The 332,238-nt window shown below is 62.3% G+C and carries 256 protein-coding genes (1 of these 256 running past the window's edge); 110 read left to right on the plus strand and 146 right to left on the minus strand.

Annotated features, from left to right (window positions below):
- The 5 genes in view from AC1DMY_RS09770 to AC1DMY_RS09790 are tightly spaced (at most 11 nt apart) and all read right to left on the minus strand, a layout consistent with a single transcriptional unit that may run on beyond the window.
- A protein-coding gene (locus AC1DMY_RS09770; RefSeq protein WP_477164749.1) for an acetyl ornithine aminotransferase family protein crosses the window boundary here: on the minus strand, positions 1-1,312 show its 5' portion. 32 nt of this gene lie to the left of the window's left edge; the window shows 1,312 of its 1,344 coding nt (coding positions 1-1,312); it begins with the start codon at positions 1,310-1,312; its stop codon lies beyond the left edge, outside the window.
- A gap of 2 nt (positions 1,313-1,314) precedes the next feature.
- Positions 1,315-2,118 (minus strand): CoA-transferase subunit beta, encoded by an 804-nt coding sequence (locus AC1DMY_RS09775; RefSeq protein ID WP_477164750.1) that lies wholly within the window; start codon positions 2,116-2,118, stop codon positions 1,315-1,317.
- Positions 2,115-2,960, minus strand: coding sequence for a CoA transferase subunit A (locus AC1DMY_RS09780; protein ID WP_477164751.1), 846 nt, complete (start codon positions 2,958-2,960; stop codon positions 2,115-2,117). Before AC1DMY_RS09780 ends, AC1DMY_RS09775 begins: the two co-directional genes overlap by 4 nt.
- A 4-nt stretch (positions 2,961-2,964) precedes the next feature.
- Positions 2,965-4,548, minus strand: coding sequence for an aldehyde dehydrogenase family protein (locus tag AC1DMY_RS09785; RefSeq protein WP_477164752.1), 1,584 nt, complete (start codon positions 4,546-4,548; stop codon positions 2,965-2,967).
- An 11-nt stretch (positions 4,549-4,559) separates the two neighbouring features.
- A complete protein-coding gene (locus AC1DMY_RS09790; RefSeq protein ID WP_477164753.1) occupies positions 4,560-5,879 on the minus strand; it encodes an aminotransferase family protein in 1,320 nt (439 codons plus the stop codon).
- A gap of 105 nt (positions 5,880-5,984) precedes the next feature.
- Here AC1DMY_RS09790 and AC1DMY_RS09795 point away from each other — a divergent pair, with 105 nt between their 5' ends.
- The 5 genes from AC1DMY_RS09795 (at position 5,985) to AC1DMY_RS09815 (ending at position 14,202) form a co-directional block, all read left to right on the plus strand.
- Positions 5,985-6,803 carry an IclR family transcriptional regulator domain-containing protein gene (locus AC1DMY_RS09795; RefSeq protein ID WP_477164754.1) on the plus strand — a complete coding sequence of 273 codons (819 nt, stop codon included), beginning with the start codon at positions 5,985-5,987 and terminating at the stop codon, positions 6,801-6,803.
- On the plus strand, positions 6,796-7,998 hold the full coding sequence (gene pcaF / locus AC1DMY_RS09800; protein ID WP_477164755.1) for a 3-oxoadipyl-CoA thiolase: 1,203 nt from the start codon (positions 6,796-6,798) through the stop codon (positions 7,996-7,998). Before AC1DMY_RS09795 ends, pcaF begins: the two co-directional genes overlap by 8 nt.
- 136 nt (positions 7,999-8,134) lie before the next feature.
- Positions 8,135-9,517: a M20/M25/M40 family metallo-hydrolase gene (locus AC1DMY_RS09805; RefSeq protein WP_477164756.1), complete on the plus strand. Its 1,383-nt coding sequence runs from the start codon at positions 8,135-8,137 to the stop codon at positions 9,515-9,517.
- 82 nt (positions 9,518-9,599) lie between these two features.
- On the plus strand, positions 9,600-11,624 hold the full coding sequence (locus AC1DMY_RS09810) for a tetratricopeptide repeat-containing sulfotransferase family protein (RefSeq protein ID WP_477164757.1): 2,025 nt from the start codon (positions 9,600-9,602) through the stop codon (positions 11,622-11,624).
- A 43-nt stretch (positions 11,625-11,667) separates the two neighbouring features.
- Entirely contained in the window at positions 11,668-14,202 is a 2,535-nt protein-coding gene (locus AC1DMY_RS09815; protein ID WP_477164758.1) for a TonB-dependent receptor, read from the plus strand.
- A 106-nt stretch (positions 14,203-14,308) separates the two neighbouring features.
- Here AC1DMY_RS09815 and AC1DMY_RS09820 read toward each other — a convergent pair whose 3' ends face one another.
- Positions 14,309-14,779: a group II truncated hemoglobin gene (locus AC1DMY_RS09820; protein WP_477164759.1), complete on the minus strand. Its 471-nt coding sequence runs from the start codon at positions 14,777-14,779 to the stop codon at positions 14,309-14,311.
- Positions 14,780-14,971: 192 nt separating this feature from the next.
- Here AC1DMY_RS09820 and AC1DMY_RS09825 point away from each other — a divergent pair, with 192 nt between their 5' ends.
- The 3 genes from AC1DMY_RS09825 (at position 14,972) to AC1DMY_RS09835 (ending at position 18,407) form a co-directional block, all read left to right on the plus strand.
- The gene (locus AC1DMY_RS09825) at positions 14,972-17,257 is read left to right on the plus strand and encodes an FdhF/YdeP family oxidoreductase (protein ID WP_477164760.1); all 2,286 of its coding nucleotides are present in this window, start codon (positions 14,972-14,974) and stop codon (positions 17,255-17,257) included.
- Between the two features lie 73 nt (positions 17,258-17,330).
- Positions 17,331-17,744, plus strand: a complete 414-nt coding sequence (locus AC1DMY_RS09830) for a helix-turn-helix transcriptional regulator (protein WP_477164761.1) — start codon at positions 17,331-17,333, stop codon at positions 17,742-17,744.
- A 135-nt stretch (positions 17,745-17,879) separates the two neighbouring features.
- Positions 17,880-18,407, plus strand: coding sequence for a DUF4199 domain-containing protein (locus AC1DMY_RS09835; RefSeq protein ID WP_477164762.1), 528 nt, complete (start codon positions 17,880-17,882; stop codon positions 18,405-18,407).
- Here the strand turns inward: AC1DMY_RS09835 and AC1DMY_RS09840 are convergent.
- The 8 genes from AC1DMY_RS09840 to AC1DMY_RS09875 form a co-directional block, all read right to left on the minus strand.
- A complete protein-coding gene (locus tag AC1DMY_RS09840; RefSeq protein ID WP_477164763.1) occupies positions 18,386-18,883 on the minus strand; it encodes a hypothetical protein in 498 nt (165 codons plus the stop codon). The two genes, AC1DMY_RS09835 and AC1DMY_RS09840, sit on opposite strands and share 22 nt — an antisense overlap.
- A gap of 132 nt (positions 18,884-19,015) precedes the next feature.
- A complete protein-coding gene (locus AC1DMY_RS09845; RefSeq protein WP_477164764.1) occupies positions 19,016-19,636 on the minus strand; it encodes a phosphatase PAP2 family protein in 621 nt (206 codons plus the stop codon).
- An 11-nt stretch (positions 19,637-19,647) separates the two neighbouring features.
- Positions 19,648-21,180, minus strand: a complete 1,533-nt coding sequence (locus AC1DMY_RS09850; protein WP_477164765.1) for an ArnT family glycosyltransferase — start codon at positions 21,178-21,180, stop codon at positions 19,648-19,650.
- A gap of 373 nt (positions 21,181-21,553) precedes the next feature.
- Positions 21,554-23,086 carry an ArnT family glycosyltransferase gene (locus AC1DMY_RS09855; RefSeq protein WP_477164766.1) on the minus strand — a complete coding sequence of 511 codons (1,533 nt, stop codon included), beginning with the start codon at positions 23,084-23,086 and terminating at the stop codon, positions 21,554-21,556.
- Between the two features lie 171 nt (positions 23,087-23,257).
- Positions 23,258-25,084 (minus strand): ArnT family glycosyltransferase, encoded by a 1,827-nt coding sequence (locus AC1DMY_RS09860; RefSeq protein ID WP_477164767.1) that lies wholly within the window; start codon positions 25,082-25,084, stop codon positions 23,258-23,260.
- On the minus strand, positions 25,081-26,211 hold the full coding sequence (locus AC1DMY_RS09865; RefSeq protein ID WP_477164768.1) for a glycosyltransferase family 9 protein: 1,131 nt from the start codon (positions 26,209-26,211) through the stop codon (positions 25,081-25,083). The genes AC1DMY_RS09860 and AC1DMY_RS09865 overlap by 4 nt, the downstream gene beginning before the upstream one ends.
- A gap of 268 nt (positions 26,212-26,479) precedes the next feature.
- The gene (locus AC1DMY_RS09870; protein ID WP_477164769.1) at positions 26,480-26,977 is read right to left on the minus strand and encodes a hypothetical protein; all 498 of its coding nucleotides are present in this window, start codon (positions 26,975-26,977) and stop codon (positions 26,480-26,482) included.
- Positions 26,978-26,988: 11 nt separating this feature from the next.
- On the minus strand, positions 26,989-28,086 hold the full coding sequence (locus tag AC1DMY_RS09875) for a porin (RefSeq protein ID WP_477164770.1): 1,098 nt from the start codon (positions 28,084-28,086) through the stop codon (positions 26,989-26,991).
- Between the two features lie 208 nt (positions 28,087-28,294).
- On the opposite strand from AC1DMY_RS09875, the gene AC1DMY_RS09880 reads away from it, so the two are divergent.
- Together AC1DMY_RS09880 and AC1DMY_RS09885 are read left to right on the plus strand one after the other, a co-directional pair.
- Positions 28,295-30,061, plus strand: a complete 1,767-nt coding sequence (locus tag AC1DMY_RS09880; protein ID WP_477164771.1) for an ATP-binding protein — start codon at positions 28,295-28,297, stop codon at positions 30,059-30,061.
- On the plus strand, positions 30,058-31,419 hold the full coding sequence (locus AC1DMY_RS09885) for a sigma-54-dependent transcriptional regulator (protein WP_477164772.1): 1,362 nt from the start codon (positions 30,058-30,060) through the stop codon (positions 31,417-31,419). The genes AC1DMY_RS09880 and AC1DMY_RS09885 overlap by 4 nt, the downstream gene beginning before the upstream one ends.
- 80 nt (positions 31,420-31,499) lie before the next feature.
- On the opposite strand, the gene AC1DMY_RS09890 is transcribed toward AC1DMY_RS09885, so the two are convergent.
- On the minus strand, positions 31,500-32,075 hold the full coding sequence (locus tag AC1DMY_RS09890; RefSeq protein WP_477164773.1) for a CGNR zinc finger domain-containing protein: 576 nt from the start codon (positions 32,073-32,075) through the stop codon (positions 31,500-31,502).
- A gap of 65 nt (positions 32,076-32,140) precedes the next feature.
- Between AC1DMY_RS09890 and AC1DMY_RS09895 the strand changes: the two genes are divergently transcribed.
- Together AC1DMY_RS09895 and AC1DMY_RS09900 are read left to right on the plus strand one after the other, a co-directional pair.
- Positions 32,141-33,025 (plus strand): EamA family transporter, encoded by an 885-nt coding sequence (locus tag AC1DMY_RS09895; protein WP_477164774.1) that lies wholly within the window; start codon positions 32,141-32,143, stop codon positions 33,023-33,025.
- A 12-nt stretch (positions 33,026-33,037) separates the two neighbouring features.
- On the plus strand, positions 33,038-34,009 hold the full coding sequence (locus tag AC1DMY_RS09900; RefSeq protein WP_477164775.1) for an aldo/keto reductase: 972 nt from the start codon (positions 33,038-33,040) through the stop codon (positions 34,007-34,009).
- A gap of 22 nt (positions 34,010-34,031) precedes the next feature.
- Here the strand turns inward: AC1DMY_RS09900 and AC1DMY_RS09905 are convergent, their stop codons facing one another.
- The 4 genes from AC1DMY_RS09905 to AC1DMY_RS09920 form a co-directional block, all read right to left on the minus strand.
- Positions 34,032-36,446 carry a GH92 family glycosyl hydrolase gene (locus AC1DMY_RS09905; protein ID WP_477164776.1) on the minus strand — a complete coding sequence of 805 codons (2,415 nt, stop codon included), beginning with the start codon at positions 36,444-36,446 and terminating at the stop codon, positions 34,032-34,034.
- A 60-nt stretch (positions 36,447-36,506) separates the two neighbouring features.
- The gene (locus tag AC1DMY_RS09910; protein WP_477164777.1) at positions 36,507-37,946 is read right to left on the minus strand and encodes a glycoside hydrolase family 125 protein; all 1,440 of its coding nucleotides are present in this window, start codon (positions 37,944-37,946) and stop codon (positions 36,507-36,509) included.
- Entirely contained in the window at positions 37,943-40,594 is a 2,652-nt protein-coding gene (locus AC1DMY_RS09915; RefSeq protein WP_477164778.1) for a beta-mannosidase, read from the minus strand. The genes AC1DMY_RS09910 and AC1DMY_RS09915 overlap by 4 nt, the downstream gene beginning before the upstream one ends.
- Before the next feature lie 101 nt (positions 40,595-40,695).
- Positions 40,696-41,475, minus strand: a complete 780-nt coding sequence (locus AC1DMY_RS09920; protein ID WP_477164779.1) for an IclR family transcriptional regulator — start codon at positions 41,473-41,475, stop codon at positions 40,696-40,698.
- Between the two features lie 191 nt (positions 41,476-41,666).
- Between AC1DMY_RS09920 and fucP the strand changes: the two genes are divergently transcribed.
- Positions 41,667-42,968 carry an L-fucose:H+ symporter permease gene (gene fucP / locus AC1DMY_RS09925; RefSeq protein WP_477164780.1) on the plus strand — a complete coding sequence of 434 codons (1,302 nt, stop codon included), beginning with the start codon at positions 41,667-41,669 and terminating at the stop codon, positions 42,966-42,968.
- Positions 42,965-43,315: an L-rhamnose mutarotase gene (locus AC1DMY_RS09930; RefSeq protein ID WP_477164781.1), complete on the plus strand. Its 351-nt coding sequence runs from the start codon at positions 42,965-42,967 to the stop codon at positions 43,313-43,315. The genes fucP and AC1DMY_RS09930 overlap by 4 nt, the downstream gene beginning before the upstream one ends.
- On the opposite strand, the gene AC1DMY_RS09935 is transcribed toward AC1DMY_RS09930, so the two are convergent.
- The 6 genes from AC1DMY_RS09935 to AC1DMY_RS09960 are packed head-to-tail and all read right to left on the minus strand — an operon-like array spanning position 43,316 to position 49,375.
- On the minus strand, positions 43,316-44,461 hold the full coding sequence (locus AC1DMY_RS09935; RefSeq protein WP_477164782.1) for an alpha-hydroxy acid oxidase: 1,146 nt from the start codon (positions 44,459-44,461) through the stop codon (positions 43,316-43,318). It abuts the gene before it with no gap.
- Between the two features lie 3 nt (positions 44,462-44,464).
- The gene (locus AC1DMY_RS09940; RefSeq protein WP_477164783.1) at positions 44,465-45,784 is read right to left on the minus strand and encodes an L-fuconate dehydratase; all 1,320 of its coding nucleotides are present in this window, start codon (positions 45,782-45,784) and stop codon (positions 44,465-44,467) included.
- Positions 45,785-45,837: 53 nt separating this feature from the next.
- The gene (locus tag AC1DMY_RS09945) at positions 45,838-46,695 is read right to left on the minus strand and encodes a fumarylacetoacetate hydrolase family protein (RefSeq protein WP_477164784.1); all 858 of its coding nucleotides are present in this window, start codon (positions 46,693-46,695) and stop codon (positions 45,838-45,840) included.
- A 13-nt stretch (positions 46,696-46,708) separates the two neighbouring features.
- Positions 46,709-47,455: an SDR family oxidoreductase gene (locus AC1DMY_RS09950; protein ID WP_477164785.1), complete on the minus strand. Its 747-nt coding sequence runs from the start codon at positions 47,453-47,455 to the stop codon at positions 46,709-46,711.
- Positions 47,456-47,501: 46 nt separating this feature from the next.
- Positions 47,502-48,353: an amidohydrolase family protein gene (locus AC1DMY_RS09955; RefSeq protein WP_477164786.1), complete on the minus strand. Its 852-nt coding sequence runs from the start codon at positions 48,351-48,353 to the stop codon at positions 47,502-47,504.
- Positions 48,350-49,375 carry an aldo/keto reductase gene (locus tag AC1DMY_RS09960; protein WP_477164787.1) on the minus strand — a complete coding sequence of 342 codons (1,026 nt, stop codon included), beginning with the start codon at positions 49,373-49,375 and terminating at the stop codon, positions 48,350-48,352. The genes AC1DMY_RS09955 and AC1DMY_RS09960 overlap by 4 nt, the downstream gene beginning before the upstream one ends.
- 292 nt (positions 49,376-49,667) lie before the next feature.
- Between AC1DMY_RS09960 and AC1DMY_RS09965 the strand changes: the two genes are divergently transcribed.
- From AC1DMY_RS09965 to AC1DMY_RS09990, 6 genes are read left to right on the plus strand one after another with little or no spacing between them, the layout of a single operon-like run.
- Positions 49,668-50,690, plus strand: coding sequence for a glucokinase (locus AC1DMY_RS09965; protein ID WP_477164788.1), 1,023 nt, complete (start codon positions 49,668-49,670; stop codon positions 50,688-50,690).
- Between the two features lie 27 nt (positions 50,691-50,717).
- The gene (locus AC1DMY_RS09970; protein ID WP_477164789.1) at positions 50,718-52,859 is read left to right on the plus strand and encodes a glycoside hydrolase family 2 protein; all 2,142 of its coding nucleotides are present in this window, start codon (positions 50,718-50,720) and stop codon (positions 52,857-52,859) included.
- The gene (locus tag AC1DMY_RS09975) at positions 52,859-54,484 is read left to right on the plus strand and encodes an alpha-L-fucosidase (protein WP_477165010.1); all 1,626 of its coding nucleotides are present in this window, start codon (positions 52,859-52,861) and stop codon (positions 54,482-54,484) included. The genes AC1DMY_RS09970 and AC1DMY_RS09975 overlap by 1 nt, the downstream gene beginning before the upstream one ends.
- Positions 54,481-55,539, plus strand: coding sequence for a glycosyl hydrolase family 18 protein (locus tag AC1DMY_RS09980; protein ID WP_477164790.1), 1,059 nt, complete (start codon positions 54,481-54,483; stop codon positions 55,537-55,539). The genes AC1DMY_RS09975 and AC1DMY_RS09980 overlap by 4 nt, the downstream gene beginning before the upstream one ends.
- Positions 55,526-57,850, plus strand: a complete 2,325-nt coding sequence (locus AC1DMY_RS09985) for a family 20 glycosylhydrolase (RefSeq protein WP_477164791.1) — start codon at positions 55,526-55,528, stop codon at positions 57,848-57,850. The genes AC1DMY_RS09980 and AC1DMY_RS09985 overlap by 14 nt, the downstream gene beginning before the upstream one ends.
- Before the next feature lie 19 nt (positions 57,851-57,869).
- Complete coding sequence (locus tag AC1DMY_RS09990; protein ID WP_477164792.1) at positions 57,870-60,455, plus strand: glycoside hydrolase family 3 C-terminal domain-containing protein; 2,586 nt, start codon at positions 57,870-57,872, stop codon at positions 60,453-60,455.
- 56 nt (positions 60,456-60,511) lie between these two features.
- Here AC1DMY_RS09990 and AC1DMY_RS09995 read toward each other — a convergent pair whose 3' ends face one another.
- Positions 60,512-61,843 carry an alpha-L-fucosidase gene (locus AC1DMY_RS09995; protein ID WP_477164793.1) on the minus strand — a complete coding sequence of 444 codons (1,332 nt, stop codon included), beginning with the start codon at positions 61,841-61,843 and terminating at the stop codon, positions 60,512-60,514.
- A gap of 114 nt (positions 61,844-61,957) precedes the next feature.
- Here AC1DMY_RS09995 and AC1DMY_RS10000 point away from each other — a divergent pair, with 114 nt between their 5' ends.
- From AC1DMY_RS10000 to AC1DMY_RS10010, 3 genes are all read left to right on the plus strand, one after another.
- Entirely contained in the window at positions 61,958-63,094 is a 1,137-nt protein-coding gene (locus tag AC1DMY_RS10000) for a sialidase family protein (protein ID WP_477164794.1), read from the plus strand.
- A 627-nt stretch (positions 63,095-63,721) separates the two neighbouring features.
- Positions 63,722-66,733, plus strand: coding sequence for a TonB-dependent receptor plug domain-containing protein (locus tag AC1DMY_RS10005; RefSeq protein WP_477164795.1), 3,012 nt, complete (start codon positions 63,722-63,724; stop codon positions 66,731-66,733).
- Positions 66,734-66,993: 260 nt separating this feature from the next.
- Entirely contained in the window at positions 66,994-68,586 is a 1,593-nt protein-coding gene (locus AC1DMY_RS10010) for an alpha-L-fucosidase (protein WP_477164796.1), read from the plus strand.
- A gap of 99 nt (positions 68,587-68,685) precedes the next feature.
- On the opposite strand, the gene AC1DMY_RS10015 is transcribed toward AC1DMY_RS10010, so the two are convergent.
- On the minus strand, positions 68,686-69,648 hold the full coding sequence (locus AC1DMY_RS10015; RefSeq protein WP_477164797.1) for a ComEC/Rec2 family competence protein: 963 nt from the start codon (positions 69,646-69,648) through the stop codon (positions 68,686-68,688).
- A gap of 354 nt (positions 69,649-70,002) precedes the next feature.
- On the opposite strand from AC1DMY_RS10015, the gene AC1DMY_RS10020 reads away from it, so the two are divergent.
- Both AC1DMY_RS10020 and AC1DMY_RS10025 read left to right on the plus strand, forming a co-directional pair.
- Positions 70,003-70,341 carry a helix-turn-helix domain-containing protein gene (locus AC1DMY_RS10020; RefSeq protein ID WP_477164798.1) on the plus strand — a complete coding sequence of 113 codons (339 nt, stop codon included), beginning with the start codon at positions 70,003-70,005 and terminating at the stop codon, positions 70,339-70,341.
- 341 nt (positions 70,342-70,682) lie between these two features.
- Positions 70,683-71,762 carry a hypothetical protein gene (locus AC1DMY_RS10025; RefSeq protein ID WP_477164799.1) on the plus strand — a complete coding sequence of 360 codons (1,080 nt, stop codon included), beginning with the start codon at positions 70,683-70,685 and terminating at the stop codon, positions 71,760-71,762.
- Positions 71,763-71,982: 220 nt separating this feature from the next.
- Here the strand turns inward: AC1DMY_RS10025 and AC1DMY_RS10030 are convergent, their stop codons facing one another.
- The 6 genes from AC1DMY_RS10030 to AC1DMY_RS10055 all read right to left on the minus strand — a co-directional run bounded on the left by AC1DMY_RS10030 (position 71,983) and on the right by AC1DMY_RS10055 (position 79,655).
- The gene (locus AC1DMY_RS10030) at positions 71,983-73,389 is read right to left on the minus strand and encodes a TolC family protein (RefSeq protein ID WP_477164800.1); all 1,407 of its coding nucleotides are present in this window, start codon (positions 73,387-73,389) and stop codon (positions 71,983-71,985) included.
- The gene (locus AC1DMY_RS10035; RefSeq protein ID WP_477164801.1) at positions 73,370-75,295 is read right to left on the minus strand and encodes an FUSC family protein; all 1,926 of its coding nucleotides are present in this window, start codon (positions 75,293-75,295) and stop codon (positions 73,370-73,372) included. The genes AC1DMY_RS10030 and AC1DMY_RS10035 overlap by 20 nt, the downstream gene beginning before the upstream one ends.
- Complete coding sequence (locus AC1DMY_RS10040) at positions 75,279-76,304, minus strand: hypothetical protein (RefSeq protein ID WP_477164802.1); 1,026 nt, start codon at positions 76,302-76,304, stop codon at positions 75,279-75,281. The genes AC1DMY_RS10035 and AC1DMY_RS10040 overlap by 17 nt, the downstream gene beginning before the upstream one ends.
- Positions 76,305-76,318: 14 nt before the next feature.
- Positions 76,319-76,735 carry a YtcA family lipoprotein gene (locus tag AC1DMY_RS10045; protein WP_477164803.1) on the minus strand — a complete coding sequence of 139 codons (417 nt, stop codon included), beginning with the start codon at positions 76,733-76,735 and terminating at the stop codon, positions 76,319-76,321.
- Between the two features lie 82 nt (positions 76,736-76,817).
- Positions 76,818-78,527 (minus strand): thiamine pyrophosphate-dependent enzyme, encoded by a 1,710-nt coding sequence (locus AC1DMY_RS10050; RefSeq protein WP_477164804.1) that lies wholly within the window; start codon positions 78,525-78,527, stop codon positions 76,818-76,820.
- A gap of 192 nt (positions 78,528-78,719) precedes the next feature.
- Positions 78,720-79,655 (minus strand): catalase family protein, encoded by a 936-nt coding sequence (locus AC1DMY_RS10055; RefSeq protein WP_477164805.1) that lies wholly within the window; start codon positions 79,653-79,655, stop codon positions 78,720-78,722.
- A gap of 436 nt (positions 79,656-80,091) precedes the next feature.
- Here AC1DMY_RS10055 and AC1DMY_RS10060 point away from each other — a divergent pair, with 436 nt between their 5' ends.
- Positions 80,092-81,642: a LuxR C-terminal-related transcriptional regulator gene (locus AC1DMY_RS10060; RefSeq protein WP_477164806.1), complete on the plus strand. Its 1,551-nt coding sequence runs from the start codon at positions 80,092-80,094 to the stop codon at positions 81,640-81,642.
- 36 nt (positions 81,643-81,678) lie between these two features.
- On the plus strand, positions 81,679-84,705 hold the full coding sequence (locus AC1DMY_RS10065) for an ATP-binding protein (RefSeq protein ID WP_477164807.1): 3,027 nt from the start codon (positions 81,679-81,681) through the stop codon (positions 84,703-84,705).
- Positions 84,706-85,029: 324 nt separating this feature from the next.
- On the opposite strand, the gene AC1DMY_RS10070 is transcribed toward AC1DMY_RS10065, so the two are convergent.
- Complete coding sequence (locus tag AC1DMY_RS10070; protein WP_477164808.1) at positions 85,030-85,812, minus strand: 4'-phosphopantetheinyl transferase family protein; 783 nt, start codon at positions 85,810-85,812, stop codon at positions 85,030-85,032.
- Positions 85,813-86,030: 218 nt separating this feature from the next.
- Here AC1DMY_RS10070 and AC1DMY_RS10075 point away from each other — a divergent pair, with 218 nt between their 5' ends.
- Positions 86,031-100,334, plus strand: a complete 14,304-nt coding sequence (locus tag AC1DMY_RS10075; RefSeq protein WP_477164809.1) for an amino acid adenylation domain-containing protein — start codon at positions 86,031-86,033, stop codon at positions 100,332-100,334.
- Positions 100,335-100,427: 93 nt separating this feature from the next.
- On the opposite strand, the gene AC1DMY_RS10080 is transcribed toward AC1DMY_RS10075, so the two are convergent.
- The 6 genes from AC1DMY_RS10080 to AC1DMY_RS10105 all read right to left on the minus strand — a co-directional run bounded on the left by AC1DMY_RS10080 (position 100,428) and on the right by AC1DMY_RS10105 (position 107,118).
- The gene (locus AC1DMY_RS10080; protein ID WP_477165011.1) at positions 100,428-101,396 is read right to left on the minus strand and encodes a DUF1684 domain-containing protein; all 969 of its coding nucleotides are present in this window, start codon (positions 101,394-101,396) and stop codon (positions 100,428-100,430) included.
- 507 nt (positions 101,397-101,903) lie between these two features.
- On the minus strand, positions 101,904-102,719 hold the full coding sequence (locus tag AC1DMY_RS10085; RefSeq protein WP_477164810.1) for a GNAT family N-acetyltransferase: 816 nt from the start codon (positions 102,717-102,719) through the stop codon (positions 101,904-101,906).
- A gap of 54 nt (positions 102,720-102,773) precedes the next feature.
- Positions 102,774-104,153, minus strand: coding sequence for an APC family permease (locus tag AC1DMY_RS10090; RefSeq protein ID WP_477164811.1), 1,380 nt, complete (start codon positions 104,151-104,153; stop codon positions 102,774-102,776).
- Positions 104,154-105,044: 891 nt separating this feature from the next.
- Positions 105,045-105,791: a hypothetical protein gene (locus tag AC1DMY_RS10095; RefSeq protein ID WP_477164812.1), complete on the minus strand. Its 747-nt coding sequence runs from the start codon at positions 105,789-105,791 to the stop codon at positions 105,045-105,047.
- A 576-nt stretch (positions 105,792-106,367) separates the two neighbouring features.
- Positions 106,368-106,598, minus strand: coding sequence for a hypothetical protein (locus tag AC1DMY_RS10100; protein WP_477164813.1), 231 nt, complete (start codon positions 106,596-106,598; stop codon positions 106,368-106,370).
- Positions 106,599-106,680: 82 nt separating this feature from the next.
- Entirely contained in the window at positions 106,681-107,118 is a 438-nt protein-coding gene (locus AC1DMY_RS10105; RefSeq protein ID WP_477164814.1) for a universal stress protein, read from the minus strand.
- Between the two features lie 256 nt (positions 107,119-107,374).
- On the opposite strand from AC1DMY_RS10105, the gene AC1DMY_RS10110 reads away from it, so the two are divergent.
- The 15 genes from AC1DMY_RS10110 (at position 107,375) to AC1DMY_RS10180 (ending at position 122,670) form a co-directional block, all read left to right on the plus strand.
- Positions 107,375-108,151 carry a helix-turn-helix domain-containing protein gene (locus AC1DMY_RS10110; protein ID WP_477164815.1) on the plus strand — a complete coding sequence of 259 codons (777 nt, stop codon included), beginning with the start codon at positions 107,375-107,377 and terminating at the stop codon, positions 108,149-108,151.
- Positions 108,152-108,274: 123 nt separating this feature from the next.
- Positions 108,275-108,856, plus strand: coding sequence for an N-acetyltransferase family protein (locus AC1DMY_RS10115; protein WP_477164816.1), 582 nt, complete (start codon positions 108,275-108,277; stop codon positions 108,854-108,856).
- A gap of 95 nt (positions 108,857-108,951) precedes the next feature.
- The gene (locus AC1DMY_RS10120; RefSeq protein ID WP_477164817.1) at positions 108,952-109,752 is read left to right on the plus strand and encodes a universal stress protein; all 801 of its coding nucleotides are present in this window, start codon (positions 108,952-108,954) and stop codon (positions 109,750-109,752) included.
- A 243-nt stretch (positions 109,753-109,995) separates the two neighbouring features.
- Positions 109,996-110,715 (plus strand): c-type cytochrome, encoded by a 720-nt coding sequence (locus tag AC1DMY_RS10125; protein ID WP_477164818.1) that lies wholly within the window; start codon positions 109,996-109,998, stop codon positions 110,713-110,715.
- A 72-nt stretch (positions 110,716-110,787) separates the two neighbouring features.
- Positions 110,788-112,062: an MgtC/SapB family protein gene (locus tag AC1DMY_RS10130; protein WP_477164819.1), complete on the plus strand. Its 1,275-nt coding sequence runs from the start codon at positions 110,788-110,790 to the stop codon at positions 112,060-112,062.
- Between the two features lie 499 nt (positions 112,063-112,561).
- Entirely contained in the window at positions 112,562-114,451 is a 1,890-nt protein-coding gene (locus tag AC1DMY_RS10135; RefSeq protein WP_477164820.1) for an SPFH domain-containing protein, read from the plus strand.
- Positions 114,448-115,401: a protease modulator HflC gene (gene hflC, locus AC1DMY_RS10140; protein WP_477164821.1), complete on the plus strand. Its 954-nt coding sequence runs from the start codon at positions 114,448-114,450 to the stop codon at positions 115,399-115,401. Before AC1DMY_RS10135 ends, hflC begins: the two co-directional genes overlap by 4 nt.
- Entirely contained in the window at positions 115,398-116,438 is a 1,041-nt protein-coding gene (locus AC1DMY_RS10145; RefSeq protein WP_477164822.1) for an SPFH domain-containing protein, read from the plus strand. The genes hflC and AC1DMY_RS10145 overlap by 4 nt, the downstream gene beginning before the upstream one ends.
- The gene (locus tag AC1DMY_RS10150; RefSeq protein WP_477164823.1) at positions 116,435-118,318 is read left to right on the plus strand and encodes a heavy metal translocating P-type ATPase; all 1,884 of its coding nucleotides are present in this window, start codon (positions 116,435-116,437) and stop codon (positions 118,316-118,318) included. The genes AC1DMY_RS10145 and AC1DMY_RS10150 overlap by 4 nt, the downstream gene beginning before the upstream one ends.
- A 198-nt stretch (positions 118,319-118,516) precedes the next feature.
- Positions 118,517-119,029: a ZrgA family zinc uptake protein gene (locus AC1DMY_RS10155; RefSeq protein WP_477164824.1), complete on the plus strand. Its 513-nt coding sequence runs from the start codon at positions 118,517-118,519 to the stop codon at positions 119,027-119,029.
- Positions 119,026-119,733, plus strand: a complete 708-nt coding sequence (locus AC1DMY_RS10160; protein ID WP_477164825.1) for an ABC transporter ATP-binding protein — start codon at positions 119,026-119,028, stop codon at positions 119,731-119,733. Before AC1DMY_RS10155 ends, AC1DMY_RS10160 begins: the two co-directional genes overlap by 4 nt.
- Entirely contained in the window at positions 119,730-120,986 is a 1,257-nt protein-coding gene (locus AC1DMY_RS10165) for an ABC transporter permease (protein ID WP_477164826.1), read from the plus strand. The genes AC1DMY_RS10160 and AC1DMY_RS10165 overlap by 4 nt, the downstream gene beginning before the upstream one ends.
- On the plus strand, positions 120,986-121,714 hold the full coding sequence (locus tag AC1DMY_RS10170) for a DUF3299 domain-containing protein (protein WP_477164827.1): 729 nt from the start codon (positions 120,986-120,988) through the stop codon (positions 121,712-121,714). Before AC1DMY_RS10165 ends, AC1DMY_RS10170 begins: the two co-directional genes overlap by 1 nt.
- Before the next feature lie 24 nt (positions 121,715-121,738).
- Positions 121,739-121,924, plus strand: a complete 186-nt coding sequence (locus AC1DMY_RS10175; protein ID WP_477164828.1) for a GTP-binding protein — start codon at positions 121,739-121,741, stop codon at positions 121,922-121,924.
- On the plus strand, positions 121,873-122,670 hold the full coding sequence (locus AC1DMY_RS10180) for a hypothetical protein (RefSeq protein WP_477164829.1): 798 nt from the start codon (positions 121,873-121,875) through the stop codon (positions 122,668-122,670). The genes AC1DMY_RS10175 and AC1DMY_RS10180 overlap by 52 nt, the downstream gene beginning before the upstream one ends.
- Positions 122,671-123,052: 382 nt before the next feature.
- On the opposite strand, the gene AC1DMY_RS10185 is transcribed toward AC1DMY_RS10180, so the two are convergent.
- On the minus strand, positions 123,053-123,970 hold the full coding sequence (locus tag AC1DMY_RS10185; protein WP_477164830.1) for a retroviral-like aspartic protease family protein: 918 nt from the start codon (positions 123,968-123,970) through the stop codon (positions 123,053-123,055).
- A gap of 488 nt (positions 123,971-124,458) precedes the next feature.
- Positions 124,459-125,001 (minus strand): MarR family winged helix-turn-helix transcriptional regulator, encoded by a 543-nt coding sequence (locus AC1DMY_RS10190; protein ID WP_477164831.1) that lies wholly within the window; start codon positions 124,999-125,001, stop codon positions 124,459-124,461.
- Positions 125,002-125,115: 114 nt separating this feature from the next.
- Between AC1DMY_RS10190 and AC1DMY_RS10195 the strand changes: the two genes are divergently transcribed.
- Positions 125,116-125,916 (plus strand): SDR family NAD(P)-dependent oxidoreductase, encoded by an 801-nt coding sequence (locus AC1DMY_RS10195; RefSeq protein WP_477164832.1) that lies wholly within the window; start codon positions 125,116-125,118, stop codon positions 125,914-125,916.
- Positions 125,917-126,028: 112 nt separating this feature from the next.
- Here AC1DMY_RS10195 and AC1DMY_RS10200 read toward each other — a convergent pair whose 3' ends face one another.
- Complete coding sequence (locus AC1DMY_RS10200) at positions 126,029-126,925, minus strand: SDR family oxidoreductase (protein ID WP_477164833.1); 897 nt, start codon at positions 126,923-126,925, stop codon at positions 126,029-126,031.
- 98 nt (positions 126,926-127,023) lie between these two features.
- Here AC1DMY_RS10200 and AC1DMY_RS10205 point away from each other — a divergent pair, with 98 nt between their 5' ends.
- Both AC1DMY_RS10205 and AC1DMY_RS10210 read left to right on the plus strand, forming a co-directional pair.
- Positions 127,024-127,860, plus strand: coding sequence for a helix-turn-helix transcriptional regulator (locus tag AC1DMY_RS10205; protein ID WP_477164834.1), 837 nt, complete (start codon positions 127,024-127,026; stop codon positions 127,858-127,860).
- Between the two features lie 70 nt (positions 127,861-127,930).
- Positions 127,931-128,230, plus strand: a complete 300-nt coding sequence (locus AC1DMY_RS10210) for a GFA family protein (protein ID WP_477165012.1) — start codon at positions 127,931-127,933, stop codon at positions 128,228-128,230.
- Between the two features lie 32 nt (positions 128,231-128,262).
- Here the strand turns inward: AC1DMY_RS10210 and AC1DMY_RS10215 are convergent, their stop codons facing one another.
- Positions 128,263-128,628: a cupin domain-containing protein gene (locus AC1DMY_RS10215; RefSeq protein WP_477164835.1), complete on the minus strand. Its 366-nt coding sequence runs from the start codon at positions 128,626-128,628 to the stop codon at positions 128,263-128,265.
- Positions 128,629-128,656: 28 nt separating this feature from the next.
- A complete protein-coding gene (locus AC1DMY_RS10220) occupies positions 128,657-129,364 on the minus strand; it encodes a Rossmann-fold NAD(P)-binding domain-containing protein (protein WP_477164836.1) in 708 nt (235 codons plus the stop codon).
- Between the two features lie 5 nt (positions 129,365-129,369).
- On the opposite strand from AC1DMY_RS10220, the gene AC1DMY_RS10225 reads away from it, so the two are divergent.
- Positions 129,370-129,897 (plus strand): HAD domain-containing protein, encoded by a 528-nt coding sequence (locus tag AC1DMY_RS10225; protein WP_477164837.1) that lies wholly within the window; start codon positions 129,370-129,372, stop codon positions 129,895-129,897.
- Between the two features lie 55 nt (positions 129,898-129,952).
- Here the strand turns inward: AC1DMY_RS10225 and AC1DMY_RS10230 are convergent, their stop codons facing one another.
- On the minus strand, positions 129,953-130,558 hold the full coding sequence (locus tag AC1DMY_RS10230; protein WP_477164838.1) for a hypothetical protein: 606 nt from the start codon (positions 130,556-130,558) through the stop codon (positions 129,953-129,955).
- Between the two features lie 805 nt (positions 130,559-131,363).
- Positions 131,364-131,636, minus strand: a complete 273-nt coding sequence (locus tag AC1DMY_RS10235) for a hypothetical protein (RefSeq protein ID WP_477164839.1) — start codon at positions 131,634-131,636, stop codon at positions 131,364-131,366.
- A gap of 911 nt (positions 131,637-132,547) precedes the next feature.
- Here AC1DMY_RS10235 and AC1DMY_RS10240 point away from each other — a divergent pair.
- The 12 genes from AC1DMY_RS10240 to AC1DMY_RS10295 all read left to right on the plus strand — a co-directional run bounded on the left by AC1DMY_RS10240 (position 132,548) and on the right by AC1DMY_RS10295 (position 150,205).
- A complete protein-coding gene (locus AC1DMY_RS10240; RefSeq protein ID WP_477164840.1) occupies positions 132,548-133,411 on the plus strand; it encodes a 3-hydroxyacyl-CoA dehydrogenase family protein in 864 nt (287 codons plus the stop codon).
- Positions 133,412-133,418: 7 nt separating this feature from the next.
- Complete coding sequence (locus tag AC1DMY_RS10245) at positions 133,419-133,661, plus strand: hypothetical protein (protein ID WP_477164841.1); 243 nt, start codon at positions 133,419-133,421, stop codon at positions 133,659-133,661.
- On the plus strand, positions 133,661-134,806 hold the full coding sequence (locus tag AC1DMY_RS10250; RefSeq protein ID WP_477164842.1) for an acyl-CoA dehydrogenase family protein: 1,146 nt from the start codon (positions 133,661-133,663) through the stop codon (positions 134,804-134,806). Before AC1DMY_RS10245 ends, AC1DMY_RS10250 begins: the two co-directional genes overlap by 1 nt.
- Positions 134,775-135,881: an HAD-IIIC family phosphatase gene (locus AC1DMY_RS10255; RefSeq protein ID WP_477164843.1), complete on the plus strand. Its 1,107-nt coding sequence runs from the start codon at positions 134,775-134,777 to the stop codon at positions 135,879-135,881. The genes AC1DMY_RS10250 and AC1DMY_RS10255 overlap by 32 nt, the downstream gene beginning before the upstream one ends.
- Positions 135,882-135,999: 118 nt before the next feature.
- Positions 136,000-137,799: a glycosyltransferase family protein gene (locus AC1DMY_RS10260; RefSeq protein ID WP_477164844.1), complete on the plus strand. Its 1,800-nt coding sequence runs from the start codon at positions 136,000-136,002 to the stop codon at positions 137,797-137,799.
- 72 nt (positions 137,800-137,871) lie between these two features.
- Positions 137,872-138,828 carry a hypothetical protein gene (locus tag AC1DMY_RS10265; RefSeq protein ID WP_477164845.1) on the plus strand — a complete coding sequence of 319 codons (957 nt, stop codon included), beginning with the start codon at positions 137,872-137,874 and terminating at the stop codon, positions 138,826-138,828.
- A 156-nt stretch (positions 138,829-138,984) separates the two neighbouring features.
- Positions 138,985-140,091 (plus strand): glycosyl transferase family 90, encoded by a 1,107-nt coding sequence (locus AC1DMY_RS10270; protein ID WP_477164846.1) that lies wholly within the window; start codon positions 138,985-138,987, stop codon positions 140,089-140,091.
- Positions 140,092-140,170: 79 nt separating this feature from the next.
- Positions 140,171-141,142 (plus strand): hypothetical protein, encoded by a 972-nt coding sequence (locus AC1DMY_RS10275; RefSeq protein ID WP_477164847.1) that lies wholly within the window; start codon positions 140,171-140,173, stop codon positions 141,140-141,142.
- 316 nt (positions 141,143-141,458) lie between these two features.
- Positions 141,459-144,689: an efflux RND transporter permease subunit gene (locus tag AC1DMY_RS10280; protein WP_477164848.1), complete on the plus strand. Its 3,231-nt coding sequence runs from the start codon at positions 141,459-141,461 to the stop codon at positions 144,687-144,689.
- Complete coding sequence (locus AC1DMY_RS10285; protein ID WP_477164849.1) at positions 144,686-147,805, plus strand: efflux RND transporter permease subunit; 3,120 nt, start codon at positions 144,686-144,688, stop codon at positions 147,803-147,805. Before AC1DMY_RS10280 ends, AC1DMY_RS10285 begins: the two co-directional genes overlap by 4 nt.
- 46 nt (positions 147,806-147,851) lie before the next feature.
- Entirely contained in the window at positions 147,852-149,084 is a 1,233-nt protein-coding gene (locus AC1DMY_RS10290; RefSeq protein WP_477164850.1) for a hypothetical protein, read from the plus strand.
- On the plus strand, positions 149,081-150,205 hold the full coding sequence (locus tag AC1DMY_RS10295; protein ID WP_477164851.1) for an alpha-hydroxy acid oxidase: 1,125 nt from the start codon (positions 149,081-149,083) through the stop codon (positions 150,203-150,205). The genes AC1DMY_RS10290 and AC1DMY_RS10295 overlap by 4 nt, the downstream gene beginning before the upstream one ends.
- A gap of 93 nt (positions 150,206-150,298) precedes the next feature.
- Here AC1DMY_RS10295 and AC1DMY_RS10300 read toward each other — a convergent pair whose 3' ends face one another.
- The 4 genes from AC1DMY_RS10300 to AC1DMY_RS10315 form a co-directional block, all read right to left on the minus strand.
- Positions 150,299-152,179, minus strand: a complete 1,881-nt coding sequence (locus tag AC1DMY_RS10300) for a glucan ABC transporter ATP-binding protein/ permease (RefSeq protein ID WP_477164852.1) — start codon at positions 152,177-152,179, stop codon at positions 150,299-150,301.
- Between the two features lie 63 nt (positions 152,180-152,242).
- On the minus strand, positions 152,243-153,358 hold the full coding sequence (locus AC1DMY_RS10305) for a DegT/DnrJ/EryC1/StrS family aminotransferase (protein WP_477164853.1): 1,116 nt from the start codon (positions 153,356-153,358) through the stop codon (positions 152,243-152,245).
- 185 nt (positions 153,359-153,543) lie between these two features.
- The gene (locus AC1DMY_RS10310; protein WP_477164854.1) at positions 153,544-154,185 is read right to left on the minus strand and encodes a GNAT family N-acetyltransferase; all 642 of its coding nucleotides are present in this window, start codon (positions 154,183-154,185) and stop codon (positions 153,544-153,546) included.
- Complete coding sequence (locus tag AC1DMY_RS10315; protein WP_477164855.1) at positions 154,182-155,753, minus strand: L-tyrosine/L-tryptophan isonitrile synthase family protein; 1,572 nt, start codon at positions 155,751-155,753, stop codon at positions 154,182-154,184. Before AC1DMY_RS10315 ends, AC1DMY_RS10310 begins: the two co-directional genes overlap by 4 nt.
- Before the next feature lie 417 nt (positions 155,754-156,170).
- On the opposite strand from AC1DMY_RS10315, the gene AC1DMY_RS10320 reads away from it, so the two are divergent.
- Together AC1DMY_RS10320 and AC1DMY_RS10325 are read left to right on the plus strand one after the other, a co-directional pair.
- Positions 156,171-156,722, plus strand: coding sequence for a glutathione S-transferase N-terminal domain-containing protein (locus tag AC1DMY_RS10320; RefSeq protein WP_477164856.1), 552 nt, complete (start codon positions 156,171-156,173; stop codon positions 156,720-156,722).
- A gap of 53 nt (positions 156,723-156,775) precedes the next feature.
- Positions 156,776-156,988, plus strand: a complete 213-nt coding sequence (locus AC1DMY_RS10325) for a hypothetical protein (RefSeq protein ID WP_477164857.1) — start codon at positions 156,776-156,778, stop codon at positions 156,986-156,988.
- Between the two features lie 356 nt (positions 156,989-157,344).
- Here AC1DMY_RS10325 and AC1DMY_RS10330 read toward each other — a convergent pair whose 3' ends face one another.
- Both AC1DMY_RS10330 and AC1DMY_RS10335 read right to left on the minus strand, forming a co-directional pair.
- The gene (locus AC1DMY_RS10330) at positions 157,345-157,908 is read right to left on the minus strand and encodes a hypothetical protein (RefSeq protein WP_477164858.1); all 564 of its coding nucleotides are present in this window, start codon (positions 157,906-157,908) and stop codon (positions 157,345-157,347) included.
- Positions 157,905-158,708 carry a DUF2092 domain-containing protein gene (locus AC1DMY_RS10335; RefSeq protein ID WP_477164859.1) on the minus strand — a complete coding sequence of 268 codons (804 nt, stop codon included), beginning with the start codon at positions 158,706-158,708 and terminating at the stop codon, positions 157,905-157,907. Before AC1DMY_RS10335 ends, AC1DMY_RS10330 begins: the two co-directional genes overlap by 4 nt.
- 649 nt (positions 158,709-159,357) lie before the next feature.
- On the opposite strand from AC1DMY_RS10335, the gene AC1DMY_RS10340 reads away from it, so the two are divergent.
- From AC1DMY_RS10340 to AC1DMY_RS10390, 11 genes are all read left to right on the plus strand, one after another.
- The gene (locus tag AC1DMY_RS10340) at positions 159,358-160,824 is read left to right on the plus strand and encodes a DUF1254 domain-containing protein (protein WP_477164860.1); all 1,467 of its coding nucleotides are present in this window, start codon (positions 159,358-159,360) and stop codon (positions 160,822-160,824) included.
- 728 nt (positions 160,825-161,552) lie between these two features.
- Complete coding sequence (locus AC1DMY_RS10345) at positions 161,553-161,732, plus strand: hypothetical protein (RefSeq protein ID WP_477164861.1); 180 nt, start codon at positions 161,553-161,555, stop codon at positions 161,730-161,732.
- Between the two features lie 43 nt (positions 161,733-161,775).
- Positions 161,776-161,958 carry a hypothetical protein gene (locus AC1DMY_RS10350; protein ID WP_477164862.1) on the plus strand — a complete coding sequence of 61 codons (183 nt, stop codon included), beginning with the start codon at positions 161,776-161,778 and terminating at the stop codon, positions 161,956-161,958.
- Between the two features lie 657 nt (positions 161,959-162,615).
- Entirely contained in the window at positions 162,616-162,708 is a 93-nt protein-coding gene (gene kdpF, locus AC1DMY_RS10355; RefSeq protein ID WP_477164863.1) for a K(+)-transporting ATPase subunit F, read from the plus strand.
- Entirely contained in the window at positions 162,705-164,507 is a 1,803-nt protein-coding gene (gene kdpA / locus AC1DMY_RS10360; RefSeq protein ID WP_477164864.1) for a potassium-transporting ATPase subunit KdpA, read from the plus strand. Before kdpF ends, kdpA begins: the two co-directional genes overlap by 4 nt.
- A gap of 24 nt (positions 164,508-164,531) precedes the next feature.
- On the plus strand, positions 164,532-166,613 hold the full coding sequence (gene kdpB / locus AC1DMY_RS10365; RefSeq protein WP_477164865.1) for a potassium-transporting ATPase subunit KdpB: 2,082 nt from the start codon (positions 164,532-164,534) through the stop codon (positions 166,611-166,613).
- Positions 166,614-166,659: 46 nt separating this feature from the next.
- Complete coding sequence (locus AC1DMY_RS10370) at positions 166,660-166,860, plus strand: hypothetical protein (protein WP_477164866.1); 201 nt, start codon at positions 166,660-166,662, stop codon at positions 166,858-166,860.
- 85 nt (positions 166,861-166,945) lie between these two features.
- A complete protein-coding gene (locus AC1DMY_RS10375) occupies positions 166,946-168,688 on the plus strand; it encodes an outer membrane beta-barrel protein (protein WP_477164867.1) in 1,743 nt (580 codons plus the stop codon).
- Between the two features lie 71 nt (positions 168,689-168,759).
- A complete protein-coding gene (gene kdpC, locus AC1DMY_RS10380; RefSeq protein WP_477165013.1) occupies positions 168,760-169,329 on the plus strand; it encodes a potassium-transporting ATPase subunit KdpC in 570 nt (189 codons plus the stop codon).
- A 32-nt stretch (positions 169,330-169,361) separates the two neighbouring features.
- A complete protein-coding gene (locus AC1DMY_RS10385) occupies positions 169,362-172,028 on the plus strand; it encodes an ATP-binding protein (RefSeq protein ID WP_477164868.1) in 2,667 nt (888 codons plus the stop codon).
- The gene (locus tag AC1DMY_RS10390; protein WP_477164869.1) at positions 172,025-172,714 is read left to right on the plus strand and encodes a response regulator; all 690 of its coding nucleotides are present in this window, start codon (positions 172,025-172,027) and stop codon (positions 172,712-172,714) included. The genes AC1DMY_RS10385 and AC1DMY_RS10390 overlap by 4 nt, the downstream gene beginning before the upstream one ends.
- Positions 172,715-173,102: 388 nt before the next feature.
- Here AC1DMY_RS10390 and nhaA read toward each other — a convergent pair whose 3' ends face one another.
- From nhaA to AC1DMY_RS10405, 3 genes are all read right to left on the minus strand, one after another.
- Positions 173,103-174,299, minus strand: coding sequence for a Na+/H+ antiporter NhaA (nhaA, locus tag AC1DMY_RS10395; RefSeq protein ID WP_477164870.1), 1,197 nt, complete (start codon positions 174,297-174,299; stop codon positions 173,103-173,105).
- Positions 174,300-174,830: 531 nt separating this feature from the next.
- A complete protein-coding gene (locus tag AC1DMY_RS10400) occupies positions 174,831-175,604 on the minus strand; it encodes a bestrophin-like domain (RefSeq protein ID WP_477164871.1) in 774 nt (257 codons plus the stop codon).
- 186 nt (positions 175,605-175,790) lie between these two features.
- Positions 175,791-176,072, minus strand: coding sequence for a chloride channel protein (locus AC1DMY_RS10405; RefSeq protein WP_477164872.1), 282 nt, complete (start codon positions 176,070-176,072; stop codon positions 175,791-175,793).
- On the opposite strand from AC1DMY_RS10405, the gene AC1DMY_RS10410 reads away from it, so the two are divergent.
- Positions 176,071-176,703: a class I SAM-dependent methyltransferase gene (locus AC1DMY_RS10410; protein WP_477164873.1), complete on the plus strand. Its 633-nt coding sequence runs from the start codon at positions 176,071-176,073 to the stop codon at positions 176,701-176,703. The genes AC1DMY_RS10405 and AC1DMY_RS10410 overlap by 2 nt on opposite strands.
- Before the next feature lie 336 nt (positions 176,704-177,039).
- Here AC1DMY_RS10410 and AC1DMY_RS10415 read toward each other — a convergent pair whose 3' ends face one another.
- The 4 genes from AC1DMY_RS10415 to AC1DMY_RS10430 form a co-directional block, all read right to left on the minus strand.
- Positions 177,040-177,639, minus strand: a complete 600-nt coding sequence (locus AC1DMY_RS10415; protein WP_477164874.1) for a DUF6933 domain-containing protein — start codon at positions 177,637-177,639, stop codon at positions 177,040-177,042.
- A gap of 608 nt (positions 177,640-178,247) precedes the next feature.
- On the minus strand, positions 178,248-178,874 hold the full coding sequence (locus tag AC1DMY_RS10420; RefSeq protein ID WP_477164875.1) for a hypothetical protein: 627 nt from the start codon (positions 178,872-178,874) through the stop codon (positions 178,248-178,250).
- A 40-nt stretch (positions 178,875-178,914) separates the two neighbouring features.
- A complete protein-coding gene (locus AC1DMY_RS10425) occupies positions 178,915-179,478 on the minus strand; it encodes a hypothetical protein (protein ID WP_477164876.1) in 564 nt (187 codons plus the stop codon).
- Between the two features lie 45 nt (positions 179,479-179,523).
- Positions 179,524-179,877 (minus strand): Mov34/MPN/PAD-1 family protein, encoded by a 354-nt coding sequence (locus AC1DMY_RS10430; protein ID WP_477164877.1) that lies wholly within the window; start codon positions 179,875-179,877, stop codon positions 179,524-179,526.
- Between the two features lie 411 nt (positions 179,878-180,288).
- On the opposite strand from AC1DMY_RS10430, the gene AC1DMY_RS10435 reads away from it, so the two are divergent.
- Complete coding sequence (locus AC1DMY_RS10435; protein ID WP_477164878.1) at positions 180,289-181,251, plus strand: hypothetical protein; 963 nt, start codon at positions 180,289-180,291, stop codon at positions 181,249-181,251.
- Between the two features lie 317 nt (positions 181,252-181,568).
- On the opposite strand, the gene AC1DMY_RS10440 is transcribed toward AC1DMY_RS10435, so the two are convergent.
- The 12 genes from AC1DMY_RS10440 to AC1DMY_RS10495 form a co-directional block, all read right to left on the minus strand.
- Positions 181,569-182,372, minus strand: a complete 804-nt coding sequence (locus AC1DMY_RS10440) for an acyl-CoA thioesterase (protein WP_477164879.1) — start codon at positions 182,370-182,372, stop codon at positions 181,569-181,571.
- Positions 182,373-182,410: 38 nt separating this feature from the next.
- Positions 182,411-182,794 carry a hypothetical protein gene (locus AC1DMY_RS10445; RefSeq protein WP_477164880.1) on the minus strand — a complete coding sequence of 128 codons (384 nt, stop codon included), beginning with the start codon at positions 182,792-182,794 and terminating at the stop codon, positions 182,411-182,413.
- 388 nt (positions 182,795-183,182) lie between these two features.
- Entirely contained in the window at positions 183,183-184,121 is a 939-nt protein-coding gene (mdcH, locus tag AC1DMY_RS10450; RefSeq protein WP_477164881.1) for a malonate decarboxylase subunit epsilon, read from the minus strand.
- A gap of 3 nt (positions 184,122-184,124) precedes the next feature.
- A complete protein-coding gene (mdcB, locus tag AC1DMY_RS10455; protein ID WP_477164882.1) occupies positions 184,125-185,030 on the minus strand; it encodes a triphosphoribosyl-dephospho-CoA synthase MdcB in 906 nt (301 codons plus the stop codon).
- Positions 185,027-185,701, minus strand: a complete 675-nt coding sequence (gene mdcG / locus AC1DMY_RS10460; protein WP_477164883.1) for a malonate decarboxylase holo-[acyl-carrier-protein] synthase — start codon at positions 185,699-185,701, stop codon at positions 185,027-185,029. Before mdcG ends, mdcB begins: the two co-directional genes overlap by 4 nt.
- Entirely contained in the window at positions 185,676-186,401 is a 726-nt protein-coding gene (mdcE, locus tag AC1DMY_RS10465) for a biotin-independent malonate decarboxylase subunit gamma (RefSeq protein ID WP_477164884.1), read from the minus strand. Before mdcE ends, mdcG begins: the two co-directional genes overlap by 26 nt.
- Complete coding sequence (locus AC1DMY_RS10470) at positions 186,388-187,335, minus strand: biotin-independent malonate decarboxylase subunit beta (RefSeq protein WP_477164885.1); 948 nt, start codon at positions 187,333-187,335, stop codon at positions 186,388-186,390. Before AC1DMY_RS10470 ends, mdcE begins: the two co-directional genes overlap by 14 nt.
- Positions 187,332-187,649, minus strand: coding sequence for a malonate decarboxylase acyl carrier protein (mdcC, locus tag AC1DMY_RS10475; RefSeq protein ID WP_477164886.1), 318 nt, complete (start codon positions 187,647-187,649; stop codon positions 187,332-187,334). Before mdcC ends, AC1DMY_RS10470 begins: the two co-directional genes overlap by 4 nt.
- Before the next feature lie 11 nt (positions 187,650-187,660).
- The gene (gene mdcA / locus AC1DMY_RS10480) at positions 187,661-189,307 is read right to left on the minus strand and encodes a malonate decarboxylase subunit alpha (RefSeq protein WP_477164887.1); all 1,647 of its coding nucleotides are present in this window, start codon (positions 189,305-189,307) and stop codon (positions 187,661-187,663) included.
- A gap of 235 nt (positions 189,308-189,542) precedes the next feature.
- Positions 189,543-190,676 (minus strand): phosphatidylinositol-specific phospholipase C1-like protein, encoded by a 1,134-nt coding sequence (locus AC1DMY_RS10485; protein ID WP_477164888.1) that lies wholly within the window; start codon positions 190,674-190,676, stop codon positions 189,543-189,545.
- A gap of 59 nt (positions 190,677-190,735) precedes the next feature.
- A complete protein-coding gene (locus AC1DMY_RS10490; protein WP_477164889.1) occupies positions 190,736-192,991 on the minus strand; it encodes a GH92 family glycosyl hydrolase in 2,256 nt (751 codons plus the stop codon).
- A gap of 14 nt (positions 192,992-193,005) precedes the next feature.
- The gene (locus AC1DMY_RS10495) at positions 193,006-195,162 is read right to left on the minus strand and encodes a TonB-dependent receptor (protein WP_477164890.1); all 2,157 of its coding nucleotides are present in this window, start codon (positions 195,160-195,162) and stop codon (positions 193,006-193,008) included.
- Between the two features lie 261 nt (positions 195,163-195,423).
- Between AC1DMY_RS10495 and AC1DMY_RS10500 the strand changes: the two genes are divergently transcribed.
- Entirely contained in the window at positions 195,424-196,200 is a 777-nt protein-coding gene (locus tag AC1DMY_RS10500) for a TetR/AcrR family transcriptional regulator (protein ID WP_477164891.1), read from the plus strand.
- Between the two features lie 16 nt (positions 196,201-196,216).
- On the opposite strand, the gene AC1DMY_RS10505 is transcribed toward AC1DMY_RS10500, so the two are convergent.
- The 6 genes from AC1DMY_RS10505 to pdxR form a co-directional block, all read right to left on the minus strand.
- Positions 196,217-197,431: a phospholipase D-like domain-containing protein gene (locus AC1DMY_RS10505; RefSeq protein WP_477164892.1), complete on the minus strand. Its 1,215-nt coding sequence runs from the start codon at positions 197,429-197,431 to the stop codon at positions 196,217-196,219.
- Between the two features lie 67 nt (positions 197,432-197,498).
- Complete coding sequence (locus AC1DMY_RS10510; protein ID WP_477164893.1) at positions 197,499-198,419, minus strand: CDP-diacylglycerol diphosphatase; 921 nt, start codon at positions 198,417-198,419, stop codon at positions 197,499-197,501.
- Positions 198,416-199,144 carry a ZIP family metal transporter gene (locus tag AC1DMY_RS10515; RefSeq protein ID WP_477164894.1) on the minus strand — a complete coding sequence of 243 codons (729 nt, stop codon included), beginning with the start codon at positions 199,142-199,144 and terminating at the stop codon, positions 198,416-198,418. Before AC1DMY_RS10515 ends, AC1DMY_RS10510 begins: the two co-directional genes overlap by 4 nt.
- A 413-nt stretch (positions 199,145-199,557) precedes the next feature.
- Entirely contained in the window at positions 199,558-199,878 is a 321-nt protein-coding gene (sugE, locus tag AC1DMY_RS10520) for a quaternary ammonium compound efflux SMR transporter SugE (protein WP_477164895.1), read from the minus strand.
- A 179-nt stretch (positions 199,879-200,057) separates the two neighbouring features.
- Positions 200,058-200,513 (minus strand): carboxymuconolactone decarboxylase family protein, encoded by a 456-nt coding sequence (locus tag AC1DMY_RS10525; protein ID WP_477164896.1) that lies wholly within the window; start codon positions 200,511-200,513, stop codon positions 200,058-200,060.
- 126 nt (positions 200,514-200,639) lie between these two features.
- Positions 200,640-202,061 carry a MocR-like pyridoxine biosynthesis transcription factor PdxR gene (pdxR, locus tag AC1DMY_RS10530; protein WP_477164897.1) on the minus strand — a complete coding sequence of 474 codons (1,422 nt, stop codon included), beginning with the start codon at positions 202,059-202,061 and terminating at the stop codon, positions 200,640-200,642.
- A 189-nt stretch (positions 202,062-202,250) separates the two neighbouring features.
- On the opposite strand from pdxR, the gene AC1DMY_RS10535 reads away from it, so the two are divergent.
- The 6 genes from AC1DMY_RS10535 (at position 202,251) to AC1DMY_RS10560 (ending at position 206,198) form a co-directional block, all read left to right on the plus strand.
- Entirely contained in the window at positions 202,251-202,862 is a 612-nt protein-coding gene (locus tag AC1DMY_RS10535) for an FMN-dependent NADH-azoreductase (RefSeq protein WP_477164898.1), read from the plus strand.
- A gap of 492 nt (positions 202,863-203,354) precedes the next feature.
- Positions 203,355-204,056 (plus strand): DUF6662 family protein, encoded by a 702-nt coding sequence (locus AC1DMY_RS10540; RefSeq protein WP_477164899.1) that lies wholly within the window; start codon positions 203,355-203,357, stop codon positions 204,054-204,056.
- Positions 204,057-204,146: 90 nt separating this feature from the next.
- Entirely contained in the window at positions 204,147-204,290 is a 144-nt protein-coding gene (locus AC1DMY_RS10545; protein ID WP_477164900.1) for a hypothetical protein, read from the plus strand.
- Between the two features lie 63 nt (positions 204,291-204,353).
- Positions 204,354-204,884 (plus strand): FMN-binding protein, encoded by a 531-nt coding sequence (locus AC1DMY_RS10550; protein ID WP_477164901.1) that lies wholly within the window; start codon positions 204,354-204,356, stop codon positions 204,882-204,884.
- Entirely contained in the window at positions 204,853-205,725 is an 873-nt protein-coding gene (locus AC1DMY_RS10555) for an FAD:protein FMN transferase (RefSeq protein ID WP_477164902.1), read from the plus strand. Before AC1DMY_RS10550 ends, AC1DMY_RS10555 begins: the two co-directional genes overlap by 32 nt.
- Positions 205,726-205,730: 5 nt before the next feature.
- Positions 205,731-206,198, plus strand: a complete 468-nt coding sequence (locus AC1DMY_RS10560; protein WP_477164903.1) for a hypothetical protein — start codon at positions 205,731-205,733, stop codon at positions 206,196-206,198.
- Between the two features lie 69 nt (positions 206,199-206,267).
- Here the strand turns inward: AC1DMY_RS10560 and AC1DMY_RS10565 are convergent, their stop codons facing one another.
- The 4 genes from AC1DMY_RS10565 to AC1DMY_RS10580 are packed head-to-tail and all read right to left on the minus strand — an operon-like array spanning position 206,268 to position 207,974.
- A complete protein-coding gene (locus AC1DMY_RS10565) occupies positions 206,268-206,696 on the minus strand; it encodes a DUF4259 domain-containing protein (protein WP_477164904.1) in 429 nt (142 codons plus the stop codon).
- 51 nt (positions 206,697-206,747) lie between these two features.
- On the minus strand, positions 206,748-206,996 hold the full coding sequence (locus AC1DMY_RS10570; RefSeq protein ID WP_477164905.1) for a hypothetical protein: 249 nt from the start codon (positions 206,994-206,996) through the stop codon (positions 206,748-206,750).
- 30 nt (positions 206,997-207,026) lie between these two features.
- The gene (locus AC1DMY_RS10575) at positions 207,027-207,503 is read right to left on the minus strand and encodes a GNAT family N-acetyltransferase (protein ID WP_477164906.1); all 477 of its coding nucleotides are present in this window, start codon (positions 207,501-207,503) and stop codon (positions 207,027-207,029) included.
- 18 nt (positions 207,504-207,521) lie between these two features.
- Positions 207,522-207,974 (minus strand): hypothetical protein, encoded by a 453-nt coding sequence (locus AC1DMY_RS10580; RefSeq protein ID WP_477164907.1) that lies wholly within the window; start codon positions 207,972-207,974, stop codon positions 207,522-207,524.
- Positions 207,975-208,373: 399 nt separating this feature from the next.
- On the opposite strand from AC1DMY_RS10580, the gene AC1DMY_RS10585 reads away from it, so the two are divergent.
- Entirely contained in the window at positions 208,374-208,811 is a 438-nt protein-coding gene (locus AC1DMY_RS10585) for a VOC family protein (RefSeq protein ID WP_477164908.1), read from the plus strand.
- A 17-nt stretch (positions 208,812-208,828) separates the two neighbouring features.
- Here the strand turns inward: AC1DMY_RS10585 and AC1DMY_RS10590 are convergent, their stop codons facing one another.
- The 24 genes from AC1DMY_RS10590 to AC1DMY_RS10705 form a co-directional block, all read right to left on the minus strand.
- Positions 208,829-209,611: a peptidoglycan recognition protein family protein gene (locus AC1DMY_RS10590; protein ID WP_477164909.1), complete on the minus strand. Its 783-nt coding sequence runs from the start codon at positions 209,609-209,611 to the stop codon at positions 208,829-208,831.
- Complete coding sequence (locus tag AC1DMY_RS10595) at positions 209,608-210,774, minus strand: hypothetical protein (protein ID WP_477164910.1); 1,167 nt, start codon at positions 210,772-210,774, stop codon at positions 209,608-209,610. Before AC1DMY_RS10595 ends, AC1DMY_RS10590 begins: the two co-directional genes overlap by 4 nt.
- A gap of 99 nt (positions 210,775-210,873) precedes the next feature.
- Positions 210,874-212,556 carry a DUF6519 domain-containing protein gene (locus AC1DMY_RS10600; protein WP_477164911.1) on the minus strand — a complete coding sequence of 561 codons (1,683 nt, stop codon included), beginning with the start codon at positions 212,554-212,556 and terminating at the stop codon, positions 210,874-210,876.
- 10 nt (positions 212,557-212,566) lie between these two features.
- Positions 212,567-214,843 carry a hypothetical protein gene (locus tag AC1DMY_RS10605; protein ID WP_477164912.1) on the minus strand — a complete coding sequence of 759 codons (2,277 nt, stop codon included), beginning with the start codon at positions 214,841-214,843 and terminating at the stop codon, positions 212,567-212,569.
- Positions 214,843-217,896, minus strand: coding sequence for a putative baseplate assembly protein (locus AC1DMY_RS10610; RefSeq protein ID WP_477164913.1), 3,054 nt, complete (start codon positions 217,894-217,896; stop codon positions 214,843-214,845). Before AC1DMY_RS10610 ends, AC1DMY_RS10605 begins: the two co-directional genes overlap by 1 nt.
- 152 nt (positions 217,897-218,048) lie before the next feature.
- Positions 218,049-220,919, minus strand: a complete 2,871-nt coding sequence (locus tag AC1DMY_RS10615) for a putative baseplate assembly protein (RefSeq protein WP_477164914.1) — start codon at positions 220,917-220,919, stop codon at positions 218,049-218,051.
- Positions 220,916-221,287 (minus strand): GPW/gp25 family protein, encoded by a 372-nt coding sequence (locus tag AC1DMY_RS10620; protein ID WP_477164915.1) that lies wholly within the window; start codon positions 221,285-221,287, stop codon positions 220,916-220,918. The genes AC1DMY_RS10615 and AC1DMY_RS10620 overlap by 4 nt, the downstream gene beginning before the upstream one ends.
- A gap of 7 nt (positions 221,288-221,294) precedes the next feature.
- Positions 221,295-221,618: a hypothetical protein gene (locus tag AC1DMY_RS10625; RefSeq protein WP_477164916.1), complete on the minus strand. Its 324-nt coding sequence runs from the start codon at positions 221,616-221,618 to the stop codon at positions 221,295-221,297.
- Positions 221,619-221,630: 12 nt separating this feature from the next.
- The gene (locus tag AC1DMY_RS10630; RefSeq protein WP_477164917.1) at positions 221,631-222,137 is read right to left on the minus strand and encodes a phage baseplate assembly protein V; all 507 of its coding nucleotides are present in this window, start codon (positions 222,135-222,137) and stop codon (positions 221,631-221,633) included.
- Positions 222,134-223,270, minus strand: coding sequence for a hypothetical protein (locus AC1DMY_RS10635; protein ID WP_477164918.1), 1,137 nt, complete (start codon positions 223,268-223,270; stop codon positions 222,134-222,136). Before AC1DMY_RS10635 ends, AC1DMY_RS10630 begins: the two co-directional genes overlap by 4 nt.
- The gene (locus AC1DMY_RS10640; protein WP_121880070.1) at positions 223,263-223,583 is read right to left on the minus strand and encodes a LysM peptidoglycan-binding domain-containing protein; all 321 of its coding nucleotides are present in this window, start codon (positions 223,581-223,583) and stop codon (positions 223,263-223,265) included. Before AC1DMY_RS10640 ends, AC1DMY_RS10635 begins: the two co-directional genes overlap by 8 nt.
- Positions 223,584-223,683: 100 nt before the next feature.
- Positions 223,684-224,340, minus strand: a complete 657-nt coding sequence (locus AC1DMY_RS10645; protein ID WP_477164919.1) for a hypothetical protein — start codon at positions 224,338-224,340, stop codon at positions 223,684-223,686.
- Positions 224,337-226,184 carry an eCIS core domain-containing protein gene (locus tag AC1DMY_RS10650; protein WP_477164920.1) on the minus strand — a complete coding sequence of 616 codons (1,848 nt, stop codon included), beginning with the start codon at positions 226,182-226,184 and terminating at the stop codon, positions 224,337-224,339. Before AC1DMY_RS10650 ends, AC1DMY_RS10645 begins: the two co-directional genes overlap by 4 nt.
- Positions 226,177-226,485, minus strand: coding sequence for a hypothetical protein (locus tag AC1DMY_RS10655; RefSeq protein WP_477164921.1), 309 nt, complete (start codon positions 226,483-226,485; stop codon positions 226,177-226,179). Before AC1DMY_RS10655 ends, AC1DMY_RS10650 begins: the two co-directional genes overlap by 8 nt.
- 4 nt (positions 226,486-226,489) lie before the next feature.
- Entirely contained in the window at positions 226,490-229,846 is a 3,357-nt protein-coding gene (locus AC1DMY_RS10660; protein ID WP_477164922.1) for an eCIS core domain-containing M35 family metalloendopeptidase, read from the minus strand.
- Positions 229,843-232,035, minus strand: coding sequence for an ATP-binding protein (locus AC1DMY_RS10665; RefSeq protein ID WP_477164923.1), 2,193 nt, complete (start codon positions 232,033-232,035; stop codon positions 229,843-229,845). The genes AC1DMY_RS10660 and AC1DMY_RS10665 overlap by 4 nt, the downstream gene beginning before the upstream one ends.
- Positions 232,032-233,276, minus strand: a complete 1,245-nt coding sequence (locus AC1DMY_RS10670) for a Pvc16 family protein (RefSeq protein WP_477164924.1) — start codon at positions 233,274-233,276, stop codon at positions 232,032-232,034. Before AC1DMY_RS10670 ends, AC1DMY_RS10665 begins: the two co-directional genes overlap by 4 nt.
- Positions 233,273-234,007 carry a hypothetical protein gene (locus AC1DMY_RS10675; protein WP_477164925.1) on the minus strand — a complete coding sequence of 245 codons (735 nt, stop codon included), beginning with the start codon at positions 234,005-234,007 and terminating at the stop codon, positions 233,273-233,275. The genes AC1DMY_RS10670 and AC1DMY_RS10675 overlap by 4 nt, the downstream gene beginning before the upstream one ends.
- Complete coding sequence (locus tag AC1DMY_RS10680) at positions 234,004-234,765, minus strand: T4 family baseplate hub assembly chaperone (RefSeq protein ID WP_477164926.1); 762 nt, start codon at positions 234,763-234,765, stop codon at positions 234,004-234,006. The genes AC1DMY_RS10675 and AC1DMY_RS10680 overlap by 4 nt, the downstream gene beginning before the upstream one ends.
- A 3-nt stretch (positions 234,766-234,768) precedes the next feature.
- Positions 234,769-235,296: a phage tail protein gene (locus tag AC1DMY_RS10685; protein ID WP_477164927.1), complete on the minus strand. Its 528-nt coding sequence runs from the start codon at positions 235,294-235,296 to the stop codon at positions 234,769-234,771.
- Between the two features lie 10 nt (positions 235,297-235,306).
- Positions 235,307-236,893: a phage tail sheath family protein gene (locus tag AC1DMY_RS10690; protein ID WP_477164928.1), complete on the minus strand. Its 1,587-nt coding sequence runs from the start codon at positions 236,891-236,893 to the stop codon at positions 235,307-235,309.
- 34 nt (positions 236,894-236,927) lie between these two features.
- Entirely contained in the window at positions 236,928-237,197 is a 270-nt protein-coding gene (locus tag AC1DMY_RS10695; protein WP_477164929.1) for a hypothetical protein, read from the minus strand.
- Between the two features lie 250 nt (positions 237,198-237,447).
- On the minus strand, positions 237,448-238,443 hold the full coding sequence (locus AC1DMY_RS10700) for a sigma 54-interacting transcriptional regulator (RefSeq protein ID WP_477164930.1): 996 nt from the start codon (positions 238,441-238,443) through the stop codon (positions 237,448-237,450).
- A 375-nt stretch (positions 238,444-238,818) separates the two neighbouring features.
- Positions 238,819-239,130: a hypothetical protein gene (locus AC1DMY_RS10705; protein WP_477164931.1), complete on the minus strand. Its 312-nt coding sequence runs from the start codon at positions 239,128-239,130 to the stop codon at positions 238,819-238,821.
- 148 nt (positions 239,131-239,278) lie between these two features.
- Between AC1DMY_RS10705 and AC1DMY_RS10710 the strand changes: the two genes are divergently transcribed.
- Both AC1DMY_RS10710 and AC1DMY_RS10715 read left to right on the plus strand, forming a co-directional pair.
- Positions 239,279-240,217 carry a cytochrome b/b6 domain-containing protein gene (locus tag AC1DMY_RS10710; protein WP_477164932.1) on the plus strand — a complete coding sequence of 313 codons (939 nt, stop codon included), beginning with the start codon at positions 239,279-239,281 and terminating at the stop codon, positions 240,215-240,217.
- A complete protein-coding gene (locus AC1DMY_RS10715; RefSeq protein WP_477164933.1) occupies positions 240,210-240,965 on the plus strand; it encodes a molybdopterin-binding protein in 756 nt (251 codons plus the stop codon). Before AC1DMY_RS10710 ends, AC1DMY_RS10715 begins: the two co-directional genes overlap by 8 nt.
- Positions 240,966-241,066: 101 nt before the next feature.
- On the opposite strand, the gene AC1DMY_RS10720 is transcribed toward AC1DMY_RS10715, so the two are convergent.
- The gene (locus AC1DMY_RS10720) at positions 241,067-241,771 is read right to left on the minus strand and encodes a hypothetical protein (RefSeq protein ID WP_477164934.1); all 705 of its coding nucleotides are present in this window, start codon (positions 241,769-241,771) and stop codon (positions 241,067-241,069) included.
- A gap of 401 nt (positions 241,772-242,172) precedes the next feature.
- On the opposite strand from AC1DMY_RS10720, the gene AC1DMY_RS10725 reads away from it, so the two are divergent.
- Both AC1DMY_RS10725 and ligD read left to right on the plus strand, forming a co-directional pair.
- Entirely contained in the window at positions 242,173-243,102 is a 930-nt protein-coding gene (locus AC1DMY_RS10725) for a SphA family protein (protein ID WP_477164935.1), read from the plus strand.
- Positions 243,103-243,319: 217 nt separating this feature from the next.
- Entirely contained in the window at positions 243,320-245,857 is a 2,538-nt protein-coding gene (ligD, locus tag AC1DMY_RS10730) for a DNA ligase D (protein WP_477164936.1), read from the plus strand.
- 43 nt (positions 245,858-245,900) lie between these two features.
- On the opposite strand, the gene AC1DMY_RS10735 is transcribed toward ligD, so the two are convergent.
- Positions 245,901-246,101: a hypothetical protein gene (locus AC1DMY_RS10735; RefSeq protein WP_477164937.1), complete on the minus strand. Its 201-nt coding sequence runs from the start codon at positions 246,099-246,101 to the stop codon at positions 245,901-245,903.
- A gap of 499 nt (positions 246,102-246,600) precedes the next feature.
- On the opposite strand from AC1DMY_RS10735, the gene AC1DMY_RS10740 reads away from it, so the two are divergent.
- Positions 246,601-247,041 carry a hypothetical protein gene (locus tag AC1DMY_RS10740; RefSeq protein ID WP_477164938.1) on the plus strand — a complete coding sequence of 147 codons (441 nt, stop codon included), beginning with the start codon at positions 246,601-246,603 and terminating at the stop codon, positions 247,039-247,041.
- Between the two features lie 154 nt (positions 247,042-247,195).
- Here AC1DMY_RS10740 and AC1DMY_RS10745 read toward each other — a convergent pair whose 3' ends face one another.
- Positions 247,196-251,077: an ATP-binding protein gene (locus tag AC1DMY_RS10745; protein ID WP_477164939.1), complete on the minus strand. Its 3,882-nt coding sequence runs from the start codon at positions 251,075-251,077 to the stop codon at positions 247,196-247,198.
- Between the two features lie 365 nt (positions 251,078-251,442).
- On the opposite strand from AC1DMY_RS10745, the gene AC1DMY_RS10750 reads away from it, so the two are divergent.
- The 5 genes from AC1DMY_RS10750 to AC1DMY_RS10770 all read left to right on the plus strand — a co-directional run bounded on the left by AC1DMY_RS10750 (position 251,443) and on the right by AC1DMY_RS10770 (position 257,470).
- Positions 251,443-251,709 carry a hypothetical protein gene (locus AC1DMY_RS10750; RefSeq protein ID WP_477164940.1) on the plus strand — a complete coding sequence of 89 codons (267 nt, stop codon included), beginning with the start codon at positions 251,443-251,445 and terminating at the stop codon, positions 251,707-251,709.
- A gap of 123 nt (positions 251,710-251,832) precedes the next feature.
- Positions 251,833-252,180 carry a YciI family protein gene (locus tag AC1DMY_RS10755; protein WP_477164941.1) on the plus strand — a complete coding sequence of 116 codons (348 nt, stop codon included), beginning with the start codon at positions 251,833-251,835 and terminating at the stop codon, positions 252,178-252,180.
- Positions 252,181-252,202: 22 nt separating this feature from the next.
- Positions 252,203-252,733, plus strand: coding sequence for a dihydrofolate reductase family protein (locus AC1DMY_RS10760; RefSeq protein ID WP_477164942.1), 531 nt, complete (start codon positions 252,203-252,205; stop codon positions 252,731-252,733).
- 399 nt (positions 252,734-253,132) lie between these two features.
- On the plus strand, positions 253,133-254,158 hold the full coding sequence (locus AC1DMY_RS10765; protein ID WP_477164943.1) for a DUF1254 domain-containing protein: 1,026 nt from the start codon (positions 253,133-253,135) through the stop codon (positions 254,156-254,158).
- Positions 254,159-254,641: 483 nt separating this feature from the next.
- Complete coding sequence (locus AC1DMY_RS10770; RefSeq protein WP_477165014.1) at positions 254,642-257,470, plus strand: C1 family peptidase; 2,829 nt, start codon at positions 254,642-254,644, stop codon at positions 257,468-257,470.
- A gap of 103 nt (positions 257,471-257,573) precedes the next feature.
- Here AC1DMY_RS10770 and AC1DMY_RS10775 read toward each other — a convergent pair whose 3' ends face one another.
- The 4 genes from AC1DMY_RS10775 to AC1DMY_RS10790 form a co-directional block, all read right to left on the minus strand.
- The gene (locus AC1DMY_RS10775; protein ID WP_477164944.1) at positions 257,574-268,478 is read right to left on the minus strand and encodes an autotransporter-associated beta strand repeat-containing protein; all 10,905 of its coding nucleotides are present in this window, start codon (positions 268,476-268,478) and stop codon (positions 257,574-257,576) included.
- 471 nt (positions 268,479-268,949) lie between these two features.
- The gene (locus AC1DMY_RS10780) at positions 268,950-269,936 is read right to left on the minus strand and encodes a helix-turn-helix domain-containing protein (RefSeq protein ID WP_477164945.1); all 987 of its coding nucleotides are present in this window, start codon (positions 269,934-269,936) and stop codon (positions 268,950-268,952) included.
- A 167-nt stretch (positions 269,937-270,103) separates the two neighbouring features.
- Positions 270,104-270,580: a hypothetical protein gene (locus AC1DMY_RS10785; RefSeq protein ID WP_477164946.1), complete on the minus strand. Its 477-nt coding sequence runs from the start codon at positions 270,578-270,580 to the stop codon at positions 270,104-270,106.
- A gap of 137 nt (positions 270,581-270,717) precedes the next feature.
- Positions 270,718-271,698 (minus strand): fatty acid desaturase, encoded by a 981-nt coding sequence (locus AC1DMY_RS10790; protein ID WP_477164947.1) that lies wholly within the window; start codon positions 271,696-271,698, stop codon positions 270,718-270,720.
- Between the two features lie 402 nt (positions 271,699-272,100).
- Between AC1DMY_RS10790 and AC1DMY_RS10795 the strand changes: the two genes are divergently transcribed.
- Positions 272,101-272,775 carry a VOC family protein gene (locus AC1DMY_RS10795; protein ID WP_477164948.1) on the plus strand — a complete coding sequence of 225 codons (675 nt, stop codon included), beginning with the start codon at positions 272,101-272,103 and terminating at the stop codon, positions 272,773-272,775.
- 60 nt (positions 272,776-272,835) lie between these two features.
- Here AC1DMY_RS10795 and AC1DMY_RS10800 read toward each other — a convergent pair whose 3' ends face one another.
- The 10 genes from AC1DMY_RS10800 to AC1DMY_RS10845 all read right to left on the minus strand — a co-directional run bounded on the left by AC1DMY_RS10800 (position 272,836) and on the right by AC1DMY_RS10845 (position 287,020).
- On the minus strand, positions 272,836-273,417 hold the full coding sequence (locus AC1DMY_RS10800) for a hypothetical protein (RefSeq protein ID WP_477164949.1): 582 nt from the start codon (positions 273,415-273,417) through the stop codon (positions 272,836-272,838).
- 252 nt (positions 273,418-273,669) lie between these two features.
- The gene (locus AC1DMY_RS10805) at positions 273,670-274,965 is read right to left on the minus strand and encodes an amino acid permease (RefSeq protein WP_477164950.1); all 1,296 of its coding nucleotides are present in this window, start codon (positions 274,963-274,965) and stop codon (positions 273,670-273,672) included.
- 12 nt (positions 274,966-274,977) lie between these two features.
- Complete coding sequence (locus tag AC1DMY_RS10810) at positions 274,978-277,290, minus strand: Orn/Lys/Arg family decarboxylase (protein ID WP_477164951.1); 2,313 nt, start codon at positions 277,288-277,290, stop codon at positions 274,978-274,980.
- 92 nt (positions 277,291-277,382) lie between these two features.
- The gene (locus AC1DMY_RS10815) at positions 277,383-279,716 is read right to left on the minus strand and encodes an Orn/Lys/Arg family decarboxylase (protein WP_477164952.1); all 2,334 of its coding nucleotides are present in this window, start codon (positions 279,714-279,716) and stop codon (positions 277,383-277,385) included.
- 68 nt (positions 279,717-279,784) lie between these two features.
- Positions 279,785-281,260, minus strand: a complete 1,476-nt coding sequence (locus AC1DMY_RS10820) for a DcaP family trimeric outer membrane transporter (RefSeq protein ID WP_477164953.1) — start codon at positions 281,258-281,260, stop codon at positions 279,785-279,787.
- Between the two features lie 147 nt (positions 281,261-281,407).
- A complete protein-coding gene (locus AC1DMY_RS10825; protein WP_477164954.1) occupies positions 281,408-282,355 on the minus strand; it encodes an amino acid ABC transporter substrate-binding protein in 948 nt (315 codons plus the stop codon).
- 37 nt (positions 282,356-282,392) lie between these two features.
- The gene (gene potE, locus AC1DMY_RS10830; RefSeq protein WP_477165015.1) at positions 282,393-283,724 is read right to left on the minus strand and encodes a putrescine-ornithine antiporter; all 1,332 of its coding nucleotides are present in this window, start codon (positions 283,722-283,724) and stop codon (positions 282,393-282,395) included.
- A 310-nt stretch (positions 283,725-284,034) separates the two neighbouring features.
- Positions 284,035-284,511, minus strand: coding sequence for an ion channel (locus AC1DMY_RS10835; RefSeq protein ID WP_477164955.1), 477 nt, complete (start codon positions 284,509-284,511; stop codon positions 284,035-284,037).
- Positions 284,512-284,573: 62 nt separating this feature from the next.
- Positions 284,574-285,677 carry an AI-2E family transporter gene (locus AC1DMY_RS10840; protein WP_477164956.1) on the minus strand — a complete coding sequence of 368 codons (1,104 nt, stop codon included), beginning with the start codon at positions 285,675-285,677 and terminating at the stop codon, positions 284,574-284,576.
- 671 nt (positions 285,678-286,348) lie between these two features.
- On the minus strand, positions 286,349-287,020 hold the full coding sequence (locus AC1DMY_RS10845) for a MarC family NAAT transporter (protein ID WP_477164957.1): 672 nt from the start codon (positions 287,018-287,020) through the stop codon (positions 286,349-286,351).
- 365 nt (positions 287,021-287,385) lie between these two features.
- Here AC1DMY_RS10845 and AC1DMY_RS10850 point away from each other — a divergent pair, with 365 nt between their 5' ends.
- Entirely contained in the window at positions 287,386-287,955 is a 570-nt protein-coding gene (locus AC1DMY_RS10850) for an OmpA/MotB family protein (RefSeq protein WP_477164958.1), read from the plus strand.
- A gap of 134 nt (positions 287,956-288,089) precedes the next feature.
- Here AC1DMY_RS10850 and AC1DMY_RS10855 read toward each other — a convergent pair whose 3' ends face one another.
- The gene (locus AC1DMY_RS10855; protein WP_477164959.1) at positions 288,090-288,701 is read right to left on the minus strand and encodes a hypothetical protein; all 612 of its coding nucleotides are present in this window, start codon (positions 288,699-288,701) and stop codon (positions 288,090-288,092) included.
- Between the two features lie 363 nt (positions 288,702-289,064).
- On the opposite strand from AC1DMY_RS10855, the gene AC1DMY_RS10860 reads away from it, so the two are divergent.
- Together AC1DMY_RS10860 and AC1DMY_RS10865 are read left to right on the plus strand one after the other, a co-directional pair.
- Positions 289,065-289,919: a hypothetical protein gene (locus AC1DMY_RS10860; RefSeq protein ID WP_477164960.1), complete on the plus strand. Its 855-nt coding sequence runs from the start codon at positions 289,065-289,067 to the stop codon at positions 289,917-289,919.
- 275 nt (positions 289,920-290,194) lie between these two features.
- Entirely contained in the window at positions 290,195-290,893 is a 699-nt protein-coding gene (locus tag AC1DMY_RS10865) for a response regulator (protein ID WP_477164961.1), read from the plus strand.
- A 64-nt stretch (positions 290,894-290,957) separates the two neighbouring features.
- Here the strand turns inward: AC1DMY_RS10865 and AC1DMY_RS10870 are convergent, their stop codons facing one another.
- Both AC1DMY_RS10870 and AC1DMY_RS10875 read right to left on the minus strand, forming a co-directional pair.
- Positions 290,958-291,179 (minus strand): GDCCVxC domain-containing (seleno)protein, encoded by a 222-nt coding sequence (locus tag AC1DMY_RS10870; RefSeq protein WP_477164962.1) that lies wholly within the window; start codon positions 291,177-291,179, stop codon positions 290,958-290,960.
- Between the two features lie 2 nt (positions 291,180-291,181).
- On the minus strand, positions 291,182-291,814 hold the full coding sequence (locus tag AC1DMY_RS10875; protein ID WP_477164963.1) for a cation efflux transmembrane domain-containing protein: 633 nt from the start codon (positions 291,812-291,814) through the stop codon (positions 291,182-291,184).
- 62 nt (positions 291,815-291,876) lie between these two features.
- Here AC1DMY_RS10875 and AC1DMY_RS10880 point away from each other — a divergent pair, with 62 nt between their 5' ends.
- On the plus strand, positions 291,877-292,272 hold the full coding sequence (locus AC1DMY_RS10880) for a MerR family transcriptional regulator (RefSeq protein ID WP_477164964.1): 396 nt from the start codon (positions 291,877-291,879) through the stop codon (positions 292,270-292,272).
- 31 nt (positions 292,273-292,303) lie between these two features.
- The gene (gene chrA / locus AC1DMY_RS10885) at positions 292,304-293,536 is read left to right on the plus strand and encodes a chromate efflux transporter (RefSeq protein WP_477164965.1); all 1,233 of its coding nucleotides are present in this window, start codon (positions 292,304-292,306) and stop codon (positions 293,534-293,536) included.
- Between the two features lie 40 nt (positions 293,537-293,576).
- Here the strand turns inward: chrA and AC1DMY_RS10890 are convergent, their stop codons facing one another.
- The 5 genes from AC1DMY_RS10890 to AC1DMY_RS10910 all read right to left on the minus strand — a co-directional run bounded on the left by AC1DMY_RS10890 (position 293,577) and on the right by AC1DMY_RS10910 (position 298,224).
- Complete coding sequence (locus tag AC1DMY_RS10890) at positions 293,577-293,936, minus strand: ArsR/SmtB family transcription factor (protein ID WP_477164966.1); 360 nt, start codon at positions 293,934-293,936, stop codon at positions 293,577-293,579.
- Between the two features lie 67 nt (positions 293,937-294,003).
- Entirely contained in the window at positions 294,004-295,086 is a 1,083-nt protein-coding gene (gene arsB, locus AC1DMY_RS10895; protein WP_477164967.1) for an ACR3 family arsenite efflux transporter, read from the minus strand.
- Positions 295,083-295,601, minus strand: coding sequence for an arsenate reductase ArsC (locus AC1DMY_RS10900; RefSeq protein ID WP_477164968.1), 519 nt, complete (start codon positions 295,599-295,601; stop codon positions 295,083-295,085). Before AC1DMY_RS10900 ends, arsB begins: the two co-directional genes overlap by 4 nt.
- Before the next feature lie 98 nt (positions 295,602-295,699).
- The gene (locus AC1DMY_RS10905; RefSeq protein ID WP_477164969.1) at positions 295,700-296,668 is read right to left on the minus strand and encodes an SOS response-associated peptidase family protein; all 969 of its coding nucleotides are present in this window, start codon (positions 296,666-296,668) and stop codon (positions 295,700-295,702) included.
- A 128-nt stretch (positions 296,669-296,796) separates the two neighbouring features.
- The gene (locus AC1DMY_RS10910) at positions 296,797-298,224 is read right to left on the minus strand and encodes an amidase (RefSeq protein ID WP_477164970.1); all 1,428 of its coding nucleotides are present in this window, start codon (positions 298,222-298,224) and stop codon (positions 296,797-296,799) included.
- A gap of 228 nt (positions 298,225-298,452) precedes the next feature.
- On the opposite strand from AC1DMY_RS10910, the gene AC1DMY_RS10915 reads away from it, so the two are divergent.
- The gene (locus AC1DMY_RS10915) at positions 298,453-299,070 is read left to right on the plus strand and encodes a TetR/AcrR family transcriptional regulator (RefSeq protein WP_477164971.1); all 618 of its coding nucleotides are present in this window, start codon (positions 298,453-298,455) and stop codon (positions 299,068-299,070) included.
- A 75-nt stretch (positions 299,071-299,145) separates the two neighbouring features.
- Here AC1DMY_RS10915 and AC1DMY_RS10920 read toward each other — a convergent pair whose 3' ends face one another.
- Positions 299,146-299,370, minus strand: coding sequence for a DUF2798 domain-containing protein (locus tag AC1DMY_RS10920; RefSeq protein ID WP_477164972.1), 225 nt, complete (start codon positions 299,368-299,370; stop codon positions 299,146-299,148).
- A 59-nt stretch (positions 299,371-299,429) separates the two neighbouring features.
- A complete protein-coding gene (locus AC1DMY_RS10925) occupies positions 299,430-299,858 on the minus strand; it encodes an ester cyclase (protein ID WP_477164973.1) in 429 nt (142 codons plus the stop codon).
- A 149-nt stretch (positions 299,859-300,007) separates the two neighbouring features.
- On the opposite strand from AC1DMY_RS10925, the gene AC1DMY_RS10930 reads away from it, so the two are divergent.
- The gene (locus tag AC1DMY_RS10930) at positions 300,008-300,895 is read left to right on the plus strand and encodes a LysR family transcriptional regulator (protein WP_477164974.1); all 888 of its coding nucleotides are present in this window, start codon (positions 300,008-300,010) and stop codon (positions 300,893-300,895) included.
- Positions 300,896-300,931: 36 nt separating this feature from the next.
- Here AC1DMY_RS10930 and AC1DMY_RS10935 read toward each other — a convergent pair whose 3' ends face one another.
- Both AC1DMY_RS10935 and AC1DMY_RS10940 read right to left on the minus strand, forming a co-directional pair.
- Positions 300,932-301,450, minus strand: a complete 519-nt coding sequence (locus AC1DMY_RS10935) for a VOC family protein (RefSeq protein WP_477164975.1) — start codon at positions 301,448-301,450, stop codon at positions 300,932-300,934.
- A 13-nt stretch (positions 301,451-301,463) separates the two neighbouring features.
- A complete protein-coding gene (locus AC1DMY_RS10940) occupies positions 301,464-302,660 on the minus strand; it encodes an MFS transporter (RefSeq protein ID WP_477164976.1) in 1,197 nt (398 codons plus the stop codon).
- A 200-nt stretch (positions 302,661-302,860) separates the two neighbouring features.
- Here AC1DMY_RS10940 and AC1DMY_RS10945 point away from each other — a divergent pair, with 200 nt between their 5' ends.
- The gene (locus tag AC1DMY_RS10945) at positions 302,861-303,769 is read left to right on the plus strand and encodes a LysR family transcriptional regulator (protein WP_477164977.1); all 909 of its coding nucleotides are present in this window, start codon (positions 302,861-302,863) and stop codon (positions 303,767-303,769) included.
- Between the two features lie 30 nt (positions 303,770-303,799).
- Here AC1DMY_RS10945 and AC1DMY_RS10950 read toward each other — a convergent pair whose 3' ends face one another.
- Positions 303,800-304,942 (minus strand): alkene reductase, encoded by a 1,143-nt coding sequence (locus tag AC1DMY_RS10950; RefSeq protein WP_477164978.1) that lies wholly within the window; start codon positions 304,940-304,942, stop codon positions 303,800-303,802.
- 83 nt (positions 304,943-305,025) lie between these two features.
- Between AC1DMY_RS10950 and AC1DMY_RS10955 the strand changes: the two genes are divergently transcribed.
- Positions 305,026-305,415, plus strand: a complete 390-nt coding sequence (locus AC1DMY_RS10955) for a winged helix-turn-helix transcriptional regulator (RefSeq protein WP_477164979.1) — start codon at positions 305,026-305,028, stop codon at positions 305,413-305,415.
- 149 nt (positions 305,416-305,564) lie between these two features.
- On the opposite strand, the gene AC1DMY_RS10960 is transcribed toward AC1DMY_RS10955, so the two are convergent.
- The gene (locus AC1DMY_RS10960; protein WP_477165016.1) at positions 305,565-306,527 is read right to left on the minus strand and encodes an alpha/beta hydrolase; all 963 of its coding nucleotides are present in this window, start codon (positions 306,525-306,527) and stop codon (positions 305,565-305,567) included.
- A gap of 197 nt (positions 306,528-306,724) precedes the next feature.
- A complete protein-coding gene (locus AC1DMY_RS10965; RefSeq protein WP_477164980.1) occupies positions 306,725-307,690 on the minus strand; it encodes an AraC family transcriptional regulator in 966 nt (321 codons plus the stop codon).
- A 302-nt stretch (positions 307,691-307,992) separates the two neighbouring features.
- On the opposite strand from AC1DMY_RS10965, the gene AC1DMY_RS10970 reads away from it, so the two are divergent.
- Positions 307,993-308,487: a YkgB family protein gene (locus tag AC1DMY_RS10970; RefSeq protein WP_477164981.1), complete on the plus strand. Its 495-nt coding sequence runs from the start codon at positions 307,993-307,995 to the stop codon at positions 308,485-308,487.
- A gap of 69 nt (positions 308,488-308,556) precedes the next feature.
- Here the strand turns inward: AC1DMY_RS10970 and AC1DMY_RS10975 are convergent, their stop codons facing one another.
- The 4 genes from AC1DMY_RS10975 to AC1DMY_RS10990 form a co-directional block, all read right to left on the minus strand.
- A complete protein-coding gene (locus AC1DMY_RS10975; protein ID WP_477164982.1) occupies positions 308,557-309,231 on the minus strand; it encodes a hypothetical protein in 675 nt (224 codons plus the stop codon).
- Between the two features lie 90 nt (positions 309,232-309,321).
- Positions 309,322-309,564: a hypothetical protein gene (locus AC1DMY_RS10980; RefSeq protein ID WP_477164983.1), complete on the minus strand. Its 243-nt coding sequence runs from the start codon at positions 309,562-309,564 to the stop codon at positions 309,322-309,324.
- Positions 309,565-309,971: 407 nt separating this feature from the next.
- Entirely contained in the window at positions 309,972-310,553 is a 582-nt protein-coding gene (locus AC1DMY_RS10985) for a TMEM175 family protein (RefSeq protein ID WP_477164984.1), read from the minus strand.
- A gap of 90 nt (positions 310,554-310,643) precedes the next feature.
- Positions 310,644-311,192 (minus strand): DoxX family protein, encoded by a 549-nt coding sequence (locus AC1DMY_RS10990; protein WP_477164985.1) that lies wholly within the window; start codon positions 311,190-311,192, stop codon positions 310,644-310,646.
- A 562-nt stretch (positions 311,193-311,754) separates the two neighbouring features.
- Here AC1DMY_RS10990 and AC1DMY_RS10995 point away from each other — a divergent pair.
- The 3 genes from AC1DMY_RS10995 (at position 311,755) to AC1DMY_RS11005 (ending at position 317,809) form a co-directional block, all read left to right on the plus strand.
- The gene (locus AC1DMY_RS10995; protein ID WP_477164986.1) at positions 311,755-315,666 is read left to right on the plus strand and encodes an autotransporter outer membrane beta-barrel domain-containing protein; all 3,912 of its coding nucleotides are present in this window, start codon (positions 311,755-311,757) and stop codon (positions 315,664-315,666) included.
- 221 nt (positions 315,667-315,887) lie between these two features.
- Positions 315,888-316,256, plus strand: coding sequence for a BlaI/MecI/CopY family transcriptional regulator (locus AC1DMY_RS11000; protein ID WP_477164987.1), 369 nt, complete (start codon positions 315,888-315,890; stop codon positions 316,254-316,256).
- 5 nt (positions 316,257-316,261) lie between these two features.
- Positions 316,262-317,809, plus strand: a complete 1,548-nt coding sequence (locus tag AC1DMY_RS11005; protein WP_477164988.1) for a M56 family metallopeptidase — start codon at positions 316,262-316,264, stop codon at positions 317,807-317,809.
- 47 nt (positions 317,810-317,856) lie between these two features.
- Here the strand turns inward: AC1DMY_RS11005 and AC1DMY_RS11010 are convergent, their stop codons facing one another.
- Entirely contained in the window at positions 317,857-319,974 is a 2,118-nt protein-coding gene (locus AC1DMY_RS11010; protein ID WP_477164989.1) for a TonB-dependent receptor family protein, read from the minus strand.
- A 203-nt stretch (positions 319,975-320,177) separates the two neighbouring features.
- Between AC1DMY_RS11010 and AC1DMY_RS11015 the strand changes: the two genes are divergently transcribed.
- From AC1DMY_RS11015 to AC1DMY_RS11025, 3 genes are all read left to right on the plus strand, one after another.
- Entirely contained in the window at positions 320,178-321,854 is a 1,677-nt protein-coding gene (locus tag AC1DMY_RS11015) for a PQQ-dependent sugar dehydrogenase (RefSeq protein ID WP_477164990.1), read from the plus strand.
- A gap of 319 nt (positions 321,855-322,173) precedes the next feature.
- Complete coding sequence (locus tag AC1DMY_RS11020) at positions 322,174-324,498, plus strand: SpoIIE family protein phosphatase (protein ID WP_477164991.1); 2,325 nt, start codon at positions 322,174-322,176, stop codon at positions 324,496-324,498.
- Complete coding sequence (locus tag AC1DMY_RS11025) at positions 324,488-324,883, plus strand: STAS domain-containing protein (RefSeq protein WP_477164992.1); 396 nt, start codon at positions 324,488-324,490, stop codon at positions 324,881-324,883. Before AC1DMY_RS11020 ends, AC1DMY_RS11025 begins: the two co-directional genes overlap by 11 nt.
- Before the next feature lie 62 nt (positions 324,884-324,945).
- Here the strand turns inward: AC1DMY_RS11025 and AC1DMY_RS11030 are convergent, their stop codons facing one another.
- Positions 324,946-327,750: a helix-turn-helix transcriptional regulator gene (locus AC1DMY_RS11030; protein WP_477164993.1), complete on the minus strand. Its 2,805-nt coding sequence runs from the start codon at positions 327,748-327,750 to the stop codon at positions 324,946-324,948.
- Positions 327,751-328,617: 867 nt separating this feature from the next.
- Here AC1DMY_RS11030 and AC1DMY_RS11035 point away from each other — a divergent pair.
- Positions 328,618-329,652 carry an alpha/beta hydrolase gene (locus tag AC1DMY_RS11035; protein WP_477164994.1) on the plus strand — a complete coding sequence of 345 codons (1,035 nt, stop codon included), beginning with the start codon at positions 328,618-328,620 and terminating at the stop codon, positions 329,650-329,652.
- Positions 329,653-330,032: 380 nt separating this feature from the next.
- Here the strand turns inward: AC1DMY_RS11035 and AC1DMY_RS11040 are convergent, their stop codons facing one another.
- Both AC1DMY_RS11040 and AC1DMY_RS11045 read right to left on the minus strand, forming a co-directional pair.
- Positions 330,033-331,079 (minus strand): hypothetical protein, encoded by a 1,047-nt coding sequence (locus AC1DMY_RS11040; protein ID WP_477164995.1) that lies wholly within the window; start codon positions 331,077-331,079, stop codon positions 330,033-330,035.
- A 166-nt stretch (positions 331,080-331,245) separates the two neighbouring features.
- The coding region (locus AC1DMY_RS11045; protein WP_477164996.1) for a M3 family metallopeptidase at positions 331,246-332,238 on the minus strand (993 nt) is incomplete at its 5' end.

Here is a 332,238-nt window from a genome sequence, read left to right on the forward strand (position 1 = left end):
CGCGCAACAAGACCATGGCCTCGTCGATCTCGCCAGTGCTGACGCTTAGCGGCGGCATGAAACGTACCGTGCTGGTGCCACAGGAAAGCAGCAGCAAGCCGTTGTGGAACGCGCGGGTGACCACGGCGTCGCACAGGGCGCGGGCTGGCGTGCGCTCGGCATCGCCTTCCACCAGTTCCATGCCGATCATCAAGCCCTTGCCGCGCAACTCGCCGATGCAGGGATAATCGCGTGCCAGCTCCTGCAGCCGTGCCATGAAATGCGCACCGGTCGCAGCGGCGTTGTCGGCAAGCCCCTCCGAAACGAGATCGAGCGTGGCATTGGCCGCCGCGCAGGCGAGCGGATTGCCGCCATAGGTGTTGCCGTGTGCGCCGCGCTTCCATTGCGACATCAGCGATCTCTTCGCGACCACCGCACCGATCGGCAAGCCCGAGCCCAGCCCCTTGGCCAGCGTCATGATGTCCGGCACCACGCCGGTGTGCTCGCACGCGAACATCTTGCCGGTACGACCCACGCCCGACTGCACTTCATCGAAGATCAGCAGGATGCCGTGCTCGTCGCAGAGCGCGCGCAAGCCGGCAAGAAAACCTTCGGGCGGAACGATATAACCGCCTTCGCCCTGGATGGGTTCGACCAGGAACGCCGCGACTTCGGAGGCGGGCACGCTGCGCTCGAACAGCATGCGGATGTAATCGAGCACGGCCTTGCCCTGGTCGGCGCCGGCGAACAGGGGGCGATAGGGATTTGGATACGGCACATGGGTCACGCCCGGCATGGTCGGCGCAAAGCCCAGCTGCTGCGTGTACTTGCTCGAGGTGAATGAGAGCGAGCCCATGGTGCGGCCGTGAAAGCCGCCTAGAAAACCGATGTAGCGCGGCCGCCGCGTCACGTAGCGAGCCAGTTTCAACGCGCCTTCAACCGCTTCGGTGCCGGACTGGCAGAGAAAGCTCATCGCCGCTTCGCCGCCCAGCGTCTGCATCGGCGCCACGCGCGCCAGGCGCTCGCCCAGGCCCAGCATCTGCGCATGCCAGTAGTCGCTGGAAATATGCAGGAACTGATCCGCCGCCGCCTTCACAGCACCCACGACGCGCGGATGGGCATGGCCGGTGGCGCATACCGCGATGCCGGCGGCGAAATCGAGGAAGCGGTTGCCGTCGACGTCCCACACTTCAGTGCCTCGGCCGTGCGACATGGCGAACGGGTAGTCGCGCGGATAGGAAGGCGAGATCACCTCGGCGTCGCGGGCGATCATCGCGGCGGCCTTCGGGCCGGGCAGGGCCGTCTTGATATGGAGTGGATTGGGCACGGTCATGGTCACGGCAATCCTTCAGCGGGCAGCGGAATATGGACAGGGCGCGCATGCGCCTCGAGAGTGCGCGCGTTGAGTGCGCGCAGGGTGTTTAGTTCGTGTGGAGTGGGCGCTGCAATGGTGTCGAGGTGGTCGGCAATCCGCAGCGGCCAGCCGATCGCGGCGCGTGCATCCTCGACACTGGTGCCTGCGTACAGCGCCACCAGTTGCAGTTCTTCGGATTCGGGATGCGGCGCGAGCATGCCGACATCGGTAATCACCGCGCGCGGTCCGCCGCCCGATGCCCCGGCACGTGCCCGTGCGCCATGGCCATCGAGATAGCCGGCGCTGGTGCGGAAGTCGAGCTTCTCGACGAAGCTGCGCGCAGACGCCTTCGCCATCACGAACACCTGTTTCGCGTGATGGGCGATTTCGGGGGCGCCGCCGGCTCCGGGCAGGCGCGTGGTTGGCTCCTCGTACGGGCCGATCACGGTGCTGTTGAGGTTGCCAAAGCGGTCGATCTGCGCGGCGCCGAGAAAACCCACGTCTACGCGCCCCGCCTGCAGGTAGTAGCTGAAGACTTCGGGCAGCGAGATCACGCAGGCGGCCGTCTCTGCCAGCTCGCCGTCGCCGATCGACAAGGGCAACACATCCGGCCGGGTGCCGATGGTGCCTGACTCGTAGATCAGCACGATCCCGGGCGCGTGCGTCAGCCGGGCCAGATTGCAGGCTGCGCTGGGCAGCCCGATGCCAACGAAACAAACGGCGTGGTTGGCCAACAGGCGCGATGCGGCGATGGTCATCCATTCGTCGCGGGTGCAGTCACTCATGATGCCGCCCGCTGCAAACCGGCGAGGAAGGTGCGGTGGTCAAGCGCGCCGATCACGTTGACGTTCATCCAGGACCGGAAACTGTCGCGCTCACGCGCAATCGCGTCCCAGCGCTGATAGAACGCGTTGTCGCGCGTGTAATGGCCTTGCGCATACGACGGATACGCGCCGCCCGGGCAGTGCACCACGGCGCTGACGATCCAATGCGGCAGCACGATCGCGTTCATCGCCGGGGGCAGTTCCTCGACGATCTCCTCGACCGTGACGATCAGCGTTTGCGCAGCCAGTGCGGCCTCGCGCGCGGCGCCGACGATGCCTTCGATGGCAACATTGCCTTCGCGATCCGCACGCTGCGCGTGCAGGATGGTCACGTCGGGATTGATCGCGGGAACGGCGGCCAGCGACTCGCCGGTAAACGGGCAGGTGACGTGGCGGATGTTCTGGTTGCGCGCGGGCAGGTCGGTGCCGACGTAGCCGCGCAGCACGCCGAACGGTAGCCGCGAGGCGCCGGCGCAGAACGCGGTAGCCATGCCCGCGTGACTATGTTCGTCCAGCTCAAGCGCATTGGGCCACTGGTGTTCCACGGCGTCACGCAGGCGATGCAGCGAACCGACGCCGGGGTTGCCTCCCCAGGAAAAAGTGAGTTTGCGCGCGCAGCCCATGCCGATCATCTGGTCGTAGACAAGGTCGGGCGTCATGCGGATCAGGTGCAGATCGCGCCGACGTTGGCGGATGATCTCGTGGCCGGCCGCAAACGGGATCAAATGAGTGAAGCCTTCGAGCGCGATGCTGGCGCCGTCGGCGACGCAGTTCTCGATTGCATCGGCTAGCGAGAGATGCATGGGCCTACTCCACCACCGTGCGCGATTGTTCGCGCAGGTATTGCGCGAGGTAATAGAACGAGGCGATCGCCTTGCCGGTTGAGCCCGAGCCCTTCCAGCCACCAAAGGGCTGGTAGCCCGGCCACGCGCCGGTCGTGGCGCCTTGTGGACGATTGGCATAGGTCACGCCCGCTTCGATGTGATCGTGGAACCACGGCACCTCGTCTTCGCTGCCGAAGAATCCCGCGGTAAGTCCCATGGGCGAGTCATTGGCCAGGCGCATGGCTTCCTCGCGGTCCTGGTAACGGTGCAGCATCAGGATGGGTACGAACATTTCCTGCTGCCATAGCGGGTGCGACAGCGGCGCCTCGGCCAGCACGGGCTCGACGTAGTAGCCGTTGGCCAGCGCCGGCTCTGCCGCATGGCCTTCACCCAGCTGCGCGCCCCCGCTGATCAGGCGCGCGCCGCTGTTGCGCAGCGCGTCGGTATACTGGCGGTAGTTGGCATAGGCTGCCGCGTTGACGACCGGTCCCAGCCAGTGCTCGCGGCGGCGGGGATCGCCGACGCGGATCGCGGCGATTTGCGCCTGGATGCGTTCGATCAGTGCGTCGGCAACCTGCTCGTGAACGTACAGCCTCGACAACGCAGAGCACTTCTGGCCGCCCATGCCAAAAGCCGAGCGCACGATGCCGGAAGCGGCGCGGTCGAGCTCGGCGTGCTCGGTGACGATGCATGGATTCTTGCCACCCATCTCTGCGATGCAGGGTCGTGGATAAGCGCCGCTGGTCATCTGCTGCATCAGCTGTCGACCCACCGGCACTGATCCGGTGAACGTGATGCCTGCCGTATGCGGATGGCGCACGAGCGCTTCGCCCACTTCGCGTCCCGCACCGGAGAGATAGTTGAAGACGCCTGGCGGCAGTCCTGCATCGCGAATGCAATCGGCCAGCAGGCGTCCGGCCCACGGAGTATCTGTAGCGCCCTTGAGCACCACCGTGTTGCCGGTCACCAGCGCAGCCGCGGCTGGGCCGCCCGCCAAGGCGAGCGGAAAATTGAACGGGGCGATCACCACCCACACGCCATAAGGCCGCATCACGCTGGCATTGTGGGATGCCACGCCATCCATCGGATCGTCGGGCAGCACATTCGTGTAACCGGCATGGCTTTCTAAATCGTCGGCATAGTGACGGAAGAAATCGACCGTTTCCTGCGCTTCGCCCAGCGCCTCCATGCGGTTCTTGCCCACTTCGAGGGTGAGGGCGGCGGCAATGTCGTAGACGCGCTCTTCCATAATCTCGCCTACGCGGCGGACTAGCCGCGCGCGTTCGGCCACGGGTGTCGCGCGCCACGCCGGGTACGCGGCGCGCGCCGCAGTCATGGCGGCATGGGCATCGGAGGCATCGGCCAGGGCGAAGGAGCCCAGTCGCATCGTGCGATCGAACGGCGCGTGGCGCTCCACGTACTGCGCGGCGTCGCAGTCGGCGCCGTCGATATACAGCGGATGGCGCGCACCGGCCTTCGCCTCGACGCGTCTCATGGCTTCCTCGAAGCGCTCGTGCATCGCTTCCGGCGGGTTGTACATGGTCGCGTAAGTGAGGCGGAAGCTCATGGGTGTTTCCTCTAAGGAGCTGAAGGAAAAAAGCGTGTCAGCAGTCGATCGAGCAGGGCCAGTGCATCAGCCAGATCCTGTTCGGCGATCACCAGTGGCGGCGCCAGCAGGATCAGGTTGCCGCGACAGGCGAACGACACGCCCTCGCTCATGGCCGCATCGACCAGCGCATTCAGTGCATCCGGTGTTTTTGGCCATGGCGACAACGGTTGGCGGGTCGCACGGTCGGCGACCAGTTCGATCACCGCGAACAGGCCGTGGCCGCCACGCACATCGCCGATCACGGCGTGATGCGATTGCATGGCCTGCAACTCGTTGAACATGCGCAGGCCCAGCGTGCGCGAGCGTTCAATCAGGTTCTCCTGCTCGTAGGCACGCAAGGCCGCAAGGCCTGCCGCGCACGACAGCGGGTGCCCGCAATAGGTCAGCCCGGTATAGAGCATCTGATGTTCGAGACGCGCGGCGATCTGTGCCGACAGCACCACGGCGCCCAGTGGCAGGTGCGCGCCAGTCAGGCCCTTGGCCAGGGTCATCAGGTCCGGCTTGCCCGCATCGCCGTAGCGCTGCCATGCGAACCATTCGCCGCAACGGCCAAAGCCGCTCATGACTTCATCGGCGATCAGGGCAACATGGCGCGTGCTGGCCGCCTCGCGCAGGCCGGGCCAGTAGTTGTCGGGAGCGACGATGCCATTGGTGCCGGCGTCAGGTTCCATCAAAACCGCGGCGACATGGTCCGCGCCGTGATAGTCGATCTCCGCCGCCACCGCTTCCACCGCGCGCTCGCCGCAGGTCTGCGCGTCGTAGCTGCCGCACGACCCTTGGTAGGCATACGGGGGCGGCACATGCATGACGCCGAACGCCGCGGGATCCACCTGGGCACGAGTGCGAGCGTCGCCAGACAATGCCATGCAGGCATAACTGGCGCCGTGATAGGAACGGTCACGCGTCACGATGATGCCCTGCGGTTTGCCGCTCGCCTGGCGCGCGAATTTCACCGCGTTCTCGTTGGCGTCCGCCCCGGCGAGGGTGAAGAACACGCGCCCGCCTTCGAAGCCTGCTTTTTCCAGGATCGCCTCGGCTAGTTCCGCGCGCGGCTGCGCACCCCAGGCCGACGTGACGAAGCACAGTTGCTCGGCCTGCCGGCGAATCGCCTCGACGACGGCGGGATGCTGATGGCCCAGGTTGCTGCACTCGGCCAGGCTGCTCATGTCCAGAATGCGGCGGCCGTCGGCCAGCAGCAGGTGCGCGCCGCTGCCGCCGACCACGGTCGGCGCCTGCCATTGTGACTGCACGCACCAGCTGTGCAGGACGCTGTCGTGTTCGCTTGCCAAGCCTCTCCCCCCGGATATCGCTTGTTCGATTACCGAACGTAAATTCGTATTGCGAACTCATTGGAATCCTTCTACGCTCGACCTGTCAATGGACACTTGCGACCTATGGCATCTGAACCGTTCGAGGACAGTGCTGATTACGTGCAATCGCTGGCCCGCGGCCTGCAAGTGCTGCGCGCCTTCAGTCACGACATGGCCAGTGCCAGTCTTTCCCAGGTGGCCGAACGCGCCGGCTTGTCGCGCGCGGTGGCGCGCCGCCTGCTGCTGACGCTGCAGCATCTTGGCTATGTGGGCAGTCGCGGCCGAAGCTTCTTTCTGCTGCCCCGCGTGCTGGAGTTGGGTTACAGCTATCTGTCATCGCTGGACCTGACCGAACTGGCGCAAGAGACGCTGGCCTTGCTGTCCGAGCGGGTGGGCGAGTCCTGCTCGCTGGCCGTGCTCGATGGCAGCGACATCGTCTATGTGCTGCGCGTGCCGGTGCGTCGTGTGATGAGCGTGGCCCTCGGTGTCGGTGCGCGCTTGCCGGCTTATGCCACATCGCTGGGGCGCGTCGTCCTGGCCGATCTGTCCGACGCCGAGCTCACCGCGTGGATGCGCGCGCAGAAGTTCCAGGCGCTCACGCCGCACACGCTGCACACCATGACGGCGCTCAAGGCCGAGATTAAGCGTGTGCGCGAACAGGGCTATTCGATCGTGGCTCGCGAGCTCGAGCTGGGGTTGTGTTCGATCGCCGTGCCGATCCACGCCGCCGACGGCCGCGTCGTGGCCGCGCTGAACGTGGGCATGCCCTATAGCGACGACACACCCGCGCGTGCCGTGAAACTGATCCTGCCCGCCCTGCAGGATGCTCAGCGCTCGGTCGAGTACGCGATTCAGCGCGGCAATTGGCAACCGCATATGGCCTTGACGAGGGCCTATGCATAGCGCTTTTCTGGTCGACGCCACCCGCACGCCGTTTGGTCGGCATGGCGGCGCGTTGTCCAGTGTGCGCGCCGACGACCTGGCGGCATTGCCGATCACGGCCTTGATGGCGCGTCACGCCGATCTGGACTGGGCGGCGCTGGACGAGGTGATCCTCGGTTGCGCCAACCAATCGGGCGAAGACAATCGCAACGTCGCGCGCATGGCCGTGCTGTTGAGCGGGCTGCCGATGAGCGTGCCCGCCGTCACGGTGAACCGACTGTGCGCATCGGGACTGGAAGCGATTGGCCAGGCCGCGCGGGCGATTGCCTGCGGCGAGGCGGATTTAATCATCGCCGGTGGCGTGGAAAGCATGTCGCGCGCGCCTTACGTGATGGCCAAAGCCCAGGGCGCACTGGCCCGCGACCAGCAGCTCGAAGACACCACGCTGGGCTGGCGCCTGATCAATCCACGCATGCGGGAAAGCTACGGCGTCGATTCGATGACGCAGACGGCGGAGAACCTCGCCCGCGAACACGGCATCGACCGCGCCGACCAGGACGCCTATGCGTGGCGCAGCCAGCAACGCGCCGAGCAGGCGCGGCAGCAGGGCTGGCTCGCCGAAGAGATCACTGCGGTTGAAACGACATCCGGCAAGCAGGTTGTCGCCGTAGATGCCGACGAGCAGCCGCGCCCCGGTTCGACCTGCGAACAGCTGGCCGCGCTTAAACCCTTGCTTGGCACGGGTACGAGCATCACCGCCGGCAACGCGTCCGGTCTCAACGATGGTGCTGCAGCCGTCCTCATCGCCTCCGAACAAGCCGTGCGCAAATACGGCCTGGAGCCACTGGCACGCATTACCGGTATGGCGTCGGCCGGCGTGGCGCCGCGCGTGATGGGCATCGGCCCGGTGCCGGCGATCCATAAGCTGCTCGCGCGTACCGGCCTTGGCCTGTCGGACTTCGATCGCATCGAAATCAATGAAGCATTCGCGGCGCAGGTGCTGGCATGTGCGCGCGCACTCGGCCTTGACGACGATGCGGCGCAGCTCAATGCGAACGGCGGCGCCATCGCGCTGGGCCATCCGCTCGGAGCCAGCGGCGCGCGCCTGGCGATGAGTGCTGCATTTGCTTTGCGTCGCCACGGTCAGCGCCGTGCACTGATCAGCCTTTGTGTGGGCGTGGGCCAGGGCTTGGCGCTTGCGATGGAGAAAACATGAGCGTGTACGCCATCGTCCGTCGTTCCCGCGAAAGCGGGAATCCAGTGACTTTCGAGCCTTCGGAGCCAAGGGCGCTGGATCCCTGCTTTCGCAGGGATGACGAGCTGAGGTTTGCGAGGCTTCCATGAATCGCGTGATGACAAGCGCAGTCTTCGCAATGCTCAGCCTTTTGGTGGCAGGCTCCCGTGCGACCGATGCCACCACCGGCGCGCAGGTCGCGCTTGGCCGCGAGCTGCTCAAGGAACTGATCACCACCGACACCACCTCCGAGCACGGCAGCACCACGGTGGCGGCTGATCGCCTGGCCAAGCGCTTTATCGCCGAGGGCTTTGCACCGGCGGATGTGCAAGTGGCGGGCGACGATCCCAAGCGGCGCAACCTGGTGGTGTGCCTGCATGGCCGCGGAGAGCGCGAACCGGTCTTGCTGCTTGCCCATCTCGACGTGGTCGAGGCGCGACGCGAGGACTGGCATGTCGACCCGTTCACCCTGACCGAGCGCGACGGCTACTTCTATGGTCGCGGCACCATGGACATCAAGGGTGGCGGGGCAGGGCTGGTCACTGCCTTGTTGCGCCTGCACCGCGAGGGCTTCAGGCCGAAAGGCGACTACATCCTCGCGCTCACCGCAGGCGAAGAGGACGGCGTATCCAATGGCGTGCAATGGCTGCTGGCGCATCGGCCGGAGCTGATCCGCTCGGCCTATTCGATCAATGTCGATGGCGGCGGCCCGGAAATACGCAACGGCAAGCCAGCGGTGTTGTCGGTGGAAACGGCCGAGAAGGTCTTCCTCAGCTATACGCTCACCGTGCGCAATCCCGGCGGCCATAGCTCGCTGCCCACGCCCGACAATGCAATCTATCGGCTGGCCAAAGGGCTGGACCGTCTTTCATCGCTGCAGTTTCCCTTGCGCACCAACTCGGCCACGCGTGGCTATTACACCGAACTGGCGAACTTCTATACGGGCAAGACCGCGGCCGATATGCGCGCCGTGGGCAAGCAACCCTCTGATCCGGCGGCGCTGCAACGGTTGGCCGCATCCTCGCCCTATAACAATGCACAGCTTCGCAGCACCTGCGTGCCCACCTTGCTGCAGGGTGGGCATGCCGAGAACGCGCTGCCACAGATGGCTCGTGCAACCATCAATTGTCGCCTGTTGCCGGACGAGGATCCGGACCAGGTCGACGTCATGCTTAAAAATGCCGTGGCAGATACTGGCATCGACATCAGTCGTGTCGCAGCACCTCAGCCCAGTCCGCCCAGCCCAGTGGATGCGGCGTTGTTTGCACAGATCGCAAGCGTGGCGAAATCGGTGTGGGGTACGGTGCCGGTGTCGCCGATGATGTCGGCAGGGGCGTCCGATAGTGTATTTCTGCGTGCTGCCGGCATGCCGTCGTACGTGTTCAATGGCTTGCCCTACGATGTGGACGATGACCGCTCGCACGGACAGGACGAACGCATTCTGGTGATTTCCTACACTCAGTCGCTCGAGTTCAACTACCGGTTGCTCAAGGACCTATGAGGAGCATTTGCCGCCTTATGCAAACCGCCGTCACCGTGTTGCTCTGCCACCCACACCGCATGCCCAAGCGAGAGCGCTCGCGATGACGGCGCGCGACGCCAGCGGCACCTTGGAGCAGGCGCTGGCACACGCGGCGCGCCTGCTGGAGAGCAACCCGGCGATGGCCGCCGAGCAGGCGGCCGAAATCCTCAAGGTGGTCGAAAATCAACCGGTGGCCATGCGGCTTCTGGCAGCCGCGCGCGCGGAACAAGGCGACATGCAGGGCGCCATCGACATGCTTCAGCAGCTGGTGCGCACGCAGCCCAACTGGGCGTACGCGCAGCTCGATCTGGGCATTGCACTGGGCCGCAGCGGGCAGGGACAGGAAGCCATGACGGCGCTGCGCTTGGCGACGGTGCTCAAGCCCGACCTGCCGCAAGCGTGGCGTGCGTTGGGTGATGTGCTGATGGCCGCTGGCGAACACGCGCAGGCCGATGCGGCTTACGCCCAGCACGTGCGTTGTTCCACGCGCGATCCACGCCTGCTCTCCGCCGCCACCGCCCTGGTCGAAAACCGCATACCGGACGCCGAGGCGCTGCTGCGCGAGCATCTGAAGCAGGCGCCGACCGACGTGGCGGCGATTCGCATGCTCGCGGAAGTCGCCGCGCGCCTGGGGCGTCTCGAAGATGCGCAGCATCTGCTCTCGCGTTGCCTGGAGCTGGCGCCCAGTTTCCATGCCGCGCGCCAGAACTATGCGTTGGTGCTGCACCGGGGCAACCAGCCGGAGCGTGCGCTGGCGGAAGTCGAGCAGTTGCTCGCGGTTGAACCGAACAACCTCGGCCACCTCAATCTCAAGGCGGCGGTGCTGTGCCGCATCGGCGATTACGAGCCGGCCATCGGCATCTATGGCGACCTGGTGACGCGCGATCCGCGCCATCCCAGTGTATGGATGAGTTACGGCCATGCGCTGAAGACGGCGGGGCATACGGCGCGCGCGATCGAGGCCTATCGTCGCGGCGTCGCGCTGCAGCCTTCGTTTGGCGAGATATGGTGGAGTCTTGCCAACCTCAAGACCTTCCGCTTCAGCGCCGACGATTTTGCCGTCATGCGCCGGCAGCTGGCGCGCGCCGACCTGGGTGAGGACGATCGCCTGCACCTGGAATTTGCCATCGGCAAGGCGCTGGAGGATGGCGGCGAGTACGAGGCGTCGTTCAGTCATTACGCGCAAGGCAACGCGATACGCCATGCGCAGCTCAACTACAGCGCCGATGAGACCACGGCGCGCGTCGAGCATATACGTGAGCGCTACACCAGCGAGTTCTTTGCTGCGCGCGCCGGCTGCGGCCACGCGTCCGGCGATCCGATCTTCATCCTGGGTCTCCCGCGCGCCGGCTCCACCCTGATCGAGCAGATCCTCTCCAGTCACAGCATGGTCGAAGGCACCATGGAACTGCCTGAGGTCACTTCAATCACGCGCAGCTTGCGCGAACAGGCGCACGCCGCCAGTGAGATGCCCTACCACGAGGCGCTGGCGACGCTGGACGCGAACGCGCTGCACGAACTGGGCGAACGCTATCTCGAACACACGCGCATCCAGCGCAAGACCTCGGCACCGTTGTTCATCGACAAGATGCCGAACAACTTCATGCACATCGGCCTGATCCACCTGATGCTGCCGAACGCGAAGATCATCGACGCGCGCCGGCATCCCGTGGCCTGTTGTTTCTCGGGCTTCAAACAGCATTTTGCGCGTGGGCAGAGCTTCAGCTACAGCCTGGAGGACCTGGGTCGCTACTACCGCGACTACGTGGCGCTGATGTCGCATTTCGACCGGGTGCTGCCCGGCCGCATCCATCGCGTCATCTATGAACACATGGTCGACGACACCGAAGGGGAGGTTCGGCGTCTGCTCGACCATTGTGGCCTGCCGTTCGAAGAATCGTGTCTGCGCTTCTTCCAGAACGAGCGGCCTGTGCGTACGGCCAGTTCGGAGCAGGTGCGTCGGCCGATCTACCGCGAAGGCGTGGATCACTGGCGGCACTACGCCCCCTGGCTGGAACCGCTGGAGCAGGCGTTGGGACCGGTGCTCGGGTGCTATCCCGAGCCGCCGGCATGGGGAGTCTTATAGCTAGTACTGATAGATCGTCGTCACTACCGGGGAGGGGAAGTCGATGCATAGGGTCAGGCCAAGACAGCCAATACGAACAGAAAGGGTGCGACTAGCCCGGTTGCCGCTTGCCGCGGCGATCTGTCTTGCCGTAGCGCCATCGGTGTTCGCGCAAGACAACAGCCAGCAGACTCAAAACCAGAACCAGAGTCCCGCCGCGGCACCTGCCGCTCCATCCAAGCCCAAGACGCTGGGCACGGTGACGGTGACCGCACAGAAGCGCGAGGAAAATCTGCAGAAGGTGCCGATCAGCATCGACGTGCTGGGCGGGGAGCAGCTGCAGGAACTGCACGTCAAGAGTTTTGACGACTATGTGAAGTATCTGCCCAGCGTTTCGTATCAGACGTTCGGACCGGGCTTCGCGCTGATCTATATGCGCGGCGTGGCCAGCGGCGGCGACGGCAACCACTCCGGCTCCTTGCCGAGCGTGGGCGTCTATCTGGACGAACAGCCGGTCACCACGATCCAGGGACCGCTCGATATCCATATGTACGATATCGCCCGCGTCGAATCGCTGTCGGGTCCGCAGGGCACGCTCTACGGTGCCAGCGCCGAGGCGGGCGCGTTGCGCATCATCACCAACAAGCCTGACCCGGGTGCGTTTGCCGCCAGCTACAGCGTCGGCATGGACTCGGTCGATCATGGCGGCATCGGCTACGAAGCCGACGGCATGGTCAATATCCCGTTGTCACCGAGCGCGGCGATCCGCCTGGTGGGCTGGCATGAGCACGATGCGGGCTACATCGACAACGTCGTTGGCGAGCGCACGTTCCCCACCTCGGGCATCACTGTCAGCAATGCCAAGGGATGCTCGGGGCCGGATCTGGTCTGCACCGGCGCAGCCAAGAAGAACTACAACGACGTCGACACCAGCGGTGCCCGCGCGGCGTTGAAGATCAACCTCAACGACGAGTGGTCGATCAGTCCGACGCTGATGGGGCAGCAGACGATTGCCAACGGCAACGTGGCCTCCGATCCGCAGGTGGGCAGTCTGGCGCTCACGCACTTCTATCCGGAAAAAACCAATGACCGCTGGATCCAGGCGGCGTTGACGGTGGAGGGCAAGATCGGCAATTTCGACCTGACCTATGCCTATGGCCGCCTCAAGCGCAACCAGGAAGAGTACAGCGACTACAGCGACTACTCGTTCTGGTACGACACGCTGGCCGGCTATGGCGCCTACATCTACGACAACAGCGGCAAGCTGATCAATCCGTCGCAGTTCATCCAGGGCAAGGACCACTACACGATGAACAGCCACGAGCTGCGCATCGCCTCGCCCAAGGAAGATCGCCTGCGCGTGGTGGGCGGCCTGTTCTGGGAAAAGCAGGTGCACGACATCGAGCAGGCCTACATGATCAACGGCCTGGCCGATTCGCTGGCGGTGCCGGGCTGGCCCAATACGCTATGGCTGACCGAGCAGCAGCGCAATGACCGCGACAAGGCGGTGTTCGGCGAGCTGTCCTATGACTTCATACCGGAGACCTTGACCGGCACGATCGGTGGCCGTTACTTCAAGACGGACAACAGCCTGCAGGGCTTCTACGGATTCAGTTCCGGCTATTCGCCGTCGTCGAGCTACGGCGAGGCCGGCTGCGTGACGCAGGAGCCTTACCACGGCGCACCTTGTTCGGACTTCTTCAAGAGCACCAACGAATCGGGCTCGCTCGGCAAGGCGAACCTGACCTGGCAGATCACGCCGACCAAGATGATCTATGGCACCTGGTCGGAAGGCTTCCGCCCGGGCGGCATCAATCGGCGAGGCAGCTTGCCGCCGTACAAGTCGGATTACCTGACCAACTATGAGCTGGGCTGGAAAACGACCTGGTTCGAGAACCGCCTGTCGTTCAACGGCGCGGTGTTCCGCGAAAAGTGGAAGGACTTCCAGTTCAGCATCCTGGGCGCCAACGGCCTGACCGAAATCAAGAACGCAGGTCAGGCGCAGATTGACGGCCTGGAGTCGGACTTGAACTGGGCGGCCACGTACAACCTCACCATCGGCATGGGCGTGGCCCTGTACAACGCCAAATTGACGGAGAACTACTGCGGCTTCACCGACACCAGCGGCACGCCGATCACCTACTGCCCCGCGGGTACCGTCAATCCGCTCACGGGTGATGTAGTGACCGGACCGCAGGCGCCCAAGGGCACGCAGTTGCCGGTGACGCCGAAGTTCAAAGGCAATTTGATTGCGCGTTATGCCTTCGACGTTGCCGGTATGGAGGCCTTCGTGCAGGGAGCCGTGGTGCACGTGGGCAACCGCACCTCCGACCTGCGCATTGTGGAACGAGGCCTCGTGGGCAATCTGCCTGCGTACACGACGGTGGATTTTACCGCCGGCATCAAGAAGCACGGCTTGTCGCTGGATATCTATATCAACAACATGTTCGACAAACGGGGACAGCTGTACCGCTACACGGAATGCGCGGAGGCCGTCTGCGCCGCCCACGACGTAGTGCCGGCATATCCCAACGGTCAGGTCTATACCGTCATGACACCGCCGCGCACGATCGGCATACGGCTGAGTCAGGAGTTCTAGTCAGGCGCGAGCCTGGACGTCCCGGTAGATTCTTGTCTTGCGTTCGATGGCCGGGCCCTGCGGGGTCCGGCCTTTTTTGTGGCAAGTGCAAGACACGTCAGCGTGCTCAGCCCGTATACGGTCCTTTCACTTCACCCCAGCCCCATGTGGGCATGGGTGCGTCCTGGTCCACGCTGGCGCCTGGTTGCGAATTGATCACGGCCAGGCGCGAACCCCACTCTAGATAGCCGACCAGGGCCGAACGAAATTCAGGGTCGTCCGGCATGCCTAGCTCGTCGGCGGTTTCCAGCAGCAGACCCACCCAGCGTCGCCGTTGTGCCTGCGTCAGATGACGGTTGAGATGCCGCTGAATCATATGCGGGTGACCGCCATGCCCGGCGGAATAAGTGTGCGGACCGCCCAGCACCTCCGCCAGAAAAACGGCGACGTGGCTGGGATGATCGTCGCCCATGTGCGCGAACACCGGTCCCAACAAAGCATCTGCCTTGACATGTTCGTAGAAGCGCGTGGTCAGGCGTGCCAGTGCATCCATGCCGCCAAGCCATTCGTAGAGGGTGGGAATGTTTTGTTTCGACATGACGACCTTGGAGGTTGCAACGTGGCCACCTATCTAGCATAGAAACGGTGGACACCCCCGAATCGATCGGAGGATAGTTCTCCCGTGGCGTAGCTTCGCGGCTTGCGCATGGAAGCATCGGGCCGTTCGTGCCCTTGTTGGATGGAACCTTGCAAGCTCATCGGGTGTTCAAGCGTTCAGCGGGGTGGCGTGATGACTGAGAAAGAGATTCCTGGCATTCGTCCCTACGACAATCCTGCCGGCGGATGGGGCGCGCTACGTGCGACCGCCAAAGCCGTTCGCGATCAGATGGACGCTGGCGAAGCCGCGGTAACCCTGCTGCGCACCAACAAGCCGGAAGGCTTCGATTGCCCGGGCTGTGCCTGGCCCGACAAGAAGCACACCTCGACCTTTCAGTTTTGTGAGAACGGCGCGAAGGCGGTGACCTGGGAGGCGACCAACAAACGCGTTCCGCCTACCTTCTTTGCCGCCCACACGGTGACTTCGCTGCTCGGCTGGACCGACTACCAGTTGGAAGACCAGGGACGGTTGACGCATCCCATGGCCTATAACGCCGAGAAGGACATCTACGAAGCCATTGGCTGGGACGAGGCCTTTGCACGTATCGGCGAGCTCCTGCGCGGCCTGGATAGTCCGGACATGGCCGAGTTCTATACCTCGGGGCGTGCCTCCAACGAGGCGGCTTTTCTGTACCAGATCTTCGCCCGGGAATACGGCACCAACAATTTCCCGGACTGCTCTAACATGTGCCACGAAGCAACCAGCGTCGGCCTGCCGCAATCGATCGGGATCGGCAAGGGCACCGTGTCGCTTGACGATTTCGACCATTGCGAGCTGATCATCGCCATGGGGCATAACCCGGGAACCAACCATCCCCGCATGATGGGCACGCTGCACGAAGTGGCGCACCGCGGTGTTCCGATCATCGTGCTCAACCCACTGCGTGAGCGCGCGCTGGAGCGATTCGCCGATCCGCAGGATCCGTGGGAAATGGCGACACTCGGGTCCACGCCGATCGCATCGACCTATCTGCAGGTCAAAGTCGGCGGCGACGCTGCAGCCCTCAAGGGCATCATGAAAGCATTGTTGGAGATGGACGAGGCAGCGGGTCCGAATTCGGGCGTCATCGACCATGCCTTCATCCAGCAGCACACACGCGGATTCGAAGCGCTGGCTGCCGATCTGCGTAGCACGTCATGGACGGCCATCGAGGCCGCATCCAGCCTGAGTGAATCGGCATTGCGAGCGGTCGCCGCGGCGTATGCCAAGTCGAACGCCACCATTGTCACCTACGGCATGGGCGTGACGCAGCACATCACCGGCACGCAGAACGTGCAACAGATCGCCAACCTGCTGCTCTTGCGCGGCAACTTCGGCAAGCCGGGGGCGGGCATTTGTCCGTTGCGCGGCCACTCCAATGTTCAAGGTGACCGGACTGTCGGCATTACCGAGAAGCCCACGGCGGCCGTGCTCGCACGCATCGAGCAGACCTTCGGTTTTCGCCCACCGTCGGCGCACGGCCACGACGCGGTGGCTGCCATGCAGGCGATCATCGACGGCCGATCCAAGGCTCTGATCTGCCTGGGCGGCAATCTTGCGGTGGCGCTGCCCGATTCGCAGGCGTGTCTGCCTGCCATGCGAGGGCTTGAACTGTCCGTGCATGTCGCCACCAAGCTCAACCGCTCGCACCTGCTCACCGGCAAGCACTCGTTTATCCTGCCGTGCCTGGGCCGTACAGAACGGGACAACCAGGCCACCGGTCCGCAAGCCGTGACCGTGGAAGACTCCATGTCGATGGTGCATGCATCGCGAGGCAAGCTGACGCCCGCTTCCGAAGCGCTACGCTCGGAACCCGCGATCATTGCCGGCATCGCCGCAGCCACGCTGCCCGGGAGTCGCGTCCGCTGGATGGATCTGATCGCCGACTACGACCGCATCCGCGATGCCATCGAGGCGGTCTATCCGGAATTTGAGCAGTACAACGAACGCATACGCGTACCCGGCGGCTTCAGACTGCCCTTGCCGCCCACCGAGCGGATATGGAATACGCCTTCTGGGAAGGCAGAGTTCCTCTGTTTCAGCGGCCTGGACGAAGGTCCGCTGCGTAGGGATCCGACCATCCTCTCTTTGACCACGATCCGCAGCCACGACCAGTACAACACGACGATTTACGGCCTCGATGATCGTTACCGCGGCGTCTTCGGTCGCCGCGATGTCGTCTTCATGAATGGACAGGACCTCGCCGAGCGCGGCATCGAACATGGCGATGAAATCCATGTGGAGACGGCGTTTGGCCAGGGGCGGGAGCGCGGCCTTGGCAAGGTCATTGCCGTTGCGTACGAGATCGCCCGGGGTTCGGTGGCCACGTATTATCCGGAGGGCAACTGCCTCGTGCCGCTGGACTACCACGACAAAGTCAGCGGCACGCCGTCCTACAAGTCGGTACCCGTGCGCGTGCTGCGTGCATCGAGCCCTTAGCGGATCAGCTGGCGTCCAAGCCGCCCGTGGACCGGCGCTAAGATGGTGCCGGACGGGACGAATGGAGGCGGCAATGTGGAAGCGGGTGGTCGGTTACGGGGCGCTGTTGGCGGCGGGAACCGTTGCCCTGCAGTGGCTCGACTACCAGCGTCTGGCGCGGATGCATTCCGGCGACATCTATCTGTTTCTGGTGGCGGCAGCCTTCCTGGTGCTCGGCATCGTGCTGGGCGTGAGGGTCTTCGCCACGCCGCCGGCGCCCGGCTTCGATGGCAACCCAAAGGCGCAGGCAGCGCTGGGTCTTAGCGGGCGTGAGCTGGAGGTGCTGCATGAACTGGCCGCCGGCCACTCCAACAAGGAGATCGCGGCACGCCTTCATGTGTCGCCGAACACCGTCAAGACACACGTCGCGAGGCTGTTTGGAAAGCTGGGTGCGAAACGGCGCACTGAGGCGATTCGACGGGCACGCGAGCTGGGGATCGTGCCCTGAAGTCGGGTGATTTCGGGTGATCAGGTCTAAATCACCCTTTCGGGCGATTGCGGGGGCAACCGCTGATTGCGATCAATGGCGACACCATCCATCACCGGGGAGCACACCTTGTTACGGACCATTCTTAAATACGGCGTGATCGCCGGCGTGATCGTCGGCGGCTTCGAACTGCTTACCTTCATCGCGTTCTCCGGCATGCCGCCCATGAAATACGGCATGGTGATCGGCTACACGACGATGCTGATCGCCCTGAGCGCGGTGTTCGTGGGCATCAAGCGGCATCGGGACGTGGACCGGGGCGGAGTGATCGGCTTCTGGCCGGCACTCGGGGTAGGGCTGGGCATCAGCTTCATCGCAGGAATCTTCTACGTGGCGGCCTGGGAAGCAGTGCAGGCGATGACGCATATGGATTTCGCCACCTCCTATGCGCAGGCGATCATCGCCGGCGAGAAGGCCAAGGGCGCGAGCGCGGAGGCGCTGGCCAAGGTGACGGCCGACATGGAGGCCTTCAAGGTCCAGTACGCGAACCCGATGTACCGCCTGCCGATGACCTTCGTGGAGATCTTCCCGGTCGGCGTGCTGGTGTCGCTGATCTCGGCGGGACTGCTGCGCAACAGCCGGTTCTTGCCCGCACGGCCAAGCTACAGTCCGGCAGCTCGCTGACCAAAAGCATGGCGTTGGTCGGGGCCGCTGGGCTGAGCCCCTTGGTCCCGGCAACGCCCCTCCTGCAGTTGCCGCAGCGCGATACTGAGGCCGATGCGGTAACCGCTGCCGATGTTGCCGTTGATGATGACGGTGGCGAGCGGGGCTTTGTGGAAGCCGGCGTCGTGTTCCAGCTCGGCGTCAAACTCTTCGTGAACTTCGATGTACGGTGCGCCCAATTGGTCGAGGGCATCGATGAGGCCAGCTTCGGGGTGCTCGCGTACCTGAGATGCCAGGTCGCCTGGATCGAGCAGCACGAACTCGGTGCTGTCTGATCCGGCAGCGCACACCTGACCGACAAAGTGGCTCAAGTTGCTGCATCCGCGCAGCTCCAGCGTGCACCCCGCTGCGAAGGCTTGTTGCTGAAGTTGTTGCTGTAGCTCCTGAGGGAGCGAGTTGCTGGATGTGTGCGGCCCATGGACGATCAAGATACTCACAGCATGGTGTGCTTTTCGGCGCTCATCGGAGCGGATGAGGCATGCTGTGTCCTGCGGGCGTAAAGGCGCTACATCGAAATGCTGCGGCGGCGTAAATTTTCCGCCTCTAAGCTGACTCCAGAGAGCTGCGTTCTAATCGAAATGATGGACGTAGCCGACCTGAAATCCGCCGGGAAGCAGCGAAAGAATCCACGGCGAATCACGATGCGTGGCCCATATCCCGATGCCCGTTCCGATGGCCGCACCTATCAGCACGTCGCTCTGCCAGTGTCCATGCGTCTTTACGCGGGCGACGGCGTCGTAAGCGGGCAGGAGGGCGAGCAGGTAGACCGCCGGGTGGTCGTTGCCATAGGTGACGATGAAGGGCGTGACGGCGGCGGATATGGCCGCCACTTCGCCACTGGGGAAGCTCTGGGCGTGCAGGCCCTGAAACCACTTGTTCGGGTTGTTCGTTTCCGAAGGGCGCTCGCGCTGGAACGTCCACTTGAGCGCCTGCGTGCTGATGGCGGTGACGGCCATGGAATCGACCGATCGCCAGAAGGTGTCACCGAGTTTGTTGTCATCGCCAAACCAGAGCGCGCCGGCGCCCACGGTGGCGATGGTTCCATAGATGAGGATTTCCTGATTGCTGCGTTTCCAGATGCCACTGTTGTCATAGGTCACCGGGTGATCAAGCCCCAGGATGCCGCTGCCTGCCCAGCTGGAGCTGCAGGCAAGCACGAAGACCAAGGCTGCCAGTCGTCGAATAGACATACGCCCTCCGGTCACTTCGGAACACCGCGTACGAGAAACAGCATGTTGTTTCGCCAGGCACCGGCGGACTCGATGGAAGCGCCGCAGCTGTTCAACAGCGCCTGTGCACTGGCGGCAGGGATATCGCGATCGACCAGCAGCAAGGACGTTTCCTGTGCCTTGATCGCAGCGCAGAGCTGTGTGCTCACGTCGGGGCTGCGCCACCAGATGCCGTAGACCGGTCGGTTGAGATAGAACCTGAGGCCCCAGAGGGTTTGTTCTTCCACGGCATAGGTGTCCGTGGCTTCTTCCAGAAAAAGCAGCGCTCGGTAATCGGAGGCGGCCATCGTGGCCGCGAGCTGTTTTGCCGCATGGCGGTTGTCGACGTTCGTTCGATAGCCGTAGGCCGCGACGGCTTTGGTCGCTAGCAGCAGCACCAGCCATGTGGCCAACATGCCGATGGTCCGCTGAGTGCTCAGGTCAAATGTGCGCTCCATGCGCGACGCCGTGAGCAGCGCGATGGGAAGAAACAGCGGCAGCAGATAGAGCGGCAGGCGTGACCGCGCCAAGCAGAAGATCACGAAGGGCAGGGCAAACCAGAGGACAAGAAACAACTGAATCGATCGCTCTTTGCGCCACTGAGTCCACTGGGCGGGCCTCAGCATGTCGTGCATCGACAGCGCCACGCCACGCCACCAGGGGAGGGTTCCGAGCACCAGGACGGGAAGAAATGCCACGGCCCATCCAAGGGCCCCCGCGTGGCGTTTGTGCATGGCCGTGAAGATGCGGCCATACACTTCCTGGTGAAGAAAATAGTGGAGCAGACCGGGATAGCGAAGAATGACCACGGCGTACCAGGTCAATCCCACCAGCAGAAAGATCACCAGGCCGGCCGGTTGAAACAGTCGAGCGACGGCGCGCCCACCGCCGCAGGCCGCATTGAACGCGATGACCGAAAGCAAAGGGAGTAGTCCCGGCGGACCTTTGGTCAAAAAGGCCAGGCCAAAACCGAGCCACATCGCGACCAATCCGTAACGTCGTTCGTCGCCGCTCTCAGGCCAGTTGTGCAGGATGAAGCCGAGGGCCGCCATGCCCTCAGTCAGAGTCAACAGCACATCCGTACTGATGATGTTGGAACTGAAAAACGTGAACAGGCTGGTCGCATAGACCAGTGACGGAAGCCAGGGTTTGCTCGGGCTGGTGCGCTTGCCCATGACAAACAGCAACGCCAGCGTCGCCAGATAGGCGAGAGCGTAAGGGAGGCGCGCCGCCCAGGTGTTGCGACCGAATAGCCGGAGCGACGCCGCAATCACCCAATAGGTCAGCGGCGGCTTGGAGAAATTGAGCGAAGCGGGACTGTAGGCAGGCGCGAGATAATTGCCCGAGTCCATCATCTGCAGTGCGACGCCCACATAGCGCCCTTCGTCAGGACTCCACAACCCACGGGAGCCCTGGAAGGCAAAACCAAGCAACAGACCCAGCAGCATCACCCACAGGAGTGAACTGGTGTGGATGCGCGCGACCGCTCGCGTAGATTCAACCGACACGCTCAGGCTGCTGTTCATGCGTGACAACCGGTCAGCGATGCACTGGTCGCCTCCTCTATGCGACAGGTAGGTGGTGAATGTGGGCAGGCGGCATTCGGCATGCTGCTGCCTTGTGCGCTCATGCGATCGCCCGCGGCCGGGGTGGACGAGTTATGACATGGCGTTTTGCGGAACCGATCCTGAAACGTACCGGCCGTTGCGGGCATGGGTGAGGCTCTGCGTTGGCGAAGGACTGGTTAGTCTTTTGCCAATTTCGTGCCATGCCACTAAGTGACTGAGCGCGCGTCTATTTGCCGGCTGATCGCGCGCCGCGATCGCCATGCAAAACCTGCACCCTGCAATTTTCGTTTGCAAAAATGGTAGGAGCGCGCGCCGGATCGCGCGCATCGCGTCACAGGTTTTCTTGAGGAAGTGCCTGCGCCAGTGTTGCTGCAGGCCACACGGCCAGCGATATGCCGCGGAACGGCTGGATATAGATGGCGTGTTCGCGATCGGCGTCGCTCAGGCGCCTGGGATAGATGATCACCAGGCCTTCGGGGTGTTGGCGCACCCACGCGCTGAGTGCGTGGAGACTATGCACCGATGCGACCGGCTGGGTTAGGCGTCCGAGGAAGGTGTACTGCCCGTCGTTCGATTCGAAGTTGGCGACGGGACGTCCCTGCTGCTGGGCAGTCGCAAGCAGTCGGGCCACGGGAGCGAAGTCGTAAGCGGGCCATAGCGTCATGCTGAAGAGCCCGTTGGCCGCCACCACAGCGAGCAAGCCCACGCCGGCCACGCGGTACAGTTCTGCTCCTCGCGGCACGGCAAGTGCCAAGGCCAAGAGCAGATACAGCACGCCGAAGGGGCGGCTATGCGTAGCCAACGTTGCAAACATCGGGTCGGCGAGGTGCCCATGGGTAACCAGCCCATTCATGGCGATCAAGATGACGCCAGCAATCGCCAATAGCAGCGCCAACGGCCATGGCGACCACCAGCGGCTTGGGTGCGCCTCGCGCAAGGACAGGCGCGCCAGCGATGCCGCGATCAGCAAGGCAAATCCGGCAAACTCCGGCAGCAGGTAGTACGCCTGCTTGCCGCTGATCACCGAGAACGCCAGCAAGACGGGGCCGAGCCAGGCGAGCAAGAACCTCACGCCAGGCTCAAGCGGACCACGCAAGGCAGCCAGCGCCAACCAGATACGCGGCCACAGCGCAAACGGAAACACCAGCACCGGCAGCAAGGGCAGGTACCACCAGAACGGCTGCGCATGAGCGAAAGCGTCGACTACGCGACCCGCGGTCTGGTGCACCAGCAGCGTGTGCCGATAGACCTCGCCGCCACTCCACGCGGCAGACAAGGCCCACGCCAGCAGTACGCCACAGGCCGCGAGACACGCAACGCCTCCTCGTACATACCAGCGCCGGGCATCGCGCCGCGCGTAGTCGCTCCATAGAGGACCCAGCAACCAGGGCAGGCCAACATGCAGCAGCATCACGGGCCCCTTGGTCAACAAGCCGAGGCTGAGCGCCAAGGCGAATCTACCCAGGCTCGGCGGTTGACCATGCACTGCGGGTGCAAGGCAAAGCAGGGCGGCCAGTACGCAGTCAGCCAACAGCACCTCGTACATCACCTGCAGGCCAAACAGGAAGCCATAGGTAAGCGCGAGCAGGATCCACGCCGCGCCGTGTGCGATCAGCGGACTGTCTGGAAATAGTCGGCGCGCCAGGCGCCACGCCAGCACCAGCTGAAGGGCGCCGAGCGCCACCTCGAGCAATCGCGGCCACACATCACCCACACCGCCGATCGCCCAGCCCAGCTGGATCAGCCACAGCAGTAGCGGTGGTTTGTCGCTGTAGGGCAAGCCGTTGAGGTAAGGAACCAGCACACTGTGATGCGTCCACATCTCCCATGCCACCGACAAGGTGCGCGTGGAATACATGGGCATGGGGCCGTGCTGAAAAATCGCGATCAGCGCCGCCACGATCCATAGCGGCAGCCATGTCCACGGCAGATATGACCCAAGCCGAACGTGCGAGGTGGCGCGAAGTGCGTGAGTATCAGGAAAATTCACAGTCGACTCGAGAACGTGGTGGCACAGGTACAAGGCGCGGGGACATCAACGGTGGCTGTCGATGCCGCCCCAGTCCTCGACAGCGCCCGACGGCACCTGACCCTGGCGGCATGCCGGGGCCACCGCATCGCTGCGAAACAGCCGCCAATCGCGTCCACTGGTGATGCCTGCATCTACGGTTGCCGAGGGGATGATGCAGGGGCCCATCACGTCGGCCAGCACCAGCACCCAGCGCCTTTCCGGCGCCTGGGCCTGCCAGCGTATCGACGACGCCAGCTGCTGATGCCAGGGCACCACAAAGCCGAAATCGGTGAGTTGGCGCGAAAAAGCCAGCGGCAGTTCTTCTTTCCAGGCGACCAACGCGAGCTCGGCTTGTGGACCGATGGTCTGTTCCACGCGATTTGCGAGCGCCGCCGGGGAGCTGGCGCGCGCCAACATCGGCGCCATGCCCAGCCCCCAGATCAACCACACGCCGGCCATGCCGGCGAGCACGGCGACACCTGCGCGATGGCGTCGAAATATCGCCGCCTGCAGCAACAGCCACGCACCCAGGGCGATGCACATACCCCACCATAGCGGCGCTTGCTCGCTCAGTTGGCGCGCGGCGATGAAACGCGCAGTCGCCGCAGGATGAAAGCTAAGCGCGGCCACACCGATACCTAACGCGGCGCCGCCGAGCAAGATCAGAAAGCCGATGGCGACGTACGACAACCAGCGCTTCCGCAGCGCTTCTTCCAGATACGGTCCTGCGCACAGGGCCAGCATGGGCAGCGCCGGCATGATGTAAACATCGCGCTTGGCCCGCGTCAGGCTGAAGAACACGATGACCATGACGATCCACGCCAGCGGCAGCAGGATGCGTGCATCGCGCGCCCGAAGTCGCTCCATCCATGTCGGCGCCAGTGCGGGCAGGGCAAGGCTAAGCGGGAGCCACGAGGTGACGATTACCGTGAGATAGAACCACGGCGGCTGGAAGCTGTTCCAGGGATGCACGTAGCGATGGACGGTCTGGTTGAAGAAGATGTCGTGCAGATAGCTGCGCGCCACGTCGCTGTCGTACGCGTGCACATAGAAAAGCAAAGGCGCCATCCACAGCGCGATGGCCAGGGCGAACGCCAGCAGGCCGCCCATCCAGTGCCCGATATGACCACGCAAGTCAGGCATTTCCAACCAGGGACGCCGCATGGCAAAGGCCCACGGCAAGAGCATCAGCAAGGCAAGAAAGCCCACGCCCTTGGTGATGATGCCCAGGCCCGCGGCAAAACAGCCAAGCCAGAACGCACGCCAGTCCGGCCCCAGCAACAGATGCCGCAGCAGCCCCACATTGGCGAGCGTGATGAAAAACGTGACGGTCGGATCGATCTGTCCGCGCTTGGCCTGGAACACGAACTGCACCGTGCAGAGCAGAGCAAGACTGGCAAACATGCCGGCGCGATGACCCCACAGCCGCCTCGCCAGGTCGTACACCAGCCACAGCGTACCCAGCGCGCTCAGCAAAGAAGGCAGCAAGAAGGCCACCCACCAGTTGCCCGTGAGCGTGTACGACAACGCTTGCATGGCCATGAACAGCGGCGGCTTGTCCGAATACCAATCGCTGCCTCGATGCGGAATCAGCCAGTTTCCGGACGCGACCATTTGATGCGCCACCAGCGCAAAACGCGGCTCATCCGAGGGCGTGGGTCCACGCAGGCCGATGCCGGCCGCGAGCAACAGCAAGGCGCCCAGCATCAACAGCCAGCGCTCCAATCGATCACGCGGCCAGGCTGTTGCCGGAGCATCCGTTGGCTCGCTTCCAGATCCGTGGCGATGCGAGGACATCACGTCGGCACGCTCTGCGGAAACCTCGCCGGGCGCGCGTAGTGGTTCCGTCATGGTGCCCATGCCCGCTCAAGGAACAGGTCTTCGCTTGCGGTGGCCGGCACGTCCCCCAGCGACGACCCGAACACGGGGCGCCCCAGCAAATCCGGGTGCGCCGCCACCACGCGACAAGCGACTTCACGCGCTGACAGCCCTTGCGTGGGCAGGGAGCAGTTGCCGTTGCCGTAAGGGGCATACACCGACGCATCGGTGACGCAGAACATGCCGACCGTCGCCACGCGGGAGGCCACAGCCAGATGCATCACGCCGCAATCGGCCGTGATCATCAAATCCATGCCGGCCATGACCGCGCCCATGCGGCGAATGTCGGACGAGTAATAACCCGGCCATTCGGCCCCCAGCATGGAATGGCCATGCATGGGGATCAGCTCGAGCATGCTGGCTGCCGGACACAGCGTCTTGAAGGTGTCGATGAACTCGCGCCACCACTCCATCGGGTAACGCTTGGCGCCCGTCGCATTGGCGAACACGCCTACCACCGGTGGCGAGCTGGTCTGGCGCGACACGGCCAGTAGTTCGCCAATCACATGGCGTCCGTGGGCTCGCTCGACATCCGTCAGTCGAATATCCAATGGAGGATAGCCAGGCTCCTCGCCATGGCTGCGGCCCAGCGCCCAGCGCAGCAGGTTGACCGGCCGCTTGGCCATATGTTGCATGGCAATACTGGTCGGCGCTGCGTGGGTGAGACCCGAGCGCAAAGGCGAGTCGCTGAAGCCCAGTTTGTAAGTTCCGTGCAGCAGTCGGGTGACCGCACGACTGAAGCCCGAGCCCAGGCATGGGTCGATGATCAGGTCATAGCGGCTGCGACGCACGCGGTGGAGCAGATGCAGGAAGGGCAGCGGGTGCTTGAATCCTCGCCTGGGCAGGCAATAGACGTTGCGGACGCTGAAGAAGGTCGCGAAGACTTCTTCGGCGATATCCCCTTCGGAAATTACGTCGATTTCCGCGCCCTTGAAGTGCCGCTCGAGCTCCGCAATCAACGGCGTAAGCAAGATGGTATTGCCAAGACGATGATTGGGGCGGCAGACCAGAATGCGAAAGATGCCTTTGCGAGGCAGCGGGTCGTTGCAATGAAGTGTCTTGGATTCGTTCAAGCGGCACCGGTAGGCATAAGGAGGCATGAGGCGAATTCCGCTCCGGGCTCATGCCGAGATCCGCGCAACTACCGCCAACCGCATCATGCCCTAAGAAGGGTGCAATAAGTTGACACAGAGAAGACAAAGGATCTGGTAGCTCGCAGCCGGACAGTGCTGCGGTGCGATTTTCGTGCCACAGCTGCAAGTGATTGATGCTTCGACGAAAGAGCTCGCCCGGCAGGGTCCAGCGAACCCGCCGCATCCCGCAGAGTGCAAACTTTGTCTGCAATGATTGGCAGGGCGGCCCGGAGACTCAGGGTGCAGGATGTTCCGGGCAGGCCGGAAGATCGTCGACCTGGTGCGCTGGAAGGGGGATGGTGAGCACGATCCGCACGCTCGCATCCGCCTGGCAGGGTTCCACGTAACCAATCGCACCCGGCGTGGTCGCCACAAAGCGCACGACGGCATCGGCCGAGGCGAGCACGTAAGGCGGACTGACACCCTGGAAGTATTGCCGGTCCCAGTAGTCCTGCAGCTGGGTGTCGTCCATACGCAGCAGTGCTCGGGCGAATGCCACGCGCATCGGCGCGCGGCTGGGGAGGTTGACCGGCGTCAGGCGTTGCCCCTTGCCGTCCACAAAGATCTTCTTCAGATACACATTGCGCACCGTGTTCTGATCCAGCGTCATTTGCGGCCCATCAAGTGCAGTGATGATCGCAATCTGTGGCTGCGCGGCCCAGGCCAAGCCTGCCTGCACCAGCAGCGCACTGATGATCAGCCACGTGGACCATTGCCGTAATTGTCCGCGCATGGGAGCGACGCTCAGAACAACACCGCGACGGACGCCAGCCAGCCGGTCGGGGCGAGCAGCTCGTTGTGCGAGCCGTCGCGATACTCGAGCTTGAGCACCACCCCTTCGATCGGCCTGAAATTGATGGCCGTGGTACGGATGGTGCTGGTCTGCGCCGGCGTCGATGATCGGTAGCGCTCATAGCGGCCGATCAGGTACAGCCGTCGCCACAGCGGCACCTCAGCTTGCACGAAGCCGCCCCGCTCATCGGGACGGTTACTGGTGCTGCTGCGATAAATGCCCTCGCCGGTAAGGCTCACGTAGCGGCTGGTCCAGCTGAAATCGATGCCGTTGAGCCAGTATTTTTCGCGTGGCTGTTCCAGCTCGTAGTTCAGCGTGGAGGCGCCAATACTCAGCGAGTCGCCCAACAGGTGGTAGAGCACCCGGCCGCCAATGGCCTGGCGAAAATTATTCTGCAGCGTCTCGGTGGTGCCGAAGTTGGTATACGCGTTGTCCTGATCGCGGCCAATGTTGAGGTTCTTGCTGTCATCGGCGAAGACCCAGTAATCGAGGTCGTTTCCCTTCACCGGAAGCGTGCCGAACATCATCACGCCGTTGGTGTGGAGCGCGAACGCCGCGGAGGTGGACAAAGGCCGCGAGACGGTCCAGGTCAGCGGATCGGCATGCACCAGATTCCATTCGCCCACGGGCGTGAGGAACTTGCCAAAGCGGAAGGTGATGGCCTGGTTGGCGTGGTAGTCGGCGTACAGTCGCTCGATATCGAGCTCGGCATCGTCATCGTCGGTGCGGCCGGTGCTGTTCACCGGGTTGGTCGCCTCGATCTCGCTGAAAAGCTGCCAGCGGGTGCCGATGTCCTGGGTGATGAACAGGCTCAGGTCGCGCACGTTGTAGCTGGTCTTGGTGCCCTGGACGCTATAGAAATTGAGGTCGGCATAACCGCCGACGCGCAAACCCACGCCCGGAAAATACAGGCCCTGGCCCAGCGTATAAGGTGCCGGTTGCCAGCTGCCGTCGCTGTCGTCCGCAGCCATGGCGCCCGAGGCGCAGAGCAGTCCCAGCAGCAGGGCGACTGCGCCAGGAAGCGGGTAGCGGCGAGGGTGCCTGTTCATCGGTCATGCCCACCAACAAGGAATGGAACCAAGCCGGCGCGCCGGGTTCTGGCGGCTGGCACAGCGAAACGAAAGGCTGGCGAGCGACTATTTGACCGGAGGGGCTCGGCACTGCGGCGGATTCTGCGACAGTGCAGGGGTTGCCGCAAAGGCGCGCCACCCCAGTTGGGCGGCGACGCACTCTTATCTTCAGCGCGACGGCAGCATCTTGACGACACGATCGGCCTTGTTTCGCCTGCTGTTCCTGACCCTGCTGGGCACCGTGATGGTGGTGGGGGCGCTGTCGTTCTATCAGTTTCGCAGTGCGCTCCGGTCTGAAATTGCCGGCAACCTGCGCTTTGGCGCCAGCACCGTGATGCAGCGCATCGATACGCTGCTTTTCGCGCATATCGAAAACATGCGCGTGTGGAGCGGGCTGGAGGTGATGCAGGACATCCGCGTCAATGACGTGGATAAGCGTCTCTCACACTTTCTTTCGGACCTTCACGCCGGTCAGGGCAATGCGTACGCCGCGCTGTTGTGCTCCGATGCGAGCGGCCGTGTGGTAGCGGCCAGCCAGCCATCGCTGATTGGAAGGGCGGCGCCCACCAGTGGCGCCTGGCGTCCCATTTTGGGCGGCCGCCTTGGTGGAGCGTCCATTGCCCAGACCTGGGGTGCCGATGGCCAAGGCGCCATCTTGCGTACGCCGGTGCCCAATACGTTCGGGCAGGGCAACATCGGCTACCTCTATGTCGTGCTGAATTGGCAGGCCGTGCAGGCACTGCTGGATGAGGCGGTGGATCACGGGTCGCGCGGTCTCCTGCTGGTGGATGATCGCGGCCACGTCATCGCCGCCTCCGCCGCCTTGCGTACGCGCGCTGATCTCTCGCGATTGCAATTGGATTGGCGCTTGCCAGCGCAGGGTGCGCTGTCTTATGTCCGCGATGGCAGTGCGCTCGGCTATGGAACCTTGTTGGTCGGCATCGCGACATCGACGGGCTATCAGCAATTCCAGGGTCTTGGCTGGCACATCGTGATGATGGAGCCGACCTCGGTTTCTTTTGGGCCGATCTGGCGCTTGCTGTGGGCCATGCTGGCGGTCTTGGTGCTGACCTTGCTCGCCGGACTGTGGATTTCGTCGCGGCTGGCTAACCGCATCGCGTTGCCCATCGTGGCGCTGACCGATTTTACCCGCAGCTTCCGCCAACGCGACGCGGCCCTGCCGCAGCTCCCTGCCACCAATATCTCCGAGATTCATGAGCTGCACCGTGCTTATGCGGAGATGATCGACGCCCTGGCGCGTTCGCGCGAGCAGGTCGTACGCGCGGGCAAGCTGGCCGTGGTTGGCGAAATGGCCGCCATCATGGCGCACGAGGTGCGAACCCCCATGGGCATACTGCGCAGTTCCGCCCAGATGCTGCAGCGGCAGCCGCACCTGGGCGAGCGCGAACATGAGCTGATCGGCTTTATCTTCAGCGAGACCGAGCGGCTCAACCGGCTTGTCACGCTGCTGCTTGAATGCGCACGCCCGGCACCGCCCGATTTTCGTCCGCACGACTTGCACGCCATTGTCGACGGCGTACTGGGCCTGCTTGCTTCACGCGCAGACAAAGCCGGCGTTTCGCTCTCCAGCAAATTTGCCGAGCCAGTGCTGGTTTTCACCTGCGATCGCGAACAGATGATGCAAGTGCTGCTCAATCTTGTATTGAATGCATTGGCCTTCGTGGGCGAGCAAGGCCGCGTGCAGGTGGCCACCCGTTCGGATGCGGGCACGGTATGGATCAACGTGATGGATGACGGCCCTGGCGTGCCCGAGGCGTTGCGACAGGCCATCTTCGATCCGTTCTTCAGCCGCCGCGATGGCGGCATCGGCCTGGGCCTGACGATTGTGCAGCAGGTCGTGCATGTGCATGGCGGCGAAATCACCGTGGGCGAGAGCGCCTGGGGTGGCGCCTCCTTTAATCTTCGCTTCGCAGTGGATGGACAGGGCCGATGAACGCCAGGCGGATACTCGTGGTGGACAACGAGGCGAAGATGCGCCGCATCCTCGAGCTTTCGCTGAAATCGCTGGGCCACAGCGTGATCGAGGCAGGCGACGGCGTGGAGGCGCTCGCTGTGATCGAGCAGCAGTCGGTCGACCTGGTGCTCACGGATCTGCGCATGCCGCGGATGGATGGCATCGCCTTGCTTCAAGCCTTGCGCGAACGCAACCAGGATGTGCCAGTCATCGTCATGACCGCCTATGCCACGATCGAGACCGCCGTGGCCGCCATGAAGCTTGGCGCGGTCGACTACATCATCCGGCCGTTCGAGATGGAGACCGTGGAGATGGCGGTGACGCGAGCGCTGGCCATGCAGGCCGTCCAGCGCGAGAACCACTACTTGCGCGAAGAGATATCGCGAGGCTGGGGCGAGTTCATCGGTGTCAGTCCGGCCATGCGGGCGCTTTACGAACTGATTCGCCAGGTGGCTCCCACGCGCAGCAATGCGTTTATCGTCGGGGAAACCGGCACCGGCAAGGAATTGGTGGCTCGCGCGATCCACGAGGCATCCGGGCGGCAAGGCCTGTTCGTGCCCATCAATTGCGCGGCCATTCCCACCGAGCTGCTGGAAACCGAACTCTTCGGCCATGTCAAAGGAGCCTTCACCGGCGCCTTGCGCGATCGCGTGGGCAAGTGCGAGCTGGCCAGTGGCGGCACCATCTTTCTCGACGAGATCACCGAGATGCCCACCAGCCTGCAGGCCAAGCTGCTGCGTGTGCTGCAGGAAGGGCGCATCGAGAGACTCGGAGCCAATACGGCGATACCCGTGGACTTGCGTGTGGTCGCCGCCACCAATCGCGAACCACAAGAGGCCGTCGAAGCAGGCTTGCTGAGACGCGATCTTTATTTTCGCCTCAACGTGGTGCGCATCGACGTGCCGAGGCTGCGTGACCGCCACGGCGACATGACCATCCTGGCCAATCACTTCCTCAACAAACACTCACTGGAACTGGGGCGTGCAACGCCCCGCCTGTCGGTGCGCGCACTTGAGCGCCTGGAAGCCTACGACTGGCCGGGCAATGTGCGCGAGCTCGAGAATCTGATGGAGCGCGCCGCCGTCCTCTGCCGCGATCGAGAGGTCGGCACGTCACTTTTGCCTGCCGAGCTCTCGCGCGAGGCGACGGCCGCGCCGCTGCAGGCAGCGCCGTCGCTGGAGGGCCAGCTGGCTTTGAAAGATCGCGTCGAATCCCTGGAGCGCCAACTCATCGAAGCCGCGCTGGCGCGTAGCGACAACAACAAGGCCGCCGCGGCGCGCCTGCTCGGCGTCAGCGAGCGCACGCTTTGGTACAAGCTCAAGACGTATCAGATGTAGCGTCGAATGGCCGCCGCTGACTCAGGTCGCTTAACGCGCTTGATCGGTGGACAGCGATGCTACGTCGCCACTCACAGGTATCAGCTCTTCGTTCGCTGATAGTACCGTCGCGATTTGTCGCGGCTCCCGCAATCGGCCATATCGCACCATCGGCGCTGGCCGTTGCGCGTCTGGTCTTCGAAAAGCCAGTCGCAAGAAGGGCAGAAGCGCAGGCGCTCATGAGAGCCGTTGGTCAGCAGCTCTGCCGCGTCGAGCAGGATGGGCGAAAGCGCGTCGGTCGCATTGCGTGGTGCGGGCCAGTGCCAGACGAGCGTGTGGGGATCGATCAGGCGGGCCTGATAGGCGTGGCCGGCTGCTTTGCCAATGGCGGCGATGGTACTGGCCGGCGCTCGTTCGCCATGTGCCAGCGGCCGCAGTGCCGAGGCGAGCAATTGCCGGACGGCACGCAGCGCAGGCAAGTCAACGTCCTTGCCGCGTGGAAACGGCAGATCCACTGCCGCAAACCATTGCTTCACGTTGTCCGAAGACGACAACCAATCGTGCTCGCGCTCTGTCTCAGGCCAGCTGATCGTATTGATGAAGTCGAGGCTGGGGCGGCCGCCGATCAATTTGTAGGTGCCGCCATAGCTGCCGGGATCGAGTTGGAGTGCGTCCATGGGGCGATATTACCAGTTATTTGATTTTGACAGGTAATAATTGCAGGCGTATAAGTCTCACCATCATGAATGCATTGACTGGTAAGACTGGTTCCGGCGTACTGACCCTGGCCGATCGCGTGCCGCCTCACGCGTTCTTTGTCGGCAGCGCGATCTTTCACTATCTCGGCCCTTCGTTCGCGGTGCTGCTGTTTGCGCGGGTGCCGGTAGCGGGTGTGGCGTGGCTGCGTATCGTCTCGGCAGCGATCGTGTTCGCTGTGTGGCGGAAACCGTGGCGCGCGTTCTTTGCCGCGACCCGCAATGCGCAATGGACCATGCTCGCATTAGGTGGCGTTTTTGCCACCATGAACTACTGCTTCTATCGCGCTATCGCCGAGCTCCCGCTGGGTACCGTTGCGGCCATCGAGTTCATGGGTCCGGTGGCCCTGGCGCTGATGGGTGCGCGCTCGATGCGCAATGTGGCCGCACTGTCGCTGACCGTCGCCGGCGTGTACCTGTTGACCGAGCTGCGCTTTGCAGGCTCGCCGCAGGCGTTCTTCTGGGCCTTCGCCAATGCGGTGCTATTTACGTTGTATATCGTGCTGGCGCATGCAGTGTCCCGCTCTGATCCCGCAGCCAGCCCGATCGATCGCCTGGGAGCATCGATGATCGTGGCGGGCGCGGTGATTTCGCCGCTGGGTCTGGGAGATGCCGCTTCGGCCTTGCTGGATCCCATCGCCCTGGCGGCGGGTTGCGCGGTAGGCATCAGTTCGTCGGTGATCCCCTATGTGTTGGATCAATTGGCCATGCGCCGGCTGCCTCGATCGACCTATGCGCTGTTTGTAGCCTTGCTGCCGGCAACAGCCGTCATCATCGGCGTCATCGTGCTTCGGCAAGTGCCGTCGCTGGTTGAATTGGTCGCTGTCGGGCTGGTGATTGCGGGCGTGGCGCTCCATCGGCCAATGGCCTGAGCGGAGGCGAGCATGCGGTACGTACAGCTCGGTCGCAGCGGATTGAAGGTGTCGCGCCTGTGTCTCGGCGCCATGAGTTACGGAAGCCCGCAGGCGAAGGCCTGGATCCTGAGTGAGGAGGAGGGGAGGCCCATCATTCAGCGTGCGCTGGAGTGCGGCATCAATTTCTTCGATACGGCGGACATGTATTCCGGCGGCGAGAGCGAGCGCGTCTTGGGGCGCGCCCTGCGTGATTTTGCTCGTCGCGAGGAAGTGGTCGTGGCAACCAAGGTGTTCTATCCGACAGGGGCCGGGCCGAACGAACGCGGCCTGTCGCGCAAGCACCTGTTTGACGCGATCGATGCCTCGCTGATGCGCCTGGGCATGGACTATGTCGACCTCTACCAGATTCATCGCTGGGATGATGAAACGCCGCTGGAGGAAACCCTCGAAGCGCTCAATGACATCGTAAGGTCGGGCAAGGCGCGCTATATCGGTGCCTCAAGCATGCACGCCTGGCAGTTCCAGCGCGCGCTGATGACCTCAGAGCGGCATGGATGGGCGCGCTTCATATCGATGCAGAACCATTACAACCTCGCCTATCGCGAAGAAGAACGCGAAATGCTGCCCTTATGCCGCCTCGAAGGCGTGGGTGTGGTGCCCTGGAGTCCCCTGGCGCGCGGTTTCCTCGCACGCTCTCGCAGCGAAGCGATGACGCTGCGCGCCAGCCATGATGCCTTTGGGCAAAGCCTTTACTACAGCGAAGACGACTACCGCGTCGTCGATGCCGTGACCAGGCTGGCCTCCGTGCGGGCAAGGCCGCAGGCGCAGATCGCCCTCTCGTGGCTGCTCCACCAGCCGGGCGTGGCGGCGCCGATCGTCGGCGCCACACGCATGTCGCATCTGGAGCAGGCTATCGAAGCGCTCTCATTGACATTGACGGCTGAAGAGTGCGCGCAATTGGAGGCGCCGTACCGGCCGCACAGGGTGCTCGGTCATGAGTAAGTGCGGCAAGTAGAGCTTCTACTCACGTGCCCGCCTGCGTGCCGAAGCTCGGCGGGCGATCCGCCATGGCCGAGCCGAATGCCGGGTTGGGCTGGTCGCCCATCTGGAATAGAAGAGTGCCGCCAGCGGTCAGCTCGGCATGGGTGATCCAGCTCTTGGTCCACGGCTTGCCATTCCAGCTTACCGACTGGATATACGGACGGCCCTTGCCATTGCCCTGCGTCTGCACGATTAGCCGCTTGCCGCCGGCCAGTTGAACTTCGGCGCGCTCCAGCAGCGGGCTGCCGAATACGTAGTGCGTGCTTACGGGATCCACGGCGTACAGGCCTAGTGCGCTCATCACGTACCAGGCGCTCATCTGGCCGCAATCCTCGTTGCCGGGCAGGCCGTCGGGGTCGGGCAGGTACATCGTTTCCAACAGCATGCGCACGCGCGCCTGGGTCTTGTGGTGCGCGCCGGTATACGCATAAAGATAGGGCATGTGATGGCCCGGCTCATTGCCGAAGGCAAACTGGCCGACCATGCCGGCGATATCCGGCGGTGCATCCGCCGGCAGTTCGGAATCGGTGGTGAAGAGCTGGTCCAGCTTTTGCTCGAATGCGTTGGCGCCGCCGAACATCGCCATGTACGTGTAGACGTCGTGCTGGTTGAGGAAGGTCGCCTGCCAGGCATTGGACTCGGTGAAGTCGCGCCACTTCTTCGAGTGTCCGATGGCCCGCGGATCGAACGGCTCCAGCCACTTGCCATCGCTGCCGCGCGGACGCACGAAGTTCACGGTCTTGTCGAACACGTTGCGGTAGTTCTGCGAGCGCGCCTTGAGTGCCGCGGCATCGTCGTGATGACCGAGTTTCTCCGCGTAGTGCGCCATCACCCAGTCGTCATAGGCATACTCAAGCGTCTTGCTGACGGCTTCGCTTTCGACATCGCTGGGGATGTAGCCACGCTTGCGATACTCGGGCAGGCCGAAGTAGTTGTCTTCCATGGCGCGCTTGCGGAACACGGGCCATGCGGCTGCATAGTCGATGCCGGTGAAGCCCTTGGCTTGCGCCTCGGCGATCACGACCGCCGAGTGGTAGCCAATCATGCAGACCGTCTCGATGCCTTGCAGCGGCCACACTGGCGGGCCGGCAGGGCTTTCCTGCGCCATGCGCACCAGGCCGTTGACCAGGTCGGGCACGCGCTCGGGCTGATACAGCGTAAAAAGAGGATGCTCGGCGCGGTAGGTATCCCACAACGAGTAGGTGCTGTAGTTGTGCTGCCCCTTGGGCAGCTGATGCACCTTCATGTCCATGCCGCGATAACGGCCGTCCACGTCGCTGAACAGCGTGGGTGCCAGCATGGTGTGATAGAGCGCGCTGTAGAAGGTGCGCTTGATATCATCCGAGGTGGACTCGATGCGGATGCGGCTGAGCTCGCTTTCCCACGAGGCTTCGGCGGCGGCTTGTATACCATCGAAGTCCCAGGCGGGGATCTCGGTCATCAGGTTGCGCAGGGCGCCTTCGATATCGACGCCCGAGATGCCGACCTTGACCAGCAGTGGTGCGTCGTCGAGCTTGTCGTAGAACAGCGCGGCCTTGAGGTTGGTGCCCTTGACCTGCGTTGTGCCGTCGGATTGTGCACTGTCGTTGGAGTACAGCGTGCCGCGCTTGAACGGTCGCGAGACCTTCAGCGCGAAATAGATGTGGCGTCCATTGGCCCACTGGTGCACGCGGCGTGCACCAACCACTGTGTCATTGCCCACCAGTTTCAGTTCGGCGTCGGTGACGCTGGCGGGCTTCTTCGGGTCGTCGTGGAACCCGTGGGCGAAGTCGACCAGCAGATGCGCCTCGCCCGCTTGCTGGAAGGTGTAGCGGTGGATGCCTGCACGTTCCGTCGCGGTCAGCTCAGCGAGCACGTGGCTGTCTGTCAGTTGCACACGGTAATAGCCCGGTCGCGCCTGCTCACCGGTGTAGTGCGAGCGGTAGCCCTTGACGTGGGTCTTGTAACCCTTGCGTTCGGAGCCCTGACCGGCGTGCACGCCGTCATAGCGTGAGACGTAGTTGACGCCGTCGTAGTCGCGATCGCCCGGCTGCAGCAGCACGGGCCCCATGGCCGGCACGACGAGTACATCGAGCATGTCCGCCGCGCCCGTGCCCGACAGATGCGTGTGCGAGAAGCCCATGATCGAGCCGTCGCCCTGGTGATACCCCGAGCTACCGTCCCATTGCGAGTCATTCGTGTCGGGGCTGAGCTGCATCATGCCGAAGGGCATGCTGGGGCCGGGGTACGTGTGGCCGTGACCGCCGGTGCCCACGAACACGTCCACGTGACGCGACACACTCTCGGCAAGCGCCGTCTTCTTGCCCGCGGCGGCGGGCAGTGCCGGTAGCGCATGGGCGCCACTACTCAGAACACCGAGTGCGGCCATGCCTTGCAGAAAACGACGGCGGGTAACCATGATCTGACTCCTCAAAGCAAAACATTGGCCGCGGGGTCGGCCGGATGGATGGTTCGGTAACTACGCCTTGCGCAGCACCTGCGGATGGCGATCGGCGAGCGTGACGATCAGCTCGCCGAACAAGGTGTTGGCCCAGGCAAACCATGAGCGCGTGAATTTCGCCGGGTCGTCCTGATCGAAAGCCTCGTGCATGAAGCCGGTGCCGGCATGCGTGGTCTTGAGCCAGGCGATGCACTGGGAAATCTCCGCCGCATCGCTGCTGGTGAAGGCGCGCATCATGATCGACATGGGCCAGATCATGCGCAGCCCTTCGTGCGGCCCGCCGATACCCGCTGCCGCTCGTCCTTGGAAGAAGTAAGGGTTGCGCGTGCTCCACGCTTGCGAACGGGTGCGCTGATAACGCGCATCGTCCTGCGAGCAGGTGCCCAGATAGGGAAGGGCGAGCAGGCTGGGCACGTTGGCATCGTCCATGAACAACTGATTGCCGTAGCCATCGACTTCATACGCCCAGTAGTCGCCTTGCTCGCCGTGGATCACACCGTGCGCTTCGGCGGCGCGCTGGATGTCGTCGGCAAGCGCGATGCCGTCGGCGGCCGACCTGTCGTCATGACGTATCGCGCGCAACATCTGGGCCAACTGGCGCAGGCTCGTTGCCGCAAACAGGTTGCCCGGGATGTTGAACGGATAAACGGTGGCATCGTCCGATGGACGGAACATCGCGTGGATCATGCCTGTCGGTCGCGTCGGGTTGCCGTAGCCCTGCAGGAACTGCGATTCGCTCGGCGTCGGCGACGTACGCTGGAAGCGATACGGCCCCGGGCCTTCCTTGCGCTGCTGTTCGCGGAAGGTCTTGAGCACGGTGCGCATCGCGGCGTGCCAGTCGTCATCGAAGGGCTCGGTGTCGCCGGTTGCCTGCCAATAGCCGTGCGCCAGCCGTATCGGGTAACACAACGAATCGATTTCCCATTTGCGCTCAGCCACGCCGGGGCGCATGTCGGTGATGTCGTGCTGCGCCCATTCAAGGTTCGACTTCGCCGCCGGGTCGGGCATGAAGGCGTTGGCATAGGGGTCGATGCTGATGCATAGCGCGTGGCGATGAATCAGCCCGCGGAACAGCTGCTGCAAGGCCTTGTCCTGGCGGGCTAGCTGCACGTACGGCCAAACCTGCGCGGAGGAATCGCGCATCCACATGGCGTCGATGTCGCCGGTGACCACGAAGGTGTCGGGCTTGCCGCGCAGCGTGCCCACCTGGACGGTGGTATCGAGCGTATTGGGGAAACAGTTCTCGAACATCCACGCCAGCTCGGGATCGCCGATGCGTGCCTTGGTGGTTGCGATCAGTTTTTCAACGGCGGCACTGGTGAATTTGCGCTGGCCAACCGGTGGGCGCTTGCTTGTGAACACCGTCTTGCCGGTGCCAGCCAGCATGCCGTTTGAGAGCATGGCGGCGGCCGGTGCCATCGCCATCCATTTGAGCAGGTCGCGTCGCGTGGTCCTCATGGCTTGGCCTGTGCCGGCGACTGTACGGCATCGACCAGCGAGGTCAGCTTGAGCGCGGCCTTGAGGCGCGACACGTCCGCCGTGCTCTTGACGGTGATATCCACGTGCTCACCGGGCAGCAGGTCGAACGCATTGTCGGAAAGCTCGGCATCGATGTTGCCCAAATCCAGCCACACGCCGCGCGCAAGCTGCTTGCTGCGGACGGTTACCACAACGTCGTTTCCGGCCTGATGCCAATCGGTCGAGAGCCCGGGCTGCGTCGGTAGCGCCAAGGTCTTCGCCAGCCCGAAATACAGCAGGTGATGGGCAATCACCTCGCCGTTCTCAAGCACGTCGAACGAGGCCACCGTGCTCGTCGGATTCGCACCGTGCAACAGCTCTGCATCACTGAATTCGCCCGCCGAAGTGCTGCCGAGCGCGGTGGCTTCGATCGGCTTGCTGCTTTCGCTCAGGCGCTTGCCGGCCATGTCGTAGATGCGCGTGCGCAGCACGGCCTTGAATGGCGTCGTGCGGTCGGACACCAGATGCAGCGTGGTGTGGCCGTCGCGCCGCATCGGCACCACGTCCACGGGCGCATAGAAGCGCTTGGCATGGTATTGCAGCGCCTTCCAGCGACCGAAATAGTCGAGGCTGGACCAGGACGGCCCCGGCCACACATCGTTGAGCTGCCAGTACAGCGAACCCATGCTCTGCGGACGCGCGCTGCGCAAATGTTCGGCCGCCAACTCGATGCCCTCGGCCTGCATCAGCTGGCTGAGGTAAACGAATGACGCGAAGTCCTTGGGCTCGCCGTAATTGCCGCGGATATAGAGCAGCAGGCGGTCGTTGCCATCGCCATTGGCGAACTTCTGGTGCGCGCGCATCACCGGCGAGTTCGGCGCCATGTCGGCTGCATTGGCGAAACTCTCTATGGTGGCCATCACCGGGAACGACTGCAGGCCGTATTCGGACTGGAAGCGCGGCGCGACATCCAGGTAGTGCTCGATCGGTTCGGAGCCCGACCACACCTTCCAGTAGTGGTAGTCGCCATCGTTGAGCACGTTGGCTTCGCCATCGAAGTCCGTGCTGGGCGAGCTGGCCCAGTAGGGCACGTCGGCATCGTTGGCCTTCACCACGTCGCGCAGCGTGGTGCCGAAGAGTTCACGCATCCCATTTTCGATGCGCTGGCGCTCGTCGCTGCTGATGGACTTCTTGAAATCTTCGCGATCGGGCCAGGACTCCCAGCCCGTCTGCACCTCGTTGTTGCCACACCACAGCACGATGCTGGGATGGTTGCGCAGGCGGCGCACCTGTTCCACCGCTTCGATGCGTGCGTTCTCGCGGAACGCGGGGTCGTAGGGCGTGATCGCGCCGCCGAACATGAAGTCCTGCCAGATCATGATGCCCAGCTGGTCGGCCAGGTCATAGAACGCATCACTCTGGTAATAGCCGCCACCCCACATGCGCAGCATGTTCATGTTGGCGTCGCGGGTGGAGGTCAGCAGCTTGCGCAATTGCTCAGGCGTGGTGCGCTCGGGAAAGCTGTCGGTGGGGATGAGGTCGGCGCCCTTGGCAAAGATCGGTACGCCGTTGACCACGAAGGCGAAGCTGCGGCCCCACTGATCACGGTCGCGACGCAGTTCGACGCTGCGCAGGCCACTGCTGCGGTCCGCGCTGGCGAGCGTGTCGCCGGCCCGCTGCACGTCGACATGGAAGCGGTAGAGATTTTGTTTGCCGTATCCCAGTGGCCACCAGCGTTGCGGATGGTCGATCGCAAACGCCAGGCGCACCGTGTTGTCACCTGTCGTGAGCCGCACGTCTTGCGCACTCTCGCCGTGGCTGCCATCAGGCGCCGTCCAAGTCAGCGTGACGTGTGCGGGGCCAGGCTTGCCCACCTGCAACAAGACTTCAGCCGCAAGCGCTGCCTTGTCCGCGTCGACGTGCGGCTGGGCGATATGGAAATCCTCCAGGCGCGCGCCGGTCCAGCTCTCCAGTCGCACCGGCTGCCAGATGCCGAGCGTGACGAAGCGCGGACCCCAATCCCAGCCGTACTGGTAGTTGGCCTTGCGCACATAGTTGGACGTCTGCTTGCCCTTGGGCTCATCACCGAAGGCGGAATCGAACTCGCCCGGCAAGGCATAAGGCTGCTTGAGCAACCAGGGCTGCAGCTTGGCGATGGGCGAATGCAGCTTGACGACCAGTGTATTGCTGCCCGCATGCAGCAGGCTCTTCACCGGCACGCGCCAGCGACGGAACATGTTGTCCGCACTCAGCAGCGGCTTGCCGTTGACGGCGACGTCGGCGAACGTGTCCAGTCCATCGAACACCAGCTCCACGTGATCTTGCTTCAGCGTGGCGGCGTCGACGTTGAAGGGGAGGCGATATTCCCAGTCCGCCAGGCCGATCCACTGCAGCTTCGCTTCGTTGTCGCGATAGAACGGGTCGCCGATCTTGCCGGCCGCCAACAGGCCCGTCTGCACGCTGCCGGGCACGTGCGCGCTGGTCCAGGCCGTCTGTTCCGGGTGTTTGGCTGCCAGTGGCGTGCCCGGCAGCAGGCGGAACTGCCACCCCGTATCGAGCGGCATCGCTTCAGTAGCGTGGAGTTGGCTTGTACCAGCGAAGAGGAGGCCGGCCAGCAGGCCGAGAGAAGGGCGGTTCAAAGAGGGCAAGGCAAAGCGCTCCGCATCGTCGTGGTTGGAACCTCGGCCGTCAGGGCCGGCCGGCCTGGCGGGAAAGCGAAGCTTCCCGACAACGGCATGTGCTTACGGGGTCAATTGTCCAGCGACGCCGTGGAACGATGATCCAGTTCGCCGGACACTTCGTTCGCCGCCTCGATGAGCAACTTGGTGGTGACCGCCATGGTCATGGAGGAGCCGCGTCGTTCGATGAAGGGAATGGTGATCGCGCAGATGGCTCGATCGTGTTGCATGACCGGCGCGGATATATCGGTCACGCCATCGACCACCTGGCTTGCGATCGTGGCAACGCCCGCGGTGCGGATCTCGCGTATCGCCTTTTCGATCGGCGGGCGACGCAGCTGTGGCTCGTGCTCGATCATCATGGTGAACCAGCGTTCGCGCGTGGCCTCGTCCTGCCATGCCAGCAGCACATGACCGGACGCAGAGTGGGAGATCGGACGACGATGGCCCACCCGGACCACCAGGCCGATTTCACCCGGCGGATCGACGCGTGCGATCACCACGATCTGTTCCTGTGACGGAACCACCAGGTGACACGACTGGTCGATCTCCTCGGAGAGCCGATGCATGACGGGCAGGGCCGTTTCCACCAGGCTCTTCACGGGAGGTTGCTCCATGCCCAGGCGGAACAGTCGCGGCGTGAGCGAGTAGCGGCCTTCGCCATCGGGGCGGCTGATGTAGTCGCGCTCTTCCAGCACCTGGAGCATGCGGAAGATTTCGCCGCGCGAACGGCCGACGCCTTCGGAGATCTCCGCAATGGTCAGCGGCGCGACGGCGCGCGCCAGCAGCTCAAGGATGTCCAATCCCTTGTCGAGGGCGGGAGCGCGGTATTTGGGAGACTCTGCAGCCATAAGCATCCGTGGTATTGAGTGGCTCGTCATGCAGACGATGGGCGGAGTGTCCGAGGAGATTGAGCGGCCTCGGGGCCTACCATGCTGCGCCGCAACTTGTGATACATATAAACTATAAGTTCATATTTGCACAATTGTGGCGCCCGGGGCAGAGGGATGGGCGCTCGCCAACGGCCGGAGGATGAACATCCATGCACCCACAAGCCGCGCCGATTTCGGCGGGTGGTCGTTTTCGGGACAGGGTCCCGCTGTTGCCCCTGGTCTTGATCGTAAGTCTTTTTTTTCTTTGGGGTGTGGCCAACAACCTCAATGACGTGCTGGTGGCGCAATTCAAGAAGGCCTTCACCCTCTCGGACTTCCAGGCCGCGCTTGTGCAGAGCGCGTTCTATCTCGGGTATTTCGTCGTGGCGCTTCCGGCGGGCGCCTATATGCGGCGATACGGCTACAAGTCGGCGGTGGTGCTGGGGCTGGGCCTGTACGGTGCCGGGGCCCTTCTGTTCTGGCCGGCTGCCGCGTCTGCCACCTATGGCATGTTCCTGGCGGCGTTGTTTGTCATCGCCTGCGGACTGGCCTTCCTCGAGACCTCGGCCAATCCCCTGGTCACCTTGCTGGGTCCGGCATCGTCGGCCGCCGCGCGCCTCAATCTGGCGCAGGCATTCAATCCGCTGGGATCGATCGCCGGCGTGCTGATCGGGCAGCACTTCATCTTTACCGGTGTGCAGCACACGCCCGCGGAACTCGCCGCCATGGGGGCGGGTGCGCGCGAGGCATTCACCCAGAGTGAGGCCGCCGCCGTGCAGATGCCTTATCTGATCATCGGCCTTGGCGTGCTTTTGTGGGCCGTGGTGATCGTGCTGACGCGATTCCCGTCGGTGGCCGTCAGCGAGGAGGGTGCACCGGGCGAGCGGGGCGTGCTGAGGCACTTGCTGCGCGATGGCAGGTTTCTGGGTGCGGTCGCTGCGCAGTTCTTCTATGTGGGTGCGCAAGTGGCCATCTTCAGCCACATGATCCGCTATGCGCAGGCGACCATGCCGGGCACGGCGGACAAGACGGCGGCCAGTTTCGTCACGGCTGGCCTGATCTGCTTCATGGTGGGCCGTTTTGCCGGAGCGGTGCTGATGAAACGCCTGAAGGCTTCGCGCGTGCTGGCGTTGTTCGCACTCACCAATGTGCTGCTGATGGCTGTGGCAGCGTTTGCCCCGGGGCGTGAGGGCATCTATGCGCTGGTGGCCTCGAGCTTCTTCATGTCGGTGATGTATCCGACCATCTTCGCGCTGGGCGTGGAGGGCCGGAGCGACGATGAGCGGAAGTTCGGCGCGGCGTTGCTGGTGATGGCTATCGTGGGAGGCGCGGTACTCACGGCCGCCATGGGCGTCGTGTCGGATCGGATCGGCATCGCGCACGCCATGCTGGTTCCGGCGGTGTGCTTCGTGGCGATCTTCCTGTTCGCCCAGCAGCATTGGCAGCGGGCGATGGCGGGCGTGCCGGCATGAGCTGGCAATGCCTGGCGCTCGACCTGCGCGACGATCCGGCGCTCATCGCCGAATACGAGCACTGGCATCGTCGTGAAAACATCTGGCCGGAGATTGTCGCGTCGATACGCGAAGCGGGCATCGAGGACATGCAGATATTCCGCACTGGTACGCGGCTCGTCATGCTGATGCGCGTGGCGCCGGATTTCGATGCGCAAGCCAAGGCTTTGGCCGATGCCGCCAGCGAGCGCGTGCTGGCCTGGGAGGCGCTCATGTCCAAGTTCCAGCAGCCGCTGCCATGGGCCGGGGCAGGGCAAAAGTGGGTGCCGATGCAGCGGATCTTTGACTTGGCCGACTGCGTCAACTGATCAAACGTTACGCCACAAAATATCGTGCGAGATGCGGCTGGCGTCGCGCTGACCGGTCAGCGCCATGGTGACGCTCAGTTCGCGCCGGATCAGTTCGATTGCCTGCGTCACGCCCTGTTGCCCGTTGGCGCCCAGTCCGTAGAGAAAAGCCTTGCCGATAAGGCCGGCGCGCGCTCCCAGCGCCAACGCCTTGATCAGGTCCTGGCCGCTGGTGATGCCGCTGTCGAACAGCACCTCAATTCGACCTGCGACGGCGTCGACGATCGAAGGGAGCACGTCGATCGTGGCAGGCGCACCGTCCAGCTGCCGGCCGCCGTGATTGGACACCACGATGGCGTCGACGCCGTGCTCGACGGCCAGGCGCGCATCATCCGGGTCCAGGATGCCCTTGATGATCAGCTTGCCCGGCCATTCCTCGCGTATCCAGGCCAGGTCGTTCCAGTTCAGCGTGGGATCGAACTGGTTGGCGATCCATTGCGCCAGCGTGGTGAGGCTGTCAGCCCCTTGGATACGGCCGTCCAGATTGCCGAATGAGCGGCTCGGCGCCTTGAGCACGTTCCACACCCAGCGCGGCTTGCTCATGATGTCGAAGGCGTTGCGCAGCGTCACCTTGGGCGGTACCGAAAGGCCGTTCTTGATTTCGCGATGCCGCTGGCCCTGCACCGTGAGATCGGCCGTCAGCATCAAGGCGGAGCACTGGGCGGCGCGGGCGCGGCGGATCAGTTCGCGGGTGAAGCCGCGGTCGCGCATCACATAAACCTGGAACCAGAACGGCGTGTCGCTCGCGGCACGCACCTGTTCGATTGAGCAGATGGACACGGTGCTGAGGCAGAACGGGATGCCTGCCTCGGCGGCCGCGCGCGCACCCAGAATCTCGCCGCTGCCGTGCTGCAATCCGGTCAGCCCGGTGGGCGCAATCGCCAGCGGCATGCTGACTGGCGAACCGAGGATGGTGGTTCCCAGGGAGCGATGGTCGACATTTTGCATCACGCGCTGACGGAGCTGCAGGCGTTCGAAGGCGCGCCGATTTTCACGCAGCGTCACTTCATCGTAGGAGCCGCGGTCGGCGTACTCGAAAAAGGCCCGGGGCACGCGCCGGCGCGCGATTTCGCGGAGGTCGGCGATATTCGTCACGGGCATTTTCATGACTCAACCCACTGCCGTCTTGGGCGCGTTCTTCCACACGATACCGTCGGGGTAGAGATGGTCGCGGATCGAGGCCTCGTGCATGCGAGCAGAGAAGCCCGGCGCCGTTGGCGCAAGATAACGCCCATGCGAGATCGTCACGGGTTCCACGAAATGCTCGTGCAGATGGTCGACGAATTCGATCGCACGATCCTCCTTCTTGCCGGTGATGGCCACAAAATCGGCCATGGCCAGATGCTGCACGAGCTCGCATAGTCCCACGCCGCCGGCATGGGGAAAAACCCGCACACCGAAGTGGGCGGCCAGCAGCAGGATGGCGAGGTTTTCGTTCACGCCGCCCACGCGCGCCGCATCGATCTGGATCAGGTCAACGGCCTGCGCCTGCAGCAGCTGCTTGAACAATACGCGGTTTTGCCCGTGCTCGCCGGTGGAAATCGGGATCGGCGAGACGCCTTGCCGGATCGCCGCGTGGCCAAGGACGTCGTCGGGATTGGTCGGCTCCTCGACCCAGGCCAGGCCAATGTCCTTCAGCGGCTTGAGCCACTCGATGGCCGTCTGGACGTCCCAGCGCTGGTTGGCATCCACCGCGATGGCGATGTCCGGACCCACGGCCTCGCGCGCGAGGCGGCAACGGCGCAGGTCGTCCTCCATGCGCAGTCCGACCTTGAGCTTGATGGTGCGAAAGCCATCCGCCACGGCCTTCTTGGCCAGGCGCTGCATCTTTTCGTCGGTATAGCCGAGCCAGCCGGGCGAGGTGGTGTAGGCGGGGTAGCCTTCGCTCTCCAGCTGCGCGATGCGAGCCTGCTTGTGCGGCTCGGCCTCTTCAAGGATCTCCAGTGCACGGGCGGGCGTGAGCGCATCCGTGAGATAGCGGAAATCGATCTGGGCCACGAGTTGCTCAGGCGTCATGTCCGCAATGAAGCGCCACACTGGCTTGTTCGCCACGCGCGCAGCCAGGTCCCACGCCGCATTGATCACCGCGCCTATCGCCATGTGCATCACGCCCTTCTCGGGGCCGAGCCAGCGCAGCTGGGAGTCACCCGTCAGTTGTCGCGCGAATCCGCCTAGATCGTTGACGATGTCGTTCACCGCGCGACCGACCACCATCGGCCGGAGTGCCGCGAGCGCGGCGGTCTGGATGTCGTTGCCGCGCCCGATGGTGAACACCAGTCCGTAACCCGCCAGCCCACCGGGTGCATCCGTTTTGAGCACGACGTAGGCGGCGGAGTAGTCGGGATCGGGATTCATGGCATCCGAGCCGTCATGCGCCAACGACGTCGGAAAACGCACGTCGAACGTATCCAGGGCGGTAATTTTCACCATCGTGCCCGGCCTCCGGTGCCGGTGACTTGGTAAGAAGAAAGCGGGAGCATCATTCAGGTGCGAGCGGCGGGATATGCGAGTACTTCCTGCCGCTGCCGGCCCAGTCCTTCGATGCCCAGTTCGATCACATCGCCTGGCTTCAGATAGGTGGGTGGATGCAGGCCCAGGCCGACGCCGGCCGGTGTTCCGGTGCTGATCACGTCGCCCGGCATCAGGGTCATGTAGCGGCTGATGTAGCTCACCAGTTGCGCCACGCCGAACACCATCGTGCGGGTATTGCCGTTCTGGTAACGGTGGCCGTTCACTTCGAGCCAGAGGCCGAGCTTTTGCGGGTCGGGGATCTCGTCCTTGGTGACCAGCCACGGGCCGATCGGTCCGAAGGTGTCGCAGCTCTTGCCCTTCACCCACTGGCCGCCATGTTCCAACTGGAACTCGCGTTCGGACAGGTCGTTGATCACCGCGTAGCCGGCGACATGATCGAGCGCCTGGTTGACGTCGACGTACCGGGTGACATCGCCGATGATCACGCCAAGTTCCACTTCCCAGTCGGTCTTCACCGAGCCTCGCGGAATGACGACAGGGTCGTTGGCGCCGCCGATGGCGGTCGTGGCCTTCATGAAAAGCACGGGCTGTTCGGGCACTGGCGCATTGGTTTCAGCGGCGTGGTCGGCGTAGTTCATGCCCACGCAGAGCATCTTGCCGACGTGCGCCACGGGCACGCCGAAGCGTGGCGTGCCATCGACGCGGGGCAGGGTGGATGGATCCAGGGCCATCAAGCGGCGCAGGCCGTCGCGACCGAGCACACTTGCAGTGATGTCGTCGATCACGCCCGAAAGATCGCGCAAGGCGCCATCGCCATCGACCAGTCCCGGCTTCTCCGCGCCAGGTTCCCCGTAACGGCAAAGTTTCATGCAGTGGTTTCCATCAGTTCGACCAGCCGCCATCCACGACGTGGATGGTGCCGGTGGTAAAGGAGGATTCGTCGGAGGCGAGATAGACGGCGAGGGCAGCGATTTCCTCGGGCGTGCCGAGTCGCCCCATCGGCTGTCTCGCTGTGAAGCTCTGCCATGCGGCTTCCTCGTCGCCGCCCAGGGCGCGCACGCGATCGGCGAGCGAAGGCGTCTTGACCGTGCCGGGGCAGATGGCATTGCAGCGTATGCCGGCCGAGACGTAATCGGCAGCGATGGAGCGCGTCAGTCCGATCACTGCCGCCTTGGTTGAGCCGTAAGCGAAACGATTGGGCACGCCCTTGATGCTCGAGGCAACCGAGGACATGTTGACGATGCTGCCGGCGCCGCGACTCAGCATGCCGGGAAGTACCGCGCGGCACAGATGAAACATGCTGTCTACATTGATGGCGAACGAGCGTCGCCAACTCGCGTCGTCGGTATCGAGGATGGTGCCCGCATGCACGTAGCCGGCACAGTTGAACAACACGTCGATGCGCTCAGTCGCACCCACCAGCGCCCGGATCGCGGAGTCGTCCGTAACATCGAGCAAGTGCGTACGGATCGAGGCATGGCTCGCAGCAAGCGAAGCCAGGTGGCTCTCGTTGATATCGGTAGCCAGTACGGTGGCGCCGGCTTCCGCGAAGGCAATCGCGGTGGCGCGCCCGATGCCCGCTCCCGCTGCTGTGACGAGCGCATGCTTGCCGGACAAGCGGCCGCTCATGCGCGGCGCTCCGCATCGTTGTAGTGGCGGCACGTAAACCAGGATTTCATGGCGTTGTCCCTGAGGCAGCCGCCGGCTCGCGGCGGGCGAGTGAATAGATCGTCGCGGCGTTGCCGCCAAACACGGCCGCCTCGTGATGACGGGCGAACCGTCGCGTCAGTTTTTGCGCGCAGGCTTTCCATTGCTCATAGGTCGCGTGCGTGGTGAGCACGGGCCAGTCGCTGCCCCACATCACGCGTTGGCCGCCGAAACTTTCGAAGATGTGCGCCACATAGGGCTCGATGGCGGCCAGGTCAGTGTCCGCACCAGTCAGTGTCAGCAGGCCCGACAATTTGCAGGTGACGTCCGGCACTTGGGCGACACGCGCGATCGCGCCTGCCCACGAGGCGAATTGCCCATCGACGATGTTCGGCTTCGCACCGTGGTCCACCACGGTGACCAAGCCCGTGTGCCGGGTCAGCCGCTGAGACAGGGCACGCAGGTGCCGGTTGTCGACCAGTGCATCGAAGACCAGGCCGTGATCGCGCAGACAGTCGAAGGCGCGATCGAGCGACGGGCGGGCGAGCCATTGGGTATCGGTAATGTCCTGCACCATCGGGCGGATGCCGCGCAGCAAGCCCTGTCCGCTCTCGGCGAGGGCGGCGATGCGCTGCGTGGCATCGTCCGCTTCCATATCGACCCAGCCGATGACGCCGAGCACGCCTTCGGTTTGCCGGGCGATGTCGAACAGGAACTGAGTTTCCCGCTCATCCGGTGCGGCCTGCACGAGGATGCAGGCGTCGGTCGTCGCGAGGTCCGGCGGAAGAAACGCACGCTGCAGCGCGGCCGGTGCGTGGGCCAGCCAGCCATACTCAAGGCGCGACGGATCCCAGTAGTGACGGTGCGCGTCGATGATCATGGCGTCGGCACGTTCTTCTCGAGCAGGGCTTGCTCGATCAATGACGTCCAGGCCGCGTCAGGAACCGTGGCGCTCATGCGCGCGACAGCATCATCGACTTCCGAGACCGAGCGCAGCCCGCACACGACTTTCGCCACCGCGGGATGCGCCAGCGGAAATTGCAGTGCGGCCGCGCCGACACTGGTGCCCGAACAGGCGCAGGCGTCGTAGAACTGTTGCGCGCGTGCCTTGATGGCTGGCGATGCCGGAGCGTAGTCATAGGTATCGCCCGGGCCCGCGTCCGCGCCGAGCAGGCCGGAGTTGTAAGGACCGGCGATCAGCACCGCCACGCCATCGGCGTGAGCTCTCGCCATGACGGCCTTGCTGCGCGCCTGTTCGAACAAGGTGTAGCGACCGGCCAGCATGATCGCGTCCAGTGGAAAGCGATCCATCACTTCCAGGCAGACAGCCTCTTCGTTCACGCCAAGGCCGATGGCGCCCACCACGCCCTGGTCGCGCAACTCGGCCATGGCCGGCAGCGCCTCGTCGAGGGCTTGCTTCAACACCTCCGAGTGGCGTGAGCCATGAGTGAGCTCGCCGATGTCGTGCAGCAACAGCAGGTCGATGCGATCGGTGCCGAGCCGTCGGATGCTGCTCTCGAGGCTGCGCAGGATGCCATCGCGGGTGTAATTGAAGTAGGCACGGCGACCGTCGACCGCGAAGCCGTCGCTGCGGTCTTTGCGCTCCTCGTCGACATCGATGAGTCGGCCGACCTTGGTGGAGAGCGTGTAGCTGGTGCGCTCGACGCCTTGCAACGCATCGCCAATGCGCGTCTCGCTCAGGCCGTAGCCGTAATAGGGCGCGGTATCGAAATGCCGGATGCCTTGGCGCCAGGCGTGGGCGATCGCCTGATGTGCTGCCTCGTCGCCAACACCCTTATACAAATTGCCTGCCGGCGCGCCGCCGAAGGCGAGCGAGGCAATCCGGGCTTCGGCTTTGCCTGGCTGGCCGGAAGGCCTCTGTTGTTCGTGCTGGACCGGCATCAAAACCCCCACAACCCGCCTCCTGCAAGGCCGGATGACTGCGCGACCGGGCGTCCGCCACGTGGTCGGCGGTCCCTTTCTGGCATCCTACTACTTGTGCACAGATAAAAACTAGGTTTATATGTGAGCGGCCGGGCGGGCAGGCGGGCCTCAAGTTGAGGCGTGGTGGCGTTACGATGGGCCGGCGATTGAATCGATTGAAACCGCCCAGTTAGTGGGTGAAGCAAGTACCAGTACAGCATCGGGGTAGGTGATGACGCCGTTGTCGGATAAGGGGCTAATGCCTCCGCACATGGACCGCCTGCAAGACTTGGGTGCGCCGCTCGTTGCCGGCGTCCTCGGACGGCAACCACGCCCCGTGTCGCCGTTTCTCGCCGCCGACCTCGGCGGCACCCATGCACGCGTCGGCCTTGTGGTGCCCGATGCTGTCACGGGCAAGCCGGACATCATCCTCTACAAGGTCTATCGCTGCGCCGAGCACGCCTCGCTGGTCGATATTCTTGGCAGCTTTTGCCGGGATCATCGCGTGCAGCCGGATGCGCTGGTGTTGGCGTGCGCTGGATTCGTCGAACACGGCGTGGTGATCAACGAAAGTCTGGCGTGGCCTGTGTTGCTGGACAGCCTGTGCATTGAAGGTGGGTTCACCTCCGTCGACGTGCTCAACGACTTCGAGGCATTTGCGCATGCGGTCGGCCACTTTGGAGAGGAGAACAGCACCGCGATCGTGGATGGCGTAGCCAATCCCAATGGCGCGGTGGCTGTGATCGGTCCGGGCACCGGACTGGGCGCCGCACTCTGGCTGCCGGGCCGGCCGCCTCGTGTACTGCATACCGAAGCTGGGCATATGGAGCTGGCCGCTCGCCCCGGCATCGAGCAAACCATCCGCGCCCAGTTGGGGCCGATCGACGGTTACGTGCCTTACGACCGCGTGCTCAGCGGGCCCGGCTTGCTGCGCCTCTACCGCGCTCTCGCTGCCGTGCAAGGCATGCCGGCGACGCTCGCGGAGCCGGGCGAGATCACCGCCATGGCACTGGCAGGCATGGATGCGCTGGCCACTCAGACGGTCGATCAATTCTGTCGCTGGCTAGGCGCGTTCTGCGGCGATGTAGCCATTGCCTTCAATGCGAGCGGCGGCGTGTGCCTGGCCGGCGGTTTTCTCGCGCGCATCACCGGCGTGCTTCGCTCCGGGCCATTCACCGAGCGGTTCCTGGATAAGGGAGTGATGCGCTCGTTCTTGAACAACACGCCCGTGTTCGTCGTCGAGCACGGGCAGCTAGGCGTGCTGGGCGCTGCGAACTGGCGACTGGGGCACTGACACGGGTTTCTTTGCAGGGGCAGGGGAATGAGCTTGAGGTGGGGTTACACGCTGGCGGTTCTGTGCTCGATGCTGCTGTGGCCGATGGCTGGCCATGCGCAGGTCCGCATCGACCTGGACCACGACTGGCGCTTCCGGACCGACGCCGCCGATGCAGGCATCGCCGCTGGCTGGCCGCGCGCGATGCCGGCGGAGACGCGGCTGGTGGACGTGCCGCACACCTGGAACATCGGCAAGGATGACGACCACGAAGGCGTCGCCTGGTACTTCAAGACCTTCACCGTGCCGTCCTCGATGCTGTCGTCCCACGTCGAATTGCATTTCGGCGCCACGTTTTATCGCAGTCGGGTCTGGGTCAACGGAGTAGAGGTTGGCGGCCACGAAGGTGGACACACGGCTTACGCCCTGGACATCAGCCGGCAGCTGCGTGCCGGAGAGAACCAAGTTGCCGTACGCCTGGACAACCGTCCCGGCGAGGCAACCATCCCCGGCTACGCGATGCGGCAGGCGGCCAGCGGCAGCGTGTGGTACGACTGGTGGCATTACGGCGGCATCGTGCGCGATGTGTGGCTCACCGTTTCTGACCACGCACTGATCCGCCGGCAGCGCATCGCGAGCAAGCTTGCGGGCGACGCGGCCAGCGTCAGCAGCCAGCTATTCGTCGAGAACGTTGATGGTCACGACGGCAGCTATAGCGTTACCGCCAGCATCATCGATCCCGACGGCAAGGCGGTGGCAGAGGCAAGGCAGGACGTTTCGGCAAAAGCACGGCAGCCCGCTACGGCGACGCTTGCCATCAATCTGCCACACCCTCAGCGGTGGAACGTCGGCGATGCGCGCCTCTATCAATGGGTGACGCAACTGCACGCCGCCGATGGCACGGTGCTCGACTCGCGCAGTGAGTCGTTTGGCCTGCGCGACATCGCCATCCGCGATCGCCGCCTCTACGTCAATGGCAAGCCGGTGCGATTGAGCGGCGTCAGTCGTCACGAGGATTCTCCTTGGGAGGGGCTGGCCGAATCGGCGGGAACGATCAACCGCGACTGGTCCGACATGGCCGCCTTGCATACGACGCTGACGCGGCCGGTGCACTATCCGCAGAACGACGAGGTGCTCGACTTCGCCGACCGGCACGGCATCCTGCTGGTGCCCGAGATTCCGGTATGGCAATTCAGCCAGGCGCAGCTGAAGAATCCCAAGTTGCTCGCACTCGCCAAAGACATGATGCGCGAAATGATCGAGCAGGACGGCAATCACGCCAGCATCTTCGCGTGGAGCGTGTGCAACGAAAGCGATGCTTCCACGCCCGGTGGCCGCGCGTACGTGGATGCCATGGCCTCGCTTATTCGTGACATTGATCCGGGCCGCTATGTCACCTTCGCCGATGCCGACATCAGCAGCAAGCCATGGAAAGAGGCGCCCGTCATGCACGACGTCGATTTCATCATGGCGAACGCCTATTTCGGTTCGTGGAGCGGCGCGGGCAGCGACGTGGAGGCGTGGCTGGATTTCATGGACCGCACCTATCCCGACAAGATGGTGATCATTTCCGAATTCGGCTACCCAGGCGTTTTCTCGCACGACAGCGCATCCGCCGACAAGGCGCGCGCCGAGAACCTGCTCCAGCAGATGGACGCCTTTCAGCGGCGCAGCTTCATTGCTGGTGCGATCTTCTGGACGTATCAGGATTACAAATCCCATCGCAATCTGTGGCCAGGCCAGACCGAGGGTTTCGTCGACCACGGCCTGGTCGACGAGTACCGCCAGCGCAGGCCGTCTTACGCCATCTATGAAACGCGCAACCAGGCATTGTCGGTAGCGACGCAATGGCAGATCGATACGGGCGGACTGCGCGGATTCCAGGCCACCGTCACCGGCTACCCCGCCACTCATCTGCCTTCCTATCCCATGCTGGGCTATGTCGCCCATTGGCGCGCCATGGACGATCGCGGCCACGAACTCGCGCATGGCGATGAAGTACTCAGAGATCTGGCCCAGCCCGTCCGCTTTGAAGCTACCTGGCCAGCCGTGGACAAAGGCGCCGCCGTGCATCTGGTGGTGGACATCAGCCGACCCGACGGTGTGCGCGCCGGCGGCACGGTCAGCGACTACCACCCGCTGAACATCGGCAGCGCCCACTACCTTCCGAGCAAGGACGAGCAACCATGATGAAACCGGCCGCGCCTTGCGCGCTCGTCGCGGGCTGGCTGTTGTGCGCATCGGCGTGGGCGCAATCGGCCATGGCGCCCACTGCGGACAGCTTGTCTCCTGCAGCGCAGGATCAGGCCTGGCAACAGGCCAGTGCCAAATTCGCGCCGCAACGTAAAGCGATACTTGACCGCGTGGCGAGCGCAGCCGGGCAGGGCCCGTTTCGCGCCGACTGGGCTTCGCTGCAAAAGTACCGATCGCCCGCCTGGTACGACGACGCCAAGTTCGGCATCTTCATTCACTGGGGCGTCTACGCGGTCCCCGCGTTCGGCAGCGAGTGGTACTCGCGCAACATGTACCAGCAGGGGACGAAGGAGTTCGCCCATCATGTGGCCACCTATGGCCCGCAAGCGAAGTTCGGCTACAAGGACTTCGTGCCGATGTTCAAGGCCGAACACTTCGACCCGAATGCCTGGGCACGGCTATTCCATGACGCTGGCGCGCGCTATGTCGTGCCGGTGGCTGAGCATCACGACGGCTTCGCCATGTACGACTCGGCACTGTCGGACTGGACCGCCGTAAAGAAGGGGCCCAAGCGCGACGTGATTGGCGAACTGGAGCAAGCCGTGCGAGGGAAGGGCATGCGCTTTGGCGTGTCCTCGCATCGTGCCGAGCACGACTGGTTCTTCGACGGCGGGCGCCAATTCGATTCAGACGTCAATGATCCGCGCTATGCGGAGCTGTACGGCCCGGCCGTGGCGCATCTAAGCAAAGAAGACGAAAACCTGGCGCAGGACTGGACCTTTGTCTCGCAGGCCTGGCTGGACGATTGGCTCGCGCGTACGGCCGAACTCACCGACAAGTACCATCCGGACCTGATCTATTTCGACTGGTGGATCGGCCATCCCACATTCCGCAACACATTGCCGACCCTGCTCTCGTACTACTACAACGAAGGCGCGAAACGCGACGGCGTGGTGGTCAATTACAAGCTGGGCGACTTCGCCGATGGCGCCGGCACGCTGGACATCGAACGCGGGCAACTGCAGGGCATCCATCCCACTCATTGGCAGACCGATACCTCGATCAGCAACGATTCCTGGGGCTACATCGAGCACGACACGTACAAGTCACCGACCTTCATCATCCATCTGCTGGTGGATGTGGTCAGCAAGAACGGCAACTTGATGCTCAACGTCGGGCCGCGCGCCGATGGCACGATTCCCGACGGCGCGCAGGACACGCTGCGCAGCATCGGTCGCTGGCTGAAAGTGAATGGCGAGGCGATCTACGGCAGCAAGCCCTGGCGCACGTTTGGCGAGGGTCCGACTGAGGTGGTGAGCGGCACCTTCCAGGACACCAAGACCAAGCCATACACCGCCAAGGATTTCCGCTTCACTACCGGCAACGGCAGGCTCTACGCGATCGAGCTGGACTGGCCAAGCAACGCTCAAGCCACCATCCATTCGATCAAGCCGGAAGACAAGGTAACCCGCGTCGAATCCATCGCCGATGGACGCGTCATTCCATTCACCCAGGATGCCGGTGGCCTGCATCTGCGCCTTCCTTCACGGCCAATCGGCAGCGATGCGTACGTGTATCGCATTACCTTCTCCACCCCCAACTCACTCAAGGCTGCGCCATGAAACGATGGTTGTCCCTGGCCGTTTCGCTGTGTCTTGCATTGGCCTCGACCGGCGCCTTTGCGAAAGCACCTACCGCGTTGTTCTATATGATCGAAGTGCAGAAATCGATCAACTCGTTCGAGGCGCACATCGACAAGGTCGACTTGCTGGTGCCTACCTGGTTTGGCGTGGACGGCAACGGCCTGGTATCCGGCGCACCCAACCTCTACGTGCTCAAACTTGCCAAGGCGCATCGTGTGCCGGTGATGCCCATCATCTCCGCTGGTGGCGACCGCAAGAAGTTCCACGATCTGCTGGTCAACGAAACCGCCAAGAAGGCGATGATCGACGGCATGCTCGAGCAGGCGAAGCTCTACGGGTTCGTCGGCTTCCAGTTCGATTTCGAAAACATCGCCTGGACCGATCGCGACGCGCTGACCCTGCTGACGCAACAGACCGCCACGGCGCTGCACAAGCACGGCCTGAAGCTATCCATGGCGGTGGTGCCGAATGCGCCGGGCTACGCGGGCCGCGGGCCTTTCGCCAAATGGATCTGGGAATACTGGAAAGGCGCCTACGATCTCAAGGCGCTGGGGCAGGCGCTGGATCTCGTCTGCCTGATGACCTATGACCAGCACACCCGCTGGACCACGCCGGGGCCGGTGGCGGGCATGCCGTGGGTGATGGCCAACCTCGAATACGCCTTGAAGGTGGTGCCGAAGGAAAAGCTCTCGCTCGGTATCGGGCTGTATGGCTACCATTGGTTTGCCGGCGATCCGGTGGGCGCGGACGGCAAGGAGAGTTCGAACATCTCCGCGCAATACATCGATGCGGACGAATCGTTTCCGCTGGCCAAGCAGTTCAACGCCACCATGCAGTGGGATCCGGTGGAGCACGAATCGTGGTTCTATTTCTATCGAGACCAGATGCGCGAGTGGGTGTTCCTGCCTGATGCGCACGCGTTCCGCGATCGCTACGACGTGGTGAAGCAATACGGCCTGGAAGGCTTCTGTGCGTGGGTGATTGGCGCCGAAGATCCCCAGATATGGGAGGCGCTCCCCGATGCGGTGCGCTAAGCGCGGCCTGAAGGCGCCGATCGCGCTGGCATTGGCAAGTCTGTTTGGGCTTGCCGTCGATGCGCACGCGACAGACACGCCGCCGATCATTCCGCTGCCCGCGCAGGTCAGCATGGGGCAGGGCAGTTATGCCGTCAGTGCCGCCGCCGTCATCCATGTCGCGCCCGGTGATCGCGCGGCGGCCGACGCGGCTCGCTACCTTGCAGACCTGCTGGTGCGGACGCGCGGACTCTCGCTGCCGGTGAAAGAGGATGCAGCAGCCACGAGCCACGGCGACATCGTCATTCGCAGCGATGTGGCCGCCAGCGTTGCGCAGCCGGAAGGTTATGTACTCGACGTCGATGCGCGGGGCATGCGCATCACCGCACGGGATGCGGCAGGGCTTTTCTACGGCGCGATCAGTGCCTGGCAGCTGATGACGCCCGATGCGGCCAAGGGCGCCGTGTCGGTACCCTTGCTGCACATGGCCGACTGGCCGAGATTTGCGTGGCGCGGCCTGATGCTCGACTCGGCGCGGCATTTCCAGCAGCCCGCTGAAATCAAGCAGCTGCTCGACGCGATGGCGCAGCACAAGCTCAATGTCTTCCACTGGCATCTCACCGACGATCAGGGATGGCGCCTGGAAATCCGCCGTTATCCCAAGCTCACGCAGATCGGTGCGTGGCGCCAGCCGCCCGGAGATGGCGACACCAAGTACGGCGGCTATTACACGCAGGCCGACGTGAAAGACATCGTTGCCTATGCTGCCGCCCGCCACATCACGGTGGTGCCGGAGATCGACATGCCCGGTCACGCCCAGGCCGCCGTGGCGGCCTATCCGGACATCGGCGTTACCGGTGAGCGGCCGCCGGTCTCGATCAACTGGGGCGTCAACCCTTATCTGTTCAACGTCGACGAGCGCAGTATCCGTTTCCTGCACAACGTGCTCGACGAAGTCATGGAGCTGTTTCCCTCGACCTTCATCCACGTGGGTGGTGACGAAGCCATCAAGGACCAGTGGCAGGCCTCGGCCGCCGTGCAGGCGCGCATGCGCTCGCTGGGCATCAAGGACGAAAAGGCGCTGCAAAGCTGGTTTATCGAGCGCATGGGGCAATACCTCGCGCAGCATGGGCGTCGACTGATCGGCTGGGACGAAATTCTCGAGGGCGGCATCCCGCCGTCTGCGTCGGTGATGTCCTGGCGTGGCACGCAAGGCGCGATCGATGCGGCGCGACTGGGTCACGACGTGGTGCTGTCGCCAGCGCCAACGCTCTACTTCGACAATCTGCAAAGTCACGGCGACGACGAACCGTCCGGGCGACTCGGCGTCCAGGCGCTTGCCCGTGTCTATGCGTTCGAAGCCGTCTCGCCAGAGCTAACTGCCGACCAGGCGAGGCACGTACTCGGCGCACAGGCGAACATCTGGACCGAGTACCTCACGGCCCCCTGGCAAATCCAGCACGCAGCCTTTCCACGACTGGACGCCCTGGCCGAAGCTACCTGGACGCCCGCGAACGAGCGCCGCTTCGACAACTTCTTGGCGAGGCTCCCCGCGCAATTCGACCGCTATCGGAAGATGGGCATCTACTATGCCGACAGCGCCTTCGCCGTCGAGATGCGCGCGCAGCGTTCGTCAACCAGCGGCGACAAAGTCACCGTGACGCTAGCCGCACAGGAACCGTCCGCCACCATTCGCTACACCACCGACGGAACCGTGCCGGGCGCGAGCTCGCCTGCCTATGGCGGGCCGATCGACGCTGCGCTGCCCATCACCGTCAGTGCGACGACGTTTGCCGCCAACGGGCAGGCCCTTGCGCGCGTGCGCACGCAGCGCTTCGATGCGCGGACGCTGGCGAGCTACGACGGCAATGCGCTTGAAGGCTGCCCGAAGGGCGATCTTGGTCTGCGAGTGCCGCTGCTTCCCGATGCCACCTCGCCGGCACCGGTCTACAACGTCGACGTCTTGAACAGTTGCTGGCGTATGGCGAACGTGTCCCTCGACGACGTCGTTGCGATCTTTGTCGACGGCGCATGGCTCGCGCGCAATTACGGCCTCGCGCATGACGCGTCGAAAGTGGTGGCGCGCGCATCGCGCCGCGCCGCGGGAGAACTCGAGGTTCACCTCGATACGTGCAATGGCCCCTTGGCGGCCAGCTTGCCGTTGCCTGTAGAAGCCTTGCCTGGCAGGACGTACCGCGTTGCGGCCGCCCTGACGGCTCACGGCGGTACGCACGACCTTTGCATTCTGTCGACGGCGCCGATCCTGGGGCCCATGGCAGGCGTCAGTCGCGTATCGTTCAATTACCCCGCGTCGCTTGGCGCAACGCAGTGACTGGGCGGAGCGGGCGCGAATGAAGCAGTTGCATCAGGCATGCTTGCTGGCGACCCTGCTGCTCAGCGTGATGCTGGCGACGCCCGCTCCGGCCGACGAGGCGGCGGAACGGGCAGCCAACCTGGTGGCGCGCATGACGCCGGCGGAGAAGATCGCGCAGTTGCAAAGCGCCGCGCCGGCGATACCGCGCCTTGGCGTTCCTGCGTACGACTGGTGGAGCGAGGGACTGCACGGCCTTGCCCGCTTTGGCGAGGCGACCGTGTTCCCGCAGGCCATCGGCCTTGCGGCCAGCTGGGATCCTGCATTGCTGCACACCGTGGGTGGCGTGGTTGCGGCGCAGGCGCGCGGCAAGTTCCTCGCTACAGGCCTGCACGGGAATCACGGGCGCTACAACGGGCTCACGATCTGGTCTCCCAACATCAATATCTTCCGCGACCCTCGCTGGGGACGAGGCCAGGAAACCTATGGCGAAGATCCGCGCCTGACGGCAACGCTTGCGGTGGCCTTCATCAACGGACTGCAGGGCGACGATACGGCGCATCCCACGGTCATCGCCACACCCAAGCATTTCGCCGTGCACAGCGGGCCGGAGCCTGGCCGTCACGGCTTCGACGTCGACGTATCCGCGCATGATCTCGAAGACACGTACCTCCCCGCATTCCGTGCCGCGATCGTCGAGGGTCGCGCGGGATCGGTCATGTGCGCCTATAACGCGATCCATGGGGTTCCCGTATGCGCCTTGCCGTGGCTGCTCGGTGAGCGCCTGCGCAACGACTGGGGCTTCCAGGGCTTCGTCGTGTCCGACTGCGATGCAGTGGACGACATGACGATGTTCCACCACTACCAGAAGGACAACGCCGCCTCTTCGGCCAGTGCGCTGCGCGCGGGCACGGATCTCGACTGTGGCTCGGCGTATGCGGGCCTGCGCGACGCGCTGGCGAACGGCAGCATCAGCGAGCACCAGCTCGACGTGGCGGCGACGCGCCTGTTCGCCGCACGCTATCGGCTTGGCATGTTCGACGCATCCGCGCCAGCACCGCGCGACGACCCTGGCGCGGATCGCGCACTCGCTTTGCGCGCGGCTGGCGAGTCGATCGTCTTGCTCAAAAATCGAGCGAATACGTTGCCGCTGAAGGTCGGCGGCCATATCGCCGTGGTCGGCCCCAATGCCGATGCCTTGTCCGTGCAGGAAGGCAACTACCACGGCACGGCGCTGGAGCCGGTGACGCCGCTCGATGGCATACGTGCGTTATGGGGACCGCAGAACGTGCATTACGCACAGGGCGCCACACTTGCCGATGGCGTGACCGTCCCGATTCCCGTGACGGCATTGCAAGGCGACCGTGAGCACGGCACGCCCGGCCTCAAGGGCGAGTACTTTCGCAACGCGCAGCTGGTGGGCACGCCGGTGCTGACTCGCTTCGACAGTAAAGTCGACTTGGACACGGATCACGTACCGCCTGCCGATGGTCTCGATGCATCCCGCTACGCGGTGCGCTGGACGGGTCGGCTGCTGCCGCCCGGTGCCGGCGACTACACGCTGGCCGTGCGCATGGATCGATGCTTCGACTGTCGCGGGCACGACCCGGTGCGCTTGTATCTCGATGGCCGTTTGATCGCTGGCACCTCGGGCAGCGAAGAGCCGCCTGCCGTGAAAGTCCATTTTGACGACACAAGCCCGCGCGATCTTCGCCTTGAATGGCAACACATGGGCGAAGACCAGGGCATTCACCTGGAATGGATGGCCCCCGCGGATGCGCAGCTCGCGGAGGCCGCAAGAGCGGCTGCCGATGCCGATGCGGTGGTCGCCTTCGTTGGCTTGTCGCCGGGCGTCGAGGGTGAGGAGTTGAAGGTCGACGTGCCCGGTTTCATGGGAGGCGACCGGACCGCTATCGATCTGCCCTTGCCGCAGCAGAAACTGTTGGAGACGGTCGCTGCCACCAAAAAACCACTGGTCGTCGTGTTGATGAGTGGCAGCGCCGTGGCCTTGAACTGGGCCAATGAACATGCGGACGCCATCATCGCGGCGTGGTACCCGGGCGAGCAGGGTGGTTTGGCGGTAGCGCAAACCCTATCCGGCGCGATGAATCCCGCGGGACGTCTTCCGGTGACCTTCTATCGCGATGTGCGCGACCTTCCGCCTTTCATCGACTACGGCATGAAGGGTCGCACGTACCGTTATTTCAAGGGCAATCCGCTGTATGCGTTCGGCGATGGCCTCAGTTACACGACCTTCGCCTATGACGCCCCCAGGCTGTCCGCGCAACGCCTAAAGGCCGGCGAATCGCTCGACGTCGCGGTGAACGTCCACAACACCGGAGCGCGTAACGGCGACGAAGTCGTGCAGATCTATCTTGCGTATCCCGACGCACCCGACGCGCCGCAACGGTCGCTGGCGGGCTTCCAGCGTATTTCCCTGGCAGCAGGCGAGCAGCGCGCCGTGCACTTCCATCTCGATGCGCGTGCCCTGAGCCTGGTCGATGCCGACGGCACGCGCGCCGTCAGGTCAGGGCGCTACGCATTGTTCGTGGGCGGCCACCAACCCTCTGCGGGCCAGCAGCCCGTAGCGTTCACCATCGCCGGGCATGCCGACGTGCCGCGCTGAGCATACCGATGAGTGGCCTGATCAGCGCCATCCAGGCGCCGCATATCGGCGACACCTCAGTTCGACGGCAGCGGGCCAGCGTCGAACACCTGGAATTCGCGGATGGATGCATCGCCGACACTGGACAGGATATTCAGTCGCACACGTTGCGCGGTGACGCGGGGGAATACGTCGATCTTCATGTGGCCGATGGCTTCAGCGCCGGCGATGGCATGCCAGGCCTTGCCGTCGAAAACCTCGATGGCGTACTTGCGCACATGCTGCCCGTCATCGAGCCATTCCATCGTGAGCGTGCGGTCGAACGTTACCGGATGACCGAAGTTCACCTCGAGCGTGGCATGCCGCGAGCCGGCCGGCGCGGACCAGAAGGTGTCCTTGTTGCCGTCCAGTGCTGCCTCGATATTCTCATCCGCATCCACGTGGTGGCGCGCCAGATTGCTTGCATCGCCATAACGTGCACGCAACGCCTTGCCGAAGGCTTCAAGGCGGGCGACGTCGGCATCGGGGAGCCGGCCGTGGCGGTCCGGCGCGATGCCAAGCATCAATTGTCCGCCGCGGCCGACGCTGTTTTCCCAGGTGTCCACGAGCTTGGCCACACTCTTGAGCGTGGCTTCGTCGTTCGGATGCCAAAACCAGTGCAGGTCGTGCAGCGGGGTGTCGACTTCCACCGGGCGCCAGCGTTGGTAGCCGTGGCGGTCGATGACGTTCCAGTTCTCGCCACGGATGTAGCCATCCTCCTGGCCCACCCAGCGAAGATCGCCGTACTCGAACAAGCCCATGTCGGCAAACACCATCGCATTGGGTTGGTAGGTTCGCAGCGTTTCTATGTAGCGCGGGAAATCGTAAACATGGCCGGCGCTGCCCGCGCCATCGAGCCACCACTCGACCAACGGCCCATAGTGCTGGGCCAGCTCCTCCACCTGGGCGCGGTAATACACATCGTAGGCTTGCGGCTGCTTGTAGCGCGGCTCATGCCTGTCCCACGGCGACAGGTACACGCCGAACTCCATCCCCTCGGCACGAGCCGCCTCGGACGCAAGGCGCACCAGGTCGCCCTTGCCATTCATCCACGGGCTGCTCTTTACCGAGTAGTCGCTCTGCGCCGTCGGAAACAAGGCGAACCCATCGTGGTGTTTGGCGACCATCACCATGTAACGCGCTCCGGCCGCGCGACTGGCGCGCGCCCACTGCGCCGCATCGACATGGTCGGGGTTGAACACCTTGGGATCGGCCGTGCCGTCGCCCCATTCGCGATCGAGGAACGTGTTCGTGCCGAAGTGCACGATCACGCCGAACTCCAGATCCTGCCAGTGAATCTGCTGGGGAGAAGGCTTGGTGTCCGCCGCGCCTTGCGCCAACGATGCCTGCGAAAAAACAGCGAGCGCCATGGCAGCGCCAAGAACGGTCCGGGCAAGTCGCTTCATTAGCCACCTTCGTCAAACATCATTTGGACGTAAATACGTCCTTATTGAAGTTTTCATTAGAGGACGGGAAACGTAGTCGTGTCAACAAAAGATGGCGTCATGTCGCAGGCGATATCGCACGGATTTCGCCTCGCCTTCGCTTTGCTCCTTGTCATGCCGTTTTGTGCCGAGGCGGGGCAGTCTCCCGTGGTTTCGTCCGAGTTCGTTTCGACGCATCCGCCAACAGCTCAATGCCATGCGGGCACCATCGTTGAAACGCCGGCCGGACTTGTCGCAGCCTGGTTCGGCGGCAAGCACGAGCGTGACCCGAGCGTTGGCATCTGGCTATCCCGGCATCTTTCCGGGCGATGGACAAGCCCGCGCGAGATCGCCAACGGCAGTCAACCCGATGGCTCGCGATGGCCTGCCTGGAACCCCGTGCTGTTCCGCTCGACGGTGGGACGACTCATGCTCTTCTACAAGATCGGCACGGACCCGCAGCATTGGCGGGGAATGCTGATGACCTCCGATGACGATGGTGCAACTTGGTCAGCGCCGCAGCGGCTTCCGCGCGGCATTCTCGGCCCAAGCAAGAACAAACCCATCGAGCTCGCCAGCGGTGACATTGTCAGTCCTTCCAGTACCGAGTTGGGCGGCTGGCGAATTCATGTCGAGCGATCGACCGACCATGGCGAAACCTGGGTGGCTGGTGGTGACGTTTCAACCAGGAACATCGACGCCATTCAACCGAGCCTGCTCCGAACACGAGACGGCACCCTGGAAGCCCTTGGCCGCACGCGCCAGGGGAAATTGTTCTGGTCGCAGTCCAGCGACGGTGGGCGCCACTGGTCGCCGCTGCGCTTGCTGGACGTAGACAATCCCAACTCGGGCGTTGACGCCGTGTCGCTTGCCGATGGCCGCCATGTGCTCGTCTACAACCCCACACCACCCGGCCCTCAATGGTGGGACGGACGGGAAACGCTGGCCGTGGCGATCAGCGCCGACGGCCTGCATTGGAAGAGGGTGCTTACGCTCGAAGACCAACCCGGCCAGGAATATTCCTACCCAGCCATCATCCAATCGCGCGATGGACTAGTGCATGTCTTGTACACCTGGCAGAGGACGCACATGCGGCATGTCGTGATCGATCCCGCGCGCCTGGACGCCGCCGCCCGGCCACCCGAAAAGGTCTCGCCAGCCATCCCCGACAGCTCTGTCGCCCCGCGCAACCCCTGAAGCCCACGCCACGTTGCGGTGCAGGCCGTCGCGACGAGAGGCGCACGCAGGCTGGAGCACGAGGGCAGGGAGCACCCATGGATGGGCCATTGACGACGCAAGACGCCACCTGCGGGGCAGCTTCGTTTCAGGATTGTTGCGATGCAACTTGCATCGATCCAGTTTAGGCTTATAACTAAGTCAAATATGAACTATAAGTTCGTATATGAATCTCTTCTCGCAGGGGGCGGGACAGGGAGGGAGGCGGGGATGGGGCGTGCGGGGCGCGAGCTTGGCACACGCAACCCACGCTCAGATGAACGAATGGACCGATGCAGAGCAAGCGTCATGAATCTCCGTTGGCTGTGGTTCAAGCCGTCGACTCGAAGAGGACACATCGGAAAGAGCCGTTCGCCTGTGGGAAGAACGGCGCAAACAGCAGGCTGCGGATGGCGCGGAGCAAGTTGGTCAAGGCCATCAAGCAGTCTTGTCACGAGCAGGGCGGATTGAAGCGCCTGTTCCGGGTTGGGGACCGCGGAAGCGGACCGGTGCAGGCGAGCGAACACAGCGCACAAGAAGTGAATAGAGCTGGTGGGCGCAATGCTCAACGGCAATCACACCATTGAAGCTTTACGGGGAGGGTTAACCATGAACAAAATCCGTTTGCGACGCAGCGTACTCGCCACTTCCATGGCACTGGCGCTATTCACGCCACACGCTTTTGCACAATCAACGTCGTCCGGGAGCGACCAGTCGTCCGCGCAGCAGGCACCAGCGGATGCGAAGTCGTCCACCAAGGCGGACAAGACAGTCGAATTGCAGGGTGTCACGGTCACGGGCTCGATGATCCCGCGCGCGCAGGTGGAGGGGCCGGCCCCCGTGGTTTCCGTCACGGCGCAGCAGATCAAGGACCAGGGCTTCACCACGCTGTGGGAATTCCTCGATTCGTTGCCGCAGGTCGGGCAACAGACCTCGGATCCGGCTTCCTGGGGCTCCAGTTCGGTCAATGCGCGCTCGGTCAATCTGCGCGGCGTGGGTCCGGGTTTCAGCCTGCTGTTGATCGATGGCCATCGCGTGGTGGATTACCCGCAGCCGCTCAACAAGCAGAGCAATTTCCAGAACTACAACAACCTTCCCATCGGCATGATCGATCATGTCGAAGTGCTTGCCTCTGGCGCCTCGTCGATCTACGGCTCGGACGCGGTGGCAGGCGTGATCAACGTGATCCTGAAGAAGAACTATCAGGGTGACGAACTGCAAATCACCGGTGGCACCGCGACGCGTGGTGGCCGCAACTACGGCGACATCAACTTCTTCGGCGGCAAATCCGGCAGCAACTGGCACATCCTCTACAACCTCGAGCAGTCCAACCGGACGGCGCTGTGGGGCAAGGATCGTCCGTACCAGGATTCGGTATCCGATGCGGGCTATGGCGCCTGGGGCCCGGCGTCGCGCATGTTTGGCTATCAGTACGACGCAGCTGGCGCCATCGCGCTCTCCGCGACGGGTGCCAATGGCCAATACATCACGCCGCCGGCCGGCACCTGCTCGAAGTTCACCAACTCGCAGCTGAGCCAGTCGCATTCGGTCACCACTAATGGCGCGCAGATCACCGGTGTGACCAACAACGGTTACTACTGCTCGCAGCCCGCGCTGTTCCAGAACTGGGTGCTGACGCCCGGTAGCCGCAGCCAGAATGGCTATATCGCCGGCGAGTACGACTTCAGCAACGGCTTGCAGCTGTATGGATCGGCCGCCCTGTATGACACCACGGGCATCTCCAACACGCAGCTGCCGGTGGAGGTGACTGGCAAGTTCTACGACCAGAGCACGGGCCAGGTGATCAACCAGGGCATCCGCCAGTTGACCGCGCAGGAGATGGGTACGGCGGCCAACACGCATGACCGCGAGCAGAACTGGAACCTGCAGGTTGGCCTGAAGGGCACCATGTTCGACAACCGGTTCAACTGGGATTTGAACCTCAATAGCCAGAAGTACACGGTGCGCGAAGACTATACGGGCATCAACGTCGATGGCATGAACAACTTCTTCCTGGGCAAGCAGCAGGGCACCACCGCCGACGGCTTGCCCATCTACAACATGAACTGGCAGCAGTGGTGGAACCCGATCACGCCGCAGCAGTACGGCCAGTTCGCGGTCAACGGCGAGAACACGTCGTCATCGTGGCTGGACCAGGCGCAGTTCCGCATCAACGGCGATCTGTTCAAGCTGCCGTGGGTGGACGAGTCGGTGGGTTGGGCAGCGGTGCTCGAAGCTGCGCACAACGGCTTCCTGCTTTCGCCCGATCCGCGTTCAGCCGACCCGGCCACGTTCCAGAATCCGTTCGGCGCCTATCTCACTGGCGGCGGTACGCGTCAGCGCTTCTCGCTGGGCACCGAGTTCCGCGTGCCGATTCTCGATTCGCTGACCTGGACCATCTCCGGCCGCGGCGACAAGTACAACGACGCCAGCATGGCCGACGTTGCCAAGACATGGGGCACGGGCCTGGAGTACCGTCCGTACGACGGCCTGCTGCTGCGCGGCAGCTACGGCACCAACTTCAAGGCGCCGGACATGCAGGCCATCTACCTGACCGGCTCTACGTCGCCGGTGGGTGATTACCTCGACCCCTTGCAGTGCATCAACGCGATCAAATCGGGTGTGACCAACAGCACCTGGTGCAGCCTGGTACAGCGTCCGACTTCGCAGTACTACAACTTGAACACCAACGGCAGCACGTTGCTGGAGCCGCAGACTGGCCACTCCTGGACCTACGGTTTCGTGTGGCAGATTCCGGGCGTGCAGGGCTTGTCGGTGTCGGCAGACTACTGGCACATGGGCGTGGACAACGCGATCGAGTATCTCGACAAGGATACCGTGCTGGTCGACGAGGCCGGTTGCTTGACGGGCCTGCAGGCCAACGGCACTTCAGCGTTGTCGCCTTACACGGCGCACGTGCCGGGTTCGGCGTATTGCCAGATGGTCACCCAGATGGTCAAGCGCAACGCGGCTGGCCAGATCATCTCGGAAGATTCCGGCCCCATCAACGAAGCCTCGCTGTATGTCAGCGGTATCGATGCGTCGCTGGACTATAAGATTCACACCGACGATTACGGCAACTTCCGCGCCGGCATCAACTACACCGACAACCTCTCGTACAAGCAGCGCGTGCTGGCCTCCGATCCGTTGCAGAACACCCGCTACAACAATGTGGCGAGCCGCATGACCTGGATCGCCGACTGGACCAAGGGCGACTGGAACGTGTCGATCTCCGGCGTGCGCGACGGCAGCATGCGCGCCCCGAACTACGCCGGTTGCGTCGTGCTGCCCAACGGCATCCAGCCGGGCATGGTCAACGTGCAGAACGGCAGCGAGTCGATCAGTACGGGCGTGTGCCAGGTGACGCAGGATGGCAATCCGGTGGCCGTCGACTCCGCCACGTACCGTGGCAGGACGCCGGTGTGGATCACCTGGAACACGGCGATCGGTTGGCAGATGAACCCGGATACCATGCTGAAACTCACCGTATCCAACATCTTCGACAAGGTCGGCTCGATCCCGTACTACGCCGGTGGCTTCGAGTTCGTTACGACGGGCCAGACCGCGGACGAATACAACGGCCGCGAGATCTTCCTGACGTTCGACTACAAGTTCAAGTAACGCCGTGTTTCCCTGCGTCTTGCAGGCATGACTCTCCCCGGGTCTGACGGGCCGGCCTCGGTATTGCCGAGGTCGGCCCGCTCATGACGGCAAGGGCAGGGGAGGCGCACCTCGCACGACGGGCGCCTGGCGGAGTGAATCAAGGAGTGGGACGTATGCCGTTCTGCAAGAAAAGCACTTGCAACGTTGCCGCTAATGCCGGCCCCGTATTTCCCGCGATGTCTTTGTTTGCGTTACGCCGCGGCGGGGCCTGGTTGGCCATGGCTTGTGCGCTAGCCACGACAACAGCCATCGCCAGCAATCCACCCCAAGGTTTTGAACCGCCAGATGCGGCAACGATCGAACGACAATGGGAGGACGCGAACCGCCCATTTGATGGCGCACGCCAGGCCGTTCTTGCGCAAACGCATAAAGTGGCCTGGCAAGGCCCGATGTCTCCCGACTGGAAGAGCCTTGCCGCTTATCGCACGCCAGCGTGGTACCAGGATGCGAAGTTTGGCATCTTCATCCATTGGGGCGTGTATTCCGTGGCGGCGTACAAGGGCGAGTGGTATCCACGCCACATGTACGAACGCAGCGGCGAATACGCCAACTACTATCAGCATCAGGTAAGCACCTATGGATCGATGCCCCAGGCCGGCTACAAGGACCTGATTCCGCGATTCAAGGCGGAGCATTTCGATCCACAAGCGTGGGCGGCGTTGTTCCACGCTGCCGGCGCGCGCTACGTGGTTCCCGTCGCCGAGCACCACGACGGCTTCGCCATGTACGACTCCAAGCTATCCGATTGGACGGCCGTAAAGATGGGTCCGCATCGCGACGTGATCGGCGAGCTCGCCAAGGCCATCCGCGCGCAAGGCATGAAGCTCGGCTTGTCATCGCATCGCGCGGAACACGATTGGTTCTACGAATACGGTCGCAGCTTCGATTCGGACGTCAACGATCCCAAGTACGCCGCGCTGTACGGACCGGCACATCCCACCGAGTCGGCCAAGGGCGCCGATGGCAAGGAGGTCGACTGGACCTTCGTGTCGGACGCCTATCTCAACGACTGGCTCGCACGCTCGTCCGAAATCGTGCAGCACTACCATCCGGATCTGATGTATTTCGATTGGTGGGTTGGTCAGCCGCGTTTTCGCGGCGCACTCGCTGATTTCGCCGCCTTCTACTACAACCAGGCCGCATCGCGTGACCAGGGCGTCGTGCTCAACTACAAGCTCGACAACATGATGCCGGGCACCGGCACCTTGAATATCGAGCGAGGGCAGGCCGCCGATATCCTCGCGCAACCCTGGCAGACCGAAACCTCCGTAAGCCCCGATTCCTGGGGCTACGCCGAAGGCGACACCTACAAGTCACCCGACGAGATCGTGCAACTGCTCGCCGATGTAGTGAGCAAGAACGGCAACCTGCTGTTGAACATCGGCCCCAAAGCCGATGGCACGATTCCCGACGAGGCAAAGAGCATCCTGCTAGCCGTAGGCCAATGGCTGAAGCTCAACGGCGAAGCCATCTACGGCTCGCGACCATGGCAACGTTTCGGCGAAGGCCCAACCCAAGTTGCCGCCGGCACCATGCAAGACACCAAGACCAAGCCGTACACACCCGAAGACTTCCGCTTCACCACCCGTGACGGCCACCTTTACGCCATCGAGATGGCCTGGCCTGCAAGCGGCCAGGCGCTGATTCATTCCATCACGCCGCCGACATCGGTTCGGAAAGTAACGCTGCTGGCCACGGGCGCGTCGATCGCGTTCCATCAAGAGGCGGATGGTTTGCATCTTGATCTGCCCAAGCGGCCAGCGGGCTTGCACGCGTATGTGTATCGCATCGCGACTTCTGTATCTCGATAACGCGCGATGCCCTTGCGTTTGGTGTGGCTTGGTAATAGTTAAACCATGACATGGCGAGGTTATCGTTTGCGCGATCAGTTGGCCTGCCCGCGGGCAGCGCTATTGGCTGCACTGGTTGGCTCCGCAGTAGATGGTCGTGCGCGTTCCTACGCCATTCGCCTTGACGTCAACGGTGAGCGTGCCATTGGAATTTGTTCCAAAAATCGCCCGCAGCTCTTTGGGAATGTCCATCCATTGACCGTCTTCGCCACAACGGATCTGGTGCGATGGGGCAAGTAGGAGTCGAGTGCCAGAGGCCGCGCGATAGTTTTCGATAGCTTTGCAACGAGGGTGGTAGTACGACGTGCCCGCGCTGGAGAGTAGATAATATGGGAGGGTATTTTCCGCCCATACCAGGCTATTGCTCCCGTTGCTTTCCGCCCCATGATGACTGACTTCAAGGACCTCGGTTTTGAGGAAGTCATCCGGCTTGTGGTTCGATGCGGCGTTCTCTATGGCCTGGTTTTGTGCATCGCCTGTCGCATCACCTGGAAAGACCAATTTCTTGGCGTTGTGGTCGATCATCAGCATCATGCTGGCCGCGTTGGAGCCTTTCGTGCTGTTGACGGTGAGCACATACGTGGGTGCCGTGTCGCACTTGAGTGCGAGTACGTCATTGCCGTTGTTACTCCATCCTGGCTCAAACCCCACGTCCCCAACGTTGGGGAAGTCATTCATGCGAACGGGTATCCCGGCAAGGGCGGCCTGCTTCAGCCAGACTTTGACCGGATCGCCATAGTTGTTGTATGAGCCGCCACCCCAGATAGATCGAACGCTCGCCAGCGTGGGTTTGGGGAAAATATCGGGAATGTAGTTGCCGTGGTCTCGATCGCTGTGACTGAAGACGACCACCACATCATGCCCTCCGGTCACTGCCCTCGCAGCGGCGATCGCTTCATCCTTGGTGAGCGCGCCATCGGAATTGCTTGATCCGCAATCATCGAGAAGAACGACGTTGTTCGTACCAGGGCATTCCACAACGTGGCACATGCCGGCGCCAACATTGAGGTAATGGGCGCGCAACGTCGTAGACGCCCTGGCCGGGATGAGCAGCGGGCTGCTTGCTCCTGCGGGTGGCGCGGGAGGTGGTCCGGATGGCCGTGTTGCCACGCGCTGGCAGGCCGAAAGGCCTACGACCACCAGCAGTAGAGCGGCCGCTCGAATCGATCGCCAATACTTATCCATTAGTGGTTTCGCCCCATTGTGCCCACGCGGCGGGATTCCGCATGGCTTTGGCGAGTCTGCGTCGTTGGTCTTGGAACGCTCAAGCGAGTTCCATTGCGCGGCCGTCAAACACGTTGCGCGACGCGCAAGAAATCGTCGGGGAAGCGTTATTGCGCAGAGCAACAGGAAGGCCAATCACCAGGGGAGGGGGGCATGGGCATTGCAGCGTCGGCATCCGACAGGGCGACTAGGCTTCGACAGGCGATGGCCGCAAGAGGAGTGGCCAAGCTGTGCGTGCTGGCAGCGATCCTCGGCGTCACGGAGAGCGCCATCTCGCGTTGGCGACAAGGAGGGGCGATCACCTTGGAAAACGCCGCTCTCCTCTGCGATTCGCTTGAGATCTCCTTGGACTGGCTCGTGCTCGGACGGGGTGACATGGAAGCTCACACTCACCTTGTCGAAAGCGCTCGCTCAGCACCTTACGCGCGCCTGCCAAGGCATCTGCGAGTGAGCCTGGACGCCTTCCTTCACGCGGTGATTGCAGGCACCTGACCAGCGCGCAAGCGCCCTGAGCACCCCGCAAGCGAACTCGCTTGGAGGTGGCGTCGTCCGCACCTATGGTGGCTGCCAAGGATGGAAGGGGGAGATCACGTGCGCTTCCAAACTCGCGCCAGCAGCGGCTGGTGCATGGCCGCTCTCACTTCGCTCCTTCTCGTCGCCATGCGTGAATGGCAAGAACGCGCGCGCGTTCCCACAGCGGCGGCGACGGCTCACTCATCCGCGCTATCGGCATCTCGGCACTCGCGGCCCCAGTAGTGGTTCGACCAGCCGGTCGCAACGCGCCGGCGCATCGCACCCTTTCAGCGCCACCACGTGAAAAGAGGACTTTCGCCATGCAGACGCTCGTCAATCTCGCGACAACCAAGAAGTGGAACAAGGCCTTCACCAATATCCTTCGTGAAAACGACCGTACCGTTTGGGGTAACTGGACACTCAACCCCACGGTGATTGCCGGTGCCGTCGGCATCGTTGACACCGAGACGGGTGAGTTCACGCATCTGGGCAACGTGCCGGACGCCGAACTGTTTCCACTTCTTGCACCGCAGGACTGGTTCGTGGAGTCAACCGGCGTACGCAGGACGCAGACACAGGTCGACTTCAAGGGCGGCTACGTCGATCCGTCGACGGGCCTCACGGTGGAAGTTGGCACGCAAGTGGACTGGAGCTTCTCCGAGGAAAGTTCGCTCTCGTCCAATGCGCACATCAGCGGCCGGACACTGGTGAACAACTTTGCTGACCTGCTCTCGGATCAATTTCCATGGCTTTACGAAAAAGCCAAGAAGGCAGGCTTCGCTACGGATAAAGGGATCGTCCAGGGCTTCGGCGTCATCACGCAGACTTGGGACTGCGCCGGCGCGGTCAACCTTGGCGCACTCGAGAAGGACAGCAGCTTTGGGTTGACCGGTTCGGTCGACGGGTCGGCCGCCATGACCGGCGGAGCGCCCGTCAAGGCGGGGATCAAGGGGTCGTTCAAGGACACCAAGGCCACCAAGTCTTTCGAACGCCATATGTACCCGGCGGAAGAGAACACCGCGCCCACGAACGACATTGCCATCAGCTACAACTTCGCGTCATTCGACGGGCATGTCCTCCTGCCGCGTTGGGCCAACTCATTGACCGGCCTGACCATTGTCTTCACCAGCGGCGGCTCCTTTATCAGCCGCTGCAAGATCACCTATAAGCGATCCGACGGAAAGACTTACGAGGACAACGTGACCTTCTCCGCAGGGTTGACCCGGACGCTCACTGCCCCACTGGACGCAACAGACATGAGCGTGGAGATCGACCTGGTCGCCGGCGACACCTTCCGCTTCAAGTTCGATCGACCGGGGGCCGAGTGGGTCCTGGGCCAGGTCAAGTTCAATATCGGTGGCTGGTGGCCCAGTGGCGGCCATGTGGAGTGGAACACCTGATCCGCGAACCAACGCCAAGTGGACGTGGCCGCCGCATCCATCGCTGATCGGCGGCCTTCGTCCATTTACTGGAGTGCGCGTCAAGGATGTGGTCAAGGATGCAGCGAAACGGCCTGGCCGGCGTGATGGGTCATCGTGAAGAACAACGGCGTTTCGTCATGGCTATCGCGGCCAGGCCCTGATCCGTTGATCCGGTCCATACTTGAACTCTTGTGTAAGCTCAGCGTGACGTGCGCTGGCCAATGGCCAGGGCCATCGCGGCGCGGGCGATCTGCACGCTGGCGTCTGCGTCCTCCTGGTTGGACTCGGCCTGTGCCAACGCCGCTTCGTCACTCGTCAGGTCGGTGACACTGGACAGGCCGTGTCGGTACGCGTCGAGCGACGCTTGATAGGCCAGCTCAGCTGCCTTGGTGTAGTCGAGTGCCTGTGTGCGGTTCGCCAGGCTGGTCTTCAGGTCGTTGTAGCTTTGTGTCACCTGCTGAGTGGTGGCAAGTCTCGCGGCGGAGAGTGCGTCCTCCGCTTCGTCCCGCTTCGAACGTGCCAGGGCCACCTTGGTCGCGCGGCCGCCGCCGTCGAACAACGGAACCTCGAAGGCGACGAATACGCTGTTGCCGGTCATGTTGATGCTGGAGAACGGGCTGTTGTCGCTGCTGGTCTTCCCGATGTTCTGGAAGACCTGGGCCTCGATGCTCAGTGTGGGGCGATAAGCGGCCCGAGCGGCATCGATGTCTGCCGTGGCGGCCGCCACACGATCTTGGGCGGCGATGATGTCGGGCCGCGAACTCAACGCTGTCGCGATCAGGGCATCCAATGCAGGGGGCGTTTCCGGCGAGTCGAGCACATCTCCGGCATCATCCAGTTCGAGGTGCGAGTCCTCGCTCAGGCCAACCGTCGCCACCAGAGTGGCAAGTGCTGTCTGGGCGTCACCCGTCGCGCGTGTCTGCGCCAGTTGCATGGCCGCCGTCTGTCGATGCGCCTGCGCTACCTGCACCACGGTGGCGCGGCCATGCTTCCGCTGGTCGACAACGGCCTGTTCCGTCAGTTGCGCGGCATGAAGGGACTTGTCGGCGGCGCGCACCTTGCCCTGTGCGGCGCTGGCGTCGAAGTAGGCCTTGGAGACATTGAAGACCAGTTTCTCTTGGGCGCCGAGCAGGCCCGCGTCGGCGGCCTGCGCCGTCTGCATGGCCGCTTCGACCTGATTTTTCTTGCGGCCGAAGTCGAGCAGGAGCCATTTCAATTGCAGTGATGGAATGATTTCGCGCGAGGTCGAAACGATATAGCCTCGCGGCGATACATTGCGCGTAATCGCCAGCGGTGTATGTTCGTTGCCGGCCAAGGTTTTGATGTTCAACTGGGGCGCGTACTGGCTACGTACCAGCGACGTGTCCAGGTGCGCCTGGAGCGCGGCCTGTTCCACCTCGCGGTACGACGGGTTGTCATTGAGCGCCAACTCGATGAGTTGCCGCAGCGAATAGCGCCGCGACGCCGGGTTGATGGCTTGCTGCGTCGCTGCGTTTTCCGTCGCGTCCGCCTGCGCGCACGCAACCGTGGTGTAAAGCGAGAGTCCGATCGAAACCGCCAGCCAGCACCACGGCCACATCCGTGTTTCAGGTCTGGCGTGCGGCATGAACAATGTCCTCTTCAAGTTGCTGGCGGGCGAGATCAAGCGGCGACACTGATCGGTTGTCAGTCGCCGAACGCGGCCGCGGTAGGTGGTTCGGATCGCAAAGCGCGTCGATCTGATCGGCCAGAACGGCGTCGATGCCATCGCCTTGGCCGGGTTGTACGGACGTACGGATGAGCAGCAGGGTAAAGGCGTGCGAAGCGATGCGTTCGGCCGTGTCGACAGCCCTTTGTCCCATCGTGCTGGCAGGCAGCCGGCGCCATTCGAATTGCCCGCGCGCCTGCAGGACATCGGCGTGGGCAAGATCCTGGCTCACGGCGACCCGCTGTTGTGGTGCCGGCGGGTCGGTCTGCCGCAGCAACTGGCTGATCTTCTTCAGTGCAGCGATACGCAGCAGAGTCGCCTGTTCCCTGGCACTGACGGGCCAGACCGAGGCGAACACCAAGGTCACCCACAGGTTGCCGATCAGGATGCCGATGACGCGATCGCGCAGGCCGGTCAGGTCGGTGGCGGGGCCGTATCCCTGCAGTACGCCAAGAAAGAACGCAAACGCGATCTGCATGCCCGCGTAGGAGACCAGCTCGCTGCCGGTGGCGATCCACGCGGCAAAGGCGGACACGGCGGCGATCAGCAGGCAAAGCTGCCCGATGTCGGTGAGCAGCGGCAGTACGAAGACGATGCACAGGCCCGCCATGAGCCCGCCGATGATGGCGCCAGACGCCCGCAGCGTGAACTTGTGGACGCTTTCGCCAAAGGTCGTGAGCGATACGAAGAAGCAGGTCGTGACGGCCGTTCGGATGCCGGGCCAGTCGAGCAGGGTGTAGGTGGCATACGAGGCGAACACCGCGATCATCACCTTGATCGCAAACCGGGCGTGCGCGCGATTGCTGAAAGCGTCGGGCACGAAAAACCCATGCCTGGCGGCAAGGGCCTGCGGCAGGTCGTTCGCATCGCCACCGCACGCTTGGTTCAACACCCGGGCCGCAGCCTGCAGCAGTGCGATGCCCGTCGGGTCAGATGCCTGAAATGACGGTAGCGAAGGCGCGTTGGCGATGGTTGCCATCGATGCCGCACGCCGTCGCGCGAACACGCGCCCGGCCTCCCGGATGGAAGTCGATGCATGCCGGCGTATGTCAACGGCGCCGTCATCGAGCACGCTCGCCACGCTCAGAACTTCCAGCAGCGCCGCAATCAGGGCCTCGTCTTCCCCTGCAAGCGGCTTGAGGCGCTTGTCCCAGAGGAATGCCTTGTTCTTGAGCTGGTCGAGCGCCAGCAGCTCCGCACGTAGCCGGTGGGGATCGTCGGTGCCGGGGTGCTCCACCTGGGCGGCCACGCGTTCGAAGATGTCCGCGGCACGCCTGCGTGACAATGCCACGGGGCTTTCACCGAACATCAGGTTCATCATGGCGGTAACCACGACAGGCAGCGTGACGACCACCCATAGCCATAGCACTCCATGCACCAGCGGGTCAGTCGCGGGGATGTCGTCGACCAGCGTCTGGGTGAGCACCAGCACGTAGCCGGCCAGGAACGCAATAGGTCCCAGCGTACTGGTGCGGGCGAAGAACGACCCGGCAAACGCACTGAAGGCGAGTAGCGGCAAGCGCAGCGCCGGTTCCGCCGCATCGAACACATAGAGCAGGATCGAGATCCCGATGGCGAGGCTCGCTGCCAAAATGCCGCCGATCGAGGTGATCAAGGTGGATGCGGCATCTTCCTGGCTCGCGACGAATACCAGGTAAGCCACGTAGGCGGGTAGGGGAATCTGGAACGTCATAGCCAACGCAACCACGAGCGCAGATGCGGTTGCGATGCGCGCGATGGCGCGTCCCCGTGCCGGAGTGAGCGCCAGTTCGCGTCGCCATAGCGACGTCCATGCGCTGGGGCGCGTGTCAGTCGGCGCGATCATGTGTCACCCGCACCGACGCCGTGGCGCCCACGCGCAGCATGGCGGCATCACCACGCTGCAGATGCACCCATATGGGAAACCGCTGCGCCACGACGACCCAGTTGAGGTTACGGTCCACCTGGGGCAATCCGGGGCCAATGGATCCCACCGGTTGCACGCCGGGACCAAGGCTTTCGACGACGCCCTGCAAAGGTTCGTCATCATGTCCCATCACCCACACCGTGGCCTGATCGCCGGCGTGCAGGTGCGCGAGATCGGTCTCGCGGAAATTGGCAACCGCATACCAGTGGTTGTCATCGATCACCGTCAGCACGGGGTGCCCCGCCGATGCGAACGACCCCAGCGCCAGGTTGAAGCCCACGATGCGTCCCTCGGTGGGGGCGATGATCGAGGTTTCGCGCAGATCGCGTGCGGCGAGCTGCTGCGCTGCCAATGCTCCAAGCAACTGTGCTTTCAGACTCTCGACGTCGCCGATGGCTTCCTTGGCCTGCGATGCCTGCTGGATGGCGGTATCCAGCTGCGCCTGCGCACTGCGCTCATCCGTACGCGCCTGGTCAATCTGCTGAGTGGTGGCGAATCCCTTGGTGTACAGCGGCTCGAGTCGCTCGCGCGTGTCGTGGGCAAGCGATAGCTGTTGGCGCGCACGCTCCACCTGGTGTGTTGCCGCCTGTGCGCCCGAACCCTGCGATGTCACCTGGCGACCCGTCAGGGCGATCTGCGCCTGCAGCGCCTGTACCTGCGCGTTCGCCTGTTGCAGCCGGTATTGGAAGGGTTCGGGATCCAGCTGCAGCAGCACCTCGCCCTTGTGTACCGTCTGGTCGTTGCGGATGTGGATGGCCACGATGCGGCCGCTGACTTCCGGCGTCAGTGATGCGCTGTATGCGTAGATGTATGCGTCATGGGTGCGCGGCCGCCGGTCGACGACGATCACCGAGACCACGATCAGCACGATGGCCGCGATGACCGACCCGCTCGCCACGGCTCGCCCGATGATGCGGGTGGAGGACATGCGCGTCGCCTCCTTCATGCGAGCCATGCCAGCCACACGGCCAGCGTGATGGCGATCCAAAGACTCAGATAGACCAGCACCGGTACGGGCAGCTCGCTGTCAACGCCGGTTCGGATCAACACCACGCGCACGAGAACGACGCCCAGCAGCCCGATCAGCGCGCACAGCATCCAGGTGGGGAAATAGGAGCCCAGAATGTTGCGCGAAGGCGACCGGCTGCAGGCCGTGACCAATGCTGCCGCAGGCAGGCAGGAAAAGCATCGCAGCATGAAACGCATGCGGCCCCATCGATGCCGTGGCATCCCTGGCATCATCAGCCGATGGCTTGTTGTCTTCATCGAAGCATGGCCCTGCGTTTGACCGTTGCCGGTGGCCGCAACCGCCCTCCGGCTTTGACATTTGATCGAAAGGATGCCGGGCGACAGGCGCAAGCCTGTCGCGACCGGAAGAGAAAGCGGGCCACCCCGACGGGCGGCCCGAATGACTTGCCTGCAGGGAGTACAGGCGGGCGCGTCAGATGTTTTCGCGGATCATTTCCAGCACATCGGCACCGCGTCCATGCAGGATCGCGCGCGCCGAATACAGTGCCATGCCCATGACCGGCTTCAGCTCGATCATGGGCGGCTTGACCAGTTCCAGCTGATTGACCAGCACGTTGAGCAAGGCCGGGCCAGGCTGTGCCAACAACTCCTCGATGGCGGCATCGAGATCGGCCGCCTTGTCCACCGTCTTGCCCCACATGCCGATCGCCTCGGCGACCTTGCCGAAGTCGGGATTCTTCAACTTGGTGAAGGTGTCGAGTATGCCCTCGGCCTTCTGCTCGATCTCGACGAAACCCAGCTTGCCGTTGTCGAACACAATGATCTTGACCGGTACTTCTTCCTGCAGCGTGGTGATGAGCTCGCCGAACAGCATGGTGAGTCCGCCATCGCCACAGCACGCGATGACCTGGCGATCCGGCGCAGCCTTCTGCAGGCCGATGGCGCTGGGGAGCCCCGAGGCCATGGTGCCGTGGAGCAGGCTTCCAAAGATGCGGCGCTTGCCGTTGGCGTCGAAGCAGCGGATGGCCCAGACGATCGGTGAGCCGTCATCGGCGACCAGCAGGGCGTCGTCCGCCGCATGTTGGTTGATACGCGACATCAGGTACGACGCGGGAATGGTGTCGTCGTGTCCCGGCTTCAGATGCTTTTGCCAGTCGGCCATCGCCTTTTCGTAGCGCCCCACAAATTCCACAAGGAACGCATCGTCCGCGTGGTCCTGCAGGTGGGGCAGCAGCGACTGCAGCGACAGCTTGATGTCGCCCACGGCTCCGAGCGCGACGTGGTGACGGCGCCCCAGATGGGTGGGTTTGATATCGATCTGCACGATCTTGGCGTGATCGGGATAGAACTGGCGCCATGCGAAATCCGCACCGAGCAGCAGCAGCGTGTCGCATTCCAGCAGTGCGTTGTAACCGGCCTCGTTGCCAAGAATGCCGGTCATGCCGACGTTGTACGGGTTGTCATAGGCCAGGTCTTGCTTGCCGCGCGAGGTGTGCGCCACGGGGGCCTTCAACTTTTCCGCGACGGCCTTGATTTCCTCCAGCGCGCCTTCGCAGCCCGAGCCGGCGTAGATCGCTACCTTGTTGCCCGCGTTGAGGATCTTCGCGATCTCGGCAATTTCATCGGGGTTGGGCCGAATGTCCGGTTTGGCGTGATGCACGCGATAGGGGAAGTCTTCCTTCACCTCGCCATGCGAGATGTCGACGGGAACGATCAGGACCGCCACGCCCTTCTGCGTCAAAGCGGCCTGACAGGCGGCTACGGCCTTCTTGCGTGCCTGCTCTGGCGTGTAGATCTGTTCGCAATAGACAGTGCACTCCTTGAATACGCCCTTGAAGTCCACTTCCTGGATGAACTCAAAGCCCAGTTCGCTACTGGCGACTTGGCTCGCGATGATCACCAGGGGCGAGCGATTGCGATTGGCCTCGTAAAGGCCATTGATGAAATGAAGGCTGCCCGGCCCGCACGAGCCCGCACACGCCGTGAGTTCGCCGGTCAGCAGCGCCTCGGCGCCGGCGGCGAAGGCGCCAGCCTCTTCGTGGCGGACGTGCACCCATTCGATGGTGCTCTTGTCGAGGTTCTCGGCGATCAGGTTGAGCGTGTCGCCCACGATGCCATAGCAACGTTTGACGCCGGCTTGTTCCAGAACTTCAACGATGATTTCGGCGACTTTCTTGCCCATTGCTCACTCCAGGGGATGGGGGCGTGACCGGCCACGGTCACGAGATCGATGACGGTTGCGGGGCGACGCGACGAGACGCGCGGCCCTGTTCCGTGGAAACACGACGTTCCGCCAGCGTTGCGGCGAAGTGTGCGCCGGGAGTTCGTGCCGCCCCATCCCCCTGATGGGGGTAACTGCGCGGACTGCGTTCTCTTACGCGTCGTTGCGTGGCGGCCTTGGCGGTGGCGCACCGAGCCAGCCTTCGGCACTCGTCGCATATACACGGCCGCGTGCGCGGTTGAGGCTGCCGAGCGGACGAAAGGGGCGCGGGCAGTTCCACGGATTGAACGCCAAGGTGTTGACGCTGCGCTTTATTGCCATGCCCCTGGCATCCAGTACGTTCTGCCGCGGAATGGTCAGCGTGGCGATGTCGATCATGGGCGAATCCGATTCGCGCCATTGCGCAGTGCCATCTTCGATCGGCGTGCGTGCGGGATCGACGTAACGCTGCACCGCCAGGCGATAGACCACGTCCCCATGGGAGAGCCGGGAGGCAAGCTCCGCCTCCAGGTAGTCAGGGTCCTTGCCGATGGGCGCGGTGTTGCCGTCGGTGGCGACAGGGCGCAACGAATAGCGCACGGGGCCGCCATCACCCCAGAGCAGGGGCGCCCGGCTCCAGAACTGGAGCGTCGCGACGCTGCTGCAAGGCCGGCTTCCGGTGCGCACGTTGCGGATGATGCGCAACGCTTCAGCAAACCCTTGCGTCAGGATCAGCCGCGGCACAATCAACGATTTGTTGCCGGTGGCGATTCTGGCGACCTCGACGAACTGCTTCGCATCGCGCGCATGCGACGCGGGGAAACTCGTCATCAGCAGGTCGTGATAGTTGTCGTTGCTGAAGTGGACGCGAACGGCGACGCCCCGCATGTCCGGCAGTCCGTCGCCCGCACACACCGGCGATGCATTGGACAGGCGTACCGTCACGGGGAACTGACGCCCTGCCAGGAAATAGCCCGCTGCGAGATCCGCAGGCAAATCATCGTGGACGAATAGGCGGGCATTGTCGAAGCCGGCGATGATCTTTGCGTGCAATGTGCGATGGCCGGGCTTGTTCGTCTTCTGGGCAACGCGCCGCTGGATGGCCAGCATGTCTTGTGCCCACTGCTGGATCAGGGTGCGTTCGGCCTCCACCGACCCGCCTGCATAAACCTCTTGCCAATCAACCATGAAATCGCCTCCTTTGCAGGCATGCCGGAATCACGCTCACCTCGGGGGCGTAAGAGTCGCCATGGTCCAAACGAGCTGGCCGGCGCGATATCCCCTCGATGGGGGATACACCCAAACTCGGCACTTACGGGCGCGCGATCTTGCGGGGTGGCGCAAGGTCTTGCCAATACCGCCAAAAAACCGAGAAAAGACTTTGGGAAAACCTGGATTTCACGACAGCGTTGAAGTGCTGACCTAGCTTTTACGCAGGCGGATGCGCGTGCCGGGGAGCGCGCATCGTGCAGCGATGACGGATCGAACCACCCATGTGAGAAACGCCTGGGACGCCTGAGTGCGTCTGGGGCGGTAAGGAATGCAGATGAACTTGTGGCCGGCTCTCCATGTTGCAGAGGCGTTGCCTGTTTCGGTCGATCTGGCGGAGATCGAGCTGTGCCTGCCGGCAAGTGCCGGTGCGGCACAGAACTTGGCCCGCCGGATGATGGACGAAGTCTGGCACAGCCTACGAAGCTTTCATGCCGACAGCATCCTGGCGGCGACAGCGCGCCTCGCTACGCTGATCGAGAGCGGCTGGGTCCCGAACGACGACCTCGCCGACGAGGTGCAGGTGCTGATGGCGATCGGCCACGTCTGGCGCGACGATCCGGCGAGCGCGCAAGACGCCGGGCAGCGCGCGCTTTGGCGAACCCGTTCGCCTCGGTTCCGCGCCGTGCTGCTGTGCGTGCTTCGCTTCTGCCACTGGCGCACACGAGATTTCCAGGCCTTCTATGAGTTGCCGCGATCGCGGCATCCGCGCTCAGGCCAACTTTGCGCACCCAGGGTCGCATGCCTGTCGATTGAATCCGCTGCGGAGGCGGAGCAGCTGCGTTTCAAGCTGGCCGAGCGCCTGGCGCGTGAAGCCACTGACTTGTCCGCGCGCGCCGCGGGCATCGATCCCCATGTCGCACTGCTTTCGACTTGCGTGCTGGCCACGATTGCATACGAAATGGGTGCCATCGATGACGCCGACCTGCTTATGCGCGGCCGGACTCCGGTGCTGGAACAACACGGCTCCATCGAAAGCGCCTGCTGGGGCTTTATTGTGTCGGCCAGGGTGGCCCAGGCGCGCGGTAACCCTGCGTTGGCGCTGCTGACATTGCGAAAAGGCGCAGGTGTCGGGGCAGGTCGCGGCTGGCTGCGATTGACGCTGCGTTGCATGGCCGAGGAGGCGGTCATCCTCGTTGTCGAACAGCGCCTGGAGCTGGCCGAGCGCGTGCTGGCCCTGGCGGACGCCAAAGCCGGGTTTCCACGTCATAGCGACAGGCTCACAGTGCTGGAGACCTGGCCGCTGGACTTGGCGCGCTGCCGCCTGGCCATGGCCCGGGGCGCGCACGCGCAGGCCCGTTCGGACCTCACTCGCCTGCGCGATGCGGCGCTCAATTTCAACCATCCGGCGCTGGTGGCGCGCGTGACCACCTTGCTCGTGGGTGCGCTGTTCGCCGAAGGGTGCATGGAGGAGGCGCGCGCCGAGCTGCTGGGTGTGCTGCAGCTGGGTGCCGACGTGGGGCTGTATCGAACGTTCATCGATGAACTGCCCATCATCGAGCCGTGCCTTCATGCGCTGCGGCTCGCGGACGGCGCGAGACTTGGCCATCTCAAACCGTACTTATCCAGTCTCCTTTCGGCATCTGGATCCCAGGCGACGGATCGAAAGAAATCGCCCGCCAGCCGCGATCAGGCGGATTTGCTGAGCACCAGGGAGACCGTTATCTTAAGGCTCATAAGTATGGGCCTGTCGAACAAGAGCGTCGCTCGCGAGCTGAACATCGCACCAGAAACCGTCAAGTCCCATGCCAAACGAATTTTCATCAAGCTTTCCACCCGGACGCGTGCCGAGGCGGTTGCCCGCGCCACCGAGCTGGGGCTCATCTAACCGGTGTCATGGCGGTCTCCGACCGGGCGCGCCGGCATGAGGGCATTTGGTCCCTTTCGACTCGACAGCCTCAATCACGTCTTGCTGCGCGTGACGGAGCAGGGCGAGGCACGGCCGGTGGCGATAACCGCCAAGGCGTTCGATGTACTGCGCTATTTCGTGGAACACCCCGGGCGGCTCATCAGCCACGAAGAACTGCTGGAAGCGCTGTGGAACGGCGTGGCCGTGCAGCCGGAGGTGCTGAAGGGCCACGTGCTTGCCATACGCACGGCACTGCAGGACGACGCGCACCATGCTCGCTTCATCGAGACGCAGCGCGGGCGCGGCTACCGTTTCGTTGCATCGGTCGAGTCGTTGGCCAGAGAGTCGGCGGAAACGCCACTGTCGACGGGCACGCTCGTCGGTCGGGGCGAATCGCTGGCGCAGTTGCGTGGCTGCTTCGAGCTGGCGCGGCAGCGTCGTGCGCAGACCGTCTTCGTGCGCGGCGATGCGGGCATAGGAAAATCGGCGCTGGTCGAGCATTTCTGCCGCGGGATAGAAACGCAGGCCGCCTTGATGTCCTTCGGTCGCTGCATCGAGGGCTTCGGCGGCGTCGAGCCGTTTTATCCCGTGATCGAATGCCTGGCCCGCCTGGTAAAAGGCGACCAGGGCTCGCGTGTGCAGGATGCTTTACTGTCCCATGCGCCTTCCTGGGCCTCGCTGCTAGGTGGCTTGATGTCGCGCGAACGTCGCGCACTGCTGCAGCGCTTGCCGGGCGCCATGGCGCGGAGTCGTGCGCTAGGCGAGTTCTGCGAGCTGCTGGAATTCCTCGCCGAGACGGGGCCGCTGGTGCTGTTGCTGGAAGACGTGCACTGGGCCGACCATTCGACGCTAGACGTGCTGTCTTCGCTGTCGCGTCGACAATCCCGCAGCCAGGTTCTGGTGATTTGCACGGCCCGGTCGGACGATGGATTTGAACGCGCGCCCGCGCTCAAGCAACTGGTGGACGACCTTCACCTGCACCAGCTGTGCAGCGTCGTCGACCTGAAAGGGCTGCGCGAGCAGGACATCACCGACTATGTCGCCCCCTACATGTTGGGCGGCGAGGCGGACATGGCGGGATTCCTCAGGCGTCGCTCGGGCGGCAATCCTCTTTTCCTGAGCATTCTGCTGGGCCACCTGAAGGAGGGTGTGTCGGTCGCCGACACCCTGGGCGCCGCAGCCGTGCCGCACACCATCAGCGAGCTCATCGAGTCGAAAATCGTTCGGCTGAACGAACCGACGCGACGGGTGCTGGAAGCGGCCTCCGCGGCGGGCGATACCTTCAATGCGCTCGTGCCCGCCACGGCGGCCGGCATGAGCGCGCAGCGCTTCGAGGATATCTGCGAAGACCTCAGTCGCTCGGGCGACTTCATCGAGCGACAGCATCTGGAACGGGCGGCCTCCGGGGAAACCGTGCGGGTCTACCGGTTCAGGCATGCGTTGTACCGGGAAGTGTTGCTCTCCCGCCAGGGACCGCTGCGCCTGGCGCAGAGCCATGCTCTTATCGCCAAGGAACTGGAGGCAAGCTACACGCCAGCCGGCGATTCGCACGAGCCGTTCGCGCTGGCTGAGCAGTTTTCCAGCGCACACGATTGGTCCAAGGCCATCGCCTATCTCAAGATTGCCATCCAGACGGCCAAACGGCGTTTCGCACACAAGGATGTCCTGACCATCCTGGACAAGGCCGAGCAGGTAGCTTCTCACGTGCCGGATGCATCGCGCGCTCAGATCAAGATGGACTTGCTGGAAGATCGCGCGTCCATCTACGCCGCCAGCCACGACCGTCGCGCGTTGCAGGTATTCACCCAGTTGCGTGACGCTGCCGAGGCGCTGGGGCAGGTCGACGCACAAGCGCGTGCCGAGCTGGGCTGCGGCTTCGCCATCAGCTGGACAGATGTACCGGCGGCCATCGGTCACCTGGAAGCTGCGTTCGCGCTCACCGAGGGGCAGCCAAATTCACAACTGCGGGCACGCATACGGCTGGCCAGCAACGTTTGGCGTATTTGGATGGCGGGTTGGACCCGTGACCTGTCCGAACAATGCAGCCTCAATCTCAGGAACCTGCGCAACGGCGATGATCGGCAGATCACCGCCTGGGGCATGATCGAGTACAGCATGGTCTGCCTGGTATCCAGTCGCTACGGCGAGGCGCTGGAGAGCATTGACGAGAATCTCGAGATCCTCATGCGGCATGCCGCCGACCGGCCCGAGTTCAACGTATTCCGTGCCATCTGGATGGCACACCTGGGACGGCCGTGGGCCCACATCATGCTGGGCGATTGGGGGCGTTCGCTACGCGAGTTCGACCATAGCGAAGCTCTTTTCGTGTCCAACGCCAACCGCTACAGCACCTGCACGCTGGAGACGCTGCGCGGCTTGCTGCACCTGCTGGCGGGTGATTTCGTGGCCGTCAGGCGTATCTGCGAAAAGCTTGGTTTTTACGGACGCGCAACCACGGACGCGTCCCCATCGCTGTACACGCTGCACCTACCCAACGAGATCCGTCATTGCACCCTGCTTGCCGGCGCCGCAGAAGCCGCGCGCGGTGATGCAGAGGCTGGCGTCGATATGCTCTTGCAGTTGCGCAACGACACGCTGCTGCGTCCGGTGATCATGGACTGGTATTGGCAATTCCTACTTCTATGGACACTGTCTGACACCCTGTTGAGAATCGGTCGGGTGGAGCAGGCGAGGTCCTTCGCTGACGAGATGCTGCAGACCTCTGCCGACACCGAAGAGGGGACGTGGCAGACCATGGCGCTTGAGCTTCGAGCTCGCGTAGCGATCGATCTGGGCCATCTCGACCATGCGCAGGCGCTCGTGGAACGAGGCGAACGCGTTATCGATGATCTAGGCGCACCGATTGCGAGCTGGCGGCTCTACCAGGTGGCCGCGTCGTTGCATCGCCTGCGGGGTTCAGTTGACGCGGCGGAGAAATACGAGAGTCTTCGAGACGCCGCCATCCAACGACTCGCTGCGAGCTTGCCCGAGGCTCATCCCCTGCGCGAGGCATTTATGTGTTCCACCCTACAGTGCCGCTGATCTTCTCGAAGCCGATCATGTTGCCATTGTCACAGTGGCCGATTTTGGATGCGACTTCGGCCGATCAACGCAACACAAGCTGGAAACCAACGACGCTTACGTCATGCGAGTGCGGGTAGGACGATTAGCCCGTGTTATCGCCAGTAGCAACCATCGTGGTCACTATCCCAGCAATCGATACGCGCCATGCCGCCAAGCTGGCCCCATGAAGATGCACCCAGGCCTGGCCCGGGCGCCCGGTGCGGACTTGGGGCGATCAATGACGCTATCCTCTCGGCGGAAGGCAGTTGGTGGATGGTCGCCCGCGGCGCGCTCTCAATATCGTCACCAGACGAAACTCGTCGCGACCGTGTCCACCGAAATCATCTTGAAATAGACTTCAAAGGATCGTCCTTTGAGCAGTGCAGGGCAAAGGCTTTCCTCAAGGACCAGCGTCAAGCGGCCAGCATTTACGTTCAGTCTCGAGACTCGCGCTGCACCGAAATCAAAGTAGCGTCCGACGCTGTAAAACAGGCCCTTGAACAGACTCTCCTTGGCGGAGAACGCCACCGTAAGAAGCGTATTGATTGAAAAATGTTCCCGCTGCGCTTCCAGCAACACTTGCTCCTCTGGCGTGATCACAAACTCCTGAAGTGCGGGATGTGCCTGTGCATCGACAACTTTCTCTATGTCGATCCCAATACCTTTTACGGTGGATGACAGAACGGCTACAGCGGCAGCCATGTCGCCCGTGTGCGTGATGCTGCCAGTGATACCCGCCTGCCACAGTGGCTCTCTCGACGTGCCGATGTGCGGTGTCGACGCCTCGATACCCAGGCGTTCGACGGCGTGACGGGCGGCGAGTCGCCCCATCAGGAACTCAGCCTGCCGTTTTGGAACTGCTCTCTGAAGTGCCTGAGGGAGCAGCACGTCATATCTTTCGAACGCCGAAAGACCGAATGCTGCCGCCGAAAACGCAATGACGAAGGCTGGTGGCATTCGAGCATCGTCATTTCCAAGCTCAAGCCATCGCGTGGTGCGAAGCATCACCCGACGCTCGCTGTCGGTAAGCGCACTCCTGAAGTCTGAAAGAAATTCTTCAGCATCATCAAAAAGATCTTCATGCATGTCGCTCGATTGGGTGCGAGAGAATCGTGGATGTGTAGCGCGCGGCGACGCAACAAACCCGGGGCGCCTCGAAAAATATTACGCGATGCACTCGGCGGGCAAGACTGCTGCGAACGTGAAATATGACGACGTTGCACCGGGTTGCGGAAGTACTTGCGTGCAAACTATGCTCGTCAGTTATGCGAAGGACATGAATCATTTTCCACAGGGAGAGGGAATTGAGCAGTAGCCAAGGCCGACATGATCATTCGCCCCAGAAGCAGGCAGCCTTCTGGAAAACTACGCTCTCCGGCGCGCCGGAACGCCTGACAATACACACGGATTTTCCGCGTCCTGCGGCGCTGGATCGTGCCGAAGCTACCGTGACCTTCGCGATCAGCGGCGCTTTGCAAGGCGGCATTGAAAAGCTTGAGCGCGATCAGGGACTTGAATCGCACATAACGTTGCTGGCGGGATGGGCAGCGCTTCTTGGGCGCCTTTCATGTCAGGACGATATCGTCGTCGGTACGTTGATGCCGGTGCGGCAGCGATGGGAAACGCCATTGCTCGATGGATCATTGACGTGCGTGCTTCCGTTGAGGCTAAGCCTTTCCAGCCAGGCAACAGTGGCAGAATTCCTGTCTTGCACGAAAGAGCAGGCGAACGCTGCCCAAGAGCACAGCGGGATGCGCCTGGGTCAGATCGTGGAACTGACGGGACTGGTTCGAAACCCTTCGTATCATTCGCTGTTCCAGGCCATGTTCGTACTGGATCAGGGCGACAGCGAATCGATGCAGTCGCTGTATTCGATGGAGGATGACGCCAATCATGGCCTTGAAGACACTGGCTGCGACCTTGTACTGACGATCAAAAAGCATGGCGGCGGCATCACGGGCTGCGTGTCTTACGCCTCGGCGCTGTTCAAGCGTGACACCATCGAACACATCATCGAAAGGTACTGCCTGCTGCTGGAGGGCATGCTGGCAGACGAGACGAAAGGCATCATGCATCTGCCGATCATGTCGGACGCCGAACGTCGCCTTGTCGTTGACACGTGGAATGCCACGGACGCTTTTTATCCCGGCAATCAATGCATCCACGAGCTTTTCGAGGAACAAGCCGCCCGGAATCCTGACGCTCTTGCAGTGGTATTCGGTGACAGGCAGCTGACCTATGGACAGCTGAATTCGAAAGCCAACCGTCTCGCCCATCAACTGCGATTGCTCGATGTCAAGCCCGATAGCCGCGTCGCTATCTGCGTGGAGCGTGGTGTCGAGATGATGGTCGGGATCTTCGCTGTCCTGAAGGCGGGCGGTTGCTATGTGCCGCTTGATCCCGCCTATCCGGAAGAGCGCCTGCAATTCATGTTGAGGGACAGCGCTCCCGCGGTGCTTCTGACGAAAGGAGGTCACACCTACGCCTGGGCGAACGGCGTGACCGAACTCGACCTGGATGGTGAGGTCGACCATCATCCCGATACCAACCCCGTTCCTTTCGACAAGGATCTGGCATCTGGCAATCTGGCCTATGTGATCTATACATCGGGCTCAACCGGCACGCCCAAAGCGGTGATGGTGGAGCACAAAGGCGTGATCAACCTACTTTTCGACTGGACGGCTCGATGTCCGGATTTTGGGCGGGGAAATCCGTTCCAGGCATCCATGTGGGGCAGCTTTTGTTTTGACGTAACCGTCTTCGAGATTTTTGTAACGCTCTGCGCAGGTGGAACGCTCCAGGTCGTTCCCGAAGCTATTCGTGCAGATCCCACGGCGCTCCTTGCTTGGTTTACGCGCCAAAAAATCAACTTCGCATTTTTGCCGCCCTTCTTTGTTCGCCACCTGAGAGGGCTGCTGGAAACCTCCGGCGCACGACTTCCCTTCAAGCATGTTCTCGTGGGCGTGGAGTCGCTCTCCGAGGCAGACTTGCACTGGTTTCAAAGCACCACGCCGGGACTCACGATCGTCAATGCCTACGGACCGACGGAAGCCACCGTCTATTCCACGCTGTATCAGGAGATCGCCGAACGGCATCGAAGCGCACCCATCGGCCGTCCCATCGCAAACGCGCGGAACTACCTTCTCGATCAACAGGGACAGCCGGTGCCGGTGGGTGTGTCCGGAGAGCTCCATATCGGTGGCGTCGGTGTGGCGCGAGGGTATTTGAATCAGCCCGAACTTACTGCCGCGCGATTTATCGCCGACCCTTTCAGCAACGTTCCCGGTGCGCGGATGTACAGGACGGGAGATCTCGGGCGCTGGCTTCCCGATGGCACCATCGAGTTTCTGGGGCGAAACGATTCCCAGGTGAAGATACGTGGCTTCCGCATCGAGCTGGGCGAGATCGAGGCGAAGCTCTCGGAGCACGCCGGGGTGACCGAGGCGGCCGTTCTCGCGCGGGAAGACGTGCCGGGAAACCGGCGTCTTGTGGCCTATTTCTCCGCTTCCGTGCGCATGGATGTCGCTGCGCTCAGAAGGCATCTCGCCGAGCAAATGCCCGATTACATGGTGCCTGCGGTGTTCGTCCAGTTGGACAGATTGCCTCTGACACCGAACGGCAAACTCGACGCAAGGAGCTTGCCCGCCCCGGGACAGGAAGCCTTTGTCAGCCGCACGTTCGAACCGCCGCGCAACGAGATCGAGGCGTTGATTGCCGCCATCTGGTCCGATCTTCTCAAGATGGACAGGATCGGCAGAAACGATAATTTCCTCGAATTGGGCGGGCACTCGCTGTTGACGATCCAGGTCATCTCGCGGCTGCGCGATGCCTTGAACGTGGATGTGCCGTTCCGCGCACTTTTCGCGAGCGCCACGCTTGGGGAATTCGCCGAACAAGTGGCAAAGGCGATGCCGTCGCAGATCCCTCCGGTGATCCGCAGGGAACGGGAAGCGTACGAGCCCCTTTCCTTTGCGCAGCAGCGCCTATGGTTTCTGGCGCAGATCGAGGGGGCGAGTGCGGCTTATCACCTGTCCTGCGGATGGAAGGTGCGCGGCGCGCTGGATGTCATGGCGCTGCGACAGGCGCTGGATGGCATCGTGGCGCGCCACGATGCCTTGCGCACCACGTTCCTGGAGATCGACGGAAAGCCCATGCAGCGTATCGCCCCGCAGGCGACATCCATGGATTTCCTCATGCAGGAAGCAACGTCGCCTGGGGAACTGGCGCGCCTGACGAACGACGAATCGGTGCAGCCGTTCGATCTGGAGCGCGGGCCGCTGATTCGCGCGCGCTTGCTACGTGAAAGCACGGATAGCCACACGGTGCTCATCACGATGCACCACATCGTGTCCGACGGATGGTCGATGCAGGTGTTCATGCATGAGCTCAATACCCTATACGCCGCCTTTCTGCAGGGCGCAGTGGATCCACTGCCGCTCTTGGGTATCCAGTACGCCGATTACGCGACCTGGCAAAGGACTTGGATGTCCGGGGACCTTCTACGCGCGAAAGCTGGCTATTGGAAGAGTGCCTTGTCCGGCGCCCCCGAACTGCTCACCTTGCCGCTGGACCGTCCGCGCCCGAACGAACAAAGCTTCGCGGGTGCGAAAGTCGAGTTCTTGCTGGATGCAGCGCAGGCGCAGGCGCTCAGTGCCCTGAGCCAGCGCCACGGAACGACCCGGTTCGTCACGCTTCTCGCCGGCTGGGCTGCGCTTCTTTCGCGGCTGTCCGGGCAAGAGGATGTCGTCATCGGCACGCCGATGGCTAACCGCGGTCGTGCCGAAATCGAGCCGTTGATCGGATTCTTCGTGAATACGCTGGCGCTGAGGGTGGATACGTCAACCGCTCCCACGGTCGCCGAACTCCTGCAGCAGGTGAGTGATCGGGCGCTGGAGGCGCAGGAAAATCAGGACATTCCTTTCGAGCACGTGGTGGAGCAGATCAATCCAGCACGAAGTCTTGCGTACAGTCCGCTGTTTCAGGTGATGTTCGCATGGGAAAACGACGACGGCCTCCTGCTCGACTTTCCTGGCTTGAGCGAAGTGTCGTCGGTTGAAATTGCCCATCAGTCGGCGCAGTTCGACCTCATTCTCACGATGAGGGAAACGCGCGCAGGCCTCAAAGGCGAGCTGGAATATTCAACGGCGCTGTTCGAGCGGGAAACCGTGGAACGGATGATCGGGTATTTCCGGACGCTGCTTGCGGGCATGACGCTCAACGATGCCAGGCCCGTTGCGGACATTTCCATTCTTTCCGAGGCTGAGCACCACACCGTGGTGCAGGCATGGAACGCGAGTGATCTTCCTCCCGTCGACGAAATTTGCATCCATGAGCTGTTCGAGCAGCAAGTGCGCAAGACACCCGATGCCATGGCTGCGGTGTACAAGGATCAGGCGCTTACCTATGCGGCCCTGAATGCACGGGCCAATCGGCTGGCGCATCAACTTCGCGCGCTGGGCGTGAGGCCAAACAGCCTGGTGGCGATCTGCGCGGAGCGAAGCCTCGAGATGGTCGTGGCGCCGCTGGCGGTGCTCAAAGCGGGTGGCGCGTATGTTCCGCTCGATCCCGCTCTTCCCGTAGAGCGCCTGCGCCACATGCTGGCCGACAGTGCGCCTGCCGCGCTGCTGACGCTGGGAGACATGCCCGCAGGCCTGGAGGACGAGCTGGCCGGTGGCCTTCGCGTACTGGATTTGTCTCTCTCTTGCGGGGATCAGTCTGATGCAAACCTCGACGCCGTCGAGATCGGCCTGACGCCGCACGACCTGGCCTACGTGATCTACACGTCGGGTTCAACGGGCAAGCCCAAGGGCGTGATGATCGAACATCGCAACCTTGTCGCTTCGACGCGCGCCAGGCACGCCGCCTATGGGAACACAGGGCGTTTTCTGCTGGTTTCACCCATCTATTTCGACAGTTCGGTGGCGGGAATCTTCGGCACGCTCACCAACGGGGGCACGCTTGTCGTGGCGGACCAGTCGGCGATACGCGACCCCTCGCAACTTGACGAGGTTCTTCATCACCAAAAGATCGACACGCTTCTGTGTGTTCCCTCGCTCTATGGAAATTACCTCGAATTCCAGGGTCCCCGGCATCAAGATACGACCCTGGGCAAGGTGATCGTCGCGGGTGAAGCCTGCTCTGCGGTACTGGTGGCGAAGTCGGCCATACAGCAACCACGGGTCGCTCTGTTCAATGAATACGGGCCGACCGAAGGTACCGTTTGGGCCACGATGCATCCGTGCCAGGCGAGCGACACGGCCGCAAACGTACCCATTGGCCGACCGATCGCCAGTGCGCGGATATACATCCTCGATGCGCATCAAAAGCCCGTGCCCGTGGGCGTGGCTGGTCAAATTCACATCGGTGGCGCCGGCGTGGCGCGCGGCTATCTGAATCGCCCCGAGCTGACCGTGGAACAATTCGTCGTCGATCCGTTCGGCGACGATCCTGCGGCGCGGATGTACAAGACGGGCGACATGGGTCGATGGCTTCCCGACGGCACCGTCGAGTTCATGGGTCGCAACGATTTCCAGGTGAAGATCCGCGGATTCCGCATTGAGCTTGGCGAAGTCCAGACAAGGCTGCTGGAGCATCCTGCTGTCCGGGAGGCCGCCGTTGTCGCCCGCGAGGGCAGGGCGGGCGAACCGCAGTTGGTGGCTTACGTGGTAGCGGGCGGAGAATTCGCTGCCGAGGAATGGCGCAATCACCTCTCGCGTCGATTGCCCGAATACATGGTGCCTGCGGCCTATGTGCATCTGCAGGCGCTGCCGTTGACGCCCAACGGCAAGCTCAACCTGCGGGCTCTTCCGGCGCCGGAGGCGAATGCGTACGCCACCAGCGAATACGAAGCCCCCGTTGGTGAGATCGAAACCATCATTGCATCCATTTGGTCGTCGCTTCTCAAAGTGGAGACTATTGGGCGCCGCGACAACTTTTTTGCCTTGGGCGGTCACTCGCTGCTGATCGTGCAGGTGATCTCGCGGTTGCGCACGGCGCTGAACGTCGACGTGCCATTGAACGCACTCTTCTCCGCCCCGGTACTGGCCGACTTCGCGCTACGGGTGGCGAGCGCTGCCCCGGATCGCCTTCCGCTGGTGACGAAGGCGGATCGTCACGGCAAACTCCCGCTCTCGTACGCTCAGCGGCGCCTGTGGTTTCTGGCGCAGATGGAAGGCGCAAGTGCGGCTTATCACATCTCCTACGAATTGAGGTTGCAGGGCGCGCTCGACAGGCAGGCACTACGCGATGCGCTGGATCGAATCATTACGCGGCACGAAGCGCTGCGCACGACGTTCCCTTTGCTTGACGGTGAACCGGTCCAGCACATCGAATCGATGGACGAGCATCGCTTTCCATTGGCCGAAAGCGACGCTACGACGCCGGACGAGATAGTCAGGCTGGCAAAGAAAGAAGAACTCACTTGCTTCGATCTGGAGCGGGAGCTTCCGGTTCGCGGACGACTGCTGCGCGAAGCGGACGATCTCCACACGCTCCTGATCACGATGCATCACATCGTTTCGGACGGATGGTCGATGGGTATATTCGCCCAGGAACTGAGCTCGCTCTATAACGCATACGTCGAGGGCCAGCCCGATCCGCTGCCCGCCTTGGCAGTGCAGTACGCCGACTATGCGGTCTGGCAGGAAGCCTGTATTTCGGACCGCTTGCTGGAGGCCCAGGCGGCCCATTGGAAAAACGCACTCGCCGGCGCGCCGGAACTCCTTTCCTTTCCGATCGATCATCCACGGCCACCGGAGCAGAACTACGCGGGCCGCACCATGTCGTTCGCGCTGGACGAGGCACTTACGGAATCGTTGCGTGAGTTGAGTGCCCGCCATGGCACCACCATGTTCATGACGCTGCTGGCTGGCTGGGCGATCCTGTTGTCCCGGTTTTCCGGGCAGGACGATGTGGTCGTGGGCACGCCGACAGCAAACCGTGGACGTGCGGAAACCGAAGGACTCATCGGCTTTTTCGTCAACACGCTGGCATTGCGGCTCAATCTCGCGGGTGATCCGACGGTTGCCCAATGCCTGCGATGGGTCAAGGCGCGCACGCTGGAGGCCCAGGAAAATCAGGACCTGCCTTTCGAACAGGTCGTTGAACAAGCGAACCCGACGCGATCCCTCGCGTACAACCCACTTTTCCAGGTCATGTTCACCTGGGAAAAGGACGGCAAGGAGGTTCTGGAATTTTCAGGCCTCCGCCCGGCGCCACGTCGGCACACGGATTACCTCGTTTCCAAATTCGACCTGACGTTGTCGATCAAGGAATCCGAAGCCGGGATGGTCGCGAGTCTCGAGTACGCGACGAGCCTGTTCGAACCGGCGACGATAGAACGCATCGCCAGCTGCTATCGAGCACTGCTGGAAGGAATGGCTGCGGACGATGGCTCGGGCGTGACGCGTATTCCGATGCTGTCCGGGGATGCGCGCGCCCTGGTCGTGGAGACATGGAATGCAACGGACGCGCCTTACCCTCGCGACCGGTGCATCCATGAGCTGTTCGAAGATCAGGCCAGGCGTGTTCCGGCCGCTGCCGCGCTGGAGTTTGGCAAGGCATCGCTGAGCTACGCGGAGTTGAACCTTGCCGCGAACAAGGTGGCGCATCGGTTGCGCGCCCTGGGCGTGAAACCCGACGACCGCGTGGCCGTCTGCATCGAGCGCGGGTTCGAGATGGTGGTCGCGGTGCTTGGCATCCTCAAGGCCGGCGGCGCCTACGTGCCGATCGATCCTCACTACCCCCGGCAGCGCCAGCGTTACATCGTGGAAGACAGTGCACCCGTGATGCTGCTGGTGAAGGGTGCATGCCCTGACATCGCGGGCAACGTGCCGGTGATGGATCTCGACACGGTGCAAGAGTGTGCCGCGACCGATCTGCCCATCGCCGATGTCGGGCTCTCGTCGACGAACCTCGCTTACGTGATCTACACGTCCGGGTCCACGGGAAACCCCAAGGGCGTGATGGTGGAACACCGCAATGCGTGCCATCTGGCCGCCGCGCAGATCTCACATTTCGAGACAGGGCAGGGTAGCCGGGTCCTGCAATTTGCGTCTTTCAGTTTCGATGCCTGTGTTTTCGAAATGCTCCTCGCGTTTTGCAGCGGAGCGACGCTCGTCATTCCGGCATCAGATATCCCGCTGACCGCGGAAAGCCTGATCCAGACCATCCATGCGGCTGGCGTTACGCACGCGCTGCTTCCGCCTGCCGTGCTGGCTGCCATGCCGGCGGAGGAAAATCTCGAACCGCTCCAGCTGCTCGTTGTTGGTGGCGACACGCTGACGGAGGACGTTGCCCGCCGGTGGGCTGCAGGGAGGCGCCTGGTCAACGCGTATGGGCCCACGGAGATAACCGTGGTCGCTTCCCTTTATGCCTGCCCATCCGACGTCATCGGCTCACCGCCGATAGGCCGCCCGATGTTGAATACGCGCATCTACATCCTCGATGCACACCAGCAGCCAGTCCCCGTCGGCGTCGCCGGCGAGTTGTACATCGGCGGCGCGGGCGTGGCGCGGGGGTATCTGAATCGGGCGGAGCTGACCGCCGAGCGCTTTGTCGACGACCCGTTCAACAGCGAACCGAACGCGCGCATGTACCGGACCGGCGATCTGGGCCGCTGGCGTCAGGACGGCACCATCGACTTCCTCGGGCGCAACGATTTCCAGGTGAAGATTCGCGGCTTCCGCATCGAGCTCGGTGAAGTCGAAGCCCGGCTGCGCGAATATCTCCACGTGTCAGAAGCGGCCGTGCTGGCGCGCGAGGACGTGCCTGGCGATAAGCGTCTCGTTGCGTACTACGTCGGCGCGACGGAGCTGAAAGCCGACGCACTCAGGGACCATCTGTCCGAACGTTTGCCCGGCTACATGATTCCCGTGGCCTTCATTCGAATGGACGCGTTGCCGCTCGATCCCAACGGCAAGCTGGACCGGAAAGCTTTGCTCGCACCGGAAGGAAACGACTACGCCTCACGCGAATACGAAGCCCCTCGGGGCAAGTTCGAAACGGTCATCGCGGGCATCTGGTCGGAGCTCCTGAAGGTCGAGCGGATCGGAAGGCACGATGGCTTCTTCGAGCTGGGCGGGCATTCCCTCCTGACCGCCAGGCTCATGTCGCGGCTGCGTGACAAGCTCCATGTCGATGTGCCCATCAGCGCTATTTTTGCCCGACCGACGCTCGCGGAATTTGCCGCCTTCGTGGCCGAGGCGGCGCCCGCCCAGCTTCCCGCCGTGACGAGAATCGACCGCGGTGAGCTGCTGCCTACGTCCTTTGCGCAGCGTCGGCAGTGGTTCCTGGCGCAGATGGATGGCGCAGCCGCGGCCTACCACGTGCCCTACGGATTGAGACTTCGAGGCTCCCTCGATGTACGGGCGCTCCATCGCGCACTCGAACGCATCGTGGCGCGTCACGAGTCGCTTCGCACCACGTTCGTCCATATCGATGGAGAGCCGAAACAGCGGATTGCACCCGCAAGCGAGAACGCGTTCGCGCTGGTGGAAAGAACGGCGGCGAGCCCGCAAGAAGCCGTTCGCATGGCAGACGCCGACATTGCCGCTCCCTTCGACCTCGAACATGGTCCGCTGATTCGCGGCCTGCTGATACGCGAGGCCGACGATAGCCATGCACTCCTCATCACCATGCATCACATCGTCTCCGACGGCTGGTCGATGGGTGTGTTCGTCGGTGAACTTGGCAAGCTCTACGAAGCGTACGCGAAGGGCGAAGACGATCCGCTGCCGCCATTGGAGCTGCACTACGCCGATTACGCGGTGTGGCAGCGGCAGTGGCTGTCGGGCGAGCTGCTGAAGAAGCAGGAGGCGTACTGGAAAACGTCCCTGCTCGGCGCACCGGAACTCGTGACGCTGCCGATCGATCACCCGCGACCGGCAGAGCAGAGCTACGCGGGCGGAACCGTGCCGCTGGTGGTGAATGGCACGGTGACCAAGGCCTTGAAGGCCTTGGGCCTGCGTCACGGGACGACGCCCTTCATGACGCTGCTTGCCGGATGGGCAGCTCTCCTTTCCCGGCTCTCCGGGCAGGACGATGTTGTCATAGGCACGCCAGCAGCCAATCGCGGTCGCGCGGAGATCGAAGGCCTTATCGGCTTCTTCGTGAACACCCTCGCGCTGCGGTTGGATCTCTCGGGCGATCCTACCGTCGCTGGATTTCTGGAAAGGGTGAAGGTCTGTTCGCTGGGTGCGCAGGAGAACCAGGACCTGCCGTTCGAGCAGGTGGTGGAGTTGCTGAACCCCGTTCGCAATGTCGCGCACAGCCCGCTGTTCCAGGTCGCGTTTTCCTGGGAAGACGATGTTGGGCTACGCCCCCATCTGCCGGGTGTGACGTGCGAGCCCTTCGATGGCACGAGCTACGACGTCGCGAAGTTCGACCTGTCCCTAACGCTGCGCGAGTCCCATGGTGAGTTCGAAGGCGCACTGGAATATTCGACCGCACTGTTCGCGCACGAGACCGTCGAGCGGATAGCCGGCTACTACCAGGCACTTCTGGAAGGCATGGTTTCGGGCGATGCGCAAGCCATCGGCTCCATCCCCATGCTTGCGGAGACCGAGCAAAGGCTAGTCACGCAAACGTGGAATGCCACGGAACAACCGTATCCGAGCACCCGCTGCGTGCACGAGCTCTTTGAAGACCAGGTGTCGCGCACGCCGGAAGCCACGGCAATAGCGTTCAACGGAGAGAGCCTTACCTACGCGGAACTCAACCGCAGGGCGAATCGACTTGCCCATCAGCTCAGATCGATGGGCGTCAAGCCGGACGACCGCGTGGCGATCTGCCTGGAACGGAGCCTGGACATGCTGGTGGGGCTCATGGGCGTGCTCAAGTCCGGCGCTGCCTATGTGGCGATGGACCCGACCTACCCGGAGCAACAGCTCAGGCACATCCTCGCCGACAGCGCGCCAATGGCGCTGCTGACGCTGGGCGATCTGCCGGAGTCGGTGGCGGGCGCGGTGACTGATGGAACTCCCGTGCTCGACCTGGCCCTGGCCTTTGCGGATCAACCCGACACGAATCCTGAAACAAGCGGAGCGGGGCTCGACGCGTCGCGGCTGGCCTACGTGATCTATACGTCCGGATCCACGGGGACGCCCAAGGGCGTCATGGTCGAGCATCGCAATGTCATCAATCTATTGGCCGATTGCCTGCGCCGGTTCGCCGACGTCGGAACGACCAAGCCTTTGCATGCGTCACTGTGGACGAGTTTCAGCTTCGACGTTTCGGTGTTCGAGCTGTTCGTCCCGCTGTCTGTCGGTGCGACGGTGAATATCGTACCCGACGATATTCGAGGCGAGCCGACGCGCTTGTTCGATTGGTTCGCAGAGCATCACATCAGCTTCGCCTATCTGCCGCCGTTCTTTGTGCGCCAGTTGGATGAGCTCATGGCGAGCTCCGGATCGGCGCTTCCCTTCGACTATCTTTTGGTGGGTGTGGAACCGCTGCTTGAATCCCAGTTGTACCGGATTCAATCAGCGAAGCCGGGGCAGGGCATAAGGATCGTCAACGGCTACGGTCCCACCGAAGCCACGGTGTTCTCCAGCGCCTATGCACCGATGAAGGATCTCCATCGCAACGCACCGATTGGTCGGCCCATCGCCAACACGCGGACATATATTCTCGATGCACACCGCCAGCCGGTGCCTGTGGGCGTGGCCGGCGAGCTCTACATCGGCGGGGCAGGTGTGGCGCGCGGCTACGTCAACCGTCCCGAACTGACGGCCGAACGTTTCGTGCCTGATCCGTTCGGCGGCGCGATGGGTGCGCGCATGTACCGTACCGGTGATCTCGCTCGCTGGATGCCTGATGGCAACATTGAGTTTCTTGGACGCAACGATCATCAGGTGAAGTTCCGCGGTTTCCGCATCGAGCTGGGCGAGATCGAAACCAAGCTGACCGAACATGCGGGAATTCGGGAGGCTGTCGTGCTTGCGCGCGAGGACGCTGCCGGTGACAAGGCCCTCGTTGCCTACTATGTCGGGCCGGAAGCCTTCAAGGCAGAGGAGCTCAGGGCCCACCTCTCCACCAGCCTGCCCAAGCACATGGTTCCCCAGGCATTCGTCTGGATGGAGGCGCTTCCCTTGCTGGCCAATGGGAAGCTCGATCGCAAGTCGTTGCCTGCTCCCGATCTTGCGCCTGTGCGTGCGGAGTCAGACTTCGTGGCGCCACGAAACGAACTCGAGGCCCGTATTGCGCAGATATGGTCCGAGGTTCTCGGCATTCCGAAGATTGGCATCGACGACAATTTCTTCGACCTCGGCGGCGAGTCCTTCAAGGCGTTTCGCGTGGTCGGGCGGATCGGCCATGGCATCGGCGTAACGGAGCTTTTCAAATACCCCACCGTGCGGCAACTCGCCGAACGTATCGCCGGGGGAAGGGCGACGTCCGATGGATTGCTGCACGAACTCACCCGACCCATTCCCGCTGAGCAGAAGACACTCACGCTCATCTGCATTCCGTTCCCCGGTGGCGGGCCGATCTCGTATCAACCACTGGCCAAGGCCATGCCGCACGGCTGCAAGGTGTTGGCCTTGGAAATACCGGGCCACGATTTCGGTCGACGCGATGAGCAGACACTGCCCATCGACGAGATCGCCCGGCGATGCGCCGAGGAAATACGCCGCGACGTCACCGGCCCCATCGCGTTCTACGGGCATTGCGCCGGCGGCGCGTTGACGATCGCCATCGCGGCAGAGCTGGAAAAAGCAGGCGTGGAGATCTCTCGGCTTTTCATCGGCGGCCATTTCCCGACACCGCACCTGGCCGGAAAGGTATTCGAGTTTCTCCGCAAGGTGTTCCCAATCCACAAGTGGAGCTCCAACCGTTCCGCCTTCGACCTACTCAAGTCCTTCGGCTTTTTCGATGAGATCACCGACAAGGAACAGCAGGACTTTGTAATGGGCCACTTCGTGCGCGAGCACCAGGAGATCGAGGACTTCTACACCGCGCTTTACAACGCACCCTTCCCGAAACTCAAAGCGCCGTTGACCAGCGTGATCGGCGAGATGGACCGCGCCACCACCCTGTATCAGGAACGCCATCGTGAGTGGGAATACTTCAGCGTCTCCGTCGATTTTGCGGTGATTCCGAAGGCCGGCCACTATTTCATCAAGCATCAGGCCGGTGATCTGGCGGCGATCATCGAGGCGGGGATTGTCCGCCGGCACGATGAGCCCGTCTCGCTGCCGGAACCCGTCGCCGAGACGGCGATCAACGAAACGTCCGCCCGCACCGAAAAGCTCACCGCCAAGCCGAGCCTGAAGACCTTCTTCACCGTCGCCATCGGCGAGATCATCTCCGTGATCGGCAGCACGCTGACGTCGTTCGCTTTAGGGGTGTGGGTCTATCAACAGACCGGACGTGTTTCAAGCTACGCCTTGATGATGGTCTTCATCATTCTCCCGGCGATCGCGCTTGCTCCCATCGCGGGAACCCTTGCCGATCGTATCGACAGAAAGAAGATCATGATCGCGAACAACTGCCTCGCCGGACTTTCCACGGCAACCGCGGCGGCCCTGATCTGGACCGGTAGCCTGCATATCTGGCAGGTGTACGTCATTGCTGGCGTCACTGCCGTGGCAAACGCCTTCCGGCTACCCGCTTACATGTCGGTGGTCACCCAGATCGTTCCGAAGCGCTACTACGGCAAGGCCAACGGTTTCGTGCAACTCGGTACCGGGTTGGGCGCTTTCCTCGGGCCGGCTTTGGCGGGTGCGTTGATGGGCCTGATTGGCCTGCACGGTATCGTCGTGACCGACTTTGTAACCTTCCTGATCGCCGTCTCGGCACTTCTTTCCGCGCGCCTTCCCGACAGCCTGTTCGAGCGGCGTGAGGAGCCGTTCTTCAAGGAAATGATCGGAGGCTGGCGCTACATCATCAAGCGCCACAGTCTGGTCGCGATGATCCTGATGACCACCATCGCCAACTTCGTCGCGGGGCTCATCGAATCGCTGGTGACACCACTGGTGCTCGCTTCAGGTGGTCCGGCGTCACTGGGCATCGTCATGGCCGCGAATGGCGCGGGGATACTCGCCGGCAGCACCGTGATGAGCATCTGGGGCGGCACGCGACGCCGAATCGATGGCGCCTTGGGAAGCGTGCTGCTTTCCGGATTGTGCATCGCCATCGCGGGCGCCAATCCCGCCATGTTGATCCAGGCGCTGGGCATGTTCGGTTTCGGCTTTGCACTGGCACTGGCAAACGCGCATTGGATCTCCACGATTCAGGCCAAGGTGGGCCAGGAGCTTCAGGGCCGCGTGATGGCCACCAACTTCATGTTGATGGAAGCAACGGTGCCGCTCGGCTATCTGGCGGCCGGACCGTTGGCCGATCGCATCTTCGAGCCACTGATGGTGAAGGGCGGTGCATGGGCTTCGACCTTTGGCATGATCGGCATCGGTCCGGGACGTGGCATCGGGCTCATCCTGATGCTCTCGGGTGCCTTCGTGGTTGTATGGAGCATGGCAGCCTATTCGTATCGACCGATCCGGTGCCTTGAAGACATTCTCCCCGACGCGATTGCAGACGACGTCATCGAAGCTGAAAAGGACAAGATTCAGGCAAAGGCAGACCTGGCGCTGAACTCCTTGCGGCGCTCTTGAGAAGGCTTTTGTTGCAGCGGCGCACGCGCCACCTCAAGAAGGGCCTCGACAGGCGATTAATGAGCGCCTGCCGAGGCAACGGCACAGCGCAAATCAGATATCTTCGCGCACCTTTTTTTCGCCCGCGTTTATACGCAACGTCAGGCGATTCTCGGGCATTGCTATAGGGCAATTCGGGAACGGAATGAACGCGCAAGGAGGATTGACGGCCTTGTTGAAATCCAAGACGATTTTTCCATCTTTGGCCGCAGGGGTCAGCAAGAAGCGCGCGCCGCCATAAGTCTCCTTCCCCGAAGTGCGGTCCGCAAAGACAAACAATACCTCGTCGTCCGACTCCATATAGGGCATGAGTTCGTAACGCCTTCCATCTCGAAAGAATACCGCCTTGCTCTTGATCTGGACTTTTTGAACGGAGCCTTGTATGTAAGCCACGTCGACTTCGCGAGGCTCTTTCAGAGGCTCCCAGTCCGCAGTGATTTTCCAGGCGGAGTCGATCGGGAAATAATCGAGGCCTTTAAAATTGACGAGCTTTGGAGCCTGGGTGTCGGTAACAATGAGCCGTTTTTCGCCTTTGTTATAGTCGCCCTCGTAGGAATAAATTTTCAGCGTTTCCGTACTGGCATGGATCGTCGTAGGCGTCTTGCTGCCTTTCACGGGATCCAGCTGCAAAGTTCCATCGGGAAAAAAATACAAACCATTTATATGAAATGGTTCGATGCTGCCTTGCCCTGAAGGCGAGTGATCGATCGTGGCATGGCTGCCATTCACCAATGCCAGACTAATAGAGCCATTGTCAGCATAAGTAAGGTCGCCGAGATGCGACGGGCCCGATGGCAACACAATGTCTTGGTCCGCCCCTGATCCAATGCGGCTTGTACCTGGTCGCACAACTTCAGAGTTGGTAACACTAAGCCAGCTTTGAGGGGACTTCAGCTTTTCAATCCGTTGCTGCTGCCACTGCTGGATCTCCAGCTGATAGCTATCGACGGCAGCTTGCGCAACTCCACTCGTTGCACAGACTGTTGCCAAAGCAATTAAGCACGACGAAAACTTACGCATCATATTCACGAGCCTTTGCGTTCTTGATTGTGAAAACACGGGCGTGTCAGCTAAGCAATCAGCCTCCACGCGCATGTGCAGCCGCTTTTTCGGTCCGGCCTTATGGCGTAAAGGCAAGCGCAGTCCGCAGGAAAGTGCAGGGCGCGTTGCTCACGCCATAAGTGAGATGAGTTCGGCAGTGGAGGCCGACGGTTACACATCGAGGCTTATCGTGCTTAGTTAGCATTCATTTTGTTGACCCTTGATCGAGGCGAAGGCGACGAATTCGAAATTGCCGTACGACCTTACCTCCGCGCCTCCATCGCTATCGGAGCGAAGGTTCGCAGGGCAAGACAAGCGCTCGGGCATGCTTCAGCCGTTGCGCATTGCCTACATTCAGGCCAAGAAGCCAGCGCGGCATTCGCATTCCCTCAGCGGAGCCAGCCGCACATATCGATTCTTCATCGATCACCACTCTTCACCAAGGCTCTTGGCCGACACCTGCCGCCAAGAGCTTTTCGACTGGCTGGCTCAATCCACCGCCGCAGCCTGGCCGAGGCTGTAGCCAAGGAAGCGTGTTACCGGCCGGTAGCCCATGCGCTGGTACACCGCAAACCCGGCCTGAGTGGCGTGCAAGCTGGTCTGCCGCAAGCCCGAGGCGTGGTGGGCAACCTCCAGGACGTGGCGCACGATGGCTTCGCCAAAACCGAGACGTTGCGCCTCAGGGTGGGTCGCCACGAGCGCCAGGTAGAGTTCGCCATCGCTTTCGATCACCGATGCGGTCGAAACCGGTTTGCCTTGGTGATAAGCGAGGTAGGAATGGGAACGCTCCGTCCACAGCGGCATGCTTTGCCGGAAGGCCGCGAAGTACGATTCGGGTGCCGCCGCGTAGGCCGCTTCGTTGACCGCGGTGAAGTGGTTGAGGGCTTGCTCGCTACCGACGCGCTCGAAGTGCAGACCGTGGTGCTCGGTCGCTTGCGCGAACGGCAAAAGTTCACCCGTCATGCCAGTCGCGTTGAGCACGGGAGCCAGGCCGGCGTCTGCGATGGCGGCCTCCAAGTCTGATCGCGCGCCTTCCGCGACGTAGTCTTCGCAAAGCAGGAACAATCCAGGTTGCGCCTTCAGGCGCATGTATTGCGCCACGGTGCGGAGACGCTGCCGGAGTACATCGGTGTCCGCGATACCTTCGTTGAGATACACCGCGTTGAAAAATATGAGATCGCTGCACGTCCAGCGCACGGCTATGCCGTCCTTGTCGAAGACTTCGCTGTCCGGTATGGCGCTGCACACGAACGTGCTGAGGGCGATGAATTGATCGTTGGATTTGATGGTGTCGGGTTTGGACATGGGGTACGTCTTTGCGATCACGGAAAGGGCAAGTTGCTGGCGCGCGGTGTCAGCTCAGCACGGTTCGACAGCCGGCGACCGGAGAGGGGGACGTTTGCGCAGGAAGATGGCGTAGCTGATCGCGCCCACGGCAAGCCAGCACAAGCCGATTTCCCAGGCGGCCCGTTCCATGTAGTACAGAACGTAGGCCAGGATGGCGAAGCCCATGGCCGGGCATACCAGATGTCGAAAGTAAGCGCGGGAACCTCGCCGCCCCACGAAGTGAACCACCACCGTGACATGGAGAATGAGGAAGCCCGTAATGGCGCCGAAATTGATCAGGATGGCGATCACATCGAAGTGGTTGAGGAAGACCATCGAAATGGCGATGGACGCTGCCGCCACAAACAGCAGGCTGCCGTAGGGAGTCTTGAACTTCGGGTGCACCGTGGCCATGAACGCAGGCATCCGCCCGTCGCGGGCCATGGCGAACAACAGCCTGGAAATGGAGGCCTGCACCACGCCCGCCGAAGTAAGGCCGAACATCACCGCGCACAAACAAGCTGTGAGCGAGCCGAAAGCCTTGCCGCCGGCGATCGCGGCCACTTCATACATTGCCGTATCGGGTGAGGCGAAGCTCCTGCCGTTGGCAAGGTCGGTCGCGATCCAGGTCTGAGCGACGAACAGCACGGCGGCGAGCAGCAGCGAGGCAATCGTGGCTCGGCCGACGATGCGCCGGCTATCTCCCCGCACCTCTTCGGCGAGGGTGGAGATCGCATCGAACCCCAGGAACGAAGTAGCGGACAGCGACACAGCCGCGAAGACCAGGCCGACACTGAAGGCCTCGGGGCGGTACAACGGTTTCATCGTTAAATGTCCCGCGCCAGCTCCGTGAGAAAGCGCATACGCACCCAACACGAGGAAAACCGCCAGGAGCGCCAACTGCACCGCAAGGAGTATCTTGTTCATCGCCGCGGTCACCTCCACGCCGATGAAATTGACCACAGTGCCGATGGCGATGAAGCCCACCACCATGCTCCAGCGCGGTATCGAGGGCACGATGTCATGCAATGCATTGGCGGCGGCCAGGTAGACCACGGCGGGCATCAGCAGGTAATCGAGAACAAGCATCCAGCCGGCCACGAAACCGGTCTTCTCACCGATGGCCCGACGTGCATAGGCGTAGACCGAGCCTGCCAACGGAAAATCGGCAGACAGCAGCTTATAGCTGTACGCGGTGAACGACATTGCCAGCGCGCCGACGATGTAGGCCAGCACCGCCATGCCCTTAGAGACGCTGGACAAGTAGCCATAGATGGCGAAGGGAGCGAGCGGGCCGATGAAGATCAGGCCATGGATGAGCAGGTCGGCGAAACTTAGGGAGCGCTTCAGATCAATAGGAGAGGATCCCGCCGATTGTCCGGGAGCGGGGAAGGGGGCGTCTGGTTTCTGCATGTACTGCTCGTTCGCTTGGGGTTTCGACTGTGGATCGCGTGATCCCGAACCAGCGCCGGGCGACAACGTGTCGTCACATGCAGCATGGCGGGCCGGGCGCCGTTTGATCAGCCAGGCGCCTATCCGGATCTCATTCTTATAGTTCGGTCATGCTTCAAATGGTTAAGACATCAGATGGCCATGAATGGCCTTCGAGTCGCTGCACACCCGCTACAAAGCGCTCCTATGGATAGATCAAGTCAGCGTGAGTGCCACGAATCAAACTTTTGGTTGATACGCATTTTTTTTCGTCCCATTTGCACTTTCTCCATCGCTACGGGTGCCCCATATCAAAACGAGCTCTCTGAGCGGACGGGGCATTGGCGCTTGCAATGGTCGCCGATGGGAGCCCTGCACGGACCTTACTTTCTTATCAGCGGGCACAGGCGCGGATGTGCCCTATGCCATGTGTATCGCCTTCGGTAAGGTCGGCGTCTACATCCAATCGCGCGCTGATACAGAAACAGGTGGTGCAGTCCAAGAGCAGGCAGGCGGGCAAGTGCGTGCACGAACATGTGCGCAAGGGCAGCCACGGGGCGAAGTCGGCCAGGCTCCGGGATAGCTCTTTCGGATAGCAGTGGAGCCGTTGGTTTCGACGCCTCTTTCGCTACGCCAAAAATAAGTCCTCACCGAAAGGGGCAAGGAATTTCGCACGGCATTGCTAATCCTCCATGCGGAAGATGCCCGTGCAGCGGTGGCCATCTTCCGGGCGCTGGGTGGCGGTTGGCCGAGAAGCACCGTTGTGCCCGAGGCGGGCAAGAAGGAGATTTCTTCCGTCAATTGATGGCAACGCGTTCGGCAGGGCGCCGGCGTTCTCAACCACTAGACTGGCGTAGCAGGCTACTCGTGGAACTAACGGGAGTCAGTTCTGGTTGGGACGTATTGCATTGTCCGCCTTGGTTCGGTACCCGTCGTGTATTCGTTTCCAATCCAAGGCGTGCCACAGATGTGAAGATAGGCATACGGGGTGCCGGCGAACATGATCCAGGCGCCGGCATCTCGGACCGTCGTGGGAAGGCCGCAGTGCTTGGCATCAAAGGGCCAAAGCACCATCCAGTGCGGCCCAATGGGAATCGCCGGACTGGTCTTGTCGAGGACGGAATCGTTGCTGTGCTGCGTGGCTCCGCAGAGCATGTAGCAAAGGCCTGGTGTTTTGATGGTAGGGGCAGGGCGGCCCGCCAAAATGTCGTTGAACCATTGCAACGCCAACGCATCGGCGCACATGGGTGGGTCCCCCACTTTGTTTTCATTGCCCGGCGTGCAGACCCAGCCGTTGCTACCCTGACGAAGCACGGTCATGTTGCCGCGATGATCCATTTCCGCCACGGTTGCATCGCGCGTGATTTGCGCGGGACCGGCGCGCATGGCGCGGGCAATTTTAACCGCTTTTTCGAGCTCAACCTCAGAACTCGAAGGAGCGACCTGGCCTACCAAAGCGACCGCGGCGTTGCTATAGCTTCCAGAGCCGGCGCCATTCTGGGCCGCAGCCCGCCCAGACAATATAGCCATCGCGGAGCCGAAGAAAGCGAGTTGGCCAATCGCTTCACGCCTTGATTTAGAGGCGCATTCGTTATCCATAAGAGCGTCTGGATCGATCATGTTGGCTCCTTATGTGATGGGGCTATCGCAGGGTCTTAACCAACACAGACTTTGCCGCCGCTGCGGAATCGGTCTTTGGGCCGGCGATCGCTCTCTGCGATTGGACAGATCCCTGCATTGCAGCAAGCGAGGCCGTATCGTCCCGCACACACAATTGGCCGCCCCTTCGAACACCATAAACCTTCGGAAGCGGCCTGTATTGTCTGAAATGGGACGTGATCAAATCGTCTTGAGCTGGGGACGGAGAACGAACGCTGAGTTGGTGAAAGCGAGTGGCGACAAGAGCAAGCCGGACCTGATGCGTCTTGTTCGAACAATCAGGGCGCGAATGGCTTGGGCGTTCCGTCCTGGCCCGCATAGGAGACTGTGATAGCCACAGGCGCCTAGGATTCCGCAGCGTCCTTGGTCAGCCCGACAAGCTTGCGTTTCGAAAGGTCCGGCTTTGCCCCATAGGCACTCGACCTTGATCCGCCACCACTGCCTGTCTCGCAAGTGGATGTTCTCGGGCAGGCGTTTCGATGCGCTCCCGTGACAGCACGGCCAACGCGTCGACGCTATCGCCAGGGATTGCCTGTCTCAGCCGGTGAGAACGACGCGGGATAGGTTTCCGCCATGGATACTCGCGCCCAACTCCAGAAAGCTCTGAACCGCATTGAGGCCCACCTTCCAGGCCTGCTCGATGCGCACCCCGATCCCGCCGACTTCTGGCCTGCCTTTGCGGGCGAGGCGGACACCGTTCTCGATGGTGCGCCCGCTCACGAGCAGGATTGGGTCGCCGACAGGCTCGAGAGTATGCTCAATTTCCACGGGGCACCCGCCCCATAGGAGCGAACTGGGGCAGTGACATAGCCACCACATTGGGTAGTGCACTGGTGGCCGATAATTGACCTCAATGACACACAAGGACAGGCACTTCCGTACTCAGAAGTAGTTTGTTGGTTTCGCTACCCAGTAGCAGGCGATCCATCCCCGAGCGACCATGGGAACCCATCACAATGAGGTCGCACCTCTGCTCGCGAGCGATACGGTCGATGGCTTCATGCGGGCGATGAGCGTATTCGAACGATCCTTCCCAAAGTACCTTCGCGGCCTCTGCTCGCTGCCTTGTTTGTTCGAGGAAGTAGCCTGCTTTCTCGTTGACTTCCTTCTCGTAGGCATCCTCCGGAAAAATCATCATTTCCGAGAAATAGGGGACTGAGCTGAAGGGTTCCATGGCATGAAACACGAAGACAGTGGCACCCAGCTGCCTTGCCAGGTCGATGCCGAGATCGACGGCGCGCAGTGAAAGATCGGAACCGTCGGTGGGCAACAGAATACGTTTGAACATGACGAATGCTCCGGAGCTGGCATGAGGGAGTGCTTGCTCTCACGGAGCCAGGATCCGAGCCTGGGCAACCGCCGAGATTGCACGCACACTTTGTCTCCTGGCACCCATGGGGTTTTTGACGCCAGTCAATTGCGGCGAGGCTGTGGTGCTGATGCCTGAGGCCGTCGTCATATCGTCACAAAAGCGCTCGGACCGCCCGGATCGCTGGCCCGTGATAGCATCGAATCACACGCCCAGACCTTGAGGGACGGGCCATATGCCGCCTGTCGCCGATTTGATCGATATCAGCCAGCTCCGTCGAAGCTGCGCCAGTTGCGGGCTTCAGGAACTGTGTTTGCCCGCAGGTATCAGCGGCGATGATCTCGCCCGTCTGGACGCCACCGTACGAGACAAGCGCGTTCTTGAACGAGGGCGTGCGCTGTACAGGGCAGGCGATGCCTTTCACTCGCTGTTTGTGGTCCGGTCCGGGACGCTCAAGACCTTCGTGCTGGGTGAGGATGCGACGCAGCAGGTCATCGGTTTTCATTTGCCGGGCGAGATCGTGGGTGTCGATGCGCTTGCCTCCGGCCGCCATGCGAGCCAGGCCGAAGCGCTGGAGAGGACGAGCATCTGTGAGCTGCCTTTCGCGCAGTTGGAGCACGTCACTCGCGAGATTCCGGCACTGCAGCGGCAGCTACTTCGCGTGATCAGTCGCGAAGTGGTTCAGGAGCACCAGCATTTGGTGACTATGGGCCAGCAGCAGGCACAGGTGCGCCTCGCGATCTTTTTGGAAAGTCTGGCGGACCGATATACCGCGCTGCATCGGGATGGCGGTCATCTGATGCTCTCCATGTCTCGCCATGACATTGCCAGCTACCTGGGTCTGGTCGTCGAGACAGTCAGCCGACTGTTCACGCGGTTTGAGGAGGCGGGCATTCTGGAGGTGCGTCGGAAGGCCGTTACGATCCTCCGGCCAGACCTGCTTGACCAGCTATGCCGCCCTGTCCAGAGCGACTCAGGTTCGAAGAAGGCACTCCAGCCTGCCGCTAATTGACGTCAGTCAATTTGAGCCTTCCGGCGAGCGCGTAAAACGATGGTGCGCTGGATGCCAAACACGCAACGATCGTGAAGGTCAACGGGACATGGCTGGACGATCTGCATCGCCGGGGTCATCGTCATGCCTACCCAGACTCATTCGCCCGCGGATATCGCCAAGCCGTTCCTGCCGTTCCTTGAGGCACTCGAAGGAGACAACTGGATCGAGCCTCTGAGGGATGGAACCCCCGTGCTCATCCGACCTCTTGTCCAGCAAGATCGGGACCGCGAGCTGGCGTTCATCGAACGCCTTTCTCACAAAGCGCGGCGGATGCGTTTTCTGGGAGATTTCCGCGACGTCGACACCGCGACTCTTGATCGCCTGATGGACATCGACTACCAGGATCGGATGGCCTTTGTGGCGCTCGTACACGAAGACGGCCAGCTACGTGAGATCGGCGTGAGTCGCTATAGCGCAACCTGCGATGCCAGGCACTGCGAGTGTGCCGTCACCGTCGCCGACGATTGGCAGGGAAGGGGCCTGGGTGTCCTGCTCATGCGGCATCTGATCGATATCGCCCGGCGGAAGGGATTCACGCACATGTTTTCCGTGGACGCGTCAGACAACCAGGCGATGCGTGATCTTGCGTCGTACCTGGGATTCTCTCGCCGCCCGGATCCGGGCGACAGCACGCTTGTCGTCCACTCGATCGCTCTGGCGTGAATCCACGGAGACGAACGATGAAGATGCCTTTGAGTTATGACCAGCACTGTGAGTCAAATCCAGTAGCGGCAACAGGCAGGGGGTATGCAGACGTTATGGCACTCGTGACGGCTGCCGGACCGTGGAGTCCGGCTGCCTTTGCCGGCGTGGATATTGCGGCGAAATTCAATGCCCACCTGACCGGCTGCTATATCGACCCCTCGCTTCGATCATTGCGTGGTATCGATGACGAACCTACCGTCATGGCGTTGCTGATGGACGCGCACCGTCTCGAACGCGATGACTACGATGCCTTTGCTGCCTTTGCCCACGCGCGCGGCGTCAAGCACGTGTCCTGGCAGAGCACGCAAGTGGCACCCGCAAAAACCATGCGGGCACTGGGTGCGTGGCACGATCTCATCATTCTCGAGCGCGATCTTGCCGAGGAAGCAAGCATGCTTGACGTGCTCGGTGAGGCCTTGCTGACCTGCCGGGCGCCATGTCTGGTACTCCCGCCTGGCTGGGACAAACCTATGACTTTCACTCGGATAGTTGTGGGCTGGAACGGCGGCATCGAATCGATTCGTGCCGTGCACGCCGCACTTCCGTTGGCTGCCGCGGCGGATCAGGTGATTGTCCTCAAAGACGGGGCGCTGGCCTTGGAGAAGGAGGACCGCCAGCCACTATTTGATCCGACGATCTATTTGCGCTCACATGGCGTGAGCGTCAGTGAGATTCCGCTATACGCGAGTCCACTGAACTCCGGCCCGGAGTTGATGCGAACAGCTCGACGACTGTCTGCCGACTGCTTGGTCATGGGTGCCTACGGACATGCTCGTGTCAGAGAGCGGGTACTGGGAGGCGCGACCCAGCACATCTTGCAGCATGCGGAGATCCCCGTACTGATGCAGCACTGAGGGCAATCAACGCTGGACCGCTTTTGCCTATGAACACCGGACTCTCGTTGAAAGGGCATGGTGAAATCGTCGATCGCTGCGTGCCGCTTGTTTCCGTGCCTCAGCGGGCACGACCGCAACTAGTCGTCACATTGCATCCCTGGCGAGCGCGATGAAGGCACAAACGATAACGATGCGCATGCGCGGCATCGAAACAGGTAGGCGGTGTATCGTCGGCACTCCGCTTTCATGTAGTGCAGAACAATGCCTACTCCCCATGTTTGGCGACATCTGGCGTTCCCGCACACTCGGCCAGACAAGGACGAATCGCCCTCTGGCCCACTAAGTCGAGTCGTCGCCCTTTGCATCCTGCTCGCTTTGCTGCCAGCACTTGCCATAGCCGGACCATCAGCCACGTCATCCGCTACCACGATCTTGGCGGCCCAGGCACCTCCCGTCGCCTTGTGTGTGAGCTGTCACGGCGATCACGGGGCGGGTTCCGACGCAGTGGGCGCGCCTCGCCTGGCTGGCTTGAATCCGGACTACCTCGCGCACGCCCTGTCGATGTTCAAGGACGGGACTCGAACCAGCGTCGTCATGCAACCGGTTGCACAAAGGCTCTCCGAGGACGACATGCACGCGCTTGCAACGTATTTTTCGGGGCAACATCCACCGCTCGCGCAAGCCCAGAATATTCCCTCGGCGGAGATGATTTCGGCTGGCAGGCGGCTTGCCGAAAGCGGAGGCACGAATGGTGTTGCCGCTTGCTCTAGTTGCCATGGCCCATCAGGGCAAGGTAACGGCGCGCGCTTCCCGTCCATTGCGGGCCAGCCAAAGACATTTTTGATCACACGGATTCGCGAATTCCAGGCAAGGGCCCGAGCCGCAACGCCCAAGCCGGGATCGATGACCGAGGTTGCATCAAAAATGGACGATGCGCAGATCGAAGCGTCTGCTGCTTTCTTTTCTGTGACCATGCCCTGACCATCGTTTACTCAGAGAACGCTTGGCCAGACATGGATCAAGCCGATACGTTCTCCACAACGGCTCATTGCCATGTCGCCGATGCTCGAGTCCCTCGTCCGAGATGTCATGGCGCAAGCGCTTGGCCCGAGCGTTGGTTTAGCCATTGGACTTTTGATTGGGATCGAGCGGGAGCGCAGCAAAGGGGAAGGGCCCACGCGAGCCGCCGCCGGGGTGCGGACCTTTGCCATTCTCGGTCTGACCGGCGCTGTTGCTGGAATGATGGGGAAGGTTGGGCTGTATATCGCGGGCATCTTCATATCGCTGGCGATAGTCGTCAGCTATGTGCGCAGTCGCCGAGATGATCCTGGCCTTACGACAGAAATAGCGATGCTGCTTACCTTCCTGCTGGGAGGCTTGGCGTTGTCGTCCCCTAAAACTGCCGGCGCGATCGGCGTTGTCGTTGCCATACTCCTCGCCAGCAAGCACAAGCTGCATGCCATCTGCCGCCAATGGCTTAGTGAGGCAGAGCTGCAAGACCTGTTGACGCTGCTGGCGGCGGCGTTTGTCGTGCTTCCTCTTCTTCCCGACCACGCCATCGATCCCTGGGACGCAATCAATCCCCGCCGCCTCTGGGTGCTCGCCGTCGCCATCATGAGCATCGCCACGCTTGGCTACCTGGCGCTGAGAGTTTTCGGCACCCGATTCGGCCTCGCCATCGCTGGCCTCGCGAGTGGTTTTGTTTCCAGCACCGCAACCGTCCTGACCATGGCGGAGCGGGCCAGGCTGAACCCCGCGGGGATGCCTTCTGTCGCCAGCGCAGCCATCATGTCCAACGTCGGGACGATCATTCAACTCGCTGCCGTCGTTGGTTCCGCCTCTCTCCCTTTGCTGCACAAGATCGCTGCGCCACTGGTTGTGGCAGCCGTGATCACCATCCTGTCGGGCCTGGCTGTCAGCGGGAAGTCCTTCACAACCCCGGGCGAAGACAACGAGCTCATTGAGACGAAACCCTTCCAGCTGGCTTCAGTTCTTCGCCTCGTGGGTTTATTGGCGGCCGTCATGTTCGTCATTGCCCTCGTCAGAGCCAACCTTGGCGCGGCGAGCCTTCCATGGATGATGGTGTTCTCAGGCCTGGCGGATGTACATGCAGCTGCCGCAGCGGTGGCCCAAGCCGTATCCACACATCAGATCGACATGCGACGTGCGGTTTTTTGCGTAGCCATTGCTGTTGTCGTCAACGGCATCTGGAAATGTGCCGTGGCATTCGCAAAGGGGCAATGGTCGTACGGCATTCGGGTTGCGGTTGCGCTGACGTTGGCCAATACGGGGTTCTCGATGGCCGCGTGGATGGCGTCTTGGGGCTAAGCGATTAGGGTTGGTTATCGAGGGTAATGCTGGGAGCTTGCCAGGAATGTGGATGTAGTTGCTCAGCCTAGCGGGATCGCCCTCACTCTTCGCGATTGCTTGCGTTGGCGACCAACTAGTTTTGGCCCGAAGCCGATGCTATGCAGGCGCTGTCACGCCTCGCAATTGCTCGACTCCAGTTCTGCTGGGGAAATGCCGCCTTGATGGGTGCCCCTTGCCGCAGTCCATTTGCCCTTGAGCCCGATACCAAGGCTGTTTGCTCTGCTGCGAGCAGGGAGGGCCAACTGAAACTAGCTTCGCAACAGCGAGCGTCGGCGTGTTTTTTTGCGAGAAAGCCGTCCTGAGACGCAAGAAATAGCAACTTGCTTGATCGGTACGTTATAACATAACGTTCACGCGTCGCCACGCCGATCATTGCCATGCCATCACCTCTCACACCTTCGCGGTTTTTCGCCAATAAGTCGCCTTCAAGGCCTTGTTTCTCTGGCGTGGACGCGCAATGAGGCAGGACATCCGAATCGGACGCATCGTCGCGCCGTGGATCTATGCAGTTGCTGCGACTGGGGCCTTTGTTCTCGCCATGATTGCCCTCGCGCTGCCCGCGCCCGCATTAGGGCTGATCGGGTTGGCGCTGCTCTTCTCGGCAACGGGATTGGCCGCAGAGGCATGGGTGAGTCGCGTGCGTCGACGCAAAGAGCCGTGGATCAAAGCCGTGCAGGCGACGGTCCATCCCAAGCTTCCTGGGTTCCCGCCATTGGCCAAAGCGATGCTGTTGGAGCGTCGCCTCCGGGCGCGATTCGAAAGGATCGATTGGGCGGGTGATTGGGCACCTGGCGCTGTCACTGTGCTGGGCAACGGCTTGGTGCTCGATGCGACCGTGAGCTTCCTGCGAGCACCGGGCTGGGCTGTTCACCAGCCACCGCTGTGGGGCGCGATCGTGCTTTTGGCGGCCACCATTCCGCTGGTTTTTCTCCAGCGCGTCGCGAACGCACACCCTGTCTCGTCAGGACCCGGCATGGACGTGCTTGTTCGGGTGCCGCTGGTTACTGCACTGCTGGGCGGTGGCGCCACGCTCTTCGCGGCACAAGGGTATCTATGGGCCAACACACTCCTGTATGCCGTAGCGACCATTCTCGCGGTGGCGACCATCGAAGCGATCCTGCGCTCCGTTGGCCAAGTGTTCTTGCCCTTGGGTCCGTTTGCCACACGCCAAAATCCCGCGTTGCCCTGGTCGCCTTCGCTTCTGCGATGGGGCTGGCCGCGGGCCGGAAGAGCGGCCCTGTGGCTGCGCAACGCCTATGGCATCGACCTCGCACGAAGCTGGGTGTTGGCCTTCATGGTGCGCGCGGCTCCGCCGGTTGCGCTGTTCGTGCTCCTCTTGGCCTGGTTGTCGACGGCCGTGACGGTGTTGGGCGTGACGGAGCGGGCCGTCATCGAGCGATTGGGCGTGCCCGTTGCGGTAGAGGGTCCAGGCATTCATGTCCACTGGCCGTGGCCCATCGGGCGCGCACGACCGGTCGAACTGGGTGTCGTCCATCAACTGCCCATCGTGTTCTCGGCTAAACCGGGCGGCCGATTGCTTGCGGAGCTCGCCAGCGCGGGCGCCTCGGATGCCGAAGGAGCCATGGGTGCCGAAGCCATCCCGGGCCCCACGGCCGATCGCCTGTGGGATGGCTCCCATCCCGGCGAAGCGAGCTACCTCATCGCCAGCCGTTCGGGCGATCGAGAGGGCTTCCAGATCGTCAACGTCGATCTTCGTGTCGTGTTTCGCGCCTCGGACGATGCGGACGGGGCGATGGCGGCCGTGTATGGGGCGATGGAGCCGGCATCGCTCATCCGCGCCACGGCAGGGCGGTTGCTCGTGTCGCATTTTTCATCGTCCACGTTGGATGAACTGCTCGGCGAGAATCGTGCGCAGTTCGTTGAGCGCTTCCGGCAGGACTTGCAAGCGCGCATTGCCGCGCTGCATGCCGGAATTTCGGTCATCAATGTCGTGGTCGAAGCCATCCATCCGCCCAGCGGTGCGGCCGCCGCTTATCACTATGTGCAGGCTGCCGGCGTGATCAGCGACGCGACGCGCTTCCAAAGCCAGGCGCGCGCGTACGCAGTGCGAGGTACGGCAGCTCAGGACGCCGTGCACGCGGTGACCCTGGCTCGCGCTGACGCGAGCGAGCAACTCGCTGCGGCGCAAGCGACGCTGACGACCTTCCAGGCCAGCACGAAGAGCGAGCGTGCAGGGCCGGATGTCTTTGTCTTTGAGTCGTGGTTGACCCACGTCGGTAGCGCGCTCGGTCGCGCACATTTGACCATCATCGATCATCGCCTAGACAGCGAAAAGGCCACGCTGGACCTTCGCCCCGTCGCGGCTGGAACCGGGGGAACCCCTTGAGCATCATCGAATCATCCGCCGCCTCGACGCGATCCCGCACTGTGCGTTGGACGGTCGCCATCATCATTCTGATCCTTGCTTTGACTTCGGCTTGCCTGGTCATCGTCAGTCCCGGCGAGGGTGTCGTGGTCACTCGTTTCGGACGTCCTGTTCGTGTGCTGCTGGCGCCGGGCGCATCGCTTAAGTGGCCTGTTCCGATCGAATCGACCACGCCCATCGACCTGCGCTTGCGAACCACCTCCAGTGGCTTGCAGGACGTCGGGACGCGCGACGGTCTGCGCGTGCTCGTGCAGGCGTATGTGGTCTGGTCGGTGCCCGCGCGCGCCGATGCGGCAGAGCTGTTCTTGCGCTCGGTGCAAAACGACCCCGACGTGGCGGCGTCGCAGCTGCGCAGCCTGATGGCTTCTTCGCTTGAAATCACCACGAGCAGTTTTGACCTGGCGCAGTTGGTGAATACGGATCCGGCCAAGGTGCGAATCGACGACCTTGAATCCCGACTGCGCCGCCTAATCGGTGATCAGGCGCAGCGCGTGTATGGCACTGAGATCCGCCAAGTGGGCATAGAACGACTGACGCTCTCCACCGAGGCCTTGCAAGCCACCATTCAACGCATGAAGGCCGAGCGAGATACCGTGGCAGCACAGCGCTCGGCGGAAGGCCAGCGCCAGGCATCGCAGATCGTTTCCGAAGCCGAGCGCGATGCACGCATCACCTTGGCCAGCGCCAAGGCGGAAGCGGCGTCCATCGAAGCCGACGCGCAAACCAAATCGACGGCGATCTACCAGCAAGCCTACGCCACCGACCCCAAGCTCTACACGATCCTTCGATCCTTCGACACGATGGATGCGGCCGTGGGCCCTGGGACGCGAATCGTGTTGCGTACCGACGCGGCACCGTTTCGCATGCTGGTCGATGGCCCCACGCCGGGTGCGGGGAAGAAAAATCCATGACAGCGGCGCGCCCTACGATTCTTGCCGAGACCTTGACCTGGTCGTTTCGGCTGCTGTTTGCGCTGGTGGCTGCGTTGGCGGGCATGTGGCTGGTGCGCGGCATCCAGCGCGTGCCTCCGGAAAATCGGGCCGTTGTCATGCGGTTTGGGCAAGTCGTTCGGACGGCTGGGCCCGGCTTGCTGCTCACCTGGCCATCGCCCATCGACTCCGTCGTCCTCTTGCCTTCGCAGGGGCGACAGGTGCAGTTCGCACCTGAAGCGCTGGAAAGCCGATCGCCCTTGGACGAGCGCATGGCCGGTGCCCCCGGCCAAGGATTCATCGCATCGGATAACGCGCGCGACAACACCTGGTTTTTCCTGACCGGCGATGGTGCAGTGGTGCATCTGCGCGCCATGTTGTTCTACCAGATCGATGATCCGGTGGCATACATCACGGCGGGCGATCACATCGAACCGATGCTTCGGCGCGCCCTGATTGCAGCGGCGGTCCAACTGTGTGCCCGCCGGTCGCTCGACGGCATCCTCGTTGCTCGTCCCGAAGCCGCCGGCGCGCTCCATCTGGTTGCCCAACGGGAACGGTTTGCAGCAGAACTGGTGCAAGCGGTGAACCAGCGGCTCCGTCAAGCGTCGGGCCAAGGCTCAAGCATCGGTATCCAGGTCGCGCGGATCGATGTGGTCCCTTCCATCCCTGGCGGCGCCAAAGAGTCCTTCGACACCGTACTGACCGTGGAGCAGCAGGCCGAGCGATCGCTCGCCGATGCGCGCACCACGGCGGAAACCCGGCGCCAGATCGCCGAGCAAGGACGCCAAACGCTCATCGACGAAGCGCATGCGCGTGCGGAAGAGTCGATCCACACCGCCGAGGCGCGCTCCGCGCTCGTCCTGTCGTTGGGGCGTGACCCGTCGCTCGACCGGCGCACGATCGTTGAGCAAACCTATCGCGATCGCATCAAATCGTTGTTCGACATCGCGGGGAAGATCGAAACCGTGCCGGTCACTTCGCAGGCGCATACCTTCATTTTCGGAGCAAGCCCATGAGCGTCACCTCCGCCGATGCTGGCACGCTGCTGCTGACTGGCACCGAGCGTCACCGTTGGCGCCTGCGCATCGTTGCCGTGCTCCTCGCCGCAGGCATCCTGATGTTTTCGTTTGCGCTATCCGCGCTGGCGCCCTCGCGGACGGTGGAAGTGGCGTTGCTTCAAGCCATCGCGGCCTTGCTGGTGGCCGGGCCTGCGTTCGCGGCCGCCATTCGTAGCCTCAACCAGCCGGACCTGCACGGAGTGGTCGACCAGCTGGTCGCACTGGCGATCCTTGCATGCCTTATTTCGGCGAACTTTGTCACGGCCACACTGTTGCCGGTCATCATGCTGGTCGGGCAGATGCTAGAAGACCGCTCCTTGCTGGGAACACGCGAAGCGGTGGAGGCGCTCTCGGCTCTGACAGCGACCACGGCACGGCGGGTCCTTGGCGACGAAGTGTTCGTCGTACCTGTTGAATCGTTGGTGGCCGGCGACGTCATCGAAGTGCGCCCGGGCGATCGGGTGGCCGCCGATGGTGTGGTGCTGTCGGGCACGGCCAGCATCGATACGGCATCGCTTACCGGCGAATCCCTGCCGGTCGAAGTCGCGCGTGGCGATACGGTGCTCGGTAGTTCACTGAGCCTCAACGGATTGCTTCATGTGCAGGTGTCGCGCGTAGGATCGCAGTCGGCGCTGGGGCGTGTGGTCGCGCTCATGCAAGACGCCGAGCGCAGCAAGCCGCCGATTACCCGGCTGCTGGAGCGCTATGCCGGACGCTACCTCGTTCTGGTACTCCTGATCGCGCTGATGCTTTGGTTCACCACGCAGAACACAGGAGCCGTATTGGCGTTGCTCGTCGCCGCCTGTCCCTCGGCGATGGTTTTGGCAGCCCCTTCGACCGCGCTTGCCGCAGTGAGTGTGGCGGCTCGGCATGGCGTGCTGGTGAAGAGCAGCGTGGTGTTCGAGCGATTGGCCGAAGCCGACGCGCTGGTCGTCGACAAGACTGGCACCGTCACTACCGGGCGCCTGCGCGTGGTGCGCTTGCAACCCGCGGAAGGCGCCAATGCCACGCGATTGGAGGCGGTAGCGACTGCACTGGGCAGCGCCAGCAGCCATCCGGTGGGACGTGCGATTGCCCATCTGGCTGCTGAGCCGGCCATGCTTGATGACGTACAAGAAGAGGCAGGGTTCGGCATGCGCGCGCGAAGCGCCTTCGGCGATGTACTGCTGGGGCGCGAGTCGCTGTTGGCGCGACATGGCGTGCTGGTACAAGAACCCCCGCGTCATGACGGTCCCGTGGCTGCCGTAGCGGAAGCGGGGCAATTGTTGGGCTGGGTCTGCCTTGCCGACGAAGTGCGTGATCGCGTCGCCGAGACGCTGATCGCGCTTCACGGGCTAGGTTTAAACCGGCAAGCCTTGTTGACTGGCGACCGTCAGGCGGAAGCTGACCGCGTGGCCACCCTGGTGGGGCTGGAGGAAGTCGTAGCGGGTGCGTTGCCTCCCGACAAACTGGCTTTCGTGCAATCGGTAGTGGCCGACGGCGGAAAGCCACTGGTCGTCGGTGACGGCATCAACGACGCACTGGCCTTGCGGGCAGGGTTGGTTGGTATGGCGATGGGCGGGCAGGGCAGTGATATCGCCCTGGCCTCGGCAGACATCGTGCTGACCGGTGATGATTTTTCGCGCGTTGCTACCGCGCTCAGGCTTGCACGTCGCACGCGGCGCACGCTTCGGGTGAACCTTGGGCTGAGCGCAGCCTGGACCCTGGCCTTGATCATCGTCGCGATCACCGGCGGGTGGTCGGCCAACGGCGCCTTGGCTGCCGCGGTGCTGCAGAACGTGGGCGCATTCGTCGTGATCGCCAACTCAGGGCGCTTGATGAAGTTCACTGAAGCCTGAGGTTCTTACCCCAAGGACGTTTGGCTTCACCGCGTCTAGGCGCCGGACACCGGCGAGGTCTCGAGCAGTCGTGTTGTAGCGCCTGTTACCACCATGCCTGATGGCACATGCCACGGAAGAAGGCTGGCGGGAACCGGTGAGTGTCGTGTAAGGTATGTTATAACATAACATTGCGAGACAGGATTCATGAAAGCGTCCATGTCGGTTCTCTCTTCTCTGCTGTTGCTGGCTTCGACGGTCGCCGCGGCGCAAGAGCGCCATCTCGGCCCTCATGTCCACGGACAGGCCAGCCTCAATGTGTCGATCGACGCCCGCGAGATGGATGTGGCTGCCAGCCTGCCGGGACACGATGCCGTTGGCTTTGAGCACCCGCCGGGCTCGCCCGCCGAACGCGCTGCCGTGGACAAGGCGACCGCCACGCTCAACCAGCCGACCTGGTTCGTCCTGCCTGCGGCGGCGCACTGCACGCTCGCCTCGGCCAAGGTGTCTCCGCACGGATTTGGCGGTGCTGCGGAACCTGGCGGTCACGCGGATTTCGATGCGATCTACCACTACACGTGCGATGCGCCAGGCCAGCTTGACCATCTTGATGTCCGCCTGATATCCGCATTTCCCGCTGTTCAAAAAGTCGTCGTCAATCTGATCACGGCGGCCGGAAGCAACCAGCAGACCCTCGACGGCACGACCACGCGGATCGACATCCAGCAATGAGCACGGCGCAGCCTTTATTGCGAACGCGCGCGCTTCGTCATTGCTGGCCCGAAGGCGGTCATGCACTGGCCTTGGAGGATCTATCGGTAGGGCGTGGCGAATCGCTATTCCTCCATGGGCCAAGCGGCAGCGGCAAGAGCACGCTTTTAGGGTTGCTCGCTGGCGTGCTTGCGCCGTCCTCAGGCGATGTCCTGATACTCGAGACGTCGTTCAGTTCGATTTCGGCAGCGGCCCGCGATCGCTTTCGCGCGAATCACCTGGGCTACATCTTTCAGCAGTTCAACCTTCTGCCGTTCCTCTCGCCGATAGAGAATGTATTGCTGGGTTGCGCCTGGTCGGCCGAACGCAAAAAGCGCGCCGGTGGTACCCGTGCGCGAATGGCGGTGGAAGCTCAACGGCTTCTCTCCTCGCTGGGTCTTGGCGAACACGTGTGGTCGCGGGCAAAGACAGGTGAACTCAGTGTGGGGCAACAGCAGCGCGTGGCTGCGGCGCGGGCGCTCATTGGTGGCCCCGAGCTATTGCTGGCCGATGAGCCGACCTCCGCGCTGGACGCATCGAGTCGCGATGCCTTCCTGAAATTGCTGCTGGAAGAGTGCGGGATCTACGGTACTGGCGTGGTGTTCGTCAGTCATGACCTCGTGCTAGCCCGCCATTTTGACCGCACCGTTGCGTTGGCCAGCGTGCCCGTGGAGTCTGAATCATGAGGCTGCTTTCCTTGACGCTCAAGAGCATGCGCCAGCGCAAAGCCGGTGTTGCGCTGACCGTCTTCACCGTGGCATTGAGCGTTTTTCTGTTGCTCGGCGTCGAACGCGTGCGGACCGACGCCCGGCTTGGATTCGCCAGCACCGTGTCGGGAACGGATCTCCTGGTGGGCGCGCGCAGCGGCCCGGTTACCTTGCTGCTTTATTCGATCTTCCATGTGGGTGAGGCCACCAACAACATCACCTGGAAGAGCTATCAGGACATCCGGGCGATGCCAGAAGTAGCCTGGACGGTGCCGCTTTCGCTCGGAGATTCACATCGAGGATTTCGCGTTACCGGGACGAGCAGCGACTTTTTCGTCCACTACCATTATGGGCGCGGCAACCCATTGGTCTTTGCCAGTGGCCAGCCCTTTTCAGATCTGTACGACGCGGTCATTGGTTCAGAGGTGGCGCGCCAGTTGCATTACAACGTCGGTGACCGGATCGTCCTGTCGCACGGCCTGGGCGGAGCCAACCTGGCGACTCATGCGGACAAGCCGTTTCGCGTAAGCGGTGTCCTGGCGCCGACCGGTACACCCGTAGACGCATCGATTGCCGTGAGCCTGGAGGCCATCGAGGCCATCCATGTCGATTGGCACTCGGGCATCCGGTTGCCGGGCATGGAAGCATCGGCGGAGCAAGCTCGTCACATGGACCTGACTCCCAAGGCCATCACCGCGACACTGGTGGGCCTGCATTCGCGTCTCTCCGCGTTCGCGGTTCAAAGCGCCATCAATGACTACCCCGAAGAGCCCTTGCTGGCCGTGCTGCCCGGGGTGGCATTGGGTGAGTTGTGGCATCTGGTCGGCACGGCCGAAAGCGCTTTGCGCGTGGTAAGTGCGATGGTCCTGCTCGTGGGCATGTCCGGGATGCTTACGGCACTACTGGGGATGCTTGGTGAACGACGCCGGGAGATGGCCGTGTTGCGCGCCGTCGGCGCATCCACCCGCACCGTGTTTGCATTGCTGGTGATGGAAAGCACGCTCTTGACGGTCGCCGGCATGATCGCAGGCGTTCTTTTGCTTGATGCCACCACGGCCGTTGCCCACAACTATCTCCTGGCTACTGCCGGCCTGGTCATCGACCAGAGCCCGGCGCCGGGTGAATGGCTGCTGCTCGTGATCGTGCTTGCCTTGGGTTCACTGGCCGGGTGCATCCCGGGTTGGATTGCTTATCGCCGTTCGCTCGCCGACGGCCTTCAGGTACGCCTCTGATGAAAGCTCATGTTCTCTTGATTGCCCTATGGGTCGTTGCTCTCTCAGCGTGCGGCGGGACCAATGACGCGAGCTCTCCCTCACCGGCCAGTGCTACGACATCGGCAATCGCCTCTGCACAAGCGGTAGCCGATGTTAATCGTGCCGCACGTACCGAAGCACAAGTTAGCGGCATCGAAGCAGCCCGAGCGTTTGACGCCGCGCACGGCTCGCCCAAGGCAGTGGCCACGCCGGATTCGTCGTTGCTTGGCCTGCGTGACGAAAACGGATACGCAGATCTTGATTGGAGCCACATGGTTCCGCCCGAAGACATCAAGACCTTGGAGAACGCGCCGCCGGTACTGCATGTCGGCAACCAACGCATGAAGCAAGTCGGCACGCTGCACACGGTGGAGGCGCTCAACAACCAGAAGGTCAAGCTGTCGGGCTATGTCGTGCCGCTGGAGTCTGACAACGACGGCAAGATGGTGGAGTTTTTCTTCGTGCCGTTCTACGGGGCCTGCATCCATGTGCCGCCACCGCCGCCGAATATGCTTATCCATGTGAAGCTCGCCAAAGGCATCGACACGCCCAGCCTGTATGACCCGCTCACGCTTCGGGGCGTGTTACACACCGAGGTTACGCAAAATGCGATGGCGGCCTCCGCCTATGGCATGGCAGATGCGTCGCTTGGCGCGTATCACGAAAATGACTCGGACTCTGAGCGGCTTCGCCAGGCCTTCGAATGAGCAGTATCCAGCTCCTGGCTCAACGTGCGGCATCCGCTTTATGGCGATCGCCGCCAGGAGCTGGTCTTGATTGGCGCTGATTTGCCTGAGGCTGAGGTGCGCGCCGAGCTCGATGCCTGCTTGCTCACCGACGACGAACTGGTCCGCGGCCCCTTGGTATGGCAAAGCTTGCCCGATCCCTCTCCGAGCTGGTCGCCCGCGACGCGATGAGGCGCTGGGTACTCGCCGTGGGACTTGCCGCTGCAGCAGTTGCTCTCGGGGTCTTCGTCATCAGGTGGGATGTTCAGAAGGCCGCCTCCACGTCATCGCTTTCCGAGGTGCCTGCCGCTGCTTCCTTGGGGCGTTCTACAGTGCCGGTCGTAGTCACCAGCCCTGAGGCTGCTCGAGTGGGCGCGCGTATGCAGGCAAACGAGAACATCGCCAACGATGTGATCTTCCTCATCGCGGCGACCCTGCGTGGACACTGCCAACCTTCGCTTGCCCATGACTTGCCGCGGATGGCGGTTATTGCACGTTTGCCTCTGTTGTCAGCAGGCGACGGAGAAGATTCGTACCCTGAAAGCCTCCGGCACGACATCAGCCACATAGTGAATGCGGCCGTGGAACGCGCCAGCTGTACGCAACCTATCGCGCTACACATTGGCGCTTACAGTGGCGTGTTGGACTCAGAAGCCTATGCTCACGCGTTCCCGGAGAGTTACTTTGACCCGGCCTTGGTCTCTGTATCCAAGGAGGCGCCCGGCGCGGATCTGAAACAACGAGTAGCCGACAGCTGCACTGCCGTTGTCTACGCAAGGCTGCCGTTGGACGATGTGCGCGCATGGCAATGCACTGGCCTTCGCCGTAACGCACGGATAGCCATTCTTCATGTGTGCCATAGCGAAGGCGAGATGCCCGGGCAGGCTGCTGCCGATATTCAGCATGTGATCGATGGGCTGCCCGTTACATGCCAATAATCGAGAGAGCTCCAGGGCGCCATGCTAATAAAGCCGATGGGCAGGAAGTGACGCATCGTGGCTCACCGCATGGGAGTCGCAGCGCCCCATGGGCAATCCATAGGGCAGGCTGATTAGGGCTGGTTATCGCGGCCAGACTTCATTTCCGAGGTGTGGTTTTGCAGCCGCTCCGGACGCCTCGACCCTGCGCGCAGTCAATATCATCTTCTGAGACTTGATCGTCCTAGGCTCGCGGCCATGGATGACGCCCGCCAGATTCTGCTCGCTGTAGCGTCCAGCCCCAGTCACCGGACAAAACCAAGCCCCGAAAGATGGCCGACAAAGTCGCAGCCCATCCGGGTTGAATAAGCCAAGCGGCGTTGCCAACCAAACCAACCCCAAGTCACGGCTTCAAATACAACACTCCATCCCCAAAATCGATCACCGCATGATTCGCCAGCATCACATCGGCACCCAGAAAACCGCCGATCTGATCCGCCGGCGACGCTGGTCGCGGAGTGGCTTCGTAGTCATACAGATCCAGCACCCGGGTGTTGTCGGGCACTTTCACCGCCTGACCTTCAATGCTCAGCGATAGCGCACTGGCCGCTGCGTATGCCTTGCCGGTGGTGCCGGTGGGCCCGCCATAGGTATCCACTACCTTGCCAAGGGTGATGTTGGCGCGCTTGGCCGTGTGGTCATCGATATAGAAATTGGCCACCGTGGAGACCACAAAATTGGCGCTCGCATCGTTGAGCGCCACCTGCACTTCGTATTCGTTGGTGGCGGCGTTCCATTGCATGGCGTGCGCGACATAGCCCGCAGCCAGCAAGCGCTGGCGTTCCTGCGCGGTGTCGGCCGACGAATGCGGAATGCCGATGCGGTGCTGATCAAAATCCACCAGCACCCGCCGCGCACGCAACCAGCCCATGCCCAACATGCCCTGCATGGTCTGCTTCTGCGGCGCCTCAAACACCTTGAGCGGCGCGTCCTTCACCACGTCATCGCCCACCTGCAACGTCTTTACCGTCGTCGTAGCCACACCCTGGTTGCTTACCTGGCCGGGCGCGGTAATGCCGTAATGCCCACTGGACTGCAGCGGCCCGACCCCGGCCTGTTCCGCATTGGCATGGGTGGTCATGGCGTAGAACCCCGCATTGGCATGTACCATGAAGGAAAACGGCACCTGGTTGATGCGCACGTCCACAAAGGGACGGATGCCAGACACCTCACGCAGCTGGAACGGCGTCCACTGCGTTTCGGCAACGACCGAGGAGGAGGCAAGGGCCAGTAACAGGCCAAAGGTAAGAGCTCGACGCATGGGGAACTCGGTATCGGGGAAGTGGGGATGGCTGGCGGTGAAGCACACGACGGTTTTCCAGGATCGTAGGCGCGGGCCGCCGGAATGCCATATGCCATGAGTTGTGGTTGCCGAGTCACGGCTGGTCGCGGGGCGTCTTGTCAAAAAAAGCAGGGAAGAGCGAACCACTATCAGCGATATGGAATGGGCCGCGGCGACTATTACCAGTCGCTCTCTCCCGCCTGGCCACCATCCCCCGTCCAATGCTGGTAGGTCTGTTTGCGACCCATAACGGACCTAGACAATTGCAAGGGTAGGGCGCACTCAGTTTATTGCCGCCGCTAATTCGCATCGATTAGGGCAAGTTATCGCGGCCACGGCGCAGTGAGGATATCCAGTCGCTTTCTCAAGCAAAGCGTGGAAAAAGGGCGCATTTGCCGTGTTCAAGTCCATCTAATGCTCGCCCCAAAACCCGAGCGAACACAGGACACGGTGCGGAGGCCGGGCAGCTAGCTATCTATGACGTGATCCTCGCCATAGGCTGCCAGGAAGTCATCAGAGGCTACGTAGTCAGCTAGAGCTCTCAAGGTAGCTGCTGAATCTTTACCAAGCACATCTTCGACACGCTGGTTGGCTACGGCCCAGCGCTCAGTGGCCCGGTGCAATAACTTGCTCCCGGCAGGGGTCAAGGCGGCGCGTTTGGTGCGCTTGTCCTGCTCGTCTGGTAACAGCTCAACCAGGCCATCCCGGATAAGGGGCTTGAGGGCATGCGTCAGGGCGGAAATTTGAATCGCCAGCTTGGTCGCCAAATCCTGAAGAGTGGGTTCCTGCCCGTCATGGGCAGTCATCAGTCGCTCTATATCAGCCAATAGCCCCAACTGCGTCGCCTTAAGTCCGAGGGGGGCGAGCGCATCGTCGTACAGATTGCCCAAGCGCCGGGCCGCTCGTCTTAGCGCCGTATTCGTGCATGCGAGATTTTCGAGAACACTCTTCGCTTTGCTGCGATTCCCGTGCGCGCTGGTCTTGATGGGTTTGCTGGTCTTCTTGGTCATAACAGGAGAATGGTTGAGCACCGAACCATTGACAAGTCCCGATTGTACCTCTATATAGTTGAGCCCTCAACAACTTGCTTGAGCACTCAAGCTAATTCAGCGGAGAACGAGATTATGACCTCATCCAGAAAGAAGGCATTAGTCACCGGCGCATCGTCCGGCATCGGCGCCGTCTATGCCGATCGACTGGCTGCTCGCGGCTACGATTTGATTTTGGTGGCGCGCCGCGCTGATCGTTTGGTCGCGCTCTCGCAGACGCTGTCAAAGACTCATGGCGTCAACGTTGAGGTGGTGGCCGCCGATCTTGAGAAAGACGCGGATGTCGCCAAGATCGAGAAAGTGCTCATCGACGACGCAAGCGTAGAGCTGCTGGTCAACAACGCAGGCCTGGCTCGGCTGCGTCCGCTGGTGGACTCATCCTTTGACGATACACGGGCGCAGGTTTCGCTCAATATCACGGCGCTCACTCGTTTGACGCAGGCGGTTCTGCCAAGGTTCGTATCACGCGATAGCGGGACGATCATCAATGTCGCCTCTGTGCTGGCCGTCCATTCCCTGGCGATCAGCGCGGTATACAGCGGCACCAAGGCGTATGTGCTTGCCTTCAGTCGGGGGCTGCAGGAGGAGTTGGCAAACACAGGCGTGAAAGTCCAAGTTGTTCTGCCAGCATCAACGGCCACGGAAATCTGGTCGGAAGGCGTTTCCGGGGTGCCGCTTTCCGCTCTTCGCCAGGAGACCATCATGAGTGCCGAAGATTGCGTTGACGCCGCGCTTACAGGCCTGGACAAGGGTGAGGCATTTACCTGGCCGTCCGTCGCCGATGAAAGCCTATGGACCAAGTACGACGCCGCACGTGCCGCACTGTTCGCCGCAACCCAGACCGGCACGCCTGCGCCTCGTTACCGCAAAGCGTAAGAAAACAGCATCCAGGGGCGGTAGAGGGTGGATCTTCGGCATGGCAGATCCATCCTCCACTCGGTCGCTGACGGACACCATTGCCTAGGGGACACTCGAGGAGCCCGGCCTCTCAGCGATCGGCGGAATAGTCCATCCGGCTGAGATCGTCCAGCAGGCTTGGGCCGCTCGGAAGCCATTCCAGAACTTCGCGTGTCCACGCACTCGACGCCAGTAGATCCATGCCGACAAATCCGGCCAGCCATCCGAAATGATCACCGGCGTCACTCGGCGAAATGGACGTGACGGGCACACCCAGGCCCGCGCCGATCACTTCGGCAATATCGCGAACACGAATACCCTCTTCAGCAACAGCGTGATAGCGCGCACCCGGTTTGCATTTCTCGATCGCAAGCCGATAAAGCCGTGCCACGTCGAGCACATGCGCTGCGGGCCAACGATTGAGCCCTTCGCCGATATAAGCCGAGACGCCTTTGGCACGTGCAATAGCGATCAACGGACTGATAAGGCCTTGCTTCACCGTGTCATGCACCTGCGGAAGGCGCACGACCGACACGGCGACACCCTCCGCGAGCATTTCCGCCCCCGCGATCTCCGATGCTGATCGGGGGTTGGGGTGTTCTGTATTGAAGGCCTCCTCGGTCGCAGGCTTGCCTGGCTTGGCCGTTCCCATGCCCGTTCCCGACGTGATTAGCAGCTGGCGGCCAGAGCCCGCCAGCGCCGAGCCCATGGCCTTGATGGCCTGTCGATCTTTTTCACAGTTGGCGACGAAGTTGGAGAAATCGTGATCGAACGCGGTGTGGATCACGGCGTCCGCCTTCGCCGCGCCACTGCGCAGACTGTCCAGATCTTCAAGGTGGCCGCGATGCACGTCGGCACCGACGGAGGCGAGGGCATGGGCACCCTCATCCGATCGTGTCATGCCAAGAACGCGATGCCCGGCGGCGAGCAGCTCCGGCACGATGCGGGAGCCGATAAAGCCGGTCGCGCCGGTCAGGAATATGCGCAAGGGAAGTCTCCAAGGATGAGTGTTGGATCTAACTTACCCCTGCGCGCATACTGGTAAAGCAGTGACATTATCAGGGTATAGAAACCAACAGGATCCACATGTCCACGCCTATCGACAATCAGCTCGGCACCTATCTGAAGGACAGGCGCAGCCGACTCGATCCGGCTGCCCTTGGTTTCACGGGTGGGCGCCGGCGTACGCCGGGGCTGCGCAGGGAAGAGGTCGCGCAGCGCGCCAACATCAGTCCCACCTGGTACACCTGGCTGGAACAGGGACGGGGAGGGGCGCCCTCGGCCGATGTGCTCAACCGTATCGCCAGCGGGCTGATGCTGACTGAACCGGAGCGCGAACACCTCTTCATACTCGGCCTTGGTCATCCACCCGAAGTCCGTTACAAAGCCATCGAAGGCGTCACGCCCCGTCTGCAGCGTGTACTCGAGGCAATGGAAGTCAGCCCTGCGATCGTCAAGACCGCCCTGTGGGATGTGGTGGCCTGGAACCGCGCGGCGGCGGCTGTGCTCACGGACTACGGTGCGCTACCTCCCGCAGAGCGGAATATTCTGCGGCTGATTTTTTCCAACTCACGGGTACGGGCCGCGCAGGAAGACTGGCAAAGCGTGGCACGGTTCGTTGTCGGCGCGTTTCGTGCAGACGCTGCGCGCGCAGGTGCTGCGGCGGAGATCGGCCAGTTCGTTGAAGAGCTGTCCCGCCTGAGTCCTGAGTTCGAGGCGCTATGGTTGGCCAACGACGTCAACGCTTACGGCGAGGGCGTAAAGCGTCTGCACCATGCCGAACTGGGTCTGCTGGAGCTGGAGTTTTCCGCGTTCGCTGTTGATGGGCGGCCAGATCTGGGGATGATCGTGTACAACCCGGCCACCAGCGCGGACGAGGATCGGATTCGTGCGTACATCAAGTCAAGGGCACGGTTGCGTTAAAGGTCTGCACGAGATCTGAAACGAACCTTAGGGACCACCGCTCGACGTCCGCCATGAGTTTGCGTCGGGCATCGTCGTCAAGACTGCTGACCTCGAAATCACTGGGTCGCCGAAGGCTTATGCGGTTCGCGCAAGCAGCGGAAGCCTCGCAACTCGCAGTTTTTGCAATGACTGCGGCACGCCTTTGTTCACGCAAAGCGAAACGTATTCGCAAGTCACCTCGATCCGATTTCCGTCGCTTGACGATATCTCGGACTTCAAGCCGATGCTGGATATCTATACCGCCAGCGCGCAGGAGTGGGTTTGCCTTGATCAGCCCATCCCTCACTTTCCTCGATCGCCTCAGCAGCCCAACGGACCTGATGCCTGAGCCGTGCTCCGTCGAACTGTCTTGTGCCTTTGTCAGGCCATCTGTTGCTCGAGTGTTTTTGTCCGAGCAATCACCTCGCTCCCCGTGTGCTTGGTAGATGCGGGCTCGATGAGAAGAACCCAGCACTCATGCTCTGCCACAGGGTTGTGCCGAACCCCTTTGGGGATGGTCAAGAAATCGCCGCACTCCATGTCAACCGCGTGGCCTTCAAACTCGATCCGAAGAGCACCTTTGACAATGTAAAAGAGCTCCTCCTCGTCATCGTGGGAATGCCATACAAGCTGTCCCTTGAATTTGGCGGCCTTCAATAGTTGTCCGTTTACGGATCCGATCACCTTCGGCGACCAAAAATCATTTATTGCAGCGAAAGCGCTGACTAGATTCTTGTGTGCTATCACCTGTCGATGCTCCTTTGCCTGTCACGGATCAGCCGGCGATGTCGACCATGCGAGCGTATTCTCGCCAGGCGAGTTGTACAACGTCATCGCGCAATGCGAGTTCCGATGGGTCCGGCCACACAAGCTTTCGGCTGTTCAGCGAAGCGTAGACGCGGCCAGGCGATGGCGTGATGCGATCCAAAGCAAGTTCGGCGAGCGTCTTGCCGGCAATCTCGACCGTGTTCATGCGTGCAAATGGACGTACCAGACTGACGAAACCCAACCCGATCTTCGCCCATAGCGGCCATGCTCGGAACAAGGAGGTTCCCGCCGTGAAGCCAGGGTTGTATGCCACAACATTGAGATTTTTTCCCCTGGCTTCGACGGATGCTTTCAGTCCCCGCGCGATCAGGAGATCGCCTAGCTTGGAGGCCGCATAAGCACGGAAGCCGGCAGAGAAACTGTTGGACTGTCGGTGCGGTGGCGGGTGGGCCAGCGCCTCAATATCAAAGTCCTTCGGCCCCGTCGGATTCAACCTGGGGTCATGCGTATCGCTAGTCGTGATCACAACCGTCGCATCGCGCGCCAGCTTCGGAAGCAGCAGGCGCAGCAAAAGATAGTGCGCGAGCACATTGACCCCGAACGTGGTTTCGAACCCATCGTCGGTGCGTTGATCGCTAGTCGGAAACTGCGTACCAGCATTCAGCACAAGCCCGTCGAGATCAGCATCGCCGAGCCTCTCCATGACGGGGGCCATTGAAAATGTCCTGTTACCTTGTGCTCGATTTTGATGGTGTATTCCGGGGAAGCGAAGCCCACTCCGAGACCAACTTCGCGGCTCTGTCCTCGTTCGAGGCGGTCTTGCGAGAGTTTCCGGAAGTTGAGCTCGTGGTTACTTCGTCGCGCGCGCGATCACTCATTGCCCTGCGCGAGCTCTTTAGTGTGGATCTTGCGCAGCGTGTGGTCGGGGTAACCCACGACATGCCGCCACCGATGGGGGGCAACGACCACGGGATATGCCACCAAGAGGCCATTGAATGGCTGGCTCTCAATGGTGAGCCTGATCGGCCCCGGATTGGGCTAGATGTCGAGCCACGCCTATTTGAACGATCCGCACCTGTAGTCTTTGCCAGCCACGGGTTTGGGCCCGAAGAGGCCTTCGTCTTGCGCATTGCGCTGACGGACCCTGCGGCTTATGCACACGCCTGCCGTTTGTGCCCAATGTTTCCCGATTCAGATGTCCCGCTAGGGCGATGGAGATTAGGACTGACGGGAGTCAGTTCCGGCTGATCACGCGCGCAACACTCTCCCCAAAGCGCCGCAGGAGCCGGGTGATTAGGGAGCGTTATCGCGGGTATGGCAATCGCCCAGACGTTCCTCCGCCATGGCGACGGCCTCCTTTACCTGGAATAAGCTGCTCGCGCAACTTCAGGTCAGGCACGCTGCCAATTTCTTGTGGTTGTAGCGAAAGGAGTTCACGCTCGATCGAATCAAGCCGCTCGTTGGCAGCCACGGATCGCCCCGGGGCTGCTTCGTAGATGGCATTGATGGACCTTACCTCCATCGCATCGCTTTCCCGCTCTATCGCCAGCTGGTGGAAGAGGCGCGCTAGCACGTTGGCGGCAACAATGGAGTGGTTGCTTCCCACCATCTGGATTTTGAACAGCGACGCGAAGAACTTCGCTTGTGTTTCTTTGAAGTCGCGCTCGGAGATCATCGGGCGGCGTTCAAGGCTTGCGATCGCCCTCGTGTGATTCTCGATGGCCACCACATAGACTTCGCGTCGCAGCTGGATGATTCGCCCTTTGGTGTTCTCCGCTGCATCGTGCCGTCGTTGCGCGCGCTGCTGCCATGCGGTCAATACGCCGCCGGCCACCACGCCGATCAGGGCGCTGATGGCACCGAAGAGGGCGGGATTGATGGTTCCCGAAGACAGCGTTTCTATGGCCATAGTGATCGGTCCTGAATGTGTCTGGTTCGACTTTGATTGCTGGATCAACGGTGCTGGAGGCCTCGAGACACCTCCGCGTCGCTGTGGCAATTGGGAAATCAACAAGCTCGATATGCGCTAGATTCCTTCATGCTGCAAATTCGTCCTTCCTACCGTAGACCATCAGTGAATCAGTCATAGCCATCAAGAAGTCAGCCGCTAAGTCGATTGGTGGCTTTGGATGCGACGCCTCACCAGATGAGGACGGATCGCATTCCCGAGGAAGCGCTATGGGAAGTCGCGGAACTCTTCGTTGATCTTCCTCCCGATGCCTTTGTCACCTCGGATGATCGTGTCTGGTGGGACGCGGAAGTCCTTGGCGTCTTGATCTGGACGATGTCGTGAGTGTCTTACCGCTTCGTCGCTGATTTCTTCTTGCTGCCTTTTTTTGGCGCCGCACCGCGTCCGGCGGGACGAACGAACGGCAGGAAAATGTCGTCCACGATTTCGCAAATCACCTCGTTCGTCATCGTCAATTCACTTCGCAGCACGGCTCCCGCTGTCCAGCCTGAAGCAAGGCGTCTGGTGAGGCGTCAGCACCGCTCTAAACTCTTCGATGCGTTGTTAGGCGTAAATTGAGCGCTCATCGGAGATCAGCGCATGATCACGCCACGTGATGCTCCCTAGCCGCCACGTTCCTGCCTGTCTCCTGTTGAGGTGCCCACACCATCTTTTGCAGCCGGCCTCAAGGACCTGTCGAGCGATATCAGCAAAAGCGGCTGCCTTGGTCGCGGGCGATCTCTGGGAAGATCTTAATAAATGGCGTCTACGTGACGACTGAGAATTGAGCGCATACCCTGTGCATAGCCTCGCAATAGCGCCTGCTTCGCGAGAGTGGCAATGAGATGAAGCTGTTCAGGTGCAACGGCAGCAGGGTGCGGACGGATTCGTCCACGGTGTCGCGAAACGCCATCTCTTCCTGGTTGAGCACCCATACGCTGACCAGGCTGAGTCCGGCCAGAGGCAGAAAGAGCAGCAGCACGATCATGCTGATCCGCTGGCCGACCGACCATTGGCGAAGCTTGTCACCTAGACGCATGGCCACCCCTGAGGCATACAGGCGAGTCGCAGTCTAGGCGATCCGCGGCGGGCACGGCACCGCGGATTCTACCATGGGGATTAAGTGTGATGATTTTGTGTAGGCGATCATCGTCGCCATGCCATGACGATCACGCGGAGGTGCCGCAAGGCGATGAGGCATTTACTTCATTTGCGCTGGCGATGCTCGATCGGCAATTGGCTGCGCAGCGGACTGGCCATGAACATAACGGACGAGATGCCGCGACGATTCCATTTTGTGAGGTCGCTCTCACTTCTGCATAAAGTCGCACCGACAAATCCTCTTGCATTATTGATGTAGTGGCGTAACGGTCGCGCACGAGACCGTTTGCGCCAGGCGTTTTTCGCAACACAAATGTCCGTCGGTAGCGCATCGTCATGCGCATGACCGTGTAAGGGCGATGACAATGTCGCGCCATCAAAAAACTCTTGCCGCTCTGTGCGAATTAGGATAAAAAAACTCTTCGCACGAGTTAACAACATCGATCGCACGGTTTTGCGGTGCGATGAATTCGCCAATAGCGATGGACTGCTTCATTGCGCAACGCGAAGATAAGGACGAAGGCAGGATGCGCGGCTTCACTGAGGCCTCTGGTGGTCTGGTGCACGGTTATTCTAGGAAGGTCGGCGTATTTTTCGAGTGGCAGGCACGGAGGCTTCGGAAGATCTTGCCGGCAAGCATGTGCAGTCTTTACGAGTCGATAGCCCGGCGTCGGAGGATTCAATGCAAGCAGATGTCGATCTTTAGGTAATGCGCCTGGTTGTTGCTGGATTTGCCGTTGTCCGCTGCCGGCATGGGCGAGCCAGTGATTGCCGGAGCGTGCTGGATTTATGCCTGAACCCAGGAAGGATGCTGTCGCGGAGTCGATTTTGTCGCAAGGAGCTATGGCAATGAGGTTTGCAAAGGTTGGCGTGGTGGGCGCAGGCGTCATCGGGCGAGGGGTTGCGCAAGCGCTCGCTCAGACGGGGCATGAAGTGGTGCTCGTCGACACCGATCGCGCGATTCTGGACAGCGCGCACAAGTCCGTTGCCGCAGGTTTGCGCCTCGCCGCATTCACCGATCCTGCGCTGCGCAAGGCGAATCACCACGAGATTCTTGGGAGAATCCACGGGACGGTGGATTACCAGGAGCTCGTCGATGTCGGGTTCGTCATCGAGAACACCACCGAGGATTGGGCGGTCAAGCGGGACGTCTATCGTTCACTCGACGCGGTGTGCGCACCCGACTGCGTCTTTGCGGTCAATACGTCCGCGATTCGCATATCCAGACTGGCCAAGGTCGCGCTGCGGCATCCGCACATTATTGGCATGCATTTCATGAATCCGGTGCCGCTCAAGCGCCATGTCGAGGTGATCGTCAGCGAAGTCACCACGCAGCACGCAGTGAAAGCGGCCAACGACTTGCTGGCGCAGCTCGGCAACCGCGCCATTACGGTTCGCGACAAGCCCGGCTTCGTGTCTAACCGCGTGATGATGCTGATGATCAACGAAGCAATCGCCACGCTGGAAGACGATACGGCTAGCGCCGCCGATGTGGACGCCATTTTCGTGAACTGTTTCGCGCACAAGATGGGGCCGCTTGCCACCGCCGATCTGATCGGGCTCGACACCATCATGCGAACACTCGAAATACTTCGCGACAGCTATGGCGACACGAAATTCGAGCCGCGCCCATTGCTGCGCCGGATGGTGGGCGAGGAACGTCTCGGCCGCAAATCCGGATCGGGATTTTTCGACTACGGCAAAGAGGCATAAGCCACCCATGGATCATAAGCAGCGGATCAAGGACTATCTGAACAAGAATATCGCCGAGCCGGTGGGCGACCATGAGGATATTTTCGGCAGCGGGCTGGTGACCTCCCTTTTTGCCCTGCAGCTTGTCGACTTCATCCAGCGGGAATTTGAGTTGACGGTGGAAAACGAGGATCTCGATCTCGACAACTTCTGTTCCGTCGAAGCAATGCATTCGTTTGTCGAACGGAAACTCAAGAGCGTCGCGGCCTGATGGAGCTGCGTCTTACGGATGCCCAGCGTGAGGCCCGCGAGAGAGCGCAACAGTTAGTCGAGCAGCAGATCCTGCCCGCGGCGGGCGAGATCGACCGCCAGGGCCGCATGCCGCCGGATCTGCTGGACGCTTTGCGCGCTGGCGGCTGGCTGGGAGCGGCACTCCCCGCTGCATTCGGTGGCGGCGGCATGGACTCGCTGGCTCATGGCGTGGTCACCGAGGAAATTGGCCGTGCATGTTCCTCCGTGCGCAGCTTGTTGACCGCCCACAACATGGCTGCGCAAGCGCTGGCGCGCTTTGGCACCGCCGAGCAGAAGGTGCGATGGCTTCCGGATATCTGCTCAGGCAAGAAGATCATTGCTTTCGCACTGACGGAGCCCGAAGCAGGCAGCGCGGGAGGCTCGATAAGCACCGAGGCACTGGACAGCGGTACGCACTATCGCGTCACCGGAACAAAGGTATGGATTACCGCCGGGCTGATGGCGGATATCTATCTGGTGTTTGCCCGGGATGGCGACAAGCACGTCGCCTTGGTGATTGAGCGCGAGCAGCAAGGCTTGGCGGCGGAACCGACCACGGAGGTGCTGGGGGTGCGCGGGGCTGCGCTGGCTCGCCTGTGTTTGCGAAGCGTCGAGGTTCCTGTCTCTCAGCGACTCGGCCCCGTGGGCGCGGGCATCGCTTTCGTGGCGAACGCAGCGCTGGATCATGGACGCTTCTCCATTGCATGGGGCGCCGTCGGCGTGATCCAGGCTTGCCTGGATGCCTGCCTGTCCTACGCCGCCCGGCGAAAACAGGCGGGGCATGCGCTTAGCGAGTTTCAACTCATCCGCAAGCTGCTCACCGAGATGCTCCTGGCACACACCACGGCACGGGCGCTGTGTTGCCGCAGCGCGTGCTTGCGCATACAGGGAGATGCCCGTGCCGTCATGGAAACAACGCTTGCCAAATATCACGCTGCGGAGGCTGCGGTACGCGTAGCCACCGACGCGGTGAGGCTGCACGGCGCCAATGGCTACAGCATCGACTACCCCGTCGAGCGATACCTGCGTGACGCCACGGTCCTTGAGATTATCGAGGGAACAAGGGAAATCCATCAGGCAGGACTTGCATCCTATGCACTCCAACGACCCTATCTCGAATTCTGATCCCGCCCGTCGTCCGGAGGATGGGCCGGCGCGCAAGATGATCAAATGCGTGATCTGGGATCTCGACGACACGATCTGGCAGGGCACGCTCCTCAACGGCGAGGCGCGCGAACTCACCAGGGGCGTCTCCGATATCGTCAGAGAGCTGGACGCAAGAGGAATCCTGCAATCGGTAGCGAGCAAGAACGATCATGATGCCGCCTGGCCGCTGGTCGAAGCCTTCGGTTTGTCGGAATTTTTCCTGCACCCTCAGATCAGCTGGTCCGGCAAGGCCGACTCGGTGCGGCTTATCGCCGAAGGGCTGGGCATCGCCCTGGATGCCATTGCGTTCATCGATGACCAGGCCGCCGAACGCGATGAAGTGGCGTTCTATTTGCCGCAGGTGCGCGTCATCGACGCGTTGGACATTGCCGGTCTGCTCGATCGTGCGGAATTCCAGCCTGGCGTCATTACGGCCGAAACGCGCACGCGGCGCGCGATGTATCGCACCGATATCGCTCGATCGGAAGCGGAGAAGCAATTCCGCGGAACGCGCGATGCGTTCCTGGCCACCCTAGACATGCGCATGTCGATCCGGCCGGCAATGGACGGCGACTTGAGGCGAGCCGAAGAACTGACTCTGCGAACCAACCAGCTCAATACCACGGGATTGACCTTCTCCTACGACGAACTCGAGGAATTGGCCCGCTCGCCGAAGCACCTGTTGCTGGTCGCCAGACTCGATGATCGCTACGGCAGCAGCGGAATCATCGGTCTGGCGCTGGTCGAAACGGCGGGGACGGCCTGGACCATACAGCTGCTGATCATGTCCTGCCGTGTCATTACCCGCGGAGTCGGCACCGTGCTTCTTGGACACTTGCTCCGGCGCGCGGCCGATGCAGGCGCGCGATTGCGCGCCTTGTTTGTACATACGGATCGCAATCGCCAGATGTACGTAACCTACAAGTTCGCCGGCTTTCGGGAGGTCTCGGAGGATGCCGGCGGCGCGCTGCTTGAGCACAGCCTGGAGCGAATTCATCCGCTGCCCGCCTATGTGACGGTGGTATCGGAGCTGGACGAGGAAGCAGTCAGCTGAGCGGCCCCGTGTAAGGAAGCGGCCCGTGCCGCCGCGGAAGTTCGCGAACAGGCTGGTCGTCAAGACGTTCGAGTCGCCACTTTGCCCCTGGAAGTAAACAAGAAGAAGGGATTTTCGTATGCAAAAGCCACGCTCCAAAACCACGATCGATAGATTGACGCGCGTTTACCTTGGCTTCGTCTGCGCTGTCCTCGCGGCTTTGATCGTTATTCTGCTTCGCTACCTTTGCGCCTATGCAAGCGGCGTTCTGGTGACCTCCGCGATGGCGCTATGCCTGGTCGGGCTCATCTCGCACCCGGTAATTTCCATCACCAATAGCGTGCTCAGGCTGTTCTTTCCTTCGCTGACGCTGCCGGCGATCGAGTCCGACAAGGTCGCCCCCGAGCACACGACGCTGGTGGTCATTCCAGACCTGATTCTGGACAGCGAGAAAATCGATGCGCTGGCCGACACCATTCGCGAACACTACTTGCTCAACGACGACCCGAATATTTTCTTCGGCGTGCTTACGGACTGGGGTGATTCGGCGACCGAGCATGCGCCCACCGACGATGAGCGTTTGAGTCAGATTGTCCGCCGCATCCAGGGTCTGAACGCGACCTACGGATCGGCCGATCGGCGGCCGTTCTTTCTGCTCCACCGTGGGCGGCGCTGGAACGCTTACGACAATTGCTGGATGGGTTACGAACGCAAGCGCGGAAAACTGGAAGATGCCAACGACTTGATCCTGCATGGCAATTCGTCACCGTTCATCACCGTCGAAGGCGACATGGCGGCGATCTCGCGGGCGAAGTACGTGCTCACGCTGGACAACGACAGCCGCCTTCCGCGCGGTGCCGCACTGAAATTGATATCGGCCATTGCCCATCCCGCAAACCGTCCCGAATTCGACGACAAGGGCGTGATTGTCTCGGGCTACGGCATATTGCAGCCCAGAATGATGGCGGCGCAGCCGGTGGGTCCGTCGACATGGATCGAACGCTTCTGGGTCAGGCTGCGCGGCTCCAACCCCGAGCGGCCCCAGTTCGACATTTTCCAGGACTTCTTCGGAGAGGGGTGTTTTACCGGGGTTGGAATCTATTCGGTCGCAGACTTTGACCGCGCGTTGCGCGGCATGATCCCGGAAAACCATCTGTTGAGTCACGATGTCATTGAAGGCTGCTTCGCCCGCGCCGGGCGTGCCGGTCACGTTGTCCTATACGAAAGCGTGCCGCCCACTTACCACGCCGCATCGCGACGTCATCATCGCTGGATGCGAGGCGACTGGCAAAATTGTTCGTGGCTGTTTCCGTTCGTGCCGTCAGCCAATGGCAGGCAAAAGAACAGCTTCAGCCTGTTGTCCAGATGGAAGATCTTCAAGTGCATGCTGGCAAGCCTCTTCCCGGCGTCGATAGCGTTGCTTCCTTTTACCTGCGCCGTCACCGGACATACCTATGGCGGCGTGATGGTGGTGGCGGCCTCCGTGCTGCTGCCGATCATGGTGGACATTACGGTTAAGCGGCTGCTGGGCCTGAAGCTGTCGCTTGTCCGGGCGACCAAGGACTGCCTCTTCCACACCTTTCTGACCATCACCCTCGCCGCGTTCGAAGGCATGAGGAATATCAATGCCGCCTGCACGGCTATCTATCGAATATCGGGATCCAAGCGGCGCGGACTGGAGTGGGTGCCGTCCAGTGCATACGATTCGGATGATCTGAGCGCCGTGAACTACATTCGATACATGTGGACGTCGCCCGCCGTGGCCGTGCTGCTGGCGGTGTGGATGGACATCTGGTCGGCCAGGCCGAATGCGCCAATCCTGGCCGTCATGGGCATGTGGGCGATCGCGCCGCTGGTGGCCTGGCAGATCAGTCGTCGCCAGCCCAATGTCGCCGCCGAGGCGGCGGATTCGGGCGTGCAGCGGGAGCCTGCCCGCTGAGTCGATGTGCGGGCGGTCAATAACGACCGCCCGCAGTCGAGGCGCCGCCACTGTCACGCGTTAGGGAGTTCTATGGAAAGCATTGCCGTATTGATTCATGAGCTGGCCCCCAATCCGGACACCTATCTGCTGGGCTTGTTGATGGCGGAGTGGCGAAGAATGGGCTTCGAAGTTCAGGTGCTCCGTGGCATCGACAAATACGTGCCCGCCGATCTGCTGATTCCGCACCTCGACCTGACCGTCATTCCTCCTTCCTATCTCAGCTTCATGCAGCGGTATCCGCGCGTCATCAATGCATCGGTCGTGGATATCTCCAAATCCAGGGTGAGTTCCAACTTGCTGGAAAGGAACGCTTCCTACCGTGGGCCAGCCATTGTCAAGACCGACCTCAACTTCGGCGGGGTGCCCGAATTGCGCCTGCGGTCCCGGCGGCGCGCGGGCTTGGCCGAGTACGTCGACAAGCTCGCCGCATCCATTGGAAAAAAACTCACGGGCGAAGTGCCGTGGAGATACGTCAAACAACTCAAGACCAGCGAGTACCGGATATTTCCCGCATTTCGCGATGTGCCCAGCAGCATCTTCAAGAACAGGCATCTGGTAGTGGAGCGATTTCTGCCGGAGCGCGTGGATGGCAGTTACGCGGTGAGGTACTACTGGTTTTGCGGCGATCGCGAGATCAGTTATCGGTTGATCTCGGCCCAGCCCATCATCAAGGTGTCCAATGCAATCAGGCTTGAAGAAGTGGCGGTTCCACCCGAACTGCGGCTGATGCGGCGCAGGTTGGGGTTTGAGTTCGGCAAGTTCGACTATGTCGTGAAGGACGATGAGGTTGTTCTATTCGACGCCAACCGGACGCCCGGCGGCTCATTCGTCAAACACGCGCATTGCCAGGCCCTGCATGAGCTGGGCGGTCACCTGTGCCATGGGATTCGCTCGCTGATCGATAACCGGGCAGAGCATCCGCAGGAAATCGATCGCCCGCAAAAGGCACATCTGCCGGCAGGTGCCGATGCGGCTTCCCGGATCTAGAAAGAGGCCATCGATGCATACATCGCCTGCAAGTAATGAGTTTACCGAAAGCGGCATGCCGGATCGATTGGCGGTGCGCGACCGTGCCCAAACTGCAGGCGCGCAGCGAAGATCCGGGCGGGCCGCCATGATCGACGTGCGAACGGGAGCCGCTCGATGAGCGCGGCGGCCCAGGAACGAATCGAGTTCTGTCGCCGGGAGCAGTTCGCGCATCTGCGGCGCCATGGAGTCAGGCCCTCGTCAGTGGATGCGCTGGAGCATTTCCTTCGCTCTGACGGCGCACTGGAAGCGCCGTCGCTGATCGTGCGCTGTCGTTTTGGCGATGGCGCGGCCGATTGCCGGATCGTGGTCGACAAGCCCAAGTCCCATTGGCGATTGTCGACTCAGCTCATGCCGTTTCTGCACAGAATTCAGCACCGCGTGCGTGGACATGCCGATGTGCTGATCCTGGTCAGCGACACCCTTTACGTGACCGAAAGCCGCAAGGCCGAATGTGTTCGGCTCATGCAGCAGGCTCCTTTTCTGCGTTGCGACTGGCTCGGCAGCGACCCCGTCAGCAGCCATGCGCTGATCATTCCCGATTTCATGCTGATGTCCGAACAGTATGCGGTGGACATGGAGGCAATCAGGATGGCGGCCGAGCAGACGCCGTTCGCCGAGCGGCAGGAACTTATCAAGTGGCGTGGCCGCTTGTCGGGACCGGGGTTTCCAGGTACCGACAATTGCCACCTGTTTGCGCGCTATCACTTGCTGAAGCTGTCGGCGGCGCACCCGCAAGTGCTGGATGCGCGCTTGACCTATACCGATAATTTTGCGGACAGCCCGGCCGGAGAAGCCCTGCGAAAGGAAGTCCACGAGACGCTGGGAGGCACGGTGGCTGAACTGGCGCCGGCGGCATTCGCCGCCTGCAAATATCTGATTGCGATCGATGGCGTGATCTCCGCGTGGAAGCGCGTTCCCGATCTGCTGCGCACTGGATCGGTGCTTCTTCTGCCGGTGCGCTGGAGGCAGTACTTCTACCCTGGGCTGGTCGCCTGGGAGCACTACGTCCCCGTGGCGCACGACCTGTCGGACCTGCTGGAGATATACCATTGGCTTCGCGAGCACCCGCAAGAGGCCGAGCGCATAGGGCGCGAGGGTCAGCGCTTTGTCGAGAGCATGCTGAGCGTCGCGGCCATCGAAGACCAATTCGTCTCGGTCATCGACACCTGTGCCGAACTGTTGCGCGCCAATAGCGGGGCACATGCGATGGCGGAGGGTTGAGCGCGGACGCGACGGCTGTAGCGCGTCGCCGTTGCGCGACGCCGGGATATCTGTTCCTTTCGCGTACCGCATCGATGATATGAGCCGAACTACCGTCAACGACACCTGGGTGATCACCTGCTATTTCAACGCGGTGGGCTCGCGCTCGCGACGCGACAACTTTCGGCATTTCGCCGAGTCGCTTGCCGGGCAGGGCGGGCGTCTTCTGGTCGTCGAGCTGGCGCGTTCGGACGGCGGTTTCGACCTGACCGCGGGTGCGCCGGATGGCCAATATGTTCGCGTGAGGGGCAATGGCCTCATCTGGCAGAAGGAGCGGATGCTCAATCTCGCGCTGACTTACCTTCCATCTGACTGCCGGAAAATCGTCTGGCTCGACGCCGACCTGATTTTCGAATCGGATGATTGGCTGGCGAGCACTTCCGCGGCTCTGGAGAAACATGTGGTCGTTCAACCCTTTGATCGCAGTGTCTGGCTGCCCAAGGGTCACACGCGCTACCGTGGCGAAAGTCAGCCGGGCGGGGAGATGCGCGAGTCCTTCGCTTCTTGTTACCGGCGTGATCCGTTGCTGTCGCGTCACGAAATCTACGTCAATCACGGTCACACCGGCTTCGCCTGGGCGGCGCGGCGAGATTTCCTCGACGCCTGCCGGCTGTACGACAGCAGCATCACGGGCGGTGGCGACCATCTGATGGCGCACGTCTTCGCCGGGGCGCTTTCGTCGCCATGCATCGCCAAGATGATCGGCGAAGGGCATGCCTATGCGCGCCACTTCAACGATTGGGCGGTCAGGGCCGACAAGCTCTGCCAAGGACGGCTGGGCTGTGTTCCGGGCACGGTGTTTCATCTGTGGCATGGCGAACTCGAGAAGCGCCGATACGCCGAGCGCACGCGGGAATTCAAGGACTACGACTTCGATCCCGATCGCGACATTCGTATAGACGAGAATGGGCTTTGGGAGTGGGCCGAGGCTTCGCTGGCGCTGCGAAGTCTGGATGCGGCGGGATTTCACTCCCGCGATGAAGATGGCGCCGATGCCAGCGTGTCCGATTGACCGGCCTGGTCGCACATGTTGGTTCGCACGCTCTCGATGGGCTCCGGCCGCTGCGTGCGGCGAACGATCGCGGGCCCGGCGGCGACAGGCCGTGCTGGCGCCACGATAACGCCATCATTGGGGCCATTGCCGGCCTGATTGATGAGCTACTCTGTGCTGTCGCGAACGGCGGGATTGGGCTATGCGCAAAGCACGTGATCGACAACATCTCCCTGAGGCACCCGATGCGTGACCGGCGTCTCGCCCTGACCTGGCCGGCGTTCTTCCGGCCAGCCATGCGCCGCGGAAGAATGGGCCAGTTTGCGGCGGTCAGGGCATGAATCCGTCGCGCATCTTTATCCTCCGCCCGGTGGCCACGACGCTCTGGATGGTGGCGATCCTGCTTGCGGGCGTGCTGGCCTATCGATTGCTGCCCATATCCACGTTGCCGGATGTGGACTATCCGACGATACAGGTGACTACGCTCTATCCAGGCGCAAGCCCGGAGGTGATGACAACCTCGGTCACCGCGCCGCTGGAGCGCCAGCTCGGGAAATTGCCGAGCCTCAACCAGATATCGTCCACCAGTTCGGCCGGCGTGTCGGTGATTACTCTGCAGTTCGAACTGGGACTTGGGCTGGATGTGGCCGAACAGGGCGTGCAGGCGTCGATCAACGCAGCAAGCAACCTGCTGCCGAGCGATCTCCCGACGCCGCCGATCTATAGCAAGGTCAATCCCGCCAATTCGCCCATTCTCACGCTGGCCTTGACCTCCAGATCGCTGTCGCTGCCCGAGGTGGAGGACCTGGCCGATACGCGGCTTGCCCAGAAGATCTCGCAGATCGGCGGCGTAGGCCTGGTGACGCTGTTCGGAGGCCAGCGTCTCGCGATACGCGTGCAGGCCAATCCCGTGGCGCTGGCTTCCAACGGCATGAGCCTGGAAGATCTTCGCAACGCCATCGGCAGCGCGAACGTGAACGGCGCCAAGGGTAGCTTTGATGGCCGTTACCGCTCCTACACCATCAATGCCAACGATCAGCTCAGATCCTTGGCCGACTACAACAGCATCATCGTCGCCTATCGCGATGGTGCGCCGGTGCGCCTCTCCGATGTGGCGAATGTGCTGCAGGGGCCGGAAAACGATCGGCTCGGTGCCTGGAAGAACAGCTCTCCGGCCATCATCATGAGCATCCAGAAACAGCCGGGATCGAACGTGATCCAGGTTGTGGACGACATCAAGGCCGCCTTGCCGCGCCTGACGCAATCCATGCCGGCCTCGGTCGACCTGTCCATACTCACGGACCGCACGGTTACCGTGCGCGCCTCGGCCGAGGACGTCAGATTCGAATTGCTGCTGGCGATCGCGCTGGTCGTCATGGTCATCTTCGTTTTCCTGCGCAGCGTCCCGGCGACGCTTATCCCGAGTCTCTCCGTGCCGTTGTCCCTGATCGGCACGTTTGGCGTGATGTACCTGGCCGGATTCAGCCTCAACAACCTCACCATGATGGCTCTCACCATTTCGACCGGCTTCGTGGTGGACGACGCCATCGTGGTGATCGAGAACATATCGCGCCATCTCGAGCAGGGCGAAACGCCTCTGCAGGCAGCGCTGAAAGGGACGGGCGAGATCGGCTTCACGATCGTATCGCTGACCATATCGTTGATCGCCGTGATGATCCCGCTGTTGTTCATGGGCGACGTGATCGGACGACTGTTTCGCGAGTTTGCGATCACCTTGTCGGTGGCTCTGATCATTTCAGCAATTGTTTCGCTGACTCTGGTGCCGATGCTCTGTGCGAAATTGCTGCGTGCCACGCCCTGCGGTGAATCCGTGGAAGACCGGAAAGGATTGTTCGACCGGGTCGTCGAAGGATATGGCCGCTGGCTCAACTGGATAATGGATCGCCCGGTTCCAACCTTGCTGGTGTTCGCTGCCACGCTGGCGCTGTCGGTCCTGCTTTATATCGAGGTGCCCAAAGGCTTTTTTCCGCTGCAGGACACGGGGGTCATTCAAGGGGTTTCGGAAGGGTCGCAATCGATCTCCTTTGCCGCGATGAAGGACGAGCAGGAGAAATTGGGAAAACGGCTGCTCGACGATCCGGCGGTTGCATCGTTGTCGTCGTCTGTCGGTGTGGATGGCACCAATACGACGCTCAACAGCGGCAGCTTCCTGATAAACCTCAAGCCGCTGAACGAGCGGGACGGCATCCAGACAGTCATGGCGCGACTGCAGAAGCATGCGGACGGCCTGCCTGGCCTAAGGCTATACCTGAAGCCCGTGCAGGACCTCACCATGGAGGACCGGGTCAGTCGCACCCAGTATCAGTTCGCGCTTGGCTCGGCGATTCCATCCGATCTGGAAACATGGGTTCCTCGTCTGGTCGACGAACTCAACCGGCAGCCCGAGTTCGTCGACGTCACCAGCGATCTGCAGTCGCGAGGTCTGCAAGCCTATCTGGACATCGATCGCAGCACGGCCGGCCGATTCGGCATCACGCCGGCGGCCATCGATGCGATTCTCTATGACGCTTTTGGACAGCGTCAGATATCCACGGTATTTACCGAGTCGAACGACTATCGAGTGATCCTGGAGGTGATGCCCGAATTCAGGCAGGGCATGCAGGCACTCAGCCGGATATTTGTTCCCGCGCTGGCGAATGCGAACCGGGTCCTGCAGGTGCCGCAAGGCTCGCCCTCGTCCCCGGGCGGCACGCAGACTCTTGGCGGTGCGCCGCAAGGGGCAACGCCCGGCGTGACCAATGTGTTGAATCAGGCGCCGGTGACCAACGGGCAGGTGCGCCTGGATTCGGTGGTGAAGATGACCGAGCGGGTCAGCCCGCTGGCGATCAACCACCTGGGCCAGTTCCCGGCGGCCACGGTGTCTTTCAACCTGGCCAAGGGAGTGTCCTTGGGGGCTGCCGTCGAGCGGGTTCGCAGTGTCGAGCGCGCACTGCACATGCCCGCCAGCATAGACACCGAATTTCAGGGCGCGGCAGCGGCCTTCCAAACCTCGTCCTCGAACATGGCCCTGCTGATCCTCGCCGCCATCGTCACGATGTATATCGTGCTGGGCGTGCTCTACGAGAGCTTCATCCATCCGATCACCATTCTTTCGACCTTGCCTTCGGCGGGAGTGGGCGCACTGCTTGCGCTCATGCTGACCGGCGGGCAGCTGGATATCGTGGCCTTGATCGGCATCATTCTGTTGATCGGCATCGTCAAGAAGAACGCCATCATGATGGTCGACTTCGCCCTGGAACTGGAGCGCAGTCAGGCCATATCCGCTCGCCAGGCCATCCATCAAGCCTGCCTTCTGCGTTTGCGCCCGATCCTGATGACGACCTTCGCGGCACTGTTTGCGGCATTGCCGATGATGCTGGGGGCGGGCGTCGGCTCTGAGCTGCGGCGTCCGCTCGGCATCACCATCGTCAGCGGCCTGCTGGTGAGCCAGCTGCTTACCCTGTTCACGACGCCGGTGATCTATCTCGCACTCGGCCGCCTTGCCGGTCGCTATCGGCGAGGGTCGGCAGAGGGCGATGCCGCGCAACTCCACGCCTTGCCGCCATGAGCTGGGTCCGCAGCAGCAGCTCGAGCCTGTCCGAGCCATTCGTCAGGCGGCCCGTCGCGACGACGCTGTTGACGATCGGTCTTGCCCTGGCCGGAATGGCGGCCTTCGGACGCCTGGCGGTCGCTCCGCTGCCGCAGGTGGCCATCCCCACGATCATGGTGCAGGCGTCGCTGCCCGGTGCGGGCCCGAAGACCATGGCCCAGTCGGTCGCCACTCCCCTGGAGCGGCAGCTCGGGCGTATTCCCGGCGTTACCGAGATGACCTCGCAGAGCACGCAGGACTCCACGACCGTGACGCTGCAATTCGATCTGTCGCGCAATATCGATGCGGCCGGTCGCGATGTGCAGGCTGCCCTCAATGCCGCTCGTGCCCAGTTGCCGAGCGACATGCCCGACAATCCGATTTATCGCAAGATCAATCCGGCCGAGCAGCCGGTGCTGGTGCTGGCGCTGACCTCCAAGTCGTTGGCGCCCGAGGCGATCTACGATCAGGCCGATACCATCGTTGCGCAAAAGATATCGCAGGCGGAGGGTGTTGGCCTGGTCAAGGTGGTGGGCTCGTCGCCGCGGGCTGTGCGTGTCGATCTGAACCCCTCCGCGCTCAATCACTACGGCATCGGACTGGGCTCGGTTCGCACCGTTCTGCAAAACAACAACGCCAACCGGCCGCTGGGCTCGATCGAGAGCGGCCGAACTCATTGGCAGATCAACGCCAACGACCAGCAATCGGTGGCTGCCCAGTACCGCGATATCGTGGTCGACTCGAAGAACGGCGCCGATGTCAGGCTTTCCGATGTCGCGGATATCAGCGATTCCGTCGAGGATATCCGCAACGAGGGTTTCTACAACGGAGAGCGGGCCGTGCTGATCGTGATCAGCAAACAGCCGGATGCAAACATCATCCGCACCGTAGACCGTGTCATGGCTTTGCTGCCGCAGCTTCGGGCATCGGTCTCCTCGAGCATCGCGATCGACGTCGCCATCGAACGGACAAGCACCATTCGCGCCTCCCTTCATGATGCCGAGCGGACACTGGTCATTTCGACACTGCTGGTCATCGGCGTCGTCTTCCTGTTCATTCGGGATCGCCGGGCCATGCTGGTGCCGGCGATCATCGTACCGGTGTCGCTGCTGACAACCTTTGCCGCGATGTATCTACTGGGCTACAGCCTGGACAATTTCTCCTTGATGGCCCTGACCATCGCCACGGGATTCGTGGTCGACGACACCGTGGTCGTGCTGGAGAACGTATCCAGGCACATGGAAACCGGCATGTCGCGCATGCAGGCCGTACTGCTTGGGACGCGCGAAGTCAGCTTTACGGTCCTTGCCATGAGCCTGTCGCTGATCGCGGTATTTATCCCGATCATTTTCTTTCCCGGGATGGTGGGGCGTTACTTCAGGGAATTCTCGATCACCTTGTCGATCGCCATACTCGGTTCGCTGGTCATCTCGCTGACTGCGGCGCCAATGATTTGCGCCCGTGTGTTGACCCGCAAGGATCGCCGGAAGCATGCGCCAGGCGCCGGGAGCGGCAAGACGTTCGGCTTCGTGCTGCGACTTTATGAACGGACCTTGCGGCTGGCCCTGTCAAGACCGCTGCTGGTGATGCTTATCCTGGCGATGACGGTAGGTCTCAACATCTACCTCTATACGAAGATCGACAAGGGCTTCTTCCCGCCGGAGGACACCGGCCGTCTCTACGCCAGCGTTCAGAGCGAGCAGGCTATTTCATTCGAGGCTTACTCCAGCAAGGTCGTCGAATTCATGAACATCATCAGGACCGACCCGGCGGTGGACGGTGTCGCCACCTATTCGGTGGGCGGCAATGGCGGTGGCATGTTTATCGCGCTCAAGCCCTGGGAAGTCCGCAACATATCGACGGACGAGGTGATCGACCGCTTGCAGTCGGAGACCAAGGACGTAACCGGGGCCAGTCTTTCGATGGCCCCCGCACAAGATATCCGGATCGGCGCACGGGCTGGCGATAGCGGCTACCAGTACCTCCTGCAGAGCGACGACCTGGAGGCTCTGCGCGAATGGACGCCCAAAGTCGTATCGGCACTGGGCGAACTGCCGGAACTGGCCGGTGTCGACGCGGATGAGGATGACGACGGCTTGGCGGTGACCTTGAACATCGACCGGGCCAGCGCCTCGCGGCTCGGCGTCAGCATGGATGCGATCGACAACACGCTCAACGATTCCTTCAGCCAGCGCCAGGTGTCCATCATTTATGGGCCGTGGAATCAGCAGCACGTGGTTATGGAAGTGGGCGAGCACTATCTCCGCAGTCCGGCAGCTCTGAAGGACGTCTACGTACAGAGCTCCAGTGGCGCCATGGTGCCGTTGGCGGCATTTGCGCGCTACGACACCGAGCTCGATGCACTTTCGGTCAGCCATCAGAATCAGTTCGTCGCCAGCGCGATCTCGTTTCGCCTGGCCAAGGGCGTGTCCCTGAGTCGGGCGCGCGGGGCCATCGATCAGGCGATGGCCGCGCTGCGCGTACCGTCGACCGTACATGGCGGATTTGTCGGCAATGCGCTCGAGGCGCAGCGCACCTTCGACAATCTGCCCTGGCTGATTCTCGCCGCACTGCTGGTGGTCTATGTCGTTCTCGGCATTCTTTATGAGAGCTTCGTGCATCCGTTGACCATCCTGTCGACGCTGCCGTCGGCGGGGGTGGGAGCGCTGCTGGCCCTGCGGCTTTTTGGCACCGAACTTTCGCTTATCGCCTTTATCGGAATCATCTTGCTGATCGGCATCGTCAAAAAGAACGCGATCATGATGATCGATGTGGCCCTTGGGGCGGAGAAAGAGCAAGGCTTGAGCACGCGAGACGCTGTCTTTCAAGCGTGCTCGATCCGTTTCAGACCGATTGTGATGACGACGCTCGCGGCGATGCTGGGGGCGTTGCCGCTCGCCGTCGTAAGCGGAGAGGGATGGGAGATGCGCCAGCCACTGGGCATATCGATTATCGGCGGGCTATTGCTCAGTCAGTTGTTGACCCTATATTCGACGCCGGTGGTTTATCTCTACCTGGATCGTTTCCGCCTATGGTGCAAGCGCGAAATGCGCGGCATCGCCCCCCTGACTCAAGGCGTCGCACCTGGCGCGTGACCCGCTTTACCTTGAAAAAAGAACACTGCGATCACAGGAAGGAAGCATGGAGCGTGCGCCTTTGCAAAATCATCAGGTCCCGGAGAGCGCCCGCCGCAGGGCGTTGCTCTATGTGTTCGACGGAGGCAGCGGGATCGGCCATCTGCGCAGGCTCGCCAGGATAGCCGAAGCGATCAGCCGGGATTTTTCCTGCCTGATCGTTTCCGGCCACGATGTCGGCCCGCAATGGATGGTGCCCGGCGGGTGCGAATACATCCGCCTGCCTTCCTGGGACAACCTGCTGCCCGCCAAGGCGGCTTATTGGGGGCGCACCCCGTTTCTGGATGGGCCGGTGGAGGATGCCGTTCGATTGCGCAGCGCCATTCTGCTGGGCATCGTCGAAGGCTTCCGTCCGGATGTCATCTTCGTCGATCACCTTCCCTTGGGCGCGAACGCGGAACTGGCGCCCGTGCTGCGGGCTACCTCGTGCCGAAAGTATCTGGTCACGCGCGGCATCCAGAACGAAACGGAAGACTTGCAGCGCCTGGTGCTCGGCGGGGGCGCACTGGCGGCGCTGAGCAACGATTACGATCGCATCCTTTCCGCGATCGATGGTCGTGTCTTTGACCTGGCCGCTCACTATGACCTCCCTGCGGAAGTGGTTTCCAAGATCATCTCCACCGGCTACGTGGCGCCGGTGGCAATGCCTGGTCAGCGCGAGGCGCTGAGGTCGGCCCGAGGTATTCCCGCAGGCACGCCATGGGTGGTAGCGTCGGCAGGCAGCGGTCAATGGGGCGAGCCGCTGATCGAAGCCTGCATCGAAGTTGCGCGACGCCATCCGGATACCTGCTTCGATATTGTGCTGGGGCCTCGTTCTCGATTGTCGCTGGGCGATGCCGGCCTGGATGAGCGTGTGCGGATGCATGGTTCATGCACGGAGCTTGCCGCCATGCATGCGGCGGCCGATGTGGTGATTACCGCGGGCGGCTACAACTCGTTGATGGAGGCGATGCAGGGACGGGCGCGCATTCTTTGCATTCCTTATCGCAAAGATCACCGGGACGAACCTTTTCATCACGCGACGCTGCTGCAGCCGTACGCCGACATTCGGATCGCCACCGAGATCGGAGAGCTTGGTGCGCTGTTGCAGGCGGCGATTGACGATGCAAGGAAGGGAGCCGTGCGCGATCGGCGCACCGAGCTGAGCATGGACGGATCCAGTCATATCGCCCAACTGGCATTGAATGACCTGAGCATCGAAACATCGTCGGTAGCACGCAATGGATACGGCCAGGGATGATCATGAACAGTAACGCGGACAAGGTTTCTTCGCAGGCGACGCAGGGGCAGCTCGAGATATTGCTCGACGATTATCAGGAGCGGGCCAAAGCCTCCCTCTCCAAAGCGGTGTTCGAATATATCGAGGGGTGGGCTGGAGATGGGCTGACGTATCGGGCTAACCGGGCGGATTTCGATCGCCTGTCGTTATTGCCGTTCGCGATGCGCGATGTATCCCGTCCCGAGCTCGCCCGCGCCTATCTCGGACGAACGTCGAGCCTGCCGCTGGGCTTCAGCCCTTCGGCCTTCCATCGCCTGGCACATCCGCTGGGCGAGGCGGCAAGTGCGCACGCCGCGCACGCCAATGACATTCCGATGATCGTCTCAGCCATGTCCAGTGTCGCCCTTGAAGACATCGCGGCCGGCGCGAAAGGCGCGCGGCTGTGGTTGCACGTCTATCTGTTCAAGAACCGGACGGTTACCCAACAGCTGATAGAGCGGGCGCACGCTGCCGGTTTCGAGGCGATCTCGCTCGGCCTGGGCTGTCCTGCGCTGGGCAAGCGTTACGCCAACCTGCGCAACCGCTTCACTCTGCCCGAGGGTGTACATGCTGCCAACTTCGATTGCCGCGACCCTGCCGATTTCAATAATCCGATCTCCGCGCTGAAAGATGCGGAGATCGATCCGTCGGCCACCTGGAAAGATGTGCACGAACTGTGCAAGGCCACCCGCTTGCCGGTGATAGGGAAGGGCGTCATGAACGTGCGGGACGTCGCCCCCGCCCTGGATGCCGGCTTGTCGGGGCTGATGGTCTCCAATCACGGTGGGCGACAGCTGGACGGCACTCTCTCTACCATTCGGGCGCTCGCGGATATCGTCGACGCCGTATCGGGTCGGGTGCCGGTCTTTCTCGACGGCGGTGTGCGCCGTGGAACGGATGCCCTCAAGGCACTGGCGCTTGGCGCGGATGCGGTCTTCATCGGCCGGCCTGTACTGTGGGCGCTCTGTGCTGGCGGCGCGCAAGGAGTAGACGGCATGGTGAAGATGCTTGCCGACGAATTGCGCCTGGCCTTGCAGCTGGCAGGATGCGCGAGCCTGGCCGAGGCCAGACGCGAAACCGGGTCGCTCCTGCGCTGGACTTGAGGCGGCCGCGCAAGGGCAGTGGCCGCCCTGCGCCACGGGCCCGATCCCGGCAGTTGCGCTTTCCCCGCCTCGCGCAGTGATGCAGGCGGCGACTCAGCCCGCCGCTTCCACGGCGCCGGTTGCCGTGATTTCCTTGAACTGCGCCGACGTCGACGACTCGACGTCGACGGCGAACTCGCCGGCCCGGGCGAGGGCGGCAAAAACACCCTCACGCAGCATGAGTTCGTTATAGGTGCCCTGTTCGACGAGGGTGCCCTCTTTGAGCACCAGAATAATGTCGGCGTGTCGGATGGTCGAAAGCCGGTGTGCGATCACCAGCGTCGTCCTGCGCTTGGCCAGCGCGCGCAAGGCCAGTTGAACATCCATCTCCGTGGCAACGTCCAGCGCACTGGTTGCTTCGTCAAGAATAAGTATTGGCGCGTCCTTGAGCAGGGCGCGTGCAATGGCCAGTCGCTGCCGTTCGCCCCCCGAAAGCGAGCGGCCTCGTTCGGTCACCGTGGTGGCATAACCTTCGGGTTTTGCCATGACGAATCGATGCGCCTGAGCCGCCTCGGCGACGGCGTGCATCTCCTCGTCGGTGGCTTCCGGATCGCCTATGCGCAGATTGTCGGCGATCGAGCGAAAGAGCAAACCGGGCTCCTGGAATACGACCGCCAGCTGGCGCCTGAGCGATGCGCGACTGACCCGGCGTATGTCCATGCCGTCGACCAGAATGCGTCCGGCAGTGGGGTCGTAGGCGCGGTAGAGCAGCGCCAGGGCAGTGGTCTTGCCCGCGCCGGTGCTCCCCACCAAGGCTGCGGTTTGTCCCGGCCGCACCTTGAAGCTCAGCGTTCTGAGCGCATCGCGCGGCCCCTGGCCGTCCTGCGACTCATAGCGAAACGACACGTTCTCAAACTCGACTTCGCCCTGCACGTCGAGCATGTCCGTCGCATCGGGCGCATCCGACAAGTTGTCCCGGGTGTCGAGCACATCGAAGAAGCGATCGATCGGACGAGCCTGATTGGACAAGTCCGATACGAAGTGCGCCAACTGCTCCAGTCGGCCGAGCATGAACATGGCGAAGGCGACGAAACTGACGATGCCCCCAACGCTTACCTCGCCGCGCCCGTTGAGATATACGCCGAGCGCGAAGATCAGGATGACGGTCAGCGTGCTGGCTGTTCGCTGCGCCACCGACACCACGGCAAATCCTTTCAGTATCGGGTACTGCACGGCCAGCATCTGGCTCAGCATGTCGCGCACCGCGTGCATCTCCGCCGAAAGGCGAAGAAAGCTTTGAACGACCGAGACGTTGGCGAAGAGGTCTCCCACGCGCTCACCGACTCTCTTGTTCAGCTCCTCCACCTTCACCTGCGCCCTGGTGGTTCGGCGCACGATGAAGATGTTGAAGGCCAGGTAGACCGACATCATGGCGGTCATGCCAATCGCCAGCTTCCAGTTCAGGTATATCGCCACCGGAATCATCACCAGCAACGAGAACATGGTGCTCAGATGGGTGCGAAAGAAGTTCAGCCAGACGCTGAAAAGCAGGCCGCTTCCACTATGCATGGTATGCAGCAGGCGCCCGCTGTGATTGCGATCGTGGAACGACAGCGGCAGCGAGATCACGTGCTCGACGTAGCGGCTTATCGCCTCCTTGCGGCATCGATGGGCGAGGCGGTCGGAGTGGAGAGACAGCAACACCGCCGCGACGACGCCCAGGCAACCGAAAGCGGCCCAGGCGGCGATGTTTCTCCACGCATCGGCTGACCGGTTGGCCGAGAGCGCATCGATCATCCTGCCGAAAAACAGCGGTTCCAGCAGCATGACCAGGGCCACGCCAAGATTGGCCGCGGCCAGAAGGCGGGTCAGCTTGCGCTCCTGGCCAAGCATGGCCAGGGCGCGGGCATAAGTGCGCAGGAGCGAGAATCTCTCTTTGGCATGCTTCAATTCGCGCGTCGCCTGATTCGCCGCTTCTGCTCGATCCTGTATCAAGTCCGTTACTCCCGCTGAAAAGCTTCGTTCCAATATCAGCCCTGCCGACCGGGCAGGGTCAGCTCATGCGATGTCGGCCACCGCTGCCGCCAGGGAACTGGCCTCGCGCAGACTGGTCAGCACCGCATCGCAGACGACCCCCACGTCAGCCAGCGAGAGCTTGGTATGCAGCGGCAGGCAGATCACCCGATCGGCGACGTCTCTCGAATGCCTGGTCTCGCCGAAGCGGGCATATTGGGAGGTGGTATCCAGCGAAGGATGGAAATAGCGTCGCGTGGTGATGCCCAGACTCTCGAGACGGCGGTGCACCCGCTCGCAGGTCGATTTGTCGGCGAACGCGATAGGCATGTAGCCGCCACCGTTGGTAACGTCCGCATCGATATGCTGCAACTGAACGTGGTCGCCAAGCCTGCGTCGATAGCTGGCCACCAGTTCGCGGCGATAATCGAGGATGTAGTCCGCGTCGTCCAGCACCGCCAGACCCATGGCGGCGTGCATTTCGCTCATCTTGAAGTTGCTGCCCGGGTCCACGATGAGCCCGGTCGCCTCGTCGAAACCGAAGTTGATCATGCGGCGCGCACGCTCGCAGACGGCGCTATCGCGAAAGCAGACGGCGCCGCCTTCGACGGTGTGGAAGGTTTTCGTGGCATGGAAGCTGATGGCCGACGCATCGCCCTGGTCCAGAATGCTTCGCCCCGCTCTGCGTGTGCCGAAACAGTGGGCGGCATCATAGATAACCCGTAGTCCGTGCCGCTGCGCCACAGCGGCGACCCGCGCGTCGTCGACCGGATTGCCATACACATGCACCGGCGAGATGGCGGTCGTATCCGGCCTGATCGCGGCCTCGATCCGTTCGGGATCGATGTTCCAGGTGGCCGGATCGATATCGGCGTAAGACGGTTCGATCCGGCCCCAGGCGGGAACGCTGCTGCTCGCCACGAAACTGAAGGGCGTGGTCACCACACTGCCGGAGATGTCGAGCGCGTGATAGGCCAGGTCGAGCGCGGCGCTTCCGTTATTGACCAGAACGAGATTTCGGATGTCCAGATAGTCTTCGAGGCGTTCGGTCAATTGAACCACCAGCGGCCCGTTGTTGGTCAGGCGGCAGCGGGCGTAGATACCCTCGAGATAGCCGAGATATTTCTGCAGGCTAGGCAGATATGGAGACGTGACTTCCATTGCGTTTTTTCCCTGGCTGGATTGGATTTCCGTAAATGGCCGTGAAACGCAGAGCGACAGCACAGCAGATGCCGGTGCCGCCTATGTGGTCCGTTTTCCGAAGGCGGTCCCTCCGTGACCTTCAGCTCGACATGGCATGTTCATTGAGGTTTGCTCGCCGGTATGACGCATGGACTGGTGCCGTCTTATAACCGCAAGTCTTCATCGTTGTAGCCGAGTTTTTCCAGCAGCCGCGCACGCACGGCAGGCCACTCGCCTGCAATGATGCTGAAAAGAATGGAGTCGCGAATGCGACCGTCTTTGTAGATCAGATGATTGCGGATCACTCCCTCCTGTGTCGCGCCAAGAATCTTCATTGCCGCACGCGAAGCCAGGTTCCGCGGATCGGTGATCAATTCGACGCGATTGACCTGCAGCCGCTCGAAGGCGTGAGCGAGGGTCAGCAGCCTGACCTCGGAGTTGATCAGCGTGCCGCGCGCTTCGCGGCAGTACCAGGTCGACCCGATGGCCAGCCTGCGATGTTCGTGGGACATGTCATAGAAGCGGGTGGTGCCGATGATCCGCTGGTCGCTTTTCTGCCTCACCGCGAACGGATGATGGCTGCCTTCGGCGGAGCGCGACAGCGTATATTCAAACCACGGATCGAAGTCGTCGCCCGCACCATTGAAGGAGCGGGGAAAATAGGTCCATATCGCCTCATCGTCCTTCGCGGCCTGTCTGAGCGATTCCCTGTGTCCGGCGTCGAGTGGCTCGAGGGTGATGCCCGGTCCCGCAAGCATGCCGGCACGGGGAAAGCCGGTAGCGGAATGGCTGAAGGAAGATGTCATTTGAAGCGGCGCCGGGTGAATGTTTCGCTGAGAACTGCCAGCAGGCTGTCCATGTCTCCGCTATAGAGCTCCCGGTCGATATAGAACAACGGCTGTGACGGCGTCTCGTCTGCGTCGTCCGTTCTCACCGTCACGGGGATGGCGTCCATCGATTCAAGCAACAGCACCGGCAGGCTGCACAGGCGCACCTTGCCCCTGCTGGTGGGCCTGAACACCGCGCTGCCCGCCCAGGCTTGAACGCTGACACCGAGTATGGGTGGCGTGGAAATGGCAATCTGCCCTTGCTTGGCGTGGATCGTCCAGCGCAGGTATCCAGGCAGGCAGGTGAGAATGGGATCCTCGCCGAGATCGCGGTCGCTCTTGATCTCGGCGATGTAGCTGATTGCGGCAGTCCAGACCTCGTTGAGCATGGCGCGGCGCAGTGCTTCTTTTTGCCCGGCGGTCAGCGTCGGCGCAGGCGAACTGGCGCGCCCGCTCGAAGTGTCGACACCCTCAACGAGGGCGTCGACCGTATACGGATGGAAAATGTGTGCAGTGAGTTCCCGGTAGAGGCTGGCGCGGGCCTCATCACTCAGATCGCGCAAGTCCTGCAGCGAGCGATAGTTCATCGTGTAAACCAGCGACTTGAGCAGCGATACGAAACGCCCCTCGGGATTGCCGTGCTCAGGGTCCAGTTCGGCATCGATGGCGGCCTGAAGCGTGGTATCCATATCGTCGGGGTTGAAGATCGGCCAGAGCGCCTGCGAGTAGCCTGTTCTGGCCTGCTGCAGGATCGCCTGTTTCGAACTCCATATCTCGGGCGGCAATCCCTCCTGCAGCAGCGACCGATAGTCGACAATCCGTATGTAGTCGCCAAGCTTCAGAAGCTTTGTCCAGCGCAGCAGCTCGTCCTGGTAGGACCTGATCTCGGCGCTTGAAGTATTGACCGCATCGTTGAAGCGAAAGCCGTCCGCGACGATGGTGAATCTGGCCAATGGGCCAGTGTGATCCGGCCATTCGGCTCGATAGATGATTTCCACCGTCTTGACGATTTCGTAGAGGCTGAGAAGGAAATTCGCCTCCCCCAGGTCAGGCAGCGGACCGCGCGATTTGAGCGGCGAGGAAATCTTGAACGGCAGCGCCGGAATGACCATGTCGATCGGTCGACGCGCGCGAATCGTTTCCTTTATGCGCTGGTTGAGCAGCGCTCTTTCGTTGTGGCGGGCGCCACTGCGCGAGAACTCCTTGTCCAGGAGCGCTTCGGTGATGCGTTCGGATGCGCCGACCGCGCTGGCGTCGTCATGCTCGTATTCCTGCCATCGCTCCTGTGCGCGCACGCCCGCGGCATTGGCGCGCTCTTCGCAAAATCGACCGCTTGCCGAGGTCAGGATGGGCACTAATCCATCAATGACCTGCGATTGTTCGATTCTGAGAAGTCTGTCACGAAAACAATGGCCGCCATAAAGGCGCAGCGCCGGATCCTGAGACATTTTATGCATGAAGTGGGAGCTGATCACGCTCTCCTGAATTCTGTTCAGGCCAACGTGATATCCCATTTTGTCAGGCGTCCATTCCGTCTTGATTTTCATGCTGCTCCTTGTAAGTGGCCATCTGCCCAGACATTGCCGATCTTGTAAATGGTCTGGTGGCAGCTCCTACGTAAAGAGATCGCCGATTGGAACATTCATAGCATACGCATCGATCATGTTGTCCGGAAGAACCATGCAAGGCGTGGCTCATAGAAAATCGACCGCAAGCCTGGCGTGCTCCAATGAAATTTCGGCGGCCGTCACTGCGCTCCGCAAGAAGTTGCAGGCCGTGCGCGCATTCGATAGCTGCCTTGCATGCGCAACGATGTAGATAATCATGCGCTGAAGAATCTACCGTTCCAGATTCACATGACCAACTCGCCCTCGATAACTTGCGACTGCTGCATGCTAACCGGCTGCAGGATATTTTTATGTGCGCGCCATCCAGCGCGTGACTCTTGAGTTTCGGATGCCTGCATGCGCGACGCCCATGGTGTTCCCGCGTTCCAATCCGCAAATGGGTCTAGGACAAGTCGGCGCCTGGCAGCATTCACTCGCGTTGATCGTATCGGCACATTAATTGATCGCATCGGCACATCCAGTGGCGATACCCGTGTCTATCTTACATGGACCTTGAGCGAAGAAGCCGGAGAAGAAGTAATGATTCTGTATGCCTCACCGCTGGCGTGTTCGGGCGCAGCTCACATGGTGCTGCTTGAGCTTGGTATCCCTCATGAAATCGAGTTTGTTGATATTTACGCCCAGCCACATGTCTTGATCGACGATGGAATGCCGTTCGCCGACGTCAACCCCAAGAATGCCGTTCCCGCGCTCCGGCTCGACTCCGGTGAACTGCTGACCGAAGTCGGCGTCATCCTGCAATACATCGCCGATCTGAAGCCAGACTCCAGTTTGCCGCCGAAAGCAGGCAGCTTGGCGCGTTATCGCGTGATGGAGTGGTTGAACTACGTGGGTTCCGACGTACACAAAACCATCGGGCCGTTGTTCCATCCGCATATGCGGGCCTGACTCTCGGGATGACGGGGGAGGGATTGGTCCACGGCAAAAAGTGCACAGTCCTGATGGCCTCGGGCGGTGTCTACACAGAGGGCTCGCCGATCCAGGACCGAGACATCGCAACCACGTATCTGCGCCTCATTCTCAAGGTCATCGGCGTCGATGATGTTACGTTTGTGTCCGCGGGCGGAACCAAGGTTGTCGACCTGGGAGAACGGTCGCGCGCCGAGTTCCTTCAAGGGTTTGAGCCGGCTGTGGCTTTTGCAGTGCAGTCGTAGTCGGCAAAACCCATCGGAAGCCCAACATCCATTGGTATGACTGCTTTCGGCGGCGATTTCAATCGGTCGAACGATCCCATCAAAGTGCCGTCACGACCGGCTGAAGTCACACCACGTTGTACGACCGAAAGATCTCGCCCCTATCGACGCGCATTAAGAGGGATGAATCGCACCTTTGCCGTGGGGCGAGATGGTTAGGGTCGAGATCCGTCGCGGGGATCTTCTGACTCAAACGTGGGGCAGGCCTTCTCGATTAGGGATCGTTATCGTGGGTAGGGGCCATTTCCGAGGACTCGGCCCCTATATGACTCATCCGAACGGTCCAGGCGTGCAGCATGGTGGCCAAGATTTCCGTTTCAGTAAGGCGGATTGACCACCACGTAGGAAACCTGGCTTCCGCTATAGCTTGGCTGGTACCAAGTCGATCCGCATTGCGAATACGTCACACCGTTCGAGACGATCGTCTGGCAGCTCGGTGGCACGGAGTTCACCACGGATCCGACCGCGGCAGCGGTGACCGCCACGGTTGCCGTGACGGCTGCGGCTGTAGCGACAGGATGGTTGTTCCAGCCATGGTTGTCCCAGCCGTTGTCGACATCGACATTCACGTTGCGATTGACATTGACGTTCTGGTTGACGTGGACATTGCGATTTGCATTGACGTTGCTATTTCGGTTGATGTTTTCATTGCCACTGACGTTGCGGTTGGCGTTGACGTTGGCACCACGATTCATATTGCCGCCGCCACCTGCATTGCCATGGGGTGCATTGACGCTCGATCGCGCCGAGGCGCGCGTACCACCGCCCTGCACGCCGCCACCACGAGCAGCTAGCGCTTCCGGGACCACAACGATGCAGGCGGCCATCAGAATGACGGCGCACGACAGGCTCGACGCGAGGAGGTTGTTTCGACACTTCATGGCGAGGCCTCCTTGGCTGCTTGGTTGTCCGCATTGATCTTTATGAGGTGATCGTCCGGCTTCGGCGTAAAGCTGAAGACGCTGTCGGATAGTGGGCTCGTCGTGTCCCAGGTGAGCGTGGCGCTGTACTCAGGCTGGGTGGGGTCGTCGAGATTGGCTATGACCAGCTTTTGCGGGAGCAACGTGTCGCGCGCGATCCACACCTGCCAATCCACACTGCCCTGATGCATAAGGAGATGGTCACATTCGACCTTGTCGATATGCGAAGGACCGATCACGGTCGCTGATTCGATATTGGAAAGTGGCGCCTGGTCAGTGCCCCAGTAGAACAGATCCGCCAGAGGCATTTCGATGTCGTATTTCTCCTGCGCCTCTTCGACCAGATCGTGCACCGTACCTGTCTTCGGCTTTTGCGCGTAGTAATGCAAGCGCGGCGCATAGATGGTGAACTTCGAGCCGTCGTAGAAAAAGCTGCGTTGTTTGCGATCACTGTCTATCGCGGCAAAGAACTTGTCGGGAGCCCGCACCTTGTACGTCACGGTGCCGCCATAGGTGACCTTTTGCCCAGAATCGAGCACATCCTCGGTCGTGATGTTCGAAGTGACAGTGAAGGACTTCAAAGAGCGAAGCTTTTCGGCCATCTGTTCGATGGCATGAATAGCCTGTGGATCCACCGCGGGCTTGGCTTGCTCCTGCACAGCCGACTTCGCCGTAGACGTCTTTTCGACCGCCCAGGCTGGAGCCGTGGCGCATGTCGCTGCTACTGCCAGGGCGAAGTGCAAACACCAATGACGATTCATCTTGAATCTCCTCCCGCAATAGTGAGCCTTAGTCTGAAGACCGATGACTCTGGGATCCGCCACGCGAGGCACCGGCCGGCCGTAAGCCTAGCCGCTCGAAGGTCTCGCTTTCGTGAGCGGACGTGTTTCGGTGACGCGCCATACCCGATCTGTCGGGACAACCACCATCTCGATGGTGCAGCGGATTTCACCCATTAGGTCAGGTAGATCGGTGAAATAACGATCGTCGTGACGCCCTAGGAAACGACAAAAATGCCTTCCTTGGGCTCGCAAACTTGGCGGCTACGATAAGTGCGATCCCAACCTGCTTGGCCGCACAGGCGACGTCCAAGCGATTCGATCACCGGAATGGAGCCGCCCATGAGATGGTCGATCAACAATGCAGAAGTAAGAAAGCTCGCCAACGCGACGCGCCAGGCCATCTCACGTGCGGACGTGAGACGTACTACCTCACATGGGCGACAGCCTTCCGACCCATCGGATGTTACCGGACCGCTCATTATCCAAGTCATCCTCCGAAACAATACGGACCTGTGTTCAGTAGAAATACGGTGGCGCGCACCAATCTCTGCCTGCACTCTGCTGCCACCGAATGAGTGAAGCCTGTCCGTTCTCACCTTTTTTTGAGGAGAAAGAGATGAGGTTGAGCGTGAACGACACGGCAACATTCCGCATGACCTTTCTGGGAGTGGTACTGATCACAGCGCTCGTTTTGGCTCCTTCTGCGCGCTCAGAAGAGGCCACTAAAGACGCGGACATTCGTAAGACAGATGCCCGGTCGGAGCAGCAGTGGGCCTATTCGGTTGGCGTCCAGAATTATGTGTTCGGATTGCCGCTGGTGATCTTTGAGCGTGAGCGCGCCCTTCGCCTGAACCCCGCTGCGCTTGAAAAAGCCAAGAAGATCGCACCTGCTGCGCCCGTGAATCAGATCGGCCATATGAAGATGTTGGCCACTGCTGACGACATCATGCCTTACACGCCGAACAACGATACGGTGTACAGCGGTGCCTTGCTTGAGCTCAATGATGGTCCCGTCATCCTTTCCGCGCCGGACATCGCTGACCGCTATTGGTCGGTCGAGGTGGCTGATGCCTATACCAATAATCTGTTCTACATCGGCACGCGCGCTACCGGCGGGAAAGGCGGCTACCACGCTTTTGTTGGCCCGGATTGGAAAGGCACACTTCCAAAGGGTGTGGTGGAACACAGGGTGCCTACGAACGGCATCATGTTCGCCATCCGTATTGGCGTCACTCCTGGAGATGCGGCTGACCTAAAGAAGGTGAATGCCCTACAGGAGCAATTCGCCCTTACCTCGCTGAAGAACTGGAATGATCCGGCCAAACGAGGTCAAGCAGACATTCCTAACTTGCCCAAACACCCATCCTATACCGGCGATCTGGCCTTCTATCAAACGTTGGCCGATCTCCTGCTGGAGGACCCGCCATCACCGACGAGGGATGCCGCCGCTGTCGTACTCTTGCAGCGAGGTGGCATTGAGGTGGGCAAGCCCTTCGATCCCGCAAAGCTCGGCGCACCGACACGTTCCGGCCTGGCGGATGCCGCGAAGGACGCGCCGCAGATCATGAAGTGGAAGGTGAAGTTTCGTGGCACGCCGTATCCAACGCGTTGGAATAACCTGCGCCCCGGCGACTACGGCGTCGACTACTTCGACCGCGCTGCCGGTGCCCTCGAAGGCCTGTTTGTCCACGACAGGGAGGAGGCTGAGTACTTCAGCACGTATGAAGACGGTGACGCAAAACTCCTTGACGGTAAGAACCGCTACATCCTTCATTTCGACAAAGACGAAATTCCGCCGACACTGAAGAACGGCTTTTGGTCGATCACCATGTACGGTTCTGATTTTCAGCTGGTCAAAAACAAGATCAACCGATTCTCCATCGGTGACCGCACGCCGGGGTTGAAGAAGAACGATGACGGGTCACTCGATATCTTCATTCAGAACGCAGCCCCGGATGGCAAGGAGAGCAATTGGCTTCCTTCGCCGGCAAGCGGCCTGTTTCGATTGAACTACCGCATCTATCTTCCGAACGCGCCGGCGCGTGATCCGGCCACACTTGGGAAATATCTCCCTCCGATCAAGAGGGATTTGTAAGGCAGAGCCCTGCATCTTCAGAACGGCCAATCTGGCGGGCGCCAGGTCCGCTTGCGACTCAAAGAAAACTTCCCAGTGAGGCCGCCCGGGCAGGGCGATTCGGGATGGTTATTGCGGTTAAGCTTTGACTCGCTCGCCGGACTCCGTCCGCTCGGCCAAGCCTTCGATGGTTTGTAGATCAAGCGACGCGTGACAAAGCATTTAATGAAAGCCCGCGATCAGATTGCTTCCGAGGCGACTTAGGGCGGCCTGGATAGAGTCCGTTGGCGAAAACGATGCTGCCGTCGGCGGCGACGAGGGGCAAGTGAGCATACCTTCACCGTACGCTGACAAAGTCGCCGCGCCAGTGCTGCCTTGCGTCTTATTGAGTGCAGCGGCAACATCAGGGTTGCCATCAGCATGGGTAGCTCACGCATGTCGTTGCCAAGCCTAGGAGAATTTCGGGTCGGATGCTTTACCGTTCTCATCGACGCAGCACGGCTCGAAATCGCCGGTGCTGCCCGGTGGATAGGCGCCTGGCATATTTATCGCCGGCCACGGTCGGAGGGTGACTTACCATTGAGATACGGCGATACCGATACCGCCGAATCGCCCGACCTGGCCGTTGGCATGGCCAGATCCATCGCGAAGCTGGTGGCGCGATCGCTGTAGTTTTGCGCGGCAGCCGGCGCAGGCGCCGTACCTAGCCGCTCACCAGAATGGGGACTTCACGAATGGCGAATCAGAGGATGTCCGAAAGTGCAAAGCGCGCGCTTCGACTGATCTGCCGACAGGGCGGCGTGGTTAGGAGTCTAATCATTCCGACCGAGGATCTGACTGCCTTGACCGCCGCGGGCTATCTGGTCGAAGTGCTTGGCGGCTGGAAAGCTACCAAAGCAGGCTATGCGTTCGACAAACGCAATCACTGACATCTTGCCGCCTCTATGACGATGCTGAGGTTAGAATAGTGGCATGTGGATCTGTATCCGCTGCAATACAGAATTCCGTGAGTTCACGGGCGGCGCCGAGGCGAACCTCGACAGCTTCGGCCTGCACTTTATGTGCCCCATATGTGGGCGCCGGAACCGCCTTCGCAGCATCGGCGAAGACGGCGACGGCTTCCTTCGCTTAGAGCAGATTGACGAGCCCGAATGAGTCGGCGAGTACTTATCACGCACTAGCAATGTTTCCGTCTATCGTCGCATGGCCCATTCCTCTAAGCCTTCCGTGTCGATGAGCATCCGCGCGTCAGGCGCCTAGATCCGGAAATGTATGCCTCCGAGTCAAAGCGGAGAACATGACTTGAGCTGCGGCTAGGTAGTCACTCGACACGCACCAAAATTGGAGCGCAAGGGTAGGGCGATTAGGAAGGGTTATCGCGGGTAGAGCGCCACGCCATCTGCCTACACCCTCTCCCAGTGAAGTAGGCCGTGCATCCTGCCCATTCCTTAATAAAAATCCGGGTTACCAGGCTTCTTGCGTCCCTACCGCTGGTAAAGGCAGACCTCGGCACCACGACTGGGCTCCCAAGCCGCGCGTCCTGGACTGCACGAATTTACGGTTTCTATACGCCGATGGCCTGGGGCGATACCCCTTTATTACGGGGAAAATCCGAGAATTACCGACGTTAAAACTCGGTGAGCTGAGCTTCCATGGATGCCATTTACCTGCTCTTTTCGATCGTGCTGTTCGCTGCGGCGCTCGGCTTTCTGCTGATCTGCGACCGTCTAGGTCGTCGCCCCTGACATCGGCCTCTCGCCTGCGCTGGCGAAGGGGACATCGGTTGGCGCCTTTCCTTGGGGAGACTTAACCATGAACGCGTTCTATTTCGTGGCTGCCGTGATTGCGGTGGCCCTGACGGGCTACTTGTGCGTGGCCCTACTTAAGCCGGAGTGGTTCGAATGACCAGCTTCGATTTCTTCCAGGTCGTGCTTTATCTGGGCGTGCTGCTTGTGCTGATCAAGCCGGTCGGCGCATACATGGCCCTGGCGTTTTCCGACACGCCCAACGGCGTCAATCGCGTGGGCGGCAAGGTGGAGCGCGTGCTCTATCGCCTCGCTGGCACCAGTGCCGATGACCAGATGGGCTGGAAGCGCTATGCCATCGCCATGCTCGTCTTCAACCTGTGCGGTGCGTTCGCGGTCTACGCGTTGCAGCGTGTGCAGCAGTGGCTGCCGTTGAATCCCCAGCACTTTGCTGCACCGTCGCCGGATCTGGCGATGAATACGGCCATCAGCTTCATCACCAATACCAACTGGCAGGCCTATGGTGGCGAAAACACCATGAGCTACCTGACCCAGATGCTGGGTCTGGCCGTGCAGAACTTCCTCTCGGCGGCCACCGGCATCGCCGTGTTGCTGGCGGTGGTGCGCGGCTTCACGCGTCGCAGTGCCGACAGCGTGGGCAACTTCTGGGTCGACATGACGCGCAGCACGCTTTACGTGCTGGTGCCGTTCTCGCTGGTGATTGCGCTGCTGCTGTCTTCGCAGGGCGTGGTACAGAACTTCAAGGCCTACGTCGACGTGCCGCTGATGCAGAACACGACGGCGGTGGAAACGGTGAAGGATACCGCTGGCAACACGGTGAAGGACGCGGCCGGCAAGGACATAACCAAGTCGACTACGGTCACCACGCAGACCTTGCCGATGGGCCCGGCTGCCTCGCAGATCGCGATCAAGCAGTTGGGCACCAATGGCGGCGGTTTCTTCAATGCGAACTCCGCGCATCCGTATGAGAACCCGACGCCTTTCAGCAACTTCATCGAGATGCTGGCGATCTTTCTGATTCCGGGCGGTCTTTGCTACACCTTCGGCAGCATGGTGGGCGATCGCCGCCAGGGCTGGGCGATCCTCGCCACCATGCTGCTTATTTTTGTCCCGCTATGCTTTGGCGCCATTGCCGCAGAACAGGCCGGCAATCCTGCGCTGCATGGCCTGGCCGTGGACCAGCAAGCCTCCGCCCTGCAGGCGGGCGGCAATATGGAAGGCAAGGAAACGCGCTTCGGCATCGCTGCCAGCGGCCTGTTCGCCACCATTACGACGGCCGCCTCCTGTGGTGCGGTGAATGCCGCGCACGACTCGCTCACGCCTCTGGGCGGCCTGGTGCCGATGTGGCTGATCCAACTAGGCGAAGTGATCTTCGGCGGCGTGGGCTCGGGCCTGTACGGCATGCTTGCGTTCGCCGTCGTCGCGGTGTTCATCGCCGGCTTGATGGTGGGCCGTACGCCGGAATACCTGGGCAAGAAGATCGAGGCGCACGAGATGAAGATGGCCAGCCTCGCCGTGCTGGTGCCCTGCGCCCTGGTGGTGATCTGCACGGCCATCGCGGTGATGACGCCGGCCGGTGCGGCGGCGGTGGGCAATCCGGGTGCCCATGGTTTCAGCGAGGTCCTGTACGCGGTGTCGTCAGCGTCGAATAACAACGGCAGTGCGTTTGGCGGTCTCTCGGCCAACACGCCGTTCTGGAACGTCTTGCTGGCTGTATGTATGTACCTGTCGCGCTTCATGCTGGCCATCGCCATGCTCGCCATGGCCGGTTCGCTCGCTGCCAAGCGCCACGTGCCGCCCTCGGCCGGCACACTGCCCACGCATACGCCGCTGTTCGTCACCTTGCTTGCCTGTGTCGTGGTGGTGGTGGGTGCGCTCACCTTCCTGCCTGCGCTGGCCCTTGGCCCGATCGCTGAATTCCTGATGTCGGTGCGCTGATCAGCGCCCGAAGGAAGCAAATCCATGACAACGACTCATACCCCTGTTCACGGCGTTCGCAGCTTCGATCGCGAGCTGATCCTCAAGGCGATCGCCGACTCGTTCCGCAAGCTCTCGCCCAAGCAGCAGTTCCGCAACCCGGTGATGTTCGTGGTGTTCGTGTGCAGCGTGCTGACCACCTTGCTGTGGGTGCAGGCGTTGACCGGCCACGGCGAGGCGCCCACCGGCTTCATCTTCTGGGTGACGGTGTGGCTGTGGTTTACGCTGTTGTTCGCGAATTTCGCCGAGGCCCTGGCTGAAGGCCGCGGCAAGGCGCAGGCCGCTGCGTTGCGCGGCTCGCGCAAGGACGTGGTGGCCAAGCGTCTGTCGGCGCCCTATAAGGACGCGCCGATCACCTATACGCCGTCGACCGAACTGCGCGTGGGCCACCATGTGCTGGTGGAAGCGGGCGAGCAGATGCCTGGTGACGGTGAAGTAGTCGTCGGCGCCGCAAGCGTTGACGAGAGCGCCATTACGGGTGAATCCGCGCCGGTGATCCGCGAGTCCGGCGGCGATCGCAGCGCCGTCACCGGCGGCACGCGGGTGCTGTCCGACTGGTTGGTGGTGCGCATCACCAGCAATCCGGGCGAGAGTTTCCTCGACCGCATGATCGCGATGGTGGAAGGCGCCTCGCGTCGCAAGACGCCGAACGAGATCGCGCTCACCATCCTGCTGGCCAAGTTCACGCTGATCTTCCTGCTCGCCTGCGCCACGCTGCTGCCGTATTCGATCTATAGCGTGCAGGCGGCCGGTGCGGGCAATCCCATCACGCTGACCGTGCTGGTGGCGCTGCTGGTGTGCCTGATTCCGACCACCATCGGTGCGTTGTTGTCCGCGATCGGCATTGCCGGCATGGATCGCATGATCCGCGCCAACGTGATCGCCACCTCGGGTCGTGCGGTGGAAGCGGCGGGCGATGTGGACGTGCTGCTGCTCGACAAGACCGGCACGATCACCCTTGGCAATCGCCAGGCCGTGGCCTTCCTGCCGGCGCCGGGTGTGGACGAACACACGCTCGCCGACGCCGCGCAGCTGGCGTCGCTGGCTGATGAAACGCCGGAAGGCCGCAGCGTGGTGGTGTTGGCGAAAGAGCGCTTCGGCATCCGCGAGCGCCAGCTGGAAGAAGGCCATGCCGAGTTCGTGCCGTTCACCGCGCAAACCCGCATGAGCGGCGTCAATCTCGGCGAGCGCCAGATCCGCAAGGGCGCGCTGGATGCGGTGGAACGCTATCTGGAATCCAACGGCAGCCACCTGCCGCCGCTGGTCAAGCGCATGGCCGAGGACATCGCCCGCCGCGGCGCCACGCCGCTGATCGTCACCGAAGCCGCCACGGCGCTGGGTGTGATCGAGCTGAAGGACATCGTGAAGGGCGGCATCCGCGAACGTTTCGCCGAGATGCGTCGCATGGGCATCAAGACGATCATGATCACCGGCGACAATCCGTTGACTGCCGCTGCGATTGCTGCGGAAGCAGGTGTCGATGACTTCCTCGCCGAAGCCACGCCGGAAGCCAAGCTCAAGCTGATCCGCAAAATCCAGGCCGAAAACCGCCTGGTGGCAATGTGCGGCGACGGCACCAACGACGCGCCGGCGCTGGCCCAGGCTGACGTCGCGGTGGCGATGAACACCGGCACGCAGGCGGCCAAAGAGGCCGGCAACATGGTCGATCTCGACTCCAATCCCACCAAGTTGATCGAAGTGGTGGAGATCGGCAAGCAGATGCTGATCACGCGCGGCTCGCTGACCACGTTCTCGATCGCCAACGACGTGGCCAAGTATTTCGCCATCATCCCAGCGGCGTTTGCGACGACCTACCCGGCGCTCAACACGCTCAACGTGATGAAGCTCGCCACGCCGCAGAGCGCGATTCTTTCGGCGGTGATCTTCAACGCGCTGATCATCATCTTTCTCATTCCGTTGGCGCTGAAGGGCGTGAAATACCGTGCGCTGGGCGCCGGTGCGCTGCTGCGGCGCAATCTGCTGGTCTACGGCCTGGGAGGCATCGTGGTGCCCTTCCTTGGCATCAAGGTGATCGACATGTTGCTCGTGCTCTGCGGTCTTGCCTAAGCCCTCTCATTACTGACGCACTACTGGAATCTCCGGAGTCTTTGCCATGCAAGTACTCAAGCTTTCCGTTTCGCTGCCCGACGACACCCACCCAGACATGGAGCTTCGTCTCTCCTCAGACGACTCCACCTGCGATGTGGTGATCGCACTGCCAGTGCAGGGTCGTGCACGCGTACCAGCGCGCACCAGCGAAGCGCCGAACAGCGAGCAAGACGATTACGTGCTCGGCGGTTACGCCGGCATCTGATGCAAGAAGGCCGCGGAACAGCGGCCCCAACCCTCTCTACTCACAGAAAAGGACGGCTCGCCCCGAGCCGGTTTCAGGCACACCCATGATGTCCAAGAAGCTTCTTTCGTTTGCATTGTTGTTGGCGCTTGCCCCCGCGGGTGAAGCAGCCGCTGCGGCGGCGCCGGTTGCCCTGGGAAGCTCGGATATAGCGACAGCGCCACAGTCGCCGCTTACTGCGCCGCCGGAGTCTGCGGCACCCGCTCGCGGACCCAGCGGCGGTTGCGACCCCTACAAGAATTTCGGCTGCCTCAATGACTACCTGGGAACAAGTTTCTGGGGACGCCTGACAAACTACTACAAGCTAGAATGGGGCCAGGCGACGGCTCCCACGGATCCGAATGCGCCTGCATCGAGGCGGGCGGATTGGCCGGCGGCCGCACAGACAACGCCCCCCATGCCGTTTACCGAGTGGCCTTACGGCGGAGCCACTTCCCTCGGTGTGACGCGCCCCAATTCGGTCGACAGTCCGCTGATGGCTGCACTGAGCAACACCGCTTTCGGCGAATGGCTCACCCGGAACAATTTCCAGGTCTATGGCTGGGTCAATGGTGGTGGCAACCTAAGCACGAGTACGACGAAGCCCGGCGGCAATGCGCCGGCGGCGTATGTATACACCCCTAATACGCTGGAATTTGACCAGTTTGTGCTGTATCTGGACCGTTTCCCGGACACGGTGCAGACCGACCACATCGATTGGGGCATGCGCGTTTCGCTGTTGTACGGCGAGAACTATCGCTACACCACGGCGTATGGGTTGGCCAGCTACCAATTGTTGAAGGAAAACAAGGTCAATGGCTACGACTTTCCGATGTTGTATGGCGAACTCTACATTCCCTGGGTCGCCGATGGTTTGATGCTACGCCTTGGTCGCTTCATTTCCATACCAGATATCGAAGCTCAGCTCGCGCCCAACAACTATATGTACACGCATTCGATGTCTTATTCGTTCGATAACTATACGAACACCGGCCTGGAAGGTACCGTAGCTCTCAACAAGAACTGGACCGTGCTACTCGGCGTGACGGACGGCACCGAGGCATATCCGACGCACTTGCATCAGAGGCTCGACAATCCGTATCCGAACGTCCCAGGCACCGGCCCTGGCGATGTTGGATACAACCCGCTCTATCCGAACGCAACCTTCAAGAAGGATCCAGGTGCCATGGCGTCGGTGTCGGCATGCGTTCGCTATGTCACCGACGATGGCAAGACCGACTTCATGCCATGCGCGGATGCAATCAACTCGGGAAGATATGGTTACAACAATCTGCAGTGGTATGGCTTCACGTTCTACCATACGTTCAATGAGTATTGGCATGTTTCCTACGAAGCCTATGATCTCTATGAGAACCGCGTTCCCAACGCACTCAATAGCGATGTGCAAGCCATCTATGCCAACGGGGGCGCGCCGTTCTCGTCGCGATTCATCCCGTACAACGCCCCTGATCTGGCAATCTGCCGCAACGCGACGGAGTTGACGTGCCGGTCCACCACGCTGGCTACCGTTGCCTATCTCAACTACAGCCCCGATCCTTTGAACAACTTTTCGTTCCGGCCTGAGTACTACTGGGACAAGAATGGCCAACGTACGGGCGTAGCAACTCGTTATGTGAACTTCGCAATTGGTTGGCAGCACTGGTTCTCACCGCAATTTGAAGTTCGACCGGAAATCGCTACGTACCATTCGCTGAACGGTAAAGCGTTCAACGGAAACTCGAACGCTGGCATTGCTCCGAACAAGTCCCACGAGACGATTTTGTCCGGTGACGCCATTTTTCATTTTTGAGCAGGGCTCCGCTTGCGAGCCGGTGCTGATGGTCAGTTAGATTTTTGGATTTCCCAACGGGTGGTGATGTCATGAGCAGGTTGATACGCAGTGCACTAACTATGTTGCTGATGATGACCGTGATCACCGGCGTGGCCTACCCACTGGCAGTTACCGGTATAGCCCAGGTGCTGTTCCCGTCGCAGGCAAACGGCAGCCTGATCGTCAAAGATGGCAAGCCGATCGGCTCCACGCTGATTGGCCAGTCGTTCGACGACCCCAAGTATTTTTGGGGTCGTCCTTCAGCCACCACGCCGCAGCCGAACAACGCGCTGTCGTCGTCGGGTTCCAATTTGGGACCGACGAGTCCGGCCCTGACGGATGCGGTGAAGCAGCGCATCGAAGCGTTGCGTGCGGCGGATCCGACGAACAAGGCAGCAGTGCCGGTGGATTTGGTGACGGCGTCTGGTAGTGGTCTGGATCCGGAGATTTCGCCGGCGGCGGCGGCCTATCAGGTGCCGCGCGTGGCGAAGGTGCGTGGCTTGAGCACGTCGCAGGTGCAGGCGATGGTGGCGATGGCGACCACCGGGCGGCAGTTTGGGATGTTGGGGGAGGCGCGGGTGAATGTGCTAATGCTCAACCAAGCGCTTGACAGCCATTAACGTAGCCACCTGCTGCCTTGTCGCGAAGTCCTATGCCCGAGCCCTCCCGCGAAGCACGCGCCGATGCCCTGCTGGATGTCATGCAGGAAGAGCGTACGCGTCGCCTGAAGATTTTCCTCGGTGCGGCGCCGGGTGTGGGCAAGACCTACGCCATGTTGTCTGCGGCGCGGGAGCTCAAGCGTCAGGGCATCGATGTGGTGATTGGTCTGGTGGAGACGCATGGGCGGCAGGAAACGGCCGCGCTGCTGGACGGACTCGAGCAACTGCCGCGCCGCAAGGTGAACTACAAAGGCCGCGACTTTACCGAGTTCGATCTCGATGCGGCGCTTGCGCGACGCCCCGACATCATTCTGGTCGACGAACTGGCGCACTCCAACCTGCCGGGTGGTCGCCATGAGCGGCGATGGCAGGATATTGCCGAGCTGCTCGAGGCGGGCATCGAGGTGTATTCCGCGCTCAACGTGCAGCACCTGGAGAGTCTCAACGACCAGGTGAGGCGCATCACCAACGTCACCGTGCGCGAAACGGTGCCCGATGCCTTTCTCGATCGTGCACGCGACATCGTGCTGGTCGACCTGCCGCCGCGCGAGCTGATCCAGCGCCTGAAGCAAGGCAAGGTCTATGTGCCCGAGACGGCGGCCGCGGCGCTCGATGCGTTCTTCTCGCCGACCAACCTCGTTGCGCTGCGCGAGCTGGCCGTCGATACCGTCGCCGGCCATGTGGATAGCGACTTGCGCGGGCACATGCTCGCGCGCGGCGGCGCCATGCCGGTGCGCCGGCGTGTTCTGGCTGCGATCGATGGCCATTCGCAGAGCGAATATCTTGTGCGTATCGCTCGCCGCATTGCCGAACGGCGTGGCGCACCGTGGAGCGTGGCCTTCGTCGATACCGGGGCAGCGTTGGACAATGCACGCAGCGAGCGGCTGGATGCGGCCATGGGCCTCGCGCGTCGGCTCGGTGGCGATACGGTAGTGTTGCGCGGTCACGCCATTGCGGATGAACTCATCGCCCATGCCGATCGCGAAGGCATCGGCCAGATCATCCTTGGCCGTACGCGTGAACGTCCTCTTGCACGCATGCTTGGCCGTTCGCTGACCCAACTGCTGTTGCGCCGTGGCGCGCATCTGGAACTCACCATCATCGCCACGCCGGCCGAGCGGGCGAAGTCGCGTCTGCGTCTGCGCATGCCGGGAGGTTCCGGGCGTCGCGGCGAATACATCTATGCGACGCTCGCCACGCTGGTGGCCTTCGGTTTGTCGTTCATTGCCGACCGTTACCTGTCCGTGGCCAACCTCTCACTGATCTTCCTCACCGCCGTGCTGGTGGTGGCGGTGAGAACGCGCATGGCGGTGGCCGTCTATACGGCGTTGTTGTGTTTCCTCGGCTACAACTTTTTCTTTGCGCCGCCGCGCTACACCTTGATGATCGCCAACTTCGACGACGTGCTGGCGGTGAGCCTGTTCCTCGTCGCCGCCCTGGTGGCGAGCCGATTGGCCACCAAGCTGGCCAGTCAGGTCGAGTCCCTGCGCACGGCCCATGCGCAGGCGCGCGCCTTGCTCGCGTTGGGGCAGCGGCTTTCCACCAGCACCGATGCCGAAGGTATTCGTCGCGTGGGCGCTTCCGCATTGGCGCATGTGATGCGTTGCGAGGTGGCTGTGTTGGCGCGCGATGCGAGCCAGGTGTTGCGTGTGGTGGCGTCGTCGCCACGCGATTTCGATCTGACCTCGCAGGACCTGGGTGCGGCCGAGTGGAGCGAGAAACACTCGGAACAAGCGGGCCGTTTCACCGACACGCTCAACGCGGCGCCTTGCTGGGTGTTGCCGCTGGGCAGCGATGACAACCATCTCGGCGTCGCCGCCATGCGCCTCCCGGCGGGGCAGGGAGAGCCGTCCACCGACGTGCGTAGCCTGGCCCTGACCATGGTGCAGGACATTGGCCAGGCGCTGCAGCGCGCCCGGTTGGCCGAGGAATTGGAAGGCGCGCGAGTGCAGGGCGAGACCGAGCGTTTGCGCAATGCGTTGCTGTCGTCGGTGTCGCACGACCTGCGTTCGCCGCTCGCCTCGATGATTGGCTCCGCCGGGACGCTATCGAGCTATGGCGACCAATTGCCGCCCAGTGAACGCCAGGAGTTGCTCGAAGCCATCCTTGGCGAAGGGCAGCGGCTGGACCGCTACATCCAGAACCTGCTCGACATGACCAAGCTGGGGCACGGCACGCTCAAGCTCAACCGCGACTGGACCGACGCCGCCGAAATCGTCGCGGCGGCCACGACGCGCATGCGCAAGCTGTTTCCCGACCTCAAGGTGGATATCGAGCTGCCGCCCCAGACCTTGCTGCTCTACGTGCATCCCGCGCTGATCGAGCAGGCTTTGTTCAACATCCTGGAGAACGCCGCGCGCTTCTCGCCGTCAGGCCAGGCTGTGCGCGTGGTCGTGCGTCCCAAGGGCGAGCAGATCCAGATCGATGTGATCGACCGTGGACCGGGTATTCCGGAGGACGAGCGCGCGCGCATCTTCGACATGTTCTATTCCGTCTCGCGCGGCGATCGCGCGCCGCAAGGCACCGGCCTGGGCCTGGCCATCTGCCGCGGCATGATCGGCGCGCACGGTGGCAGTGTGGAAGCGCTGTCAGGAGCGCATTCGGGGACCACGATTCGCGTCAGTCTGCCGCTGCCGGCGCAGCCGGATCGCGAGGCATGACTACGACCCCCGCCTGCGTCTTGGTTGTCGACGATGAAGCCCAGATACGCAAATTTCTCGACATCGGCCTGCGGGCTGAGGGCTACGAGGTTCTGCTTGCGGCGACCGCGGCCGAAGGATTGGCGCTTGCTGCCACCCGGGTGCCCGATCTAGTGATTTTGGATATCGGCCTTCCCGACAGGGAAGGCTATGAGGTATTGGCCGAACTCCGGCAATGGAGCCAGGTACCCGTATTGATGCTCTCCGTTCGGAATGCGGAGATCGACAAAGTGAAGGCCTTGGACGGGGGCGCCAACGACTACGTCACCAAACCCTTTGGTATCCAGGAGCTGATGGCTCGACTACGTGCTCTGTTGAGGGGGCGTCCCAACGGGCCTGAAGAGTCGCAGCGCTATGACGATGGTCAATTGGTTGTCGACATGGCACGTCGCGAAGTGATTCTGCACGGAGTGCCACTCGCGCTTACCCGCAAGGAGTACGCCCTACTCACGGCATTGGTCCGCCATGGCGGCCGCCTTGTGACGCAACAGCAGCTGCTGCAGGAAATTTGGGGGGTGACGCATGGGCGGGACAGTCACTACCTACGTATCGTGGTCGGTAAACTGCGACAGAAGCTCGGTGACGACCCGGCCTCGCCGCGCTGGCTTAAAACCGAGCCCGGTGTTGGCTATCGCTTCCTGGCTTAGGACTGTACGCCCTCGCTGAAGCGGAACAGATCGCTTTCCCACTGGCGTGGAATGGCAAGAAGTCAGGCTTCCGCCGGAACTTATCCAATCGAGAACATATCCGTGAGCCGGTCGTTACTTTGCGATCGTCTTCGTGTAGGGACGCGACCGACGCATCGTGCGCGCACCGTAGATGTGCCAACAGTCCTTCTCAAGGCAGCACGGCTTGCACACCTGTTCAGCGACGGATCGTAGGGGGGACGTCTCGGAGCCATCGTTGGTTTTCCCTCACGGCGCACACGATAGTGAACCGTTATTCCTGCGCGGATCAGTCCATCACCGACTGGGTGGCGCGCGCCACCGCACACCTTCATGGCTGATAAACCTTGCTCATGACCGCGCAAGAGCGTCAATGACTGGTGGCGACCCGCTTTGTAAAACCGAAGGCGGCCCAGCCTGCGATTCCTGCGACCAGCGACCCCATGAGGATGCCAAGCTTCACTTCGCTTTGCAGGTCAGGATGGTCGGCGAACGCGAGCATGCCAATGAAAAGACTCATCGTGAAGCCGATCCCACAGAGCAACGATGTGCCCAGCAGCTGACGCCATGTGGCACCCGAAGGCATGGCTGCCATGCCGGACCGTATGGCGATACCAGCAAAGCCGAAGACACCCACGACCTTGCCAAGCGCAAGACCCAGTGCAATGCCCAAGGTTGTGCTCGCCATCCATTCATGCGCCGCAATGCCGCCGAATGACACGCCGGCGTTGGCGAAGCCAAAGAGAGGAACGACCGTGAAGGGAACGACCCGATGAAGGGCGTGCTCAAGCTTGGCCAGCGGAGAGTGCGTGCAGTCACCGTCGGAGGGCAACCTACCGGATCGATCTTTGAGCGGGATAAAGAGCGCCAGAGCGACACCTGCAAGCGTGGCGTGTACGCCCGACCGCAATACGGCAAACCACAAGATCCCTCCCAGGACCAGATAGGGCCACAGTGTCCGTACGCCCGAACGGTTGAGGACGGCCAGCGCAGCGAGAACCGCAGCGGCGAGCCCCAGATACACAGTAGCGATTTCTGCCGTATAGAAAATTGCGATGATGATCACCGCACCCAGGTCATCGATGATCGCCAGTGCGGCGAGGAAGGCCTTTAGGGAGGTCGGCACGCGCGAGCCGAGTAAAGCGGCCACTCCCAAGGCGAAGGCGATGTCGGTGGCCGAGGGCACGGCCCAGCCCTTAAGCGCTTCCGGGTGGTCGTAGTTCAATCCGACATAGACAAGCGCAGGTATCGCCATCCCACCCAGCGCCGCAAGCCCCGGCAGAACGCGTAACTGACGGGTCGCCAGCTCGCCGTCGAGGAACTCGCGCTTGATCTCCAGGCCGACCAAAAGAAAGAAAACGGCCATCAGGCCATCGTTGATCCAGTGCAAGACGCTCATAGGGCCGACGTGCGCGTCCAGGGCTGCGAAATACGCACCACTGGCCGGCGAGTTGGCGACCAACAGTGCTAGCGCCGAGGTTCCCATAAGCACGAGGCCGCCCGCCGCCGAGCCGTTAAGGAAATCTTGCAGCCGTCGCAGCGGCGCCCAATTGAGAGTCTTATTCATGACATTCCATACCCAGCCCCAACGCCACCATGACGAAGGGGCGTCCTTATGTAGCCAAGGGTATTACGTCCTCCTCGAAGGCGCGACTGACCGTGAGAGGCGTACACTGACCTCCCTATGCCGCCCGCATGAGGCATGCTTATGAGCACTGACCACACGGTACTGTTCGAGCAGTGGCTGACACGCTTCAGGAATGCAGCACGGACGGCTTGTCCGTGGCGCAGGCGGCACTAGCAAGTCATGCATTGCGCACGGCCGCCATTGGTCTGGAAGATGACAGCTTGGACGAGCTCCTAGCCATTCTTCAGTCGCTTGGCGATGTCATGGCCGAAGGTCGGGTCTCCCCCTCACTTGCTTTCTTGCTTGGGCGTGCCGTCCAGGATGCGCTCGTGCAGATGGAAAACTTGCCTCTTCGGCACGTCGTGCCTTTTGGTCGCCGACGTTAGCCCGGCCGAGGGCCGGATATCTCGCTTGCACACCGTCCCGAACGAGCGCGCTTCTCAGTAGCCACTCCGAACGAGCTCCGGATGCTCACTCATGTGAGCCAGTAAGAGACGTCAGTAGCGCGTGGAGGTTTTGGGGATGGACGCGAATGACTCCGCCGCGAGGGCTATCAATATCCGCGATGAGGCCGAAGGCCACGGCGATGGTAAGTGGGAGTACCAGCATCAGCGCTGGTTGCGATGCGAGCTTTCCTGCGCCAAATCCGACCAGCAAGTTGCTTCCAAGCGCAATGGCGGCTAGCAATATCCAGGCGGAGATAGGGATGCGATTCCACCACGCTGCCTGCGTATAGCCATCCGAATTTAGAACATCGTTCATGCCCGCTACGACGAGCGCAGTGATCGGGTCGCGGTGTTCATTTGCCGGAATCATCACCGCGCTCCACAGCTTGACCTGAAGGTCACTCTTGCGCGCGTTGATCGATGGCAGCTCATCCCGGTTTGTGGTTTCGTAGAACTCGATCCGCTGGCCGAGATAGTGGATCAGAAGTGGTCTGAGTTTCGCCGCGTCTGTGGGCGGCAACAGGTCAGCACGCACGTACTCCGTACCGATAGCATTCGCCTCGGCCTCCTCGTAATTCTTGCGTTGATCGTAGCGACTAATCGCCATCGAAAACGTAAAGCCGATGATCAGTGCCAGCAGCGTCAACGTGGCACCTTGAACGATATTGAATGCTTCGCGGATCTCCGGGTTGCCGGGTCCTCGCCACCTTGCCAGCCATACACCAAGCCGACCGGCGACCCACATACCTGCCAGGGTGACGGCTAAGACCAGGGCCGGATGGTTGATCACGAAGGTCATTCGCTTATCCCCTTGGACGTCTATGACGCGCGCCTGTAATCACCATGCTAAATCTGCCGCGAAACGGAGGTGAAGTGCGGTGGACGTTCCTGTCGTCTGGGGCACTGAGTCCCAGCGCCTGACCCTATAGAGCCGACCAGTGACTTATAAGAGTTGGGAAGAGGCAAAGGCCCGTTCGTGAACTGGTTAACTTCGAGAATCGGGTTCGTGATGATCGGACAATCCCTGTTCCGAGATATCGCGAGCCAGCGGTTGCTGTTTCTCGAAATCTCTCACCAGGCGCTCGGCAAATTCTTTGTAGACTGGCGTAGGACAAAAGAGAGAAGCGGTGGCTCGGGCGAGCAAACAACCTGCCATGATCGGAATCACCATGGCGTGGTTATCAGTCAGCTCCATCGCGATGACCGTTGAAGTCAAGGGAGCTCCGGTCACGCCCGCGAGATACCCCATCGCAAAGGAGATTTCCATGTACGACCAATCCACACTTTCCGAGTTGATCCGTTTCGCAGGCGTCGATGCAGGCGCCATCGTCATCGACGTTTACCCGGGTGATGGCGACTGGACCCGAAGCTTCTCCGACATCGTCGGTCCGGAGGGGCGGGTTTACAGCTTCGTGCCGGTTGAAGTCGCCCACTTCAAAAACGATCCGCTCGGCAACATGCGTAGGCTGGCGAAGGAGTCGGGCCGGGAGAACGTCGAAGCCGTCTCAGCGGACCTCGTGGCGATGCGGGAGGTCACGCAACCGGCGGATGTGTTGTGGTTGCATTTGTTCTACCACGACCTGCACACCGACCTGATCCAAGCCAGGGGCGCGACGGCGGCCGACTTCAATCGAGCCGTCTACGAGCGGCTGAAGCCTGGTGGCTCGTATGTCATCGTCGACCATGCGGCCGCCGTCGGGGCGGGCACTAGCGAGGCCCGGTCGCTGCATCGGATCGAACCTGCATCCGTGCGCAAGGAGGTGGAAGCGGCCGGTTTCATTCTGGACGCGGAGAGCACCATGCTCGCGAACAACGACGATTCGCATTCGGTCAAGGTGTTCGATCCGTCCATCAAGGGCGACACCGATCGCTTTGTCTATCGGTTTGTGAAGCCCTGAGAGGTTTCGGCCCCCCTGACCTTGGACTCTAATTCGTCCCGCTACTGAAAGCGGGGGACGTCGATTAGGTCAAGTTATCCAGAGCAGGGAGAAGAAGGGGCGCAACTTTCGGGATCCGCGTCCCACATAGCGCGGCCAGGCAGCACCAGTCCTCCTATCAATGAAAAAGGGTAGCCAGGATGGCAGGGAAGATCCGTCCGCAGAGCTTCCTCCGGCATGGATCCGGTGCATACCCGATCCGTTTGTGCGGAGGGTGGCTTGCGCACGGGGCGTCGCCTCAGTCACGTAGTAACCGATCCAAAGGCTATTGCACTGAAAATGGCTGACTGATCATTTTTAAGCGTCGTCATTGGCAGCGACGAAGGGATGAATCCACCTGTGGCTATCCTCGATGAGCACAGTGCCGGGCGGAGCGAGTTTATCCAAGACTAAGTCCAATGGGCGATGATAGTGCCCGCTTCCACGATGCGATTTGGGGAGTGAAGGATGACCGAAGATCCCCTCCCACCAACTGGCGGCAATTTCGGGAAGCGAACGATTCCTGTCTGCGAAGGAGTGCCAAGCTTCGAGCTTGAACCGATTCAGCGATCCCGACAGACTGCGATCACTGGAGTTGGCATATGTCGGCGGCGCTTCCCAAGCCGCCAATTCGGCGGTGCATTGAGGCCATTCCGGGTTGAAATCGTAGTGCAGCAAGAGCTTGAAGAGCTGTTGCCCGGCATGAATGTGGAGATGCTTCAGTAATTCAGCGTGTCCGGGGAGTACAAGTCCTACACCGGTACTGGCATTCAATAGCGCCACGAATGGCTTGCGGTCGAAGAAGTCGAGGTCGGCGTACCACTCACCCAGCGGATTGCTCGGCATAGGAGGCTTTGGCAGCTTGGCCGGCTGATGAAGGCGCTTCAATAATTTGGCGGTGCAACGTAACGTGATCATGGGACGATTCTAACGGTGATTGCTCGCACGGTTTCTCAGTAGCTTTGAATGCGATTAGCCCGTGTTATCGCTGGTATCAGCCTGAGTCAGATCGCGGCTAGGGCGTTTTTTGGCGCGCGTGCGCGCAGCTTTCTTTGCTGCAGCCTTCCGTACCGCCGGACCTTTCGTCTTAGCGGCCATCTTCGCCGCCGCGGACTTGCTCGCTGGCGCGTCATCGTGCGCGTGGCGGGTTCGCCCGCAAACGCCGATGAGGGCGAGTTGAGGATGGAGCACTGCCCATTCTTCGAGCGGAGTGAACCCTTCGGCTTCTCCCCGCTCGTGGCACCGACAGATCAGCGTGCCGATGGATGGGGCCGCCGCCAAGATCATACGAGCTGCCGGGGCGTTTCGTGCGGTGACCATGACCTCTTTTGTGCGCTGAAACGTGAGGACCAATGCGCCGAATTGGGGCGCCGAGTCGCCCACAAGGACGATGGTTGGAGCAGAAGCGAGCGCATGGAAGAGGAAAGTTCCTCGAGGGGAAGGAAGAGGCGCTGCGCGAGGGCGCAGCGCGATCGAGTGGCAGAAGCCGGCACCGGCTTCGCTGCGTGGGGGACGCCGCGCGGCCTTCAGTCCGATGCCGCCAGCGCGAGCACCGTGGTGACGAAACGTTCGCCCCGATCGCGCGCGGCGCGCGTGGTGAGCACGGCTTGGGCCAGCAAGGCCAGCGTGTAGGCAGCCGCCGGCATGACGTGCTCAGCCAGCCAAAATGCGGCGGGCGAGAGCAGCACTGCCATGCACCAAGCGGCCGCCGCGCAGTCGCGAAACAGCAGGAAGTCGCCGTGGACACCGAGGACCACCGGTTCATCGCGCACCGCGCGGTAGAGGCGATACCACGTGTCGTTTTGCGCGCTGGCCGAACAAGGCAGGGTGCCCAGTTTGGCCTCCAAGCGGGCCATGTCCACGCGCGGGTCGGCCGGCCCCAACGTGCTGAACGCCCGATGGCCCGGCAGCGCATGCGTCCATCGCAAAAACACCATCTTCGCTTTGGTGTCGGGGCTGAGCTGGCTGTTCAGGATGCCCACCAGCACCATGCCCATCCCGGCAGGCAAGGCGGCCTTCCAGGGCGAGGTGATTTCCGCCCAATTGGCGGGCAGCGACCCGTCGCCAAACACCAAGGCCACGAAGACCAGGGCGTTGAAGAAGAAAAACGCGGCAAGGCGCGCGTGATACGTCGGACCTTTGATGAGGGGCATGGCTGTCCTTGTAGAGGGAAACGAAAGCGGGCCGATGGCGTCAGCGGTGATGGAGCAAGCGCGCTTGCGCTTCGATGCGTCCGACGGGCCGCTTGAGGTCTGCCTCGTGCGCAGCGGTGCGCCGCTTACGCGCCAAGGCGCGGCCCAGCTCGCGCGCCTCGCCTGCCAGCGCATGGCCGGCACCCAGGTGCTCGATCCGCTGGGCAAGCGCCACATCCAAGCCGGTCCGATGGCCTTGGCAGCACAGCGCAAGCACGTGTTCGCCCACGGTGACCGGCCGTTCGGCTAAGGCATCGGCCGTTGCCAAAAGGGAATCACGGGCGACCTTGATGCGATCAAGGCCCATGCGCAGGTTGGCGGTGATGTGACGCCAGGCGGTGTGACAGGCCGCCTCGGAGTGAGTTGCGCAAGCGAAGCCCACAGCGCAAGCGTGCGTGGGCACGAGGTCGCGCAGGGATGGGGGCAACATCGCCACGAGCGTGGCCACGTGCTCTGCCATCACTTGCAACTGGTCGGCGCCTCCCATGGGAACGGTGTCGGCTTGCCGTTCCAAGAGCCACAGCTGTTGATGCACGATGGGGTCGAACCCGGAAAAGTCACGCATGGATAATGGTCTCGCGGTGCGCGGCGCGCGCACAGGTGGGGGCGGTCACGGCGTGGGATGTCCTTGCGCTGCGGCGCCCTGCCAGTCCACCGACCAATGCACCGAGGGCAGACCGGCGTCGTTCAGTCCTGCGATGCCTTGGAGCACAGGCAGGCCTTCTGCGGCCAACCGTTCGGCCAACTCCGACAGTTGGCGCCGATCGGTAGCGCTGGGCACGGCGAGCGCACCGTTGGGATGGCTGTGCCATTCGCCGATGTAATCGACTTCGTGCTGCGTGCGTCGACGCGCCTCGGCCACGCACGCGGCAACGCCGCTTCGGCCGCGCACGAAGCTCGCCGGTGTGGCGATGCTGTCGGGCGGGGCAGGGCACGCATCGACGATCCAACACCCACGCAGCATCGCTACCAGCAAGCGCAATTACAGCATCGGGATCGATCGGGAAAACTTCTGCAGGTGTCCGCGGTGTTTTATCTAACGTATCTTCTGGTTCTGCGATACCAAAGGGAGAGGCCGTCTCGGCCAGGGAACATTCACTGAGGGAACCCCTCAGCTGAAACATCCATTCGAGCCGCCCCCAGCCCCCCGGGTCCGCCGAATGGGCAAGAGCCGGATTTTGGCTCAGTACCTCTAGCAACTCATAGAAGCTCGGGTGTACTAGGCCATCGGACGCGAACTGGAAAGGCGGGTGATAGAACGTCCGATCAGCTTGGGACCAGATACCCAGCAGGCGCCCAAGGGCGCGCTCTTTTGCGGCCATCTCATTGCACGCTGACGCAGTGGCGCCACCAAGCAGGCGGCCAGCCGCCTTCGATGGGCGAGGCGCGCCCGACCGTGCAGGTGCCCTCGCCGGACCTGCTCGCGGCCGCTACGCTGGCGGACGACCTGATGGGCCCCGACGGCGCGGTGCAAACGGCGCTGGTCGCGCGCTACGAGCAGCTTGACGAGGACGCGTTCGCCCGCGATGCGGCATCCCATTCGCATGTGGCGGCAAACCTGTTGTTGATCGCCGCCACGTTGCGCCCCATGGTGCTGGCCCCCAGCTCCGGGGCGGTATCGGTGGCCGATTATTTGCACCTCGACGGGCAGTATGTGGCGCTCTACACGCTGGTCAACCGGTTGCGCGAAATCAGCGCCAAGCTCGTGGGGTTTCGCATCGACCCGACGGTGCTTCGCCACGCGCGCGGCGAAGCGGCCACCCGGGCGGAACTCGAACTGCTGCAGCGAACCGCCCAGGACTGGCTGACCACGCAGGCGCCTGCCTTCACCATCCGTTACGCACCGGCCACGGCCGTGTGGAAACAATGGTTGCGCCCGGAGGGCTTGATCGAAGCCTTGGTGTCACCGGTCATCCATATGCGCCTGATTGCATCTGCCCAAGCAATTGGACAAGTATTTGGCAGTCCTCGTCGGACCCCAAGTAGTCCAGCGGCAGCTTGTGACCCAATGCCGGAACAGGACTGCGGAGCCAGGAATCAACCCATGCGGCAGGATCAAAACCTTCGGGGTTGCCACTGGCATGGACCATGGCGTCCACAATTTGAATCAATTGGAGCCTGCGATCAGCTCTTTGATCCGTCATGGCAATGGGCTCAAAATGTCCAGGTCGGAGCTAAGCCTACCGTGATTCGACCGGAACACGTGGCCAACCTTAAACGCGTTGCGAGGAAGTTGCTCAGTGATTACCGCGTCGATTGCACAAAGTTTCCGCACACACAGCCCAATGAAAACCGCTCACTCCACGACGCACTGAGGTCGAGAAAGATCAAGATTTAGTTCCGCAGACTCTCATCCAAGCGAGGGCCGTGCCAAGCCGCAACTTTCCGCGATTGCGCCATGCTCTATTTCGCATAATGTATATTATGTAAAATTAAATATGGATCGCCACCAGGCCCTGCCACCATCCAGCTAACCATGTCACCTAACCAGTTGCCCATGTCACCCCGCCATAGGCTTCGGCTCAAAACGTCGGTCACGAAGCAAACCAAGCCTACAAACGAGATCTGCCGCGCACGATTGCGGCTGCACTGATTGATGCGCCGCTCCCGGCCAGGCATGGCGCAGAATCGTCTTGCGTAGCCAGCGCCAAGTCCTCAATCGAATATCGCCACGCTCTGTCGGCTCAGCGCGACGGGTTTCCCCTCGGGGCTCCACAGCACGGCGCTCTGGTTCAAATAACCGCCCTGCGCCGATTCCACGGCAGCATCCATCAACCATAGTCCGTCGCGTGCGGGGCCGCAGTCGTCGGTCAGCATCTCCAGTGTCCAGCTGAGCGAGCTGGCGTTGGTTGGTTGATTGACCAGCGACAGGCCGGGTGATGGGATGGTGTCGGCATAACCGATGATCTGCCCCTCGCCCAACGCACCGGGCCCAGCATAGGGCTCATCGCGGAATCCGACGTAGATTTGCGTCTTCGGATGGGCTGCCCCCTGGAAGATCGACACGCCGTGCGACCAACGCATCGTCATGTGTTTGACGAAGCGCGGCAGGACACCTTCGATATACGGCATCGACGAGCCCAACTCCGGCGGCGGCGCGTCGGGCTTGGGCAGTTGAATATCGATCATCGAGTGGCGCGATTGCCCGAAGGTGCCGACCACCAGGCACGCCGTATGGCCCCGATCGAGAATGCGTGCTTCCGCGTGGATCACCGATTTGCCGGTGCGCAAGACGTTCGCTTCGATATGCAATGGTCCCGGCGGCACCGGCGCGATGAAGCTTGTCTGCAATACGCGCAGCGGCACCGAAGGTGGAATCAGGCCGCGCATGGCACGCACCGCGATGGCTGCCTGAAGGCCTCCAAAGATGGTGCGCCCCTGTGCCCACTGATCAGATACGTCAGCAGTCCACATGCTCTCTATCGGTCGAACCGTGTCCAGCATCTGCGAATACAGCATGATGTCCTCTCGCTCAGGAAAACTGAAAGCGCCCGCTTTCAAGGCTTTGATACGCACAAACCCCACATCACGATCGCCACCGCGATCGTGATGGCCACTGAGCCGCCGGCGATCAACGTCGTCACTGCCAGCTCGCGCAGCCGGCTCGCCTGATGTCCGGCACCGGCGACAGGTAGCGCTCGACTAGCACCCCACACGGCGGCGAGCAGAATGCTGGTGAAAATGGCATAGGGACCGGCTGTCGCGGTGATTTGTGCGGTTCGTTGCGCGACTTCGGACAATACCAGGTGCTGCCACATCAAGCCCTTCGCCCACAGCGCCATGCCACTCTGCAGGCCCGCCACATGCACTGCCACGCCCATGCGCGGATTGGCCAATACTGGAATGGCGAAGGCGACAAGAAGACCGAGAAGGAACAGCACGGTGCCCGCGATCAGTAGTTGCTGTTGGGATCGGATTCATTGATGTTCTCCGGGCGGCTGGGACAATCCCCGCAGACCCTCGTGTATTGCAGACGGATGGCGGATTCATTCCTCGGGGCTCGTCGGAAAGATCATGCAAGTCTCGCCGCCGTGCGCAAGCACGCCTGTCACGGTCGTCGAAGAACCGGCCTTCACTCGTCGCGATCCTGCCGCCGCGATGGATCACCCTGCCCTCGCAACGAACGATGCCGCTCGACGGCATCAGTGGGCGAACGACGCTGATCTTCATTTCGACTGTCGTGTAGTTTTCGCCGACCTTCAACGTCGTATGGATGCTATGAAAGAATTAACCAAGGCTTTGAAGCGCACCTGGACATCTCGCAGGCACTCAGGCCGATCCCATGACTCGAGTCAACCAATCGAGTACGCCGCGCACGGAGCGAAAATCGTCGAGGCTTCGCGCTGGAATCTCGGGATAGGCGCCTGCGGCCATGTCGGCGAGTGCGCGGCCGGGCCCTAGTTCCAGAAAAGCGGTGGCACCTGCCTCCACGCAGCCCGCCAGGCATTTTTCCCATTGGATGGGATGCGATATTTGCAAAGCGAGCTTGTGGAGATCGTTGCCGGCATCCAGCACGGGATCGCCATCGATGCCGCTGAAGAGACGAACCCTCGGTTGGCGTGCGGCTTGAAGATGGACGTCTGCCAGGGCGCGATCAAAAGCAACAGAGGCGTTCGCAAGCAGATAGGTATGGGACGGCACCTTCACCGGAATCGACGAAACGCGCAGGGCGCCCCGCCGGGTGGCCTCGTGCGCAATGTGGTCCAGCGCGCTCTTTCGGCCGGCGAGTACCCAGGCGTTGGCGGGATTGCAAATGGCAACGGCTGCTTCGCGACCTGCGCATAACTGGTCGACCGTCGCCTTGTCCAATCCACGAATAAAAAGCATGCCTTCGTCGCCGTGGCTTTCGGCATCCATCAGGCGGGCCCGCGTGTCGACCAGGTCGAGCGTTTCGGTAGGCCCTATCCAACCTGCCACGCCCCAGGCCGCCACTTCGCCCACGCTGTAGCCTGCCAGGCAGCGCTGGCTCGGAAGCACGCTGTCGAGCAGCGCCGCTGCGGCCAGCGCCTGCAGCGTGCAAAGCAGTTGAGCCGTCCGATTGAGAAGGAGCGCATCCCGGCCGGCTTGCTTTACCAGGACGCGGGGATCGCTACCGAGCTGCGCCGAGACATGTTCAAACAGCGAAGCGGCTTGAGGGGCATCGCCTGTCAGGTCGAACATGCCAGGGTGCTGGCCGCCCTGTCCGGAGCAAAGAATGGCCAGTGCCATGCGCTATGCCATCTCGACGGTAGAGCGAAGCGATGGCCGCCGCTCCAGATCCATCGCGAAGACGCTCATGGCGAGAAGATCAGCCGCGCCGCCCGGACTGAGCCGACGCCGGACAAACGCTCGATGAATGTGTTCGGCCCGTCCTTGCCATGCAGGATCGCCGACGCCGCCTTGGTCGAGAAAGGCCTGCGCCGCTTGCTGCGCAAAACGCAAACCCTCCGCGCCGCCGCGATGCAATAGATTGGTGTCTTCGACAGCGGCAATCAATGCGAAGCACGCCTGCACGCGTGCCGCTTCATGCTGGCCCGGCGCCAGGTATTGCGCATCGCGCAGTGCAGGCAGTCCAACCTGATAGACGCTGGGAAAACCTTGCGCGGCTTCCTGGCGCGCACCGCCGGCACCATAGCGCGCGCCGGCTATTTCGCCATGGCTATCGGGGAGTCTCGGGCCGGCTAGGATCTCCCTGCCCCACCGACGTTTGACCATGGCGCCAAGTTCTTCGCTCCCATCGACAAGGCCAGCTTCTCGCAGGCCGGCCGCCGCGCAGAGCAAGCCAATGCCAAAGATGGCGCCGCGATGCGTATTCACGCCGCCGGTAGCCGAGAGCATGGCGCGTTCGGCGCGCAAGCCGATCTTGCGGAGCGTTGGCATGGATGCATTGTGCATGCCTGCGTCGACCAAGGCGGCGAAGTAAGGCCGCAGAGCCGCTGCGCTTCGCCTGAAGGTGTCGGCGTCCATATCCACATGGCTTCCCGTGTCGACATGACTCACCAGGCCGGGCTTTGGCCACGTCTCGATTTCCAGTATCAAGCTGCGCTCGGCGCATGCCGCCACGCGCTCCTGGAATGATTGAACAGGCGAGTGGTCAGCAATCGGAAAATTCAACGCTGCGGACAGGCGAGCATTCATGAGCGGATTCCAATAAACGATTCCCGCTGACAGAGGATCACGTCAGCCGCAGTTTTGAGGGCTACTTCAGGCACGCCGGAGTGCAGTTCGCGCCAATTCACGCCGGCGCCATCGGCGCGCAGAAGTTCACCGTCGATTCGTACCGGAGCGCGCGAATCGATTTCGGCCAGATCCGAAAGAAACCAGTTGATCCGATGGCGATCAGGAAGTGTCCAAACGATATCGAGGTCGGAGCCCGGACTCAGATACGTCAGACCGGTCAGCCGCTGCCATGCCAGGCTACCGAACACGCGAGCCTCCACACCGTACGCCCTGGCGTGATTCGCCAGTTCCCGCAGGCTCAGTTGCCAGGCGGCCGGTGCCGTATCGACGCATTCGGCCAACGTGGGTAACGGGATTGTTGCAACGATATCGTCGGCTGCCATCTGTACGGCGATGCGACGCTTGCCTGCCGAAGGCGGCAGCGGCAGGCCAAGCGGCAGTCCGCCGCCGTCGCCGGGCGCGGGACGACGCACGATGAGCGGCCAGCCACGATCGACCCAGCCGGGCAACAACGGCTCGTTCGCCAGATCGCTGTGCGACGCGAGCCACGCGCTCCAGGCAGCGGATCGAACGTGAACGAGCCGATGCCGTTGCAACAGCGGATCAGACTGCAGCGCGTGCAAGTTCATGGACACGCCTCGCGATGTCGGCAGCCTTGGGACGACCGTTACGCTCCGCACCGAGCTGGTCGCGGTTGTCATCCCGCTCGACCGGACGGGACAGTTGCACCTGCAGTTGATCGGACAGGGAATTGTCCGGGTCCAGCGTGACGGCCACGGCGCCCGTCTGAAACAGGTTGTCCAGTCCAGGCGCGAAGACCGGTGTGGACTTGGCCTTCTCCTCGAGCACTTCGATGGACAATTTGGTCACGCGCGACATGGAGGGAAGATCCATCACGGCGGGCTCCGCACCGGGTAGCGCGAGCAACGTGCGCGTTGCCAGCGCCGTGGCGATGAATGCTCCCGCCGCTGTGTGGCCATAGAGCAAGCCGATCGTGCGGTGCCCCAGCTTGTCGGCGAGCATCAGGCACTTCGCCAGATGAGCCAGGAACTCGTTGATGCCAAGGAGCTCGTCGCGCTTGCTCATGCGCTGGCTGCCGCTGTCGATCAACACCAGGATGGGCTCGTTGCCACCTGACTTGATGACTTCGATGACGTTGCCAGCGAGCCGGGCGGCCTCTTCCACGCCCACCGGCGTTTGGCCTTCGACGCCTATCACGGCAATCGACCCGCCCTTCGGGAGTGGGCCCCGCCCGGATATCAAGCCACTCTCGCGCACGACGTCGTGGCCATGGGGAAACAGCGATGCAAGAATCTTATCGAGCGTCATGACGAAGCTCCTGAAGTCGATCGGCGAGCACAACGAATGTTTCGTGGGACATGGCGGGGATGCTTTCCGGTTCGGTTGCACCCAGTGAGCGCCAGACGTCGAGCGCATCGGCGCACGCGCCAAAGTCGCGGATACGCCGGGTGAGGCGAGCCTGCTCCGCCTCCAGTGTGTCAAGGGTCGGTGGCGACACAAGCTCGATGAGATAGCGTGCTGCATCCCGGAAGCTTTCGATGGTGTCGTCGGCGAACACTTCCGCACCGCCGATCAGGCGCCGATGCTTGCCGCCCATGGTGCGCCATACCAGGGCGCGATCCTTGGAGTCGAACTCCTCTACCCCACGATTGGTTTCAATGACCTCGGGTCCTGAGACGCTGATTCGCCCCTGCTCCGATACCGCCAGGGCCGAACAGGAGCCGGCAATCAATCCACCGCCGCCGTAGCATCCCGAACGGCCACCCACCAAGCCCACTACCGGCACGCCGGCGAAGCGTGCTTCCATCAAGGCTCGCATGATCTCGGCAATCGCCAGCTCACCGGCATTCGCTTCCTGCAGGCGCACGCCGCCGGTGTCGAACAGGATAAGTAGCGGCACCGAAGCGATATCGCGAGCGGCACGCAACAGTCCCGTCAATTTGGCGCCGTGCACTTCGCCAAAGGCGCCGCCCATGAAGCGGCCTTCCTGCGCGGCAACGAACACGGGCGCGCCATCGATCCGGCCGAGTCCCACGATCATGCCGTCGTCGAACTGCTCGGGCAGATTGAACAGTGCCAGGTGCGGACTCGTCTCGCGCATCTCCGGGCCGATGAATTCCACGAAGCTGTTCGCGTCGAGAAGACCTTCTACGCGCTGCCTCGCCGAGGCTTCGTACCAGCTATCGGTTGATGCAAGGGACTGGCGCTCGGTCTTGGTATTGTCCAGGGCAACGGTGCTCATGTGCGCTCTCCTTCCATGGCGCTCACGGCCTGCGCCAGTCGAAGCGCGACCGTGTCGGGGCGCGCCCCGCCGTCGTTGATGGAGAGCTTCAGTCCGCCCGGCGACCTGCGTTCGACAAAGTCGGAAATCACGGCCTGCCACACGTCGCCGAAACCTTCTGCGGCGGTGCGAATGGCCACTTCACACTCCCCGTCGGGAAGTATGCGTTCGACCAGAACCTCCAGATTTCCCGAGGCCACCACGCCGACGATGGCCTGGCTTCTGGTGCCCTTTGCGCGCTGCTGCGCCTTGCTGCGGTAGTTGAGTGTTTCCACGATGGGTCTCCTCACCAATTTCGGAATTTGGACGGCGGTGCGTACAAATGGCCGGACCACTGCACCAGATCCTTGATGGAACGGGCTGCGAGCCAGCGACGGTCGGCGTCCAGGGGATCGATGCCCAGATCTTCCGGGCGTTGAATCACGCCGCGCTCTCTCAATTGCTGCACGAGTTTCTTGTCGCGCGCCCGCCCTACGTCGGTATAGCCTGCGACGCCGCGAATGGCGTGCTCACGCTCGTCGTTGCTCCGGCACAGCAGCAGGTTGGCGATACCCTCCTCGGTGACGATGTGGGTGACGTCGTCGCCATAGACCATCACGGGCGCCAGTTCCAGGTCGAGCTTTGCAGCCAGTTTCAGGGCGTCCAGTTGCTCGACGAACATGGGAGCGTTCTTCTCGCCAAACGTCTCGCCGATCTGCACGACCAGCTTTCGTCCTCGGCGCAACGGCGCGGGACTATCGGGGTCGGCCTCCTTGCCCGCCTGCAACCAGGGCTGGCTGGGATGGCGCCGGCCACGCGCGTCGCTGCCCATGTTGGGAGCGCCGCCAAAGCCCGCCACGCGGTCAGCGGTGACGGTGGATGAATTGCCATGCAGGTCGATCTGCAAGGTGGATCCGATGAACATGTCGCAGGCATACAGGCCGGCGGTTTGGCTCATGGCGCGATTGGAGCGCAGGGAACCATCGGGGCCGGTGAAGAATACGTCGGGCCGCGCCTGGATATAGGCATCCATGCCCACTTCCGAACCAAAGCTGTGGACCTGCTGCACCCAGCCCGATTCGATCGCGGGGATCAACGTGGGATGCGGATTGAGCGCCCAATGGCTTGCCACTTTTCCCTTCAACCCCAGGCGTTCGCCGTAGGTAGGCAGCAACAGCTCGATGGCAGCCGTGTTGAAGCCAATGCCGTGATTGAGGCGTTGCACGCCATAAGGCCCGTAGATGCCCTTGATGGCCAACATGGCGGTAAGGATTTGCGTTTCGGTGATGGCGCCGGGATCCCGCGTGAACAGCGGCTCGACGTAGAACGGCTTGCCGCTTTCGATGACAAAATTCACCCAGTCACCCGGGATATCGACACGGGGAAGTTTGTCGACGATCTCGTTGACTTGCGCAATGACGATCCCGTCCTTGAACGCGGTGGCTTCAACGATGGCCGGGGTGTCCTCGGTATTGGGTCCCGTGTAGAGATTGCCCTCGCGATCGGCGCTGACGGCGGCAATCAATGCCACCTGGGGCGTGAGGTCGACGTAATAACGTGCGAAAAGCTCAAGATACGTGTGTATCGCACCAAGCTCGATCTTGCCCGCAAAAAGCAGTTTGGCGATGCGCTGGGACTGCGGCCCCGAATAGGCATAGTCGAGGCGCCTGGCGATGCCGAGCTCGAAGAGATCCAGGTGCTCGGGAAGCACCACCCCCGATTGCACCATATGCAGGTCATGGATCCTGACCTTGTCGACCGCAGCCAGCGCGCTCGCCAGAAGGTCGGCCTGCTTCTGGTTGTCGCCTTCAAGACAGACGCGATCGCCGGGTCGAATGACCGCCTCGAGCAAGGCCGTGGCGTCCGCCTTGGCGACGCGCTTGCCCTGAGCGTATGTCGCTCCTGCACGTATTCTTTCATCGCGCAGGCGCTGCGCGCTGTTCCAGACGGTCATACCAAATCCTCCGCGTATTTCAGGCCTTCCGCCGACAAGCGAGAGCATTGGGGTCCGCGGCCAGAAAGCCCGCTGCGCCATGCCTCGCACTCGATGGAAAGATCCTAACTCGCGGAACGACTTGGATTTATGAAGTTATCAGAGGGGATTCAGAGGGATCCTCGATGAGACCCGACGCAAGTGCAGCTGCGCCATGCGGTGGCCCGCCGGGTTGGCAACAGGCCACCTGGCCGACTCAATGCTTGGCAAGCTTCTCCAGCGTCTTGCCCTTGCATGCATCCGGCGCGAGCACAGGATTGCAACGGGCGGCGACGCCACCGGGCAAGCCCACCTGATAGCCATGATCGGACGGCTCGCCCGCAGGATAGTCAGTGCTGACCATCTGCGCGCCACTATTGATGATCGCGTCGCGGCGGGTGCCGTCGTTGCGCTTGCCCTGCCCCTGCTCCGGATCGTCAGAGCGCGTGCGCACCAGATAGCCGCGATGGACCAGCTCGTTGATCTGCGGCGCACTGCACTCGTTGCATTCAGTGAAGGCTGCGTCAGGTGCGCCCGGTGTGGCGTTGGTGAAGATCAGCCTGTCTTTCAGCACCGGATGCCCTTCGAGATAGGTGGACTCCGCTTTGCGCTGGTCGAGCAAGAACACCACTTTGCCGCGGGCTTTGGTCAGCGTCGGCCAGCCGCCTTCGCGCACGGCCTCGTCCAGCGTGGCGTGGCTTCCGCGCACTTGATCGGGGGTGATGATTTCGTCGGCGGCGAAGACAGAGGCGATTTCCTTGTCCAGCGCGTCGAACACCGCAGGCGTGAACGGATCCGGCGTGACGCTGGGAATCTTCGCCTGCAAGGCGCCTTCTTTCGTTTCAACAAGGATGAAGATCGGCACGTGGCCCGGGTGTGCCTTTGACCACGCGCGCACTTCGCTCAGGCAGGCGGTGAATGGCTGGCAGGTGCTGCGCTGGTCGATGTCCTGAATATGCATCACCTTGAAACCGGGCTGGTCGAACACGCCCGGCGCCGCCAAGGGCGGATCGTCCGGCAGCCCGGCCAGATCGATCATGTGCGAGATCGACGGATGCGCGTACTTACCGCCCTTGGGGTCGGCAAACACGTCCAGCTCGATCTGGCGCACGCCATCGTCAAGCTGTTTGGTCAGCGCCGGATGGCTGTAGTCGATGGCGGCGAGCGCCTGCGGCGCTTCCGATTGCATCAGGCGCGTGGCGCTGGGCGCGAAGCCCATGTGATAGCTGTTGTGCGTGCCGATGACCTGGATCTGGTTGATGCGCAACGCATCGTCGGCGGCGGCCGGCGACACCAGCGCCACGGCAGTCAGCGCAAACAGCGACCATGAAATGGAATGACGCAGAAGCATGGGGAACATCCTGGAATCGTGTGGAGACCGCGCCGGATTCGCCGGCGCGAAGCAAGGAATCAACGCTTGGCCGTGCAGAGCGCGAAGCCGGCATCGGACAGCGAGGGTGGCGGTGTCGTGGTGCCCCAGCGTGACGGTGCCGGCCCCATGACCAGGTTCAACGTACCGCCCTTGGCGATCTGGCCGTGACGGAACCACGCGTTGTCCAGCGGCTGGCCATTGAGCGTGGCCGACTGGATATAGCGATTCACGCTGTGCCCGTCGAGGTTGTCCGCGACGATGGTGAAGGTGTGGCCGCCACCGAGGTCGATATCCACGCGCGGATACGACGGCGTGCCGATCAGGTACACGTCCTGCCCCGCGTTCGGATAGAAGCCCATCGACTGGAACGCATACCAGCTGGACATCGCACCGGAATCGTCATTGCCCGGAATGCCGTCGCGCGAATCCTTGAATGCCTTGTGCAGATACGTCAGCAGACGATCCGCGGTGCGGTCCGGACGCCCTGCCCACAGGTAGAGGTCGGGAATCAGGAAGCCCGGCTCGTTGGTGATGTCGAAATGCAGGCCGTCGAACAAGGCATCCAGCCGCTTGACGAAGGCCTCATTGCCGCCCGACAGCTGCACCAGCTTGCGACCGTCCTGCGGCGCGTAGAGCGAGTACGTCCACAGGTCGCCTTCATAGTAGAAATCCGGCCAGGTCCCGCGACGCACCAGGTATTGCGGCGCCCAGCTTCCATCCGCATTGCGCGGACGCAGGAAACCATTCACACCCTCCTGCTGCCACGAGGCATCCCACAGGTTCGCCCAGTTGCCGGCATGGGATTTGTAAAGCTCGGCGTCCTTCGCATGACCGAGCCCGCAGGCCACTTCGGCGATGCCGAAGTCGTCATAAGCGTATTCGACGGTGCGCGAACCGGCGCGTTCGGTCGGCTGTGCGATGTAGCCGAGCGCGTTGTACGACTCCAGGCCGCCACGTCCTTCCTTGCGTGCATTGGCGGGCGGCACCTGTGCGTCCTTCTCCATCGCCTTCAACGCCGTGGCGTAGTCGATGCCGCCGAGCCCTTTCACATAAGCATCGGCGACCAGCACGTCGGCATTGCTACCGCCCTGCGTGCGGCCATTGTCGTTGCCCACGCGCGCATCGGGCATGTATCCGGCGTGACGATAGGTGTCGATCAGCGAACGCAGGATGTCGCGCTGGCGATCCGGTGCGATCAGGATCAGCAGAGGCGCATCGCTGCGAAAGGTGTCCCAGATCGCCTGGAAGTCGTCGTAGTACGGCTCTTTCGAGGACCACTTTGGATTCTCGCCGGTGTGGTCCGACGGCATCATCATGGTGTGGTACAGCGCGGTATAGAACTGGCGGCGCTGCGACTCCGTCGCTCCGCCGATCTCGATGCGGCCCAACGCTTTGTTCCACTGGGCCACGGCGGCGTCGCGTACGTCGTCAAAGCGCCAGTTGCGCACTTCCTCGGCCGCATTGCGGTGTGCCTGCTGCGCGCTGACAAAGGAAATGCCCACCTTCGCCTGGATCGTCTGCCCCGCCGCGACGCGATAGTCCAGCGAGGCGCCCAGCGGGCGGTCGGTGTCGGTGCTGGCTTTCGGCGTGGCGCTCAAGGTGTCGCCCAGCCACGTCTGCGCGCCTTGCGAAGGCGTGTCGGTGATCAGGTCGAAATACACCTCGTACTCGCCGCCTTCGTTCCAACCGCCAATGTAGCGGCCCACGCCGACGATCTCATTCGGCGAGACGACCGACATCTCACCGCCGAGGAAGCGCTGCGTTTCCTCGCCCGTACCCTTCTCCAGCAGGTCCATATCCAGCGTGATGTGCGCATCGCCGGCCTGCGCGAAGGTGTAGCGATGCATGCCCACCCGACGCGTCGCGGTCAGCTCGGCTTTCAGGCCGTAGCGATCCAGGTTGACCGCGTAATAGCCGGCACTTGCCTGCTCGCCGCTGCGCGGCGAATGGATGTCCTTGGGATTGAGCGTGCCCGTGACCGGCGCGACGCGGATGTTGTCGTACTTGCCGGAGCCGCCACTCAGGTGCAGATGGCTGAACCCGCGGATGTCGCCTTCGCTCTGGAAACCTTTGCGCGCGCCGAAGCCACGGATGTCAGGGCCAAGCTTGACCATGCCGAACGGCGTGGTGGCGCCGACGAACACTTCGCCGAACCAGTCCTCGCCGATCAGGGGATCGACGTCCGCCGCGTGATCGGCGGCCATCGCGGGAATTGTCGGAACGAGTGTGGCGAGGCCAAAGATGGCAATGCGCAAGGCCTTGCGCAGTAGTGGATAGCGTTTCATCGGGATCATGTCGACTGTCTTCTTCAGAACGTATAGGTCATCTGGACGGTGTAGTTGCGTCCGGACAGGTAATAGAACGTCGGATTGGTCGCCGCGCCGTTGCCCTGGATGACGCTGCGATGGTCGAACAGGTTATTCAACGAAAGTTGCAGTCTTAGATCAGGCATGAACCGGTAACCGAGATTCAGGTTCGTATAGTTGTACGCCGGCAACCGCGCGTTCGGGTTGTAGTTGGCGCCGCTGGTCTCGCCGGTGGCCGTGTAGCGCGCACCGACGTACTTGGTCAGGAACGAACCATAGAACTGGCCGCGGTCGTAGATGAAACCGACATCGGCCGTGGAACTGGGCGCATTGGCAATCTGCAGGCCCGTGGTTTTCGAATACGCGCTGTTGAGGCTGCCGTTGGCGGTGAAGCTGAAACCCGAATGGCCGAGCACGCGCGTGACCTCGGCCTCGATGCCCTTGTAGATCACGCCGCCCTGGTTGAAGTACACGCTGATCAGCGAACCGCCTGGACCAATCGGTTCTTCGACGCTGTTCACCAGGTTGCCGAAGTCGATGTAATACACGTCGATGTCGGCGACGGTCTCCTCCGTCTTCCACACCAGGCCGGCCTGGTAGTTCTTGGTGGTCTGCGGATCGACTTGGCTGCCGTCGCCCTGCAGGATCGTCACCTTCGGCGCCTGGAAGCCCTCCGCCCACTGCGCATAGCCGGACAGGTTGGGGCTGAAGCGATAGTTCATCGCCACCGCACCCAGGTTGGTGCTGAAGTGGCCGCTTCCGCCCACGGGCAGGAAGTTGGAAACGCCATCCAGTGTGCGGTCGAAGTCCACGTGCTTGAGACCCGGCACGATGCTCAGGTTGTCGACCGGCCGCCATTCCACTTCCACGTAGCTCTGCGTGGTGTTGGAGTGGGCATTGGTGTCGATGATCTGGTCGTTCGGCGTGCCGGCCAGCGTGCGCGGCGTCATGCTGGAGAGATCCACCGTCACCTCGTGCTGGCTCTGGTATGCGTGCTCTGCCCAGATACCGGCGCGCAAAGTGCTGTCGAGCCAGCCGCTGCCGAGATCCTTCTCCGCGCGCAACATGTCGCCCCACGCACGATAGGCGCTGTGGTTGATCGCGCCGGGCACACCGCCGTGCGGCAGCAGCGCCTGGTTGGGCGTATTGCCCAGCAGGTCTACGCCGCCGGGACCGCCATCGCGCAGGCTGTACGTGTAGAGCTTGTTGTCCAGGCGCCAGCTGTTGTAGTCGCCGTGCAGCTGCAGGTACTCGAAATCCGCGTGGCGATCGTCCACGTCGTACTTGTAGAAACCCTGCGTGTCGGGATCGTCGGTCAGGCCGCCGAAATCGATGCCGTAGCGGTCGGTCTGCTTGCGCGGCTGCGCGGTGAAGGTGTTCCAGTTGACCTTGTTGTAATCGGCCACCAGGGTGAGCGTGGTGTGGTCGCCCAAGGGCTGTTTGATCTTGAACAGCACGTTGTCTTGCTTCAGGCCGGCGTTGTCGAGCAGGCCGTCCGTTTCCAGATGGCTATAGTTCACCGATGCCTGCGTGCCGAGGCTTCCGAACGTTCCCGTGTTGCCCTCGCCCGCCACCTGCCAGGTGTTGCCGCTGCCATACATGGTCGAAAGCTGGCCGGAGGGCTTGTCCGTGGTGGGCGCCGAGTACAAGGCCACGGTACCGCCGAAGGTCGCATTGCCGAGATTGCTGGCGGTGCCGGGGCCGCGATCAACCACCACTTCGCCCAAGGATGGCGCGGGAAAGAATGCCGTGGTCGCATGACCGAACGCACCCGGGTCGCCAAACGGAATGCCGTCGAAACTGACGTCGTATTCGCCGTCCTGGAAACCGCGCACAGTGCCGCTCTTGCTGGAGAAGCCCGCACCATTCGGCGACGCATTGATTGCCGACGGCGTGAGTTCGAGCAGCGCGAGGTAATCGTCCTTCGGCGACGCAATGGTCTGGATGTAGTTGCGGTTGAGGATGGATTGCGGCTCCAGTTCCGACAGGCTCGCCTGCGAGGGCGCCAGCGCGGATGCCGTGCCCGGTGGCGCAGCATTGGGATCGTCGACCGCAGCCGACACGGAAATACCCTGCAGATTGCGCGCGTCCTGCGCGGCCACGCCGCAGGCGGCGGCAAGGGCAGCCACGCCCAGGCCGAGACGGATTGCTTGACGCATGAACGACAGACTCCTTTGTTGGCACGCAGTCACCCGCCACGGAGCCGTTCTGGCCCGGGGATCGTGTCGGAGCTGCTGAAATGTGCGACGATGGAAAAGAGTAGCGAAAGCTATCTTTCGGTCATGACAGCAAGTTGACGCTCATGTGGCGACGCAAGAGGCATGGCATTGCGGCAACGCATGCGCATGAGTATTGAAGACTGCTAATGTCGCCGCACGCTCCGTCATCGACCACACGCGTTCGACCAACAAGGAATAGGCATGGGCACCCGCAAGGCCGCGAAGAAAACTGCACCACGCGCGGCAAAGATCAATCTGGACACCAAGCAGCAACCGGTGCAGCAACGCTCCGTGGAAACGTTTGAGCTGATCCTCGAGATCACCGCACAGCTGCTCGGCGACGTGGGCGTGGAACGGCTGTCCACCAATATGGTGTGCGAGAAAGCCGGCATCAGCCCGCCGGCGCTATATCGCTATTTCCCCAACAAGTACGCCATCCTCAAGGAGCTCGGCGAACGCCTGATGGCATGCCAGAACCGCGCCTATCGCGAATGGCTGGAAGCGGAGCAACAACTCGATTACGACGGCTCGCGCGAGGCCACCACGCGCGGCCTGCGCGACATGCAGTCGCGCATCAATGCCGCCACCATGGCCTTTCCCGGATCGGCCTGGATCATGCGCGCCTTGCGTGCGGTGCCCACGCTGCGGCATATCCGCCTGGATTCGCACGAGTCCGTCACCGAGACCAGCTACGAGGCACTGCGCGGACGCTATCCGCATGCGGATGAAGCGGCGCTGCGCCTCTCCATGCGCCTGTCCACCGAAGTGATGTACGCCGCCACGGAAATGGTCATCGACAACCCGCAGCTCGACGGCGACCTTATCAATGCCGAAGTAGCGGAGATGATTGTTCGCTACTACGACAAGTTCGTGGAAAACGAGGAGGCCTATGCGGGCGCACTGAAGAAGCGGGCGGTCCCGAAGAAGCAGCTCAAACCGAAAACGGCGTCTGCCGCGCGCAAAACGCGGCAACGCTGATCGCACCTTCCTGCATTCAATGTGTTCGTGGCGACTGGTAGCTTTCGCCGGGAACGATCGTTGTAACGTAGCCGCCGCTCCAATCGCGATCGAAGATCGATGTCAAGGTGCCGGCCGCTGACTTCCCATTCACGCGCACCGACACATCCACGGTGGTATGGAAGTAGCTCCACTCCCAGTTGCCCGTGCCAATGAACAACTTGTCGTCGTCCGCGACGGCATACTTGGCGTGCTCCACTCTCGCGTAAGGAATAAATCCGCTCGGCGATGGCGGGACGCGGCTGAACTTCACGGTGATATTGGGTAGCGACGCCAGGCTTTTCAGGTAGGACTGCGCGGGCTCAGTGAGAGACCAGTCGCCGACGATGATACGGACGTCCACGCCTCGCGCGGCCGCATCGCGAATGGCTGTATCCAGGCTAGACCACCAGCCCTTGGCGCCGTACTGTTTGATCGCCGACAGCGTCATGACCTGTATGCGCAAGACGTGCTGACTCGCATCGATCATATGCATCAATGCCCCCTCTTCGCTGCTGACCCACGTGGGAATGAGCGATGACGGACTGAAAGCCGGGAAAGCCGTGATCGGTGAAGAACCGCCATCCTGGAGAACGACGGGATTGTCTTCGGTGACAGGCGTGAAGTCGGGCGAAGCCTGCGCTGCCTGGGCGGCCTTGGGCAAATCCGGATGGCCGGCCAGTTGCCAGTCGAATTCAAAGGACGCTTCCACGGTTTTTGCAAAGCGCTCATTGCGAATGCGCGCACCAATTTCGTGGATCTGTTCAAGGGCTCGCCAGTCCCAGTTCTGGCTGCCGATAAACACAGCCTCGTTGTCGATCACCATGTATTTGGCGTGCAGCACGCCACCCGTCAATTCGTCCACGGGAAGAACGCGGATCGTGATGCCGGGCACCTGACGCAGGCGATCCACGCCCTCCTGGTTGCTCTTGAGAAACGTGTGATCCACCAGTACCCGCACGGCGACCCCCGCCGCGGCGCGCTCGGCAAGTGCATTCAATACAGGCGAAAGCGCCCCGCCGCCCGGCTTGTCTGCGATGTAGAACGCAGCCACATCGATGCCCTTGTGGGCAGAGCGGATCATCTGCAGCCAGATGGCCTGCGTGCGCGGCACGCCTGGTTCGCCATAGAACGTTGCCTCCGGCACGCTTTCTACGATCTGAAAGTCAGCCTCGGGCGAGCGCGCAACAGGCTTTGCAGCAACGATCGACAACGACGATAGCCCCAAGACCATGCATGCGCACGTCAGCTTTAGCGTACTTGACCCCATGCTTCGCTCCTTAGCGAGGACCCAACAGAATGATTTCTTTGCTTGAGACGGTTTCATGCGATGGCTCGTGATGCTTCAAGGGAAGCGCAGTGACGGTATTGGCGTGAAGCGATTCACCTGCGATCGCGCATTGGTGATCTTCCAATTCCTCGGCACTGCCGCGGTTGCCCCGGTCCAGGGACGCCTTGATGCTGAGCAGGATGAATCCCGGGTGGCCGTCCGGCGCTCGCGCTCCGACGACAGCGAGGCCATGAAGATCCATTGAGTCGCCCGGCGGGAGTGATGTCGCCAACGACTTGAAGGGGTCATCCGATAACGATGCGCCGTCCACCCATCGGGCGGCATAGGCATGCCCAAAGGGAGGCAGCGGCTGGGCCAGCTTCTGCCACTGGGTGCCCAAGGCAGGAATCAGATGCTGCAAAACTTCGTGCACATCCGTCCGCACACAATCGATATGGATGTGGAGCTGATCCTGTGATCTTCCATAGCGGGAATTCACGGCAAGCATCAGTTGGTCGCGCGGACGAGGGCCCTGCAACGCCGCTTCCACATATTGCTTCGCGTCCCAGGCTCGCGCGAAATAGTTGGGCACGCGGTCCTTCCGCAATGCCGGATCTTCCACACCGCTGATGCGGTCAAGGGGAATCAGCAGGTACTGATAGCGCCCGATCTGATCCTTCAGGATGACGTAGCCGCCATGGCCGCCCTCCCCTGGAACTTCGATGCAAGGCGATGGTGAGTGGGCGCCAGAGGCCGTTGAAGGCGCGCAGACTTGAGCTACCTTCTTCCAAAGCGCATTTCGGTCTCTGCTGCCCTCTGGCTCTGGCTCTGGCAACGGACTATCGGCAAAGACTTCCTGTGCAAGGCTTGCCAGGACGAGAGCGAGACAAATTGAGGACAGCCGTGTCTTCCGGTACGCGCGGGCCATCATCCCCGTTCGCCTCGTGCCAACAGCCACATGGACACGACGCCAGCAGCAATGCCGATGGCTGGCGCCAACCGTGCATTTCCGGTTGCCTTGAGCCAGGCCGCGGGAAGGATGTCCGCCAGAGCGACGTACAGGATGGAGCCGGCGGCAAACGCCGCCGTCAACGCTGCGACCTTTTCCGATGGCAACGTCGCTGCTACAGCCAACGCCCCCGCAGGCACGGCGAGGGCCATGGCAAGCGACAGAACGAAGGCGCGCCGCGGATCATAGCCATTGGAAACGAGCACGCCAGCGCTGGCCATCTCACGGGGTATCTCGTGGATCGCGATGGCGGCAAGCGCTGCATATCCGGCCGTACGGCTCGCCAAGAAAGCGCCTGCCAGGATGATCCCGTCGACCGCATGGTGAATAAAATCGCTGGCGAGCGTCATCCGTGCAGCGGGCGTGACCACGCTTCCATTCATGCGGTGGGCCCGAACGACGTTTTCGACCAAAGCGAGAAACGTCGCGCCAATGACAAAGGCGAGCATGATCTCGCTCAGGTCGTCATGTGACTTCAAGGCGTGCGGCAAGAGATGCAACAGGCTGTCGCCGATGAGCAAGCCCACGGCGATCGCCTGGAGCCACGGCAGCCAGCGAGTCCGGATGCCACCGGGCATCCATACAACGACACGTGAGAACAACGACGTCGCCGCGAGAACGAGGGACGCCACAACGATTTCGATCAAACGAGCATGCACTGAGACGTCCCAATTGGCCGTTGCTTGACGACATCCATGCCCTTAAACCTGGTCACCGCAGATTCCTTGGGGGGCGATAGTTCTGCTGATGGCTACCTCGTCGACACGACGGCTGCCGCTCCATGGCTGGTCGCATCGAAACGCAATCGCTTCCGATGAAATGAAATCTCTCATCCAAAACACGACCCATCGCCTCGCCTTCACTGCGCGGCGGTGCGTTGGCCAAGCCTCCACTTCTCGCCTCCATCGACGCCAACTCTAGATGTTATGTTATAACATAATGATGATGCACCGGCACGGCAGATGCAGCCCTGCCGGAAGTCATGGCGCACCTGGAGAGGCGATTGCGGCCTGGGCGCTCGTAAATCCATGCGACTGCGCAAGTCGCGACGCCGGCATTCTCAGTTTCCCGAAACGATTTTGAGCCCAATGACGCCGGCCAGGATCAGGCCGATGCACAGCACCCTCATCGGCGCCATGGAATCGCCCAGGATCACGATGCCAAGAATGGCTGTGCCCGCCGCGCCAATGCCCGTCCAGACGGCGTAAGCCGTGCCCACCGGCAGCGTACGCAGCGAGTACGAAAGCAGAAAGACGCTCAACAGGCCGGCAAAGATCGTCAGCAACGCCGGCCCCAGTCGCGTGAATCCTTCGGACCATTTCATGCAGAGTGCAAAGGCGATTTCGAAGACGCCGGCAATCGTGAGCAGTAGCCATGACATAAGTACAGAACCCTTCGTGGATTCGCCGGGCACCATGACCCGGCGAAGTGATCGGCAAACCCATGGCAGTCCGATGGGCCGCTCAGGTATCAAGCCGTGGGTGGCGCTGGACAGGCCAAACTGCGCCGTAGATCAGCGAGCCAAGCAGTTGCACGTCCAGCCATCGATCGAGGCGCCGATCAGGCGGCTGCAGCAGCGGCGGGCGTCGAGCGAAATGCGATACCGAAGCGATTGAACGCGTTCATCAAGCCGATCGCGTAGGTGAGATCCGCAAGCTCCTTGTCGCTGAACTCGGCAGCCGCGGCCGCGTAGTCGGCCTCCGGAACGCCGGTCTCGGCAACGCGCGTCACACTCTCGGCCCAGCCCAGTGCAATTCGCTCGCGGGGAGAGAACACCTTGCCCGCGTCGTGCCATACCGGCACCAGGACTAGCTTGTCGATGCTGATGCCGCCCTTGATCAGGTCGCGGGAATGCATGTCGATGCAGTACGCACACCCGTTGATCTGGGAAACGCGCAGATAGACGAGATTGACCAGCTCCTGCGGGAGCCCACATTTCAAGAGGGATGCGTACACGCCACCGAAGGCTTTGTATCCCTCGGGCGACACTTTGGCGTAGTCGATGCGGTTGCTCATGATGTAACCCTTCGCTTGTTGTTGGAGGATTACATCGTGCGGCAACGTGGCTCACCCAAAAAGAACCAAGAATGATGCTTTCTTATAGGCCATGATTTTTCCCGATCGCTGATTGCCGATCGCTCGCTACACCAACTTCAAGAAGCGTTTACCTAGCGCCTCAGCCGCACGCTGAGTGCCAATATTGGTGAAATTGAGCAACAAGGCCGAGGGTCCCCTGCTGCCCACCATCCAATCCGTCAACGCTTCACCGTACAAACCCTCGTCACGCATGCGTGCAACAAGCCGGCGATCCGACCGCCCTCCCCTGAGCCGCAGGATCAGGTGCATTCCCCCGGGCTGAGGGTCGATGCGCATGTATTTGTGCAGCACGCTCTCCAGGCCGGCTGCGGTCGCCTCTCGACGCTCGGCATAGAGCTTGCGCATACGCTGGATGTGACGCGCGAAGTGTCCCTCCGCGATAAACGCAGTGACGATGGCTTGCGTAAGCTGCGGACTGCCGCCAACGAAAGTGCGGCTGACGTCTTCGAATCGTTGTACCTGCTCCGGCGGCACGACCAGATAGGCAAGCCGAAGCGCAGGCAAAAGCACCTTGCTGAACGTACCCGCGTAAAGCACGCGCCCATCCCGATCCAGACTTTTCAAGGCAGGCAGAGGGCGACTGACGTACCGATACTCGCCGTCGTAATCGTCCTCGATAATCCAGCCTTGGTTTCGTGTGGCCCAGTCCAGCAACGCCAGCCGCCGTGGAAGCGACAGGGATACACACAGCGGACTTTGGTGCCCAGGCGTGACGACAGCGGCGCGCGCACGGGGAGCCAATTTCAAGCCTTCAGAAACGATCATCCCGTCCGCATCCACCGGTACCGGCACGCAGGTCATGCGCATCAACTCCAGCAAGTCCCGCGTGGGCGGGTAGCCGGGATTCTCGTTCCAGACGCGATCGCCGGGCTTGAGCAAGGCATGTGCGATCAGTTCGAGCGTATGACGATATCCCGACGTCACGAAAACCTGCGCAGGAGAACAGTCGATGCCGCGTGAGACCTGAAGATAGGCAGCAATGGCGGCGCGCAGGCCGTACAAGCCCAATACGGAAGGATGGACCATGTCCGACGGCTGCATCGCACGTATGCAACGCGCGCCAAGGCGTGCCCAGATCTTTCTGGGAAACGCGTCCAATGCGGGTAAACCCATTTGGAATGGCAGGACCGAGTCGGGACGGAAGCTGGTCGCGATAGTGGGAGGATCCGTGCGAAGTACTGCGTCCGCCATCGGGATGTGTGGCGTCAGTCCCGGCGTCACGATGGTTCCCGCCTGGCCGCGGGCCTGGATGTAGCCCTCCGCAGCCAGCAGCGAATAGGCGGTCTCGATCGTCCCCCTTGCCAGACCCAGCTCCTTGGTCAGCGCGCGTGCCGAGGGTATGCGGTCGCCAGGCTTAAGCAATCCGTTGGCAATGGCGCTGCGAAACCGGTCGTAGATCTGCCGGTAGAAAGGCTCAGTCGCCGCAGGGTCCAACGGCGACAGTCCGCTGTTTCGGGTCACGTTCATGGACTAGTCGATCACACAGTTTGTTCAAGAACGGAGTGTACCGCCGGAAATCAGGTGCGCCTTATGCAGATCGGCTACGCCAGGCGGATGGCTTGATCATGGCCCATATGAAAGTTCCACTTATGGACCTTCGATAGAGGTCACGCCGTTTGTAGGATGAAGGCTACTCCTGTACCCCAAGGCACCCGCATGAATATTCTTCACGTCAGTATCAGCCCCCGTGGGCGGGCCGCCGAGAGCTACCGGCTTTCGCGAAAAATCGTGGACCAACTGCTGGAAAAGCATCCGGCTGCGACCGTGATCCATCGAATGATCGGTGACGGCTCGCTGTCGCATGTCGATGAAAACTACGCGATCTCCCAGCACGCGACCGAGGATGTCTCCCAGGAAGGCACCGCCGCAACGTCGGCAGAACTGATCAGGGAACTGCAAGACGCCGATATCGTGGTCGTGGGAACGCCCATGCACAACTTCACCGTGCCTTCCGCGCTGAAGGCATGGATCGACCACGTGGTTCGCGTGCGCTGGACGTTCAACGTGAGTCCTCACGGGAAAGTACCGCTGCTTGCCGACCGGCCGGTTTTCGTCGCCATCTCCTCGGGCGGAAGATTCGCCGAGGACGGCACGCGCCAGCCGGATTTCCTCACGCCGTATCTGAAGGCCGTCTTCGCCATCATCGGCTTGCGCGATCTGAAATTCCTGTCCGTCCAGGGCACAGCCTTTGGCGCCGAGGCACTGGCAGGGGCGAGAGACGGTGCAGATCGGGCTCTGCAGGACTATTTCCATCCGCTGTCTGCTTAAGAGAACGCCCCGACGACACTGACCTGTCACGCAAGCGAGTACGCATTTGCCGGCGATCCGCCTGAATTCAGGTGGATCGAACGCATCGTGTGGGCGCAGGAATGTCATCGTCACCGTGTCAGTCCTGCGCCTGCGAGACCGCCGCGGTGCAGCCCTGCACTGGGCCAGACAGTAGACGAAGGGGCAATGCCCCCTCGCGCCGCCCGAAGCGGGCCGCCCCGCGAAGCGGCACTTTGAAGCCACTCCGCGCCATAACGCCCATGCGGCGACCTCCTCGAAAACGCCATTACTTACGCCTTCTCCGATGAGGCATCGCCGGTTCCCTGCAGAAACTTAGCCATGCCTTAGCAGCGCCGGCCAGATGGGCGTCTATCACATCTCCAGCCTTGACAAGGTATTACGACAGAAAGAAGAATGAGAACGATTCTTATATAGATGCGTGATCTTGCTGATCGGTATCGCCAGGGAAGCAATTACTTGTCGGGGACAACCATGAAGATACGACTGCTGACGTTCGCCCTGCTGGCGGGCATGGCCACCATGCCTGCCGCTCACGCTGATGAACCTCTTTTCGGCTACATCTACACGACCGACACCCTGCCCAAGGACAAGAGTGAATTGGAGCAATGGGCCACTCTGCGCGAAGGACGTTCGCAGGGAACGTTCCACCTTTTGCAGACCCGTACCGAGTACTCCTATGGCGTGTCCGACAAGCTCCAGTTGTCCGGATACATGAATCTGGCGTGGACCAAGGTCGACGGCAACGTACCCGATGGCAGCACGGCCCCGCCTGAAGTGTTCGCCGACTACAACGTTCCTTCGGAAGGTTCGTGGAGCCGCAGCCGTTTGGAGAGTTTCTCGCTGGAGGCGATCTATCGGTTCGCCAGCCCGTACACGTCGCCGGTAGGCGCTGCCGTCTATATCGAGCCTTCGCTGGGGCCGCGCACGCAGGAACTCGAAACTCGCCTGATCCTCCAGTCGAATTTCCTCGACGATCGCCTTGTGTTTGCCTTCAACACGACGATTGGTCAGGAGAAGCGTTATCTGCACGGCGACCCCACTGCGGATCCCACGTCGGACGACTACCGTGATCATTGGGACAAGGAAACCGACGTCAATTTTGGCCTTGCCGGCAGCTATCGTTTTGCGCCCAACTGGTCGGTGGGTGCGGAGGTGCAGAATGAGCGCGAATAGGCGGGTTTTAATCCGTTCGAATCGAACAAGCGAACCAACGTGGCATGGTACGCAGGTCCTACCCTTCACTACGGCGGCCGCCACTTCTTCATGACTTTCACGACGCTATTCCAGCTGCATGGCGCGCGTGACTACGCCAATCCGGCGGACGAAAGCTTCGTTGTCCATGGCATCACGAATGCCGATGATTTCGAGAAGTATCGATTCCGGTTGAAGCTTGGCTACTATTTCTAAGCTTGCGGCAAGCCCTTCGTTTGCACAGATGGCTCTTTTTCCAGGTATCCGGACACGATCAGCATGAATCATCGCTTCCTACTTGTTCCCGTGGCCGCTCTGGTCATCGCAGCCCCTGTGCAGGCGACGGTCTATCTAAGCGTCGAGCAGGCGCAGGCGCTGATGTTTCCAGGCGCCTCGCTTACTCCCATGCCCCTCACGCTGACGCCCGAACAAGTGAAGAGCGTAGAGCGAGCCAGCGACGTCAACGTGCTCTCCCCACAGATCAAGGCATGGCGCGCTTCCACGGGAGGATGGTTTATCGCCGACCAGGTGGTGGGCAAACATGAGTTCATTCCGTTTGCCCTGGCCATCGACGAGCATGGTGCCGTCAAGTCGGTCGAGATTCTCGAGTACCGGGAGGCTTATGGCGATCAAGTGCGCAACGAAGCCTGGCGGGCGCAGTTTGTGGGCAAGACGCATGCCTCTCCCTTGAAGCTCAACGACGACATCAAGAACATCTCCGGAGCCACGCTATCCAGCCGTCATATGACAGATGGTGTGAAGCGCCTTCTTGCCATGTATGAGCTTGTACTTGCCCACACCAACGGTTGAACGTGCCCAGCCATGGCTGGGTACCACCGTCGTCATCCGTGTGGAGGGCGAGGACGACCCTGCGCGCGTCCACGCTGCCATCAGCGAGGCCTTCGCGGCGATTGCGCACGTTCACGGGCGAATGAGCTTCCACGAGCCGGCGAGCGACCTCTCTCGCTTGAATCGAGCGACCGTAGGCGTTCGTGTTGGCGTGGACGAAGCAACGCTCGCGGTCTTGCGTGAAGCCACAAGGCTCGCCGAACTGACCGATGGCGTATTCGACATCACTGTTGGCGCGCAGCTGGTAAAGCGTGGCTTCTTGCCGCCGCCTGGGGAAAGTCGAGCACCCGACGCCTCTGCCACGTGGCGCGACATCGAGCTGCTCGAAGATGGCGTGCGTCTGCACCGGTCGCTGTGGATTGACCTGGGCGGCATCGCCAAAGGCTACGCCGTCGATCAAGCCATCAGGGCCTTGCGCGCGGCCGGCGTTACGCGTGGCTGCGTCGATGCCGGCGGCGACCTTCGCATGATAGGAGAAGGGCCGCATCGCGTTGCCATCAATAGCGGCTTTTCATCGGATCACTTTGCCGTCATCGAACTGGGAGAAGCGGCCGTCGCCACGAGCACGGGCCGTGCCTTCGAGCACCAGGGCGTACATCTCGATGGCCGGAACGGATTGGATTCCGGGCTGGATCGCTGCACGAGTGTCGTCAGCGCGCACTGCATCCATGCCGACGCACTCACCAAAGTGGTCTTGGCACTGGGTAGGCAGAGCGACTCCATCTTGCGCCACTATGGCGCCACGGCCTATTTGCAGGACAGCACCGGCCAATGGACGGTTCTGGGAGAACTACCCTCGTGACACATATGCGACCACCCACCGTGGTGGGCCATCATCGGACGCCACTGCGTCTGTCCAGGCGTCGTCGCCACTTCATCTACGGCGTTGGATGGCTGCTATGGGGCACCGGGGCGCTGTGGCTCGCGTTCCACTACTTCTTCATGGGCCGGGGTGAGTTTGGCGATACGCCACATCCGTCGGAACCGTGGTGGCTGCGCTTGCACGCTGTCGCGGCGTTTCTCTCGCTCTGGAGCTTCGGTCTTGTCTGGGGAGTCCATATCGTTGCCGGCTGGCAAACACGCAGGCAACGTGTATCGGGCGGCATCCTATTTGGCACGCTCACCTGGCTCACGCTTACCGGTTACCTGCTCTACTACCTCACCGATGATTATTGGCGCAGCGTGAGCGCTCTAGCCCATTGGATCGTAGGGCTCGCGATACCGCTGGTGCTGGCGGTGCATGTGATCCTGGGGCGGCGTCGGGCCAAGACGTAACGCATTGGCGCTTGGCGGTGAGTGCTTGGCGTGATTCCACGTCTTAGGCCCGCAAATCCGCATGGCGAGTCACTGGCCAGGACTGCCCTGCTTCAAGCCTCTCGCCAGCGACTCCACATTGCTAGTCCAGGCGGAAAGCAAATCGGGGTCCTCTTCCCAGAGCTCCCTGAGTTCGCTGGACTGGCCGCATACCCGCAAACACGCCTTCGAACCAAGCTCGGCTAGCGAGGAGAAGTCCAGTGCGGCCAGGCGTTCGCGCCAAGCGATACGGGCCTCGGTTTCGTCATCGTCCAATGGTTGCCCGTTTTTTGCCGAGAGGATGACTGCCGCGCAAGCGAGTACAGCTTGGCCGGCGTCATACTCCACGTAATCGGCGGCAATCGCGGTCTCGAAAGCTGCCCGCATGACCGCTCGTGGGTCGGCTCGCGGAATAAGCTGCTCCTCGAGGAAATCCAAAGCGGTGTCGTCGTCGAAGACCTTCGCACCCCAAGCACCCATCTGCCTCTCCTTACTTCAATAGCTAGCTGACAATTTGAATGCGCGACACGCTCATTCTTTCAACTTGTGGCTGTCCTCGGCCGTCAAATCCAGGCCGTAGACCTCGCGCAGCTTCTGGACGTGCTGCAGCGTCCTGGTCGAAAAAGGCTTCTTGTTTTCGAAAGCGTGCAAGGCGATCCCCTCGATCAAATCGCCCAATGAGATGTCCATCGTCTCTGCGAGGCTCTTGAGCACTTTCAAGATCCGCTTTTCGATTCGCACGCCTGTTTGCACGCGATCGATCTTCATCTTGTCATTCATGGTGACTTCGTCGGTTGCCCAGATTCGAATTTAGCTGACGGCCAAGGACTTCCGAAACAACAGGCTCCTCGGACTCCGCTCCAAAAACGGCTTTTCCTTGTAATCCAAGCTTCGGTAGAGGGCAACTGCAGGCATGAGATCCTGCCCTGTATCGAACTCGATGGTCCTGCCGCCCTTCCCTGCCACGAAACGCTCTGCCTGCATCATCAGGGCGCGCCCAATGCCTGAGCGACGCGCCGCGGGAACAATCCAGAGGCGATAGAGCCTGGCAAGTTCGGCATCAGCAGCAAAACTGACTACGATCATGCCCGTGACCGAGAGATCGCGGAACGCGAAGATCGCATGGGCATGCTCCAAATCATGCGGAGTGAGTGAGCCCTCGGGCTGGTCGTGGCCGCCCTGGCGAAGCTCGGCCGTCATGTGCGCACTGATGCGATGAAAGAGGCTGCAGTTTGCCGCCGTCTCCAGAAAATCGATCGTGTTGTCGGAGATGATCGCGTCGTCCATCGTGGCTGCCCTATGAGATCAGTGCGGTTGAGCGGTGGCGTGAGCAAGCATGCTGGCGATCGCCTCTCGCCACTCTGGGCCCTGCGCGGTGAAGAACTGTTCGAATTGGGCAAGATACTTGGCGTCGGCGTCTTTCAGTGGCGTGCGACTGCACCAAACATGCACGCGCACGGTAGTGGGGTCTTTCTGGCTCAGGGAGATGTCGTAGCGTGATACGCCTGTCTCTGGAATGAAGATGAGATAGCCGACCTTGCCCTGCTCAGGCTCATAGCGGTCCATGACCCAGGTTGCGGCGCCCCACTCGGATTTCGTCTGGAAAACGGCGCCGATTTCTTGGCCGCCGCCAGCGGGGCGGACAAATTCAGGGCTCCAGTCAGGCGCCCACTCTCGTTCTTTCACTGGCCCAAAATAAGGCGTCAGTGCCGCCACGGTTCCCGGCAATTCGAAATCGAACTCGCGCTCCGCATACATGTGTGCCACTCCGGCTTGGGAGGATGGGTTCAACGTGCCGTGAATTCGATGTGCGCCAGGTGCACCGTGCACCCCTTTCGCAGTGCTCTGCGAATGGACCATGGCAACTCCCAGGCCGACCGCAAGAGACGCGGCTAGGGCACCGACTACTATGATTTTCATGCGCATTGAAACCCCCGCGGCTAGATAGGCAGCCCTCGATAACTCAGCTCGCTTTCTTTCATTAATGTACCTTGGTACCAAGGTACATAATAGACCTCAGGTGAGCGGCCCTGCAAGTGGGTTGTTCTATGCCTTTTTCCCGTCGCGAGGCGCCAGCAATCGCATCGACACGACGTCCGAACGAACAGTTGCCCACGGTCCGTTGCCAGGGCAACGGCCGCCCTGTAGGTTGGACGCATGGCGCTGAAACGGATGGACAACGTAGGCATCGTCGTCGAGGATCTCGACGCGGCGATCGCTTTCTTTGGCGAGCTCGGCCTCGATCTCGAGGGGCGGACCGTGATCGAAGGAGCATGGGCCGGACGCGTTACCGGACTGCCCGGTCAATGCGTCGAAATTGCCATGATGCGCACGCCTGACGGCCACAGCCGGCTCGAGCTCTCGCGGTTTCTCGCCCCAGCTGCTGTCGCCGATCACCGAAACGCCCCGGTGAACTCCCTGGGCTACCTGCGCGTCATGTTCGCCGTGGATGACGTCGACGAGACGCTCAAAAGGCTTCAGAAGCGAGGCGCACAACTGGTAGGCGAAGTTGTTCAATATCAGGACGCGTATCGGCTCTGCTATATCCGCGGCCCTGAGGGCCTGCTCATCGGACTCGCCCAAGAACTCCGTTGAGCTCCCTCGCCAGCGGGCTAGCTCAAGGCCTGCCAGGTGAGTGGACCGACGATGCCATCGGGTACCAGGCTGCGAGTGCGTTGGAACGCACGTACCAGGGCTTCGGTATGAGGACCGAAATAGCCGTCCGGGCTCGCGCCGACCTTGCCTTGTATGAGCTTCACCAGCTCGCCCACCGCGCCGCGTCGCAAGGTTGGTCGGCCCAGTGCATGGCCAGGCTGGTTCGGCTCCGTCGACGGTATCAAGGGACGCACCGCAAAACTTCCACTCATGACACCGGCAACGGATTGGCGGAATGTCGCCATGTCGAAGGACGGATCGCTCTTTCTGCCAACAGGCAGCGCGTACTCCTTGTGGCCCGCACAGGCATCGGCACCACGCTCCAGCTTGGCGAGGATGGCGGCCACGCCACGACGATAAGCGTCCAGTTGCACCGACGGCCATGGCTCGCCGACACCGGAATTCTCCGCCTCAATGCCTATGAAACTGGAGTTCCCGGTGGTGCAGCCCTGCCACACACCTGCCCCCGCGTGATTGCAGCGACCGGCGGCCACCACATAAAACGTGCCGTCCCGCCCCAGCCCTAGTTGTGCCAGCGGACCGGCGAGATCCGTTCGTCCTTCGATCAGCGTGCGCAGCGTCGGCATATTGCCCGGATTTGGATTGGCGGTGTGGTGGCACATCACGCCTTCGACGTGCCCCATGTCACCGCGCCCGCGCGTTTCCCAGCCATCGACCGTGGCCACTTTCAGCCCCGCATGCCGCAGGACCGGTTGCAACCAAAGCAGGCTATAGGTCATTGCGCCACGCCTCCCTGGGCACAAGGAAGGTCCTGGTCCAGGGTCGGCGCCAGCGGGTTGGCGCCGCAGCCATCGAGTTGCGCGCTCCCGGCGTCGTGCGCGGCTGCCATCACTGAAGAGTCCGCGACTCCATGAAGCGACTGGCTCGGCGGTGTTGTGCTCTTGGATGTCGCCTCCACCAGGACATTGCCTTGTTCGCCTGATGCCGAGGGTTTGATGCTGCTCCTCAACGTCATGATCTTGTTGAGCACGTCGAACCAGAACGGTGCTCCCAGCGTGACGGCAAAGGCCGTCAGGAACCACCCCAACGCAGGGGCCACGAAGGTGTGCCAGGCATACGAAGCGCGTCCGGCTTTTGCTTGCACATGCCCCTCGTCGGCTTGCGCCCATCCAATCGGCAACGACGTTTGGGCTATGAGTTGTTGGATGGGATCGAAGTCCTTGGGACTGCTCTCGGGCCGCTTGGCCGCACTTTCGGCTTGGGCGACCAGCGCCTGCCGCACCGACGGATTTGCGTAGAGGTAATCAGCCAGTGCGAGCGTGTTGATATTGAAGCCGATCGCGAGGCCGAGCCCGAGCAGGAAGATGACCAGCTGGCTCGCACGCTTGTACATGCCGGAGATCCGGTCCATGGCACTGTCGTACCAGGCCTCGACATGCCGCACGGTCTTTTCCAGGTCATCGCCTGCCGTGTTGACCGCCATGCTGACGACGCGTTGAAGCGTCGCGTTCGGCAAGGTCTGAATACCGGAACGTATCGATGCCAGGGAGAGCTCCACGCTATCCGCCAGCGTCGGATCAGTGGCGGCCTGGCCGGATGGTCCGCGCGCCGCCATGTCGAGCAAGGCCAGCGCGAAATTGCGCGATGGAATATAGGACGGGAGATTGTGCCCGCGACTGTACCAACGCGGATTCATGGCCAGGGGTGCCGCGGGATAGACGCCGAAGTAGAGCGGATCGATCAAGGGGTGCTGATACAACTGCCGGGTCAAGCTCCCCGAGTCGACATCGCTCAACAACTCGCGTATGCCGCGCTCCAGATAAGCCGCCCGCGTCTTCAACCACGCCTCGATGCCTTCGCGAATGGCCGAGCACATCATGCTCAGGATGATGTAGATGAAGACGATGCCGATCGCCACATCGAGGATCGCGGAGCCGAACATCGAGTTACGCCCTCTTCGCGTGCCTATCGCCAATCACGGCCGATGGCTCGAACCCCGCCATCGGTCCCTGTTGCTTTCGCCGCCCGTGCCTTCGCTGTTCTAGCGAGTGGGTGACTTTTTTGGCGCCCTTTTTCGCGTTGACTTCACCGTGGTCTTGGCTGCGGTCTTCGCATTGGCCTTGGTCCTGGCGTTGCTTTTGACCTTGGTCGGCGCACCGGTGACGGCAGACTCTGCGAGAGGCTTGGCGGCGGGCGACGCCGCATGACTCGCCGTGGAGCCTGTCCCGAACGAGGCCGTACGATTCGGCGAACGCTGCAGCAGCGCGCAGAGTGAATCGAACCGGCAACAGCACTCGGCGTACGAGCCGGCGCCCTGGCTGATCCCAAGCGTCGCATAGTGGTGCATGCCACGAGACTTCAGCGCGCCTGGCTGGCCGTTGCTCTGGGGCCAATCGAGGCTGCCGTTGCCCGCCACGCGCGCGGGTATGAGCCAGTAGTCCCCGGTGGCATAGACACCGCCCACGGAGAATGTCACTTCGATGCCGTCCTCCAGGTCAAGCGGCGCGCCTTCGATGAGCGGTACGCAGCCCTGCATGTTCACGCCATCCTTTTGATCCCAGCGGCGCATGAGCGGATGTTTCTGCGGACTATTGCTGACCGCATAGGCAGCCACTCCCGTCGGCGGGGCAAGGATCACCTGCTTGCTGGCGATCTTGATAGCGGTGACTTGGAGCAGAGGGCCAGTCAGCTGGCCCAGCGTGTAGTCGTCGTCGACAAGTTCTACCCAATCATCGACGGCGAGACCAAGCCGCTGGTCGCGACCAAGGCTTGCCACGGTCACGACGATCTGTGCGCTGCCATCGGCTTGTTGCTCAGTAGCAGTCTCCAGCACAGAAAAGATCACCGAGCCGTCTTCGCGGGAAAACTTGAAGGTGGCGCCATTCGCACCACCGGCGGCGCCTGCCAGCCCGCCCTGGTGAACCTCCACGCGATACAGCTGGTTCTCGCATCCGCGATAACGGGCGTCTGCCGAGATCACGCACGGATCGATGTCCGATGGAGCCGGCCCCAATTGGGCCTGCATAAGTGGCCATGCATACGTGGCGCGCGCTCCAAGGATGCCGCCGATCGCCTGGCACAGGTTGCTGCCATTGGCGATACCCGCGGCCAGCGACTGGCGCAGGGCGTCGACCTGCGCAAGCTGGCTGTTGATCGCCGCTGACGCGGCAGCATCATTGCCTGCGGCTTTCAGGCGTAGCTTGAGCGCAGCGGTAATGTTGTCCAACAGGCTCGCCTCCAAGCCAAGCAATCGAATCTGCCAGATCGTCTGCGCGCGCGATGCCGTGTCCACGCCATCCAGCGCAAGGTCAAGCAGCGACGGCGCCTCGATGGCCGACACATGCCGCTCCCACACATCGAGCCATAGCGCGAAACTCGGCGGCGGTTGATTCCAGCTGCCGGCAGTGTCCAGCGGCGTGGGGGCATAAGGCTGGCTGCCCAGCGTACAGTCGGCGTCGTTTTCACAGAGAATGCCATCGACATAGAAGTGGCCCGCTTTCAGCGGCCATGCCGACAGGCCACCCTGGCCGGCCGTCACCTGGAACCCGCTGCCCACGGCCCAGCACGGACCCACCAGATCGCGGATCAGCGTATGCAGCAGGTGGAGCTGGATGCCGACCTGCTCGTTCCAATCCGCCTCCAGCAGCACCCTGCCCTGTTGCTGCAGCACGCGTGTCCGGTGTTGGGTCGGATCGAACGTGACGCGTGCAAAGTCACCCTTCATGATCGATCTCCTAGCTCGCGTAGAGGATGCCGGCGTCGGTGCTGGCCGGCACGTATTCCTGCAACCGCACGGCAAGGTTGGCCTCGCGCTGCGGTTCGTACAGATCGTGGTACACACCCATCGCCGAGCCATCTGACGCGCCACTGCGGATCTCCTCGCAGCAAGAGTCGTGCAGGCGAACATAGTCGGGTGTCGCATAGCGAAGGCTGCGCAGCAACGGTGTGACGCGCAGGATCTCGGCGGGTCGCTGTGTCATTGGTGCGGCCGCCGTCGCCAGATCAGGCTGGCAGTGGAAGCGCTGAGGCGTGCGTGAGCCTAGCGGCACAAAACAGAAGCGCATGCAGCCCAGCTGGCGGCGCAACACACGCAGCGGGCTCACGAAGATGCTGTCCTCGGCCAGCTCGATTGTGTGCGCCCGCACTTCGCCGATCACGGTGCAGCGCCGGATGCTGGCGTTTACATAGGCGACTGCCTCGTCGGGCGCGCCGATCGCCACACGCGCCGGACCGGTAGCGTCAAGCACGCTGTCGCATAACTGCAGTAGCGGCGGCTCGCCACGGCGAGGCGGACTGATCACCGAAATGGGCCCGATGATGCTGTGCTCCACGCGCAGTGACGCACGCGTGCCATCCAGCGTCACGCTCGGCTCGCCAGGACGCCTGGGGTCGCACTCGCATTGCAGCGTCCAGCCCGGCACCAGGGTGCAATGCCGTATCACCAGCTCGCACAGGTCCGGCGCAGGCGTGGCGGCATCCGCGTCGTCGCCTTCGACGTGGACTTCGATGCCTCGCCCGATGATCAGCAGGCCATCCAGCAGGAAGCGGCTGCCGGGGCCGCCGCTCACGCTGAGCGCGTCCTGCTGATTGGCCTGCGCGTCGAGCAGGCGAAGCACCGGACGCGTGCGATCCGCCGCGCGCAGCTGGATCGCTTCGCCAGCCGCCAGTTGCAGGTCGATGCCGCCGTCGTACACGCCGCTCTCGGCCAGCTCGATGACCAGCGCTTTCAAATCTGGCGCCGCTGCCTTGGCCTCGGACCACGCCACCAGGGCATCAGCGATGCTGGCGAAATGTCCGGGCGGGAGGTTGGCCTGGGTTGCCTCGCTGTTCGGCAACTTCGTATGCACAACATAGTGCGTGGCACTTTTCAGGTCATGAGTTTTCGGATCGCGTCCGATCAGCCCGGGTGTGGCCCGCATGTACTCTCCGCCACCAAGATCGGCGGCGAATCCGTATTGATAACTCACCCAGACACCATGCTTGGGGCGCGCGTTGGCGGGAAACATCAGGCGCCCCCGCTCGGGGTCGACCGCCACGCGGCCCCTGGGAATCTGGTAGCGCCACTCCGACAGATCCGCTGGCAGCAAGGCCTCGCGCGGCACCGGCTGGCCCTGCCCTTTGGATGGCCAGTTCGGTGCATAGATAAGCACGCTCTTGCCGTCGCCGTAGATGTCGGCGGACACGCTCGCGTAGTCGGCCAGCGGCCCGCGATCGGCAAAACGATAACGACGCAACGGCACCGGCAACTGAAGTTCCTGCGCCACGGTGGTTGCCGCCGGCGGAGTCTCCGGGCGCTGAAACAACGGCGTGTCATTGCCCAGCACGCTGAACGTGTAGCAATGGGGCCCGATGTCTTCCACGCAATACGCCGCCGTTGCCGTCACCGCATAGCTGCGCAGCCGGAATACGAACAGGCCCAGATCGGGCACGCCATAGCGTCCACGGCGATGATGGCTGCCCATGCGTCTTACATCCACGCTGTGAGCCAGCGGGTCGAAGGCGCCATTGGCCCAGCGGATACGCTGCATGACGCCCGGATCGCGGACGTTGGCGGTGCCGCCTCGGGTGCGATGCTGGTGGTCGAGGTGTTGCATCCAGCCCAGCAGTCGGTAGAACTCCACTGCCCGCGCGGGCCAGCCGGCGGCGTCGCGGGCCAGATCATCGAGCAAGGCGAGCGTGCCTTTGCGGCGGCGCGCATCGATGGTGTTCGCCACGTCAGCACGCGGGGCGAGCACGCGGCCGAGCTTCGCGGCTGGTGCACCATCCTCCCCCAGGGCCTGCGCTTCCGGCAGCAAGCCATAGCCGAGCAGGTCGCCGATATAGGGCACGACCCAGTCATCGCAGGTTTCGATAAACCAGTTGTTGTAGAGCCGCGTGATATCCGCCTCCAGCAGATTGACCTGGGTCGTCACGACGCGCAGGAAGTCCCTCAGCGGATAGCCGACCTCCGCATCGCGCATGCGATAGACGACCGGCATCAAGTCGTAGAGGCGATCGCGGTTCGCGCTCATCACGGGATCTCCTGCAGCAACAAGGTGTCCGGCACATCGGCGAGGAAGTAGGCAAGCTGGGCTGGTTTTACCTTGCCATCGGCGCCATAGCGCGCACCCAGCACAGGCACCGACGAGTTCAGCACTCCCGCGGTTTGTGCAGCGGTGGCTGGCGAAGACTTCGGCTCCGGTAAGCTAGTGCGGCTGACCCCGGCGACGTTGTCGCCGTTGTCCCGATCATCTATCTGGAAACCGGCCAGAATGCTGGCCTCGTCGATGCTGCCGAACGCATCCATATCGACCCACGCGACGCCGCGCACGCCCTGCATGCAGGCGACGATCTCGCTGATATACAGGCTCTGGGCCAGCTCGCGCCGCTCGAAGCCGAAGCGCTCAAGCAGGCGCGATCGCAAGACCGGCTCAACCGCCTCCCATGTGTAGTCGGTCAACAGCCCGATCTTTGCACTGAGCGTGAGGGTGAGCAGTTCGCGCACTTTGAGGCCCACGGACAGCGACGGATCGCCATAGCGTTGCATGGCCAGCAGCAGGTTCAGATAGACATCGGAGGTTTCATCGATCGGTATGTCGCCGGCACCGGCGATGGTGACCCACACCTGCCCGCCCAACTTCACCGCCGACGCCTTGCCAACGCCGCCGAAGGTGCGTGCGAAATCGGCATAGTCCGCCACGGAAACCAGGCGGTCGAGCGCGAGTACCGCCAGCGGCACGTTGCGCCGCGCCTGGTCGCGTGTTTCAGCATCCGCGCCGCCGGTCGCCGGCAGCGGATTGATCACGTCTTTCACGCCCAGCGGCTTGGTGGCCAGCAAGCTGATCTGGCCCGCATCGACGTTGCCCGACGCGCCGATACCGTTACGGTAGTTCGCCACCAGATTTTCAATGCCGGTAGGCACTCGCGCGCCATGAACACCGTCACCGAAAGTCACACTGGTCTTGCCGCCATCGTCGGTGGAGGTCACAAAGCTGCGCTCGGCGGACGCCGCATCGGCAAGACTTTCCACTTCGTGCCACTGCACACCATTGACCACTACCTTAAGCGTGCTTTGCACACCATTGACGGTCGGCGCGGACACAAACGTCAGCGGCGCCTGTTTCAGCGCGAAGCTCGGCATCGCGATGGCGCTGTCGCCATTGCCCAGCACTTCATGGCGAGTCTCGCCGTTGGTGGCATGCACAACGTTGGCATAGATGCTGACGGTGTTTCTCACGTACCGATACGACAAGCCCTTGTCTTCGTCGAACACCAAGGTGCTGTGTACGGTGTCGCCGGGAAGATCGCTGCTGGAGCTCTGCTCGACGCCGGCGATCATCACCAACTCGGCGCCAATCACTGGATGAGAGCCAGGCACATCGGCGCGCTGGCCTTGCACGATGACCCAGCGTCCCACCTTCAGGCCATCGATCGCGCCGTCCAGGGTCAGCTGGGTGGCGCTGTCCCCGGGAAGGTTGGCTGGACTGTCCATGCCTACCTCGTCATCGATCGGCATGCTGGCCAGCTGCAGCAGTTCGCTCTGCGCATAGACCTGGGTGCCGCGCAGCCTGGAGGTAATGGTGTCGCGGGAGATGTCCCATAGGGGCGCTTTGGTATTGTTGGCGAGTGCGATCTCCGTAGTCTTGCCGCTCATCCCGTAGGCGGTACGCGGATGTATCTTCACGTTGCGCACCTTGGCCACCACGGGCAACGAACCCGGATCATCGCCGGGTTGCCGGATGACGACATAGCTGTCTGCCTCGATGCTGTCATAGGCATTGTCCAACTGCAGCACATCGACAAGTTCGTGCTGGGCCGACGGCTTCCAGTCGGGGGCGGGACCTGGCACGAACCGCAGGGAAGCCTTGGTCAACTTGTCGCGGTTGGCATACAGGCCGGTAGGTACGGCAGCGTTGTAGCCAAACAGGCAGGCTGGGGTGCGCAGCACATGGACCGATGACAACGCTAGTGAGGGCGTTTCCAGCGGCACGCCGGACCAGCCCGCATAGAAGCTGCCGGCCAGCCTCGATTCGAAGTTGAGCAGCAATTGTGGCCGGGCATCACTGGTCTTCGCCAAAGCTTTTGCAGCGCTTCGCTCCAGGCGCAGGCTGTTGGCGGGCTGTGCCTTGGGCGATAGCTTCAGCGCCTTATATAGCGCGGTAATCAGCGCTCCAAACGTCGGCGGCGACGACGCCGGCGGTGTGCCGAATGCGTCATCCACTGCACGACTGAATGCGACGATGGGTGGCGGATCGGAGCGCGGTTGATGTCGACCGATCATCACACTGGCCATTAACTGCTTGTAACTCCCGCGGTTGTCACCACCGAGCAGGAGCATCCGGCGCACCCAGCTCAGCGCGCCCGCCCAAGTCGCATAATCCGGATCGGAGGTATAGGCGGCCAAATCATCGAGCGCGACGCCAGCCGCATCGATGATTGCCGTCGTGGCCGGGTCCAGGGCCTGCAGCGTGACCTTGGTGACCTGGGTGGTTTGCTGCGGTTGTGCCGACTTGACGACGCGCAGGGCTTGTTCGCCCGTGGCAAGATCGCCAAACAGGAACAACAGCCGATCGCCCTGCTTCAGGTGCTGGTCGGTTCCTGCGAGCCAGAGCTCGTTCATGCTCGAAATCATCGCAACAGCAGGCTTCTTCGTTCCATCGGACGCCGGTGCGCGGGCGCGAATGTCCTGGGGCCGGCTCAGACGAGGCCTCAGCACATTCCACTCGCTACGGGCATCCAGTGCTTCGGCCGATTCGAAGGTCTGCATCTGTTCGCCGGGCGCAGGCACTGACTGCGCTTTGGACCCGGCAGGGATGGTCACAGGGCCCGAGTTGCTGTTGAGGGTGTAGGCAAGATAAACGCTCGCCGATACGCCGGGGCGCAGGCGATAGTCAACCAGGCGACCCAACTGCAGGATCGAGCAGCGCTCCGTAGCCGTGCGCAGATAGCCCTCGTTGGCGATGCGTTCCTGGTAAAAGCTGATCACGTCCGCGCCGATTGCCCAGGCATCCAGCAAGGCCATTGACGGGTCACCGAGATCGCGCGTACGCAGGTCTTTCAGCGCCGGCAAAGCGGCGGAGCTCAAATCGACTTGCATGGTCGCCATAAAGTCGGCATAGGTGCCCACCCGGTAGCCAAGGGCATGCAAGCCCGGGCGGTTGTAGAGCGACGAGGGCGTGCGCGCAGGCGCGCCGCACCCGCATGCACAGGCATGTTGACCACAGGCGCTACAGCAGCTCATCGCCCACCTCGCATGGTGAAAGTCATGCTGCCGTGATCCGGATGGCCCGGATCATTGTCCACTTGTGCGATTTCCATGCTCGCCATGTGCAGCTCGCCATCCGCGGGCGTGTCGCCGGACTGGCCGCCGTCCGCTCGCGCCAGGGTGATCAGCTCCACATGCGCCACGCCGGTGACCGCCTGCGCCTCTGCGATCAGTGCGCTTTCGAGTACCGCCCCGCCAAGCATCAGGCGATCCGGGTGGAAGAAGCCCGGCTGCCCGTCACTGCGAAGACCGGCACTGAAGCGATGGATGAGTTCCGCCTTGACATGCGCCAGCAGGAAGTCGGGCAGTACACAGACCGACAGTTCGACGATCAGCGGCACGTAGCGAGCACCGAGCACGGCCAGGTCGTGACCGATGCGGCGATAAGGCCACAATGCCCGCTTGATTCCGACCGCCCATGTAGGATCGAGGGCCTCCCTTCCCAGCGGATCGATCGCGACATCGGCCTCGAACCAACTGCCCGTCCAGGCCAGTTGACAGGCCGCGCCCTGCACGCCGGGCTGCTGATCGGCAAATTGCGCATAGTCGTCGGCGACGATTGCCCGCAGCGGTTTCGCACGGAACGCGCCCGGGGCGTATTGCTTCACTTCGCCCAAACTCTCTGGAGCCGCGCCACCTGTTGCCGCCAACGGGTTGCGCGGCTCCACACCAGACGGAGCCACGCCCGACTTCAGCGCGAGCCAGACGATGCTGTCCCGCCCGACATTGCCCGCTGGCCCGTTACCGACACGCACCAGCGCGCGGAAGAAATCGCCGGCGTCGGGTTGCCGCCCCAACACACCATCGCCGAAGCGCAAGTGAGCAGCGCCGTCGTCGTCCATCTCGACCACGTAGTGGCGATCATCCGGACCGCTTTCCAGCAGGTCTCCCTGCGCCTGCCACCGACAGGCATCCGCTGGCACGCCATCGACGAGCACATCGACCAGCGCGCCACCATAGACGCGCAACTGCGGCAACGCCTGGCGGGGGTCGCGCGCGAGCAATGTGCACACCGGGGCATGGGGGCCCGCTGGCAACGGTTCGGCCCAGGTCAGCGGCGAGCCTTGCAGGATGTGGCCAGTGTCGTCCGGTGGCTGGGTCACGTCCTGCACGGCATTCTCGCAGGCGCAACAGCTGTAACGCATGGTGCCGGGAACCAGCCAGCAGTCTTCGGCCAGGGTGCCGCAACGCGTGCATGCATCCGGTACGGCGGCCAGCGCAGCGTCCAGGCCGGGATAGATCGTGTCCTCGGCGCTGCCGGGCGGCGCGCATAGCGCAGAGCACTGGCATTGCCCTGGCGCATGGTCACCGTGATCCACCAGCAGGACATTGCCTCGCGCCCGGCTGACGTCGTAAATCCAGCCGCAATCGGGCGCCGGCTTGCGCGCGGACAGGCACAGGTCGAAGGGCAAGGCATCGCAAGGGTCCCAACTCACCTGCAATAGCAAGGTGCCGTCGAGCGGATCCATCCGTTCCTGGACCGCGGTCAAACGCACGGCATGACGATGCAGCGGATTGGCATCGTCTTCATTGCCGGTGGCCGGGCCCAGTATTTCTTCGAGGATCAGCAGATCGCCTGTTCGCAACTTCAGTGCGCGCTGCGGCGCCGCGACCATCGCGGCATTTTTTTGATCGCTGGGTGCCGCAGCCGCCGCGACCGCCGCCGGCTGCCCATCGGACGGTGTTGCACCGGCTGCTGTCGGTGGCGCGGCCTCTGAAGGAGGAGGCGCGGGTACGCTGGCGGCTGGTGGCAGTGCCGGCAGCGGTGATGGCGTCAAGGCTGCATCGATCAGCACCGCCTGCGTACTTCCCTTCGGCAGACAGCAGAGCTCGCCACCCCAGGTATAAAAGCGGATGTCACTTTGCGCCGCCACAACGGTGATGGTGTCCGCGCCATCCAGGGCCATCGGCTCGAACACCATCGCGCCAGCGGCCCGGGCGTCGGCCAGTTGCGCCGCATCGATGGCGCCTGGCGTGACTGTGCCCTGCCCTGGCGGCGGGGCGAGCAGCAACAGATTGTCCAGCGCCAGTGATACCTCGCCGGCCGCAAGCTTCAGCGCCACCAAGGCCCTGGCGTTGCAGCCCTCGTGCATCCGGTAATCCACCAGGCGCGCGTGACGCCGCACCGAAATGCGACGCCTGGCGGTTTGCAGATAAGCCTCGGTCGCCACGGCATCCTGGTAGTAACACAGGTAGTCGGCGACGTACGCCATCACCTCGATCATCGCGATGCCGATATCGGGCACATGACGCTCCTGCCATGCCGGCACATTCAGCGCCATGCGATCCAGGAACAATTGCCGGAAACTCTGGTAGTCGCGTGCGAGATAGTTGATCTCGGGCCATGGTGCCGGCGGTTTCACGCAGGGCGTCTCAGCGGCGCAATCGAGATCGCGGCCGCAGGCGAGGCGAAAGCGCAGCTCCGCGCACGCATAGCGTGGATCGAAGTCGGGATAGGCGATCCAGCTTGAGGCGTCCGCATCTGACGCCGCATCGACCAGGCACAAGCAATACGGACTGAAATCGCCCTCCCGATCCAGCACGACGCGCAGGCACACATCGTCGTGCATGTCGGGTTCGCGTTCCTCGCTGACGCTCAAGGCGCGCAGGCCGACGATGCGATCGCCCCCGCTCACGCGTACATTGGCAACGCCGATGCCCGCCGGCACGTCGCCGAACAGGTGCACGCAAAGGGTGACGCCGTCATCGCCGACTTCCACATAGTCGATGCCGTTCAAGGTTCCACCCAGGCGCACGCGCTCGCGCCGCGCATCGTCGGTGCACGATGGCAGCCATCGGCAGCCGATCGGGGCGCGGCCCTCGATGGATCGCGCGGCGTTCATGACGCGCTCCGGCTATAGGTGGCGCTGCGTGCATCGCCAGTGGCGAGCACCACATAGCTCAGATCGACAGTGAGCGTGGCATCCTCGCTGGTGACTTCAAGCGTGCTGACCGTGATCACGTCGCCCAGATAGCGCTGCAACGCCGCCTGCAGGGCAAACTGCAAGGCTGCCGCCACCTCGGGGCTATTCGGCGCAAACACCATCTGCAGCAGGCCGCTACCGAAGTCCGGGCGATTGACCCGTTCGCCGGGGCTGGTGAACAACAACTGCTCGATCATCTCCCTGACATGATCGTCATACACCGCGGTTGCCGTACGCCCATGGCTGTCGAAGTGATAAGGGAAGGCGATGTAGATCGGCATATCCATGACCGCCTCACATCGCGCTTGCGCGCGTCTGGCAGGCGACGACCAGCAGCGGCGTGCCGGAGGAAGCGCAGATCGCCTGGCTGTCCTGGCACAGCAGCGGCTGTCCGTTCGAGGTGACTCGCACTGCCGAGCTCACGAACTGCGCCGTCAGACAAGGTCCATTGGCGCCCGGCGGTGGTGGCAGCACACACCCGGCGATCATCCACGGGCCCGGCATCGCCACGGTCGGCTGCCCGCTTACCAGAACTCGTGGATTGGGCACCGTTGGCTGCGCCTGCCCGGCATGCGAGCAAAGTACGCTGGCGCCAACATGAAGCAGAAAGCCGGGCATCACGCATCTCTCCTAGGTGACGACGAGCGCGCCGTTGTTGATGGTGACGGTGGGGCCAGTCAACACGATGGAGGCGCCCTTGCCGTTGGAAATAGTGATGCCGATGTCGTTCACGACGATCATTGCGCCGGTCGTGCTGGTCAGCATGATGCCGCCGGTGGGACCGGGCAGATCGCTGATGGCAAGGATGTTCTGCAGCGCCGATGCCAGCACGATGCTGGGGCTCGCTGGATTTCCTGCCAGCGCCAGCGCAGGCACCTCCGCCGCACTGCCCCAGAAGCCGCCCGTCCACACGGGGAAATCCGGATCACCCTGTTCGAACTCGATCCACACGCCCGCGCCGATCTGCGGGACCACAAACGTACCGCTTGCCTTGCCGGCGATCGGCACACAGGGCATCGCCCAGCTCGACGGCAGCAGGCCGGAGACATCGGGCACCATGACCTGGATACGCGCCATCTGCTCCGGATCGACGTTCTGCAGCACCGTGCCCCGGTATTTGCCGTAGTACTTGGTCATGGCGGCACCAGCGGCAAGGTAGAGATGAGCCCTTTGCGCGATAAGGTGAAACTCTGTTTGTACTCGCCGCGCTTGATCGTGTGACGCACTTCGCTCACGTAGTGCAGGCCGTCGAACGCCGGGCCGACACCGCGCACGCCCACCAGCTGGCGCGACTTGAGCACGCGCCCGTAGCGCGTCACGTCAAGCGTGCCCAGGCCCGTCACGGTATCGCCCGACTTCGCCGCCTCCGCCATGCCGAGCAGGAGTGCTCGCACCGGGGAGTACTTGGCAGTCTCGGGCAGTGGGCGCGTTTTCTGTGGCGGAGGGTCGATCAGGCCCAGCGGCGGATTGAGGGGGCCCACGTCCGGGATCGGCAACGGGATTGGAACCTTGGTCTGCAGATTCTGCAGATAGACAATCGGCAGCGTGCGCGCATTGCCGTCATAACTGAAACTGAGGCTCTCGACATTGCTGATCGCGTCCATATCGCCGTTGAGCGCGGGCTGCGGCACGCCCACCTTGATCTTCGGACCCCAGTACGCGGTGGTCATGCCCGGTGCCGGGCCCGGGTCGAGATAGAACACATAGCCCACGCGTGATGCCAGCAGGCGGATGTATTCCAGGTCGGTGCCTTGCTGCGTCGGGATGTGCTCGGTAGGAATGGGCACATCGATGGCGACGCTTGGTATCACCAGCGGCACGATGCCAAGGAACGCGTACTTGGCCAGCAACAGCACCACGATGGCCTCGGCGGGCATGGCCGGGTACGGCAAGCCATCCAGTCCAGAGAACTCCAGCTTCTGCATGACCGTGGTGAGGTCGTCGCCGCTCACCTGCAGCTTGGCGTGGCGCTGATCCGCGCCAGGCATCACCTGAGTCTTGGTGACCACGCCGTCGATCAATACCTGTGGCATGCCGTTGACGGTCACCACCACGATCACGCGCAACAGCGGCACCACGCCGCCACCGCTGAGCAGGAACAAGGTATGCAGCGGCGACTGCACGCTGAGGGTGAATTCCAGAGTGAACGCACCGGCGGCCTCATCGGGCTGCACGACTTCGATCTGAGTGAGCGCATCGAGCACGAGCTGCGGCACCGGCACCGGTACCACCGGTCCGACCAGCAAGGTCAGGTGCACGCCCTTAAGCATGAGGCACTCCCGGAATGCCTTCGGGCAAGGTGATGGCAAGGCGCCGCCCGATGGTTTCAGTCAGCTCGTCCGGCCGCAACGCGCGGTTTGCATCGCACAGCCGCCAGAACTGTTCGGGATCGCCCAGGTAGCGAGCCGCGATATTGTCCAGTCGCTCGCCCTGCACCACGCGATGCCACTGCAACAGTGAAAACTTCTCAGGCGCCGGAACAAAGCGGCGCTTCAGATACGTCACCGGCGTACCGTCTGCGCGGACAAACGTGCCCGTTGGCGTCAGTGCGTAACGACTGGTTGCTGGAAAGTTCGCAGCCATAAGTCCATCCGTCCTCCGCTCGCGTGGGAACTACCGGATACACCGCCACCCGCATCCACTTGACCAACCAAAACTCCTCAGACCCCCAAGCGCCCTTCCTTTATGGCACCCCGGTCAAACCCAGCGCCGACAACTGTCCCGCCGCCATACCGGCCAGCCGCTCCTTTTGCTGCAGATAACTCATGAACAAGCCTTCCGCCTTGTGGCCCGTGGGTACGTCGTTCACCGACAACACGCGCATGCCAAGACTCACCTTGGCGCGAATCGGATTGAGCGACGTGTCGAACGCTTCTTCGGTAATGCTCAGCTCGGTCACCCTTACCGGCAGGATGCGCGACCGGCTCCAGACAAACAGCGCCAAGGGCGACTCCATCGGGATGATCTCCAGCGTGCCGATTTGTGCCAGCGTGTTGTTCAAGCTCAGCTGCGAACTGGTCGGATAGATCAACGTCTCCAGCGCAGCGAGCTGCGAAAAAATGCCCGACTGCGTCGTCGTGCTGTTCTGGTCTGGAAACTCCAGCTGGTCCGTCGCATCGATCTCCGCTTCAAGCTTGATCGTTTCCACTGGCGGCCCCTTGAGCCGCAACACCTCGGAACGATCGCCGCCATCGGCACTGATCGACTGCACCTGCAATGAGCGTGTGATCGAATCAGGGTTGTACTGCAGCGAGATCACCCGCAGCAGCGCCGAGCTGCCAGGATCGATCAGCACGATGCCGCCCTTGAGGATGCGAGGTGAGCCGGGGAAGCTGCTCATGGCTTGGTCGTCTCGACAATCGTCGACTGTGGAATGTTGAATGCCTTGCGGGCGGCATTGACGACTTTTTCGTCGCACGCGACCGGCGTCCGATTGACCTCCTCCTTCTTGTCGGGCTTGAAGTCCTGGGTGACCTTTTGCCCTTCCAGGGTGATTTCGGCGCGTCGCATCCATTCAAAGGCCTGATCGCGCTGAGCCCCAAAGGGCTGGGCTTTGAACGCTTCGCGCTCCTGGCCCTCTTTGGGAGCGGTTGCATCTGCAGTACTGCCGGCTTTTTCGCCGAGAAACTCCTGCACAGCCTGCTCCTCCATCTTCCTGCCCTTGGGTTCGGGCGTCTCCTTATGCTGCAGCGGAGGCAGTTCACCCATGCCTTCGATCTTGATTTCCGAGGCAATGCAGCTCGCACAGACATTGGGATTGCATACCCAGTGCATGGCGGCCTCGGCCCGCTTTTTCGAAAGCAAGTCGTTGCCCATGAAAGCGGGCGCGTGCTCCCGCCCCCTCGGCCCCTCCGGCGAGGTAAATCCGAGAATCGAACTGATGCGATAGCCCTGCTGGCACAGCGACTGGATATCGTCGGGCAAGTTGAATCCGCTGCGAATCGTGTCTTTCATATAGTCGAAGTAGACACGCCTAACTTGTGTATCCGGCCCTTTGATTTCAGGTTGCCCACGTTCGGCAGGCTTCCTGGTCACCTTGCTGCACTCGAAGGTGACGTAGTGGCGAACCGTATGGCAGTCCACCTTCTTGGTCTTGTCACCCCACGTTAGCGTCACACCAGCCCTCCAATCCTTTTGGCTTGGGTTGTAGCTGGCTTGGCCGCCGACACGACCTATCGGTGTATCGACTCCCGCGCTGCCACCGTAGGTCGGGTTACCCGACGAATCGACGGTAACGCTGGGCCCTATGTTCACGCTGAGGGTCTCATTCACGTCGACCTTGATGTTCAGGCCCGCCGTAAGCCGCGCGGTCTTGGTCGGATCCTTGCCCTGCAAGACGGCCTGAAAAGCCTTGGCGACAAGGTCTGGCACGCTGGCTGACGGGGTAATAGTGAGGCGCGTCGAACCCTTGCAGACGCTGATATCGATATAGACGTCTCGGGCATTGACCCCAGGGACTGCCTTGATCGTCGTCGTCGGCTCTGGCTTGTCGGTGGAGCTGGTCAAAGCCACATCGGTTTCGGAACCATCGGGGCAATTGACGACCTTTTGCATCTCGTCCGCGCCATTGCTGGCCGAGCATCCCGTCAGCTGGCGCCGCACAACGCCTCCTGACGATCTGGCAACCTCGACCCTATCCCCGCGCACCACCGCGTCGGCAGCATCGTCTGCTGCGCGCTCGGTGGAGTCGTTGGGGTGGCCAATTGCCAGTGACGCATGCATACCCGAGGCGCCCGGATCCTGCAGCGTGTGCGCCAGCTCATGCGCCAGCAGGTGGCGACCCGCCGGTGTGCCCGGCGCATATTGGTGATGATCGAACACAACGTGGCTGCCGGCCGCATAGGCGAGCGCGCCCACCGAGCGCGCGGACTGTGCGGCCTGGCTGTCGTCATGCACGCGAACATGGCTGAAGTCGCTGCCGAATCGGGGCTCCATCCAGCGGCGGGTATCGGCCTCCAGCGGGCGTCCAGGGGAGCCAATGACATCGTGCACAATCTGAGGTGCTTCCAACGGAGCGGCACGGTCCGACGCCTTGCGCCGCAGCTTCTTCTTTTCGCACTCACTGCATTCGCCGCCGCTCCCGGCGTGCTTGCCGCAGGAGGCGCACTTGCGTCGCAACAACAGGCCGCTGACGGCCTGCCGCGGAACCGGCCTTGCGTCCATCCGTGCCCCGCGCTCAGCCATGGCGCCCTCCGTTCACACCAGAGACGCCGCCACCGTGCACTGCAGGCGCAACTCCGAGTCCCTGCCCGACCGCAGCGGCGATGCGTGCGCCAATCCCATCGCGCACATGCGCTACCCCAGGCAGTGCGCAGGAAGGCAGTGACACCACGGTGCCGATCCCAGGCAACACGTGGGTAGCGCCAGGGGAAGACAGCTGGCGCTTCAACTCGCGCTCCAGTTCCGCGCGCACCCTGCCCGCCCGTTCGCCGCCAAGCACGGCCTCATCCAGTACCAGGCGTTCAATGTGCAACACAATGCTCATCGCATCAGTCCTTCTCGAAGCCGAACTGCAGCAGACGCTGCTGCCGGAAGAACACGGTAAACAGCACCTTTTCGTAGGCCTGCCTCTTGGGGCCGGTGAACAACGCGGGCCGACCGGCGTAGCTGTTCAAGGTCCGATAGAGATGGCTCCGCAACCCCGCGACGTCGACTACATCGTCAGGCAACATCCCCAGGTCGACCGGCGGCCCCTTGCCGCTCCAGGAGGCGTACAGCAGGGCGTGACTGTTGTCGCTGATCTCGATGGGGTAATCGCCAAACGAGCCGTTGTCCTTGAACTGCTGCTGGTAAGCCGACTCGATGGTCGTTCGCACGGATTTCTCAGCCTCGCGCCGCTCTTTGGGCTTGCCGGTACGTTCCGCTTCAAACCTCCTCACAAAGCCACGCGCGGTGACCTCGATGTTGAAGGTGTCCGCCTTCGCACCAAACTTGATGCCGGCCAGCTGCAGCAGTCGCGTGAAATAGGTTTCCTCCTGGCGCGCTTCGATTTCGTGCCCCAGGTCTACATCCTTGCCGAACGTGGCAGGCGCCTTGCGCGCGATCAGCGCGGCCTCTTCGGCGCGATCCTGCCGTACGTGCGTGTACTCGTGCACCAGATCGACCACTTCCTTGGCAAGGTCGACATCCTTGGGCGGCTGCAAGTGCATCACGTCGTCGACCGATTCGTAACGCGCCGATTGCGACGTGCCGACCGGCTGATCGAAGCGGATCAGCAGGTGGCCGCCCTTGATGTCGCTCTCCAGATCACCGAGCAGCGTCTGTACTGCCTGCACATTGGGATTGGAACGCACCGCCCAGGCATCATCCTTGGGCGGCTGACCCTGCAGCAGCGCATCGATCTTGCTGCGCGCATCGGCGACGAAATCGCCAAGCTGGTTGGCAAAGGCCTGATCGTCTTTCTGTATCGACGGTCGTGGATCGGCAGCAGTAGCCACCTTGGGGCAAGGGTCCTTGGCCTTGATGGTCAGATCGTCCTCGTAGACGCGACTGACGCCGCTGCCCGGATCGTCCATGCGGATACGGCTGTGCAGGGTGCCGTCGTCGGCCAGGGAAAGATCGATCGGTTCGGGCAGTTGATGGTGGAGCGGCGCTCCCGCTCCCGCATAGGTTGGTCGTTGATCTTCGTACTGCCACGACTGACCCTGGCCGGCGGTGTTCAAGGTGAAATCAGCTCGTAGCTGCGGCACAGGGAACGGCCGCGGCCGAGGGCTATTGCTGTAATCCACGAAGAAGTCAAGCCGCTGCTGGAAAGCCAGGGGACCCTTGCCGCATTGAGGTCCCTGATAGACGGGCAAATCCTGCGACAGCCGTTGGTGCATAGCGCCGTCCTCCAAGAAGTAGGCGTGCTTGGGCGACGTCGGCTGCACGGGCGCGACTTCGAGATGGATGCTATCGGCCGTCCACCCAGTGGGGCCTCCCAGTACGTCTGCGGCGCTTGGTGCCGCCCATCCACGGGCCGAGACGCTACTGGCCAGGCGCGCGAGCCGCAGTCGCTCGTCGCTGTTCGAGCCGGCACCGATATAGCCATAGAAGCCTGCCAGCAGCTGCACTTCGCGTTCCGTGACGGGCAGTTTTGGCCACGACGGGCATACATGGAGATGCCCGGTGAAGTACCAATAGAAAGTCGCGTTGTCGCAACGGCCACCACCCTTGGGCTCGCACTCGAACGTGGTCGACTCCCTGAACTTCTTCTGGGCCTCGTCAAAAATGTCCAAGGCATTGTTGATCGCCTTTCTGTCGCGGCCGCCCAGCCACCCCTGCTCTTGTGCCACCAGCTCCGTTGGCAAGGTCGCCGGCGTCAACTTCGAGAACTTGGTCTGCGCGTTGCGATTGCTACGCTGCGTATGCGCCATGGCTTGCTTCAGCAGCTGTTTCCAGTCGTCAGGGCAATCCTCAAACTCATCCACCGGAGCATCGACGCCGGACCTTCCCTGCACCAGATGCCAAACCAGCAGCGCATAGGACTCCGCATTGGTCAGCGCCTCTGGCGGACTCATGGCCCGCACCTGGCGATCGCTGTGGTACGCGCGGTCCGTGATGTGGGTCACATTGGGCTGGATATGCGCCATCTCATGGATCAGCGTTTGCGTTTGGCCCGCCTCGCTGCCCTCGAAATAGTTGGAGCAGAACGTCACCGTCGGCGGCTTGCCTCCATGGGCAACCGCACCATTGGCGTGGCACGTGGGCGACCAGTCTCCGAAACAGTCGAGCCTGAACAACTCCCAGCGGCGAAAGTCGGCCCGAACCCCCTGCAGTACCGCAAAAACGTAGTCAATCACTTGCTCATCGAGGCTGAAGAAGTACTTGTTGAAGATATCGGCAACGCTCTTTTGCGCTGCGTCCTTGGGTGCCGCCTTGAGTGCGGCCAGCTTGCCCAAAGTTTGATCGAGCCAGTCGGCCCCACGCAGGTGGGCCGCATCGATCGCGTTGGCCTGGGTGGGATCGCAGGAGCCTTGGCGGGTACGCTGCTTGCCATCAGGGCCTTTCTCCGACCACGAGCGCAAACGCGCGACATCTTGCAGGAAGTCCTTGTTGGCTTTGACGTCGTCAGCGGGAAGCTGATCAAACAGGCGATCCGCAATGCCCTCGCGGTCCATGGCTGCGACAGTGTCTTTAAGATCCTGCTTGCTCAGCCCCTTCAGGATGCCAAGGACTTCGCGCGCTTCCTTGTCGGTAATCGCCCAGTCGAACACGCCGTAAGTCAGGTCGCTCTTGATGGTGGCGAAATCCTTGGAGACCTTGCGCATGAGTCGCGGCGGCGTCGGATCGACAGTGATCGGCGCGGGATCGGCGAGCGCATCCGCTGCCAGTCGGTCAGCTTCGCGTTCAGCGGGATCGGTGTCGCGGCCGATCCTGACCGAGTCGAAGCTGCTCGGCGGCACGGCACCCTGCTGCAACGTATGCACCAGCTCGTGGGCCAGCAACTCGCGTCCTTGCGATGTGTGCGGGGCATATTGCCGATCGCCAAATACGATGTGCGAACCCAGGGCATAGGCATGCGCACCGATCGCGCGCGCAGATATCGCAGCATGGTAATCGGAATGCACGCGTACGCCGCTCAAATCATGACCGAAGCGGAGCTCAAAGTCGGTGCGCACATCGGCTTGCAGCGGCTGTCCCGCCTGCCGCAAGGTCTGGCGGACCGAACCCGGCAGCGACCCGCCCTCGGTCGGCGCAGCGGCCCTGCGGAACAGCGTGCTGTGGGCGCGCGCACAATTTGCGCATTCGCCGCCGCCTATCGTGTGATTGCCGCAGGCACAGCGACGCTCCAGCTTGGCCGCCGGGCGCGACGACGCAGCCACGGGGCCGCTGGGTGCGACGACAGCGGCGGCGCGTTCGCTCATGGCTGGCCTCCGGCACTTTCCAGCCAGCGGAAGTCGGCTTCGTTGATGGGCTTGTCGAGCTTGCGAAATTCGGCGCGCGCGGCGTCGAGAACCAGTGGCATGTTGATCTGCACACCGGCGGTGGCGGCGGTGAACGCGGCGTTCAAGGCGATGCCCTGGATGCTTCCGCCAGTGAGTGCAAGGCGGGCTAGCCGATCGATGTCGAGCGTCCCCGCTGCCGCCTTGGCCGGAAACACCGAAGTCCAGATCGCCTTGCGCTCGGCTGCACCAGGGAAGGGAAAATTCACCACGAAGCGGATGCGCCGGAGGAAAGCGCTGTCGAGCGCGCTCTTCATATTGGTCGCGAGAATGGCCAGGCCGTGGAAAGACTCCAGTCGCTGCAACAGATAGTTCACTTCGATATTGGCGTAGCGATCGTGGCTGTCCTTGACCTCGCTGCGCCGGCCGAACAAGGCATCTGCCTCATCGAAGAAAAGGATCGCCCCGCCCTCTTCGGCGGCGTCGAACAGCTTGCGCAGATTCTTCTCGGTCTCGCCGATGTACTTGCTCACCACCGCCGACAAATCGATGCGATACAGCGACAGGCCCAGTTCGTTGGCGATCACCTCGGCGGCCATGGTCTTGCCGGTGCCGCTTTCGCCGGCGAACAGGGCGCTGATCGACAGGCCGCGATTCATGCGCTCGCGGAAACCCCAGTCGTCGTACACGGTGCTGCGCTGGGCCACCTGCTCGGCAATCTGGTGCAGCAGACTGAGCTCCGGCCCGGGCAGCTTGATGTCGTCCCAACAGGCCTTCGGCTCGATCCGCTGGGCAAGCTGATCGAGCGCTGGCCGCGTCCGCGCCAATGCGCCTTGCCACAGGGATTGGCTTAGCGCGCCGGTGTCTTGCGCGGTCGCGGCCAGCGCGGAGTGCGCGACCTGCTCGATCTTGCCGAGGTTGAAATCGAAGTGGCCGGCCAGTTGCTGCGGATGCTTGCCGGCCGCCTCGCCAAGCAGGCGTTGCCACAGGTTGCGCTGCTCGACCGGCGTGGGTTTGGCCACGTCGACGCTCAACGTGTGCATGGCGCCGCTGCTCCAGGGCTCGCGCGTGTCGATGAAGTTGAGACCGCCCGCACGCACCAGGAAGCGCCTCAGCGCTGCCGACGCATCGCCGCGCTCGGTGTCAGCGGCTTCCACATAAAGGGCGATCGGCAATAGCCGGCTTTCGCGCTGCCACAGACGCAGCAGGGTCTCTTGCTCGGCGATCGTGCCCGGCAGCAGGTCGGCCGACAATCGATACGGGCGCGCACCCAGCGCATTGGCCACCGCATAGGCAATGGCCTGCTTGCTGGCGCTGTCGCTGCCGACCAGTTGCACCGCCGGCAGCGCCTCGTTCGCCGGCACCTGATGCAGGTCATCGACGATGCGGTCGGCTACTGCCTGTTGCGAAGGCGGCAAGGCCTCCGGCGACAACGGCACGAGCAAGGGCGCCAGCCGGTCATCGAGATAATTCATGCCCTTGACGAAATTGACGATGCGCTCGTCGGCGCTCAACGCGGCGCCGATCAGCGGCTGCGGACCTGGCTGATGAATCTCCAGCAGGCGCCAGTAGCGCAGAGGCCGTTCGGGCGACAAGGCATCCCAGGCCGGCTCATCGAACACGACAAAGGCCAGCGCAAACGTAGGCCATGGTTTGCTCGCATCGTGCTGGGCCTGCGCGCACAGAGCAGGCATGCGCGTGTCGAGCTCCATGCCGACGCAGAGCAGTAGCAACTCGCGCTCGAAATCGCTCAGGCCCAGCCGCTGAGCCAACACCACCAGGGCGGGCACGGGCGCTTCGGCGGGGATGGCGTGGCCACCCCCATGGGACTCGGCGGACGCCGCTGCGGCACCGTCCTGACTGGGGCCATGCTCTGTCGCGCCAGTAGGCTGGGCGGACTGATCGACGGGCGCCGCTGCCGAAGGCGCCGGATGCATGCGCGCAGCGCGCGCGGCAAGCTTGCGGCTCAGCCAGGAAGCGTGCTTGCCATTGGACGCCGCAGCCGCCGTGGGTGGCGCACCGGTAACGGGCGCCGACGACGCGGCATGACTGCCACCACTATCCGCGTTCGCCGACTGCGAGGCGGCACGCTGCAAGCGATCCCGCAATCCCGCCAGCGCCGTGGCGAGATATTGGTCGTTGGCGGCCAGCCAGGTGGCGTGGTCGGTCATGACACTACCACCTGCTGATGATTGTCGAAGGCCGGCACGCTGCCGCTGAAGTCCACCGGAATGCTGTCCGCGCCATCCACGCGCAGCCGCACCGTATAGGTACCCTTGACCACGTTGGCCACGCTGAAACTGATCGACGTGGGTTGCTGCAGGTCGCCTGGATTGTTGATGCTCGATGGCGCCACTAGCTGGTCGCCGAACAACAGGAGCACGCGCTGCCCGTCGCGCACGCGCGGTAGGCAGTCAATGGTGAGGTTGATCGTGCCGGCCGAGGCGATCAGGGGGTTGACGCTGATCGCGGGCGCCAATGCCAGCGGCAGCTCGTTGCTCATGATCGCCGGCAACCCCGGTGGCTGCAGCAACAGCCCCACGGTGTATATCCCTGGCGCCCAGCGCGACGGCGCGTCCGGATCCTGCGACGGATCAGCAAGATGGATGCCCAGCGTTCCCGGCATGCTGCCCGGCACCGGCGTCATATCGACGGGTGCATCCAGGCGCAGGCTGCTGAAGCGAATCAAGGCATTCGCGGTGGTCAACTGGCTGCCGCTCAGTACGATGTCGTCGCCCAGTCGCGCGGCCGTTTGCTGATGTGGAAGTGCGAGGGCCGACAGTGCCGGCACGGCGGACACTGAGCTGAAAACGCCCTGATCCTGCGCGCCGCGCTTGAGCACCGGCAGGCTGGCCCGCGAGGGGGCCTGGCTGTCGATCAACACGACAGTCGCCTCGTAGGCCGACGAAACGCGATAGTTGGTCTGAAAGGCGGTCCACAGCTTGGACATCTCATCGATGTTTTGCGGCAGCGGGGTGAAACGAATGCGCTCGATCTGGTCGGCAAGATCGTTGTCGGGCAGCGCGTTGCGGACGTCATTGGCATCGAGCACCGGACGATCGTGCAAGGCGCTCATCGCGGCGGCGAGTACGCGGTGGTTCACCGCGTCGGCATCGCTTTCGCCACGCCCCCAAGCCGTAATGAGGTAGTGCAGATTCAGCGCCAGGGCTGGCTGCGCGGTTTCTCCGGGGCGTGTGCGGCCGGGCATGTCAAGATTCCGCCAGGCGGCGTTGAAAACCACCTGATAGAGGTACACGTTGAGCTGCGCTTTGCTGATGCCTTTGCGCGCGACATCCAGCGGCTGCGTGGTGACCTCCAGGTCGCTCAGGTCGCTGTCGAGCGCCGGCATCTGCGTCATCAGCAGGTTGCGCAACGTGCGCGTGGCGGCCGCAATGGCGAGCACATTGCTCATGGCGATGCCTTGCCGCGCTGACGCAGATAGTCATCCAGCGGACTGGGGCGCGGCGCATCCTGGCGCTGCGCGACCTTGGCTGGCGCCGGCGTGGCGCGCACCTCCAGCCGGCCGATGCTCACATGCACAACCGGTTCGTGCGATGTCGCTGGTTGCGCGCCCTGCCCGGCGTGCGCCCCATGGAAACGCCCCGCCACCGTGCTTGTCTGCGCAGGTGGCGTGCGAAACACCGATTGCGGCGGCGTCAGCAAGCTGCCCTCATCGGGCATGGTGCGTACCTCGGCCGCCGACCGCACTTCAAGCGGTTGTTCCCGTGGCACTCGCGTGGTCGGCACCGGCCGTTCGATCGGTGCAGGCACACGACGCGGAAGCGTCAGTCGCGGCTCATTCGGTTTCAAGACGCTGCTGCGCACGATCGGCGTCGCCGCGGCGGGCGAGCTATCGGCGTCATGCCGAACGGCTGAAGCTTGCTCCGGCATGGTCGCCGGGGGCGATGCCGCGGCCTCCCGCACGGGCGTGTTGGCAGAAAACACCGGAGTTCCCCGCGGCGTTGCCGCCAGATGTTCTATTGGCTTCCCCTGCGCCGCTGTCGGCGCCACACTCTCACTGAACTCTTCCGGCAAACCCGCCGGCGAGATTCGCTGCGGTTCGAACAACGATGGCAGCCGGGGCGACAGCGTCGACTCGCTACCCAGCGCACGTGCGGTCACCCTGTCGAAGAAATCCCTCACGGCACGCACTGCTCGAGATAGGCCTGGCGACGGCGTGGACTCATGGCGAGAATGTCCGCCTCGCTCCAGTGATACGTGCGCGCCAAGGTGTCGATGTCGCGCAGCAGCCGCAAAGCCCAGGCGTGCAGCTCCTGCCACAGAAAGCGCGCCACATCGAACATCGGCTCCCACTGCTGCTGGCAGTCGGGACAGGTGAACGCCAGCGACAGGTCGACTTGCGGATCGGCATCGGCCATCGCACAGGCCAGCGCAAGCTGCATATCGTCCGATAGCGACGCGGCCACGCTACCGGGGTCTTCGCCGGCGGCGTCGATCACACAGCGCTGGATAAGCAGGCGTCGTGCGCCAGCTGCATCTTCGCTCGCCTGCAACGCAAGCAGATCGCGACTATCGGGCAAGCGAAAGCGAATCGGCTCAGCGCGTCCACTGGCACGCAACTCCATGATCGATCCGTCTTCGGCATCCGGCGTCACCACGCCCATGGGGGCCGCCTGCCGCAAAGCGTCGACATCCAGATCGACCTCGGCGGCCGCCCCACACGCCGGGCAGCAGGCCACACCATGCATGGCGCGACCGAACAGACGCATGCGCAGGTCCAGGAGCAGCGCGTCGCGCCGCCCCAGCGGCAAGGCGAGCAACGATTCCACATCGAAATCATCGCAACTCGCATCGAGCATCCACACGCCGCGGGCAGCGGCGGAGGATTGCGCGCCCCGCTCCCACGCCTGCAACAGCTCGCTGGCCGATGGGGTGTGCATGGATCAGCCCGCAGGCACCGTGAAGCTTGGCTCAGTCGGCTCCTGCACGCTGACATCGCGCTCCCAGCCTTCGTTCTCCAGTTTCAGATGCTGGATGGCCACGGCATTGGCGTTCGCGTCCAGATCCGGCAGCGCCTGGTATTCGGAGACCCAGCAACGAAAGAGCCGGTAGGCGATCGCCAGCTGCCCGGCTTCGTTGTAGACCTCCAGGATCAGGTCCTTGCGAAAGTCCTTCAGCGATACCTCGGCGCCCAGTCCCGCGCCGAAGTTCCACACCTTGTTCGCCCACTTCTCGAAGTCAAGATCGTGCGTGACGCCACGCTCGACCGTGATGGCCTCGAATTCGGTGCGGCCAGGCGATTTGCGGCTGCTGCTCGGATCGCCGCCTTCGCGGTGCTTTACCACCTCGGTGGTGCGCTTGAGCCCGGATACCTTGCTGACGCCCGCTACATAGCGGCCGTCCCACTTCAACCTGAACTTGAAATTCTTGTAGGGATCGAAGCGCTGCGCATTGACGCTGAACTGAGCCATGACATTGTCCTCAGGTCTGGATCTGGCCGGCCATCTGCTGCAGCTGGATGACCACGAATTCGGCGGGCTTCAGCGGCGCGAATCCAACCACGATGTTCACGATGCCGAGGTTGATGTCGTTCTGCGTCGTGGTTTCGCTATCGCATTTGACGAAATAGGCATCGGCGGGCGTCTTGCCCTGGAAGGCGCCCTGGCGGAACAGGTTCTGCATGAACGCGCCGACGTTGAGTCGAATCTGCGCCCACAGCGGATTGTCGTTCGGCTCGAACACCACCCATTGCGTGCCGCGGAACAGGCTTTCCTCGATGAACAGCGCCAGCCTTCGCACGGGTATGTACTTGTAGTCGTCGGCCAGCAGATCGGCGCCGCGCAGGGTGCGCGAACCCCACACCACCGGGCCGCTGAGCGGAAAGCTTCGCAGGCAGTTCACGCCGATCGGATTGAGCGCGCCGTTTTCATCGTCGGTCAGCACGGCCGACAGACCCTGCACGCCGTTGAGCGACGCATCGAGGCCAGCGGGCGCTTTCCAGACTCCTCGCTGGCTATCGGTACGCGCCATGACGCCGGCGACGATGCCGCACGGCACAAAGGTATCCAGCTGACTCTGGCGCGCCGGGTCCGACTCGATCACGCGCGGGAAAAACACCGCCGCATTGCGCGCCGATATCGAACTGAGATTGAGCGACGGCAGATCGACCTTGCTCGCGCTACTCCATGCCAACGGAGGATCCACGATCAGCATGGCCCGGCGAGCCACGCACAAAGCCAGGGCGTCCTGGTAGACCCCGCTCTCAGTTTCGCCACCGCGCACATCGGCGGGAATACATAGCAGGTTGAACAGATCGGTCTTCTTCAGCGCGTACATGCCGGTCTTGGCGTTTTCATCGCCGTCGTAGGCGGCGCGGTCGAGAGCCGCGCTGTCGTCGGCCTCCCCCGTCACACCCGTCGACGTGCCATCCTGGTCCCACACCGTGTGGTCCGCCGGTGGATTGTTTGGCATGACCGCCGGCACAGCCGTCCCCGGCAAGCTGAGGCTGGCGGACGCGCGAATGAGCGATGAATTGGCGAGCAGAACGCGATCGACGCGACGCGGGCTTTCCTTCACGCTGAGGTTGAGGAAGCTCTCCTGCGCGCCCGTGGTCATGTTGCGCACGGTCAGATTGAACAGGTCCGCTGCCGTCAATCCATATTGGGCAGCCACATCCGGCGAACCCTGGCTATCGATGCGAACGCGCAGCTTATTGCCCCAGGTCCCCGCCGACGCCGCCTCCAGCGGCAGATTGGCGATGGCGATCTGCGCCTTGGCCTTGCTGGCATCGCCTTTATAGAGGCGAACGATGATCGCCTGCGAGCCGCCATTGAGATAAAAATCGCGAACCGCATAGCCCATCGGGTATTTCGGATCGAGCGCACCGAAATTGCGCTCGTAATCGCCATAGCTGAAGATGGTCACCGGACCGTCGGGATCCGTATCCGTAGCCCCTTGCGCGGCTCGTCCGATGAAGGCGGTAATCGAGGTCGCAACCCCGGTAATGGTGCGTACACCACTAGGGATCTCTTCGACATAAACGCCCGGGTAACTCAGCGTGACAGGCATGGCGGTTTCCTCGTGAATGGCTACGGTTCGAGCATCATTCCGGCGGCTTGCGGCCGGGATGATTGAGCGCATAGAGCACAGCACCATCAGGCAAGCGATCGCAGCGCAACTCCCCACGCGCCACCATCTCGCCTAGCGTTCGCTTGATGTGCTGTCGTTCGATTTCGTACCGCTGTTGTGGAAGCCACCAGCTGACGATGCCATCGAGGGTGTCGGCAGCATTCGGATGACGCTGCAGGTAGGTGAGCACAGCGCTCGCCACCTCATTCCCGTCCGCGTCGTCGCTGGCTTTCCTCTCAATCACTGGCGTCTCCACACTCCGCCGAGACCACGAGGCAAGTCGCGTGCCATATGGGGAGCGCAGGAAAACACGATCAAACGGCGCTTTGGCGAGAGTGAACAGTCAGGCTTCCGGGTCTCCGTTGACCCGGTTTTCGCCGAGAGTGGGTCTACTCACACCCACGCGAACGCCAGCGACGCAACCGGCGCGCTGGCAAACACATCAGGGACGGCAAACGGCGCTGGCGGGCAACGCCGGGGGGGGGCGTGCAATGCTACGGCTGCACACGGAATCGCCGCGTATCGATGCCATGTTTCTTCAACAGCTTGCCCAGTTGCCGCCGCTCGGTGCCGGAAAGGCGGGCCGCCGAGCTGACGTTGCCGCTGGTGCATATCATCAAGCGCGTGAGGTAGCGACGCTCGAAGGTTTGCATGGCGTGGCCTTTTGCTACCAGATAGCGCATATCCATCGGTTCGGCTGCGCACTCCTCGGACGCCTCGGTTTCTCTGCTGCACGCGATGTCGACCAGCTCCGCGATCGCCGACACGTCTACCTCAGGCTGATCGGTGCGCATGTACGCACGCAAGGCCACGTTTTCGACCTCCCGCACATTGCCGGGCCACGGGTAGGCGCAAAGCATCTGCATGGCCTCGTCCGTCCAGGTTTTGCTGGGACCATCGAGGCGCTGGGCCGCCAGGTTGAGAAAATGCGCGGCCAGCAACGGCACATCGCCATCCCGCTCACGCAGCGGAGGCAGCCGGATGTAGAGCGCATTCAAGCGGTACTCAAGATCCTGCCGAAACTCGCCATCGACCACGCATCGATGCAAGCTGCGATTGGTGGCAGCGATGACGCGCGCATTGGAAACGCGTGAGTTTCCACCACCGATCGGGCGGAACTCGTTGTTCTCCAGAAAACGCAGCAAGGTCACTTGCGCTTTGGGAGACAATGCATCGACTTCATCGAGAAACAAACTGCCGCCGCTAGCGTGATCGATCAGGCCAGGCTGCGCACACTTTGCATCGGTGTAAGCACCGCGCTCGTGGCCGAACAGCTCGTTCTCGATCAGATTGTCGGGCAATGCACCGCAGTTCACGGGAACAAAGGGGCTGTCGCGGCGACAACTCGCGTAATGGATCTCGCGTGCGGCCAGCTCCTTGCCCGTGCCGGTTTCGCCCTCGACGAGCACGGCCACGTCGCATGCGGCGTAGCGGCGAAATTGTTCGCACGCCCTCAGGAACGCTGCGGATTGGCCGAGCATCGCGCGCATCGTCACTTTCCCCGCACCCTGTTGGGGACGACCAGGCCAGCGCTATCCAAAGCAATCCACACCCTGAAAACTGCGGATGAGCGGCGGTACGTATCGCAAATATAGGCGCGCGGGCCGGCGTCTCCTATCTGCACTTGGTTATATTAAGCGTGACGTATATCGCTTTGTAGAGGCCTGCGGCGTCTGCAATGCATGTTTGATGACTCGTCCGCACTGATGAAATGCAGCATCAATACAGAGACGTCACACATTTACGCAACGCGTCCTACGTAAAACCACTTAGTGGTATGCACGCGAATGAAAGATGCCCTTGCCGCGAGCTTGATGCGTGTGCGCGAGATCTCGCAAGGCGGCATAGCTTCAGACCAATCAGCACTAGGGAAGCTTGAATTTGCGCATGGCGCGCACGGGCCAGATCGAGGTGAAGCTCGATCCGCCTGCCACCCGATATGCCGCAGAAATGCCGTTCAGTATGCCCAGACCTTCCAGCACGTCTTTTGCGCGTCGAAAGGAAAGTCTCGGGTCAGACGCGAGCATGAAAAGATTGATCTCTTTGGGGCTGACATCGTAGCCCTCCAGTTCGACGGTATTGCCCAAGGCCTCCTTCAGCTTTGCCTCAATCGTTGCGAGGAAGGTTTCGTCGGCCAGCGACTTGCGCCAGAACTTGATGATGAGTTGATAGTCCATCCGTCGATTGTAAGCGCAACTATCTGCGCCTCCGTCAAAAGCTCTTCACCATGTGGCGCGCCAACCGTGCAGCCAAGCGCCCCGGGAATCTTGAGGCGAGTACACTGTGCCGATACTGGCCTGCCACCACCCTTCGAAGTGCACCGCCATGAATGCTCCCAGCGCCGTCGAGTCCCGCAATGCTTCCGTGACGCCCCGGCCTGCGGCCACGGCTTCGCGGCTGGTCTATCGTCATACGCTGCCGATCCGGATCATGCACTGGATCAACGTGATCGCATTGACCCTGATGCTGTTCAGCGGCCTGCAGATCTTCAATGCGCATCCGAATCTCTACTGGGGCAACCGATCCGACGAGGGCACGGCATGGCTGGCCCTGGATGCGCAAGAAGATGCCGCGGGAAATCTGGTCGGCACTACGCGGATTGGCCAGCATCAGGTGACCACTACCGGCGTACTGGGCGTCTCCAAAGGCAGCGACGGCACACCAGTAGCGCGCGGCTTTCCCTCCTGGCTGACAGTACCCAGCGCGGGCTGGCTGGCCATGGGCCGGCGCTGGCACTTCTTCTTTGCATGGGTCTTTGTGCTCAATGGGCTTTGCTATATCGCCTATTCGTTTGCCCATAAGCATCTGCAGCGCGATATGTGGCCGACGCGTGCGGACTGGCGTGGCATCGGCCGCTCCATTCTCGATCACATCCGCTTCAAGCACCCCCATGGGGATGAGGCGCTGCGCTACAACATCCTGCAGCGACTTGCTTACCTGACTGTGATTTTCATCTTTGGCGTCGGCATCGTATTGATGGGCCTGGCGATGTCGCCACGCCTGGACGCGGTACTTTCACCGCTCGTGCAGGCGGTGGGCGGCCGGCAGTCGGCGAGGTCGATTCATTTCATCATCGCCTGGGCATTGGTGGCCTTCGTGGTGATTCATCTCTTCGAGGTGCTGGTCAGCGGTGTCTTCAACCAGCTGCGCGGCATGATTACCGGCTATTACAAGGTCAAGCCTGAGCCAACAGCGCCCGCCTTGACTCCCGATCGCGTCATTGCCGATCAGGCGCCGATCGTGGAGGATTCCCGCCATGAGTGATCGTCGATCGTTTCTGCGCTTGGCCGGCATGGGTGCCGTGGGCATGTTCCTCGCGGGTTGCGACCGCATTTCCCAGAGCGGCCTGGGCACCCGGGTGCTGGGCAGTGCCGAAGGATTGAATCGCCGCGTGCAGACGCTGCTGTCACCTTCCAGCGCGCTGGCGAAAGAGTATTCCGAAGCGGACATCTCCCCGGTATTTCACCCCAATGGCACCACCATGCCAGACACGCCGGCCTATCAGGCATTGATGGCCAACCAATTCCGCGACTACAAATTGCAAGTGGACGGACTGGTCAGCCGGCCGGCGATGCTATCGATCGACGACCTGAAGGCATTGGATGACCGCACGCAGATCACCCGGCACGATTGCGTGGAAGGCTGGAGCGCGATCGGCAAGTGGCGCGGCACGGTGCTCTCGTCCGTGCTCGACCATGTGGGCGTGAGTCCGCAGGCAGCCTTCGTGGTTTTTCATTGCTTCGACGAAATGGACGTGGACACGCCGTACTACGAGAGCGTCGATATCCTTGAAGCAAGGCATCCGCAGACATTGCTGGCCTTCGAATTGAACGACCAACCGCTGCCGGTGCCGAACGGTGCGCCCTTGCGCCTGCGACTTGGCCGTCAGCTAGGCTATAAACAGGCCAAATACATCAGCCGCATCGAGCTGGTGAGCTCGTTCAAGAGCATCGGCGACGGCAAAGGCGGCTACTGGGAAGACCAGGGCTACGAGTGGTATGCAGGCATCTGATTCGAGGCCCGCACCCGGTCGCGCAAAATAGCCGAGTCCGAACCTGCCCATCGTGGATGGACAAGTTCGGCTCGACCACGATGGCTTCAATGCATCGCCTATTACATCGGCGGCGCGGTACCGTTCAGCCCGACCGCCACGAATCCGGCAGCCACCGGATCGCCCGGCTTGCCGGCCACGAAGACTTTCGCACCTTTGACGATGGCGCTCTTGTCGGCTGGCGCGAAGGTCACGATCGGCGTGTTCGCCGTCACATTGATGGTCTTCTCGCCCGAGCCGTAATCAACCACCAGCGTGCGTGCGCCGCTGCCCGCAGCGGTCTTCACCGTGCCGTTGGTCATCGCCGAATGCATGGCCGAACCACCGGCTGCGCTGCTCTTGACGGTGCCATTGGTCATCGCCGACGACTTTACGCTGCCGTTGGTCATGGCCGACCCGGCACCGCCATGGGCGGGCAGATCCCAGGCGTAGTCGCCCAGGCCCGTGCCCTTCATTGCCGGAGGAAACACCACGACTTCCAGTGCGTTGGCAGCGGCGCCATGCGGCACGTTGGCCGAACCAATATAGGAACCTGGCTGGATCGCATCCAGATTGCTGGGCACCACACCAGCGATATGTGTATCGGCCGCGATCGCCACGTTCTGCGTACCCGTCGCCGTCTGCACCGTAAAGCCAGTGGCGGTGACATCCGTCACCGTGCCGCGCACATGTACCGCCTGATCCGCGGCAAAGGCGGGTACCGCGGCTGCCATGGCAATGGCCATGCCGGCGAGCAACAGCTTTTGTTTCAAAGTTCCATATTTCATGACTAACAACCTCCAGTGGATATGACGGTTCAGGTGGTGACCACGGTTACTTCGCCTGAAATCGATTGAAGGTTACTCAGGAGATGTTGGAACGACATGAAAATGGAGCGAGCAGGGGCAGCCGAGGCCTCGTCCGAGTCGCGGATCGGCCAAAGCAGGAAGCGGGCCAACCACGGTGCTACGCATGCGGCAGGGCCTGCAAGCAGCCCAGCGACGGCGAACATTTACGCCATTGGTCCTAGGTAAAACCACCGTAGCCTGCCATGTCATCCCGGGTGCAGGCTGATGGCAAGACAGCTTTATCGCAGGGCGAGTGCGCCGCGAGTCGGCCAAACGATCGTTGAGACAGCACTGCTGCGTCAGTTGGCATCCCACGACCCCACCTCCAACAAGAGGAACCTATGCGCGTGACGGCCGGCGTGCTTGCGGGACTGGCGCTTGCGGCACTCGCCTGCGTCAGTACCTCCACGCGCGCCACGGAAGGCGCCGGTGGCCTGTATCTGTTGGGCAGCCAGGCATTGGGGGCTGGCTTGGCGCCGGCACCTGGCTGGTATGTATCGAGTGCATTGGCGCAGTACAGCGGCGTGGTTGGCAACGCCTCGGTAGGCGGCGTGACCTTGGTGTCGCTTAAAAAGCGCGTCGACAGCATTGGCGTCAATCTGCTGTACGCGCCGACCACCCCGATATTCGGCGGCCAGGCCGCCATTTCCGTGACGGCGCCGTACGCTTATCTGCGCCTCAGCGGCGAGATAACCGGCAAGCGACAGATATCAGGCTCGGTCAGCAATACCGCACTGGGCGATACCGCGATCAATGGGCGCCTGGGCTGGAAGATCAACGGTGCGTTCTCGCATGCCGTCTCCTTGACGGTATGGGCGCCCAGCGGGGATTACAGCAAGGGCTTTAATGCGTCCATCGGTCACGACCGCTGGGCCTGCGATCTGCTGTGGGCGATGACCTATCTCGCGCCGCATTCCCATTTCGAACTCTCGGCCGCCATTGGTTATGGCATCAACGGTCCTAACGACATCACGCACTACCACAGCGGCAACGAAGCGCATCTCGAGCTCGCCATGGGCAAGCGGCTGTCGCCTCACTGGGTGGTCGGCGTGGCCGCTTACGCCTATCGACAGGTCACCGCCGATACCGGACGCGGAGCAAGCCTTGGAAGCCTGGAAGGTCGCGTGCTTGGCGCAGGCCCTGCGGTGAACTACGGCACGCGATGGGGAAATCACGCCTTGGCCATCGGTCTTCGCTACTACAAGGAGTTCGATGCCAAGGATCATTTCCACGGCGATGTCGCGATCGCCTCGGCGACGTTTCGCCTGTAGTGCGCACGGCAGCAAGCCTGCCCTCCCCCTTATCCCGACGATACGGCAGCGCGGGATCTGAACTGAATGCAATGCCTAGCTCCGCCGTTTGCACAAGGTTGACAGCCGATTCACCACCGACGTGAGACTGCTGTCGTCTCAGTAGCTGGGCGCCGGGCCGCCATGGCGCGAACGATGCGACGTGTGGAAACCACGACCAGGCATTCGGATGATCCCCATGTCACTGCGCGACTACGCCCGCAAGCGCCGCTTCGACAAAACGCCGGAACCGCGTCCGGAAAAATCAGCCGGCAAGGCCGGGCGCGAGCTCTTTGTGGTGCAACTGCATCACGCGCGGCGGCGCCACTACGACTTCCGACTGCAGGTGGGCGATGTACTGAAGAGTTGGGCCTGTCCCAAAGGGCCAAGCTACGACCCCAAGGTGAAGCGCCTCGCCGTGGAGGTGGAAGATCACCCGGTGTCGTATGCCTCGTTCCAGGGCGATATCCCCGACGGCTATGGCGCAGGCCACGTCGACACGTTCGACACGGGAGTATGGGCGACCTCGGGTGACGCAGAGGCGCAATTGCAGAAAGGCCATCTGCGCTTCGAACTGTTCGGCCAACGGCTCAAGGGTGGCTGGCACCTGGTTCGAGGCCATCGCCAGGAAAAGAAGCCCGTATGGTTCTTGATCAAGGACGAGGATGACTATGTGTCCAAGATGGAGGCCGACGACCTGCTCGACGCCACCATGGTCGCCAGCACCAAGCGAGCGTCCGGAAAGAGCGGCGGCGCGAAAGAAGTAGCGGAGAAGTTGACGCGTTCCAAGCGCAAGACGGTGCCGTCCGCCGGCAAGCGACGCGTTGCGCCCGCACGCTGGGCAGGCAAGATCGAGGGCGCCAAGAAGCGGGCGGCGCCCAAGGGCTTCTTCAAACCCGAACTGGCGACGTTGCGCGAGGCGCCTCCCGCTGGCGACAACTGGTTGAACGAGGTGAAGTGGGATGGCTATCGCATCCTGACTTCGGTCACCCATGGGCAAGTGGAATGCTGGTCGCGCAACGCACTGCCGTGGACCGACAAACTGCCCGACATCACGCAGGCCGTCGAGGCGCTCGGGCTCAGCTCGGCACAATTGGACGGCGAACTGATTGCTGTCGTCGAGGGACAATCCGACTTCAACGCCTTGCAGCAGACCTTGTCTGGCGAGCGAGCGTCGCCGCTGGTCTATGTGCTGTTCGACCTGCCCTATCTCGAAGGCTATGACCTCTCCGACTCGCCCTTGGTCCATCGCAAAGAGGCGCTGCAGCGCTTGCTTCAGGACGCCCCATCCCAGCTTGCCTATAGCAGCCACATCGTGGGTGGCGGCGAAGCGGCCTTCGAGAGCGCGAGCGCCCATCACCTTGAGGGCATCATGTGCAAACGCGTCGACTCGCCTTATCGCGGTGGACGTGGCGACGACTGGGTCAAGGTGAAGCGGCTCGAATCGGATGAGTTTGCCGTGGTGGGCTATACGGCTACCAAAGGGTCGAGGAAGGGATTCGGCTCCTTGCTATTGGCCAAGCCTGCGCCCGCCGGCGAGTGGAGCTACGTCGGCCGCGTGGGCTCAGGCTTTACCGATGAGATGCTGCGTCAACTGACCCGCTCGCTGGCCCATACCGGCTCGCGCACGCCCACCATCAAGCATGCGGCCGAGGCACCTCGCGATGCCCACTGGATTGCGCCGACCGCCGTGGCCGAGGTGTTTTATCGCGGCATCGGAAATCACGGGCTATTGCGGCAACCCAGCCTCAAGGCGATGCGGCCGGACAAGTCGCCGAAGGACTTGCGCAGCAGCGATCGCCCCGGCAAGCGCAAGACCGCCACAAAGACAACTCGCGGCACAGCGGCCGCGCCCGCCCGCATTGTGATCACGCATCCCGACCGCATGGTCTATCCCGGCGAAGGCATCACCAAGCAGGACATCGTCGATTACTACACGGCAGCCATGAAGTGGTTCTTGCCTGGCGTCATCAACCGGCCCATGTCCGTGATTCGATGGCCCGGCGGCATCAACAAACCAAGCTTTTTTCAGAAGCACCTGCCCACGGGCGGCCTCAAACATGTGGGCTCCGCCCGTTTGAAAGAGGAGACCGGTGCTTCGGCCGTTTACCTCTATGCGAAAAGCGCAGACTCGATCATCGAACTGGTGCAATACAACGCAATCGAATTTCATCCCTGGGGTGCGCATATCGATGACCCCGATGGCGCCGATCGCGTCATCTTCGATCTGGACCCGGGCCCCGATGTCGAATGGAACCGAGTGAAGGCTGCAGCGCGCCTACTGCACGAGCTGCTGGATCAACTGGGCTTGAAGAATTTTCTGCGCACCACCGGTGGCAAGGGACTGCATGTGGTGGTGCCGCTGAAACCCGTCGCACCATGGGACGAAGTGAAGTCATTCGCGCATGGCTTTGCGCAGGCACTCGAATCGATGCACCCGCTGGAGTTTGTCTCGGTCAGCTCCAAAGCGCGACGCACGGGCAGAATTTATGTGGACTATCTGCGCAACGGCCGGGGCGCCACGGCTGTGGCGTCCTATTCGCTTCGTGGCCGCCCGGGGGCGCCCGTGGCGATGCCGTTGCGCTGGACTGAGCTGAGCCGCCTGAAGAGCGCCTCGCAATTCGATATGCACGCCGCCCTTGCGCGACTGAAGCGACAACGTGCCGACCCATGGGAAGGCATCGACACGATCAGGCAGACCCTGAAGGCGGTGATGAAGGCGCTAGCGGCGAGATAGTCGATGCGCCACGACCATCATGGCGCCGACCATCGTGCAGGCCTCAGACGCTGTCGTTCGCCGCCGAGGCGTTGAGTGCCGCCGCCATGGCGGCGTCGCCGTTGACTATGTCCTTCCATTGGAGTTCCGTGCCCTTGCGATGGCCGCGAGGCGTCAACTTCAATCCATTCGCGTCGAGCACCAGGGTGTAAGTCTCACCATCGATGTTGACTTCGCGGCGCAGGGTTTTGTCGAGAGGTGTCATGGAAGGCTCCGTGGGTTCTCGTTCGTGCGTGATGGTACTACCCTGCGCGCGTCAAAGTGATCGCCCCGCGGCATCGCGGATCCACCACGGAACGTCGACAACCTCGATACATGCATCGACGCACCGTCCATCGTTTCGCCAGTCAGCCCATGTCATGAAATTTTCACGCCGAGCTGCCTTGATCGTTTTCATCGTCGCACTGCTGGCCATTCTTGCCATGGGATTCTTTCGCGCCGCGAAGCATGAGGACTCGCGGCCAGAGCCGGCGCCTGCGACATCGACGCAGCGGCCATAACAAGCTGCGCCGGCAATTTACACACCGCCGCAACGAACGATGCGGAAGGATGCAAGCGCGATCAACGGCGAGTCCGCACTACCCAGGCTGGATTCTCCGACCGGGCAAGGACATCAAGGTTGATCGCACCGGGGCAGCGTCCGTACCGCATTCGGACACTGCCCCTCTTTTTTGTCTCCCTTCGCAACCCTCAGGATCCCCACCATGCCGACCCGGAAAAGCAGGGCCATTGCCGAAGCGTTTCCGATGGCCTGGTGGTGGGATCTGGCCACGAAGTCGACACAGATGCTGAGCGCATCCGCAGAGGTGGTCCTACGGCGCAGCGCGCAGATCAGCGGCATGGGCAACCCGCCCTCTGCCGCCGATCAAAGGGAATTGACCACGATGGTGACGGAGAAGGTGGCAGCCTCGCAGCAATCGGCCGCAGCGATGATGATGAGCGCGAGCGCCGCGGCCTCGCAGTTCTGGTGGAACCAGTGGATGGCGAGCACAGGACTGAGCGGTCGCAAGGCCGCCTCTTTGTCTGGCGCGGCCGCCAGCGCATCGCGCTCGTCCGCAGCCATGCTCACGGCCGGGCTGCAGCCGTATCGCCGGCGGGCGATGAGTAATGCCAAGCGGCTGCGAAAGCGCCGACCCAAGCGCTGAGGCGGTCGAGCCACAGCTCTTCTTTTGTAGGAGCGCACTTGTGCGCGACAGCCTGACGGAGTGCTGCCTCCGCGATGCCGCGGTCGCGCACAAGTGCGCTCCTACAAGGAGACGTGTAGTTGCGACCTATCGCGTACTGGCGTGGCTAACCTTGTCAGCCTCGACGCTGTCGAGCCAGGCGTTTCGCTTCCAATCTCTCAATCATCCCGTCGACCTGCGACAGCTCGGCAAGCACGGCGTCGCGGCGCTCGTTGACGCTTAGACTGGGCGCCGGCTCCTGCAGGCCCATGCGCAGCAATTGCAGCGAACCGGTGATGCGATGGAGCACATCGCGCTGGCCCTGCGTATCGCCTGCCTCCACCGCCTGGTCGAATCTGACGAGATCCGCCCGCCCTGCTTCCAGCAAGCCGTGCAGCAGCGTCTCGACTTGTTCTTCCGAACCGAAGATGGCGACCAGCTGCGTCACCGCATCGTCACTGGCCTGGGTTTGCCGGTCGACGACTTTCGCCAGGCTGCCGACCATGCTTTCAATCTTCTGCTGCAGTTCCTCCAGGCGAGCGGGCTTGGCGAGGAAGTCGTCCATGCCGGCCCGCCGGCATTTTTCCACCTGCTCCGGCAGCGCGCTGGCCGAGAGCGCGATGATGGGCAGATGGGCGCCGGTTTCGGCTTCCGCATCGCGGATACGCTGCGAGAGCGCGTAGCCATCGAGTACCGGCATATGGCAGTCGGTCAGCAGCAGGTCGTAATGCGCGGCAGCCAACGCCTCCCAGGCGCGCTGGCCATCCTCAGCCATCGTGCATGCGTAGCCCAGCAAGTCCAGTTGCCGCTCGATCACGGCGCGATTGATGGGATGGTCTTCGGCCACCAGGATACGTGCGGAGCGCGCTTCTCGGGGCGCGGCGACGCTTTGCTTGTCGCCGGCCGAGTCCAGGCCAAGCGCCGCGCGGCACGCCTCCACCGCCGACCGCCACAACAGCGGACTCCCGCAGAGCATCATCTTGCCGCCTTCGCGATAAAAACCCCGCGTATCGGTATCGGGGATCACGTGAATGGCCGGCACGCCCTCCACGGTAATGCCTTGCTCGATTAGACGCGCATCGGCGATGTAGACGTCCGCATCGTCCTTGCTGAGTTCGGCGACATCCTCGGCATCCGTCTCGATGACACTGAAGCCCATCGCAGACAACGCATTGGCCAACTCACGCTCGAACATGCCATCACGCGTGCAGACCAGGGCCCGCTTGCCTTCGATACCGGGAATGATGCTGGTGCCTTGGAGCACCGGAAGCACCACTTCGACGGTAGCTCGCGTGCCCTCGCCCACCTTGCTTTCCAGTCGAACATCGCCGCCCATCATGCCCGCCAAGCGGCGACAGATGCTCAAGCCCAGACCTGTGCCGCCAAAACGGCGGGTGGTGGAGGCCTCTGCCTGGGTGAACGGCTGGAACAGGCGATTGAGCTGATCGGGTGAGATGCCCATGCCGGTGTCGGTGACGCTGAATCTCAGGCGCTGTCCGTCCTTGACCTCATCGAGCAGGTCGATGCGAAGTTTGACGTGGCCCGAGGCCGTGAATTTGAGCGCGTTGCTGATCAGGTTATTGATGATCTGCCGGATACGATTGGCGTCGCCTCGATACTCCGAAGCGAGACGCCAGTCGAGTACGAGATATAGACGCAGGTGCTTTTCCTGCGCCCGCGCCGCGAAAGTGCCCACCGCGCTGTCCGCCAACAGGCGCAGGTCAAAGGCCTGGGGCTCGAGTTCGAGTTTCTCAGCCTCGATACGCGAGAAGTCCAGAATGTCGTCGAGGATCTGCAACAGCGCCACCGCCGAATCCTGCGCCATGCCGACCATATGCGACTGCTCGGTGCTCAGCGGCGTCTTGGAGAGCAATTCCACCAGCCCCAGCACACCGGCCATGGGTGTGCGAATTTCGTGACTCATCATCGCCAGGAACGCCCCCTTGGCCGCCACCGCCGCCTCGGCGGTGGCCTTGGCTTCCACCAGCGCCCGCTCTTGTTCTTTCTCAACCGTGACATCGGCGCAATAGACGCTCCAGAAATAGCCGCCATTCACGCTGGGCTTGGGTTCGCCGCCGAGGGCGCGGATCCAGCGCGTCACGCCGTTCACCTTGGTCCTGAATTCGACCACGCCCGAGTGCTTCAATCGCAGGCTTTGATCCACCGCCGCCTGGACCATCTCGCGATCCTCATCGACGGCCGATTCGAGCGGCCCTTCGTAGCCGGCGAGGATGTCCTCGCGGGACATGCCAAAGATGGCCATCGAGGGCCCGCTGACGTACTCGTAGGTGCGACGGTCTGCGGCATCCACGTGCAGGCGAATGACGACGCCGGGAAGATTTTCGTTGGTGTCGACGAGGCGCTGCTCAGACGCGCGCGCCCTGGCCTCGGCATCCCTCATGCGCTTATAGGCAAAGCCGATGATGGCCACGATCGAGCCCACCACCAGCAAGCCGATCAGTACCCAATTCCACGGCACGCCGTAGCTGTAATCGGCCCGCAGCCAGCGCGTGCGTATCGCCTGCCGCTGGCTGTCCTTGACGCCCGCAATCACGCGATCGATCAAGCCCGCAAGGCGTGCATTGTCACGGCTCACGCCAAAAGTGATGTCCTGATCCAGGCCCGCGGGCGCCACCACGCGCAGCGTGGCGGCGTAGCGATCGCGGATCAGCGCATCGATAGCGGGCAAGGTGCCGATATAGGCCGACACCTCGCCTTTTTCGACCAGTCGCAAACCTGCTTCATTGCTGGCGACCGGCACGAGCTCACTGCGCGGCAGTAGCATCTTGAGACCGGCAAGCAGCCCCGCTTCCTCGCGGACAGCGACCTTTTTGCCGCGGAGATCCTCTGGGCCGGCAATGGCCGCGCCATGCAGGGGCGCAACGATGACTTCAGGAAACCGCTCGTACGGCCGACTGAACACCATCGCACCCGAGTCGTAGTCGGCAGGCATGGCTGCCGCAACCAGATCCACCTCATTGGCGCCGACGCGGCGTTGCAGTTCATCCAGGTCGCGAGCGGGCACCAACTCAAGGCGCAAGCCCAGCTCTTTCTTGATCAGCGAGAGATAGTCTTCGGCCAGGCCGTCGAGCATGCCGTCCTTGTTGATGAAACTGTACGGATAGCGATCGGTTTCGTAGCCCACGCGCAGCGTACCCAGGCCCGCGAGCCATTGGCGGTCGGCTTCGGAGATGGCTGTACTGCGGGGCAACGGCGCGCTGAAATCCTCGTCCATGCCCCATTGCTGGCGGAGACTCGCCAGTTGGTTCGCCGGCACCGTCGCCTCGGCTTTGCGCAGGATGGACGCCAGCACCACGTGATCGCGCGGTACGGCCAACGCGGCCTGCAGAGGCGGGATATCGGCAAGGCGCTCGAGAATGGTGACGTCGTCATGCTCACGCTCCGTCAGCAGCCAACGCGTGCGTGCGGAGGAGCCGATGTACGCGTCGGCCACGCCCTGCGCCACCATATCCAGCGCCTCGCGACCGTCGTCGGTGAAGATCAGTGTGGCCTTCGCGAAATGATCTTTGATGATCTTCGTGTAGACCCGCGCAACGCGCTCCATCGCAATGCGCCCATGGACGACATCCGCCTCGGTACGTATTTTCAGATCACCCTTGCGGGCAACGAGTACCAGGCTCGATTCGACGTAGGGTTTGAGGTATTCCAGGCGATCGCTGCGCCGGTAGGGCTGCCCCACCAGCAAGTCGAAAGGAATGGGCTTGCCCGAATCGCTGAAGGTCACCGCATCCCAGTCCGTGAACGGGCGGAACTGCAGCCTGAGCCCTACGCGGCCGGCGAGCAGCTTGGCGTATTCCACGCCAATGCCTTCCGCCCCGCCTGCAACCCAGGCCTCGATCGGAAAGTGATTGCCCGCAAAAATGCCCACGTCAACCACAGGATGCTGCGCGATCCAGGCCAACTCCTCTGCACTCAGCGCAACCTCGGTGTCCGGCTTGACCGGCACATCGGGCGGGACCTCGGTGGCGGATGCAACGATCGAGAGTACGGCGCACAACAGCAATGAGCACAGCCCCCACCAAAAGCGCCCCTGCCGCGACCTGCTGGGAGGTGAGGCAATCCGGGTCGGACCGTGAAAGCCATACATAAACGTGCCCAGCCTTGTCGAATCGATCAGTCAGATTAGGCGCACGCGATCGACAGCATCTATAAGAATAGTCTCAATTGCGCGGAGCGGAGCGGTTAATTCCTGGATGATGCTTTGCTGGATGCCGGCGGCTCGGGCCCGCGATGGCCAAGAGGCAGCCTGCGTCTTCGACGTCGTGCTCCGGGCCTTGGAATCAAGCTTTGCCGCCCCGTTTCGGCGACAGCCAGCTTGGCGACGCTACGCTAGTCGAACCCTGGGAAACCTGAGGTATCGCCATGACTGCAGTTACGAAGACGCCGCTGGAACACGTCAACGACGTGCTGGCGCAGCTCAAAGAGATGCGTCACTACGCGAAGAACAACGTCGAGGCGCTGACGGCACAGTGGTTGCTGTTCGACGGCGAGCTGAAGAAGCTCAAGCAGGCAGCACCGATCGAGGCGCTGATGACGCGCCAAAGCGAATTGCATGATGCGCTGAACGACCAGATCGCCACGTTTGAGGAATTGGCCGCGACGCTCCAGCCTCCTCCGGAAGAAGCTTAGCCTGGCGGGATGCGGCACTCGTGCGAAAAATTCTCGGGAGAGGTGTCGAATCCGCCTTCGGCCGTTCGTCATGACAGTGAAGGCAGGCAATCCGCCCGCCTCAGGGTCTTCACAGGAGACGTCATGCCACAGTACCTGGTTGCCATTCACCATCCCGACAACTATGACGCGTCGCTGGAGGACGAAGCGATGATCAGCGATATCCACGCGCTCAACAGAGAAATGATCGCCGCAGGCGCCCGGTTCTTTGCCGGCGGCCTGGAGTCGCCCGACAAGGCCAAGTCCTTGCGCAAGCAGGCCGGCGGCGACGTGGTGGTTACCGATGGTCCATACACCGAAGCCAAGGAGCATGTCGGCGGCTTCTGGATACTGGATGCCGCCGATATGGATGAGGCGCTGGCGTGGGGACAAAAGGCCGTCGTCGCCTGCCGTACGCCGGTCGAGGTGCGGGCGTTTCTTCGCCACAGTTAACGGCGCTGAATGGAGGGTTTCCATGGCCAAACTTGTCTTCGGAATGAATCAGTCCCTCGATGGCTATGTCGACCATCAGGCCTTTGGGCCTAGCCCATTGTTGTTTCGCCACTTCGTCGAGCAAGTGCACCACCTGTCGGGCAGCGTGTACGGCCGCCGCATGTACGAGGTCATGCGTTATTGGGACGACGATTCCCCGGAGTGGAGCGCGGACGAACGCGACTTCGCGACGGGATGGCGGCGCCAGCCGAAATGGGTCGTGTCGCGCACGCTGACGTCGGTCGGCCCGAACGCCACCCTTGTCGCTGGCGACATCGAATCGGCGATACGGCGACTGAAATCCGAGCTCACCGGCGACATCGAAGTCGCCGGCCCCGACTTGGCGCAAAGCCTGACCGAGCTTGGCCTTATCGACGAGTACCAACTCTACGTTCACCCTGTCGTACTGGGACACGGCAAGCCACTCTTCGCAGGCCCTCGGCCGCCGCTGCGCCTGGTGGCCAATGACGTCATCGACGGGAACGTGATTCGGCTTACGTACGTCCCGGCTTAGCCGAGCAACGCGCCCAGTGGTCGAAGTCGGAGCACCAGGCTTCGACCGAACGCCGCCTCCCTGCCGACCTATGACGCGGCCTAGGTAAAACTACTGAACTCCCTTGATGGGTTTTACCGATGCAGCCGTAAATGGTGACGGCGCAAGCTGAGCACCTCGTCAAAGCCGAGGGATCCATCATGGCGCTGCCCATTCCCGCCTCGACCCTGACCACTGCACTGGCCGCGACTGTTGTGGCGCTCGCAGCCTGCGGGCGTCCGGATTTCACGGCGGCGATATCGTCCACGGCGTCGCCCGTATATGCGGCGAGCTAACCCTCTCGCGCCGACGAGACTGAAGCAGTCAATCACCGCCGCGGAAAGTGAAACGAATCAGCCACGCCACCCCGATGGAAACGCCATGCGCACACCGACCTTACCCACCGCGCTTATCTTCGCCCTCTTCGGCGCCGCCTGCGCCCACGCAGGTACGGCACCGACCGATGTCATTCCCGTCACGGTCAATAACTTTGCCCGCGCCGAATCGGATACCTACCTCGCGTCCCTGGTGAAACGCGGCGGCCTTGGCGTCTTTCATTCCGAGCGCGAACCCGCATCGATCGACAAACAGGATGTCATCCGCCTCAATCGCGACACGCTTTACTCCTTCGGCGTCTTCGACCTGGATGCAGGCCCCGTCACCATCACCCTGCCCGACGCTGGCAAGCGCTTCATGTCGCTGCAGGTCATCAACGAAGACCACTACGCGCCTGCCGTGGTTTACGGTGCCGGCAGCTACACGTTCGACAAGGACAAGGTGGGCACTCGCTACATGGCCGTTGCCATCCGCACCCTGGTCGACCCCAGCGACGCGAAGGATTTGCAGGCTGTCCATGCCTTGCAGGACGCCATCAAGGTATCCCAGGCCAGCCACGGCACCTTCGACGTGCCTCACTGGGATCCGGTGAGCCAGAAAAAGATCCGCGATGCGCTGCTCGTACTCGCCGCATCCACCACCGGCTTCAAGAACGCCTTCGGCAAGCAAGGCGACGTGGACCCGGTCATGCATCTCTTGGGAACCGCTGCCGGCTGGGGCGGCAACCCCGACAAGGATGCCACCTATCTCGGCGTCACGCCGCCCAGGAACGACGGCAAGACGGTGTATCACCTCACTGTCAAAGATGTCCCGGTCGATGCCTTCTGGTCCATCAGCGTCTACAACGCCAAGGGCTATTTCCAGAAGAACGCACTGAACGCGTACACGCTCAACAACATCACAGCCAAGCGCAGCGCTGACGGCTCCATCGCGGTCCAGTTTGGTGGCTGCGACGGCAAGATCCCCAACTGCCTGCCCATCGTTCCCGGCTGGAACTACACCGTCAGGCTTTACCGCCCCCGGGAAGCGATCCTGAATGGCGCTTGGAAGTTTCCGGAGCCGACGACTTAGGCATCTCGCAAAGGCGTTGGTGGCGACAAGAGTTGCCATGGAAGTCGGGAATGATTTCAAGAACGCCACGCATGGCTTCCTGTGCGTCAATTCGATGGCCTCTCCTGTAAAAGAAAACCACCTGCGTAAAAATCACTAGATCATCCGTTGTATATGTTTTTGAACTTCCTTCGCCAGATTAGGGAGTCCGTTTCGCGTGCCAAAAGCAAGACGACTGCACGCCGGGGAATAAGGGTTGATCGAATCACATCACCGACGCGGGCATCAGTTCACTGCCGCAGCTAAACACAAAGCCGCGTGCGCCCCGGTGCGATCCTCACGCCAGGGCGACGTTGGTCAACTTTCTTAGGTCGAACGACAAATGTTGTCCAACAGCAAAAATGAGGATGCTTGGATGTCTGCGCGGATGACGCCGCAGGCCGCAGAGGCGAAGTAGCTGGCAGAGCATTCATCGTAAAACGACGAGGAGAACGCACCGTGGCCATGCTTCTGATGAAGGACGCAACAGGACCGGATGTCGCGCAATTGCGCAAGAAACTGGCTTCGGTGCTGCAGACAGAGGCGAGTGCGTTTCCCGGCCTGGCCGTGGGCAACAGTTTCGATGCGCTCACGGACGCTGCGGTCCGACGCTGGCAGTCCGGCATCGGCCTGGTCGCGGATGGCATCGTCGGTCCGTATTGCCAGAGCATCCTTGGCATGATCACGCTACAGGCGACCGACGTTGCGATCACGCTGGATGCGGTGAAGCAGCTTTTCCCCGCCACCAAGGCATCCAATATCGCGCGGAACCTCCCTTATGTAGCGGCAGCCTTGAATGTCGTGGGGCTGCGCGATCGCCCCATGATCTGCGCCGCGCTCGGCACCATTCGCGCGGAGACCGAGGGCTTCGTACCAATTTCCGAGTTTCCCTCGCACTTCAACACGACGCCGGGCATGCCTGCCTTCAGCGCCTACGATGGGCGCACCTCGCTCGGCAACACGCAGCCCGGTGATGGCGCCCGCTTTAGAGGCCGCGGCTTTGTGCAGCTGACGGGGCGAGCGAACTATCACACCTACGCGGCGCAGATCGGCCTGGATATCGAGAGCTTTCCGGACCTGGCCAACGCGCCTGAAGCAGCGGCGGTGTTGCTGGCCGTGTTTCTCAATCATGCCGCTGACAAGATGCGCACGGCGCTTGCGTCCAACAACTATGCCGCAGCACGCAAGCTGGTCAATGGCGGCACGTACGGGCTGGACAAGTTTCGCAGCGTGTTTCAGCTGGCCGACTCGGTGTGGCCGGTGGTCAGCCGCGCAGGTCGCACGGCACGTTCGCGCAAGACCGCTGTTGCCGCCGCGCCAACCCGCCAATTCACGGCCAGCAAGGATCCCGTCGACCTTCGCGATCGTTCCTATACGCCCCCACCGGTCAGCCTGCCCGACTGCTACCCCAGCGACGAATACGTACAGAAACTCCTGCCCGCCTATACCAGTGCCGGCCTGATTCTCGACCAGGGGCAGGAGGGGGCATGCACCGGTTTTGGCCTGGCGTGCGTCGTCAACTATCTGCGCTGGCGCAAGGCGAGCATGCCTTCGAAGCTGGAATCGGTGAGCCCACGCATGCTGTACAACTTCGCGCGGCGCTACGACGAATATGCCGGCGATAACTACGATGGATCGAGCTGCCGCGGCGCGCTGAAGGGCTGGTTCTACCATGGTGTATGCCTGGAGGACGACTGGCCCTACAAAGCCGAAGACACCCAACCGCCCAGCTTCGGATACGCCGATCGCGCCACCGCCAATACGTTGGGCATCTATTACCGCATCGACCTCAAGACCATCACCGACCTGCAGGCCGCCATCCTGGAAGTGGGAGCCATCTACGTCTCGGCCAACACGCATGATGGCTGGCAGAACGTGCCGACCTCGCGCAAGAAGATCACCGGGCACGAAACCTTGCCCGTGATCGAGTTCGATGGCCGCGCTTCGCAGACCGACGGCCACGCGTTCGCACTGGTGGGCTTCAACACGCGCGGCTTCGTCGTCCAGAACTCCTGGGGCAAGAGCTGGGGATGCGGCGGCTTTGCCGTATTGGCCTATGCGGACTGGCTTGCCAACGGCATGGATGCGTGGGTGGCTGCGATGGGCGTGCGTGGCCTGGTGTTCGGCCAGCGCGCGGCGGCCATCCCCGGTGCGACGGGCCGCGCCGGTGCCGATCGATCGGGCGCATGGAACGACGCCGACGCGTATGCGCACAGCATCGTGCTCGGCAACGACGGGCGCGTCACGCGCTACCTCACGCAGGATGCATTGAACCGCGGCCTGCTATATCAGGCATGCACGCTGCCGGATCAGTGGTTCCACCAGCAAGCATCCGCGACCAAGCGCCTGGTGATCTACGCGCATGGCGGCCTCAACAGCGAAGAGGATGCCATCAAGCGTGCGCGCATCATGGGCCCTTACCTGATCGGCAATGGTTGCTACCCGCTGTTCATGGTGTGGAAGACCGGCCTGCTCGAATCGATCGAGGACATCATCGCCGACCGATTCCGGCCCGCGCCCTCGCGCGTTGGTGGCGTCCGCGAAGCCTTGACCAATGTGACGGATGGAATTATCGAGCAAACCATCGGCCGCCCGTTCGCGCGTCCGGTCTGGAGCGAGATGAAGGAGAACGCCGAGGGGGCCAGCCTGCCAACGCGCGGGGCGGATCTGCTGGTAACGGCCTTGCAGAATCTCGAGCAGACCTGGGGCGACAAACTGGAGATCCATCTGATCGGCCACTCCGCCGGCTCGATCTTCCTCGGCTGGCTCGTTGACCTGCTGGCCGCACGCGGACTCGACGCGCGGGCAAGCTCCATCCACCTCTATGCCCCGGCGTGCACGGTGCAGTTCGCCAATCGCCACTACACGCCGCACGAGGACCTGATGAAGTCGATGTATCTGGATATCTTGTCCGACGAAAACGAACGCGACGACGACGTGGCGGCGGTCTACCGCAAATCACTGCTCTATATGGTTTCCGACGCGCTGGAGCAGGATGTGCGCACGCCCATCCTCGGCCTGGCCAAAGTCATGGACGTTTCCTACAACGGCTGGGACGGCTCCTCGAGCACCGGCGAAGCGCTCGGCAACTGGCGCCAGGCAGCCAAGCAAAGCGGCCTGGACAAGCGCACGGGCATCCTCGATGTCGACAAGGTCAAAACCAGCAGCTCCGGCACCACCATCAGTGCGAGCCACGGCAGCTTCGACAACAACGTCGAGGTGGTCAGCCGCACGCTCGAACGCATCACCGGCGGCAAGCTGGCCATGCCGGTCGATGACCTGCGTGGCTTCTGAAAGCGGGCATGAGATCGGAGTCGGCGACGCGGCTACTCCCCGGCGTGATGTTGCATAGCCAACGAGCCCGCTCTCACTGAGCGGGCCCGTTCCCCATCGTCCCTCACCAACGCATGCGGAAACCCAGCGTGCCGTTCAACGCATGCGAATCGCCGAAGTTCGAAAGTCCGGTCTGCGCCTGCACTTCGCCGTATACCGAGTAGCGGCCACCGGCCCAGTCCAGCGAGCCGCCCAGGCCCAAGCCGCCCCACCAGCGCTCGTTGCGCGTACTGAAGTCGGTACCCGCCACGTTCACCTGCGCCGCGTCCTTGAAGTTGTCGTAGACGTTGGCGATGGCATACAGGTGCGTGACGACCGGACCCGAGTCGCCCGAATGCGTGCTCAGGTAGTCGATGGCCGTACCAGCGCGCGCCGCGGCCGCGTTGCCGGCCTGCTGCGACACGCGCGCACCGAACGCGTCGTTGAAGCCGTCGAACGAGACCTTGCCCCAGGTCAACTGCGCCTGCGGCACGATGGACCATGCATCACTCAGGTGGAAGCGCTGGCCGACTTCCACGCCCGCTGCATAACCGGCGGCCTTGTTGTCGTTCTCGGCCATGCCCAGCGTGTTGGAGTGCAGATCGGAATCCAGGTGCATCCAGCGCAGCTGGCCGTCCACGTAGAGGCCGTTGCTGGCGTACCAGGTGAGCGCGGCGCCCACGCCATAGGCGCGGGTGTTGATGCGACCGTCGCCGTAGGCCGAACTCACGTCGGAGTTGTAGTGGTCGTAGTGCAGCGACGCGCTTCCGACCAGCTTGCCCGAGCCGCTGTCGGCGAGCGTCGCGTCCAGGCCCACTTCCGATTTCCAGTCCGACACGTCGTAGTTGGTGCCAGTGGTGCTGGACTCCGGCTTGATGGTGTGGTCGCCGCCCTGTACGCGCGTCCACACGCCCTCGCCCGGTGTCATGGCGTCGTTGGATTGCCCATCCGCCCACTGGCGGTCGCCCGTGCGCTGGACCAGCGTGTCCAGGGTGTTCGCCTGCTGCAAGATGCCGGCATAGGCTTCGTACAGCGGCACGCCAGGCTGATACAGCGGCGTCGGGTCACCGCCGCCCGCGCCTGGTTTGCCCGGCGTGCCGGGATTGCCCGGATCGGTCGGCGGATCGGTCAGTGCCGATCGCAGGTACCAGTCGCCGTCCGGGGCATCGACGCCGTCCTTGTACAGCCGATACGCATACGCGCCGGCCACCACCGCCTGCTGGCCCTGGAAGACGTAATCGCCCTTCAGCGCAAAGGTTCCGTTCGATGCACCCTGCACGTCGATGAGCTTGATGCCCTGCGTGGTCGCCGCGCCCGTGCCGCCCACGTTGGTGACTTGCACCGTGGTGTTGCCTGAGGTGTTGCCGGTGACCACGAGCATGTCGGTGGCCGAACCATCGCCACCCAGCGCCGTGTTGAAGTTCAACGTGCCGCCCTGGCCAGCGTAATCACCCTGCACGGTCAAGCTGGTGCCGGGCGCATGGCCGAAGTTCACGGTGCCTGCGTTGGTGAGTGCGCCCGTGCGCTGGGCGAAGCCGGCAAGATCCAGCGTAGCGCCACTCTGCACGGTCGTCGCGGAGGAGGCATTGAATGCGTTGGCCACTGCGGCGCTCAGCGTACCGGCCGCAACGGTGGTGTCGCCGCCGTAGGTTGACGTACCGCCCAGCATCAGCGTGCCGGTGCCGTTCTTGGTGAGACTGCCCGTGCCCTGGATGCCATTGCTCAGCTGCAGCGTAGTGCCGTCATCCGTGTCGATGGTGGCGGCACCGCCCAGACCGACGGTGCGATTGCTCAGGAAGCTACCCGTGGTGTGCAACGTTGCGTCGTCGATGGAAAGACTGCCTGCCGCCAGGCCGAGATTGCCGTCGTTGGCCACCTGCAGCGTACCGGCGTGCACGTCGGTACCGCCGCCATAGCTGTTGGCGCCGGTGAGCACCAGCGTGCCCAGGTCGTCCTTCACCAGCATGCTGGCGCCGGTGAGTGCGGCATCGATGGTGGCTGTCATGCTCGCGCCCGCCGCGGTGCCATCGCCCACCCGGATGGTGGAAGCGCCGCCAGCCAGTTCGATGGCATCGCCAGTGACGCGATAGCCGTCGGCCTGGAACTGCATGCCCGAGGCACTCACCTGCCCGTTCGTGTTGTCCACCGTCACCGTGCCGCCAGTGCCGCCGAAGATCGCAAACGAGCCGTTGGTGAACGGCGCGTTGAGCGTGCCGCTGGCGTCGGTCCAGTAGTCGTTGTCCGCGAGGCGCCAGGTACCCGTGCCGCCGGTGATCGCACCATCGTTCGCATGTCCCGGACCGTCCCAGAAAGTGAGCGTCAGGCCATCGGTGTTGACCAGATTCACCTGGTTGGCAAGCGAGGTCTGTACGAAAACGTTCGCCGTCGGCGAGGTGCCGATCGCCAGGCCGTTGTCGGTCAGGGTGCCGTCGTAGTTGAAGAGGCGATACACGCCAGCGCCAAACGTGCCGCCCGGCGTCGTGGAGACATTGAGCGTGCCGTCCAGCGTGAGGTTGCCATGCACCACGGTGAGGTCGTTGAGGCTGCCACCCACTGTGCCGGCCTGACCCAACTGATAGTCGACGGTCGCGCCCGCGTTGAGCGTGAGGTTGCCGTTGACGGTAAGCGTGCCCGGTGAATTGCCGGGGCTGAGCGTGCCGCCGTTGGCCACCGTCACATCACCGCCTATCGTTCCGGAGCCACCCAGGGTGCCACCGTTTTGCACCGTGGTCGCACCCGTAGCGGCGGACTGGTCGCCATCGACGAGCAGCGTGCCGCCAGACACCGTCGTGGCGCCCGTATAGCTGTTGTTGCTGGTGAGCGTGGTCGTGCCATTGCCCATTTGCGTGACGCCGCCGGTGCCGGAAATCGCGGCTCCGATCGTTTGGACGTCCGAACGATCAAACGCCAGCGCGCCGTTGTCGACTACGTCGCCCACGATCGAGCCGCTCGTACCACCCTCGCCCAGCTGCAACGTGCCACCGGTGATCGTCGTGCCGCCGGTGTAGGTGTTGTTGCCCGCCAGCACCAGGGTGCCGAGGTCGGACTTGGTCATGCCGTTGCTGCCGGTGAGCACGGAGGCAATAGTCGCTGTCATGGCCGCGCCGGCGGTGGTGCCGTCGCCCACGCGGATGACCGGCGCCGATCCGACCAAGGCAATCGCGTCGCCCTCAACGCGATAGCCGTCGGTGGCGAACTGCATGCCACTCGCGTTGACGGCACCCTGGGTCGTCGCATCGACGGTCACCGTGCCGGCCGCGCCGGCGAACACGGCAAAGCTGCTGTCCTGATACGACGCATTGATGGAACCGTCGAGCAAGGTCCAGTTGTCGTTGCCCGTGGTGCCCTGCCAGACGCCATCGCCGCCCTGCACCAGGTCGTCGCCGCGCGCACCGTTGCCGTCCCAGAAATTCACCGACAGGCCATTGGTGTTGACCAGGTTCACCTGCTGCGCGATCGAAGTCTGCAGGAAGTAGTCGGGCGACGGCACCGAGCCGATGTTGAAACCATTGTTGGTGAGTGCACCGGTGTAGCCGATGATGCGGTAGATGCCCGGATCGAACGTCCCGCCCGAGGTCACCGACACGTTGAGCGTGCCGTCCAGCGTGAGATCGCCGTTGACCTGCACGAGATCGTTGAGCGGACCGCCCACCACATTGGCCTGGCCGAGGTTGACGTTGAGGTTGGAGGCGTCGCTCAAAGCCAGGCTGCCCTTGACCGTCAGCGTGCCGGGCGCGCTGCCGACGTCGCCCGGACTGAGCGTGCCGCCATCGGCCACGCTTACATCGCCGCCGATGATGCCCTTGCCGCCAAGCGTGCCGCCGCTGTCGACCGTGGTAGCTCCGGTGGCCGCGGACTGGTCGCCATTGATGATCAGGCTGCCGGCACGCACTGCGGTTGGGCCGGTGTAGCTGTTGGCGGCGCTGAGCACGGTGGTGCCCGTGTCTTGCTGCTCCAGCGCGCCGGTGCCGGAAATGGCGCCGGCGAATGCCACGCTGTCGGTACGATCGAACACCAGCGTGCCGTTGTTGGCCACGTTGCCCTGGATGGAACCGCTGGTGCCGCCGTTGCCCAATTGCAGTACGCCACTGGCGATGGTGGTGCCACCGGTATAGGTGTTGTCTGCGGTGAGCACGAGCGCGCCGGCATCGATCTTGTTCAATGTGCCAGGGCCGCCGACGGTGCCGGCAAGCGTGAGATCGGCGGTCGTATCAAAGGTGCCACCACCATTGCCCAGCGTCACGCCACGCGCCGACGTGAACGCCGCGGTGTTGTTCAAGGTGCCGCCATCAAACGACAGCGCGCCCGCCGCGTTGCCGAGGTTGGCGTCGCTGGACACTTTGAGGGCGCCGCCGTTGATCGCCGTGCCACCGGCGTACGTGTTGGTAGCCGAGAGCGTCAACGTGCCGGGACCCATCTTGGTGAGTTGGCCGGCGCCGCCGATGGTCTGGTTGACGATTAGGGCAGTACCCTCAATGTCGAACGTGCCGCCGCCCTGGTTGATGGTGACGGGGTGCGCAAACACAGAACTCTGGGTCGTACGCAGCGTGCCGCCATCGAAGCTGACCGCAGCGCCCGGGGCGCCGACGCCGTTGGTGCCCTGCACCTGCAACACACCGCCATTGATGGCAGTTCCTCCGGTGAGGTTGTTGATGCTGTTGATGATCAGCGTGCCAAGATCTTCCTTGACCAGCGTGCCGGCACCATTCAATGGCGCAGTGATGGTGGCGGTCATGCCCGCGCCGGCGGCGGTTCCATCGCCCACGCGAACCACGTCCTGCCCACTGACGAACGTGATCGGATCGCCGGTCACGGTGTACCCGTTCACTGCGAACTGCATGCCGGAACTGGTGACCGTGCCGAGCGTGTTGTCCACCGTCACCGTGCCGGGCGCGCCCATGAAGATGGAGAACTCGCCATCGGTGTACGGTGCATTGACCTGGCCGGTCTGGCTGGTCCAGTTGCTGTTGCCGGCGCTGTTCTGCCAGACGCCGTTGCCGCCGTCGACGGTGTTGTTGGTGTGGCCGTTGGCGCCATCCCAGAAGTTCAGCGTAAGACCGCCGGTGTTGATCAGGTTGACCTGGTTCGCCACCGAGGTCTGCACCTGGTAGTTGCCGGTCGAGCTGCCGCCGAGCGCCAGGCCCTGATCGTTGAGCGTGCCGTCGTAGCTGATGATGCGGTACAAGCCGGGGCCGAAGCTGCCGCCCGGCGTGGCGGACACGTTGAGCGTGCCATCCAGATTGAGGTTGCCGTGCACCACGGTGAGGTCGTTGAGTGAGCCACCGACCACGTTGGGCTGGCCGAACTGATAGTTCAGGGTCGAGTTGGCGCCTAGCGTCAACCCGCCGTTGATCGTGAGCGTCCCCGCTGCACCGGCATCGCCCGGATTCAGCGCGCCGCCACTCGCCACGGTCACGCTGCCGCCGATGGTACCGACGCCGCCCAACGTGGCGCCATTCTGCACGGTGGTGCCGCCGGTGGCAGCAGACTGGTTGCCGTCGATCAGCAACGTGCCCGCCTGCACGTTCGTGGCGCCCGCGTAGCTGTTCGTTCCGGTAAGAACCATGGTGCCGCTGCCGAGCTGGGTCACACCACCCGTGCCGGTCACCAGGCCGCCAAACGTATAGACGTCCGAACGGTCGAAGGCCAGCGTGCCGTTGTCGGCCACGTTGCCAAGGATGGAGCCGTTCGCGCCGCCGTTGCCCAGCTGCAGCACACCTGCCGTGATGGCCGTGCCGCCGGTGTAGGTATTGGTCGCGGTCAACACCGTCGTGCCGGTGCCGGACTGCACCACGTCGCCCGCGCCGGAGATGGTGCCGGCCAGCGTCGACGTATCGGAGCGGTCAAAGCCCAGCGTGCCGGCCGTGTCGACGATGACGGTGGGGCTGGCGATGGAGCCCGTGGTACCGCCATTGCCAATCTGCAACAGTCCGGTATTGACTACAGTGTTGCCGGTATAGGTGTTGTTGCCGGTCAGCAGCCAGGTACCTGCATCGTTCTTGGCCAGCGTGGTAACGCCACCGGTGCCGTCGATGATGCTGCCGCCCATGGTGTTGTTGCCAGTGTTGGCGCCACCCAGACCCAGCGTACGCGCGCCGCTGCCGGCGTAAGCCGCCGAGCCGGTATTGCTGAACACAATGGCACCCGTGCCGGACGATTCGATCACGCTGCTACCGATCAACAAGGTAAACAGGCGGTCGGTAGTGTCGCCGGTGCCGGTGTAGCGCAGCGTCGCGCCGCCAGGGGTGCTGGTACCGATCACCAGGTTGCTGGCCGCATTCGACGAGGAGCCGATACTGCTGGCCTGCCCGCCGTTGGTGAGATGGTCCACGCCAAGAACGCCGCCTGAGATGGTAGTGACGCCGGTGTACGTGCTGGCTGCGTTGCGCAGGATCCAGGTCCCGCCGCTGGTCTTGCTCACCGAAGTCTTGCCAGTACCGTTATCGGTGATCTGCAACGCGAGACTGTTGTCGGCGGTGCTGCTGCCGGTCAACGTCACGGTCTGCGCGGTATTGGCGCCACTGAACGCGAGCGCGCCGGTGTTGGTGAACTGCACTGCACCCGAGCCGGATGCGTTCAGCGCGCTGCTGGCGGACGGCCCCAGCGTCAACAGGCGATCCGTGCTGTTGCCCGTACCACTGTATTGCAGCGTGCCGCCGTTAAGCACGAGATTGCCGGCTGCATTGCTCGACGCACCGATGGAACTGCCCAGGCCGCCGTTGGCGAGCACGTCCACCTGCAGCGTGCCCGCATTGACCGTGGTGGTGCCGGTGTAGTCACTGGCCGCACCCGACAAGGTCTGCAGGGCGGTACCGTTCTTGACCAGATTGCCCGTGCCGCTTATGGCACCCCCAAAATCGGCGCCGCCCGTCGCATTGCTGCCGGTCGTCACGGTGAGCGTGGCGCTCCCAAGATCGATGTTGCCGCCTGTCGTGCCAGCGCCGTCGAGGTAGCTGACGTTGGTGTTGAAACTGTTGAGGTCGAGCAACACGCCGGCCGTGTTGGCCAGCGTCATGTAACCCGTACCGAAGGCATTGGCGACACCCGCACCCAGCGTGCCGCCTGAAACGAAGGTGCCCGCCGTATTGGCGTTGCTGCCGCTCAGCACCAGCGTGCCCGGCCCTGACTTCTGGAACTGCCCGGCGCCGGTGATCGCGCCACTGATGCCCAACGTGGTGGTGGCATTGGTGACGTTGATCACCGCATTGCCGGTGAGCTGCATGCCGCGGTTGATATTGACGCTAGTGCCGGTGTAGGCCAGCGTGCCGGCGATCTGCAAGTTGGCGGGCAAGCTGCTCGAGGCACCGACGCCGCTGGCCTGACCACCGTCGGCCAGGCAATCGGTCGTGATCGTGCTGGAGGAAATGATGGTGGCGCCGGTATAGCTGTTGCCGCAGCCGGTGAAGGTCTCGCTGTGCCCGGTGATGGTCACGCCACCCGCGCCGCTGATGGCTCCCGAAAACGTACCGTTGCCGTTGATGGTGAGGCCGCCGCCAGTGCCCAGCGTGACATTGCCCGCGCCGTTGAGTCCGCCGATGTTGACCTGGAAGGTGGAGGCATCCAGCGTGCCACCGGCATTGACCGTCATCACGCCATTGACGCCAAAGGCAGTGGGGGAGCCGGCACGCAGGATGGCGCCCGTGATCGTCGTGCCACCGGTGTAAGTGTTGGCGCCGGACAGCAGCAGCGTGCCGGCGCCATCCTTGTACAGATTGCCGGCGCCAACGATCGTGCCGCTGTCGGTCAGCGTGGTTGCCGCCGCGTCGACGCTCACGTGGCCCTGGCCGGCGGCGAGCGTGAAGCCGCGGTCTGTCGAGGTGTCGGCGCCCGTGTACTCAAGGCCGCCGCCATTCTGCAGCACAAGATTGGCCGGCGCGGTGCCGCCTTCACCGATGCCGCTGGCAACGCCGCCATTGGCCAGCGTGCCGGTTGCCAGCAGGCCGGCGCTCACCGTGACCGGCCCAACGAAATCGTTCGCGCCATTGGATAGCGTCAACGTGCCGGTGCCGGTCTTGGTGAAGCCGGCATCGTCGGGGCTGGTGACCACGCCGCTAAACGTCAGATCCGTGCTGCCATCCACCTGGATCGTGCGCGAAGGACCACCGTTGACCAGGGTGAAGCCGCGATCGGTGCTGGCAGTCGCGCCGGTGTAGTGCAGCGTGCCGTTCTCCAGCACCAGGTTGGAAGGATCATTGGACGACGCACCGATCGCACTCGCCGCGCCACCGTTTGCCACGGAATTGAACGCGAGTGTGCCGCCACTCACCGTGGTCGAACCGGTGTACGTATTGGCGCCGGTGAGTGACACCGTCCCCGTGCCCTGCCCACCCACGACGAAGCCCGTAGCGCCACCGTTGTCGATGATGGTCGAACTGATGGTGAAGTTGCCGGCAGCGTTCTGCAGCACGCCCAGCGGACTGCCCGCGGCACCGCCGGTCAGCGAGCCGCCCTGGATGGTCTGGTTGGCGGTACCCGCGGTCGGCGACACGATGATGCTGCCGTCTACGCTCAGCGTATTGCCCGGGCTGACGTTCACGGTGGATCCCGCCGCTGCGGCGACCTTCATGCCGCCCAGCGCGACACTGCCATTCACCGTGCCGGTGTAAGGCGTGTTGGCATTGCCGCCCTCGTCGCTGACGATGTCACCGTTCGACCAGGTGTTCGCGTTGTCCTTGTCCGCATAGTTGGTGAACGCGGTGATGATGCCACCGCTCACCTGCGCGTAATCCGTGCCGTTGACCGTGGCCCAGCCGCCGAGCGCGCCGTCCGCATGCGTGGTGCTGATGGTGGTACCGGTGTTGAACGCGAAATCGACCAGGCCGCCGCTGCGATTGATCCCGCCCAGCGAGACGCCAAGGCCGCCCGCACCGGCGGTGGCGCTGATGCGGTTGTTGCCGGCGGTGACGTTGAGGCCATTGAAAGCCTGCGTGGTGGCCCCGGTCGCGCCCTTGATGGAAAGCGTGCCGCCGCCCAGGTTGAGCGTCGAGCTACTGCTGACGATGTTGCTGGCCGGTGCGCCCGCCACGGAAAAATCCAGCGCCAGCGTGCCGCCGCCGATCGTGGTGGCGCCGGTATACGTATTGGCGCCGGTGAGCGTCTGCGTGCCCGCACCAAGCTTGGTGAGACCGCCGGTGCCACCGATGCTGCCCGCGTACGAAGTGCTGCCCGAGGTGGCGTTGAGCGTGAGCGTGCCGCTGCCCAGATCCACGTTGCCGCCCGTGCCTGCCAGCGACGGCGCAGCAATCGCAAGGTCATTGAGGTCCAGCGTGCCGCCGTTGACGATCAGGCCCTTCGATACGCCGAAGGCACTCGCACTGCCCGCGGTCAACGTGCCTGCTTGCACAGTCGTGGTGCCGGCATAAGTATTGGCGCCGCTGAGCACCCAGTTGCCGGAACCATTCATCACCACACTGCCAGTGCCGCTGATGACGCCGGAATCCGTATTGGTGCCGGCGTAGCTGCCGCCCAGTGTGATCGAGTCGATGCCGCCCGCAGTGAAGCTGGATGCGCCCGTGAGCGAAAGCCCGCCCGTACCGTCGTTGGCGAGCGTGCTTGCGCCGTCGAACGTGTAGATGCGGTTGGACGACGCAGTTGCGCCGGTGTAACGCAACGTGCCCGACGTCAGACCTATGTTGCCGGATGCGCCGGTGCCGAGCGAACTGGCCGTGCCGGTATCGGCGAGCACGGGTGCGTACACCGTGATCGTGGTGATGCCGCTGGCGCCCGTGTAGGTATTGGCGCCTCCCAGCGTGATGCTGCGCCCGGCCGTACCGTTATAGGCAACCGGCCGCGCTGCACCGGGAGAGCTGATCACGCCCAGCAACGCCAGATCGCCCGACTGCGCGACGAGGCCCTGGCTCGTTGTCCAGGAGCCGCCCAGCACGATATCGCCGGACAGCGTCAGCGTGCCGGTGCCCATATTCCTGAGCGAGTTGCCACCGCTGGAGGTATTGTTGAAGGTCCAGTTGCGGTTCGAGCTGTCGCCGCTGCCGCTGTAATTCAAGGTGCCGCTCAGACCACCGCCCGCATCCACGACCACGGTACCGTTCGCCACCGTGGTTGGCGCGCCCAGCGCACTGGCCTCGCCGAGGTCACCGACAGAGGTGAACCCATAGGTGCCGCCCGTATTGAAGGCCGTCTGACCGGTGTAATCGCTGGCGCTGTTGCTCAACGTGACACCGCTACCGGCAAGCACGCCACCGATGCCGGTGAAGTGAGCCGATCCGACGCCGACACCCGCGACATGGACGTTGCCGTTCAGCGTCACCACGCGACTGGCAGCCAGCGCAGCGGTGGCACTGAGCCCCGATGCGTCCGCCATGGCGATGCCGTTGCTGGCGGCGCCCAGTGCGGCATCGTTGGCAACCGCCAGCGTGCCGGCATTGACCGTGATCCCGCCGCTGAACGTGTTCGCTCCGTTCAGTGTCAGCGTGCCACCTGCGCTCTTGATGAGCCCAGCATTGCCGGCAATAACCGAGTTGATCGTGCCGGCGCCCGCGATCGTCGGCGTGGTACCGGCCAGGGTGAGCGTGCCACCGATCAGGGTGTAACCGGCCACGCTGAAAGTGAGGTTGTTGAGGGTGATCGGCGAAGCCAGCGTCACCGTGCCTGCCGTGCCGGCGAACACAGCGTTGTCGATGGCCCCGTTGTTCCACGCAGCGAAAGGACCAGCGACGCCATCGCTGGCTGCGTTCCAGTACGGCGACAAGGTGTCCCATGTGCCGGTGCCACCGCTGCCGGCCGAGCCACCGTTGACGTCCCAGTAGCGGTCGGCGGAAAACGCCGGCGCCGCATACAGTGACGCCAATCCCATCAGCACACCGAGGCGTAGCGTCCACGCGCCTTGCGACGTGCGCAAGGGTGATGACCGCTCATCGATCGTCGCCGACGCGGCGCATCCGCGTCCCTTGCCGTGCTTGCCGGTGAGTTCGGAAGCCACTACCCACGCGTTCGAGGCCGTAGACCAGACGATGCGGAATACACGGTTCATCACGTTCCCCTGTCGATGTGCAAACAGATGCAGTTGTTGTTGGCGGCGCGTTCGCCGCCGTCAGTCAGGCCGAATCCAGGCCTGTTGTTCGCTGGCGCGTCGCGCGCCGGTAGACGAGCAGTTGGACGAATGCGTTGGCGCCGCGAGCACGACGAGCGCACCCGCGCGCGCGACAACGCACGACGCGGCCATCGAAGTTGAATCGATTCAAATTCATGGGAAGCGGAGGTACTGGCACAGCCCCTGAGCCGGAGGGGGTTCTCCGGCCTATGGCCCGCTGGCACGCGTAGATCGATCCCCTGTACCGTGCCTGCGGCGTCTTAAGGAAAGCTCGGCGCAAGCGTATGCAACCGGCACGAGAGGAAATCGGCGTGACGTCTCTTTTCGTTCGGCGTGACGTCTCTTTACAAATCGTGACGCAATCGGCGTTGCAGGAAAACCTGCCGGGCGCGCCTGACAACGCGGCACTATCTAGCCTTGTTCGCCCGCTCTGGCTTGGCTCGGCGTCATGCCAAAACGCGCCCGAAAACTTCGCAGCAATTGATTGCCGCTGGAAAAGCCGAGGCTGTAGGCGATCTCCGTGATGGAACGCGGCGTGCGCACCGCCCCGGTCAGCTCCCGATAGGCCGCATCCAGCCGTATCTCGCGAAGTACCTTCGCCACGCCGCCATCGCTGGCGAATGCGCGGTAGAGATGGGCACGCGATACCTTGAAGCGGCGGCAAAGAGAATCCGGCGACAACTCCAGCACATGGACGTTGCCCGTGATGAATTCGACGATACGCTGACGCAACCCGGTGCCGAGCGGCGAATCTTCCGCAAACTCGTCTTTCACGTCACCCTTCAAGGCTGCCGATAACAGGGTAATCAGCGCCTCCTGCGCAGCCATGGCCTGCATGTCGGGCAACGGTCTTTGCAGCGAACACAGACCATGCAGAAGGGAAGCGATCAAGGGCGTCATCGACCCGCCTGCCTTGAGCACAGCGCCATGCAGGTTGCGCGAACCGATGGTTTTCTCCAGCGCCTGCCGCGGCAGCACGATCGACGTGATCGATGGCGGCTCGATCTGCTGATCGGGCGCATTCGCAAGATCGAAAATACAGATGTCGCCGACGTCCGCGCGATGATGCTTGTCGTCGTTGCCGCCCTGCAGCGAGTCTGGCGGCAGAAGCTGCACAAGATAATGATCCAGTCCGATCTGTACCGCGAGACGGCGATCGCGATGGTGACGCTGACGATTGAACGGCGCGGCGGCAGGTGAACCTTTCGATCCGTTGAGCAGAACACCGTTGTGCGCCACAGGGGGCATCATCTCGAAGACGGGCCACGTCAAGTCACGCAAAACATCATTGCGCTCGTCCGCGTCAACCGCATCGACGGCAACATCCCCTTCACCAGTCATCACCAATCGCCCCTTGTCGGCTTTCGATGTCGTCACCTGCCCGACCTCGTGCAGCAAGCAAGGTCGGTTTCGGCGAGCGATGCTAGCAGGACGTACCACGCGCGTTTGCAACGAGCATCACGCCTCCAAATGCATGCAAGATCCTGCGCTCACTCACCTTGAGCGATGAAGGATTTTGCTGATGCCGGCGCAATGGATGCGACAGTAAGGGCCCATCGCTTACATCAGGGATCAGGCGCAGGCACTACGCGCAAGGTGGCAGCAAACATCTCGCGCGTCTGTGGATCGGTGATCTGTGCGGCCGCGGCCTGCGCCTGCGAATAGTGCCTGGCGTGTGCCGCTGCATTGCCCTGCGCAGCGGCCACGTTGGCTGCGACCGCCTGGGCAAACGCCAGCTCCCACGGCGCACTGTCGTGCTGCTCGAAGTATGGCAATGATTTTCTCAGGTAGTGTGCTGCGGGCGAGGGAAGCTTGAGCAGCGCGTACGCGTGAGCAAGCAGTTGCGCCGCATGGGCATGATTGCTTGCGTTGCCAGCCATCTTCCATAAGTACATGGCCGCATGGGCGGCCTGCAGCATCTCTTCGTCTTCCTCAGCCGAGCGGCGAGCCTTTTCGGAGAGCGTCCAGGCTCGATTATTGGCCTGGGAGGCCAGCCGGCGTTGCCATAGTGCGGCGTCTTCGGGAGTTGGTTTTTCAGCCATGAATCCATGCCTCCGCCTGCATCATGCACCTTGGCTGCCTGTGCGACAGGGGTGCACGCTCGGTTATACACCTGCAAGCATCCATGCATGATTCGAGTCTCTGCCCAAGGCTTGCGGCGCGAGCAGGCTCGCTCCCTTCAGCGCACTTTGCCAAAGCCGCGAAACTGGCGGAATGCCGCCCGGAAATAGCCGGCCTCGGCATCTGGCGCGATGGGAACAGCGCGAGCGAGCGGCGGCAGCGCTGTCCACGGCAGTGTCGGATGCTGGTGATGCAGGCGGTGAAGATGATGGTTCATCAACACGGGATGCCAGATGGCCGGCGCGCGAAAATTGCGGGCCCGCGCATCTTCGTCGAGCACGACATCGTAGTGCGGCAGGTTGTCCGCGACCGAGAGCCACAGTCCGCGTAGAAACATGGTTGCCGCAAGCACGGGCCACCATCGCCCGTACAAATAAAATGCGCCGGCGTGGAGCGCGACCGACAGTACCCAGTCGCGCCGTATCAGGGCGCGTCGTTGCGCATTGCCGGCAAAGGCCACGAACAGGCGCTGCACCTCACGGCCGGCCGGTTCCTCGCTGCGAAGCTTATGGGCGACAAGTCGAGAGACCCATGGCGCCGGCAGCAGCGTGAGCAAGGGCAGCGCCACTTCCGCGAGATAGAGGCCGCCCAGCAAATGCGCGTAGTAACCGACGCGAGCGAGCACGGGATGCGTTACACCGTCATGCACGTCCGGACGGTCAAAGGATTCGCGCGTATAGCGGTGATGCATCAGGTGCCCGAAACGGGCCGCGTCGAACGGCAACATGAAGGCGATTGACAGGGCCCGCCCAACCCCTTCATTTAGCCATCGCCGGGGCAGCAAATGTCCGTGAATGGCTTCATGGATCAACCCCCAATGCATCGGGGTCGCCACCACGAGCGGCACGGCGATCCATAGCGCGGACGCCCCGTACTGCCGCAGCAGGAATGGCCATGCGATGAATTGCATCAGTACGGCGCTTGCGACGACGCCAAGCAGCGCCGAGTTGGCGCGAAGGTCGATGGGGACATGCCTGGACGTTCGCCGTTCGGTCGCTGCTTGAGCGCCATCCACTTCTACCGCTGCCTGTCGATCCATCGTCTACCCTTAAGTGCACCATGGTCCCCGCTTAAGTTAGCGGTGCCGTTTGACATTCAGTGGTCGATCCGCAGCGCTGACAACCGCCCCCGGCAACGATTCGCCATCCTTCCCTATTGAAACCCATATCCCCGGCAAAATCTCAGTTCGGGTTCCAGGGCGGGCCGGTCGAAATATAACCCGCCAACAAGGTCACCCAGTCGCGGATCCGGGAACACGAGGCTTGCCCCGAACCTGTTGCTCACGCGGGACGACAGGATGCCTGCCCGCGCCGGCAACGACGACCGCTTCATCTGCCCCGCGGCACACTACCCGTCTTGGTGTACCCGCCCCGGTCTCGCCCACCCGCCTTGTTGTGGCGACGCAAAGGCCGCGTTGCGGTCCAAGCCATCGGAGGTTCACATGAGCAGCACGGCCGCCGAGACCCCGCAGGCGCGGGGCGTCGACATGAAGTTGGAAATCGTCGTCATCCCCGTATCGGACGTCGAACGCGCCAAGAACTTTTATGTCAGCCTGGGTTGGAGGCTGGACGCTGATTTCGCCTCGGACGATGGCTACTTCCGCGTCCTCCAGTTCACGCCGCCCGGGTCGGGATGCTCGGTCATTTTCGGCAAGAACGTCACCTCGGCCGCTCCGGGTTCCGCCCAGGGCCTGTATTTGATCGTCTCCGACGTCGAGGCAGCCCGCAAAGAACTCGTCGGGCACGGCGTGCAGGTCAGCGAAGTGTTCCACGGTGCGGGCGCCTATGCCGGCCCGGACGAGCCCTACCTGTTCGGGCGCGTGCGCGTCAGCGGCCCGGACCCCGAGCGCAACAGCTACCGCTCATTCGCCTCGTTCCGCGATCCCGACGGCAACGGATGGCTGTTTCAGGAGATCACCCATCGACTGCCCGGGCGCATTGACACGGGCGTCGCGACCTACACTTCGCCGGCTGATCTCGCGGCGGCGCTGCGGCGTGCGGGAGCCGCGCACGGCGAGCACGAGAAACGCAACGGCGGCAAACACGATGAGAACTGGCCGGACTGGTACGCCGAGTACATGCTGAGCGAGCAGACGGGGAAAGATCCGCCGCCGTGATGGTCACAGCGTTGCTCGCCGGCCCATCGGCGAGCCCCAGAAGATGTGACGCCGGGTGCATCATCCGCCCAGGGCGATGATCGCCATGGTCAGGCACACCCCGATCACCATCATGCCAACGCCTGCGCGCCAGGCGCCCAAGCCGGCATACCTGCCCAATACAAAGCCACCGAAGAACAGCATGGCCAGGCTTAGCACGCGTGAGATCAACAGCGCCCTGGGCACATCATCGATCAGCATGAAAGGCAGTACGACGGGAAACGTCGACAGCACGACGATGAAGAAGACGCGCGCAGCCCGCAGGAAATCGATGAAGTAAAGCCGGGGACGTTCCGGCAATGGTTCAAGGTGCACCAGCCTGCCCCGCAACGGCTCCAGATCGGCGTCTGTCACGAGGATCTCAATAAACGACGGCAGCGCGTTGCGAACCAGGCCGATGCCCGTCGCCGCATCAGGCGCACTCTTCATATCAAGCGCGAGAGCCAGCCGATGCCCGCGACCGGTCAGCGTATGCAAGAGATACATCATGGCGTCGGCCAGGCCCCAGGCAAGGTTGCAACCCAGTGCGGCGCGCCACATGGTCGATGGCGCCTCCTGATCCGGCCCGACCGTCGACACGGCGCCGACAAAGGTCAGCGCCATGAGCAGGCCAAAGCACATCTCCGAGACGCGCTCCACGACGTCCAGACCCGTACCGGCAACCACGGATGGCTTAGGTTCTGTGGAGCTCTTCGCGTGGTTCATGACGCTACTCCTCTAAGCGAGTCCATGTCCGGGGCGTGCCGAGAGAGCACCCGAATCCAGACCATGGAACTGCGATCGAAGTGCTGACGTGCTCACTGGGATCACAACCATCCTGTTCAAACGCCTCGATACGATGGCGACCGAGTGGCCCTATTTCTTTTTGATCAGCGCGAATAGCGGCGCCGAAATAAGCAGAATGAGCAGCGCCTTGCGACCCAGTTCAGCGCCCTGCCCCAGCACCACGCTCAGGCAATACAGACAGGCCACCACACCAATCACGACATAAAGTTGACGCCTGCCTGCCGACATGTTGATCTCTTGATTGAGCCGCCACATCGACACGACTGAATAGAGGTACGGCAGCACCATGAGCACCACCGTGGCATCCGTGATGTGGGCGAACTGCGTCGCCACATCCGGCGACGTCGTGATGAGCAGCATCAAGGTCATCATCGCGCCGGTCACGATCAGGTTCTGAACCGGCATGCCTTGCTGGTTGGTCAGGGAAAAGCGATGGGGAAACATGCCGTCGCGCCCGGCCGCCTCGGCGGACTGGGCGGTGATCAGGATCCAGCCCACCAGCGAACCGGATGCCTTGAGGATGGCCGCCAGCGAAATGATCACGGCCGCCCAGGGGCCCAGCATCACTTGCGCGGCCTCTGCGAATGGCGCGCCGGAAATGCGCAGCTCGGCCCCGGGAATGATGCCCATCAGCACCGTGCAACAGGAAATATAAATCGCTGTCGAAACCAGCAAGCCGATGATGGTGGCCAAGGGCACATTGCGCTTGGGATTCTCGATGACGCCCGCTGAAACGGCGGCGCTCTCCACGCCGAGAAATGCCCACAAGGCAATCGCGCCACTTCGACTGATCGCCGTGATCGTCGGCAGCTGCTCGGGATTCCAGCTGGCGGCAAAAACGTCAGGACGGAACCAGAACCAGCCGAGCAGTCCGACGAAGGCAATCGGCAGGATGCCGGCCACGGTACTGATCGCCGTGAAGTGCCCCACTGCGCGGGCGTCTCGCGTGTTGAGCCAGACAAACAGCCAGATGATGCCCGCTGTGCATGCATTGGCGATCCACGGATTCTTCAGCACCGGAAAAAAGACCGCCAGGTATCCGGTCACCGAAACCGCAATCGCCACGTTACCGATGACGTTCGCGACCCAATAGAGAAAATTGGTCTGAAAGGCCGGGAATGCGCCCATGTGATCGCGCGCATAGGCGTATGGGCCGCCCGCCTTGGGCTCGACCATACCCATGTGCGCGAAGACCAGGCCCAGCGCACTGGCACCCAGTGCCGCCACGATCCAGCCAAACAGCGAAATGCTTCCAACGCTGGCCAGGCTCGATGGCAACAGGAATAGACCGGTCCCCACCATATTGGCGACGACCAATGAGGAAGCTCCGAGGAGCCCCATTTTCTTGCCGCCACCTGTGACCATAGGAGTAATCGCCTAGTAAGACCTCAGACACTGCAGGTAGTACTCGCCGTCTTCCGCTTCCACGCCATGCGTGTCATGGCCAAACCCCGGGAAGGTGTGATCCCAGCTCTGCAGTGCCTTCAAGTAGCCCACATAAGGGCCATCTGCCGAACCGGCCACTTCGCCAGGCATCAGCATCGGAATGCCGGGCGGGTATGGCACCACGCTGGTGGCCAGCGTTCTGCCGGCGAGATCGGCCAGCGCCACGCGCTCGACCTGCACTCGCAGCAACTGTTGATAGGCGTCTGCCGGCGACATGCGCACTTCAGGAAGGCTCGAATAGGCACGCTGGAGATGCTGCGTCTGATTGGTCCGCTTCATCTCCGCAAACATCTGGTCGCCAAGGCCGCGCAAGCCGAGACTCCCGTAACGCTCCGGGTGGCTTGCCACCAGATCCGGCATCACGCGTTCCAGCGGCCTGTCCTCATCGTAGTCACGCTTGAAATCCAGGAAGGCCGTGATCAGGGTGCTCCATTTCGCCTTGGTGATGCCGATGGAGAACAGGAACAAAACACCGAAGTCGCTGGTCTTCTCCACCACGATGCCACGCGCGCCGAGGTAGGCCGTGAGCAGCGTCGCGGGGAAGCCCTGCTCGGCCAGCGAACCGTCGTCCTGGACACCGGGGGTCAGCACCGTCACCTTGATCGGATCGAGCATGCAGTAGCCGTCTTCCAGATCGCCGAAACCGTGCCAGTTGTCGCCCGGATGAAGCACCCAGGCATTGGCGTCCTCGGCCAGCAGCTCCGGAGGCGCATCGACAAAATCGATCTTCCTGCCGGTGTTGAGATCCGTGATGACGTCCGGATTCCAGGTACGGAAGAACCACGAGCCCTTCTGGGCGAAGTCCCGATTCAGTCGCCCCACGATCTGGCGGAAATGGATCGCCTCGTCGATGCACTCGCGGGTCAGGCTCAAGCCGCCCAGGCCATCCATCATCGATGCCGCGACTTCGTTCGACGCCATGATCGGATAGAACGGCGAGGTGGAGCCGTGCATCATGAACGACTCATTGAAACGCGCATGCGGGATGCTGCTGCGGCCGTCGCGCACATGGATATACGACGCCTGCGAAAACGCGGCGAGCAACTTGTGCGTGGAGTGAGTGGTGAAGACGGTCGGCCCGTTCGGATCATGCTCCGTGGCTGGACCGTGCATGGCCAGGCGCCCGGAGTAAAGCGGGTTGAACCTGGCATAGCCATACCAAGCTTCATCGAAGTGGACGCGATCGACCCAGCCACCCACTTCCTCAAGCACCCTTGCGGTGTTGTAGCAAAGGCCGTCATAGGTGGAGTTGGTCACCACCACGAACACCGGCTGTTGATCTGCCAGGTTCTTCGATAACGGGTTGGCGGCGACAGCGCTGCGAACACTGGCCTGCGAAAACTTGTCCGGATAGATCGGCCCGATCAGCCCGTATCGATTGCGATGCGGCACCAGATAGTGCGGTATGCCGCCGGTCATGGTCAGGCCATGCTCAATCGACTTGTGACAGTTGCGATCGCACAGCACGACCTGATCGCGCCCCACGCACGCCATGAAGATGATGCGATTGGACGTTGAAGAGCCGTTGGTGACCGTATAGCTGCGATGCGAGCCGAAGATGCGGGCGATGTACTTCTCGCTCTCCCCGATCGGCCCGGTATGATCCAGCAGCGAACCGATCTCCCCGACACTGATGGACAAATCCGTGCGGAAAACGTGCTCGCCATAGAAATCGTAAAAGGCGCGGCCGGTGGGATGCTTGAGGAAGGCGGTGCCGCCGGTGTGGCCCGGCGTATGCCAGGAGTATTCGTGGACTTCATTGAAGTTGGCCAGTGCGGCGGTCAGCGGCCCGAACAGGGTCCCGAGGTAAATCCGCATGGCGGCATGCACGCGGCCACTGACAAAGGTCGCCGCGTCTTGCGACAACCAGATCAGCTCGTTGATGGCCTGGACGGTCTCTATGCTCAGCGTTTGCGCCTTCTCAGGCTCCGTCATGAGAAAGATGGGCACATTCTCGTTGCGCGTACGAATGAGATTGATCAGCCCGATGGCCGCCGCGTTGTCCTTCTCGACGCCTTCCGCATTGGGCAGCGACCAGTCGATCAGGATCGCGTGGATGGCTGCATCGGAGACGATGGAGGAGCGTGCGTCGTCGACGGTCGAAGCCGTCGTCGTCTCGATGTTCCGATCGGCAAACTCCTGCTCCAGCGTGCGGCAGGCCCTGCCTCCGGCGCTGTCGGTACCGATTTTGGAGTGAACCAGCAACACGCGCAGCTTTTGGCGGAGGTTACGACGCTCGAGCATGATGATTCTCCTGGTTGACGGCATGCGTATGGCCGCCGCCATCTGAATTCCTCTGCGAGCCGTGATCGTTCGTCACCACCACGGCCCAAGGTTTATTTCTTCCGGGTCGCCTTTGCCTGCTTGGTCGCGACTTCTTTGTCCAGGACAACTCGCACCCACATATCGCCGTTGGCGTCGGCGTGCATGTTCTGCACTTCGCGCGCGAAACCGGGGAACTTGCGTCCATAGGCCTCCACGGCCTGCAGGAAGCGGAAGATCGGACCGCCTTTTGGATCCATGCGCTCGCCCGGCATCAGTACGGGAATGCCCGGCGGATAGGGAACAATCATCAGCGCGGCAATACGTCCCGGCATGTCAGCGATGCGTACCTCTTCGGTCGTGCCGTGGATCAGATGCTGGTATGCCTCGGCGGGCGTCAACACCGGCTCCGAAAGAGTCTCGCCGGCCTTGTTCGCCATCGCCTGCAGATCCAGCTCACTCATTGCCTCGTGCATCTCGTCGCACAGCTGCGGCAAGGTCATTTCGCGATAGCGATCGGGATAGGCATGCACCAGGTCGGGCAGCGCCTCTTCCAGCGTCGCATTGCGGTCGTAGAGCCGCTTGAACGAGAGCAAGGTCTCCAGCAAGGTGCCCCACTTGCCTTGTGTGGTGCCCACGGAAAAAAGCACCAGCACGGTGTAGTCGCCGGTCCGGGCAATCGCCTGCCGTCGCGCATCGAGGAACTTGGTCAGCACTGCGCCGGGGATGCCGCGTTTGGCCAGCTTGCCCTTGGCATCCGTACCCGGGCACAGAATGGTGACCTTGGTCGGGTCGAGCATGCAGAAATCATCCTTGACCACGTCGTCCGGCAAGCCATGCCAGGCGTCGCCAACCCTCAGGGTCCAGCACGCGGTCGACGCGGCCAGCACATCGAGCGGCGCCTCATGAAAGGCAACCTGCTTTCCCTTGATTGGGACGCGCGGCGGCTGGAACAGCGAGAAGAACCATTGGCCCTCTTCCTGCAGCCGATGCTGCACCAGTGCGACCGTCCGGCGAAACGCCACCGCAAGGTCAACCGTCTCGCGCAACAGGGCCGGGCCGGACGGCTCATCCATCATGGCCGAGGCGATATCCAGCGACGCGATCAGCGGATAGAACGGCGACGTCGTGCCATGCATCATGAAAGCTTCTTTCACCGGCGCCATGGCCAGTTCGCCGCGCTTGCTGTTGCTCACATGGATATAGGACGCCATCGAGAATGCGGGAAGCATCTTGTGCGTCGACTGGACGGCGAGCACCGTCGGTCGGTTCTTGATGTCGCGCGGCACACCCATCGCGAAGCGGTGTTTGTATAGCGGATGGAACTTGCCGTAGGCGTACCAGGCCTCGTCGAAATGCACGCGATGGACGCTGCTCGAGAGCATCTCCACCACCTTGTCGACGTGGTAGAGCAGCCCGTCATAGGTGGGATTGGTCACGACGGCGTAGACGGGTTCCTTAGACTTCGCGCCCGCCGCCAACGGCGAATCGGCGATCAGGCTCTGGATATGCGCATGCGAGAAACGTTTGGGCGGAATCAGGCCGATCATGCCGTAGCCGTTTCGGCTGGGCTGGAAGTACACCGGACGCGCGCCCGACAAGGTCATCGCGTGATTGAGCGACTTGTGGCAATTGCGATCGGCAATGACGATCTCGTCTTTGCCAATGCAGGCCTGCACCACAATGCGATTGGACGCCGACGAACCGGCCAGCACGTAGAAGGTCCAGTCCGCGCCGAATACCCGCGCCGCCATGCGTTGCGAGTCGGCCGGCGGCCCCTCGATGTCCAGCCACGAGCCCAGCTCGGCATTGGAGATGCCGATGTCCGCCCGCATGATGTTTTCGCCGAAGAACTCGTGGAACTCCGCGCCTGCGGGATGCTTCAGATAAGCGGCGCCGCCCATGTGGCCCGGTGCATCCCATTGATAGGCGCCCTCTTCCGTAAGCTTCTTCAGCGCCTTGAAATACGGAGGCAGCAGGCCACTGTGATAGTCGTCGATGGCAAACTGCAGGCGGCGCGCAAAGAACTCGGGCGTTTCGCTGCCTACGTTCACGTACTCGCGCACCTCCGACACCAGGCTCATGGGCAAGTCGGGCGTCTCGATACTCCGGGTCAGCAGGAAGATCGGCACCTTCAGCGACTTCTCGCGCACGGCACGCACGATCTTCATCGCCGACTCTTCCGCCATCGTCCCGGTCTCGCCGAGATCCCAGTCGATCGCCACGGCTGAATAAGAAGGTTTGCCACGCGCGATCGCCAGGCCATCCTCGCCGCTCATGGCCTGCACGACCTGGATGCCGCGATCTTCGATGGCCTTGCCCAGTCGGGACAAGGCCATCCGGAACGCGGATCCCTCATCCGGCAAGTCGGTGGTGACAAAGAGAATCCACGGATGATTCATCGACATGAGGTGCGTACTCCGGTGCTGCTCCAGTGATGCCGATGCAGGCAATCACCTGACGGATGCGCGAAACGTTACGGATTCAGGTCATAGCGGAACGTGGTTTGCAGACGCTGCCCTTGTCCGCGCAGATCGGTAAGCGCAATGTTCTGGCCCCACAGGTACTCCACGCCGAACATGGCGCGCTCGCTGAACTTCCAGGCCAGGTTGATGGATCCGAACTTGGTGCTCTTGGGCTGGTCCGGATTGATCAGCATGTTGGATTGCGGGCTGATCCTGAGGTAACCCCAGGCCAGACTTGAGGTCAGGTCTTCGCGCCAGGCGTGCGTGTAGCCAGCGCCGTACCCGCGTGCGCGGATGGCGCGCAGGTCACCCTGCGTCGTAAAGGCGGCGTCCAGTCCAAGCCCTGAAATATCCTGCAGGAAATTGGCGTAGCCCTTGCCGTAGCTGGCCCATCCCTGCACGCTGTCATGCTCGAACAGAGCCGTGGTGCCGGTCAGCTGGGTGGCAAAACCCGTCGTGCTGCGCGTACGCGCCGTGGCATTTTCCACGCGCAGATCGCGAAGAATATTGGCCCAGAGGACATGCCAGCTGGGTGCCTGCCACCTTAAGCCGAGGGTGATGTCGGGGCGACGCGAATACGTGTTGAATCCTTCGATGACGCTGATGTCCGCGTTGGGCTTCTCCAGCGACATCGGCAAGGTCAAGGCGCTCTCGCCGCTCCTGTACAACACGGGCGAAAAGCGGATCTGGGGACCATATTTGAAGGTGAACGAGTTCGGTCCCTCGTAGTCGAGGGTGTTGGGGAAGACATCGATATCGGTGAACGCGGAAATGTTGTAGCCGGCCAGCAAGGAATAATGCTCGTTGTCCAGCTCGCCGTAGAACGCTTGCAAGTTGTACGGCATGTCGCCGCTGCCGCTGCCGAAGAAGTTGTTCTTGTAGACGACCTTGAGCGTCCCGTAATCGGTCTGGCGCTGGAAATCCATGCGGAAGATGCTTTGCTTGGCGCTCATGTTCGAGCGCCTTCCGCTGTCGTAGAGAGGCTGTCCCCGCACGGGGATCGACGAGGGAACAAACAGATCCGCCGCGCCCATGTAGGTGCTGTCGGCCATCGCATCGAGCTGGGCAACGAGGTCGATCTTGAGCAGATTGCCCGTGTCGCCCAATCGCACATAGCCCTCAGGCAGCGGCTCGTACGCACCAGCAACGGCAGAAGGCGGTCGATACGGCGGCGGCCCCGAAGGTGTTGCGGATGGCGGAGCCGTTGCCGGACTGGTCAGCGCTGGCGCTGCCGCCTTGGCTTGCGCGGCATTGGCTTCCTGCGTGTGCTCTTTGGCTTCCAGCTCCTCCAGGCGCGACTGCATCTTCTGCATGACCTGCTGCTGTGCCTGCATCTGGGCCTTGACTTGCTCCAGTTGCGCTTTGAGCTCTGCCGTCTCGGATGATTGCGCCATGACGCCCGGACTGAACGTCGCAAGACCGCCTAGCAGTAGTGGCGCGCAGCGGAGCGTCTGCTGCCGCATGAAGCCGAACGATGGCCGATGCATGCTGATGCCTCCAGTCAACCTAGTAGCACTGAACGGGAAGCTGGTGCCGGACACTCGCGCGGCGCCTCAACGCTGCAATGACATCAGCTCGACCAAACAGAACGAGAAGGCACCGGCCACTTGGCTTTTGCTGGTGCGCTCTTCGCTTTACTCAGGTAACGCCGTATCGCGGAACCAGTCCTTGACCGACTGGTCGGGCTTGCCCATGTACTGCTCGTAGATCGCATTGATCTTTCCCGAGCGATAGAGCCGGCTCAGCGCCTGATCGACCAACAGACGAAAATCCGGATCGTTGCGCGCCAGGGCCAGCGACAATGGCTCATTGTCGAATACCCGGTTCAGCACGACGACCTGGCCCGTCCCGTCCTTCTTGGCCAGATCAAGAAGCACATTGCGCTCGGCAAAGAAGCCGTCGACCTTGCCATCCTGCAGCTCCTTCAGGCCGGTATCGAGATCCGGCACGGAAGAAACGACGCTGTTGACCTTGAGCTCGTCGCGGCGCTCCTTCAGCAGCTTCTCGGACAGCGAGCCAGCGATCACCGCGAAGTTGCGCTGCTGCAACACCGCGAGCATCGGCGAGCCTCGCCATATCGGCCGCCCGCCAGACTGCCCCGTCTCAAGCAAGTCGCGCAACGCGACCGGTGCATCCTTGCGCAACATGACGCCGGTGCCGCCCGTGAGAATCGGGATCGAGAAACCCACCTCGGTCATGGCGCTCAAGGATGGCGCAGAGGGTCCACAGAGCAAGTCGATACGGCCATCCGCAACGGACTTGAAACGGTCGGCAGCATCGACTGCCACAAACTCAGTGGAAATATTGGGCGCGTGCAAGAGCTCCTGCGTCGCATCGACAATCTGGCGACAGACGGCGATCGCGTAACCGTCGGCGGACCCGGGCTTGTCCTGATAAGTGAATGGACGAGCATTGGCATAGTAGCCAATCGTGAATTTTCCGCTCGCACGCACACGGTCTAGCGTAGCGCTGCCGGGGCTCACGGTCTGCGCCAGGATCGTCGGTACGTGCATGGCCAGCAGTCCGATCATCGCCCAGCGCAACAGGCTGTTACGCACAACAACACTATTCATGCGCGACATGTCGTCTCTCCTGAAAGCCTTGTTCTGCCTTGGCGAGTTATCCACGCAGGGGCTCCCCGGCAAAGGGCGCCGAAAAGCGAGGCGCCAGGAAGCCGTAGATAGCGAAGGTCAGCGCCATCACGATGGTTGCACCGAGCACCGCCTCCATGCCGGACGCGTAGATGGCATAGGTGCTGTAAAGCATCGCCACGGTCACCACGAAGGCATTGAGCCTGAAGGTACCCTGAGGAACCGATGCCTTGCGCATCATGATCATCAACGCCGAGAGCGCCAGGATGTACGGAATGACGTTGGTCACCACCGCAAGATTGACCAGCACCGAGAACTGCTCGCCAAGGCTTGGCGAGGCCGTGGATAACGCCATCACACTCTGCACCACGGCCATGACGATCATGCCGATGATGGGTGCCGTCATCTTGTTCGTCTTGGCGAAGAAGGTGGGAAACATGCGCCCTTCGGCCGCTGTTTTCGCCGTTTGAGCAATGGTGAATTGCCAGCCGAGCAGTGAGCCAAGACAGGCAAGAATGGCCAGCGCCCGAATGATGGCACCCACCGTCGGATTGAACATCTGCGAATACGCCAGCGCGAACGGTCCGGTTGATTTGGCCAGCTCTGCGTTGGGCACGATGCCCTGGATCACCGTCGTCGACAGGATATAGATCGCAGCAGCGCCCAATGTGCCGAGCATGCAGGCCATGGGCACGTCGCGCTTTGGGTTTTCGACGGCGTCGGAGTTCTGCGCTGCCGATTCCATGCCAAGGAACGCCCACAGCGTCAGCGCAATGCTCGAATCCATACCCTTGAAGAAGCTCAGGCCATGGGGATTCCACGCGGCAGAAAAGGTGGAGCCCTTGAACCAGAACCAGCCGATGATCGACAGCCCTGCCACCGGGACGATGACGCCCCATACGGTGATCGAGCCTATTTTACCGGTCAGGCTCGGACCGCCGAAGTTCGCGATCGTCGTCAGCCAGATCAGCAGGATCACGCCGACGCAGGTGGCCGTGGGCGTTGACGATAGCCACGGGAAAAAGGCCGCGAGATAGCCCACCGCGGAGATGGCGATCGCCACGTTGCCGATCGCCAGCGACAGGAAATAGAGGAAAAACGTCAGAAAGTAGCCGCCCTTCCCATACGCCTCTTCGGCGTAGGCGGCCATGCCGCCAGCGCGCTGGCTGAGCAAGCCTGCCTGTGCAAATCCGTAGGCGATGGCCATGGAACCCAGTGCCGTGACAGCCCACGACGTCAGGGAAATTGCACCGACCTGCGCCATGTTGGCGGGGAGCATGATGATGCCTGAGCCCATCATGTTGACCGCCACCAGGACGGTTAGCTGCATCATGCTCATTTTCTTCGTGCTGCCGTTCATCACCGCCTCCCGATTCCTGAATTCCGGAGTTCGCGCGACTTGCTACGCAAGCACTCGCAGCCGACCGAAGCGACCGGCAGTCGATCAATGAATTGCCCCGCCCCTGTATGGAGAGAATCTCAAGAAACGAAAAATACCCTTAATCGATAGTGGGCCACTATCAATCAAAGCAGCGTGAACCGTCGCAAATATTCGCGCCAAATTCTTTAGAAGGCTATATGGCCAAATACTTAGTCATCGATCAATCCTCAAAGAACTTGTTTTGGCAGAAAAATACCGCACTGAAACTACTGACTTTTTATGAGTAGTTTTATTTGACGCGACGCCGGCGCAGCCTCCATGGCCGCCTGCTCTTTTTTATCCTTGCCTTGTTTTGATTGATGATGTCGAGCACCGCAGCGGTCATCACCGCGGTAGACAAGCCGAACATCAGGATGCCGTTGGCTGCCTCAAGCGGGCCCAGCAAACGCCAGCGTGCAGACATGACTACATCACCGTAACCCAGGGTGACGAAGTTGACGCCCGAGTGATAAAGCGCCGTTTGGAAGTCGTCGAATTCGCCAAGCAGCATGAACAGCGTGGCCCAGATGACCGTTTCGGTGAAGTAGCCGAGCGTCAGCAAAAGCAGCACTGTATACAGCAGCAGGACATTGCCACTCGCTGTCTCGCTGCCCCGATGGGCCAGCTTGTAGCGGGCGTATTGGCGCAGGCTTATGTTGAGGAAGAAAGCCTGCAGTAGCAGGCAGATCAACATCACCGGGAGGCCGATCAAGAGATTGAGCAGCACAGGTGCCTCCTCCTCGACTATGCAGCTGAAGGCAAAGGAATGCAGCGCCCCGCCTGGCTCGCTCAGCCCTGCGTCGGCGCGACCGGACCATCGGCCGGCGGCTGCTCCTCAACCCATTGCCAGAACAACTGATAGCCCACCGCAAGCGCCACCGGGCCGATGAACAAGCCGATGATGCCACCCGTGACCATGCCGCCCAGTGCGCCAATCAGTACGACGGGCATCGGCACGTCGACACCGCGGCCGAGCAACAAGGGTTTGAGAACGTTGTCGGCCAGGCCGGCGACGAATACGTAGACCGCGAAAACGATGGTGCCCACGCTGGCGCCATCGGTCGCGAACACATAGGCGATGGCCGGGATCGTGATCAGGGTGGCCGGTAGCTGCATGATGCCGAGCAACAGCACGGCCAGAGCCAGCAGGCCGGCACCAGGAATGCCGATGAGCACGAAGCCCACGCCCACCAGCAACATTTGAATGAAGGCGATGCCGATCACACCCTGAGCTACCGCCCGGATCGTCGCAGTGCACAGGCGGGCAATCTGCGGGCCTCGTCCCGGACTGAAGATACGAGAGGCAATCTTCACCGCACTGCGGTGGCCGTTCTCACCGTAGGCCATGAGGATGCCCGCGATGATCAAGGCGGCAATGAACATCAGAAAACCCAAGCCTGCGTTTGCGAGCTTGCCCAGCAAGCCGAGACTGAAATCCTTGAGCTGTGGCGCGAGCTTCTGTGCCAGGCCAGTCAAGTCGGTGGCGGCTTGCAGCCAGAAGCCATAGAGCCGCTTCCCAATCACCGGCCAGCTCGCTACCGACTCGGATGGCGAAGGAATGCGGACCTTGCCCTCCTTGACCACAACCAGTGCCTTTTCCACCGATTCGGTCATCGAAGTGCCCAGCAGATAAACCGGCACCATCAGGATGACGATGGAGATCAATACGAGCAGGGTCGCAGTGCGGCCGTCGCGATTCCCCAATCTTCCCCTAAGCCTGCGATGCAATGGATAGAGGGTGATGGCGAGGATCACCGACCAAAGCATCAGATGGAGAAAGGGGCTGAAGATCTCGTAGCAAAAGATCACCAGCGCGGCAATCAGGCCGGCGCGAATCAGGACATCGAGCAGCCCGCGGGACAGGGCTTTCTCGTACATAGGCTTGAGGAACATGGTTTAGCCCCTTCAACGGCGAGATCTCGCTATCCCTGTGCGATTGAGACCGTGGCTGCAGCGTGCATGTCGTGGACTTGACCCTGTTCGCTAACTTGTCCATTCGTCGTCGGTAACGATGGTTGGCGGAAGCTCGGCCAAGGCCTCCGCCGGACCTTCCAACTGCCAAATGTGCACGCAGCAACTCCATCCGTAGTCCTCGGAAACGTGGCTTAGCGCAGGGCGCCATCTCGCAAACCAGGCGTCAACGGCAGCCACTTCGTCCCGGTCATCCGCCACAACGATGATATTGGCTCTAGGCATGGGCACATCCACGGATCAAAGCAGGCATCTCCGTCGGAGAAGCCGAAGCGCTGCATGGCATTGCAAGACACGGCGGACCTGCCAAACATGGCGTCGGCCTTTCCGATTCAAGGAGCGCCATCGGCAAAGACAAACACCGTGATGCACCAAAGAGCGTGACGCAAGTGCACTACATCCCCAAGTAACATCACGCCACCAGACCCTGCGTTGATGTTGTATGCGGTTAATAAAACTATCAGCGTTCAACGAGCGTGAACTAAGAGCTCGCGCAAACCAAGGCGTGGACGTAAGTGGGAATACTTAGTCATTAATACCCAGGGCCCGATCACACAGGAAAAGTAGACAGGCGTGGTTTCGATCTAACCGGCCTAGGTAGCCACCATGTGCCAGATCAGAAGCAGCTCGTGGCCGCCATTGATCGCAAACTGCACACCGATGCAGACCAACAGAAAGCCCATCACACGGGTGAGCGCATCGACCCCGCCCTCCCCGAGCAGCCGCAAGATCGTCGTGGCGCCGCGCAGGCAAGCCCAGAACTCCAGCGTAAAAAGCACCGCGACCGTAACGACGGCCAGGTGCACCGAATAGGAATAGCTGCGCGTGGGAATGGTTGAGGCAGCGCTGATGATGAAGGCAATGGTGCCGGGCCCTGTAGTGCATGGCATGGTCAATGGCACGAATGAGATGTCGCGGAACTGCGTTGTTGGCGTCGCCTCGGAAAATTCTTCCTGCGCCCCCTGCTCCGACACTCGTTCGGGCGGAAACAGCATGCCGAAGCCGATGTACGAAACGATCAGGCCACCGGCAAGCCGCAAGCCAGGGATGGAAATCCCGAACAGGCGCATGACTACGCTGCCTGCATAGAAGCAGACCAGAAGCACGATGAATACGTAGATGGCGGCACGCAAGACCTGCCGATTGCGCTCTGCGTCCGGATAGCGAGCCGTCAGCGCCAATAGCACAGTGGCACTGGTCACCGGATTGGCGATGGTCGTCAGGCCCAGCAGTCCCACTGCGACATCATTGAGAAATGCGGGCATGTCTGCCTGTCTGAGCGAACGAAATGGGCCCGGACCTTATCCACTTATTGCGATGATGGGAGCGTGACCGGTGTGCCGCACGAGTATCGGAATGGCCAACGCGCATCAAGCAATAATGGCGGCTTACCAACCCATGATTTCCATCGTCGAGTACCTGCACATCTCGGCAATCAAAGTATCTCTACTGGATTCCGTTACGTATTTACACGCAATGGTTTATAGCGAAAAAGCAGGCTATTTTCTTCCTACTTTATTAACGACAATTCGGCGAAGATTGCATAAACGTGATGAGACCAAAATAGAAAGCCATTGCCGACGAATCCAAGATCGGCATCCCTATAAGACATCAACCTGAGGGAACTCCCATGATCAAGTTTCCGCGGCTATGCATACTGGGCGTGGCACTCCTGGCGGCAGGGTGTGTATCCCAACAGAAATACGATGAGTCGCAGCAGAAGAATGCTGAGCTCGAAGCGCAATACCAGCAGCTCAACGCGAGCATGGGTAGCGAGATCCAATCCCGCGATGTGCGCATCTCGCGCATGCAGGACGCCATCAAGGTTTCGCTCAATGACCAGCTGCTGTTTCCCTCGGGTGGCTGGGAGATTTCCGAGCAGGCTAAGACGAGCATTGCCAAGGTCGCCAAGATCCTTGCCCCGCACCAGAAGAACAAGATCAACGTGAGCGGCTACACCGATAGCACGCCCATTGGTCCGGAGCTGGCCAAGCAAGGCGTGACGACCAATCTGATCCTTTCGCAGAAACGCGCCGAAAATGTGCAGCAATTCATGATCTCGCAGGGCGTCAATCCGAGCCTGGTGTCGGCCAAGGGCTATGGCGAAGAAAACCCCGTGGCTTCCAACAACACGGCCGAAGGCAAGGCACAGAATCGTCGCGTTGAGCTCACCGTGGCGAGCCCGGGCACCAGCAACTGAGTCGACCCAGGCATTGGGCGAGTGCGGCCAAGCTGGCCGCACTCAGCGCTTGCTGCTCATCGCTACCTTCGAGCCATGGATGAATCGATCGCGGAGGTGATCACTTTCTCCCATCGCCCCGCTCTCCCGTCCGCTCACTTTCCCTGCGGCGTAACGGTGACGGCCAAGGCCTCAGCGTAGGTGATGCGCACCATGTCGCCGACCTTGAGCTTGGACAGTCGAGCCTGCCGCGACGGATCCTTGACCTCGATGACACGCGTTTTGCCATCAGCTCCGGTCAACGTGACCGTGTGCTTCTTGAGGTCGACTGCCGTGAGTTTCGCGGTCACCGTCACCGCGTGCTCGGCGGTGCCGCCGGGCTTGTTGCTTTTCTCGTCCCGGGTAATGTCGCCCTCTACCTCGGTGCCCGCTTGTGCGCTGCCCGCAGGGAGCAACTCAAGCGCAACGGCGTGTTGGTACGTCATGGTGATCTTGTCGCCAACCTTGATCTGATCGAACCTCGTGGCCGCCGGTCCAACCTCGACCGTGTCTTCCTTGCCGTCAGTCGTTCGAAGGGTGATCAGCCGGTTTTGATAATCGATCTGCTTCACCGTGGCCGTGACGGTTTCCGTTTCATTGGCCAGCTCGTGTGCCGTCGCCGTCACCGGCGGCGCCTGCGTCGAGCTCTGCGCATGGACTGACAGCACGGGCGCGCCGGCGGCAACGACAGCTAGCAGCAAGCAACGAGTAAGCTCAAAGGTCTTCATATAACCATCCCTCTGTCGGCGACGAGTGGAAGCGTGTGCGCCATGAAAGCGCCCTCCCCGGGATCGCTTTCATGCCGTCATTCTCAGCTAATCGTGCAACACCTCGCCCCTGCCCACGTCTGAACCGCGCATAGGCTCTTACAAGCATGCGTCGCCACCGCCGATAACTCCAGTGGCTAATTACCGATTATTTCTCTGTAAAAATACCCAGGACAAAGAAATGCACACGCGAGAGTTTGCTAATTGCGCACGATCTAATTAGCGCGTAGATCTACGTACGCCTTAAGACCTGCAAGTTTTTGCTGGGCATTGCCAATTAATTGCGCCAATATATTTTGTCGACTGGTGCAGTGAGGGGTCATCATGAGTGGCCGTTCCGATTCTCTTTTTGCTCGCGCCACGCTCGTACCCTTTTTCCTGATTGCGTCGACTGCGGCCGCTGGTTTTGCGACGCCTGCGTTCGCGCAGTCGGAAGACTATTGGGATGGAAATTGGCACGGCAGCATCACGCCGTATGGCTGGCTTCCTGGCGTGTCTGGAGAAACTCGATACCAGCTGCCCAGCGGCCCTGACGTCACCGTCAAAAACAAGAGTGATCCCTTGAGCAGCCTCAGCGGTGCCCTGCTACTCGAAGGCGATATCCGCAAGGGGAACTGGGGCATGTTCGGCGACATCGACTGGATCAAATTCTCCAACGAGAAAGGTCGCTTCACCTCGGTAGGCGGCGAACGCTTCGGCGCCGACGCCGGCCTGGATACGCGCTGGGGAATGAAGGGTGGCCTGATTACCCTGGCCGGGCTGTACACGATGACGCACGGCACGCTTGGTTATGCAGACCTGCTCTTCGGTGCGCGCTACGTGTGGTTGAAAGGCAACATCAGCTGGAACCTCAACGTGGTCAACAATCAGGATGCCTTGATCCTGCAAGGCAGCGGTCACCTCCACAATCAGACACATGCTGGTAACGCGATTATCGGCGTGCGCGGTCGCTGGACGCCGTTCGCGGACTCGGGTTGGTACTTCCCGTACTACGCCGACGTGGGCACGGGCGACTCCGACAATACGTACCAATTGAACATTGGCGTGGGCTACGCATTTCACTGGGGTGACATCGCGGTGAGCTACCGCGATATCAAATATGAGCAAGGCGGCAGCGACAAGTTCCTCAAGGAGGCAAGAATCAGCGGGCCAAGTTTCAATTACACCTGGCACTTCTGAGATCCGGGATGGCCAGGATTTCCCCTGGCAAGCTCGCCGACAGCCACGGATGCGTCGATGCTGCGGTGTCTGATCGACCTCGAGGGCGAGGCCTGGGGAATGGAACGCGACAACGATTAACGAGCGCCAAGCAATGGGCGAACAGTACGGCTGAATTTCTCCGCGCGAGGGCTGTGTCGAACACTCCCCCGCCAGACTGACAGGCTCCATTTGCAAGGCTCGGTGTTTGCTTGAACTCCTCGTTCATTGAGGCTGTAGCAGGGAGGTATGCCACCATGACAGAGAACACTTCATTCCAGACGAGCGACAAGCCGCCGTTGCGCGTGCTACTGGCGGATGCGGACCAGGGCATCGCTGAGGAGATAGCCGGCTTATTGGCTCCGGCGATGGGATCTTTCGAGATCACGCACGACGGTATCTCCCTGGTCAAGCGCGTCCTTACAGGCGCCATCGATCTCGTCGTTTCCGATATCACATTGCCCCTGCTCAGTGGATTGCAGGCTTTGCAGCAATTGCGTGAGAGAGGATCCACCGTGCCCTTCATTGTTCTTTCGGCGCACGGCGAGCCAGCCATCACGCGCGAGGCGCTGCTTTCTGGCTGCAATGGCTATGTCATCAAGCAATTGGCCAGCGATGAACTTTGCAGAGCTGTCGAAGCGGTAGTACACGGCTATCAGTACCTGAGCCCAAGCGCCCTGACCGCCATCATGCTCGCGCCGCCACCCACCCACCGGCTTTCGCGTCGACAGGGGCAAATCATCAATTGCGTCGCCGATGGTTTCCGAACGTCGGAGATCGCTTCTTCGCTGGGCATCTCGCCCCGCACGGTGGAAAGCCATAGGCAGGCGTTGCTACGCCTGTTTGGCGTTCATAACAGTATTGCCCTGATTCGTGAGGCCGAAAAGCAAGGTCTCGTGCGGCAAGGGATGGCCAGACGCATGACGGAGGTGTCACTGGACCCTGCATTGAGTTGAACACGGTGGCGGCATGCAACCCCGCGCAGCCCGGAACCGATAGCACCGAACCAAGTGCATCGGCTCAATGGCAGCAGGAACCCTCCTGCTGCTTCGGTGGACAAGGCACCGTCCCGTAGGAACAGAAAACGCAACAGTCGCCCGCCCTGGGGCGCACTACCTCACCACAACCGGGGCAGTCGTAGAAAAACCAGCAATAGTCGGTGGGCATCGTCTCCATGGCGCGATGTCCGCACAACGGGCATGTCACCGTGCTTTGCAAGACGAGTGTCTGCTTGGAATGCATGATTATGACTCGCGTGAGAGCGGCCGCGAGTGGAACTGTGGCCACGCCGACGTCAGCACGTCAATGCCGGCTCGCACAAACAGCAGCGCCAGCAGTGCGCCAAATACCAGGTCCAGCCATGCCCAGCCGGTCCAGGCGATCAGGGCAGTCGTCAACAGGACACCGGCGTTGCCAATCACGTCGTTACGCGAACACAGCCAGACCGAGCGCATATTGACATCGTCGCCACGAAACCGCGTCAGCAGCAACAGGCACGTCGCATTGGCCATGAGCGCCGCTCCCGCCGCGATGGCCATGACTGTTGGTATGGGCTCGGCACCGGCGATCAGTTTGCGCACGACTTCCGCAAGCACCGCGACCGCGAAAGCGAGCTGGACGCCACCCTTGGCCAGAGCAGCAGCGGCACGGGCACGCAGCGAACGTCCCAGCACGATCAGGCTCAGCCCGTAGACCAGGGCATCGCCCAGGCTATCCAACGAATCGCCCTGCAAGGCAGTCGACTCGGCCCAGAAGCCTGCTCCGAACTCACCCAGAAAGATCGCTACATTGATGGCCAGCACGATCCACAGGATGCAGCGCTGCGCTGCCGATCGGGCAAGCGCTGTTCCGGTGGATTCGCAGTCGCAGCACGCCATGGACTAGTGCTCCCTGGGACAATGGCCTAGGCTAAAGTCCGTAGCTGCTACGGAGTCAAGCCATGCGCATCAGCGATCTGGCCAAACGCACGGGTTGTCACCTCGAGACGGTGCGGTACTACGAGCGCATTGGCCTGCTACCGGAGCCTGATCGTTCGATCGCCGGCTATCGCCAATACGCTGAGACCGACGTCGAGCGACTGCACTTCATCGTGCGCAGCCGGGCCCTGGGCTTTCATCTGGATGAAATCAAAAGTCTGTTGACTCTCGCATCCGAGTCGACCCTGTCGTGCCGCGACGTCGATGCCCTCGCCCGCAGCCACCTCGCACAAGTCGAAGCCAAACAGAGGGAGTTGGCGACACTCGCCAAGGAGCTGCACCGCATGATCGACACCTGCCATAAGGACACTCGCGAGACGTGCACGATACTGCGCGGCCTATCTGGGACGGCGGCGTGATCCAGGACGTGACGACCTTGCTCACCCGCGTATGACGCTGAAATTATCTCCCGCTTCACGGGACGACTTGCGCGTCACCGGCCATGGCACGCCGCTGGAAGTCGGCGCCGCCTTCCTCAAGCTTGGCCTGACATCATTTGGCGGACCGGTCGCGCACCTGGGTTACTTTCGCAGAGAGTTTGTCGAACGACGGCGCTGGCTCGACGAAGAACATTTCGGTCAGCTCTTGGCGTTGTGCCAATTTCTGCCGGGACCGGCGAGCAGTCAATTGGGATTCTCGCTGGGGATGTTGCGTGCCGGCTGGCTGGGTGCGATCGCCGCCTTCATCGCCTTCACCTTGCCATCGGCACTGTTGCTGTTCGCATTCGCCGCATGGAGCGACCGCCTTGCCAGCCCGCTCGGGCAGAGCGTAATTCATGGCCTCAAGCTGGTGGCGGTGGCGGTCGTTGCGCAAGGCGTCCTTGGCATGGCACGGACTCTCACGCCGGACCGTCCCCGCGCGTTGATGGCCGCGCTCGCTGCCGCCTTGATCGCCATGAGCGCCAGTTCGGCGATGCAGTTGCTGGTAGTGGCCGGCGGTGCAGCGCTAGGACCCTGGCTATGCCGAGGCGTGAAGGCACGACAAGGGGCAACGTTCTCGTTGCGATACGGTCGCCGTTTCGGCGCGACCTTGCTTTGCGCTTATGCGGCCTTGCTCCTCGTCGCTTTGATCGTTGCACCCGGCTTGCCGCCACTTGGGCAGGTGGCCGGAGCGTTCTATCGAACCGGAGCCTTGGTGTTTGGCGGCGGGCATGTCGTGCTGCCGCTCTTGAAGCAGGCCGTGGTGGAGCCAGGATGGGTCGGCAACGATACGTTCCTGGCCGGATACGGTGCTGCGCAGGCCGTGCCCGGCCCCATGTTCACGCTGTCGGCCTTCCTGGGGGAACGACTGCACGGCGGTGACGGCGGCGCATTCGGAGCCGCGGTCAGTTTGCTGGCAATCTTCCTCCCCGGATTATTGGTGGTGTCGGGCAGCTTGCCTTTTTGGCGGGCGCTCGCTGCGCGCGATCAAGCGGCGCGCATGCTCGCCGGCGTGAACGCCGCCGTGGTCGGCCTGTTGGCTGCTGCGCTGTACAACCCGGTATGGGTGAGTGCGGTGCGCGATGCCAGAGACTTCGCGATTGCCTTGATCGCTTTTGCGCTGCTGGTAGCGGCGCGATGGTCGCCCCTTGGAGTGGTCGCCTGGTGCGTCGCGGCATCCGTGCTACGAACGCTGTGGGCTTGAACGAGCCGATCCAGCGCAGCCGACACCAACGATCGACGCTTTATGCAGTGCGCTTCCGGGGTCGCGCGTTGCTGCCAGTGGCTTTCGCCGCAGGCGGGCGCGCGCACGACTGCCCCGTCGCACTACAGCAATTCTCGGTGAGAAAACCCACCAGGTCGTTCATGACCGCCATCATCGGCGAGTAGTAGATAAATCGCCCATCCTGTCGGCTCGCGATCAGTCCCGCATGGACGAGCTCTTTCAAGTGAAACGAGAGTGTGGCATTGGCCAGCCCCAACCGTTCGGCGATCGCGCTTGCTGCCAGACCATCGGGCGCATGCTCCACGAGCAGGCGATACACAGCCAAGCGCGACTCTTGGGCGAGCGCAGAGAGGACGGCGATGGCTTGTTTGGTCTGCATGAGGGATCGAAAACTTAGGCCAGGGACCTTCTTAGTGTAAGAGGAAAATGTCGGAGTCGCCGGATGCTCAGGCCGTGGGCGCCTCATACCAGTGCTTGCTCACCGTCACGATGCGAACCACCGAAAGCATGACTGGCACTTCGATCAGAACGCCTACCACGGTGGCCAACGCGGCCCCCGAGTGCACACCGAACAAGCCGACCGCCGTGGCCACAGCCAACTCAAAGAAATTGCTCGCTCCAATCAGCGCCGATGGTGCGGCAACACAGTGCGGCACACCGAGCTTCCGATTGAGCAGGTACGCAAGACCGGAGTTGAAATACACCTGGATCAGAATCGGCACCGCAAGCATCGCGATGATCAGTGGCTGCGCGAGAATCTGCTGCCCCTGAAAGCCAAACAGCAATACCAAGGTCAGCAGCAAGGCAGCCAGCGAGATCGGCCCCAGCCGGGCCAACAGTCGCTCAAGCGCACCCTGCCCGCCATGAGCCCACATGACGCGGCGCAGGACAATGCTAATCAACACCGGCACGACGATATACAGCACTACCGAGAGCATCAGCGTGTCCCACGGCACGGTGATTGCCGAGATGCCGAGCAGCAGTCCCACGATGGGCGCGAATGCGACCACCATGATGGCGTCGTTCACCGCGACCTGGCTCAAGGTGAAATTGGGCTCGCCGCCGCACAGGTTGCTCCACACGAAAACCATCGCCGTGCACGGCGCTGCGGCCAGCAGAATGAGACCGGCTACATAAGAGTCGAGCTGATCCGCGGGCAGCCATGCCGCGAATACGTGGCGAATGAAGATCCAGCCCAGCAAAGCCATCGAGAACGGCTTGACGGCCCAGTTGATGAAGAGCGTGACGCCGATGCCCTTCCATTGGCGACGCACGCCGCCCATCGCGCCGAAGTCGATCTTCAGCAGCATGGGGATGATCATCAGCCAGATCAGGCCCGCTACCGGCAGGTTGACCTTGGCGACTTCCATCCGCCCCAGCCCTTCGAACGTGCCGGGCAACGCATGGCCAAGCAAAGTGCCGGCCACGATGCACAGTGCCACCCACAAGGTCAGATAGCGCTCAAAGAAACCGATGCGGGCCGGCTCCGATGGCGGCGCGGCATCCAAGGCGGTCGCCGTCTCGTTCATGCGACATCCTCGCTGTCGTCTTCACCGGTCAGCGCGCCGATACCATCGAGCGCCCATTTGAGGTCTTCCGGGCTCATCGTCTCGACATTCAGGCTCAACAGCGCCATGAGTCGATAGGTGATCAGCATGTGCGCCTTGCGGAAAGCATCGTTGATGGCAACGGGACTGCCCTTGACCGCAGCCGGGTCGGGTAGCCCCCAGTGCGAGCGCACGAAGTCGCCAAACAGTACCGGACACGGCTCGTTCGCCGCGCTGTCGCACACGGTGATCACGATATCCAGCGGCGGCGCGCCCTCGCCGACGAATCGATCCCACGACTTGCTGCTCAGCCCGTCGATGGGAATGCCCGCCGTCGCCAACTCCTCCAGCGCATAGGGATTGACCTGGCCAGTCGGCTTGCTGCCGGCGCTATACGCCTCAAACCGGCCTTTGCCAAGGTGATTGAGAGTGGCTTCGGACAGAATGCTGCGGGCCGAGTTGCCCGTACAAATGAAAAGAACGCGGCAGGGGTACATGACGTCCTGAATCCGGATGACGGTTACGATTCTATATTTCCATAATGATAGAATCGTTACATGAACGCAACTTGTGCCAAAGCACGCCATAAGGCGACTTACGCCGCAATCCTGTGCGCGTAATACGGCCGCGCCCGATCGTCCAGGATCGCGTAAAGCGCCTCGAGGTTATTCGGGTCGGGGTTGAGCCAGGCATCGATGTGCTCAGGCTTGATGGGAATGATGCAGCGGTCATGGCCGGCGGCGGCCACTTCGGGCGGCGGCTCATCGGTGATGGCAGCGAACGAGAACAAGTCGATGCCGTGATCCGCGCCCGGCGAGATATTCCATAGGCAGGCCACCAGCATTTCCTGCGGCGGCTGCGGATCGAACTCGAGCTTGACGCTCTCCTCCTTCTCGCCCGGCGCCAGCTCCCTGCCCTCCATCTTGTGTCGCGCGACGCTTTCATAAAAGCGGGTCACGATCATGATGCAGTGGCGATAGCCGAACAACTTGCTCCACGATTCTTCGAGCTTGTCGCGGCGCGCGTTGTAAGTGCCCGGGAATTTGCGTTCGATCGCATCGCTCCAGCCCGGCAGGCGGCACTGGTAGCGCATGGGTACAACAATGCGCTGGCCGTCGCGCTCCACCATCACCGGGGCATAGCCGCCGGGATAGATGAGCGAATCCTTGTCGAGCAGTTCTTTGCGTTCAAGGTCTTCCAGATTGCGGCGTGCGGCCTTGATCTTGTTGCTGGCGATGCGCTGATCTTCGGCAGCCTTCTTGGTGGGCTTAGGGCCGGCAAGAATGGCCTCGGCATTGAGCAGTCGCTCGGTCTGCAGCGTCAGCTCCGCCTGCAGCTTCTCGACCCACTCCCTGTCGCCCTCAGCGACGATCTTGGCCAGTTCAAACCCCTCCTCGCCTCGCGGCCTTCGAAACGGCTCGCGCATGGCCCTGGGGATTTTGTTCCAGCCCCCGTCCTTGCGCTTCTCCCAGAACAGCTCGACGAAGCGCTTCAGGCTGATGACGGCACCGAACTCCCGAACGAACTTGTCGTAGTCGGCTTCGATTTGCGCTGAGTAGCACATGGCCTGGAGCTTACAACTGCCGTGTGGTGCAGCACGTCAAGGCGCAGTCGCCATGGCCTTTGTGACGGTCGGGCCGAGCCATCGCTGGCTCGGCCCAATCGGTGCCGCCAAGGACGAACGGATCGGTATTACGACACGACGCCCATATTGGCCAGGCTGGGGTGAAGGTCGCGGACCGGGCTGAGGATTTCCAGCAGCGCTCCCAGGTGCAGAATCGTGGATTCAGCAAACCAAGGCGCCACCAGCTGCACGCCGATCGGCAGGCCATCCCTGCTCGTGCCAAAGCGCAGCGACATGCCCGGCAGCCCGGTAACGCTCAGGGGAGCGGTCGCATCCATCACATGCAAGGAAGAGACCGTCTGGCCGTTGATGACGAACTCCGCCGCATCGTGGGCATGCGCCGGCACCGGTGTCACCGGGCAAAGCAGCGCATCGTAGTGAGCGAAGTACTGAGCGAAACCATCACGCATCGCCTCGATCTGTTGTTCGGCAATGACGAAATCTTCGATCGACGTGTCGGGCGTGTCGAAGACGCCCTGGACGTGCTTGTAGATCAGCTCTTCGTGCCCGGCCGTCGCCTTCCTGAAGGCGGGTTTGGTCTCCATCGCCTGGAGCTTCCACAGGAGTTCGAGCGCATTGATTTGCTCCAGCACGGGGATGCGCACCTCTTCCACGATGACGCCTGCACTCTTCAGCGCCTCGGCCGCCGCCTTGACCGTTGCCGCGACGTCGTTGTCGATCGCACCAAAGCCGGGCTCCACGAGCCAGCCGACGCGGACCCGACGGTTGGGCACGGGCCCAACGCCGGCATCGAGACTGAATGGGCTCGTCGAAAATCCGTCAGCGCCATCCGGACCCGCCAGCAGCGCATAAGCGAGTGCGACATCGCGAACCGAGCGGGCCATCGGGCCTGCGTGCCAGAAGCGGCGCGGCACGCGCGGCCAGACGCCAGTCATCGGGATTCGGCCATGGGTAGCCTTGAGACCGATGACGCCGGTCAGCGCGGCCGGGCCGCGCACAGAGATAGCGACGTCCGTTGCAAGACCGATGGGCGACATGCCCGCTGCGATCGCCGCCGACTCGCCACCGCTTGATCCACCGGGAGTGCGATCAAGATTCCACGGATTCAGCGTGCGGCCCGAGAGCAAATTGTCGCTCTCGATCCAGTAGGAGAATTCGGGGAGATTGGTCTTGGCCAGAAGAATGCCGCCCGCCATCTTCATGCGTGCGACCGCGGTGGCGTCAGTGTCGGGAATGCGGCCCTTGAAGATGGGAGAGCCCAATTGGGTGAGCACGCCGGCCGTATCGAAGGAGTCCTTCGCGGTGAACGGAACGCCATGCAGCGGCCCGAGCTTGTCGCCCGCCAGAACGGCCGCCTCAGCCTCCTTCGCGGCCTTCAGCGCGTCGTCCGCCATCGCGACGATGGCATTGATCTTGGGATTGGTTTGGTCGATGCGGTCAATGTGCGCTTGCATGACCTCGACGGGTGAAACCTCCATGGTGCGGATCAGCTCGGCGAGCTTGGTGGCATCTTGGTAGATCAGTTCGTTGCTCATAAGGGGAATCTCGACGTGTTTGACAGGGGGGGGGTAACAAGCCCAGGCTGTCTGCCTACCTAACGCTTGTTAGGTTGAAGGATAAGCATCATACTAAGATCCCGTCAACCACTTTTTCGCGGCAACCGGTTTGGCCTCGGCGCCGACGCTTGAGAGAATGGATCGTGAGGAGCGAGACCAGGACTCATGCGACGCGTCGGCACCGCCACGTGAACAACGGCATTGAACTTGCGCGATGTCCGCGCAGCACAACTCATCGAGGATAGATTCGTGGATAGTCCGGCAAGCACAAATTCCAGAGACAAGATCCTGGAGGTGGCGACAAAGATTGCGCAGGCGCATGGCTACGGCGGACTGAACCTGCGTGCGCTTGCAGAAGAAGTCGGCATCAAGGCGGCCAGCCTCTATCACCACTTCCCCAGCAAGGCCGACCTCGCAGCCGCGGTTGCCAAACGCTACTGGGAAGATGCGGCCGCCGTGCTGGAAGTGCTGTCTTCCAAGATTCCCGATCCGGCCGATCGCTTGCGGCGATTTCCTGGAACGTTCCGAAAGTCGCTGGAGAACGACAATCGCATTTGTCTATGCAGCTTCATGACCGCCGAGTTCGACGATCTGCCCGACACGGTGAAAAAAGAGGTCGAGACCTTCACCGACGTCAATGTCGCGTGGCTCGGCAAGACGCTGGTCGCGGCGGGCATCGTGGGCAGCAAGGATGCCAAGAAGCGAGCCCATGCGATATTCGCCGCCGTAGCGGGCGCGCAGCTGATGGCGCGCGGTCGCTCCGATATCAAGCTCTTTGATGCCCTGATCAAGAACTACCAGGCGGCTGGACTCCTGCCATTGTAAGAGCTCCCCTTGCCCGCAAGGCATGGCCTCACCTCGTGGTTGCCGCCTGTCTTCACGGCGTCCCGGCGGCACCCATCATTCGGTGATCGCACCCGCCAACTTCCGGATGACGGGTGCCACCAACACGACCAGCGGCAACATGATGGCCCATGAATAGAGATAGGCATGGATCCAATGGGGTAGAAAAGTCCCGCTGGATACGAAGGGTGCGCAGGCGATGCCGGCCGCAATCGAACAGGTGATTCCGGACTGGATCACGCCAAAGACATAGTGGGAGTATTTTTTTGGAAGCTTGCGCATCTGGATAGCCCGCCGATGCGAAGGTACGAAGTCGCCTCGCACAGCATGGGCCGATCGTCTCACTGATCCTCTCGCCGCACGTCTGCCAGGCGGCGCTGGACTTCCAGCGCATTGCGCTCTACCCAGTTGTGCTGGAGCAACCCATCTTTCCGCACGTGAATGACTGCGGTTCCCGTCATGCGAATCGGCGTCTGACAAGGCTCCAATCCCATGAAGCCATTGTTCCTGCCGGTAACGACCCAGCGCGTAACGACTCGATCTCCCGCGCCATTGGAAAACATCTCGACAATTTCGAAGTTGAAGTCGTTGATGGATCGCAGGAATGCCCTCACCCATGTCTTGAAGGCAACGCGCGGTTCAATCAGAACGCCGCCAGAAGTGACGCCAAAGTCTTCGGCCACGAGGTGATCCGCCGCATCAGGATTCTTGGCCTGCCACACTTCGCGCCAGAATCGCTCGACGATTTGAACAGCATGCATCTCGGCCATGGGATCTGTCTCCTGCGTATTCGCCAGCCATGAGTTGTTGGCGCCCGTCGAACTTAAGATGCCAGGCGCCGTACGGAGGGCAGTGTCTGTCCTTGTCGTCAAGAAGTAAAACGAATAATATTTTTATCATCTAGCAATATTTCTTATTCATGAACGCGTCCGAAATCGATCTCGATCTACTGAAGGCTTTCGTCGTAGTGGCCGACCAGGGCAGCTTTACGGCCGCCGCGGAAATCATCGGCCGCACGCAATCGGCGGTTAGTCAAAAGGTGCTTCGGCTGGAGGACGCGCTTCAGATGCGCCTGTTTGAAAGGACAAGCCGTTCACTGCATCTGACCAAGGATGGCGAACGCGTGCTGGTTGCGGGCAGACGCCTGCTCGATCACTACCAGGCATTCATGCAGGAAGTAACCCACCCGCCGAAGGCCTCGGTACTCAGGCTCGGCATTTCGGAAAACCTGCTGCAGACACAGTTGCCTCACGTACTCGCCGGATTTCGCCGCCGCTATCCCGATACCGCCCTCGATCTGACCACAGGCTCGAGCCAGCAATTGCTCGCGGCCCATGAAGCGCAGCAACTGGACCTTGTCATCGCCAGGACGTCGAAGAGCGGAGCATTGCGACGAGGACGCGTGATCTGGCGCGAGCCCCTGGTCTGGGCTACCCATGCGGGATTCCGCATGGATCCGAAGGCTCCCGCGCAACTGGTGATGATGAAGCCGCCTTGCGTCTATCGCGAGACCATGATCGAAGCGCTGGAATCGGCGGGACGCGAATGGACTGCGGCCTGCACAGTCGGCAGTTTCAGTGGCGTACGAGCGGCGGTGCTGGGAGGTTTAGGCGTGACGGTGCTGAGCAAATCGCTCGTGCAGGAAGGCATGAAAACGATCACGCCATCCCGTCATTGGCCAGCCCTGCCCACGGTCGAAGTGTCCGTGCTTGGCGAATCGCCAGAGACGCGCCATATCGTCGAGACATTGACCTCTCTGCTGATCGAAGCATTGACTGAGGGCGCAGCCAAGCGAGCCAGCAAATAACGACTTCGTAGTGATCGGACGGCGCCTGGGCCGGGTCTACGCTTTGCGATGCCGGAGTGATGCGTCCTTCGCCCACTGATAGGCCTTCCCGTTCGGGTAGGAAACCAGTTCAAGCTGCATGCCCCAAGGGCTAAGGAAATAAACCCAGGTTTCGCCGGCCGATGGCCCTTCCGTCATCACGGTCGGTTCGCCCTGGACGGTAACGCCGATCTGGTGCAGGTATGCCACTGCCCTCTCCATGTCATCGACATAGAACGCCAGGTGGTGGCCGCCGATATCGGAGTTTCGCGGCGGGGTCTTGTTCTGGGTTTCGGTCGCGGCATAAGCGAAGATCTCCAGATTCGTACTGCCGGCAGTCATCATCACAATCTTGTCGATGGCCGCATCGGGGGCGACGTTGAGATGCACTGCCATCCAGTCGTCGTTCGACGCAAAGGGGCCGTATTCATAGGCGACTTCGAAACCGAAATGATCGCGAAAGAACGACACCGCCTCGTCAAGGTCGGGCACGGTAAAACCGACGTGATCAACTTTCTTGATGCCAGGAATGCTCATGTCTTTCTCCGCGTTATTTCGATGCAACGACCTTTTGATGATTGCCAGCGGACTCCGAAGTCGTTGGCAGGAAAGGTCCGCCAAGCGATGAGTCGCCAACTTCCAGCGTTCGAGTTTTTCCAAGTCGACCGATGAGAGGGATGGTCAACGCCGCCAAAAGCGCGATCGCTGTTGCCAGGTAGCCCACGGCAGCCAGGCCCCTATGCGCAATCACCAGGCCTCCGATCATGGCGCCCAGGCCGATACCTGCGTTGGCGGCAGAAACATTGAGCGTGCCCGCCAACGCCTGAGCGTGTGAGGCCACTCGCATGACACGCACCTGGCAGATCGGAAACAAGGCGGTGTAGGCGACGCCCCAAAACACGAATGGAATCTCAAACCAACCATGGACGCCGGCCAGAGACACGCTGGCTGCCATGCCGATACCCAGCATCACCACGAAAAAAGCCGTTGCTCCAAGCGGGCTGCGATCGACGGCGCGGCCGCCGAGCCAGTTTCCGATCAGGCCGATCGCGCCAAACCCCATCAGCCACCACCCGACCTGCGCAGGCGCGACACCGACCAGGGTTTCCAGCGTGTCCGCAAGATAGGTATAGGCAGTGAACATCGCCGTGAAAATCAGCACCGACAGACCGACATGGGCGACAAATCGTGGGTCTTCAAGAATCCGCGCCTGCTCGATGAGCCGCATGCGTCGCGGACGTTCCAGCGTTGGCATGACGGCCGCAATCAACAGGGCCATCAGCAGCGAGAGCCCGGCCAATAGCCAAAAGGCGATGCGCCACCCAAAGGCGTGTGCGGCCAGCGTACCCAGCGGAATGCCAAACAGCAGCGCCGCCGAGATGCCCAGATACACCATCGACACCGCGCGTCCAGCATGTAGCGGACCCGCTAGTTGCCCGGCAGTCTCGCTAGCCGTTCCCCAGAACACCGGGAGCAAGAGCGCAGCGATGAATCGCGCCAACGCCAACACCCAAATATTCGGCGCCACCGCAGCCAGCGCATTGGACCCGGCAAAGATCAGCAGGATGATCACGAAGAGGCGCTTGCGTTCGACGTGCGACAGCAACCCCGTCAACAATGGACCGAACAGCATCACGGTGAACGCAAAAAGCGTCACCAGTTGCCCGGCGGCAGAAATCGAAATGCGCAGTTCACGCGCCAGGGCAGGCAGCAATCCAACGATCAGAAACTCGGTCGTGACGATCACGAAGGCGGCCACCGCCAGAATGGCCGTGGGACCCGCGCCGCGGCCGGATGGTTGGGCGCTCGGCGGCGCTGTCGACAAGGAAGACATGAAGGTGTTCGCGAATGGCTAGTGGGTCTGACTAGCTTATTGCGGATAGGCCATCTCTATTAAGGTATTATTTCCATATATTCTGGAATTGATATCCATAATGTGAGCGCCGCATGACTCCCTCAGAACGACTCAAAGGCCTTGAGGCTTTCGTCTTCACGGCGGACTTCGGCAGCTTTACCGCGGCGGCCGAGCGCTTGAACCTGACCAATTCAGCGGTCGGCAAAAGCGTGGCGCGACTGGAAGCGCGACTGGGCGTACGGTTGTTCGAACGTTCCACGCGAACACTGTCCCTCACCGATGCGGGCGCCGCGTACTACCGCACCTGTGCGCGTGTGCTCACGGACCTCGCGGAAACAGAGTCGGTACTCGCCGCGCAACGGGTGGAGCCTGTCGGTCATCTGCGCCTGGATGTGCCTGCTGCATTCGGGCGCATGAAAGTGTTGCCGCTGCTGTTGCCGTTCTTCGCGCAGCACCCCAACCTTCGCCCCCATCTTTCGTTCACGGATCGCTTTGTGGATATCGTCGACGAAGGGATCGATGTGGCCGTGCGGATCGGCGGCGCGAATATCTGGCCTGAAGCTTTGGGCCATCGATACCTCGGCGCCGAACGACTGAGCCTTTGCGCCTCGCCCGCATATCTCCAACAGCATGGAACGCCACAGTCGGCAGCGGAGCTCAGTCAGCACGATGCCGTCGTCTACGGCCGAGCCGATGGCAGCACCATTCCCTGGCTGATCGCGCAGGAGGCCGGCCCGACCGAACAATGGACGGTGGACGCGAACATGGCACTCGGTAGTGGCGAGGCGGTGGTCAGCGCCGCCAAGGCCGGCTGCGGCATTGCGCAGCTGGCCACCTGGCTGGTGAGGGATGAACTGCAGGAAGGCACGCTGGTGAAGATTCTTCCGCAACTTGAAGTGGAAGGTCTCCCGCTCCACCTCGTGTGGCCGCGCAGCCGTCAGTTGCTGCCCAAGGTCGATTCGATCCTAAAGCTGCTTACTGCCTCGCTGCGCATCGATTAGGGGCAGCAGGCGCCTCTCGCGCGAACGCGGTCATCCCGCGGCCGCTTTGCAGCTGGGAAAATCGGTATAACCTTTCTCGCCATCACGCGTGTAAAAGTCCGACCGCGCGGCTTCAGCCAACGGCCAGTCATGCCTGAAGCGCTCGACCAGATCCGGGTTCGCGATGTAGGGACGGCCAAACGCAATCAGATCCACCAGGCCGCTATCCAGTGCGGTCTGCGCCGTCACTCCGTCAAATCCGCCGCACCAGATCAGGCTGCCTTTGAAGCTCTCCCGCACCTTGCACATCAGTGCATCACTGAGGTGTGGCTGATCAAAGTTGCCATCCTGGGCGTTACCCGAGGGCATCAATTGGTAAACGAAGTGCAGGTAGGCAATGCCGCGGCGGCTCAGCTCGCCGCACAGATACAGCAGCGTTTCTTCGACCCGCGGATCAGCCGGCATGCTGCCGTATCGGCCGAAAGGCGATAGCCGCACGCCCACCCTGCCCGCGCCAAGAATACGTATCGCGGCGTCCACTACCTCGAGGAGCAGCCGGGTGCGATTCTGCGGAGATTGGCCGCCATACTGATCAGTGCGCGTATTCAACACCGAATTCATGAACTGATCGAACAGATACCCGTTGGCGCCATGGATCTCCACGCCATCGAACCCCGCGTGCAACGCGTTGCTGAACGCCGTGGCAAACTCCTCCATCACCACCGCGGCCTCGGCGGTCTCGATCTGGCGCGGCGTACTGGCGCGAAGGAAACTGAGCCTGCCGCTGGCATCGTGGATAAACACATCCGACTCGCTCGCGCGCTCGGCGGTCGCGCCCCAGGGCGCCTCGCCATGAGGCAACATCGAGGTATGCGCCAGGCGGCCGACATGCCATGTCTGGAGGAAAATGGTCCCGCCATGCCGGTGGACGTCGTCGGTGACCAGGCGCCATCCCTGCACCTGCTCTTCCGTGTAAATGCCCGGCGTCCACGCGTATCCTTTCGTGTGCAGGGATACGTCGGTTGCCTCAGAGATGATCAAGCCCGCACCCGCCCGCTGGCCGTAATAAGTCGCCATCAAGGCGTTGGGCACATCGCCCGGTGACGTCCGGGTCCGGGTCATCGGCGCCATCACGGCGCGGTTTCTCAGCACAATCTGATCGCCCAGCGCGTGGCTTTCGAACAACGTAGTCATCAGCGGTTCCTCGAGAAGAAGATCGAATGCGCGTACGTTAGACCGCTTGAATTGCGCCATCTACACACCCATTGGTGGGCATCATGAGCATCCTCAAACGCCTTCCCGGATTACCCATCGAGCGCGCGCTCGGCGTCATCTCCGGACGCTGGAAAGCCGTCATCATCCACGTGCTGTTGAGCGGTCCCAAGCGCACCTGCGAACTGGAAAAGCAAATCCCCTCGCTGACTCAGAAGGTGCTGATCCAGCAGTTGCGCGCACTGGAAGAACACGGCCTGGTCTATCGCAAGGTAGGCGCCGATGACACACGTTGCGTCGACTATGGACTGACGCCGCTGGGCATGAGCCTCGAACCACTGATCGTGCAATTGCAGCAGTGGGGTGAACATCATGCTGAAGAGCTGGGCGACACCAACCGCCTGCTGCCCTGCGAAGCCGTGGTCCGCCCGATCACACGGAAGGTAAAGAAATGAATTCGCAGGAACCACGGTCAGGACACTCGCGCCGCTGACCAGCGAAGATCCAGCAGCACAATGCCACGGGACCTTCTTGCCTCGCCAACACACCGGTTGAAGGCGAAGCTACTTCCGCCCTTGGCGTGGCGACAGCATTGACCGGCATCCTACGGCCTGGCCGGAATAACCCCGAGGTTGGCCATCCATGCCTCTGCCAGCGCGGTCCAACGGGTGATCGGTTTCGGTGTGGGCCGCACGCCAAAAGCATGGCCGCCTTCGGCGTACAGGTGCATTTCCGCCGGAATGCCGGCCTGCTGGAGCGCGACGTAATAAGTCACCGATTGGCGCACATCGTCGACGGGATCATTGCCGGCCTGCACGATGAACGTCGGCGGACAATGAGCATCGATCTTCACGTCGGGCCTCAGCGTGATGCTCTTGCCGTTCCACAGATGGCCTGGATAGAGCGCCATGGCGAAATCGGCGCGCACGCTCTGCTTGTCCGCGTCATCGACCGGTTTGTAACTGAGCGCAGGGTGATTGCTCACGTCGGCCACCATGCGACCGCCGGCGGAGAAGCCGATGACGCCGACCTTGTGCGGGTCCACACCAAGACTGACCGCGCGCTGGCGCAGCAGGGCGATGGCGCGCTGCGCATCCTGCAGGGCCATGGGCACGGCGGGCTTCTTCGCACAGTTGCACTCGTCGTTGTAGTACGGGCCGGAGCCCGGCACGCGGTATTTCAGTAGCACGCAGGTGATGCCGCGCGAGGTGAGCCAGTCGCAGATCTCGGTGCCTTCCAGATCGATCGCAAGGACGCGATAGCCACCGCCCGGAAACACCACCACAGCCGCGCCAGTGTTTTTCCCTTTGGCCGGATAGATGGTCATGGTCGGACGCGACACGTGCCCGACGACGGTCACCGGCAGGCCGGCGAGGGGTTGCGTACTGGTGCCGACGTCCTCTTCACCCGGCATGGAAGGCGGCGCAATCTTCAGGCCGTCCGGCCACAACGGCAGCTGTTCGGCCGGCGGTTCCGGTTGCCAGGGCCGCACCTGCCGATTCAACAGGTCGGGGCTACCGGTGGTCGCCAACGCCGTACCCGCGCAGAGCCACAGCGCGGCCGTCAGGCCTATCCATGCATGCTTGAACATATCGCCCCACCTTTCAGTCCATGTGTCGTGGATGGAACGCGGGGCGTCAAACGCCGCCGCAGACGGTGCAGCGTGCGCGGCCGCTGGGGCGTGCGTATTGCATAGTTCTGGCGATTCGCTGACCGGATACGCCACTGGCGGACAACAGTCTCGCCATCGCGATCACCGATTGGCTAGACGTTGCTTTCCGCCGCTCCGGCCTGCTTTCGCCAGCGCGCCGGGGTCATGCCCATGTGCAATTTGAAGGCCCGCTGGAAGGCGGCTTCGGACTGGTATCCCACGGCTTCCGCGATCGCTCCGGTGGAGACCGCCGTCGTTCGCAGCTCATTCGCCGACAGCGTCATCCGGATGTCGGTCAGTAGATCGCTGGCGGACATGCCGAGCTTTTCCTGGAACAGCCGGACGAAGGTCGCTCGCGACATGTTGCACTTCTGTGCAAGGAGCGGAAGCGTCCACGAATGGCCGGGATGGTGAAACATGGCATCCAGCGCCGGGGCAAGGCGCGGGTATCCGGCCAAAGCCAGCAATCCGGCGGGAGCTTCGCTCGACCCGCTGGCAAACCGCAGAGTCAGCGCAAACAAGGCCGTCGACAACGCGTCGAGCATGGCGCGTCCGCCCAGGAAATCGGCAGCGCTCTCCGCCTGCATGAGCGACATCAGGCTGTGCAGCGCCGCTCCGCTTTCCTGGTCGGCCGATGTTGCCGTGGCGACACTGGTGCGCACGACGAGCCGCGCCGGAAGATAGCGGCGCAAGAGCCGCGCATGTGGCGGCGACAGCACAAAACGTCCGCACAGCATGTCCAAGCGATTGCCCTTGCCCGCGTTCTGACTGAACACGAGGTTGGCTGCGACACGTTTCGTGGCTGGCTTGGCACGCGCGCCGCCGCCATCATTCAAGCTATGCGCTTCACCGTTGGCCAAGAGCAGGATGTCGCCCGCTTCCAGCACTTCCGGGCTCCCGCCATCAGGATCCTCCAATGAGGCCGAGCCACTCAGCACGATGTGGTAGGCCATCTCGCCGTTTGCGAAAGCCCCCTGGTCAATACGCCACGGCGCTCCGTATTGGCAGCGCAGATCAAGCTGCCCGCGCACCGGCGTCATTTCCAGCAATCGGCTCAGCCAATCGAGCGGTGAAGACATGGCCAACCTCCGTGGATACGTTTGAGTGCGCCAGAGCTCGCCGCACTGACGGTGCGATTGAGCTTGCTCGCGAATCGAAGCGATTTGCCGCGGTCAGCTCGCCCCAGCGGACGACCGAGGCGAGGCTGCCCGAAAATGATACTTTTGAGCATACTAACAAGACTATTTGATATTAATAAGCTCACAGCTCCTTCGTAAAGTAGGTTCGTCGCAGAGATCAACCCGAGCGGATGTGACGCCGCCTTCGTGGCCCGATTCGTACGACGCGACATCTACCAACCCATCGCACGAAGGAAAAAACCATGAACGCCCTCCTCCAGCTTCTCGCCAAATCCGGCCTGCTGAAGAAAGACCTCGACTACCACCTGCTTCGCGCGGCGATGGTCGTGATCTTCGCGTGGTTCGGATATGACAAATGGTTCCAGTCCGAGATCACGGCACTGGCGCCGCTGATCACGCACGGACCGCTCATTTTCTGGACGATCCCGGTGTTGGGTATTCACGGCACGGCCATCCTCCTCGGCACCGCCGAGTGGACTTTCGGTTCGCTGCTGTTGCTGGGCTTCTGGCACAAGAAGCTGGGCGTACTGGGCGCACTGGGCTCCATCGCCACCTTCATCTCCACGCTGACGATTCTTCCGTTCGTGCCCGATGGCTGGGATGCTGGCGCCGGCGGGTTTCCCGCGATGGCGATGAATGCAGCCTTCCTTTTGAAAGACCTCGTTTTGCTGGTGGTCTCGGTCTATCTTCTCAGGGAAGACGTGATCCGCGCATCGAACCTTCCACGCGAGGCTTGATGCAGCCAGCCCAGGATTGCGTCACGCAGATCGGGAGGCCATCAAGCCTCCCTTTTTGCATGGAACCTGTTAATTGGTTTGCGCGGCATGCATGCGGCGCACGCGCACCGTGGCGCCGCCGTCATAGGTCACCACATACGTGGAACCCTCATGCGTCTGATTTAGCACTTGCAGAGGATCGGTCTGGACGGCTTTTTCAAGGACATCTTTGTGATAGGCCGCCAATTCGCCGGTGGGAATCAGCATCAGCGGAGGGCTGATCTGCTGGAAGCTGGTGAAGTGGTTGCCGCATTTCGTCGTGGTGGCATCGTGTTTGAACCAGCCCTGGCCACAACTCTGGCCGGATACTTCGGGCAAGCGCTTCACCCAGATGAAGTACTTGTTCTCATGCGTGATCCATACGCGGTTATGTCTCGTATCGTTTCCTCCGATGTCGCTGGAGTTCCAATAGCGGACCAGCGAGGCCTCGTGACAATCCGTCGATGCGCACTCCTGCACGATCAGGTATTCATTGTCCTGCAGGTGGATCGGCTCGATGCTGAGGATGTCGCCTTTTACCAGCGGCTGCGCGGGAAACACCACCGATGGCATGCGCGGATCGACCTTGAAATCGCCAGAGATCAGATAGCCGCCAGACTCGGATGAATACGGCGGCGCCGTGACTTTGACGGCAGGCAACGTGGTTTGCGCCCTGGCGCAGAGACTTGTCGCCACCAGGACACCAGCGATCAGTACGTGTTTCACGGGACCTCCTATCCTTGAATGCATCGCTCTTCATCCCAGAAAACGTGAGCCAAATGGCGCATGCCGGCAAGCCGAGACATGGCGCCTCGCTCAGTCAGCCAAGCCATCACGCTCATTCTTGCGCAGGCGCGCGACCTCTTTCTTCAGCTCATCAATGGCCTGGTGCTGGCGATACAGCACCGCGCTCACGAAGAAGAAGCAAAGCGGCAGCCCGATGATGACGTTTGTCCACACGCCGATGCCGCCACGCGCGTTGTAGAAGACGGCCACGGCCACGGAAAAGGCACATAAAGCAGTGGACGCCCAACTTCCGGCGAGTTCCTGGCGAGTCATCGTCTTGCTCCGAATGGACGAATGGGAGTCATGCAAACCCATTACTTGGGACGTCCACCATGGGTCTGGAGTGGACGGATTGTCAAATCACCGGGAGCTATTGTGCACCCTGCCTGGAGCGATGCTCCAGCGCGATCGACCGCTAAAAATTGCGCCCCAATCTGCAAAACAAATCGACTCGCCCGATCCATCGTAATTTGTCGCGGCATCTGGGCTGATGGCTCATGTTTCAGCAAGGTGATTCCCGCGCTGCAAGCAGACGGCCGCGAAGTGATCGCGGTTCAATACGGTCCGGATTCGTACGAGGAGGATTTGGCTACGGTAGCGCGTAGGAATCGGCACCTATCGCCGAAATATCCGGAGACTGCCCCAAGCGGGCGGTCTCTGCCGCTTACCAATACATGCCGCTAGGTTCGACTGGACGCATCCGGTCGCAAGTAGATGATCAGGCAGCAACAGATCAGGGCCATCGCGACCAAGGGATGCCAGAGAGCGATCACGGCGGCCGCTACAAACGTGGTCAGCGTAGACAGTGATCGGATCTTCATCACCCGCCGATCCGCGGCAGTCACCTTATGGGCACCTTGCCGATCGATCGCCTCCCTGCACAGCATCACGTAGGTGGCATTGATCAGGGCGAATACGACGGCGTAGAACAATACCGGAACCGACGCCAGTCCTGACTCGGCGATCCACGCCGTCGTAAAGGGCACGAAGGACACACTGAACAGGTGTGCAAAGTTCGTCCACACCAACGAGCGCGAAGCCTCCGCGACGTATCGACACACATGGTGATGATTGACCCACACGATCGCCAGAAAGAGATAGCTCACCGCATAGGCGACACCTGAGGGCCAAAGCTTGCCCAGCGCTGCGAACGACGCCTCATGAGGCGGATGCAGTTCGAGCACCAGGATGGTGATGATGATGGCGAATACGCCATCGGAGAAGATCATCAGCCTTTCAGGACTCTTATCTGGAACAGTCATGACAGTCTCCTCTCGTCGCTCTCCACCGGGTCGAGTCGCTTCGGCATAGCCGACAATATCCTGCCGCCAACTCGGCCATCGGCAAGGCGATCAGCGAGATCGCCGCCTGCGCAGAAAACCGTCGACCGAGCATGGGCCGGCGCCGCCGATGCACAACGCAATCAGGCCCGCCAGGTAGAGCAGATCGGTTTCATACCCCGGCTGACCGAAATGCGCACCAGCGGCATCGTAGGACATCAGTTTGATCGAACTGAAACCATTGGGCAGGTGAACGGTGACGATGGCCACCAATAACACAATAGCCATCGGCAGCGCGGCAAGAGGAACGAAGGCACCACAGAGCACAAGCAAGCCGCCAACGACTTCGATGGCAATGGTCGCCCAGCCAAACACTTCGGCGAAAGGCATGCCAATCGCGTGGAGAATCGCGATAAAAGCCTCCGGCCCTCGGGCCAACTTGGCATAGCCGTGCTCGATGAAGCCGAACCCCACGATGAGTCGCAGCGGCAGTGCATACCAAGACGCAGCAACAGGCAGTGGCGACATGGAATATTTGCGCAGAAAACTAGTGATATCTGTCAAAGCAGGTTCCTCGATGCAAGGGGTCTGCCGCAGGACAATCGGGACCCCATGGTTCATTCGCCACCGAGCCCCCACGAGTTACCCGCAGGGACGAAAGGCGGCCACCTGATAAATCGGTCGCACAAGGTGATAGACGCCCAGATCATCAATGGCGGACGCGACTTGTAGCTCGCCTTGGGAATTGCCCCCGACACCATTTTTTCGGCAGCGACCTGCGGACTCCTCAAACTACGCTACTCAATGCCGTAATTCTTCACTTTCGAAAGAAGCCTTCGCCCGGGAAACTGCTGGAACGTCGCCAGTTTGCGGGAAGCTTCGGGGGATGACGACCTCCATTCCAACCAGGTCGCATGCGGGACAGACACTGCCCAGCGCACCGTCCGCCTGCCCGTTTCCGCAAGCGCAGTCCGCCCGATTCACTTAGCTGTGCGCTTTATCTATCGCTGATACGCCTATGGGTGCATTTGGTATGGCTCACCTGCCACAGGGGCATATCCCATTCACCAGCGAATCGCTGGTGTCGCCGGGTGCAGGCGCGACTGATGGAGACACTCTTTCCGCGGCCATCGAAGCGTCGCTTCCGCGGCGCCATGCTCAGCATGGGGCGGGCCCATGGTTGATGCTTGTCGCACTCCTGGCCGGCGGCCTGGCTCGTTCGGCCTCGGGCCAGACATGCCCTGCAGGCCCGGTCATCGTCAACGGCACCGTTTGCACGGCGACACCTGGCTCCATCATTACGCTCGCCGCGCCGACGGTGAATGCGTTGTATGCGATCAATACCGGCGGGCAGATCACCGCTGACGGTGTGACTGTGCGGCTAGGGGCCGTGAGAAACGCGAACGGACTTCGCGCCGAAGCGGGCGGCAAGATCAGCTTCAATAGCGGCGTGCTCTCCACGACAGGCACGGGCGCCAATGCGGCCGGACAACGAGGCCTGTATTCACTCGGCGCCGGCAGCCAGATCACAGGCACGGGCGCGTCCATCATCGTGGGGCCGGCCACGGGCAACTCCGACAGCAACATTGGCATTCTCGCCGACGGTGGCACGGTGACGCTCGCGTCATCGAGCGTCACGACACGCGGCGCCGGAGCCGTTGGCGGCAACGTGGGCTTGCAAGCGATCAATGCCGGAAGCATCAGTTTCACGGGCGGCAGCATCACCACCAGCTCCACCAACTCTGACGGCGTACTGGCGCAAAGCGGTGGCCAGGTAAGCTTGAGCGGCGGCACCGTGGTCCAGACATCAGGCCAGACGGTGCTCAATGCACCGCTCGGGAGTCACGCTCTTCAATCGACCGGGGCCAACAGCTCCATTCAAGGAACCGGCATCCAGATCGTGGCCTCGGGCCTGCGAAGCTATGGCGCCCTGGCCGAGCTGGGCGGAACACTGTCGCTCACCAGTTCCACCATCAACGCCACGGGCGCGGGCGCCACCGACACCAATCCTGCCGCCGCACTCAAAGTGACTGGCGGCAGTGAGCTGACCTTCGGCGGCATCGGCGGCGCCGTGATCACCAATGCCTCGCGCAACAATGGACTCGATGCGCGCGGAGCCAATGCGGTAGCACATATCTCCGATGCAACGATGACGATCAGCGGTACTCGCTCGCGAGGCTTGGCCGTGTTCGATGGCGCTGTCGTCGATGTGGCGCGGAGCACCATCACCGCCGATCAACTCGCCCTGCTTGGCGCGGAAATTTCGGGAACCGGTTCAAGCCTGACGCTCTCCGATTCAACGGTATCGACCACCAATGCCACTGCCTATGGCCTACGCACGACGCTGGGAGCTGCCGCAAACATAACCGGAGGCACCATCTCCACCCAGGGTGTCAATGCCGCCGGCGTGGTGGCGGGCAGTTCGACCATCACGGCGTCGGGACTCGTTGTCGTGACGAGCGGCAATGAGAACGCCATGGGCGTTCTGGCGGATCTGGGTGGAACGATCAACTTGACCAATGGATCGGTCACGACCACGGGCAACGCTGGCACGGGGGCGCGACTGGGAAGTTATCCTCACGCACTCACCGCCCGAAATCCCGGTGCCGTGCTGGTCAGCTCCGGCACCACCCTGCTCACGACCGGCACCGGTGGCATGGCCGCTGTCGCCGATGACGGCGGCAGCTTGTCGCTCACCAGCAACCACATCGAGACACGAGGCGATGTCTCGCTGGGCCTGTACTCCACCGTCGAGCAAGCGGGTAGCCAGTTCCCGGCATCCATCAACGGCTCGCAACTCACCATCGAAACCTTTGGCGCAAATGCTTATGGCGCCCAGGCGCAACGGCACTTTCTCGACGCGCCGGCCACCGTGACGCTCGATGGCACCTCGATCACAACGCACGGTGACTATGCCGCCGGACTGCGCGCCATTTCCGGGGGTACCGTGATCGCCAGTGGCAGCAACGTTGCCACGGGTGGCCTGGCGGCCCATGGCGCGGTGGCCAGAAGCGACCCGAGCTCCGTGACCTTGATCAACACGATCTTGGCACCGACTGGGGACCAAGCTCATGGCGCAGTGGCAGAAACCGGTGGCCATATCATCGGGGATCACGCCACGCTCAAGCCCACGGGAGGACTTTCTTCTGCTTTGTTCGCGGTCGGTGATGGCACGGGCGTGCCCACGGCATCGTTCACCGATAGCACGCTAACCAATGTCACCGGAGCGACGATCGGCATCGCAGGACCGGCCAACGTTTCGCTGGCGCGCACCAGTGTCTCGGGAAGCGGGTTGTGGCTGCATGTAGGGACGATCTCCGACTTCCCGCTGCTTGGAGCGCCCGAGCCGCCGATCAACATGCCGCCGATCGACCTGGATAATCCCGATGCTCCGATTCCCCCAGTCGCGTTTCTGGAGGTCAGTGCACCGGTAACTACGCCGGGTTTAGGCAATGTAGACGTCAGCGGCTCCACGCTTACCGGCGCCGCCGTCACCGAGCCAGGCAGTGTCTCGAACGTGACCTTGCGGGACAACACCGTATGGAACCTCACGGGCGACTCCAATCTCACGAACCTGGTAAACGACCCCAGCCAGATTCTCTTCTCCGCACCCATAGCCAACGTGTTCAAGACGCTCACCGTCGTGAACTATGTGGGTCAAGGGCAAAGCCTCATCGGGTTGAACACGGTAGTTGCCGGCGATGGATCACCCTCCGACAGGCTCGTCATAGATGGTGGCACCGCCACCGGCCAGTCGCTGCTCGCCATCGCCAATGCAGGTGGCCGGGGCGCCTTGACGACGGGCAACGGCATTCTGGTCGTCGACGCGATCAACAGCGGAACGACGATCGCAACGGCCTTCTCCCTTGCTCACGCCGTGGCGGCGGGTCCATTCCAATACACCTTGGCGCGTGGAAGCCGCGATGGGAGCAATGCCGAAGCCTGGTATCTCCGATCGTCGATCGATTGTGCTTCGGCTTCAGCGCCCGTGCCACCGTGTCCTTCACCGCCGGTGCCGCCAAATCCTCCCGCACCACCTTCGCCGCCCGGCCCTCCTGCACCGCCGGGGCCGCCCTTCCCGCCGGCACCGCCTCCCATCCCCAACTATCGCGCGGAGGTGTCGCTTGATGCAGCGCTGCCTGCATTGGCGCTGCGCTATGGCTGGGCCATGCTGGGCAATCTTCATGAACGTGTTGGCGAAGAAGAGCAATTGCGCAGCCGTAACGATCTGCGCGAAGACGACACGTTCAATGGCTCGTGGGCCCGCGTGATCGGTGAAAGCGGCGATGTAGACGGCGACCGTCGCGGCATCTATGGCAAGGGGCCCAGTTACGATTACGACATCCTTGCCTTGCAAGTGGGGCTCGATGTCTACGCGGAAGAGCACGATAACGGCCAGCGCGACCACAGCGGCTTGTATTTGGGATATGGCCGCATTACCAGCGACGTGACCAACTACAACGGCATCAAGGCCGGCCGCGATGAAGTGAAAGGACCGTCGCTTGGCCTGTATTGGAGCCACTTCTGGGACCAGGGCCAATATCTGGACGCCGTATGGCAAGGGACGTGGGCTAAAGCGACGTCTCGCTCGGTGGGTACGTTCGATCTGAATCACAGCGGCTTCGGCTGGGCGGGATCGCTTGAAGGCGGCTATCCATTCCACAAGGACACCCAGGTCTTCGAGCCTCAGGCGCAAGTCATTTACCAGACCATCAACAACGGCGATAGCCAGGATCCCGCTGCCTTGGTGCGCTATCGCAATATGGATTCGCTCGCTGCGCGCCTGGGCTTTCGCTGGGCCAACACCTGGACGCTGGAGCCTACGTCCGAAGGCATCCGCCGACTGTTCACGGGCTGGTTGCGCTTGAATCTCTGGCGCGAGTTCAAAGGCCAACCGATCACCGAGTTCTCATCAGCCGATGGATACGTGCCCTTCCACTCCAATATCAAAGGCACCTGGTGGCAACTCAACGGCGGGATGACCTGGCAGCTGGGTCGCAAGACATCGCTATACGCCAACCTGGGCTATCAGCGAGGCTTTGGCCGCAGCTTCGACGCATGGGACGGCAAGCTGGGGATGCGCTGGAACTGGTGAGCGTCCGGCGCAGGCACCGCCACGCAAGGTCACCCAAATGTCTGCAATGGATCGGAAGCCGACGCGACCGTGCTTGAGAATTCATTGCCCCGACGACTCCCCGCCAAACCGCGGTCGGCCGGGCGCAGGACCCGCGCCCCATCCATCTACTAATGATCTAGTTGACAATCGCGGAACGAGGCCTAGAATCTACTAACGTTATAGTAGATGGATGCGTCGCCATGAAGATCTCGCTCACCGACCGGGAAGCGGATGTGATGCAGGTGCTATGGGACCACGGCCCGTCGGTCGTTGCGGAGGTCCGCGAGCGACTGAGTGATCCCCTCGCCTATACCACCGTGCTCACGGTGCTTCGCACATTGGAAGCGAAAGGCTATGTAGGACACGAAGAGGAAGGACGCGGTCATCGCTACTTCGCCAGCGTGAAGCAGCAGGCGGCGCGCAAGAACGCCCTGCAGCATCTGACCGATAAACTGTTCAAGGGCTCGGCGGAATTGCTGTTCACACACCTGGTGTCCGACCAGAAGCTGAGCCCGGCGCAGATCAAACGCATGCGCCAATTGCTGGCCGCACAGTCCGACAAGGAGTAACCGCCATGCTCTCCATGATCGGATATGTACTGGTCGTTGGCGTACTCCTGAGCTTGGCGGCGCTGATCGCCGAACACGCAGCCAGGCAACGCCAGACATCAAAGCGCTGGATCTGGTTGATCACCATGATCGCGTCGTTGCTGTTGCCGGTGATCATCCCCAACGTCACGATCCAGATGCCAAGCCTGATCAAGCAGGCACGCGTCCAGGAACGGATCGTGCTGCGCGAGGCAACCTCAGTGCACCTCCCCATGGCAGTGCTCGATCACGGCATGCAGGATGCCAGGATCGCGCCCGATCGACTCGAGAGCTTGTTCCATGGGATCTGGCTGGCCACTTCAATGCTCGTTTTGGCTGGGTTGATACTCAGCGGCAGCCTGCTCTATTGGCGCAAGCGTTTGTGGTCGCGGGGAAACCTCCTGGGCACACCCGTTCTGATCGCCCCGGATGTAGGTCCTGCCGTCGTCGGCTTGCTTCGCCCCTGCATCGCCATACCAAGCTGGTTATTGCGCGAACCCGCCGCGCGGCAGCGATTTGTACTTGCACACGAGCAATCGCATCTGGACGCGGGCGATCCCCATGTGCTTTCCATCGCACTGTGTTTTCTGGTCGCCATGCCCTGGAACTTGCCGCTGTGGTGGCAATTCCATCGGCTCCGCCGCGCCATCGAAGTGGATTGCGACGCCCGCGTCCTCCGCGGCGGGTCGGCCGTGAAGGGTTACTGCGAAACGTTGATTCAAGTGGGACAGAACCAGTCCCGTTCCATAGGTGCCGTGGCTGCCATGTCGGAGTCCGGATCATTTCTCGAGCAAAGGATCAAAATCATGTTGCTTAAACCAGGGAAGCGGGCTCGCTTGTCCGCGCTGGCGATGATCGGTGCGGCAGCGGGTATGGCGGCATTCGCGGCGCAGGTGACTCCGCCCAATGCGGCCGATGCCTCGGCGCAGCAAACGGTGAATGTGAGTCCCGCCATTCTTGCCAACTATGTCGGTACCTATCGATTCGGCCCGTACTCGGTGATGACGGTGAAGCTGGAAGGTTCGCAGCTATCCACGCAACTTACCGGGCAACGATTTATTCCCATTTATCCGAGCAGCAATGTTGCGTTCTTCCTGAAAGTGGTCAATGCGCATCTGAATTTCGTGGTGAATGCGCAAGGCCAGAGCACCGCCATGGAGTTCTACCAGAACGGCCACCACGTCATGGCGCCCCGCATCGATGCGGCAACGGCCCAGGGCATTGAGACCGCACTCGGCGCACGCGTAAGCGCCCAGCAGCCCTATCCCGACAGCGAGCAGGTCTTGCAGATCCTGCTTGCCTATAATCCTGACGCCCCACGCCTGAGCCCAGATCTGGCTGCGCTCATGCGCGAACAGAAGCCGCGCGCCGATGCCTTCTTAGGCGGGCTTGGTCCGGTGACGTCCCACGAGTTTACTGGAGTCACGCCCCAGGGATGGGACAAGTACCTGGTTCGCCATCAGAATGGCACCGAGGAAATTGCCTTTGTGCTCGGCCCCAACGGAACCATCGACGGTGCGTTCCGCCGTCCGTGAGCCATCCTCCGCGGAGTGACAGCTCACCCGCGGATTGACTCAATTCCTCAGAACACCAGCCTCGCGCCGAACATCCACGTCCGGCCCGGGGCTGGTTCGTAATAGCGGCCATTGCCGTCATTGACGATCACCGACCCCACATACTGATGATCGGCGAGGTTGTTCACGCGGGCGCTCAGCTGCATGCGCGTCGCCTGCCCCAACGGGAAGCTGTAGGTTACGTCAACATCCGCGACGACATAGCCGGCCGCGCGCGCCGTGCCGAAGTCGTTGGCCGTCGTCGGTCCCGCAGCGGTAAGCGTGAGGCCCTGGCTCCAACGCGCGTCGCCGCTATGGCGCAGCAGCAAGGAGCCGTAGTCTTCTGGTACGCCCGGCATGCGGCTGCCTGCGCGCACGGGCACGTTCGGCGCGACACATGGCGTGGCGATGCAGGTCAGGAAGCCGCTGCGAAACTGTGCCTGCAGGTGCGTGTAGCCGGCGACCAGGTGCCAGGACGGCGCGAGTTCGCCGTCCATCGACAGCTCGACGCCCTGCCGCCTCGCCTCCGGCACATTGCGATAAGTGGTGCGCCCGTTGACGCTGGTATCGATGGCGAGTTCGTCGCGCGTATCGGCACGGAACAGCGCCGCATTGAAGGCGAGCGCTTGTGTCGCCTGCCACTTGGCGCCCAGCTCGACGTTGTGGCTGCGTGCGGGCCGAAGGTCGAGGGCAAGGCCCGGCGCGCCATCGCCGCGATAACCCAGCTCGTTGTAGCTGGGCGTTTCGAAGCCTTCGCCGTAGCTGGCGTAGAGCCGCAGGTCATCCCCTGGCCGCCATTGCAGGGCGACCACCGGCGTGGTGGCCGCGTAGTTCACGTGGCCACTGTCATCGGGATTGGACGATGTGACGTAGAAATCGTGCGCACTGAAGCGTACGTCATCACGCCGCAGTCCGAGCATCAACGCCCACGCGGGCGCGAAGTGCCAGTACCACTGCGCATACGCGTCCACGTTGTTGACGTTGTCGTCCTCATCGCGACGCACCGCACCTTTCACGCCCAGCCTGCCGCCCACGAAGTTTTCATAACCCAGGCGATGTTGCCGCTGGTAGTCGCCACCTCCCCCAAGGACGAATTCGTAATCGCCGCCCAGCCAGTCGCCTCGATGCGTCCAGCGCAGGTCCGCGCCGCCGTAGTGCGTGTCGGGCTGCACGACGCCGCCGGGCTGCAACGGATTCGCTTGTGTTGCCACGGGAATGGATTGGTACTGGGTGATCTCGCGCTGGCCGTAGTACACCATTGCGCGCCATTGGCCGTCGTCACCAGAAGGCCGTTCGTAGATCAGGCCCAACTGGTCCTGGCGAGTGCTCTTGCGCGTGTCGAACTGCTCCGCGGCAGGCGACGCCTGCCGCGGATCCGCCTGCAGCTGCGCCTTGGTGAGGCCCATCGGATCCTGCGCCACGGGTTGATCCAGGTGGTTCATCACCAGCGTGAGTGTCTGCCCCTGCCCTAGCTCGAAGCCGAGGCGCGCATGCGCCGTCTGGCGGTTGACGCGGCCATGGTCGCGGTAGCCGCCCGAGATGAACTGCGAAGCGGCAACGTTGTAATCCATGGCGCCGACGGTGCCGCGCGTATCGGCCAGATAGCGAAAGCTGTCATAGCTGCCGGCGTAGACGCCCAGCGTGGTCTGCGGCGTGGCTGTGCCCGGTGCGCTCCACAGCTGCACCACGCCACCCGCGGCGTTGCCGTAGAGCACAGAGAACGGGCCGCGTAACACCTCCACGCGATCGGCTACGTCAAAGTCGAAATGCGATACCTGCCCCTGGCCGTCCGGCAAGGTCGCAGGAATGCCGTCGACATAAAGGCGGATGCTGCGCACGCCAAAGGTGCTGCGCGAGCCGAAGCCGCGAATGGATATCTGCTCATCCTGCGCATAGTTCTGCCGGTCACGCGCCAGGATGCCCGGCACACCCACCAGCATCTCGGAAAGATTGACGCCAGGATTGCCGACCTCCGCGGGCGCCACCTTGACGACACTCAGCGCCGCGGGAATATCCAGCGGCGGCATATCGAGGCGACTGGCATTGACCTGCACCGCGGGCAGCGTCGCTTGCTGTGCACAGGCTACCCACGACCCACTCGCCATGCAGGCAGCGCCGATCATCAGGTAGACACGCCGCAACTGCATCGCCCCTCCCAAGGCATCGAAGGCAGCAGACTATCATCACGAAAGCATGTCGATGGATGCAAGTGACAAATATGTCATCCACGACATGCGCCACACGCCCTCGCGCTAGGGCATGCTTACGGCCTTGTCATGTCATCTGGACGTCCGTTTGACGCCTGTGACCTTTACATGACAGTGCCTTTGCCCCATCCCCGAGGAACGACATGAACGGCTCAAGGCCCGCCCCCAAGTCCCGCCGTGCCGGCGCGCTCATCGCGCTTGCCTCGTTGATCGGCATGACTTCCATGCATGCACTGGCCCAGCAGGATGTGGCGCGCTTCCACAATGCGCCCGCCTCCACGGACAACACGCCCAACCCCTACGCCGGCAAGGCGGACGCAACCAACGACGGCAAGACGCTGTACGGCTCGTATTGCGCCGCGTGCCATGGCGCAGCTGCCCAAGGCAACGGCAACGTACCGCCGCTGGCAAGCGCGACGGTGAAGAAGGCTCCGCCGGGTGCCGTGTTCTGGTTCATCACGCACGGCGACGTATCCAACGGCATGCCTGCGTGGGACTCGCTGAGCGAAGAGCAGCGCTGGAAGATCGTGACGTACCTGGATTCGCTGGAACCCGGCAAGGCCGCCGCCGGTGCGCCCAAGGCAGTCGCCTCGATGACGCCCGGCAACTGGCCCGCGCCGACGCCGCCATTCACGGATTTCCGTTACGAATCGCCGGGCACCAGCCGCAAGATCACCGCGGCCGACTTGCCCAAGCCGTACGCCACCAAGTCGGCCGGCAATGCGCCACAACTCGTGGAACGTCCGGCCGATGTATGGCCCAAGGCGCCTCCGGGCTTCAAGGTGGAGCTGTTCGCCACCGGCCTGGACAATCCGCGCCTGCTGCGCACTGCGCCCAATGGCGACGTGTTCGTAGCCGAGACCGGGGCGGGCCGCATTACCATGTTCCGCGGCATCGCCGCCGATGGCCATCCGAAGGAAACGCACGTCTACGCCACTGGCCTTAACGAACCGTTCGGCATCACGTTTTATCCAGCCGTCCATCCGCAATGGATCTACGTGGGCAACACGGATGCCGTCGTGCGCTTCGCATACAGGGACGGCGATGTGCAGGCATCGGGCAAACCCGAGCACATCGCCGATTTGCCGCACAGCGATGGCGGTCACTCCACGCGCGATATCGCCTTCTCGCCGGATGGCGCGCGCATGTATGTTTCGGTCGGCTCGAAATCCAACGTGGACGATACGGACACCACGCCGGAAGAGAAGAACCGTGCGGACATCCTCGTGTTCAAGCCCGATGGTTCGGGCATGCATATCTTCGCCAGTGGCATCCGCAACGCGGTGGGGCTCGCGGTCGATCCCAAGAGCGGCGAGTTGTGGTGCTCGGTGAACGAGCGCGACGGCCTGGGCGACAACCTGGTGCCCGACTACATCACCCACGTGCAGGAAGGCGGCTTCTACGGCTGGCCGTGGTGGTACATCGGCAACCATCAGGACCCGCGCCACGCCGGCAAGCACCCGGAACTGGCCAGCAAGGCCATCGTGCCCGACGTGCTGCTCAATCCGCACAACGCCTCGCTGCAACTCACCTTCTATGACGGCGCTCAGTTCCCCGAAGCGTATCGCGGCGACATCTTCGCGGCGGAGCATGGCTCATGGAACCGCTCAGCGCGCGTCGGTTACGAAGTGATCCGCGTGCCACGCCACGGCACTGCACGTGCCAGCGGCGACCACGAGGACTTCCTCACCGGTTTCGTGTTGCCCAGCGGCCAGGCATGGGGCCGCCCTGTCGGCATCACCACGGCCGGCGACGGCTCGCTGCTGGTCAGCGACGATGGGTCCAATGTGATCTGGCGGGTGAGTTACGGCGCGAAGTGAGTCGTCATTTGCGGTCATGGGCATACGCACGGCGGCTCGAAGAGACCCATCAATCGAGGTCCGCAGTTGGGTCGAAAGCAGGCGTCAAAACCACCAGCCACAGCGAAAAATGATCGGCATCGGCACCGATAGCCGCCAATAGAGGCACGGCCAAGGCGTTGCAAACAGTAACCCACGGTTGCCTGCGTGTTGGAATCCGGGCCAGGCGCAGCACGCACGGCCCGAGACCAAGTGCGGCACAGCGCACAACAGCCGTCCAGCTGTCTTGCTGAAACAGGACCCCGCGTGGCTGAATGGCCGGGTCTACAGGGGTTTCGCCATGATTTTGCGCAGCATCGCTACGCGGCTGTCTCTCTGGGTGCTGGCCGGCTCCGTGTTGGTACTGGCGATTGCCGGTGGCGTACTGTTCTACCGAGTGAGCGAGCAAATCCTGGAGAAGGCTCATGGCGAAGCAACCGCGCTCGCCAATGAAGCTGGCAACCGGATCGAACAGCGCCTGGCTCGCGTGGCCGATACGGCTCAGACCCTGGCCGTCGTGGTGGGCACGCATCCGGACGGCGCGGGGACCACGCTGCGCGGCGCTCTCGCGCGTAATGCCGACCTTTCCGGCCTGGCTGCGGCTTTCGTGCCCGCCCCTGACAATCCACCCGTTTCGCCCTTTATTAATCGCGAGGACGACGGCTCGCTGGGTTGGCGCGACCTGCGCAAGGACAACAACCCGTACTGGGACACGAACTGGTTTCTGGCGGGCCTGAGCTGCACGCAAGGATGCTGGCAACGCCATTTCTACTCGCAGTCGCGCAAGCGCGAAATGATCAACTACTCCGTCGCGATCAGCACGGGTGGCCATCCAACTGGCCTGATCAATGCGGACGTCTCGCTGGATTGGCTGAGCCGCATCCTGAAAGAGCTCGGCAAACCCATCGGTGCTTATGCCTTCGTATTGGACGAAAGCGGTGCGTATCTAGCACACGACAACCCCGCCCTGGTCGGCAAGCGGGGCCAGGACAACTTGCTGCAGGCGCTGGCCAGTCGCGAGGCCAGCCGCGTGCGGTTGGCCGTCGCGCAGAACCCGCAGGCTCAAGGCAAGCCGGTGTGGATTTACTTCGTGCCCATCGAAGGCACCCACTGGCGCTTCGGCCTCGCCATACCGGAGACCAAGATCTACGCCGGCGTGCGGCAGGCGTTCGTTCAAGCGCTTTTGCTGGGACTGCTCGCCCTGCTCGCACTGGCCGTGGTCACGCTGGCGGTGACGCGACGCATCCTGACCCCGTTGGGCACGCTGGCCTCGCGCGCCGAGCAGGTGGCGCGCGGCGCACTGGCTTTCGAATTGCCCCCTCCCCGCTTTCCCGATGAAGTCGGCCGCCTCACCCAGGCCTTCGACCGCATGCGCACGGAGCTGGCGCTGCACATCGCCGAGCTGACCCGCAACGCGAAGGAACAGCAGCGCCTGGCCAGCGAACTGGACATCGCCCACCAGATTCAGACGGCGCTGTTGCCGGGCGAGCACTACCTCGACGCGCACTGCGAGAACTTCGAGCTGCACGCGCTGCTTCGGCCCGCCCGCGCCGTGGGCGGCGATCTCTACAGCTACTTCATGCTCAACGAACGGCGCTTCTGCGTGATGGTAGGCGACGTCTCCGACAAGGGGATTCCCGCGGCACTGTTCATGGCGCGCACCATCACGCTCGCCAAGGCGCTGGCACCGCGAGCGCGATCGCCGCAGCATCTGCTGTCGATGCTCAACGTCGAACTCTGCCGCAATAACGACAGCTGCATGTTCGTGAGCCTGCTGTGCGGCATGCTCGATACGGCGACCGGCGAACTGGTGATGGCAAGCGCAGGGCACGAGCCGCCGGTGCTCTGCGACGCAGACGGCGTATGCCTGGTTGAGTTGGACACCGGTGCCGCGCTCGGACTTGACGATGAGGCCCGCTATCCCCCGCGGACGCTGCGGCTGCGGCCCGGCCAGACGCTGCTGCTTTACACGGATGGCATCACCGAGGCGACCGACACCGAGCAGCAGTTGTTCGGCACCGAACGCATGCTGGCATGCCTGGGGCGGTCCCCGTCGGGCTCCGCTTCCGATCTCGCTGCCGGCCTGCTGGCCGAGGTCGACCGCTTCGCGGAAGGCGCGGGGCAAGCCGACGACATCACCGTCCTCGCCCTGAACTGGCATCATGCCCTTGCCGACGGGAACGCACTCATGCTCGACCTGACCATCCATGCGTCGATGGACGATGTGTTTGACACGCTCGATCGCTGCGACGCCTCGCTGCGCGATCAAGGCGTGTCGCCCGCCGTGCGGGACGACGTCCGCCTGGTGCTGGAGGAACTCATGGTCAACATGGTGCAGCACGGTCACGCAGGCGGTGCAGACCGCAAGATAGAACTGCACATGCGTCTGGGCGACGACGCCGTCATGATCGATCTGCACCATGATGGACATCCCTTCGATCCACTGCAGGTGCCCATGCCTGCGCTCACCGGCGATCTGGCCGACGCCGACGAGGTCGGTGGCCTGGGCATCCACCTGGTGCGCGCCATGGCCAGTGAACTGAGCTACAGCCATGACGAACATGGCAACCACTTGCAACTACGCTTCCTCCATCCCGCACGACCGGAGCCAGACCATGACGTTTAGCCTGAACGTTGAACACGAGTCGCCCAAGCGAACGATCTTCCATCTCCATGGCCGGCTCGACGCCCAGACCTTCAATGACTTTGATCTCGCCATGCTGGACGTGCTCCCGCGCATTCCCGAGGAAAGCACCGTAGTGCTGGATCTTTCCGCGCTCGACTACATCAGCAGCGCCGGCCTGCGCAGCATCGCCAAGATCCGTCGAACCATGCGCGCACGCAACGGACACACGCTCCTGCTCAACCCCCAGCCCCAGGTACGCAAGGTATTTGACATTGTCAAAGCGGTGCCGGTGAACGAGGTGTTCGCCAACGCCCAGGAGCTCGATGAGTATCTCGATCGCATGCAGCGCAAGATCACCGGCGACGAACCGGCCGGCAACCTCTGAACCGTCGGGATGAGATGGCGTACTGCTCTGCGGCCGCACCAATCCACGGACGAGATCGACCATCAACTTGCCGGATTCTCGACTCCCGCGAGCATGGCACCCAGCATCGACCGAGACGTAATACCGGCCTTCGAAAAAATGCGATGCAAGTGATATCCAACCGTGCGGTGCGACAGGTACAGCCTGGTACCTATTTCCTTGTTCGAAAGCCCTTCGGCGGCGAGCTGCGCGATGTGAAGCTCCTGCGGGGTCAGCGTTTCCCAGATGCGTTCGGTTCGCTGGCGGCTGGATTCGCCCGAAGCGCGCAGCTCCTCGCGCGCACGATCGCTCCAGGGTGAGGCGCCGAGCGCATCGAAGATTTCGCGCGCCTCACGCAACGGAGCCCTCGCGTTGGCGGACCTGCGCTGGCGCCGCAACCATCCGCCATAAGCCAGAAGAAGACGTCCTCGCAGGAACGGCCAATGTTTTGCGGCCGGTCCAAGGCCTTGCAGATACCAGTGCTCGGCGTCTTCGGGCGCAGCGAGCAATGCCTTGCCGTAGCACAGCATGGTCTGGACCCATGGCATGGGCGTCGGCGCTGCGGCGCGCTCGATCTGATCGATGACACGACGGCCCGATTCGGGGCTGCCGGAGAAAACGGCAGCTTCCACGAAATACGCCAGCGCGAAAGACTCCAGCCCTGAATTGAAGGCTGGGTCGGCGGGCGCAAAGACGCGCTGCAGTTGCTCATAGGCCAACCAATGCTGGCCCGCACCGATGGCAGACGCGCCTCGCGCGATCTGCAACATCGCGCGCAGAAAGCCGGCGCCCGCCGGTAGCAGAAGGCGCTCCGCCTGCGCGGCGAACGCCTCGGATTCGTCCAGGTTGCCCTGCATGCCCACCAGCATGGCTTTCAGGATGGTGGCCGCCGCCATCCACAAGGTTTCACCGGTCTCCTCAGCGAGGCGCGCGGATTCTTCGGCCTCTCGCATCGCGCCCACCCAATTGCCGATTTCCATTTCGGCCCATCCGCGCGTAAAGAGCACGCGGGCGAGTTCGCCCAGCCGCCCCTGCGCACGCAGCGTGGCACTGAATTCGGCGAGCAGGCTCACATTGAAATCGAACGCGCCAATGATGTTGGCGGTGGTTGCGAGGATTCGTGCGATCGAAGGATCGCTGTGATCGATCGGTGAAAGCTGTTGCAGCGCACTGAGCACGCGCCGGCTGCACCGAAGCGGTTCCACATAGGCGGAGATGGCGATCATGCGCGGGTCGCCGTCTGGCAAACCCAACCGGTTTGCCGCAACCAGAACGCTCGCACGGAGCTCTTCGCTCGCACTGCTCCACCAGCAGCGTTGCGCGGCGCGCCAGAGAAGATTGATGGCTAGGTCCTTGGCGCCGGCGGCATTGGCCTGCGCAGCGAAGCCAACCAGTGCCGCAACTTTCGCGGGGTCATACACCGCCGGGGGTTTGCTGATCTCTCGGCACCAATCGATACGCACCGTCGCGAGCTTGTCCGACTCGTCCACGTCGACCTGGCGCAGCAGGCGATCCAGCACTTCCGGTTGATCCAGATCGGCAGCAAGTTCGGCAGCCCGCAAGAGCCTATGGTTTCTGGCTTCTGCGGCCGTGCTTAGCCGTGCCGCGTTCTCAAGTACCTCGATAGCCATCGCAACGGCGCCACGTCGCACGGCACGCTCCGCCATGTGATCGTGCTGGTCGGCGAGCTCGTCATCCGGGCCGATGATGGCAGCCGCGCGATGCCACAGTTGACGATCCAGCTGACCGCGAATGGTCGCCGCGAGTGCGGCGTGAATCCGTTGGCGTGTGGCCAGGCCGGCTACCTGATGGAGCGCGGAACGAACGAGTGGATGCCGAAAGCGCACCTCCGTTCTATCAACCTCGATCAGCTTGGCGGCGATTGCCGGCGCCAGGGCATTCACGCCCACGCGTTCACCCAGCACCATGTTGCCGGCCCGTAGAACTTCCTCGAGCGAGGTTTCATCGTTTTCCGCCGCCACGAACAACAGCGTGCGGACCGTATCGGGAAGATCGGACAGGCGTGATGAGAAGGTGCGCTCCAGGCGCTCCGTCAAGGGAAGCCACGCCGTGTCGCAAGTATCGGTCGTGCGATCGGCGTGAGGCAGCTCCAGCAGGCCCAAAGGGTTTCCGGCAGCCTCCATGAGGAATCGGCTGCGCAGCTCGGGCGCAAGACCTGGCGCGTGGGCGTCCAGCAACAGCTCCGCGTCGGCATCGTTGAGCGCCGAAAGCCTCAGTCGCAAGGTGTCGGAGTCGCCGAATGGGCGATCAAAGCCATCGAGTATGGCAACCAGGAGAATGATGGAGTCCGAACTGAGCCGGCGCGAGATGAAAGACAGGACGTCATACGTTTCCTGATCCAGCCACTGGACGTCGTCTGCAACAAACAGGATGGGGGCGCATGTGGCGCTTTCGCTCAGCACAAACAACGTCGCTAGCGCCACCAGGAAAAGGTCGGGTGCCCTGCCGTCATCTTGCATGCCGAATGCGGACAACAATGCCGATTGCTGGTGAGGCACCAGGCTTGCAATCTGCTTGCCGAATGGACGTAGCGCTTGTTCAAGCGCAGCGTAAGGCAAATGGACTTCGGCGAGAACGCCGGTCATGTTCAGTACGGTGAAATTGCGCTGGCTTGCGCGGTGCTTGGCTATGTCGAGCAGCGCGGATTTCCCGATACCGGCCTCGCCGCTGATAACTAGCGCCGCTCCGCCTTGATCGATCCGATCGAACAGATGGTCGATGAGGGCGATGTCCTCGTGTCGACCATGCAGGGCTAGCGATGCAGATCGGGCGGCGCTCGTGCACTTTCCGTGCCCTTCAGGGCGGGTATTTCTTGTGCTTTTGCTCATCCCACAACCGGCGCAGGCGCGCTACTAAAACAATGTCGAACATCACTTGGCCGGCGAACTTTAAAGGCCGCCAAGTTAGCAGAATGCATTCGTATGTCTGATGTTGGGTCTTGCACATGCGTGAGCTTGGATGTTGCCGGGCAACGGCCGCTCGGGTAAGTCGCCGCGACCAGGCTAGGTGCGCGTCTGTGGCATCCGCTCGATCATTGACCCTAACCCTGTCGATACGCTTACAGGGAAGAATTGCTTTTGTCCGCTAGCTCCAGGCTTCACTGTGCAGACGGGGCGGGTCCCCGCTTTATTGCTCGAAGTGGCGGTTTTTCCGATGGCAAAGCTGACAATGCTCGCAGCGATCGTGCTGCGTGAAACGCGATTAAAGATCGCAGCAGACAGTATTTAAATTACATCACTCATGTATACGGATGGCCGGTGATCTATGCCGGCAGTGTCGGCCGCCAAGCGCGGCGATTGCTCTGCGCACTCGCCGGCATGGGCCTCTGCAAAGGCTGGACTAATGGAGTGAAGTCCCATGGAAGCAGATTCGTTTCGATACGCCTTCGCTTTTGTGCAGCCGTGTTTTGAAGGTTCTTGCGATCAACCTGTATTTGCGTGCGTTCATGGTTCAGTGCGATCAGGCCACTCGTTGATCGATCCTCACGCTGAGCAAGCTGCTCTCTCTGCGTAGAGATTGCGCTGCACATCCACCGCCTCCTTGCCTGCCGGTGGCCTACATGCGGCAACCTTTTCAGAATACAGCTGGCAGTTCGCCTGCCCGTGCCCAGTCATCAGACTGGTCAAATGACAGAAGCGCCGCCCACTGCTCCCCCACTAGCTTCTCTCCGTCCAATTCTTGGATGGAGAACGACCATGAAGCGCGTCTATTCCATCGCAACACGAGCCGTGGGAGCAGTCCTCATGATACAAGCCGTTTTTGCAGAGCCCGATGCCTCAACCGATCCCCGGATCGATCCCCAAGTGCGCGCCTTCCTGCGCGAAATCAACAAAGACTCCAATCCATTCTGGGAGCTTCCCCAGCCCAGGCCGCAAGAGATTCTGACGGGCCTGCAGAACAAGACGCTCGTCGACATGTCGGGCGTAAGGGTCACCGAGCAGACCATCACTCAGGACCATCAGACGGTGAAGGTCTACATCATGAAGCCTGAGCAGGTGACCGGTACACCGGGCGTGCTGCTGTTTATTCATGGTGGTGTGTGGATCGTCGGAAACTTCCAGAACCATCAGCGACTGTTGCGCGATCTGGTGGTTGGCTCCGGCCAGATCGGCGTGTTTGTGGAGTACACCGCCCTGCCGGAGGCTCGCTTCCCCACGCAGCTCGATCAATCCTATGCCGTACTCAAATGGGTCGCGGCCCACGCGAATGAGTTCGGCGCCGATGGCAGCCGCATCGCAGTGGCTGGCAACTCGGTGGGCGGCAACATGTCCGCAGCGCTGGCGCTCATGGCAAAGGATCGCAATGGCCCCAAGATCAGCTATCAGGTGCTGATGATCCCGGCCACCGACGCCGGCATGGCTACCGCCTCCTACCGTGAATTCGGCACAGGGCGTTTTCTGGCCCGCGCCTTCATGAAATACGGTTGGGATCTGTACGTACCCGACAGCAAGACCCGCGACAACCCCTATGTGTCCCCGCTGCGCGCCAGCCTGCGTGAGTTGAGTGGGCTTCCGCCCGCGCTGGTTATCACCGCGGAAAACGATCCGCTGCGCGACGAAGGCGAAGCCTACGCCCGCAAGCTCAAAGAGGCCGGCGTCCCGGTGATCGCCACGCGCTACAACGGGATGATCCACGACTTCGTGCTGCTGAACGGCATCCAGGCCGCTGAAGAGCCGCAGGCCGCGATCCGTCAGATGTCCGCCGAGATCAAAGCCCATTTGGCACAGTGATTCAAAGGAATGAAGCAGAAGGCGGCGCGTGGGTGCCGCCTTCTTGCCATGGCCCGGGTCTGCGCCTTGTGCAATGTCCAGATCGACGCCCCCATGTCGGATATCAAGACTGCACCGCCGGCCGGCAGGCAAACGCAGGTATCAGAAAGTCCATGAATGCCCGTTCCGATGGAAAGCAAGCTGCCGAAGCCAGGGATAGACTGCTTCTCGAACGCGTCGCCCATGGCGATCGAAACGCGTTGGCGACGCTCTACTACAGCTACCGCGAGAGGCTATGTGACTTCCTTTACCACCTGACCCGACACCCTGAAATCATTCATGAGGTCATCAACGAATGTTTTCGGGTCGTCGGGCAAGAGGCAGCGAACTTTCGACAGGCATCACTCGTATCCACCTGGATTTTTGGCATCGCCTATTGCGTAGGAAGCAAGACGCTGGGCCAGCGTGGTCGCGAACCCCGCGATGGAGATAACGCCACCCCAGATCCAATCCCTTCGAGCGCACCGGATGGCATCGAGTTGCGTGATTGGATCACTAACGGCCTGGCCCGCCTTAGTCAACGGGTCGATCTGCGTGATACGCCTGAACACCATCGCCATGTTCGTGTCTTCCTTGGCCACGTGGTCGAAGCCTGCCACCACCAGCATCTTTGCCGACGGGTCATTCTTGTAGATATTCGCCAGGTTGCTCGCCTCGCCGGCATCCCTGGCTCGGTCATCCCCGGCGTCAAACACGTCGTAAGCGACGAGATGGAAGCCCAGTGAGATCGCCTCGCGGATGAGCGCGGCATACACGGGATCGTGCGAATAGATGCCCGTTGCCACGTTGTCCAATGCATACCCTCGTTGGCAGAGGTCGCGGTCGACGAGGCCGATGCAGCCATGCGCCACCGGCGCATCGGCACGATTAAGCGTTTCCAGGGCGAGGTATTGGAAACCCTCCGCGCGCAGCTTGGGGAGAAGTTGGAGTGGAAGCAGCCGCGTAATCGGCGCTCCGTGGTTCTCGTTGATGAATACGGCGCGGCGACCCTTTGCCATGGCCGCGATGGACGTTGCCGCATCCGCGAACTGGGGCACGCCGTGCTCCTTCGACAACGATGCAATGGCCGCAGCCTGTGAGAACAAGGGATAGGTCTGTGCCGCCTTGTCATAGCGCCCGGCGAATGTGTAGAACGTGGCGACGAGCTGCTTGAGCGCCAGGGCACGCCCCTTGTCGCTCGTATGGGCCAGCAGCTCGTTGCCGACTTCTATGGCCTGGGCCAGGTCAACGCCCCTGGTGAAGGCCTGTGTAGCCTCGTGATTGAATCTCACGGTTTCCGGGTCGTTACCGGCGATGTAGGAGATATCACCACACCAGGAGGCATTGGCTAGCAAGAGACCAACCAAGGCCAGCAACCATTGGAACCGCAACCTTCCGCCTGCGCTCATGCATACCTCTGTGCAAACCACCCACTGAATTGTGCCCGTACTCTGCAGGTCTAATCTCCGCCATGGGTCGGAAGCGGATGACCTTCGTGACCAGGGCGCCATGGATGGCCGCCCAAAGAAAAGGCCGGCGTAGCCGACCCTTTCCCCGTTCAATACCAAGAAGTCATTACTTCTTCGGCGGCGCTTCCTTCAGACCGCGATTGAGCAGCATCGGCTCGATGCTCGGGTCCTTGCCGCGCCAGTTCTTGTACATGGTGGCCAGGTCCTGCGTGTTGCCCTGCGAGAGGATCATCGCGCGGAAGCGGTCACCGTTCTCGCGAGTCAGGCCACCCTTGTCGACAAAGCCCTGGAAGGCGTCGTCGGCCAGCATTTCAGTCCACAGGTAGGCGTAGTAACCGGCGGCATAGCCGTTGCCCCAGATGTGCTGGAAATAGCTGGAGCGGTAGCGCGGCGGCACGTAGCTCAGGTTGATCTTGGCCTTGGCGAGCGCGTCCATCTCGAACTTGTCCGGGTCCTGCTTGGGCGCATCGGCGCTCAGGCTGTGCCAGCTCATGTCGAGCAGCGCGGCACCGAGCAGTTCGGTCATGTCGTAGCCCTTGTTGAAGGTCTTGGCCTTCTTGAGCTTCTCGACCAGTTCCTGCGGCATCGGCTCCTTGGTCTGATAGTTCTTCGCATAGTTGGCGAAGATCTTCGGATCGGTGGCCCAATGCTCGTTGAACTGCGACGGGAATTCCACGAAGTCGCGCGCCGTCGCCGAACCCGAAAGACTCGGATACTCGGAATTGGCGAACATGCCATGCAGGCCGTGGCCGAACTCGTGGAACATGGTGATCACGTCGTCGAACGACAGCAATGCCGGCTGGCCCGGTGCGGGCTTGGTGAAGTTGGCGACGTTGAACACCACCGGCTTGGTGCCCATCAGCTTGGATTGCGCCACCAGGTTGCTCATCCAGGCGCCACCCTGCTTGTTGTCGCGCTTGAAGTAGTCGCAGTAGAACAGCGCCATCGACGTGCCGTCCTTGTCGAACACTTCGAACACGCGCACGTCAGGCTGCCAGACGGGGATGTCCTTGCGCTCCTTGAAGGTCAGGCCGTAGAGCTGGTTGGCGGCGTAGAACACGCCATTTTGCAGCACGTTGTCCAGCTCGAAGTACGGCTT

The sequence above is a fragment of the Dyella sp. 01L423 genome, assembly GCF_056399945.1.

Excerpts from the sequence above, each read along its gene's own strand:
- AC1DMY_RS09775 (WP_477164750.1), bottom strand. The coding sequence starts at position 2,118 with ATGAGTGACTGCACCCGCGACGAATGGATGACCATCGCCGCATCGCGC.
- AC1DMY_RS09780 (WP_477164751.1), bottom strand. The coding sequence starts at position 2,960 with ATGCATCTCTCGCTAGCCGATGCAATCGAGAACTGCGTCGCCGACGGC.
- AC1DMY_RS09785 (WP_477164752.1), bottom strand. The coding sequence starts at position 4,548 with ATGAGCTTCCGCCTCACTTACGCGACCATGTACAACCCGCCGGAAGCG.
- AC1DMY_RS09795 (WP_477164754.1), top strand. The coding sequence starts at position 5,985 with ATGGCATCTGAACCGTTCGAGGACAGTGCTGATTACGTGCAATCGCTG.
- pcaF (WP_477164755.1), top strand. The coding sequence starts at position 6,796 with ATGCATAGCGCTTTTCTGGTCGACGCCACCCGCACGCCGTTTGGTCGG.
- AC1DMY_RS09805 (WP_477164756.1), top strand. The coding sequence starts at position 8,135 with ATGACAAGCGCAGTCTTCGCAATGCTCAGCCTTTTGGTGGCAGGCTCC.
- AC1DMY_RS09810 (WP_477164757.1), top strand. The coding sequence starts at position 9,600 with ATGACGGCGCGCGACGCCAGCGGCACCTTGGAGCAGGCGCTGGCACAC.
- AC1DMY_RS09815 (WP_477164758.1), top strand. The coding sequence starts at position 11,668 with ATGCATAGGGTCAGGCCAAGACAGCCAATACGAACAGAAAGGGTGCGA.
- AC1DMY_RS09820 (WP_477164759.1), bottom strand. The coding sequence starts at position 14,779 with ATGTCGAAACAAAACATTCCCACCCTCTACGAATGGCTTGGCGGCATG.
- AC1DMY_RS09825 (WP_477164760.1), top strand. The coding sequence starts at position 14,972 with ATGACTGAGAAAGAGATTCCTGGCATTCGTCCCTACGACAATCCTGCC.
- AC1DMY_RS09830 (WP_477164761.1), top strand. The coding sequence starts at position 17,331 with ATGTGGAAGCGGGTGGTCGGTTACGGGGCGCTGTTGGCGGCGGGAACC.
- AC1DMY_RS09845 (WP_477164764.1), bottom strand. The coding sequence starts at position 19,636 with ATGTCTATTCGACGACTGGCAGCCTTGGTCTTCGTGCTTGCCTGCAGC.
- AC1DMY_RS09850 (WP_477164765.1), bottom strand. The coding sequence starts at position 21,180 with ATGAACAGCAGCCTGAGCGTGTCGGTTGAATCTACGCGAGCGGTCGCG.
- AC1DMY_RS09855 (WP_477164766.1), bottom strand. The coding sequence starts at position 23,086 with ATGCCCATGTATTCCACGCGCACCTTGTCGGTGGCATGGGAGATGTGG.
- AC1DMY_RS09860 (WP_477164767.1), bottom strand. The coding sequence starts at position 25,084 with ATGACGGAACCACTACGCGCGCCCGGCGAGGTTTCCGCAGAGCGTGCC.
- AC1DMY_RS09865 (WP_477164768.1), bottom strand. The coding sequence starts at position 26,211 with ATGCCTCCTTATGCCTACCGGTGCCGCTTGAACGAATCCAAGACACTT.
- AC1DMY_RS09870 (WP_477164769.1), bottom strand. The coding sequence starts at position 26,977 with ATGCGCGGACAATTACGGCAATGGTCCACGTGGCTGATCATCAGTGCG.
- AC1DMY_RS09875 (WP_477164770.1), bottom strand. The coding sequence starts at position 28,086 with ATGAACAGGCACCCTCGCCGCTACCCGCTTCCTGGCGCAGTCGCCCTG.
- AC1DMY_RS09885 (WP_477164772.1), top strand. The coding sequence starts at position 30,058 with ATGAACGCCAGGCGGATACTCGTGGTGGACAACGAGGCGAAGATGCGC.
- AC1DMY_RS09890 (WP_477164773.1), bottom strand. The coding sequence starts at position 32,075 with ATGGACGCACTCCAACTCGATCCCGGCAGCTATGGCGGCACCTACAAA.
- AC1DMY_RS09895 (WP_477164774.1), top strand. The coding sequence starts at position 32,141 with ATGAATGCATTGACTGGTAAGACTGGTTCCGGCGTACTGACCCTGGCC.
- AC1DMY_RS09900 (WP_477164775.1), top strand. The coding sequence starts at position 33,038 with ATGCGGTACGTACAGCTCGGTCGCAGCGGATTGAAGGTGTCGCGCCTG.
- AC1DMY_RS09905 (WP_477164776.1), bottom strand. The coding sequence starts at position 36,446 with ATGGTTACCCGCCGTCGTTTTCTGCAAGGCATGGCCGCACTCGGTGTT.
- AC1DMY_RS09910 (WP_477164777.1), bottom strand. The coding sequence starts at position 37,946 with ATGAGGACCACGCGACGCGACCTGCTCAAATGGATGGCGATGGCACCG.
- AC1DMY_RS09920 (WP_477164779.1), bottom strand. The coding sequence starts at position 41,475 with ATGGCTGCAGAGTCTCCCAAATACCGCGCTCCCGCCCTCGACAAGGGA.
- fucP (WP_477164780.1), top strand. The coding sequence starts at position 41,667 with ATGCACCCACAAGCCGCGCCGATTTCGGCGGGTGGTCGTTTTCGGGAC.
- AC1DMY_RS09930 (WP_477164781.1), top strand. The coding sequence starts at position 42,965 with ATGAGCTGGCAATGCCTGGCGCTCGACCTGCGCGACGATCCGGCGCTC.
- AC1DMY_RS09935 (WP_477164782.1), bottom strand. The coding sequence starts at position 44,461 with ATGAAAATGCCCGTGACGAATATCGCCGACCTCCGCGAAATCGCGCGC.
- AC1DMY_RS09940 (WP_477164783.1), bottom strand. The coding sequence starts at position 45,784 with ATGGTGAAAATTACCGCCCTGGATACGTTCGACGTGCGTTTTCCGACG.
- AC1DMY_RS09945 (WP_477164784.1), bottom strand. The coding sequence starts at position 46,695 with ATGAAACTTTGCCGTTACGGGGAACCTGGCGCGGAGAAGCCGGGACTG.
- AC1DMY_RS09950 (WP_477164785.1), bottom strand. The coding sequence starts at position 47,455 with ATGAGCGGCCGCTTGTCCGGCAAGCATGCGCTCGTCACAGCAGCGGGA.
- AC1DMY_RS09955 (WP_477164786.1), bottom strand. The coding sequence starts at position 48,353 with ATGATCATCGACGCGCACCGTCACTACTGGGATCCGTCGCGCCTTGAG.
- AC1DMY_RS09960 (WP_477164787.1), bottom strand. The coding sequence starts at position 49,375 with ATGCCGGTCCAGCACGAACAACAGAGGCCTTCCGGCCAGCCAGGCAAA.
- AC1DMY_RS09965 (WP_477164788.1), top strand. The coding sequence starts at position 49,668 with ATGGACCGCCTGCAAGACTTGGGTGCGCCGCTCGTTGCCGGCGTCCTC.
- AC1DMY_RS09970 (WP_477164789.1), top strand. The coding sequence starts at position 50,718 with ATGAGCTTGAGGTGGGGTTACACGCTGGCGGTTCTGTGCTCGATGCTG.
- AC1DMY_RS09975 (WP_477165010.1), top strand. The coding sequence starts at position 52,859 with ATGAAACCGGCCGCGCCTTGCGCGCTCGTCGCGGGCTGGCTGTTGTGC.
- AC1DMY_RS09980 (WP_477164790.1), top strand. The coding sequence starts at position 54,481 with ATGAAACGATGGTTGTCCCTGGCCGTTTCGCTGTGTCTTGCATTGGCC.
- AC1DMY_RS09985 (WP_477164791.1), top strand. The coding sequence starts at position 55,526 with ATGCGGTGCGCTAAGCGCGGCCTGAAGGCGCCGATCGCGCTGGCATTG.
- AC1DMY_RS09990 (WP_477164792.1), top strand. The coding sequence starts at position 57,870 with ATGAAGCAGTTGCATCAGGCATGCTTGCTGGCGACCCTGCTGCTCAGC.
- AC1DMY_RS09995 (WP_477164793.1), bottom strand. The coding sequence starts at position 61,843 with ATGGCGCTCGCTGTTTTTTCGCAGGCATCGTTGGCGCAAGGCGCGGCG.
- AC1DMY_RS10005 (WP_477164795.1), top strand. The coding sequence starts at position 63,722 with ATGAACAAAATCCGTTTGCGACGCAGCGTACTCGCCACTTCCATGGCA.
- AC1DMY_RS10010 (WP_477164796.1), top strand. The coding sequence starts at position 66,994 with ATGGCTTGTGCGCTAGCCACGACAACAGCCATCGCCAGCAATCCACCC.
- AC1DMY_RS10020 (WP_477164798.1), top strand. The coding sequence starts at position 70,003 with ATGGGCATTGCAGCGTCGGCATCCGACAGGGCGACTAGGCTTCGACAG.
- AC1DMY_RS10025 (WP_477164799.1), top strand. The coding sequence starts at position 70,683 with ATGCAGACGCTCGTCAATCTCGCGACAACCAAGAAGTGGAACAAGGCC.
- AC1DMY_RS10030 (WP_477164800.1), bottom strand. The coding sequence starts at position 73,389 with ATGCCGCACGCCAGACCTGAAACACGGATGTGGCCGTGGTGCTGGCTG.
- AC1DMY_RS10035 (WP_477164801.1), bottom strand. The coding sequence starts at position 75,295 with ATGATCGCGCCGACTGACACGCGCCCCAGCGCATGGACGTCGCTATGG.
- AC1DMY_RS10040 (WP_477164802.1), bottom strand. The coding sequence starts at position 76,304 with ATGTCCTCCACCCGCATCATCGGGCGAGCCGTGGCGAGCGGGTCGGTC.
- AC1DMY_RS10050 (WP_477164804.1), bottom strand. The coding sequence starts at position 78,527 with ATGGGCAAGAAAGTCGCCGAAATCATCGTTGAAGTTCTGGAACAAGCC.
- AC1DMY_RS10055 (WP_477164805.1), bottom strand. The coding sequence starts at position 79,655 with ATGCTGGCCATCCAGCGGCGCGTTGCCCAGAAGACGAACAAGCCCGGC.
- AC1DMY_RS10060 (WP_477164806.1), top strand. The coding sequence starts at position 80,092 with ATGAACTTGTGGCCGGCTCTCCATGTTGCAGAGGCGTTGCCTGTTTCG.
- AC1DMY_RS10065 (WP_477164807.1), top strand. The coding sequence starts at position 81,679 with ATGAGGGCATTTGGTCCCTTTCGACTCGACAGCCTCAATCACGTCTTG.
- AC1DMY_RS10070 (WP_477164808.1), bottom strand. The coding sequence starts at position 85,812 with ATGCATGAAGATCTTTTTGATGATGCTGAAGAATTTCTTTCAGACTTC.
- AC1DMY_RS10080 (WP_477165011.1), bottom strand. The coding sequence starts at position 101,396 with ATGATGCGTAAGTTTTCGTCGTGCTTAATTGCTTTGGCAACAGTCTGT.
- AC1DMY_RS10085 (WP_477164810.1), bottom strand. The coding sequence starts at position 102,719 with ATGTCCAAACCCGACACCATCAAATCCAACGATCAATTCATCGCCCTC.
- AC1DMY_RS10090 (WP_477164811.1), bottom strand. The coding sequence starts at position 104,153 with ATGCAGAAACCAGACGCCCCCTTCCCCGCTCCCGGACAATCGGCGGGA.
- AC1DMY_RS10095 (WP_477164812.1), bottom strand. The coding sequence starts at position 105,791 with ATGATCGATCCAGACGCTCTTATGGATAACGAATGCGCCTCTAAATCA.
- AC1DMY_RS10105 (WP_477164814.1), bottom strand. The coding sequence starts at position 107,118 with ATGTTCAAACGTATTCTGTTGCCCACCGACGGTTCCGATCTTTCACTG.
- AC1DMY_RS10110 (WP_477164815.1), top strand. The coding sequence starts at position 107,375 with ATGCCGCCTGTCGCCGATTTGATCGATATCAGCCAGCTCCGTCGAAGC.
- AC1DMY_RS10115 (WP_477164816.1), top strand. The coding sequence starts at position 108,275 with ATGCCTACCCAGACTCATTCGCCCGCGGATATCGCCAAGCCGTTCCTG.
- AC1DMY_RS10120 (WP_477164817.1), top strand. The coding sequence starts at position 108,952 with ATGGCACTCGTGACGGCTGCCGGACCGTGGAGTCCGGCTGCCTTTGCC.
- AC1DMY_RS10125 (WP_477164818.1), top strand. The coding sequence starts at position 109,996 with ATGCCTACTCCCCATGTTTGGCGACATCTGGCGTTCCCGCACACTCGG.
- AC1DMY_RS10130 (WP_477164819.1), top strand. The coding sequence starts at position 110,788 with ATGTCGCCGATGCTCGAGTCCCTCGTCCGAGATGTCATGGCGCAAGCG.
- AC1DMY_RS10135 (WP_477164820.1), top strand. The coding sequence starts at position 112,562 with ATGAGGCAGGACATCCGAATCGGACGCATCGTCGCGCCGTGGATCTAT.
- AC1DMY_RS10145 (WP_477164822.1), top strand. The coding sequence starts at position 115,398 with ATGACAGCGGCGCGCCCTACGATTCTTGCCGAGACCTTGACCTGGTCG.
- AC1DMY_RS10150 (WP_477164823.1), top strand. The coding sequence starts at position 116,435 with ATGAGCGTCACCTCCGCCGATGCTGGCACGCTGCTGCTGACTGGCACC.
- AC1DMY_RS10155 (WP_477164824.1), top strand. The coding sequence starts at position 118,517 with ATGTCGGTTCTCTCTTCTCTGCTGTTGCTGGCTTCGACGGTCGCCGCG.
- AC1DMY_RS10160 (WP_477164825.1), top strand. The coding sequence starts at position 119,026 with ATGAGCACGGCGCAGCCTTTATTGCGAACGCGCGCGCTTCGTCATTGC.
- AC1DMY_RS10165 (WP_477164826.1), top strand. The coding sequence starts at position 119,730 with ATGAGGCTGCTTTCCTTGACGCTCAAGAGCATGCGCCAGCGCAAAGCC.
- AC1DMY_RS10170 (WP_477164827.1), top strand. The coding sequence starts at position 120,986 with ATGAAAGCTCATGTTCTCTTGATTGCCCTATGGGTCGTTGCTCTCTCA.
- AC1DMY_RS10180 (WP_477164829.1), top strand. The coding sequence starts at position 121,873 with ATGGCAAAGCTTGCCCGATCCCTCTCCGAGCTGGTCGCCCGCGACGCG.
- AC1DMY_RS10185 (WP_477164830.1), bottom strand. The coding sequence starts at position 123,970 with ATGCGTCGAGCTCTTACCTTTGGCCTGTTACTGGCCCTTGCCTCCTCC.
- AC1DMY_RS10190 (WP_477164831.1), bottom strand. The coding sequence starts at position 125,001 with ATGACCAAGAAGACCAGCAAACCCATCAAGACCAGCGCGCACGGGAAT.
- AC1DMY_RS10195 (WP_477164832.1), top strand. The coding sequence starts at position 125,116 with ATGACCTCATCCAGAAAGAAGGCATTAGTCACCGGCGCATCGTCCGGC.
- AC1DMY_RS10205 (WP_477164834.1), top strand. The coding sequence starts at position 127,024 with ATGTCCACGCCTATCGACAATCAGCTCGGCACCTATCTGAAGGACAGG.
- AC1DMY_RS10220 (WP_477164836.1), bottom strand. The coding sequence starts at position 129,364 with ATGGCCCCCGTCATGGAGAGGCTCGGCGATGCTGATCTCGACGGGCTT.
- AC1DMY_RS10225 (WP_477164837.1), top strand. The coding sequence starts at position 129,370 with ATGTCCTGTTACCTTGTGCTCGATTTTGATGGTGTATTCCGGGGAAGC.
- AC1DMY_RS10230 (WP_477164838.1), bottom strand. The coding sequence starts at position 130,558 with ATGGCCATAGAAACGCTGTCTTCGGGAACCATCAATCCCGCCCTCTTC.
- AC1DMY_RS10235 (WP_477164839.1), bottom strand. The coding sequence starts at position 131,636 with ATGCGTCTAGGTGACAAGCTTCGCCAATGGTCGGTCGGCCAGCGGATC.
- AC1DMY_RS10240 (WP_477164840.1), top strand. The coding sequence starts at position 132,548 with ATGAGGTTTGCAAAGGTTGGCGTGGTGGGCGCAGGCGTCATCGGGCGA.
- AC1DMY_RS10245 (WP_477164841.1), top strand. The coding sequence starts at position 133,419 with ATGGATCATAAGCAGCGGATCAAGGACTATCTGAACAAGAATATCGCC.
- AC1DMY_RS10250 (WP_477164842.1), top strand. The coding sequence starts at position 133,661 with ATGGAGCTGCGTCTTACGGATGCCCAGCGTGAGGCCCGCGAGAGAGCG.
- AC1DMY_RS10255 (WP_477164843.1), top strand. The coding sequence starts at position 134,775 with ATGCACTCCAACGACCCTATCTCGAATTCTGATCCCGCCCGTCGTCCG.
- AC1DMY_RS10260 (WP_477164844.1), top strand. The coding sequence starts at position 136,000 with ATGCAAAAGCCACGCTCCAAAACCACGATCGATAGATTGACGCGCGTT.
- AC1DMY_RS10265 (WP_477164845.1), top strand. The coding sequence starts at position 137,872 with ATGGAAAGCATTGCCGTATTGATTCATGAGCTGGCCCCCAATCCGGAC.
- AC1DMY_RS10270 (WP_477164846.1), top strand. The coding sequence starts at position 138,985 with ATGAGCGCGGCGGCCCAGGAACGAATCGAGTTCTGTCGCCGGGAGCAG.
- AC1DMY_RS10275 (WP_477164847.1), top strand. The coding sequence starts at position 140,171 with ATGAGCCGAACTACCGTCAACGACACCTGGGTGATCACCTGCTATTTC.
- AC1DMY_RS10280 (WP_477164848.1), top strand. The coding sequence starts at position 141,459 with ATGAATCCGTCGCGCATCTTTATCCTCCGCCCGGTGGCCACGACGCTC.
- AC1DMY_RS10285 (WP_477164849.1), top strand. The coding sequence starts at position 144,686 with ATGAGCTGGGTCCGCAGCAGCAGCTCGAGCCTGTCCGAGCCATTCGTC.
- AC1DMY_RS10290 (WP_477164850.1), top strand. The coding sequence starts at position 147,852 with ATGGAGCGTGCGCCTTTGCAAAATCATCAGGTCCCGGAGAGCGCCCGC.
- AC1DMY_RS10295 (WP_477164851.1), top strand. The coding sequence starts at position 149,081 with ATGATCATGAACAGTAACGCGGACAAGGTTTCTTCGCAGGCGACGCAG.
- AC1DMY_RS10305 (WP_477164853.1), bottom strand. The coding sequence starts at position 153,358 with ATGGAAGTCACGTCTCCATATCTGCCTAGCCTGCAGAAATATCTCGGC.
- AC1DMY_RS10310 (WP_477164854.1), bottom strand. The coding sequence starts at position 154,185 with ATGACATCTTCCTTCAGCCATTCCGCTACCGGCTTTCCCCGTGCCGGC.
- AC1DMY_RS10315 (WP_477164855.1), bottom strand. The coding sequence starts at position 155,753 with ATGAAAATCAAGACGGAATGGACGCCTGACAAAATGGGATATCACGTT.
- AC1DMY_RS10320 (WP_477164856.1), top strand. The coding sequence starts at position 156,171 with ATGCGCGACGCCCATGGTGTTCCCGCGTTCCAATCCGCAAATGGGTCT.
- AC1DMY_RS10325 (WP_477164857.1), top strand. The coding sequence starts at position 156,776 with ATGGCCTCGGGCGGTGTCTACACAGAGGGCTCGCCGATCCAGGACCGA.
- AC1DMY_RS10330 (WP_477164858.1), bottom strand. The coding sequence starts at position 157,908 with ATGAAGTGTCGAAACAACCTCCTCGCGTCGAGCCTGTCGTGCGCCGTC.
- AC1DMY_RS10335 (WP_477164859.1), bottom strand. The coding sequence starts at position 158,708 with ATGAATCGTCATTGGTGTTTGCACTTCGCCCTGGCAGTAGCAGCGACA.
- AC1DMY_RS10345 (WP_477164861.1), top strand. The coding sequence starts at position 161,553 with ATGTCCGAAAGTGCAAAGCGCGCGCTTCGACTGATCTGCCGACAGGGC.
- AC1DMY_RS10350 (WP_477164862.1), top strand. The coding sequence starts at position 161,776 with ATGTGGATCTGTATCCGCTGCAATACAGAATTCCGTGAGTTCACGGGC.
- kdpF (WP_477164863.1), top strand. The coding sequence starts at position 162,616 with ATGAACGCGTTCTATTTCGTGGCTGCCGTGATTGCGGTGGCCCTGACG.
- kdpA (WP_477164864.1), top strand. The coding sequence starts at position 162,705 with ATGACCAGCTTCGATTTCTTCCAGGTCGTGCTTTATCTGGGCGTGCTG.
- kdpB (WP_477164865.1), top strand. The coding sequence starts at position 164,532 with ATGACAACGACTCATACCCCTGTTCACGGCGTTCGCAGCTTCGATCGC.
- AC1DMY_RS10370 (WP_477164866.1), top strand. The coding sequence starts at position 166,660 with ATGCAAGTACTCAAGCTTTCCGTTTCGCTGCCCGACGACACCCACCCA.
- AC1DMY_RS10375 (WP_477164867.1), top strand. The coding sequence starts at position 166,946 with ATGATGTCCAAGAAGCTTCTTTCGTTTGCATTGTTGTTGGCGCTTGCC.
- kdpC (WP_477165013.1), top strand. The coding sequence starts at position 168,760 with ATGAGCAGGTTGATACGCAGTGCACTAACTATGTTGCTGATGATGACC.
- AC1DMY_RS10385 (WP_477164868.1), top strand. The coding sequence starts at position 169,362 with ATGCCCGAGCCCTCCCGCGAAGCACGCGCCGATGCCCTGCTGGATGTC.
- AC1DMY_RS10390 (WP_477164869.1), top strand. The coding sequence starts at position 172,025 with ATGACTACGACCCCCGCCTGCGTCTTGGTTGTCGACGATGAAGCCCAG.
- nhaA (WP_477164870.1), bottom strand. The coding sequence starts at position 174,299 with ATGAATAAGACTCTCAATTGGGCGCCGCTGCGACGGCTGCAAGATTTC.
- AC1DMY_RS10400 (WP_477164871.1), bottom strand. The coding sequence starts at position 175,604 with ATGACCTTCGTGATCAACCATCCGGCCCTGGTCTTAGCCGTCACCCTG.
- AC1DMY_RS10410 (WP_477164873.1), top strand. The coding sequence starts at position 176,071 with ATGTACGACCAATCCACACTTTCCGAGTTGATCCGTTTCGCAGGCGTC.
- AC1DMY_RS10405 (WP_477164872.1), bottom strand. The coding sequence starts at position 176,072 with ATGGAAATCTCCTTTGCGATGGGGTATCTCGCGGGCGTGACCGGAGCT.
- AC1DMY_RS10415 (WP_477164874.1), bottom strand. The coding sequence starts at position 177,639 with ATGATCACGTTACGTTGCACCGCCAAATTATTGAAGCGCCTTCATCAG.
- AC1DMY_RS10420 (WP_477164875.1), bottom strand. The coding sequence starts at position 178,874 with ATGCCCCTCATCAAAGGTCCGACGTATCACGCGCGCCTTGCCGCGTTT.
- AC1DMY_RS10425 (WP_477164876.1), bottom strand. The coding sequence starts at position 179,478 with ATGCGTGACTTTTCCGGGTTCGACCCCATCGTGCATCAACAGCTGTGG.
- AC1DMY_RS10430 (WP_477164877.1), bottom strand. The coding sequence starts at position 179,877 with ATGCTGCGTGGGTGTTGGATCGTCGATGCGTGCCCTGCCCCGCCCGAC.
- AC1DMY_RS10435 (WP_477164878.1), top strand. The coding sequence starts at position 180,289 with ATGGGCGAGGCGCGCCCGACCGTGCAGGTGCCCTCGCCGGACCTGCTC.
- AC1DMY_RS10440 (WP_477164879.1), bottom strand. The coding sequence starts at position 182,372 with ATGCTGTATTCGCAGATGCTGGACACGGTTCGACCGATAGAGAGCATG.
- mdcH (WP_477164881.1), bottom strand. The coding sequence starts at position 184,121 with ATGGCACTGGCCATTCTTTGCTCCGGACAGGGCGGCCAGCACCCTGGC.
- mdcB (WP_477164882.1), bottom strand. The coding sequence starts at position 185,030 with ATGAATGCTCGCCTGTCCGCAGCGTTGAATTTTCCGATTGCTGACCAC.
- mdcG (WP_477164883.1), bottom strand. The coding sequence starts at position 185,701 with ATGAACTTGCACGCGCTGCAGTCTGATCCGCTGTTGCAACGGCATCGG.
- mdcE (WP_477164884.1), bottom strand. The coding sequence starts at position 186,401 with ATGACGCTCGATAAGATTCTTGCATCGCTGTTTCCCCATGGCCACGAC.
- AC1DMY_RS10470 (WP_477164885.1), bottom strand. The coding sequence starts at position 187,335 with ATGAGCACCGTTGCCCTGGACAATACCAAGACCGAGCGCCAGTCCCTT.
- mdcA (WP_477164887.1), bottom strand. The coding sequence starts at position 189,307 with ATGACCGTCTGGAACAGCGCGCAGCGCCTGCGCGATGAAAGAATACGT.
- AC1DMY_RS10485 (WP_477164888.1), bottom strand. The coding sequence starts at position 190,676 with ATGCTTCTGCGTCATTCCATTTCATGGTCGCTGTTTGCGCTGACTGCC.
- AC1DMY_RS10490 (WP_477164889.1), bottom strand. The coding sequence starts at position 192,991 with ATGATCCCGATGAAACGCTATCCACTACTGCGCAAGGCCTTGCGCATT.
- AC1DMY_RS10495 (WP_477164890.1), bottom strand. The coding sequence starts at position 195,162 with ATGCGTCAAGCAATCCGTCTCGGCCTGGGCGTGGCTGCCCTTGCCGCC.
- AC1DMY_RS10500 (WP_477164891.1), top strand. The coding sequence starts at position 195,424 with ATGGGCACCCGCAAGGCCGCGAAGAAAACTGCACCACGCGCGGCAAAG.
- AC1DMY_RS10510 (WP_477164893.1), bottom strand. The coding sequence starts at position 198,419 with ATGATGGCCCGCGCGTACCGGAAGACACGGCTGTCCTCAATTTGTCTC.
- sugE (WP_477164895.1), bottom strand. The coding sequence starts at position 199,878 with ATGTCATGGCTACTGCTCACGATTGCCGGCGTCTTCGAAATCGCCTTT.
- AC1DMY_RS10525 (WP_477164896.1), bottom strand. The coding sequence starts at position 200,513 with ATGAGCAACCGCATCGACTACGCCAAAGTGTCGCCCGAGGGATACAAA.
- pdxR (WP_477164897.1), bottom strand. The coding sequence starts at position 202,061 with ATGAACGTGACCCGAAACAGCGGACTGTCGCCGTTGGACCCTGCGGCG.
- AC1DMY_RS10535 (WP_477164898.1), top strand. The coding sequence starts at position 202,251 with ATGAATATTCTTCACGTCAGTATCAGCCCCCGTGGGCGGGCCGCCGAG.
- AC1DMY_RS10540 (WP_477164899.1), top strand. The coding sequence starts at position 203,355 with ATGAAGATACGACTGCTGACGTTCGCCCTGCTGGCGGGCATGGCCACC.
- AC1DMY_RS10545 (WP_477164900.1), top strand. The coding sequence starts at position 204,147 with ATGACTTTCACGACGCTATTCCAGCTGCATGGCGCGCGTGACTACGCC.
- AC1DMY_RS10550 (WP_477164901.1), top strand. The coding sequence starts at position 204,354 with ATGAATCATCGCTTCCTACTTGTTCCCGTGGCCGCTCTGGTCATCGCA.
- AC1DMY_RS10555 (WP_477164902.1), top strand. The coding sequence starts at position 204,853 with ATGAGCTTGTACTTGCCCACACCAACGGTTGAACGTGCCCAGCCATGG.
- AC1DMY_RS10560 (WP_477164903.1), top strand. The coding sequence starts at position 205,731 with ATGCGACCACCCACCGTGGTGGGCCATCATCGGACGCCACTGCGTCTG.
- AC1DMY_RS10565 (WP_477164904.1), bottom strand. The coding sequence starts at position 206,696 with ATGGGTGCTTGGGGTGCGAAGGTCTTCGACGACGACACCGCTTTGGAT.
- AC1DMY_RS10570 (WP_477164905.1), bottom strand. The coding sequence starts at position 206,996 with ATGAATGACAAGATGAAGATCGATCGCGTGCAAACAGGCGTGCGAATC.
- AC1DMY_RS10575 (WP_477164906.1), bottom strand. The coding sequence starts at position 207,503 with ATGGACGACGCGATCATCTCCGACAACACGATCGATTTTCTGGAGACG.
- AC1DMY_RS10580 (WP_477164907.1), bottom strand. The coding sequence starts at position 207,974 with ATGTATGCGGAGCGCGAGTTCGATTTCGAATTGCCGGGAACCGTGGCG.
- AC1DMY_RS10585 (WP_477164908.1), top strand. The coding sequence starts at position 208,374 with ATGGCGCTGAAACGGATGGACAACGTAGGCATCGTCGTCGAGGATCTC.
- AC1DMY_RS10590 (WP_477164909.1), bottom strand. The coding sequence starts at position 209,611 with ATGACCTATAGCCTGCTTTGGTTGCAACCGGTCCTGCGGCATGCGGGG.
- AC1DMY_RS10595 (WP_477164910.1), bottom strand. The coding sequence starts at position 210,774 with ATGTTCGGCTCCGCGATCCTCGATGTGGCGATCGGCATCGTCTTCATC.
- AC1DMY_RS10600 (WP_477164911.1), bottom strand. The coding sequence starts at position 212,556 with ATGAAGGGTGACTTTGCACGCGTCACGTTCGATCCGACCCAACACCGG.
- AC1DMY_RS10605 (WP_477164912.1), bottom strand. The coding sequence starts at position 214,843 with ATGAGCGCGAACCGCGATCGCCTCTACGACTTGATGCCGGTCGTCTAT.
- AC1DMY_RS10615 (WP_477164914.1), bottom strand. The coding sequence starts at position 220,919 with ATGAACGCCGCGCGATCCATCGAGGGCCGCGCCCCGATCGGCTGCCGA.
- AC1DMY_RS10620 (WP_477164915.1), bottom strand. The coding sequence starts at position 221,287 with ATGGATATGCCGATCTACATCGCCTTCCCTTATCACTTCGACAGCCAT.
- AC1DMY_RS10625 (WP_477164916.1), bottom strand. The coding sequence starts at position 221,618 with ATGCCCGGCTTTCTGCTTCATGTTGGCGCCAGCGTACTTTGCTCGCAT.
- AC1DMY_RS10630 (WP_477164917.1), bottom strand. The coding sequence starts at position 222,137 with ATGACCAAGTACTACGGCAAATACCGGGGCACGGTGCTGCAGAACGTC.
- AC1DMY_RS10635 (WP_477164918.1), bottom strand. The coding sequence starts at position 223,270 with ATGCTTAAGGGCGTGCACCTGACCTTGCTGGTCGGACCGGTGGTACCG.
- AC1DMY_RS10640 (WP_121880070.1), bottom strand. The coding sequence starts at position 223,583 with ATGGCTGCGAACTTTCCAGCAACCAGTCGTTACGCACTGACGCCAACG.
- AC1DMY_RS10645 (WP_477164919.1), bottom strand. The coding sequence starts at position 224,340 with ATGAGCAGCTTCCCCGGCTCACCTCGCATCCTCAAGGGCGGCATCGTG.
- AC1DMY_RS10650 (WP_477164920.1), bottom strand. The coding sequence starts at position 226,184 with ATGGCTGAGCGCGGGGCACGGATGGACGCAAGGCCGGTTCCGCGGCAG.
- AC1DMY_RS10655 (WP_477164921.1), bottom strand. The coding sequence starts at position 226,485 with ATGAGCATTGTGTTGCACATTGAACGCCTGGTACTGGATGAGGCCGTG.
- AC1DMY_RS10660 (WP_477164922.1), bottom strand. The coding sequence starts at position 229,846 with ATGAGCGAACGCGCCGCCGCTGTCGTCGCACCCAGCGGCCCCGTGGCT.
- AC1DMY_RS10665 (WP_477164923.1), bottom strand. The coding sequence starts at position 232,035 with ATGACCGACCACGCCACCTGGCTGGCCGCCAACGACCAATATCTCGCC.
- AC1DMY_RS10670 (WP_477164924.1), bottom strand. The coding sequence starts at position 233,276 with ATGAGCAATGTGCTCGCCATTGCGGCCGCCACGCGCACGTTGCGCAAC.
- AC1DMY_RS10680 (WP_477164926.1), bottom strand. The coding sequence starts at position 234,765 with ATGCACACCCCATCGGCCAGCGAGCTGTTGCAGGCGTGGGAGCGGGGC.
- AC1DMY_RS10685 (WP_477164927.1), bottom strand. The coding sequence starts at position 235,296 with ATGGCTCAGTTCAGCGTCAATGCGCAGCGCTTCGATCCCTACAAGAAT.
- AC1DMY_RS10690 (WP_477164928.1), bottom strand. The coding sequence starts at position 236,893 with ATGCCTGTCACGCTGAGTTACCCGGGCGTTTATGTCGAAGAGATCCCT.
- AC1DMY_RS10700 (WP_477164930.1), bottom strand. The coding sequence starts at position 238,443 with ATGCGCGCGATGCTCGGCCAATCCGCAGCGTTCCTGAGGGCGTGCGAA.
- AC1DMY_RS10705 (WP_477164931.1), bottom strand. The coding sequence starts at position 239,130 with ATGGACTATCAACTCATCATCAAGTTCTGGCGCAAGTCGCTGGCCGAC.
- AC1DMY_RS10710 (WP_477164932.1), top strand. The coding sequence starts at position 239,279 with ATGAATGCTCCCAGCGCCGTCGAGTCCCGCAATGCTTCCGTGACGCCC.
- AC1DMY_RS10715 (WP_477164933.1), top strand. The coding sequence starts at position 240,210 with ATGAGTGATCGTCGATCGTTTCTGCGCTTGGCCGGCATGGGTGCCGTG.
- AC1DMY_RS10720 (WP_477164934.1), bottom strand. The coding sequence starts at position 241,771 with ATGAAATATGGAACTTTGAAACAAAAGCTGTTGCTCGCCGGCATGGCC.
- AC1DMY_RS10725 (WP_477164935.1), top strand. The coding sequence starts at position 242,173 with ATGCGCGTGACGGCCGGCGTGCTTGCGGGACTGGCGCTTGCGGCACTC.
- ligD (WP_477164936.1), top strand. The coding sequence starts at position 243,320 with ATGTCACTGCGCGACTACGCCCGCAAGCGCCGCTTCGACAAAACGCCG.
- AC1DMY_RS10735 (WP_477164937.1), bottom strand. The coding sequence starts at position 246,101 with ATGACACCTCTCGACAAAACCCTGCGCCGCGAAGTCAACATCGATGGT.
- AC1DMY_RS10740 (WP_477164938.1), top strand. The coding sequence starts at position 246,601 with ATGCCGACCCGGAAAAGCAGGGCCATTGCCGAAGCGTTTCCGATGGCC.
- AC1DMY_RS10750 (WP_477164940.1), top strand. The coding sequence starts at position 251,443 with ATGACTGCAGTTACGAAGACGCCGCTGGAACACGTCAACGACGTGCTG.
- AC1DMY_RS10755 (WP_477164941.1), top strand. The coding sequence starts at position 251,833 with ATGCCACAGTACCTGGTTGCCATTCACCATCCCGACAACTATGACGCG.
- AC1DMY_RS10760 (WP_477164942.1), top strand. The coding sequence starts at position 252,203 with ATGGCCAAACTTGTCTTCGGAATGAATCAGTCCCTCGATGGCTATGTC.
- AC1DMY_RS10765 (WP_477164943.1), top strand. The coding sequence starts at position 253,133 with ATGCGCACACCGACCTTACCCACCGCGCTTATCTTCGCCCTCTTCGGC.
- AC1DMY_RS10770 (WP_477165014.1), top strand. The coding sequence starts at position 254,642 with ATGCTTCTGATGAAGGACGCAACAGGACCGGATGTCGCGCAATTGCGC.
- AC1DMY_RS10775 (WP_477164944.1), bottom strand. The coding sequence starts at position 268,478 with ATGAACCGTGTATTCCGCATCGTCTGGTCTACGGCCTCGAACGCGTGG.
- AC1DMY_RS10785 (WP_477164946.1), bottom strand. The coding sequence starts at position 270,580 with ATGGCTGAAAAACCAACTCCCGAAGACGCCGCACTATGGCAACGCCGG.
- AC1DMY_RS10790 (WP_477164947.1), bottom strand. The coding sequence starts at position 271,698 with ATGGATCGACAGGCAGCGGTAGAAGTGGATGGCGCTCAAGCAGCGACC.
- AC1DMY_RS10795 (WP_477164948.1), top strand. The coding sequence starts at position 272,101 with ATGAGCAGCACGGCCGCCGAGACCCCGCAGGCGCGGGGCGTCGACATG.
- AC1DMY_RS10800 (WP_477164949.1), bottom strand. The coding sequence starts at position 273,417 with ATGGCGCTGACCTTTGTCGGCGCCGTGTCGACGGTCGGGCCGGATCAG.
- AC1DMY_RS10805 (WP_477164950.1), bottom strand. The coding sequence starts at position 274,965 with ATGGTCACAGGTGGCGGCAAGAAAATGGGGCTCCTCGGAGCTTCCTCA.
- AC1DMY_RS10810 (WP_477164951.1), bottom strand. The coding sequence starts at position 277,290 with ATGCTCGAGCGTCGTAACCTCCGCCAAAAGCTGCGCGTGTTGCTGGTT.
- AC1DMY_RS10815 (WP_477164952.1), bottom strand. The coding sequence starts at position 279,716 with ATGTCGATGAATCATCCGTGGATTCTCTTTGTCACCACCGACTTGCCG.
- AC1DMY_RS10820 (WP_477164953.1), bottom strand. The coding sequence starts at position 281,260 with ATGCATCGGCCATCGTTCGGCTTCATGCGGCAGCAGACGCTCCGCTGC.
- AC1DMY_RS10825 (WP_477164954.1), bottom strand. The coding sequence starts at position 282,355 with ATGTCGCGCATGAATAGTGTTGTTGTGCGTAACAGCCTGTTGCGCTGG.
- potE (WP_477165015.1), bottom strand. The coding sequence starts at position 283,724 with ATGAACGGCAGCACGAAGAAAATGAGCATGATGCAGCTAACCGTCCTG.
- AC1DMY_RS10840 (WP_477164956.1), bottom strand. The coding sequence starts at position 285,677 with ATGTTCCTCAAGCCTATGTACGAGAAAGCCCTGTCCCGCGGGCTGCTC.
- AC1DMY_RS10845 (WP_477164957.1), bottom strand. The coding sequence starts at position 287,020 with ATGCCCGCATTTCTCAATGATGTCGCAGTGGGACTGCTGGGCCTGACG.
- AC1DMY_RS10850 (WP_477164958.1), top strand. The coding sequence starts at position 287,386 with ATGATCAAGTTTCCGCGGCTATGCATACTGGGCGTGGCACTCCTGGCG.
- AC1DMY_RS10855 (WP_477164959.1), bottom strand. The coding sequence starts at position 288,701 with ATGAAGACCTTTGAGCTTACTCGTTGCTTGCTGCTAGCTGTCGTTGCC.
- AC1DMY_RS10860 (WP_477164960.1), top strand. The coding sequence starts at position 289,065 with ATGAGTGGCCGTTCCGATTCTCTTTTTGCTCGCGCCACGCTCGTACCC.
- AC1DMY_RS10865 (WP_477164961.1), top strand. The coding sequence starts at position 290,195 with ATGACAGAGAACACTTCATTCCAGACGAGCGACAAGCCGCCGTTGCGC.
- AC1DMY_RS10870 (WP_477164962.1), bottom strand. The coding sequence starts at position 291,179 with ATGCATTCCAAGCAGACACTCGTCTTGCAAAGCACGGTGACATGCCCG.
- AC1DMY_RS10875 (WP_477164963.1), bottom strand. The coding sequence starts at position 291,814 with ATGGCGTGCTGCGACTGCGAATCCACCGGAACAGCGCTTGCCCGATCG.
- AC1DMY_RS10880 (WP_477164964.1), top strand. The coding sequence starts at position 291,877 with ATGCGCATCAGCGATCTGGCCAAACGCACGGGTTGTCACCTCGAGACG.
- chrA (WP_477164965.1), top strand. The coding sequence starts at position 292,304 with ATGACGCTGAAATTATCTCCCGCTTCACGGGACGACTTGCGCGTCACC.
- AC1DMY_RS10890 (WP_477164966.1), bottom strand. The coding sequence starts at position 293,936 with ATGCAGACCAAACAAGCCATCGCCGTCCTCTCTGCGCTCGCCCAAGAG.
- arsB (WP_477164967.1), bottom strand. The coding sequence starts at position 295,086 with ATGAACGAGACGGCGACCGCCTTGGATGCCGCGCCGCCATCGGAGCCG.
- AC1DMY_RS10900 (WP_477164968.1), bottom strand. The coding sequence starts at position 295,601 with ATGTACCCCTGCCGCGTTCTTTTCATTTGTACGGGCAACTCGGCCCGC.
- AC1DMY_RS10905 (WP_477164969.1), bottom strand. The coding sequence starts at position 296,668 with ATGTGCTACTCAGCGCAAATCGAAGCCGACTACGACAAGTTCGTTCGG.
- AC1DMY_RS10910 (WP_477164970.1), bottom strand. The coding sequence starts at position 298,224 with ATGAGCAACGAACTGATCTACCAAGATGCCACCAAGCTCGCCGAGCTG.
- AC1DMY_RS10920 (WP_477164972.1), bottom strand. The coding sequence starts at position 299,370 with ATGCGCAAGCTTCCAAAAAAATACTCCCACTATGTCTTTGGCGTGATC.
- AC1DMY_RS10925 (WP_477164973.1), bottom strand. The coding sequence starts at position 299,858 with ATGGCCGAGATGCATGCTGTTCAAATCGTCGAGCGATTCTGGCGCGAA.
- AC1DMY_RS10930 (WP_477164974.1), top strand. The coding sequence starts at position 300,008 with ATGAACGCGTCCGAAATCGATCTCGATCTACTGAAGGCTTTCGTCGTA.
- AC1DMY_RS10935 (WP_477164975.1), bottom strand. The coding sequence starts at position 301,450 with ATGAGCATTCCTGGCATCAAGAAAGTTGATCACGTCGGTTTTACCGTG.
- AC1DMY_RS10945 (WP_477164977.1), top strand. The coding sequence starts at position 302,861 with ATGACTCCCTCAGAACGACTCAAAGGCCTTGAGGCTTTCGTCTTCACG.
- AC1DMY_RS10950 (WP_477164978.1), bottom strand. The coding sequence starts at position 304,942 with ATGACTACGTTGTTCGAAAGCCACGCGCTGGGCGATCAGATTGTGCTG.
- AC1DMY_RS10955 (WP_477164979.1), top strand. The coding sequence starts at position 305,026 with ATGAGCATCCTCAAACGCCTTCCCGGATTACCCATCGAGCGCGCGCTC.
- AC1DMY_RS10965 (WP_477164980.1), bottom strand. The coding sequence starts at position 307,690 with ATGTCTTCACCGCTCGATTGGCTGAGCCGATTGCTGGAAATGACGCCG.
- AC1DMY_RS10970 (WP_477164981.1), top strand. The coding sequence starts at position 307,993 with ATGAACGCCCTCCTCCAGCTTCTCGCCAAATCCGGCCTGCTGAAGAAA.
- AC1DMY_RS10980 (WP_477164983.1), bottom strand. The coding sequence starts at position 309,564 with ATGACTCGCCAGGAACTCGCCGGAAGTTGGGCGTCCACTGCTTTATGT.
- AC1DMY_RS10985 (WP_477164984.1), bottom strand. The coding sequence starts at position 310,553 with ATGACTGTTCCAGATAAGAGTCCTGAAAGGCTGATGATCTTCTCCGAT.
- AC1DMY_RS10990 (WP_477164985.1), bottom strand. The coding sequence starts at position 311,192 with ATGAACCATGGGGTCCCGATTGTCCTGCGGCAGACCCCTTGCATCGAG.
- AC1DMY_RS10995 (WP_477164986.1), top strand. The coding sequence starts at position 311,755 with ATGCTTGTCGCACTCCTGGCCGGCGGCCTGGCTCGTTCGGCCTCGGGC.
- AC1DMY_RS11000 (WP_477164987.1), top strand. The coding sequence starts at position 315,888 with ATGAAGATCTCGCTCACCGACCGGGAAGCGGATGTGATGCAGGTGCTA.
- AC1DMY_RS11005 (WP_477164988.1), top strand. The coding sequence starts at position 316,262 with ATGCTCTCCATGATCGGATATGTACTGGTCGTTGGCGTACTCCTGAGC.
- AC1DMY_RS11010 (WP_477164989.1), bottom strand. The coding sequence starts at position 319,974 with ATGCAGTTGCGGCGTGTCTACCTGATGATCGGCGCTGCCTGCATGGCG.
- AC1DMY_RS11015 (WP_477164990.1), top strand. The coding sequence starts at position 320,178 with ATGAACGGCTCAAGGCCCGCCCCCAAGTCCCGCCGTGCCGGCGCGCTC.
- AC1DMY_RS11020 (WP_477164991.1), top strand. The coding sequence starts at position 322,174 with ATGATTTTGCGCAGCATCGCTACGCGGCTGTCTCTCTGGGTGCTGGCC.
- AC1DMY_RS11025 (WP_477164992.1), top strand. The coding sequence starts at position 324,488 with ATGACGTTTAGCCTGAACGTTGAACACGAGTCGCCCAAGCGAACGATC.
- AC1DMY_RS11030 (WP_477164993.1), bottom strand. The coding sequence starts at position 327,750 with ATGAGCAAAAGCACAAGAAATACCCGCCCTGAAGGGCACGGAAAGTGC.
- AC1DMY_RS11035 (WP_477164994.1), top strand. The coding sequence starts at position 328,618 with ATGAAGCGCGTCTATTCCATCGCAACACGAGCCGTGGGAGCAGTCCTC.
- AC1DMY_RS11040 (WP_477164995.1), bottom strand. The coding sequence starts at position 331,079 with ATGAGCGCAGGCGGAAGGTTGCGGTTCCAATGGTTGCTGGCCTTGGTT.